Raw genomic sequence first — 452,034 nt, 5'->3', positions numbered from 1 at the left:
ACGCCCGTGCCCGAGGGCCGGTTGATGTTCACCTGATCCAGGCCGTTCGGTGTCTGTACGACCGAAGGCGAGTGCGCGCCGCTGGGAACGATCTGTGCGCCCGACAGCGACGGCAGCGCGCCAATAAGTGCGAGTGCGGCGAACGCGATCTGCCGCAACGAAAAAATCACACCCTGTGATTTTCTGCTACCTACCGTGATCTCTTCTGCCTGCTTGCCGGTTGCCGCGGCGGTTTCCTCGACGGCGACAAGCATTCCTCTCAGTCGGCTGTACACCAGCCTATATGTCTTCCGGTTCATTCTTCTGCTTCGTTTTACGGATTTTTAACCGGCCGTAAACTAGCGGAAATCAAGCTAACTATTTGTCAACAATTCGCAAAATTCGCAGTGCTACAACATTTTTATCAAATCGTACTTTTCCTATAGAGCATCAACGCGATATCGCGTCGCCCGAGCGGGCAAAACAGCCATGTGTCGACATGGGGAATTTCAACGAATGCTGCGGGATGGAAAGCGTGCAAAGACGCCGAGCAACAGTATTGGCGGCGAACGCGGCGTTGCCATAGGGCAACTCGTGGTGCTGGAGCAGGTGCGCACGGTAAACAAAAGCAACGAGATTGCGGCGATTCCGCAGTTGCTTGCCCCCAAGGCGACTTCCTTCGGGGCGTTGAGAACCGCATGCACTGTATGCTCGACATAGCCTTTGTTGAAGACCAGTGCCGCGTAAGGGTCGAGAATGCCGCACAGAACTTCGCAAGCAGGAAAGCGCTACGAGACCAATCGCAGTGCAAAGTGCGGTTCAAAAAAATCAGACCCGCGAAAAACGGGCCGGACCTCCGTGACTAGCCGCCCGAATGGCGGCCTCAAAGTTATCAACAGAATCTGTTCGCAAATCTGTGCATAACTATCCAGCAAGATCGACAAGCTCTTGATCCGTCTACTGTTTTTACCGCTACGTCGAAGTTGGGCAAGCTGGCGGGACGCCGGCGTCAAGCACATCCATCACGCGCCGCGCTCTTCTTCGCGCCATTGCTGCCGCGCACGCACCATTCTGCGCACGGCGAGGCGCGCCATCTTCACCCTACCCGACGGACGCGGGTCGGCGAGCATGTTGAGCGCGTGCATAGTCGAGCGTGAGGCCGGGCGTCCACGCCATCGTCGTGGCGCGTTTGCGCTGTTGCGCGGCTACCCACAATTCGGCGTCGTAATCACGCGCAAAAATGGCCGCCAGCCACCGAGGCTCCCCCAGACCCGCGCCGACGCGCCTTCGATCGCCGCTGCAAGAGCGCGCGATACGCTGCTCGAACAATTGCGGTGCGTCAGGTTGTAGGTCGCGTCGCGCGAAATCGTCGGGCGAGCGATCGATCTCGACGCCCGGATACAAGCTGATATAGATGCCCTCCGGCGATTCGAGCGCGGCATGCCCGGTTGATATCACGCCGTTACGGTCGCAATCTTAACCACATTCACGGCGCTGGCGCAGCAGGGTCCGGTGTGGCGGCGGTCTGCGCGTAGCGACGCTCTCACGCAGCGCCGCTACGCGAATGCATCGCGCATCGGCGCTGCACGATCGCAGCGAGATCCACTCAGGCTCGACTCAGGCGAACGCCACTCAGGCAGCCGCGGCTTGCTGCATCGCCTCGCCCTGCTCGCCGCCCAACGCGTCGAGCAGATCGCCCAGCATGCGGTCGAGTTCGGCGGTCATCAGCGTGACGTCGGAATCGAAGCGTTCGTCATCGTTCTGCGCGGTGGGATCGCTCGCTTCCTTGAGGACGTCGAGCGGCGCGATACGCTTGATCGTGAGCGTTGGCGTCAGCACGAACGAGACACGATCGTTCCACGTCATCGCAAGCCGCATGCATTGCTTGCCGGCTTCGATATGACGGCGCATATCTTCGGCGTCCAAAGTATGTCCAACGTAGCGCACTGTCGCGTTGCCTTCCGTCGGCGAGCGCAACTCGGTGTCCTGGTCGAGCGTGAAACCCGCGGGACCTTCACCGGAAAGCAGCCATTCGGTCATCGCCGCAACCGGCGATTGCGTGACGCGCACCGTGCCGAGCGGCAGTTGATCGATCGATTTCACCAGCAGGCCGCGCACTTCGTCGGCGACCGCTTGCGAGCCGGCATCGATCACGAGCCAGCCGTTTCTGGTATCGATCCACACGCGTGTATCGCGGCGGATGCTGAAGGCGCGCGGCAACAGTTCGTCGGTCACCTGTTCCTTGAGTTCGCGCATCTGCTTGCGGCCGGGTTTGAAGCCCTGCTGCTCTTCGAGTTCGAGCGCACGCGCCTTGGTCACTTGCGTGACGACTGAAGCGGGCAGCAGTTTCTTTTCGGTGCGAAACACCAGCAGCATCTGGCCATTGAGCGAATACACCAGCGAGCCGTTGTCGCGCGGCGACGCCCAGCCGTGGCTTTGCATCTCGACGCTGTTGCCGGGCGCGAACGCGTGCGGCGCGAGCCATTTCTCCATCTGTTCAGGGGTGACGGACCACGGAGCGGGGAGACGGTGCAACTGAAGGTTTTTGAACCACATGGGCAGGGTCTTGTACGGGCAAAGCGCGTCATTCTATATGACGGCGAAGACGGAGCGGTCAGGCCATCGTGGTCTGCCAGATCAGTCTTAGGGCGCGCTTTACGTTCAAATCACCTAAACTTTCTGATAAACGCGCGACCTAGACGGAGGCGGCCATGGCCGATGAAACCGCACCCTGGCAGATAGTGGAATACGAGGGTTTCGAAATTCACGTGGCGCCGTTCCTGAAAAGCCCACCCGACGAATCGAAGCCGCCAGCCGTGCCTGACAATCGCTACACGTATGTCGGTTACGTGTGCCATCCGGGCGCCGATCCGGCCATCCCTGGGCATACGGTACCGTTCCATGCAGACGGCGAAGAGAGCTTTGCCGGCAAGGATGAAGCGCTGTACGAAGGGGCCCATGTGGGACGCAGCATCGTCGACGGCACGCACCCGGATTTGACAGTGCTGCCGCTGGTAACAGGCGGCGTGTAGGGACACTGGGCGGTCCGCATCTGACGGACCGTCGGCGCACGGAAAGAAATCGAAAGACAAAGTGCGCCGAAGGGCGATCCACGCCGCGATTCCCAGTCGATCCGTCGCGCGTCGCGCGGCCCCACCGAAAGCCATCCCCACCGCCCGCTGCGCCGGCTTCCGATTGGCGCAATCGGAATTGTCACGCGGCTATAATCGCGGTCGCCCCCTATCTTGAAAGAAGTGCACGGAACCTCCGGCTATCGCATCGGCAAGCCGAAACGGTAATGTTCACACGAATTTTCGATCTGTGATTTTTTGCTCCCAGCCCGATCTGGTTAAGCACAGCCCTGCTATTGCTCGCGCCCGCTGTGAACCTCGTGTGGCGTGGCGGTGATCTTTACACTCGGCTGGGACGGCCCGCGCGACTGGCGGGTGCTGACGGTCAAGTTGCTCGCGCTGGTGAGCGCCACGTTTCTGGCGGCTATCGACTCGCGCAAACAGGAGTTGTCGAAGCAGGCCAGCAAATAGCATGACCGGCAACGGCCGGCGACGACCGTTCATTGCAGCATCCGGGGCGCAGAGCACCCGGCCGTCGACATCGCGGTTGCGGCACGCATAAAACGGGCCTGACCTAGACATCCATTAGAATCTGGCCACATCGCCATCCAATCCCGTACCATGAATAACAGCGTTCCGAACAGCCCTTTGTCTGCACAGGCCCAGCCGCTCGTTACGGTGCTGCTGATCGCTTACAACCAGCAAGGGGTGATCGCGGATGCGGTGCGCAGCGTGCTCGCGCAAACCTATACGCCCCTCGAAATCATCATTTCCGACGACGCCTCCAGCGACGGCACCTATGCCGCAATCGAAGCAGCAGTACGCGATTACGACGGCCCTCACCAGGTGATCACGCAGCGCAACCCGGCCAACGAAGGGATCAGCGCGCATCTGTCGCGCCTCGCCGCCATGGCACGGGGGGAATTGCTGTTTGTCGCCGCCGGCGACGACATGTCCGCACCGAACCGCTGCGAACGGGTCGTCGAATACTGGCTCGAGCATGGCCGGCGCCCCGATCTGATCGCGACCGACCTCGCCGACATGGACGAAGCCGGCAACGTGCACGAGCGCATGGCGCCGACCGAACTCGACAACTACCGCAGCTTCGAAGATTGGCTGGCGCAACGGCCGTGGCTGGTCGGCGCGGCGCACACGTGGTCGCGTCGGCTGTTCGAGCGCTTCGGCCCCATGATGCCCGGCTCCGCGGCCGAAGATCAGGTCATGACGTTTCGCGCCATCGTCTCGGGCGGTGCGCTGAGCCTGCGCGAGCCGCTCGTGAGGTACCGGCGCGGTGGTCTTTCGAGCAAGCGCCGCTATCGGACCACGGCTGAACTGGTTGCGCGCATGCGTCAGGGCAATGGCTTCGCACTCGTGGAGACTGAACAGATACAGCGCGACGCCGACATTGCCGGCCTTGGAGACCAGATGCGCGCGGCGCTCGCGCCGAAACTCGCGCGTGAGCAGTTCATTCACGCGATGTTCGACGCCCGCGGTCTCGGCAAGCGCCTGACGCTCCTGACGGGCACAGGCACGGTGAAGCTCGGGCTGCGGATCCGCATGTTTTTCTACACCACCTGCCCTGCGGTCTATGCGCCGTCTCTCTGGCTGAAGCGGCTCAAGCGAAAAGACTGAACGCACTTGTATCGACAGCGTCCGCTGCCACGGTCTACGGCATCGGCTGTCGATGCACGAGGAGTGGGCCACACTGCTCCTGTCAATAGCGGGCTCCTGGCCTGGCGGCGCTGCGCATCCAGACGCTGCGCAGAAGGCGGGTCCGGTATAATCGCTTCGGCCAAAGCTCTAGCTAACACAGATCATCCTGATTCCATCTCGAAGCTGATCATCTGAATGCGCGGTGCGGCACGCCGACCCGAAGCGTTCTTATCCGAGATGCGGCGAAGCAGCCACAGACATATGTCCTGACAGAACATGCCGCAGCCGAAATGCCCCTAAATCTGCGCTAATGAACAGAATCCTAATTGTTAAGGTCACTTCGCTGGGTGACATCGTTCACGGCCAGCCCGTGGTATCGGACCTTCATCGAGCCTTTCCCGGAATCAAAGTGGACTGGGCTGCGGACTCGGCGTTCGCAGACATCCTTCGTTGGAATCCCGGCATCGACCGTGTCTTGTGCGCACCGCTGCGTGGTTTCAAGAAGCGGCGCGGCCTTGATGATCTGAAGGCGATTGCGGCATCGATCGGCGAATTGCGGCGTGAGAAATACGACGCCGTGCTCGACTTGCATGGCGTCTACAAGAGCGCGATCATCGCCTTTCTCGCGCGCTCGCGCCGCCGCTACGGCTACCGTGCGGAAGATCTCGGCGAGAGCGGCGCTGCGTTCGCCTATACCGAGCGGTACGCGCCACGAGGCAATCTCAACGCATTGGACGGACTGCGAAACACCGTCAGCCAGGTCTTCGGCTATTCGCTCGAAGGCACGCCGCGTTTCGGCCTGCGCATTCCGGCGCCGGCCATGGCGCTCGAAGCAGCGAAACACGCACCGTTTGCCCTCTTCTTCCATGCGACCTCAAGCGACGAAAAGAAATGGCCCGTCGGTCACTGGCACAGTATCGGCCGCTCTCTGGTGGATCAGGGGATTACACCTTTGTTACCGTGGGGTTCGGAAGCGGAACATAAGGACGCGGTCGCGATCGCCGAAGGAATTCCGGGTGCAATCGTGTTGCCCCGTCTGAGCGTGGAAGCGGTCGCGCAGCACATCGAAATGGCCGCGCTGATCGTCGGCACGGATACTGGATTCGTCCACCTCGCGAGCGCCCTGCAAAAGCCCACCGTGATGATTTTCACGGCGACCTCGCGCGGCCACTTCGGCATCAACGTGCCCGGCCTGTCGACGTCGGTCGGCGACGAGGGACGTCCGGCATCGGTTGACGAAGTGCGTGAAGCCATCGGTGCAGTGCTGGACCGCCCTGAAGACTTCACCCAAAGCGGCGCCGTCAAGCCATATGACAGGCCCGCAAAATAGCGCATAAGCCACTGCCGTCAAAAAAAATCTTACTCACAAACTTCCACGCCGGATATGCCCTATCACCAAAGCGGCGTGACCGTTGTGAAGAACGGCGTCGATATCTTGCTGTTTTCGCCTCCCGACGCGGAAAGGATGCTGCAGCGACGCGGCAATCATGCAAGGTGGCCCGCGCGGCCGTCGGCCAGTGGCTCGGGTGCGCGTCCGGGCTTATTTGCTGTCGAAAATGCGCGTGGCCAATGCCAGAAGCACATCGACGTGACCGGTCACCCGCGCATCATAGAGGACCGCATCACGCGCCAGCCCGGACGACAGCGGCGTCGGGTCGGCGAGCCGCTGTTGTACCGCGCGCTCGATGGTCGCCCGCAAGTCGGCGACGTCGTCCGGTGCGAACACGAACTTTGCGTGTTCCGCGATCGCATCGCAGCAGCCGATACTCGACGGAAAGATCACCGGTGTGCCGCACATCACCGACTCGACGCCGACCAGTCCAAACGGCTCATACTTCGAAGCGAGAATTGTGAAATCGGCGGCACGATAGGCGTCTTCGATTTCCTTCACATAGCCGACGTAGCGCAGCCGCCCGGAGGTGCGCTCCGGCGGCCTGCCCGCGACGGCGACAACCACCGGGAGCGCCGTATCGTGCAAGGCCGCTTCGATCAGCGGCAAACCCTTGCGCTCGTGACTGCTCGACGGAAACAGCAGCACGATCTCGTGATCGGCGAAGCCCAGCTTGCGCCGTAGCAGAGCGCGCTGCGCGCTGTCCACCGGCGTGAAGCGTGCGCCATCGACAGGCGGATAGAGCACGCGAATCTTTGCCTCATCCACGCCATACAGCTCGCGCAGTTCGTCATGCATCAGCTTCGAGTGCGCGACGATGACGCTCGCCTGCTCATACTGACGGCGCTCGAGCGCGATCTGCCAACGGTCCGAACGCCGTTGCTCTCGCCCGATAGCACGCAAAAAACCGAGATGGGTGCCGCCGCAAATCGCGATTTCGGACGAATCGACCCGGTTGCAACCGATCAGCACATCGACCTGCGCCGTCCGGCGCGCGCTGCGCAAACGGCGTGAAAACCAGCTATCTCGAAACTTGCCCGGCAGCAGCGAGACGCGGATGCGATGCGGCTCGACCATGCGGCTTTCCGGAACCGACATGTCGAAGCGGCGGGCAAAAAACGCCGGCTCGATGCCCATCGCGGCGAAGCCGCGCACGAGATCCATCGCGTAGCGCTCGAGACCGCCACTATGCTTCAGCGCATTGCTGGAGAGTCCAATTTTCATGATTCAGGCGACGGCGCGCGAGCGCCTGGTCAAACGTAAAGGAAAAGCGAACAGACGTGACCAGGTCACGCGGACGGCGGCGCTGTCCGTGCGCAGCGCGACACGGATACAGACGGAAATGCATTGAAAATCCCGCCGCGCGTCACGCTGCGTCTTGCTGAAACTGGATGCGATGCAGATGCGCGTACAGCCCGCCTTGCGCCAGCAGCTCGCGATGGCTGCCGCGCTCGACAATCCGCCCTGCTTCCATCACCAGAATCCGGTCGGCGCGTTCGATGGTCGACAAACGGTGCGCGATCACGAGCGTAGTGCGGCCCTTCATCAAGGTTTCCAGCGCCGCCTGCACGTGGCGTTCGGATTCGGAATCCAGCGCCGAGGTGGCTTCGTCGAGGATCAGGATCGGCGCGTCCTTGTAGATCGCGCGCGCGATCGCCAGACGCTGGCGTTGACCGCCCGAGAGCATCATGCCGTTGTCGCCGACCAGCGTATCGATGCCATTGGGCATCGCCTCGACGGTATCCCACAGGTTCGCCGCGCGCAGCGCCGCCTTGACCTTGTCCGGATCGGCCGTCTGCCCATAAGCGACGTTGTTGGCCACCGAGTCGTTGAACAGCACCACGTCCTGGCTCACCATCGCGACCTGGCTGCGCAGCGCGTGCAGGCTGTATTCCGGCAGCGCAACGCCGTCGACCAGAATCTCGCCGCCGGTCGGATCGAAAAAGCGCGGCAACAAATTCACCAGCGTGGTCTTGCCGCTGCCCGACGGGCCCGCCAGCGCGACCATTTCGCCCGGTGCCACCTTGAACGACACGTGGTCGAGCGTGTGGCGGTTGTGCGTGGCGTTGCTGCCGTAGGTGAACGATACGTCGCGGAATTCGACTTCGCCGCGGGCGCGCTCGAGCGGCACGCCGCCGCCCGCCGGTTCGGACGGCTCGTCGATCAGGCCGAAAATCAGCTCGCACGCCGTCATGCCGCGCTGCAGCGGCTGGTTCACGTCCATCAGGTGCTTCAGCGGCGAGATGATCAGCAGCATCGACGTGACGAACGCCACAAAGCCGCCGACGGTAGTCTGATCCGACGACGATTGCACCACCGCGATCGTAATCACCACCGCGAGCGCGATTGACGCCAGGAACTGCGTCAACGGTTGTGCGAGGCCGCCGGAGACGGTCATGCGCATGGCGTAGCCACGCAGACGCTTGCTCATGGCCGTGAAGCGGTCTGTCTCGTACTGCTCGCCGTTGTGCACCTTGACGACCTTGTAGCCCCCCACCGTCTCTTCGACGATGTACGACAGTTCGTTGGTCAGCAGTTGATGCTCGCGGTTCAGGCGCCGCAGGCGACGGTTGATCTTGCCGACCAGCCAGCCGATCCCCGGCAGCAGCACCGCGACGATCAGCGTCAGGCGCCAGTTCAGATAGAACAGATAGCCGAGCAGGAAGACGACCGTCAGCGAATCGCGCACCAGTGTGACCAACACGCCCAACAACACGTTGAGAATCTGGTTGACCTCGAAGACGATCGCGTTGATCACCGTGCTCGCGGTTTCGCGCTGGAAGAACGCCACGCTCGTGTGGATCATGCGGTCGAACATCGTCAGGCGCAGATCGAGCAGGATCTTGTTCGATACGTAGGCGAGCAGATAACCCGAAGCGTATTGCGACACGCCGCGAATCAGCGCGAGGCCGGTCACCGCGACCGGCACGAACCACTTGGCATTGTCGCTGGCGTGCGCGCCGAAGCCCTTGTCCAGCAGCGGTTTGAGCAATGCGGGAATCGCCGCGTCAGTGCCGGCGCTCACGGCCATGGCGACGATCGCACCGATCGCCACCCACATCAGCGGCTTGATGTAAGGCCACAAGCGTCGAAAGACGACGGCGGGCGACGATGTCTCACCTGAACCGATGGGTTTGCTTAACGTAGGCTTCGCGCTCAAGGAATCCTCTGAGAATGCGGGACAGCATCCGCACGGCGGGCGGAATGCCTCACACGCGGAATATCAAAAAACAGCATTGTAAACGGTCGGGGGCGGCGGCCGGGGGTTATGGATTGGCCGGGTTGCGCCGGGTTGTATACTTGCGCGACCCATTCCGCCACCCTGCCCCCCCACGCAATTCAGGTATGCAAGAAACCACCCTCGGCGTCGCCATCATCACCAAAAACGCGGCGGCGCGACTGGCCGAATGCCTGCAGGCCGTAGCCTTCGCCGATCAGATCGTCGTGATCGACGGCGGCAGCACCGACGGCACCGCTGACATCGCTCGAGCACACGGCGCGCGCGTGTTCGAGCAAACCGACTGGCCGGGCTTCGGTCCGCAAAAGAACCGCGCCGTGGATGCGCTCACCACCAGCTGGATTCTCTCGCTCGACGCCGACGAGATCGTCTCACCAGAACTGGCTGCGGCGATCCGCGCGGCGCTGGCCGCTCCCACCGCCGACGTGTACGCGGTGGACCGGCTGTCGAGCTTTTGCGGCCACTGGATTCATCATAGCGGCTGGTATCCGGACTGGATTCCACGCCTGTTCAAACGTGGCGCCGCGCGCTTCTCCGACGACCTCGTGCATGAGCGCCTGGTGTTCGACACGCCCTCGCAGCGCCTGACCGGCAAGCTGATGCACTACTCTTACGAGGACTTCGAAGGCGTTTTGCGCAAGCTCGACGCGTATTCGACAGCGGGTGCCCAGCAACGTCATGCGGCCGGCAAGCGCGGCAGTTTCGGCAAGGCGCTCGGGCGCGGCGCCTGGGCCTTCGTGAGGACCTATGTGCTGCGGCGTGGATTTCTCGACGGTCGCGCGGGTTTCATGATCGCGTTGTTCAATGCCGAGACGGTGTACTACCGGTTTTTGAAGCTGGCGCGGATGGGGGAGAAGACGCAGCGCTAGTGGCTACGGCTCGCCAACGGTTTGCCCACGCGCACCGCGTGAGCAAACCAGCCATCAATAAACGATTTCGATCGAGCTTCCGGCAAACTCACCGCGCAATGCCGCGAGCAATTCGTCGGTCGGCTTTACGCGCCACGCGTCGCCCAGACGCATTTCACCTTGCGCATTCTCGCTGCGATAAACCACCTGCACGGCGAGACCGTTCGGAATCTGCACAGCCTGCCGCTGACCGCCAGCGCCGCCATAGCCCCCGCCGTTGCGGCCACCGCCGCCTCCATTGCCACCGCGCGATGACGCCGCCGGTGCCGGCGCAGCTTGCGGCTCGTCCTTACCCGCGCTATGCGCTTCGAGCACGCGCCGCAACGCCGACGCGTCCGCGTTGCCGTTCATCTGCACCTTCACGGCTTCCGCATAACGGCAACGCGCGCGGCCGAGATCCATCACCGTATCGACGGTGAAACGGATGCCGCCCGTGAACGCGTCGTTACGCGCCGAGCCTTGCACGACCAGTAGTTCGTCTTCCTTGAACAACTGCTTGTGCGCTTCAAAAGTCTCGTTGAAGACCGTCACTTCGCATTGGCCGGTGCCGTCGTCGAGCAACGCGATCAGCATCTTGCCGCGCTGGGTCATCTGCGTGCGCAGCGACGCGATCACGCCCGCGACCAGCTTGTCGCGCCCTTCCTTCAGTTCGCCGATTTTCTGGCGCACGAAACGGCGCACTTCGTCCTTATAGGCATCGAACAGGTGGCCCGACAGGTAGAAGCCGAGCGCGCCTTTCTCTTCCTGCAGCTTCTTCTTTTTCGGCCATTCCGGCTCGTCGACCAGCTCGTGCCCTTGCGACGGCGCGTCGCCCATGTCGAACAGGCCCGCCTGCATCGCGTTGGCGCTTGCCTGCTCGGCCGCTTCCATTGCCAGCGAGACGGAGGCGATCAACTGTGCGCGATTCGCATGCAGCGTGTCGAACGCACCGGCGCGGATCAATGCTTCCACCGTCCGGCGATTGACGATACGACGGTCGACCCGGTTGCAGAAATCGAAGATATCGATGAACGGACCTTCTTCGCGCGCGCGGATAATTTCTTCGATCGCGTTCTGGCCGCTTCCCTTGATCGCACCGAGGCCGTAGCGAATCGTTTTCGACCGCTTGCCGTCCGCTTCCGCAACCGGCTCGAAACGGTATGCGGACAGATTGATGTCCGGTGGCAGCACGGCCATCTTGTTCGTGAGGCAGTCCTCGAACAGGATCTTGACCTTGTCCGTGTCGTCCATGGCGAGCGACATATTCGCCGCCATGAATTCGGCCGGATGGTGCGCCTTCAGCCAAGCCGTGTAGTACGCGAGCAGCGCATACGCCGCCGCGTGCGACTTATTGAAGCCGTAGCCCGCGAACTTCTCCATCAAGTCGAAAATTTCGTCGGCCTTCTCGCCGGCCAGCCCGTTCTTCGCGGCGCCCTGGCGGAACAGCTCGCGATGCTCGGCCATTTCCTCGGCCTTCTTCTTACCCATCGCGCGACGCAACAAGTCGGCGCCGCCGAGCGAGTAGCCGCCGATGATCTGCGCCATCTGCATCACCTGCTCCTGGTAGACCATGATGCCGTAGGTCTCTTTCAGAACAGATTCAACACGCGGATCCGGATACTCCACCACTTCGCGGCCGTGCTTACGCGCACAGAAGCTCGGGATCAGGTCCATCGGGCCCGGACGGTACAACGCCACCAGCGCGATGATGTCCTCGAAGCGGTCAGGCTGCGCGTCTTTCAGCATGCCTTGCATGCCGCGGCTTTCCAGCTGGAACACGGCGACCGTGTTCGCTTTTTTCAGGATCGAGAACGACGCCGCGTCGTCGAGCGGCACCTGCGCGAGCGACCAGTCTTTCTTCGACGGATCGAGACGGCGGATATAGCGCTCGGCCCAATCCAGAATAGTTAGCGTGGTGAGGCCCAAAAAGTCGAACTTCACGAGGCCGACGGCTTCGACGTCGTCCTTGTCGTACTGGCTCACGACGCCGCTTTCGTCGCCCTGCGTATAGAGCGGGCAAAAATCGGTCAGCTTGCCGGGCGCGATCAGCACGCCGCCGGCGTGCATACCGACGTTACGCGTGAGGCCTTCCACGCGTTGCGCGAGTTCGAGCAGCTGATGCACTTCGTCTTCGTTGTCGAAGCGCTCCTGCAACAGCGGCTCTTCCTTCATCGCGTCGGCGATGGTCACGTGCTTGCCCGGCTTGAACGGAATCAGCTTGGCGATGCCGTCGGTGAACATGTAGCCGAGATCGAGCACGCGGCCGATATCCCGCACCGCTGCCTTCGCCGCCATCGTGCCGAAGGTGGCGATCTGCGACACGGCGTCCGCGCCGTACTTCTCCTTCACGTACTGAATCACACGGTCGCGGCCGTGCTGGCAGAAGTCGATGTCGAAGTCGGGCATCGAGACCCGTTCCGGATTCAGGAAACGCTCGAACAGCAGGTTGTAGCGCAGCGGATCGAGGTCGGTTACGCCGAGCGCATACGCGACCAGCGAACCCGCACCCGAGCCACGGCCCGGACCTACCGGCACGCCGTTGTTCTTCGCCCAGTTGATAAAGTCCGCAACGATCAGGAAGTAGCCGGGAAAGCCCATCTTGATGATCGTGCCGCACTCGAATTCGAGGCGCTGGTAATACGTTTCGCGCTGCGCCTCGCGCTCGGCCGCATCCGGGTACAACTGTTCGAGACGCTTTTCGAGGCCTTCTTTTGACAATTGCACTAGGTAGTCGTCGAGCGACATGCCGTCGGGCGTCGGGAAGAGCGGCAGCTTCGGCTTGCCGAGTTCGAGCGTCAAATTGCAGCGCTTGGCGATTTCGACACTATTGGCGAGTGCCGACGGAATGTCCGCGAACAACCCTGCCATCTCGTCTTGCGTGCGGAAATACTGCTCGGACGTAAAGCGCTTCGAGCGGCGCGGATTCGCCAGGATGTCGCCTTCGGAAATGCACACGCGCGCTTCGTGCGCGGTGAAATCGTCCGGCGTCATGAACTGCATGGGATGGGTGGCCACCACCGGCAATTTCAGCGACGCCGCGAGCGCAACCGCCTGCTGCACGTACTGCTCGCCGCCCGGCTGGCCGCATCGTTGCAGTTCGATATAGAAGCCGCCGGGGAATACCTTCGCCCAATGCAATGCGTTGCGTTTGGCCGCTTCTTCATTACCGGCGGCGAGCGCGAGGCCGATGTCGCCCTGTTGCGCACCCGACAACGCGAGCAGGCCTTCACCCAGACCCGACTCGAGCCAGCCGGCTTCGACTTCCGCGCGGCCGCGATACTGGTTGGTGAGCGATGCCTTGCTGAGCAGCTCGCACAGATTCAGATAGCCGCGGCGGTTTTTGACCAGCAGCAGCAAACGCGAAGGCTTGTCGCGGTCGTCCGGATTGGTGATCCAGACGTCGCAGCCGGCAATGGGTTTGACCCCTTTGCCGCGGGCTTCCTTGTAGAAACGGACGAGGCCGAACGCGTTGCCGAGGTCGGTAAGGGCGAGCGCACCCTGACCGTCTTTGGCGGCGGCCTTGACGATGTCGTCAAGACGCACGATGCCATCGGCAATCGAGAATTCGGAGTGGACGCGAAGATGAACGAAGCGGGGATCTGACATGGGCGACATTGTAACTCCACCCTTCTGGAGTTTTCAGGCCAAAACCGCGCGTTAGCCGTTCGGCTTAGGACGGAAACGCGAACGCACCGTACACCGGCGTTGTGCAGGCGGTGGACGGTTTCGTTGGTCGGGCGCGCGCGGTGCGCTTCATATGCTCGAACGGACCTGCCGGAGAAAATTCGGCGGTATTTCGCTCGCCAGAGCGCGTGGCCCGGTGCGAGCGCGCAAGCAAGCGCCATGCGAGTTTGCGAGCGATTTGCGCTGCCGCAAGGGGTTGGCCATTCGGCCGAGTCGGCCAAAGCGCCGGCTTGAGGGATAATACGGGTTTCGCCCTTTTCGACGTGGCCGCGCCGCATGGAGTTTGAATGCGGGCGTTTCAATGCGCCCCCGTTTTCCGCGCCGCCATTTCTTACCGCTGGACACACATGAGTATCGTCAATCTCGCCGCGTATCATTTCGCGACTATCGAAGACACCGCCGCATGGCGCCCGCTCGTCACCGAGCGCTGCACTACGCTCGGCTTGCGCGGCACCGTCCTGCTGGCGCCGGAAGGCATCAACCTGTTCGTCGCGGGCACGCGCGAAGCCACGGACGCGTTCATCGACTACATCCGTCACGACGCGCTGTTCGAAGGCAAGTTCGCGAACCTGCAGTTCAAGGAAAGCCTGTCGGACAAGCAGCCGTTCACCCGCATGCTGGTCAAGCTCAAGCGCGAGATCATCACGATGAAAAAGCCGGCGATCCGGCCGGAGCTTGGCCGCGCGCCATTCGTCGACGCTTCCACGCTGAAAGGCTGGCTCGACCGCGGCCATGACGACGAAGGCCGCCCCGTCGTCATGCTGGACACACGCAATGCATTTGAAGTGGACGTCGGCACGTTCGACGACGCGCTCGACTACCGCATTACGAAATTCAGCGAGTTTCCCGAAGTCATCGAACAAAACCGCGCCGATCTCGAAGGCAAGACGGTCGTGTCGTTCTGCACAGGCGGGATTCGCTGCGAGAAGGCGGCGATCCACATGAAGGAAGTCGGCATCGAGAACGTGTACCAGCTCGAAGGCGGCATCCTGAAGTATTTCGAGGAAGTCGGCGGCGCGCACTATCACGGCGACTGCTTCGTATTCGACTACCGTACCGCGCTGAATCCACAACTGGAACCGACCGCGACCGTGCAATGTTTCGGCTGCCGCGCGGTGGTGATGCCCGGGGCGCAACAATCGCCGATGTACGTGGCGGGCAAGACATGTCCGGAATGCCATCCGGACAGCAAGGCGACGCGCGCCGCGTGATAAGCGCAAGCGCCTTCGCGCGATCGCGGCGAGGCACGCAGGTCGTGCTCAGCGCATCACAGGCTCCGGCCACCGCAAACGCGAAGAGCACGGGCCGGGTGCGCCGCGACCGCCAGCGCTGCGGCGCCGCGTTTAGCGGTCGCATGGGCTTCGAACGAGATCGAGCCATGCGCGGTTGCTGACATGCGCGACGAAGATAAGCAAGACGCCCCGTTTTTTCCGCACTAATCCATCCGACCCATGACTTATCGTGGACGCTTCGCTCCGTCGCCTACCGGACCCTTGCATTTCGGCTCACTGGTGAGCGCGCTCGCAAGCTGGCTGGACGCGCGCGCGCATGGCGGAGCGTGGCTTGTGCGGATCGAAGACATCGACGGACCCCGCACCGTCGCTGGCGCGGCCGAGGAGATTCTGTCCACCCTCGAACACTTCGGCATGCATGCAGACGAGCCGCCCGCCTGGCAAAGCGATCGTATTGCGCGCTATCAGGAAGCGCTGGAGCAATTGAAGGCTGCCGGCCTGGTCTATCCATGCGGCTGCACGCGCAAGGAGATTGCCGACTCGCTGCTGCATGCGCACGCGCGCAACACCACGCTCGCCTACCCTGGCACCTGCCGCAACGGCCTGCATGGCAAACCGGCGCGCGCATGGCGCCTGCGCGTACCCGATGGCGATGCTGCGGTGATCACATTCGAGGACCGCTGGCAGGGCAAGCAGACGCAGAACCTGGCCACCGAGGTCGGCGACTTCGTCCTGAGACGTGCCGACGACCAGTGGGCATACCAACTGGCGGTGGTGGTCGACGATGCGGACGCGGATATTACGCACATTGTGCGAGGCGCGGACCTGATGGATTCAACGGCCCGGCAGATTTACCTGCAGCGTTGCCTTGGCGTACCGACGCCGGCGTATTTGCACGTACCGGTGGTGACGAACGATCAGGGTGAAAAGCTCAGCAAGCAAAACGGCGCAACCGCGCTTGACAATGACAAGCCGTTTGAAGCGCTGAGCGCAGCCGCTCGTCATCTGGGCCTTGGATTAGACGGGACTGCGCATACTACGCTAGAGGGCTTTTATGCTGCCGCGACGGCAGCGTGGGCGCAGCGCACGGGCGTGCGAATGTGATCAGGTAGACGACGGCGACTTCCTCGGCATCCCAAACCCACCCAGCAACGCAGCCAACGGCTGCTTGGACGAAGACTTCTGCGGAGCACCAGCAGAAGCGGCAGCCGCCTCCTCAACCTTCCTCACAGAAGCCGCCGAGGGCTCATAAGGCTTAAAGAAAAAATCATCCACAGGCTGTGCGCGATGATGATGCGGCCGATCGAACGAACCCGAGGACGAAGCCCCCGAACGCCGGCGACCACCTCGCTCGTCACGGCCCTCTGCGCGGCCATCAACGCGTTCACGCCGCGGCGGACGCTCTTCATGGTGATGCCGCACCGGCGTATCCACGGTCAGGTGTTGCACATCCAAAGGCCGCTTGATCAGCTTCTCGATATCGGCCAGTTGCTTCCGCTCATTCGGGCTGCACAGCGACAAAGCATCACCGGAAGCCCCAGCACGCCCAGTGCGTCCAATCCGGTGCACATAATCTTCCGCGTTAAACGGCAGATCGAAATTGATCACAGCAGGCAGCTCAGCGATATCCAAACCACGCGCGGCGACGTCAGTCGCCACCAAAGCCTCGATCTCGCCACGCTTGAACGCATCCAGAGCCTGCATTCGTTCATTCTGCGTGCGGTCACCGTGAATCGCCGTGGCGACCACGCCGTCGCGCTCCAGGCTCCGCGCCAGACGGCTCGCGCCGATCTTGCTGTTACAGAACACGATCACCTGCTTGAGGCCGCGGTCGCGAATCAGCTTAACAACCGCGCCCGTCTTGTCGCCCTCGGCGACCTCATACACGATCTGCGTCACATTGGTCGCGGTCGAATTGCTGCGCGCGACTTCGATCGTCTGCGGGTCGCGCAGATACGTGGCGGCCAGTTTCTTGATTTCGCCCGAGAACGTGGCCGAAAACAGCAGCGTCTGACGTTCCTTCGGCAGCAGGTTCAGGATGCGCTGCAAATCCGGCAGAAAGCCCATGTCGAGCATCCGGTCGGCTTCGTCGAGCACAAGGATCTGCACCTGGCCGAGATTGGCGGTTTTCTGCTGCACATGATCGAGCAGACGGCCCGGCGTGGCGATCAGAATTTCGACGCCGCGGCGCAGCTGCTCGGACTGCGGATTCATGTCGACACCGCCGAACACCACGGCGCTGCGCAGCGCCGTGTGCTTCGCATACGACTGCACGTTCGCCGCCACCTGGTCGGCCAGTTCGCGGGTCGGCGTGAGGATCAGCGCGCGCACCGGATGGCGGGCGGGCGATGCGCTCGTGCTGGCTTGCGGCAGCAAGCGCTGGATGATCGGCAGCGAGAAGCTGGCGGTCTTGCCGGTGCCGGTTTGCGCGGCGCCCATCATGTCACGGCCGGCCAGCACGACGGGAATCGCCTGCTCCTGGATCGGCGTAGGGATGGTGTAGCCCGATTCTTTGACGGCTTTCAGGATGTCGGGCGCGAGACCGAATTGATCAAAAGTCGCAGTGCTGGGCGTGACGGCTGTGTCGGACATGGTGGCTTTCGCTAAAAATGCGCTTGGCGCGGTGCGCGCGGCAGCGGTCGGAACCGCAGAGGGCATCAGGATGAAGGCGGAGCCACGGCGTTCCGCACGGGACCCGTCAGTACTACGGGAAAAATGCGGCCGGCTCCGGCCGGCGGAAACACCCGCCGGAAAGGCCGGTATTGTAGCACTTCAGCAAAAACACTCATGGCGCATCCGCCGGCTTTCTGCGTAGGCTGCCGAAAGCCCAACGGCGAGCAGTTCGTCAGGCCGTCCGTGCCGGCTCTGGAAGACGGCCTGCGAGGGTCGGAACGCCTCGCTGGCAGCGTAGTGCGTGAGTGCGACAGATGCATGACAGTTCGGTTCGCCCCAGCCGCGCCGCGGAACGCCCGACGCAGGCGCGCGGATACCGCACACCACGACGGAGCCCCGAATACCTGAAGAAGACGCGAAGGTCTGGAAGGCGCCCGCATCATCGTCATGCGCCGCCGCTCACGCCCTGTCACCACGTCTCGCGCATCACCATCAAGCGCATTTCGGTCATATCCTCAATCGCGTAGCGCACGCCCTCGCGCCCCAGCCCAGAATCTTTCACGCCGCCGTACGGCATGTTGTCGACCCGGAACGACGGCACGTCGTTGATCACCACGCCGCCCACGTCGAGTAGATCCCACGCGCGATGCGCATGGGCGAGCGAGTCGGTGAACACGCCGGCTTGCAGGCCGAAGTCGCTGTCGTTGACGGTAGCCAGCGCGGCATCGAAATCGTCGAAACGCTCCAGAATCGCCACCGGGCCGAAGGCTTCCTTGCGATAGAGGTCGGTGTCGGGCTTCACGCCTTCGAGCAGCGTGGCCTCGAACATCGCGCCCTCCACCTTGCCGCCGGCGACAATCTTCGCGCCCGCCTGCACCGCGCTTTCCATCCAGCCGGCGAGACGGTTGGACTCCGATTCGGAGATCATCGGCCCGACAAAGGTCTTTTCGTCCTTCGGATCGCCCATGACAAGCGACCTGGTCTTCGCGATCAGCTTCTCGCGCAGCGCGTCGTAAAGCGTCGCATGCACCAGAATCCGCTGCACGCCGATACAACTTTGCCCCGACTGATAGAACGCGCCGAACGCCAGCCGGTCGACCACATAGTCGAGCTTCCCGCCCTGATCGCCGTCGACGATCGCCGCCGCGTTGCCGCCCAACTCCAGAATCACCTTCTTCTTGCCGGCCTTTTTCTTCAGTTCCCAACCCACCGCGGGCGAGCCGGTGAAGGACAGCAGCTTGAAACGCTCATCGGTGGTGAACAGATCGGCGCCGTCGCGATGCGCCGGAAGAATCGAGAACGCGCCTTTCGGCAAGTCGGTTTCCGCCAGAATCTCGCCCATGATAAGCGCGCCGACCGGGGTGCGGCTCGCCGGCTTCAACACGAACGGCACGCCCGCCGCGATCGCCGGCGCGACCTTGTGCGCGGTCAGGTTAAGCGGAAAATTGAACGGCGAGATAAACGAGCACGGACCGATCGGCACACGCTTCACATAGCCGTGATAGCCCTTCGCCCGTGGCGAAATCTCCAGATTGATGATCTCGCCGTCGATGCGCACCGACTCTTCGGCCGCCACCTTGAACGTATCGATCAGACGCGTGACCTCGCCTTTCGAGTCGTTGATCGGCTTGCCCGCTTCGATACACAGCGCGAGCGCCAATTCGTCGTATCGCTCGCGAAACCGCTTCACGCAGTGTTCGAGCACGGCCTGGCGCTTGAACGGTGGAAACGCGCGCATTGCGGGCATCGCGTCGACGGCATAGCCGATCGCTTTGTCGATCGCCGCCGCGTCCGCCATCGCCACACGGGTCGCCACTTCGCCGCTGAATTTATCCGTCACTTCGAGATCGGTGTTAGCGGCCACCGCTTCGTTCGCGAGGTAGTACGGGTAACTCTTGTTCAACATGACGCATTCTCCTTGATCCAATGCCTGACATCAGCCATGCAGCCAGCAAGGGTTATGCACAGTTGCCGCTCATGGCTGCTCCGTCCATCACTGTTCCACTCATAGTTGCGCAGACAGCCGCTTGATCTCGCGATTCAGCACACGCTCGTTGTCCGAGTAGTCGATCGGCAGATCGATCACATGCACACCCGGCGTCGCAAAACATTCGCGCAGCAGCGGCGCGAATTCCGCGGCCGATTCAATGCGATGACCCTTCGCGCCGTAACTCTCTGCATATGCAACGAAATCCGGATTGTTCAGCGTCATGCCGTAGTCCGGGAAGTTCATGTTTTCCTGCTTCCAGCGGATCATGCCGAACGCGTCGTCGCGCAAAATCAGGATCACCAGATCAAGCTTCAGGCGCACTGCCGTTTCCAGTTCCTGTGAATTCATCATGAAGCCGCCGTCGCCGCACACAGCCATGACCTTGCGATCCGGGTGCACGATCCTGGTCGCGATCGCCGACGGCAAGCCGGCGCCCATCGACGCCAATGCGTTATCGAGCAGCAGCGAATTCGGTTCGTGCGCGCGGTAGTAGCGGGCGAACCAGATCTTGTACATGCCGTTGTCCAGACACACGATGCCGTCCACCGGCGTGGTCTCGTAGACGTCGTTGACGATCCGCACCGGGTACATCGGGAAACGGTCGTCGTGCTGGCCTTTGACCAGATGCGCCTCGAAGTGCTGCTTGATCTCCTTGAAACGCGTGAAGTCCCAATGCTCCTGCTGCTCCCTGAGACTCTCCTTCAACTGCCACACGGCGTTGGCGATGTCGCCGACCACTTCGATCTGCGGGAAATACACCGTATCGACTTCCGCGCCGAGAAAGTTGACGTGAATCACCGTCTTCTCGCCGGCCTCTCCGCTGCGCATGAAAAACGGCGGCTTCTCGATCACGTCATGGCCGACATTGATAATGCAATCCGCGTGGTCGATCGCGCGGTGTACGAAGTCGCCGTCGGACAAAGTCGCGTTGCCGAGCCACATGGGGTGCGATTCATCGATCACGCCCTTGCCCATCTGGGTCGTAAAAAACGGAATGCCGATCTGGTCGACGAACTCGCGCAACATCTTGGTAGTGGTCTTGCGGTTGCCGCCCGCGCCGATCATCAGCAAGGGATGCTTCGCTTTCTTGATCGCCTCGACTGCGCGCGCCACGGCTTTTTCTTCCGCGACCGGACGGCGGCTGAAGCTCTTCGGAATCGGGTGGCCGTCGCCCTCTTCGTGCGCGACGTCTTCAGGCAATTCGAGGTGCGTGGCGCCGGGCCGTTCTTCTTCCGCCTGACGCACCGCCTCGCGCACGGTGGCCGGAATATTGCCGATCGACACGATCTGCCGCGTGTACTTGGTGAGCGGCTCCATCATCCGCACCACGTCGACGATCTGAAAATGCCCCTGCTTGCTGGTCTTGATCGGTTTCTGCCCAGTCACCATCAGCATCGGCATGCCGCCCAACTGCGCGTACGCGGCAGCGGTCACGAAGTTGGTCGCACCCGGCCCCAAGGTGGCCAGACACACGCCGGTGCGGCCGGTGAGGCGCCCATACGTGGCGGCCATGAACCCGGCAGCCTGTTCGTGACGCGTAAGAATCAGGCGAATTTTCGAGCGGCGCAGCGATTCGAGCAGATCGAGATTTTCTTCACCGGGGATGCCGAACACGTACTCGACACCTTCGGCTTCCAGCGATTTGACGAACAGGTCCGATGCTTTCATGGAGGGTCTCGCTTGATGAAACGGACACGGGCCATGAGCCCCCGCCCGTTGAGGTCCGAGGTCCGGTAACGGTCGATCGAAGACGACGGCAACCGCGCCAGCCATGCGCGGCCTGACATTACGGCGATAGCGGCAACAGTGGCGACGGCGAGGGCAGCGGACACGGCAGAGGCCACGCCGGACAGCTTACTACTCGAACGGAAAGGATGCGCGCAGACGGGCAGCGCCGCAAGACGGAGGCAAACGTAAGGTGGGCAGGCGGCGTGTCTGAAGAAAGCCACCGCATCATGCTCACCGAGTGATGGTGACGCAATCAGACAGCATCGGCGGGGCGTTTTCGCCGGCTGTCGCGTCGTACAGATCGGCGCGCGGGCCTTTGGTCCACCAGGTGTAGCTGCCGGCCTGATACTTCGCGCCGGAGGCCGATATCGTGTTGACGAACAGCAGTTGCTGGCCCTTGACAGGCACGAGCGCGAAGCTTTGGCCGTTCGCCGTGTTCCAGTAGGTCACTTGCAGAATCTTGCCGGTCGCACAGGTGTATTTGTGCGTCTGGCGATTCCTGGCCTGAATCTCGGCGAGGCGCGATGGCTCGGCCCATGCATTGCCGTACAGCGCCGCGAGCCCCGCTGCCGTCGTGACTGCGACAAGCCATTTCTTCATGAGATGCCTCGATCGTTGTTGCACATCAAGCATAGGTGGCGCGCCTTGCTCTGCGGTTGGGGTTGCGGCTGTGCTTATGGATCGATCACGGCGGCGCACGCGTCGGTCGGCGCGGCCGCCACGTGCCCGACGAGCGGGACGATCTTCAAGCCGGCCGACGCGACCCGGCATGGCGCAGCGGCGAGGCCGCACCCTGTCATCCCGGCACACAGCGCGAGCAGCACGCCAAGTGCGCCAAGACGGCCGAACCTTCCAGACCGCATGTTCATGCGGGACTCCAGGGCCATACGTACCTCTACTTCAACGAACTTCAATCAGTCTGGTTTCGCGCGCGGCGAGTTTGCGCGGCGCGCGAGTACTTCACTTCACTGCGCATCGATGCACTGCGGCACCGCCAGGCAGCGCGCATCGACGCATGTTACTTCGTGGAAACCGGCCGCACCGCCGCCGCGGCCTGCTTCGCACGCGAGCGTGCTTCGTCGATGGTCTCGCCGGTAGCCAGCGCCACGCCCATGCGCCGCTTGACGAAACTCTCCGGCTTGCCGAAGAGACGCAGATCCGCATTCGGCACGGCCAACGCTGCCGCGACACCTTCGAAAGCGATAGCCGCCTCGTCCAGACCGCCGTAAATCACCGCCGACGCGCCCGGCGCCCGCAGCGACGTGTCCACCGGCAAGCCGAGGATCGCGCGCGCATGCAGCTCGAACTCCGAGAAGCGTTGCGAGCACAGCGTGACGAGGCCCGTATCGTGCGGACGCGGGCTGACTTCCGAGAACCATACGTCATCGCCGCGCACGAAAAGTTCCACGCCGAACAGGCCCCTGCCGCCCAATGCCGCGGTCACCTTGTGCGCCACTTCGCGCGAACGTTGCAGCGCGAGCGGGCTCATCGGCTGGGGCTGCCACGATTCGACGTAGTCGCCCGCCACCTGCACGTGGCCGATCGGGTCGCAGAAGTACGTGCTGACTTGCCCGCTCGCCGGATCGATCGCGCGCACGGTCAGCTGGGTGATTTCGTATTCGAAGTCGATAAAGCCTTCGACGATCACGCGGCCGTGATTCACGCGGCCGCCCGCCATCGCGTATTGCCAGGCGGCGTCGACATCCGCGTCGCTCTTCAACACCGACTGCCCCTTGCCCGACGACGACATCACCGGCTTCACGACGCACGGATAGCCGACCTTGGCGATACCCGCGCGCAGCTCCTCGAGCGAATCGGCGAACGCGTACGGCGAAGTCGGCAGGCCGAGTTCTTCAGCGGCCAGACGGCGGATGCCTTCGCGGTTCATGGTGAGTTGCGTGGCGCGCGCGGTCGGGATCACTTCGGCGAGGCCGTCGGTTTCGATGGCGGCAAGCGCGTCGGTTGCGATCGCCTCGATCTCGGGGACGATCAGGTGCGGACGTTCCAGTTCGACCAGTGCGCGCAAGGCGGCGCGATCGGTCATGTCGATCACGTGCGAGCGATGTGCGACCTGATGGCCTGGCGCATTCGGATAACGGTCGACGGCGATCACTTCGACGCCCAGCCGTTGCAGCGCGATGATCACTTCCTTGCCAAGCTCGCCGGCGCCGAGGAGCATGACGCGCGTAGCGGATTCAGAAAGGGGCGTGCCGATCCGTTGGCCGATCTGCATGGGGTCTCCAGATAAAAGTCGGATGAGGGTGGGATTGGGTGGAACACGATGTTAACATGCGCACCCCGCACCGCACCCGATGCGCCGACGCCGCGCGCACCGCGCCGCGCCTTGCTCGCCGGGTCCGCGTTGCTATCAGTGCGTAAGGTGCGCAGAAGGTGCCGCGGCGCCAACTGCAACGCACGTGTTTAAGTCCGCTCTCACGCCGTTGCGCTCGCGTGCGGCGAGCTTAGTGCGTTACCCTTACGCCTTCGCCAGTTTGAAGAGGAACGACGCCATGCTCCAAAGCTCCTCCGCGCGAGGTGTTGCGCGCTTCATCCCCTATGCGCGCACGGCCATCGCCGCGTTGAGCGTCGCCGCGCTATGCAGTGCGTGCGCCATACCGAAGCATCCGGATTCGGAAGCCGCACCGCCCGATCCGTTCAATCCGGCCGCCACCCAGTTGCTCGACGACACCAGTTGGGTGCTCACCGGCTGGAAACAGGCCGACGGCACGGCACGCGCGATTCCAGCCGCCGATCAAGGCGCGCCGATCACGCTCGTGCTCTCCACCGACAAAGGCCAGCGTCACGCCAGCGGCTTTTCCGGCTGCAACCGCTACATGGGCTCGTATGCGCTGAAAGACGGCAAGCTGAGCTTCGGCACCCTGGGCGGCACGCGCATGGCGTGCACGACGCCGGGCGGCCAGATCGAAGGCTCGTATCTCGACGCGCTGACGCACATCGACCGCACCGGCGTGCAGATGCGCGCGCCGCAGCAGATGCAACTGGTGCTCGATAACGGCGACACGCTCACGTTCGACCGCAACGCCAAATGACGGGTACATGGAGCGGTGGGATCGATATGAATCAGGTGGCAACCCGGCCGGCACGACGGGACGACGAAATCGCCGACACCCGGGCTTGCACGGCAGCAAGCAATCCTGTCCGCATAGCGCGCCCCAGCGACAGTCGCGGCAGTTGTTTTTCACCGACGGCGGGTCGCATGCCGGCCTGCTTTCCGATTTGACGCAAGCATATTTGCGTCCGCCTTCGAAGCATCGGGCTTCGCCGGTTAAACTCGACGGATTGCGTTTTGGCGCGTCCGTCATTCGTTGATGTCTAGTATGCACACGGTAGTTTTCGGCTGGTTCGGCGGGTCAGCCGTCTGGTTTATTCCTCTTTTGTGGCGTCTCGTGAAGTCGGCGCTGCCAGGCGGCGCAGGGTTGCGCGGCCCTGGCACGATCCGTCTTTGGCTCGGCTTCGTCTGTGTAATGGTGGCGAGCTGCACGCTGGAGGCGTCGCTGATCGGCGCGGCCGGCGTGAACGGCTTCGGCCATGCACTGGCGGCGGGCTTCGGTCATCTGCTCGGGCATATCGGCACGCCGCTCGCGGCGCTCGCCATGCTCGTGATCAGCCTGCCCTGGCTGATCGACTTCCGCTGGCGCGACGTCGCCGTGTGGGCCGATGGTGCATTCGGCCTCGGGCTGTCACGCGGCCTCGCCAAACGTGACGAGGAAGCGCGCCGCCATCGCAGCGTCGATGACGGTTTGCCGTCGCATGTATCGCCGTCCACCAATACGATGGCGCCGAAAATCAATGGACGTTATGCGCGCCCAACCGTCTGGCGGCCGCCGGCGAGTGGCCGCGGCGCGGCTGCGGCTAGCGGCGCGGCGGGTGCAACGACTGCCAGGGACGCGGCGTCACGCGGCGCCGGGGAGAGCTGGCGCGCCGGCGCGGTGAAAACGCGCAGCCGGGCCGCGCAGGCAGAGCCGATGCTGCGTACGTCCGCTGGCACGCCGCCGCGCCAGGTCCCACTGCAAGTGCCGATGCAGGCGCCGACACCCTCGCTGAACACAGACCGGGCTGCATGGATGCCGGCCGAGCCGGTTGCGCCGGCCGGATGGTTGCGTGAGGCGGCAACGGCGCCACGCGCGTCCACCGCGCCGGCCGCTTCGACTGCGGCATCAGGAACGACCGCGAGTCCGGCTCGCGAGAGCGCTTCCCAGGTTGGCCGGCGCTCGGCTGGCGAGCAACGTCCGGTGGGATCGTTGGCGGCCGGCTCGGGCATGGCGGGTGTGGCTGGTTCCGCGAGCGCAATCGCTGCTCCGGCTGCTCCGGCTGCTGCGGCTGCTGCAGCACAAGCGATACATGCAACGCACGCGATGGTGCCAACGCGGATGGCGCCAGGTTCGACAGCCGGTTTGGCGCCAAACGCCTCCGCTGGCGCAGCTCGTCCGTCGACGCCCCAGAGTTCAGCCGCAGGAGGATCTCAGGGAAGTCGCTCCACGGCGGCCCCGCAGCCGTTCTCGTCCGCTTCGCGCGCGAACCCCGCCATCACGCCCGTGCAGCCCACGCGACGCCCGGCTTCGTTCAGCGCGCCGGCCCCCAGCTATACCCGGCCGATGGCCACGGCACAGAAAGTCACGCCGCCCGCCAGCGTCCAGGAGACGCTTCGCAGCATCGCAGAAAACGCCGCGCGCTGGACCGACATCGCCGGCGTCAGCCTCGCGCGCAGCAGCGGCGCGGAAAACACGATGACCGCGACGACGCCCTTGAACACCGAGCCGCCGGTCGAGGCCGGGAACACGGGCGTGGCTTTGTCGCTCGCAAGCGAAGCTGGAATGGACGCGGTACCGAGCGTAAGCGCGCCTTTGCAGGACGTAGCCGAGGCTGCGCCGGACTCTACGCCGGCGCAGTTGCCAGTTGAAACGCCGCAGATCGATGCCGCATTCGCGGCGTCGGTCGAAGAAGACACCGAGCCCGTCGTGCAATGGCCGATTGAGCCGCCGGTTATCCAGATTCCATTGGCGTCGGCGTCGGCATCGGCATCGGCATCGGCATCGGCATCGGCATTGGCGTCGGCATCGGCATTGGCGTCGGCACCGGCACCGGCACCCGCACCCGCACCGGCACCGGCACCGGCACCCGCACCCGCACCGGCACCTGCACCTGCACCTGCACCTGCACCTGCACCAGCATCGGCATCGGCATCGGCATCGGCATCGGCACCTGCACCTGCACCTGCACCGGCATTGGCATTGGCACCGGCCCAAGGAGATGCAGTGGCGCTGGTGGAGGCATCGGGATCCGCATTGGCACCGATACAAGCACCAGCACCAGCACCAGCACCAGCACCAGCACCAGCACCAGCACCAGCCGCGCAGTATGCAGCCCCGGTGCCCACGCCCACACCGTTTCAAATCTTTGCAGCCCAGTTGGAAGCGAGCAGCGCGCAAACGGACATGTCGCCGTTCGTCGAAAACGAACCGACGCAATTCGCGAGTCAGAGCGGCGGCAATGCAAACGCACCCGCTGAGCGCGAGCAGCCGATCAATCAGGCTGCGGCACCGTCGCAGGTTGCGGCATCGGATGTCGCCAACATCGCCGTTCCCGCAAAAGCAGCGCGTCCCGAAACATTGCGCACTGAGCAGGGGCAGCCGTTTGACCGGCCGGCAGCGTATTCACAAATTGCGGCGTCGAATGACGCTACTGGTGCTGATACAGCGGCCGTAGCGCAGGTTGGCGAAATGCGCGCCGAAGAAGTGCCTTCGTCCCGCCCGCCCGCCGCGCCGTCGCAGGACGCGACGACGCACGTTGCACAGTTCACCCCCACGCACGCGCACACCGCGACGCCTGTGCCGGTGCATCACGCCACGCCGCCGTGGCACGTCGAGAGCGTGAGCGAAGCGTCCGCGCCAGTCGACGTAGAAGAGATGGACACGCCTGCCCTATCGGACGTATCGGACGTATCGGACGTATCGGACGATTTGAACGCGTCAGCCGCCCTGGACGCTTCGACCGTCGCCGCAGTAGAGCCGCAAAGCACCACATCGCACGCGTCGAACGTGGTTCGCTTCCCGCGTTTCGCGGTTCAGGCCGCAGTGACCTCTGCCGCCATCGTCGACGAAGCCGCCAACGGGCTGGGTTACGCACCGAGCGCACCGGCAGCACCGGCAGCCCCGGCAGCGCCGGGCTTCCCCGCCATCCAAACCGCACCATCTGCAACCTACCTCACAACCGAACCCTCGACCGAACCTGCCGAACCTGCCGAACCTGCCGAACGCGCCGAACGCGCCGCGCCTGCCGAACCCGCCGAGCCCGCCGTCCAGCGCACGCCGCTGCGCGGCCACAGCCAGGCCAACGGCTTCGAGTTCCGCGCGCCCGCGGCATCGATGGTCGAGCTGCCGACGCTCGACCTGCTCGCGCGCGCCGACACCGACGTCGAACCCGTCTCCGAAGAAAAGCTCATCGAAACCGGCCTGCTGATCGAGCAGCGTCTGCAGGAATTCAAGGTGCCGGTGACAGTGGTCGGCCACTCGGCTGGCCCCGTCATTACGCGTTTTGAGATCGAACCGGCGCTCGGCGTGCGCGGCAGTCAGATCGTCGGCCTGATGAAAGACTTGTCGCGCGGCCTCGGTCTCACGTCGATTCGCGTGGTCGAGACGATTCCCGGCAAGACCTGCATGGGTCTCGAGCTGCCGAATGCCAAGCGGCAGACGATCCGCCTGTCCGAAATTCTCGAAGCAAGCGTCTATCAGAACTCGCATTCACGGTTGACGCTGGCGATGGGCAAGGACATTACCGGCCATCCGGTGGTCGCCGATCTGGCAAAAGCACCGCACATGCTAGTGGCAGGCACGACGGGTTCGGGCAAGTCCGTGGCGATCAACGCGATGATCTGCTCGCTGCTCTACAAGGCGACGCCCGAAGAAGTGCGGCTCATCATGATCGACCCGAAGATGCTGGAACTGTCGGTGTACGAAGGCATTCCGCATCTGCTCGCGCCGGTCGTCACCGATATGAAGCTGGCGGCCAACGCGCTGAACTGGTGTGTCGGCGAAATGGAAAAGCGCTATCGGCTCATGTCCGCGGTCGGCGTGCGCAACCTGGCCGGCTTCAACCAGAAGATCCGCGATACGGAAGCCAAGGGCAAGAAGCTCGGCAACCCGTTCTCGCTGACGCCGGAAGCACCGGAGCCGCTCGCGCCGCTGCCGCTGATCGTCGTGGTGATCGACGAGCTGGCCGACCTGATGATGGTCGCGGGCAAGAAGATCGAAGAACTGATCGCGCGTCTCGCGCAGAAGGCGCGCGCCGCCGGCATTCACCTGATTCTGGCGACGCAGCGTCCGTCGGTGGACGTGATCACCGGCCTCATCAAGGCGAACATTCCAACGCGCGTGGCGTTCCAGGTATCGTCGAAAATCGACTCGCGCACGATTCTCGATCAGATGGGCGCCGAATCGCTGCTCGGCCAGGGGGACATGCTGTTCCTGCCGCCGGGCACGGGTTACCCGCAGCGCGTGCACGGCGCATTCGTCGCCGACGAGGAAGTGCATCGGATCGTCGAGTATCTGAAGCAGTTCGGCGAACCGCAATACGAAGAAGGCATTCTCGACGGCCCGGCCACCGAAGGCGCCTCGCCCGACCTGTTCGGCGACACGCCGGATGCCGAAGCCGATCCGCTTTACGACGAAGCCGTTGCCTTCGTGGTGCGCACACGGCGCGCGTCGATCTCGTCGGTGCAGCGGCAATTGCGCATCGGTTATAACCGTGCGGCACGCCTCGTCGAGCAGATGGAAACGGCGGGCCTGGTGTCGGCAATGGGCATCAACGGCAGCCGCGAAGTGCTCGCGCCGGGACCGGCGGAATAGCACGCAAATAAGCACGCAAAGCCGGCAGCGCTCGACCAAAGCCAGCCGAAAAAAACGGGCCGCTCGAAGCGGCCCGTTTTTTCATGCAACGCGCGTGTTCAAGTCACACGGCAACAATTCAAATGCCTGTGCGCATTCAGATCACGCGCCAAACGCATGCTCACACCCGTTCATATTGCGCGCGCAATCGCGATTCACGACGGCGACACCAGCTTGAAGTCCACCGGTGAGTCGATCTCGATACGCTTCGGATTCGCTTCGAGCAATCCGCTCTGCTGATCGCGCTTGAACACATACACGGTGCCACTGTTCTGATTGCCGACGACCAGCCAATTGCCGGTCGGGTCGATCGCGAATTCGCGCGGCGACTTGCCGAGGCTCGGCTGACGCCCGATCTTCTTCAGATGACCGTTGGCCGGATCCACCGAGAAGATCACGATCTCGTTCGCATCGCCGCGATTGGTGGCGTACAGGAAGCGCCCGTCCGGCGACAGGTGAATGGCCGCGGCGCCCACTGCGCCCTTGAAGCCCGGTTCCGTCAGCGAGATCGTCTGCACCTGCGCGAGCTTGCCGTCGGCGTAGTTGAAGGTGCTGACCGTAGCGGCCAGTTCGCTCGTCAGATACGCATGCTTGCCGTCCGCGCCAAACACCAGGTGACGCGGGCCCGTGCCGGCCTTCTCCTGGGTGTAACGCCAGTCGGTCGGGCCGAGCAAGCCACGGCTTCCGTCCGGCGTATAGCGGTACGAGTACAGCTTGTCGGCGCCCAGGTCTTGCGCGAACAGGTAGTGGCCGTCCGGCGAGAATACGGTGGAGTGGACGTGCGAGTTGTCCTGGCGTCCCTTCACCGGACCGCCGCCTTCATGGTGCACGGTGAGCACCGACGCGCCCACCTGGCCATCCGCCTGCAACGGGAACACCGCGAAGCTGCCGCCCGGATCGGCCGCCACCGAGTAGTTCGCGGTCAGCAGATATTTGCCGTCCGGCGACAGGCTCAGATAGCACGGATCATTGCCGTCCGACGAGACCTTGTTGAGAAAGGTCAACTGGCCGCTCGCGGCGTCGAAGCGAAACGCGCTGATGCCGCCGCGCTGCGTGGCCGGGCCGTTGTCCCCGGGCAATTCGTTCACCGCATAGACGAAGCGCCGGTCACGGCTCACCACCAGGTACGACGGGTTGACTGTCTGCGCGACCGACACGCGAGTCGCTTCGCCCGTCTTCGTGTCGAAGCGATAGACGTACAGGCCCTCGCTCTTGCCGCCGGTGTAAGTGCCGACCAGCATGTCATAGACGCCGTCGGCGGGAGCCGGGCCGGAATCTTGGGCAAACGCATGCGAAGCAACGATCGAGACCATGAGCACGAAACCTTTTATTATCGAGCGGGCGGAGCGCAGAGGAGTTGGCCGCCCGCCGCGCCATGAGGTGGATTGAGCAGAAAGCAATGGAGAGCTTGAAACGGCACACACGGCAGCCCGGTGACGACGAAGCATATGACCTCCTGGACATCGGTTATTCGGTGGATTCGTTCGTAACGGTGTCTCCGGTCTGCCGCGCAATCGGTCGAATTGTTTTATCGAGGCAAGTATAAGTTTTTTCAATCGCGTCTCACCCCACTCACACTACGGAGTCTTCATGAACGTCACACTCAGCCTGGGCCCGCTGGTTTCGTTGATCGCCGGTATTCTGATCCTCGTCATGCCGCGCCTGTTGAACTACATCGTCGCGCTCTATCTGATCATCATCGGCATCATTGGGATTTTCGGCGTGGGAGCGTCGCACTTCTAGGCGACGGCAGTCGGCAAGATGAGCAGGAAAGGGCGCGCGGCCGGGCGCAGTGCCGGCCCGGCAACGTCTCGCACGAACGGGGTACCGCGATGAAAAATGGCACGCGTATCGACGCCGGTTGCAGCAGCGCAACAAGCGGCATGGCAAAGCGACAAGTGCGCGCCAGATGCGCGCCAGACGCGGCGTGCCGCGTGCAAGACAGCCGCGCAGCGGACAGTCAGCCGTTCGAAAGCTGGTCGAGCCGCAAACGCCCCTGCAACGACAATCCGCCGACGGCATAATGACCGTCACCTTCATGATGACGGCGGAAGCAGGCCCGTTCGATCAGAAAGGCCGCAGCGGCCAGCATTCCGTTGCGGCTCAGGCCCAGCCGGCCATGATCGAGCGGCAACATCGAATCGTCGGCCAATTCGCTGGCGGCCGAGAGAATCGTGATGCAATCGGATTTCGACGGGTTCAGCATTGCTTGGGTCCTCGAAAGTGGCGTCTCTATGCGCCAAGGGGAAGGCCGGTGCATGATCCGGAGAGCTCAGCGCATCGGCATGAAAAACGATTGTAGGCAGTGATTTGACAATTACCAACTCGCGTTTTGCCGTATTGCGTGCTGAACCAAAGCGCATCGCACGGGTTCGGTAAAAATAGCCACCTTTTGCGCGGCGGTCCCCGCCTCGCGTAAAACCGACACGCTCCTCCATGCCCGCACTCATCGAAGACTACGCGCTCATCGGCGACGGCCACACTGCCGCGCTCATCTCCCGGGATGGGTCCGTCGACTGGCTGTGCTGGCCGCGCTTCGATTCCGGCGCCTGCTTCGCCGCCCTGCTCGGCACACCCGACAACGGCCGCTGGCTGATTGCGCCAGTTTCGGATACGCCACCTAGCATCACGCGCCGCTATCGCGGCGAAACGCTCATTCTCGAAACCGATTTCGAAACGCCCGAAGGCGCGGTCACGCTGATCGACTTCATGCCGCCGGGCAACGGCTGGTCGGAAGTGGTGCGGATCGTGGTCGGCAAACGCGGCACGGTGCGTATGCAGATGGAACTGGTACTGCGCTTCGACTACGGCTTTTCGATTCCGTGGGTCGACCGCCTGACGCACGACAGCGGCATCAAGGCGATTGTCGGCCCCGACACCGCGGTGCTGCGCACGCCGGTCGACTTGCGCGGCGAGAAGATGAAGACCGTTGCGGAGTTCACCGTGACCGAAGGCGAACGCGTGCCGTTTTCGCTGGCTTATGCCGCGTCGCACCTACGCATTCCGCCGAGCCGCGATCCGCACACGTCGCTCGCCCGCACCGAGAACCATTGGCTCGAATGGTCGGCGCGCAGCACCGTCGAAGGCAAATGGGCCGCGCCGATCCGCCGCTCGCTGATTACGCTGAAGGCGCTTGCGTACGAGCCGACCGGCGGCATCGTCGCCGCGCCCACCACGTCGCTTCCGGAACAGTTGGGCGGCACGCGCAATTGGGACTACCGCTACTGCTGGCTGCGCGACGCCACCATCACGCTGCTCGCGATGATGCGCGGCGGCTACTACGACGAAGCCCGCGCGTGGCGCAGCTGGCTCGGCCGCGTGATGGCCGGCGCGCCCGATCAGTTGCAGATCATGTACGGGATCGCCGGCGAGCGGCGCCTGCCCGAGTTCGAAATCGACTGGCTGCCGGGCTATCAGGATGCCAAACCCGTGCGGATCGGCAACAACGCGGTCGGGCAGCGCCAGCTCGACGTTTACGGCGAAGTGATGAACGCGCTGCATCTCGCGCGCGTCGGCGGCCTGCAGGCGGACGACACCGCATGGAACGTGCAGCGCGCGTTGCTCAGCCATCTCGACACGATCTGGCAAGAGCCGGACGAAGGCATCTGGGAAACCCGCGGCGGCCGCCAGCACTTCACCTTCTCGAAGGTGATGGCGTGGGTCGCCTACGACCGCGCCATTCGGTCGGCCGAAATGTTCAAGCTGGAAGGCCCACTCGATGAATGGCGTGCAACCCGCGCGACAATCCACGCGGAAATCTGCGCAAAGGCATGGAATCCGGCGCTCAACGCGTTCTCCCAGTCCTACGGCAGCGACCAGCTCGATGCGAGCGTCCTGCTGATGCCGCTGGTCGGCTTCCTCCCGCCCGCGGATCCGCGCGTCACGGGCACGGTAGCTGCAATCGAAAAGGACCTGATGCACGACGGCTTCGTGATGCGCTACCGCACCACCGAATACGACGACGGCCTGCCGCCCGGCGAAGGCACCTTCCTCGCGTGCTCGTTCTGGATGGTGGACAACCTGGCATTGCAGGGCCGCATCGATGAAGCCGTCGCGATGTACGAACGCCTGCTCGGCCTCTGCAATGACGTCGGCCTGCTCGCGGAAGAGTACGATCCGGCCGCGAAGCGCCTCGTCGGCAATTTCCCGCAGGCGTTTTCGCATGTGGCGCTGGTGCACACCGGCCTGAACCTGATGAAACACGAACAGGCGATGGCCCAGGCGACCGGGCAGCCGCCGCATAACGAAAGCGTGGCAGCAGAACTTGAGGCTGTGGCAACCCCCGATAGCGGCGCGGCAGCATCGCCAGTACCATGATTTAATGACACTTTGCGCCGCAGTTCGCGTAAATTGCTGCGTTGCACAAGCACGCTTTGTTCAGTATGATCCAGCAGACTGTTGGCCGAAAATCAATGTGCCCACAACCAGTACGGCCTGCCGCAACGCCACACGCGTGTTTGCCAAGCCCCATGCGAACCGCCTAAACGGAGCACCTATGCTCTACCAACTGCACGAATTCCAACGGGCGATGTTGAGCCCCCTTACCGCCTGGGCCCAGGCCGCGTCGAAATCGTTCGCGAATCCCGCCAGCCCATTGGCCTATGTGCCCGGCGCCACACGCCTGTCCGCCGGTTACGAACTGCTCTACCGGCTCGGCAAGGATTACGAAAAGCCTGAGTTCAATCTGCATCAGATTGTCAAAGACGGTCATAACATTCCGATCATTGAACAAACAATCATCGAAAAGCCGTTTTGCCGCCTGATGCGCTTCAAGCGTTTCGCGGACGACAGCGACGCTGTCACCCAATTGAAAGATGAACCGGTCGTGCTGGTGTGCGCACCGTTGTCAGGCCACCACGCCACGCTGCTGCGCGACACCGTGCGCACGTTGCTGCAAGACCACAAGGTCTACCTGACCGACTGGATCGACGCACGCATGGTACCGCTCGAAGAAGGCGAGTTTCACCTCGACGACTACATCGCCTACATCCAGGAATTCATCCGTCACATCGGCGCAAAGAATTTGCACGTGATCTCGGTGTGTCAGCCCACTGTTCCGGTGCTCGCCGCCATTTCGTTGCTGGCGAGCCGCGGCGAAGACACGCCGCGCACCATGACGATGATGGGCGGCCCGATCGACGCGCGCAAGAGTCCGACCTCGGTCAACTCGCTCGCCACGCAGCACTCGTATGAGTGGTTCGAAAACAACGTGATCTTCACGGTGCCGCCGAATTATCCGGGCGTGGGCCGCAAGGTTTACCCGGGCTTCCTGCAACACACCGGTTTCGTCGCAATGAACCCGGAACGGCACGCGGCATCCCACTGGGACTACTACCAGAGCCTGTTGCGCGGCGACGAAGACGACGCGGAAGCACATCGCCGCTTCTATGACGAGTACAACGCCGTGCTCGACATGGACGCGGACTATTACCTCGACACAATCCGCGTGGTGTTCCAGGAATTCCGCCTGGCCGAAGGCACATGGGACGTCGCCGGAGAACGGGTGCGTCCGCAGGACATCACGAAGACCGCGCTCTTCACGATTGAAGGCGAGCTGGACGATATCTCCGGCGACGGTCAGACGTTCGCCGCGCAAGAGTTGTGCAGTGGCATTCCGGAAGAGGACAAGCGTCACTTCACCGCGGAAAAATGCGGCCACTACGGCATTTTCTCGGGCCGCCGCTGGCGCACCATCATCTATCCGCAGTTGCGCGACTTCATCCTCGAGCACAACAAGGCGCCGAAGGTAGCAAAGGAAAAAGTCGAAGCCTGAGCACCGCGCGCGGATAAAAACAACGGCCTCTTCTTCCGAGGCCGTTGTCGCTTTTAACGCTTTCTATGCTGCTTCTTGTGCGGTAGATGCGCAGCCGCGCCGCAGCCTACTTCCGCAACAGATACGCAAGCAGCAACTCAGTGTTCATCTGAATGACTTCGCTGCGTTCGCTCGCACTGCTGAAGTCGCGACCGAGTGTCGCTTCGAGCGTGAAGCGGTTCGACACGATGTAGTAGCCCATGCCGGACAGCGTCACGTAAAAGCGCAGCGGATCGACGTTAGCTCGAAACAGCCCCGCGCGTTGACCCCGCTCAAGAATGCTGCCGAGCGTGGCGATGATCGGCGAGATCATTTCGCGGATGCGCGTCGACTTCTGCATGTAGCGTGCCTCGTGCAGATTCTCATTGTTGACGAGACGCAGCAACTCGGGATGATCGCGGTAGTAATCCCAAACAAAATGCGCGAGACGTGTCACCGCCTCCACCGGAGCGACACCGTTCAGTTCGAGCGTTCGTTCCGCTTCATTGAGCGCGCTGAATGCGTGCTCGAGTACCGCCGTGAAAAGCTGCTCCTTGCTGCCGAAGTAGTAATAGAGCATGCGTTCATTCGTTTCCGCGCGGCGGGCGATCTGATCGACGCGCGCGCCGAACAACCCTCCATTTGCAAACTCTTCGGCCGCCGCAAGCAGAATGCGGCGCCGCGTGCCTTCAGGATCTCTTTTGATTTTCGGCTGATTCATGGTGGCATCGTCTTCGTGAGCCGCGTTATCCGGATCGCGCCGCCGGCCTCTCCTCGGGCCTTGCACCGACAGCACTGAACGGGCTGGTTGGGGGAACACCCTTATGGCGGTCTTTCGAAAAAGCGCTTCGATTATGGCACATGGATTGCGGATGGCAATTGGGGAAATCGGCGATAATGTGCTATTTAGTTCAAGCTACGCGGCCGCAAGGCAAGCACCAATGTTGTGACCGTGATCGACTCCAAAACACTCGCAGACCGCATCGAGGATCTGCTGCCCCAAACGCAATGCACCAAGTGCGGCTATCCGGCGTGCCGTCCGTATGCCGAGGCTGTCGCCAACGGCGAAGCCAACTACAACCAGTGCCCGCCGGGTGGCGCCGAAGGCGTCGCGCGCCTCGCCGCACTGCTCGGCAAGCCGGTGATTTCGCTCAATTCCGCCAACGGTGTCGAACGGCCGCGTCTGCTGGCGGTTATCGACGAACAAGTTTGCATCGGCTGCACGTTGTGCATGCAGGCCTGTCCGGTCGATGCAATAGTTGGCGCACCGAAACAGATGCATACGGTGATCGCCGAGCTCTGTACCGGTTGCGACCTTTGCGTGCCCCCCTGCCCGGTCGATTGCATCGCGATGCCGCCGGTCACCGGCGACGCAACCGGCTGGGACGCATGGAGCCAGGACCAGGCCGACGCCGCGCGCGAGCGTCACAACCGGCGTGAAGCCCGCCTCGCACGCGAACGCGAAGCGGCCGAAGCGCGTGCTGCAGCGCGGCGAGCGGTCAGCAGCCCGCCCGCTCAAGCAATGGAAACCGGTGCCGCGGCAACGCCCTCCGCGCCCGCAACGGACGACGCCGAAGCGAAAAAACGCGCGATCATCCAGGCCGCGCTAGAGCGTGCGCGCCAGAAGAAAGAAGAACTGGCCGCCAAGGGCCAGGGCCCGCAAAATACGGAACGCGTCAGCGCCGACGTGCAGGCGCAGATCGACGCTGCCGAAGCACGTCGCCGCCGTCTCGGACTCGCTGCGGACGCCCCCGATACGCCACCAACGAAGCGCTAACCCTTTACTTTTGCTGCGCATGAACGCGAACAAACGCCGCGCCATCTACGAGACGCTTCAGAGTCTCAACCCGCATCCCACCACCGAGCTCGAGTACACCACACCGTTCGAACTGCTGATCGCCGTGCTGCTGTCGGCGCAGGCCACCGACGTCTCGGTGAACAAGGCGATGCGCAAGATGTTCCCGGTCGCGAACACGCCGCAGAAGGTGTTCGATCTCGGCGAAGAAGGGGTTGCCGGCTACATCAAGACGATCGGCCTGTATCGGACCAAGGCGAAGAACGTGATCGCAACCTGCCGCATTCTGCTCGACCAGCACGGCGGCGACGTGCCGGAAGATCGTGAAGCGCTCGAAAGCTTGCCGGGGGTCGGCCGTAAAACGGCGAACGTGATCCTGAACACCGCGTTCGGCCATCCGACCATCGCTGTCGATACGCACATCTTTCGGGTTGCGAATCGAACCGGGCTCGCGCCCGGCAAAGACGTGCGCGCGGTGGAAGCGGCGCTGGAGAAATTCACGCCCGCCGAGTTCAAGCAGGATGCCCACCATTGGCTGATTCTGCACGGCCGCTACGTATGCAAAGCGCGCCGGCCGGAATGCTGGCATTGCGTGATCGAGCCACTGTGCGAATTCCGGCCGAAGACGCCGCCGCCGGATCTTTGAGGGTGGCGCGCCGCCAGCAAGCTACGTCGCCCCGGCGTAAAATGACGCACTGCACGCCCGCCCCAAGCGCCCGACACTAACCGCCCCGTTCCCACGATGTTCAATCCCAGCCGCGACGAAGTCCGTCAATTTTTCACCGACACCTGGCGCAAACAGCGTCAAGGCGAGATTCTGACGCCGCTCGAAGCGATCGCGGCCGACTGGATTGTCGAGCATCCGGAATATCACGCGGATCTAACCAACACGGACGCCGCCCAGGCTCAGGACTACTCGCCCGAACGCGGCCAGACCAACCCGTTCCTGCATCTGTCGATGCATCTGGCGATCACCGAACAATTGTCGATCGACCAGCCGCCGGGCATCCGCGCGGCACATGAGCGGCTCGCCGCCCGGCTCGGCTCCACTCACGAGGCGCAGCACGCGATCATGGACTGCCTCGGCGAAACCATCTGGGAAGCCCAGCGCACCGGCACCCCGCCGGACACAGACGCCTACTTGCAGCGTATCGAGCAGCGCGCCACGCGCGACTGAACCGTTCGCCACACCGCACGAATCACGGCCTCAAAAGCGCAACACCCCGCCGAAGCGGGGTGTTGCCGTTCAATCTGCTAGCAACGCAAAAACAGCGCGACGCTATTACTTCTTCTGCACCAGATCGCCGTTCAGCGATTCGACGTACGCCGCGATGTCCTTCATGTCGCCTTGCGACAGGCTTTGCACCTGCGCCTGCATGATCGCGTTGTTGCGACCGAGGTGCGGGTTGCCATTGCCCATCTGGTACTGGCGCAGCGCCCAGTAGACATAATCGGCGTGCTGACCGGCGAGCTTCGGATATTCCGGGCTCACCGGCTTGTTCAGGTTGACACCGTGGCAAGCCGCGCAGTTGTGGCTGTCCGCCAGCACCTTGCCGTTGCCGGCGTCGGCGGCGTGCGCGACGTTCGCTGCAAGCAGACCGATGACTGCCGCCGACGCACATGCAGCCTTGAACACCGTGTGGAGTGCCTGTTGGGGCTTATTCATGAATTCTCCTATCCCGCGAATATAAATAGCCGAGTGACCGGACGGATGACCGCAGCCGATCACTTGTCGGGATTGCTCTTCGAAGAGGAATTTTGCGCTGCGTAGTAGGCGGCGATGTCGGCAATGTCCTGATCCGACAGCGACGTGGTGATCGCGCGCATCGTTTCGAAGTGGCGGTCGCCCTTCTTGTAGCCGTGCATGGCGTTCTCGAGGTACGCCTGATTCTGGCCGCCCAGCATGGGCACGCGGTAGACCTCAGGGTAAGCCGTGCGGTATTCGGGGATGCCGTGACAGCCAATGCACATCGCGACCTTGCCTTGGCCCGCCTTCGCGTTGCCGACGACATCCGCTGCCTGCGCACCGGCCGCATAGCCCGCGAGCACCGACAGCGCTGCGATCACGACGTGTTTGCCGACGAATTTATTCATAGCATGTAACCTGGCTTGAGGGGAAACGGGCGCCCGAAAAGGCAACGGCCCGCGCCGTTATTCTTATAGGGTAGCCACGCAGGCCAAAAAAATCGGGCTAATTGTACCGCGACGCCGCGCCGAACGTCCACCGCGCGGGGCCAGCGGCGCATCCGGCCACCGCAAAGCCACGGCCAGCGCCATTCTTGCTCCGCCGCGCCTCGTCCGCATGGCTGTGTGCCAACCCGCCGCGATCCGGCCGGTCTTGCCCGTAGTCGCGGGTGAAACCATACGCGAGCCCGTTTCAGCACAACAGGCCTTCTGACTTATACTGGGTTTTTTCTCAAAAAAGAGCATCTCGCCATGCGTTTTGAAGGCTCATCGCAGTACGTCGCCACCGACGACCTCAAACTCGCGGTCAATGCCGCGATGACGCTGAAGCGCCCGTTGTTGATCAAGGGCGAACCCGGCACCGGCAAAACCATGCTGGCCGAAGAGGTCGCCGCCGCGCTCGGCATGCCGCTGCTGCAGTGGCATATCAAGTCCACCACCAAGGCCCAGCAAGGCCTGTACGAGTACGACGCGGTGTCACGCCTGCGCGATTCGCAACTCGGCGACGAGCGCGTCAAGGACATCCGCAACTACATCGTCAAGGGCGTGTTGTGGCAGGCGTTCGAGTCGGACGAGCAAACGGTGCTCCTGATCGACGAGATCGACAAGGCCGACATCGAATTTCCGAACGACCTGCTGCGCGAACTCGACCGCATGGAGTTCTACGTGTACGAGACCCACGAGCTGATCCGCGCCAAAAAGCGCCCGCTCGTGATCATCACGTCGAACAACGAGAAGGAACTGCCCGACGCGTTTCTGCGCCGCTGCTTTTTCCACTACATCAAGTTCCCCGACCCGGTGACGATGCAGCAGATCGTCGAGGTGCATTACCCCGGCATCAAGAAGGAACTGCTCGCCGCGGCCATGCAGAGCTTTTTCGAGTTGCGTAACGTCGCCGGCCTGAAGAAGAAACCGTCCACCTCGGAACTGCTCGACTGGCTGAAGCTGCTGCTCGCCGAGGACATTCCGCCCGAAGCGCTGCGCTCGTCCGACCAGAAGCAGATCATCCCGCCGCTGCACGGCGCGCTCCTGAAGAACGAACAGGACGTGAGCCTGTTCGAGCGGCTGATCTTCATGAACCGCAATAATCGTTGATGAACCGTTGATTGACCGCGACTACCCGTTGATAAGCGCGGCGCACCGCCCACCCGCCGCCGAGGACACAGCATGCTGATCGACTTCTTCTACTCGCTGCGCGCCGCCAAACTGCCGGTGTCGGTGAAGGAATACCTGACGCTGCTCGAAGCGCTGAAAGCCAATGTGATCGCGCCGTCGCTCGACGAGTTCTACTATCTCGCGCGCATCACGCTGGTCAAGGACGAGCAGTATTTCGACAAGTTCGACCAGGCGTTCGGCGCGTATTTCAACGGCGTCGCGAAGGCCTCGGAGCTCGCCTTCGACGTCCCGCTCGACTGGCTGAAGAACAAGCTGCAACGCGATCTGTCGCCCGAAGAAAAAGCGCAGATCGAAGCGATGGGCGGCCTCGACAAGCTGATGGAGCGCCTGAAGGAACTGTTCGACGAACAGAAAGAGCGCCACGAAGGCGGCAACAAATGGATCGGCACGGGCGGCACCTCGCCGTTCGGCAACGGCGGCTATAACCCTGAGGGCGTGCGCATTGGTGGCGACGCGGCGGGCAATCGCACGGCGGTGAAGGTGTGGGAAGCGCGCGCCTACCGCGATTACGACGACCAGGTCGAAATCGGCACGCGCAACATCAAGATCGCACTGCGCCGCCTGCGCCGTTTTGCCCGCGAAGGCGCCGCCGAAGAGCTCGATCTGCCCGACACGATCCGCAGCACCGCGGCAAACGCCGGCTGGCTCGACCTGAAGATGGTGCCGGAGCGGCACAACAAGGTGAAAGTGCTGATGCTGCTCGACGTGGGCGGCTCGATGGACGATCACATCAAACGCACCGAAGAGCTCTTTTCCGCCACCAAGGCCGAATTCAAGCATCTCGAGTTCTATTACTTCCACAACTGTGTATACGACTTCCTGTGGAAGAACAATCGCCGCCGTCACGCCGAGCGCATGCCGACGTGGGACCTGCTGCACAAGTTCACGCCCGACTACAAGCTGATCTTCGTCGGCGATGCGACCATGAGCCCGTACGAAGTGCTGCAGCCGGGCGGCTCGGTCGAATACAACAACGCTGAAGCCGGCGCCGTTTGGCTGCGCCGCCTAGCCGATCATTTCCCGCATTACGCGTGGCTCAATCCGGAACCGGAAGGTTTGTGGGCGTACCGGCAGTCGGTCAGCGCGATCCGGGAAGTGCTCGGCCACCGCATGTATCCGCTCACCCTCGCCGGACTCGAAACGGCGATGCGCATGTTGAGCAAATGAGCACCCCGCGTTTTCGCTCCAACTATAAGAAAGCTGCCGCATGAATCCGTCTTCATCGCCCGATTTGTCCCCTGCCGACGTACGCCCCGGACCGCTCAGACCGTTTGCCGATACGTCGTTGTCCGCTGTCGTCGCCGGCTTCGTCGCGATGATGACGGGCTATACCAGTTCGCTCGTGCTGATGTTCCAGGCAGGCCAGGCCGCGCATCTCACCGATGCGCAGATTTCGTCGTGGATCTGGGCGCTGTCGATCGGCATGGCCCTCTGCACGATCGGCCTCTCGCTTCGCTTTCGCGCGCCGATCGTGATTGCATGGTCGACGCCCGGCGCGGCGCTGCTGGTGTCGTCGCTGCCGCATGTGACCTACCCTGAGGCGATCGGCGCGTTCATCGTCTGCGCGGCGCTGCTGACGGTGGTCGGCCTGACCGGCTGGTTCGACACGCTGATGAAGAAAATCCCGGCAGGCATCGCCTCCGCGTTGCTGGCGGGCATTCTGTTCGAGATCGGCATCGAGATTTTCCGCGCGGCGCAGTTCCAGACCGCGCTCGTGCTGACGATGTTCTTCACCTATCTGATCGTCAAACGCCTCGCCCCCCGCTACGCGATCGTGACGACGCTGATCGTCGGCACGGCCGCCGCCGGTGCGCTAGGGCTGCTCGATTTCAGCCGCTTTCACGTTGCGCTCGCCCACCCGGTGTTCACGATGCCGGCGTTTTCGGCCGCGGCGAGCATCAGCATCGGCATTCCGCTATTCGTGGTCGCGATGGCGTCGCAGAACGTGCCGGGGATCGCCGTGCTGCGCGCGGACGGCTACACCACGCCTTCCGCGCCGCTGATTTCGACAACCGGCATCGCCTCGCTACTGCTCGCGCCATTCGGCTCGCACGGCATTAATCTTGCGGCCATTACGGCGGCGATCTGTACCGGCCCTGAGGCGCACGAAAACCGCGACAAGCGTTACACCGCAGCGGTCTGGTGCGGCATTTTCTACCTGATCGCCGGGATTTTCGGCGCAACCATCGCCGCGCTGTTCGCCGCCTTGCCAAAGGCGCTGGTGGTTTCCGTCGCGGCGCTGGCGCTGTTCGGCTCAATCATGAGCGGTCTCGCCAACGCGATGCAGGACACGAAGCAGCGCGAGGCGGCGCTGGTGACGTTCATGGTGACGGCCTCGGGCCTCACCCTGCTATCGATCGGCTCGGCGTTCTGGGGGCTGGTGGCGGGCGTGCTGACGCAGCTGGTGCTGAACGCCCGGCGCGCCTGAATCCGCCATAGAATAGAAGCATCCGGCAGCGTTTCCCGGCGACATGGCGGGAAACGCTGCAGCGTGACCCGCGGCCGCCGGAAGTGGTTTGTCTTTTCTGTCCGGTGGCGACCTCATTTCTCCTGAACCACGGCGCACGCGCGCCATGAAGGCTCGAACATGACAACCGCACTCGATCAACTCAAGCAGTACACCACCGTCGTGGCCGATACCGGCGACTTCCAGCAGCTTGCCCAGTACAAGCCGCAGGACGCGACCACCAATCCCTCGCTGATTCTGAAGGCCGTCCAGAAAGACGACTACAAGCCGCTGCTCGAAAAGACCGTGAAAGCCCACGCGTCGAAGCCGGTCGGCGCGATCATCGACCACTTGCTGATCGCCTTCGGCAGCGAAATTCTCAAGATCATCCCGGGCCGTGTGTCGACCGAAGTGGATGCGCGCCTGTCGTTCGACACCGAAGCGTCGATCGCCAAGGGCCGCGAACTGATTGCCCTGTACAAAGACCACGGCATCGGCCGCGAACGCGTGCTGATCAAACTGGCCTCCACGTGGGAAGGCGTCCGCGCGGCCGAAGTGCTGCAAAAGGAAGGCATCCACTGCAACATGACGCTGCTGTTCTCGCTCGCGCAGGCCGCCGCCTGTGCCGAAGCGGGTGCGCAACTGATCTCGCCGTTCGTCGGCCGCATCTACGACTGGTACAAGAAGAACGCCGGCAGCGCGTGGGATGAAGCGAAAGACGGCGGCGCCAACGATCCGGGCGTCAAATCGGTGCGCCGCATTTACGCGTACTACAAGAAGTTCGGCTACAAGACCGAGGTGATGGGCGCGAGCTTCCGCACCACGGGCCAGATTCTGGAACTGGCCGGCTGCGATCTGCTGACCATCAGCCCGGATCTGCTGCAAAAGCTGCAGGAGAGCACCGACAAGGTCGAGCGCAAGCTGTCTCCTGACCTCGCCTCGGGTACGGACATCGAACGCGTGCCGGTCGACGAATCGTCGTTCCGTTTCCTCGTCAACGACGAAGCCATGGCAACCGAAAAGCTCGCTGAAGGCATCCGCGCGTTCGCGGCGGACGCCGTCAAGCTGGAAAAGCTGATCGAGGCGCTGCGTTAAGCTTCGCTTTCGCCGCTTAAGTACGCGGTCGCGCAGTTAGTCGTGCGTCTGGTCGTGCATCTGGTCGAATACGCGGCCCTGAGCCTCCCGGTTCGAGGCCGCGTGCCGTTTACAGCCGCGCGTCCGCTACGCCGCCGCGCCGCCGCTTCTTACGAAATAAAGTCACAATTGCTGCCCCAACGGACGACTACAATCGTCTGCACGCCCGCTCCCTCGCTACCCTTCGCCGAAGGAAAGCGGCGTCGCTGACCCATATCCCGGGAGACGATCATGTACGTTCAGCCTTATGTATTTTTCAACGGCCGCTGTGAAGAAGCGCTCAAGTATTACGGCGAGAAGCTCGGCGCCGAAGTCACGTTCCAGATGCGCTACAAGGACGCGCCGCCCGACGCGCAAGCCCAGCTGCGCCCCGGCACGGAAGACAAGATCATGCACGCGGCTATCAAGCTCGGCTCGACGGTGTGGATGGCGTCCGACGGCCACTGCGACCCCGACGCCGCCCCGATGAACGGTTTCAGCCTGTCGCTCACGGCCGACGACGCCGCATCGGCCGAAAAGTATTTCAATGCGCTCGCCGATGGCGGACAGGTCATGATGCCGTTCCAGGCCACCTTCTGGAGTAAAGGCTTCGGCATGGTGGTGGACCGCTTCGGTCTCGGCTGGATGGTGACGGTGCCGGAAGAGTAAGCCCATTGTGCGTGGCCGATCGGGCTGCCGCAGTCGCGGCAGCCGGTCGAGAATGAGCGCGCCGTCCTGACCGTTGCGCGCTAAGCCTTCAGCAAAGTCCGCGAATGCCGCTCGATGTTCCAGTTCGGCTCGGTCTCCAGCAGCAAAGTGCGCAATCGCTCTATCTGTTCAGCAAGCCGCTGCCCGAGCCAATACGGCCCTTGCAAGTCGGGCGGCAATTCAAGCGCCGCGTCGCGACGCGCCTGTGCAAGCGGCAACGCGGCCGGAATGCCGAAGTGTGGCGCGCGGCCAAAGCGCAGGCCGCGCGCCATCGCCAGCAGAATACCGCGCACGGCGTGCACCTCGATGCCGCACCCCTCTGCATACGCAGCGCGCGCCGCGGCATCGGCGCGCATCAGCGGGCCGGTCGCCAGCAATTCCAGCGAACTGAGCACCGAGCGATGCAGCCGCTGAATCTCTTCGAGCCTGGCCTGCGGCACATCGATCTCCTTCGCCACCGAAGGCATCAGCGAGCGCAACTGAACCAGCCGCTTGTTGATCGCGAGGAAGCGTTTGACCTGATCCTCCTCGCTAGTCGTCTCGCCTACCAGCAAACGCGTGTAAATCTGCGCACAGGCCCGCAAGTTGTCGGCGATCCCGTAGCGCCACGAATAGGTCGCATGCAGCGGCAACGCAAACGAAAACGCCAGCGCGATCACGATGCCGATCAGCACGTTCAGCGTACGCCAGAGGCCGACGTCGATCAGATTGTCACCATGACCCGCGACGATGCACATCGTGATCGCCGTCAAGAGACCGATATACCCCGACGAACCGATCGCGAACCATGCGCAGACCGCCGCGACGATCGACATCAGCACATAGGTGAGCGGCAGCGAGCCGGTCAGGTTCTGCAACAGGATCAGCGCAAGACCGATCGCCGCGCCGAGCAGTGTCCCGGCCGCCCGGTCGGCAGCCTTCTTGCGGATATTGCCGTGATGCTGCAAGCCGCCGATCACCACCAGCAGGGTCACCGACGACCAGATGCCGTGAGGAATGTTGATACCGGTGGTCGCGAGAATCGATACCAGCATGGCGACGCCGACGCGCAGGCTATGCAGCATCTTCGCGTGGCGATAGCGGTAGTACGGCGACGTGATCGTGCGCACCATGCGGCTAATGGCTGAGCGGGGGGCGATTACGCGGGGGGAATCGGCAGAAGCCATGGCTCGCGCGACGGGCGCTTTGAAGGACGGTTCCGCTATCGTGCCCTGGAGTGCCCCGGAAAGACAAACGCCCGCAAACTTTTGTCTGCGGGCGTTGCTTTTCCGGCGAGATGGAACGGCTAACTTAGCCTTCGACCACGTCCAGATAATCTTCCGGACGGGTACGGTCCTCGGCGCGCTGCATGCCGAACACGCGCACTAGCAGGCTCACTACCACCGCCACCACCAGGTTGACGATCAGCGACCACACCGCCGCGTAGCCCGGAATCGCCATGCCAAACAGGTGGATCGTGAAGATCGAGCCCGCCAGCTTCAGCGAAATCGCCATCCACGTGCCGGTTGCGATGCCGACCGCCCAGCCGATCAGGAGGCCACGGTAGTCGAGCACGCGCGTGTAGAGACCCAGCACGATGGCCGGCAGCGTCTGGATGATCCAGATGCCGCCCAGCAGTTGCAGCTGAATCGCGTACGTAAGCGGCAAACCGAGAATGAACGCGACCGCGCCGACCTTGACGATCAGCGACACCAGCTTCGCGACGTTGGTCTCCTGCTCATGCGACATGTTGCGGTTCACGAACTCCTTGTGGATGTTGCGCGTGTACAGGTTCGCTGCCGCAATCGACATGATCGCCGCCGGCACCAGCGCGCCGATACCGATCGCCGCGAACGCCACGCCGACGAACCACGACGGGAAGAAGTGCAGGAACAGCGCCGGCACCGCGAAGTTCGGGCCGAACGCCTTGAAATACGGCGCGAATTCCGGCATGTCCTTCACGCCCGAAGCCAAAGCCATGAAGCCCAGCAGCGCGAGCAGACCGAGCACCAGCGAGTAAGCCGGCAGCATCGCCATGTTGCGGCGGATCGTGTTACCCGACTTCGACGACAGCACCGCGGTGATCGAGTGCGGATACAGGAACAGCGCGAGCGCCGAGCCCACCGCAAGCGTCGCGTACGCGCTGTAGCCGTTCAGGCTCGACACGTCCGGTGCCTTCAGCAGGAGCTTGGCCGGCGGCACCACGCTGAAGATATGGCCAAAGCCGCCCAGTTGCGGCGGAATCACGATGACCGCGGCAAAGATCACGACATAGATCAGCACGTCCTTGACGACCGCGATCATGGCCGGCGCGCGCAGGCCCGACGTGTACGTGTACGCCGCCAGGATCGCGAACGCGATGATCAGTGGCAGATCGCCGACGAAGCCCTTGGTGTCGAAACCCAACGCGCCGATCACCACTTCGATACCGACCAGTTGCAGCGCGATGTACGGCATGGTCGCGACAATCCCGGTCACGGCGATCGCCAGCGCCAGCATGCGGCTGCCATAGCGAGCCGAGACGAAGTCGGCCGATGTCACGTAGCCTTGACGTTTGGCGATGCTCCACAGTTTCGGGAACACGACGAACGCGAACGGATAGATCAGGATCGTGTACGGCAGCGCGAAGAAACCGGTTGCGCCCGCACCGAACACCAGCGCCGGCACGGCGATGAAGGTGTAGGCGGTGTACAGGTCGCCGCCCAGCAGAAACCATGTGACGATGGTGCCGAAGCGCCGGCCGCCGAGGCCCCACTCTTCCAGATGGGCGAGGTCGCCCTTGCGCCAGTGGGCCGCGATAAAACCGAGAATGGTGACGCCGATAAAAAACAGGACGAAGACGAAAGTTGCGGTGGCGTTCATTATCGTGCGCCCCCTTGCGAGCTGCCCGGGTTGCCCGATGAGCGGGTCTTGGTCTTGAAGTACACGAGCGCCGTGATGATCGCGCTGATCAGCACCCAGAGGAGCTGATACCAGTAGAAGAACGGAAAATCGAACAGCTGCGGTTCGACTTTGTTATATGACGGCACCCAGATCATTGCGATCCAGGGCAACAGCAGCAACCACAACCAACGTTTGCTGGCCTTGTTCGCGTCGGCGTCGTGAGCCATGACGTCTCCTCTTCCCTATTATTGAAATGTTGGCCCGTGTTTTGACGGGTGGTGGATCCCACAGCGGGTTGCCGCCCTGCGGATAGCCAGGGGCGCCCCGAAAGCTTCGAAAGAGTATAGGAGCGGCGAACGTGCGGTCAAGCCGGGGCGACCCGAGGCGGGACAGTGGTTTGAGGCTAGTGGGACGGGGCGTTGACGCGGGCGGGACACTGCTTCAACGCACGGCGCGAGCCCCGTGCAGCAGCGGGCCCGGGACCGGGTGACCGATGCAGGGCTCGCGCGCGAGCCCTTGAGCGCGACGCGGAGGCTGTGCGATGCGCGATGGGTTGTGACGTTGAGGACCGTCGCGTGGGCGCAACGAAGGCCGGGCTTCGCCAGCCCGACCGCTTCACTCATCAGATCGAGAAAGAGCCGCTGTTCTGCCCGGTCGATTCCTGCAGACCCTTGATCCACTTGCGCGCCGGCAAGCCGAGTTCCGCTTCGATCAGCTTCGCGCGTGCCTGCAGCGCCGTGAACGGCACGCTGAGCGCCGGGCCCGAGAACGCGATGGCGATGCGGTTGCCGTCATGCACTTCCGGCAATGCGACGACGCGGCCGTCGAACGCTTCGTTCAGACGCTTCATGTTGCGCACGAAGCTCGGATGATCGCCGAACAGGTTGATCGTCACCACGCCCGCCTCGGTCAGACATGCACGCACCGCACGATAAAAGCCGACGCTGTCGAGCACCGGGCCGCGCGCGGTTGCATCGTAGACGTCGATTTGCAACGTGCCGATCGTGCCGTGGTTGGCGCGGTCGTTGACGAAGTCCCATGCGTCCATTTCGTGCACGGTCAGACGTGCGTCGTCGTGCGGCAGTTCGAACATCGTGCGCGCGGCCACGACCACGGCCGGGTTCAGTTCGACCGCTTCGACCTTGGCGCGCTTCAGGAAGCGGTGTGCGAACTTGGTCAGTGCAGCCGCACCCAGACCGAGCTGGACGATCCGCTTGGGTGTTTCGATGAACAGCAACCAGGCCATCATCTGCTGCGCGTATTCGAGTTCGATGTGATCCGGCTTGCGCAGACGCATCGCGCCTTGCACCCATTCCGTGCCGAAGTGCAGGAAGCGCACGCCGCCCTCTTCCGAGAACGTGACCGGCGCGAAACGCGGCTTGCGCGGCGCTTCGATTTGCGGCGCGTCGTGCAGACCGTCGTCGTGCAGCGCGCGCTTTTTGTTGCGCACTGCTTTTTGTTTGTTCGGCGTGTGGTCGGCAGCGTCAGCGTCTTTGTTGCGGAATGCACGGGCTTCAGCCGAGGCGCGCTTGATCAGTTTCGTCATGTAAGGATGTCGCGCCAGAGACGCAATTTTTGGTCGAACGAGAGCATAGCATTCGCCGGACTCGACGAAGGCAATACGAGGGTGGCGTAGCCGGCTTCGCCGATCACCGGCGCAAAGCGGCCCGCCGTCTTGCCGTTGAAGCAGACTTTGGCAAGCTCCGGCGCATGGGCACGCAGCGAAGCGAAATCGTTGGGGCTGGCGTTGCGGATCGCGGCGTCAAGACTGCCTTCGCGCTCGCAGGCGGCGAGCACGTCCCACACGCCGATGCCGTGCGATAGCAAACGCCTTAGCCGTTCTTCATAGGCGAGTTCGGGAAGCGGTTCGTCGAGCACGGTGCCGAGCAAACGCCAGAACTGATTGCGCGGATGCGCGTAATACTGCGTCACCGCAAGCGACGCCTCGCCGGGAAAACTGCCGAGAATCAGCGTATGCGTATCCGCCGCGACAACGGGGGGAAAGCCACGCAGCATCAGCGCTTCGCCTGATTGTCTGATGCCGGTGTGTGCCCGGATTCTCGCGCACCCGGTTCGGAAAGGTGTTCTTGCTCCGCACGCGACGCGCCGTGGGCGCGCGACGCCGTATGCTCGAGCGGCCGGCCGTGCTCGCGCATATGAGTACGCTGCGGCGCGTGCGCGGGCGCCGGGTGCGCAGACGTTGTGCTCGCCGCATTGACTAGATTCGCCAGGTGCGCAAGCTGCGCCCACAGCGCCGGCAACATGCATTCGGTCACCATCAGCGGCGCGCCGTGGCGCTCGAACACCGAGCGGCGCGCGACCAGCGCGTGCGGCGGCGTTTCACCGATCTCACGCGCGGCTAACGGGTACAGGGGATGACGTGCCGTCAGTCGCCGGCTTACCAGCGACGAACGCGCGACGCTGCTATCGCTGTAGAGCAACTCGGCGAGCGGCCGTGTGCGCAGTCGGCGTATGGCCTGCCATACGCCGACGCTCGCCGCGAGCGGCGCAATACTATGCGCCGCGACAAACGGCACGCCGTCCACCGACAACACCACTTCCCGAACCCACACCGGCGCGCGCGGCACGAGCCCGAGCGCAGCGTGCTCGTCGGCCCATGGCAGCGCGACGGCTTCGCGCGTCACGCGCACCGCGACTTCGCCGAGCGCGCGCAAATGCGCGGTCAGCGATCCACCGCGGGTCAACCAGTCTTTCTGGGCGGCGCTAAAGCAGGGTAAGGGCGCGACACGCCAGTGGGCGTCGGCGGCATCGAAACGGATAGGCATGGTGTCGGATTATAACGGCGACGCCGTCAGAGGATTGCCAGCCCCACACCCGTCTTCCCTTCAGGCAGTTCCATTGACAGCCATTCGGACGCTGACCTGCTTTTTAACCAGATGTCGATTTCAGATAGTTCTGATTCTCCCTGCCCGCTGACGCGCGATACAACCTCCGGGCATTGCAAAGTCGGCGGTTCGCCCGCAATCGAAGGGCGTGCCATGTGATTGGATTCTGAAAGAGAAAATGAAAACATGAGAACATTTCTGGGCGTCACCGCGTGCGCAATGTCTGTCCTGCTGATGGCGGGGTGCGCGGCGCCGCTGAGCCGCGATAAAGAAACATCGTTGAACAAGGCCGTCGGCATCGAAGTGACGCCGGTTGCCAACGGTGTCTCGGTCAAGCTGCCCGAAGCCGCGCTGTTCGAGTTCGGCAAATCCGAAGTGCGCGGCGATGCGGCGGCAGTCATCAATCGTTCAGCCGTTCTGCTCAAGCGCAGCAAGAAGCCGGTGTTGGTCGAGGGCTACACCGACAATGTCGGCACGCTCGACTATAACCAGCAGCTTTCCGAAGCGCGCGCCACGGCGGTAGGTTATGCGCTCGTGGCGCGCGGCGTGGCGCTGGACCGGATCCGGACAAAGGGCTACGCGTACAACAACCCCGTCGCCAGCAACGACACAGCAGAAGGGCGCGCGCTAAACCGGCGCACCGAGATCGTGGTGCGCGGCGAAACGATGGATACGCTGATGGGACAAAAGTAGGCGCACCGCCTGACGCCAGGTTCGTAAAAGCGCCCACGGTCATGAGCTGACCCCGCAAAGTTGGACACCCGTCCAACAACTTGGATGCAGTTCAGTCATGCGGGCGTTTTTTACGTGTGTGCTCTTATAGATGCGGTTTTCCGGTTTCCGCGCGATTCACGCCATTCGCGCCATGCGCGCGAACGACTATCGCGCGCCTGGCATCGCCCGCAATCGGGCCGCCACGCGTTCGACCACCGGCTCCCACCCCCCCGGCTGCGGCTGCCTGAACAGTTCGACCGTGTCGTACCAGGGCTGCGCTTCCTCATTGCCCCAACACCAGTGTGAGACGTGATCGAGCATGGCCAGCACGGGACGCCCCAATGCGCCGCCCAGATGCAAAGGCGCGCTATCGATGGTCACCACTGCGTCGAGCGCGGCCACGTGCGCGGCCACGTCATCGAAACCGGCCTGGTAGTGCGCAGTCAGATCGCAAACGCAATATCCCTGCGCGCTCAAAGCCGCCACGTCGGCGTGACGGCCCGGCGTCAGCGGATGGAACACCACCTTGGGTAACGCGAGCACCGGAGCCAGCGCTGCAAGCGGAATCGACCGTTTCGCGTCGCGACGATGCGTCGGGCTGCCCGACCAAACGAGGCCGACATGCAATCGCGCCGGCTCCCCACTGTATGCACAGATCCGCTCGCGCCATGCGGCCGCTCGGCTTGCATCGGCAAACAGATAGGCGGCGCCGCGCACCTGCTCAGGCTGCAAACCAAGCATCGACGGCACGCTCATCATTGGCAGTCCAAAGTTCGGCTTGCCGAGGGGCCCGTCCTCGATGGACACGCAATCCGCGTAAAAGCGCACGAGCAGCGGCTGTAGCGCCCGGCGTACCGCGAGCACCAGCCGGCCGCCCTCGTCACGTACGCGCGCTGCCAACTCGGGTACAAAGCGCACCATCTGGATATCGTCGCCGTTGCCCTGTTCGCTGTGCACGATCAGGGTCTTGCCGGCCAGCGGTTCGCCCTGCCAGCGCGGACACAGCCGCTCCATCACCGTCACGACGTTGTTCGGCTCGCGGTCGTCGCGCGTCAGACGCGCCGCGAAGTGCGGCCATGCGTTCGGCCAGTCACCGCGCCGCAACTTCAGATCGGCCAGATCGACGGCCGCCTGCGGCACGGACGGGTCGAGCGCGAGGGCCGCATGCAGCGCCGCTTCGCTGTCCGCAAACCGCGCCTGCTCGGCAAGATACATACCGATCGCGGCCAGCACGTGGGCATTGCCGGGTGCGGCGGCGTCGACAGCGCGCATGGTCGCCTCTGCCGCAGTTGGGTCGTTGCACTGCCATTGCGCATGGCTCAGTTGCCACGCGATTTCGGCATCGGCGGGATGGCGCACCAGCACCTCGCGACACACGCGTTCAACGGTGAGCCAATCGCGGAGCTCCCGGAAAGCCAGCACGAGCTGCAGCGGCAACGCAGGGTGGATTGCCGGGTCGAGCGCATAGGCCCGCAACAGCGCCGCGCGACGCTCGGCTCGCGCGCCCGCATCCGGCAACGCCGCAAGCGCAATCGCCAACCACCAGGGCGCTCGGGCGTCTTGCGGCGCGTGCTGCTCATACGCGCGCAACATGTGCGCCGCCGCCGAAGGCGCGCTGCAGTGGTCGATCAGCCAGACGATCCATTCGACCGTCGCAGCCGACGGCTGCATGTTTACCGCCAATTCGCTGTTGCGCTGCGCAGCGTCGGCACGGCCCAGTGCGTCGGCGAACAGCGCCACGCGGGCATGACGCGTACCGCTTTCTGCCGCCTGCGCTTGCGAGGCACTGTGGTATGCCGCTTCAAAACGCCCTGCGCTCGCGCACAGGTCGGCGTGCAATTGCGGCGTGACACCCTCTGCAATGAGTTCGAGGGCTCGTCGCTCGGCGGCGTCGAAACCTTGCTCGCACAAGATCGACCACAGCAGATACACGGGATCGGCGGATTTCACCAGGATGGAATCGGACATAAGAATACAGAGAGGTTGTCGCACGCAGACGCGCGCAATCGCAGAAATAAGACTCGGTGCATAAATGGCTTAGAGATTGCAAATAATCCTTTAAGCATCCGAATTTCGATCGCACGAGCATAAGACAATTGCGCGATTTCGCATCCCACAAATCAATCTCGATTTAGTTTTATTGAACAGATTTGATTAGTTAACCATAATTGTTTTCCGGTCGACTTCTAGCGGGTCACGAAATCGTCCGGATCGACAACCAACACAAAGGAGCAAAGGCTTGAATACTACGAACACAAAAGAAACTTCTGACCGCATTGCCCATCTGGCGGCGGTTGTCCTACGGCGTCCGAGCGCCTTGTATCTGGAGAAGGAACTCGCCGGTTCGGCGCTCGCGCAGCATCACACGTCGAAGCAGACCAGCGCGGTGATCGGCAGTCTCGCGGCGAAAGTGCTGGCCGATCACCTCACCTGCCTGGAGGCAAAGGAACTCGCAGGGTCCGTGCTATCGCAAGTGCGGCATTTGCACGGTCAAGCGCCCGCGCGCTAAGGCCTCGCCATTGCCCACCTAAGCACCGTCGCAAAACCTCCTCCGGGCAGTCAGGCGACAAGGTACTGGGCAAAAAAATGCGCTGCCGAAGCAGCGCATTTTTCAACCACAAGCGTCAAATCGACGCCGGCCCAGGCTCAATTCAAACTCGAAAACTCAACCCGCACGCGCCAACAACAACGCGTTGGTACGCTTCACGAAGCTGGCCGGATCTTCCAGCGCGCCACCTTCGGCAAGCAGCGCCTGATCGAACAGCAGATGGCACCAGTCGTCGAAGCTCGCGCTGTCCGCATGCAAGCCCTTCACCAGCGCATGCTCCGGATTCACTTCGAGAATCGGATGGAACGACGGTGCGTCCTGGCCCGCGGCCTTCAGCATGCGCTGCAGATAGCCGCTCATTTCGCCGTCGTCGGCCACGAGGCAGGACGGCGAATCGGTCAGGCGGAACGTCAAGCGCACGTCCTTGGCCTTGTCCTTCAGCGCTTCTTTCATCTTGTCGACGAGCGGCTTGAATTCCTCGCCGACCTTCTCCTGCGCCTGCTTTTCTTCATCGTTCAGCGCGCCCAGATCGAGATCGCCGCGCGCGACGCTTTGCAGCGGCTTGCCGTCGAATTCGTTCAGGAACGACAGCATCCATTCATCGACGCGATCGGTCAGCAGCAGCACTTCCACGCCCTTCTTGCGGAACACTTCGAGATGCGGGCTGTGGGTCGCGGCCTGCCAGGCGTCGGCGGTCACGTAATAGATCTTCGTTTGCTCGGGCTTCATGCGCGCGACGTAGTCGGCGAGCGACACGGTCTGCTCCGGCGATTCCGTATGGGTCGACGCAAAACGCACCAGCTTCGCAATACGCTCGCGATTGGCGAAGTCTTCGCCGACACCTTCCTTCAGCACCTGACCGAATTCCTTCCAGAAGCCGGCGTACTTTTCGCGGTCGGCATCGTTCTCGGCGTTGGCCAGTTCTTCGAGCATCGACAGCGAACGCTTGGTCACGCCTTCGCGGATCGCCTTCACGTCGCGGCTTTCCTGCAGGATTTCGCGCGACACGTTCAACGGCAGATCGGCCGAATCGACCACACCCTTCACGAAACGCAGATACGCGGGCAGCAGTTGTTCCGCGTCGTCCATGATGAACACGCGCTTCACGTACAGCTTCAGGCCGGCGCGATGATCGCGGTTGAACATGTCGAACGGCGCATGCGTAGGCACATACAGCAGTTGCGTGTACTCGCTGCGGCCTTCGACGCGGTTATGTGTCCACGTCAGCGGATCCTGATGATCGTGCGAGAGGTGCTGATAGAACTGCTTGTACTGTTCTTCGGTGATGTCGTTCTTCGAACGGGTCCACAGCGCGCTCGCCTGGTTGACGGTCTCTTCCTCGTCCTTCGTGACCATCTCGCTCTTTTCAGCGTCCCACTCCTCCTTCGCCATCAGAATGGGCAGCGCGACGTGATCCGAGTACTTCTGGATGATCGACTTCAGACGATGCGACGACAGCAGGTCGTCTTCGTCCGCACGCAGATGCAGCGTGATGGTCGTGCCGCGCGCGGCGCGTTCTATCTGCTCCACCGCGAAATCGCCCTCGCCCGCGCTTTCCCAGCGCACGCCGTCCGAGGCCGGCAAACCGGCGCGGCGCGTTTCCACCGTGATCTTGTCCGCGACGATAAAACCCGAGTAAAAGCCCACGCCGAACTGGCCGATCAGCGCCGCATCTTTCTGCTGGTCGCCGGAGAGCTTGCCGAAAAATTCCTTGGTGCCCGAACGCGCGATCGTGCCGAGATGCGAGATCGCCTCGTCGCGGCTCATGCCGATACCGTTGTCGTCGATGGTGACGGTCCGCGCGGTCTTGTCGTACGACACGCGAATCCGCAGAGTCGGATCGTTTTCGTACAGCGCACTGTTTTCGATTGCTTCGAAGCGCAGCTTGTCGGCCGCGTCGGACGCATTCGAAATCAGCTCGCGCAGAAAAATTTCCTTGTTGCTGTACAGCGAATGGATCATCAGGTGCAGAAGTTGTTTAACTTCTGCCTGAAAGCTCATGGTTTCTTGTGCCATGGTCGGACTTCCTCTCTGTTACGAATGGGTTCTAGTCTGGCGTGGCGCTCGGCCGCGGGCCACATGGATCATATGGGCCGCCGAGGCCGTGTCGCCGGATCGCCATATTGCGCGCTAAATTGGGGCGGGCCGGCGCGGTTTCAAGAGGCGCGCCGCGCGACGCCGTCCAGATAGCGGCACAGGAATGTCGACAGCTCAGGATCGCCACAGTTGGCGATATTGAAGCGCATCCAGGTGGTCGGCGATTGCTGCGGAGAAAACAGACTCCCCGGCGTCAGCAGGAAGCCTTCTTCGTGGCCCGCGGCCGCGAGCGCGCTCGCATCGACGCCGGTGTCGGCCCATAGAAACATGCCTGCCGTGGGCGTCAGGAACAGCTTCAGGCCGGTCTTCTCGAGCATCCGCACGGATTTTTCGCGCACACCGTCGAGCCGCGCGCGTAGCCGCTCGACATGCCGGCGATAGTGGCCCTCGGTGAGAATCTTGTAGAGCACACGCTCGTTCAATTCGGGACTCGTCATGCCGACCAGCATTTTCTGATCGGCGACGGCCGTGGCCACCTCCGGGGCGCAGGCGATAAAACCCACGCGCAGATTGGGCGCCAGCGTCTTCGAAAAGCTGCCGAGGTAAATCACGCGCTTCAACTGGTCGAGGCTCGCAAGCCGCGTGCCGGGATAGCTCGGCGGGCACAGATCGCCGTAAATATCGTCTTCGACGACGATGAAGTCGTAGGCCTCAGCGAGACGCAGGATGCGGAACGCCTGCGCGGCCGTGAGTGACGTGCCGGTTGGATTCTGCAACACCGAATTGATCACCAGCATTTTCGGCCGCCACGTCTCCACCAGCGACTCGAGCGCGTCGAGGTCCGGCCCATCCGGCGTGTATGGCATGCCGACTAGCCGCGCGCCTTGCGACGCGAAGCGCCCGAACATCTGAAACCAGGCGGGATCGCCGACGATCACCGCATCGCCCGGCTTCACGTAAATTCGTGAAATCAGGTCGATGGCCTGGGTAATGCCGGAGACCATCACGATCTGATCCGGCGAAGCGCCGATTTCGAGCTCCTCCAGCCGCGTCTGCAATTGCTGGCGCAGCGGCAAAAAGCCCTGCGGCGTGCCGATGCCGAGCATCTGCGCACCGCTTTGCCGGCCGAGCGTGCGCAGCGCGTTCGTAATCAGATCGCCGTCGAGCCAGCGTCCCGGCAGGTAGCCCAGGCCCGGGCTGCGCTCGGGGCGCGCGCCCGTATGCAGCATATTGCGCAGCAGCCAGACAACGTCGATCGTCGCCGGCGCGGGCGCCGCCGCGGCGATCGTGCGGATCTCAGCCGTCGGCGCGCAGCCCAATCGTTCGCGCACATAGAAACCGGAACCGCGCCGCGACTCCAGGTAGCCCTGCGCCACCAGCCGCTCGTACGCCTCGACCACGGTAAAGCGCGATACGCCCTTGTCCAGCGCCAGCTTGCGGATCGACGGCATGCGCATGCCGGGACGGAACACGCGCTCCTCGATGCGGCGGCGCGCCCACTGGACGAGCTGCTCGACCAACGTCAGCGAGGCCGTATCGTGCGGGGTGGGAATCTGGGCAAGCGGGACGGACATAACGGGCTCCAACTGTACCGAACGGTATCGAATCGATTGTACCGTTACTGTGCCGGTCGCCACCGCTACATTCAAGGCTACATTCAAGATAAGCAACAGATGGCGAAGCGGCCCGAGCGGCATGCATTGCACACGAGCGACCTCGGACCAGACCAGCCCAAACGCCATCCGCCTGTCCCGCCGACCCGGCAAACGGTTATGCTTACGCCCCCGGCCACGCTGCTGCCGCATCCGGCGCGCGTTCCGGCTTACCGCAGAAACCGCTTTCCTGATCCGCCATGACTGCCCATTCGCTCCGTCTCGATCACCTCGTAATTTCCGCCCGCACCCTCGACGAGGGCACGCAGTACGTGGCCGACACGCTCGGCGTCGCACCGGCCGGCGGCGGCGCGCATCCGCTGATGCGCACGCACAATCGCCTGCTGAACCTGTGGGGCGGCGTGTATCTGGAGGTGATCGCGGTCGACCCGCAGGCCGCGGAACCCGCGGAGGGTGCCGCACCCCGTGCCCGCCTGTTCGCCCTCGACGACCCGGCGACGCACGCGCGGCTCGAAAAAGGGCCGTACCTGTCGCACTGGGTCGCCCGGGTCGCCCCCCCGAAGCGGCTCGCGGCGTGGCAGACGCAGTATCCACAGCGCATTGCGCCGATCGTGCCAATGACACGCGGCGATTTCAGCTGGGGCCTCTCGGTGCCTGACGACGGCGCGTTCCCCGCATGGCAAGGCGCCGGCGACGGCGTGCTGCCGTCGTTGATCCAGTGGGACACGCCGCGGCATCCGTCGGCGGCGTTGCCGGAAACAGGCATCGCACTGAAAGCTTTGAAAGCAGTACATCCGCAAGCCGACGTGATTGCCGCGCAATTGCACTGGCTGGGCGCGGCGCACCTGATCGCACTCGAACCCACGGAAGGCGCAGCGGCGCTCGTCGCCGAGTTTGAAACACCCGAGGGTCTACGGACCCTTAAATAAGCAGCGCGCGCGGGTCATCAACTCGCGCGATAATTGAAGTTTTGACCGGTTCCAGACATACCAGCAGAGGAGACCATGGACCAAAGCGACTTGAAAGCCCCCACGTGGCAACTGTCCGAACGCGCACGCAAGCTCACGAGCTCGGCGATTCGCGAGATCCTGAAGGTCACGGAACGGCCCGAAGTCATTTCGTTCGCGGGTGGCCTGCCCTCGCCGGCGACCTTCCCGGCCGAGCGCATGCGCGAAGCATCCGACCGCATTTTGCGCGACGCGCCCGCCGCGGCCTTGCAATACAGCGCGACTGAAGGCTATCTGCCGCTGCGCGAATGGATCGCGCAACGCTATTCGGTGAACGGCGCGCAGATTCGCCCTTCGCAGGTACTGATCACGACCGGCTCGCAACAGGCGCTCGACCTGCTCGGCAAAGTGCTGGTGTGCCCGGACAGCCCCGTGCTGGTCGAAACGCCGACCTATCTCGGCGCGCTGCAATCGTTCTCGATGTACGAACCGCGCTACGTGCAGGTGCCGACCGACGAGCAAGGCCTGATTCCTGAAGCGCTTACGCCCGAACTGACGGCCGGCGCGCGCCTGTTGTATGCACAACCGAACTTCCAGAATCCGACGGGCCGCCGCCTGCCAGTCGAGCGCCGCCGCGCCTTGGCCGCGTTTGCGAAGACCGCACCGTTCCCGGTGATCGAAGACGATCCCTACGGCGCGCTCGACTACGCCGGTGAACCGCTGCCCACCATGCTGTCGATGGCGCCGGATCACATCGTCCATCTCGGCTCGTTCTCGAAGGTGCTGGCGCCGGGCCTGCGGGTCGGCTACATCATTGCGCCCGAAGAATTGATCTTCAAGCTCGTGCAGGCCAAGCAAGCCACCGATCTGCACACGCCGAGCTTCACGCAGCGCATCGTGTACGAAGTGATCAAGGACGGCTTCCTCGACACGCACGTGCCGACCATTCGCGAGCTGTATCGCGATCAATGCGCGGCGATGCTCGCCTCGCTCGCACGCTACATGCCCGAAGGCGTAAGCTGGAACCGGCCGGAAGGCGGCATGTTCGTGTGGGTGAATCTGCCCGCACAGATCGACAGCATGAAGCTGCTCGAAGAAGCCGTCGCGCAGAATGTGGCGTTCGTGCCGGGCGGTCCGTTCTTCGCGAGCGAAGCCCAGCACAACACGCTGCGCCTGTCGTTCGTCACGGTGCCGCCGGCCAAGATCGACGAAGGCGTGTCGCGTCTTGCGGCGCTGATCCGCGCGAAGGTCTAAGCGACCCGGCCACCTCGCCGGGTTACCGAATTTCACTACTGACCAAGGACACACCATGGCTCAAACGAATGTGTACGACAAGCTTAAGGAACTGGGCATCGAACTGCCGAGCGCAGGCGCTCCGGCAGCCGCCTATGTGATGAGCGCGCAAAGCGGCAACACGGTATACCTGTCCGGTCACATCGCCAAGAAGGACGGCAAGGTGTGGGCCGGCAAGCTCGGTGCCACCCTCACCACCGAAGAAGGCAAGGCCGCCGCACGCTCGATCGCGATCGACCTGCTCGCCACGCTGCACGCGCATGTGGGCGATCTGAATCGCGTCACGCGCATCGTCAAGCTGATGAGCCTCGTCAACTCCACGCTCGAATTCACCGAGCAGCATCTGGTCACCAACGGCGCGTCCGAACTGATCGCGGACGTGTTCGGCGAGCGCGGCAAGCATGCGCGCTCGGCGTTCGGCGTGGCGCAGATTCCGCTCGGCGCATGCGTCGAGATCGAGATGATCGCCGAGGTCGAGTAACGCACGCCAACAGGTTCGGCCGCTGGTTTGCCCAGCGGGTCGTCCTGAACATTCTGAACGCGTCGCGAGGTGCCGGTCACCCGCGGCGCGTTTTGCATGTGTGAAGAGGTGGATCGTTCCTTTGTCACCGGATAGAATCCGCGAATCCTACCCACCTGCTGGATTCGCCGGATTGCGCCCGATGCCCGCCAACACCGTTCGTTTTAAACAGGTCGACGTATTCACGTCGGTGCCGTTCAAAGGCAATCCGCTTGCTGTCGTGTTCGACGCCGACGCGCTCGATGCGAATCAGATGCAGGCGATCGCGCACTGGACCAATCTGTCCGAAACCACCTTCCTGCTGAAACCGACCGACCGGGCGGCCGATTATCGCGTGCGTATTTTCACAACGCATGGCGAACTGCCGTTCGCCGGTCATCCGACACTCGGCACCGCGCATGCGCTGCTCGAAAGCGGGTATCGACCGAAGCAGGCCGGCAAACTGGTGCAGCAATGCGGCGTGGGTCTTGTCGAATTGCAAGCACTGACTGAATCTGGATCGGCCGGCAACGTGCAAGGCGGCTGGGCTTTCGCCGCGCCTCCCGCGCGCGTCACGGCGCTCCCTCAAGATCGGTACGCGGCACTGGCTGCAGCTTTGCGTAGTGACGCAATCGATTTCAGTGCAACGCCCTGCGCGGTCGACAATGGTGCACCATGGCTCGTAGTACGCGTCAATTCAGCGCGCGACTGTCTCGCGCTGGAACCCGACGCCGCTGCGCTCGCCGATCTCGTGCATGCGATGGGTACCCATGGTCTCGCCGTCTACGGCGCGCACGGCGCTGACGGCCCGGCCACCTTCGAGGTGCGCTGCCTGATGACAGGCGGTGGCTTCGGCATTGGCGAAGATCCGGTAACGGGCAGCGCGAACGCCGCGCTTGCGGGCCTCCTGAGCGCCCAGCAGTTACGCCCGGGCTCACACTACACGGCCCGCCAAGGCACCGTACTGGGCCGCGCCGGCAACGTTTCGGTGCACTACGACGACGCAGCCGGCAAGACGTGGATCGGTGGGCCGTCGATGACGATCGTCGACGGCACGTTCCGGTTGCCATGAACGGCGCGATTAATGCGCTATGCATGATGAGAGGCCTGGCACACCTGAATTCCGGATCCCGATGAAATATTCGAATACGAATGCCAGGCTGCGGCCCCAAGGCTGGCCGCGCCGGCTGCGAATTCACCCGGATGGGACGGTCGGCCGCGCCCGCGTATACCCGATGCCCGGACCCTTCCTTAATCCAGTGGCATTAAGTAATATCGAAACGTACCCGACGACCTGCGGACGGTCAGGCACGACGCCACGCCCCCTTCCCCTGCGCAGCAGTTCCGGCACCTTGGTCACCATGCAGCCACCCATGAAATTAGCGCAGTCGATGCTCGCGCAGTTGCAGCTGGCCGGCACCAGGGCACGGGCCGCACGATGAGCCAGTCCCGCTTCTCCGACCAGCACGAAGCCAAGCCCCGCCGCGACCCTGCCGTGTCGCGCCGCCGTGCCTTGCTCGTCATTCCCGCGCTCGGCGTGCTGGTCCTGATCCTGCTTTGGACCGTGATCTTCGCGCGTCTGTCGGTTGAGAAAGAAGCCACGAATCGTGAAGCGATGGCCTCCGCTGCGATTCTCTCCGCGGCGCTGGAGCAGCATACGGTCAAGGCGATTCACCAGGTCGACCAGATCACCCGCTTCGTCAAATACGAGTTCGAGAAAACGCCGAATCACTTCGATCTCTCCAGCACAGTCGAAAAAGGCGTGGTGCAAAGCGAGACACTGGTGCAGGTGTCGCTGATCGACGAGCACGGCAGGCTGATCGCCAACACGGCCGAACTCAATCCCAAACACATCGATCTGTCGGACCGCGAACACTTCAAGGTCCACGAACACGAGAACGACGACCAGTTGTACATCAGCAAGCCGGTGCTCGGCCGCATATCCGGCCACTGGACCTTGCAGATGACGCGGCGCCTGAATCATCCCGACGGCTCGTTCGCGGGGGTCGTGGTGGTCTCCGAGGACCCCAGCTATTTCACCAGCGACTTCTACAACAACGCGGCCATCGGCCGAGAAGGCGTGATCGCGGTGATCTCGGACAACGGCACGGTGTTGGCGCGCCGCACGGGCAGCGCCGAAAGCGCCAACGGTGCATTCTCGGCGAGCGGTTCGTATCCGACCTCGGAGCATGTGTCGGGCACCTACGTCGATTCGATCGACAACGTCACGCGCATCGTCTCGTACCGGCATATCGACGGCTATCCGCTCGGCGTGCTGGTGGGCCTGTCGCAAGCCGAAGAATTCGCCGACTACAACCACACGCGCAACGTCTATCTGCTGATGGCCAGCTTCGTCTCGCTCGCGATGCTGAGCTTCTTCGCGGTGGCCACCGGGTTGATCGGCAAGCTGCTCGGGCGCGAGCGGGAAATGACGCATCTGGTCGAATACGATCTGCTAACCGGTTTGCGCAATCGCTATGCGACGCTGCAAACGCTGCGGCACGACGTGGTTCAGCCCGCCAATCTCGGCCGCCTCGCGATTCTTTTCATCGACCTCGACAACTTCAAGACCGTCAATGACACGCTTGGCCACAACGCCGGCGACATCGTGTTGCAAATGACGGCCTCGCGCCTCGCCGCCGCGGTCGGCGACTGCGGCACGCTGAGCCGCATCGGCGGGGACGAGTTCGTCGTGGTGATCAAGGGCGACGACGTCGAGAAGCGCGCGGTCACACTCGCCGAAGCGGCGGCCGAAGTATTCGCCCAGCCTTTCGAAGTGCGCGGCAGCTCGTTCGTATTGCATGCAAGCATCGGCATCGCGCTCTACTCGGTCGCCAACGAGAACGAAATCGACCTGCTGAAAAAAGCCGACCTCGCGATGTACAGCGCCAAAGACGCGGGCAAGAACTGCTACCAGTTCTATTCGCCGCAGTTGTCGCACCGCGCGGACCATTTGATGAAGTGGGAACAGCAGTTGCGCGTCGCGCTCGCCGAAGGCCAGCTGTTTCTCGCCTATCAGCCGAAGATCGATCTGACGCGCCGCTGCATCACCGGGTTTGAAGCGCTGGTGCGCTGGAACCATCCGCAACACGGTCTGATCCCGGCCAACGAATTCATTCCAGTCGCCGAATCGACCGGCCTGATCGTGCCGATCGGCGACTTCGTGATCGAAACCGCCTGCCGTCAACTGGCGTTGTGGCAGCAACAGGGCTACGACACGCTGTCGCTTGCAGTGAACATCTCCGCGGTGCAGTTCTGGCGCGGCGATCTATACGAAACCATCGCGCACGCAATCGAGGAAAGCGGCATCTCCGCGCGCCGCCTCGAACTTGAAATCACCGAGACGGCGATGATGGAATACCCCGAACTCGTCTCGGAGAAGATCTTCGCGTTGAAGCGCCTCGGCGTGCGCATTGCGCTCGACGACTTCGGCACAGGCTATTCGTCGCTCTCCTATCTGAACCGCTTCTCGGTCGACACGCTGAAGGTGGACCGTTCGTTCGTCCAGGCGATTCCCGGTGACCGCAGCGTGTGCGTGATGGTCACTGCGATCGTCAACCTGGCGCGTTCGCTCGGGCTCACGGTAGTAGTCGAAGGCACCGAGACCGAAGAGCAGATCGCGTGGCTCGCCGCGCTCGGCCATATCGAGGCGCAGGGCTTCCTGTTCTCGCGTCCGGTGCCGGTCGACGCGATTCCGGCACTGCTCGAACGCTTCGGCGTATGCGGCATGAAGGGTCACCGCGCCGCGCATGAAACCGACAGCACCAACAGCGTGTCCAGCACCAGCGCGAGCACCAATAGCTGAGCGCGGCCCGGCTGTGGCGCGCCTAGCACACGGGCGCAGCGCCCAGCCTTTAGACGGATAAGCGGCGCCCCGCGCTTATCCAACCGCAGCATCGCAAAACCCGCTACATTCACGCTGTACCGCGTTACAGTGCGATGCCGGCTGCCGGCGCACCAACACACACAACGATGATCCCAAGGGGCGGGCCGCCCGCGTACCGGCGCCCGCGGCGCCATGCAGACGATCACGAGCCAGGATGCCGCAAGGCGAGGAAGACGAGAACCGCTATGGACGCTGTTCCGGGTCGTGTTCGGCCTGTCGGCGCTGTCGTGGGGCGGCCTCGCGCTGATGGCGCAACTTGAAAACCACTACGTGGAACGCGAAGGGCGGCTCTCGCGCGTGGCCTTTTCCGATCTGATCGCGCTTGCCTGGATGGTGCCCGGACCGGTGGGCTGCAACGTCGCCGTGCAACTGGGACATGCGCTGCGCGGACGCGCCGGCGCCTGGGTGGCCGGCGTCGCAAGCGTGCTGCCTTTTTTCATGCTGATGACGCTGTTCGCGATCTTCTATCGCACGCCGCTCGTGCGCGCCGCTGCCTCTCAAACTTTGCTCAATCATTTCAGCGTGGTGCTGGCCACGCTGATCGCGATCACCTGGTACAAACAGACGCGCGCGCTGGTGCGCGGCAAGCTCGAATGGATCGCGGCGGTGCTCGGGTGTGTAGCGCTCTTCTATGCGCACAGTCCCGCGGCGTACGTGGTGATGCTCAGCACGGCTTTCGGCACCGGCTGGCTGGTCAGCACGGATCGCAATGCACGCATCGCCGTGTCGATCGGTCGCGGCGACTGGCACATGCTGGCCGCACTGTGCGTGCTGCTGGCGATATTCGCACTGCCGTTGCCGCATCGCTATGAGCTGGCGCTGCTATGGCCACGACTGGCTGGTGCGGGCATGACGTTGTTCGGCGGCGGTTTCTCGGCGTTGCCGGTGCTCAAGACGCTGTTCGTCACGCCAGCCATCGGTGTATCGGATAACGACTTCACCTTGGCGTTTTCGCTATCGCCGTTATCGCCTGGACCGCTGTTGAACGTGGTGCCGTTCTTCGGCTATCTGGTGGATGGCTGGGTGGGCGCGCTGATTGCTACGCTCGCGCTTTTTGTGCCGTCGGGCTGCCTCGTGGTGCTGGCGCAGCGGCATCTGCATCAGTTGAAGGCCAATCCGCGTTTCGAGCACGGCATGCGGATCCTGCGCGCGGTCACCACCGCGTTTCTGGCGGTGGCGGTACTGCGCATCGCGGGGCATGTGCCGTTCAAACCTGAGTATCTGGTGACGGCGCTGTTCTCCGCCATGTGCTTCGCGAAACTCAAGGTGCCGGTGTATGTGGTGTACGGGACTGTGGCGATCGTGTGTGGGCTGTGGCTTGCCTGCGGCGCCATGCCGTAGTCGGTGGTGGCCCGCGCTTGATAACCGGTATTCATTCGCGCGCTTCAGAGCCGTCACTCACGCTCGCGCTGTGAAGCCGTACTCCACGACGCGAGCAGAATGTCGCGGTAAGTAGTCGGGCTTCAGAACCCGCGCGAGAGCACCGCCACACCGATCGTCACCACGCCCAGCACGATATTCACCAGCACCAGACGCCGGATCGTGCCGACCGCTTGCGCGCCGTCCGGCCACTTCTGCGCCTGCACCGCGCGGCGAATGCGCGGGAACACGGCGAAGCGAATGTGTCCGAAGATCAGCATCATCACGATGCCGATGCCGGCCATGGCATGCAACGGCCACGTGGCGTGACCGCCGCCGAATTGCATCAGCAGGAAACCGCCAGTGAGTAGAATCACCAGCACGGCTGCCGCGACCCAGTTGAAGAAGCGGCCGAACACCGACTCCCACAAAGGCAGACGAAGTTGCGGCGAAAGATCGGCAATGGCCGGGCGCAGACAGAAATGCGCAAACACCATTCCACCCACCCACACCGCGACCGCGAGCAGATGCAAAAAGAGTGCGAGTTCGATAGCTTTGTTCATGTTGTTTTCCTCTCCCGACGACGCCACACCGCTTGTGACGAGTGATATTAGTAGCGGCTATTGAGCGCATTCGACTGCGCGCTATGCGTGCAGTTCCATGTACTGGCGGCGTCTTAACATTCCTTGTAGTTGTTATTGCAACGCGCCCGATGCCGCGACGGCGTTACACCCCGGATTTTTGCTACGCGCGGCGTGCGCTTTAAAGCGCACGATGTGGCTGCTTGTGTTTCGAAGCACACGCCGCGTTCATGCCTGGCCCCACTCTACTTCTATCTGCTTCTATTTGCTATTACGCCGCGAGCACCGGACGCATACCGTCGAGCTTCATCTTGCTCTCAGGCGCACGCCCCTTGCGCGCCCGCTTGCCAATGTGCGGCGTGAGTGTGGCGACGCTCAGCTTCTCTTCGTCGACACGGCCACCGCGACGCGTGCCGATCAACACCACGCCCGCTTTGTTGATGGACAGCGCCTGCAGCAGCGTTTCATTGTCGTCGAGCGCCATCAGCGTGACGCCGCGTCCGCCGCCCGAGAGCGTCTTCATCTCGTCGAGGCCGAACACCAGCAGGCGCCCGCCTGAAGACAGACAGGCAATCTGCGTCGCATCCGGCAGCATCGGCATCGGCGCGAGCGGCGCAGCACCCGCGTCGATCGTCATGAACGATTTGCCGGCCTTCACGCGGCTCACCATGTCGCCGACCTTGGCGACAAAGCCAAAGCCGTTGCTCGACGCGAGCAGCAATGCCTGATCCGCGGAAGCCGCGTAGTAATGCATCAGGTGGCTGCCCGACTCGAGTTCGATCAGCGACGTGACCGGCACGCCATCACCCCGCCCGCCCGGCAGCATCGCAACCGCCACCGAATAGACGCGGCCATTGCTGCCCCATGCAACCAGCGTATCCGGCGTGCGGCACTGGAACGCCGCGTAGAGTCCATCGCCCGCCTTGAACGTGAAGCCGGCTACATCCAGGCCGTGACCCTTCAGCGCGCGGACCCAGCCCTTCTGCGACACCACCACCGTCACCGGCTCGTCGACCACGCGTGCTTCGAACGTAGCGCGCTTTTCCTGCTGGATCAGCGTGCGGCGCTCGTCGCCGTATTGTTTCGCGTCGCCTTCGATTTCCTTGATGAGCAGACGCTTCATCGCCGATTCGCTGCCGAGCAGTTCTTCGAGCTTGGCCTTCTCGTCGCGCAATTCGGCCAACTCCTTCTCGATCTTGATCTTCTCGAGACGCGCCAACTGACGCAAGCGGATTTCGAGAATGTCTTCGGTCTGCCGGTCCGACAAGCCGAACGCGGCCATCAGCGCGGCCTTCGGCTCGTCCGATTCGCGGATGATGCGGATGACTTCGTCGATATTCAAAAAGACGATCATCCGGCCTTCAAGAATATGAATCCGGTCGTCGACCTTGCTCAAGCGATGACGCGTGCGCCGCGTGACCGTCGCGAAGCGGAACGCGATCCACTCGTGGATGATTTCGCTCAGGCCCTTCTGACGCGGCCGGCCATCGCCACCCACCATCACCATATTGAGCGACGCGTTCGATTCGAGGCTCGTATGGGCGAGCAGCGAATTGACGAATTCGGTTTGATCGATGCGGCTCGACTTCGGCTCGAACACGAGGCGCACCGGCGAGTCCCGTCCCGATTCGTCGCGCACCGCGTCGAGCAGCGCGAGCATGGTCTGCTTGGTCTGCAGCTGTTCGGGCGTGAGCGCCTTCTTGCCGAGTTTGATCTTCGGGTTGGTCTGCTCTTCGATTTCTTCGAGCACCTTCTGCGCGGCCGTGTTCGGCGGCAGTTCGGTGATCACGAGTTGCCACTGGCCGCGCGCAAGCTCTTCGATCTTCCAGCGAGCGCGCACTTTAAGGCTGCCGCGGCCGCTTTCGTAGGCCGCGGAAATCTCGGCGTCGCTCGAAATGATCTGGCCGCCGCCCGGAAAGTCCGGCCCCGCGATGTGTTGCATCAACTCGGCGTGCTCGATCTTCGGATTACGGATCATCGCGACCGCAGCCGCTGCGACTTCGCGCAGATTGTGCGACGGGATTTCCGTGGCCAGACCGACTGCAATGCCGGATGCGCCGTTCAGCAACACGAACGGCAAGCGCGCGGGCAACAGCTTCGGCTCCTCGAACTCGCCGTCGTAGTTCTTCATGAAGTCGACCGTGCCTTGGTCGATCTCATCGAGCAAGAGCTTCGCGATCGGCGTCAGGCGCGCTTCGGTGTACCGCATTGCCGCTGCGCCGTCGCCGTCGCGCGAACCGAAGTTGCCCTGGCCGTCGATCAGCGGATAGCGCATCGAAAAATCTTGCGCGAGACGCACCAGCGCGTCGTACGCCGACTGGTCGCCGTGCGGGTGGTACTTACCGAGCACGTCGCCGACCACGCGCGCCGACTTGACGGGCTTGGCGTTGTCGCCGAGGCCCATGTCGTTCATGGCGAACAGAATGCGGCGCTGCACCGGCTTCTGGCCGTCGCATACGTCCGGCAGCGCGCGGCCCTTGACCACGCTCACCGCGTAGTCGAGGTACTGCCGTTCCGCATAGTTGCCGAGCGTCAGGAAGTCGCCTTCCGGGGGCGGCGGCTCGGTGAAAAGGTCGAGAGTGTTATCGTCGTCCATCTAGATTCCGTATCCGTGTTTGGCGTGAAATTTCGTGCGAAGGCAGAGCGTTGTTAAGAACGCTCGCTCAGATATCCGCTTCCACTTCGTTGCCCTTTTCTTCCAGCCAGCTGCGCCGTGACGCCGCTTCGCCCTTGCCCATCAGCATCGTCATGCGCGCCACCGTGGTGTCGTAGTCGAGTTCGCCAAGCGCCACCGGCGTCAGGCGCCGCGTGTCGGGGTTCATCGTGGTGTCCCACAACTGCTCCGCACTCATTTCGCCCAAGCCTTTGAAGCGGCTGATGGACCATTGCGTGTCGCGTACGCCGTCTTTGCGCAGCTTGTCGAGGATCGCTTCGAGCTCGCCTTCGTCGAGCGCGTAGAGCTTCTGCGCCGGCTTCTTGCCGCGCGCGGGCGCATCGACCCGGAACAGCGGCGGACGCGCCACGCACACATGCCCGCGTTCGATCAGCTGCGGGAAATGCTTGAAGAACAGCGTGAGCAGCAGCACCTGGATGTGCGAACCGTCGACGTCGGCGTCCGACAAGATGCAGATCTTGCCGTAACGCAGATTCGACAGATCGACCTTGTCGTCCGGGCTATGCGGATCGACGCCGATCGCTACCGAAATGTCGTGCACTTCGTTGTTGGCGAACAGGCGGTCGCGCTCGGTTTCCCAGGTGTTCAGCACCTTGCCGCGCAGCGGCAGGATTGCCTGGTATTCCTTGTCGCGGCCCATCTTTGCCGAGCCGCCCGCCGAGTCACCCTCGACGAGGAACAGTTCGTTGCGGCCGATTTCCGTCGATTCGCAATCGGTCAGCTTGCCCGGCAGCACGGCCACGCCCGAGCTCTTGCGCTTCTCGACCTTCTGGCCGGCGCGCGTACGCGCCTGCGCCTGCTTGATGACGAGGTCGGCGAGTTTCTTGCCGTGCTCGACGTGCTGGTTCAGCCACAGCTCCAAAGCCGGCCGCGAGAACGACGACACCAGTTTCACCGCATCGCGGCTATTCAGGCGCTCCTTGATCTGTCCTTGGAATTGCGGATCGAGCACCTTCGCCGACAGCACGAACGACACGCGCGCGAATACGTCTTCCGCCAGCAGCTTGACGCCCTTCGGCTGCAGGTTATGCAACTCGACAAAGCTCTTCACCGCCTGGAACAGACCGTCACGCAAACCGGATTCGTGCGTGCCGCCCGCAGGCGTCGGAATCAGGTTGACGTACGACTCGCGCATCAGCGTGCCTTCTTCGCTCCATGCGACGACCCATGCAGCGCCCTCGCCTTCAGCAAACGTCTCTTCGCTGGCGCGTGAATTTTCGACATAGCGCTCGCCTTCGAACAGTGGAATCAGCAGATCGCTGCCGTTCATGCCTTCGAGCAGGTAGCCGCGCAAACCGTCTTCGTATTTCCAGGTTTGCTGCTCGCCGGTTTTCTCGTTGATCAGCGTGACTTCTACGCCCGGCAACAGCACCGCTTTCGAGCGCAGCAGACGTTGCAGTTCGCCGAGCGGCAGGTTCGGCGAATCGAAGTACTTCGGATTGGCCCACGCGGTGACGCGTGTGCCGGACTTCTTGTCGGCCTTTGTTGCGGGCCGCACTTCGAGTTGCTTCGCGACGTCGCCATTGGCAAAGCTCAATTCGGCGACTTTGCCGTCGCGCCACACGGTGACGTCGAGGCGCGTGGACAGCGCGTTGGTGACCGACACGCCGACGCCGTGCAGGCCGCCCGAGAACGTGTAGGCGCCGCCGGCGGCTTTATCGAACTTGCCGCCCGCGTGCAGGCGCGTGAAAACGATTTCGACAACCGGCACGCCTTCTTCCGGATGCAGGCCGAACGGAATGCCGCGGCCGTCGTCTTCGACCGAGACCGAATGGTCCGTGTGGAGCGTGACCGTGATTTGCCGGCCGTGGCCGCCAAGGGCCTCGTCCGACGCGTTGTCGATAACTTCCTGAATGATGTGCAGCGGATTTTCGGTGCGGGTGTACATCCCGGGCCGTTGCTTGACCGGCTCCAGGCCCTTCAACACCTTGATCGACGCTTCGCTATACGCGGCGTTTGGCTTTTTCGTAGACATGGTTGACTCGGGTGCGTCGGTTCATCGTTGTCCACAGGTCCTGTGGACAGGTCCGTGGACAATGCGTTGAGTTTTCAAAAAAAGCGAAACGAAACAACGGGGTTAGGTGGGGTGCCCGCAGTGCGGGCAACGTGTTTTATCGCCTGGCTTCCCATGGGCGCGCTCGACGGCGGCTCGATGCGGGCTCCACAGCCCGGCAACGGCCAGCCGGTGCGAACGCCGGGGGAAGCCTGTTCGCGGGGTATTTTACTGATTTCGATACTAGGAGCAATTTGCCGGATGTCCGATCGGCCGTTTGGTAGAGGGCGGATAGGCTAATCCGGGTAGATTGCGACGGCGGTGAACGGCACACATATATAATCTGAACTCTCCCCCACGCCGTTGTCGGAGTGCCGAAATGAGACCTTCTGAAGCGCTTAGCGCCCATCGCACCGAAGTCAGGAAGATCGTCGCCGAGCATCATGCCATCAATGCCCGCGTCTTCGGCTCCGCGATTCGCGGCGAAGACCGCGACGACAGCGATCTCGATCTGCTCGTCGACCCGACCCCCGAAACGACGTTGCTGGATATCGCCCGCATTCAGAGCCGCTTGCAAAGACTTCTCGGCGTTTCGGTTGACGTCCTGACTCCCAAAGCGCTTCCGGAAGCGTTCCGCGCCCGCGTCGTTGCCGAAGCGGTGCCGGTGTGAGAAAGAGCGATTTGCGGGTGGCCGACTACGTTGACCATATGCTCAATGCCATCGAGCGGATTCAGCGCTACACGCAGGGTATGACTGATTCGACGTTTCTGGGCGACGAATTGGTACAAGATGCCGTGATTCGAAATCTGGAAATCGTCGGAGAGGCGGCGCGTAACATTGAGCGCGACCACCCGGCATTCGCCGCCGCCTACGCCGAAGTTCCGTGGGAGGAAATGTACCTCATGCGCAATCGTGTCGCGCATGGTTACTTTTCAATCGACCTTGGAATCGTGTGGCAGACCCTGCAACGTGAACTACCCGATCTCCATCAGCTGCTTTCGGGCCTGAAAAACGCGTAAGCGAGGCACGCGCCTTTCGGCCCACGTCCCGACCCATCACTTCCGCTTACTCTCCAGTTCATCCCATCGTTCCATCGCAGCCAGCAACTCCTCGTCGATCGCCGCGTAGCGTGCGGTCAGCCGAGTGCCTTCCGCCGGATCCTTCGCGAAGATCGAGCCTTCTTCGAGTTGCGCGCCAATCGCCTTTTGCTCGGATTCCAGTGCAGCGATCTGCGCTGGCAACGCTTCGAGTTCGCGCTGTTCCTTGAACGACATCTTCGCGGCACGCTGCGTATTGCGGCCAGCCGGCACGCCAGCGTCTTTCGACGCCACTTCTTTAGCCGCTTCTTTCTGCGCGTCCTGCGCCATCTGCTGCGAGCGGTCGCGCTGAATCTGCCAGTCCGTAAAGCCACCGACGTACTCGCGCCACTTGCCGCCGCCTTCCGACGCGATCACCGAAGTCGCGACGTTATCGAGGAACGCGCGATCGTGGCTGACCAGCAGCACGGTGCCATCGTATTCGGTGAGCAGTTCTTCGAGCAGTTCGAGCGTCGGGATGTCGAGGTCGTTGGTCGGTTCGTCGAGCACCAGCACGTTGGCCGGCCGCGCGAACAAACGCGCCAGCAGCAGGCGATTGCGCTCGCCCCCCGACAGCGACTTAACCGGCGACCGCGCGCGTTCCGGCGCGAACAGGAAGTCGCCGAGATAACTCATCACGTGCTTCTTCTGGCCGTTGACTTCGACCCACTCGCTGCCCGGGCTGATCGTATCGGCGAGGCTCTTCTCCAGATCCAGTTGCGCACGCATCTGGTCGAAGTACGCAACCTGCAGATTGGTGCCGATACGCACCGCGCCTTCGTCCGGCGGCAACTCGCCGAGGATCATTTTCAGCAGCGTGGTCTTGCCCGCACCGTTCGGACCGACAAAGCCGATCTTGTCGCCGCGCATCACCGTGGCCGTGAAGTTGTCGACCACCGTGCGCGAACCATAGCGCTTGGTGACGTCGGTCAGCTCGGCGACGATCTTGCCGGACTTCTCGCCCTGGCCCACGTCGAGCTTGACGTTGCCCTGCACATTGCGGCGTTCGGCGCGCTCGTTGCGCATCTGCACAAGCCGCGCGATCCGGCCGACGCTACGCGTACGGCGCGCTTCCACGCCCTTGCGAATCCACACTTCTTCCTGCGCGAGCAGCTTGTCGAACTTGGCCGCTTCGACTTGTTCCACTTCAAGCTGCTGCGCCTTCCTGGTCTGGTAGGCGCTGAAATTGCCCGGATACGACAGCAAACGCCCGCGATCCAGTTCGACGATGCGCGTGGCGACACGGTCGAGAAACGCGCGATCGTGGGTGATGAAGAACAAACCCGCGCGCAGCGAGACCAGCAGTTCCTCGAGCCAGCGGATGCCGTCGAAGTCGAGGTGGTTGGTCGGCTCGTCGAGCAGCAACACGTCTGGCTGCACGACCAGCGCGCGCGCCAGCGCGACGCGCTTTTGCATCCCGCCCGACAGCGAACCGACCCGCGCCTCGCCATTCAGACCGATTTGCTGCAGCGTGGTGGCCACGCGCGTGCTCCAGTTCCAGGCGTCCGAATGGTCGAGCGCCGATTGCAGCGTGTTCATGCGCGACATCAGCGCGTCGTGCTCCGGGCCTTCTGGCTCGTCGGCCAGCTGATTGGCGACCGCGTCATATTGATCCAGCAGCTCGCGGGCGTGAGTCAGGCCGGCGGCGACCGCTTCGAACACCGTGTCGTCCGTATCGAACTCCGGCTCTTGCGGCACGTAGACCGACGTCAGGCCCTGTTGGCGCGTGATGAGGCCATCGTCCGGCTTGGTCAGATCGGCGACGATTTTCAGCAGCGACGACTTGCCCGCGCCGTTACGGCCGATCAGCCCAACGCGCTCGCCCGCTTCGAGAGAGAAATCCGCGTGATCGAGCAACGCGACGTGACCGAACGCCAGTTGGGCCCCGGTAATGGTGTAAAGCGACATGGAGAATTGGAGAAGACAGCGATGAGTCGGAACTGCTCATTGTACCGGGCGCGCGGGCGGGTGCCTGTATGCCGGAAGAGATAGGCTGAATGGCCAGCTTGCAAAACGGGGATGAACCGTACGCAAGCCAGATGCAGACCGGATCCGACTGGGTTCAAGCCCTGCGCAAGCCAGGATATAAAACGGAAAACGCGGCCGGACGGCGCTCGCGCACGTCCAGCCGTCTCACCCGTCACGTTACTTCACGTGCACCGTGATGGTCTTGCTCATCTCCGGCCCATACGAACGATGCGCACCGTCGCCGAATTGCAGCGTCAGCGTATGGTCGCCCGGCGGCAGCGTCAGATCGGTTTCGGTCTGGCCCTTGCCGAAGTGGAGCGATTTGTCGTTGGCGGGAATCACTTCGCCCTTGGGAAGGGGCTTGCCGTCGATCAGCAGATGATGATGGCCCGTGCCTTCCGTCATCGTGCCGGCTGGCGCGATCTTCATGCCGTCGACACCGAACACCACGTGCACCGGATTGCTGACGGTTGCACCGTCCGCCGGCTGCACGAACGACACGCCTGTGGCCTGCGCCGCGCCCGATACGGCGAGCAAGCCGGCCAGTACCGTACCGGCCAACCATGTGTTCTTAAACATCGTTTTTCTCCTTTTTCTGGGAAACGAGAGTCATGCGCGGCCATGCAGGCGTCGATGGCGGCTCAAGTCGCCTGAGGCCGATCGTCGCAACGCATGCCAGGCGCCCGCCGCGCCTGTCCAAAAGATGAGTTGCGGATCAAAGCATACACGCTGTGTATGACGGAGTCCGTCACGCGGGCCCGGACACGTCTCAGGCGCTTTGCGGCGCTGCCGCATGGGTAGTTAGCGATGCATTTGACGCGGTGCATTTGACAAATTCCGGTAACATTGCGGGTCGCCGCCGTGCCCCAAAAAGGGGCAGACTGGGCGGATCATTGCATTGAACCAAAGAAGAGTACGTCGTGAGCGAAGTAATTGAAGTGACTGAATATAAGAGCTGGGTCTGCCTGATTTGCGGCTGGATCTACAACGAAGAAGAAGGCCTTCCCGAAGAAGGTATCGTCCCGGGCACGCGCTTCGCCGCGATTCCGGACGACTGGCACTGCCCGCTGTGCGATGTAAGCAAGGCGGAGTTTGCGGTGGTGGAATTCTGAGTGAGCTCGATTAAACCGGGGGTGCGCTGTCTGATGTAGTGCGCCGGGCGGTTCGCGCGGCCCAGTGGGTGAAGCCTGCTGGGCCGTTTGCTTTGTGTGACGGGCTTTGCAGCCCTCCTCGCGGCTGGGCGTGTTTGATATACTCTGCCGCTCGCTGGCGAATTTGGACTCGCCTGGTCCCTGCCCGGGGTTGTTCGTCGGCGGGATTACAGCGATTATTTTGGTTCGGTCCTCTCCCCGTAGTTCAATGGATAGAACAAGTGCCTCCTAAGCGCTAGATACAGGTTCGATTCCTGTCGGGGGGACCAATCAGCGTCCCAGCGTCTCCCAAATTTGCCCAGACAAGCCCCGCATGCCTTGCGCTACGGGGCTTTTTGTTGCCATCACGGGCGCAACAGCTTCCTTTGGCGTCGCGGATGGCTTCGACTGTCATGGTTGCGCCTCTGATGCCAACAACAGCCGGAAACGATCCACGCCCCCGGCCGCCCCCCCATCACGAAGGCCGCTTCGGAATATCCAATCCCTTCGCCACCGCCGGACGCGCAACGAACGCCGCCAGCACCCGCTTCACATTCGGAAAGTCTTCGATCCCGACCAGATGCCCTGCTTCGTAGAAGCCGATCAGATTGCGCACCCACGGGAAGGTCGCGATATCGGCGATCGAGTAAGCATCGCCCAGGATCCAGTCACGCCCTTCGAGCTGCTGATCCAGCACCGCAAGCAGCCGCTTCGACTCGGCGATATAACGGTCGCGCGGGCGTTTATCTTCGTATTCCTTGCCGGCGAACTTGTGGAAGAAACCCACCTGGCCAAACATCGGGCCGATGCCGCCCATCTGGAACATCACCCACTGGATCGCTTCATAACGGCCAACGGCATCCTGAGGAATCAATTTGCCCGTCTTCTCCGCCAAGTAGATCAGGATCGCGCCGGATTCGAACAGCGGCAGCGGCTTGCCGCCGGGGCCGTTCGGATCGATGATCGCCGGAATCTTGTTGTTCGGATTCAGCGACAGAAACGCATCCGACATCTGATCGTTCGCATCGAAGCGCACGAGGTGCGGCTCATACGGCAGACCAGTTTCTTCGAGCATGATCGACACCTTCACGCCGTTGGGCGTCGGCAGCGAATACAGCTGAATCCGGTCCGGATGCTCGGCAGGCCATTTCTTCGTGATCGGGAAGGTAGAGAGATCGGTCATGGTGCGGGTGTAAACCTTGTGCGAGAGCTTCGGCTGGAAATCGGAATCGGGAATCCGCGATCGGCCAGAAGGCCGAAAAGAAAGACCCGAACGCGCGACCGCCAAATATAAACCGACTCAGCACAACGCGTGCGAGCCCGCCTCAAAACACCCTGGTGCGAACGTGGCCACTCAACGCGCCTCCTTACCGCCTAATCGCCTAACCGCCCGCGGCGGCAAGGCTCACCACAAATCTTTGGTCGCCGTACCGGCGCGCAGGTTATACCCATCGCGCCACAGCGTCGCGCCGACCGTCAGCAGCAGGGTCTTCTGCTCGCCATCGAGTTGCTCCCACGCCCCAGCCAGCCAGGTGGCAAAACTCGCACAGGTGGTTTCGAGGTCGACGGGTACTTTGCCCTCCAGATACTGCCGTTCGAACATCGAAAGCACTTTTTCGGGTGTCATGGGCGCCTCCCCCTAGTTGAATCCGCCCAGTCTAAAGGCGGCGCACGACGCGCGGAGCGTCTGCGGCGCCGAACCCGGGTTACTCCCAGGCCAGAACACAAAAGGCGCCGAAGCGCCTTTTCCCATCAAGCGACCCCGCGAGCCGCATTACGGCGCGTTGCGCTTTGCATTGTCCTTGGCGTCTTCCTTAGCGTCGCCATAAGCCTTTTGCACTTTGCCGGCGGCTTGCTGGAGGTCGCCCTTGAGCTCCTTACCGGGGTTGTTGGTGGCCTTGCCGACGGCTTCGTTGACCTTGCCCTTGACCTGCTCGCCCACGCCTTTTACCTGGTCCTTGTTCATGTTCAGCTCCGATTTCTGGAATGCCGGCGCGACATTACGCCAGTATCCCTGTTCAGCAACGGGTGTGCCCGCGCCCGCCGCCAGCCGGTTTCGCCCTGTCAGGCCGGTCGCGAAAAATATTTCAAAAAGCCCTAAAGTCCCTCCGCAGCCTGCCGTAAAGGCGCCATGGAGGAGCTATGGAACGCACACCCATTACGCAGACGGGGTCATCCCAGGCGGCGCTGATCGACCAGGACATCGCGCATATCGGGCGTGTGATGCGGCCGTCTTTACACGGCGACCTGGGTGGACCGATTCTGCCGACCGCCTACTGGCGCAAGCGTCTGCACCAGTTGCTCGACACCGGCAATCTGTCCCACGCGCAATTGTGCGGAGTCGACAGCCTCCTGCTGCAGCTCGACCAGTTCGAAGCCGCACCCCAGCCAGTTCTGGATGAGCTGCCCCCGGCAGACGCCGCGCTGCCCCAGCCGCTACAGGCCGCGACCTCCGACGACCATTTCTGACACGCTGCAAGCCTTGATGGCCGGCCTTCCACGCCGGCCAGTCCGACTCGTATCCGCTAAAAAAAGGCCGCGAACCCTGTCGCGGCCTGAACACGTCGCAACGCGGGGAATTCGCGTCACACGACAAGCCTGCACGTCCAACCGTGACAGCCGCATTTAGGCGAGAACAGGCTTTGCTTGCCGGAAATATTCCGCCCCTTGTCCGCGGAAATAGGAAAAATGGGACGACCTTAGGTCATAATGTCCGCAAAAATTCCCCAGCAAGGACCTCTGTGACCCACGCCCCACCGCTCGACCTGCTCAGACAGGCGCGCACCCGCTTCACCCAACGCGAAATCGCAGCGCACGTCGGTAAGGACATCAAGACGGTGCGCCGCTGGGAAAAAGGCGAAACGCCGTGTCCGTCCATGCTCGAACCGGCCTTGCGCGATCTGCTGCACAGCGGCGGCCGGACGAAGGCCGGCGCGGCTACGGGCGGCGCCCAGTTCCGCTTTATCGATCTGTTTGCCGGCATCGGCGGCATTCGCATGGGTTTCGAGGCGCACGGCGGCGACTGTGTCTTCACGAGCGAGTGGAACGATTTCTCCACCAAAACCTATCGCGAGAACTACCCGGCCGACGGCGAACACACGCTGATCGGCGACATCGTTTCGTTTCCCGCCGAAGCGGTGCCGAGTCACGATGTGCTGCTCGGCGGCTTTCCGTGCCAGCCGTTCTCGATCGCCGGCGTCAGCAAGAAGAACGCGCTGGGCCGCCCGCACGGATTCGAGTGCACAACGCAAGGCACGCTGTTTTTCGACGTCGCCAGGATCATTGCGGCAAAGCGCCCCGCCGCGTTCCTGCTGGAGAACGTGAAGAATCTGCTCTCGCACGATAAAGGCCGTACCTTCGACGTGATCCTGCAGACCCTGCGCGACGAACTCGGCTACGAAGTGCACTACCGCGTGGTCGACGGTCAGCATTTCACGCCACAGCACCGGGAGCGCATCATCATTGTCGGCTTTCGCGGCAAGACGTCGTTCACCTGGGACGATCTGCGTCTGCCGGAAAGCGGCCCGCGCCTCGGCTCGATCCTGCATCGCACCGACGGCAGCGAACCGGTGCTGCCGTGGGACCACGATCGCTTCTTCGACCATGCCGGCAAACGCGTGCAAGCAAAGTACACGCTCACGCCGAATCTCTGGACCTATCTGCAAAACTACGCGGCGAAGCATCGTGCAGCGGGGAACGGCTTTGGCTTCGGCATGGCTTATCCCGACAGCGTCACGCGCACACTCTCCGCGCGTTATCACAAGGACGGCTCGGAAATTCTGGTCTATCAGGGCGAACAGTTGCGGCCGCGACGCCTCACGCCGCGCGAATGCGCCCGGCTGATGGGCTTTCCCGATACCTTCAGGATTCCGGTCAGCGACACGCAGGCTTACCGGCAATTCGGCAACAGCGTCGTCATGCCGGTGATGCGGGAAATGGCGCGCATCATGCTGCCGCACGTGCAAACCCTGCTCGCCGAGGAAACGCACAATGGTTCGAAGCAAGCCCTTTCGCTCTATTCCTGAGCGGCCCTTTCCCCTACCCAGGCGCTAGCGATGGTCGATATCGTCGACAGCGCAACGCGCAGCCGGATGATGTCCGGCATTCGCGGCCGCAACACGAAACCGGAAATCCTGATCCGCAGCCTGCTGCATGGCCGGGGTTTTCGCTTCCGTCTGGACGCACGCGACCTGCCGGGCCGCCCGGACATCGTGCTGCCGCGCTACCGCGCTGTCGTACTGGTGCACGGCTGCTTCTGGCACGGTCACGACTGTCATCTTTTCAAATGGCCGCAAACGCGGCCGGAGTTCTGGCGCGACAAGATCGGCCGAAATCGCAGCAACGACGACAAGGTTCAGGCGGCGTTGCTCGCCAGCGGCTGGCGCGTCGGGGTGGTATGGGAATGCGCTTTGCGTGGCGCGAATCGCGATATCGAGGGCGTGTTGCAACGGCTCGTCGAGTGGTTGAAGAGCGACGCGCCGCGCTTCGAGGAGCGCGGCTGAAAGCTGCTTGTAGCCCGCCCGATTGGAACGAATCCGCAAGCGGCTGGTGATACACTCGATTGGCTAGCTCGGGGCATTTTTGCGAGCCGAACTTGCAGAAATCGGGCGGTAAGCCGGCAGCAAAAAAACACGCCCCGACCATCCCAGAACCACTCACGAAGGGAGGCACACGATGGCTGATTTCCGTCTCTGGTCCGACGATTTCCCCACCAATGGCTTTATGCCGAAAGCCCACGAATACCACGACAAGGCCTTCGGTGTAGACGGCGAGAATATCTCGCCCTCATTGCAATGGGATGCGCCACCGGCCGACACCCAAAGCTTCGCGCTCACCGTTCACGATCCCGACGCGCCCACCGGCAGCGGCTTCTGGCACTGGGTTGTCGTCAACATTCCGGCTGACGTCCGCTCACTGCCGCGCAACGCCGGCAAGGCCGATGGCTCGCTGCTGCCGCCAGGCGCGCTGCAGGTGCGCAACGACTACGGCACGGTCGGCTTCGGCGGCGCAGCGCCCCCGCGTGGCGACAGGACGCATCGCTACATCTTCCGCCTGCATGCGCTGAAGGTGCCGCACCTGCCGATCAACGCGGACACCACCAATGCGGTCGCGCGTTTCATGACGCATCTTAACGAGCTCGACTCCACCACCCACACCGGCCTGTACGAGCTCAAATAACGCATGAGACACGATGCCGTTGCGCTGTCGCAGCGCCGGCATCGTCGCTGCGTGCCGTCTTGTCTTCCAGGGCGGCACGCAGCGCGCGTGGTTCATCGCAGGTCGCAGGGTCGATGAACCGCCCCACTCCGAATCCAACAGAACGATGCACGCACAACCATTGCGCAAGGACAGTTCGATGCCGGCCGGTGCCCCCTCGGCTACCCCACTCGCCGCCGGCACGCCGCTCGCAGACAGCACCGAACAAGGCCTGCCGATTCCGCAACGCTACTGGGCGATGCTGGTTATCGCGCTCGCCCTCACGCTGGCGGTGCTCGACAGCGCGATCGCCAACGTGGCGCTGCCGACCATCGCGCGCAATCTGCATGCGAGCGCAGCCGGCTCGATCTGGGTCGTCAACGCGTACCAGCTCGCCATCACCATTTCACTGCTGCCGCTCGCGTCGCTCGGCGATCGCATCGGCTACCGGCGCATCTATCTGGCCGGGCTGATCCTGTTCACCGTGGCGTCGTTCGGTTGCGCGTTGTCCACCTCGCTGCCGACGCTCGCGCTCGCCCGCGTCGTTCAGGGCTTCGGCGCGGCGGGCATCATGAGCGTGAACACCGCGCTCGTGCGCATGATCTATCCGCCCGCGCAGCTTGGGCGCGGCGTCGCAATCAACGCGATGGTCGTTGCGGTGTCGTCCGCGCTCGGGCCGACGGTCGCCTCCGGCGTACTCGCCGTAGCCTCGTGGCCGTGGCTGTTCGCGATCAATGTGCCGATCGGGATCGCGGCGATTGTCGGCGGCTTCAAGGCACTGCCGATGAATCCCGGCCACGACTCTCCGTACGACTATCTGAGCGCGGTAATGAACGCGTTCGTGTTCGGCCTGCTGATCTTCGCCGTCGACGGCCTCGGTCATGGCGAGCGCTTCGGCTGGGTCGCCGCAGAAGCACTCGGCGCCGTTGTGATCGGCTACTTCTTCGTGCGCCGTCAATTGACCCAGCCCGCGCCCTTGCTGCCGATCGATTTGCTGCGGATTCCAGTGTTCGCCCTCTCGATCGGCACCTCGGTCTGTTCGTTCTGCGCGCAGATGCTGGCCTTCGTGTCGTTGCCGTTTCTGTTGCAGGACGCGCTCGGTTTCTCGCAGGTAGAGACCGGTTTGCTGATAACGCCGTGGCCGGCGGTGATCATCATCGCCGCGCCGATTGCCGGCGTGCTGTCGGACAAGGTGTCGTCAGGCTGGCTGGGCGGTGTCGGACTCGCTGCGATGACCGTGGGCCTGCTGCTGCTCGCCACCCTCGGCGCGCATCCCGAGCCCATGCAGATCGCATGGCGCATGGCGCTGTGCGGTGCGGGCTTCGGGATCTTCCAGTCGCCGAACAACCGGACCATGTTGTCCGCCGCGCCGCGTGAGCGCAGCGGCGGCGCGAGCGGCATGCTCGGCACCGCGCGCCTGACCGGACAGACGCTCGGCGCCGCGCTGGTCGCGCTGATCTTCGGCATCGCGCCGCAGCATGGGCCGACTATCGTGCTGTATGTGGCCGCGTGCTTTTCAGCGGTCGCCGCCGTGGTCAGCACGTTGCGCGTGATAAACAGTTCGACGTGACCAGCAGGCGCGGTTCTTGAAGAAACCGCGCCACCGCTGATGCGGCTACGACGACGATGCCGTCACGTCAGCGAGCTTTACCGCTTTGGCCGTCACCGACGAGGCGGTCGCGACGTTGCGCAGATCGCCCAGGAACGTATCGCGCCAGACCGACAGATTGTTCTCGCGCATCGGCGCCATCATGTCCGCATGGCGCGCTTGACGCTCGGCGAGCGGCATCGACAGTGCGCGCTCCAGCGCCTCGGCCATCTGCGACAGATCGAAGGGATTGACGACGAGCGCCCCTGGTAATTGCTCGGCCGCACCGGCAAATTGCGACAACACAAGTACGCCCGGATCGGCCGGATCCTGCGATGCAACGTACTCCTTCGCGACGAGGTTCATGCCATCGCGCAGCGGCGTCACATAGCCGACCTGCGATTGACGGAACAGCGCCATCAGCAGATTGCGCTCGTACTTGCGGTTCAGGTACTGGATCGGCGTCCAGTCGAGTTGCGCGAAACGGCCGTTGATGCGGCCGGCTTCGCCCTCCAGCGTCTGACGAATGCGCTGATACGTCTGCACATCCGCGCGCGTCGGCGGCGCGATCTGCACCAGCGATACGCGCCCGTGCCAACCGGGGGCATTCAGCAGCAGACGTTCGAAAGCCTGGAAGCGCTCCACCAGACCCTTCGAATAATCGAGCCGGTCGACGCTCATGATCAGCTTGCGCCCGCGCATGCCGTCACGCAGGCTGCGCACCGGCTTGCGGTCGGTAAACTGTTCGGCAGCCTTGGCGATTGCGTCCGGATAGATGCCGATCGGGTACGCCGCCACTTTAAGGAAACGGTTGTAGGCGTGCACCATGCCGTCTTCGCTCGAGGTGCCGTGCAAGCCGCGCTCGATAAAGTCGACGAACGACTGGCGATCCGCCTCGGTCTGGAAACCGACCACGTCGTAGCTGCACATCGCCTTGACCAATTCCTCGTGCGGCGGAATCGTGCGGAGTACTTCCGAAACCGGAAACGGGATATGCAGGAAAAAGCCGATCGGATTCTTCACGCCGAGCTCGCGCAGACAGCGCGCGAACGGCAGTAGGTGATAGTCGTGTACCCAGATGATGTCATCGGGTTTGAGCAGCTCCTTGAGCTGTTTGGCGAGCGTCGCGTTGACGCGCTGATAGCCCGCGTATTCCTGCCGGTCGTAGCGCGACAGGTCGTTGCGATAATGGAATGTCGGCCACAGTGTCGCGTTCGAAAAGCCGCGATAGTACTGGTCATAGTCGCGCTTGGTAAGGCCCACCGTCGCGTACGTCACATTGCCCTGCTTTTCGATCACCGGAGCGGACGGCTCGCTCACGGTTTCACCGCTCCAGCCGAACCAGACTCCGCCGGTTTCCTTCAATGCGTCCAGCACGCCGATCGCGAGGCCCCCTGCTGCGGGGCGGCCTTCCTGGGTCGGCGCCACACGATTCGATACCACGATCAGTCTGCTCATTGGTGCTCCACCTAGTCAGTTGTTTCGTTGCATACGGATGTGTGCCAAAGAGGTGCATGCAAATCGCGTGCCGTTTTTTGAGATGCCGGAAATAAAAATGTATGCAAATGTGACGAACGAGCAGAAACACGCGATATGGAAGCACCGCGAAGAAATTTTTTCTGCTTTGTATGACGAAACCGGGACCCGTCTTACCGGCCGTCAGAGGGCTCACGCGTCCTGTTCCGAGCCGAGATCGCGCTGGTACTCCAGACCTTCCCGACGCACGCCGCCCTGGTTGTGCTCGCCGTCTGGGGGCGCATCGGGCGCGACGCGGTTCTGCGCCGCCGGGTCCGGCGACTCTGCCGGGGCGCTCTTGCTGCTGGCAGGCCGGGAATCGCGCTTGGAGTGGCGTGCGGAACGTCGCAGTGCTGGATGTCTCATGATCGATGCCTCCGGGGAAGCCCGCCGCCATCTCGACGGCATCAATTCAGTGTAGGGGTCACGACGGTAAATTGCCGGTAAAAGATGCGCCAGCTTTGTAACAAGTACATAAATTCGCTGCGCCTGATGTGATGCAGCGCACGGAGCATGTCAGAGTTGCACGACTGACGCTCGCCACGGCGGACGCTGATTGGCTTGTGGCATAGGTGGCGCTTGCGACGACAGATGCCGCCTGGCTTGTGGCGTTTGTGTGGGCTGGGGTGGCGGATCGCCGATTGGCGGCGCAACGGGTTCGATCGGATCTGGAGTCGGACTGGGACCTGGAATCGTGTCGGGCTCGCCAGGATCCGGCGATGGCGATGGCGATGGCGATGGCGGTTCGATTGGCTCGGGGCGGTGAGCGAGCTTTGGGAGGGGAAGTGCGGGAGCGGCGGCGTATTCCGGCATGTTGGTTATCCTCGATTTTGCATTCCTTTGGAACACAGCAAGGCCTATGCCGAATGAAGGCCAGCGCCGCAGACATACAGCCAACAAGCGCCGCCAAAGGCAAAAAAACCGCCTAACCTCAAACATCCGCTCCCCTCAAAGCCCGCGACTCATCAGCAACATCACCCCCATCGCGCGCATCATTGCCATACTCAACAAGACGGTTATAAAGCGTCTTCAAACTAATCCCAAGAATCTCAGCAGCCCGCGTCTTCACACCGCCACATTGCTCGAGCGTAGCCAGAATCAACTGCCGATCCGCTTCGGCAAGCGAGGTGCCAAACGGAATCGTAATCGCCGTGCCGGCGGCAGGCTTCGACAACGTGATCTGCAGCGGCACCGCTGCCGTGCTATCCGAATCCGCACCCGACATGATGTGCGCACGCTGCACATAGTTCTTCAGCTCGCGCACATTACCCGGCCACGGATATGACATCAACATGTCCTTCACTGCAGGCGGGAAATGCTTCTTCGTGCTGTGACGCTCGTTGAGCTCGTCGAGGAACGCCTGCGCGAGCAACTCGACGTCCTTACCCCGCTCGCGCAGCGGCGGCAGGCTGATCGGAAATACGTTCAGGCGGTGGTACAGGTCGAGCCGCAACTTGCCTTCCAGTACCGCCTGCTCAGGATCGCGGTTGGTCGCCGCAATCAGGCGCACGTCCGTTTCGATTTCCCGGGTCGTGCCAACCCGCATGAACATGCCGGTTTCCAGCACGCGCAGCAGTTTCACCTGCAACTCGATCGGCATTTCGGTGATTTCGTCGAGGAACAGGGTGCCGCCGTTCGCGCGTTCGAAATAGCCTTTGTGCTGGCGGTCCGCGCCGGTGAACGAGCCACGCTCGTGGCCGAACATTTCCGATTCGATCAGGTTCGGCGAGATCGCGCCGCAGTTCACCGCGAGAAACGCGTGCTTGCGGCGCAAGCTGAGCTGATGCAGCGTCTGTGCGGCCACTTCCTTGCCGGTGCCCGACTCGCCCATCAGCATGACCGAGGCGGCCGTCGGTGCGACGCGGCCGATCTGGTCGTAGACCTCCTGCATGGCCGGTGAATTGCCGAGCATCAAACCGAAGCGGCCCATGCGGCGCAACTCGCCGCGCAAGGTGCCGATTTCCGCCTTCAGGTCGCCGGCGCGCGGCAAGCGCGACAGGATCGCCTTCACGCGCTGCATGTTGATCGGCTTCACCAGGTAGTCGGTGGCGCCCATCTTCAGCGCGTTGACCGCCGACTCCACCGTGGCGTGGCCAGTAATCACAATCACCTCCACGCCGGAGCGCGGATCGAGATCTTCAAACAGATCGACTCCACTGCCGTCGGGCAGCTTCAGGTCGGTAAAGACGACATCCGGCATCTGCCGGACCAGTTGAATGCGCGCTTCGCGCAAATCGCCCGCAGTGGCGGTCGTCAGACCGTCTTCCCCGATGATGGCGGAAAGCGCCTCGCGGGTACCGGCATCGTCATCGACAATCAGTACGTGTGGCATCGCGTCTCGAAAGCCCGAAAGCGTGAATGGGGGACATGCAAAGCGCATGCTGAACTGCCCGCCGGCGGCTTACCGATGCGTCGCGCGCGCCCTGACGTGAGCACACGCTAACGTTCCACGGCAGCGCCGAGCGCCTGACTTGATTCAATATCGCAACAATCAACGGCAAAATTCCCCGTAATTGCGCGACATTGTTGTCTATTTGCCTATTATACGGCTTTATCGAGATAAACTTGCAAGGGACGCCAGGCGCCGCTTCTCGAAGCGGCACGCCGGCGCAGCGGCGCACGCAAGGTCACAATTGAGCCCTCAGCTACGCGGAAACGGCCATGCGTCGCCTTCGCCGTTTGGTTGCGCCGAGCCATTTGCACCATGTGCGATGTCTGGCGCAGACGGGCCAGCACTCGCCGCGGTCACGCTGCCGGACGGCGTAGCCGGCGCCATCACCGTGCCGCCCTCGCCTTCCCAGCGGCTCAATTCACGCGCCGCCGGAGCCTGCGCGGCACGGTTTCGTTGCACGTGGCGCACGGCCAGAAAGCCGCCGAGAGCCATCAGCGCGCCGAAGATGCCAATTTTGGGTCGTCCCATCGTGAACTCCTTGTTATCGTCAAGCGGATCGGCGTCGCACACTGCGCGTTAGCGCGCGCTGAGAACGCCAAGCAGGAAGCCGGCGCCCGCGGCAATGCCGATCGAGCGCCACGGGTTGTGCCGCACATAGCGTTCGGTATTGACGGTCGCGGCCCGATAGCGGCGCTGCGCGTTCTGTTGTGCATCGCCGAGCGCGGATTGCAGCGTTTGGACATGCGCCCCCAAGCGCTCGCGCAGCGCATCGACGCCCTCGCCCGGCACGTTGGCGGCAAGCCGCAGCATCTCTTCGGAGTCCGTCAGCAGCACTCTCAGATCCTCGACCATCTTCTGCCCGCCGAGTGCGAGCTGTTGCCTGGTGTCAGTCATCATTCACTCCTGTATCTGAGTTCGGCGTTGGCATCTTGATTGCGCCTTGTTTCCGGCGCATGGCGAACGATCGGAGAACCGCATCCGCCGCCGGCGCGCTTTGAACAGCGTCGCTCAAGAGCACATTCATGTCGGAACCGCTCCGCAAACGCCGTGCCCGATATATTTGCCAGTCTCATTCGGCACCTCACGGGCTCGGGCACTTTCGGCCAGGCGTGCGGCGGCCTATTTCGCCGACCGTCACATGAATTGCCGGAAGCGGTGTCAAAGTGGTTAAATCGAATTTTTGTGAGATAGTGACCGCACTGGTCCGTCTTGCGCCAAAGGCTTCAAACTCTGCGCGTCGCAACACCGAACCCCATTTGCACAGGACCCCGTTTATGGCGTCAATCGATCTGGACCCGGCCGCCGTCTCCGCCGCACAGACGAAGCAGCGCGTCGCGGACGGCGTCGCGGGACTGAAATCGTATGGGCTGCTGTATGGCTCGTCGCCGGTGATGCTCGATCTGTACGAACAGATCGAACGCGTCGCCGGCACCGACGCGACCGCGCTGATCATCGGCGAATCCGGCACCGGCAAGGAACTGATTGCCCGCACGATCCACGATCAAAGCAGCCGCAAGGACGCCCCCTTTGTCGCCGTGAACTGCGGCGCGATTCCCGACGAACTCATCGAAGCCGAATTGTTCGGCCACGAAAAAGGCAGCTTCACCGGTGCGGTTCAAGGCCGCGTCGGCTACTTCGAACATGCGAACGGCGGCACGCTGTTCCTCGACGAAATCACTGAAATGGCGCCGGTGCGCCAGGTCAAACTCTTGCGCGCGCTCGAGACCGGCACGTTTTTTCGCGTCGGCGGCAACGAACTGATTAGCGGCGACGTGCGCGTGATCGCGGCGACCAATCGCGACCCCGCGGTAGCGGTGAAAGAAAACGGTCTGCGCGAAGACCTGATGTACCGGCTCGCGGTTTTTCCGTTGCGCGCGCCGCCGTTGCGCGAGCGCGAGAGCGATCGCGAACTGCTCGCGCAACACTTCCTTGCCTTGCTGAATCAGCAGGAAAGCACGAGCAAGAGCTTCAGCAAACGGTCGATCGAAACCCTGCGGACCTGGTCGTGGCCGGGCAACGTGCGCGAGTTGAAGAACGCGGTGTATCGTGCGTTCATTCTCGCGGAGAAAACGGTCGAGTTGCCGCATCCGCATCTCGCCTCGCGCGTGAAAAAGCCGGTGACGCAGGGCGACGCGATGAGCGTGTGGATCGGCACCCCGCTCGCCGATGCGCAAAAGCAGATCATTCTCGGCACGCTCAAGTATTGCGGCGGCGACAAGCGGCGCGCCGCCAAAGCGCTCGGCGTGAGTCTGAAAACGCTCTACAACCGCTTGAGCTTGTACGGCGACGAAGGCGCGGAAGAAGAAACCGAGCAGTAAGCCGTGCCTGGCGCTCATGCGGTTCGTTCGCGTGAGCGCGTGTTTCCCGTGTACCGGCCGTCTGCTCTTTTGCGCCCTCCTCGTGCGCTTGTTGTGCGTCCCTCTCTGCCGAAACCGCCCTTTCTGCACACCTGTCATCTCATAATTAATCCGTTCGCACCACCAATCAAATCGGCTTCTTCTCACCAGAAAGCGATTTGACTCGCATCATCTTTTGCAATTGCTTGCACTTTCCCACTGCCAATTACAAATGGCATCCTGCAAAATGCGGCAGCGCACGGTGCAACGATGAGAAAGACCTGCCTTTCGCTCACACATCATTCACTCACGTGCTTCGCGTGTGTCAACGGTGCCTGAGCGAAAGGCGCTTGCAGGAGCAGAGACAGGGAAATGCAAAAAAGTAAGGTCTGGGCCGATTGGGCAAAACAAACAGCCAAAGCGTCTAAGGCAGCCAAATGCGCACGGCCGAATGCAGCGGCGCTCGCCGCATTGGCAGTGGCGATCACGTCGGCGTTAAGCGGATGTAGCTCGCTCTATTCGGAAGGCGCCACCGCCGGCGCGGGTATCGCAGGCGCCGCGCTCGCAGCCAAAGTCACCAGCAATGCGGCCGTCGCGACCGGCATCGGTCTCGGCGCAGTGGCCGCCGCGCGCGCCGGCGTGCAGTACTCGGAGCGCGTGGTCCACAAGAATACGCAGGACGGTATCGCCAAAATCGCCGGACCGCTCGACGTCGGCGCAATCGCAGCGTGGAGCGTGACCCACTCGGTGCCGATCGAAGACGACGAGCACGGCCGCGTCACCGTCAGCCGCACGATCAGCGCCGGTGCGCTCGACTGCAAGGAAATCGTCTTTTCGGTCGATCAGACCGCCACCAGGAATGTGCCGGCAAGCAGCGCGTTCTACGTCGCGTCGATCTGCCGTGACGGCGACAACTGGAAATGGGCGTCGGCCGAACCCGCTACCGAACGCTGGGGCGCGCTGCAATGAGGGCGCTGTCGCTTCCACGTCTGCGGCTCGTGCTGGCCGGTGCGATCTGCGTCGGCGCCAGTCTGCTGGCGAGCGGCTGCTCGTCGGTCGGCGCGGCAAGCGGCGCCGCAGCCGGTATCGCGTCGGGCCTCGTGACTTCCAACCCGGCAGTCGGCATTGGCGTCGGTATCGCCGTGCAGGCCGCGACCGACGAAGCCGTCGGCCGCTATATGCGCACCATGCACACCGATCAGCAGAACATGATCGCCGCGCTGGCGGGTGCGATGCCGGTTGGCGAGACGCGGCCCTGGGCGGTCAAACACACGCTGCCGATCGAGAATGGTCACGGCCAGGTGCGCGTGACGCGCGCGTTCAGCTCGGCACTCGCGCTGTGCAAGGATTTCGTGTTCTCGGTTCAGGACGGCGACGGCCCGAACGCGCACGAAGACTGGTACACGGCGAGCGCGTGCCGGCAGGACAAAGGCTGGAAGTGGGCGTCGGCGGAACCGGCAGTCGAGCGCTGGGGCGCTCTGCAATAAAAAAAGCGGCAGGGTCTCCCGTGCCGCTTTTTTTGCCTGAAGCGTCTTAATCGACTCGACCAGGTTTAAGACTCCACGTCTTCCAGACTGAAAATTTCCGTCTGGTCGTTGTACGAGAAGATCTCGCCATAACGGCCCCAGTTGATCACTGCGTCGAGCGTCTCTTCCGCCGCGCTGTCCGACAAGAAATCTTCCAGTTCCTGCTCGAAGCGCACGCGCGGCGCACGATGCCCCGGGCGCTCGTTCAACACCTTCTTGATCCGCGCGGCCAGCGGCACGTGGCGCAGCAGGTGCTCGGCGAACATCATCTTGCGTTCCTGCGTGCCGAATTCAGAGAACACGCGCGCCGGCGGCGTCAGGAAAATATCGCCTTCGCGCACGTCGGCGAAACCCAGGTGCTGCAGCACTTCGGCAACCGGGAACAGATCGTCCACCTCCAGATGCAGCGAGCGGGCGATTTCCGGCATGTCGGCGCGGCCGTGGTACGGCGCGGCGGCCAGCGTTTCGATCAGACCGGCCATCAGGTTGGTCGACACATGCGGCAGCCAGCTGCCGAGTTCGAGCCCCTTCTTGGTCGCTTCGCCGGTCTGTCGCGCGGTCATCTTTGCGTAGATCTCGTCGACCAGACGGCGGAACGCCGGATCCAGCCGGTTGCGCGGATGCTTGAACGGCACCTTGATCTCGGCAATCACGCGGCCCGGGTTCGACGACAGCACCAGAATGCGGTCGCACATGAACACCGCTTCCTCGATGTTGTGCGTGACGATCAGCACCGATTTGATCGGCATGCGGCCTTGCGTCCACAGGTCGAGCAGGTCGGTACGCAACGTTTCGGCGGTCAGCACGTCGAGTGCGGAAAACGGCTCGTCCATCAGCAGCAGCGTCGGATCGACCACCAGCGCGCGCGCAAAGCCGACGCGCTGACGCATGCCGCCCGACAATTCGCGCGGATACGCGTTTTCAAAACCGTCAAGACCGATCAGGTCGATCGCGGCCAACGCGCGCTCGCGGCGCTCGCGCGCACCCACGCCTTGGGCTTCGAGGCCCGCTTCCACGTTCTGCAGCACGGTCAGCCATGGGAACAGCGCGAAGGTCTGGAATACCATCGCGACGCCCTTCGCCGGGCCGGCAAGCGGCTTGCTCATATACGTCACTTCGCCGTCGGTCGGCTCGATCAGGCCGGCGATAATGCGCAACAGGGTCGACTTGCCGGATCCCGAACGGCCCAGCATGCCGACGATCTCGCCTTCGCGCAGCGACAGGTTCACATCGTCGAGGACGAGCAACTCACCTTGAGTCTTGTTGAACCCTCTGCACACGTCCTTGACGCACAGAATCTCCTCGCCCAGGCGCGGAGGCATCGGCGGCGTCTGGACCGGCGCGGCGGTTACGGCAGCTTTAGGATTTTGCATCGCGTTTTGCCTTAAATTTACTGTCAATCGAGCCGAAGCTTGGACTCGGCATAGGCGTACATCGGACGCCACAGCAGGCGGTTGAACAAGGTCACAAAGAGGGACATCACGGCAATGCCGAGAATGATCTTCGGAAAATCGCCCGCGGCGGTCGTCTGCGCGATGTATGAGCCCAGACCGTGTGCGACGACTTTGGTATCGCCCCACTGGACGAACTCGGCGACGATACTCGCGTTCCACGCGCCACCGGAAGCGGTAATCGCGCCCGTCACGTAGTAGGGGAAGATCCCCGGCAGCATCGCCCTGCGCCACCACTGCCAGCCGCGGATGCCGAAGTTGGTGGCCGCTTCGCGGTAGTCGTTCGGGTAGGAACTGGCGCCCGCAATCACATTGAACAGGATATACCACTGGGTGCCGAGCACGATCAGCGGCGACAGCCAGATGTCCGGGTTCAGGTGAAAGCGCACGATCACGATCACGAATACCGGGAACAGCAGGTTGGCCGGGAACGCGGCCAGAAACTGCGCGAGCGGCTGGATCTTCTCGGCGAGCGCCGGACGCAGTCCGATCAGCACGCCGAGCGGCACCCAGATCAGCGACGAGATCGCAATCAGCAGCGCCACGCGCAGCAGTGTGATGAGGCCCAGCACGAGCACGTGGCCCACTTCGTCGAGCGTCACGCCGGTGCGCACGTAAGCCACGACACGATAGACCACATACACGGTAAGGAGGATCACCAGGATCCCCCACACAATGTCGCCCACGCGCGACGATTTCTCGCGCTGCGGAATCGCGAAGCGAACGCGGTCGAATGCCGGCAGACGCATCGGCACGCGCGCGGCGTTCGCGAAGATCCAGCCCATCGGCACGAGCAGGCGGTGAATCAGGCGGGTCCGGCGGATCAGGTCGAGCAGCCACGACTCCGGGGCATTGCCGGAGCTGGTCGTTTCCATACGGAACTTGTCCGCCCATGCGACGAGCGGACGGAACAGGAACTGGTCGTAGGCCAGGATCACGACCGTCATCGCCAGAATCACCCAGCCGATCGCGTGCATGTTCTTGTCGGAGATCGCCTGCGCCAGATACGCGCCGATCCCCGGCAGGGTGATCGTGTTGTTGCCCACCGTGATGGCTTCGGAGGCCACCACGAAGAACCAGCCGCCCGACATCGACATCATCATGTTCCAGATGAGGCCGGGCATCGAGAATGGCACTTCGAGCTTCCAGAAGCGCTGCCATCCCGTCAGATGGAAACCCCGCGAGACTTCATCCAGATCGCGCGGCACCGTGCGCAGCGACTGATAGAAACTGAAGGTCATGTTCCACGCCTGGCTCGTGAAGATCGCGAAGATCGCCGCAAGCTCCGCACCCAGCACGCGCCCCGGGAACAACGCGAGGAAAAACGTGACCGTAAACGAAATGTAGCCCAGCACCGGCACCGACTGCAGGATGTCGAGAATCGGCACCAGCACGAGGCCCGCACGGCGGCTCTTCGCGGCAAGCGTGCCGTAAATCAGCGTAAAGGTCAGCGACGCCACCATCGCCGCGAGCATGCGCAGCGTCGTGCGCATTGCATATTCAGGCAGGTTCGACGGGTCGAGCGAGATGACCTGGGTCTTCAACGTCGACATCGGCGCCAGCGTCTGATGAAAGCCAATTGCAGCCATCGCGATCACGCAGATGATCAACGGGAAGGCGACGAAATCCCAGCCGTTAGGCAGCAATCGCCACGCCGAAGCATTGGCGGTGCGTTTCAGGTCGAAACTGAAGTCCATCAGGCGCGCTCCCCGCTGTTACAGGTGTTCAAATGCACAAAGAAGGCCGCGGCTTTAACGCGGCAATCTGAAGATCGGTCCGGAAAGCGGAAATCAGGCATGACAAAACGCAAGTGCGCGGTAAATCGTTAGCGTTGGAGACACGTGGACCGGCGACGGACATGGCCGTGGGCAGCCGCCCGGGACCACAACCGTCAAGCCGGGCTCCTGTCGCCGCGGGCGCCGCCCGAAGGCTGGCGGGCATTCCTTGTTTTGGACGGCACGACACTACACCATCCTATGTTTCAGGCACAACCTTTCACACCAAATAGCAGCAAATTGCAGCGTACGCCGCGGCAACGGCACGGCCAGGAAAACCCGTATAGCCATTCAGAAAGCTGACGCGCTGCCGTTAAAGACCTGATGGGCGAAGCAGATGGACTTCGCATTCCCGCAATAACGGTGGCGTCAGGCCCCATGACGGTTAAAATCAACAGGCGACACGCCATGTGCGGTTATGCCGGGCCACAGCGCGGCCCACACCGAGGGCGTATCGCCAGCCGCCTCCATAAAGGCGAAACACGGGGCGAAACCGCGCCAGCGCGCAGCCACCAATGAGCTAGTTGCATGTCACAGCCAGACGGATCAGAGGGTCGATGAACAGGACAACCTTGCGCCAGGCAACCGGACCGATCAGCTTCGTGCTGATCGTGCTGGTTTGCTGGTTTGTGGCCGGCATGGTCGCGGACCGGATGGTACAGCAAGAGCTGGACGCGGCCCTGCGCACGCAGCGGCAAATGTCCACGTCGATCGTCGACAACATGGCGGAAGTGATCGCCAGCGACCTTGCGATGTCTCGAGCCATCCCCGCAACCATGGCCGAAATGGACGTGGTCCAGCACGCGCTGGTGCAATCCCAGAATTATGCCGCGAACGGCGAAGCGGCGGAACCCGCCTTGCACGCCGCGTTGTTAAAAGACCCGCAGATGCTCGCCGTCGGCAATTTCCTGCATGACGCACAAGGCTTCTCCGGGCTCGACCAGATCTGGCTCGTCAATGCGAACGGCATCTGCGTCGCATCGAGCAGCGCCATCAATAACCCGCTCGCCGCGGAACGCTCCTTCGTCGGCGTCGACATGCGCACGCGCGGCTACCTGACGAATGCCCTGCTCGGCGCGTTTTCGGAAGCCTATGGCGTCGGCCGCCTGAGCGGCGAGCCGGGCATCTTCATCGCGGCGCCGGTTTACGCCGACGGCCTGCTGGTCGGGGTGGTGGTGGCCAAGGTGGGGATCGCGCGGCTGCGCCACTGGGTCGCGCATGCCGGCACCTTCGTCGCCGACGAGAACGGCGTCATCATCATGGCGCACAAAAGCGAACTTGAAGGCCGGGCGCTGCCAAACTCGCGCGTCACCCAGATGAGCGCCGACGAGCGCATGACCACCTATCGCCGCGAAATCCTCCCCGACATCCGGATTCAGGTCGACACGCAGGTGCGCGCACAGGCGCCCTGGGTGCCTGCAACCGTCGCCGGCCAGCTGTTCGGCATGAGCGCGCAGCCGGCGCCGTCGCTGTATCAGGCACGCAGCGGTCTGAATTCGGGGCTGTCGGCGCATCTGGTCGATCCGCTCGCGGCGTGGCCCGAATTGCTGCGCAATCACAAGCGCGACCATCTGCTGGTGTTTCTGACGCTGGCCGGCACGGTCGCGCTCGCGTGGGTGATCACCGTGTCGTACGTGCGCGAGCGGCGCCACCATCGCGCCACGCGCGATCTTGCAGAGCAATTGCAATCGGCCAACACCCTGCTCTCAGCCGAGGCGCGCCACGATGCGTTGACCGGCGCGCTGTCGCGGCGCTACTTCCTCGACCTGCTGCGCCACGAGATCGAACGTGCGCATGCGGGCAATGAGCCGCTGTGCATGGCGATCGCCGACCTCGACCACTTCAAGCAGATCAACGACCGCTTCGGCCACGCCGCCGGCGACCGCGCGCTCGAACATTTCGTCGACACCTGCCGGGCCGAGTTGCGCGGCACCGATGCGATCGGCCGGCTAGGCGGCGAAGAGTTCGGCCTGCTGCTGCCGGCCACGAATCTGGCGGCCGGGCGCGAAGTTGTCGAACGCTTGCGGCTGCGTCTAAAGGCGATTCCTTCGCCGAGGCTGCCGGCTTCGGTGGGCCTGAGCGTGAGCATCGGCATCACCGAACTCTCCGCCGACGATCTGCCCGAGCGCATCATGAGCCGCGCCGACATGGCGCTTTACGCCGCGAAGTCGGGCGGCCGCGACCGCACCGAAGCACTTCCGCCCGACGATACCGCGCCGCCCGCGCGGACGGTGGCCAACGCCTGGTGACGGCGCCCGAAAATCCATCCCGTCCGCTGCGCCGTCAACACCCCGACGAGCGTCGCGGCTGACGCAAAGCAAGCCCCGGCCTCGGGCGTCCTGTAATGAAGCAGGTATCATCATCCCTGACATTGAGGTTGCCGCTACCGCTTTAACGGGAGATTCGCATGAAGGGAAATCTGGTCATTGTCTGTCGCGATCAGGATGCTGACGCGTTCGACCATTTGCTGGCCGAATATGGCGCGTTCCAGACGCGCTTGTCCTCGACCGCCTGGTATCTGAAACTGGAGGTCGCGCCGGAACTGATTCAGGAAGAAATATTCGCGCGTCTCGGCAAGTACACCACACACTACATCTTCGAAGCCGAAACGGTAACGTGGAATACGGTTGATAGTGACGCGGCGAATGCGTTGAACACACTGTTTTCAGACTAGCGCAAAGATCGTCGCGCCCTTGCCCCGCTCAACCTACCAGACGCTTTCCGAGGCTGCCATGGTCCGCGGCACCACTTCGAACGGAAAGCTCATCAAGACCCGCAAGCCACGGCCGCCGTGGTTGCCGATCTCCCACTCCCCGCCCGCACGCCGCACCAGACGCTCGACGATCGCGAGCCCCAGCCCGCTATGACCGTTGCCGCCGCGCGCCGGGTCGAGCCGGACGAACGGCCGGCTGGCATTGATGAGGTCCTGCGCGGCGATACCGCTGCCGTTGTCGCCCACCGAAAGCGTGAAACCTTGCGCCGTGCGCGCCGTAGCGACGACGACCGGCGGCGCGCCGTAGGCATGTGCGTTGTCCAACAGGTTCGACAGGATCCGGTCGAGCGTCGCCGCGGGCAGCAGGAAACCCGGCCCCGCATTGAGTTCGGTCCGCACCGTGGGCGCACCGGCAGCGACCGCACGATAACTGCGGACCACACGTTCGCATTGCGCGTCCACTTCGACCGCTTCGCTGCGATCCGCGCCGTCGTGTGCGAACACCAGGAACTGTTCGACGATATGCGTCATCGAATCGACGTCGCGCACGACGCCGTCACGCATTTTCACTTCTTCCATCATTTCAGCGCGCAGCCGCAAGCGTGCCAGCGGCGTTTTCAGATCGTGCGCGACACCGGCCAGCATGACGGCCCGGTCGTTTTCCGTGCGCGCCACCTCCTGAACCATCTGGTTGAAGCCGTGCGTCAACTGCCGCAACTCGCGCGGACCGCGCTCGGGCACCGGCGGCACCGGCAAGCCACGGCCGAAGCGCGCCACCGCCTGGGCAAGCGAGCGCAACGGCTGCTGCAGCGCCCACGCGGCAAAGAGCGCCGCCATCACCGCGAACGAGAAAATGATCGCGAGCCACAGCACCGTACGGTCGAGCGAACGGGGCGTGCGCAATTGCTGCACCGGCACCACGATCCAGCTGCGATCGGCGGTGCCGCGCACCCACAGCGTGGGCGGACGGCTTGGCGGGCCGATCCGCACCTGCGTGCCGGCAGGCATGCGATCGCGCACGTCATCGGTGAAACGTTGGAGCGGCGCCGGCAGAGTGGTGCTATCCGGCGGCACGTCGGAGCTCGCCGGATCGACCAGCCTGACGCGCGACGGCAAGGGCTGATCCGGCGTGCGGGCGACGTGCTGGCGCACCGCTTCGACGAGGAAGGTGGCTTCCTCGACTGCGTAGCGCGTTTGCAGCTGGCTGCGCTCGAGCCGCATGAGCGCGTACCACGCGAAATGCGACAGCAGCAGCACCGCAATAACTAGCAGCGCCAGACGCCCGAACAGCGAATCAATGGGCCGGCGCATGCTGTTCGCCATCCGGCACGAACACGTAGCCGCGCCCGCGCACCGTTTGAATGAAGCGCGGCGTGGACGGATCGGTTTCGAGAATGCGACGCAGACGCCACACCTGGACGTCAATGCCGCGGTCGGTGCCGTCGTATTCCGGGCCATGCAGCAGTTCGAGCAGGCGCTCACGGGTGAGCGTGCGCATGGGGTGGTTGACGAAAATCTTCAGAAGCGCGAATTCGCTGCCCGACAGCGTGAGCGGCTTGTCTTCGAGATGCAGCGTGCGCGACTGGAAATCCAGCGTGAAGCGCCCGAAGTTGAACGGCTCGCGCTGTTCCGGCGCAGCCGCCGACGGCAGCGTGCGGCGCCGCCGCAGCACCGCCTGCACGCGCGCCAACAGCTCGCGCGGGTTGAACGGCTTGCCGAGATAGTCGTCTGCGCCGAGCTCCAGCCCGACGATGCGGTCGACGTCGTCAGCACGTGCGGTAAGCATGATCACAGGGATGTCGTCGCCCGACGCGCGCAGCTTGCGCAGCGCGGTCAGCCCGTCTACGCCCGGCATCATCAGATCGAGCACGATCAGATCCGGACGCTCGCGTTCGAGCCTGCGCTCGAGCGTGCCCGCGTCGTGCAGCACCGAGACTTCGATGCCCTGACGGGCCAGATAGTCGCGCAGCAGATCGCGTAATTCGACGTCGTCGTCGACAACCAGTATTTGAGTAGCCATGGGATGAAGTTTAACGCGCAGCAGGAAGGGTTTTCGATTTCAGACGGCCCGCAAGGGTTACCGGGTGTTACCGTGAAAGGTGTACGTAATGACTCGTAATAGCCGCATCAAGCCACGTAACACAGCGCCGGCCGCAGTTCTCTACGCTGTGACTTACCGAATGCAGGCCGTCCACATTACCGGTTGCATCGTCGGCTATTCCATTACAGGGAGTCTTACATGTCCACCAAAAAAATGTCGCGCGTTCTCGCCGTTGCCGCCACTGCCCTCGCCATCGGTGCGGGCGCTGCCTATGCAGCCCAACCCGCCGATCACGGCGGCCCCGGCGGCTGGCATGGCCACTTCATGAAGGAACTGACGCAGCTGCATGACCAGTTGAAGCTGAACGCGGATCAGGAAAAGCAATGGCAGGCCGCACTCGACACCATGAAGCAGAACCATGAGGCCATGCGCGCCAACCATGAACAGATCAAGAACCAGATGAAGGCCGCGCAGCAGCAGCCGATCCTGGATCTGAACGCCATGGCTGCCGCGCACCAGCAAGTCGAGCAAAAAGACGCGCAACTGCGTCAGCAAACCACGGATGCGTGGCTCAAGTTCTATAACGGCTTGAACGACCAGCAGAAGACCACCGTCAGCACGGCGCTGAAGCAGCGTTTTGCGAAGATGGAAGCGCGTCACGAGAAGATGCACGAGCGCTGGGAACATCGCAAAGGCGCAGCGTCGGCGCCGGCTGCGAATCAGTAAGCGGTACCATGCAGGCGGAAGGCGGCTCGCGCGGCCGTCGTCCGAATGCAAAAACGCCACGGGAAACCTTCCGTGGCGTTTTTGTTTGCGTGCAACTCACGCTTCAGGCTGGGCACTCGTTGCGCTTGCAACCAGCAACCCTCGACCATCGGGCGATGAATGAACGTCCGGTGATCGGCGCTTACCGCGCCTATCCGCACTTACCCATTGAGCAGGCCGAGATCGAACAGCAGCACTTCGGCGTTCTCGCCCTTTTCGAGCGTCACCGTATCGGTCTCGCTGAGCTTGGCGGCGTCGCCGGCCTGGAGCGCTTCGCCATTCACAGTCAGCGCTCCGCGCGCCACGTGCACATACGCCAGCCGGCCTTTCGGCAACGCGAACGCAGCCTGTTCCGCGCCGTCGATCAGCGCCGCGTAGATCGAGGCATCCGCATGAATCGTGACGGAACCGTCCCGGCCGTCGGGCGAGGCGACCACGCGCAGACGCCCGCGCTTGTCAGCATCGTCGAAGCGTTTTTCCTCGTAGCCGGGCTGGTCGCCCGCGCGTTGCGGGATCACCCAGATCTGCAACAGGTGCGCCGGTTCGTCCTGCGAGGCATTGAACTCGCTGTGCTGCACGCCCGTGCCGGCGCTCATGCGTTGCACGTCGCCGGGACGGATGGTCGAGCCGTTGCCCATGCTGTCGCGGTGCGCGAGCGCGCCTTCGAGCACATAGGTAACGATTTCCATGTCCCGATGGCCGTGCGTGCCGAAGCCCTGGCCGCCGGCGATGCGGTCTTCGTTGATCACCCGCAGCGGTCCGAAATGCACGTGTTGCGGGTCGCGGTAGTCGGCAAACGAGAAGCTGTGATACGAGTCGAGCCAGCCGTGATTGGCGTGGCCGCGTTCATCGGAACGGCGAATCTCGATCATGGGGGTCTCCCTGTGAGTAAATGGCGATGCACAGAATGTAGGGGCGCGAAGCCCGCTAAACAATCGGCGACGGCGCACCGGATCGTTTCATAAATCCGTGCAATCGTGCGCCGGCCGCGTCCCGCACTGGCGCGCCGCCCCTGTTCGGGTAAAATACCGCCCTTTTCGAGATGCGTGGGCGCGGAAGGCGCGCCGGCGGCCGGGCTCGCGATAAGACGGCGGCGGGTTTCGGCCCTTCGCCAAATCCGCTTGATACGCCCAAAAGACATCGGCGGAACCAAAGCGGGACCGAAGCAAAACCCATACGCGGCACAGGTCACTGAGTTGGTCACTGAGTTGGTCACTGAGCGGGCCTCCAGCCCAGCGGCCGGTCAGGCAATCAGCAACACGCAGCACCCGCGAAACTCGGGGCTCGCCCGCATGGGCTTTCCCGAGGCTTCGTAATACAGTCGGCAATAGCATCAAAAGCAGCATCAACCCCGATTCAAAACCAGAGTCGACAAGCGCGCTGCAAGACCGGTAACGGTCGTGCAGTCATGATTTGCACAGCGGTGCGCTGTGCGCCGCAGGAAACGGCGAGCCCAGGCTCGCAGCAAACGCGGTGCAGAGCTGGCCGCGTCTTTCGCGGTGCGTCGCAAACGCATCGTCAAGGACCCATATGTTCCTTCAAGGCTACGGCCCGCTGCTTCTAAACGGCACCTGGCAAACCGTCAAACTGGCGGTGTTGTCGCTGGCGTTCGCTTTCGTGCTGGGCCTGCTCGGCGCGGCGGCGAAACTGTCGAAGAACCGCTTCTCCTATGGTGTCGGCACCGTCTACACGACGCTCGTGCGCGGCGTGCCCGACCTGGTGCTGATGCTGCTGCTGTTCTACAGCATCCAGATCTGGCTGAATAACCTGACCGACCTGCTCGGCTGGGACCAGATCGACATCGACCCGTTCGTGGCCGGCGTCGCCGTGCTGGGCTTCATCTACGGCGCGTACTTCACCGAGACCTTCCGCGGCGCGTTTCTCGCCGTGCCGCGCGGCCAGCTCGAAGCGGGCGCGGCCTACGGCATGACCGGCTGGCAGGTGTTCTCGCGGGTGATGTTCCCGCAGATGATGCGCTTCGCGCTGCCTGGCATCGGCAACAACTGGCAGGTGATGGTCAAGGCCACAGCGCTGGTGTCGATCATCGGTCTCGCGGATGTGGTCAAGGCCTCGCAGGATGCGGGCAAGGGCACGTTGCGGTTCTTCTTCTTCACCCTGCTTGCAGGGGCGATCTATCTCGTCATCACCACAGTGTCCAACTTCGTGCTGATGTACCTCGAAAAGCGTTACTCGACCGGCGTGCGAAAGGCGGATCTATGATCGAGATCATTCAGGAATACTGGCGCAACTATCTTTATAGCGACGGCTACCGCCTCACCGGCGTCGTGATCACGCTGTGGCTGCTGGTGGTGTCGATCGGGCTCGGCTTCTGCCTGTCGATCCCCCTTGCGGTCGCGCGCGTGTCGAAGAAGAAATGGCTCGCCAGTCTGGTGTGGCTGTATACATATATCTTTCGCGGCACGCCGCTCTACGTTCAGCTGCTGCTCTGCTACACCGGCTTGTACAGCCTCGAAATCATCCGCAACCACGATCTGACCAACGCGTTCTTCCGCGACGGCATGCATTGCACGCTGCTCGCGTTCACGCTGAACACCTGCGCGTACACCACCGAGATTTTCGCGGGCGCGATCAAGGCCACGCCGTATGGCGAGATCGAAGCGGCGCGCGCGTATGGCATGTCGTCGTTCACGTTGTACCGGCGAGTGATTCTGCCGTCGGCGCTGCGCCGCGCGTTGCCGTACTACAGCAACGAAGTGATCCTGATGCTGCACGCCACCACCGTCGCGTTCACCGCGACCGTGCCGGACATTCTCAAGATCGCGCGCGACGTGAACTCGGCCACGTACCAGTCGTTCAATGCGTTCGGCCTCGCCGCCCTGCTCTATCTGTCGATTTCGTTTGCGCTCGTGTGGCTGTTCCGCCGCGCCGAGCGCCGCTGGCTCGCTTACCTGCGGCCGCAAGGCAAGTAACCAAGAAGGGCACTGTGCCTCCAGGCAAGCAAGCCCGCCAAGGATCCCGATGAACACCAAGAAGCAAAAGCTCTTCGTCGACGAGCTTCACAAACAGTACGGCGACAACGAAGTCCTCAAGGGCGTGTCGCTGAAAGCCAACGCCGGCGATGTGATCAGCGTGATCGGCTCGTCGGGTTCAGGCAAGAGCACGATGCTCCGCTGCATCAACTTCCTCGAGCAGCCAAACGCCGGGCGCATCTTTGTCGACGGTGAAGAAGTCCGCACGCAGACCGGCAAGGCCGGCGCGCTGCGCGTGTCCGACCCGAAGCAGTTGCAGCGCGTGCGCACCAAGCTGTCGATGGTGTTCCAGCACTTCAACCTGTGGTCGCATATGAACGTGCTCGAGAACATCATCGAGGCGCCGCTCAACGTGCTGGGTCTGAAGCGCAAGGAGGCCGAAGAGCGGGCGCGCGAGTATCTCGAGAAAGTGGGCCTCGCGCCTCGTCTCGAGAAGCAGTACCCGTCGCATCTGTCGGGCGGTCAGCAGCAACGCGTGGCGATCGCGCGCGCGCTGGCCATGCATCCGGACGTGATGCTGTTCGACGAACCGACTTCCGCGCTCGATCCCGAGCTGGTCGGCGAAGTGCTCAAGGTCATGCAGACGCTGGCCGAAGAAGGCCGCACGATGATCGTCGTCACTCATGAAATGGCGTTCGCGCGCAACGTGTCGAATCACGTGATGTTCCTGCATCAAGGCCGCGTCGAAGAAGAAGGCCACCCGGACGAAGTCTTCAGGAATACGAGGAGCGAACGGCTCAAGCAGTTCCTCTCCGGCAGCCTCAAATAAGACTGTCGTACAGCCCGCTGTTTGGGCTGTAGTCAAAATAGCATTACAAGGCGCTTACGAGCGCCTTTTTTACTTCGCTTACCTGCACATTCCGGCCGTTCTGGCCTCAAAAATGGGCCCGAACCTGGCCTGCACACCCTCCTCCCGCCTACTCTGCCGCATTTGAAGCGTCAATAGTGGCAATCCTTAACGTTGTTCGTCCCAATCCGTGATTCCCTTGCGGCATAAGGGTTTCCCGCCTTTTCGTGGACGTTGCAACAATTCCCTGCACACATTCGTATTGCAATTTGGAGACACCGGCCTAGGCCGGACCTAATTTCTTCTCCCACTCCAGGGTATTTTTGATAAATTAGTAACCAAAGTAGCAAAACAAAGTTCATTAAAAGTAGTTTCACTTCAAAGCAACAGAGGAGAACCGGTCGGCGAGGGATCGGCATGGCGCGAAGAATAGCCCACTGAGGCTATCCGTCACGGCAGGGGACCCAATCCACCCGCTAATCTCCCTGGTACTGATTTCTGTCCGGCGCGCTTGTGTCCGAACACCATTCGCAGTACTGGGTTTCACTTTTGACAGGGTATGGAGGAGAAGATGAAGAAAGCTTTGCTCGCCGCTGCGCTGATGACAGCCGGTGTAGTTGCGCACGCCCAAAGCAGCGTGACGCTGTATGGCCGCCTTGACGCTGGCCTTGAATACATGTCGGGCGTTCCGCAAGGCGTCGGTGCAAACGGTCAGGCAACGAGCAGCACCAACCGTTTCAAAGCAGAAAGCGGCGACTGGGGTACCAGCCTGTGGGGCATGAAGGGCGTTGAGGACATCGGCGGCGGCAACAAGGTCCTGTTCCAGCTGGAAGGCTCCTTCAATACCATGACGGGTGCGGGCCCTAGCGGCGGCGGTCTCTTCAATCGCTGGGCAACGGTCGGTTTGGCGAACGACCAGTACGGTACGTTCACGATGGGCCGCATGCTCTTCATCTCGAACGGCGTGTGGGACTTCGACCCGTTCGGTCAATCGAACTGGTCGTCGGCGTCGCTGGTGCGTGGCCGCAACTGGCCGCAATCGAGCAATAACTTCGCATACCAGTCGCCGAAGATCGCAGGCTTTGACTTCTACGGTCAATACGCCCTGTCGAACGCGACGAACTGGAACGGTAACAACCCGAATGGTCAGGGTCGTGAAGCCGGCGCACAGATCACCTACACAAGCTCGCTGTTCCAGATTCGCGGTCTGTACGACGAAATTCGCAACCCGGCCAACGGTGTTCTGTACGGTCCGGCTGCCGCCACTCCGGCCAATGCGGCTAACATCGCCACCGGCGTGTTCGCGGCATCGCGCGAATACTCGGCTCTCGTGAATGTGTTCCTCGGCCAGTTCAAGGTTCAGGCCGCTTACCAGGCGATCCGTTCGGCAAGTGCTACGGGCGTTCTGCCGGGCCAGCCGACCACCCTCGATCACGAATGGGGCGGCGTAACGTGGCAAGCAACGCCGGCTGCAGCACTGATCGCAGCGGTGTACCACGTCAACGGCAACAATGGCGCGGGCAATGCAACGATCTACACGATTGGCGGTTCGTACAACCTGTCCAAGCGCACGCTGCTGGATATCCAGCTCGCTACGGCACGTAACAGCAAGAATGCTAACTTCGGCCTGAATGCTGACAACGCCGGTACGTCCGCCGCAACGGACAACCCGCTGCCGGGTCACCAGCAGTCGGGCGTGTACGCAGGTATTCAACACTCGTTCTAATCGAACGGTGTCCCCCAAAGGGACTTCCTTCGGGGCGCCCCCCAAGGGGACTTCCTTCGGGGCGTAGTCACAAGTTCTTCACGAGAGTCTTTTTCACGCTGCTGCGAGAGGCGCGTATCGGTGCGATGTCCGAAAGGGTATCGCACCGTTTTTTGTTGGGGCGCGCGGTTTTGCCACTGCCCAGGCGCACCGGATCGGTGCGCGCGTTGCGCGAAAGCCTATACCGCCGCTTTAACGCCGTGTTTTAACAGTGCGAGTCGAACTGCTCAAACGGCCGCTTCGTTCTCCTCACCCGTGCGAATCCGGATCACACGCTCCACGTCCGCGACGAAAATCTTGCCGTCGCCGATCTTGCCGGTGCGCGCCGCGCCGATGATCGCGTCGATCACCTGATCGCACTGGTTGTCCGCGACCACCACTTCGATCTTCACTTTAGGCAGAAAATCGACCACATACTCTGCACCACGGTAGAGCTCGGTGTGGCCTTTTTGCCGGCCAAAACCCTTGACTTCGGTTACGGTCAGCCCAGTAAGGCCGACTTCAGCGAGCGCCTCGCGCACTTCGTCAAGTTTGAACGGTTTGATGACTGCAGTGATGCGCTTCATGGCGGACCTCATCTCGTGATTGGAAGGTTGAAAGGGGCATCGATGATTTTTATTCTACGCTGCGCCGGATGCGTTGCGGCGGTCCGGCGGTCCGGCGGTCCGGCGGTCCGGCGATCCGGCGCGCGCTTCCGGTCTGCTACGGGGTAAATCCGCAGCAACCGTTCGCTTCTCACTGAACCGGCTCGGTGTAGCGCGACGTAATCGGATAGCGCCAGTCGCGGCCGAACGCGCGATGCGTGACGCGAATGCCGATCGGCGCCTGACGGCGTTTGTACTCGTTGATCTTGATGAGGCGCGTAACGCGTTTCACGTCGTCGACCGCGTAGCCCGCCGCGATGATTTCGGCAAGCGAGCGGTCCTCTTCCATGTACATGCGCATGATCGCGTCGAGCACTTCGTACGGCGGCAAGCTGTCCTGATCGGTCTGGTTCTCGCGCAGTTCCGCCGACGGCGCGCGCGTCAGAATCCGCTCGGGGATCACGTCCTGCTTGCCGAAGGTGGTCGCCTGGTTGCGGTAATGGCACAGCTTGTAGACCAGCGTCTTGGCGATGTCCTTGATCACCGCGAAGCCGCCGGCCATGTCGCCGTATAACGTGCAGTAACCCACCGCCATCTCGCTCTTGTTGCCGGTGGTCAGCACGATCGAACCGAACTTGTTCGACAGCGCCATCAGCAAGGTGCCGCGAATGCGAGCCTGAATGTTTTCTTCGGTGGCGTCTTCGGCGCGGCCGGCGAACTCATCGGCGAGCGAGCCGCGGAACGCGTCGAACATCGGCGCGATCGCGATTTCGTCGTAGCGCACGCCGACGCGGCGGGCCATATCGGCGGCGTCGGTGGTGGAAATGTCCGCGGTGTAGCGCGACGGCATCATCACCGCGCGCACGCGGTCGGCGCCCAGCGCGTCGACTGCGACGGCCAGCACCAGCGCCGAATCCACGCCGCCCGAGAGGCCGATCAGCGCGCCCGGGAAACCGTTCTTATTGATGTAGTCGCGCACGCCCATCACGAGCGCGGCGTACACCTGCGCTTCGAGCGAGAGTTCGGGTGCGATCGCGGCAGGCAGCGGTTTGCCGCCATCGAACTCGACAATCGCGTTGCCTTCTTCGAACTGGGCCATCTTCGCGACCAGTTCGCCGTTTTCATCGAGCACGAACGAACCGCCGTCGAACACCAGTTCGTCCTGCGCGCCGACCATGTTCACGTAGACCATCGGCAACCCGGTCTCGCGAATCCGCGCGCGCAGAATGTCGAAGCGCACTGCTTCCTTGTTCAGGTGATACGGCGAGCCGTTCGGAATCAGCAGCACTTGCGCGCCCGCCGCCTTCGCCATTTGCGCAGCCGACGCATGCCACGCGTCCTCGCAAATCACCACGCCGTACTTCACGCCGTCCAGTTCGAACACGAACGGCTGCGGGTCGGAAGCGAAGTAGCGTTTCTCGTCGAACACCTCGGTATTCGGCAAATCCTGCTTGCGATAGGTGCCGGCCACCTCCCCGTCCACGATCAGCGAGGCGGCGTTGAAGGTATCGACCGGCGGCACGCCGCGCTCGATCGGCGCGTTTGCATTACCATGGCCGTTTGCCGTATCGCGCAGCGGGTGGCCGACGATCACATGCAAGCCGGTGAAGGGCTTCAGTTGCGTGGCCAGATCGGCGAGCGCCGCCGCACTCGCGGTGTAGAACGCGGGACGCAGCAACAGATCTTCGGGGGGATAGCCGGATAGCGCGAGTTCAGGCGCGATCAGCAGCTTCGCACCATCGTTGTGCGCGGCGCGTGCGGCAGCGACAATCTTCGCGACGTTGCCGGCGAAATCGCCGACGGTGACATTGATTTGAGCAAGAGCGATTCGGGTCTTCATGGCAGGATCGACAGACAAGCCAGGTGGCTTGCGAGTACCGCGGCTGGTTAGCTCGACGGCAACGGACAAATCGGATAAACGAACGACGCACCGCTTAAACGCGCCGCGCCGCTCATTGGAAACAGTCACACAGATTGAACCAGGAACGCTTTGATTATCGCACGGGCATTCTGGCGTCGCCCTCCGAGGTGGACGCCGCCGAATGGAATGCCCTCCTTGCGCAGCAGACACAGCCCACGCCGTTTCTGCGGCACGAGTTCTTGAGCGCGCTCTCCGCGACCCGATGCGCGGTCGCCGATACCGGCTGGGCGCCGCAATTCGTCACGCTCACGGATCCGCGCACCGGCAAGCTCGCGGCGGCCGCGCCCGTGTATCTGAAAGGGCACTCGTACGGCGAATACGTCTTCGACTGGGCCTGGGCCGATGCGTACAAACGCAACGGCCTGCCGTATTACCCGAAGCTGCTGTGCGCGGTGCCGTTCACACCGGTGCAAGGCAACCGGCTGTTGTCGGCGGATACGCATGCGCTCAGACATCTGGCGGCAACGCTGATGGCGTTCGCCGAGCAAGCCGACGTATCGTCGCTGCACGTGCTGTTTCCGACCGAAACGGAAGGCGCCGCGCTGACCGACATGGGTATGATGCAACGCGAAGGCGTGCAATTCCACTGGCTGAACGACGGCTATCGCGACTTCGACGATTTCCTCTCCACGCTCGAACAGAAGAAACGCAAGAACATCCGCGCCGAGCGTCGCAAGGTCCAGGAAGCCGGCGTGACGATGCGCCGGATTCGCGGCGAAGATATCCAGGACGCCGACTGGCGATTCTTCAGCAAGTGTTACCGGCAAACCTATCGCGAACACTTTTCGAGTCCGTATCTGAACCTCGATTTCTTCCGGATGATCGGCGCGTCGATGCCGGAAAATCTGCTGCTGGTGATCGCCGAATACGAAGGCAAGCCGATCGCCAGCTCGCTCGTGGTGTATCAACGCGATGAGAAAACCGGCGGCACCTTGTACGGCCGCTACTGGGGCGCGCTCGAACATGTGCCCTGCCTGCACTTCGAAACGGCGTACTACCAGCCGCTCGAATTCTGCATCGAAGAAAAGCTCGGGGCGTTCGAAGGCGGCGCCCAGGGCGAGCACAAGATGGCGCGCGGTTTTTTGCCGACGGTGACGCGCTCGGCGCATTGGCTCGCGCATCCGGCCTTCGCCGATGCGGTCGGCCACTTTCTCGACAACGAAAAGAACAGCATCCACGCGTATGTGGACGAGCTGCGCGAACACAATCCGTTCAAAGGTTGACGCGTACCCATGGCGTGGTTTCTGTATCTGCTCGAATGCTCGGACGGCAGCGTCTATACCGGCATTGCTACCGACGTGCAGGCGCGCTTCGACAAACACCTGAGCGGCACGGGCGCGCGCTATACGCGTTCGCGCAAGCCGGTGCAGGTGCTGGCGTCGTTTGAGTTGGCGGACAGGTCCAGTGCGTCGCGCGCGGAGTATTGGGTCAAACGTTTGCAGCCCTCCGACAAGCGTGCACTGGCCGCGGGACTCCGTACGCTCGAATCGGTGCTGCCCTTGGCCGAGCCCGAGCCGGTTGCCGCCGAGGAAACGGAAGACGCAGCCGGCGCCTCCTGACGGCCTACCCCCAATGGCACGGCATCTAAAGCGCGCCGCCTGTTTCAGATCCCCTCCGCCCGTTTTTCGCTACCCGCAGTTTCAGACAAGTCCGATTGCGCGCGTGATGCCTCCCTATGCATTCTCGGCAGACGTTGATCTGTCGCGATATATAAGTGGGAGACGCAAAAAATGGAGAACCCAAACGGGCATGGCATAGCCCGCCGAGGTCAGCACTATTTCCTCGAAGTGCTGGGAGATGAACAGGTCAAGGATATTTCGGTCGTTTCGTTCAGCGCTCTCGAAAAGATGGGACAGCCGTACTGGATCGATATCGTCGCGACCCATCCGGAGAAACTGAAACGAGACGTTATCCTCGGACATGAGGCAAAGTTCAAGCTCGCGCCTGAAGACGGCGGCGAGCCACGCGTATTCTGGGGGCGCGTGACACGCTTTTCGCACGTGCAGACGACGAACGATTGCAGCACCTATGAGATCGTTGTCGAACCGCATATCGCCTGCCTCACCCTGCGCACCACGCAGACCTATCAGCACCAGAGCGCGCCCGAGATTATCGAATCGATCTTGCGGCGCAATGGCCTCGCGGGCCATCAGTTCACATTCAAGCTGCGTCGCCAATATCCTCAGCATCCGTTCCGGTTCCAGTATCAGACGGGTGACTGGCGCTTCATCAATATTCTGATGCAGCAAGAGGGCATCTACAGCTACATCGTGCCAGGCGAGCACGGGGATGTCGTCGTGTTTGGAGACGACATCGACCACTACATCTACCAGCCCCCCCTGACTGCGCCATACAGGCCAATGTCGGGGCTGGCGACGGACGCCGAGTCCGTGTTCGCGCTGCGCTCGCATGCCGAGCTGGTGCCCGAGTCGTTCGTTGTAGCCGACTACAACCCCGATCAGGCGTGGGAGCGCCTCAAGGCAGAGGCCAATGTCGCCCGCAAGGACACGACGACATTCGGCGAGCCGTATATCTACGGTACGCATCATGTGGACGCTGACGGCGCGCGATGGGAAGCGCAGTTACGTCACGAGGCGGCAATTGCATGGCAGGTCGTGTACGAAGGTGAAAGCAACGTTCACAGCTTGTGTGTCGGCCGGATTCTGCGCACCGATGCGCAGTTGCCTGACGCGCCAGACGGCCACGTCATGATCGAAGTCACCCACACTGGCGCGCGTGACAAACCCTATCGCAACACCTACCAGGCGATCCCCTCTGGGCGGCGCTTTCGCCTGAAGATCGACGATGACACGTGGCCGAAAATTATCGGTTCACTGAGCGCCCGCGTCACGTCGCCGGGCCAGTACAAGTACGCGTACCTGACGCAGCAGGGCTATTACGTGGTGCGCTTCGACTGCGATTTTGGCGAATGGCCTGCCGGTGGCGAGAGCGTGCCGCTACGCCTCGCGAAACCGTTCGCGGGCGGCCTGCAAACAGGCTTCCACTTCCCTGCCGTCGAAGGGACGGAAGCCATCATCGAATTCCGGGACGGCGATCCGAATAAGCCTTACATCGCTGCGTTCCATCACAACAGCCAGCAGCTTGACCTGATTACCAATCAGGACCGTTGGATGTCTCGCAACGTCATTCACACGCAGGGCGACAACAAGCTCCAGTTTGAAGACTGGGAAAGTCAGGAACACGCCAAGTTTTCCACCCGGCATTCGGGCAAAAGCCAGTTGACCTTGGGGTATATCGTCAACGGCAAGCGTGAGCATCGCGGCAGCGGCTTCGAACTGCGCACCGATGCCCAGGGTGCAGTGCGTGCTGGTGGCGGCCTGATGCTTTGCAGCGATATACAGCCGCAGGCAGGCGGCAAGCAGACGGACATGGTGGAAGCCATGCAGCAGTTTCAGGCACTACAGGTAAAGGCGCAGGGGCTGGCCGACCTGGCGAACACGGCAAAGGCCGAGATTGCCGATCTGAAGGCCGAAAACGAATGGCTGAAGAACAGCGTGAACGAGCTGAAGGAGGCCGTCATGCTGCTGTCCTCGCCGAAGGGCATCGCTGTTGCGACGGCAGATCGCGTGTCGGTTGCAGCGGGTAAGGATGTGAATGTGACGACAGGCTCATGCTTCAACGTGAGCGCCCTGAAGAGCATCGTCATGGCGGCCGAAAGCGCGCTGTCGCTGTTCGCGCATACCCTCGGCATCAAGCTGTTTGCGGCGCGCGGCAAGGTCCAGATCCAGGCGCAAAGCGACGAGCTTGATATGGCGGCCCTGAAGGATATCAAGATAACCAGCTCGAACGGCAAGCTCATCCTCTCGGCAAAAGATGAGGTCTGGATTGGCGCGGGCGGTTCATACGTCCGTATCACCCCCAGCAACATCACTAACGCCACACCTGGCGAATGGATCGAAAAGGCGGTGTCGTTTCAGAAGGACACCCCGGATTCGGCAATGGTCAAAGAAGGGGTCCCGTGGACGACCGATCTGCCGGATACGGGCGCTCACGGTTCACGATTTTCCGGCTGACGGCGTTGCGTCGAACCCGACTTACCGACCATTACCACTACCACACCTGACAAGCATGCCCCCACAAGCTCATCCGCACCCAGAACCAGCATCGGCCTCCGCGCCAACCCCAGAGACCTCCCCGCTGACGTGGCGCTATCCATTTCCAGACAGGGACAACAAGGAAGTGACCAGCCCGCAGACCTTCTATCAGGCACTGGCCGGAATGGAAGACGGCTTTTTCCCGCTGGGGGTCAATGGGTTTCCGCACGGTGGTATCCACCTGAACAACAGCGTCGGTATGTTCGAGACAAAGGACGGCGTGCGTTGCATCGCTGACGGATATATCGTCGCCTACAAGATCGATGACGCCTATCCGCACCTTCAATTCAAGGACGGCAAGTGGGCCATGTATTCGACCGGGTTCGTGCTGGTACGCCATACGCTGACGCTGCCACCCGCGCCCAACAGCACGGGCGTACAGCCAGCTGACGAGTCACAAGATATCTACAGTCTCTACATGCACACGGCGGACTGGGCGAACTATCTGGCCGATGAGAAGCTGAAGCGCCCGTGGTGGTGGCTGGATGTTAACGCGTTCCGCGTTCAAAACAGGGATCATCAGATGGCCCCGCCCGAGGGAGGCACGACCGGGGCGGCTGGCGCGCTTGTCTGGACGGAGCCGAAGGCGGGTAAGAAGGCCGGAAGCTTCACGGCGGGCGAACAGGTCGGCTTCTTGCCTGAAGGCAGCGAGGTCATCATCAGCGAGACGCGCGGCCAGTGGGTACGCATCAAGACCATCACCGCGGGTCATATGATCAGCCCGGTCAATGGCGGCTATTTCGGATGGGAAGACCAGAATGTGCCGTGGAAAAGTGAAGCCGATAGCGCGAAAGTCACGCCTAAAGACGACTGGGGCTGGCTGTACAAGCCGAACCTGCACGGGATCAAGGAACCGGACCCGGTAGGGCTGGTGGTGATTCCCCCGAAGCCAGCATTCGTCAAAGCCGGAACGTCGCTCGGCCAGATCGGTGAGTATCACGATTACGAGCGCGCGACGCCGCTGCCACCTGCGCCGAAGCGCCAGCTTTTGCATCTTGAAGTATTCGCCGACGATGGTTTCAGCGCGTTTCTGGACAAAAGCCGCGCGCGGTCGGCGCACCTACCCGTCGATCAGCGGACACTTCTGGTGATAAATGTGGGTGCAAAACTGGTGAAAGACATCCCTCCGGCGGATTGCAAGTTGTGCGACTGGCATCCCCTGTATCGGGCTGATGTGACACCGGACAGTCCGGCAAGCGGTCCCTGGGTTAAGGTGCAACCGCGATATAACGACTCGACCACGGCCCTGCTTATGCCCGGGGGGCCACCTGTATGGATTGAGCGCGAGAAGCTCGCAACCGCAACGGCCACAACACCAGCCTGGAGCCAGTTCCCGCTTAGCCTGCAAAAGGTGGCCGACCCGGCAAACGCATTTATGCTGGTGTATCCGCGCAGTCAACTCGACGGATTGAGCGCACGGGACAAGGCTGTTGACGACGGCAAGACACAATGGTGGCGTGTGAAGTTTGGCAATGCAGACGGACACACAGCTACGGGCTGGGTCCGCGAAAGGGATCATCCCGGTACACAGTGGCAAAGTCCGTGGGCATGGCCTGGCTTTGAGAGGGTCGACGCCACCGGTATCGATCTCGCGGATGCCTTCAGGCGCAACTTGGTCCTCACCGGTGTGGCGGACTGGAAGGAACAGAAGGAATTCGCGCCATCGATCACGGCAGTCAATGGCAGTCCGTTGTTGCAGAAACTAGAACAGACGATTTCAAAGCTGGCTCCCCCTCCGGGCTACGGCGCCGGTAGCAAGCCCAAACAGGAGAATCCTGCTGGCAAGGTCACGGCCACGGCCATGCAGGCCGCAATGCGCACACCATGGCTCGCGCAGGCGCTATCGCACGTGATCCTGCGCTACGAAAGCGAATGGGGCGGTGACATGTCGCGATGGGACGCAATTACGCCGCTGATGCGAAACGCAAAGGACAATTGGCTGGTCGAATTGCAGCGCATCCGCAAGCTGCAATGGTGGAACGCGGTGAAGGGCAAGATTGCAGGTTTTCCTGCCAGCGCAACGGTGCTGCATATTCATCCGATTGCACTGACCGCGAATTTCATGTCGGCAGGAAGCGCGAAGTCAATCTCCGAAGACGGGATTTTTTTCATATTTAAACAAGAGGCACTTGCTGGGGTCACCAATAGACTTCACTGGCCTGGCGGTAACAGCGGGGTAACCTTAGGTGCCGGTTATGACATGAAAGCGCGTTCGGCCGAGAGTATCGTTAGTGATATGAAGTCTATTGGCGTGAATGATGCGGCAGCACACGCAATCTCTGCCGCTGCTGGACTTAGCGGGCACGCCGCGCTCGATTTCTGCAAGAAAAACCTCGGCCTTGTCAATCTTAGCGATGAAAAACAGGTTGATCTGCTCAGGAAAACCGTACCTGCTTACGAAAAAATGGTCATCAAAGCAATAAAAATCGACCTTCTGAAACATGAATTCGATGCGCTCGTTAGTTACGCCTACAACCCGGGTGGAGGATGGGCGAGCGTAACAAATTTTATAAATCACATAAACATTGAGCAAGCAATGAATAACATAAAAAAATACACTACATCGGGCGGCGTCGCATTCGATGGACTTGTAAAAAGGCGGGCCGACGAGGTTACTCTGTACACCACAGGCAGATACGAATTTCACGGCGACCCGCTCCCGCCCCGTCAGTAATATTCAAACAATTTTTTCGAAATTTATATGAATAATCGCCTGTCCCGATGGTTGCTAATTTTCCTGACGTGCATGCCCTCGGCAGGGTCAACGCACGCTTTCGCGGAGACACTGCCGAAAGAGTTAATTGGCCAGTGGCAAGTGCAGGAGGTCCACACCAATACAGCCTCTGGTCGGACTTCGCAATATGCGTGGAATGACCCCAGACTAAGATGGCGCATATTTAATTTTAAAAATAAAGTCGTAGAAAACAATACATATGATTTTTATGACGACTGCAAAAAACCATCAATAAGATCAATTGACACTACGTTTCGAGACGCCATGCTTCGCAGCATCGGCGGATATGATTACCCGCCGCACGAGAATGCAAATCCGGTTAGCGACTACAGGTTAATTACTGATGCGAAAAAGCCGGTTAGAGTATTTAGCCTAAGTTGCGGAAAAGATTTGTGGCAAGGGGACTTAGGTGTTTCATATCCCGAACTGGGGAAATTGGCAATACGGGGGGCATGGATGGCTTTTACCTCTGACGACAGATTGTATTTGCGGTGGCGCGACGAAACAGTTTTGTTGCTAAACAAAATCACAAAAGACGCACCGGAAAAAGCATCATTCGATTGCGCAAAGGCAAGCAATAGCACAGAGCGAGAAATATGTAGCTCACGCGAACTAAGTGGCTTCGATAGAAGTATCAGTGACGCATACATGCGACTTCTCAATCAGACGCAGGATGCAGGTGAAAACGAGAAAATTATCGCAGACGATCAGCACAAATGGATAAAAAAACGAAATACATGCAACTCTGACAAAAAATGCATCTTGAGCCTGATGAAATTTCGACTTCAGTTCCTTGTCGATCAGAGTCGAACTTGATGAAATTAAATTCGGTGGCGAACCATGAAATCGTTGCGAGTCCACATCGGATGGCCTTCGATTGGCGGGAGTATTCTCCTGCGCCCCCCGGGCAGGCTCGGCAGGGTTTGCAGGTTGACGCACCACTGGGTGCGCGGCCCGTTGACGTTCGACGTGGACCCGATTGTCCTGGCGGAGTATTCGCGGACTCGCGAGCTTGCCGGTCTATTCGCGTGGCAGGAGACGCACAGGGAGGTTTTGAACTGGAATAGTCAGCGCCTATATCAGGTTGCCGAGCGTACCCTCGGCTCAATTGAGCGATTGCCACGGGACGCGATGGGCTGCAAACAAGTTGCCTTGTTCGATCCCGAGTTCCAGCAGTGGCATTTCGTACCGTATTCGGAGCCTGACGATGACCGCTCGCAGGCATGATTTCAAGGAATGGTGATGAAGTTTTTCAAGCGCAAGCGCACTGTGGCGCTGAAGTGGGACGGCGCTCTCAAGCCCCACGAAACACCACGCGTCCACGTTATGCCCGATGGTACGGAGGCCCGGCAGGACGAGAACGGCATCACCATCCGGCAAACGGATGGCAGTGAATTCACAGTCGACAAGGATGGACGGCCACGGGGCAGAATTTGCACCGTATCATCGATCACGATTGCCGACATCGCCTACGTGACAGCACACCAAATCAACAAGGTTTATGAAACCGTATCGCACGTCGTGCGATTCCGAAATGGCGGAATGCTGTGCTACTCGCTCGACGCCAGCGGACGGCTACTTGACTGCGAGTTCGACGGGCTTCACGTATCAGCCAAGAACGGCCATGTCGTCGCGGGATGCACAGACGTGGCATTGACCCTCAAACGGGAGACTGAGGATTGATGTCAGGGCTTCTCGTTTTCATATTCTCAGGAGAACAATGATGGCTCAGCGTTTCGATATTCTTGAGGGCGATACGACCACGGCGGGGGGAACGGTCTGCCCGAAATCGCGGGCTGACATGATGGATGGCCGCGCGGTAGCGTATGAAGGTGATCCCGTATGGTGTCCGGAATGCGAGACAACTGGCTGGATTCTTGGCGTGGGTGAGCGCCCGCCGGACCGTGGGCCGGACGGACGCAAGTCGGCGTTGAGTTGGGACTGGTGCGTGTGCGAATGTGACCCAAAGCCGTTGCTGATCGCTTCACAGAAGCGGTCGGACATCCGCACCTAGCCAATTCCGTAGAAGCGTGCGGACAGCGGTGAGGTAGTCGCCGTCGCCATTCGTGCAGCGTCGTCGTGGACGGCCCCAAGGTACAGGGTTCGATCTTGTCTTCGGCGACAGCATAAGCCTCGCACTGCGGAAGGAACGCGTCGCAGATATCCCGGATATGATCCAGTTCAAGTTCAAGATTCGACCTGGCGCATTCTGCAATCCTGCGCAGCTGCGCCACCAATTGCGCGCTGTCAAGGTTCAGTGTCTGGAGATTTATTGTCTAAGTCTTCCCGTTTCGGCGATGACCGTAGGCGGCGACATTCCCACCATTCACGCTTGCCCGCTCCGCCTACCCCCTAGCCTCCCGCATCCGCTCAGTCAGCAGTCGATGCAATAGCGCAATTTCCCCCACCGCATCCGCCTCCAGTGACGAGAGCCTGTCTCGCGCAGGCAGATCGCGCCGGATCGGCCGCAGGGTTCGATTCAATGCCGCCTCGATGTCGGCACTCGCGGCCGCAAGCCACGCGCCAAGGTCATCGTGCATGCAGCGCCGGTTTGTACTCAAGCGCAGTTGAGTCGCGGTTCCCGCCATTTTCCGCAACACGCTCAACACCGTCAGCATCACCGTGTCGACCATCGAGTCCTCGAGCTTTTCGAGTCGAATGCGGCCGATTGCCTCCTCAGCGTTATTGCTGCCGAGGCCAGCGGCTCGGCGCAAGCGTTCCATCTCCTTCTCGCTTCGGTCCGGCGACTCCAGTGCCGCCCTCAGATACGCGAGATTGGCCCGCACCGCCTCGCTCAGATAGGCGCGATAGTCGACTCTTTCCCGCGTCGGCCATAGATAGAACGTGGCCAGCAACGCCAACACACAGCCAAGCACATTGTTGCCGAGCCGCGTCACCGCGTAGGCGAATTCGCTGGCGCCTGGCGTCGCGAAGTCGGCCACGAGCACAAAGGTCGGCGTCAGGAACAGAACGAAGAGGCTGTAGCTGACGGGACGCAGTGCCATCGTGGCCACCACCAGCGGAAAGACCGCCAATGAAATGCCGAGCGGCGAATGAATCGCATAGCCGATGCCCGCCGCCAGCACGCCCCCGACGATGCTTCCGGCAGCGCGCTCGATACTTCTTGGCCAGGTCGCGGCAATGGACGGCTGCAGAATCAGCAGCGTCGCCATGGTTGCCCAGTAGCCGAAGGGAAGCCCAAGCGCCCGTATGACCAGAAAGCCCGCCGTCGTCGTCACGCCCACGCGAGCGGCGTGGCGCAAGCCGACCGACTGGCCCGAGAGGTTCGCCTTGAGGGTCGACCACGTCCGCGTCAGCAGTCCGGCCGCATGGTCCGACCACCCCAACGGTTGGACATACGCCGGCGCGAAATCGACCAGTTCGAAGTCGGACTTGAGCGCCACCGGTTCCATCAGCGCGGATTCGAGCCGCGTCGCGAGGCGCCGCAAACGGCGTTGCAGGTCGGCGAGACGGTTCCATTGCGCTTCGTTGGTGGCCGCGCCGATTCTGCGCAGGACCTCGCCCATCCCGGTCAGCAGTCGAACCGTACGTCTGGCGCGGCGTGCGTCGTCCGGGTTTTTTTCGCAGGCGCCGGTGACCGCAATCAGGTACGCAAAGAGCGCCTCACTTTCGGTCAGCAGGGCGAGGAGATTGTCGTAGGTTTCCCGGCCGGCCATTCTTGAGCCAGGCACGTTCGCAAGCGCCTGGCGCGAGCGCTCAAGCGTTGCCCGCGCATCGGCGCGAAATTTCGCGGCATGCGTCGCCCACTGGCGAGGGGCCGCGCGCTGTTCGAGCAGGCGCGCGCTGTCGAATGCGATGTCGGCCAGCCGCACATACACCGCACGCAGCGAAGCGCGGCTCGTGCCGAACGGATGAATGCGCCAGACGGTCAAGCTCAGCACGACGGCAAACAGGCATCCGGCCAGGTAGATGCCGAGAAACGCCATGCCTCCCCGAAGGTCGTGCATCGGCCGGTCGACCATCACGACGCAAGCGGTCGCCGCGAGAATCGTCACCTGCGATGTCGCGGCGCCCCAGATCCTGCCGAACGCGCCGAACGTCGTGAATGCCAGCATGGCGAGCGCAGCGAATACCGTCCCCTCGCCTGACGCGAAGGCGGTCACGCCACCGCACACGGTCGACAGAAGCGCAAAGCCCATCATCGAGGCGAAGCGTGTGCGATTCGAGCCGGCCGCGTCTGCGAGACAGGTCCAGAAAGCGCCGATCGCAGCCCATGCGAAGGCTGGGTCGTGCAGCAGATTGCCTAGCACCAGCATGGCGGTGGACGCACAGGCGGCTCTCAGCCCTTCCGACAGATTGGCCTCGCTTGTCGAAAACGACACCATCCATACCGGCCGGCCGCGGTAGATCGCGGTGACGAGCGCATACAGGCTCGCAACCAGGCGGCTCGACCCGCGCGGCGACGAAGGGTTGGACTTGCGATTCAGCATCCGGACGGTGGGCTCCCAAAAAACGCACGTTGGCGCTGCCTCAGCGCATTAATACGCCGACGGCAGAAACCCGCTACGGCCGGCGAATGATAAGGGTTAACACTGAGATATAAAAATGCCTTCGGTTCATCCAGTCGATGCGCTGTGTCTATGAGCTGGAATGGCGGGCTAGACGGGCATGTCGCCGGCGCTATGCATTGAACAGAGCGTGGAATCTCCGAAAAAACCGCCCATGAAAAAACCGCGCGGCCCTTGCAGGCTCGCGCGGTTTTTTATCAACCACCGGTGTCACGCAGCTTACTTCTTGTAGTTCGCCACGCCTTCGCTGATTTCCTTGTGAGCGGCTTCAATGCCCGCCCAGCCTTCGACCTTCACCCACTTGCCCTTCTCCAGCGCCTTGTATTGCTCGAAGAAATGCTTGATCTGGTCTTTCAGGTACGCCGGAACGTCGTCGATCGACTTGAGATCAGCGGTCATCGGGCAGACCTTGTCGTGCGCGACGGCGACCAGCTTGGCGTCGACGCCCGATTCGTCAGTCATTTGCAGCATGCCGAGGGCGCGGGCGCGGACCACCGAGCCAGCCAGCAGCGGGAACGGCGTGATCACCAGCACGTCGACCGGGTCGCCGTCGCCCGACAGCGTTTGCGGAATGTAGCCGTAATTCGCCGGATAGCGCATGCCCGTGCCGATGAAACGGTCGACGTGGAGCAGGCCCGTTTCCTTGTCAGCCTCGTACTTCACCGGATCGCTTTGCGCCGGGATTTCGATGATGACGTTGAAATCTTGCGGAAGGTCTTTGCCTGCGGGGACGTGATTGAAGCTCATGAGCGCTCTCTGATCAGATGGAATTCGGAACACGGCGTGCGGCGCGAACTCGAGGGGCGTGAATCGTGAATCTCGCCAGGACGAGGCGCTGCGGCCGGACAATGCGTAATGCGACATTATAGCCAATCGGCCGATGGCACCTCTGGTTGGATCGGCGCGATAATCGTCTGGCGTCGCTCGATTGTGCCTCTCGTTTGTGAACACCGCGTATCTGAACCTCGGCTTGAATCTCGGCGTGGACCTCTGCGTGGACCTCTGCTGCGTGACATCTCAAGGAGCCTGCATGGAAGAAGCCCGACACTTCATCAACGGTGAATGGGTTGCCGCATCGGGCGGCGAGACCATCGCCGTGCTCGACCCCTCGGACGGCCAGCCGTTCACTCAACTGGCCCGCGGCACCGCAGCGGATATCGACGCCGCGGTCCACGCCGCCCGGCGCGCCTTTGAAGGCGCGTGGGGCGAGGCAAGCGCCGCCGAACGCGGCCGCGTGCTGTACCGGCTCTCTATGCTGGTGGCCGCACGTCAGGAAGAACTCGCCCAACTGGAGGCCCGCGATACCGGCAAGCCGCTCAAGCAGGCGCGTGCCGATTCGGCCGCCCTCGCCCGCTATTTCGAGTTTTATGCCGGCGCGGCGGACAAGCTGCACGGCGAAACGCTCCCCTATCAGGCTGGCTACACGGTGCTGACGATCCGCGAGCCGCACGGCGTGACCGGCCATATCGTGCCGTGGAACTACCCGATGCAGATTTTCGGCCGCAGCGTCGGCGCGGCGCTCGCCACCGGCAATGCGTGCGTCGTCAAGCCGGCGGAAGACGCGTGCCTGTCGGTGTTGCGCGTTGCCGAACTGGCGGCGGAGGCGGGTTTGCCGGCGGGCGCGCTGAATCTCGTCACGGGTTTTGGACATGAAGCGGGCGCGGCACTCGCGCGTCATCCCGGCATCGATCACATTTCCTTCACCGGCTCGCCCGAAACCGGCAAGCTCGTGACGCAAATGGCCGCCGAGAACCACGTGCCGGTCACGCTCGAACTCGGCGGCAAATCGCCGCAAATCGTTTTCGCCGACGCGGATCTTGACGCGGCCTTGCCCGTGCTGGTGTCGGCGATCGTGCAGAACGCCGGGCAAACCTGCTCGGCGGGCAGCCGTGTGCTGATCGACCGGGCAATTTACGAGCCGCTGCTCGAGCGGCTGAGCAGCGCGTTCCACGCGCTGCGGGTCGGACCGTCGCATGCCGATCTCGACTGTGGTCCACTGATCAACGCGAAGCAGCAACAGCGCGTGTGGGACTTCCTCTCCGACGCGCAACACGACGGCATTCCGATGGCAGCACACGGCGAGGTGATTCCCGAAGCGCCGGAAAGCGGCTTCTATCAAGCGCCCACGCTGCTGCGCGACGTGCCCGCAAGCCATCGCCTCGCGCGCGACGAAGTGTTCGGCCCGGTCCTCGCCGCTATGTCGTTCACCGACGAAGACGAAGCGCTTTCGCTCGCCAACGGCACGCAGTACGGCCTCGTCGCGGGCATCTGGACGCGCGACGGCGCCCGGCAGATGCGCCTCGCGCGGCGCCTGCGCTCCGGTCAGGTATTCATCAACAACTACGGCGCGGGTGGCGGCGTCGAATTGCCGTTCGGCGGCGTGAAGCATTCAGGCCATGGACGTGAAAAGGGCTTCGAAGCGCTGTATGGCTTCACGGTGCTGAAGACCATCGCCATTCGTCACGGTTAGACACGCTGAATTAGTGCACCTGAGTTCGAAGCGAAGTCAGTCAAGACATCACCATCCATAACAAGCAACGGAGACATCATGCGGTTGACAGGTAAAACGGCCATCGTCACAGGTGGCGGCTCGGGTTTCGGCGAAGGCATCGCGAAGACCTACGCGCGCGAAGGAGCGAATGTGGTGATCAACGATCTGAACGGCGCGGCGGCCGAACGTGTGGCGAGCGAAATCGCGCTCGCCGGCGGCAAGGCGATCGCCGTAGCCGGCAACGTCACCCAACGCGAGGATTGGCAGGCCCTGCGCGAGGCCGCGCTCGAAGACTTCGGCAGCGTGCAGATCGTCGTCAACAATGCCGGCACGACCCATCGCAACAAGCCGGTACTCGACGTGACGGAAGCCGAGTTCGACCGTGTCTATGCGGTGAATGTCAAAAGCATCTACTGGAGCGTGCAGGAATTCGTGCCGTATTTCCGCCAGCAAGGCGGCGGCGCTTTCATCAATATCGCGTCGACGGCCGGTGTGCGGCCGCGGCCGGGGCTCGTCTGGTACAACGGCAGCAAGGGCGCGGTGATCATCGCCAGCAAGTCGCTCGCCGTCGAGCTGGGTCCGGACCGCATTCGGGTGAACTGTGTGAACCCGGTGATGGGCGAGACGGCGCTGCTGTCGGAATTCATGGGTGTCGAAGATACGCCGGAGAACCGCAAGCGCTTTCTCGCCGGCATCCCGCTCGGCCGGTTTTCGACGCCGCAGGATATCGCCAACGCGGCGCTGTATCTCGCCTCGGACGAGGCCGAGTTCATCACCGGTGTGTGTCTCGAAGTGGACGGCGGGCGCTGCGTGTAAACGCCATGCAAACCAAACCATTCAGCACCGCTAGAATCGCGCTCGACGGCGGCACTTCATTTCAACAAGAAAAGAGGAGACACCATGGCTAGTCCCGCAAATCCGCTCCACCATCCCGGCGCGGGTGCGCCCCCCTCCAGTTTCGAAGAAGCGACCTACCGCAAGGTAACCTGGCGGCTCGCGCCATTCCTGATGCTCTGCTACGTGGTGGCGTATCTCGACCGCGTCAACGTCGGCTTCGCCAAGCTGCAAATGACCACCGATCTCGGCCTAAGCGACGCGGTCTACGGCTTCGGCGCGGGGATTTTCTTCCTCGGTTATTTCATCTTCGAAATTCCGAGCAACGTGATCCTGCACAAAGTAGGCGCACGCGTGTGGATCGCACGGATCATGGTGTCATGGGGCGTGATCTCGATGCTGACCATGTTCGTCACCACGCCGACCATGTTCTACGTGATGCGCTTCCTGCTCGGGCTCGCCGAAGCGGGCTTCTTCCCCGGCATCATCCTGTATCTCACATACTGGTATCCGTCGCACCGGCGTGGCCGCATGACCACCTGGTTCATGACGGCAATCGCGTTGTCCGGTGTGATCGGCGGCCCGGTCTCGGGCTATATCCTGAAGAGCTTCAACGGCATGAACGGCTGGCATGGCTGGCAGTGGCTGTTTCTGCTCGAAGGGATTCCTTCGGTGATCGTCGGGATCATGGTGTTTCTGAAGCTGGACGACCGCATTTCGAAGGCCAGCTGGCTCACCAGTGAAGAGAAGGAATTGCTCGAACGTCAGGTGGCGGCCGAAGAAGCCACCAAACACGACATGCCGATTCGTCAGGTGCTCACGAGCGGCCGCGTGCTGATGCTGAGCCTCACGTACTTCTCGTTCGTGATGGGCCTCTATGGGGTGAGCTTCTGGCTGCCGACCATCATCAAGGCGACCGGCGTGACGGACGCGTTCATGATCGGTCTGCTGTCGGCGATTCCGTTTGCGGCCGCGGTAGTCGCGATGGTGTTCGTGTCGCGCAGCGCGGACCGCAACCGCGAGCGGCGCTGGCATATCGCGTTGCCGGCCTTCGCGGGGGCGATCGGCCTCGTGTTCTCCGTGGTATGGACGCACAATACCGTGCTGGCGATGGCCTCGCTCACGCTCGCGACCATGGGCATCCTGACCACACTGCCGCTGTTCTGGAGTTTGCCGACGGCGATCCTCGCCGGCACAGGCGCCGCAGCCGGCATCGCGATGATCAATTCGATCGGCAATCTCGCGGGTTTTCTCAGCCCGTACGCAGTCGGCTGGTTGAAGCAGGCGACTGCCGCGAACGACTCCGGCATGTATATGCTCGCAGCGTTTATGGTTCTTGGCGGTCTGCTAGCGATCAGCGTGCCGGCGAAGATGGTCGACAAATGACGATGCTGGATTCGTGACGTAAGGCAGGAAGCGCCGCCAAACGCCGTACGTCACGGTTCACGTTTCAGTGACTCGTAGCGCGCATCGCGCCGAGACATCGCACCTCCAACGGAAAGGCCCCCGGCGTCTTACAACGCCGGGGGCCTTTCTCCCTCTACTGCAGCGCGCGATCAATCAAACGCCGCGCCAATCCAGCCATCAAACGATATTCATCGCCAACGAACTCTCACGATAGTGCTGGCTCGCCTTATCGGAATCGCCAAGCTGTTCATGCAAACGCGCCAGCGCACGATGCGAACGAATCTTCAGCGTCTCGTTGTCGGCCAGTTTCAGCGCGCGCTCAAGGAACGATTGCGCCTTGCCCCACAACTGCTGATGCAAGCACAAGCGGCCCAAGGCGAACATCAAGTCCGCGTCTTCCGGGCGATCCTTCTGCCACCCCTCGGCCTTCTGGATCAGCGGCAACGCGTCGCCCCCGGTCGTGTCCGGATAACGGCGTAGCAGACGCGCGTCCCAGTTCTGCGCCAGTGCTTCTTCAACGATCCTGCGTGCTTCCTGCGGACGATTCAGCGACACCAGCAGTTCAGCGGCGAGGTCGGCGAGACGCGGCGAATGACGCTCGGTGGCCGACAGCGAATTCCACAAGTCCAGCAGCGCATCGGCGTTATGACGCCGGTCGCGCAGCAGGTTTTCCGCCGCGAGCTGACGCAAACGCACCGCCACCGCCGGATGGATCGCTTCGCGCTTTTCCAGCGTCTTGACGAGCTTGAGCACTTCACCCCAGTTCTTCAATTGCTGTTGCGCGCGCAACATGATCTGCTGCGCGTGAATGCGCCGTGCGCCCTGCGATTGCATTTCGGTGAGCGCGGTCAGCGCGCCGTCCGCGTCGCGGCCATCGGCACGCATGTCGGCGGTGGCCATCAGGCGTGCGTCCTGCCAGTCGGCCTCGTCGATCTGGGCGAGCCATTCGTCGCGCCGCGCATATTCACGCATGCGGTGCGCCGCGGTGGCCGCGATCAAACCGGCCGCACCCTTGTTGTCGCCATTCGTCAGCGAGTCTTTTGCCGCTTTTTCAGCGCGCGAGAAACGCCCAGCGTACAGATTGCCGATCGCGTCACGCAATGCGGCGTGCGCCTTCGCGACACGCGAGCGCGCACGATAGGCCGCCACGCGCTGCGGCATGCGCCAGATGTTGCGCACGATGCGCAGCAGCGCGTACAGCAGGATGAACAGCACCACCAGCCCGACCACGAACAGATTCAGCGAGATGTCGACGCGGTACGGCGGATAGATCAGCAGCACCTGCCCCATGTCGAAGCGTCCGACCACCGCCAGCACCACCGCGATGGCGAACAGAAACGCAAGCCATAGAAGTCCCCGGATTGCCATGATTAACCTCGGTTCCGGTATTGATTGACGGCCTGCAGGCTGGCGTTCAGATTCGGCAGTTCAACGGCGGCCGAGCCCGCATCCACCTGTTTGAGCAGATCGATCGCGATCTGCGTTTTCTTCGACGTGTTGTCGAAGTAGCGCGTGAGCGCAGCCTGCGCCGCCTGCAGGTCGGACTTCAGCGTGGTCTGATTGCGCGAGAGCAGCGCAAGCCGCGCCGACAGCAAACGCAGCTTCAGATTCTCGCGCACGAAGTAGCCTTGATCGGGCGTGACGAGCATGGCGTCGGCGTTGTCGATGCGGCGCACCTGCACGAGGCTCGTCAACTGCTGGCCAATGCCGGTCGTGACTTCACGCCACCAGACTTTCCAGCGCGGCTCGCCGGTGGCCTCGGCCACCTTCGCCGTGTCGGCCCAGGTGGCGGCCTTCGGCGTGGCGTGGGCAATCGGTGCTTCGCCGGAGAGCGGCAGGTTGTCGACCTGGTCGATCGCGTTGTCGAGCTTGATCGCCAGACCCGTCAGATCCGTGGAAGGCGCGGCCTTCAGCTTGTCGATATCCTGCGCGATCGCCTTGCGGACAGTGACAGCCTGCGGGCTATCCGACGCGGCGAGACGCGTGTCCGCACTTTGCAGCGCGAACAGCGCGAGCTGCGTATTGCCGGTGAGCTGCAATTGCTGGCTCGCTGCCGACAGCATCTGACCGACTTCAGCCATCGTCCAGTCGTCGCGATTGCGGGCGAGATCGGTGTATTGCTGCTGCAGCGCCTGTTGCGCGGTTTGCGCGTCAGCGAGCTTGCCCTCGAGTTGCGCGACCTGCGCGTCCGATCGATGCACCGTGGCCAGCGCCTGATCGGTCTTGGCGCGCAGGTCGTTGGTCTGCGCGTCGTTGGCTTGCTGGCGTTGCGCGAACTGCTGCTCGGTGCGCTCCACCTTGCGATTGAGCGCATAGCCGCCCACGCCCGCCGCACAAGCGATGATCACGACGACAAACCACAGCAGCGGTCCGCTCGCGCTGCGGCGCTTTTGCGCTTCGTAGGGCGTGAAGGGTGGATTCGGCGGCAACGCGGTGGTTGCGGCCGGCTGGGGTGAAGCGTTCGTTGATGCGTTCGTTTCAGTCATGCGTGATTTAGCCGGTGAATGAGCCGGGTTGGACGGTACCGGTTGAACAACGGTCGGGACGGCGGCAAGCAAGGCGCGGGCAATGCGTTCATCGCCCGCGCCGGACACCGTAATGCTATCAAAACCCAATGCCCGCGCGGTCTGCGCGATACGAGGGTGCGGCGTGACCAGGTTGGCGCGTTTCAGTTGCGCGACTTCGCCGGCGGTCAGATGCTCTTGCGCGAGTTCATGCAGATTGCGCACACCTTCGGAACTGGTAAGCAACCAGGCGTGGGGCTCGCCAGCAAGCAGCGCATGCACGCGTGCCCAGCCGCCGATCGACGGTTCCGGCACGAGGCGGCGATAGGCAGCCACCGTTTCGACTTCGGCGCCCGCCTCGCGCAAGCGGTCGGCGAGCCATTCGCGGCCGCCATCGCCGCGCACGATCAGTACGCGCTTGCCTTCGAGGCTCGCCGCGCCGAACGCGGCATCGAGCGCCGCGAACAGGCCTTCGGAATCGAAGCGCGCCGTATCGTCGTCGGGCACGGACGGCGGGCTGATGACGTTGTACGCCGGCGCCGCGACACCGTGGCGCGCCAGCGCCTGCACACTGCCCGGCCCGACTACGCCGATCGGCAGCGCATGTGGCCAGATCGCATCGCTCCTCGCAAACGCGTGATCGACCGCATTCGGCGAAACGAACACCACCAGTGCATAACGTTCCAGAGAAGCCAGCGCGGCGCGCAACGGTGCTTCGTCAGTGACAGGCGCGATGTCGATCAGCGGAAAGTCGAGCACGGCAATGCCCGCCGCCGCGAGTTGCACGGTCAATTCATCCGACTGACCGGCCGGTCGCGTAATGACGACCGTGAACGCCGCCGTGCCGACGGATGAGGATGCGCTGCCCGGGATAGCGGCCGCCATCACTCGCCGGTCGCCGCGCTGTCCGACACGCCGTCTGCTGACGCTGCCGCGGGACCGCTGGCCGTGCTTAACGCACGGACGATTTCCATCGCACCTTGCTGTTCGAGCGCGCTCGCCACTTCCTGGCCGAGAGCAACAGCACGTTCGACAGTGGGTGCCGGCGCCGATGCCTGCGCGCTCAAGACACGCTGGCCGTCGGGCGTAGCGACGACGCCGCGCAGATGCAGCGCGCCGTCGTGCCAGGTCGCATACGCCGCGAGCGGCACTTCGCAACTTCCGCCGAGGGCGCGCGAGACCATCCGCTCCGCTTCGACGGCCGCTGCCGTATGCTCGTGATGCAGCGGCGCAAGCCATGCCGCGAGGTCCGCGCGATCGGCGCGAATCTCGATGCCGAGCGCGCCCTGACCGGCTGCGGGCAAGCTGTCTTCAGGATCGAGCAGCGCGCGGATGCGCTCGCCGAGCCCCAAACGCTTCAAACCGGCAGCCGCCAGAATGATCGCCGCATAGTCGCCGCGATCGAGTTTCGACAGACGCGTGTCCAGATTGCCGCGCAATGGCCGTACCACGAGGTGCGGGTAACGCATGCGCAGCATGGCCTCGCGGCGCAGGCTGGAGGTGCCGACCACGGCGCCGGCGGGCAGCGCGGCAAGCGAGTCGTAGTCGTTGGACACCAGCGCGTCGCGCGGATCTTCGCGTTCCATGATGGTGGACAGCGCAAAGCCTGCGGGCAATTCCATCGGCACGTCTTTGAGCGAGTGCACGGCCAGATCGGCGCGGCCGTCGGCCAGCGCCGCTTCCAGTTCCTTGACGAACAGGCCCTTACCACCAACCTTCGACAAAGTGCGGTCGAGAATCTGATCGCCACGTGTCGTCATTCCGAGGATTTTTACGTCGCAAGATGGATATAATTTGTGCAGCGCACATCGCACATGCTCCGCCTGCCACATGGCAAGGCGGCTTTCTCGCGACGCAATCACAAGCGTGTGGGGTGGCGCAAAAAACGTCTCGGGGTTCATTAGCTTGCTGATCGAATGACGGGATGTAATAACAATCAATGTTAGCACGCGACCCCGTGTCTCAAGGCACAGTGGAGCGCCGTGCCGGCGCGGTATCGATGGAGGAGACGGGCCTCGCGCAGCGCGCGCCTGCCGCACCCTAGCCTGTTGAAGCACGGTCGTTCGCGCACCGGGGCGCGGCATGCGGGATGATGCAACGCGGCGCAACGTGTCTCGCGTGTCTATCATGGATGTCATGCGCCTCGTGCGCTTTGTGCAAATGCACGCGCGGCCACCCTCTCCGGCGCATTGCCGCATACCGTTTCGTGCAGGTTTCGTGCAGGTTTCGTGCAGGTTTCGTGCAGGTTTCGTGCAGGTTTCGTGCAGTTCAGGTTGCAACTCATAGTGCAGTTCCGCAGTAGCAGTTCATCACTCAACAGACCCTGGCTTCCCTGAGGAAACCCATCGTGACGTCTTCCGGATCGGCGCGCCCTGCCCGCCGCAACACTGCATCGCCCAACGCTCAAGCGGCGGACGCCGCTTCTGCCTCCGCCGCAACGGCTGCCCCATCCACAGCGGCCAAACGCGCCGGCAAAGCAGCCCAGGCAAGCCAGGCCGCTAACGTCGCCAAAGCCGCCAAGTCCGCCAAAGCCTCCGCGCCCGCGAAGACCGACAAGACGGCGAAGGCCGTCAAAACAAACAAGGCGACGCACGCCGCGAACGCCGCCAGCGCGCTGAAACCGGCCAAAGCCAGGCCCCCGAAGCTCAAGGCCGATGCAAACGAAGCCGCGCAGCAGGCCGCTGACGCGCCCACGCTGCAGGCAGTTTCGCTGGATACGATCGTGCCCGCGTCGAAAAGCAGCGGCCGCTCGCGCGACGACAAGGATCATCCGCTATTCCAGGACATCCGATATCTGGGACGCCTGCTCGGCGACGTGCTGCGCGAACAGGAAGGCGACGCGGTGTTCGACGTCGTGGAGACGATCCGCCAGACCGCCGTGCGTTTTCGCCGTGAGGACGACAACGCCGCCGCCCAGACGCTCGACAAGAAACTGCGTTCGCTGAGCCCCGAGCAAACGGTCAGCGTGGTGCGTGCGTTCAGCTACTTCTCGCATCTTGCGAATATCGCTGAAGACCGCCACCGCAATCGCCGTCACCGGATTCACGCGCTGGCCGGCTCGACCTCGCAACCGGGCACCATCGCGCATGCGCTCGAACGGCTCGTCGAGGCGGGCGCCGCCGCGACGCCGGTCCTGCAGCAGTTCTTCAACGAAGCGTTGATCGTGCCGGTCCTGACCGCGCACCCTACGGAAGTGCAGCGCAAGAGCATTCTCGACGCGCAGCACGACGTCGCGCGCCTGCTCGCCGAACGCGATCAGCCGTTGACCAACCGCGAACGCGCGCGTAACGAAGCGATGCTGCGTGCCAGCGTCACGTCGCTGTGGCAAACGCGGATGCTGCGCGACTCGCGCCTGACGGTTGCCGATGAAATCGAAAACGCGCTGTCGTATTACCGCGCCACTTTCCTCGAAGAAATTCCGGCGCTCTACGCCGACATCGAAGAAGCGCTCGCCGAGCACGGGCTCGCTGCACGCCTGCCGCCGTTCTTCCAGATGGGCAGCTGGATCGGCGGCGATCGCGACGGCAATCCGAACGTCACGGCCGAAACGCTCGAGCACGCGATCACCCGCCAGGCTGCGGTGATCTTCGAACACTATATGGAGCAGGTGCACAAGCTGGGCGCCGAGTTGTCGGTGTCGAATCTGCTGGCCGGCGCAAGCGACGCATTGAAAGAACTCGCAGCCGCCTCGCCCGACCAGTCCCCACACCGTACCGACGAACCGTATCGCCGCGCCTTGATCGGCATGTACACCCGGCTCGCGGCCAGTGCGCGCGTGCGTCTCGGCGAAGGCAGCGTGCCGGTGCGCAGCGCGGGCCGCGGCGCGGCGCCGGTGCGTGCCAAACCGTATGACAACGCCGCCGAATTCGTGCGCGACCTGCACGTGCTGATCGATTCGCTCGCCGAGCATCATGGCGCGCCGCTCGCGGCACCCCGCCTGTCGCCGCTCGCGCGCGCCGCCGAAGTGTTCGGCTTCCATCTGGCGAGCATCGACTTGCGCCAGAGCTCCGACATCCATGAAGCGGTGATCGCCGAGTTGCTGAAACGCGCAGGCGTCGAAGACGACTATGCGTCGCTCTCAGAAGAAGACAAGCTCAAGGTGCTGCTCACCGAACTGTCGCAGCCGCGCCCGTTGCGCCTGCCCTACGCCGAGTACTCCGATCTCGTGAAGAGCGAACTCGGCGTGCTCGAAGAGGCCCGCGTCACGCGCGAGAAGTTCGGCGCGCGCGCGGTGCGCAACTACATCATTTCGCACACGGAGACCGTCAGCGATCTGGTCGAAGTGATGTTGCTGCAAAAGGAAACCGGCCTGCTGCACGGCCGTCTGGGCGACGCGCACGATCCCGCGCAAGCCGGGCTGATGGTGATCCCGTTGTTCGAGACGATCCCCGACTTGCGCAACGCGCCGCATATCATGCGCGATTTGATCGCGCTACCGGGCGTGGATGCCTTGATCGAACATCAGGGCAACGAGCAGGAAGTGATGCTCGGCTATTCGGACAGCAACAAGGACGGCGGCTTCCTGACGTCGAACTGGGAGCTGTACCGCGCCGAACTGGCGCTGGTGTCGCTGTTCAATGAGCGCGGCGTGACCCTGCGCCTGTTCCATGGACGCGGAGGCACGGTTGGCCGTGGCGGTGGCCCGACGTATCAGGCGATTCTGTCGCAGCCGCCGGGCACCGTCGACGGCCAGATCCGTTTGACCGAGCAAGGCGAAGTGATCGCCAGCAAGTTCGGCAACCCGGAAATCGGCCGGCGCAATCTGGAAACCGTGGTGGCCGCGACGCTCGAAGCCTCGTTGTTGCCGCACGGCAATGCGCCCGCGCAACTGCCCGCCTTCGAAGAAACGATGCAGCAATTGTCCGACGCGGCAATGGCGTCGTATCGCGCGCTGGTCTACGAAACGCCGGGCTTCAAGGAGTATTTCTTCGAGTCGACGCCGATTTCCGAAATCGCCGAGCTGAACATCGGCAGCCGTCCGGCTTCGCGCAAATTGCAGGACCCGAAGCAACGCAAGATCGAAGATCTGCGCGCGATTCCGTGGGGCTTCTCATGGGGTCAATGCCGCTTGCTGCTGACCGGCTGGTACGGTTTCGGCAGCGCCGTGGCCGCGCATCTGGACAGCGCGCCGAGCGACGCCGAGCGCATCCGCCGTCTGGCGCTGCTCAAGAAGATGCACAAGACCTGGCCGTTCTTCTCGAACCTGCTCTCCAACATGGACATGGTGCTGGCGAAGACCGACCTCGCGGTGGCCTCGCGCTACGCACAGCTCGTGTCGGACAAGAAGCTGCGCAAGCACGTATTCGAGCGGATCGTCGCGGAATGGGAGCGTACGTCGAAGGTATTGTCGGAGATTACCGGCAAGAGCGAACGGCTCGCGGAGAACCCGCTGCTCGCGCGGTCGATCAAGAACCGCTTCCCGTATCTCGACCCGCTCAATCACTTGCAGGTGGAGTTGCTCAAGCGTCACCGCGCGGGCGATACCAACGCGCGCGTGCGGCGCGGGATTCATTTGAGCATCAACGGGATTGCGGCGGGGCTGCGTAATACGGGCTGATCGAGCACGGATTAAATAAGCGATCGAATCAACCGTTGGAAAGACGAAGCCGGGTGCGGGTCAGTTGACCGCACCCGGCTTCGGCATTTCCGGCGGGGGAATGTTGAATTTGAGCGGAGGCTCGCGCCACGCCTCTGCCCGCTTTTCGCGCTCGTCGAGCTCGGACTGAACACGCTCGTCATGGTCGCGGCGCGCCTGGCGCGGCATGTTTACCGTAGAACCAAGCGCAGTACCGCCCATCATCGTGCCCGTTGAATAGGGGGAACCCATTGGATCGGACGACACTGCGCGCGGCAACGTGGTACCACGATCGCGGTAATAGTCCTGATAGTCCCTCGCGAACACAACGAATGGCAACAGAACGCCCGCCATTAGAAAAAATATAAAGCGTTTCATGATTACGTTCCGGATTCCATAGCAATCCGAAGCGTAACACGCGGAAACCATCTCATTTTGTTGGATGCATTCGACGCGACGCGAGACCGCACCGGCCTACTGCGCCTCGACCATCAGCACATCGAGCTTGAACGAGCCATCTTCCTGCACGTCGAAATACTGGCGCACCTCATCGGGCGAGTTGCGCCACAGCGAGTGAATCGCCACCACGCGCGGTTCCGGCGTGCGCATGCGCGCCACCCACGAGTTGAACTCGATCGCGATGCGCCAGCGCTCGCGGATCGATGCCTTGAAACCGGCCGCTTCGAAAAACGCAATCCATTCGTCAGCGCGGTAGTCGCGGATATGCGAGCCGTCGCGCAATACTTCGACCGCCTGAATATGTGTGTCGAGCAGCGGATGATCGGCGCCGGCGATGTCGATGAACAGCACCTTGCCGCCCGGCTTCAACACGCGCCGCACCTCGGACAGCGCGAGCGGCACATCGCGCCAGTGGTGCGCGCTCATCCGGCTGATGATCCAGTCGAACGAATGATCGTCGAACGGCAGCGTTTCGGCGGCGCCCTGCTGCGTGCGGATGTTGGCGAGGCCACGATCCTTCGCCGCGCCGTCGAGCGTCGCCAGCATTTGCGGCGCGATGTCGTACGCGACCACTTCTTTTGCGTGTGGCGCCACCGCGAAACTCGCGTGACCCGCGCCGCAGCCCATGTCGAGCACCGTTGCATCCGGCGTCGCGGCGATCGATTCGGCCAGCGTCTGCAGATCGGCGCCGGTGGCATGCGTCTGACTCGTCAAATACGCGGCGGCGGTCGAGCCGAAGGCGTCGGCGACCTGATCGTGGTGCTTCATGGAAGGCTCCAGTTGTCTATGTGGGGTTGGGCCGGAGTTGGACCCGGTCGGTCTGGACGGCGCTGCGCCGTTTCAGCCGTTACAATAGAGCCCGCCGTGTACCAGTACAAGTTAAGCAATTATTCTGGTATCGATAGCACCACCTCGCCCCCGTCCAAGCGCTGCCCGATAAGAATGACCACGCCGCCCTCCGCCGACAACCCGCCGCCGCTCGACGCCACGCCTGCCCGCGCACTCGGCGATTTCATCCGCGCTCACCGTGAACGGCTCACGCCACAAGCGCTCGGCCTGCCGCCCGGCCCCCGCCGCCGCACCCCCGGCTTGCGGCGCGAGGAAGTCGCGCAGCTATGCGGCGTAAGTCCGACCTGGTACACGTGGATCGAACAGGGCCGCCCGGTCTCAGCCTCCGCCGAGGCGCTGGCGCGCATCGCCGTCGCGCTGCAATTGTCGCGCGCCGAGCGGGCTTATCTGTTCGAGCTGGCCGCGCAGCGCGACCCGGCCGAGCCCGATCCGGCCGCCGCCGACGCGCCCGCCACCCTGCTCGAAACCGTGCAGCTCCTGAACGCACCGGCTTACGTGCTCGACCGGCAGTGGAACGCGCTCGCCTGGAACGCGCGCGCCGCCGACCTGTTCGTCGGCTGGCTGGACGGCACGCACGACCGCAATCTGCTGCGCTACACCTTCACCGAAGCGGCCGCCCGCGAGTTGATCGTCGACTGGGAAACGCGCGCGCGGCGTCTCGCCGCCGAATTCCGCGCCGACTCGATCCGCCATCTGAACGACGCGCCCACCCGCGGGCTGATCGACTCGCTCACCGCCGCCAGCGACGCGTTCTCCCGCTTCTGGGCGTCGCAGGACGTGGGCGGCCGTGAAGGCGGCCGGCGCGAGTTCAACCATCCGCGCGACGGCCGCATCGTCTACGACCAGATCACCTTCAAGCCGGCACATCGCGAGGATCTGAAGCTGGTGGTGCTGGTGCGGGAGTAGCCGCTGTAGAGCAGAGGCGCGCTGCGGCATACGTGACCGCCGGCAGGCGGCGTCTTTGATGCGGGCCGCCGGTGTTAAAATCCCTGCCATTCTTCGCTTCGGCGGCGCCTGCACCGTACGCAAAACGCCGCCAGCCTCCTCACCTCGTTCAACTGCCCAACACCATGACGTCCCAACTGCACAAAAAAGGCGAAGCCTGGTCGGCTCGCTTCTCGGAGCCGATGTCGGAGCTTGTCAAACGCTACACGTCGTCGGTTTTCTTCGACAAGCGTCTGGCGCTCGTCGATATCGAAGGGTCGCTCGCGCACGCCTCGATGCTCGCCGCGCAGAAGATCATCGCCGCCGACGACCTGGCCGCGATCCAACGCGGCATGGCGCAGATCAAGGGCGAGATCGAGCGAGGCGAGTTCGAGTGGCAACTCGATCTGGAAGACGTCCACCTGAACATCGAAGCGCGCCTGACCGCGCTGATCGGCGACGCCGGCAAGCGCCTGCACACGGGCCGCTCGCGTAACGACCAGGTCGCGACCGACATCCGCCTGTGGCTGCGCGGTGAAATCGACCGCATCGGCGGCCTGCTGACGGAACTGCGCACGGCCCTGCTCGACATGGCGGAGAAGAACGCGTCGACCATCATGCCGGGCTTCACACATCTGCAAGTCGCGCAGCCGGTCACCTTCGGCCATCACCTGCTCGCCTACGTCGAAATGTTTTCGCGCGACGCCGAACGCATGATCGATTGCCGCAAGCGCGTGAACCGTCTGCCGCTCGGCGCAGCCGCGCTGGCCGGCACCAGCTATCCGATCGACCGTCATGCGGTAGCGAAGACGCTGGGTTTCGACGGCATCTGCGCGAACTCGCTGGATGCGGTGTCCGATCGCGACTTCGCGATCGAGTTCACGGCAGCGTCCGCGCTGGTGATGACGCACGTGTCGCGCTTCTCCGAAGAACTCGTCCTGTGGATGAGCCCGCGGGTCGGCTTCATCGACCTGGCCGACCGTTTCTGCACCGGTTCGTCGATCATGCCGCAGAAGAAGAACCCGGACGTGCCCGAACTCGCGCGTGGCAAGACGGGCCGCGTAAACGGCCATCTGATCGCTCTGCTGACCTTGATGAAAGGCCAGCCGCTCGCGTACAACAAGGACAATCAGGAAGACAAGGAGCCGCTGTTCGACACCGTCGATACGGTCGCGGACACGCTGCGCATCTTCGCTGAAATGGTCGCCGGCATCTCGGTGAAGCCGCAAGCCATGCGCGACGCCGCGTTGCAAGGCTTCTCCACGGCAACCGATCTCGCCGACTACCTGGTCAAGCGCGGCCTGCCGTTCCGCGACGCGCACGAAGCGGTGGCGCTGGCGGTTCGCGTGTGTGCCGATCGCGGCTGCGATCTGGCCGACCTGACGCTGGAAGAAATGCGTAAAGAACTGCCGAACGTCGCGCATCTGATCGGCGAAGACGTGTTCTCGTATCTGACGCTCGAAGGTTCGGTGGCGAGCCGCAACCATCCGGGCGGCACCGCGCCCGAGCAGGTGCTCGCGGCGGTCAAGGCTGCACGGGAAGCGTTGAAATAAGGTCCGGCAACGCGTGCAGCGCACAAAAGAAAGCCCGCGCGAAGCGGGCTAAATGAAAGACTTCCACCGATGCCTCTCGCAAGAGGCCATCGAAGTGTAGGCTCGTTTTGGCCGCGGACCAATCCAGTCATATTTCCGCCTATTACAAAGCAAAGTGAGCAACCGTTCGGTGTGCGAGTGACCGGCAATGCACCGCCGGCCGCTCGCGCACCCGCACCGCGCTTTACAACTCCGCTGTCTCCGATACCGGCTTAAGAAAGCCCGCGTCGCGCAAGTAGCCGACGTAGAGCCGGATCAGCGCGGCGTAGTCGACCGTCAGTTCCACGCCGTGCCATGCCAGTTCCGTCACCGTGTCGAACTGCTCGACCGGCAACGGCGCGCCGGACAGGTCGTCGGCGTAAAAATCGCGAATCAGCGCCAGACCGTTCGATGCATCGAGATCCGCCAGCCGCCGTTGCCAGTCGGCCGGCGCCTGCGGATCGGCGCGCAAACCGCAAGCGGCCAGCGCCGCGAACCACTGCCGCTGAGTCAGCGCGAGGGGGTTGTTCAGGTTCACCACCCGTACACCGGCACGCGGATGCAGCGCCACCGCCGTTACCGCGCTCGCCAGCAGATCGACTGGCATCATTTCGACTTCGCGCGCCGTATCCGGATAAGCGCCCAGCTGCAGGCAGCCCTTGTTGAACAGCCAGAAATGGTTGTGCGCGAAGTTGCTAAAGCCGGTACGGCGGTCGCCGGTGATATTGCCCGGGCGCGCGACAACCGCCGGCAAGCCGAAGCGGCGCGCGCACTCCGCGACGCGCTGTTCGCCCACCCACTTCGTCAGCAGATAGCCGTTGTCCAGCAGCGGACGCGCGTTGCTTACCTGCTCGTCGATGCGCACGGCGTCCGCCAGCATCTCGCCGACCGACAGCGTCGAGATGAAGCAGAACGGTTTTTGCCGCTGCGTCAGCGCGAGCCGCAGCAAGGCCTCCGTCCCGCCGACGTTCGCGCGCTTCATCTCCTCATAGCTATGCAGGTGATGCACGAACGCGCCGCAATGCAGGATCGCGTCGACCTGCGCGGCGAGTTGCGCCCAGCGCGGCGTGTCGAGTCCAAGCTGCGGCGCGGCAAGATCGGCGGGGATCACCTCGACGCGGCTGAAGTCGATCGCAAGGCCCGCTTCGCGCGCTTTGTCCTCCAACACGGCGAGCCCTGCCGCCGCACTCGCGCAGCGTTGCAGGCACACCACCTTGTCGAGCCGGCCGCATAACGCGTGCAAAAGGTAAATGCCGAGGAAGCCGCTCGCGCCGGTCAACAGCACCGTGCGGATCGGTGCTGCTTCGGCGCCGTCAGCCAATGCCGGTGCGGCGTGTTCGATGGTGAACGGCTCTGCGGCATCCGCAAGCGCGCGCTCGATCATGTCTTCACGACGGCCATCCGCGAGTGTCGCGATGGTAGGCGAACGGTAGAACGCAGCCATCGGGAACTCGATACCAAGCGAATCGCGCAACTGCGCCTGCATTCGCACGGCCAGAATCGAGTTGCCGCCAAGCCGGAAAAAGCTGTCGTCACGGCCAATGCCGGAGGCACGCAGCAGCCCCTGCCAGATCTCCGCAATGCGTTGCTCGACGCCCTCGCGCGGCGGCGCGCCGCTCGCGCGCGACGGCGCCGGCAACGCCTTGCGATCGTGTTTGCCGTTCGGCGACGCCGGGAGCGCGGCGAGCCTGATGAAACACGCGGGCACCATGTAGTCGGGCAGCGACTGCGCAACGTGACGGCGCAGCGTGTCCTCGTCCAGCGCGACGCCGCCCGCGCCCGGTCCGGCAACGTAATACGCGGCCAGATAGCGCGCCTCGCCCTCGCCCCACACCCGGCATGCCGCATGCGCGACACCTGGCGCGGCCGCGATGCAATTCTCGATCTCGCCGAGTTCGATGCGAAAGCCGCGCAACTTGATCTGCGCGTCGTTGCGGCCGAAGTATTCGATCGTGCCGTCGGCGAGAAAACGGCCGAGGTCGCCGGTGCGATACATCAGCGCGTACGGTGCATCGCGAAACGGATCGACCACGAAACGCTCCATCGTCATGGCCGACTGATTGATATAGCCACGCGCCAGATTCTCGCCGCCGATGTAGATTTCCCCAACCGAGCCGGGCGGCGTCAGTTGCCGCTGCGCATTCAACAGATAGAGCCGGTAACCCGGCAACGGCTTGCCGATGATGCGGCTCGGCCCGCCGGGCAAAACCTGCCCGCACGAGGCCATCACCGTGATTTCGGTCGGGCCGTACAGGCTGAACAGTTGCGTGCGTTCACTCCACCATGCGGCGCTCGGTTCGTCCAGCGTATCGCCGCCGAAGCCGAGCAGTTGCAGATCCGGCAGCGGCTCGCGCGGCAAGCTCTGCACCACCACCGGTGCCAGCGACGCATGCGTGACGCGCTCCGCCTTCAACACGCTGTGCAGCAGCAGCGGATCGCGGCGCGCCTCCTCCGGCAGCACGATGAGCGTGCCGCCATGCAGCAGCGCGAGGAACAGATCGAGCACGCTCGCGTCGAAATTGGTGGACGCCGCGAGGGTGCTGACGCTGCCTGGCGCATAGCCGAGCGCGCGGCTCGCGCCGGCCACCATCCGAACGACGCTATGGTGTTCGACCAGCACACCCTTCGGCTTGCCGGTCGAGCCCGACGTGTGGATCACATAAGCGAGCGCCTCGGGAACGACAGCGCGTGGCCGGTGCGACTGCGCTGATTGCTTCTCCGCTTGCTTCTCGGCCTGCTTCTCGGCTTGCTTCTCCGCTTGCTTCTCCGCTTGCTTCTCCGCTTGCTTCTCCGCTTGCTTCTCCGCTTGCTTCTCCGCTTGCTTCTCCGCTTGCTTCTCCGCGTCAATCTCCGCCTGAGCCTGCATGTCCGCCTCGGCATGTGCATTCCCCGCCGCCAGCACAGCCGGGTCGATTGTGCGCAATTCGCCGAGACCTGCGGCCTCCAGCGCGCGGCGGCTCGGTTCATCGGCGAGTACCGTATCGACCGAACAGTTTTCGACGAAATAGCGCAAGCGTTCGGCGGGATAGGCCGGGTCGAGCGGCACATACGCGCACCCCGCCTTGAGTGTGCCCAGCACGGTCGCCACCAGCAGGACGCTCTTCTGCATGCTCAAACCGATGCGCGCGCCGGGCGGCACACAGGCTGACAAGCCGCGGGCAATGGCATCGCTGAGTGCGTCGAGTTCGCGATAGCTGAGCTGCTGCTCGCCGCAGCGCACGGCAACGCGCGACGCGTGCGCCGCGACCACCTCGGCGAAACGCGCAGGAATCGACTGCGGTGCATCCGGCAGCGGCTCACCGCAAGCGTAACTCAGACACTGAGCATGTTGCGCGTCGCTCAGCCAGGCCAGTTCGCCGACCGGCGCATCAGGCTGGTGAGCCGCGGCGTCGCACAGCGTCATGAACACCTCGGCCATGCGCTCGACCGAGGCTGCGTGCAACACCGAACTGTCATATTCGAAGCGCCCGTCCAGACCGCCATCGGGACGCAAATAGAAAATCGCCGACAGGTCCGCTTTCGACGTCAGCGGAGGACGTTCCTCGGCGTGATAGGCCGCCTCGCCGATGCGGCCATTCAGATCGATGCCGTTCTGCAAGCTGAAAATCGCATTCAGCGCGCCGAGCTGGCCGTTATCGGTGTCGTAAGGCGTGGCGAGCAGATGATCGCGGTCGTCGAGCATCTGGCGTTGCACCGCGCGCGCCAGCTCGCCGAAGCCCTGCCGCGTGTCGATGCGCTGCACCAGCACCGCCATCGAGACGAACATGCCGTAGATCCCCTCGCTGCCCGGGACATCGCGGCCCGCATACGGATAGGCACATGCCAGTTGCTGCTGGCCGCTCACGCGCCACAGCCATACCAGGTACAGCGCAAACAGCACGGGCGGCAAAGTCATGTCGTGCGCCTCGGCAATCTGCTTCAGACGCCGCATCTGGGCGGACCGCACATGCAGCGCCAGAGAGCGGTTCGCGTTGGGTTCGCGCTGCAGTGCGTCGAACGGCAGTTCGGTGCGCAAGGCAACGCCGTCGAGCTTGCGCATCCAATAGTCGCGCGCGGCGGCAAAGCGCGGCGAGGCCGCCAGTTGCGGCGCCCAATGACCGTAATCGAACCACGAGAGCCGCTCTGCCGAAACCGGCTTGCCTTCATAACGCGACGCCAGTTCATCCAGCAGCAGCTTGAACGACCAGCCGTCGAAAATCGCGTGATGAATGCAGACCAACAAGGTGGTGCGGTTCTCTTGCGGGGACATCAGCAGTTGCGCGCGCCACAACGGCGCGCAGTCGAGCGGCAAGCACAGCGCGCGCATGGCTTCAGCACGCGCGTCGATAGCGCCGGCATTGCAGCTTTCTAGCGGAATGCGCCAATCCGTCGGCGGGGTAGCAGTGCCCGGCAGCAGCAGCAATTGTCCACCGCGCTCCGCGAAGCTCGCATCGAAAATCGGGTTGTGCGCGAGCACGGCGACGAGCGCCTGGTGCAATCGCAACGGATTCGCGGCCCCGCCGAAGTCCACCCGCATCACGATGTTGTACGCGTTATCGTCAGGCTTGCCGAGCGCGCGGGTGTGCATCATTCGCACGAGCCGGCTTGCCACTGGCGCGGGCATAGGCGCGTCTGATTGCGCGACGAGCGGCGGCAGCGCCACGCCTTGCTCGACGCTCTGCCGCGCCCTTGCGCAGAAGGCGTCGAACTGCGGATGCTCGAATAGCGTCTTCAGCTTGACCGGCGCGGACAAGCTCGCGTTGACCCGGTTGCAGACGAGCGTGGCGAGTAGCGAGTGGCCACCCAACTGGAAGAAGTGACTGTCTTCGCCGACGCTCTCGAGCGGCACGCTCAGCACCTCCGACCAGATTGCTTGGACTGCCAGCTCGAAGGCGTCGAAAGCGCGGCTCGCAGGGGCAGCCGGACCGGCTTGCGGCGCCGGCAATTTGCTGCGGTCGATCTTGCCGCTCAGCGTCAAGGGCAGCGCCTCGATCGGCAACAGGAACGCCGGCACCATGTAATGCGCGAGACGTTGCGCAAGCCGATCCCGCAGCATCGCCGGCTCCAGCGCGGCACCCACATACCAGGCCACCAGCGCCGTGCCGCCCTGCCGCTCGCACGTGCCGACATAGGCGCTGCGCACCTCCGGCTGCTCGACGATGCTGGCTTCGATCTCGCCGAGCTCGATCCGGTAGCCGCGAATCTTCACCTGTAAATCGCTGCGGCCAAGGAACTCGATCGCGCCATCCGGCTGGAAACGGCCGAGGTCGCCGGAACGGTAGAGACGGCCGGGGCCGAATGGGTTCGTCCTGAACTTCTGCCCGGTCAGTTCGGGCCGTAGCAGATAGCCGCGCGCAACCGCCGCGCCGCCGATGCAGATCTCGCCGATCCCGCCGAGCGGCACCGCTTCGCCATCCTCATTGAGCAGATGGATCTGGTAGCCGGGAAGCGGATGGCCTAGCTGATTGGCTGGCTTATCGCCATCGAAGGTGTTTTCGGTCGCCAGCACAGTGGTCTCGGTCGGCCCGTAAAGGTTCGACAGACGCAACACGCCGGACCAGAAGCGGATCGTCTCGTCGTCGCTCGCTTCGCCGCCGCATAGCACCGTGTCCAGATGCGGCAGCGCGCGCCGCGGCAACAGCTTGAGAATCGCCGGCGGGAGGAATGCATGCGTGACGCGTTCGGCGTTGAGGAAGGCGGACAGCGCATCGGCGTCGGTGCGCACCGCTTCGGGCGCGACAATCAGGTGGCCGCCGTACATCAGCGGATTGAAGATCTCCAGCACGCTGGCGTCGAAATTGATGGACGCGAACTGTAGCCAGCGCGTGCTTGCATCACGCCGGTAGCGGCCCGCCAGCGAAGCGATCAGGTGCGCCAGCATGCCGCGCTCAATGACGACACCCTTGGGTTTGCCCGTTGTGCCTGAGGTATAGATCACGTAGGCGGTGCGCTGCGGATCGGCCTGCGGGCATTGCGCAATAGCCGCCCCGGCCGGCGGCCCTTTGAGTAGATCCTCGATCCGGTACAGCGCGCAATCGGCCAGCGCGCTCAAGCGCTCGTGCGTCGCCGCATCGACAATCACCGCTCGCAGTTGTGAATCCTCGACGATGTAGCGCAAGCGCTCATCGGGCATCTGCGGATCGAGCGGCAAATAGCCCGCGCCACTGGCGAGCACGCCGAACATCGCCGGAACGATGCGCGCACCGCGCGAGACGCAAATTCCGACCAACGCGTCCCGCCGATCCGCTGCGTCCGGCTCGCGCGCGGCAAGGGCTGCGCCCACACGCTGTGTGGCGAGCGCCAGTTGCGCGTAAGTGAAAGCGGCGTCCGGGCCGCTGACCGCCGGATACTCGGCGTGTTCGTACGCTGCCTGCGCGAACAGATCGAGCACGTCGCGCGCGGGTGCCGCGAGCGGGCCGCCATCGGACCACACAGCGCAATGCTGCCGCAACGCCGGCGTATAAAGATCGATCGCATCGAGTTTCTGCTCGAGACTCTCGCCGACGCGCCCGAGCAGCGCCGTCAAATGCTCGAACGCGAGACGCAAGCCGTCGAGTTCCTGGGGATGGCGGCTATGCACGTGCAACGCGATCTCCTCGCGCACATCGAGATAGACGCCCACGTCCTCGTGCGAGAAGCGCCGCGAGTACGGTGCCAGCAACGCCGCCGGCAGCGTGCCGAGCGTGAGCGCGTCGTAGGGCAAGCTGTCGGTCTCGCACACCACATTGGTGGCGCGTACGAAACCCGGCTCGCGCCGCTCGATGTCGTGCTGCACCTCGAAGGCTGGGAGTTCGGCGTGAAAATCGGCCATCTCGGCGCGCACCGCCGCGTGCCGTAGAAACTGCCGCAGCGTCATTGTGTCGTCGAAGTCGGTTTTAAGGACACGTACCCGTTCGTCGAAACCGATCGTCTCGTCGCGCTGGCAGCGGCCACGCTGGTGATGCGCGGTGAGTACCGCGCGGCTGCCGGTCATGCGGCGCAGCAACACGTGAACACACAGTTTGATCAGCAGATCGGGCGCGATGCCGAGCGCATTTGCTTCATGGCTCAATGCAGCGCCTGTATGCGCGTCGAGGCGCACCGTAAAGCAGCTGTCGGCGAGGGCGTTCTGCCGGCGCGGCGCATGCCATTCGAACGAGGTGTCGCCCACCTGGCCGATCCAGAAATCGAGGTCGGTCTGCAAACGGTCGCTCGCAAGGAGTTCACGCTCGGCGTCGAGCAGGCCTTGCTGATCGATGCCGAGCGGCGCACCCGGCGCCTCGCCGCGATAGGCCCGCGAAAGCGCGTTGAACAGCGGCGTCAGCGAAAAACGGTCGAGCAAGGCGGGATGGCAGGCGAACACAAGGTAACTGTGCGCGCCGGCGCGTAGCAGCGTGAACGCCCACGGCAGTCCGGCGTCCATACGGAAGGCACGCGCGCATAGGCCGTCGATCAACGACAGCACGGCGGCTTCGTCGCGCGCGTCACGCCTGTCGAGATCGATGACGTTCAGTTGCGCGCGCACATCACGGCGGATGACCCAGCGCATGCCCTGTTCGGCTTCGACGAGCCGGTAGGCAAGCGGCCGGCAATGCGCCACCAGTTGCGCCACGGCGGAGGACAGACGCTCGACGTCTGGACGGCCGTCGATCCGGTAGACGGCGCAGAGATTGGGACCGGCGGCGGCGTGCGCCAACGTGCGGGATTGCGTGCGCGTCAACGCAAAGGAAGTGTGTTCCAAACGATACCTCGTTGTCGGGATGGACAGGACCGATCGGCTCGCGTAGCGCCGCTCGTACGCGACTTATGATCGCGCTGCGACGCTTCGCCCGATGGTCCGGCCCACGCTATCGACGTGAGGCTGTTGTCACCATAGGAAAACTCTTAGAACTCCTGTTGTGTGTGGATCGGCGTGACGAACTTTGTTTAAAAACGGTGTATGTCAGGCGGATCGCATCAGACTGAATGCACTCATACATACAGCAGAAAGGTGATGGAAAGGATGGCGCGCGCGGCGTGCAAGCGAGCCGAATCGCATGGCGCTGGATCGGCATACAGGGTCAACGACAGTTGCATCCTGACGCTTTTTGACTACCATCAAGTTAGACCCTGTCTCTGTGGTTTCTCCGACGATGCTTACCCGCACGCGTCACCTTCGCCGCTTGACCGGACGCTTCGCTTTCCGCGTTGGCGCATCGTTATCGCAAGCATATAGCGCGGTATCGGCGTTGACCGCCGCTTCGGTTTTGGCGCTCGCGGCCATGGCAGGCTGCACCATCACGCCGCCGCAACGCCCGCTTATCATCACGCCGGCGGCCGCCGTCAACAGTGCGACGCTCGACCAGTATCGCAGCGCGGTCGCCCAACGCATCATTGAACGCAGCCCGTCCTACGTGTTGCGCGGCACGCCGCAAGCGATGCTGCGCTCGCTGGTGGTGGTGTCGTTCACGGTGGATCGCAATGGCCAGGTGGTGGCGTCGTCGGTGTATCGCACCAATGGCGACGACGAAGCCGAAAGCACCGCGCTTGCCAGCTTGCGACGCGCCTCGCCGTTGCCGCAGCCGCCCGATAAATTGCTGAATGGCCGTGGCCAGCTCGAACTGTTCGAAGACTGGCTGTTCAACGACAACGGCAAATTCCAGTTGCGCGAATTCGCCTCGCCGCAAGCCCAGACCATCGAGTGAACGCGGCTCCAAAACAGCGCTCATCGGCAAGACGCGAGGCAAGCCTCGCCCCGCCTTGCTGCGCCGCCGCCGCGCTCGTTATAATTTTCCGATTCCCTAAGCCGGAGCCTGCCGGCACGGCTCATGCCGCCTGCATATAAAAAGTATGGTGCCCGACGGCATCACGACACACGGAGACCCTGCATGTCCACTTCGCCGATTTCCGCGGCCCAGCCCAACGCGGCCGGGCAAAACAGCAGCGCACGGATCATCTTCGCGAGCTTCATCGGCACCGCGATCGAGTTCTACGATTTCTACGTCTACGCGACTGCCGCGGCGCTCGTTATCGGACCGGTGTTTTTCCCGCATGGCTCGGCGACCGCCCAGGCCTTGTCGGCTTTCGTCACGTTCGGCATCGCGTTCGTCGCGCGGCCGATCGGCTCGTTCCTATTCGGTCACTTCGGCGACCGGATCGGCCGCAAGTCGACGCTCGTCGCTTCGCTGCTGGTGATGGGTGTGTCCACCACGCTGATCGGTTTCGTGCCCGGCTACGACTCGATCGGCAGCCTCGCGCCGATCCTGCTGTGCATCTTGCGCTTCGGGCAAGGCATCGGCCTCGGCGGCGAATGGGGCGGCGCGGCGCTGCTCGCCACCGAGAATGCGCCGGCCGGCAAACGCGGCTGGTTCGGGATGTTCCCGCAGTTGGGGCCGTCGATCGGTTTCCTGGCGTCCAACGGTCTGTTCTTCGCTTTGGCGTTGTCCTTGAGCGACGAGCAATTCCGCAGCTGGGGCTGGCGCGTGCCGTTCCTCGTCAGCGCGGTGCTGGTCGCGCTGGGTTTGTATGTGCGCTTGAAGATCGCCGAGACGCCGGCTTTCCAGGCGGCCATCGAACGCAAGGAACGCGTGAAGATGCCGATCGCCACGCTGCTCTCGCAGCACGGGCTGCCGACCCTGCTCGGTGCGCTGGCAATGGTGGTCTGCTACACGCTGTTCTACAACGCCACGACGTTTTCGCTGTCGTATGGCGTGTCGGTGCTGCATATTCCCCGGCCGACGTTCCTCGGCATGCTGTGCATCGCGGTCGTGTTCATGGCGCTCGCCACGCCGCTGTCGGCCTGGGCGAGCGACCGTTATGGCCGCAAGCCGGTGCTGATCGCCGGCATCATCGCAGCGATCCTGTCGGGCTTCACGATGGCGCCGTTGCTCGGCAGCGGACAGACACCGCTGGTGCTGCTGTTCCTCGTGATCGAACTGTTCCTGATGGGTGTGACCTTCGCCCCGATGGGCGCGCTGCTGCCGGAACTGTTTCCGACCAACGTGCGCTATACGGGTGCAGGCGTGTCGTACAACCTCGGCGGAATTCTCGGTGCGTCGGTCGCGCCGTATATCGCACAGGTGCTGGCCGCGCACGGCGGGCTGTCGTGGGTGGGCGCTTATGTGTCGATTGCGGCGGCCGTCAGCATGATCGGTGTGCTGTGCATGCGCGAGACGCGCGATGCGCGCTTGATGTGAAGAGACTGAAAGCGCGCCGCAAGCCGTTATCGGTAGTAGTAGCCACCGTGATGGTAGTAACCGCCGCCGTAGTAATAGCCAGGCGCCGGTGCAACGATGCAGCCCCCGAGCGCCGTTGCCAGCAGCGTGCCTGCGATCAGGGTCAGGATTAAGCGTTTCATATTGTTCTCCTTCGTCAGATTCATTCGAGCCGAAACCCCGAATGACTCGATTGAACACGACCCTGCCTCGCGCGAGCGTTGCTATTTGTAAGGGAAGATCACTGAGGTGTTACACGTTTGAGACCCGAAACCGACCGCACCGAAGCATGGCGGCGGCAGACTCACATCAGACGAAAACAGCACCTATACTGCTTTGAGCATGTGCACTCCGTGCAAACCCTGCCCATGGCGGGTGTGCGGATCGAGGCGCTGACGGTGGGTATTGAGTACGCGCTTCCACGCGCGGTGACTGCGCCGGCGAACACGCATCAGAGCATGCGTCCAGCCAATTAGGCATTCAACGAAAAGCGACAGATTTAACAGGTGTGTAATGCGCGACGCTTATCCGAACGCAGAGAGCGGTCATGAGCAACCTACCGCAGGGCACCGGTGAGCGGCACACGAATCGGCCGGTACTCGCGCGGCATGCCTTGATGAATGCGCCATTGAACTCGACCGTCAGGTGGCGGTCTCTTTAGAACTGGGTCGATCACACGATGTGGCCGCTCAGCACTGAGTCACTGAATGACTCAGTGCATGAGTCAGTTTGTTCATTGCGGCGATTCCTCTCCGCCCGTAGTTCCCCGACGCGGGCGTTTTTTGGAGGCGTTCCGTGGCAGCGCTCGTTTGATTGGGCGACTGTACGTCGCGCCTCTTTTCTTTCAGGCAAACTCTCGCTCCAGCGCACCCCTTCGGCGAATGCTTCGTCCGCCGCGCGGTCCACTTCAACTCCGGGAAAGGCGCGTTTGAAGTCGGCGGCGCGCTTTATAATTCCCCCTTTGCGCCAGCACATCACTCATGTCCCGGGCCTTCCCTCCAAGCTCTTCCAACATCGTGCGTCGCGCCAAACGCCTGTGGCGGCAATATGGCGTCTTCTGGCTCGGCGCAATCGCGGTCGGCCTCGTGGCGGTGCTGTATGCAAGGCTGATCGACTGGGGCTACGGCGAATTCCGCACCATGCAGCAACAGCACGTGTGGGCGCCGTTGCTCGTCACGCCCGCGGTCGCGGCGCTGGCCGTCTGGCTCACGCGCAAATTCTTCCGCGGCGCGGAAGGCAGCGGCATTCCGCAAGTCATCGCCACCCTGCATGCCAAGCCCGGCGAATACGGCGCACGGCTGCTGTCGTTCCGGATTCTGTTCGGCAAGATCGCGGTGTCGTTTCTGGGGATTCTCGGCGGCTTCACGATCGGCCGCGAAGGACCGACCGTGCAGGTCGGCGCAGCAGTGATGTTCAATCTGCGGCGGCTGTATCCACGCTCGAACGCGCTGATCGAACGGCAGCTGGTGCTCGCGGGCGCGGCAGCGGGCTTGTCCGCGGCGTTCAATACGCCGCTGGCAGGGATCGTGTTCGCGATCGAGGAACTCACGCGCAGCTTCGAGGCCCGCGCGAGCGGCGTGCTGATTACGGCGATCATCATCGCCGGGGTGATCGCGCTCGGGCTGAACGGCAACTACACCTATTTCGGCACCATCCAGATCGGCGCGCATTTCCCCGATCTGCTGGCGGTGGCCGTCGTGCTCACCGCAATCGTCACCGGTATCGCGGGCGGCGTGTTCGGCTGGCTGCTGCTGAACACCGCGCGCTGGATTCCGGCGCCGCTGCGTCAGTTGCACGGCGAGCGGCCTGTCGCGTTCGCCGCGCTGTGCGGTTTCGTGATCGCGGTGGTCGGCCTCATCTCCGGCGGCACGACCTTCGGCAGCGGCTATGCGGAAGCGCGCGGACTGCTCGACGGACACGAGCACCTGTCCGTGTTGTATCCGTTTCTCAAGATGATCTCGATGGTCGGCTCGTATCTGCCAGGCATTCCGGGCGGCATCTTCGCCCCCTCGCTGTCGATCGGCGCGGGCTTCGGCAATCTGCTGCACATGGTGTTCGGCTCGATGCAATTGCCGATGCTGATCGCCCTCGCCATGGTGGGCTATCTGGCGGCGGTCACGCAGTCGCCGATTACGTCGTTCGTGATTGTGATGGAGATGATCGACGGCCATGCACTGGTGATTTCGCTGATGGCCACCGCGTTGATTGCAAGCCGTGTGGCGCGTTTCTTCGCGCCGCCGTTGTATGAGTCGCTGGCACAGCGCTATATGGCGCCGCTGCCGCAGCCGGAACCCGCGCCGGCGCCGGAAGTCCCCGAAGTCGAGGCGCCCGAACCAGCGGTGGCCGACGAGATCAACGGCGATGCTCGCGCTGAAGACGGCGCCCCGCGTCAGTAGACGACGACCGCCGGCGCGCGACGACACAAAGAAGACATCACAACAGAGACAGCGCTTACGCTCCACCTCGTCACGTCATATCGACGAAACGAAGCAGAGCGCGCAATCCGTTATGCGGAACCAGCCTGCGGTATTTCGATTTTGACCTCGAGCACTTCGAGGTCGTCCTGGCGTTCCAGGCTCACGCGAATATCGTCATTGGAGATTTTCACGTACTTTGAAATGACGGCCACCAGTTCGCGTTGCAACGCAGGCAGGTAATCGGCAGGCGCATGGCCGCCGGCGCGCTCGTGCGCGATGATCAACTGCAGGCGTTCCTTCGCTACCGACGCGGACTTCTTCTTCTCGCCCAGCAAAAACGAAAGAATCGACATTACGTGCGCTCCCCTTACTTGGTGCCGAAGAGGCGCTGCAGCAGCCCTGGCTTCTGGTAATCGGTAAAGCGAAGCGATTTCTGCTCGCCGAGGAAACGCGACACGACATCTTTATAGGCTTCGGCGACATCGGTACCGTCGAGGTGCACGGCCGGCAGACCCTGGTTCGACGCATGCAGCACCGCTTCCGATTCCGGAATCACGCCGATCAGATCGATGCGCAGAATTTCCTGGATGTCGGTCAGCGACAGCATTTCGCCTTCGCTGACGCGCTTCGGGTTGTAGCGGGTGATCAGCAGGTGTTCCTTAATCGGCTCCTTGCTTTCGATTGCGCGCTTGGTCTTCGACGACAGGATGCCGAGGATACGGTCCGAGTCGCGCACCGAGGAGACTTCCGGATTCGTCACGATCAGCGCTTCGTCGGCGAAGTGCATGGCGAGCAGCGCGCCCGATTCGATACCGGCCGGCGAATCGCAAACAATGAATTCGAAGTCCATCGCGATCAGGTCGTTGATGACCTTCTCGACGCCTTCCATGGTCAGCGCGTCTTTGTCACGCGTCTGCGATGCCGGGAGGATAAAGAGGTTCTCGCACTTCTTGTCCTTGATCAGCGCCTGGTTGAGGTTGGCTTCGCCCTGGATCACGTTGATCAGGTCGTACACCACACGGCGCTCGCAGCCCATGATGAGGTCGAGGTTACGCAGGCCGACGTCGAAGTCGATCACGGCGGTTTTGCTGCCACGCAATGCGAGGGCCGATGCAAAACTCGCGCTCGTGGTCGTCTTGCCCACGCCACCCTTGCCCGAAGTCACCACAATGATTTTTGCCATTACCCTTACCTTGTATCCGTCAAATTCGTCAATTATGTGCGGCCCAATTTGCCGTGGAACGCCGCATGCCGTGACCGTTCAGGGCAGCGCGCGCATCACGTCGATCAGGTGAGCCGCAGCGGTTCGATCATCAACTTTTCATCTTCGAGCCAGATCTGCACCGGCTTGCCGAGCACGTCGGCCGGCAGCGGGTTCTCGGTCGTACGATAGATGCCCGCGATCGAGATCAGTTCCGGTTCGAGACACGTGCAGAAAATGCGCGCGTCGTGATTGCCCTGCACGCCGGCCAACGCCCGGCCGCGCAGCGGCGCATAAATATGGATGTTGCCTTCCGCGATCACTTCCGCGCCGTAGCTCACCAGACCGAGCACGACCAGATCGCCCTTTGCGTAGATGCGCTGGCCCGAGCGCAACGGCTTGTCGACCACCATGGTTTGCGACGAAGTGGCGAGACGTACCGGCTCGGCGGCGGGCGCCGGCTCGACCGAGGCGGCCGTGGCCGGGGTGCCGTTTTCCGGAGGCCCGCCGGCTGCGGTTGTGAACAGATCGGCCGGGGGCGTGGCCGTCGCGGCGGTGGCCACCGGTGCCGTGCCGGCGGCATGGGCGCCCTCTTCGTCTGCGGACTTGGCGGCGCCGCCGCGGCGGTCGCGTGCTTCGAGCAGCGGCAGCGCGGATTCGGCCGCCCACGCCTGCTGCGCGTTGGCGACGATGCCGACCGGACGCATGCGCACACTGTCGAGCAGTTGCGCGATGTCCGCAAGCGGCACGCGTTCGTTGTCGGCGAGACGGCGCACGTCGATCGCGACAACGTCGTTAGCGAAAAATTCGGGGGTCGCCTCGAAGCGCCGGGTCAGTTCGGCACGCATCGCGTCGAGGTCGGTTGTCTTGACCACAAACAGGAGTGTGTCGACAGAGCCGCTGCGGAGTTCGAAAAAGGGCGATTTCTTGGGCGACATAGCGTTCGGCAAAAAATTTTGCGTATTTTACAGGCGTCCAGGCAGGGAGCGAGTTTTTTTGCCGGGAGAACGCGCCCCTGCGGCCCGAATACCCATGACGTGACCACGCCCCGGTCGTTCAGGCCGCGCTTAGGCCGCTGATTCGGCCATGAACTCGGCCATGAACGCTGTAGCGACGCGGATGGGATTTGAGCGGCAGACTGACGCGCCGCTCGCGGGATCACTGCTGAAACACCTGCGACGTGGTCGGCACGTGGCGCACCAGCAGGCTTTCGGCCTGCTCGGGCGCGCACGCGACGCGCCGATGCTCGCCGGTCGGACCGAAGCCAAGCGCCTCATAAAAGCGCATCGCATTGCGGTTGGCGTCGGCGACCCATGCGTAGATTTCCATGGCGCCTTCGCCGGCGAGCCAGGCGCTGGCGGTATCGACCAGCAGCTCGCCGCCTCGCAGATGACGCACGGCCGGCGCCACCCACAACTCGCGGACGAACGCGCGGCGCGCCGCGGTGTCGTCGAAATGTGCTTCGATCATTCCTGCCGGATGGCCCTCGGTATAGAGGATGAAACTGGTGACGATAAACGAAACAGCGTGTTCGGCTGCGGTAGCGCCGAACGTGGCGGCATCCGCCGACAACGCGTCCTCTAGCGTTTCGCAGAAGGCATAGGGTGCCTCCCGCAGCGACGCGGTGCGGAGTTCGCGCAAAACGGCGCCCTGATCAGCAGCGATACGGCGAACGGTCAATGACGGACTCATGCGGACGAAAACCCCTTGAAACACCAAGGCATAGCTTTAACCGAACCGGCGCGCGAGTCAAATCCTTATTTACTGGATCGGACCATAGCGCCGGTCCTTGGTGCAGGCGCCATAAGCCATCTGTGCCGCAATTTGAACGCCCGCCGCCTCGCTAGCCGGTTCGTCAGGCGCGCTGGCCACGGCGTTCAAGGCGCTTCGTAATCGCCGGTGCCGTCCGGCCACGGTGTCAGCAGCTCGTAGCCCTCTTCGGTCACGGCGATCATGTGCTCCCATTGCGCCGACAACGAACGGTCTTTGGTGACGACCGTCCAGCCGTCACGCTGCACCGCGGTGCCGGCGCGGCCCGCGTTGATCATCGGTTCGATCGTGAAGACCATGCCCGGCTTCAGACGCACGCCCTGCCCCGGCTGACCGTAGTGCAACACTTGCGGGTCTTCGTGGTAGACACGGCCGATGCCATGGCCGCAGTAGTCGCGCACGATCGAGAAGCCGTCGCGCTGCGCGATCTTCTGGATCGCGGAGCCGACGTCGCCCAGCGTAGCGCCCGGCTTGACCTCGCGGATGCCGGCAAGCATCGCCTCGTAAGTCGTGTCGATCAGCTGGCGCGCCACCGTGCTCGGCTGGCCGACGCAATACATGCGGCTGGTGTCGCCGAAATAGCCGTCTTTGATAATCGCGACGTCGATATTGATGATGTCGCCATCTTTCAGAATTTCGTTGCGGTTGGGAATGCCGTGGCACACCACCTGGTTGACGGACGTGCAGACGGTCTTGGGAAACCCCAAATAACCGACATTTGCCGGAATCGACTTTTGCGTTTTGACAATGTAGTCGTTGCACAGCGCGTCGAGCTCGTCGGTGGAGACACCGGCCTTGACGTGCTCGCCAATCATCGCCAGCACGTCGGCCGCGAGGCGGCCGGAGATGCGCAGTTTGGCGATGTCGTCGGGAGTCTTGTAGGTAATGGCCATGAATTCGGTCGAGGTGGGTCGATGATGACGATCGGCCAATTGTACAGAGGATCGCCGGACGGCCTCCGAGAGCCGGGCCGGGCCTGCTTGCCTGGGGCCGGCGTCGGCGAACCGCTCGCGCTTGATGCCCCGCGCGCAGATAATGTGCAATGCTAAGCGTTCGTCATAGTCGACGGGTATGCGTTCGCTCCACATCTGCGCGCGGTAGAGCTTGAGGCCGGCTTGAAGCCGGACACGCTGAAATCGCCCTCGCCGACGAGTCTCGCGGACAGCACGTCGTCGCGTCGTCGCGTCGTCGCGTCGGTCGGCGCAGGCGGCGCAGGCGGCCATCGCCCAAGGATTATTGTTCATGCCGGGCCACGAGAGCCCGGCAGAAAAACCAACCGCGTCAGCGCACCGGAATGATCAGGTGCTGGCCAATCAGGATGAGGTTGGGGTTTGGAAGGTTATTGCGCCTCTGCACGTCCACAAATCGCGCACCGCTTCCCAACTGACTCGCGGCAATGGCATTCAGCGTGTCGCCGGAGCGGACCACGTAAGTCTTCTCGCCGCCGGTCGCCGCGGTGGTGAGCACCTGGTCGCTGATGAAATATTTACGCAACAGGTCCAGATACGCCGGCGACTGCTTGACCTTCGCGATCGCGGAGTTCAGGTAGATCAGCAGCGCGCTGTCTTCCTTGCGTACGCCGATTTTGTACGCGAGGTTGGACCCGTCCAGTTTTGTGACCGCGAACGTCAGGTCGGTGCCTTTGATCTCCGACACGCCAAACGGATAGTCGTAGACGATGGCGTCGACCTGATGCTCGTCCAGGAAGTGCGACATCCAGGATCGCAGCCCCTCGATGCTCGCATCCGATAGCTCGACGATTTTGCTATTCGGGAATGCTTTCTGGACAAACGCTTTCACGTCCGGATCGCCCTGCAGCACGCCGACTGTTTTGCCCGCCAGATCGGCCGCGGAGCGGACCGGCGAACCCTTGGCCACGATCAACGAATAGCCGAAGTCCTCGACATAGGGGATCGAATAGACCACGCTTGTACTGCACGCGCTGTGCTATAGCATGAGCGTCAAATACCGATAAAAAAGACCTGATTTTTCAGGTCTTTTTCTTTTGCTTAAGCGATTTTATAGCGTCAAGGAATGCATTCGTCTGAAGCGACACGGGCGGCGCGAGATGAAATATCTCTGCGCACCTCCGTTGAAATAATGGCCAAGTCTTCCGCGGATGCCCGTTGGAGAAAGAAGGGGACATCGAAGCGCCCAGCCCCACCTTAACGTTCACATTCTTCGCCCCGCATCCGCGCTGGCTTTCGTCTGTCCGTCGTCTGTGCGGCCAACTATCGAACCTCGATATTTACCTGCCCAATGATGCCCGACTGGTCCCACTCCACGCTTTCCGTGTGAATAAATGCCACTTTCACACCCGGATTTTTCTTTTTGAAGCTATCCGACAAATATGCTTCGGTTTCATTGAATTCAACGATAAATTCGTCGTCGCCCCATCGCTTTAGACGGTAAAAAGTCAACCCTCCCGAGAACGACAACTTCACGTCATCACCCAACCCTTCCAGTTGCCGCTTCAAGTCCCCAACTGTCAACTCATCCATATTGCCTCCCAACTATTTGATAGCCTAAGCAAGAACTTCAAAATATGGGTTCTTTTCCACTATTGCCGCATGGGATTTCTTCCTAAGAAATTCAAGCAAGTCAGCCCTGTTCTGGAGCAACATTACAAATTCTCGCAGAGTGCACAAGAATATGGTGCGCAGATTCAACGCATTCTTGCATTCATTCAAGACCGCCTCGGTATAGCCATTTGTCGCAATGAAAATACCATGTGCGTTGTTCGGCCGCATGAAGAGTCGACTAAGGTGCGGAGCGAATTCGCCCATGCCAACCGGCGCATTAAGCCACTTCATTTCTACGAGGTGAATGGTGCCATCCAATTCTATGACGCCATCAATCTGCTCAAGGACAACACTGCTGTCCGGTGCTTTGCGACGGAAATCCTCTCGGACGAGAATACCATATGCCTTGAATAGGTCGTTAAGTACTGATTCAAGCAACTTACCGCGCTCCTGCGGTTTGTCGTCCATCCCAAACAATGCGGACAGCCGGTTGCTCACATCTTCAATTCTCGCGCGCTTCTCCACGACTGCCGCCCTCTCCGCCCGCTGACGTTCTAAGGTGCGCTCATGCTCGAAATCACGCTCCTGCTTCATCCGCGTGAATGAATCCCGAGCGTTGACTGCCTCTCGGACGCTAGCGACAAGCCCCTTGGCCTTCATGCGATCTTCTGGCCAACAGCCCTCGAAGTTTTCAAACTCAGTCACTCGCTTAATTATCTCGCGTCTTGGACGTAGTCCGCTGTCTCCGCGCGCATTGAGTTTTGTGAGTACATTGCGCACGATCTCGAACTTGTTTATCGACCCAGCATTCGTCTTTACGGCATATGCGACTTCTGACAAGTCTTCATCTGCGACCCCCGCGCCTTGCAAAAACAAAACGACGCCTTTCTTCCCGCGATTCAGACGAGCAATAGCCTCGACGAGAAGGTCGAATAGATCAGGAGGGTAATGGAACGCATCGGTCATTTTGTTCTCGCATCTGCTCTAGTGCCACACCAACAGCACCTATGACAGTTTTTCTAGCAACAACCTTGACGCAGGGCATGGGTAATAGCCTGAGTGTGCCGAACTCAGAATACAAAAAAAAAGCCCATGAAGTCATGGGCTTTTTTAAAAATTTTGGCGGAAAGGGTGAGATTCGAACTCACGGTACCCCTAAAGGTACACTGGATTTCGAGTCCAGCGCATTCGACCACTCTGCCACCTTTCCGGGTCTTCCAACTCACTGCAACGAGTGCTGCTTAGTTGCTAGTGAATCAGATCCAAGCGGGTCGTTGCTTGGGAGAGAAAGATTATAGAACAGCTAAATCCGATTTCCAAGCCCCTCGACCAAAAAATTTCGAAGAGACTTGGCAATCGCAGCGGCCTCAGCCGCTGCATCAGCCCAGCACCAATCAAGCCGCCGGCACTTCCAGCCGTTCCACCCCACCAAGGTACGGACGCAGCGCCACCGGCACCGTCACCGACCCATCCGCGTTCTGGAAATTCTCAAGCACAGCCACGAGCGTACGACCAACCGCCAGACCCGAACCGTTCAGCGTATGCACCAGTTCCGGCTTGCCTTGCGCGTTGCGAAAGCGCGCCTGCATCCGGCGAGCCTGGAACGACTCCGTATTCGAGCAGCTCGATATCTCGCGATACGTATTCTGCGCAGGCACCCACACTTCCAGGTCATACGTCTTGGCAGCCGAGAAACCCATGTCGCCCGTGCACAGCGTAATCACGCGGTACGGCAGCTCAAGCTTCTGCAGAATCGCCTCAGCGTGGCCGACCATCTGCTCCAGCGCATCGTACGAAGCTTCCGGCGCAACGACCTGCACCATTTCGACCTTGTCGAACTGATGCTGGCGGATCAGCCCGCGCGTGTCGCGGCCATACGAACCCGCTTCCGAGCGGAAGCATGGCGAATGCGCGGTCAATTTGATCGGCAGCGTATCCGCTTCGACGATGCTGTCGCGCACCGTGTTCGTCAGCGAAATTTCCGACGTCGAAATCAAATACTGCGTGACCGTGTTTTCGTCGCCGCCCTTCTCGACGCGGAACATGTCGTCGGCGAATTTCGGCAGTTGGCCCGTGCCGTACAGAATTTCCGGATTCACAATGTACGGCGTGTACACCTCGGTATAGCCGTGATGCAGCGTGTGCGTGTCGATCATGAACTGCGCCAGCGCGCGATGCAGCCGCGCAATCTGGCCGCGCAGCAACGTGAAACGCGCTCCCGACAGTTTCGCGCCGGTCTCGAAATCGAGGCCGAGCGGCGTGCCTACGTCGACGTGATCCTTCACCTCGAAATCGAACTGACGCGGCGTGCCCCAGCGGCGCACTTCGACATTCCCGGTTTCGTCCTGACCCATCGGCACGCTTTCGTGCGGCAGGTTCGGCACGCCGAGCAGCAGGTCGGACAGACGCTTCTGGATATCCTCGAGCTTGGCCGCCGACGCCTTCATCTCGTCGCCGATACCGCCCACTTCGGCCATCAGCGCCGAGGTGTCCTCGCCCCGCCCCTTCATCCCGCCGATCTGCTTCGACAGGGTGTTGCGGCGCGCCTGCATCTCTTCGGTACGGGTCTGGGTGTCGCGGCGTTCCGCTTCGAGCGCGGTAAAGGCCGCCACGTCGAGGGTATAGCCGCGGTCGGCGAGGCGCTTGGCGACGCCGTCGAGGTCTTTGCGCAGCAGCTGGATGTCGAGCATGGGATGGGGCGGGTGTTCGTTATATGAAGCTGGGATTTTAGCGCACCGGCGCGGGCGGCCGGTACGTTAGATGGTCAAGGCGTGCGGAATGGCGATTCGGCATCTGAAACAGCCGCAGAAGCAGCAGAAGCACCAGCGAAGACGCTTAACCCTTTTTAGGCTTGTTCTCGCTGCGCCACTGCGCGTCGAGTTCGGCGAGACGCGCCATCTTGTCGCCGATCTTGCCTTCAAGACCGCGCGGCGTCGGCTCGTACCAATGCGGGTCGCGCATGTTGTCCGGCAGATAGGTCTCGCCGGCCGCGTAGGCATCGGGTTCGTCGTGCGCATAGCGGTATTCGTGACCGTAACCGAGTTCCTTCATCAGTTTGGTCGGCGCGTTACGCAAATGTACTGGCACGCCGCGCGACTGGTCCTTGCTGACGAAACGGCGTGCCTCGTTGTACGCGTTGTACCCGGCGTTCGACTTCGGCGCGACCGCCAGATAGATGACCGCCTGCGCCAGCGCCAGTTCGCCCTCGGGCGTGCCGAGGCGCTCATAGGTTTCGGACGCGTCGAGCGCAATGCGCGCCGCGCGCGGGTCGGCGAGGCCGATGTCTTCCCACGCCATGCGCACGATGCGTCGCGCGAGATAACGCGGGTCCGCGCCGCCGTCGAGCATGCGGCAGAACCAGTACAGCGCGCCGTCCGGGTTGCTGCCGCGCACCGATTTATGCAGCGCGCTGATCTGGTCGTAGAATGCGTCGCCGCCTTTGTCGAAGCGGCGCAGATTCTCGGCGAGCGCGCTGCCGAGCAAGGCGCCGTCGATTTCAGTGCTCTTTTGCTGGGCCGCCGCTCGCGCGACGATTTCCAGGTTGTTCAGCAGCTTGCGGCCGTCGCCGTCTGCGGAACCAATCAGGGCGTCGCGGGCTTCGTCGGTGAACGTGAGGCCGCCGAGTTCTTTCTGCGCGCGGTCGAGCAGTTCGCGCTGCTCTTCGTCGGTGAGGCTTTTCAGCACGTAGACGGCGGCTCGCGAGAGCAACGCGCTGTTCACCTCGAACGACGGATTCTCGGTCGTGGCGCCGACGAACACGAACAGCCCCGACTCGACGTGCGGCAAGAACGCATCCTGTTGGCTCTTGTTGAAGCGATGCACTTCGTCGACGAAAACCAGCGTCTGATGCCCGTTCGCGCGATGAATCTGCGCGGTCTCGACGGCTTCGCGGATATCCTTCACGCCCGAGAGCACCGCGGACAACGCGATGAACTCGGCATGAAACGCGTCGGCCATGAGCCGCGCGAGCGTGGTTTTGCCAACGCCGGGCGGGCCCCAGAGAATCATCGAATGGGCTTCGCCGGATTCGAAGGCGACCCGCAACGGCTTGTTCGGGCCGAGCAGATGCTTCTGGCCGATTACTTCGTCGATATTGCGGGGCCGCAGGCGTTCGGCGAGCGGAACATTGGCACGGGTTTCTTCAAACATGACGTTTTGGGGATAATCTCGGCTTTTCCGGACGCAGTCCGTATGAAGGCGGCGTGCTGCCGGATGGACAAAGCCGGCACGCGGAGGTGCGGGCGACGACCTGCATTATGACAGCGACGGCGCTCGAGCGATGAGCGCGCCGGTCAGCCCGTAATCTCGCCGACAGCCTGACAGGCTAACATCGCGCGCGGCCTGGCCGGCAACACCGGCGTCGCACGCGAACATACAAGCAATACCAAGAGGAACACGATTAGATGGCACAAGACCCACTCGCCGGCGACGCCGGCTCCACCTACGCACCGCTCACGCCGGTGCCCGACGCGCGCCGCGCGTTCCGCACCGGCGACGCTTTCGCGCTCTGGTTCTCGCTCGGCATCGGCCTCCTGGTCGCGCAGGCGGGCGCACTGCTGGTGCCGGGGCTGTCGCTGCCGCATGCGTTGCTGGCGATTGTGATCGGCAGCGTGATCGGCGTGGTGCTGCTCGCGCTGGTCGGCATCATCGGCACGGACACCGGCCTTGCCGCGATGTCCTCTCTGCGCCCGACGCTCGGTGTGCGCGGCGCCTCGGTGCCGGCGGTGCTGAACGCGGTGCAACTGGTCGGCTGGGGCTCGTTCGAGGTGATCGTGATGCGCGATTCCGCCGATGCGCTCGCCAAGCAGGCCTTCGGTTTCTCGATGCCGCTGATCTGGACCGTGATTTTCGGTTTGCTCGCGACGCTGCTGGCCATCAGCGGCCCGCTGTCGTTCGTGCGCCGGTTTCTGCGCACGTGGGGCATCTGGCTGCTGCTGGCGGGCGCCGCGTGGCTTTCGTGGAATCTGCTGGCCAAGCATGACCTAGCCGCGCTGATGCGCCGTCCTGGCACCGGCGAGATGTCGTTCGGCGGCGCAATCGATCTGGTGGTCGCGATGCCGCTCTCGTGGCTGCCGCTGATCGCCGACTACACGCGTTTCGGCCGACGCCCCGGCGAAACCTTCCGCGGCACGCTGCTCGGCTATGGCATTGCGAACATCTGGTTTTACGCACTCGGCGCGATCTACGGTCTCGCGGCAGGCGGTGGCGATGCGCTGCTGACCGGCGCGCTGGCTCAAGCGGGCGGCGGCCTCGCCCTGCTGCTGATCCTGATCGACGAAGTGGACAACGCGTTCGCCGATATCCACTCGGCTGCGGTCTCGACCGGCACGTTCTGGACGCGCGGCAGTGTGCCGTTGTTGTCGGCGGCATTCGGCGCGTTGTGCACGGCGATCGCATTGCTTGTGCCGATGGCGAAGTATCAGAACTTCCTGCTGCTGATCGGCTCGGTGTTCGCGCCGCTGTTCGGCGTGGTGCTGGTAGATCACTTCATCGTGCGCAAGCGTCGCATTGAAGCCGCTGTGCTCGGCGATGTGCGCGGCCGTTACGGCTTCTCGGGCGGCTGGCATCTGAGCGCGTTCGCGTCGTGGGCAATCGGGATCGTGTCGTATCAGGCGATCAATCAATGGCTGCCGAATCTGGGCGCCACGTTGCCCGCGTTGGCGGTTGGCGCGGTGTGCTATCTGGCGCTGGTGTCGGTCCGGAAGACGGCTTATGCGTAAGCTGAGCAAGCATCATCGCAATACAGAAAACGCCTGCAAATGCAGGCGTTTTCTCTTGATGCGTCATCAACCTTAATCAGGTTACTGCGCAACCCTACGCGCAGTTCACCGCTTCGAGGCGCGATACTCGACGCCCGGCAACACGCACAGCAACTCGAACGCGAGATTCGCGCCGAGCAGCGCGGTCGTGCCGAACGGATCGTACGGCGGCGCCACTTCAACCAGATCGCAGCCGACGATGTTCAGCCCATGCGAGCCGCGAATGATTTCCAGCGCCTGTGGCACCGTCAAACCGGCGATTTCCGGCGTGCCTGTACCCGGCGCGAAGGCCGGATCGATACCGTCGATATCGAATGTGATGTACACCGGAGCGTCGCCCATGCGTTCCCGCACGCGTGCCATCAACGGCACCAGCGACTGATTCCAGCACGCCTCGGCCTGCACGACTTCAAAGCCCTGATCGCGGCACCAGTCGAAATCTTCCGCCGCGTAACCCGTGCCGCGCAAACCGATCTGCACGACACGATCGCAGTCGAGCAAGCCCTCTTCCACCGCGCGGCGAAACGGCGTGCCGTGTGCGATCTTCTCGCCCATCATCGTGTCGTTGACATCGGCGTGCGCATCCACGTGAATCAGGCCGACCTTGCCGTGCTTGCGATGAATCGCGCGCAGAATCGGCAGCGCGATCGTATGGTCGCCGCCGAGCGTGATCGGCTTGCAGTTGTGCTGGAGAATTTCGTCGTACGCGGTTTCGATGCGCTTGATCGAATCGTGCAGGTTGTACGGATTGATCGCGACGTCGCCGAGATCGGCCACGCGCAGCGAATCGAACGGCGCGGCGCGCGTCGCCATGTTGTACGGGCGCAGCAGCACCGATTCGCTGCGGATCTGGCGCGGCCCGAAGCGCGCGCCGGTGCGGTTCGAGGTGCCGAGATCGAACGGCACGCCGACGAAACAGGCATCGAACCCTTCGGCCGAGCCGACGTTCGGCAGCCGCATCATCGTCGCAATGCCGCCGCAGCGGGGCATGGCGTTGCCGGACAGCGGTTGCGGCCGTTCACCGGCTTCGGGGGAAATGAAGGAGGAAGTATTCATCGTGTCTCGGCAATGAAAAGGGGGCAGTAAGCAAATTAGTGCAACCGGCCGAGGAATCAATAAAAAAGCGCACCTTGCCGGGCGAATCTCGATTCTTGAGCAGTTTCCCGCAAGTTAAAATACGAACAGAATAAACTTCACATTGATTTGTAGCGATGTATCCTGACGCATGTTCTCTCAACTCACCGATCTCGACCTGCGGCTGATCCGCGTCTTCCTCGCTATTGTCGATGCCGGCGGCGTCTCGCCAGCCCAGGCCACGCTAAACGTCGGCCAGTCGACCATCAGCACGCAACTCGCCACACTGGAAACGCGCCTCGGCTACCGGCTGTGTGAACGCGGCCGCGGCGGCTTCAGCCTGAGCGCGCGCGGCGAGCAATTCATCGACGCGGCTCGTGCCCTGCTGTCCGCCGTCGATACCTTCGGCATGCAGGCGCGCAATGTCGGCCGCAAGCTGGTCGGCACGCTCGATATCGGCATGATCGGCCATACGCCGGTGTCGGCGAGCGCGCGTATCAGCAACGCGATCGGCCGGTTTCGGGCGCGCGATCAGTCGGTGCGATTTTCGATTCTGGTGCGCTCGCCGGGCGAACTCGAAGAACTGCTCCTGAACGGCCGGATTCAGATCGGCATCGGCTATTTCTGGCATCGCGTGCCGTCGCTCGAATATACCGAGGTGTTCGCCGAAGATCAGTTCGCGTATTGCGCAAAGGGGCATCCACTGTTCGCTTCAGCCGGAGAGGTGTCACCCGCCGAAGCCGCGGCTCACGAATGGGCGTGGCGCAGTTATCCGTTGCCCGAAGCCGAAAGTTCGACCACGCCGCAGAACGTCACCGCCGTCGCGGACAACATGGAGGCGGTCGCGATTCTGGTGCTGTCGGGGCATCATCTCGGCTATTTACCGGGGCATTTCGCGGCGCCGTTCGTCAAGCAGGGCTTGTTGGCCGCGTTGAATCCGGCACAGATGCGTTACCGCGTGGCGCTTCATATGGTCACGCGGGCGCGGCAGCATCGCACCGATATCGTCGAAGCGTTTATCGACGATATGAAGGCTGCGCATCCGGTGCAGGTGTTGGAAGTGGATGAGTAGCGGTTCGGCACACCCGGTGCGCGCTCTGAAAACGGATGGGTACCAGGCCTGCAGAGCCGGGTTAGGTCCTGAAAAGAACGCGCAGTGCGATCGGCAGCCCATCGGCCTCGGTCAGCAATTGAAAAACCGCGCTCGATGGCGCGGCCTTTCTGCAAATCAAACTGTTACTGCAACCCGATTATCCGTTGATCACATCCGCGCCCTTCGGCACCGTGAACTTGAACGCATCGGCCGGCAGCGGCGGGTTCTTCTGGATGTTCGAGAACGTCAGCAGCGTCACGTTGCCGAACACATCGTGCAGTTCCATCGCTTCAAGATTGCCGTCCTTGAAGCCGATGCCGACACGCTGAAACTGCGTGTCTTTCGCTTTGGGCGTCAACTCGAGCCAATCGATACCGGCCTTCACGCCCGCATCGCGCAGCGTGAAGTTCTTGTCCAGATCGTTGCTGCCGAACAGAATCGCCGCCGGGCTCGCACCAAGTGCACCGCCGAGGCTGCGCACCGTCACCTGGTTCAAATCCTTGTCGTACACGTAAAGTTTGTCGCCGTCGGCTTGCAGCAGTTGCGCATAGGGCTTCTCGTATTGCCAGATGAACTTGCCGGGACGCGCGAAGGTGAACGTGCCGCTCGACGTGCCAGTCTTGCCGGCCGCGGACAGCACGCCGCTCGCGCCGCTTGCACCTTGCGCCTTGCTCGGCGCGCGCACTTCCTGCTGCACAAAGGTACCGCGCGCGGAATGCACTTGCGCGACGAACGCCTTCAGTTGCTCGGTGCCGCTCGCGAATGCCTGCGACGCGACGAGCATCGACGCGCCGATCGCCACACTGCCGACGCCACGTACGATCGTGCGAGCGAGTTGGCCAAAACGGCTGGGGTGAGCACTCTGTCGAGCGTGCTGCTGCGCGAATAGCTGCATGGTGTTTTCTCCCTTGATTGAATTCGTTGAGCGGTCGTGGCGGCCTGCGAACGAGGCAGCGGCCGGGTGCCCGTGGCGGCTAGCTTGCACCGCGCAGCCGAGGGACGAACCCTCAGCCTCGAAGCGCAGCTTAAGCAAGAAGCCTTAAGCGGGACTTATGCGCTGGGCTTATGCACAGCGCATTGCGACCGGTTCGGCGGAATAGCGGCATGGATCGCCTATTCCGTTTCCCGCGCCGGCGCAAGAATTTCGCGATTGCCGTTCGACGACATCGCCGACACCACACCCGAGTTCTCCATCTGCTCGAGCAGGCGCGCCGCACGGTTATAGCCGATGCGCAAATGCCGCTGCACCAGCGAGATCGACGCGCGGCGGTTCTTCAGCACCACATCGACGGCCTGGTCGTATAACGGGTCCGACTCGCCGTCGCCCGAACCGCTTCCCCCTGCGCCCGCGGAGCCTTCGTCGCCCTCGCCCGTCACGCCGCCTTCGAGAATGCCCTCGATATAGTTCGGCTCGCCCTGCTCCTTGAGCTTGTCGACGACGCGATGCACTTCCTCGTCCGACACGAACGCGCCGTGCACACGCACCGGCAAGCCGCTACCCGGCGGCAGGTACAGCATGTCGCCCATGCCGAGCAGCGATTCCGCGCCCTGCTGGTCGAGAATCGTGCGAGAGTCGATCTTCGACGACACCTGGAATGCCATTCGCGTCGGCACGTTGGCCTTGATCAGACCGGTAATCACGTCGACCGACGGACGCTGCGTCGCCAGAATCAGATGGATGCCCGCCGCGCGCGCTTTCTGCGCAATCCGCGCGATCAGCTCTTCGACCTTCTTGCCGACCACCATCATCAGGTCCGCCAACTCGTCGATCACGACGACGATGTTCGGCAGACGCGTGAGCGGTTCCGGATCGTCCGGCGTCAGGCTGAACGGATTCGGCAGCTTCTCTTCGCGTTTTGCGGCTTCGTCGATCTTGTTGTTGTAACCGGCAAGGTTACGCACGCCAAGCTTGCTCATCAGCTTGTAGCGGCGCTCCATTTCGGCGACCGCCCAGTTCAGCGCGTGACCCGCCTGGCGCATGTCCGTCACCACCGGACACAGCAAATGCGGAATACCTTCGTAGACGCTCATTTCGAGCATCTTCGGATCGATCAGGATCATGCGGACCTGGTCGGCGCTCGCCTTGTAGAGCAGCGACAGGATCATCGCGTTGATACCCACCGACTTGCCTGAGCCGGTTGTACCAGCCACCAGCAAGTGCGGCATTTTCGCGAGGTCGGCGCACACCGGCTTGCCGCCGATGTCCTTGCCGAGGCCCATGGTGAGCGGCGAAGCCGCGTCCGCATAAACCGCCGAGCCGAGAATCTCCGAGAGACTCACGGTCTGACGGCGCTGGTTGGGCAACTCCAGCGCCATGAAATTCTTGCCCGGAATCGTTTCGACCACGCGGATCGACACCAGCGACAGCGAACGCGCCAGATCCTTCGCCAGACCGACGATCTGGCTGCCCTTCACGCCGGTGGCCGGCTCGATTTCGTAGCGCGTGACGACCGGACCCGGATACGCGGCGACCACGCTCACTTCGACACCGAAGTCCTTGAGCTTTTTCTCGATCAGACGCGAGGTGAATTCGAGCGTATCGGCGGAAATGGTCTCCTGCGCGGCCGGCGCCGCGTCGAGCAGCGAGATCGGCGGCAAGGTGGAATCGCCCGGCAGGTCCGTGAACAGCGGCACTTGGCGCTCTTTCTCGACGCGCTCCGATTTGGCGGGCGTGACGACCGGCGGGACGATCATCACCGGCTCGTGCTCCTCGATCCGCACACGGCCCTTTTCGACCTTGCCTTCGCGCTTCACGGCGGCGGCTTCGCCCAATTTACGGTCGCGGCCGGCCTCGCGGCGCAGCTTGGCGAAGGTGACCGCGGAAATAATCGATTCGCCGACCTTTTCCGACACCGACAGCCACGAAAAACGGAAATACAGCGACAAACCAATACCGAGCACGATAAGTAGGGCCAGCGTGCCGCCCGTGAAGCCGAGCGCATGCGATATGCCGCGCGCGACCGCTTCGCCGATCACACCGCCCGGCGCACGCGGCAATTGCACTTTCAGCGACCACATGCGCAGCGCTTCGATGCCGTCGCAAGCGAGCAACACCAGCATGAAGGCGAACGCGTCCGCGAGCCAGCCAGCATCGCGCGGTACGTCTTCCTGCAGTTCCTCGTGACGGGTGATACGGCGGTAATTGGCGGAGATATGGCGACCGAGCAGCACGATCCACCAGTAGGCGGACAGCCCGAACAGCAGCAGCAGGATGTCGGACGTCCACGCACCGACGCGGCCCGCCCAGTTGGCGATGTGGTCGACCTGCGCGGCATGCGTCCAGCTCGGATCGTGCCGGCTGTAGCTGACGAGCGCCATGAGCAGGAATACGCCGAGCGCGACCTGCAAGATCCAGCGGATTTCGGTGAAAAGGCGCGACATGCGGTGCGGCAATGCCTGCACGCTCGCGGAATAGGGAGCTTTTGCCATTGATCCTGTTGCTTGTGTGGCCGATTTGGCGCCAAAGTCGCGGCCCGAAGCGGCGCGTAAGGCGGCTCCAGACCCGGTCCCGGCTACCGGGTCCAGCGATGCGGCCTATTGTAAACGCAGTGCCTCGCGCGAGGCTGTAAATGACGGTAACTTAGCCGATTGGCCTCACGAAAGGCCGCCGGGACCCGTGGCAATGCTATCGCCGCGATCAGAAAGCTTCATGAAGCAGGCCGGCGTGCCGCCCTTTATAATGCCGCTCTGATACCCATCTACAGTTTCAGCTCAAGTCGCGCGGCCTCGCATGGGCGAGCCGGGCGCCGTAAAAGGATTCGATCATGCCCGCAACTTCCACGAAACACGCCAAAGTTCTGATTCTCGGTTCCGGTCCCGCCGGCTACACGGCAGCGGTCTACGCGGCACGCGCCAACCTGTCTCCGGTGCTCGTCACGGGTCTCGCCCAGGGCGGCCAGCTGATGACCACGACCGACGTCGAAAACTGGCCTGCCGACGCCCACGGCGTGCAAGGCCCGGAACTGATGACGCGTTTTCTGGAGCACGCCGAGCGCTTCAACACGGAAATCATTTTCGACCATATCCATACGGCCAAGCTGGATGAGAAGCCGATTCGCCTGATCGGCGATTCGGGCGAATATACCTGCGACTCGCTGATCATCTCGACCGGCGCATCGGCACAGTATCTCGGCCTGCCGTCCGAAGAATTGTTCATGGGCAAGGGCGTGTCGGCTTGCGCCACCTGCGACGGTTTCTTCTACAAGCAACAACATGTGGCCGTGATCGGCGGCGGCAATACCGCGGTCGAAGAAGCTCTTTATCTTTCCGGCATCGCCAAGAAGGTGACGGTGATCCATCGCCGCGACAAGTTCCGTGCCGAACCGATCCTGATCGACCGTCTGCTGGCGAAGGAAAAGGAAGGCGTGGTCGAGATCAAGTGGAACAGCACGCTCGACGAAGTGACCGGCGACCAGTCCGGCGTGACCGGCCTGCGTATCAAGAACACGAAAAACGGCGACACCACGGATATCGCGCTGCAAGGCATCTTCGTCGCGATCGGCCACAAGCCGAACACGGACATTTTCGCAGGTCAGCTGGAGATGAAGAACGGCTACATCATCACCAAGGGCGGCCTGAACGGTTTCGCAACGGCCACCAGCGTGCCGGGCGTGTTCGCGGCGGGCGACGTGCAGGATCATGTCTATCGTCAGGCGATCACCAGTGCAGGCACGGGCTGTATGGCCGCGCTCGACGCGCAGCGTTATCTGGAAACCATCGAAGAGATTGGCGAGCACGTCATGAGCGCCGAAGCCGACCGTTGATCATCGCGTGAATCTGCGAGGGTAAGCGCGACGGTAAAATGGCGGCTGGGCAAGGCTCGGCCGCTAGCTTTGGAGAAAGCCGCGGCTGCAAAGCCAGCGGCTTTTTTTGCGTCGTGCTTGCGTCGCGCGATCGTTCCACTTTTCTGTGTATTACCGATATGCCGAAGAATCAGCCCCACCCTAGCGAACCGAAGCGCGCCCGTGCCATTGCCAGGCCCGCGCCCGAGGTGGCTGCACCCATCGCCAAACCGAAGATCGAACCGGCCGCCGGTCTAGCCGGCCTCGGCGCGTTGCGCGATGCGTTAAAGGGCGACACGCAACGGCGTGAACGCGAGCGCGCGGCCGCAGCGGCGGCGCAGCGCGAAGCCTCGGCGGACGCCGATCTGTTTCGTCGCGAGATCGGCGCGGTTGCGCCGCTGGCGGTCCCGCCGCGCGCCAGCTTGCCGCGCAATCCCCCGTCGCCGCTGCCGGTGCAAACCAGACTCGACGAAGAAGCGGTGCTGCACGAAGCGATCTCCGACGAGTTCGATCCCGAGATCCTGCTCGAAACCGACGAAACGCTGTCCTATTGCCGGCCCGGTGTCAGTCAGGAGGTCGTGCGAAAACTGCGGCGTGGCGATTGGATCGTGCAGGCGCAAATCGATCTGCACGGCATGCGTCGCGAGGAAGCACGCGAGGCGTTGGCCGAGTTCATTCGCGAATCGGTGAAACGTGGCCTGCGGTGTTTGCGTGTGATTCACGGCAAAGGCCTCGGGTCGATCGGTAAAGAACCGGTATTGAAGGGCAAAGTGCGCGCGTGGCTCGTGCAGAAGTCCGAGGTGATTGCGTTCTGTCAGGCACGTCCGCATGACGGCGGCGCGGGTGCGGTGGTCGTGCTGTTGCAGCCGGGCGCATTGCCGGCTTCCCCCAGGTCCTGACGGAGTCCCGGTGATCCATCCGAGGCTGACGTTGGCGCTGACCATCATGGAGGCGCTGGCGCTTTTCGCGTACGCGATTTCCGGGTTTATCGAAGCCCGAACCCGACGGCTCGATGCGGTGGGGACCTTCCTCGTGGCAATCGCGACGGCCTTCGGCGGCGGTACGTTGCGCGACGTGCTGCTCGAACGGCGGCCCTTCTACTGGGTCGAACATCAGGCGTATCTGATCGCGATCTTCGTGATGTCCCTGTTTGCGCCGACACTATTGAAGATGACGTCGCGCCTGCTCTCCGAGCGGGTCTTGCTGGCGGCCGATGCCGTGGGACTCGGCTTGTTCAGCATTGCCGGCACGTCGATCGCGCACGACGCGCAGATGCCGTGGTTCACGTCGGTGATGATGGGGGTGTTGACAGGCGTATTCGGCGGCGTGATCCGCGACGTGCTGTGCAACGAGGTGCCGCTGATTTTGCGCGATTCGCGGCCGTATGCGACATGCGCTTTCGTGGGGTGTTGGCTGTACGTGCTGCTGGACTATATGAACGTCGATACGGTGTACGGCGTGTTGATCGCCACCGCCTTCATCCTGCTCGCAAGACTGGTGACGTTCCGGTTCAACGTCCGCCTGCCTCACTAAGCCTGCCTCACCAAACTTGCCTCATCAAGAGCGCGCTGCAATTGGTCAGCTTACAAATTTTTCAAATATTACGCGACCTTTCTTGAAAATTTGGGACGTTTGGTCGTACCACATCACGGTGCATCGGCTCTTTGTCGCGTCAGATCTTCGCCAAAAGCGGGTGAACATCCGTCTTCCGCTAGCATTTTCGCGGCTGTCGCGCTGCTGTCGATTTGCTCCGCTGTGGTTCGTCGTGAGGTAAACGGCTCCTTTGGCCGTCATCGCGCCCCAGCGCTCCTTGCAACCGCCACAGGTGACCACGATGACCCTGAAGCTCTATGCCCACCCTCGCGTGGCCGCCCTTATTGCGACAACACTATTTCCAAGCGATACACTTCACTTCGAGAGCCACTTCCGCCCATCACTCATAAGGCAAAACATGGACCGCTTCGAAGCGATGGAGATATTTACGCGTGTGGTCGAAGCGAACAGCTTCACCAAAGTATCCGAATCGCTCGACCTGCCACGCGCCAAAGTCAGCCGCACCATTCAGGCTCTCGAAGAGCACGTCGGTGTGCGGCTGCTGAACCGTTCGACGCGGCAGGTCAGCGTCACCGAAGACGGCGCGCTCTTCTATGAGCGTTGCGTACGCATCCTCGCGGAAGTCACCGACGCCGAATCGTCGCTGTCGAACAAGCGCGAAAATCCGAGCGGCACGATTCGCGTCGATACGTCCGGCACGCTCGCCCGTGCGCTGCTGCTGCCCGCGCTCGACGACTTTTACCTGCAATACCCCGAGATCGACGTGCGGCTCGGGCTGGCGGATCGCAATATCGATCTGATTCAGGACGGGGTGGATTGCGTGATCCGCATGGGCACGCCGGAAGAGTCGAGTCTCGTGGCGCGGCGCATCGGCCAGGCGAAGATCGTGACCTGCGCGTCGCCCGCCTATCTGAAGAAATACGGCACGCCAACCACGCTCGACGAGCTGAGCGAGCATCGCGCGGTCAACTACATTTCCGCGCGCAGCGGCAAGACCTTTCCGTTCGAATACGAAGTGGACGGCGAGATCGTCAAGGTTGCGTTGAAGAGCGTGCTCGCGGTGAACGACGGCAGCGTCTACATCGGCGCGGGCGCGCTCGGCCACGGCATTATCCAGCCGTCGCGCTTCATGGTTGCGGATCTGATCGCGCAAGGCGCGCTCACGGAAATCCTCACGGCCTACACGAGCCCTGGCACGCCACTGTCGATTTTGTACGCGCATCGCCGCAATCTGAGTTCACGGCTTCGCGCCTTCACCGAGTGGGTCACCGAGCTGGCGCGAAGCAATCCGGATCTGCGCATTACGGACGTTTGAGAGCCTGGTGCAGAGGCGCCATGGTCCGAGCCCGATGCAAACAGCACCTGGCAAAAAAAGAAAAGCCCCATGCGTCTCACAACGCATGGGGCTTTCTTCAATGCGAATCGCTCAGCGAATCACCCGCCTCAGGCAATCCGTTCTTCATTGGACGGATCGAACAACACCGCCTTCGACGCATCGAACAACAATGTCGTAGTCGACAAGGGCTGCGGATTCGAAGCCGGGTGCACGCGGCTCACAATGCGCTTGCCGTTCACCTGCGCGAACACCAGCGTGTCCGGACCGGTCGGCTCGATCACGTCGACATTCACGTCGATCGACTGCAGGTTCGCGTGGTCGCCATGCGCACCGCGTGCGTCGGTGATCCGCTCAGGGCGCAGGCCGAGAATCACTTCACGCCCAATGTGCGACTTCACCTTGGCCGAGTCGAACGGCAGGTTCAACACATTGCGCGCCGTGCCCGTATCCAGCTCGATGCCGACGCCCGAACCCTGCGCCACCAGCTTGCCCTGGATGAAGTTCATCGGCGGCGCGCCGATGAACCCGGCCACGAACAGATTGGCCGGCGAATCGTAGATCTCTTGCGGCGCGCCGAACTGCTGGACGATGCCGTCTTTCATCACCGCGATGCGGTCGCCGAGCGTCATCGCTTCGATCTGATCGTGCGTCACATAGACGATCGTCGTGCCGAGGCGTTGATGCAGCAGCTTGATTTCCGAACGCATCTCGATACGCAGTTTCGCGTCGAGGTTCGATAGCGGTTCGTCGAACAGGAACATCACCGGATCGCGCGCGAGGGCACGCCCCATGGCCACGCGCTGACGCTGACCGCCGGAGAGCTGGCCCGGCTTGCGGTCCAGCAAGTGCGTGATCTGCAGCGTGTTCGACACGCGGTCGACGATTTGCGCCTGCTCCTGCTTCGGCACCTTGCGGATGTTCAGGCCGAACGAGATGTTCTCGCGCACCGTCATCGACGGATACAGCGCGTACGACTGGAACACCATCGCGATATCGCGATCCTTCGGCGAGAGGTTGTTCACCGTCTTGCCGTCGATCTGGATCTCGCCCTTGGTCACGGTTTCGAGGCCGGCGATCATATTGAGCAGCGTCGATTTCCCGCAGCCCGAGCCGCCCACGAGAATCAGGAACTGGCCGTCTTCGATGTCGATGTTGACACCCTTCAGAACCGGCACCCCGTTCGGGTAAGTCTTGTACACGTCACGGATGGAAAGGCTTGCCATGCTGTGAATCCTCTTGTCTCTGGTACTGCTTGAAAGCGCTCCCAAACCTGGCACTTCGCGCCAGGCCCCCCGAGGGGGGCTGAGAAAACTTGGGGCGGCCCGGCGTTTTCTCAGGAACGTCTTGTCGGATGACGGCGGCGCGTTTCTTGCACTTATCTTGCACTCAGTGCGTGTTGTGCAGGACGCGCCGCCGCGATGCGTATGGGCTAGCCCCGGGGCTAACCCTTGACGGCCCCCGCCGTCAGACCGCGCACGAAATAGCGGCCGGCGACGATGTAGACGAGCAGCGTCGGCAACGCGGCGATAATCGCGCCGGCCATGTCCACGTTATATTCCTTCACGCCGGTCGAAGTGTTCACGAGGTTGTTCAGCGCCACCGTGATCGGCATCGAATCGACACCGGAGAACACAATCCCGAACAGGAAGTCATTCCAGATCTGCGTAAATTGCCAGATCAGGCACACCATGAAAATCGGCAGCGACACCGGCATCAAAATCTTCGTGAAGATCGTGAAGAACCCGGCACCGTCGATCCGCGCGGCCTTCACGAGTTCAGCCGGAATGCTCACGTAGAAGTTGCGGAAGAACATCGTGGTGAAGGCGATACCGTAGATCACGTGCACCACCACCAGACCGGTTATCGAATTCGACAGGCCGAGCAAGCCTTCGAAACGCGCCATCGGCAGCAGGATCGCCTGGAACGGGATGAAGCAGCCGACCAGGATCATCGTGAAGATCGGATCCGCGCCGCGGAAGCGCCAATGCGTGAGCACATAGCCGTTGAACGCGCCGATGATCGACGAGATCAGCACGGCCGGAATCACCATGCGCACGGAGTTCATGAAGAACGGCTGCATGCCGTCGCAGCGCACACCCGTACACGCACCGCTCCATGCCTTGATCCAGGGATCGATGGTCCAGTGAGTAGGCGGCGTGAGCAGGTTGCCGGAGCGCAGCTGGTCGATGTCCTTGAACGACGTGGACAGCATCACGTAGAGCGGAAACAGGAAATACAGGGCAAACAGAATCAAGGCCGCATAAATGACGGCACGGCTGATCGTCATCTTAGGCTGCATTGCGGGTGCTCCTCGATTCCAGATACATCAGCGGCACGAGCACGGCCACAACGGTGGCGAGCATCATCATCGACGATGCCGCGCCGACGCCCAGCTGCCCGCGGTTGAACGAAAACGTGTACATGAAAATAGCCGGCAGCGATGAAGACGTACCCGGACCGCCCGCGGTCAACGCGACAACCAGGTCGAAGGTCTTGATCGTGATGTGGCAGAGAATCAGCAGCACCGAGAAGAACACCGGGCGCATGCTCGGAATCACGATCTTGCGATAGATGGTGGGCAAGCCGGCGCCGTCCATCTGCGCGGCCTTGAAGATTTCACCGTCGACCCCGCGCAAACCCGCGAGGAACAGCGCCATCACGAAGCCGGTGGATTGCCACACCGCCGCGATCACGACGCAGAAAATCGCCTTGTCGGGGTCGCCGAGCCAGCTGAACGAGAAGCTCGTCCAGCCCCAGTCGTGAAACACTTTCTCGAGGCCGACGCTCGGCGTCATGATCCATTGCCACGCCGTACCCGTCACGATGAACGAGAGCGCCATCGGGTACAGGAATACGGCGCGCAGCGCGCCTTCGTTGCGGATCTGCTGATCGAGCAGGATCGCGAGGAACAGGCCGAGGCCGATACAGATACCGATAAACGGAATGCCGAACCAGCCCAGGTTGGCAGCCGAGGTCCAGAACACATCGTTATCGAACAGTTCGCGATAACGATCGAGACCGACAAATTCATAACGAGGCATCAGTCGCGAATTCGACAGCGACAGAAAGCCGGTAATAGCGATGAAGCCATACACGAAGATCAGACTGATCACGACGCTGGGTGCGAGCACCAGCTTCGGAATCCAGCGGTCGGCAAGGGCCGCCATCGGCGACGTGCGGCGGGTCACGGAAGCCGTGGTTTTCCCGTTTCCGCTGATAGAAGCAGTCACTACTCGACTCCTGCTGAAACTGTACCGCCGAGGCGCTCACGCATGGAAAACGCGAGACCGGAACGGTATAGGTGTGACTCGATGAAACCAAGGGTGAAGTCTCTCGCCCTAAGTAACGCAACGGCTGCAAGCTATCTGAAGCGCGCGCCCGGCACCCACGAGGGCAACAGCCAGGCGCACCACTTCGCTTACGTCGCTTACTTGGTCTTCGCTGCCTTCGCGAGCGCGGCAACCGCGGTCTTCGAATCTTGCTGCGAGTTCATGAACTTCGTGACCACGTCGGAGATCGCGCCGGCTGCTGCATCCGGTTGCGCCATGCCGTGTGCCAGCGAAGGCACATACCCGCCCGACTTGATCGCCACCTGTTCATCCGCGTACGACTTCTTCGCGCAGTCGTCGAACTTGATCATCGACACACCCAGACGAACCGGGATCGAGCCCTTGTTCAGGCTGAACTGCTCCTGGAAGTCCGGCGACATGATCGTCTTGGCCAGTGCCAGTTGACCCGGCGTCGCAGCCTTCTGGCCCTTCTGCTGGAAGAACACGAACGAGTCGACGTTGAACGTGTAAGCTTTTTCCGTGCCCGGAACCGCAGCACAGATGTAGTCCGAGCCCGACTTCTTGCCGGCGTTGGCGAATTCACCCTTGGCCCAGTCGCCCATGAACTGCATGCCGGCCTTGCCGTTGATGACCATGGCCGTGGCCAGGTTCCAGTCACGGCCCGTGCGGCCCGCGTCGAAGTAACCCTGGATCTTGCGGACCGTGTCGAACACGCCGACCATCTTGTCCGACGTCAGCGTCTTTTCGTCGAGGTCGACCAGGGCCTTCTTATAGAAGTCGGCGCCTTGCGACAGCACGACGTCTTCCCACAGCGTCAGGTCTTGCCACGGCTGACCACCCATCGCGATCGGCTGGATGCCCGCAGCCTTCATCTTGTCGGCCACCGCGAAGAACTCAGGCCACGTGGTCGGCACCTTGCCGCCCGCCTTGTCCAACGCTGCCTTGTTGATATACAGCCAGTTCACGCGGTGCACCGAGAACGGTGCAGCAACGTAGTGACCGTCCGCATGCATGATCTTGTCGATTTCCGGCGGCAGATTCTTCTTCCAGTCGCCAGCGGCTGCATCGATCGGCACCAGCACGCCTTGCGAAGCCCAGTCCTGGATCAGCGGACCCTTGATCTGCGCAGCGCTCGGCGCGTTGCCCGAGATCACCTGCGTCTTGAGTGCCGTCATGGCAGCCGCACCTGCACCGCCAGCAACCGCGAAGTCCTTCCACGTGTAACCCTGCTTCGTCATGTCGTCCTTGAGGACGCCGACGGCTTTCGATTCGCCGCCCGAAGTCCACCAGTGCAGCACTTCGATCGACTCGGCAGCTTGCACAGCCGAAACGCCACACATCAGACCTGCGGCGCACAAAGCGCCCATGATCGCGCGAAATTTCATTGTTTATCTCCTCCAGACACCTGAACAAAAAACAAATGGCCCCTGATGTCGCCAGGGTGCTGTGGTTGGTTCAAACAGGCAAAACACTGGGCGATCGAGCACGGTCGGGCGCATGCTTAAGGCATGGGCCGGCGGACCGATATCCGGCCGCTGGAAGCTCAAGAGATGAGTGGTTCGGGATGCAACTGACTGTCTCCTCTTTTGATTTTTGCCTGCCCGCGTAGCGCGCGGCAGACTCGAGGTGCCTCACACGTTAACCCTGACGCCAGGTCCGCCTTCCGGCCGTTCCGTCAAGGCCGCCGGGGCGCATGCTGGCACGTGCCCGCACGCAATGTCCGTTAACATGCAGGGGACGCCCGCCGATTCGGGAAAAGGCGCATCCAGCTTCACAGCGCACGCTTTTTTCATCGAATTAACGCTACCTCTTGATTTGGATTGTAGTTAAACTACAATTCAGTGTCAAAAAATATTTTATCGGACTACGGTCGCCCTTTCCGGTCACCCCGGCGGCCCCAGGATATCGACGGAGACTCATGCAAACCGACTCAAGCTTCACCTTCGTTCTCTTCGGCGGAACCGGCGATCTGTCGATGCGCAAAATCTTGCCGGCACTGTATGAAGCGCACCGTGCAGGCGGCATGCTGGCCGACAGTGGCAAGATCGTCGCCGTGGCGCGGCATGTGGCTGATCGTGCCGACTACCTCGAATGGGTCAACGAGCACGTCAAGCCGCACGTGTCGAAGAACGGTGTGGATGAAACAGCATGGGCGAGCTTTCTCGACCGTATCGAGTTCGTGAAGATCGATCTGGGCAAGGCCGAAGACTTCGCGCTGCTGCGCGACGCCTTGAGCGGCCGCCCCGGCATTCGGGTGTTCTATCTGGCCACGGGTCCGTCGCTGTTCGTGCCGATCTGCCGCGCGCTGGCGTCGGTGGGGCTCAACGAAAATTCGCGCATCGTGCTGGAAAAGCCGCTCGGCTACGACCTCAAGTCGTCCAACGCAATTAATGATGCAGTCGGCGAAATCTTCGCTGAAGAACAGATCTACCGGATCGACCACTACCTCGGTAAAGAACCGGTGCAGAACCTGCTTGCGCTGCGTTTCGGCAATGTGCTGTTCGAACCGTTGTGGCGCCGTGAATGGGTGGAAAGCATTCAGATCACGATTGCCGAAGAGCTCGGCGTGGAAGCGCGCGGCGACTTCTACGACAACACCGGCGCATTGCGCGACATGGTGCAGAACCATTTGCTGCAACTGCTTTCCATCGTGGCGATGGAACCGCCTCACTCGATGGATTCCGACTCGGTACGTGACGAAAAGCTGCGCGTGCTGCGCGCGTTGAAGCCGATCGATCCGCGCGATATCGGCAAGGTCGCGGTGCGCGGCCAGTATCATTCGGGCGTGATCCGCGGCAGCGCGGTCCCGGCGTACGCTACCGAGCCCGGCGTGAAGCCGGACAGCACGACTGAAACCTTCGTTGCGGTGAAGGTGGAAATCGAAAACTGGCGCTGGGCCGGCGTGCCATTCTTCCTGCGCACGGGCAAACGTCTTGCCGACCGCGTCGCTGAGATCGTGGTGAATTTTCGTGCGGTGCCGCATTCGGCATTGGGCGCGTCCGCGTTGCGCGGCGGTGCGAACCGTCTCGTGATCCGTTTGCAGCCGAATGAAACCATTCGCCTCTACTGTCTCGCGAAGCAGCCGGGCGAAGGCATGAACCTCGCCAGCGTCCATCTCGACCTCGCGTTCGACCGGTTCTTCCGCGAAGGGCAGATGGAGGCGTATCAGCGCCTGTTGCTCGATGTCATCAATGGCCGCCTCGCGCTGTTTGTACGGCGCGACGAGCAGGAAGCGGCATGGCGCTGGGTCGAACCGATCCTCGACGAATGGGCGGCGTCGCACAAGCCGCCCAAGCCGTATGCGGCAGGCACGTGGGGACCGGCCGCGGCGAGCGCGATGTTGGCGCAGCACGACACCTGCTGGCTCGAAGAAGAGAATTGAATAGTTGAATCAACTGAATCACGGCGCCGCGCCGTGCCCCGATCGCGATCCCGATCGAAGCACAGCGCAGCGCCTGCAAGACCCACCGACGAACTGAACGGAATGGCGCCGGTATCACGAAGGCGCCTGCGAGTCATCCCGCTTGCAGGCATCGCGTGAGAGCAGTACAGCACGTTCCGCAGATCGAACAAGAAAGCAGCACGGAGGAGAAGTGATCAAGCTTCACGCTTTCGACGATCAACGCGCCCAATCCGACGCGTTGGCGAAAGCGGTTGGCGACGCGTTACATGCGTCGCTCGCCGCACAAGCGGCCACGCCCAATACTGGCGCGCGCCCGGCAACGCTCGCAGTGTCCGGAGGCAGCAGTCCGCGTCCGTTCCTGCAGACGCTGTCCACGCAATCCTTCGACTGGGCGCGCATTGCCGTGACGCTGGTCGACGACCGCTGGGTGCCGGAAACGGACAGCGCGAGCAATTCGCAGCTCGTCCATGACACGCTGTTGCAGAACGCCGCGAAGCACGCTGCTTTCTGGCCGCTGGTCGACACGGCGCAAGACCTGAACGCGCAGGTTGCCGCGCTGAACGCCGACCCGCGCTTTAGCTCGGTGCCGGACGTCGCGATTCTCGGCATGGGCGAAGACGGCCACACCGCGTCGATTTTCGCGGATGCGCCCGAATGGGACTATGCGATCACCACCGCCGAGCGCTTCGTCGCCGTGCACCCCGGCAACGCGCCGCATGCGCGCGTGAGCTGGTCGCTGTCCGCCCTGAAAGAAGTGAAGCACCTGTTTTTGCTGATTGCAGGACCGCGAAAGAGGGACGTGCTGAATGCCGCCGCCGCTTCGCTACAAAAAAATGCCATCTCGCAGTTGGCAAATGACAAGGGAGTGACACTCGATGTCTACTGGTGTGCAAACTAAGGCTGCTCCGGGCGCGGGCCAGCACGCCGACGGACCAAGGCTGCTCGCCGACATCGGCGGCACCAATGCGCGCTTCGCGCTGGAAACCAGCCCCGGCGAGATCGGCTCGGTGCAGGTCTATCCGTGCGCGGACTATCCGGGCGTTGCCGAGGTCATCAAAAAGTATCTGAAGGACACCAAGATCGGCCGCGTGAATCACGCGGCGATTGCGATTGCGAACCCGGTCGATGGCGATCAGGTCAGCATGACCAACCACGACTGGAGCTTTTCGATCGAAGCCACGCGCCGCGCGCTCGGCTTCGACACGCTGCTGGTGGTGAACGACTTTACCGCGCTGGCGATGGCCCTGCCGGGCCTGACCGATGCGCAGCGCGTGCAGGTAGGCGGCGGCGCGCGCCGTCCGAACAGCGTGATCGGCTTGCTCGGCCCGGGCACCGGCATGGGCGTGTCCGGCCTGATTCCGGCAGACGACCGCTGGATCGCGCTCGGCAGCGAAGGCGGCCACGCCACCTTCGCGCCGGCCGACGAGCGCGAAGACATCGTGCTGCAGTACGCGCGCAAGAAGTGGTCGCACGTCTCGTTCGAGCGTGTGGCGGCGGGCCCCGGCATCGAAGTGATCTACCGCGCGCTGGCGGGCCGCGACAAGAAGCGCGTGGCCGCCAATGTCGACACGGTCGAGGTCGTCAAACGCGCGCTGGAAGGCGAGCCACTCGCGGCCGAATCCGTCGATGTGTTCTGCGGGATTCTCGGCACCTTCGCGGGCAATATCGCGGTGACGCTCGGCGCATTGGGCGGCATCTACATTGGCGGCGGCGTCGTGCCGCGGCTCGGCGAATTCTTCGCGCGTTCGTCGTTCCGTAAACGGTTCGAAGCGAAGGGCCGCTTCGAGGCGTATTTGCAGAACGTGCCGACCTATGTGATTACCGCTGAATACCCGGCGTTTCTGGGTGTTTCGGCGATTCTCGCCGAGCAGTTGTCGAACCGCACGGGCGGCAGTTCGTCGGCCGTGTTCGAGCGGATTCGCCAGATGCGCGACGCGTTGACGCCAGCCGAGCGCCGCGTGGCCGACCTCGCGTTGAATCATCCGCGTTCGATCATCAACGATCCGATCGTGGATATTGCGCGCAAGGCCGACGTGAGCCAGCCGACGGTGATCCGCTTTTGCCGCTCGCTCGGCTGCCAGGGGCTGTCGGATTTCAAGCTGAAGCTGGCGACGGGGTTGACCGGCACGATTCCGGTGAGTCATAGCCAGGTGCATCTGGGCGATACCGCGACAGACTTCGGCGCGAAGGTGCTCGACAATACGATTTCCGCGATTCTTCAATTGCGAGAGCATTTGAATTTCGACCAGGTCGAGCGGGCCATCGATCTGTTGAACGGTGCGCGGCGGATCGAGTTTTATGGGCTCGGCAATTCGAACATTGTCGCGCAAGATGCGCATTACAAGTTCTTCCGGTTTGGCATTCCGACGATTGCCTATGGCGATCTGTATATGCAGGCGGCGTCTGCTGCCTTGCTCGGCAAGGGTGATGTGATCGTTGCCGTGTCCAAGTCTGGGCGTGCGCCCGAGCTCCTGCGTGTGCTGGATGTCGCCATGCAGGCGGGCGCCAAGGTGATTGCCATTACGTCCAGCAATACGCCGCTGGCCAAGCGGGCCACGGTCGCTTTGGAGACCGATCACATTGAGATTCGCGAGTCGCAATTGTCGATGATTTCGCGGATTTTGCATCTTGTCATGATCGATATTCTTGCCGTTGGCGTAGCGATCCGGCGCGCCGTGCCTAGCGCGGATGTGGCTGAGACCGTCGCTAAGGCGCGACAAGGCGCGGATGACGATGCTACCGCTGTGCTCGATTGGCTGAGTCATGGGGCGGCTTCTTCGGCTCGCGATTAACGGTTTTTTTGTGCCTTCGCGTCGGGTTTGTCTGGTTGCCTGCAGTGTTGGGCAAACAGCGATAATAGACCCCATCGCCGAAGGCCCAACATGCGTTGCGTCACCAGCTCCGCAAGAGCGACCCGAGCGAAGACCTCGCCACACGCCTGCCAAAACCAATATTCGACCGCATCATGGCGTCGCGCTACAAACCGGCGACGCTGATGCTCTGGCTAGGTGAATGGGTGCAGCGCCACACGCAAGCAGGCGCGATCTGCTCGGCGAGCCGGCGCTGGAATTGCCCAAGCCGGAAGATGAAGGTTACATGCTCGATTGATAGCGTCGCGGCGCAAGCGCAGCCGCATGATCGGGGAAAGTGGGAGGCTACCAGGCCGGCCCTGCGCCAAGCGTACCGTCAAGCGCCGACACTCATTGTTTGTCAGCGTCGCGACAGCCCTCAGTCGTTGCCCACCGTCTCCGACAAGCGCTTGATCGTGGCCACTCGTGCGCCAATGATATCGATGCGCCCACGCTCATCGATCAACGGCGTGGTCGCGATGAGATACGCGCTCCAGGCCTTTTGTGCGCGCGTGAGTGTAGCGCGCGAGCGCACCGGCATCTTCGCCTGCAAGCGGCGGTAGTAGCGGTTCAGATCGAACATCGCGTGTTCGCATTGCGCGTCCTCGGTACAGGCTCGCGGACGACGCGGCGGATCGCCCCCCGCGCTGAGCTTCGCCGCCGCGCTGCGCAGCGCCAGCGCGCGGTCACGCACCGGCTGCAATTGAATATCGGCTTCGGCGAGTTCATACATCGAGCCATGCGTGGTTGCGAACACCGCACTCAGCAAGGGCTTCTCGGCATCGCGCGAGGCCTGCCAGCTGGCCTGACTCTTGTCCCACTGCTTGCGCTGCGCGGGCGGCAGCTTCGTCTGAAGCTGCTGCCACGCGCCGTCTAACGCGGCCTTCCAGCCGATCCGCGCGTTGTCCATGCACTGCACCTGCCCCGCCGTCGACGACATGTCGCTGCGCGCCAGACAGGTGCGCATCGACGCGTCGATCGGATCGGCGGCGGCGGCTTCGGCATGCGCCGCCGAGGGCGTCACGCCGAGCGTCGCAGCAAGCACCGCGCCTAGCACCGCCGCCGACATCGCCGACGTCAGGGCCAGCGCGCCAAACGCGCGCCGCCAGCGGTCAACGCCCAGCAGGGACTTCACTATCCGCATCGTCAGGCGCGCACGCAATCGACGAAGTATTCGATGCGCCCGTTGATGGTTTCGCCGACAAGCCCGTGGATATCCGTGTGGAAACCCGGGAAGCGCGCGTTGAACTCGCGCGCGAAACGTAGATAGTTGACGATGGTCTTGTTGAAGCGCTCGCCCGGAATCAGCAACGGAATGCCCGGCGGATACGGCGTCAACAGGATCGATGTGACGCGGCCTTCGAGTTCGTCGATCGGTACCCGGTCGATCTCGCGGTGCGCGAGCTTGGCGAATGCATCCGACGGCTTCATTGCCGGCTCCATGCTCGACAGGTACATCTCGGTTGTCAGGCGCGCAATGTCGTTCGCGCGATACACGCTGTGGATCTGCTCGCACAGATCGCGCAGACCGACACGCTCGTACATCGGATGATGCGAGACGAATTCGGGCAGCACGCGCCACAGCGGCTGGTTGTTGTCGTAGTCGTCCTTGAACTGCTGCAACTCAGTCACCATCGAGTTCCAACGGCCCTTGGTGATGCCGATCGTGAACATGATGAAGAACGAATACAGCCCGGTCTTCTCGACGATGATGCCGTGCTCGGCCAGGTACTTCGTGACGATCGCAGCCGGAATGCCGGACTCGCCGAAGCCGCCGTCCATATCCAGACCCGGCGTGACGATGGTCGCCTTGATCGGGTCGAGCATGTTGAAGCCTTCGGCGAGCGGGCCGAAACCGTGCCACGCGTCGTTCGGGCGCAGCATCCAGTCTTCGCGCGAGCCGATGCCTTCTTCGGCGAACTGGTCCGGGCCCCACACCTTGAAGAACCAGTCGTCGCCGTACTCGGCGTCGACCTTGCTCATCGCGCGGCGGAAGTCGAGCGCCTCGGCAATCGACTCTTCAACGAGTGCCGTGCCGCCCGGCGCTTCCATCATGGCCGCGGCCACGTCGCACGAGGCGATGATCGCGTACTGCGGGCTGGTGGACGTGTGCATCAGATACGCTTCATTGAAGCGATGCTTGTCGAAGCGGCTATTCTTCGAATCCTGCACGACGATCTGCGAAGCCTGCGAAATACCGGCCAGCAGCTTGTGCGTGGAGTGCGTCGCGAACACCAGCGCGCCGATGCGCGGACGGCCCGCACCGATCGCATGCATGTCCTGATAGAACTCGTGGAATTCCGCGTGCGGCAGCCACGCTTCGTCGAAGTGCAGCGTATCGAGCCAATCGCCGAGCATTTCCTTGATCATCTCGACGTTGTAGATCACGCCGTCGTAGGTGCTCTGCGTGATGGTCAGGATGCGTGGCTTCAGTTCCGGATTCCTGGCCAACGCTTCGCGCGCGAACGGATTCGCCAGGATCTTCTTCTTGATGTTCTCCGGCTCGAATTCGCTGCGCGGAATCGGGCCAATGATGCCGAAGTTATTACGCGTCGGCGTGAGAAACACCGGAATCGCGCCGGTCATGGTGATCGCGTGCAGGATCGACTTGTGGCAGTTGCGGTCCACCAGCACGATGTCGCCCGGCGCAACCGTGCCATGCCAGACAATCTTGTTCGAGGTCGACGTGCCGTTGGTCACGAAGAACACGTGGTCGGCACTGAAAATGCGCGCGGCGTTGCGCTCCGATGCTGCGACCGGACCCGTGTGGTCGAGCAGCTGGCCGAGTTCGTCGACGGCGTTACACACGTCGGCGCGCAGCATGTTCTCGCCGAAGAACTGGTGGAACATCTGGCCAAGCGGGCTCTTCAGGAACGCGACGCCGCCCGAGTGCCCCGGGCAATGCCACGAATAGGAGCCTTCGTCCGCGTACTGCACCAGCTCCTTGAAGAACGGCGGCGCGAGCGAATCCAGATACACCTTGGTCTCGCGGATGATATGGCGCGCGACGAATTCCGGCGTGTCCTCGAACATGTGGATGAAGCCGTGCAGTTCGCGCAGGATGTCGTTCGGCAGGTGGCGCGAAGTGCGCGTTTCGCCGTACAGGAAGATCGGAATATCGGCGTTGCGGCGGCGCACTTCGGTCACGAACGCGCGCAATGCGACGATCGCGGCGGCCAGTTCCGGCGTCTCGCCGTCCACCACCACGTTCTCGACGTACGGCAGCAGTTCATCGTCGTCGATCGACAGGATGAAGCATGAGGCGCGGCTCGACTGCTGCGCGAACGAAGTCAGATCGCCATAGCTCGTCAGCCCGAGCACTTCCGCGCCTTCTTTCTCGATAGCTTCGGCCAAAGCCCGGATGCCGGAACCCGAGATGTTCTCGGAGCGAAAATCTTCGTCGATGATGACGACGGGAAAACGAAACTTCATGGGCGATTCTCCAAAAAGAACGACCGCTGCATTCGACCAGGCAGCGGTCACCCGAATAGCTGGTGGGTCAGTACGCTGCCGACGTCAGGTCTTGGGCAACGTGACGCCGTGCTGACCTTGATATTTGCCGCCGCGATCCGCGTACGACGTTTCACAAATCTCGTCGCTTTCAAAAAACAGCACTTGAGCGACGCCTTCGTTCGCGTAGATTTTCGCAGGCAAAGGTGTCGTATTCGAGAATTCGAGCGTAACGTGCCCTTCCCATTCCGGCTCGAACGGCGTCACGTTGACGATGATCCCGCAACGCGCATACGTGGATTTGCCCAGACACACGGTCAGGACGCTGCGCGGAATACGGAAATACTCGACGGTGCGGGCCAGCGCGAACGAATTCGGCGGGATGATGCAGACATCGCCCTTGAAGTCGACAAACGATTTCTCGTCGAAGTTCTTCGGATCGACAATGGTCGAGTTGATGTTAGTGAAGATCTTGAATTCGTCGGCGCAGCGGATGTCGTAGCCGTAGCTCGATGTACCATAGCTGACAATCTTCCGGCCGTCTTCGGAGACGCGGACCTGATCCGGCGCAAACGGCTCGATCATATTGTGCGACTCGGCCATGCGCCGGATCCACTTGTCGGATTTGATAGTCATAGGTGAACGCTGCTCGACTTGAGTGACAGATGTGTGACGGATAAGAACCCGGTGTACGGGCTACGTGCCCCGGGCCGGGCACCATCGGCTACGCGCCCCCGGTTAGGTGCCCCCGGCCAGGTGCCCCGAACGAAAGGCGCTTATTTTACGCGATCACGAGAATGCTGCCGCGGGCGAAGTGCCGGAGCAGTCCGCGACACCCCCGAAGGTGTGCCGCAAGCTCATTCAAACGGCTAAACGCTTGCGGAGAATGAGACCCGCGGCCTGCGCCGCTCTCACTGGCGAATCACGCCGCATGCGAGCGCGGGGCCTGCGCCATGCTGCGGATACGCATAAGGGTCGGTCGCGTCGTGATGCAGCAGCACTGCACGTTGCAACACCGAGCGGATACCGTCGAGCGACACGTCCGGCGCAACGATGAAGCCGGTGGCCACGCCATTCGCGTCCGCGTGGATGTTGCCGAGATCGCCTTCGACCCGGACCCCTGCTTTGAGACGCTCGGCGGCCGGCGAAAACACCTGGCCGGCGCTGGAGCCGTCGGCGGCATTGCAGTCGCCGCGCTCATGCACTTGCAATGCGTGGTCGCTATTGGGCGGCAAGCCCGAGAGATTGTAGGTGACCTGCACGCCGTCCGAACGCTCGATGAACGTGACGAGACCGCGTGCCTGATTGCCCACGGTGGGCAGCAACTGCGCGTCGGCACGCTTTTCCTGTGGTCTCAGGAACGTGCTACAGCCGCATAACAGCACACTGCTGGCAGCCAGGACGATGAACGCATGCACCGCCCGCCCGTCGATTCGTTTTCCCATGCGATCCTCTTGCCGGCCTGGCGGCCGCCCCTGCGGCCGCCGAGCCGAACTTGTGAAGTCGACATGATACCGCGAGACCAGGCGCAAATTGACGCCTTGGCCCCGCTTTGGCCCCGCTTTGGCCCTTGTCCGAACGGTTAGTCAGGTGTTCTGGACAACGATGCTGGGAAACTTCGAAGTCATGTCGCGAGCCCGCTCGGCGATATGGATCGCCACCTTGCGCGCGATCGACCGGTAGATCCCGGCGATGCGCCCTTCCGGATCCGCCACGACAGTAGGTTTGCCCGAGTCGGCCTGCTCGCGGATGGCGATATCGAGCGGCAGGCTGCCGAGCACGTCGACGCCGTATTCCTTGCCCATCCGCTCGCCGCCGCCCGCGCCGAAGATATGCTCTTCGTGGCCGCAATTCGAGCAGATATGCATGCCCATGTTCTCGACGATGCCGAGGATCGGAATGCCGACCTTCTCGAACATTTTGAGGCCCTTCTTCGCGTCGAGCAGCGCGATGTCCTGCGGCGTCGTGACGATCACGGCGCCCGTCACCGGCACGCGCTGCGACAAGGTCAGCTGAATGTCGCCGGTGCCCGGCGGCATGTCGACGATCAGGTAGTCGAGATCCTGCCAGTTGGTCTGCCGTAGCAGCTGTTCGAGCGCTGAGGTGGCCATCGGACCGCGCCACACCATCGGGTTGTCCTGCTCGATCAGAAAGCCGATCGAGTTGGCTTGCAAGCCGTGGCCGGTCATCGGGTTCATCGACTTTTCGTCGGGGGATTCGGGGCGCCCGGCAATCCCAAGCATCATCGGTAACGAAGGGCCGTAGATATCCGCATCGAGGATGCCGACCGACGCGCCTTCGCTCGCCAGTGCCAGCGCGAGATTCACAGCGGTCGTGCTCTTGCCGACCCCGCCCTTGCCCGACGCCACCGCGACAATGTTTTTAACGTTCGGCAGTAGTTTGACGCCGCGCTGCACGGTGTGCGCAGCGATGTTCTGGGACACCTCGACGCGTGCGTTTGCCACGCCGGGAACGGCCCGCAGTGCCTCGGCGAATTGCGTGCGGATCGCTTCAAACTGCCGCTTGGCCGGATAGCCGAGTACCACCTCAAGGCTAACCGCGTCACCCTCCACGGCCACGTTCTTGATGTTCCTGGCAGCCGCGTAGGGCTTGCCCGTGTTGGGGTCAGTGACGGCCGCGAGGGCAGCGTCGACCAAAGCCCGATCGATACTCATTGACACTCCGTGGGGAACACTTGCGGCGCGGCGGAATCGAAGCTTCGGCCACGCGCCGGAATTTGAAAAAAATTGTTAGACAGCATTGCTAAAACCAGGCGCGCCGTGCACCCTTCGGGCAGGCGGAACGCCATGGGGTCGCATCGCTGCGTACTTCAGTCATCATTGTAGTGGCTGGCGCCAAGCCTTGCCGGAAGACCCTTCTCCACTGTCGGACCGGAACCAGGGAAGACACAGGATTCTCGTATTGTCGACTTGCGCGCTTTACGGCCGTCACGTTCAACGGATAGATTGATCGCTTCCACCCGCTTCACTCAAGAGGAATCAAAAAATGAATGCAAAAATCATGTCTCGCCTTGCCGTTTTCGCCGTTGCCGGTTCGTTGCTGGCAGGCTGTGCAAGCCAACAGGGCACCAACACGGCAGTCGGCACGGGCGTGGGCGCCGCCACCGGCGCGGCGATCGGCGCGATCTTCGGCGGCGGCAAGGGCGCGGCGATCGGCGCGGGCGCTGGCGCAGCGGTCGGCGGCATCACCGGCTACAACTGGCAAGCCATTCACAACAAGCTGTCGGGCGCTACCAAGGGCACCGGCACGCAGATCACCGAGCAGCCGGACGGCTCGCTCAAGCTGAACATCCCGAGCTCGGTCACGTTCGACACCAACAGCTACGCCATCAAGCCGTCGTTCGCGCCGGTGCTGGATCAGCTGACGCAGACCATGCAGCAGAATCCGGAACTGATCGCTCAGGTGATCGGCTACACGGATAGCACGGGTCAGCCGGCTTACAACCAGACGCTGTCTGTCAACCGCGCGGAAAGCGTGACCGGCTATCTGGGGCAACGCGGCGTCGCGCCGCAACGCCTGTCGGCAAGCGGCATGGGCCAGAACCAGCCGGTCGCTGACAACAACACCGAAGCCGGCCGTGCAGCAAACCGTCGCGTGGAAATCTATCTGCGCGCCACGGCTCAACACGCCACGCAATAAGGGCAGAGCCTGAAAGAGGACAAAGCCGCCAGGTGCCTGGCGGCTCTTGCCGCCGGCCTTTGCCGTCTCGTGCCGCCTTTTACCGCCGGCGTCCGGCGTCGGGCAAACCGTAAAAAGCAGACGAAAGAAAATCTCGCACGAGAACGAAAAAATTTTCGAACTCTGCCGAAAATCCGCGGTCTGTCTTTACGGTACGTGGCTGGCGAAGCCGCCGCGTCACCATTCTCCTCTTGTCGTTGTTGCTCCGGGGTTAATAGCCCCGGTTTTTTTTGGGCGCTCGCTTTTCGCCTCGCAGGAAGTCCCCTTGGGGGACACACCGTCAAGCCCAGGCACCGACCCAGCCGCGTCCCAAGCGGCCTAAGTGGCCCAGCGCGCGCCGGGCGCGTGCCCTGCTAGAATCAACGTTTCGTCCCACCGCAGGCTCCCACCATCCTTATGTCAGCACCCGCAACCGATCTCTCCGCAGGCGCGCCGTCAGGCCGTCGCCAGGTTCTCGTCACGTCGGCCCTTCCGTATGCGAATGGGCAAATCCATATCGGCCATCTGGTCGAATATATCCAGACGGACATCTGGGTCCGGACGTTGCGAATGCACGGGCACGAGGTCTACTACGTGGGCGCCGACGACACGCACGGCACGCCGGTCATGCTCCGCGCGGAAAAGGAAGGTCTGACGCCGAAGGAGCTGATCGACCGCGTCTGGCAGGAGCACAAGCGCGATTTCGACAACTTTGGGATTTCATTCGACAATTACTACTCGACCGATTCCGAGGAAAACCGCGTCCTGAGCGAATCGGTCTACCTGGCGCTCAAGGAAGCCGGCCTGATCGAAGCGCGCGACATCGAACAGGCCTACGACCCCGTCAAGGAAATGTTCCTGCCGGACCGCTTCATCAAGGGCGAATGCCCGAAGTGCGGCGCGAAGGATCAATACGGCGACAGCTGCGAGGTATGCGGTTCGACTTACCTGCCGACCGAACTGGTCAATCCGTATTCGGTTGTCTCGGGCGCGACGCCGATTCGCAAGACCTCGACGCACTACTTCTTCCGCCTGTCCGATCCGCGCTGCGAGAATTTCCTGCGCGCGTGGGTCAGCGGCCTCGCGCAGCCGGAAGCCACCAACAAGATGCGCGAATGGCTCGGCGACGCTGGCGAAGCCAAGCTCGCCGATTGGGATATTTCGCGCGACGCGCCGTATTTCGGCTTCGAAATTCCGGGCGCGCCGGGCAAATATTTCTATGTGTGGCTGGACGCACCAGTCGGCTATTACGCGAGCTTCAAGAACCTGGCCGTTAAGCGCGGCCTCGACTTCGACGCGTGGGTTCGCAAGGGCTCGACCGCCGAGCAGTACCACTTCATCGGCAAAGACATTCTGTATTTCCACACGCTGTTCTGGCCGGCCATGCTCGAATTCTCGGGCCACCGCACACCGACCAACGTGTTCGCGCACGGCTTCCTGACGGTGGACGGCGCAAAGATGTCAAAGTCGCGCGGCACGTTCATTACCGCGCAAAGCGTGATCGACACGGGCCTGAATCCGGAATGGCTGCGCTACTACTTCGCCGCCAAGCTGAACAGCACGATGGAGGACCTCGACCTGAACCTCGACGACTTCCAGGCGCGCGTGAACAGCGATCTGGTCGGCAAGTACGTGAACATCGCGAGCCGAGCCGCCGGCTTCCTGATCAAGCGTTTCGACGGCCGCGTGCAGGACAGCGCCATGCAGCACCCGTTGCTCGCCACGCTGCGCGCCGCCGTGCCGCAAATCGCCGCGAACTATGAGGCGCGCGAGTACAACCGCGCGCTGCGCCAGACCATGGAACTGGCCGACGCGGTCAATGCGTACGTCGACACCGCCAAGCCGTGGGATCAGGCGAAAGACCCGGCCAACGAGGTCGCATTGCACGAAACCTGCAGCGTGAGTATCGAGGCGTTCCGTCTGCTTTCGCTGGCGCTCAAGCCGGTGTTGCCGAAGCTGGCGGAAGCGGTGGAAGCCTTCCTCGGCATCGAGCCGTTGGTGTGGGCCGACGCGAACGTGCCGCTCTCCTCCACGCGCCCGATCAACGCGTACAAGCATCTGATGACGCGCGTCGACCCGAAGCAGATCGAGGCGCTCATCGCAGCGAATCGCGACTCGCTGCAAGCCACGCCGGAAGCTGCGGCGCCAGCGGATGCGAAGGCCAAGTCGAAAGCAGCGAAAGCGGCCGCTGCCGATAAAGATGAAGCGCCCGGCGTCATCTCGATCGACGACTTCGCCAGGATCGATCTGCGCATTGCGAAGATTGTCGACTGCAAGGCGGTGGAAGGCTCGGACAAGCTGCTGCAACTCACGCTCGACGTCGGCGAAGAGAAAACGCGCAACGTGTTCTCGGGCATCAAGTCGGCCTACCAGCCGGAGCAACTGGTCGGCAAGCTGACGGTGATGGTCGCGAACCTCGCCCCGCGCAAGATGAAGTTCGGCATGTCCGAAGGGATGGTGCTGGCGGCCTCCGCAACTGACGAGAAAGCCGAACCGGGTCTGTACGTGCTCGAGCCGGATAGCGGCGCGAAGCCGGGCATGCGCGTGAAGTAAGCCAGCCGCAGGTTCGCGGCTTTCGTAAAAAAGCACGTCTTCGGACGTGCTTTTTTCTTTGATGCGCGCCGCCTGCCACTTACAGCGCAGTGGCAGTCGTTGCAGCGATGCGCGCTATACGCAGGTATGTCATCACCCTCTTTGCAATATGCAAAACTGGTTTGAACCGGTCCAGTGTCCCATCACTGCCCCGGACGTTGCCCACAACCCGAGGACCATATCATGCGAGTTCAAGGATATAGCGCAAGCGCACCGCTCCCACTCACCGAGGAGAATTCACCTTCGTCCTCTTCGGACATCGCACAAACTGCGAAGCAAAATACGCCTAGCGCAGCCACGCAAGCGCCGCCCTCCCCACGCATCCGGACTTCGGCGCTCGCAAATCACGTGCAGCATCTCCTTGCCCCCCTGGCCAATGAAACTGCACGTTCACATCTGTCACCGGAAAGCAGGCAGATCGCGTCGCCAGATTCCGCAAACGATCAACCGCCGCAGCGGGTCAGGACACGACGCGGAGGGCGGCTCCCTCCTACGGGCGTGGCCGGTCTTCCGCCAGAAGCTACGCAGGTCCCGTATCGGGGGGCGGTCATCAATCTGAGGCCAAGCGCCGCGCCCAACAACTCACCGGAAGTACGGGAACACTATGCCACCTTCGATAGCATGTATCGCCCCTCCTACGATAGTAGAGCACAAGTCACCGCAGACCGCTTGGCTCCGGCGGCAGGGCCAAACGTACCGCGGGACTTCGGCACGACGATGGCGACCATGGCAACAGCCGCCATTAATTCGGTGCCGCACGGTAGCAACCTGCTCGAAGCGGCTGCCGAAATCTACGACATGTACGCGAACGGGGGCACGGACAGGGAACATGTGCTCACCAGCATCGAGGGCTATCACCACGACGGCGAGTGGAACGGCGACGCGAGAGAGCTCGCGCACTACATCAGGCATCCAGGCGCCGCGGGACTGGAAAACGAGACCGCTGTGGTGGATGACCTGGCTCGCCATTTTTCCACGCCCTACAACCCTCATGGCGAAGCAATGGGACATCCCGAGACGTTTGCGCTGATAGGCTACGCGCCCGTCAACGATAACATTCCAGGGCGTGACAACTGGTCTCCGTCCGTGGTGTTTGCCGTGCAGCGATTACACACAACCGGCGATTACCGCAACGACAGGTATGCGCTCTACAGCCCCTACGACGGCGCCTTCCTCTACGAGAATTTCAATCAGTTAGCCTACGCTATATCCAACACTCCGTTAAACGAACCGGACACCCCGAATCCCGTTCATGCATACACGTCCTACTACGCGATGCAAAATGTGCTGCAGCACCCCATGGCAGAAGAACGCCTCGGCGACATCGGCGGCAGCTACGGAATGCCGGCCCTTCCAACGCTGCGCCCGCAGTCGTCCGGCGGCGCCGCGCCGCCTATGGCAATGCCATCCCTCACACCACCGCGGGCGGACTTGCCGCCACCGCCCGACTTCGACCAGCCGGGACCATCGGGCTATCAGCCGCGACCGCGCGACGACCTCAAACGCAGTGCCGACACCGAAGGCGAGCGCCAGCCAATGGCGCTATACCGCCCTTCCATCGTCACGCCGGCAGAGCTGAAGAAGCTCGGTCGCTTCAGCGCCGAACAGACTCCGCTCGGCAAGGTCAACCTCGACCTGCACAATTTCGACGTCGCGACCAACCCCTCCGTGATCGACGGTGCCGGCTATCTCGGCACCTTCCGTAAGCTCGAAACAGCACAGCAGAATCCGGCACTCGTCGACGCGAAGAACGGCTATGTCTATGCGGTCGCGCCCACGCCCAACATGGTCGACGTCAATGCCTCGCTCAGCGCGAATGCCCGCAACCCCGATACCGGCGAAGTCGCCGCAATGGGCCGCATCGACTACACGCAGATTCGCGGCTGGCAGAAAATGGAAAACGGCAAGCTCGGGAAGTTCACGGCCAATCCCGACTATCGCTGGGACGTCTACGACCAGACCCGTACCGCCGGCGCCCAGCCGCAACTGTCGCGCTTCGCCGCCGACAACCCGGCATGGAGCGACAGCGCGCATCGACCGTTCGCCACGACGCAGACACACAACGACACCACCACTTATGTGCCGACGCAGGAGCCAAACCTGACTCAAGCGACCTTCTACAACCACGCGTTGGAAAAAATTGGCTACCTGAACGACCAGCAGGCCAAGGGCCAGGATTATCGCGGGCCGGTGGAACTCATCGCTCACAACGGCGCCTACGGCACGCTACAGGCCAACGTCCACACACCGGCAGGGCAGCTCTTCTCGCCCAACGGCCCCGGCAACACCGACGTCACAGTCACAAACAGAGCAGCCGACGTGGGCGGTTATCACACATTCCGCATGGGCGACGACGGCCGGTTTCACACCAAGGTACTCGGCGAAGACGAAGTCTTGCGGGTGGGCAGCGACGGCTTTCTGAATCTCGACTACGCGCCCAAGGATCCGCAAAACAGGAATGGCGTGTTCCGCTACCAGGATAACCGTCTGGTTCACGAAGAAGACCACAAGGTGCTCACCTATTCCAATGCAGGCTATGCGTATGTGAGTGACCATGACTATGACAGCAGCTATTCGCAGTGGAAGCTGACCGGCAGCAGCAATAAGTCCTATGCGCCGCCGAAGAGCATCTACTCGTATCACGACAACAGCGCCGGCAGCGCCCGAACGCAGTATGAATTCGACAAGGACCCAGATTTGGCTTTGCCCACTGGAGCGACCCACTTCGTGACGTCCTTGCCCGGCGGCCCGTCGACCTATGAAGACACCGGCTCGTTCATACGCAACGCCACTCAGGACCAACAGCAGGAGCGAGCCAACTGGCTCAATCGCAACAACGCGGCGCTGCTGTTCAAAGACGGCTTCTATCTCACCGCGACCGGCGAGCACACCCTGGAGGTACGCAATCTGCAAGGCAACACTATCAAGACCGTTCAAACCGATGCCGCGTCGCAGAACGACGCATCCGGGATCAAGTCCGATTACTCGATATCCGATCGGACATGGTCTCGCCTGCAGAGCGAGCAGGACCGCAGGAAGAAGTTTGAAGAACTGAGCACGACCGCGTATGCCGCGCAGTGACCGCGGATGATCGACGTATGAGAGCGCCGCGCCTGTGCATTACCGGGCGCGGCACACCAGGTGTCACCACCGGATCCGGTCGAAGCGCCGTGTATAAAGCAGTGCCATGCCGTCGAACGTGCCGCCATATGCCGCGACCGACCAATAGCGCGTGAGGTTCACCGTCGCCTTGATCGCATTGCTCGCCGACTGCAGACCTTGCTCGTAGCCGATCACGAGCCACTCGTTGATCGCCTTCGACACCATCACCACCTGCGGATCGGTCAGGCCGACTTCGCTTCGGCCGATCGAAAACTCGTCGAGCCCGATGGTCTGTGCGATCCGTTTGCCGCTCGCGCTGCCGAGCAATGCGAGCGCCGTCGTCATGGTGCTTTGCTGACCGAGGTTATTGCCCTGATCCGTGCCGTGTCCAAACAGCAGCCATGAGAGCTTTTCGTTATCCGGCACGGACGGCTCAGAGATCAGCTTCGCCACCGGGAACTGAACCGTGCCCGTGACCTGCACGCCCGCCTCGACCTGCTGATTGCGGCGCATTGCCAGGATGTTGATGCCCGGATTGGCAACCGGACCGTTGAACGTGAAGAAGCCATTCTCGATGTTGAGCTTGCGGCCGAACGCGGTATAGGTCGAGCCCTTTGTCACGCGGACATTGCCGACCGCGCGCAACGGCAGGTTCGGTGCGCTCATCGCGGTGATCGTGCCGCTCAGGCCAAGGTCCGCGCCCATGCCGCGGAAACGGAAGCTATTGCCGAGACTGATGTCGATATTGGCGCGTGGCGCAAACGGACCGATCGGCTTGTTCGTGCCCGCCACCTGCGGCGGTGGCCGCTCGCCCGCCACCGTACCGTCCGGACGCACCACCACGACGTCGTCGCCGAGCTTCGGCGCGGACTGCTCCGGCATATCGAACAGCGCGTGATCGACCACGAATTTGCCGTTGATCGCCATGCCGCCCTCTGCCCCGCCGTTTGCCACGCTCGCGCTACCCGACAGCGACAGATTGCGGTCCGGCGCCGCGAACAACTCCAGCTTATCCGCGACGATGCTCGCGGACAGATCCGGCTGGGCACCATCCAGACGCACACGGCCGGTTGCGCGCAGCGTGCCGCTCGCGCCGTGAAACTCGACCTGCTGGAAATCCACCAGATTGTGCGAGAGCGCGATGCGCACCACGCCGTCCTTCAACTGCACACCCTGGTCGACCATCGTCGCCGACAAACCGTCGCCGATCAGCGACCCCGTCAGGTTCGGCTTGGCGACCGTGCCGCCGAGTGCGAGTTTTAGCGCGAGGTGGCCGTCGAGCAAATAGCTCGGGCCGAACAGTCCGCCGGTCGTTTTTAGCGATGGCACGTTCGCATTCACATTGCCGGTGAGCGCCCCCTCTTCGTTGACGCTCAGGAAGCCGTCACGCATCACGAGCGTGGTATGCGCGTCGGCGTCGATCACGCCGATCCGGCTGGCCTGCGCGTGGATGGTCGCATTCAGCCGGTTGCCACCACTGAACTCGGCGCGCGCGGTCATATCCGTGATACCCAGCGAGGTCAAACCACGGCCGATTTCGACCGTGACGTCGCCACCGCGACGCTTCAACTGGATGTGGCCGCTCGCGGTGCTGCCGAGCGCGAAATCCCAGTCGCCGTCGAACACCAGATCGGTTTTGACGGCCGGTGGCGTGCCGGTGATCTCGCGCCGCAGATCCTGCAGGCGCGCCAGCGAAATGTCGGTCAAGGTGCCCGCGGACTGGATCTTGCCGTGGTCGAAGGCGAACGATTTCAGGCTCAGCACCGCAGCTTCGAGCGTGAGACGCGTTGCGCCGAGCGTCAGGCGGTCCGGTCCGGCGCTGACGGCGAGCGGCGACTCGAGATTCAGCGCCGGCGTGCCCCGGTTCTGCAGGCGGGTCACCGTGCCGTCCCAGCGCGTGCCGTCGCGTGCTTCGGTCAGCTTGCCGTTGGCCGCAAGCGTCAGGTCGAGCGGACGGTCCTGCAACTTGCCGGTGGCGGCCGCCTCCAGTGAATGGTTTGCGCGCGTGCCGGACAGGCGTGCCGTGAGCGTGGTCAGATCGACGCCGCCGGCGCTGAGATTGCGCGCGTCGGTCGTGAAAACGAGCGCGCCGTTCGCGCCGTCACGCAGTTCGGCGTGACCTTCTGCATGGCCGATGCGGGTATTGCTGAACACCACGCTGTCTGCCTTGTAGTTCAGCACGACATTCGGATGCGCAAACGAGCCAGTAACGTCGCCATCCGCCGCGACGAGGCCGGCGAGGCCGAAACCGAGGCGCTCGAGTTCCGGCGCATCGACACGGAAACGCAGCCGGTCGCCGCGCGCGCCGAAGCTGCCTTGCAAGTCCACCTGATTGCCTGCCACCGAGAGATTCGCCCGGCTCGGCAGAATCCGCGAGCCGGCCAGCTGGACCACACCGCCGCCCGTCAACGGCAGGCCGTCGTAGACGCTCGGACCGAGTTTGAATTCGGCCTTGGTGGTGAAAACCGGGCCGAGCATGCCGGCCGCGGTGAGCGTGCCATTCACGCGTGCCTCGATCTTGCGGGCCGGCGGCGCACCGCGCTTGGGCGGCGGCGCTTTGCGTTGAACCACTTCGGCTCGCACTGCGGCTTTGGCGGTGTTCTTTACCGCGGCGGCGGCTTTGTCGCCAGGGGCCGCGCTTTTCGCACCGGCCGTGCTGCCCGCTTGCGCCGCGCCTTGCGCGAGCGCCTGACCTTTGGCATTGGCCGACGCGGGTGCCGGGCCGGTGACCGGCGTGCGCGACGGCATCTGCGAAGTCAGCGTCAACGGATCGAAATCGGTCAGTTGCGCTTTCAGGTTGTAGGTGGAATTCGCGTCGTGCTTGAGTGCGCCAGACAGATCGATGCGGCCTTTACCCGACGTGACACGCACGTCGTTGAAGCTCATGCGCGCGGGGTCGAAGGTCACTTTGCCTTGCGCGCGCAATCCTGCTTTCGGGTCGGCGAGATCCAGGGTCAGACTTTGCACGTCGTCGTTCAGACGGATGCCGATCGGACCGGAAAGCTGGGTGGGCCGCACGGCCGCTTCGAGGGCGTTCAGGTCGAGCCCGGCGACTAGCAGATCGAACTGACCGTGCTTGCCGGTCAGCGCGCCGCCGCCGGTGAGCGTGGCGCTCTTCACGAGCCGCACCTTCAGGTTCGAAATGCGCTGCGCCTGGGCGTCGAGGCGCACGTCGGTTTGCGCGTCGATCAAAGGCAGCAGGTTCTGGTCGATCGCCCCCGGTTTGGCGTTGACGATCGAGACATGGCCGGCGACGGCGAAACCTGCGGCGCGGGAAGCGCTGGTGGCACTCGCCGAACTTGCCGCGCCAGCACCGCTTGCGCCACTCGCCGCGCTTGCGCTACCCAACACCACCGCCCCCGCCGCGACCTGCCCCACCGGCTGCAGTTCAGCGCGCACCGCCAGATCCGCCAGCGGCGCGCCGGGCGCAAACGCCTGCGGATTGACGTGGTCGAAAGTCAGCGTGGCGCGTTGCAACGGCACATCGCCGAACGGCGTCGCCTCGACCTGGGCATGGCCGGCGAGCTTCATCCCGCTGGCGTCGAGTTCGGCGATGAAATTCTCCAGCGAGCCGCTCAGATGGCCACCCACCTGCACCGCCTCGTTGTTGACCTTGCCGGAATAGCCAAGATCGCCGGTCAGCGGAAACGGCCGCACCCCGTCGAGCTTCGCCGCCGCCGTCACCGCGCCGAACGGCGTGTCCAGCCGCTCGATCGCGGCCTCGTGATGCCGGCCGTCGCTGCGGCCATGGAACATGAAGTGGGAAAGCTCGGTCGTCGACCCACCCTGGCGCAACAGCAGTTTGTCGACCTGCACGTCGCGCACTTCGAGTTGCATCGGCAAGCGCAAATCTTGCGGCAATTTCAGCGGTCCGCTGCTGCTCGACGACGAACCGACACGGGCGTCGATCGTCCCGATATGCAGATAGTCGATCGAGAAGCGCCAAGGCTTGCGCGTCAGTCCCCAGCGGCCGGCCACGCGGTCGATCTGGATATCCGTGCCGCTGCCGTCGAGACTGCGCCAGCGCACCTGCCGGAGCTGGACGCCGTTGGCGATAGCACCGCTCCCGAGCGTGCCAGTCAGCCTGCCACCCAGCAGCTTGACGGCCGCCTGCCACGCGTAAGCCGTTCCGCGCTCGGTCGTCAGCGCACCGTACAGCAGGCCGATTGCCACGGCGACCAGCAGAACCTGCACGGCGACCATCCACGCAAGCGTTTTCAGCAACAACCGGCCGCGACAGCGCGCCGGCGGCGGCGCGTCGGGCGGGGGTTGCTGTCCGGGCGGCCCTCCAGGCGGATGAGCGCCGGGCGGCTGCGCGGGTGCTTGGGCGGAGACGTGCGTGGTCATGCGTGGATCATGTGGAAGCAGGTTTCCATCAGAAGGCGATGCCGAGGGTCAGGTACGGCCGCACGCTCCGGTTGCGGATCCCATAGGCGACATCGACATTGACCGGGCCGACCGGGCTGCGCCAGCGCGCACCGACGCCGGCGCCGGGATAAAAGACTTTCTCGCCCCAGGTATCGGTGGCGGTGCCCACGTCGAAGAACGCGGCTGCGCCCCAGTCGTGAGTGAACCAGTGCTGATACTCGGCAGCCGCTGTCACGAGATATTTGGTGGGCAGCACCGAGCCGTCGACGTTATTGCCGATGCTCTGATAGCTGTAGCCACGGATCGAATTCGAGCCACCCGCGCGGAATAGCAGCGAAGCCGGAATCCCGCTCGAACTGCCGCTCGTGAACACGCCGCCGAGTTCGGCACGGAACAGCACGAGGTCTTCCCTGCCGATTGGCAGGTACTGCTGGCCGCGGGCATAGCCGCGCACGAACGTCTGGTCGGTCAGCACGCCTTTGACCGCGAAGCCCGCTTCGACGTGAATCAGGTTGCCCGAACGCGGGAACAACGGATCGTCGGTATTGCGGCGGGTCCACGACCATGACGGCACCAGCGCGCGGCTGGTAGTCGGCGCGGCCGCGTTCTGATCGAGCCGGTCCTGGTAATAGAGGATCGCGTAGTTGTAGTCGATGAATTGCGACGTACGGGCCCGCTGCACGCCACCGCGGATACTGTAGATGCGCGTGTCGGACACGTCGGTCGTGGTGTAGGAAGCCAGCACGCTATTGGTCCACGCGCGCGGCCCCGGTGGCATTGCGAGCTGGATTTGCCCGTACTGCTGGATCTGGTCGATGCGGCCGTCGACCGTGAACGGCCACGCTTTGCCGAACGTGTCGAGATAGGAATACGAACCCTGGATCAACGGGCCGTTGTCGGTCGAATAACCGACCCCGCCGCGCATACTGTTGTACGGATATTCCGACACCTTCACATGCACCGGCGTATCGACCGGTTTGGCCGGGTCGCTATCCACGTCGATCGCAACGCTCGCGAAGTACGGCGTGTTCTGCAACTGCCGCTGCAATTCGGCGACGCGCTGCACGTCGTAGATATCGCCGGCCGAAATCGGATTCACATTGTCGACGATCTGTTCCGGATAGCGCCGCGTGCCGGATACGTCGAGCTTGCCCATGGTGAAGGTCGGGCCGCTGTCATACGTCACCGACAATTTCGCTTCGTGCGTGCGCGGGTCGATCCGCGCCTCTGAGTGGTAGATCTTCGCGCCCACGTAACGGCGCGCCTGCAACGCCTTGAGCGACGCGTTTTTTGCGTCGTCCCAATTGCCTTGCGAAAACGGATCGCCTTCATGCAGTGAAAACGCGAAACGCGCGGCGTTTTCCTGCGCCGGATCTTCGGTCAGCACCGGACCGCGAAACGACAGCGAAATCGACGTGATGAGGGTTTGCGGGCCGGGATCGACGCTCACCGTCACGCGTTTTTTGTCGTCGACGGTTCGCACGTCGGTGCGCACAACCGGCGTGAAATAGCCCTGCGTGGCGGCCAGATCGCGCACCTGCTGGGGGATGGCGGTAATCAGAAATTCGAACTGGTCGTCGCTGATGTCAGGACGTTTGGCGAAACGCGCCACGTCCAGGTGCGCTTCGAGCAGCTTGCGCAGCGAGCGCGGCGTGGCTTCGATATCGACCTTGTAGCTGGCGGCCGCGCGCCGCGCTGCGTGCGCGTCGACCGCGGCAAGCATGAGCATGAAGATGCCGAACGCCAGCCACGTGCGCAGCCAGCGCCGAACGGACAGCGGATGCCCAGACTCGTCACCGGTTTTGCCGCGCCGCACTCGCGGCGCTTCGATCGCGCACCCCGCCAAACAGGACCTCCGGCCGTGGTTGATGAATTCTGTCGCTCGGGGCCGCCGCGGCGGCCGAAGCTCGCTATTTGACCACATCGGCGAAGCCGCGCCATCTCTTAAAGGAGCGTTTGCAGCGTGAGGCGCGGCGAGCCCTGCGGGCCGGTACACCGCGCCGGCCACCGTTTTTCGACCACGCGCGGCGCATGCGGTAAAATTATGGAATAGCAGCGATGCCGCGCGGGTTCCCGCCAGCCAGCCGCCATCCCCCAAACCACGGACGTCTAGCCATGTATCAATCGGACATCACCCAATTCCTGAACCAACTCAAGCAGCAAAAACCGAATCTGGAAGCCGAGCAGCGCCGTGGCCGGTCGCTGCTGTGGGACAAACAGCCGATCGACCTCGAAGAACGCGCCGAGCAGAAAGCCTCGCGCGTAGAGCAGACGCCTTACTCGTACTATCAAAACTTCTAAGCGCGTGAGTCACGCCGACGAGGCAAAGAGCGCCGCGCCGGTGCCCGACGCCGCGCTTGCCGCGCCCGCCACCGATTCGACGCCGGACATCGTGGACGGCATCGCTTTCGCACGCCTGTACGGCGAGCCGCTCTTCAAGCTGCCGACGGATCTGTACATTCCGCCGGATGCGCTCGAGGTGTTCCTCGAAACGTTCGAAGGCCCGCTGGATCTGTTGCTGTACCTGATCCGCAAGCAGAACTTCAACGTGCTCGACATCCCGATGGCGGATGTCACGGTCCAATACCTCGGCTACGTCGACCAGCTGCGTCAGACCAATCTCGAACTCGCGTCCGAGTATCTGCTGATGGCCGCGATGCTGATCGAGATCAAGTCGCGCATGCTGTTGCCGGTGAAAAAGGCCGATAGCGGCGACGAAGCCGAAGATCCGCGCGCGGAACTGGTGCGCCGCCTGCTCGAATACGAGCAGATGAAGCTCGCCGCCCAGCGCATCGACCATCTGCCGCAGCTTGGCCGCGATTTCCTGCGCGCCGAGGTGTATATCGAGCAAAGCATCACGCCGCGCTTTCCGGATGTGGATAGCGAAGACCTGCGCGCCGCGTGGGCCGACGTGATCAAGCGCGCCAAGCTGGTTCAGCATCACAAGATTTCGCGCGAGGAATTGTCGGTGCGCGAGCATATGAGCACGATCCTGCGGCGGCTGCAGAATGCGCGCTTCATGGAGTTCTCGGATCTGTTCGACACGAGCAAAGGCGTGCCGGTGGTCGTGGTGAATTTCATCGCCATGCTCGAGTTGTGCCGTGAGTCGCTCATCGAAATTACTCAGGCCGAGCCGTTCGCACCGATTTATGTGCGCCTCGCCTATCTGCCGGCCTGAAGCCGGGAAACGGGGCTTGCGTGCGCCATCGCTGCAGCAGACGCCTCGCTGCGGTGCGGCCGCGGAACAAATCCACTACTTCGGTGCGCCCCCGGAACAAATCCACTACAATCCGGCGCTCCGAACCTGTCATTACAAGTGAGGCCGCCGGTCACGCAAACCCTGAGTTTTTGCGCCAACCGGGTCTCGCCCCGCGCAAGGAAATCCCTGTCCGATCATGAAAGTCATCAGCTCGATCCATGAATTGCGCGACCAGTTGCGCGGCCAGAATCGCACCGCCTTTGTGCCGACCATGGGCAATCTGCACGAGGGCCATCTGTCGCTGATGCGCCTCGCGCGCCAGCACGGCGATCCGGTGGTGGCGAGCATCTTCGTCAACCGCCTGCAGTTCGGCCCGAACGAAGATTTCGACAAATACCCGCGCACGCTCGAAGCCGACATCGAGAAGCTGCAGAAAGAAGGCGTCTATGTGCTGTTCGCGCCGACGGAACGGGATCTGTACCCGGAGCCGCAAGAGTATCGCGTGCATCCGCCGCACGATCTGGGCGACATTCTCGAAGGCGAATTTCGGCCGGGTTTCTTCCAGGGCGTGTGCACGGTCGTGATGAAGCTGATGTCGTGCGTGCAGCCGCGCGTCGCGGTGTTCGGCAAGAAGGATTACCAGCAGCTGATGATCGTGCGCAGCATGTGCCACCAGTTCGCGCTGCCGACCGACATCATCGCCGCGGAAACCGTGCGCGACACCGACGGCCTTGCGCTCAGTTCGCGTAACCGCTTTTTGCAAACGGCCGAACGCGCCGAGGCGCCGATGCTGGCCGCCGAGCTCAATCGCGTGCGCGATGCGGTGCTCGCCGGCGATCGCGACTTCGCACAACTCGAACAGGCGGCGATGGCCGCACTGGCTGCGCGCGGCTGGCAGCCTGATTACATCGCGGTGCGCAAGCGCTCGAATCTGCTGCCGCCGGGCACGCAAGATACGAATGCGGAGTTGGTCGTGCTGGCTGCCGCCAAGCTCGGCACCACCCGTCTCATCGACAACCTCGAAATCTGAAGCCATCTTAGTCTGCGCAAACGCGCATAAGAAGCCACAAGGGATTGGTCATGCAACGCAATATGCTGAAGTCGAAAATCCATCGCGTCGCGGTCACGCACTGCGAACTGCACTACGAAGGTTCGTGCGCGATCGACGAGGACTTGCTGGAAGCCGCGAATATTGTTGAAAACGAGCGGATCGACATCTGGAACATCAATAACGGCGAGCGCTTCTCGACGTACGCGATCAAGGGCGAACGGGGCAGCGGCATGATCTCGCTGAACGGTTCGGCCGCGCGGCGCGCGCAACTGGGCGATCTGGTGATCATCGCGGCGTTCGCGGTGGTCGACGAAGCGGAACTGAAGGCAGGCTGGAAGCCGGATCTGGTGTTCGTCGACGACAACAACAAGATCAAGGGCAGCCGCGATCACGTGCCGACCCAGAACTGGACCTGAGCTGAACCTGAGCCGGCCTCTCGCCGCACGGTCCCATTCAGCGGGCGGCCGCGCTGCCTGCTGATTTACTTCAAGCCTTCTTGCCGGCGCCGTTGGTCCATTGGATGATCGGTTGCCACTGCTCCAGATCCTTCTCCACGCGGCTTTTCGCGACGTCCCACAAGGTCAGGCCGTGCGCCGCCAGTTGCACGTAATTCTGGGTGTCGCGCAGAAAACCCAGCACCGGCAGCTTCAATCCCTCGACAAAGCGATGCAGCTGCTCCGCTGAGCGCGTGCGCGCGTCGACGCGCATCCCCACCACCCCGATCTCGATCGCGCCTTTCCTGACCGCTTTCTCCTTCGCCAGCCGCTCGAGAAAGTCCTGGGTGGCGAGAATATCGAACATTGACGGCTGGAGCGGCACGATCACCTTGTCGGCCAGATCCAGCGCGATATTCAGGCGGTTGCCGTGCAACCCGGCCGGTGTGTCGATAACCGCATGTTCCAGACCTTTGGGCGGTTTGGCGGGGTTTTCAAGGTCAACCTCCCAGGTCTCGATGGGCGGCAACGCGGCCGGCCGCAGCGACAGCCACGCGTGCGCGGACTGTTGTCTGTCCATGTCCGCCAGCGCGATCCATTCCCCTTGCGACGCGAAATAGCCGGCCAGATTGGTGGACAGCGTGCTTTTGCCCACACCGCCCTTCGGATTCGCCACCACAATTACCGTCATGAATTCTCCCGGAAAGAAGGCTGGGCGCCGCCAGCCGGTTTACCGCGCAGTTTGCTCTGACTTGCGCCAACGTGTCCTGATCCGCATCGGTTTCAGGTTCACCCGCCGATCCCGCCGTTGATAATATCGATAAATGCACCGGGGCCGAAGCCCCCAAACGGCTATTGACCGCCCTGCCCCCCCTGATTTTTCCATCGAGGCCCCCCATCTCATGAGCACACTTCGTCCGGAATACAGCATCGAGCGCCTGCACGAACGTCAGAAGGGCAAGCTGCCCGGCTTGCTGGGCGTGCATGTTCTGGCGCTGGAGCAAGGCACTCTGACCGCGGAACTGACGGTGCGCCACGAATTGCTCGCGCCGAACGGCTTTTTGCATGCCGCCACCGTGATCGGCCTCGCCGATACGGCCTGCGGCTATGCATGCCTCGCGCACCTGCCTGAGACGGCGCGCAATTTCACGACCATCGAGCTGAAAAGCAATTTTCTCAGCACGGCGACGGAAGGCACGATCCGCGCGGTCGCCAAGGCCGTGCATCTGGGCCGCAGCACGCAGGTGTGGGACGCCACCGTCACCGCTCCGAACGGCAAGACGATGGCGCTGTTTCGCTGCACGCAAATCCTGTTGTATTGACTGACCGACGCCGGGACGCGGACCACCGCCCGATTGACCTTCATCACCCGATCGCAGCAAAAAGCTTCGCAAGATCGAGGTGCTCGGCGAGCGTGTCAGCCAGACGGTCCAGCGAAGCCTCACGCAACGCCGGGTAGTCGATTGTCCCGGCGTCGCTTAAGCCCGCCCACGCGAGCAGTGCGGCGCATGCGGCCGGCGTGTCGAACAGGCCGTGCACATAGGTGGCGAGGATCTGGCCATCGGCCGAGATCGCGCCGTCGGGACGGGCGCCGTGCGTTTCGCCCAATTGCAGCGCGGGCGAACTCAGCGCCGGACCCTGTGTCTCGCCCATGTGAATCTCGTAACCGGCGACCTCGGGCGAACCGGGCAATGCGAGTCGCCCTGTGACATTCTTAAGCGTTTTTTCGCGCATCAGCACTGTCGAGTAATCGAGCCAGCCGAGGCCCGCGCTCGTGCCAGGCGCGCCTTCCACGCCGTGCGGATCGGCCACTTCGCGTCCGAGCATCTGCATGCCGCCGCAAATCCCGATGACCCGGCCGCCGTAGCGCAAATGCCGTTGCAGCACCGCATCCCAGCCTTGCGCACGCAGAAAGGCCAGATCGCCCGGCACATTCTTCGAGCCTGGCAGGATGATCAGATCGGCCGGCGGAGGCGGCGTGCCGCTTCGCACGTAATGAAAGTCGACTTGCGGATGCGCGCGCAGCGCGTCGAAATCGGTGTGATTGCTGATGTGCGGCAGCACCGGCACGACCACTCGCAACATCGGGCCCAGATCGTCGCTTTCGCCGCTTTGCGCGGCGCGCAGTTCGGGCGGCAGCATGTCTTCGGCGTCGAGCGTCAGGCCGTGCAGGTAGGGCACCACGCCGAGCACCGGCTTGCCGGTCTTCGCTTCGAGCCAATCGAGTCCGGGCTTGAGCAAACTGGCGTCGCCGCGAAACCGGTTAATGATGAAGCCGCGCACACGTGCCTGCTCGCTTTCCGAGAGACACGCGAGCGTACCGGTCAAATGCGCGAACACGCCGCCGCGGTCGATGTCGGCCACCAGCACGACCGGACAGTCGACCGCTTCAGCAAAACCCATATTGGCGATATCGCGGTCGCGCAGATTGATCTCGGCAGGACTGCCCGCGCCTTCGACAAAAATCGTGTCGTACGCCGCTTGCAAACGCGCATACGACTCCAGCACGGCCTCGAAGGCGACCGGCTTGTAGTCGTGATACGCGCGCGCATCGAGATTCATGCGCGCCTTGCCGTGGATGATCACTTGCGCGCCGCGGTCGCTGGTCGGCTTGAGCAGCACGGGGTTCAGATCGGTGTGCGCGGCGATGCCCGCGGCCACCGCCTGCAGGGCCTGCGCACGGCCGATCTCGCCGCCGTCGACCGTCACCGCGCTATTGAGCGCCATGTTCTGCGGCTTGAACGGCGCGACCCGTACGCCGGCGCGGCGCGCCAGCCGGCACAAACCCGCGACGAGCGTGCTCTTGCCTGCATCGGACGTGGTGCCCTGAATCATCAGCGTGCCGCGCGGCACAGGTACGGCGGGATGCGGGATCGAAGTGGTGGTCACGGAATGTCGGGTTCGGCGGTGAATGGGCAATAAACCCAGGTAATGAACGCAGGCAATGAACGCGGCATTATCCCATCGTGCCGGCACGCGCTGCACGCCGGTACAATCACGCGATGATTCCCCGCGACCTCACCTTCGTTCTCGGCGGCGCCCGTTCGGGCAAGAGCGTGCATGCCGAACAACTGGCGAACGACAGCACCCTCCCCGTCACGTACGTCGCCACCGCGCGCGTGGCTGACGACGCCGAATTCAGCGCGCGCATCGCGCATCATCGCGAGCGGCGTCCGGCGCATTGGGCTTTGCACGAAGCGGGCGTCGATCTCGCCGGCGCCGTGGCGCAAATCGACGCACCCGGCCATTGCATTCTGATCGACTGCCTGACGCTGTGGCTCGCCAACCTGCTGTGCCCACCTGAGGGCGACGGCTTGCCGGTCGATCAATATCACGCGCATTTTGCTGCGCTGGAAGCGGCGCTCATCCACGCCAAAGGCAAGATCATCGTGGTCAGCAATGAAATCGGTCTGGGCGTAGTGCCGCTCGGCGCGGCAACGCGACTCTATGTCGACGAACTCGGGCGGCTCAATCAGCGCATCGCCGCGTTGAGCACCCAGGTGACGATGATGGTCGCGGGCTTGCCGCTCGCCTTGAAAACAGAGGGCAGCGCGTGATGCTGTCGCTTCCTCTGATCGTTACGCTGGCAACGGCGGGCGTCGCCGTCGACCGTTGGCTCGGTGAGCCGCGCACCGCGCATCCGCTGGTCGGCTTCGGCAAATGGGCGATGCGCCTCGAAACGCGTTACAACACCGGCCGGCGTTTGCGGCTCAAGGGACTGCTCGCGTGGTCGCTGGCGGTCATGCCGCCGGTGCTGATCGCCTGGTGGCTCGTTTCCGTGCTGCCGTTTGTTGCAGCCTGCGCGGTGCATGTCGTGTTGCTGTGGTTTGCGCTCGGCGCACGCAGTCTGCACGATCACATTGCGCCGATCGCCGAGGCATTGGCGCGGCGCGATCTGGCGCAAGCGCGTCTCTTGACCTCGCGCATCGTGTCGCGCGAAACCGCTCATGCCGACGAAGCGGCACTGTCGCGCGCCGCCGTCGAATCGGCGCTCGAAAACGGCAATGACGCGATCTTCGGCGCGCTGTTCTGGTTTGCGATCGCGGGCGGTCCAGGCGCGCTGGGGTTTCGTCTGGCCAACACGCTAGACGCCATGTGGGGCTACCGCACGCCGCGCTATCTGCGCTTCGGCTGGGCCGCCGCGCGCCTCGACGACGTGCTCAACTGGATTCCCGCGCGCCTCACCGCGACGAGCTATGCCTTGCTCGGCGACACTCGCACGGCGCTGCGTTGCTGGCGCGAACAGGCGCCGCGCTGGGACAGCCCGAACGCCGGGCCGGTCATGGCGTCAGGCGCGGGCAGTCTGAACGTGTTGATCGGCGGCCCCGCGGTGTATCACGGCGCGCTTGAACACAGACCAACGCTAGGTTTCGGACACCCCGCGAACGCCACGCATGTTACGGCGGCGTTGATGCTGGTTGAACGGACGGTCATTCTCTGGCTGGCGGTACTGATCGTGCTGGCGTTGCTGAGTGCGCCCTTTCATGGTTGATCGAACCGCTACTCACAAAGCTGATACCGGCACCCCGCTCAACGCCGTGGTCCACGGCGGCAATCTGCACGAAGCGGCGGAGCGTTACGGCATTCCGTACGCGCAATGGCTCGACCTGTCGACGGGCATCAATCCGCACGGCTATCCGGTGCCGCCGGTTCCCGCCGATGCCTGGCGCCGCCTGCCCGACGAAGGTGACGGTTTTGCCGCCTGTGCCGCCCGTTACTATGGTGCGCCGGACGCCGCGCACGTGCTTCCCGTAGCGGGGAGCCAGGCGGCGATTCGCGCACTGCCCTCACTGCTGCCAGGTGCCCGGGTTGGCATCGCGCCGCTCACGTACAGCGAATATGTGCCTGCATTCGAGCGGGCAGGACACGACGTCGCGCCACTGGATGTGTCCTGGGACACCTTGCCCGACACGCTCACGCATGTGGTCATCGTGAATCCTAACAATCCGACCGCGGAACATCTGAGCGCCGACAAGCTACTGCACTGGCATGCGCAACTCGCCGCGCGCGGTGGCACGCTGCTGGTCGACGAGGCTTTCGCCGACACGATGCCTTCGGCGTCGCTCGCGGCAAGCACCCATCGCGATGGGCTGATCGTGTTACGTTCACCGGGAAAATTCTTTGGGCTCGCCGGTGTGCGCGCTGGCTTCGTACTCGGTGCGCCGGCTTTGCTCGACGCATTGCGTCGTACGCTCGGGGCATGGACTGTCAGCGGCCCGGCTCGGCATGCCGTCAAGGCCGCGTTCGAAGACGAATTGTGGCAACAGCAGATGCGTACGCGGCTCGATGCGGAAAGCGCCCGTCTGGCGAGTCTGTTGCAGGCACACGGTTTCGCCACACACAGCACGCCGCTCTTCGCGTGGACCGACGATGCGCGCGCCGCCGCTCTGCACGAAGCGTTAGCGCGGCGCGGCGTGTGGACACGTCTCTTCACGGCATCGGGCAGTGTGCGTTTCGGGCTGCCTGCGAGCGATGCGGAATGGGCGCGTTTCGAAGAGAGTTTGCGCGAGGCTGTTCGATGACTCGGCGCCCACGCTTTGCCATTGCTGCGGCACTTTGTGCGAGTACGCTGCACGCGCACGCCGCCATCACGGTCATCGACGACACCGGCGCAACGGTCACACTGCCTGCGCCCGCACAGCGCGTCATCAGTCTCGCGCCGCATGTCACCGAATTGCTGTATGCCGCGGGCGGTGGCGCGAAACTGGTCGGCGCCGTGTCCTACAGCGACTATCCGCCCGAAGCGAAGCAGCTGCCGCGCGTCGGTGACAACAAGGCGCTCGACCTGGAACGGATCGTTGCGTTGAAGCCCGATCTGATCGTCGTATGGCGGCATGGCAATGCGCAGCGCCAACTCGATCGCCTTCGTGAAATGCATGTGCCGCTGTTCTTCAGCGAGCCTCATCGTCTCGACGACATCGCCGTGTCGTTGACCAAGCTCGGGCAATTGCTCGGCACCTCGCCGATTGCCGATGCAAGCGCTGCGGCATACCGTCAGGACATCGCACGATTGCGCACGCAGTATGCAAGCCGGCCGCCTGTCGGCGTGTTCTATCAGGTGTGGGACCAGCCGTTGATGACGCTCAACGGCGACCATATGGTCAGCGACGTGATTGCGCTATGCGGCGGCCGCAATGTGTTTGCGAAACTCGAGCCGCTGGTGCCGACCGTCTCGACTGAAGCGGTGCTCGCAGCGAATCCGGAAGCGATCTTCACCGCCGCGCCCGGCGCGACCAAACCGGACACGACCCTGCCGCAACTCGACACATGGCGTGCATGGCCGAGTCTGAAGGCGGTGGCGAACAACAATCTGTTCGCCGTCGACGGCGATCTGATCAACCGGCCGGCGCCGCGTATTGCGCAAGGGGCCAGGCAAATATGCGAAGACCTCGACCTGGCGCGCTCCCGAAGGAAGAACAGCGCGCAGTGATGCCGCGGCAAAGCCGTGCAGCAAGAAGTGCCGCGTGCGTTAGCGCGAGACGGCGTCTGCCCGCTTGAATGGCCAGCGCTCGAATTCGGATAGCCGCAATCGATAACGCGCGACATTGCCGAGATAGAGTTGATCGAGATCGGACTGGATTGCGTCGATGAACGAAGATACATCCGCTGCGTCCACCCGATTCTGCGCAAGCGTTTCGATCTCACCGCGCGTGCCGGCAAGGCCGCCGCGAATCACCTCCTGCACGGCCTCAATCAACGCATTGCGATACTTGAGGCGAAACGCGTCCGGCTCGCCGATCGATTGCCGAATCGCCAGATAACGCTGACACGAGCGCTCGTACGCCCAGATGAAGACATCGCGCAACAACTCGACGCGATTGGTCTCGTACACACCGAGTGTGCCGTCGACGTAGGCCTTTTCGGGAACGTCGATGAACGACAGCGGACACAGATTCTGCCGGATCAGCGGGATATTCGCGGTCAGACGCGAGACCCGTTTGTTGACGTCTTCGAACGGCTGCAGATACGGCAGGTGCACCATGCCGAAGAAAGCCTGCTCGAAGGGGTCGTCGATCTGCGCGGCCTTGTTCAACACCGCCTCGAAGCATTCCGCGATCTGCTGCGGCACGGCGAGCGGAAAAAATACGGTGCCGCTGATCTCCACTTCGCGCGCGCGCAAACGGCCGCTGGCGAACGGATCGGACATCAGGTTGTCGGAGAGAATCGCGTGAAGGTTCAGTACGGTGAATCGATTAAAGCCCACTTCGTCCGCGCTCTCGACAATCATTTCGATCGCGGCCTTATGATTCAGGATCATCTGCGTTTCCTGAGCGTCCTTGCCTTGCGCAATGAGCCCTTGCTCGATCAGCCGCACGGTATCGAGCCGCGTGTAGGTATTGCCCTCGAGCCGTGACGACGCCCACGATAAATCGATCAGAAGCCGGCTCATGATGTCGCGCGCGTACGTGCCGGCCGGCCGCACATCCGCCGACGTGCGGCCCCACTCATGCAGGCGTGCACGCTGCGCTTGCGATAAATACGCATCCTGATTCGGACGATAGCGTTCGAGAAACGCGCGGTTATAGCCGACCGGCCGGCGCTCGTGCAGCGGCCTGTTCACTTCTGCGCGCACCTCGAGTCCCGCACTCGACACGGGCACGTAGGCTTCGCCGGAAGTGCTTGCGCCGGTGACGACCTGTGCGGGGAAAACAGCCGCGCTGGAAGCGGCGGCCTGCTTGTAGACCACTGCCCGCCCAGCACCTTCCGAGATGATCCGGCCAGCTTCGAGCAACATGTCGAGACGACGTTGCAGCGTGCGGCGCTGCATGGGATGCCGGCACGCGGCAAGTGCCGCTGCCAGCGCACGAACGCCCCGCCCCTCAGCGCTCGCAGCGATGAGGGGCTCGATCAGATCCAATTCCTGCTTGATGCCGTTGCTGTTCATGCGCGCCACCCTCGAGCCTATGTGGCGCGATAAATCCTAATCGCGCCACTTTCTCTTGGCATTGTGGCACAAATCGAGCTAAACGCGCCACTCCAGGCTTAAAAATGGCGCAACTTCTGGTTTCGCGACAAATTTCCTGAAAAAGTGTCACGAATAGAACCAGGACTGACACAATTCGGGAGCGCACACAGGCACAAGCCCCATTCCCTCACGCATTCCACCTCACCAGCAACCACTGCTGCGTCGCCTCATCCCTGCGCAGCCAGACAATCCCCGTCATCTCCAGCGACCAGCGCAGACAGTGTTCCAGCGGCACGTCCAGCACCAGCGAAGCGATCACCCGCATTACTCCTGCATGCGTGACCACATAGGCCGGCGACAACTCGCGCGTCTGCGCGAACGCGTCGAACCACGCCCGCACCCGCGCGACGAATTGTGCGACGCTCTCGCCGCCATGCGCACGCGCGTGTTCGAAGTTGGCCGCCCAGTCGTCGAGCAACTCCCGATCGATCGCGTCCCAGCGCTGCTGCTCCCAAGCGCCGAAATTCATTTCCTGCAGACGGTCGTCATAGCTGAGCGCGCAGCCGAAATCGTTCGCCATCGCGGCGGCAAGCGCCGAGCAACGCATCAGCGGACTCGATATGAACACGCGCGGCGCCGGCACCAGCAACGTGGCGAGTTTCAATGCAAGCGCGGTTGAGGACACTTCCGCATCCGCGACAAGCGCGACGTTGCTCTGGCCGTAGCACACGCCCGCATCGAGTGCGACGGCGGGATGGCGGATCAGGACGATATCCATGCAAGCCCCAGCAGATAGATGCTCGATTCAAGAATCTGTTGTGCGAAGCCAAGGCAGTCGCCGGTGTAGCCGCCAATGCGTCTAACGAAATAACGGCCCATGGCAAACCGCAGCGCCGCAAGCACGATGAATGCCGAGCCGGCGAAGCGCCAATCCGGCAGACCGGGCCCGTTCGGCCAGAGCAAGCACGGCAGACCGAATACTGCTGCGCAAAGCAACGCGGGACCGCTCAAACGTTGCGCAACCGGTTTGGCTTTGCCTACGGCGCGCACATAGTCGAGCGTGGCCAGATAGCTGATTGCAAACACGCGGCTCGCCGCATGCGCTGCAATCATCAGACTGGCGGCGCGCATCGGCGGCAATGCGGCGAGCGTTTGCCACTTCAGTGCTAGCGCGATCACGAGCGCGATGGCGCCAAAGGCACCGATGCGCGAGTCATGCATGATGCGCAACACGTCCTCGCGCGTATAGGCGCCACCGAACGCATCGACGCAATCGGCGAGTCCGTCCTCGTGAAATGCGCCGGTGACGAGAAGCGACGCAGCCATCGACAGCAGCACCGCCGCGCCCGCTGGAAAGACATGCAAGGCCGCGAGATAAACCAGCGCGCTCAATCCGCCGATCAATAGACCAACCAGCGGAAAATAACGTGCCGCCGCATTCAGATAGTGCGGCTCATAGCCGACCCAACGCGGCACCGGCATGCGCGTGAAATAGCCGAGCGCCGTGAAGAAATAGCGCAGTTCCGCGAGCGGGTTCATGAGCGGACCGGCCGCGCGCGTCCGTACAACGGCGCTTTGCATAACGGCGCTTCGTATAGCTGATTAAGCATCGCGATTCGCAACACCAGCCGATTCGAAGCTCGCCATTTCGTTGACGAACGCCACCGCCGCGCGCAGCAGCGGCACGGCGAGCGCCGCGCCGGTGCCTTCGCCGAGACGCATATCGAGCGAGAGCAATGGCAGCGCGCCAAAATGATCGAGCATGCGCCGATGCCCCGCCTCGTTCGAGGCATGCGCGAACACGCAATACTCGCGCACGTTCGGCGCGAACGCATCGGCCACCAGCAATGCCGCGGTCGCGATGAAACCGTCGACAAGGATCGTCATACGCGCTTGCGCAGCAGCGAGGTACGCGCCGGTCATCATGGCGATTTCGAAACCGCCGAAGGTGGCGAGCACGTCGAGCGGATCGTTGGAAACAGCGTGATGCGCGAATGCCGAGGCGAGTACGTTGCGCTTTTTCGCGAGTCCGGCATTGTCGAGACCCGTACCACGCCCGACGCATTCGTCGATCGGCACACCGCACAGGCGGCTCATCAGACACGCGGCCGACGACGTATTCGCAATGCCCATTTCGCCGAAGCCGATCACATTGGTGCCGAGCGCCGCGTGATGCCGCACGCGAGCCGCGCCCGCCTGCATCGCGGCGAGTGCCTGTTCGTGCGTCATTGCGGGTTCATGCGCGAAGTTGCGCGTGCCGGCCGCAACCGGAATATCAATGAGACCGTCCGTGGACGGCAGCGGCGTCGCAATGCCTGCGTTGACCACTTCGAGTTCGATACCGGCGACGCGGCTCAAGGCATTGATCGCCGCGCCGCCCGCGAGAAAGTTAGCGACCATTTGCGCGGTCACCGCTTGCGGATAGGGACTCACACCTTCCTGCGCAATGCCGTGGTCGCCGGCGAACACGATCATTGCCGGACGTTCGACCGTGGGGTGTGTCGTACGCTGGATCAACCCCAACTGGCGTGCGAGTGTCTCGAGCCGCCCAAGGCTGCCGGGGGGCTTGGTCTTGGTATCGATAATGTGTTGCAGTTCGGCACGCAGCGTTTGATCGAGCGGTTCGACTTCGGTCAATACCGGCAAACCTGGCAAAGAGGTCATAGACGTTTCTGAAAGAGAGAGTGTTTTTACAAAACGCTTAGCCTGCTGGCATGTCATCAGCCGCAGGCGATTCATGACGCGAGCGCGGCGCCGGAATCAGCGCCTCATGCTCGCCGTCGCGAAGCAGAATCAATGGATAACCGAACGCGCGGCTCGTCAGCATGGGTGTCAGCACGTCGTGCACCGGCCCGGCATACGCGCCGCCGTTGCCGTCGAGCAGCAGCGCATGCGTCGCGAAGCGCCGTGCGAGGTTCAAATCGTGGCACGAAAACATCACTGTACGCCGGGGCTCGCGCGTCCAGGCGGTCAGCGCTTCCAGACAGTCGATCTGGTGGTGCAGGTCCAGATGCGAGAGCGGCTCGTCGAGCAGCAGCAACGGCGCCTCCTGGCACAACACCGCCGCCAGCGCCACGCGTTGACGCTCGCCGCCCGAAAGCGACAGCACGTCGCGCGCGGCGAATTGGGCGAGGCCCAATGCATCCAACGCGGCATGCGCGGCAGCGCGATCCGCCTCGCCCTCCCACCCCCAACCTGTCAGATGCGGAAAGCGGTTCAGCATCACGATGTCGAGCACACTCGCACTGAAAGCGTCCGCTGCGCTTTGCGGCATCAACGCGCGACGCTGCGCCAGCGGCAACGGCTGCCAGTCGGCGAGATGCACGCCGTCGAGTTCGACATGGCCCGCCGACGGTTGCGCCAGACCGGCGAGCGTGGACAGCAATGTCGTCTTGCCCGCGCCGTTCGGCCCGGCGATACACCAGATTTCGCCAGCGTAGAACGTATGCGTGAACGCGTCGAGCAAGGTGCGCATGCCTGCACGCAAGGTCAGGCGTTGCGCGCTCAGCGCGGATAGCGGGGCGTTGTGTACGTTCATCATCGGCGCCTGCGCAACAGCATCCACAGAAACACCGGCACGCCGACGATCGACGTGATCACGCCGACCGGCAATTGCGCCGGCGCGATCGCGGTACGTGCGATCAGGTCCGCGCCCATCACCGCGACACCGCCGCCGAGCGCCGCGGCCGGCAGCAGCATGCGTTGATCGTTGCCGAACGCGAGCCGCAGCATATGCGGCACGACGAGGCCGACAAAACCGATCGTGCCCGCCGTCGTCACCGCCGCAGCAGCAGCCAGCGACGCCACCAGATACACGCGCAAGCGCAGCGGCATCACCGCCACCCCGAGTGCCTGCGCGGCAGCGTCGCCTCGCAGCAGCACATTCAGACGCGGCGCAGCGGGCACGATTGCCACCAGTACGACGACGAGCGCGGCGAGCGCCGTCCATGGCATCGCGCCACCGTTCAGATCGCCGGTCAGCCAGAACAACATGCCGCGCAGCCGACTGTCCGGCGCGAGGTTGAGCAACAAGGTAATGACGGCGCCCCAACCGGCCGCGATCACCGCGCCGGTCAGCAGCAACCGCGGCGACGTATCCTGCGGCTCGCCCCGCCACAGCTCGCGGCGTGCGAGGCCGAGCACCAGCAGGATCGACACGAAGGCGCCGGCGAAGGCGCTGGCATCGACGATCCACCACGCGCATCCGGCGATCATCGCGACCAGTGCAAACGTCGCCGCGCCGCCCGACACCCCCAACACGTAGGGTTCGGCCAACGGGTTGCGCAACAGCACCTGCAGCAGCGCACCGGCCAGCGCAAGCAACGCGCCGCACGCGAAGCCGCCCAGCGCGCGAGGCAAACGCAGCGTGCGCACGATCTCGCCAGCAAGATCGGCGGACTCGACATGCGACGCGTGCGAAGGCAGCAGCGCCGCCAGCACGCGCGCGGGTGCGAGCGGCACGCTGCCGAGCGCGAGCGACGCCATCAGCACAGCGAGTGCGATTGCCGCGAGCGCGAGCCATATCGCGGCCGCGCGCTTCGCGTTCATCACGCGCAGCGTGGTCGTGGTGTTATGCATAGGGCTCGAACCGCGGTTCATCGACACGTTCTCACGCCAGTACGTTCGTCATTGCTGCTGCCAACCAACCGTGACATACGCACCCCGCCGCGGCGAGTTATATGAGTAGGCCGTTTCATAGTCCTTGTTCAACACGTTCTGGATCTGCGCGGCGACGTACCACGCCTTCGTGATGCTGTAGCGCGCCGACAGATTGACCACACCGTAGCCGCCCAGCGTGCCGCTGCTGTCTTCACGGGTGCCGCTGACGATCCACTCGCCGCCGACACGCCACCCGGCGATACTGCGATTCACCGCCAGCGACGCGAAGTGCCGGGCACGCCGCACGAGATCGGTATCGCTATCGAGGTCGACGGGATTTTGCAGCGTCACCGACGCACGCATATCCGTCTTGCCGACATGGCCGCTCCACGATCCTTCGAGCCCCTGCGCCTTCGCACGGCCGACGTTCTCGGCCAGATAAATGCCAGGCGAGACCTGCGGGTAGTCGATCAGATTCGAATACCGCGTCTGGAACGCACTCAGACGCATCACGCCAAGCGCATTCGAGGCGTACTGCAACGCTGCTTCGATCGAATGGCTGCGCTCCGGCTGGATCGACGGATTACCGCTGTACGGATAGTACAGATCGTCGAAGCTCGGCGCGCGAAACGAATCCGAGTAGCTTGCGGTCGCCTTCCAATGCTCGCTGATGTCGAAGCCGTAGCCGAGATAGTAACTGTTCGCCCCGCCGAAATCGGAATACTGATCGCGCCGCAGATTGGCCTGAACCTGGTTGCGCCCGAAGCGCCCCGTATAACCGACAAAGCCCGAATCCACATGCCGGTCGGGCGCCGCGAAGGTATCCGAGTCGAGGCTCTGATCCAGATGCTCATAGCCGACCTGCAGGTTCTGCTGCGCGGCGAACGCGAAATCGTTTTGCCACGTGTACTGCCGATTGTCGGTGTCGAAGCGGCCGTTGTAGATGCCGTTGGTATTCGACACGCTGCGGTCGTCGCCTTCGGCAACGATGAAGTGCGTGGTCCACCAGTCGGTCAGCTTGCCGTTCGCGAACACCGACACCTGGCGCACTTTGGTGTACAGGTTGTTTAGATCGGTGGGCAGGCCGTATGCGTTGTCGTAGCTGTTATTGCCGTTCGACTGGAGATACGTGACGCCCGCGTCCCACTTGTCGTTGAACTTGTGGCGCAGCGAAGCCGAGATGCTTTCGTTCAGATAGCCGTTTGCGTTTGGATTCGCGTTGGGCGCCTCTGCCGGATTGAGCGACGAGAAGCCGTCGTCTTTCGAGCGCGCGAGCGAGATGCTGAAGGTCGTCTTGCCGTCTTGATCCAGCGCGCCGTTCACGCCCATCTGCTGCGTCTGCGTGTGATAGCTGCCATAGCCCACCGAAAAATTGAAGCGTGGTGGATGGTCGCCGCCGTCTTTCGTGAAGACCTGTACCACGCCGCCAATTGCGCCCGAACCGTATAACGCGGACACGTTGCCGTTCACCACTTCGACGCGGTCGATCTGGGCGAGCGGAATCTGCGCGAGTTGCGGCGCGCCCAGGCTCACCGAATCGACCCGCACGCCGTCGATCAGCAAAAGCGATTGCGTCGACGATGCGCCGCGCAGAAACAGGCTCGTCGTCGAGCCCGGTCCACCGGTGCGCGAAATCTGCGCACCGGGCGCGAGTTGCAGCAGACCGGGCAAATCGGTCGCAGTCGTATCGGCGATGTCCTGCTGGTCGAACAGCGTGGTCTGCGGGATCGCATCGGCGAGCGGTTGCGGCCCGCGTTCCGCGCTGACTACAACGGGCGACAACAGCGTGGGTGACGGACCGGCAGACCCCGTATCGGCAGATGAAGATGAAGACGGCGAAGAAGCAGCTTGCGCATGCGCGACGAGCGGCAGGCTCGCAAAGGCGAGCAACGCCGCACGAGCGATAGGGGACAACATGGGATGACATTCCTGTGGATAGCCTGCTCGGCCCGCTTCCCCGCAGGCCGATGCGTAACGAGGCGCCCGCGCTGTTTAACGTTTGCGTGCGGACGACCCTCTCCCTCTGGCCGGTATCCGGGCTGGCGACACATCGATCCCGCCTTCCCACGCGTGACGCGCAGTGGCACACTCGCGTGTTCAGCTTCGAACACGCGATCAGGATCGACCTGCATGACGAATGCGGTCGCTTACCGTTGCGGGGGCAGCGCAGGTTCGCGCGTTCAGGCGAGACGCGCGCCCTGCTTCCCGTTTAACTGCGCGCACTGTGGAAAAGCGCGCGCGGGCACCAGAGTGCGGCCAGTTTAGGAGCGGCCCTCGGGTCCGTCAAGAATGCTTAGGCCGTGCGCAATCTGATCTGTTATGTGCAGGCTATTGTCCGATGCGCGTGGTGCTTTTCATCATATGGTCGATAAAAGCCTGCATAAAGCGATGTTGTTACGTCTCGAAACGAGACAATTGTCGGAACCTGCGACATTCCGCGCTAAAATGCAATGTCTTTAGAGGACGCAGCAGATGCTCACCGAACTCGAAACACTTTCACAAAATATCGGCAAGCTGATCGCGATCAGCCAACGCCACAATGAAGCGCGGCTCGCGCTCGAAGATCAGCTCGCTCAAACGCGTGCCGAAGCAGAGGCCACGCGCACTGAACTCGCGTTGATGCGTGAGGAGCGCGATGCACTGCAGGCGGAACGCGACGCGCTGTCGGCAAAGATCGACGACGCACAGGTCCGCCTGAATGCGATCCTCGAAAAGCTGCCGCGGGCTCGCGCGCACAACGAGCCGGACAATCAGCTCGATCTGCTCGAGACCGCGCCGCATGAGGTCGAAGCGGAGAGCGACGTCACCCGCCATGGAGAAAATGCATGACCACCAAGCAGATCGAAGTATCGATTCTCGGCGTGCCCTATCGCCTCGCCTGCTCGCCGGAAACTGAAGGCGCGCTGCTCGAAGCGGTGGCACGCGTCGACGCCGAGATGTCGAAGATCCGCAATAGCAGCAACGTACGCGGCACGGATCGCATTGCCGTCATGGCTGCGCTGTCGCTGGCATCGGAACTGCTTAAGCTGCAAACGAGCGTGCGACACGGGGAAGCATTTCCCGCGGAAGAAATCCGGCGTACAATGCACCAAATGAACGAACAACTGGGTACTGTGATTCAGCAGTACAGCATGCAGTAAGTACCCAGCAGTCTCGAACAGTTTCAAGTGGCCGGTCCTGAGATCGGCTACGGATTCAAGCGGAATGCATGAGCGAAGGCTCATGCAAGCGATTGAGTTCAATCGGTTTGACTTCCCTGCCTGGTTCGCCAAGGTCATATATTCCTTGAACCAATGCCATGTGCACGGTTGTGGAAATTTGTAGCACGGGTGTGCGCGTCACTCTGTCTGATGTACCCGAAGTGCTGCTAACTGCGACCAATTCTGAACCCCCGGTTCAGGATGCCGGCCTAGCGGCTAAGGCGGGGACCTTATTCAAAACGGCATCGGACTTCGGTTCGGTGCCGTTTTTCTTTGGGCCTCGATTTTTCTTGCTGTATCAAACCCGTAACGTTCACTCACGTTCAATTCGATTCATGCGCTACTGGCTAATGAAGTCCGAACCGGACGAAGCAAGCATCGACCATCTCGCTCAGGCACCGCAGCACACATTGCCGTGGACTGGTGTGCGCAACTATCAGGCGCGCAACTTCATGCGCGACATGATGCAGGTCGGCGACGGCGTGCTGTTCTATCACTCGAGTTGCCCTGAGCCGGGCATCGCCGGGCTCGCGGAGGTATCGTCCACCGCCTATCCGGATCCGACTCAGTTCGACAGGAAGAGTCCCTACTACGACCCGAAGTCGTCGCAGGAAACGCCGCGCTGGCTACTCGTCGATGTGGTGTTCAAGAAGAAGATTCCGTTGATTCCGCTTGCCGCGCTGCGCGAGCATGAGGAATTGAAGGACATGCGCGTGCTCGCCAGAGGCAACCGCCTGTCGATCACGCCGGTGACCGAAGCCGAATGGCGCTTCATCACCAAACGTCTTGTTTGACGATGCGTACGCACATGCGACCCGTGCTCGGTTGAGTCATGCGCACATACATCTGTGCGCGGATGAAAGCAAACCTTGAGCGAACGTCAAATTAGGGAACCAAGCTCAGGTTACAAGCGCCTAACGGACTCGCAAACGTTGTGCCATTGCATGGCGTTCGCTCCAATCGTGCACAACCTGTTCAAGCAAGGAGTCCAAGCATGACGAAAAACACCGCACGTGCACTCGCGCTCGCTCTCATATGCGCCGCCCCTGCCGCGCTCGCGCTGACACCGGCCATGGCCCGCGCGCAGAGCGTCACGCAGTATCAGCCGGCGGGCGTACTGTCGCTGAATGCGCAGGCAAGCGCGGAAGTGCCGCAAGACGTCGTCAATATCACGCTGTTCTACGAGCAGGAAGCGAGCGATCCGTCCGCGCTCACCTCCACGCTGAATCAGCGCGCCGATGCAGCGCTGCAAAAAGCCAAGGGGCTGAACGGTGTAACGGCCCGTACCGGTTCCTTCTCAATCTACCCGTCCACCGATCGTGACGGCCGCATTTCCGCATGGCGCGGCCGTACTGAAGTTGTGCTCGAATCGCACGACTTCGCCGCGGCGTCGAAACTCGCAGGCCAGATGGCATCGATCATGCAGGTCGGCAACGTGCAGTTCTCACTATCGCCTGAAGCACAGCGTGCCGCGGAGCAGAAGCTCACCGGTGAAGCCATCAAGTCGTTCCGCGAGCAAGCCGCTTCGTCGGCGCAGGCATTCGGCTACAACGGCTATTCGATTCGTGAGGTCAACGTCGGGCACAACGGCGTCATGCCTCGCCCAATGATGATGATGAGCGCGCGTGCCATGAGCGCCGATGCGAAGGCATCCGCGCCGGTACCGCTCGAAGGCGGAACGTCGACCGTGACGGTCAACGTGTCGGGCTCGGTGCAGATGAAGTAACACGATTGCCGCTTGAAATACCGCTGAAAAGGAAAAAGCCACGTCATGCTGTGGCTTTTTTTCATTGGCTGATCACTACGATAAGCGCAGTGCTCAGTTCGCGCTAACCGCCTGCGCCGATTCTCGCCGCGCACGGCGATAGGACCAAATCAGCATGCCGATGCCCACGAGGATCATTGGCAGCGAGAGCCATTGGCCCATCGAGAGGCCCATTGCCAGAAGCCCAAGGAAGTCGTCCGGTTCACGCGCGAATTCCACCGTGAAGCGCGCGAGGCCGTAGCCGATCAGAAACACCGCGGAAATCGCGCCCACCGGCTTCGGCTTGCGCGAGAAGAAGAACAGCACGAAAAACAGCGCCACGCCTTCGAGCGCAATCTCATACAACTCCGACGGATGACGCGGCAGCATGTGATATTGCGCGAACACTTCGTTCAGATGCCATTGCGCGGCCAGTTGCGGATGCGCGGCGAGCCACCCCGCGTCGTCCGGCGCGGCGCCTGGAAACAGCATCGCCCACGGCGCCGACGGATCGGTCACACGCCCCCACAACTCGCCGTTGATAAAGTTGCCGAGACGTCCTGCCGCGAGCCCGGTCGGCACCATCGGCGCAACGAAATCGGTGACCTGGAGCCACGAGCGTTTGCGTTGATACGCGAACAGCACCATCGCCAAGGTCACGCCGAGGAAGCCGCCGTGAAACGACATGCCGCCTTCCCACACCTTGAAGATGTCGAGCGGATGCGCGAAGTAAAAGCTCGCCTTGTAGAACAGCACATAGCCGAGCCGGCCGCCGAGAATCGTTCCGAGCACGCCGTAAAACAGCATGTCGTCGATATCTTTAGCGGTCCAGCCTTGCGCGGCGACATACGGCAAACGCAGCCGCAACCGGCCGACGACGATCGCCGCGATGAACGCAACGAGGTACATCAGTCCATACCAGCGCACAGCGAGCGGCCCCAGATGAATGGCAACGGGGTCGAAATTCGGGTGAATGAGCATCGTGTTGTTATGGGCAGTTCAGGTTCAGAAGCGGATTTCTAGTCGATTTTCAAGTAGCAACCGGCGGCTTGCGCACCATGCGGCGCCTGCGTTGGACGGTTCGGTTTGCAATGCGTTCGCGCCAGCGTCGAGCCTAAACACGGGAATCAGCGAACTGCGCTTCGACGACGGCATGCGCTCGCACGATCTCGATGAAGCCGGCCAACACCGGACTCACCTCCGCCGTGCGCCAGACCAGTCCCGTCTCGATCGCCGGCACAGATTCGGAGAGCGGCCGGTACACGACGCCGGTGCGGCGCAGGTTACGTAACGATTGCGGCACCAGTGCGACACCCATTCCGGCCGACACGAGGCTCACGATCGTCTGCATCTGGATCGCCTCCTGGCCGACCCGGGGTGCAAGGCCCGCCACGCCGTAGCAATCCATAATGATGTCATAAAAGCCTGGTGCCAAACGTCTTGGGAAGATCACGAGCGGCTCGTCGGCGACGTCGCGCAGGCTGATCGGCGTGTCCAGCCACTCGGCGTGCGGGTCGGCCTTGGACCCCGCGGCGCTGCCCGCGCGCACCGCCGTTTCCGTCGACATCGCGATCACCAGCGGCTCGCGGGCAATCGGCAGCCACGAGAGCTGGGTGGCATGGCGCGACGGCAGCGGCGCGATCACGAGGCCTGCATCGATGCGCCCGGCCACCAGTTCGTCGACCTGCACGTCGCTGGTGGCTTCGGTCAGTTCGAGGCGCACCCGTGGATGGCGCGCGCCGAAATCGCGCAACAGCAACGGCAGCAGGCCGTAATCGGCCGTCGAGACGAAGGCCAGCGACAGCACCCCCGCCTCGCCTCGCGCGAGGCTCTGCGCCAACGGCCGCAGGCCCTCGGCGCTCGCCAGCAGGCGCTGAACCTCGGGCAACAGATCGGCACCCACCGGTGTGAGTTCGACCGAGCGCTTGGTGCGCGCGAACAACTCGACGCCGAGTGTCTCCTCCAGCGCCCGAATCGCCTGCGACAACGGCGGCTGCGTCATGGAAAGGCGCGCGGCCGCTCGCCCGAAGTGTTTTTCTTCGGCGACGGTCACGAAATAGCGCAACTGGCGCAGGTCAGGAATGGCAGGCAGCATAATTAATACATTTTACGACCTAATAGAGCCTGAATAATATATTGGACACGCGCTTCGCAAAACTGCATCCTTGCGCGACGCGTCGGAACTAAACTGAACTGACGCGCCGGCCGAACCCGCCGGCAACGCATTGGCAGCGCAGGCGCGGCCCCTGCGGCAACACCTGAGCCCCGAACACGCAGCACAGATCAAAACAAAACCGATTGGAGTTCCCCATGGCATACAACCGTCGTTCGAAGAACATCACGCAAGGCGTGGCGCGCTCACCGAACCGCTCGATGTACTACGCACTCGGCTACGAAAAGGCCGACTTCGACAAGCCGATGATCGGCATCGCCAACGGCCACTCGACCATCACGCCATGTAATGCCGGCCTGCAGCGTCTGGCCGACGCAGCGGTCGCCGCGGTCAAGGGTGCCGACGCGAATCCGCAGATCTTCGGCACGCCGACTATCTCGGACGGCATGTCGATGGGCACCGAAGGCATGAAGTACTCGCTGGTGTCGCGCGAGGTCATCTCCGACTGTATCGAGACGTGCGTGCAGGGCCAGTGGATGGACGGCGTGGTCGTGATCGGCGGCTGCGACAAGAACATGCCGGGCGGCATGATCGGCATGTTGCGCACCAACGTGCCGAGCATCTACGTGTATGGCGGCACGATCCGGCCGGGCAACTGGAAGGGCACCGACCTGACCATCGTGTCGTCGTTCGAAGCCGTGGGCGAATTCACGGCCGGCCGGATGTCGCAGGAAGATTTTGAAGGGGTCGAAAAGAACGCATGCCCGTCCACGGGTTCGTGCGGCGGCATGTACACCGCCAACACGATGAGCTCGTCGTTCGAAGCGCTGGGCATGTCGCTGCTGTACTCGTCGACGATGGCGAATCCCGACCAGGAAAAGGTCGACTCGGCAGCCGAATCGGCACGCGTGCTGGTCGAAGCGGTCAAGAAGGATCTGAAGCCGCGCGACATCGTCACGAAGAAATCGATCGAAAACGCCGTGGCCGTCCTGATGGCGACGGGCGGCTCGACCAACGCGGTGCTGCACTTCCTCGCCATCGCGCATGCGGCGGAAGTGGAATGGAGCATCGAAGACTTCGAGCGCATGCGCAAGAAAGTGCCGGTGATCTGCAACCTGAAGCCGTCGGGCCAGTTCGTCGCGACCGATCTGCATAAGGCGGGCGGCATTCCGCAAGTCATGAAGATTCTGCTCGACGCAGGCCTGCTGCACGGCGATTGCATGACGATCACCGGCAAGACGATCGCTGAAGAACTGAAGGACGTGCCGAGCAAGCCGCGCGCCGATCAGCAAGTAATCTTCCCGATCGAACAGGCGCTGTACAAGGAAGGGCACCTCGCCATCCTGAAGGGCAACCTGGCGGTTGACGGCGCGGTCGCCAAGATCACCGGCCTGAAGAACCCGGTCATCACGGGCCCAGCCCGCGTGTTCGACGATGAGCAAAGCGCGCTGGAAGCCATTCTGGCCGACAAGATCGTCGCCGGCGACGTGGTGGTACTGCGCTACCTCGGTCCGAAGGGTGGCCCTGGCATGCCGGAAATGCTCGCGCCGACCTCGGCGATCATCGGCAAGGGTCTCGGCGAAAGCGTCGGCCTGATCACCGACGGCCGCTTCTCGGGCGGCACATGGGGCATGGTGGTCGGTCACGTCGCGCCGGAAGCATTCGTGGGCGGCACGATCGCGTTCGTGCAGGAAGGCGACTCGATCACGATCGACGCACACAAGCTGCTCCTGCAACTGAACATCGACGACGCCGAACTGCAGCGCCGCCGCGCCGCATGGCAACAGCCGAAGCCGCGTTACACGCGTGGCGTGCTGGCGAAGTACTCCGCGTTGGCACTGCCGGCCAACAAGGGTGCAGTGACGGGCTAAGCGCACATCGGGCACGCGCTGATTCGCCTCGCTTCCTCGGGGCGAATCAAAAGCACCGCTCGACGCTACTTAAGCTATCCACGCTACGTAAAAGCGCAATGGGGCGCACGGGAAACCGTGCGCCCCATTCCTTTTATAATGCGTGCACTACGAGTCGGGCACCTGCGCCGGCGGAGACCAGAATGAAATCAACGTCGTATGCGGCGCTTGCAGCGGCCGGCGTGCTGAGCGCTACGTTAGGCGCCGGCAGTCCCGCGGCGCACGCGGAGGCCTCCGCGGGCCTCGCGCTTGCCCAGCAGCAGAACTGCATGAGTTGCCACTCGGTGACGCGCCCATTCATGGGACCGGCGCTGCATGACGTCGCCGCGCAATATGCCGGCCGCGAAGATGCCGCCGCCTATCTGAAGCACAAGATTCTGGACGGCAGCACGGGCGTGTGGGGCCGGGTGGCGATGCCCGCGAATACGCAACTCACGCCCGATCAGGCGGCTACGCTGGCGAACTGGGTGATGACCCTTAAATAATTGACGCTTGAAGAAGACTCAAATGAACGCGGCCTGATGAAAGCGGTGAGCACGCCCGGATAAGGGTGCGCCTCCCGCCATGCTCAAGCGCTGCCCGAGCGCCGCGCGATCTCCTGATCGACCGCTTCCCTTACCCAGCCAGTCAATTCAGTCTCCAGAGCCAGCGCCACTTCGCGCGTGATCTGGTTGACGAGCCACGAAGTGTGATCCTGCAACGCCTCGCGGCAACGTGCTTCGATGATGCCGCGCCCCTCGCCCGTCAGAAAACCCACGAACCGTCCGCGCAGACGTTCGGCGATAACGTCGGCATCGAGATTCGGCTGCGGCTGTGCAAGTGTTTCGTAAGCGATATCCGGTGGCACGATCGCGCCCGCCTCGATCGGCGCATGCGGTTCAGCCCGATCGAAGACACCCGCTGACGGCGCGAAGGCCGGCTCATGTCCGCGCCGGTGATCGGCCGCGTGGTGTGCCCTCGAGCGTTTTTTCGGATGAGCAGGCTCCACCGGATGCGCCTGCTCTGACACATGCGCGGGCTCCGGCGCGAGCGTCGGCTCCTGCCGCGCGTGCAACGTTTCCGGTGCAGGCGCGGGTTCTGGCTCGTGCCCGGATTCTGGAGTAAGGACCGGCTCAGGCTCACGCCTCGGCTCCGGCGCGAACACCGGTTCTCGCACAGTCTCAGGATCAGATACCGGCTGCGTAGCCGGCGCCACCGCGCCGCCCGGCTCAGGACGTGCCTCGGCAGGCTTGCCCGGTACGAGAACCTCGTTTAGAACCGGGATCGAACTATCGTTAGGATCGGACACGCGCACTCTCCGTGTTTGAGTCCAAGCTGAAGCAGGCCGCGCACACGTCGAATCCATCCGACAAAACACCACGCGGCACAGGCGGAACGAGACCTAGCTGCCTTGCTTGTAGTTGTTCAAAGCATAGCCGCGATCGCGATAGAAACGATAGCGTTCGCGGCCCGCCGCGAGTTCAGCGTGTGCGTTGCCGACCACTTCCAGCAATCTTTCGAAGCGCGCGAATTGCGCCGGCACCGCGGCGCCGAGGTTGAGCAGCACCTGATGGTGCGGCACATCATCGAGGCTCGAAGCCAGCACGATTGGCGTTTGCGCGGCTAGCGGCGAGCCCGCCATGCAGTGCGGCACGAAGTCGAGTGGCGAGAACGTCCACAACTGTTCGTCGAAAGCCCGCAGGCGCTCGGGCTCGGCCAGTACGATGGTCGGCTGGCCCGCCTGATACGCCTTGCGGATCAGGCGGCAGGCATACAGCAGCGAATCGCCGACGTTCGAGTGAAAATCGATTCTCGTCATCGGCGGCTCCGCTTTGCGTCTGCAGCGACGCCCGCAACCTTACTGCAACGCGTCATTGTGCAGCGCGACCGTCCGCGGCCCCGCCGTCCGCGGCCCGACCGTCAGCGGCCCTACCGTCCGCGGCCCGGTCGATCAGGAACTGCGCGAGCAACGGCACCGGACGGCCGGTCGCCCCCTTCGCCGCGCCGCTCTTCCATGCGGTGCCGGCGATGTCCAGATGCGCCCACGGATACGCGTCAGTGAAGCGCGACAGGAAGCACGCCGCCGTCACGCTGCCCGCCGGACGGCCGCCGATGTTGGCGAGGTCCGCGAAGTTCGATTTCAGCTGCTCCTGATACTCCTCGTCGAGCGGCATGCGCCAGGCCGGATCGGATGCTTCACGCGATGCATCGAGCAGTTCGCCCGCCAGCGCGTCGTCTTTCGAGAACAGACCGCTGTTGTGATGACCCAGCGCGATGATGCAGGCGCCCGTGAGCGTGGCGATGTCGATCACCGCTGCCGGCTTGAAGCGCTCGGCATAGGTCAGCGCGTCGCACAGGATGAGCCGGCCTTCGGCGTCCGTGTTCAGCACTTCGATCGTCAGGCCCTTCATGCTGGTGACGATGTCGCCCGGCTTGGTGGCGGTGGCCGACGGCATGTTCTCGACAGCCGGGATGATGCCGACCACGTTGATTTTCAGGCCCATTTCGGCGACGGCGCGCAACGTGCCGAGCACCGAACCGGCGCCGCACATGTCGTACTTCATCTCGTCCATGCCTTCGCCCGGCTTGAGCGAAATGCCGCCGGTGTCGAACGTGACGCCCTTGCCGACCAGCACCACCGGCGCGGCCTTCGCGGCGCCGCCGTGGTACTGCAGCACGATGAACTGAGCCGGTTCGACCGAGCCCGCCGTGACCGACAGGAACGAGCCCATCTTGAGTGCCTCGCACTGCTTCTCGCCCAGCACTTCGACTTTCAGCTTCCAGTCTTTGCCGAGCTTCTTCGCGGTGTTGGCAAGGTAGGTCGGCGTGCAGACGTTGCTCGACAGGTTGCCGAGGTCGCGCGTCAGATCCATGCCGTTGGCGAGCGCGGCGCCCTGCTTGGCCGCAAGCTTGGCGGCCTTCTCGTCGCCCGTATTGACGCTGAACACGATGCGCTTCAAGGCGCGCGCCGCGTTGTCCGGCTTGCTCTTCATCTGCGTGAAGCGGTAGGTCAGCTCGCGCAGCGCGAGAATCGCGGCGCGCACGCCCCAATCGGCCGTGCGCTCGAGGATCGGCAGCTGGGCGAGCGTGAAGGTGACCTGGACGATCTTGGTGCCGAGCAGCGCGCGCCAGGCGGCCCGCACGGCTTCGCCGTAGGCTTTCTGGCTGAAAGCATCCTGCTTGCCGAGCCCGACCAGCAGCACGCGCGAAGCGCCGATGCCTGAGACTTCGTGCAGGAACAGCGTGGTGCCGGCCTTGCCGTCCATGTCGCCGGCCTTGATGATGCGGGTCAGGAGGCCCTTGGTAGCCGCGTCGATCTCCAGTGCAGCGCCCGAGAGCGTTTGCGACTCGAACACGCCGATTACGATGCAATCGGATTTCCCGGTCAGGAAACCGTTTGACGAGCCTTTGGTCCAATCACAGGCTTTTATGCTAAAGTCCATCGCGCTTGTCCTCGGATAAAATCTGGGCTTAGGATGAAAGCCGCAATTATCCGCTATTTTTCCCGCGGCGGCTGCACCGGAGGCGTAAAGGGAAACAACCCGCGCGTCACTGAGAGCGCCCCCTCTCCTCACCAATAATGATCTTCGAACGCTCCCTCCAGCGCGAACTCGCGTATACGGCTGGTGCCGTGTTCATGGTTCTCCTCACGCTCGTGCTGACGACGATGATGATCCGCATCGTCGGCCTCGCCGCCTCGGGGGAGATCGATCCGCGCGACGTGCTGGTCCTGATCGGCCTGACCGTGATTGGCTACCTGGCCATCATGCTCGTCGCGACCCTGTTCGTGTCGATTCTGTTCGTCCTGACCCGCTGGTACAAAGACTCCGAGATGGTCGTCTGGCTCGCCTCGGGTGTCAGCTTGACCCGCTTCATCAAGCCGATCGGCATCTTCGCCACGCCGATCATCATTCTCATCATGTTCTTCGTGTTCGTCGGCTGGCCGTGGTCGAACCAGCAGAGCAAGCTGCTGCGCGCGCGTTTCCAGCAGCGCGACGAAGTCTCGCTCCTCGCGCCGGGCCAGTTCCGCGAATCGGCTGCCAGCCACCGGGTGTTTTTCATCGAGAAGATGTCACCCGACCAGGCACGCGTCGAGAACGTGTTCGTGACCAGCACGGAAAACGGCAAGCTCAACGTGGTCGTGTCGAAGACAGGCCACACCGAAATACACAAGAACGGCGACCGCTTCGTCGTGCTGGAAAACGGCCGCCGCTATGACGGCGAACCGGGCCACCCCGATTTCCGCATCATGGAATTCGAACGCTACGGCGTGAAGATCCAGAGCCAGCCGGTGATCAATACGCCGACTACGACCGGCTTGTCCACCCCCGCGCTGCTGCGCGACCCGACCAACGACAACCTCGCCGAATTCGCGTGGCGCGCGGGCCTGCCGCTGATCGCGATCAACCTGATGCTGCTGGCGATTCCGCTTGCGCATCAGAACCCGCGGCGCAGCCGCACAATCAATCTGGTGATGGCTGTCCTGATCTATCTGACGTATTCGAATCTGTTGAACGTGGTCCAGTCGTGGATCGAGCAAGGCAGGATGTCGTTCGGGGTTGGACTGGTCGGCCTGCACATTATCGTGGCGGCGATCGTCGTGTTCATTTTCTGGCTGCGCGTGCGCAACCGGCCGCTATTCACGCGGGCGATGTTCAGCCGTTCGCAGGGGGCCTGACCGATGCGCATCTATGAAAAGTACTTCGCGCGTCAGGTCTACCTCACGTTCGTCTTTATTCTGTTCGCGTTCTCGGGTCTGTTCTTTTTCTTCGACCTGATCAACGAACTGAACTCCGTCGGCCACGGCAACTACAAGTTCCAGTACGCGGTGCTGCGCGTCGCATTGCAAACACCGTCGCGCTTCTACGAAATCATTCCGGTGGCTGCGTTGATCAGCGCGATCTACGTGTTCGCGCAAATGGCGGCGAACTCCGAGTACACGATTTTCCGCGTATCCGGCCTCGCCACCAATCAGGCACTGCGCTCGCTCATGAAGATCGGCATTCCGCTGGTGTTCCTGACTTATATCATCGGCGAAGTGGTCGGTCCGTACACGGATCAGTTGTCGGAACGCGTGCGGCTCGAGGCACTGGGGTCGTCGGTATCGAGCAACTTCGAGTCGGGCGTCTGGGTGAAGGACACGCTCACCGCGCGCGCGGACGGCGAACAGGTGACGCGCTTCGTGAATGTCGGCGAATTGAAGCCGGACGCGACGATCAGCAACGTGCGGATTTACGAATTCGATTCGAAGTTCCGTTTGTCCAATGTGCGGATCGCCCAAAGCGGCAGGTACCAGCCACCGGGCCACTGGCAACTGACCGGCGTGACCGACACACAACTGATCGACGTGCCCCCTCCTCCGGGCACGCCGTCCGATGCGTTGAATCCGGTGTATCGCGCAAAGCAGGTGGCGCTGCCCGAATATTCGCTGCGTTCGGAACTGACGCCGCAAATTCTGTCGGTGCTGCTGGTGTCGCCGGACCGGATGTCGATGTTCAATCTGTTCCGCTACATCCAGCATTTGACCGAGAATCACCAGGACACACAGCGATATGAAATTGCGCTGTGGCGCAAGCTGCTGTATCCGTTTGCGGTGTTCGTGATGCTGGTGCTGTCACTGCCGTTTGCGTATCTGCATACGCGCGCCGGCGTGGTCGGCGTGAAGGTTTTCGGCGGGATTATGCTGGGGATGAGTTTCCAGCTGTTCAACACGCTGTTCTCGCATATTGGCACGTTGAATACGTGGCCCGCGCCGTTGACTGCGGCTACGCCCGGGCTGGTTTATCTGGTGCTTGGCCTGGTCGGGTTGAAGTGGGTGGATCGCCATTAGGAGCCTTCGTCATGGCTGCGCATGGGCTTGTTCTGTTTGGACACGGCGCGAGGGATGCGCGCTGGCGGGAACCGTTTGAGAGGCTTGCCGAAAAGGTGCGGGCTGCCCGCCGTTCTGATGCTGGCGCTGGGCCGGTTTTGCTGGCTTTTCTTGAGTTGATGGAGCCGGATTTGCCTACTGCTGTGGGTTCTCTCGTCTCCGGCGGGTGTGCTGTTGTGACTGTTGTGCCGGTGTTTTTTGGGCAAGGCGGGCACGTCAGGAAGGATCTTCCTGCGGTGATCGAGCGGTGTCGCGGGTTGTATCCGTCTGTCGAGATCAAGTGCGCTGTTGCCGTTGGCGAGGATGAATCTGTGTTGGACGCTGTCACAGAATATTGCCTTCGGCAGGTTTGATTTCTTTTTGGCACTCGCGGTGCTTTGGTTGTACACCCGCGGTGTTGGCCTTTTTAAGCCGCGACTAAAAGCCCATCCGCGGAGCGGCCCACCTGCTGCCGGGCAGCAAAAGCCTCCCCGATCATCAAAAGACTAGGCTGCGACGCATCAAGCCACTGCTGAGCCTCGCCACACGCGAGCGCCGAAAGCGTGAGAGTGAGCGTCCGCTCGCGAGCCGTACTACACGCTTCGACAATTGCCACGGGAGTCGCGCCATCTCGCCCGGCGTCAATCAATTGCTGAGCGATTTCAGGCCCACTGTCCCGCCCCATATAGAACACGAGCGAATCAGCATTCACCTGCTCACGAATTGCCTCAGTATCAGCCGCCCGGCTATGCGTAGCCAACGCCACACTCCGTGACACACCCCGAAGCGTCAAAGAACGCTTCAACGAAGCCGCACTAGCCAGCGCAGCCGTAATCCCGGGCACCACCTCATACTCGATCCCCGCAGCCTCAAGCGCCCGCATCTCCTCATCGGCACGCCCAAACAACATCGGATCGCCGCCCTTCAGGCGCACCACGACATCGTGCTCCAAAGCCGCATCCACGATCTGCTTGTTGATGAACTGCTGCGCCGTCGAAAGCTGACCACACCGCTTGCCCACCGCAATCCGCCGCGCATGAGCAGGTGCATAATCGAGCATCGCCGGCTCAACCAGCGCGTCGTGCAACACCACATCCGCCATGCCGAGCAGCCGCGCGCCGCGCACCGTGATGAGATCCGCGGCCCCTGGCCCCGCACCGATCAGATACACCTTACCCATTCGCCTTAACCCCATTCGTCCGGTTCGTGCAAAACCCAAAGCGCGACGGCGCGCCAATCACCCAGTCAACGACTCACGCCGAAAACGCCCGGATCATCCCAGCCGCGACGGTGTGATGCGTCGCTTCGTCGATCAGCACGAACGCGCCCGTGCCCTGATGCGAGTCGTACACGTCGCACACCAGCGGCTTTTGCAACGTCAGCGACACGCGGCCGATGTCGTTCATCGTCAGGTCCTTGCGATCGGTCGCCTGCGACAGCGTATGCACGTCGAGTACTTCCTTGATCGAACCGATCCGCGCGAACACCGTGTTGGTGGTCTGCTTCAACAGATACTTGCGTTGCGTCGACAGCGGTGTGTCGTCGAACCAGCACAGGTCGGCTTCCAGCTTCTTCGCCGGCTCCGGCGCTGCTTCGCGCAGCACGAAGGTATCGCCACGCGACACGTCGACGTCCTCCGCCAGGCGGATCGTCACGGTTTGACCGGCAAACGCGCGGTCCACCGCCGCCGTACCGCCCGTCACCGGCGCGATGATCTCGGCAACCGTCGCTTCGCGGTTCGCGGGCAGCACGACGATGGTGTCGCCAACCTTCACCTCACCCGCTTCGACACGGCCCATATAGCCGCGGAAATCGTCAGCCTGGCTGCCGTCCTGACGCGCCACCCATTGCACCGGGAAACGCAGCGCCTGGCCCGTCGGAACTTCGACCGGCAAGGCTTCGAGCAAATCGAGCAGCGGCTCGCCCGCGTACCACGGCATGCTTTCGCTAGCCGTCACGATGTTGTCGCCCTTGAGCGCCGACACCGGCACGAAACGCACGTCGTCCAGACCCAGTTGACGCGCGAGTTCGACATACGCATCGCGAATCTCGTTGAAGCGCGCCTCGCTGTAGTCGACGAGGTCCATCTTGTTGATCGCGACAATCGCGTGCTGCAAGCCGAGCAGCTTCACAATCGCGCTATGACGCTTGGTTTGCGGCAGCAGTTGCGCGACGCCGTCGACGAACGTCACACGCGTTGCGTCGACCAGAATGATCGCCGCATGCGCCGTCGATGCGCCCGTCACCATATTGCGCGTGTACTGCTCGTGGCCCGGCGTGTCGGCGATGATGAACTTGCGCTTTGCCGTTGCGAAGTAACGGTATGCAACGTCGATCGTGATGCCCTGCTCACGTTCGGCTTCGAGGCCATCGGTCAGCAGCGAAAGATCGATTTCGTCGCCAACGGTACGCTTATTCTTCGCGCGCGACAGCGCCGAGAGTTGATCGGAAAGCACAGCCTTGCTGTCGTACAGCAGGCGGCCGATCAACGTGCTCTTGCCGTCGTCGACGCTGCCCGCGGTAATGAAACGCAGCACGCCGAGGTCTTCTGGTTGATGAATATTCATTTGCATTACCCCGTGTGCTTAGAAATAACCTTGCTTCTTACGCTGTTCCATCGCGGCCTCGGAGACCTGATCGTCCATCCGCGTCGCGCCGCGTTCCGTGATTTCGGTCACGGCCGTTTCGGCGATGATCTTCTCGAGATCATCCGCATCGCTTTCCACCGGGCACGTGCAGCTGATATCGCCCACGGTGCGGAAACGCACCAGCGCGGTTTCGCTGGTCTCGCCTTCACGCATCGGCGTGAGCGGCGTGACCGGCACGAGCAGGCCGTTGCGGCGCACGATCTCGCGCTGATGCGCGTAATAGATCGACGGCAATTCGAGCTGTTCGCGGGCGATGTATTGCCACACGTCGAGTTCGGTCCAGTTCGAGATCGGGAACACGCGCAGGTGTTCGCCGTTGTGCAGACGCGCGTTATACAGGCTCCACAGCTCCGGACGCTGAGCCTTCGGGTCCCATTGGCCGAATTCGTCGCGGAACGAGAAGATCCGTTCTTTCGCACGTGCCTTTTCTTCGTCGCGTCGCGCGCCGCCGATCAACGCGGTGTACTCATGTTCCGCGATCGTTTCGAGCAGCGTCACGGCTTGCGCAGCGTTGCGCGAATCCAGTTCGCGACGCAGACGCACGGTGCCGCGCTTGATCGAATCTTCAACGTGGCCCACCACCAGTTCGGCGCCGATCTCTTTCGCGCGGCGATCGCGGAAGTCGATCACTTCGTCGTAGTTGTGACCGGTGTCGATATGCACGAGCGGGAACGGCAGCACGGTCTTGCGATTCGCGCCAATGCCGAAGGCCTTCAGTGCGAGGTGCAACACCACGACCGAATCCTTGCCGCCCGAAAACAGCAGCGCAGGCTTGCTGCATTCGGCGACCAGTTCGCGCAGGATGTGAATCGACTCGGCTTCGAGCCAATCGAGGTGGTCCATCCGGTTCGCCGTGTTGGCAAGCGGTGCATTCACAGTGGAATCGAGCGTGGTGCTCATGTTTGGGTCCTTCGTTGATTCGCCTGGGCGGGCGCTTGCTCGCCCAGGCGAAAGTATTCAAATCGGTATCTGCGGCGTTCAAGCTAAAAACCAAGGCCTGAACCGCCTGAATGCTTTATGCCGAAACCTTTTCGCTGCTGCTGACGGGGATCGGCGTAATCGTCGTGATGTGCAGTCCGCATTCCTTCGTATCGCGCGACTCCCACCACCAGCGCCCCGCCCGGCTGTCTTCACCGGGACGGATCGCGCGGGTACAAGGCTCGCAGCCGATGCTCGGGTAACCGCGCGCATGCAGCGGATTGACCGGCACATTCAACGTTTTCAGATAGTCCCACACTTCAGCTTCGGTCCAGTCCGTCAGCGGATTGAACTTGGCGATGTTGCGCGCGGCGTCGTGTTCTTCCTCATGCAGCTCGGCACGCGTCACCGACTGCTCGCGGCGTTGGCCCGTCACCCACGCGCTGACGTCCGACAGCGCGCGGTTCAGCGGTTCGACCTTGCGGATTTCGCAGCAGCGCTTGCGCAGATCGACGCTTTCATAGAAGGCGTTCAGACCGTGCGAGCCGACATATTCTTCAACCGCGGCCGCTTGTGGATGAAACTGCTCGATATCGTAACCGTAGCGCTCTTTCACGCGATCGAGCATGCCGAGCGTTTCCGCGTGCAGACGGCCGGTGTTCAGCGAGAAGATGCCGATCTTCACGCCACGCGACAGAATCGCGTGGGTGAGCAGCATGTCTTCCGCTGCGAGGCTGCTGGCGAGCTTGACGTTCGCGTGACGCGCGGCGATCGAATCGAGCAGCGCATTAAGGCGCTCGACCTTCGCGGCGAGTTCCGGCGTGAGCGATTGGGCGTCGCTCATGCCGAGGCCTTTGCCGGTTCGCCCGCTTCACGGCGGCGGAACAGCGGCGACGAGTTCACCGCGCCCTGATAGTTGAAGCTGAATTCGTCGAACGCCTTGAGCGCGTCGTCGAAGTCTTTATCCGAACGCAATGCGTAAGCGTCGAAGCCGCAGCGGAACATAAACGTCAACTGATCGCGCAGCACGTCGCCGATCGCGCGCAGTTCGCCCTTATAGCCATAGCGCTCGCGCAACAGGCGGCCGATGCTGTAGCCGCGGCCGTCGCGGAACACCGGGAAGTCCACGCCGATCAGCGCGATCGTGTCGAAGTCGCCGACGAGATCCGCCGGTTCGCTATCCGGCGCGAGCCACACGCCGATTTCAGCGGTGCTGCGCGAAGCGGTCAGCGCGTCGCGCTCAGCCTGCCACAGCGCGAGCGGCACCAGCACTTTGCCGGCCGGCAAGGCATCGACCGCGGGCAGCGTGCCGTCTTCGGCGGCGCGCACCACCGTCCAGTCATCGTTGACGATCGCGCGGTTCTTGATGATAGAAGCCATCTGTTCAGTATCCTTTTCGCGGTTACGCGTGAGCCGGTTGGCGCGAGGCGTACACACGTTCCTTGAACGGGGTGATGCCGATGCGATTGTACGTTTCGACGAAGCGCTCGCCCTCAATGCGGTTTTCCACGAACGTATCGATCACCTTGCTGATCACGTCCGGCATTTCTTCCGCCGAGAACGACGGGCCGATCACGCGGCCGAGATGCGCGCCCGTGGCGCCCGTGCCCTGCTCGCCGCCGAGCGTCACCTGATACCACTCCGAACCGTCCTTATCGACGCCCAGAATGCCGATGTTGCCGACGTGGTGGTGACCGCAAGCGTTGATACAACCCGAGATGTTCAGCGACACGTCGCCAAGGTCGTACACGTAATCGAGATCGTTGAAACGTTCCTGAATCGCCAGCGCGATCGGAATCGACTTCGCATTCGCGAGCGAGCAGAAATCGCCGCCCGGGCACGCGATGATGTCGGTCAGCAAGCCGATGTTCGGCGTTGCGAAACCTTGCGCCTTGGCCTTTTCCCACAGCGCGAACAGGTCGCGCTTCTGCACGTTCGCGAGAATCAGGTTCTGTTCGTGCGACACGCGGATTTCGCCGAGCGAGTATTCGTCGGCCCAATCGGCGACCGCTTCCATCTGCGCGTCGGTGGCGTCGCCCGGGGCGATCGTAGTCGGCTTCAGCGACAGCGTGACGGACGAATAGCCCGTCACCTTGTGCGGACGCACGTTACGTTCGACCCAGCGCGCGAACGCACGGTTTTCCAGCAAATGCTTTTCGAACGATGCATCCGTGTCGGCCAGCTTTTCATACACCGGCGGCTGGAAGTATTGCGACACGCGATCCACTTCGGCTTGCGTCAGCGTCGAAGGACCGTCCTTCAGGTGTTGCCATTCTTCTTCCACTTGCGCCGAGAATTTCTCCGGGCTCAACGCCTTCACGAGAATCTTGATCCGCGCCTTGTACATGTTGTCGCGGCGGCCATAGCGGTTGTACACGCGCAGCACGGCTTCGCAGTAGGTCAGCAGATGTTGCCACGGCAAATCGCGGCGGATGATCGCGCCGATGATCGGCGTACGGCCCATGCCGCCGCCGGCCAGAATGTCGGCCACCAGCTCGCCCTGCTCGTTCTTCTTCAGATACACACCCATGTCGTGAATCTGCACGGCAGCGCGGTCTTCCTTCGAACCCGACACGGCGATCTTGAACTTACGCGGCAGCCACGCGAATTCCGGGTGGAACGTCGACCATTGGCGCAGGATTTCTGCCCACGGACGCGGATCGACCACTTCATCCGGGGCTACGCCCGCGAACTGGTCGGCCGTGATGTTACGAATACAGTTGCCCGAGGTCTGAATGCCGTGCATCTGGACGGCCGCAAGCTTGCGCAGGATTTCCGGCGTTTCTTCAAGCTTGATCCAGTTGTACTGGATGTTCGAGCGCGTCGAAAAGTGGCCGTAGCCGCGGTCGTGTTCGCGCGCGATCTGGGCCAGCACGCGCATCTGGTCGCTGCGCAGATTGCCGTACGGAATCGCGATGCGGTGCATGTACGCGTGACGCTGCAGGTACAGGCCATTCTGCAGACGCAGCGGACGGAACTCCTCTTCGCTCAATTCGCCCGACAAGCGGCGGCGAACCTGATCGGCGTATTGCACGACCCGCTCATCGACGATGGTCTGGTCGTACTGATCGTATTGGTACATTCGGGGACCCCAATTTTTTGCGTTACACACGGCGGTCCGGGGGCCGGCCACCCGGTTCCGCCGCGCTCCGGATACCTCCCTTTGTCAGCCCATGCGAGTCAGGGTTTAGACCCATCTCTCATTTGCTTATGACAAATACAGATATCCATATTGAAAAAGATGGACAGATCGTAATAAACTCGCCTTATATTTCAAACGACTAAAAAATTCTTTTTATATGCGGAGAGGTTATATATGAACCTGCATCAATTCCGCTTCGTCCGCGAGGCTGTGCGGCAGAATTTCAACCTGACCGAAGCGGCTAAAGCACTGTTTACAAGCCAGCCGGGCGTTTCCAAGGCGATCATCGAGCTGGAAGACGAATTGGGCGTCGAAATCTTCACACGACACGGCAAGCGCGTGCGCTCGCTGACCGAGCCGGGACGCATCATTCTTCAGTCGGTTGAGAAGATTCTGCAGGAGGTCGAGAGCCTCAAGCGGGTCGGCAAAGATTACGCGGCCCAGGATCAGGGCAATCTGGTGATCGCCGCCACCCACACGCAGGCCCGCTACTCACTTCCGGCCGCTATCGCCGAGTTCAAGAAGCGCTTCCCGAAAGTTCACCTTTCAATCCTGCAGGGCAGCCCGACGCAGGTCGCCGAGATGGTAATCCACGACCAGGCCGATCTGGCCATCGCCACCGAAGCGATCGCCAACTATAAGGAACTGGTCTCGCTACCGTGTTTCCAGTGGCACCACGTCGCCGTGATGCAGCCGGATCATCCGCTGCTCGACCGCAAACTTTTGTCGCTGGATGATCTGACCCAATATCCTTTGATTACGTACGACAACGCGTTCGCCGGCCGCACCAAGATCAACGAGGCGTTCCGCCTGCGCGGCCTGCATCCGGACATCGTGCTGGAGGCGATCGACGCCGATGTGATCAAGACCTACGTCGAACTGGGACTTGGCGTCGGCGTTATGGCGGACATCGCGTTCAACGCCGAGCGCGACCGCCATCTGCGCGCGATGCCGGTAGGCCACCTGTTCGGCAGCAACGTGACGCGGGTCGCGCTGAAACAGGGCGCGTATCTGCGCAGCTATGTGTATACGCTCGTCGAACTGCTGTCGCCGAGCATGAACCGCAGGCTGATCGAACAGGCACTCAAAGGCGAACACGAAACCTACGAACTTTGAACTGACCACGCTTCCCGCTACGGAGACCCATCGATGACGTCGTATAAGAAAAAAATCAGCGGCCTGGCCGCTCTCGGCGCGCTCTTGTTCGCCACCGCAGCACAGGCCGATATCAAGGTCGGCATCGACCTGTCGAGCACCGGCCCCGCGGCCGTGATCGGTATTACCAGCAAGAATGCGATGCTGATGTGGCCGGCCACGATCGCCGGTCAGAAAGCCGACTACATCTTCCTCGACGACGCTTCAGACCCGGGCAACGCGGTGCGCAACATCCGCAAGCTGATCAATGAAGATCACGTCGACGTGATCGTCGGCCCGAATATCACGCCAGCCGCGATGGCCGCGCTCGATCCGGTCGCCGAAAGCCAGACGCCGATGATCACGCTGATCGGCTCGGCGAGCGTGGTCGAACCGCAGGAAGGCAAGAAGGTCTGGGCCTACAAGATGGCGCAGACCGATAGCGCGATGGCCGACGTCATGACGCGCTACATGTCGAACCACAACGTGAAGACGGTAGGCTTCATCGGTTTCGCGGACGGTTACGGCGAAAGCTGGCTCAACGAGTTCAGCAAGTTCGCGGCCTTGCGGCATATTCAGCTGGTGGCCACCGAGCGCTACAACCGCACCGACGCCAGCGTCACCGGCCAGATCCTCAAGCTGATGGCCGCCAAGCCGGACGCGATCCTGATTGCCGGGGCCGGCACGCCGACCGTGCTGCCGCAGCGCACGCTGATCGAACGCGGCTTCAAAGGCCCGATCTATCAGACGCACGGCATCGCCACGCCCGAGTTCATCAAGCTGGGCGGCAAAGATGTGGAAGGCACGCTGTTCCCAACCCAGCCGGTCGTGGTCGCGCGCACGCTGCCGGCCGATCATCCGGCGAAGAAGGCGGCGCTCGCGTTCACCAACGAATACGAAGCGAAGTACGGTCCGGGCAGCGTCACGCAGTTCGCGGGCGATGCGGCAGGCGTGTACCCGCGTTTGCAGGATGCAGTCGCGCGTGCGTTGAAGACAGCGCAGCCGGGCACGCCGGCTTTCCGCGTTGCGTTGCGCGACGAACTGGAACACGCGCATGAACTGGTCGTGCCGAACGGCGTGGTCAATACGAGCCCGAAGGACCACGTCGGTCTGGATCAGCGCGCGAGCGTGATGGGCATCATCAGGAACGGCAAGTTCGTTTACCTGAGTCGGTGAGCATGGCATGCGCGGCGGGTTCCATCCCGGTTCAGCCGCGCGCATCGCACTGCCTACCGCCGCCGTCTGTCCGCCTGAATTTGCTGCAGGATTGGGCGGGATTGGCTGTGGTGCAAGTTCGGACGCACGGTGTATACCGTAAAAGATCACGCATAAATAAGGGAGAAGGCCGCGCAATGGCGCAACTTCGCGCGCCCCACGCGAAGTTGCTACAGTAGAAGTCTTTCCCCGACCAGCCGTCCCACATCATGCGCACCACCCGAGCCATCCACGCTGTCGAGCGGCTGAAAACCCGTAGCGGCAATCCGCAGTTCGCCGCGATCAGCCTGTCCGGCGGCCTGTTCTACCTGGTCGACAAATCGAGCGGCACGGACAAGAAAGTCTCCGATCCGCTCACGCTCGACGACTTCGTCAAGTTCGTCGACGGTTTCGGTCCGCCCAAGCCGCGCAAAGCGAGCAAACTCGATATCGCTTTTGAAGAGCAGATCAGGAAGAGCAAGGGCAGCTAGGCAGCGGCGCTCTGCCCGCGACGGCGTGGGTTTGCGCCGCCATTTGGTACAATCCCGCAGTTACCTGCTGCGACCTGCTGTGTGCCGAGTTGCACCCCGGGGCTGTATCCCGGAGTCCTACCCTGAGGGCGCCGGTCAGTGGCAAAGAATCGCAAACTCGCCAAACCACACTGCCGAATCCACCATGAACATCGAGCAAGCGCGCTTCAACATGATCGAACAGCAGATCCGCCCCTGGGAAGTGCTCGACCAGGACGTGCTGAATCTGCTCTCGATCGTCAAGCGTGAAAACTTCGTCCCCACCGTCCACCGCGATCTGGCCTTCGTCGATTTCGAAGTGCCGCTGCCGGCCGGCCAGCACATGCTGGCGCCGCGCGTCGAAGCGCGCGTACTGCAGGAACTGGCGGTGAAGAAACACGAAAGCGTGCTCGAAATCGGCGCCGGCTCGGGTTACATGGCCGCCCTGCTTGCGCACCGCGCGCAGCACGTGCTGACGGTGGATATCGAACCGGAACTGGCGGAGTTGGCGAAGCACAACCTGATCGCCAACGGCGTGCTGAATGCCGAAGTCGCCACCGGCGACGCCTCGCGCGGCTGGGCCGGCGCTGCGCCGTACGACGTGATCTGCGTCTCGGGCGGCCTGCCGGTGCTGCCGCAGGAAATCCTCGAACATCTGAAGATCGGCGGCCGTCTGGCGGCTTTTGTCGGCACCGCGCCGGTCATGAAGGCGCAGATCATCACGCGCATCGACGAGAAGCAGTTCCGCATCGCCGACGTGTTCGAAACCTATGTCGAACCGCTGATCAACGCCGCGCAACCGCCGCGCTTCAAGTTTTAATTCACACGCTTATCTGTACGGCCGGCACGCTGCCGGCCGCTGAACCGGATGTCCCGCTGATGCAAAATCTGACTGCTCCCGCGCTCGCCGAATGGCTCGCCGACCAATCGCGCCCCGCGCCCGTACTGCTCGACGTGCGCGAGCCGTGGGAAATCCAGACGGCGTCGATCGCCGGCGCCGTGTCGATCCCGATGCGTGAGATTCCCGCGCGCAGCGAAGAGCTCGACGACGACGCGCAAATCGTCTGCGTGTGCCATCACGGCGCGCGCAGCGCCCAGGTCGCGATGTTCCTCGAATCGCGCGGCCATGCCAACATCTTCAATCTGCAAGGCGGGATCGACGCGTGGTCGCGTCAGGTCGATCCGTCCGTCCCCACCTATTGATCGCACGGTCGCGATAATCCGGCCGCGGGCGCCGGCCCTCGCGGCCGCTCCCGCGCTTCATTGCGCGGCTCTCGCGTTTTTTCCGCTCGCGGCGCACGCCGCCGGCCTCTCTCGGCTTTACGACGAAGCACTCTCGAACGACTGCTGGTCGCTGTTTGCCGATGCCAGCGACTCTTCGCTCATCCTCCGGGCGCGGACCGTTTTCGACCTCCCTGACCCCTCCCTTTCATTGCGATCCATCCGGTCCGCTCCGCAGAATTTTCTTACGGTTTCCTGAGCTTTGCACTGGCACCATGCTCCGACCATTTTTGGAGGAGCAAGTTGATGAAAGGTTTGAAGATCATGATGCTGGCGGCAACGTTATTGCCGCTTGCGTCGTATGCGGCTTTGGGCGGTGCGCCGAGCTCCAGTTCATCCTCACCGTCAATGCTGCGCGCTACGCCAAAGTCTGCCGCCGCAGCAAGCACGGGCGCGGCCAACCCAACCGCCACGGCGCCCTACTCCGTGCGCGAGTCGCTCGACGCCGACGGCGTCACGATCCGCGAATACGTGCTACCCAGCAATGTCGTGTTCGCGGTCACCTGGGAAGGGCCGATACGGCCGGATATGAAGGCGCTGCTCGGCAGCTATTTCCCCAACTACGTGAACGCGGGTGAAAGCCGTGCGCGCGGGCCCGGCCCCATGGTCGAAGGCAATGACGACTTTCGCGTCGAGTCCGCCGGCCGCCTGGGCCACTTCTACGGCGTCGCCTATTTACCGCGGCTGAAACCCGCCAGCGTCCGCCCGGGCGATCTGAAATAAGACGTCCACCGAGCTACGGAAAAAATATGAAAACCATTCACAAAACGTTTTGGGCGGCCATGACGGCTGCCAGCGTTCTACTTGCAGCTTGCGGCGGTGGAAGCGGCGGAAGCAACAGTGACGGCAGCTCCATCGGCTGGAACGCCACTCCCGACTGGATCAGCCCGCCCAACGGCTCCGGCGGCGCCAGCGGCTCGGGTAACGCCGGCTATACCAGCAACATTAAAACCGACAAGAACAATACGGTAACCATTCGCGTCGACAACTCGATGGGCAGCATCAACATGCTGTACGCCTCGATCAAGGTATGCGTGCCCGACACGCAGGGCAAAGGGCCGTGCGTGACCGTCGACCGCATGCTGGTCGACACCGGGTCGACCGGCGTACGCATTGCGGCCAGCGCGCTGCAGTCGCTCAGTCCACAGTTGCTCACGCAAGCCGGTGCTCCCAGCGACGATACTGGCGCCTTCCCGATCGCCGAATGCATGACGTTCGCCTCCGGCTTCACATGGGGCTCGGTCAAGCGTGCCGACATCACGATCGGTAACCGGACGGCGAGCAACATTCCGATCCAGGTGACCGGTGACGGCGCATTTACCACGCCGGCGGACTGCATTGCGCGCGGTGGGGCCGACCTCAGCACCGCCAGGAGCCTGGGCGCCAACGGTATCCTGGGAATTGGGCACTTCACGCAAGACTCAAAGGATGCACTGACGAAGGCGGTGCCTGGGCTCTACTACTACTGCCCGTCGGTTAATTCCTGCGTCAGTACGAGCATGACAGTTGCCAAGGAGGTCATGAACCCGGTTGCGGCATTCGACGCCGATTACAACGGCGTGGTCATCCGCTTGCCGGCGATTCCAGCGGGTGGCCAGGCGGGTGTCTCCGGTCAGCTGATATTCGGCGTCGGCACCCAGTCGAACAATACGCCACCAACCAATGCCAACATCTTTGCACTCGACGAGTACGGCACCATGACGACGCAGTATCACGGCACCGTGCTTAACAGGAGCGCGATCGATAGTGGCACGAATGCGTACGTGTTCCCCGACGACACGATTCCCACGACTTCCGAGTGGGAGTGGTACACGCCATCGAGTCCGCTCAACCTGACGGCAACGATCGAGCCCACCGACGGTTCCAGTCCGCCTGTTAACGTGACCTTCCCGATCGACAACGCCCTGAACCTGTCGGCAAGTGGTAACGCTGCATACAACAACGTCGGGGCGTACTCCCCGTACAACCGCATGTTCCTCTGGGGCTTGCCGTTCTTCTATGGCCGCAGCGTGTATACGGTGATTGGGCTCGCCAAGATCGGTACGTTGACCGGCCCGTTCGTCGCGTTCTGACGATTCGGCGTGCCTTGTTTAGGAGGCGGCGTCGCGAGGCGCCTGTCTCCTGCTTTCTGTCTCCCGCGCTTTTCTACCTCCTGCCGCCGCGCGGAAGCGGCCGAATCGCATCGGTGTTTCCTACTCACCGTTGGGACTTTTCAGAGCCTCTCATTAATCGCCCGCAGGCACCATGCTCCGACCTGTTTTTTGGAGCAATGTGATGAAATTTGTAAAGTTCGTGCTGGCCGTGTCGGCTCTTTTGCCGCACGCGTCGTATGCGGCATTGGGTGGGGCACCGGGTGCGGGTTCAGCCCCGAAGTCCTTGCTCCAATCGGCAGCGTCTAATGCCTCTTCTACATCCACCGCAGCCTATAGCGTGCGCGAATCATATGACACCGACGGCGTCAGGATTCGCGAATACGTGCTGCCTACCAATGTCGTCTTTGCTGTCACGTGGCAAGGGCCGGTGCGCCCCGACATGGTTGTGCTACTCGGCAGCTACTTTCCGAACGCTGTCTCCGCTGGTGCGGGACGCGCGCGCGGCACCGGTCCGTTGATCGAACGCAGCGGCGATTTTCAGATCGAGTCCGCAGGCCGGGCGGGAAACTTCTTCGGCAAGGCCGTTCTGCCGCGCCTCGTCCCCGCGAATGTCCGTGCAGACGATCTGCAGTAACGCGGCATATCGATTTCACGGAACACAAGAAACATGAAGACCCTCAATAAGAAACTTTGCTTCGCGCTGCTGACGGCAAGTCTGGCGCTTTCCGCTTGCGGTGGTGGCGGTGGCGACGACGGCAACTCGAACGCGGCCAAGGACAACGAAAAACCGGCAACGCCGACGCCGAGTCCGACGCCCTCGCCTACGCCTACGCCGAGTCCCGCTCCGACTCCGACTCCGACTCCGACTCCGACTCCGACTCCGACTCCTACGCCGAGCCCGGTGCCGACTCCAACGCCGACTCCGACGCCGACTCCAACGCCGACTCCAACGCCGACGCCGACTCCGACGCCGACTCCGACGCCAACTCCAACTCCAACTCCAACTCCAACTCCAACGCCGACTCCGACTCCAGTCGCCGACGTCAACACCGTCCCGATCGTCGTCGATCGGACGATGGGTCAAACCAACATGCTCTACGTGAGCGCAACCATATGCCTCCCCGGCTCACAAGGCAGCACGCAATGCTCCACCATCGATCATATGTTGCTCGACACCGGTTCGATCGGCGTGCGCGTGATGGCCAGTGCGTTGGGTTCGACGCTCGCCTCCCGATTGCCAGCACAGACCGGGGCCACGGACGACCCGACCGGTGGTGCGCCAATTGCCCAATGTGCGCCGTTCGCCTCTGGCTACACGTGGGGGGCGGTCAAACGGGCCGATGTGACAATCGGTGGCAAGACGGCCGGCAATCTGCCGGTCCAGGTGATCGGTGAGAGCGCGTATGCCACCGGACTCGCGAGTTGCGTCCCACGCGGCGGCACTGACCTCAGTACGGTTGCCGAACTCGGCGCAAACGGTGTGATCGGCATCGGCCATAGGGCGCGCGACTTCCCTAGCGCTGCGAAGTCCGCCTCTCCGGCGTACTACTACTATTGCGCGTCCCCGTCCTCGTGCACCAGCACACGCGTGCCGCTGGACACGCAAGTCATGAATCCGGTAGCCAACTTCACTTCGGACAACAACGGCACAATCATCCGCTTGCCGGCGTTGCCCGCCGACGGTCAGGCCATGGCCACGGGCGAACTGGTGTTCGGCGTCGGCACGCGTCAAAACAATGTGCTGCCGTCGACAGCGAGTGTCGTGCCTGTGGACCAGACGGGCTTCTTCACGATCACTTACAAGGGCAAATCGTTCTCGCGAGGCGCGATCGATAGCGGTTCCGGTGCGAACTTCTTCCAGGATGGCACTATTCCGTATAACAAGTGGTCATTGATGTACACACCGCCGTCCGCGCTCAGCCTGTCCGCCGCGCTCCAGCCCGGCAACGGTGCGACCACATCCGTGACAGCATCGTTCCAAGTAGGCAATGCGATGAATCTGATGGCCGGCCAGTACGCTGCGTTTGACAATCTGGGGGCCTACCAAACCCTCTCCAGTTATTTCCTGTTGGGTCTGCCGTTTTTCTACGGTCGTAGCATGTACACCGTGCTCGAAGGCGCGAAGATCGGCACCCAGAGCGGGCCGTTTGTCGCCTTCTGATTGTTCGGAGATGCGCAACTGTTCGACACATGAGGCCGGCGCCTTGCGGTGCCGGCCTCATTCATTTGGAAAAGTGAGCATCCGAGTGTACGGCCAGTGTATCCGCGTCAGCATCGTTGTTATTGATTAGAGTGACGTTTGGCATCGACAAAAGACTTCTGCAGAATGGTTTGCCTGAGACCTATGTGTACAGTACGCCCTCGAATTGTCGCGACGCTGCGAGGGCGTACCCGTGGCATTTCAGCCTTACTTCACCCGCCGCGACCCCGAACTTCCGTACCGGAACTTGATCACCGCGCCGTCCAGTCCCGTGTTGGAGGACACCAATGCGTACTGTGTGCCAACCATTCCTGACATGTGGCAGGTCACTGCCTGACCACCTGACGCGACGGACGAGCAGTCAGGATTTTCCATCGAGAGCGAGTCGATTTTCATATCCAGTTTTGCGACTTGACTGGACGATCCAGGGATTAGGGTGTAGTCCACAGTCCGAAACAGAGGTCCGACCATTTCGACCATGGGATAAAGTTGTAATGAGAAATAGACCTTTTTATTCGGATCGGCTCCGAATTTGACGCCATACTCCCAGTAGTCGGTAATGTCGGTAACGGTCGGCGGTACGACATTAAAACGGCGTATCAACCTGCTAACGGCCCCATTGCCATCCGTAACTGTCAACGTGAATTCGTAAGTGCCGGGTTGATCGAACCACACAGTCGGATTGACTGATTGCGTACTCACCCTATCGGGACGGCTGTCGCCGAAATTCCAGACCCATGACCTGATGGACGAACCCCTGGCGGTAGACAGGTCCACGCATGTCACCTGCATTAGTTGGTCGCTTTGTGAGCACGTAAAATTCGCCGCCATCGGAATTTTTCCTGACCTAGCCGCAGCAATAGTCGCCGCAGCGTCAAGCATGCCCGCGCCACGAGGCTGATCGGGCGCACCGACTGGGAACGCGCGCGCGTTTTGCATAAGCAGATTCCGCATTTCCGCTGGCGTTAGAGGCTTGGGTGCGGCTGCCTGAGCGAGCGCGATGACGCCGGACACGAATGGGGTAGCCATGGATGTACCTCTCTGAAATATGTATGCGTCACTTACAGTCGGCGTAGCAGTCCCGTAGTTCCACGTAGACCAGATGTTGGCTCCGGGAGCCGAGATGTCAACGATCGATCCGTAGTTCGCGTCACTCACTCGCGTGCCGTCGGCGTTGTGACCAGAGACAACGATAACGTTAAGACAATTGCCAGGCTGATAGAAGCTCGCATTCAGGTTATCGTTACCTGATGCGACGACCACCGAAACCCCGCGATTGACCGCATCATTGATTGCATTCTGGTATGTGCGACTGCAAGACCCGTTGCCTCCAAGGCTCAGGTTAATAACCTTTGCCGGCAACGGATTCGCTGGGACTCCATCAACACTGCCTCCGGACGCCCACGTGATCCCGTCAGCAACATTCGACATTAGGCCGGAGCCGCATCCGTTGAGCACGCGAACCGGCACAACCTTTGCACCCCACGCGGTCCCTGCCACACCTTTGCCGTTATTGGTTACCGCCGCAAGGATGCCTGCCACGTGCGTACCGTGCCAACTGACAGAACATTTTTCCGTCGTAATGCCAGGATTCGATCCGTTGCCACCTGGATTGCTACCGGTAAAGTCGTATCCGGGCAGGATATTGGCATCGAGGTCGCTATGGCTAGTTACGCCGTTATCCAGCATGGCAATCACCACCCCAGAACCATTGCTAATGTCCCATGCTCGCTCTGCACGTATGCCGCCAATTTGATTATTGGCTGCCTCGTTTGGCGTAAAGCCCCACTGCATTCCATAGTCCGCATCGCTTGGAATCATGTCGGTGTGCATTTCTGCATCGACTTCAACATATTCAACGTTAGGGTCCGATGCAATGGCGCGCATGAATGCCCTAGCGTCTTTGCCGTTCAGCTTGCGCTCGGTTGTCACCACGTCAGCCCCGATGCCCATGCGGCGCAAATGGCGCGCTTTCGCAGGGAAGGCACTCGCCAGCCGGTCAAGCCTTGACTTGACCGCCGAGGTCGATCCACGTTCAGCCGTACCGGTCTTGTACTTGACAATGAAACGGTCGTTGGACTCGTCCGACGTCAACCCGCTCGTATTCATTTTTAATGACATTGCCAGTGGAACGGTGTTGGACCCGGCGGCGCTCGCCGCCGCAGCTACTTCCGCGTTACTTATCGTCGTTGGTGTTGTTTTGGATACCGTATTACCTTCTCCGTCCCCGCCACACGCCGTTAATGCTAGCAAAAGCGAAAAACAGGCAGCGCCAGCCAGCATGCGACGCACTGTCGATTTCGACCTCAGGCCGACTTTATTAATATTTTTCTGGAATTCGACCCGAAAGGCTTCATGTCTCTCTGTTCGCATATTTCTTATCATCCCTCTTACGGCCGATCAGATTGATCCGCCTATTTCTATTTGAGATCTGACAGCGCGGCCTTCAGTCGCGAATGCGACCCCGCATGCCAACCGTCCGCGCACTTCAATGCACGTCATTTTTATTGCGACCAGCTTCTAATGAACGATTGGCAACGACGGTCATGATGCGCATGACGTTCCACCAGCGATGGCCCGCACTTTACGTTCGCGCGATCATTCGTAATCGTTCGTAAGAATTGAGCGTAAATAGGCTGAGCGGAATGGACAAGCAGGAATCGCTTAATTGTGCGTAGGAAGACTTACCCAGCTCGCAAGGTTGCGGATTGGCGCTTGAGTGGATGTGACACGAAAAATTGAATTTTCTCTAAAGGAATCCGACAAAAAACGCAATTGCTCGCGCCTTTTCGCGATTGCGATGACTTGCCGCTACCGTACTGTCAGTGCTGCGCAGCCATTGCCAGTGCATCATTTCTGACGGGCTGGGTGACCTTCCATGGCACGGCTTTCCGTTGCACGGCGCGGGAAGTTTTCACGGTCTCCCCAGGGTTCGCAAGTGCCAGTTCCCGTTGTGCCAGAAGGTGAACCGTAGTGCGAGGTACTGTTCACAACTTCAAGAATGACCCAGACGCACAGGCGAGCGATGCGACCACGAGATAGCTGCTGGCAAGGTTGTCGAATCAAGTGGGGCTACGCAGGAAATTATCGACAACAGTCAGCTCCCTTGCCAGGCAGGATGGGGCCGACTTCTTTCCATACTCATCGCTCAGTAACGTTCGGATCGTCCTGCCCCGCCTGCGCAAAAGGCAGGACGTAAAGACACATTCAGTAAATGTACACAGTCCCTAATCCGTCTCCTTCAAAACCTCAGCCACCGTCCTGAAGATCTCATCGATCTGCGCCTCTTCAATAATCAACGGTGGCGAGAACGCGAGAATATCCCCCGTATAGCGCGTCAACACCCCCTTCTCGAAGCAGCGCACGAAAACATCATAAGCACGCGCACCCGGCGCTCCGTCACGCGGCGCCAACTCCACCCCACCCACCAATCCAAGATTGCGTACGTCGATTACGTGCCGCTCGCCGCGCAGCTTGTGAATCGCGTTCTCGAAGATCGGCGCCATTCGCGCGGCCCTCTCGAACAGTTGTTCCCGCTCATAAAGATCGATCGTCGCGCACGTAGCGGCAGCTGCGATCGGATGCCCCGAATACGTATACCCATGAAACAGCTCAATCCCAGCCGGCGCCCCATTCACGATCGAGTCGTGAATCTTCCCACTTGCCGCAACCGCCCCCATCGGCGCTGCCGCATTGTTAGTGCCCTTGGCCATCGTCAGCAGATCCGGCGTCACGCCGAAATACTGCGCAGCGAACGGCGTACCCAAACGCCCCCAGCCGGTAATCACTTCATCGAAAATCAGCAAGATGCCGTGCTTGTCGCAAATCTCACGCAACCGCCGCAAATACCCTTGCGGCGGAATCAGCACACCAGTCGACCCCGCCACCGGTTCGACAATCACCGCAGCAATCGTCGACGCATCGTGTAGCGTAACAAGCCGCTCAAGTTCGTCAGCGAGATGCACACCCCACGACGGCTGCCCTCTGGAAAACGCCGCTTCCTTGATGTTGAGCGTATGCGGCAAATGATCGACCGCCGGCAGCAACCCACCCGAAAACGCCTTGCGGTTCGGCGCAATGCCGCCCACCGAAATCCCTCCAAAGCCCACGCCGTGATACCCACGCTCGCGTCCAATAAACCTGGTCCGCTGCCCTTCGCCACGCGATCGGTGGTAAGCCAAAGCAATTTTCAGCGCGGTATCCACCGCTTCCGAACCCGAGTTCACAAAGAAGATGTGCTTCAAATCCCCAGGCGTATGCCGCGCGATTTTGGTGGCGGCTTCGAAAGCCTTCGGATGGCCCATCTGAAACGTCGGCGCGAAATCCATTTCCGCCGCTTGCGCCTGCACGGCGGCCACGATCTCGTCGCGGCAGTGCCCCGCGTTGACGCACCACAGCCCGGCCGTGCCGTCGAGAATGCGCCGGCCATCGTGCGATGTGTAGTACATCCCCTTCGCGCTCGCCAGCAGACGCGGCGCGCTCTTGAACTGGCGGTTCGCCGTAAAGGGCATCCAGAACGCGGACATATCGGGTGTATTGACGCTGGCGCGCTCACTCATGTCGGGTCTCCTCGCGTGGTTGGTCTTCCAGTGTAGGCAGAGCGCGGCGCATGCACAAAGGGGCGGCGCCCATGCACCGCCGACGCCCGCTGGCCGATGGACACGCTTCGTTGCGGCGCGGCACGCACCTGGACGAGGCGCGAGCCCCGCTCCTGCACCAATTTTGCGCCGCGCTACGCATAACTGACGCAGCGCTTCACCGCGTCGCAGCACACGATTCGCGGACTTCAAGTCGAAATTGCCGCTTGGCATGTGCCTTGCAGTACACAAGCGGCAAGTCATGCGGGATAAGCCCTGCTGGCTGAAATCGACGCCCATAAACATCCACGATCAATGGCAAGGGGAAATACATGAAACGTCGCAGTCTGTTGAAGTTCGGCTCCATGTCGGGCGCATTGGCGCTTGCAGGTAAGGTTCCGTTTGCTCAGGCGCAATCGGGCAGCGGCCCGATCAAAGTAGGCGTTCTACATTCCCTGTCCGGCACGATGGCGATCTCGGAAACATCGCTCAAAGACACCGCGCTGATGACCATCGCGGACATCAACAAGAACGGCGGCGTCATGGGCCGCCAACTGGAACCGGTGGTCGTGGACCCGGCATCGAACTGGCCGCTGTTCGCCGAAAAAGCGCGTCAGCTGATCACTCAGGAGAAGTGCGCCGTCGTGTTCGGCTGCTGGACGTCGGTGTCGCGCAAGTCGGTGCTGCCGGTATTCGAAGAACTGAATGGCCTGCTGTTCTACCCGGTGCAGTACGAAGGCGAAGAAATGTCGCGCAACGTGTTCTACACGGGCGCCGCGCCGAATCAGCAAGCGATTCCGGCAACCGAATACCTGATGAGCGCGGAAGGCGGCGGCGCCAAGCGCTTCTTCCTGCTGGGCACCGACTATGTGTACCCCCGCACGACCAACAAGATCCTGCGCGCGTTCCTCAAGTCGAAAGGCGTGCAGGAAGCCGATATCCAGGAGGTCTACACGCCGTTCGGCCACAGCGACTATCAGACCATCGTCGCGAACATCAAGACCTTCTCGCAGGGCGGCAAGACCGCGGTGATCTCGACCGTCAACGGCGACTCGAACGTGCCGTTCTACAAGGAACTCGGTAACCAGGGGCTGAAGGCGTCCGATGTGCCGGTGGTCGCATTCTCGGTCGGCGAAGAAGAACTGCGCGGCATCGATACGAAGCCGTTGGTCGGCAATCTCGCGGCATGGAACTACTTCATGTCGCTGCGCAACCCGGCCAACGAGAAGTTCAAGAAGCAATGGGCTGCATGGGTCAAGGACAACAACCTGCCGGGCGGCACCAAGCGCGTGACCAATGACCCGATGGAAGCGACCTTCGTCGGCATCCATATGTGGAAGCAGGCCGTCGAGAAAGCAAAGAGCACGGAGGTGGACAAGGTGCGTGTGGCGATGGTCGGCCAGACCTTTGCGGCACCGTCGGGCTTCACGCTCGAAATGGACGGCAATCACCATCTGCACAAGCCGGTGATGATCGGCGAAGTGCGTGCCGACGGCCAGTTCAACGTGGTGTGGCGCACCAAGACCGCGGTCCGCGCGCAGCCGTGGAGCCCGTTTATCGCCGGCAATTCGAGCAAGCCGGATGTAGTCAGTTCGATTCCCGCATTCCTGAAGCGCTCGCGGGTTGTCTGAGTCTGAGCCAGGGCGGAGCCGGGGCTGAACCGCTGCTCTGCCCGACAGTACGCTGCAAGAAGCAAGGCAACGGTGCTGCGCCGATGCAGCACCGCGATGCCGCGCCGCCTCGGCGGCTTCTTCAAAGGCCATCATGGCGTTTTCATTTCTGAATGTCGCACGACGCAGCGCACGACGCACCATCGTCAGCGGGGCGCTTGCGCTCCTCGCCAGCACGCCGCTTGCCGCTTTCGCGCTGAGCCCGGCCGATGTCGCGCCACTCGCCGGTGACGACTTCGATGCGAAATCCGCGGCAATCGACAAACTGATTGCCAACCACGACAAAGAATCGCTCGCGGTACTCAAAGCCCTCTCCGAGGACAGCGCGCTCGCCACCGATTCCGGTGCCGTGCTGTTGCAAGACGGTGACACGGCACGAGATGCCGTCTCCGGCAAAACGGTCGCCGCGGGCGACGCGCAACCGGTCACCCTGAACAACCTGCTGCGCTCGAAAGTGACGGGCGCGCTCTCGGGTCTGCAACTCGATTCGCCCGACGCCGCCACGCGCGACGCCGCCATCACCGCGCTGCTGCAAAACCCCGATCCGTCGATCAAACCGCTCGTCGATGCGGCGCGCGCGAAGGAAACCGACCCGGCGCTGAAGAAGCGCCTCGACACGCTGTGGGCGATGACCGCGTTACACGACGCCGACCCGGCCAAGCGTCTCGAAGCCGTACAACTAGTCGCCGCGCGGCACGACCTCGACATGAACGAACTGCTGCGCCCACTCGTCGCGAAGAAGCCGGACGGCACCTTCAGCGAAGTAGACGATCGCGTGCGCGCCGCCGCGCAAAGCGGCATCGACGAACTCGATTCGATCCAGCGCCGCAGCCAGATCGCCGGCACGCTGTTCGCGGGCTTGTCGCTTGGCAGCGTGCTGCTGCTCGCTGCATTGGGCCTCGCGATCACGTATGGGCTGATCGGCGTCATCAACATGGCGCACGGCGAGTTCCTGATGATCGGCGCGTACGCCACCTACGTCGTGCAGAACCTGTTTCAGCGCTTTGCGCCCGGCGCGTTCGACTGGTATCCGCTGCTTGCCGTGCCGGCGTCATTCGCCGCAGCCGGACTGGTCGGCATCGTGCTCGAACGGCTGGTGTTGAAGCATTTGTACGGCCGTCCGCTCGAAACCCTGCTGACCACCTTTGGCGTCAGCCTGATCCTGATTCAGGCGACACGCATGCTGTTCGGCGCCCAGAACGTCCAGGTGATCAACCCTGCGTGGATGAGCGGCGGTGTAACCGTGCTGCCGAATCTGATCCTGCCGTACAACCGGCTGGCGATCCTGGCGTTTTCGCTGATCGTCGTTGGGATTGCGTGGGCTGTACTGACTAAAACCCGTCTGGGTCTGTTCGTGCGCGCCGTCACGCAAAACCGGCGGATGGCAGCCTGCGTCGGCGTGAAGACCGCGCGCGTCGATTCGTATGCGTTCGCGTTCGGCGCTGGCATTGCCGGCCTGGGAGGCTGCGCGCTGTCGCAGATCGGCAATGTAGGCCCGGACCTCGGCCAAAGCTACATCATCGATTCGTTCATGGCCGTGGTGCTCGGCGGCGTCGGCCAACTCGCCGGCACGGTGATCGGCGGCTTCGGCCTCGGACTGGTCAGCAAGGCGATCGAGCCGTTCTGGGGCGCAGTGCTCGCCAAGATCGCGGTGCTCGTGCTGATCGTGCTGTTCATCCAGAAGCGTCCGCAGGGCATGTTCGCCCTCAAGGGCCGTAGCGCGGAGGCATGAGATGACATCGGCTACCTCATCGGCGCACGTCGGCGCAGCGGGCGGTGGTACCGCTGCCGGACGCGAAGCGCAGTCCGGCTTCGCGCTCGGCTTGCCGCCGCGTCCCGCATTGCTGTCGCGCCGCGCCTGGCTCGCGCTGATCGCACTGATCATCGTGTTCGGTCTTGGCGTGCCATTCGCCACCCTGGTGGTCCCGGAGACGAGCGCATTCCATCTGTCCGCGTATGCGACGACGATCACCGGCAAGTTCATGTGCTACGCGATTGCCGCGCTGGCACTCGATCTCGTGTGGGGTTACTGCGGCATCCTGAGTCTGGGACACGCGTTGTTCTTTGCATTGGGCGGTTACGCGATCGGCATGTACCTGATGCGCTCGATCGGCCACGAAGGCAAATACGGCAGCGACCTGCCCGACTTCATGGTGTTTCTCGATTGGCACCAACTGCCGTGGTACTGGCAAGGCACGCAGCACCTCGGCTATGCGCTGCTGCTGGTGGTGCTGGTGCCCGCCGTTGTTGCCTGGGTGTTCGGCTTCTTCACGTTCCGCTCGCGGGTGAAGGGCGTGTACCTGTCGATCATCACTCAGGCGATGACGTTTGCCGCCATGCTGCTTTTCTACCGCAACGAAACGGGATTCGGCGGTAATAACGGCTTTACCGACTTCAAGCGCATCGGCGGTTTTCCGATTACGCATCCGGGCACGCGCACTGCTCTTTTGCTGATCACGTTCGCGGTGTTGATTCTGGCCTTCATCGGCGCGCGGGCAATCGTCACGTCGAAGCTGGGCCGCGTGGTCACTGCGGTACGCGACGGCGAAACGCGCTTGATGTTCCTCGGCTACAGCCCGCTCGCGTATAAGTTGTTCGTGTGGACCGTCTCCGCTATTTTGTGCGGGATTGCAGGGGCGTTGTATGTGCCGCAGGTCGGCATCATCAACCCGGGCGAGATGTCGCCGGGCAACTCGATCGAGATGGCGATCTGGGTGGCGGTGGGCGGACGCGGCACGTTGATCGGACCGATCATCGGCGCGTTCGCGGTGAATGGCGCGAAGAGCTTCTTTACGGCGAACTTCCCTGAATACTGGCTGTTCTTTCTTGGCCTGATTTTCGTGCTGGTCCCGCTGTTGTTGCCGAACGGCATCATGGGGCTGATCGAAACGGTGACGCGCAAGAGGAACGGTTCATGAACGACAACCCGATGGTTCCTGATCTTGCATTGACTGAAGAGCCTGCTGAACGGTCGTTGAGCGGCGTCGCGAGCACGGGGCACGCGGTAGTGCCAGGCGAGATCGATATTTCGCATGGGACGATTCTTTACCTTGAAGACGTGACCGTGAGTTTCGATGGGTTTCGCGCGTTGAATGCGCTGACTTTATCGATCAACGCGGGGGAGTTGCGTTGCATCATCGGTCCGAACGGGGCCGGCAAGACGACGATGATGGATGTCATCACCGGGAAGACCGAACCGGATTCCGGCAAGGTTTTTTTGGGGCAGTCGATCGATCTGACGCGGATGAATGAGCCTTCTATTGCACGTGCGGGTATTGGGCGGAAGTTTCAGAAACCTACCGTTTTTGAGCAGCATCCCGTGTGGGAGAACCTTGAGTTGGCAATGAAGGCTGACAAGGGATGGTGGGCTTCTTTGCGTGCGCGATTGGATCGTGAGGCGCAAGCGCGGATTGAAGAGACTCTGGTTTTGATTGGGCTTGAGCGTGAGGCTCGGCGACTTGCTGGTGAGTTGTCGCATGGACAGAAGCAGCGGCTTGAGATCGGGATGTTGCTGATGCAGCAACCGGCGCTTTTGTTGCTCGATGAGCCTGCGGCGGGCATGACCGATGATGAGACGATGCAGCTAGCCGAGCTGCTTAATCATTTGCGCGGGACATGTTCGATGATGATTGTCGAACACGACATGGAGTTTGTTGCGGCGTTGTCGGGTGAAAAGGGAAAGGTCACGGTGATGGCAGAAGGGCGTGTTCTCGCCCATGGCACGCTTGACGAGGTGAAGAAGGACGAGACGGTGATCGAGTCTTATCTCGGGCGGTAATGGCCACAATCAAACCACGGCCGCAACAAGCCGCCAGAATTCAAGGATCGACCGACATGCTAGAAGTGGAAAACCTGAACCAGTACTACGGCGGCAGCCACATCCTCCGGGACGTGAAGCTCACCGTGCCTGACGGCAAGCTCACCGTGCTGCTGGGCCGCAACGGCGTGGGCAAAACAACCTTGCTTCGATGCCTGATGGGCGTCGTCCAGACCAAAAGCGGTTCGATCGCGTGGCGCGGCACTCCGATTACCAAACTTCCGACCTACTCGCGAGTGGAGAAAGGTCTGGCCTACGTCCCGCAAGGCCGCGACATCTTCCCGCGATTGACGGTCGAAGAAAACCTCCTGGTCGGCGCGGCCAGCAAAAAAGCCCCGAAGAAGATCCCGGACCGTATCTATGAGCTGTTCCCAGTCCTGAAGGATATGCGCGCCCGCCGCGGCGGCGACCTCTCCGGCGGTCAACAACAACAGCTCGCGATCGGGCGTGCGCTGATGAGCGATCCGCAATTGCTCATTCTCGATGAACCCACCGAAGGCATCCAACCGTCGATCATTCAGGACATCGGCCGCACGCTGCGTCAGCTGGTCGAAGAAATGGGCATGACGGTGCTGCTCGTCGAACAGTATTACGACTTCGCCAAAGAGATCGCCGATCGGTATTGGGTCATGAGCCGCGGAGAAATCGTCGCGGGCGGCGAAGGGGTCAATATGGATACGGATGGCGTACGTGCACTGATCGCCGTCTGACGGGTGCAAGCAGGACAAGCAGCGCAGCGTGCTATTCTCGCCGAATCCTGTGGCAACGCGGCTCGTCGTTGCATAACGCGTGCAGGCACGCTGCGCATTGACGCGTCTGTTGCCGCGTCCACTACTGTGCCCAGCCGCTCATTCATTCGCAAGTCCGCTCGCATGTCGCTCCACGAAAACCACGCCACACTCGCCGCCACGCAAAATACCGCACACTCGCAATGGCGCGCGCGCCTCGAACTCGGCTTCGTCAAAGAGGGCGAACGGACGACGCTCAAGCATCGGCTGCATGATGGTCCGTTGCGCGTGCAACGGCCGCTCTATCCGGAAGGCAATGCGATCTGTCACGCAGTAATCGTGCATCCGCCGGGCGGGATCGCAGGCGGCGATCAACTCGATATCGACGTTGTCGTCGGCGACAGTGCGCACGCCGTTATTACCACGCCCGGCGCAACCAAGTGGTACAAGTCCAATGGCCGTGCGGCACGGCAGAATATTGCGGTGCGTGTCGGCCCTCAGGCGAAGCTCGACTGGTTGCCGCAAAACAATATCGTTTTCGATCACGCCAACGCGATGCTGGATTTTTCGCTGACGCTTGGCGAAGGGGCTACTGCGATCGGGTGGGATGCGACTCAGCTTGGGCGGCAAGCGGCTGGCGAGCGGTGGTCGGACGGGCATTTGCGAGCTGTGTCGCGGATCGTTGACGCGAATGGCGAGGCGCTGTGGCTCGAACGCGCGAGTCTTGCGGCGGCGGATTCATTGCGGGATGCAGCGCAAGGGCTTGCCGGGTTTCCCGCTTATGGGACGCTGTGGGCCGTGGGGACAGCCTGCGATGATGCACTCGCTGAAGCGCTCACTGCCCAGCTGCCGTTTGATGATTCGTTGCGGGCGGCGGCTTCCTGTGTCACTGATGGGGTTTTGCTCGTGCGGGCGGTTTCGCGGTCTATGGAGATGCTGCAGCGGGCTATGACCGAGTGCTGGCTTCAGCTGCGCCCGGTCGTGCATGGCGTCGACGCTGTGCCACTTCGCATCTGGTCGACCTGATTCGCTCGGCATAGACGCCTGGCAGCGCAGCAAGCCTTCACCTTCGCAAGACGTCGCGAGCACCAATCTGGCGCAGCCGACTACGCCAAGTCGGTGCACTATCGTGTCTTTCGCCCCGCGAAGCCACGCTGCACCGCCATGGCACATACCTTGCATCAAAATCCCCCACGATGCTGCCACGCCCTGATGGCAGCCGACCGCTTCTCGCCACCACCGCCCACATAACATGACCCGATCGACCCTCCGCCCCGCGCGTCGCGCCTGGCTCGCCGCACTGTTGCTCTCGCCCATCCTCGCGATCAATGCGCCGGCCGCTCACGCGGATACGCTCGACAACATCGCCAAGGCGGGTGTGCTGAAAGTCGCCGTGCCGGAAGACTATCCGCCGTTCGGCTCGGTCGGCGCTGATATGAAGCCGCAAGGCTATGACATCGATACCGCCGCCCTGCTCGCGAAGTCGATGAACGTGAAGCTCGAACTCGTGCCGGTCAACAGCGCGAACCGCATCCCGTATCTGCAAACGGGGAAGGTCGATCTGGTCATCTCGTCGCTCGGCAAAACGCCTGAACGCGACAAGGTCATCGATTTTTCGACGGCCTATGCGCCGTACTACCAAGGCGTATTCGGTCCCGCCGATATCAAGGTCACCGGCCCCGCCGATCTCACCGGCAAAACGGTCGGCGCGACGCGCGGCGCGCTCGAAGAAATCGGTCTCTCGCAAATGGCGCCGAACGCGACTATCAAGCGCTTCGAAGATAACAACGCGACCATCGCGGCATTCCTCTCGGGTCAGGTGCAGTTGATCGCCGCTGGCAACATCGTCGCCGCCGCGATCCTCGCGAAGAATCCGCCGCGTCGTCCGGAACCGAAGTTCGTCATCAAGAATTCGCCGTGCTTCGTCGGCATGAACAAGAACGAAGGACGCCTGCAACAGAAGGTGAATGCCGCCATCGCACAAGCGAAGCAGGACGGCACGCTCAACACGATGTCGAAGAAGTGGTTCGGCGCGCCGCTGCCGGCCGATCTGTAAGCGCGTCGTTAGCCAAACTTGATACCGTGACTGCCTTATCCGGCATTGCACTCGTCGTGGACTCATCCTGTGCGCAGCACGTAATGAGTCCACGACTTGCAGCGCCTATCACTGTCGTCGTCTGCTCCCCCGGGACAGGCGCAACCCTAAGTACATAATCGATGAAGCTGACACCTCGCGAGAAGGACAAGCTGCTGATCTTCACCGCCGCGCTGCTCGCCGAACGGCGCCGCGCTCGCGGCCTCAAACTGAATTACCCGGAAGCGGTCGCCTTCATCAGCGCCGCGCTGATGGAAGCGGCCCGTGACGGCAAGACCGTCGCCGAGGTCATGCACTACGGCACCACGCTTCTGACACGCGCCGACGTGATGGAAGGCGTGCCGGAAATGATCCCCGACATCCAGGTCGAAGCCACGTTCCCCGACGGCACCAAGCTCGTCACCGTTCACCATCCGATCCCGTAACCCGTACCCCCGTACCACGAAAGGCAGCCCCATGATTCCCGGCGAACTCCTCATCGACGACGGCGAACACGAACTCAACGCGGGCCGCGCGACCGTCACGGTGCTCGTGTCGAATACCGGCGACCGGCCGGTGCAGATCGGCTCGCACTATCATTTCTACGAAGTGAACGAAGCGCTCTCGTTCGATCGCGAAGCGGCACGCGGCTTCCGCCTGAACATCGCGGCAGGCACCGCCGTGCGCTTCGAGCCCGGCCAGGAACGCACCGTCGAGCTGGTCGAACTGGCAGGCGACCGTGTCGTCTACGGCTTCAACGGCAAGGTGATGGGCAAGCTCTGATGCGCCACGCGCACAGCCTGCATGTGACCACCCTGCTCATTTCCGGACCCACACCATGACATTACGCATTGGCCGCCGTGCATACGCGGAAATGTTCGGCCCCACCACCGGCGACCGCGTGCGCCTCGCCGACACCGAGCTGCTGATCGAAGTCGAACGCGACTTCACGACGTACGGCGAAGAAGTGAAATTCGGCGGCGGCAAAGTGATTCGCGACGGCATGGGCCAGTCGCAACGCGTGCATGCCGACGTGGTCGATACGGTCGTGACGAATGCGGTGATTCTCGATCACTGGGGCATCGTCAAGGCCGACATCGGCATCAAGAACGGCCGCATCGCCGCGATCGGCAAAGCCGGCAATCCCGACATCCAGCCAAATGTGACGATCGCGATCGGCGCGTCCACCGAAGTAATCGCGGGCGAAGGCCTGATCGTGACGGCGGGCGGCATCGATACGCACATTCATTTCATCAGCCCGCAGCAGATCGAAGAAGCACTCGCGAGCGGCGTGACGACGATGCTCGGCGGCGGTACGGGCCCGGCAACGGGTACGAACGCGACGACTTGCACGCCGGGTCCGTGGCATCTCGAACGCATGCTGCAAGCGGCGGATGGTTATCCGATGAATCTCGGTTTCCTCGGCAAAGGCAATGTGAGCCAGCCGCAACCGGCGCTTGAACAGATCGCCGCAGGTGCGATTGGTTTGAAGCTGCACGAAGACTGGGGCACGACGCCTGCCGCCATCGACAACTGTCTTTCCGTCGCCGACGATACCGACACGCAGGTCGCGATCCACACGGATACATTGAACGAAGCGGGTTTTGTCGAAGCGACCATGGCCGCGTTCAAGGGCCGCACGATCCACACGTATCACACGGAAGGCGCAGGCGGCGGCCACGCGCCGGACATCATCAAGGTCTGCGGCGAAGCGAACGTGCTGCCCTCGTCGACCAATCCGACGCGCCCGTACACCGTCAACACGCTCGAAGAGCATCTCGACATGCTGATGGTGTGCCACCACCTGGACCCGTCGATTGCGGAAGATATCGCGTTTGCCGAGTCGCGCATTCGTCGCGAGACCATCGCCGCCGAAGATATCCTGCACGACCTCGGCGCGTTGTCGATGCTGTCGTCGGATTCGCAGGCAATGGGGCGCGTGGGCGAGGTCATCATCCGCACGTGGCAGACCGCGCACAAGATGAAAGTGCAACGCGGCGCGCTGCCTGAAGACAACGCGCGTCACGACAATTTCCGCGCGAAACGTTACGTCGCCAAGTACACGATCAACCCGGCCATCACGCACGGTATTTCGCATGAAGTCGGCTCGATCGAACCCGGCAAGTGGGCCGATCTGGTGTTCTGGGAGCCAGCGTTTTTCGGCATCAAGCCGTCGCTGATCCTGAAGGGCGGCATGATCGCGATGGCGCAGATGGGTGACCCGAATGCGTCGATTCCGACGCCGCAGCCGGTCCACTATCGCGAGATGTTCGCGACGCGTGGCGGGGCGCTGGGACGCACTTCCCTGACCTTCGTTTCGCAGATGGCCGCCGATGCGGGCGTCGGCGAACGCTATGGCCTGAACAAGCGTATCGTTGCTGTAAAGAACTGCCGCAACATCTCGAAGGCCGACATGATTCACAACGCGTGGCGTCCGGCGATCAGCGTCGATCCGGAGACGTATCAGGTCATCGCAGACGGTCAGTTGCTGACTTGCGAGCCCGCAACCGTGCTGCCGATGGCGCAACGCTACTTTCTGTTCTAAACCATGCGCACTATCGACAAACTGATTGCGCCGCATCTGAAACTGGCACCTGTGCTGGTGAAGCGCGCGCCGACCTTGACGCTCGCTTTTGATGACCGTCGCAAGAGCCGTCTCGCAGCAACGCTCGACAACGGCGAAGAAGTCGCGCTGCTGCTGCCGCGCGGCACTGTGCTGCGCGACGGCGATGTTCTGGTCGCCGATGATGGAGGTCTCGTGCGCGTAGTCGCCGCGCCCGAAGCGGTGCTGGTGGTCCGCGCGAAAGACGCGTTGACGTTGACGCGCGCCGCGTACCACCTCGGCAATCGTCACACGCCGGTTGAAGTCGGCGCGGATTACCTGAAGCTTGAATACGATCCGGTGCTGGCCGATATGCTGAAGCGCATCGGCGCAAGCGTGGATCAGGTGTCGATGCCGTTCCAGCCGGAATCCGGCGCGTACGGCGGCGGTCACAAGCATGGTCATGACGAGACCTTCGCAGAAGACTATGCCCTCGCGCAGCAGGTGTTCGGCGAGCATCATGGGCATGAGCATTCGCATGGCCATGGCCACCCACACGAACAAGGTCATAGTCACGCGCACGGTCACTCGCAAGAGCATGACCACGGCCATGAGCATTCGCACGATCACAAAGACGACGATCACGTCCACGACGAATCGTGCGGCCACGGGCATCATCACCACCATGCGCATCGCTGAACTCACGGCGCTACTGCATCTCGCGTCGCCGGCACTACCGATCGGCGCGTTCAGCTACTCGCAGGGTCTCGAAGCGGCGATCGAAGCGCAACTCATCACCGACGCAGATTCCGCACGCGATTGGATCGCGAGCGGTTTAACCGATGTGCTCGCGCGTGGCGAGCTGCCGTTTCTCGCGCATCAGATGGAACGCTGGCGTGCGCACGACGCAGACGGCTTAAAGGAAGCGAACAGCGAATTCCTAGCAAGCCGGGAGTCCGCGGAACTAAGACGCGAGACGGAACAGATGGGCTGGTCGCTGAGACAGTTGTGCGTCTCGCTGGAATGGGGCGACGCCGAACGGCGCACGACGCTGGCGTCGCTCAAGCCGCTGGCCCAACCCACGGCTTTCGCCTTCGCCGCTTTCGCACACAATGCAGCACCTGACGCCGCGCTCGCCGCCTACGCATTCAGCTGGGTGGAAAACCAGACCGCCGCCGCATTGAAGGCGGTGCCGCTCGGCCAACTCGCGGGCCAGCGCATCATCGTCGCGTTGCGTGAGCCGATCGACGCTGCCGTCACACGAGCATTGGCCACTTCTCCCGACAACATCAACACCTTCGCGCCGCAATTGGGCATTCTGTCGGCGCGTCACGAGTCGCAGTATTCGCGGCTGTTCCGCTCATAAATTAACCCATCATGAACGCACCTCACCACCCCACTCAACCGCCTGTCCGCACGAAAAAACTGCCGCCGCTGCGCGTGGGCGTCGGCGGCCCGGTCGGCTCGGGCAAGACCACGCTGCTCGAAATGCTCTGCAAGGCGATGCGCGAACAGTACGACCTCGTCGCGATCACCAACGACATCTATACGAAGGAGGACCAGCGTCTGTTGACAGTGGCAGGCGCATTGCCCGCCGAACGGATCATGGGCGTCGAAACGGGCGGCTGCCCGCACACGGCGATTCGTGAAGACGCATCGATCAATCTCGAAGCCGTCGACCGCATGCTGACGCGCTTTCCCGATGCGGACATCGTGTTCATTGAATCGGGCGGCGATAACCTCGCGGCGACATTCAGTCCGGAACTGTCGGACCTGACGATCTATGTGATCGACGTGGCCGGCGGCGAGAAGATTCCGCGCAAAGGTGGCCCGGGTATTACGAAATCGGATCTGCTGGTGATCAACAAGACCGATCTCGCGCCGATGGTCGGCGCGAATCTGGAGGTGATGGCTTCCGACGCGAAGAAGATGCGCGGCGAGCGGCCCTTCGTGATGTGCAATCTGAAGGCGCTCGACGGACTGGATGTGGTGGTGAAATTTATCGAGAAGAAGGGGTTGTTGAAGGTCTAAGCCCTTACTCGCCCGGATGGCATTCAAGCAGGAATGCCATCATTTCGGATCCATCTTTCGATAGATAGAAGCGCACCATCTTCTCGTTGAAGTCGCCCGCGCGCTGCGCTGGCACGCTGATCGCGTCGATACCGTTCGACATCAACACACCATTCATCATGAAGCGCGACGTGCGCTTGTTGCCGTCGAAGAAGAATTGCTGCAATGCGCCGAACAGGAAGAAAGCGCAAGCTCTCTCGAAGGCGTTGGAAACCTGATCGGTCAGTGCGTGTGTGCCCGCGGCAAAAACCTGGTTGAGTTCAGGGGCACCGGGCAAGGTCGGCAGCGGGGTATGTCGCCCCGCCTCCCCCAACGCTTCGTCGGGCATGTATCGCGTTTCCTCGCCTTCCCCACGGAACACGCCCCACTCGAGCGCCTCATTACGCGCAACAAGGCGGTGCAGGTCGCAAAACGTTGTTTTGTCGAGCGCAAATCTGCCGTTCTGCACGATCGCCAGTAGATGTTTCGAACTCTCCGCCAAGTTCAGAATCTGCTCCTGATCAGAAACTTTCCGCCCGCCAACCGTTACGCCGTCGAGCAGGGTCTTTACCTCAGGAAACGTGAACGGATTACCTTCGAGCACGCTCGCATCCCACACGAATTCCGGCAGCATCCGATGAAAGCGAAAACACACCCGTTTAATCGAATGGGTCGGCAAGTCTTGCGGGATCGCGGCGCGATCCCATTGAAAACCGAGGTCAGTAAAGAGCGTCATGGCAGCAGTGGAAAATGCGGTTCGAATCAGAAGGTGGTCAATGCGCACGCCCGATGTTCGCAGAATATATGATTTATTGGCGCACAAACCGATAAGACAAGCGCCGCAATTCGCGGCGCTTGAATGACTACGCTGTGACTACTCCGGCAACACCGCCATCAACACATCAACAGTCCGTGCCGTTGCGCCGCGATGGCGCGCGGCAAACGCGGAAGCCGCGCCGCCCATCGCCAGCCGCCTTGCCTTGTCGCCGAACAGCTCGCGCAACGCCCGCGCCAGATCAGCCGGATCTTGCACCTGCACCGCCGCACCCGCCGCGACCGCGTCCGCCGTGGCTTGCGTAAAGTTGAACACATGCGGCCCGATCAGCACCGGCACACCGACCGCACAGGCTTCAATCAGATTCTGCCCGCCCAGCGGCAGCAAACTCCCGCCGATAAACGCCAGATCCGAGGCGGCATAGTAAGCGCCCAACTCGCCCATCGAATCACCGAGCAGCACGTTGACGTCAGAAGGCAAAGCAGGCACACCGCCGCCTGCAGTTGCAGCAGCAGCCGACGCTACCGCCGCGCTCGGCGCCCAGGTCGAACGCCGCGCAAGCCGCAAACCCGCCGTCTCGACCAACGCCGCCACTTCGTTAAACCGTTGCGGATGACGCGGCACCAGAATCAGCAACGCATCATCGATACCAAGCGCCGCGAACGCCTGCAGCACCAGCTCCTCTTCGCCTTCGCGCGTACTCGCCGCGACCCACACCGGCCGCGTGCCGATCGCCGCACGCCACGCATGACCACGCGCCGCCAGTTCCGGCGGCGTGCTCATATCGAACTTCAGATTACCGAGTACCGCGACGTTACGCGCACCGAGTGCAGTGAGCCGCTCCGCATCCGACGGACTCTGCGCCAGCACCCGCGCAAATCCGCCGAACACGTCCTTGGTCGCATGGCCGAACTTGGCCGCGCGCTTGTACGAGCGCGCCGACATCCGCGCATTGGTCAGCACGAGCGGCACGTCCGCGCGACGGCATTCGTCGATCAGTGTCGGCCACACTTCGGTTTCCATCACGAGACCGAGCGACGGCCGCCACGCCCGCAAAAACCGCCGCACCACGTGCGGCATGTCGTATGGCAGATAGCTGCGCAACACACGGTCGCCGAAAATCTGCTCGCCGGTGGCACGGCCACTCGGCGTCATATGCGTCAAAAGAATGCGTGCGTCAGGACGCGCTTTCATCAGCGCGTCGATCAGGGGTTGCGCGGCACGCGTCTCGCCCACCGACACCGCATGCACCCAGATCAGCGGCGCATTGTCTTCCGGCAACCGGCCACGGGAGTAACCGAAACGCTCGGCAATATGCTCGCGATAGCCGCGCTCCTTGCGCGAACGGATCAGCAAACGCAGCACGGCAAGCGGCGCGACGATCCACCAGAGCGCGTTATAAATCGCCCTCAGCATCGGGACTCCGCACATCCGGGCGCGAATCCGAATGCAAGCGCGAGTTTCACAGCGCGATCGAAACAGACAGCGGCGCTCAAACCAGCGCCCTGCCCTTCAGGCGCTCGAGAATGCCGAGCGGTGCGCATTCTGGCTGCGCCATCGCCTTGACCGGCAGGAAGAAGGTCTGCTCCAGCATGAACTGGCCGGACATCACCGCATGCGAAGTCTGATCGGAGAAACACACCCACACGCTGCCCGGCGGAAACGGCATGGTCTCCTGCGGACTCGACTTCTGATAGTTGAGATCGGCCTTCATGCTGTCGTGCAGATTCAGCATCAGATGGTCGTATTCGCTGCGCGGCGATTTGGTGACGTGCAGCAGGTTCAGCAGCCACGCCGAGCCCGGCATCTGCGGCTTGATGCGCGGCAGGAAGCGTTTGGCCATATCCTCGAACGGTTCGCCGACGCGCCACACGCGCGGTGCGCCATGCGGATTGACGTTGGTGAACACGCGCAAAATGCGCTCGCCGTAATTCGGCCGCGACGGAAAGGCATCGACGTGCAAACGGCTATCGTCTTTACGCCAGGACGTCTCGCGCCCTTGCACCTCATGCAGCCGCAGGCTCGTCGGCGCGACGCGCAACTTGCTGTTGTATTCGGGGAACAGCCCATCGACGAGCGTGCGCGCATTGGTCTGATAGCGCGCGATCAACGCGCGCACCGCCGATTGCGTGACCGCATCGCCAGCCACGCCGTGCAAGGCGCCGCCGTTCGGCTCAAGACTGATGTTCTTGCGGCTCGGATCGGCCAGTTTGGGATCGAGCAACGCCTGTTCGCCGCCTTCGATCGCAAAGCGCAGGTTCGGGAAATACAGCACCTTGCCGCGTTCGACGCCGGCCAGCAGCATCTCGCGTGGCACGGACAGGTTGCGTCCGTGCCAGTCTGCGTTCGCTACTTCGATGATCTGGGTTTCGTTCATGGTCGCCCTTGAAAACGGATGGAGCGTGAGGCGAAGCACCCCGCATTACAGCGTTACGACATTAGAGCAGGCCGAAACCTGCCAGCGCGGATTTGACTTCTTGCAGCGTGGGCGGCTTGCCGGCTGTGCCGAGGTTGACGACGTTCGGCGACCAGTAGCCGCCAGTACGCCACGCGGTGGCGAAATTGTACAACTCGACTGTCGGCCGCTTCAGCGCCGCCGCAATGTGAACCAGACCTGTGTCAACGCCGACTGTCGCGGCGGCGCCTTCGATCAGGCCGACTACCGCCGGCAACGACAGCCTGGGCGGCACGATAGCCGCACCGCCGAATTCCTTCGCCAGACGCTCGCTGGTGACGCGCTCGTCCTCACTGCCCCACGGCAGCACGATCGACGCGCCGCGCCGCACCAGAGACTGACCGAGTTCGATCCACGCGGTATCGGGCCACTGCTTGTCGGCGCGCGAGGTGGCATGCACGAACACTACGTAAGGCACCGGCAGATTCAGATTCGCCCCCGACAAAGCCAGCGCCGCGCGCCCGGTGTCAATGCCGAAGTCGATATCGTCGGTGGGCTGCGGCAGCGGGTCGTTCAGCGCCGCGGCCACCAGCTGGCGGGTACGCTCGACCACATGGGTGCGCGGCTCGATCGGCACCCTCTTTTTGTAGAAGAAGCGCACCGGCCATTCGAAGCCCGCGCCGTCGGTACGGTTCGCAAGGCCGACCAGCGGTCCACGCGCCATGCTCGCGACCCACGCCGTCTTGATGAGCCCCTGGCAGTCGATCACGAGGTCGTAGTTCTCGGCGGCGAGCGCGCGGCGAAACGCGCCGATCTCGCGCCAGGTGTCGACCGAAAGGATGCGCTTGCGCCAGCGCCGCAGCGACACGGGAATCGCCCGCCGCACGCCGCTGACGAGCTCCACGAGCCCCACGAAGCTTTCTTCGACGAGCCAGTCGATCTGGGCTTCGGGATGGCGGCGTTGGATGCCGGCGATCACCGGCATGTTGTGAACGACGTCGCCCAATGACGACACCCTCACGATCAGTATCTTTTGCACGCTCAAGTGTGGGAAAACCGGCTATCCGGCCCGAAGATGCGTTGAGAAAAGTGCCCTCGCGCGAGGTCCCCCGAGGGGGCGAGGACCGCAATTCTAGCGCGATACGGGTAAATGGCATGAAAAAACGCGGCGCGGTAAGTGAAACCCGCGCCGCGTTCGACGGTGGCCGCGGTTCGCGAAGAACCACGGCGCGCTCGAGCCTTTAGAACGGCAGCTTCGCGTCAGGCTTCTCCGCCATGATCACGCGGCGGAAGTCTTCCTGGATGCGCTTGAGCGCCTCGTCGCTATCGGCTTCGAAACGCATTACCACCACCGGCGTAGTGTTCGACGAGCGCGCAAGGCCGAAGCCGTCCGGGTACTCGACACGCAGGCCGTCGATCTTCACGACGTCGTCCGCGCCGGTGAACTTCGCGTTTTGCTGCAAACGTGCGATCAGTTCGAAGTTTTCGCCTTCTTCGAGCTTCAATTGCAGTTCCGGCGTGGAATTCGAGTTCGGCAGCGAGTTCAGCAGCTTGCTCGGATCCGCCACACGCGTAAGGATCTCGAGCAGCCGCGCACCCGTGTACAGGCCGTCGTCAAACCCGTACCAGCGGTCTTTGAAGAACACATGGCCGCTCATTTCGCCTGCCAGCGGTGCGCCGGTTTCGCGCAGCTTCGCTTTCACGAGCGAGTGGCCGGTCTTCCACATCAGCGGTTCGCCGCCTTTATCTTTGACCCATTTGGCGAGATTGCGCGTGCACTTCACGTCGTAAATGATCTGCGCGCCCTTGTTGCGCGACAGCACTTCTTCGGCGAACAGCATCAGCTGGCGGTCCGGATAGATGATCTCGCCGTCTTTGGTGACGACGCCGAGGCGGTCGCCGTCGCCGTCGAACGCGAAACCGATTTCCGCGTCCGTTTCCTTCAACGCGCGGATCACGTCCTGCAGATTCTCGGGGTGAGCCGGGTCCGGGTGATGGTTCGGGAAGTTGCCGTCGATCTCGGTGAACAGTTCGACCAGTTCGCAGCCGAGCTTCTTGAAGAGCTTCGGCGCGAGCCCGCCTGCCACACCGTTGCCGGTGTCGACCACGATCTTGATCGGGCGTGCGAGCTTGACGTCGCTGGCAATGCGATCCAGATACGCATCGGCGATGTCGTACTCGGTGTATGTGCCGCTGCCATCAGTGAAGTTTTCGTCGACGATGCGCTGATGCAGCGCGAGGATCTGCTCGCCGTAAATGGCCGCGCCGCGCAGCACCATCTTGAAGCCGTTGTAGTCGGGCGGATTGTGGCTGCCCGTCACGACGATGCACGAATCGACGCGGCGTTCGCCGCCGTCGAGCTTCAACGGCACGCTGGCCGCGAAGTAGCCGACCGGAGTCGGCACCATGCCGACGTTGACCACGTCGACGCCGGCCGCACGCAGACCGTCCGACAGTGCCTGGATCAGCTCGGGACCCGAGAGGCGCCCGTCACGCGCGACCACGACGGCGTCGCCACCTTGCGCCCGCACTTCGCTGCCGAAGGCGCGACCGATCGAACGCGCTGTGTCGGCGTCGAGCGTCTTGCCGATCACACCGCGAATGTCATACGCCTTGAAAATAGATTTGGAGATCATGATGGCTCACTTACGTGCAATGGAAAATTTTGACCGACGCATCGCCGAGAAATCGGTAAAACACGCTGTTAAACCGAGCGATGCGTCCTTGCCGGAAGCGATCCGGTTCCAACTTATAATTGCGCCTTTCGGACATACCCTGATAGACGCCCATTCTAATGCTTAGACGCCCACCTTTTGTTAAGTTGCCGCGACAGTCGGCCTGTGGATGGGCATTCGCGCAGATTGCCGGCAGACAACCCGCGCCGCTCGCGCGCCCCGCACAACGGGACTGGCGAGTGTCCACCGGATGCTGACGCTCAAACGCTTCGCCAATCCGGACGTCACGCGCGCCTTCACCAATATCGTCTGGCTCGGGCTGGAGCGACTCACGCAGATCGGCGTGGCAATCGTGATCAGCGGCATGCTGGCACGCTACTTCGGGCCCGACACTTTCGGCAAATGGCAGTACGCGAATACGCTACTGCTGGTGCTTTCGCCAATCACCTGGGTATGCGGCGCGGAAATTCTGGTTCCCACCATCGTCAGCCGGCCGCCAACCCAGCTCGGCACGGTGCTCGGCAGCGCCTTCGCGCTGCGCTTCTCGGTTTCCGTCGCGGCGCTGCTGCTCACGTGGCTTGGCATTGCGTTGCACTTCTTCGACCCGCTGGTGGGCGCCATGCTCGCCGGCCTCGCGGTGACCATGCTGTTTCGCGAGCCGTTCGTCGGCGTGATCAACGCGTGGCTGCAAAGCATGACGTATAGCAAGCCGCAGTTGCTCACCAGCATGAGCACCGCGGTGCTGAAGGCCGGCTTCGCCTATCTGCTGGTGCGCGCCATGGCAACGCCCGCGCGCTTTGGCTGGCTGTGGGCCGCCGAATCGGCGGCGATCGGCGCGGTCTTGCTGATCTATTACATCCGTCGGCATGGCGGCAAGCTCGGCTGGCGTCTCGACCGCTCGCTCTTCAAGCACTTCGCGACCGCGGGCACGGTGTTCTGGCTCGGCCTGGTCTGTATGTATCTGTTCCTGAAACTGGACAGACTGATGCTCGAGCGGGCGATTTCCTTCGCCGACCTCGGGCGTTATTCCGCCGCGCAGCAGTTGAACGAAAACTGGATCACGCTTGCGCTGATGCTCGCGCAGACGATCGCGCCCGCCTTCGTCTACCGCGTGCAAGACGCCGCGCAATTGCGCCGCAACGTGTGGCGGCTCACCGCCATGACCGCCGCGCTGATGGTGAGCGGCGCGATCGTGCTGGATCTGCTGGCCGGCTTCATCATCCGCAGCGTATTCGGACCGGACTTTGAAGGCGCCATCGAGATTTTCCGCTGGGCCGTGTGGCTTTCCGTGCCGGCCGGCGTCGAAGCGATCGGCAATCTGATCGTGCTGAAATATCAGGCCAAATTCGTGTTGCTCTCGAAGTGGCTGCTGGCGCTCGCGATTGCATTCGTCGTCAATCTGCTGGCAATTTCACGGCTTGGCGCTTACGGTGCGCTGGTGGGACTCGCAGCCGGTTATCTCGCCGCCGCGTCAGTTAATCTTTATTACATTCGTTTCAAATTGCGCCCATGACGAACTCATCCGCCGCCGCGCATATGTCTCTCGACGACGTCGCCGTCCTGATGCCCGCGTACAACGGCCAGGCCGACGTCGATCTCACGCTGGCCTCGTTCAGCGAAAACGCGCTAGTGCATGTACTGATCGTCGACGACGGCAGCACGCCGCCGATCGCAGCGCCCACGATCCCGAATATGATGATCGAAGTGCTGCGCATGCCGCAGAACCGCGGCATCGAACGCGCGCTGCAAACCGGCATCGACGCCCTTGCCCAGCGTGGCTTTCGCTACGCAGCACGCATCGACGCGGGCGACCGCAGCGTGCCGCAACGGCTCGCTAAACAACGCGAGTTCATGGAGTCGCATCCGCAAGTAGCCGGTCTCGGCATGTGGACGCAAGTGGTCACGCGTGAAGGGAAACCGCTGTTCATGCTGACACCGCCGGCCGAGCCGCATGAGATCCGGCGCTTGCGGTTCTTTCGTTCATGCCTCGCGCATCCTTCGATGATGTTGCGTATCGACGCCGTGCGCGCGGTCGGCAACTACCGGGCAGCATATCCTTCCGCCGAAGACCTCGATCTGTTCGTGCGTCTGATGGCGCGCTACGACTGCGCGAACCTGCCGGAACTCGGGCTCTACTACGAGCTGAACGAAGGTGGCATCAGCGCGACCAAACGGCGCCGCCAGGTCAGCTCGACGTTGCGTCTGCAACTACGCTACTTCAACGTCGCCAATCTGTACGACTGGCTGGGTCTCGCCAAAAATATGCTGCATCTCGTGACGCCTTACCGCGCATTGCAGCGGGTCAAACGCACGCTGCTTGCGCCGCGTGCGAGTCATTGATTCCGTTACGCCGTCATTCACCCTGTTATTCACCGTCGAGCCCGTTCCCGCATGAAGCCTGCCCTGAAGTCGACGCCCGCGCTACGCATTACACTCGTCTGTAACACCGCCTGGGCAATCTATACGTATCGGCAAGGGCTGATCCGCATGCTGGTTGGACGCGGCGTCGACGTGACGGTGCTCGCGCCGCGCGACCGCACGTTCGGATTGCTCACCGCGATGGGGTGCCGTTGCATCGAATTGCCGGTGGCGTCCAAAGGCACCAGTCCGCGCGAGGACCTGCGCACACTTCTGTCGTTGTATCGTTTGTATCGAAGCATCCGCCCGCACGTCGTGTTCCATTACACGATCAAGCCGAACATTTACGGCTCGGTCGCTGCGAAACTGGCGGGCGTGCAGTCGGTGGCGGTGACCACCGGGCTCGGTTACGTGTTCATCCAGCAGAGCCGCGCTGCGCAAGTCGCAAAAAAACTGTACCGTTTCGCCTTCCGATTCCCGCGCGAAATCTGGTTTCTGAATCGCGACGATCAGGCCGCCTTTGTCGAGCAGAATTTGTTGGCGCATCCTGAACGTGCGCGCCTCCTCCACGGCGAAGGCGTCGATCTCGAACAGTTCGCCTTCACCCCGCTGCCGGAGCGGACGGAATTCAGGTTCGTGCTGATCGGGCGGCTGTTGTGGGACAAGGGCGTCGGCGAATATGTCGAAGCCGCACGGCGTTTGCGTGAACGTTATCCCCAGGCGCGGTTCCAGTTGCTCGGCCCGGTCGGCGTCGACAACCCTAGCGCGATCACACGCGCAGAGGTGGCCGCCTGGGAACAGGAAGGCATCATCGAGTATCTTGGCGAGGCGCACGACGTGCGGCCCTTCATCGCCGGCGCGAACTGCGTCGTCCTGCCGTCCTATCGCGAAGGCGTGCCTCGCACGCTGATGGAAGCATCGGCGATGGGCCGGCCGATCGTGACAACCGACGTACCAGGCTGCCGCGAAGTGGTGGCGGACGGCGTCAATGGATTGCTGTGCGAAGCGCGCAATGCAGAGAGTCTCGCGGCGCAGCTGGCGCGGATGCTCGACATGAGCAGCGCCGAGCGCCGCGCAATGGCTGAACGCGGTCGACAGAAAGTCGCGCAAGAGTTCGACGAACGCGTTGTCGTCGAAACGTATAAAGACCTGGTGCAAAAAATGACGGGTGTTCTACTTTAACGGAGCAACAGCATGACCACGAAGGGCACGATTCTGGTAACGGGCGGTGCAGGATTTATCGGCTCGCACACATGCGTCGAACTGCTGAACAGCGGTTACGACGTCGTGGTAATCGACAATCTCGTGAATAGCAACCGCGAGTCGCTGCGGCGCGTGGAGCAAATCACCGGTAAGCCCGTGACCTTCTACGAAGCCGACGCGCGCGATGAAGCGGCGCTCAAGCGAATTTTCGACGCACACCCGATCACCGGCGCGATTCACTTTGCCGCGCTGAAGGCGGTGGGCGAATCGGTCGCCAAGCCAATCGAGTACTACAGCAATAACGTCGGCAGTTTGCTGGCGCTGCTCGGCGTGATGCGCGATCGCAATGTGAAGCAGTTCGTGTTCAGTTCCTCGGCGACGGTGTATGGCGTGCCGAAGAGCTCACCGATCGACGAATCCTTTCCGCTGTCGGCCACCAATCCTTACGGGCAGTCGAAGCTGATTGCCGAGCAGGTTTTGCGCGATCTGGAAGTGGCGGATCCTTCATGGCGGATTGCGACGCTGCGCTATTTCAATCCGGTGGGCGCGCATGAGAGCGGCTTGATTGGGGAGGATCCGGCGGGTATTCCAAATAACCTGATGCCGTATGTGGCACAGGTTGCTGTCGGCAAGCTGGAGAAGCTGCGGGTGTTTGGCGGCGATTATGAAACGCCCGACGGCACCGGCGTGCGCGACTACATCCATGTGGTCGACCTGGCGCGCGGACACCTGGCCGCGCTCGACGCACTGGTCAAGCGCGATACCAGTTTCGTCGTGAACCTCGGCACAGGCCAGGGCTATAGCGTGCTGGACGTGGTGCGCTCGTTCGAGAAAGCGTCCGGCAAACCGGTGCCGTACGAGATCGTCGCGCGCCGTCCGGGCGACGTCGCGTCGTGTTTCGCCGATCCGGCGGCGGCCGAGAACATCATCGGCTGGCGTGCACAGTTCGGCATCGAACAGATGTGCGCGGATCACTGGCGCTGGCAGTCAACGAATCCGCACGGCTTCGCCTGAATGAAGTGAAAGTCGACGGCGGTGCCAACGAATTGCCAGACAGGAATTCGACCGCCGTCGGCTTTCGTCGCCTCTACGAGTGCGCGACGACTTTTGAAACGGCGTGTACGAGCATCCGCACTTCATCGAACTGCGTTGCCAGCTCGAAACACAGTACGAAGGCCATCGCGTAACAGAGCCCGGGCCATCGGTGGATCCATCGCAAGAACGGCGCTGCGAGAGGCTTTCTGATGGAGTCGCGGGTCATTACATAGGTGACCACAACGCCGATCAGCAACCCAGCGATAACGTCGGTCGGATAATGCAGGCCGAGATAGATACGCGTCGCGCAGATAAAGATCGCCGTGTAGAGTATCGCGGGTATCCCCACGCGGTATGAAACGAGAAAAATTCCCATGGCGACCGACATCCACACCATTGCGTGGTCGCTCGGAAAAGAACTCCAGAATCGCAACTCATGTTCCCCCTCGGCTACTGGAAACTGAAGGTGCAAATCCGGGTTATAGATTGGTCGCACGCGAAATGGCAGGTAATGTGCGAGCAATCTGCCTAGCACGAGTGCCACAAGACCGCTCACAAAGGTCGCGATGACGATCTCGCGCTCCCATTCGCCGCGCTGAGTAGGCCTGAACCAGATCCACCACAGTATGGGGACGAGCAGCAGGCCCTTGAACGTGTACATACCGGCGATCGCTTTGATCGCGCTGTTCACGAATGGAGTGCTGAAGGCGCCGTGGGTCAGGAAAGTCAGGATTGTTAGATCGAATCCGTTCATTGCGGAATTTCCTCAACGTAATCGCTCAAGGGGCGTGGAGACGAAATGCCCGTGACTCGAATTCCGTCCCGCATGCGTGTTCCCGCCCTCTTCCGGGATCACGCCGTCAGCTCCGCTGCTCGCGATGTCAATACCGCCCGATTCTTCGCGCCAGCGCTTCAAGTCGGGCACCGGTCTTTCGTTCTTCCACGGCAATCAGGACCCTGCCGCCTTTGTCTCACTGGTCCCGAGGATCTGAATGCTGATGGTACCTCCACCTTCCCTCAAATTGACTTACAAATGCATTAGTTGTGTGTTATAGCGCCCAGATGAAAACGCCACTACAGGTGCTTCGGTAATATCTACACGTTTTCGTTGGCATCGCAAAGAGGCGCAGTTGTGGACTGCATTCAATATTCGTGAAGACGGGTGACGCACCGAGCCGCGAAGGCTGGCGAACAGACGCGCCGTGCTGCGAGGAATGGATGGATAGATTGAGGGAGGAAAGAAGAACGAAAAGCGCTGCATTGCGCAGCACGCTTCCCTCCCTGGGCCTAGGTGGCGGACAGTTCTCGAATGCGCGGCGCCGCGTGGCTCATTCGATGCCACGCGGTGCGAACGCAATCTCTTAGTTGACTACGATGGCCGAAGAAAGGGCGTTCTTGACGAACGGCTTGCCGACCACCTTGACGTAGTAGGTGCCCGCTTTGGTCACCGGAATCGTGGTCGTGGTGGCTGGGTAGCTCGCCTGGACCCAGGCGCTGTTGGAGTAGCTCCACAACTCCAGGTGATCCACGGTATCCGCGTGCGTGAACGAAACCTTGATCGTACGGCTACTCACCGAAGTGGTCACCCCCAGGCAGTTGTCGATACCCGTCTCGAGCGGAGTCCCCTCGTAGTAATCATCCCAGGTCACCAGTTGCAGAAACGGCAACTGCTTGGCCGAATTGAAGTACTGGTTGATCTTCGTGAAGCTGTTCAGCCACGTTTCGCCGCATTGTTGATCAACAAACGTCGGACCATCCCACGGGGCCAGTGCGCCATTGAAACCCTTGTACGCTGCGCCCATCGTGATTTGCGTCGGGTGCAAATTGGACCGGGTGTAGAAATCGTCCATCGTGGACAGATCAGGCGGCGTAACGTCCGTGCTGGTCGGGTTGACCCACAGGAACGAACCGGCACTCTTGGCAATGCCGAACCCATCCGGCGACGTTGCGTTGTCCAGATGGACGAACTGAATATTCGGATATGCGTTTTGAATGGCCGTCCAGTTGACCCCGCCCGCCGCCGTCAAGCCAAAATCACCGACGACCGGCTTGCCGTTATAGGTCAGATAAGACGCGTCACTGAGGTAATGCGAGTTGATGTAGCTCAACGCGGCCATCACCTTGTTCTGGTTGGTCCCGCTGTAGTTGTTCAACAAGTTCGCGTCGAGCATGATCGCAAACGACAGCTTATTGCCGGACAGCGTAGTGTAATTGTGGATGATCGGCTGCGAAATGAGCCAGTCCTGGTCGCTGATATCGGTCTGCCCCTGCCAATCTACCATCACGCCATCGACACCGCGGCTGACGAGGTCGGCGAAGAACGCCTTGACGTACGTGGTATTGCCGTTCGAGTAGTTGACGTTGACCCCGGTGTCGTTGCCGCCGTCGAACCACGGCAGATAGTGCACCAGCACCTTCGTCGTGTTACCCGGGTAAAGCAGCGTGTGGACGTTGACCTTCGAGACATTGGTCCCACCCGCCAGCGTACCGTTTGAGAAGGCCTTTGTGGCCGCATTAGCCGAAGTGTTCGGAGCCATCAGCGCCGATTGTGCTGTCTGCGCTTGCGCGTAACCCGCGATAAAAAGCGTGGCAACGCCCGCGAGCATAGCGCGGGAGAATTTGGATCTTAGTTTCGTGGACACCATCAATATCCTGACTCGTATTTGATTGAAAACGTAAAGCCGTGAACCTCAGGGTTCACTGCAAAAAAGTAGGGGGGTTGCCCGGCCGAAGGCGCTTTGGCTACCCCGTGGCCACGACGCAAGCGGCAAGGCCGTTACGCCGTTCGCAGCGGCAATGCCCTGCGAGCAGGCTGACTTCGAGATACGGATTCCGCTCTTACTCGGCCACGTTAGGAACGTGATCTTTCTGTAAGCAGTACTGATTGCGATCCGCTTGTTTTCGGTGACGAATAGTAGAAATCCTCCTTCGGATGCCTTGGTTTAAACGTGACTGGACTCGCCCGCTCCATGACGGCTGATCGCCGACGCGCAACACTGAGCAGGTTCCGGAAGCAGCCGTGGCAACGCATTCGATGCCAGATCGGAAAAACTGCCCTTCCGCGCCTGTTCTCGATCATCAACACTGATCTGATGCGAAAACCCAATGCACTTGCGCTTCAATGAGCGACGGCATTGCATACGCGAAACAGCTTCCGGCGATGACAGTGCGATTTCATCTATCTTTCATTTTTGTCGGTTAGTACACCGAAATCAAAATGAAAGGCCGATGCAACTGCTTCCTTTCAAAATCCAGTCGATGAGCACTGGGGATGACACAAGTCGGGGCTCCAATTCCGCTCTTGCGACATCCGGACTACGTCAGCACTCATCCCAATCCACAGACGCGCCAATAGCGCATGCTTTTACCTGGAGAGCGCGGTGAACCTTCGAAGCTCTCTACTTCGCATGGACCGCTCAGTTAATTCGTATTACGAATTAACTTGTAAAAAATTGTTCCACCCTTTCATCGGGCGCGGAATGCTCTTTCATGTGCTCCCAGTCGCCTCGCCGGACTCTTCGAATCCGACGTATCGATATCCAGGTTGTGATCGGAAGCTGCTTCGACTCTTACAGGCTCGGCCCTGTCTTGCCAAACCGAAGACCTGCGACAGAACCGACCCTGGTGACTAGCGAGCCACTCTTACGTCAAAGCCACCCTTCACATCGCTGCCACCGATCGCGGCAGCGCGAGCGCGTCTTGGGCCAATCAGGGACACACCGCTTCCGGTGTGTGCAGGACGAACAGCGAGCGAATTCCGACTGCATCAGAAGCACTAGCGCCGCTAGCACATCTCGCACGCAGCAGCAAGCAAATGACGGCTCGGTGTTTTCACGTAGCAGCGCCAGGCACGAATTATATTCGCAAAAAAACGTTTCAACTCTGCAACGCGGCGAAAGACGCGGCAAAAAAGAGATAGCTCCCCGCATCCAATCGTCTGAAGACAGTTTTTCCTCGCATCCGTCGCAAAGCGCAACAGCTCTTCTCGATTGGTCAGTTGAGCACAATGAACCACTTGACTTACGCGATTCATTCATACCAAAGAGGCAATTTGAACCTAACGATATTCATCTGATCAATAGGATGGCGAACGATTTACCGGACGGACAAGCCAGATTTTTCCGACAGCGAGGTAGCTAAAAACAGCAACGTGTATCGACAAAAAAAATCGACTGTCGACAGCGCATGTGGTGTTTACCCATCACTTTCCAGCAAACCTCTTCGCGTCTCGCGGAGTTGGCAGTGAACAGGATGGATTGGCTTCAGTGAAATGACTTTTTACAACGTTCGTTATCCGATCATTTTTCTCGTCAGCACACCAGATTAGTCCACGAACGTTCGATCAGAATAAAACCGCGAAATGCGACGTAGGGTGCGCGATCTGGCTAATCAGGCAATACGTCTGCGCTAAGAACGAGACCGCCACATTGGGTATCTCATCGAGACATCGATTAGCAATGTTGCAAGCGATGAGTGCGCTCGACGTCATCGTTGACAGCCTGACCGGCCGACGCGCATGGGCGTCTCCTCCAATGACTCAGCGTCGGCTCGGATATGTCATTGCGATGACGGCCTCCGGTTGAGATGGAAATTCGGTAATCGTGGAAGGCGATCCCGCGGGGGCGCGATTTGCAGGCATAATTCAGATCGAAAACGATAGGATACCGAATCAATTCATCGACACTTCTACACGCGGCAGCGCCCACTCACCCGGCGATGTGGGCCGTCGCATTTGCGCAGCGCTGCCATCTGAAAACAGTTGATCCTTGAGTCCGCTGACGCCTACGGTTCGCAACAGAACTCAGTTCGATGGCAGACCACTGCCGCACCAAAGCGCCTCTTAGATGAAAACAGACTATCTGCCTGTTGCTCGCTACCCGAGCCCCGCCGCCTCTAGGCTTCTTTCGTCGCTGAAATGATCATGCTCAGCCAGAATTGCTTGAGGCCCAGCAAGCCGAAACTGTAGAAGAAGAAATCCTTGAACGACTCGACTCTTTTATTTTCCGTATAGTTGATTTCAGCAACCCTCAACCCGCACCGCTTCATTGCATCGTAGATCTCCAGAGGCACGTATTCCCGGCGATGAACCCCTTCATTCTCGAAACTGACCTCGCCGAAAACTTTCTCGGGAGATTGCATGATGGGCCGCATCAGAATCAATCTGATGACGTTTCTGATGTTGGCAAAGTTGGGCGTATTGATGATGAGCTTGCCGTTCTTTTTCAGCAACGCCGATAGCATCAGGACGTGCTCGTAGGGTGGCCTCGGGATGTGCTGAATGATCGAAGAGCTCAGAGCAAGATCGAATTTTTCCTCGCAAACCCACGGCGTGGACAAGTCGCAGCCAATGGTATTGAAGTTGCTCTTTTCGTAGTACTTCCGATGGTAGTCAATGGCCTCAGGAAAATCGACCACCGTGATATCGGCATTTTTGAAACGGTATAGCGCGTGCTCTATATAAGCACTGCCAGCACCCACTGAGATTATTTTCGCGCCATCGGGAATGCTGTCGCAGCACACTCTGAAAATATTCCACAGCCTCTCCTCGTGCGCGCGGATGTACTCTTCCCCCTGCCTGCCGTCATCCACAAATTCTCTGCAAAGGTTTAAGAAATCACTTTTTTTTGCCTTCCCTGTTAACATATTAACCCCCCAGTTTAAGCTCACTTTACTAATAGAAAAGCTGTCGCCCCATGATGGAAAATCGATCCTTGCCGGCATTGACCAACACCGAAGCGATGCCGAACACCGGATTAACCAAAGATTGGCTCCACTGTTCGCTCGTTGCGTCCGAAAGACCAGCGACGTCGGCGTACATTTCGGCATCAGCGGTGCCCATGTTTGCCAGACCCTGAATCACTCAGCGCTGGTGAACGCGCGCTGCTGCATGAACCTCGGTAGGTTCGGCGCCGAGCAGCGCGGCCTCATGCTGTCGTAGCCGGGCTTTCTCTGCCGTATTCATGCAGACGCTTTCATCCGACGTGATGCCCTGTGCTGTTGCGAACGATTGCTGCACATGCACGCCGCTCACAACCCTCAACGAAGCGCCGAGAACAATTTCCGGCAGTTTTTGCTGGGAACACAACAAGCGACACATGCCGGGAACTCCTTCATGCGCAGCGGTCGAAATGGGAGATTGAAAACAGCGATGCAATAAGGCCCGCTCACGTTCGAGCAAGGCCCATTAAACGCCGGCAATCACCCCGACTTAGTTCGGTGGACCACACTACTCGAAAGCAAGCAAAAACCTGCTGCGAAATTGGCTAGTGGGTGGAATTTCCTCAAGCGACCTATCAGGCCGGGCGACCGTGGTGGCCTGCCGCGTCCGGGATGACCCCGCGCGAGACGGATTGCGCATCAACGCGGAGGTGGTTTTGCGCCTCGCATACTGTCGATTGTGGCTTTTTCGCTATGACAACGTAGTCCTGCCAGCAGCGATTCGTCCGTGTGTTGCCAGACATCTGCTTTCTGCGATGCGACGAGCCGCCGCATCCGAATTTGGCCGGAGCAGAAAACGCCTCGTGAATACTCACGGAAAAACGGCGAAACTCCGGCCCTTAAAATCAAACGCGAGGCGCTACCCCGTCTTCAACGCTGCTTTGCATGGGTACTATGCTGCACCACGTCAATCGAGATGGCGGACAGGTTGCCTTCGCCGGCAACGACATTCATCTCCATCTTCGGAGCGTACACGCCTGGCCGGAGCAGATCGCCCCAGCGGCGCGCAAAAACCGGCAGGCTGAAATTGCGCTCGCAGAAGGCGGAAAACCGTATCGCCGCGGCCATTACCTCATTCAGATCGGCATCGGGATTGGCGAGAAAACGCTCCAGTCGCGCATCGTCCATGGCCAGCGCCGCATCTTCAAAATTCAGCCCCTCATACGCCGCGTCATTGCCAACCGGAACGCAACCAAACGAGATAGCCTCCAGCACCTTCGACTTGATGCCACCACGCAGGAACGTCGGGCATAGGGCAATCGAGGTGGGGGTATAGACGTCGTCGAGCGTCGTTGCAAAGCCGGCGAACGTCACGTTCGGCACGGATTCGTATTGACCGGACATACGCCCGTAAATGACCAGCGGGAAGCGCAACTCAAGCTGCTTCCATGACGCCAGCAGGTACTGGATTGCGAGCCGGTTCTGCAACTGGCTGTCCGCGCCGATGAATACGAACCGAACCGGATCGGCGGGCCGCATCACCGGCTTGACCGAGTCGATTGGCGGCGCGATCACATGCACCCGCTTTTTCATTGCGGCGGGCAGGATGCGCTCCAACGCGTCGGCGTCCGTTGTCGAGACCAAGGTCACGGCATTCGAGGAAGCGGCCGCCAGCCGCTCATGGCCTTTCAGCGCATATTCCTCATATCTCAGCATCAGATTGCGGAATAACCGCAAATTGATCAGCGAGACGACCGCCGTCGGGATCGACTTCGCGAGGTAGCCCATAGACAATGGGAAATTGCCGGTCCTCAGGACATGGGCACGCCGCGACATCAGATCGTCCAGGTCGCTGATAATGTGGCTTGACGGATAGCGTCGGCGAACGAACGCGGCATAGTCGACCATCCGGATGCCATCGAAGTAGATGACATCGGGTTTGAACTCGTCGATCGTTTCGATCAGTCGCCTCTTTCCATCCCCACTGGCGAACATGGCGACTTGCAGCGCGCACGGCTTGCCTGCAAGCATGCCTTCGACGATCCTCAGGCCGGCGCGCAGCTTCGAAACGAGCGTGCCCATTTCGAATACCGAGCGGATCTTGAGTTCGCGCACCTCGGCATCCATACCGATCGCTTCGCGAATGAAGCGCAAAGTGCGTTCACGTCCATTCGACGCCGCCTGAGGGATATCCCGGGTCATTACCATCAGTACGCGTTTTCTCATACAGCCTCCGATTGGAGATGGTTCTAAATTCGTTCCAGAGGTCTACGGAAGCAAGCTCAGATCTGAAGAGCCGCCGCGCCAATTGAACAGCTATGCCGCCATGCTCAGAAATCCATCTCGTTTTTTCATATGATTCGTTATGCAAATTAATTGGATAAGGCCGGTGGCGATGCAATCTTCCGCACATCCAAACACGCCAGAAATCCAATTCGCTACAAGATTTGCACTACCTGTGCGCCCCGAATGACTGACGCGATCACCCCACCCGCACGCTGATCTAACTTCGAGTATCCCGCTCGACTTCGATTGCACGGACGCCTGCATCGCGCTGTTCGTGTCTCGCCGCAGCCAGCAGGACCGCTTCGAACTGCTGCAGTTGTCGCGGCGGCAGGAAGTGATCACGTTGTGCGTGGCAGCGGCGGGCAATGTCACGGTAGAAAACCGGGTCGTCGACGAGTCGCCGGATGAGCGCCCCGAGTGCTGCGACGTCGCCACGCGGCACGGTCAATTCGGGAAAGGCACCGAATACTTCCGGCAGTCCGCCCGAGGCGAACGCGATCGATGGCTTGAAAAATTCCCAAGGCTCGAAAGCGACCATTCCGAACGGTTCGTTCCACATCGATGTGACGACCACGAGATCGACCAATGAGTAAAAGTCTTTCGGAGCGACGAAGCCATAACGCACGACCGGCAGATCCGGGTGCGCGGCGATCAGTTGGTCCAGAACCTGTTCGTTGTCCCGGCCCGCGATATGCAGTTCCAGGTCGCCTCTATGCGCCGCCGCCGCGCTCGCAAAAAACTCACGAATACCCTTCGTCGCGTCGGTGCGTCCGATAAAGCCGACCCGAAAAGGCTTATGCGGCTCGGCGGGCGTCGCGGGGATCGCGCTGAACGGCTGCCGCGCGTTATGGATGACGCAGGGCAGCGCGCGGCTGAAGAAATTTTGTTGCCGATGGCGCTCCAGCACAAAGTTGCTGACTCCGACCACATGCCCCACCAGCCGCGAGAACCACGCCTTCGGGGACGAAACGGTCCGACATCCCTGGCATGCCTGCTCACACGCGCGACCGTTGCGGAACATCGTCGAGGTCGGGCATAGCAGCCAGTAGTCATGCAGAACATGCACGACCGGGATCCGCAAACACCATGCAGCGAGCCATATGGCCGGCCCCATTCCCTTGAGGTTGTTCGTGCAGAGGGTGTCGATATCAAGGCGCCGCAGATGACGCAGTGCGTAAAGGAATACGAACGGGTTGAACGTATCCAATGCACCGAACAAGGCCTTTTTCAGTCCGCTTCGCACGGCATGCGAGAACTGGTTGTAGATGTTCGTGTTCGGCATGCTGTGCACGCGAAGACCATCCACGACCGCTGTTTCAGCTGCGCGCGAGTCCGACAAGGTCAGAATGGAAACGTCATGACCCCGGTCACGAAGCTGAACCGCCAGATCGTAGACGATCAACTCGGTGCCCCCGACAACCTTCGGAGGAAAGCGATTATTGCAGAGGCAGACTTTCATGGCGCCACCTCCACGCGCGTCCCCTGTCCGAAGACGACAGCCCAGAACAGGACGATGGACACGGCCGTCGCCACCGCCGGCGCATACATCACGAGTACCGAAGGCATCACGAATGGCGCCACTCCGATTGCAACGATGGTCACGACGAGCTTCACCGTCATCAGCCGGTAACGCCGGGCAGCGATGAGCCAGGTAGTGAGCCCTGCGTCCACGAACGTAGCGATCGAGCATGCGGTGCCGAAAATCATGACCGGCACACCGGCTTCGAACGCAGGTCCATAGATCGCCAGGAAGACCGGCCGCCCCGCGAACAGGCTTCCGACCAGTGCTACTGCGGCGATCACCGCCAGATAGGCACTGAGCTTGATCGCCTTGCTGCGCAACTGGTCCTCGCCACGAGCGGCGAAGACCATTGCCGGTGCAAGAGCCAGCGCAAGCGTCGTACCGACAGAGTTCCACTGCTCGATGAGCGACGCCGCTGCCGAATAAATGCCAAGGTCCGTCTTCGACATCAGCGTGCCCAGCAGAAGCCGGTCCATTCGCAACACCAGCATGCTGGCGGCAATCGCCGGCCAGATCCTGAGTCCGCGCACGACGAGCGTTCGCGTGACCATTTCCGAACCGTGCAGGGATCGCGGTCGATTGAAGGCGAGTGTCCGATAACGGCTGAACGGCGCGGCGGCGGCCACGCAGGCTTCGAGCGGCCATGCGAACGACGCGACGACCGCACCAACCGACGCGTGGGCGGCACCCAGCAGCCAGAGCACCCGAACGCCGCTTGCGTAGGCTTTTGCCCGCGTGATGACCCATGGCTTGGTTTCCGCATAGGCCATGAGGGCGCCGAGCGCAATGGGCTCGCCCAGCATCACCAGTCCGGCGATCAGCGTCAGGGCGCCGCTCGAGGACTGCATCAGCAACCCGACGACAATCAGAAAGAGCAGCGTCACGCTGAGCGTCGAACCCAGGCGCAAACGGAAGGCCCGATAGAACACGAGGTGTCGCAGTCGGGGATGCCTGCCGAAGATCGGCGCTACGGCCTGAGCGCTGAATATCAGTGCGGCGCTGCTAACGACATACGCAAGCGACAATGCGAACTGCAGTTCACCGAAAAAATGAGCGCCGTACAGACTGGCGAACAGGTGATTACTCGCGACTGCCGCGAGCGCCCCGATGACCTTTTCGCACACCACGCCGGAGAGCGACGAAAACAGCAGTGTTCTGAAAGATTTCACGATGCCACCAGCCGTTTCATTTTTCTCGCCGTGGACCGCGAATCAACCAGGACCCACCACAGGAACGCCATGGCCACGTAGAACAGCGTGCGAACACCGAAGAAAGACCAGTAGTCGCCTTGCTGGAGCCCGGAGGACGCATAGCTGAGCACCTTGACGACCAGCCAGAGCATGATCACACCGCCACGAAGCGCGAACACTATCTGCAATGCGCAAAGCGCACCGTATATCACGCCCGTTAACGCGACGAACAACGCGCCGCCAGCCAGGCCGAACCAGAATACTGGAATCGCCATCTGCCCCATGGTGAAGGTGATGTCGTCCTTTATATACCCTGTTATCACGTGCGGCTCGCCGTATGCGACCATCACGTCGCGCAAGCCGCTGTAGCCAAAGCTGTCGTCGAAGCTGGGCGCGTCCATCGAGAACAGCGAATGCACGAAGCGCCAGAATGCCGGCGCGCCGCCCAACGGAGGCGCGGCGAAGAGATGCGCGTCGTAATCGACCACGTACCAGACCTGCCCCTGCAGTAGCGAACGGTCCGTCATCGTGTTTTGCACATCGAGTCCCTGCCCCTGGTAGGCCGAAAACACCGAACCGACACCGATCACCAGCGCGATGGCGCCTCCGATTGCCATGTATCGTAGTACTGGCTTGCCTTTCATGACGAGCACCGCAACCACAGGGGCGAGGACGGAGAGGCCGAAGTGCAGCACGGACATGAACTGCTCGCCGTGAAGGATATAGAGATCCGTCGTCGCAATGATTAGCAGGATCGAAAAGCATTTGACTGCACGGCTTTTGCTGGTGGCGAGCGCGCCGAGAATCAACGCCAGAAACGTCTGATTGTTCAGGAACAGGTTGAACAACACACTCTCGGTCCCAGTACTTCCATTGCGAATGGTGTAACGGTTCACACCATTGAGCAGCGCGAACCCTTGGGTCAGCCCCGCTGCCACGCCGGCGCCGATAATCGCGAGCGCCAGTGTGAATCCCAGCGCTACACTGCGCAGTTCAGTGGTGATCAGCGCAACCGGCACGCTCGTGTCGCGAACTTTCAAATATCGATTGAAGCCGTAGAGCGCACAACCGACGAAGGCGACATAGAAAAGCAACTGCCGGCTAAAGGCGCCGTTCGCTTCACCCTGGACCGCCGTTTCGGTCATCAGACCGCCCGCCTCGATGCCGATGCCGGCGACAAATCCAGTCAGCCCGATCATCATGAAAAAGAGCATCGATACTGAAAAGAGCGGTTGCGTTACCACCAGATAGATGACCGCGAGCACTGCCAGCACGAAGGTCCACGTCGCGCTCGCCTCGGCGTAGCCGAGGTATGGCAGCGCCGTATTGAACAGCAATGCGGCGATGCCGACCGCCGGTACGATCAGGTGAGTCATGGAGATCGTCGGTTCGCTAGCCTGATGGATTTGCATGGCCTGTCCGCTTCTTATTCTGCAGATGTGTACTCGCCGTCGGGAGCGTCGGCGCCGATAGCCCTAAGCAGACTGCGGCGCAATGAAACGCAGACGACGTCCGACGAGTACTGCCGCGCATTGATCTTGCCGCGTTCGACGAGGCGTTCCGCCAGCGCGGGGTCGTTCGCGAGACGAGTGATCGCCGTCACCCACGCGTCGGGATCGGCCGGATCACTGACCGGTAAAAACGAATCGCCCATCGTCGCCCGATAGACCTGCGTGTCGGAAGCAACGACCGGAATCCCGGCGATCTGCGCCTCGATCACGGTCCGGCCGAAGCCCTCATGCAGTGACGCCGAGACGTACATGTCCGCGGCCTGATAGAGATAACCGAGGTCTTCGTCGCTGACGGAATCGAGGAAATGAGCGCGGATGCCCGACTCGCTGACCAGCGTCGTGCATTCCTTGCGATTGGAGAGGTTGAACGGCTTGCCGGCGCGAACGATCACGAGATCCTTGCGCGCCATCCTGGCCAACGCCCGAAACAGCGTCACGTTGTTCTTGCGGGTCTCGTCGGAGCCGACGTTCAGCAACAGGATCGCATCGCCGATCTCCAAACCCATGTGCTCTTTGACGATCGCCCTGGCGCGAGCCCGCGCAGCGCGCGGCGTTGGCTCATCAAACGGCGAATATTTGTCTTCGAACGGGCAAGGCATGATCTGGATGCGCTCGGGTGGGACCGGCACGACTTCGCGCATCTCCGTCGCGGTCACTTCACTTTCCACCAGCACGAGATTCGACCTGGCGACTTGTCCCCGGATTGCGCGAACATACAATTCCTTGAGCCGCTCCGTTAAGCCTCGCGCTTGCCCAGGACGTTGAACGTGATGGAAAAGCACGCAGACCTTGCCACCGGCAAGGCGGATGCACGGAACGAGGAAGCTCAGATCCTCCTGATAAAGCACGATCATTTCGCACGACCGGGCTACCCGGATCGCATGAAGCGGATACAGAACGAACTGCCACCAGTAGCGCTTCAGTGAACGGGATTCAGCAGGAATATCGATCACCTCGACATTGAAGCCGGTGCTCCTGTTCAAAGCCCGGATAAATATCAGGCTATGTTGACTTACGCCGTTCCAACTGCTTGGCCGCGGCCCCATAAACCAGACGATCCGTAGGTCGCCGCGCGCATTCGGAACTGCGCTTTCTGATGAGCCTGAATTCTCCAGCCCCCCGGTTTCCGGACCCGCCAGCATCGAAAAAAATCTCATGAATATCCCCGATTGCGACAATGCGCGTCCGCCTTGTGATCAAGCTGGAGCTGCTGAGCAGCCGGTGAACGTTGTTTAGTCCTGGGAAGATATGTACCGGTAAGCATTCGAGTAATACCCGTAACGCAGCGGTGAAGGTGCAAAGCCGTTAAACACCAGGCCATCGATAGTCGTCCCGACCTTCGCGAGCCGCGCCACCGATTCGACGACCTCGGCATAGCTCACTTGCCCTTGCCGCGCCACGAAAACCGTCATGTCCGCATGTCTCGACATGGCTGCCGCATCGAGCACCGGAAGGACCGGCGGAGAATCGATGATGACAATGTCGTACTCGTCTCGCAGCGACTCGATCAGCGGTCCAAAATTGTCGGAGCCCAATAGCTTTGCCGCCTTATTCGTTTTCTTGCCTGCCGGCATCGCGTGAAAATTCTCACTCGGCTTGGCGATGACGTCGCCCGACTCGAGTGTGCCCTGCAGGACCCCGGACAAACCGTTGCTGGTATTGACGGAAAGATAGCGATGGAACTTGGATCGACGCATGTCCGCATCGAGCAGCAAGGTCTTCAGTCCTTTTTCGGCTAGCAGATACGCAAGGTTGGCCGAGATCAGCGACTTGCCCTGGTTGGGCACCGCAGAAGTGATCAGGACGACCTTGCCCCCTTCCTTCTCCGCAAGCGAGCATCGCACCGCGAGCGCAAGGCTCTCCATGGCCTCGACCAGCGGTGTTTCCGTTTCCTCTGCGCTGATCAGAAAGGTATGTTCTGCCTTTTTTGCCTCTATTCTCTGCGCTGGCGAAGTCGGCAGGATACCGAGCGTATCGATACCGACCAAGGCTTCCAACCGCTTCGGGTCACGAATCCGGCCTGAACCGAGTGCCGTCAGCTGCGTGGCAATGAAGCCGAATAACGCGCCCGCCATGCCCCCGAGCGCCAGCGCGAGCACCGGATTCGGGCGCCCCGGCTTCTCCGCCACCTCCGCGTGATCCACGATCGACGCGTTGCCCCCGTTGCCAGCAGTAGCGATCTGCAACTGCTGCGCATTATTCATGAGGCCCACATACAGCTGGTTCTCGACCTCCACATCCCGTGAGAGCCGCAGGAGTTCCTGCTGCAAGCCAGGCAGTTGCGCAATGCGGGCGGACAGCTGGTGCGACGTGACGTCGAGTTGTTTGAGTTTTCCCAGTACGGCATCCAGCGGCGCCTGACCCAGCTGGTACTTTGACCGCAGCTCCTGGTAACTCAGGTTGGTTTCGAGTCTGGCCTTCTCGACCGCCGCGGACTGTTCGAGCAACACCTTGATTTCGCCCTCCACATCAATGCTGCCCTCGCGATAGCGAAACGCATTGAGTGCCTCTTCCGCTTTTTGCAGCCGGGCGCGCACAGCCGGAATTTGGGTGTTGAGGTAGCTCAGGCTGCGTTCCGACTCCTGGGCGCGGCGCGTGACGTTGTTCGCCAGGTACGCGTCAGCAATCGCGTTGACGAGCCGTGCGGCATAGAACGGGTTGTCGTCGTTGTATTCCACCTCGAACACGCCTGATTCCCGCTTGGTCTCGGCAACGTTGAGCTTCTTGATGATTCGGTCGACCTGCCCCTGCGTCGCATGCCTGATGATGCTAAATTCGGTTCCCGGACGCCCGACCACCGCCTTCACGAGGACCCGGTAGTCGCCGGAGACGGCGGGCACCCCGATGGTTCCGCCAAGCAACTCATTGCCGTTACGGTCCTGCAACGTCCACTTGTTGTCACCCTGATAAACGAGCTTGTGGGGCTTGCCCATCTGAGCCGCGGGAACTTCGAACGAACCCAGCGTGAGGTTCTCCCCCCCCCATGCCCAATGCGTCGCCCCGAACGGCGCGCTTGCGAGACCATCCGGCTCCCTGGACAGGACCGTGGCGAGCCAGCGGCCAAATAGGGGGAAAGTGTTCGTGACCGTGAAGGTCGTATCGGCAGCAGATGCTTCGACTGCCTGTGTGACGACGGTCCGTGAACGCGCCACGTCGATCTCGCCGAGAATCGGAGAACCATTGACATCGAGAGCCCGTGTCACGGTCGATAACGAGCCCAAAGCACTGCTCTTTTTGTCCTCGATCTGGATCAACGCGTTAGCCGAGTACATGGGTGTGGCGAGCAACACGTAAACGCATCCCAGCAGCAGTCCCGACAAAAGGACGCTGAGGAAGAGATATCGATAAGTCAGTACATTTTCCAACACATCGAACATCGATAGCGCCGATTCATCTTGACCAATAGCGGGGCTTCTTTCGCGACCGATATCGTTGCGCATTTGCAAACTCCGAGAAATGAAAACGGTGCTCTGGCGCCGGGCAAAATCCGCGGGGCCGTTCTCGGGGCACCATGGCTTGCGTGCCTAGGCGTCCGGAAAATAGAGCTGACGGAACAAAACCTGCTGGACTGGAATACCAACGTCCGCGAATAATTCATAAAATGCAGACTTTCGGTTCACGCTCTGAATCATGAGAACAGTTAAGTGGATACTGCCCGTGCTGACTATGTGTTTCAGTGCGCTACCCCTCACTGCACAATGCGAAGAATCGGTCCAGACGCTCGCGCCGCCGAATACATCGGCAAGCCTTACTTTCGCGGGCACGTCAAACGGTAATCTCGGGGGATCGACATCAGTTTCCAATGTCAATATTCACACGCTGCTTTATCCGGGGCACACGACCAAGGTGCTTGCGCACTATCTGCCGTGGTGGGCCGATCCCGCATCGCGCCGCGTCTCGGTAGGCTATCGCTCAGACGATCCGGCGCAAGCGCTGCGGACGTTCAAGGACATGCAGGCGCGCGGTGTCGACGGCGTCATCGTCGATTGGTATGGCCAGACAGATACGCACGGCGGCCAGCCAGATACGCGCGACCAGCCCGAACCCATTGATGTCGCGTGGCGCAAGTCGATGCCGGTACTGGCGAAATTCCCCGATCTCTCGTTCTCGATCATGGTCGACAGCGGGACTTACTCCTTCAATCGCTGCAAGGACTGTGACGTTACTCAGACGGTCCTTTCTCAACTCGACTATATCTCACGCACCTACTTTTCCTCCCGACAATACCTAAGGTATAACGGCCATCCGGTGGTATTCGAATTCGGCATGGACTGGTCCGGCAAAGTCGACTGGTCGCGCATCCAAGCCGCGCATCCCGAGATTTCCTGGATTCACATCCACAAGCAGGGATTCGACCGGGATTACAGCGCGGGCGCCTTCGTGTGGGTTACCGCTGGCCCCGCGGCGCACAAAGTCAGCGTTGCGAATCTATCCCAGCTAAAGGAGTTCTACCGGTATGCGCGAACGGAGCCGGCGAAGATAGCGACTGGCGGCGTCTTCAAGGGCTTCGACGATGATCTGGCCTCGTGGGCCAAGCCCAAGGAAAAGCAGTATATGCCGCAAGCTTGTGGCAATACCTGGCTGCAGACCTTCGATCTCGTCAACCAGAACTACAGCGCCACGCGTCAGCTGCCCTTCCTGCAGTTGATTACCTGGAACGATTACGAGGAAGGTACGGCGCTGGAACCCGGGATCGACAACTGCGTCACGCTGCAGACACATCTTTCCGGCAACGCGCTCGCCGTCAAACTGTCACATGCTGCGACCGTCGATCACCTCGAGCTCTATGAGTCGTTGGCGGGGGGCGGGTTTCGTTTGATGAATCGGTATGCGCCGGCGACGGCCGTTATCGCGCTCCCGGCGAGCGCCTCCGGAACGCTTTACCTGAAGGCGGTCGGCAAACCCTTCTTCAGAAACGTTTTATCGTCGCCGATCATGGTCGGGCGCTCAGAGTGACGCCCGATTGACGTTCGGGCTCGCGCAGCCGGTCCTGTCCGAACCAGTCGGTCAGTTCGGACAGCCCGTCGATGCGCGAACCGAGCGATGCGGGCAATTCGAGGTCGTGGCCGCCGATCGGCGCCAGCAGGAAACGATGCCCCACTCCGGCACGCGCCGCCGCCTCCAGATCCGACAGCTTGTCGCCTATCATCAGCGATCCTTCCATGTCCAGATCAAGGTCCGCGCGCGCCTGGACCAACATGCCGGGCTGCGGCTTACGGCAATCGCACGCCTGCCGGTAATCCCCCAGCCCGAACTCCGGGTGGTGCGGGCAGTAGTAGACACGGTCTATTCGCGCGCCCCTGTTCTGGAATTCGCCCAACATCCAATCAGTGAATGCCTGGAACTGACTGACCGGGAAATAACCCCGGCCGATGCCCGCCTGGTTCGTGACCAGGACCACCGCATAGTCCGCGTGATTCGCCGCTCGCACAAGCTGGAAAATGTCTTCGACGAACACGCATTCGTTCGGCTCGTGCACATACCCGGAATCGATATTGACGACCCCGTCCCGATCGAGGAAGAGCGCTTTACGTGTCATGGGCCGATTGTTCACACATGAGCGGCACCACATGCTGGGCCCGCGCATAGTCCGACGGAATGCCGATATCGATGAACTCCGTGATCTCCGGGAAGACGCGGATGTCGAGAGAGGTGATCTGGCGGCGCAGGAAATCGTCTTCGAATGAAAAGCGTTCGGGTAGATCAAAGCCAAGCAGCCGCGCTGCATCGACCGCATACACGCCGGCATTGATGAACCCCGGCGCCTGCACGGGGCGCTTTTCTTCGAACGCGATCAGGCGCCTCGATCCGGCGTCGAATTCGAGCGTTCCATACCGTGACGCATCGGACACGCTCGTCGCGGCAATGGCCAGGTCGGCGCCCCCGACATCGAAAAATTCGACGAAGCTGCACAGATCCAGATCCGTGATCGTGTCGCCGTTCAGGACGATCATCCGCGGCGCGCCGCAGGTCCGCAGCGCATGCATGATCGCGCCGCCCGTGCCGAGCGGCTTGTCCTCTTCGATGATCGTCACCGACAGTCCCAGGGACTGCCGTGACAACCAGTGGGTGATCTCACCGCATCCATAACCCAGCGACAGGACGACGTCCGTCACCCGCTGCTGCTCCAGCCAGCGCAGCATCCAGGCGAGAAACGGCTGGCCATCGACACTGGCCAGTGCTTTAGGAAAACCTTCGCCGAGCACCGGCCGCAAACGCGTACCGAGACCACCCGCCAGGATCAGACATGGAAGCATTTTTCTCATGACGCGAAGATGTTCTCTTCCACAATGCCGCACACGATGTGGCCGCAGACCAGATGGCCTTCCTGAATCTTGGGTGTGGACGTCGAGGGGATCTCGATGCAGAGATCGGTGCGGGCGCGCATTTCGGCTACGCCCTCCGGATGGTTGCCGGTGAAGCCGACTCTGAACAAGCCCCGTTCATTTGCGACTTCGAGCGCGCGGAGAATATTCGGCGAGCGGCCGGACGTCGAGTACGCCCAGAAGATGTCACCGGGCCGACCGACGGCTTCGATCTGCCGCGCAAACAGCTTTTCATAGCCGTAGTCGTTGCCGATCGCCGTCATCACGGAGGTATCGACGGTCAGGGCAAACGCCGCCAATCCCGGGCGATCGAAATTGAACCGGCTAACGAACTCACCCGCAATATGCTGCGCGTCCGCCGCACTGCCCCCGTTGCCCGCGAGCAACACCTTGTTGCCGGCGCGCAGCGCTTTCGTGACCTGCTGCGCCAGCGCCTCGACGTTTGCGATGACCTGGCGGCTGTTTGCGAGCGCGCTCAGAACCGCGACGGTCTTTTCGATTTCGTTGTTGACGGTAATGCTCACGATACCCTCCAGGATTGGGCTCCGACGTCGGTAAACGTGCAGGACATGACCTGGCCATCGCGGCTGTCGAGCGCGCGCATCACAGCCGAGCGGTCGATCGGGTCGACGAAGAACATCATGAAACCGCCGCCTCCCGCGCCCGAGACCTTGCCGGCTTTCGCCCCTGCGTTGGTGGCGATCCTCCACAGCTCGTCGATCGACGGATTCGAAATGTTTTTCGCCATGCGCTTCTTTGATTCCCACGAGTCGCGCATGGAGGCGGCAAAACCGGCGAAGTCGGCGCGCAAAATCGCCTCTTTCATTCTTGTCGCTTCCACCTTGACTTCGTGAAGAGCGGCAAGCGGATCCGTCAAATTCTCCGTCACATTGTTGCTTTGCTCTTTGATGATATTGGCCGATTCGCGCGATACGCCGGTGTAGAACAGCACCAGCGACGCCTCCAACTCGGCCTTCGTTTCCTGCTTGATCCGCAATGGATTGACGATGACCTTGTCGCCATAAAATTCCATGAAGTTGAGGCCGCCAAAGGTCGCCGCGTACTGGTCCTGCTTGCCGCCTGCGAGGGCAAGATCGATCCGTTCAATGTCGTAAGCCAGTTTCGCGACGTCGTATTCGCCGAGTGGCAGCGAAAGCAGTTCGCAAAAGGCCCGCACGAGCGCGACCACGACGGTCGACGAAGAACCCAATCCGGATCCCGGAGGTGCTTCTGAATGCGTGGTGATCGATACGGCAAGCGGATGGCCGCCATTGAATTGCCTGACGATCCGGTTGTACACCCCGACATGCAAACCCAGGCCCTTGATTGGCGGGAGCTCAGGGGAAATATTTCCGATCCAGCGCACCTGCGTATCCGCTGCGCTCAGTTCGAGCTTCGCGTCATCGCGTGGCACGATCGACGCGTAGGCAAACTTGTCAATGGTGACGTTAAGCGCCAGTCCGCCAAAACGATCGGAGTAAGGGGAAACGTCGGTTCCGCCTCCAGCCAGTCCAAGCCGCAGGGGCGCGCGTGCGCGGGCGATGAAGTGCGTCATGATTTGTCCTTTCTCGGTATTAGACCGGCCATGTCAACCTGTTATGTATTGACAGCAACATCAGAACCAAACCGCAATCAACAAAACATTAGTACAGCGAATAACAATGAATACTTGATGCAACTGCCTTGACAGCCTGATGAATACGAAACCTGATCGAGCCTTACAACAACAGTGGAACGGCGCTTCACTTGACCGTCAAAGCGCTTCGTCGCCGTAACAAAAACCGGGTGCCCGCGATGGCGTCTTCAGTTTTTCGTCTCCAGCAAAGGCTCCATTTTTGTCTCCTGTCGGGCGAAGAAGTCACGCATGCGCTCGCAGATGAACGTGATGTCGTCGCGCATCAGAGCCGGGTAGCTCGGCAGGTTGATGCCTCGGCGCGAGATATCGTCTGCAACCGGGAAATTTTGGCCCGGCGCCGCATACATCTCCATCTGATGGACCGGATAAAACAGCGGACGGGTTTCGATACCGTCGAGCTGGAGCGCGGCGCGAAGCGCGTCGCGCTCGCGGGCGTCGTCGACGAGAATGGATACCATCCAGTAACTGTGTTGCGTACGCGGATTGGTATCGTGCGTACGCACTGGCAGCCCGACCAGGCTCTGCCGATACCATTCGGCAATTTGCTGCTTCTTGGCGATCAGATCGTCGATAGACTCCATCTGCGCGCATCCAATCGCCGCGCACAAATTCGTCATCCGGTAGTTGAAGCCGATTACGTCGTGCCAGTATTCCCGCTCGCTGCTCACTCCCTGGCTTCTAAGATGCCTGACTTTCCGGGCAAGCTCGGCGTTGTTGGTTACCACCATGCCGCCTTCGCCGGTCGTAATCGTCTTGTTGCCGAAAAAGCTGAAGCAGCTGACATCGCCAATCGTGCCCACGTGTGCGTCGCCGTATCGTGTTCCGATTGCCTCCGCACAGTCTTCGATCACATTTAGCGAATGCTTTTTCGCCAGCGCCATCACCGCATCCATGTCAGTAGCCTGACCGTAGAGATGCACGACGACAATTGCTTTGGTCCTGCTGGTGATCTTGCGCTCGGCATCTTCAATGTCGATTTGCCAGTAAGCGCGCTCGCTATCGACGAACACCACATCCGCGCCGGTGTACTTCACTGCATTCGCGGAGGCAATGTAGGTCAAGGTCGGAACCAGCACCTCATCGCCCGGGCCAATGCCCAACGCGGCCAACGCGACGTGCAGCGCGACGGTGCCATTGCTGACGGTAATCGCGTGCTGCGCGCCCAGCCATGATCCAAACGAATCCTCGAACTGCCCTACATATTTGCCCTTCGACGAGATCCATGTCGAATCGATACAATCGACCACCAAAGCTTTCTCGCGACCGTTTAGGTAAGGAGAATAGACGGGATATCTGAGGTTCATATGCTCATATCCTATTATCAAACAGCCGAAACTAACGATAAGAAGAATTCCGTGAGCGGACAGAAACCAACTGTTTTTGTCGCTCGCCCTCAACACCCCGCCGTCCCGTCTATTTGGACTTCGAGTGTCGCCTTGTATTTACGGACTTATGTTCTTGTTGTTTTTTCTTCTGCCTCTGGTCTGAAGATTCGACGCGAGCGCGCACTTGAAAATGGCATGCGCCCGATTTGGCCAGTCAACTCGGTGCAGAAAGTATTAATTCTGTGTCCCGCGCTGGCTCCGGAATTCCGAGCCGAATGATGACAAAGCCTGATGCGTGCCTCGCGCCACTCCAGGCCGCTAACACCTTTGCCTTGCCGTTACATGCAGATTACGTTTCGATCTCCGGGATATCCGTGCGCTGAACAACACAAGAGGGGTAACTGCCGCCGGCAATAAATCGGTGTGCATTTTATGCAACGGTGCGGAAGTTCGAAGACCGTTTTATCTTTGGCAATCGGTATCCATTTCCGAAATGCCGGCGGTGGCCGGTAATGGGCATACTGGTTTTTGACGCCTATTAGCGATCAACGCAGACGACGCCCAGACATCTTCTGCGCCGCCGCGCGTGACCGATTGCCGGGCGCACGTATTGGACATCGGGCCAACCAGCGCTTTTGGTACTACTTTGCCGGTCCCCGGCCCGCTCGAATGGGCTATTGCAGCCCTTTTTTCGCCGTATGGGGCCTTCCGCACAGTTCAGGCCCATTTCGTGATACCAAACACCCCTCGAATTTTCCCTTCTCAGATAGACTTGCCCCACAACCGCGAGATTTACGGAGGCCGAGAATGGACGCACTGCTGGGCTTTTTGGTATACGGGGCATCGGTAGCCGCGATCATTGCGGCGGCAGCCGGGAGCGACGGGCCGCTGTGGTGGGCTAATCTGCTGATCACCGTCGCGGGTGGCCCTGCTTTAGCAATGGGACTGTCAATAGCGACCCGGGGCATCGTAAGCGGCGTCGAAGCATCTGCCCTGGCATTTGCGGTGCCGCTTATCGGCCTGTCTGTCGCTGTATACCGGCAAAGCAGCCAGCAAGTCGCTGCAGAGAGCGTCGGTTGACGACGGCCGTTCAAAGTAATGTAGCAACAGCGCATTAACGCCGCCTTCACTGCGCATGCCATCGCATCTGTAGCTATGTCTATACCGGTGTATGGCGGCTTCATACGGTCCGTTCCTTAATTCGTTCAGGTACAGAGCTAGCCTGCCCCGCGTCGAACACCGCATTTCGGGCAGTGATGGCCCACGACGCGCGCGCTAGCTTGTTGGCTAGCTCATGCCACGACGTTCGAATGCCGGCGTGTCAACATTGAACGAACCTACTCGGCGAGGCGGCCGGTTCGCTTATCAAGCTGTCGCATGTAAGCTCGCGCGCACAAAACCATCACGCGCCTGATGTTCTTGTCGCCAGGCCTGCTGATGCCAAGCAGATTCGCCCTTCCTCCAGTACTTCGCCATCCGGGATTTTCCACACGCTTGGCGCGAACGCTACTTTTCAGGACGGCGCGCGTTTCGTTTGTATAATTCGGCGTCTTCGCTCAGGCCCACTTTCATGCTTAGTTTTGCGCTCGGCTTTCTCGTTTCACTGCTGATCACGCTGTTGATCGTGCGCTATGCGCATCTGCATGAAAAATTCTCAACCGATACCGATCTGGCCGGCGTGCAGAAATTCCATGTGCGCCCGGTGCCACGTATCGGCGGTGTTGGGATTCTGATCGGGCTGATCGTGTCCGCGGTGCAGTTGCATCATGCGTATCCCGCCGTGTCTGGCGGCATTCTGGGGCTGATCGCTTGCGGTGTGCCGGCGTTCGGCTCGGGATTGGTCGAGGATCTGACCAAGCGCGTGTCGCCGCTCGCGCGGCTCGTCTGCACGATGGCAGCAGCCGCCCTCGCCTACTTCCTGCTGAATATCGCCGTCACGCGCATCAGCGTGCCGCCGCTCGACTTTCTGCTCTCGTATGCGGTGATCTCCTGCGCGGTCACTGTGCTGGCGGTCGCTGCGCTTGCCAACGCGATCAATATCATCGACGGCTTCAATGGCCTGGCGTCGATGGTCGCGTTCATGATGTTCGCTTCACTCGCTTACGTGGCGTTCCAGGTGCACGATCCGATCGTGCTGTCGGCATCGTTCATGATGATGGGCGCGGTGCTTGGTTTCTTTATCTGGAATTTTCCGGCGGGGCTGATTTTTCTCGGCGACGGTGGCGCGTATTTCATCGGCTTCATGCTTGCCGAGTTGTCGATCATGCTCGTGATGCGCAATCGCGATGTGTCGGCGTGGTATCCGGTGCTGCTTTTCATGTATCCGATCTTCGAAACCTGCTTCTCGATTTACCGGAAGAAGTTCATTCGCGGGATGTCGCCGGGGATTCCCGATGGCGTGCATCTGCATATGCTGGTTTATAAGCGGTTGATGCGATGGGCGGTGGGGGCGAGGACGGCGCGGGAGTTGACGCGGAGGAATTCGCTGACGTCGCCGTATCTTTGGTTGCTGTGTCTGATTGCGGTTGTGCCGGCGACGTTGTTCTGGCGGCATACGCTGCATTTGTTCTGTTTTGTGGTGGTGTTTGCGGCGACTTATGTTTGGCTATATGTGAGTATTGTGCGGTTTAAGTCGCCGCGGTGGATGGTGGTTAGGAAGGGGAAGATGTAATAAAAAAGGCGCCTGGGCGCCTTTTTTATTACCTGACTGCAACGAGAACCCGCATCGCGAGTGAGTTTCTAGGAAGCCCGCGTGACCGGTGTAACGTTGCCGACACTACGCAACGCCGGTGCGGTGGCCGGTTGATATTCCGGCACCCAGCGGCGCAGGTCACGGCGGACTTCGTCGTCGCTCAACACGCGGTGCTGCATAAGCCACGGTAACAACTTGTCCAATAGATCGTTCGACACTTCGCGCGCACGTGCGGTCCGCAGCTTGGGATGCGGCGTACGCGTTGTTGTTTCGTCGCAAGCCAGCAGTTCTTCGTAGAGCTTTTCGCCAGGCCGCAGCCCCGTAAAGACGATCCGAATCTGCTCCTCGCTAAAGCCGTACAAGCGGATCAAATCGCGCGCCAGGTCGACGATCTTCACCGGCTCACCCATGTCGAGGATGAAGATCTCGCCGCCATGACCCATGCTCGACGCTTGCAGCACGAGCTGCGACGCTTCCGGGATGGTCATGAAGAAGCGCGTGATCTCGGGGTGCGTCACCGTGACGGGACCGCCCTTCGCAATCTGCTGCTGGAACTTCGGAATGACACTGCCGGCGCTACCGAGTACGTTCCCGAACCGCACTGTCTCGAACTGGGTACGCGGGCTGGTCTGCTGCAAAGCCTGACAAGCCATTTCCGCCAAACGTTTGCTCGCACCCATGACGTTAGTCGGATTGACTGCCTTGTCGGTGGAGATCAGCACGAAATGCTTCACATCGTGACGAATCGCGGCGCGACCTACTCGATAGGTGCCGAGCACGTTATTACGCACGGCCTGCCATGCGTTCTGCTCTTCCATTAGCGGGACGTGTTTATACGCGGCCGCATGAAATACGATGTGCGGCGTGTGACGCGACATCACCTCATCGAGCAGCAGCGAGTCCTTGGCATCGCCGATGACCGGAATCACCGACACGCCTGGAAAACGCTCGCTCAACTCTTCAGTAAGCCGATAGATCGCGAATTCGGACAAGTCATAAGCAATGAGTTGAGCCGGCTGGAAGCGCAAGATCTGGCGGCATAATTCGGAACCGATAGACCCGCCGGCACCGGTGACCATCACTACCCTGTCATGCAGCAGGGCTTCAACATGAGGCGTATCGATATTGATCGGATCACGGCCCAGCAAATCTTCGAGGTCGATCTGTCGCACGCGCGACAGAAACGCCTGGCCTTGCGTGACGTCGGTTAGCGCAGGCAACACAAGCGCCCGTACGCCGGCGCGAACGCATAGCGTCGCTACACGCCGCTGCACATCCACCGTGGCAGAAGGAATAGCAATGATTGCGTATTCGGTCTTCAGCGTCTCAGCCAAGTGTGGCAATTCGCTTATCGAACCGAGCACTTTGTAGCCATAGATCTCGCGCCCGTGCTTGGAAACATCATCGTCGAGCAAACCGACTAGACGCCATTCGCTCGAACGGGACAGCTCACGCGCGAGACTCGCGCCCGCGTTGCCGGCGCCGAGCACGACGACCGGCTTGCCTTGTCCAACGAGCCCACCATACAGATAGAACTCTTTGGTCGCACGGTACAGCGCGCGCGAGCCGCCCATCGCGAGAAACAGAAATAGCGGTGACACCACCAGCACCGAGCGCGGCACGATCGGGATAGGTTGGACCAGCACCGAAACAACCATGGCGACGAGCGCGCCGGCAATGACCGCTTTCGATATACGTACGAGATCCGGCAAGCTCGCAAAGACCCACATGCCGCGATACAAGCCGAAGATACGGAACATGACACCGTAGGTCGGCAATATCCAGAGGAGCGAGTGCATCGCACCGGTCCGGAAATCGTGTGGAACCGAGCCGTTGAAGCGAATGATGTACGCCGTGAGCCACGAAGCGGCGACCGCGCACAAATCGAAAAGGAAAGCGCTGACAGAGAGCCACGTGGCCTTGTTTCTAAACATCAGCGTCATACCTCAGTTGTCGGACAGAGTTGATTGAAAGCGACGCCAGCGCCTATCGACTACAACGCCTGCTATGCAGAGAACGACGGCCCAAATGGCGAGAATGCTCCACTGAAAAATGGCGGCGCGGCCAAGCAGGCAAACAGCAAGCATTATGCCAGCTACCATTAGCACATACCATGTCACTGCTGTCCGGGCGTGCCCGATACCGGAACGCACCATGCGTTGATAGTAATGCTCGCGGTGAGGTTGCCAAAATTTTTCGCCACGAAGCAGTCGTCGCGCCAATGTGATTGACGCGTCGCCGATGAATGGCGCGAACACCAAAATCGGAAACCACACCGGCCAGACGTCAGCGCACCAGCCCCAATAGCCGAGCGCGCCGGCTAGAAAACCCAATGAGATCGAACCGGCGTCACCAAGAAAAATGCGCGCAGGATGGAAATTGAACAACAAGAAACCCAGTGCCGCACCGCAAATGACCGCCGCCGACCACGCCAATTCCGGCAGAGGACGAGGGCTCAGCAATGCCCCCACGGCATAACCGGCGAAGCCGAACAGCGCCATGCCGCCCGCCAAGCCGTCTGCGCCATCCATAAAATTGTAAAGATTGACCAGCCAAATCATCAAAAAGGCAAGAACTGCCAGGATCCACCACGGCGCATCAGCAGGAAACAGCACGACGAGGCCGACGACGGCAGTCAGATGCGCCGCAAACCTGACGCGCGCCGGCAGCCCGCGACGGTCGTCGATTTGCGAGATCGTCGCCAGAAAGGCCGTGCCGAGTGCCGCATACCAGAGGCCAGGCGCCAGCAGCAGTGTCCCCGCCACAGCCACAGGCGCGATGCCCCAGCCGCCAACGCGCGGTGTCGGACGCACGTGCAGCGAACGGTCGTTCGGGATATCAGTGCCAAGTTGCCACGCAAGGCCAGTCTTAAGCAACGCCCCTAGAATGGCAGCGCATGCACAGGCTGCCCCAAGCGCGATCAACGTCACGGTGATCCAGGTCGGGAGCGGCGAAACATAGGTCAACATGCGCACCCTCAGTGCGTGGATCGATACCAACGAGCGGTCGCTGCCAGCCCTTCGTCGGTAGAATACGGCGGCTGCCAGTCGAGCACCGTGCGAATTCGCGCGGTGTCGAGCTGCAACGCGCCGACCAGTCGGTCTACGTGCGCCGAGCGGCCTGCCAGACGGCCCGCGAGGCGCAACCAGCCGGGCGGCACCCGCAGTAACCGCGCAGGCTTGTGCAGATGCTGGCCGAGCGAGCGCGCCAGTTCGGCGACCGTCGGCGCCTCGCCGTCCGCGACATGAAAGCATTGGTGCGCCGCGCGCGGATCCATCGCACAATGCATCAGCGCGTCAGCGAGGTTCTCAACGTAGACGAGGCTGCGCCGCGCATCGATCGAAGCCAGCGGCAAAGGCACCCCCTTCCATACACCGTCCATCAGACGCAGGAAATTGGCGCCCACCTGCGGCCCGTACACCAGCGGCGGCCGCACGATCACGACTTCCAGTCCCGTCTCTTGACCGTAGCGCACCAGCGCCTGCTCGGCGGCGAGCTTCGAGCGACCGTAGGCGTCCCGCGGCGTCGGCGGATCGTCTTCGCGCAGTGGGCGACCCGAATCGCCTTCGGCCAGCGCCTTGACGCTGCTGACAAAGACAAGGCGCCGCACACCGTGACGCCATGCGGCCTGTGCGACGCGCAAAGCACCGTCGACATTGGTCGCGCGAAACGCCGCGTCCGGATCGGCAGCATCTTCGTGCATCACATGCACGCGCGCTGCCAAGTGCACCACGCAGTCCACTTGCAACACGGCCGCCCATCCCGCGGCGATGCAGGCGAAATCCGCGCTGGCGTCGACCCATTCGTTCACGCCGTTTTCGAGCTGGTCCGCACGCCGCACAAGGCCGGTGACGGTGTGACCAGCGTCGCGCAACGCGCGGCACAGCGCGCGGCCGACAAATCCATTGGCGCCGGTGACGAGCACGTGGCTCATAGCCACTTCCAGCCGAACCGGTTAAAGAATTTGTATGCTGACGACATGAACATGCGTACATGCGTCGAGCCTTTTCGCGCCGCGCCGCCGCCGTGATGCAGCACGCGCACCGCGGGTGTGTAGACGACACGGGTTACGTCATGCGCGCGAAGGCTCAAATCGTAGTCCTCGAAGTAAAGGAAATAGCGAGCGTCGAAACCCGCCAGCTGTTTCAATACGGACGTGCGAAACAACATGAAACAGCCGCTGACGATGGGTGGATCCCACACAGTGTCGCACGCGTTGATCTGGTCGCGCATCTCATAGTGCCTCAGGCGGCGCCTGAACAGCCGACGCAACTTCTCGGACAAAAAGCCACGCACAAACAGATCGAGCAGCGTCGGATAACGCCGGCACAGGAACTGCTGATGACCATGTTCGTCACCGATCCACGGTGTAAGCAGACCCGCTTCGGCATGCGCATCGAAAAAATCGAGGGCTTCGCGAAGCGCGTCGCGCTCAAGATCGATGTCGGGATTCAGCACAAGGTGATAGTGGCTGGTGCTGCGCTCGATCGCCAGGTTGTGGCCACGGCCGTAACCCACGTTGCCATGTCCAGCAATTATCGTACAGAATACATTGTGCGCCCGGAGTCCGGCCATCGTCGCTTGGATGTCAGGCAGGCCGCCGTTATCCACCAGATACAGCACCACCGGCAGGCCGGGCCGACTAGTATGTAGTGCATCGCACGCGGTGCCAAGACTGGCGAGCGTGGAAATCAATTGTTCGATGTCCGGGCGGTAAACCACCACCGACACGGACAATCCCTCGGATTCGGGATGCGGCGCGCATGTAGCTTTCATGTGTAGAGAACTGCGTGCCTTATAGACGGCACTTCGTTGTGTAGCCGCAACAAACCCGCAGTTTGCTCAAATTTGCGGAGTTTGGCAACCGGCCTTTCCTTTTGTTACGGCCCGATACGAGTGCATCAAGCCCCATTTATTTTGCCCCCTACGCCGAAGGTTCTGCCTCAGCACCAAGCACTTGCCCGCGTAAGGTTGTGCGCAATATCGCGGAATAGTAAAGTGGCGTCGCCAAACTTCAAGCGTGCCGTACCGGACGGAACAATTGCGGCAGCGCGGCGTTGTCCATGGTAGCCCGCCGCTCATCAACGTGACTACCGCCCACCGGGCAGACTGAATGCGCAGCAGACCACTGGTCGTCGATCTCGATGGCACACTGATTCGCTCAGACATCCTGATCGAGTCGGGATTTGCCTATCTGAAGGCGGCCCCACACCGCTTCTACAATCCGCTACTGTGGCTCACCCGCGACGGCAAGCCCGGATTGAAAGCACACCTCGCCGACGCGACGAACGTGGACGTCACCGTTCTGCCCTACGACGCTACCGTGCTCCAATGGCTGAAGGCCGAGCGCGACGCCGGGCGCTCGCTGGTGCTGGCCACCGCGAGCCACGAGCGCTACGCGCAGGCAATCTCCGCTCACCTTGGTCTGTTCGACATGACGTTCGCCACCAACGGCAGCATCAACTTGTCCGCGCACAACAAGCGCGATATGCTGGTCGCCCAGTACGGCGAAAAGGGCTTCGACTACGCCGGCAACTCGCATGACGACATCGCGGTCTGGCAATCTGCCAAACGCGCTTATGTAGTTAACCCGTCCAGTGGCGTCGAGCGCGCCGCGCGCAAGCTCGGCAATGTCGAGCGCGTCATCGAGTCGCGTCCGCCCCTCGCAAAGACACTGAGCAAATCGCTACGCTTGCATCAATGGCTAAAGAATCTTCTGATCTTCGTGTCATTGTTGGCATGGCACAAGCTGTCGTCCACGGAACTTGCCGCTGCAGCCTTGCTGGCGTTTGTCACGTTCGGCCTGTGCGCTTCGAGTGTCTATCTCCTGAACGACCTGCTCGATCTGGAAGACGACCGTCACCACCCCGTCAAACGCAAACGCCCGCTCGCCTCAGGTGCGCTGCCGATCACGTGGGGGCTGATCCTCTTCCCTGTCCTGCTGGTCAGCGCATTCGGTCTCGCGTGGCCTTTTCTGCCTTGGCGCTTTTCGGCAGTGCTGCTCGGATACTATGCGCTCACCCTTGCGTACTCGATGTTCCTGAAACGCCAGGTGATGGTCGATGTGGTTGTCCTTGCGATGCTCTACACGATCCGGATTGTGGCCGGTACGGTGGCAATCGGCGCGCATCTGACCTTCTGGCTGCTCGCCTTCTCAATGTTCATTTTCCTGAGCCTCGCTCTCGTCAAACGCTATGCCGAACTACATTCGATGATGGCGCGCGGCCTCATGAAGACGCGCGGACGCGGCTACATTGCAAGCGACCTGCCACTGATTTCTTCGCTCGGCACCTCGTCGGGCTATCTGGCGGTGCTCGTGCTGGCGCTTTACATTCAGGACGCGAAAACAGCCAGTCTATACCGCCATCCACAAGTCATCTGGCTCGCCTGTCCATTACTACTTTACTGGGTCAGCCGGACCTGGATCATTGCGCATCGCGGCCTGATGCACGACGATCCGATCGTATTCGCCGCGCGCGATCGCGTCAGCCTCGCTGTCGTCGCTCTGTGCGGCATGGTGTTTTGGGCAGCCATCTAATCGATGAACACCGTGCTATCCTGGGGACGCTACCCCAATTTCCCGCAAGAAGTGCATGGCGTTGCGTGGCGCGATACCGCACAGGCCACATGGCTCGACGCAAGGCGCCTGCACGAGACGACCCTACCCTTCGGCAATGGTCGCAGCTATGGCGACAGTTGCCTCGCTGCGTCGGGCCACGTCCTGCAGACATTACCGCTCGACCGCCTGATCGTTGCCGACTGGCAGAGTGGCGTGCTACGCGCTGAACCTGGCATTACACTCGAACAGATTCTCAACGTTGCAATTCCGCGCGGCTGGATGCTGCCCGTGACGCCTGGCACCAAATATGCAACGTTGGGCGGTGCCATCGCCAACGACGTGCACGGCAAGAACCATCATGTGCGCGGCACCTTTGGTCGGCACGTCCGCCGCTTCGCACTTGCACGTAGCGACGGTACACAATTCGAATGCGCGCCCGACGAGCGTGCCGACTTTTTCGCCGCCACGATCGGTGGGCTGGGCCTCGCGGGGGTCATCCTATGGGCGGAAATCCAGTTGATGCCGATCCGCTCAAGCATGATCGAAACGACCAGCATCCGATTCTCCAACCTTGACGAATTCTTTGTGCTGTCAGAGCGGCTCGATGCACTGCACGAGTACAGCGTCGCATGGGTGGACTGCCAGAGCCGTGGCACGGGGCTGGGGCGCGGCATCTTCATGGTTGGCGATCACGCGACAGACGGTCCGCTCGAAGTCGTGCGGCGCAAAAAGCACACCGTCCCGTTCACGTTGCCGATTCCCGTGTTCAATCCGGTGACCTTGCGCGCATTCAACGAGTTTTACTATCAGCGGCAACAACGCAGCGAAGTGCGTGCGACGGTGAGTTACGACAGCTACTTTTACCCCCTCGATAGCGTGTTGGAATGGAACCGCATCTACGGCCGCAAGGGCTTTCAGCAATATCAATGCGTGGTGCCGCCGGGGGTTGCACTGGATGCGACCCGGGCAATCCTTGACGCGATCGGCAGAAGTGGCACCGGCTCGTTTCTCGCCGTGCTGAAGCGCTGCGGCGACTTGCGCTCGCCAGGGCTGCTATCGTTTCCGCTCGAGGGTACGTCGCTCGCTCTCGACTTTCCGCAGCGCGACGCGCTCAATGCGCGGCTTTTCGCCGAACTCGATGCCATCGTGCGTGAAGCTAGCGGGCGCATCTATCCGGCCAAGGACGCGCATATGCCTGGCGCCGACTTTCGGGCCGCCTATCCTCAATGGAAGCAACTCGAAGCGCTGCGCGACCCCGCGCTGCTCTCTCGTTTCTGGGAACGGACAACTCGAACATGAAAAACATCCTCATTGTCGGCGCCACGTCGGCCATTGCTATTGCATGCGCACGCCAATGGGCCACGCAAGGAGCGCGCTTTTTCCTGGTGGCGCGCAACGGCGAACGCCTCAAACAGGTGGCCAACGATCTGACCGCGCGCGGCGCGCAGCTAGCCGCCTGCCATCAGTTGGACATCGACAGCCTGGAGCTGCACACAGGCATGCTCGAGCGGTGCGCAAATGAACTCGGCGCGCTCGATATTGTACTGGTCGCGCCTGGAACGCTACCCGACCAGGGTGCCTGTCAGGCCGATCCCAGTGTTGCCGTGCGTGAATTCAACACGAACGCCGTTTCAGTCATCGCATTGCTGACACCGATCGCCAATCTGCTCGAGGCGCAAAAGCGCGGCGCGCTCGCCGTGATTTCGTCGGTTGCCGGCGATCGCGGGCGGCCTTCGAACTACCTTTATAGCAGCGCGAAGGCAGCACTATCCACGTTCTGCGAAGGATTGAATGCGCGCCTCTTCAAGGCCGGCGTTCATGTGTTGACGATCAAGCCCGGTTTCGTCGCGACGCCGATGACTGCGGGGCTGCCGTTGCCAAAACCGCTGGTCGCCACAGCAGACCGAGTCGCGGCCGACATTGTGCGTTCCGTGGAAAAGAGGCGCAATGTGATCTACACCCCGTGGTTCTGGCTCGGGATCATGGGCATCATCAAGGCCATTCCAGGCTTCCTGTTCAAACGGGTTTCGCTATAGATCGGGCATATGGGACGCGCAGACCCACCGGCCTGCGCGAAACAAATAAGCGCACAACCGCCCGTCAGGCGCGAAACACAAAGCGTTTGTCGAGCCGATATTTTATGACATAGCCTATGGCGAGACCGATGGCGGCACCGGCATAGCGAGCCCTCGTTGTTTCGAAGGCGTGATTGAAACCGAACTCGAAAATCAAGAAAATCGCCGTGGTGACAAGCCCCATCGCCACATAGAGGGCAAACGTGCTGGCATCGTGGCGCACATTGGCGGCCTTGAAGCGAAAGATCCAGCGCTTATCCAGCAGATATTTAACGACAAGGCCAACCCCGGTTCCGATAATCACTGAGGCAAGCAATTCAAAAGGTCCTGCGTACAAACGCCTCGTGGCATCCTGGGCAGCAATGTTGGCAAGCGTAGCCAGCGCGGCGAAAAACGAATACAGCATGGCTAAGTTCACAAATACAGACTCCGCGGACAATAAGGTACAAACAGCACGATCAATCCACCAAGCGCCAGTGAATCCCGACGCAGGCGCAAGCGCGCATTTTATTCGAATTGCGCGGAGACGCTGGATTCGCCCGCATGGAGTCGAGCCCGAACGCGATAACGCCATACGGCGAGTGAGATCACCCCTGGGAAAAAAAACACAGCCGCCAGCGAAAGCGCAAAGTTGCCTGCGATCACGTGCCGCGTTCCGTCAGCGAGGCCGTCGCCAAGAAACAGCCCGCAAACCGTGAAACCGGACATCGACAAAAATGCGGACACCTTCAAAAGTCCGAGCTGCCCCCCCCGAATCCTGGCGACGGTATCTCCAGACTGCGGCCAGTGCGGCCACCAGCGAGGCGAGTATCCAAACGTTTGCATGGTGCGTATAGAGAGCTCGCCAGACATTCAAAACTGGCAACGACGAAAAATCAGGAGCGTTCGTCATACCAGTTCCCAGATATACGATCCGAATCTCATGGCCCTCGCTGAATACACTGGTCGCCAGGCGCCACGCGATAGCGGGCTTCATCCCAATTAGCCGTAGGACATCCGGATACGTTGCCTTCGCCCGGTCCATGCAAGATGGGCCCGCGGGCGCAAATGCAACAATGCCGATGCAGTCACGCTGAACCGGCTTCTCGCCGATGTGATCGATCTTGGCTGTTTCCTCGGGAGTCAGAACCGCAAGAGCACCAACGTAAACCGCGTGATACTGGTTTTCGCGCTCGTAACTGCCGAAAACAACCGGTAGCAGCGCCACTGCCGCACAGACAAAGAGCAAACTCGCCGACCTGACGAGCGCCCGGCCACGCCATGGTAATACCAACGGTGCGATTAGCACGGGCAGTAAAAAGAAGGCCGGCTTCGCCGCACCAAGGAAAGTTGTGATGGACAGCGCAGCCACCACCAGACAGAACGATGGGTGCTGGGTGTATCGGTAAAGCAGGAGTGCAACGAGGGGCAGCAGGATAATGACCAGTTGGTCCTCAAAGAACGTGTTGAAGTAGGCGGAGAACTGTGCCGAAATCATCACCATCCCCGCGAGGAGCGCGAAGATCCACGTTGCGCCAATCGGCTCGCACCGCCGTGCTTGCGCGAACAACGCAAAGAACGCGCCAAGGTAAATAACGCGGGAAACCAGTGATCCGACGATCATGGAATAGGTAACAGAATTTCCCGTCGCAAGGCGGACGATTAGCGTCTGAACAAGCAAGTACAGTTTGTAGGACGACAGCGTAACTAAATCGTGCATGCCTCCGATTTCCGTCCGAATCACCCATTTGTCGTACCAGTACGCAAGAAAAAGGCCGGCGCGCCTCGTCCGAACCCGCAGGGGGAAACATGCCGCTGAACCCATGCCGTTATACAGAAATGTCGGCATCACCGTCATCGCGCAATAAGCGCATGGTTTCCGCGGCGATATGAACTTTTGTGAGCCCCTTCCAGATTGTCTCCGCGCCGGGTTCGCCATCGCCCTTGCGAGCGAGGAAACCGCCGAGGCGTGCGACCAAGCGCAACACCTCGTTGAGCTTGGGTTGTACAGGCATACGCGTTTTCGTGAGCAAGTGGGCGGCCCGAATTTCATCGGGATCGAAGAACAGATGCGCGTCCAAATCAGGACAGATCCGGCCCAGCCGCATCAGATAGGTCACACGCCAAGCCACCACAAGAAACAGCGCCGACGCACGCTCGAGTCGTTCAATCGTGCCCAACTGCAACTCTTCGACCTGACAGCCGTTCTTCAGAACGTTGAACAGGATCTCGATTTCCCATCTCGCCCGATACCACTCGATCAATTCGATCGCTTCATCCAGCGTGGTAGCCGCACGGTTAGTCAGCAAGCGCCATTCGATCGGCTTGACGCCGGCAGGCGCGTCAAACTCGCGCGCGACCAGGCACGTTGCAGCGATGCTTTTGCCCTTGCTCGCGGGCAACTCCACGCGCTGCAGCCACAGGCGCTGGCGCACCGTGCGCGCTTTCACGCCTTGGCGCGCGGCCATCGTGAAGGCGATTTCGCCCACCGCTTCGCCGTGCGTGGCGCGCTCCCACAACTTATCGCCTTCAGGCAGGCAGCGATTATGCGCGGCACGTACCAGCCAGTCGGCCGGGTTGCCCAACGCATCGGCGCACTCCATCAACGCCATCAGATCCGCTTCGCGGTCGGCCACATACACCAGGCGGGTCGATGGCATGTCCGGCGCCATCTCGGCGATGCGCTCGTAGCCCTCGATCCAACGCAAACTTTCCTTGGGGCCGCCACGCTGGCCGGATTCGTCCTTCTTCTCGCGGGCCCACATCCACGCGTCCAGAATACCCAACGGCTCGCGCTGCGGCGTCACCGCATAGGTCGGGTGAACAAACATCCCGCGCTGCGCCTCGTAGGTCAACGGCCCCAGTCCGATTGTCTCCTGACCGTTGAAATCAAGCTCGGTGGTGTCTTGAAGACAGAGCACAACCTGATGCGTTTGCATCCGTTTTTGCGTCTGCAGCCAATGCGGCTCCAGAATCGCATGCCACTGGACCTTCTCGTTATCGAAGAAGCGGTACGCCGCTATCGTTTCGCCCCAACCGTGGCATGCCTGAGGCACACTGGCCGTCGGCTCGGCCGCCATTCTTTCCATCAAAAGCCTCGCTCGCTTGTTCAGGCGCGCGTCACCCAGGTCCAGTTGCTCGAATTCCGTTTGCGTCCAGGGCGTCGATTCGGTGACCAAGGCGTCCGCTCAAAAGCGGAGAGTAAACGCGAAATGTCGACAGTTTACAAGCGCTGCTCTATGTCATTGAAAGTAAACGAGCTTTCTCGCTGTCGTGGCGCGACAGCGACGTTGTGTATAACCTTTTCATGCGCTGAACCCTGCCGCCCGCGAGAACAGGAAACTAGTGCTTCGGTTGAAATCCATGTTGTCTGCCAGGCCGTTAAACAGATTCAGCGAACCGAGAGCAACCAACGCCGCTCCAAAACCGTAAAACAGCCAATTCGCCGTCAATAGCAGCAGCAAACGCTTCCTCATTCAAGGCTCCAGACTGGGTTCAATGACTGCCCTGCAAGATTTACAAGAATGGATCGGGATCGTGCGCGCAAAGGAGGCGGCGGCGACTTCGCCCTTCTCCTCGCTGCACGGCAACAGATACGTACTTACGGCCATCGTGGCGACACTTGGCGCCAGACTTGTCTAGGAGCCTGTCGGACTTTCCGCGCCCATCACGCAATTGCCTAAGTTTTGCGCATATTTCGTGAGCTACAGACCAGTCAAACGGTTGTCGCTTCCGTTCTAAGTCGTTTGACCGCCCTGTAGCGCGCGTCGGTTGTTCAAGTCCGACAGGCTCCTAGTGTGTTCTCGCAGTCGCTAACAGAACCATATTGTGCCGGATTTCCTCAGATGTAAGAAAGTTGACAGGCTAGTTCCGGGAACGGTGCTCACAGGCGAACGAATCGGAGTCAAAACGGAGCCAACGGTGCATGATGCTCGGCAAATATGTAACCAAAGTATCAAATGTTGATCATTCTTGCCCAACCGGCCGGTGCAGGCGAAGATGACAGTCCAACTATTGATTTCTTTGCGCTAACAGCACATCGAGGTACAGCGCTGTTGCTGGGAGAACTGGCAACGGCGCATTGCACAGATGAGAAGACCCGGCAACAATTGCGGGAGCTTGGCCCGCAATTTGCATTAAAATGTACCCCCTGCGGTCGCATAGGCTCTCCGACTCCTCGACAGACCGGACGAACCAGCGGCCGGCAACTGGCGCAATGGATTGAGGGCGACCGCGCAAAAAGCGTTCGTTTGCGCAAGCCGTTTTCCCGATGCCACAACGCTGCAGCGCGCCTCAGTCACGACGCGCGCCGCCTCCTGCGCGACAGGAGCATGAGACGGCGCTGTTGCCCCGCTGGGCTAAACCCAACGATATACATTTGATGAATCCACACTCGAAACATCCAGCGTCCTTCGCGGCGATCCTTAGCAGTATCTGGCGCAATCGTGGCCTGATCCTGCAAATGACCCAACGGGAGGTCATCGGAAGGTATCGCGGATCGGCAATGGGCCTCGCGTGGTCATTCTTCAATCCCGTGCTGATGCTGATGGTCTACACCTTCTTTTTTTCGGTCATCTTCAAATCCCGTTGGGGCGGCCTCAACGACAACAAGGCCACCTTCGCCGTCGTGCTGTTCGTCGGCCTGATTCTCCACAGCCTGCTGGCGGAGAGCATCAACCGAGCGCCAACGCTCATTCTTGCCAACGTGAATTACGTCAAGAAAGTCATTTTCCCGCTGGAGATTCTACCAATTGTCGCGCTGGGTTCCGCGCTGTTCCACAGCGCGATCAGCCTGCTTGTGCTTGTGATCGCCGAGGTGATCTTGCTTCACACCTTGCCGTGGACCGCCATCCTGTTCCCATTGATTCTGCTGCCGTTGATACTCGGGTCACTGGGACTCGCCTGGTTTTTGTCAGCGTTTGGCGTATACGTCAGGGATATTTCGCAGATCACCGGCATCATCACGTCCGTGCTGATGTTCCTGTCCCCGGTCTTTTATCCAGTGTCGAACCTGCCTGAGCGCTATCAAGGGTGGATCAAGCTGAACCCGCTCACGTTCATCATCGAGGAAGGACGCAACACGCTGATCTTCGGCCATACGCCCGACTGGACAAACTGGCTGATTTGCATGGCCGGCGCGCTGTTCCTCGCGTGGTTCGGCTTCTGGTGGTTCCAGCGAACCCGCAAAGGCTTCGCCGATGTACTGTAAATAAGTTGCCATCTGCCATTGTCCGAACAGCGGCAACCTCGGACGATGCATGGCATCCGCGCATGACGTGTCGTCCCCAACGGGCAACGCGCAATATATAGATCACCGGAGGTTTCCACCATCATGTCGACCCAACTGGTCCCAACGATTCTTTGTGGCGGAGCGGGTTCACGTCTGTGGCCTGTGTCGCGTGAGTCGCACCCCAAACCGTTCATCCGGCTCGAGGACGGCGAAAGTCTGCTGCAGAAAGCGTTCAAGCGCGGTGCCCATTTGCCGGGTGTGAGCGAAATCCTGACGGTCACCAATCGCGATCTTTACTTCAAGACCACGGATGAGTTTCGCGCAATCAATACCAGCCAGTTGACTACCTCCTTCCTGCTGGAACCGTTCGGCCGCAATACGGCCGTGGCGGTGGCGGCTGCCGCTCTCCACGTTGCTGCCACGCTGGGTAAAGACTCATTGCTGCTCATACTGCCTGCCGACCATCTCGTCACGAACGAGGCCGCGTTCGCACAAGCCGTTAAAGAAGCTTCCGCACTCGCTGCCGAGGGAGCGCTCGTTACCTTCGGCATCACGCCCACGTTTCCTGAGACCGCCTTCGGCTACATCGAGGCCGATGGCACGTCCGTGTTGCGTTTTGTCGAGAAGCCAACGGTCGAAGTCGCTAAAACGTACGTCGAGTCTGGATCCTTCCTGTGGAATGCGGGCATGTTTTGCTTCACCGCCGACACCCTTTTGAAGGAAATGGCCGAGCATTGTCCGGATGTCCTCGAGACGACACGCGAATGCATGAACGGTTCGCAGCGCTCGACAGGCCCCGGCGTCTCGCAGGTCGAACTGAACGGCGAATTGCTGAGCCGCGCCCCGGACATCTCGATCGACTACGCGCTGATGGAGCGATCCGGCAACGTCGCCGTTGTCCGGTGCGACATCGGCTGGAGCGACATTGGCTCGTGGAACGCGCTTGGCGACCTCGCCAAGCCCGACGAACAGGGCAACCGCATCGAGGGCGAGGCGCTGCTTCACGACGTCAGCAATTGCTACGTTCGCAGCGACAGCCGGCTGATCGGCGCTGTAGGCGTCAAGGATTTGCTCATCGTCGATACGCCCGATGCACTGCTCGTCGCCGATCGAAGCCGCGCGCAGGACGTCCGGCACGTCTACGCGGCACTGAAGTCCCGGGGTCATGAAGCCTTCAGGGTACATCGCACCGTGAATCGGCCATGGGGCATCTACACCGTGCTCGAAGAAGGCAGCAGCTTCAAGATCAAGCGAATCGAGGTCAAGCCGGGCGCCAGTCTCAGCCTGCAGTTGCACCATCATCGCAACGAACACTGGATTGTCGTGAGCGGGATGGCGCTCGTCGTCAACGGTGAGAATGAGTTCTACGTCCGCACGAACGAATCGACCTACATCCCGGCAGGGCACAAGCACCGTCTGACCAATCCGGGTATGGTCGATCTCGTGATGATCGAAGTCCAGAGTGGCGAGTACCTCGGCGAAGACGACATCGTGCGCTTCGACGACAACTACGGCAGAAGCTAAACGCGTTACCGCAAGACGAGCGGCGGTCGGTATTTCCTGAGACAAGCTGCCCGGACCGCGTACGTTTCGAACGTCAATAGCAGTTGCGCGCCAGACATTCGGCAGACTCAACCCGGCCATCAGACATGAGCAATGCAAGCCTTCGGGCCCGTATCAAGAGTAGGCTCAAGACCCGGCTTCTTGGGTCTTCGACTTATTTTTTTCTGGCAGCACTGAAATACTACTTAGCGAACAACTTTATCGCCCACTTACCAGTCGAACGAATCCGCAACTGCTATTACCGCCGGATACTTGGCGTGAAAATCGGCAACCGAACACATGTCAGCATGCGTCAGTTCTTCACCGGCTATCACACACGCTGCAACGTTACGATCGGGGACAATTGCGTGCTCAACCGCGAGATCTATCTTGATGGACGCACGGGCATCCTGATCGGAAACAATGTGAATATCTCATTCCAGTGCTGCATCCTGAGCCTGCACCATGACCATAACCATCCCGGCTTCGCCTCGATTGGCGGCGTGGTGCAGATTCGGGATCACACCTGGCTTGGCGCTCGCGCGATCATCCTGCCCGGCGTGACGATTGGCGAAGGTGCTGTCGTTGCAGCCGGCGCGGTAGTCACGAAAGACGTGCCCGACTTCGCCGTTGTTGGTGGTGTTCCTGCGAAGATCATTGGCGAACGCAATCGCGAAATAGCCTATCTGACGGATTTCTCGCCCTTCTTTGATACTGATGTCTTTGATGAATCCCGTGCCTAGCATGCAGAAAAAGAACGTCCTCGTATTTACGTTGTCCCCGCCGCTGCCCGCCAGCGCGGGCGGTCCTATCTATGTAATGAACGCGCTCGCACCACTTGTCGACGAGTACGATTTCCACCTGTTCACGATTGGTGGCGAAGAAGAGAAGAAGAAGATCGAGGCAAATCACGCGCTCTACAGCCGGCATTTCAAATCGGTCCATGTGGAGCCGCGCGCAGCCATGCCCGCGGAAAAGGGCACGCTGAGGCGCGTGTTGCATTCACTCGTCCATACGTGGCACGGTCTGCCGTTCATGGACGCCAGTTATTTCAGCCACTCGGCGATCAAAAGCGCACTCAAGATTATCAAGGAAAAGAAAATCGATCTGCTTGAAGTGCACAGTAGTCATCTGGCCTTCTTCAGAAAATTTGCGCCGGAACTGCCTGCCATCCTGGTCAGCCACAACATCGAATCGGACCTGTTCCCATTCTGGATTCCCGCGGGGCTTACGGGTTGGCAGAAGGCGGCGGTGGAGAAAGTCGCACAAATCAGCAGGCGCAACGCGCAACGTGTCGAGATCGACAACGCATGGAAGTTTGATGCGATGACGTTCATTTCGCAGGAAGACATGAATCGGATAACGGCGCCAGTCGAGAAACACTATTTGCCGCTCTGCTTTCCAGTCAAGGACATCGACTACCGGAAAAAGCCGGCAGACGCACTCAACCTGCTATGGATGGGCGGATTCTGGTGGTACCCGAATGCAGAAGGGGTCGCGTGGTTCATTCGCGAAATTCTGCCGCTCGTCAAAGACAAGCTTGAGGAACATAACATCAGGCTGCACTTCACCGGCGCCCATCCGCCGGACGATCTCAAGGCGATCCACGATGGCCAGCACATTTTTGTACACGGCTTCGTGCCGTCTCTCGACCCGATTCTCGCCGACGCACACCTACTGTTTGTTCCGCTGCTCTCTGGCGGCGGCGTGCGCGTCAAGATCCTCGAGGCCATGAGCAACGGCATTCCAGTACTCAGTACGTCGAAGGGATGCGAAGGCCTTGGAGCGGTCGATCATCGTGATATCGTGATATGCAACACCGCAAGGGAATTTGCAGACGCGATGATCGAACTCGCGCAGGATCACGACAAACTCGCTCTGCTGTCCGAGAACGCACGCGCACTGCTAAACAGCAAGTACGACCTTGTGGCATGCGTGGACGCCAAGCGTCGTCTCTACAACAAGTTGATGAAGGTCACCGGCAGCGAATCGGCGCGCATGGCGTCCGCATCCCATTGAAAGAGAACTCGGCTTGATACGACCAGATTGTGCAACCGGCTTGGTGACGTGGCGCACGCAGTGCGTCACTCAGCCAGCTTAAACCTTACCCGCTCCCCTTATGCAAATTCGTGCGCTAGATCAACAAAGCCAGGCCGAACAGATGCTCGTCAATGTCGAGCGCCTGTCCAAGTGCTTCCGTATCTACGACAAACCGGCAGATCGGTTGCGGCAATCGCTCGCGGCACGCTTCAAGGTGCCGGGTCGCACAACCCGGCAGTATGGCCGGGATTTCTGGGCACTCCACGACGTTTCGTTCTCGGTAAAGCGCGGCGAAACCATCGGCATCATCGGCAGAAATGGCTCGGGCAAGTCGACACTACTGCAAATGATCGCCGGCACGCTCTCGCCAAGCGAAGGCTCCGTGGCCGTGAACGGGCGCATTTCCGCGCTGCTCGAACTGGGTGCGGGCTTTAACCCGGAATTCAGCGGTCGCGAGAACGTCATGCTTTCCGCTCGCATCATGGGCGTATCACCTGAGGAAATTCGCGCGCGATTCGACGATATTGAAGCCTTTGCCGACATTGGTGAATTCATCGACCAGCCGGTCAAAACCTATTCATCGGGAATGTATGTCCGGCTTGCATTCGCGGTAGCCATCCATGTCTCACCGGACATTCTGGTTGTCGACGAAGCGCTCGCTGTCGGTGACACCGCGTTCCAGACGAAATGTCTAACCCGTATCCGGCAGCTTCAAAAAAGCGGTACGACGATCCTGCTCGTTACGCATTCGACAAATACCCTCGTCGAGTATTGCGACCGGGCCATCTACCTGAAGCGCGGCAGACTGATCAAGGACGGCGCATGTAGGGACGTCGTCAAGCTATACGCTAACGACCTGGTGGACGAAGAAGGCGGCCGCGCGATCGACATTCCGCTGCCTGACGATGCCGCCAGCGAGACGGTTCAGGAGAAAGACGTAATGGGAGTGGTGTCGGACAAAACCTCGATTCTCGACGTGAAAATCACCGATGAAACCGGCAAGGACCGCACGACCTTTTCGTTTGGCGATCCGTTCCGGGTAACCGTCTCGATTCGCGTCTCCCAGCCGAACCGGCACCCGTGCTTTGGCCTGCAGATCAAAAGTGTCGACGACATCGTATTGTGGAGTGCAACGACTCAGAACATGAATCTGGAATTGGATCCGCTCGAGTCGGGCACTTATCATTTCACCTGGGCATTGCGCGCCAACTTTTCCGGCAATCGATACGTCCTCGCGATCGGCGTAGGCGACATCGAGTCGGGTGAGTACAAGCGCCATGCGCGCCTGCCCTACGGGGGCCACATCGATGTCCTCCCGCAAAGCAATAGTGGCTCAGGCTGGCTAGCGCCTTGCCCCGAATTCGAGTTCAAACCATGAACCAGATCATTACGTCCCCCTCCCGTCACATCAAAATCGTGGCGCTCGGGTACTACGGCGCCCCCAATGTGGGCGACGAACTGCTGCTTACCGTTCTGGCACGCTGGGTCAAGGAGCGTGACGGCGAGCTCGTCGCGCTTAGCATCAACCCCGAGTACACGCGCCAGCATCACGGTATCGATGCAGTCGAATTCTTCAATCTCGGCGACATCGGCCGCGCGCTTTCGGATGCGGATCTGCTCGTGTTTGGCGGCGGCGGTATCTTTCAGGACCACCACCCTTTTCACGTCGAGGCACTGTACGATCCGACACAAAACGACATTGCTGCATACGCACGCATTTTTTACATGGCACGCCAGTTCGGCGTTCGCACCGCGATCTGGGCCCATGGGGTCGGTCCACTGACCAATCCCGCCGCGCGCGAGATTGTCAAGGACATCTTCACGCTAGTCGATCATGCCTCGTTGCGCGACAGCGATTCGCTGGCTCTCTTGCAATCAATCGGTGTGCAGAGGGACATCCCTGTCGGCGCGGATCCCGGATGGGCATTCGTCGCCATGCCTCAGCCGGACATCCCGTCGGCCGCCGAACTGGCGCCTTTGACCGGCAAGAAGAAGCTCGCCGTTATCGTGCGTCCATGGGAATTCAACCGTGGATGGGAAGAAAAGCTCATCGCTGCGCTACGACAGACGCTCGACGCAAGTTGGTCAATCGTCTGGATAGGATTTCAGTGGAGTGAGGGAACACGCGAAAGCGCTACGGACCGTTGTTTTGTCGAAGAGTTACAGCGGGCCACGGCGGACGTCGTTCAAAGCGTGATCGTCGACAGACTGGAACCTGAACAAGCCTTCGCTATCGTCAAGGAATGCGACGCAGTATTCTCGATGCGGTTGCATGGAAGTATCCTCGCGATCGGTGGGTCGATCCCTGTGGCCGCCCTTGAGTACGACAATAAGATGTCGCTGGCGCATGACATGGCAGGCCTGCCTGCCACCATGAGACTGCAATTGACCGACGACGAGGCGCGGTTCGCTAGCGTGCTGCGTTCTTTGACTGGCACAGACGGAACCGCGTGGACCATTGCACAGGCGAAGCTCAATACGCTCGCGGCCTCGACGCGTGTCCACGCCGCAATCCTCGACGACGCGTTTGCTACGGCGCGCGCGCGCGCCACTGCGCCCGGACGCTGGCATAGCGACCAGTTCGACTGGATGAGCGCGTGGCTCCAGCAGGCAATCTGGCAGAGGGATGGTTCGCAGCGCATCAATCAGAAAGCGCATGATCTGCTGCACTACCGGGATGTACAGCTAGCCGAAAGCGCGGCCCACGTCGCGCGGCTCGACGGCGAGCTTGCCGAAAGCGCGGCCCACGTCGCGCGGCTCGACGGCGAGCTTACCCAAGCCTCCAACGAACTAGCCCGTGCCGCCGACAGGCTGGTCACGCTCGAAGAATCGGTCAAGCGTCTGGAACAGGCGCGAATCGAGCTTGAACAACAGGCGGAACGTGAACGCGCAGAACACACAGCGGCCCGTGATGCCGAGCGGGAAAGGCACGCCCAGCAGGAGCAGGCATTCCGACAAATTATCGCCGATCATCCGCGGCTATTCGCTCTGTTCAACGTGCGCCAGCCTGGCACACTGGATGAGGCTCCGATCAAAACTCAACCTTCTTTACACACGGTTATGCTTTTCCGCAGGTATCTCAGCGCACCCCGTGCCTATATGAGCCGCGCCGCCTACATCCTTCGAAACGGCGGTGTTCGCGCACTGGTTTCAGCGGCCCGACGCCACTACCATGTCCAGCAGGCAATGCATGCCACGCCTGCGCTCCCCGCCGCCACTGACGCGAATGGCCACACGGACGAGCGGCATCTGTGGTTCCAGGCAGCGGCGAGACTTCAGCGCGCGGAACTGATTATCATCGCGCCGCACCGATACGACTGGGGCGGCGCGGGACACCGGTATGCCCAGCTTGCCACCACAGCGCTCGGCGCCGGCCACCGGGTCATCTACCTGGACGCGTCGCATACAGGGTCGTCCGCGCTACCCGTAACGGGTGTTCCCGGTCTGATCCACGAATCCATCGATTCCGCAACCGTTGAGGGCGTCTTCGGCCATGCGTCGGAGTTCGCGAAGCTGATCATCGGCGTACCGGACTCACGCGCCCTGCCGTTTTTTGAGTACGCGAAGAATCGGGGCGTCGAAACGATTTTCGACGTGGCCTATGACTGGAGCCGGACTAGGGCGCCAGGACACGTCCCCTTCGGCACCTTCGTCAGCGAGGCCGACCGCTGCACCGTAGCGACGCCGGCGCTCGCCGGCATCATCGATACGGCAGCACACGCCGTGGTCGAAAAGCTGCCGGGTGCAGCCGCTCACTCCATCTTCGACGCCTACAAGAAGTACGAAGGGCCCACTGGATTCGATGAGAAGAAACGCCGCATCGCGCTGTTCTATTCGGTCAACGGACTGGCATCACTTGACTGGGCCCTCCTCAAGCGGATTGCAGAACAAAACCTCGAGGTGATGTTCTATCTGATTGCAGACGGCCAGCTTCCGGCGGATTTACCTGCCAATATCGTGCTGCTCGGTAGCCGCCACGTCACCGAAGTGCCAGCGTATATTGCTTACGCCGACTTCCTGTATTTCCCTCTCGTCCCGGAAGCGCTTCTCGACTCCGACAGCATGACAGGCGTCTATGCCGGATTGCATCAACGCAAACATGTGGTGAGTTCTCTCAATTTCGGCCTGCCTGTCTCGTCTGGGTTACATGTATGCGAAGATGCGCAATCATTCGCTGACCAATGCACAGCTCTCGCCCGCTCAGATGCCACCACATTTGTCGACGACAGTTTCATCGCAAACAATAGTTGGCTTGGCCGTCTCGAACAGCTCTGTCCGCCCGTGCCACGTCATGACGTCAGTGTCGTGATCCTGATCCACAATAACGCCAGAATCATCGCGCGGTGCCTCGAAACACTTTTGACGCATTGCGCTCCGTATATGTCGGAGGTCGTTGTCGTCGACAACGCTAGTTCAGATGGCGGCGCAGAGATAGTCGAAAGCCAGTTTCCGCAGGTAAAACTGGTACGGAATCCCCAGAACGGCTGCTCGTCCGGTCGTAATCTCGGCGTCCAGCACAGCAAGGGAAAATACATCGCGTTTTTCGACAGTGATCAGTGGTTCGTCGGTTCTTCAGGCTTCGCCGAAGCGCTGCACGTACTCGAGCACGATGCGAGCATCGGTGTAATCGGGTGGAATGCCGGCTGGTTTGACGCGACGCGCACCGACCTAGGAGGCATGATCGCCGACTATTGTCCGAACCGGGCGATGAACGCAGCGGCGATCCGCGACGGCTACCGCGCCGACATTGGCTTTCTGGGCACGAGTGGTTTCTTCATGCGCCGTTGCACATTCGAGGCCACGCATGGATTCGACACCTTCTACGACCCGACCTGTTTCGAGGACACTGATTTGTGCTTCCAGATCAAGGCGCTCAGAATGAAGGTCACGTACCGGGATCTGTCTGGGATTCGCCACCAGCCTCATCAGACGACGGGGGCTAATACGGGTAGCGAAGCGTATCAAGCGTTGTTCCTGCGAAACGCCAACTACTTCAAGGAGAAGTGGCGTGACTATTCTCAGTTCTACCTCGATTACACCAGCTAAGCAGGACCCCCATGCCGAAAACCATATTGTGCGCGGTGGGCACGCGTCCGGAGGCCATCAAGATGGCTCCCGTTATCCGGGCATTGCAAGCATATGCCGAATTTGACGTACGGGTGCTCGCCACGGCCCAGCATCGCGGCATGCTCGACCAGATCTTTGCATGCTTCGATATAAGGCCCGACATCGATCTCGACGTCATGCGTCCAAATCAGTCGCTGGCGAGCTTGACTGCACGCCTGCTGAATGACATTGACGCTGTCCTCGTCAACGAAAAGCCAGCCTTGGTGCTGGCGCAGGGCGACACGACGACCGTCATGACCGTTGCCCTCGCGTGCTTTTATCGGCATATTCCGTTCGGCCACGTCGAAGCGGGTCTACGTACCGGCGATCTCAATAACCCGTTCCCTGAGGAGATGAACCGGATCGTCGCGGGACGTCTCGCCAGTCTGCATTTCTCGCCCACAGTAAGCGCACGCGACAATCTGCTGCGCGAACATATCCCGCAAGACACGATTTGGGTGACAGGAAATACCGTAATTGATGCGTTGCGATCGGTAGCAGACACGCGCCCTGCCCTCGCAGTCGCGCTCGACGATACCAAGCGTCTAATCCTTGTCACCGCACATCGTCGCGAGAATTTCGGTGCCCCACTTGAAAACATCTGCCGTGCGATCCTGCAGCTTGTCGACGACAACGACGACATCCAGGTGCTTTTTCCCGTTCATCCGAACCCGCACGTTCAGCAGACCGTACGTGCATTTCTGCAGGGCCACTCGCGAATCGTTCTCTGCGAGCCCCTCGACTACATTCCCTTCGTCGCAGCCATGCAGCGTGCTTATCTGATACTTAGCGATTCCGGTGGTGTACAGGAGGAAGCGCCGGCGTTGGGCAAACCCGTGCTGGTGCTACGCAAGGAAACAGAACGCCCGGAGGCGGTAGACGCAGGCGTCGTGAAACTGGTCGGCACTGCGACGGCGGATATCGTTGGCTTGGCGCAAAGGCTGCTCGACGATGCCGATGCGTACCGCGCGGTTGCGCGCGGTGTGTCGCCGTATGGCGATGGAGCAGCGGCGCAACGCATTGTCGATGTCGTGCTGGCGCGCTTGGGATGATCAAGCAGCTTGTCTACCTATCGCCGCTGCCATGGGCGAGTTTTGCACAACGTCCTCATAAGTTCGTCGAATGGTTTCATGCTTCAACGGCAGGCCGCGTGCTATGGGTCGATCCTTATCCCACGCGTTTACCTACACTTCGAGATCTGAAACGACCGTCGAGCAACAGCGGCAGCGCGCAATCCTCTCTCCCACCCTGGCTTGAGGTCGTTCAGCTACGCTGCCTGCCGATCGAGCCACTACCCGGCAGCACACTCATCAATCGTCTCAGATGGCGTAGCCTTGCGGCGCGGACCGCTCGCTTGTGCGCCGCCAACCCGACCTTGCTGGCAATCGGTAAACCCTCAGCGCTCGCGCTTGACCTGCTGAGATCGACCCATCCGGCTCGATCCGTCTACGACAGCATGGACGACTTTCCGTCCTTCTACACAGGTGTGTCGCGAGCAGCACTTGCAAGAACCGAGGAGAAGATCGCGCGCGAGGTTAGCCAGATTCTCGTTTCGTCGTCCGCGATTCAAGCCCGCTGGATGAATATCCGGCCCGACGCCAAACTGGTATATAACGGCCTCGACCCCGCCGTACTGCCGGCTGCGCGCAGCGCGTCTACGGCAGGCGCGGGAGGGCATGTCATCGGCTATCTCGGCACGATGGGCGCATGGTTCAACTGGCGCTGGCTCGTTGCGCTGGCGGAGAGTCGCCCGGCAGATACGGTACGGCTGATCGGCCCGATGTTCGTTCACCCGCCTGGCCCGCTACCGCCCAATGTTCAGGTATTGCCACCGCTCGGGCACGCCGCTGCGCTCAAGGCCATGTCCGAATTTGATATTGGCCTGATCCCGTTTATCCGCAACCAGCTCACCGACGGCGTCGACCCGATCAAGTACTACGAGTACCGGGCATTGGGTCTCCCCGTAATTTCGACACACTTCGGAGAAATGGCATTGCGCGGCGATGAACCGGGCACGTTTTTATCGGATGAGCCGAAAAAACTGAGTAAAGTCGTCGATGCTGCGCTCCAGTATCGGATGAGCAGCGAAGACACCGACCAGTTCAGGACCGCCAACAGTTGGACTGCACGATTCGCCAGCGCGGGCATGCTCCAGTGAGTTTATCAGACAAGCATCCTGACTCGCGCGAAAGGACCTCGCATCGCTGCAGAGGTCCGTGCGGCAAAGCTGCCATGAAACAAGAAGGCCACCATTCCAACCGCTCACTTTCATGAAATCAGATCCGAACAGCCGTGTTCAGCGCTTCGGCGTCGCCGTAGTCGGTGTCAGTATTCTCTTGTGTGCGCTCGCATACTTCGGATTTCTGTATGTATCGATTTGGCATTACACAATGGACGATTCGTACATATCGTTCCGTTATTCGCGGAACATGATCGATGGATACGGTCTGCGCTTCAACCCGACTGACGCGCTTCCAACCGAAGGATTCACAAGCATTCTGTGGTTGATAGCGATGGCGCCTGCATTTCTGGCAAAGGTGCCGGCGGACGCGTTCGCGAAGGTGATCAACTTGTGTTTTGTGCTGGTTACAGCCCTCTTTATCGGATTCTGCATTGCCAAGGCCACAGAAAAGAGAAAGCACGCATACCTGGGAATCCTATTCCCGTTGGTCGGCGCAAGCGCGTATTTATGCTTCTTTCCGGTTTCGATCCTGTCTGTTTCAGGGATGGAAACCGCACTGTCGGCGCTGTTGGTAACGCTCGGCGCATACCAGGTTCTACGTTTTGAAGATGGCGTAAGACTATCTTCGGCCGGGGTGTTTGCGACAACACTCCTTGCCATGAGTCTGGTGCGTCCTGATCTGAGTCTCTTAGCTGTCGCCATGCTTTTGACAGTTTTTTTTACTACCTCCCGAAGCGAGGACAAGCGACTATTGATCCGCAGCGGACTGTGCTACGTTTTAGCAGGGACATTGTATTTTGGCTGGCGGTGGTGGTATTTTTCCAGCTTTCTACCGTTACCTTTTTACATTAAGGCAGCCGGTTCAGGTCTTCACGGGGTCGACAGTGTCTTGGGATTCCTGAAAGAGCCGCTCGTAGCATTGACCGTTGCTCTCTCGTTGATAGCGACAGGCAAATGCCGCGGGCTCTTTCTTGGTGCCTTGGCCTACATGCTGTTCTTCACAAAGCCGGAGCACCTCATGGGAGAAGGCCACAGATTTCTGATGCCGATTCTCCCGATCCTAATCGTTGTTGGGCTGAGTACAGCAAGTAAAACGCTGAACAAAAATACCTACAAGGTTGCTGCCGCCGCTCCCGCTTTGCTTACCCTTCTCATGATCGGAAGTGCGATGTCGATCGATCCTGGCGAGATGACATTTCTTAACGCTTACGCCAAGGCTTTGAAATCGACGTACGGTGCGATTGGCGAAACGCTGAAGAATGAGAGTCGCAGTGGTGTTGTCGCCGTGAGTTCGGTCGGGTTGATCTCATACACATCGAACTGGTCCGTTATCGATATGTTCGGCCTGTGCAATGCAACCATAGCAAAGCATCCTGATGAGAGGCTGGATGTCACGTTCCGCTCCGAACCAAATTACATCATTCTGGTGTCATCCAGACGTGAAAGATACACCCCCTATGTTTCGCAACATCGTAGCGATTTCAATCAGAAAATATTCGACACCGCTATCGAAAAAGACTATCACGTCACACAGATTTCCGAATTTTTGCCGGGGTTTTACCTATTCGTTTTAAAGCGATAGCCTCTAGCCTGCCGACTTCGTTGGTGGGCCTCCACCTGCCCACTGCGACATCGGGAGCAGCGACCTCAATGGCAACTACCGCGTCTCGACTAGTGGACTGTCCTCCGCGGAGACAAAATACACGTGAACTGATCGCGTTCGTCGTGACAAAAACGACGTGAAACGATGACAATTCGCGCGCGACGTTACTGCAAACCTGACTAACGACTCAGGAGTCCGAACCGACCGCGCAAACCATCTATAACTGGGTGGGTGCGACACGAAGTCGCTTGTGGAAGTTGTTTCCACGGCAACGGAGGGAACTCGCCGTGTCACCGGCGGAATCTAGGAGTCTGAATCAAGAGCGACTCTGACAACGCAGCGAAACACCGTCAGGTGTGGGGTACTAATCGTGAGAGGCATACCCTTCTGGCAGCCACAGGCTGGATGAGCGCTAGATAGTCGGTATGGTGAAGATATCTGAACCTGCGATAAAGATCGTAATGTAGAACAAGCGGAAGTGTCAAATGAGCGCTGCAACACAGGCGCGTGCACCTTCTGGCGTGACGTGGGACGGCATCAACTGGGCCAAGGTCCAACGGCAGGTAAGAGGGCTGCAGACGCGTATTGTGAAGGCGGCACAGGCTGGCCGCCACAACAAGGTGAAAGCCTTGCAATGGCTGCTGACCCACTCGTTCAGCGGCAAGGCATTAGCCGTGAAGCGGGTGACTGAAAACAAAGGCAGGAACACCCCCGGGGTGGACAAGGTAACGTGGAAAACACCGGGGGCAAAGACCAACGCGATTGCGTCGTTGAAGAGGCGGGGTTACTCGCCCCTCCCACTTCGGAGAGTTTTTACGCCGTCACACCGGCTCACTATATTGGCTTCGCTGAACGCAGGCATGCATGCCCCTGCCAGGTAATCTATCACTTGCGGAGGTTCACATGGCACCTCTATCGAACCAGCAGTTCACGGCTCACGTCGGCATTGACTGGGCAGATACCAAAGCAACGCGTAGCTGTATCGCAGTTATTCGCCATTTAACTGCGATACAAGTTTTATAGCTGCCTTCGGGCGGCTTTTTCGTTTACGGTCCTGACTCTCGAGCAAACACGCGAAGAGAAACAAACACTGTCGGTCGAGGCGAATATTCCCCGCCACATGCACGACAAGATCATCACAAAGCCGCCGCAACACCTTGATTTATAAAACAGAAATCGTGTTTTTATGACACCACCTATTGCGGAAGTGCTTATCCAGCCATTTCAGCGCACATCTTCAACGCGACGCGCCAGTCAGGCGCCCTGACGCCGAAGGTCTCAAAGAGTTTGTCGTTCGAGAGACACGAGTTTTCGGGGCGCCGCGCTTTCGCATTGTATGAACGCGCTGAAATCGGCTCGACCTTCGGCTGGGACGGCAACGGCCATAGACGAAAAATCTCTTGCGCGAATTCGAACCAGGATGCCTTGCCCTGATTGGTCAAATGATAGATGCCCGAGCGATCATCGGGCGTCCGGTCACGGACCGGCTCCGCGGCTACAACTTGTGACAACACATTCGCCGTCAGCTCCGCGATGCTTCGGCTCCAGGTTGGCGCGCCGTACTGATCCGCAACGATGCTCAACTCTGGACGCTGTGCAGCAAGTCTCAACATGGTGCGCAGAAAGTTTGCCCCGCGCAGCCCGTATACCCAACTCGTCCGGAAGATAAGGTGCTTGCAACCGGAAGCCGCAATGGCATGCTCGCCATCGGCCTTTGTTTGCCCGTAGACGTTCAGCGGGCACACCACATCGCCTTCGACATACGAGTCTCGTTTCGTACCGTCAAACACATAGTCAGTCGAATAATGAACCAGCCATGCATTCAATCGCCGCGCTTCTGCTGCCAGCAATCGAGGGCCCTCGGCATTGAGCAAACGCGCCTGTTCGGCCTCGTCTTCGGCTTGATCAACCGACGTATAGGCTGCGGCATTCACAATGACGTGCGGCGCGATTGAGCGTACGACTTCCTTCACGCGCGCCGCGTCGGCCAGATCGAGCGCCGCGCGATCGAGCGCAACGATATGCCCAAGGCCCTGTAACGTCCGTACCAGCTCAAAACCAACCTGTCCGTTTATGCCCGTGACGAGAATTGTCGGTTGATCCCTATTCATGCCTGTCTCAATCAAATGGTTTTAATCGAACAACTCGGCTTCCGCAAGCCGCTTTGCGCCTGCATCTTTTGCCGCCAGCGCCGGCTCCCCGTCGATCGGCCATTCAATACCAATCTCTGGATCGTTCCAGAGGAGACTCCTTTCGTACTCGGGAAACCAATAATCGGTTGTTTTATAAAGAAACTGTGCTGATTCCGACACCACCACAAATCCATGCGCAAAACCGGGCGGCACCCATAGTTGCCGATGGTTATCGGCAGACAACGTCACACCGACCCACTTGCCAAAATTCGGTGAGCTCTTGCGAATATCCACCGCGACGTCGAACACTTCCCCTTCGACCACGCGTACGAGTTTCCCTTGCAAATGCTGGATCTGATAGTGCAGACCACGCAGCACGCCCTTCGCTGAACGGGAATGGTTGTCCTGCACAAACTCGACGTTGGCGGCGACATGCTCGCCAAATTCACGCCCATTGAAGCTTTCGAAGAAAAAACCACGCGCGTCGCCGAACACCTTCGGCTCGATGATCTTGACTTCAGGGAGTGCCGTAGCAGTTACTTGGATTGCCATGCGACCTGGTCCGTAAGAATATTTTTCAGATACTGTCCGTAGGCGTTCTTCGCAAGCGGTTTGGCGAGCGTCAGCAGTTGCTCTGCGTCAATCCAGGCCTGACGGTAGGCAATCTCTTCCGGACACGCGACCACCAGACCCTGGCGCTTTTGCAGGGTCGCGATAAACGTAGCCGCTTCGATCAGCGAATCATGCGTCCCCGTGTCGAGCCACGCATAGCCACGGCCCATGATTTCGACATTGAGCGCGGCATTGGCCAGATAACGCGAGTTCACGTCGGTGATTTCGAGCTCACCGCGCGGCGACGGCTTGATGTCCGCCGCGATATCGCAGACCTGCTTGTCGTAGAAGTACAAGCCGGTAACCGCGTAGTTCGAGCGCGGCTTGACCGGCTTCTCTTCGATCGACAGCGCGCGGAACTGCTTGTCGAATTCGACGACGCCGTAACGCTCCGGATCTTGCACGTGATAAGCAAAGACGGTAGCGCCTTCGTCTTTCTGGTCAGCGCGCTCCAACTGCTTCGCGAGATCGTGACCGTAGAAGATGTTGTCGCCGAGAATCAGCGTCGATGGATCATTGCCCACAAAGTCGCGGCCGATGATGAACGCCTGCGCGAGACCGTCCGGTGAAGGCTGAACCGCGTACTGAATGTTCATGCCCCACTGACTGCCGTCGCCGAGCATGGCCTCGAAACGCGGCGTGTCTTGCGGCGTGGAGATGATCAGTACGTCACGAATACCCGCCACCATCAGCGTGGACAGCGGGTAGTAGATCATCGGTTTGTCGTAGACCGGCAGCAACTGCTTGGAGACGACGTGCGTAATCGGATACAGGCGCGTGCCTGACCCACCCGCGAGAATAATGCCTTTGCGCGCCATTGCCGTGCCCTTACGCGCGCTGCGCGTAGTTGGTCTCAACCCACTTCCGATACTCACCCGAAGCGACTTCGTCAGACCACGCCTGATTGTCCAGATACCACTGAACCGTCTTGGCGAGGCCGGTCTCGAACGTCTCTGCCGGCTTCCAGCCGAGTTCGCGCTCGAGTTTGCGGGCGTCGATCGCATAACGGCGGTCGTGGCCGGGGCGATCCTTCACGTAGGTGATCTGGTCGCGATACGAGGCACCCGCCTTCGGATGCAATTGGTCGAGCAGGTCGCACAGCGTATGCACGACGTCGAGGTTTTTCTTTTCGTTCCAGCCGCCAATGTTGTACGTCTCACCCGGCGTGCCGCGCGCGAGCACTTCGCGGATCGCGCTGCAATGGTCGCCGACATACAACCAGTCGCGCACGTTCTGACCGTCGCCATATACCGGCAGTGCCTTGCCGCCGAGCGCGTTGGCGATCATCAGCGGAATCAGCTTCTCGGGGAACTGGTACGGACCATAGTTATTCGAGCAGTTCGTGGTGAGCATCGGCAGGCCATACGTATGATAGTAGGCGCGCACCAGATGGTCGGAACCCGCCTTGGTGGCCGAATAGGGGCTATTCGGCGCGTACGGAGTGGTTTCGGAGAACTGCGGATCGGTAGCGGACAGCGAGCCGAATACTTCGTCGGTCGAGACGTGCAGGAAACGGAACGCGGCCTTGTCGGCCTCGCCGAGCGCATTCCAGTACTGACGGGTGGCTTCGAGCAGCGTGAAAGTGCCAACCACGTTGGTCTGCACAAAATCGGCCGGGCCGTGAATCGAACGATCCACATGGCTTTCAGCGGCGAAGTGCAGCACGGCACGCGGCTTGTGGTCAGCGAAGAGCGCGTCGAGCGCGACGCGATCGCAGATATCGGCGCGGATGAAGAGATGATGAGGATTGCCCTGTTGTGACTTGAGCGTACCCAGATTGCCGGCGTAGGTCAGTTTGTCTACGTTCAGTACCGCTTCGTCCGACGTACCGAGCCAGTCGAGCACGAAATTGGCGCCGATAAAGCCCGCACCGCCCGTTACCAGAATCATGAAATTTCCTTCTAGATGACAGTGGCGGATCAACTCGGCCTGCTGATCCGCTCACCTCGCGTTGTGGTGTTCACTATGTGTCGACGCCCGCGGCAACCCCTGCCCCTCGCGGACAGGCGCTGAAACGCCGATCTTATTAAGCCCCGATTATAAAGCCGCGTCGGTCAAAACCCGAACCCTAACAACTTGAAACAGCTTGATAAAACCGGTTGGCTGTAAGTTGGGAGCAAGACAATTGGGCATAAGCGCCACAAATTTTCCCTACGCCGCCAACATCCAGCGCAGCGTATCCATAAACGAAATCGCCTCGACCTTCGGCACCAGCGAGCGCAGCTTGGCCGGCGACCCGGCCAGCATCTTCACATCGGTTTGACGCACAAAAGCCGGATTGACCTGAATCTCGATCTCATGCCCGGTCAGATCGCTCGCCGCCGACAGAATCTCCCGCAGCGTATAAGGCGTGCCGGTGCAGACATTAACCGTTTCGGCAGCGGCCTCCGATTCGAGCAAAGCCTCATAGGCGCTCGCCACATACCGCACGTCCGAAAAATCACGCGCCACGTCGATATTGCCGAGTTCAATAGCCGGTTCACGCCGTGCAAAATGCTCGACGATCTTGGGCACAAGAAAGTTCGATGCCTGCCCGCGGCCGGTGTAGTTGAACGGCCGCACGATCAGGATGGGCAGCCGGTCGAACCAGGTCCGCACCATCGTTTCCATCGCCGCCTTGCTGGCGGCGTAGTGGTTCACCGGCGTGACCGGGAAGGTTTCGTCGATGGCGTCGCTTGTGACATTGCCGTAAACATTCGCGCTGCTTGCGATCAACAGCTTGCGGGGCGTATGGCCGATGGCCGCGCAGGCTTCCAGCAGATTCAGCGTGCCGATCACGTTGACGCGGTAAAAGTCGAGCGGATCGTTATGACCCACGAAGCTGATCGCCGCCAGATGCACAATGTAATCGGGCCGTACCGTTTCGATCACGCGCCGGCATGCATCCGGCGACGTAATGTCGAGCCTGAGGCGCGTCGGCGTTTCAGGCTCGTTGCGCCCGGCCACCGTTTCGATCACGGTATGGCCGCGGCCGAGCAGGTTGTCGACCAGATAGCGGCCAGTGAAGCCACTCGCCCCGGTGACGAGCGTGCGGATAGGTTGCTGGGCATGAAAAGACGACATGCTTTCTCCGTTCACGAGGGTCATCAGATTTGCTCCAGATTTTCAATCTCACACAAACATATGATATTGTGTGAAGCATGGACATTAAGCGTGCATACCGATTCCGGTTCTACCCTACGCCCGAGCAAGAAGCGATTCTTGCCAGGACGTTTGGGTGCGCGCGTTTTGCCTATAACCACATGCTTCGGTTGCGTACCGATGCGTGGTATCAGCGGCAGGAACGAGTCGGATATCACGAAACCTCCGCAGCGCTCACGGCGCTCAAGAAAACACCCGAGCACGCATGGCTGAACGAAGTCAGTTCGGTTCCGGTGCAGCAGGCCTTGCGCCACTTGCAAACGGCATTTGCGAACTTTTTCGCCAAGCGCGCGAAGTATCCGAATTTCAGGCGCAAGGACGGCGCGCAGTCTGCCGAGTACACGACGAGCGCTTTCAAGTGGGATGGTGCGTCATTGAAACTCGCGAAGATGGATGCGCCTCTTGCGATTCGATGGTCACGCACTATCCCGAAGGGAGCGAAGGTAACGACCGCCACGGTGTCGAAAGACGCATCGGGCAGATACCATGTCTCGATGCTGTGCGATGACGCAGTAAGCGCGAAGCCTGAGGTATCCGGCAAAGTTGGCATCGACTTGGGTCTGACGCACTTCGCCATCCTTTCTACCGGCGAGAAGATCGCGGCCCCTAACACGTTCCGAAAGAACGAGGCTAGGCTCGCCAAGCTGCAACGGCGACTAGCGAAGAAGCAAAAGGGTTCCGCCAATCGCATGAAGGCGAAGCTCAAAGTTGCACGAATGCATGCCAGAACGGCAGATTCCCGAAGGGACTTCCTGCACAAACTTTCGAGCCGGCTGATAAACGAAAACCAAGTGATCGCCATCGAAAGCCTTGCCGTCAGCAACATGCAGAAGAACCGTTGCCTTGCAAAGTCGATCAGCGACGCAAGCTGGTCCGAGTTCACCCGGCAACTAGAGTACAAAGCGCAGTGGTACGGACGCACGTTGGTCGGCATCGACAAGTGGTACCCGTCAAGCAAACGATGCAGCGATTGCGGACATACAGCGGTCAAGATACCGCTGAATATCCGCGCATGGACCTGCCCGGAATGCGGCAGCGTCCATGATCGCGACATCAACGCTGCGCGCAATGTTTTGGCCGCCGGACTGGCGGCGTCAGCCCATGGAGAAAGCGTAAGTCCCATGTCTCTTTGAGATGAAGTTGGGTTGCCGTCTGTGAAGTGGGAATCCCCTTCCTTTAGGGAGGGGAGCAGTCAACCTGTTGTGGTGCAATATTGCGCGCACCAGCGGCGGCGCTCCTGACAACGCCCCCGCCAGTCCCGGTTGCTGGCGGCTCCTGACGGCGTATGCCGCGATATCCCGGCCTCAAACGGGCTATTATGTCACGCTAACATGTTGCACCGCCCAACGCGGCACGCCTTGTTCGTAACTGCGTGTATCGAACTGCACCGACTTCTCGATGACATCCTCCACCGCTTCCGCCGCCGCTGCTGCTTCTGCTGCTTCTGCTGCTTCTGCTGCTTCTGCTGCTTCTGCTGCTTCTGCTGCTTCTGCTGCTTCTGCTGCTTCTGCTGCTTCTGCTGCTTCTGCCGCTTTTACCGCCGCATCTGCTGTCGTCAAGCAACCGCACCCGCTACCTCTCGCCTTCGGCGACCTGCAAGGCTGCCGCACGTCGTTCCAGCAGTTGCTGGCCAAGGCCGCGCCGCCTGAAGACACACCGCTGTGGTTCGCGGGCGACCTGATCAACCGCGGGTCCGAGTCGCTCGCCACGCTGCGCGACATCATTGCGCTGGGCGACCGCGCGGTGCCGGTGCTGGGTAATCACGACCTGCATCTGCTGTCGGTGTCGGCGGGAATTCGCAAATCGAAGAAAGGCGACACGATCGACGACATTCTCGCCGCGCCCGATGCCGCGGATCTGCTCGAATGGGTCCGCCATCGTCCGCTCGCGCATTTCGACAAGGGCATGCTGATGGTGCATGCGGGCGTACTGCCGCAATGGGACGCCGCCCTGACGATGGAGCTCGCCGACGAACTGCAGCGGGCGCTGCGCGCGCCGAACTGGAAAGAAACGCTCGCGGGGCTCTACGGCAACGAGCCGAATCGCTGGACGCCCGGCATCAAGGGCATCGAGCGGCTGCGCCTGACGTGCAGCGCATTGACGCGCATCCGCTTCTGCAATGCCGAAGGCGAGATGGATTTCAGCAGCAGCGGCGGCCTGAATTCCGCGCCGCCGGGCAGCATGCCGTGGTTCGACGTGCCGTCGCGCAAGACTGCGGACGTCACCGTGGTGTTCGGCCATTGGGCCGCGCTCGGTTTGACCTTGCGCGACAATCTGATCGGCCTGGATTCCGGCTGCGTATGGGGTGAAAAACTCTCCGCCGTGCGTCTTGCGCAAAATCCCGCAGAGCGCACGCTAACCCAGGTCGACTGCGAGACTTGCCGCGTGCCAGGCGGCGGCGACTAAGCCGATTCCTTAGGCCGATTCCTTAGGCCGATTCCTTAGGCCGACCGGCCGGACTGATCGACCGGCTCGATCAGCGTCGGCGAGGCGTTGGAGGCGTCAAAAGCACTGGGCGATGAAATCGACGCCGCGATCGCAGCACCGGACCTCGTCATGCCACGCTGCATCTCCCGCAACGCCATCCCAATCACCCCTTCCGCCTCCGCCGCCAGCGTGCGCCGATCCGCACCCGGCGCAAGCGGCGCACCGACATACACATGCGCGGTCAACGGCCCGCCGCGCAACAGCATGTTCAGCGAATCAGCTAGTGTCACATCGTCGATATACGCAGGCGCGGTGGATTGCCGGCCCTGCGAATCTTCATACATGATGCACAGCGGCTGCACCGGCACCGAGGCCGACACGGCGGCCTGGAACATATTGGCGTGAAACGGCAGCAGCGTCAGACCGTTCGACGTCGTCCCTTCAGGAAACACGCACATCAGTTCGCCCGCGCTCAGGCGGTCGGACAGTTCGTGCATGATCCGCTTCGCATCGCTGCGCTTCTCGCGCTGGATGAACACCGTGTCCAATTGCTGCGCCAGCCAGCCGACCACCGGCCAGTTGCGGATCTCGGCCTTCGAGACGAACGGCGTGGGCCGCCACGCATTGATCACGTAGATGTCGATCCACGAGATGTGATTGGCGACCACCAGCGCGCCACGGTCGAGCCGCGCGCTATCGTTATGCACGACGAGCTGCATGCCGCATAAGCGCAGCATTTTCAGCGACCATTCGCGATTCAGCGTGTGACGTGCTTCGGCGCCAGCCTTGGGAAAGCGCGTCGCGACGATCCACATGCCGTGCAGCAGATGCGCGATGAGACAGGCCTTGCGTAACGCGAGCTTCATTGTCGGAGCTTTCCGTAACTGGGCAATGACGCGGATATTAGCGCTGTTCGAACGCGACGTGACCGGACACAATCGTCGCCCGCACGCGCGCCGGCAGTTCATAGCCGAGGAACGGCGTGTTGTGCCCCTGGCTCTTCAACGCACGCGGCTCGACGCGCCAAAACGCATTGCGGTCGAACACGCAGAGATCGGCGACGGCGCCCACGGCGATGCGGCCCGCCGCGTCCAGCTTCAGCACGTCGGCCGGCGCCGTGGTGATGCGGTTCAGCGCCTTGGCCAACGGCACGCGCGCTTCGTCGGCCCACTTGACCGTGAGCGACAAAAACAGCTCGAGACCCGTCGCGCCCGGCGTGGCTTCGGCGAACGGCAGAAGCTTCTCGTCGTCGTCGACCGGCGTGTGGTCGGAGCAGATCGCGTCGATCGTGCCGTCGACGAGACCCGCACGGATCGCCTCGCGATCGCGCTGCTGGCGCAACGGCGGATCGAGCCGGAATTGCGCGTCGAAATAGCCGATGTCGAGGTCGATCAGATGCACATGGTTCACGGTGACGTCGCACGACACTGGCAAGCCTTCGGCCTTGGCCGCGCGCATCAACTCGATGCCCGCCGCCGACGACACGTGCGACAGATGCACTCGTGCCCCCGTCACGCGGACCAGTTCGAAGATCGTGTGCAGCGCGATCGTCTCAGCCGACACCGGTACGCCCGACAGCCCAAGCCGCGACGCCAGCGCGCCGCTCGCGGCCACGCCGCCCTTGCCAAGATACGCATCGACCGGACGCAGCCACACGGTGTAACCGTAGGTCTTCGCGTACTGCAACGCGCGCATCAAGACCTGCGTGTCGACCACCGGCACGTCGGCCTGCGAAAAGCCGATACAGCCCGCCTCGGTCAGCTCGACCATCTCGGTGATGACCTGGCCTTTCAGGCCGACGGTCAACGCGCCGAGCGGATACACATGCGCCTGGTTCAGATTGCGCGCGCGGAACTTGAGCATCTCGACGAGGCCCGGTTCATCGAGCGTCGGATCGGTGTCCGGCGGACACACGAGACTCGTCACGCCGCCCGCGAGCGCCGCGGCCATTTCGGATTCGAGCGTCGCCTTGTGTTCGTAGCCCGGTTCGCGCAAGCGCGCGGACAGGTCGACGAGGCCCGGCGCGATCGACAAGCCTTTGGCGTCGATCGTCTTCTCTGCGTGGAAATCAGCGGGCGCGTTGCCAATGGCGACGATCTTGCCCGCTTCGATAAAAACGTCCTGCTGCTGTTCGGTGCCCGCTGCCGGATCGATCAGCGTGCCGCCTTGAATATGAATCTTCATGCGCTGCCTTATGTTTAGCCCGGCGGTTTAACCAGGCGTTCAGCTAAGTTGTGCGTGACTTGACGCGTGCTCGTTGTGTGCCGTGGCGCCCTGGACGCGCTTTGAGCTGGTTAAGCTCGTTGCGTCGTGGCGCGAGTCAGTTGCGAGTTCAATCGTGATTGCCCACGACGATCCCCATCACCGCCATGCGCACCGCGATGCCGAACGTGACCTGGTTCAGAATCACCGATTGCGGGCCGTCGGCCACCTGCGAATCGATTTCGACGCCACGATTCATCGGCCCCGGGTGCATCACGATCGCATCGGGCTTGGCAAGCGCAAGGCGCTCCGGCGTCAAACCCCAGCTCTTGAAGTACTCCTGCGCCGACGGCAGCAGCGCACCGCTCATTCGCTCGTTTTGCAGACGCAACATAATGATCACGTCGACGTCTTTCAGGCCTTCGTCGAGGTTATGGAAGACGCGCACACCCATCTGTTCCAGACCGCCCGGCAGCAGCGTGCGCGGACCGATCGCGCGCACTTCCGGCACGCCGAGCGTGGTCAGCGCATGAATGTCCGAACGCGCGACCCGCGAATGCAGAATGTCGCCGACGATCGCCACGCGCAGATTCGTGAAATCCTTCTTGTAGTGGCGGATCGTGTACATGTCGAGCAGACCCTGGGTCGGGTGTGCATGACGGCCGTCGCCGGCATTGATCACATGCACGTGCGGCGCGCAGTGCTGGGCGATCAGGTACGGCGCGCCGCTCGATGCATGACGCACGACGAACATATCGGCATGCATCGCCGAGAGGTTGTTGATCGTGTCGAGCAGCGACTCACCCTTGCTCGTCGACGAAGCATTGATGTTCAGATTCAGCACGTCCGCCGACAAACGCGTCGCGGCGATCTCGAAGGTCGTGCGCGTGCGCGTCGAGTTCTCGAAGAACAGGTTGAACACGGACTTGCCGCGCAACAGCGGCACCTTCTTCACTTCGCGATCGGTCACGCTGACGAACTGGTCGGCGGTATCGAGAATGTGATTGACGATCGCCTTCGGCAAGCCTTCGATCGACAACAGATGTTTGAGCTCGCCGTTTTTCGTGAGCTGCGGATTGCCCCTCAGGAAGCCATAACGGAAGCGCTCGGTGGCGCTGTCGGCTGAATCCTGGGGGCCTTGGGTGGCGGTGTTCATGGTGTACCTGCTTGTTGCTCAATGCGGCTCAATGCGCAAAGCCGCGTTCAATCGACGCGGGCTTCGGTGTGAAAGGTGAAACGCTGATTGCCGTCGGCCCCGCTCTCTTCGCGGGTCAGCACGAGCGTGGCCTCGGCGGGCACTTGCACCACGCCGCCGACGAACCGCGCCGCCACTGGCAGCTCGCGTCCACCGCGATCGGCGAGCACCGCCAGTTCGACCGACGCCGGACGGCCGTAGTCGTACAGCTCGTTCAGCGCCGCGCGAACCGTGCGACCGGTGTACAGCACGTCGTCCACCAGCACGATGTGGCGCTTGTCCACGGAAAACGGCAGCGAGGTCGGACTCGCCTGCGAGTGCAAGCCCTTCTTGGCGTAATCGTCGCGATGCAGCGCGACATTCACCACGCCGAAATTCGGCACGCGGAGATCGCGCGCAAGGCGTTCGGCAAGCCACGCGCCGCCGCTGTAGATACCGGCCAGCACGGCGCCGTCCGCACTGTCTTGCCCGGCGCCGAGCCTGTCACCGTAAACGGCACGAATCTGCTCGAGCAAGGCGCTATAGAGCGCTTCGGCGTCAATGGAACTCATGATCGTCGGGAAGTCCGTCTAGATATTGCTGGAGGATGATGCTGGCGGCTTCGGCGTCGAGCATGTCGGCGCGGCCGTTGCCGGCGCGGATTTCCGCCTTCGCCTCGACCGACGAATAGCGCTCGTCGATCCACGTCACCGGCAGATTGAAGCGGCCGTTCAGCTGATTGCCGAAGCGCTTCGCGAGTTGGGTCATTTCGTGCGGCGTGCCGTCCGGGTGCATGGGCAAGCCGACCACCAGCGCGTCCGGCTTCCACTCGGCGATCAGCTTGCCGATCGCCTCGAAACGATATTCGCGGCTGCGGTTCTGCACGATCACGAGCGCCCGTGCGCTGCGGGTGAGCGAATTGCCCACCGCCACGCCGATCCGCTTTTCACCATAGTCGAACGCAAGCAGCGTCGCCTCACGTCCGGCCGGCGGACTCATGCGTCACCTTTCATGCGTGACCTGCTTCGCCCGACAGCATTGACAGCGAAATGCCGAGCAGCGCGAGCGCCGCTTCGAGGCGCTCTTCGGCAGGCACGTCGAAAACGATTTTCGGGTCGGCTTCAACGGTGAGCCAGCCATTCTTCGAAATCTCTTCTTCAAGCTGACCCGCGCCCCAGCCGGCGTGGCCGAGCGTGAGCAGGAAGCGTTCCGGGCCGGTGCCGCTCGCGACGGCTTCGAGCACGTCTTTCGAAGTGGTCATCTCGAGCCCGCCCGGCACCGACATTGACGACGTATACGCATTGCCGTCTTTCGGATCGTGCAGCACGAAGCCGCGCTCGGTTTGCACCGGGCCGCCGAAATACACCGGCACATGGAGAAGGGGTTCGATCTCGAGCTTGAGATCGATGCGACTAAAGAGCGCTTCCAGGTCGATATCGGTCGGCCGGTTGATCACGAGGCCGAGCGCACCGCGCTCACTGTGATCGCAAAGGTAGACCACCGTTCCTGAAAACGTGGGGTCCGCCATGTTCGGCATGGCGATCAGGAACTGGTTGGTCAGATTGATGCGATCGGTACTCTTGGACATAGTTAGGATTTTAGCAAAGACGGTGCAGGATGGCGGGCTTTGAGCGCGGGACCGCGATGTGCGCGATGAACTGCGCCGCGAGCCATCGACGGCGAATCAAGTTGCACTCTATCACGCACGCAGGCCTTGTCCACGGTGCGGTTAGCGGTGTTTTGCGACACGCATATCGCGTGCCTCCGGGTTCGAACCTTGCTCGCCGCCGCGGCCGGCATGAGGATGCTTACCGGCGCGCAGCACCTGCTGCTGATTGCGCAACCGTTCAGGCGCCGCCCTGCTCGATCGCACGCGTCAATGCCGCCAGCGCGGCGCGGCTGCCTGCCGGCGCGACGCCCGCAGCGACTTTGTGCAGCATCGCGCGCAACGCTTCGGCAGCCTGCTCGAGCGTGCTCGCCGCCGGCGCGCCGACGATGACGTGGGCGCGCACCGCCGGCGTCGATACGCCGGCGTGCGCGCGGCGGCGCCACGCAAGCCCGAGCGCATCGGCAACCAGTGCCACGTGGCCAAGGCCCAGCGCGCACGCGGCGGCGCCGAGCCGGTAGGCGGCGTCGCCCGCCTGCAGCGCTTCGCTCGGATCGGCTTTCTCGGGCTGATCGGCCGCACGGGCATGCTCGGCCAGCGCCGAAATCGAGGCATCCGCCGTCTGCAGGAAATCTTCATAAGCATGCGCGTTGACGGTCAACACGCCCAGCTCACGCGTCAGCGTGCTGTGGGTCGCGCTGATCGCCTGTGCCTGCACGGCGCCGGCTTCCCAAAGCATTTCGGATGCCTGGGTGCCCGCAACATGCCAATCGACCGTCAGGCCATAGTCGTGCAGCACGTCGACCTGATCGGCGTCTTCCGCCGCAGCACCGTACAACGCGTAGTCGCGCCACAGCAGCGCCAGCGTCGCGCGCACCAGCGAACGCGGCGCGCGCTCGATGCCGCGCGCGTGATCGGCCAGTGTCAGGTTGCAGCGCGCATAGAAACGCCGCGCGTCGGCTTCTCCGGCGGCGCGGCCGCTGACGCGCAGCGCCTTGGCGCAAGCTTTGGCGAGGCGCCAGAAATCGTAAGGGTCTGGGCCGGCAAGTTCGGTCAGGACGACGTCCAGTTCGTCGAGCGCCGCGTTCGTGAACGCCAACGCGGCACCGCTGTTATCGGGCTGCGCGCGCAACACGGGCAGCAGCGCGCGCTCATAGCGTGCCCGCAAATGGCCCAATTGATCCGCGGACTGGGCATGCAGCGATACCGGCGGCACCGGGCGCGCGCTCAGCGCGAGGTCTTCGAAAGCGGCGGGCGAACCGGGCGTATGCTCGGACAGACGGGTACAGAGCGCGCGATAGTGGTTGAACAGAGTGGGCGAACAGGACAGCTCGCGCAAGTTGTGGCGCTCGAGCGCCGCGCGGAAATCGCGCAACGCCGCGCCGAACACGGGCCGTGCGCTGCCCACGTCAGCGGCGTTAGCCGGTTCACCCTCGTCGGCCAAAGGCGAAAGCCGCACCAGCGCGTCCGCGAAGCGCTGCGCGCTCAGCCAGCCGGCCTCGCGCAATGCGTGCGACGCACGCAGCAGCGCCGCAGTGCTCTCGCTGCGTTGCTCGAATGCCAGCAGCGCCTCGGCCAGCGCCAGCTCCGCGGAACGCACAGCGCCGCCGCGTGGATTCGGCAATGCATCGAAGGAATCAGGTGCAGCGGATCGAAGAGTCATGGCAGGCGACAGGAAGCTGACGGGCCGCCGCTTTGCGCCGCACGAGAGACTGCTCGGCTAACGCGCGAACTGGCGACAGGACAATGACAGACTACCGCTGCGACACGGCGCAACCGGCGACGTTCCGTATCGACGCGTTGGGGTTGCGTTGTGAACGCATGAACCGCGTTCGATCCGGCCTGCGCCGCCTGCAAAACGCCGCGCCGCAGGCACACGGCATAGCACGCTACTGGACACCGCCGCTTGCCCCTCGGACCTCAGATCTGGACCATCTCGAAGTCTTCCTTGCGCGCTCCGCATTCCGGGCAGGTCCAGTTAATAGGAACGTCCTCCCAGCGGGTGCCCGGCGCAATGCCTTCGTCCGGCAAACCGGCTTCTTCGTCGTAAATCCAGCCGCAAATCAGGCACATCCAGCTTTGATATTCCATTCTTGTGTCGCGTCGTAAAGTCCGGGGAAACGGGAGCCATGATGGTACCGTGTTGCCGCCCCAATGCCTAGCAATCAGAAACGCGCAATCGTAGTGTGCGGCGCCCTTTGGCTATGCGGCTTGCGTCGGTTTGCCGAAGAATGCGAAAAAACGCCTTCACAACGGTTTAGGCCGCATAATTGAGCCAATTGCGCACCCTCTGCGCCTAAATACAGCCCCTTTTTGCAAATTTTCATGCCCAGCGACACGCCTCCGATCGTCCTCACCTTCGGCCTTTCCGATCCCACCGGCGGCTCCGGCCTGCAAGCGGACCTGATGACCCTTGCCAGCATGGGCTGCCATGGCGTCTCCGTGCTCACGGGTTACACCGTGCGCGACTCGGCAAGCTGCGACGAAGTCACCGGGCTCGACCCTGAAGTGGTCGCGACCCAGGCTCGGATGCTGCTCGAAGACATGCCGATCGCCGCGTTCAAGGTCGGCGGATGCACGCGCGCGGAAGTGGTGAGCGCGATTGCCGAGGTGGTCGCCGATTACGACGACATCCCGCTGATCCTCGCCCCCGACTTCACGCTCGACGACGAACACGTGCTCGCCGCCGACGAACTGCGCGAAGCGATCGCCGACCTGCTGGCGCCGCAAACCACCTTGCTGGTGGCCGATTCGGCCACGCTGCTCGCCCTCGCCCAGCCGGACGGCGACGCCGAAGCGCCGAGCCTCGACGCAGCGATTTCGCATCTGCTTTCGCAAGGCTGCGAGTACATTCTGTCGACGGAAACGGGCACGCACCGGCTCGTCAATACGCTGTTCAGCGAAGACGGCCAACTGCGCCAGGATATGTGGGACCGCGGCAGCCATCGGATCATGGGCATCACCGATACGCTCGGTTCCGCGATTGCCGCCTTGCTGGCCAACGGCCAGGAGCCGGCGGAAGCCGTGCGCGAGGCGCAGGAGTATCTGTATCAGGCGGTGCGCAACGCATTCCGGCCGGGAATGGGTGCTTATATGCCGGACCGCTTCTTCTGGGCCCGCAGCAGCGACGACGACACGCCGCCCGCGGCCGGCAAGGACGCGGCGCCGGGCGAGGCGCGGCACTAAGCTTCGACTGCATGAGCGGCAGGCGCATGGCAAGCATTACAGCTGTAATAAGACGGCATCCAAAAAACCCGCATATCTGCGGGTTTTTTCTTTTCAAACAGCCCTCTACCCTCCACTTCGGTGTAAATACACTTTCGAACTTGTAATAAAACGTTACAACGCACCTCTTGTCGTCAGGTTAAGCTTTACGAATCGTAATCCGGTCATGTAAGCCTATGTCTTCGCCGATTCCAGTTCCCCTGCCCATGGGGGCCTCGGACGATCCCCGCACTTTCCTGCAACGCGTCCACGGCGAAGTCACTACCCGCGACAGAATGCAAATATTCCGCCACAAGCCGGTTACGATCTGGCTGACCGGGTTATCCGGGGCGGGCAAGTCAACCATCGCTTTCGAACTCGAACAGCGACTCGTATCGCTAGGCCACGCGTGCTATGTCCTCGACGGAGACAATATCCGCCACGGGTTGGCATGCGATCTCGGTTTTGACAAGAAAGACCGGCGTGAAAATATTCGCCGAGTGGCGCACGTGGCTCAATTGATGAACGACGCGGGCCTCATCGTCATCACAGCGCTTATCTCACCCATGCGCGAAGACAGAGCGATGGCGCGCGAGATCGTCGGGCCCGGCAATTTCATCGAGACCTACCTGTCAGCCTCCGTCGACGCTTGCGCCCGTCGTGATCCCAAAGGTCTCTATGCTAAAGCCCGGGCTGGCGAGATTGCGTCGTTCACCGGGGTATCCGCACCCTATGAAGCCCCGGCCGACCCCGAGTTGAAAATCGACACCGCAACGCAAACGCCGGCCGAAAGCGTAGCGAAACTATTCACCTACTTGCGCGATAACTGTCTGGCGGATCCCCGCTGAGCGGCCCACGGAACGTCTCACCGCTTGCCCCAAAAGAAAAAACCCGCGTTTTTGCGGGTTTTTTCTTTTGGAAAGCACGCCTCGCGGCGCACTTCCCCATGTGTTTCCAACTGAGCCTCTGACGAGAGAGGCCCAACCGAAATTACATGTCCATGCCCATGCCGCCGGGCATACCGCCGCCCATCGGAGCATCTTCCTTCGGCAGCTCGCAAACAGCTGCGTCGGTCAACAGCAGGCCAGCGACTTGCTTGTCCGGGTTGCCGATTTCCCAACATATAAACAGAACGGGTTTTCTCACACATATCACCAGCATTCAATCGGAGCCCCATTACCTCGCTGGCGGTTTCGTCCACGCCTCAAAAGGGACAATCGCAACGTGCAATAGCAGATGACGGTCGTGTAAAAGCGTCGAAATAGGCGGTTTCGCACATATGTGACAAACCGTGTTGATTAGGATTATCGGGATTGCTCCAATTTCTCATTCGGCTAGAAAAACGTGAAAACCAAAATTACCCATCCCGACCGAATCAAACCAAACGGTTTAGACACCGAACAAATTGCTGCGCTTAAAAAGCGCGGCTTCAGTTCGTTTGAGAACGTTGCATTCCCCGAGGAAATTGCTGAACTGAGAAGCATCTGCGAGCAACTGATATTCGCCGGTACCGGCGCGCAAGAAGGCGCGCTGTTTGATTTTGTCGGCGAGAATCCGCTCGCGTCAACCGCTCTTACTCAATTGCTTACGCCGAGTAACTTCAATCCGCGGTTGCGCCGGATGGACTATCACAAACGTCTTGACTCGCTGGCTAAACAGATTCTGGGTCCCCGCGCGCGGATTGCAGGAGATCACCTCTTCTACAAACCGCCAATAGCCGGCCCTGAGACCCCGTGGCATCAGGACGAAGCCTTCCACGATCCAAGGTTCTCATACCAGGAAGTGAGCTTCTGGCTACCACTGCAACCAGCCACAGTCGAGAACGGCTGTCTGCGTTTTATTCCAGGTTCGCACCTCTGGGGCGTTCAGCCTCACAGGAAACTCGCGGGCAAGGAGCGTTCACACGGGATTGAATGTTACGACGGATTCAATCCTGAAGACGCAGTCTTTTGTCCGGTGCCGGTTGGCGGGTGCACGGTGCACCTGGGTCGTACATTGCACGGAGCCGGACCGAATGTCACGGCCAATGCCCGCATTGCATATGTAGTTCTCTTCGATGTTCCTGCTACCGTTTCAACCGAACACCGCGAGTTCAACTGGCTAAATCAAACAACAACGCGCGACGAGACTGAACGTAAATGGAAACAGGGCTACGGAAAACTCATCGCTTTATATCGTCGTCTAGTGCGACGGAACAGTACCGATCCTTATCGCTTATATCATGGCCTTAAACGCCGTTGGTGGTCTTTGATGCAAAGCCGCAGGCGCTTATAGCACGTTGTCTTTTGCTGTGATGACTGCCCGAAAAAGGAAACGGCCCAATCGGAATAAGCCGATTGGGCCGTTTCGGGCAGGCTGACCATTATTAAAACCCGCATTTCTGCGGGTTTTTCTTTTGGGGTGCACGCCTCGCGGCGCAGCTCCCTATGTGTTTCCAACTGGGCCTCAAATGAGATACGAGTGAGGCCCAATCGAAAATTACATGTCCATGCCCATGCCGCCCATGCCGCCGGGCATACCGCCGCCCATCGGAGCATCTTCCTTCGGCAGTTCGCAAACAGCTGCGTCGGTGGTCAACAGCAGGCCAGCGACCGAAGCTGCATTTTGCAGCGCCGTACGCGTCACCTTCGTCGGGTCCACGACACCTGCGTCAACCAGGTCGACGTACTCGCCGGTTGCTGCGTTGTAGCCGAAGTTGCCTTGGCCAGCAGCAACAGCTGCCACCACGACGCTGGCTTCTTCGCCACCGTTCGTGACGATCTGGCGCAGCGGCTCTTCCATCGCGCGCAGCACGATCTTGATACCTGCGTCCTGATCGGCGTTAGCGCCCTTCAGACCAGCGATTGCCGTACGTGCACGGATCAGTGCGACGCCGCCGCCAGCCACGATGCCTTCTTCCACAGCTGCGCGCGTTGCGTGCAGTGCGTCTTCGACACGTGCCTTCTTTTCCTTCATTTCGACTTCGGTCGCAGCGCCGACCTTGATCACTGCAACACCGCCAGCCAGCTTGGCCACGCGCTCTTGCAGCTTTTCACGGTCGTAGTCCGACGTTGCTTCTTCGATTTGCGTGCGAACTTGCTTCACACGTGCTTCGATGGTTGCAGCTTCGCCAGCGCCGTCGATGATCGTGGTGTTTTCCTTGCCCACTTCGATACGCTTCGCTTGACCCAGTTCAGCCAGCGTTGCCTTTTCGAGCGTCAGGCCGGTTTCTTCAGCGATAACTTGACCGCCGGTCAGGATCGCGATGTCTTCCAGCATGGCCTTACGACGATCGCCGAAGCCCGGAGCCTTGACAGCAACCGTCTTCAGGATGCCGCGGATGTTGTTCACAACCAGCGTAGCCAGCGCTTCGCCTTCGACGTCTTCTGCGATGATCAGCAGCGGACGGCCAGCCTTGGCGACTTGTTCCAGTACCGGCAGCAGATCACGGATGTTCGAAACCTTCTTGTCGTGCAGCAGCACGAACGGGTTTTCGAGCACGGCAACTTGCTTGTCCGGGTTGTTGATGAAGTACGGCGACAGGTAGCCGCGGTCGAATTGCATACCTTCGACCACGTCCAGCTCGTCTTGCAACGACTTGCCGTCTTCAACCGTGATGACGCCTTCCTTGCCAACCTTGTCCATCGCTTCAGCGATACGGTCGCCGATCGACGAATCGCTGTTCGCCGAGATCGCGCCGACTTGAGCGATTTCCTTGTTGGTCGTGCACGGCTTGCTGATCTTGCGCAGTTCTTCGATCGCGGCCGTCACAGCCTTGTCGATACCGCGCTTCAGGTCCATCGGGTTCATGCCCGATGCAACGTACTTCATGCCTTCGCGGACGATTGACTGAGCCAGAACCGTTGCGGTCGTGGTGCCGTCACCTGCGTTGTCGCTGGTCTTGGAAGCCACTTCCTTGACCATTTGTGCGCCCATGTTCTGAAGCTTGTCTTTCAGTTCGATCTCTTTCGCGACCGAAACACCATCCTTGGTGACCGTCGGGCCGCCGAAGCTGCGTTCCAGGACAACGTTGCGACCCTTCGGGCCCAGCGTGACCTTCACAGCGTTAGCGAGGATGTTCACGCCTTCAACCATCTTGGCACGGGCGGAATCACCGAATACGACGTCTTTAGCTGCCATCTTCTAACTCCTTGAATTCTTTGGGATATGACCGGGAAAAGTAGCGACCAGCGCTTACTTCTGCACCACGGCCATGATGTCTTCTTCGCGCATCACGAGCAGTTCGTTGCCGTCGACCTTGACGGTCTGGCCTGCGTACTTGCCGAACAGGACGCGGTCACCAACCTTCACGTCGAGTGCGATTTGTGCACCCTTGTCGTCACGCTTGCCCGGGCCGACTGCCAGGATTTCGCCTTGATCCGGCTTTTCCGCTGCGGCTTCGGGGATCACGATGCCCGACGCAGTCTTGGTTTCTTGATCCAGACGTTTGACGATCACGCGATCATGCAAAGGACGAAGGTTCATACATACTCCTCTCTTGATTGAGACTGAAGAACGCTGAGAAAACCCGGCTGGCTGAGCCAGCCGGCGATGTTGTTAGCACTCTCGTGCAGCGAGTGCTAATTATATGGACGGGTGGTGACAAATTCAAGAAGGGATGTGGCGTTGATTGTTGTCGAGATTTGCTCAACTTTGAACTTTGTTCACTTAAGTTTGAACTCGCGACCTGCGTCCGGACACCGCAACGGCGCGCACTTTCCATAAAAAACAATGACTTAGAACCCGAGTCGCCGTGCTGCAGGGTTGTGCACGCTGCTACGAAACCTAGCCGTTTCTGACGAAGTCGCCTCGCAAAACTTAGTGATCAACATTCGGTCAAGGGTAAACCCCTGGAATCGAAGCGCTCTTCAGTCATGCTCGGGGAATTCGAAAAACATGATGCGGCCCGCGGCCGCGACCCTATCGCTCTCCTCGTGCAGCCGCTCAGGATTCAGTTGCTCGATCAATTCATCCCCGAGCAATGCGATAACGACGGCGTAAAGGTAGTCGCTGTACAAGCCCGCGACCTTCACTACCTCTTCCATAACGGCTTCAAACGATTCACCAGCATCACGCTTCCCCGTTAAGCTGGGTAAACTCGCTATTGCCGCAAGTTCAGACAGGTGGAATAGGTTGTGGCCGTGGCTTTCACTCATGTACATCACCAGTTCGTCGTCACTCAACGGCAATATTTCTAGGTCGGAAATTGAGAGGTCGGCCGAGTAGTGAAACGCGTGGCGGTTCCGGAGACCGTGAATGATCGAACCCTTGGCGAGGCAATTCGTGAGTTGGCCTCGTATGTCGCGACCCTCGGCAGACAGCGATGCGTCAACAAGGTCATTGATGCCATTGCGGAGCTTGTCCCAGCCCTCGTGCATCTTGCCTGCCAGCAATTTGACGATAAGCAGTGCCAGCGAAATAGTGGCCCGACGCTCTGGTTCGCTAACGCCGTTAGGTATGCGTACAATAAGCAGCAACCTGACCAACCAGTTCAGCTCGTTCATGAACAAGCCGACGCGCAACAATGCAGAACTGCGTTGTTCGGGCATATCGCGCAACGCACCGCGAGGCAGCTTGACTTTGTACACAATCGGCAAGGGCATAGCAATATCGACTAGTCAACATGACGTCATGCTACAGCGTCTCACCGAACGGTCTGCTTCGAGTGATCAGGACGGACAGAAAACGGAGTGAATGGCTATACGGAGAGACGGTCTGCCCACAATCCCTATCCAGAAAGGCTTTCAAGCCAATAAATCGGAAAAGTACCCGTATAGGTACCCAACATTCTCGACTGCCGTGCAGACCGCCTGTGTCCGCGCGCTGCGCGGGTGAATATACCTATATCACGTCCGGCCAGAGCTAAAACTCTTGGGGAGACAATCTATGCATTTCCGACGAAAGCCTTACTGCATAAGGTTTTCGCTGCCCCCAAGTGTGTCTCCCGAACACCGATTTTCTTGGAGACCCTGTGGAGACAAACGACGGCTGGCTGCGCCGAATTGCCGGCGCTCCGGTTGGTTGCATAGGCCGTCAGCGTCGGCGGTCCGCTCGAATGCCCCTCTGGAACGTTCCGCGCAAAGAAATCCCCACGACGACGCCGTCCAAGCGACCGGTGTGGGAAAATGCGTTCCCATACGAATGATCAACCAGAATAAACATGGCGCAGCTATATAACCAAGACATGCGAGCGGCCGCACGCAGACACTTCGAGGCGGCTGAGACCCTTCGGCCCACGAGTCGGGCGGACGTGGCCGGTTACATGTATGGGATCGCTGCCGAGGCTGCGATAAAGTCTTTAATGCTCCAATCAGGGATGCGCCCACGGCCGGACACACGCGACGATCCGTTCTATGCTCATTTCGAAGGTTTGAAGACCTTGTTGCGCGACACAGCATCCGGTCGCTGGGCGGCAGAATTACGCCGTTTCAGCGATAACAACGCTTTCATGCAATATTGGGATATCGCGATGCGGTACTCGGACGGCAAAGAGATACGACCAGAGTGGGTGGAGCGTTGGCGTCGTGACGCCGACGATGCACTGCAGATTATGATTACGCGCTGAGGGAACGATGACAGTTCGATTTGATGACAGTTTGCCGATGGCGGCGAGCGTTATTCGTGACCAATTTGGCGAAGACATTCTCGCGCGCGCAGTGTTCGTGCGTGACGCGACCGGGAAACTCTCCGTCGTGCTCGATGAGGTTATCGAAGAGCCTCGCATAGAGAGAAGCGAAGCAGTTCTACGCGCGGCGTTAGGAACGTACGCGCGATCGGATCGTCTTCTAGCGGACAAAAGTGGCTTTGGCGTTGCTCGCCTTCTCGATGAAGCAAAGGGCGCACTATATGTCTCAGTAAACGGTGATCGCGTCCGAGTGATCGAACGGAGAATCGTAGGTGTGGATTGGCTTCGGCCACCAAGTCCTGTTGCCGGTTCTGTGCCTCGCGTGGTCTTCGGTAGCCTCAAAGGTGGCGTTGGCCGATCAACGGCTCTTTGTGTAATGGCAGCTCATCTGTCTCGCAGGGGACTTCGCGTCCTTTGTGTCGACTTTGACCTGGAAGCGCCTGGCATCGGCTCAATGCTTCTAAGATCGAATGAACTACCGGAATTCGGTACGTTGGACTACTTCGTCGAGAGTGGCTTGTCACCGATTGATGCTGGCTTTCTGAATTCGCTAGTCGGTGATTCATATCTCGGACGAGGTGGGGCGCGCGTCGGCGTTGTACCAGCTATCGGTGCACGGACCGCAAAGCATGCAGGCAACGCTATTTCGAAACTCTCACGTGCGTACCTGGAGGAGATTAGAGAGGATGGTTCGACGCTTACCCTAACAGACCGCCTGCGCCAATTGGTCGACCTTTTAGAGTCAACCTCGACGTTTGACGTATTGCTTCTTGATGCACGCGCGGGCCTCCACGAATCAACCGCTGCCGCGATACAGGGGCTTGGAGCGGACATCCTGCTATTCGGAACGGATCAGCCGCAAACATTTTTGGGCTACTCGCTGTTAATGCGGCACCTGGCTCAGTTTCCCGTGGACCAGCGGGACGATTGGCGCGAGCGCTTACGATTTGTGCATGCTAAAGCGCCGGACGTGGAAGCCATGCAGATAAAGGCCGACGAGCGATTCACCGACCTTTATCGAATGCTTGGGACGCAGGAAACTGAAGCCGCTGGCGATGAGCAAAATTTGACCGCTGAGGATTTCACTTTCGATTGGGAAAGTGATGACGGTGCTGCAAATGACGTTGTGGGCGAGCAATTCACCGCCCCCCCCATCCTCCGTATTTTGGATGACGCAAACTATCGCGATTTCGATCCAGTCGACCGAGGGTCGCTGCTCGAACACACTTCGTACCTCGCGACATTCGGCTCACTTATCGAATATAGCGACGAAATAGCGGAATCGATTCTTTCATCAAAAGCGACATGACAATCGACTATTACGCCATTCGCACTGCACTCGGCTCGTTGGATGCGGCGGCTGCGCATCTTGCGAGCGGTGAAGGCCGTCCGCAAGTCCAAGAGATATTTTCCCCGGAACAGCACGCGGGGGCGCTCGATCCTAACGTGACAATTGTTCTGGGCGCACGCGGGTCCGGAAAAACGTTCTGGACAGGTGTATTGGGGAGTGTGGAGACTCGTACGGCGGCCGCCGATGCCTATCCACACCTTGGCCTTACGCGCGTCGACGTTTCCCTCGGATATTCTGGTCTGGCGCACGACGGATCGGTGAGTCGTCAAACCATTGACTCACGCGTCCCTGTCGGCGAAGAACCAACTCGTGGAGTTTTGCTGTGGCGCTGCGTCGTTTTGCGAGCGATGCACAAGGCACTTTCGGCAGAAACGGCTAACCTCACCATTGGTGAGATGATGGAGCACTACTCCGATCCCGAGCTATGGGAGCGTGACAGTTATGCGGCCGATAACATGCTATTAGATAAAGGCCTTACAGTGATCGTTCTCTTCGATGCGCTGGATAGCCTTTCATCTGACTGGGAGCGTCTACGACGCCTTATTGATTCGCTGCTTGAAGTCGCGTGGTACGCGCGGTCATCCCGATCCCTGCGAGTAAAGCTATTCCTTCGACCGGACCAGATGAGTGACCTCGGTCTCCGATTTGTCGAGCTACCGAAGTTGCTGGCTGGAGCGGCGCGTTTGACCTGGAATCCTACCGATTTGTACGGTATGTTTTTTCAACGACTTGGTTCTTTTACCGAGCTCAAGGGACGCGACTCATTTTTCGAGTTGTTGAGAGAAGAGTCCGTCCCGCCGCCGCCGCTGGATATCGCCTCAAGAAGACGATGGCCTCTCAGTCGTGACAAAAGCGTGCAAGCCCGTGTATTCCAGCGGATAGCCGGTCTATATATGGGTGCGAACAGCAAGAAAGGCCGCACCTATGATTGGCCGCTGCGCCACTTGGCCGATGGACACGGAGACGTCACGCCACGCAGCTTTCTAACCTTAATGATTGAGGCTGCGCGCGTCACCACTTCGCCGCCCAATCAGGTCATTTCCGCAGAAGGGATCAGACATGGGTTAAGGCAGGCGTCACGCGTTCGCGTGGACCAACTTGATCTGGAATTCCCGTGGATCAAGAGGGTCCTTGCACCATTGTCGCGGCTGACCGTGCCGTGCAGCGAAACTGCGATCACTTCGCGCTGGCGAGAAACGGAGACACTCGAGGCGATCGCCCGAAGAGCCAGCGAGGGCAATTTCCTGCCGCCCTTTAAGAAGACCGCGGAGGAAGGCCAACAACGTGAAACGCAAATGATCGAAAGTTTGGTGCGCATCGGGGTCTTGGTCCAACGCGCAGACTTTCGTTTTGATATGCCTGATCTGTTTCGCGTCGCCGCTCGTCTCTTGAAAAAAGGTGGCGTCACGCCGCACAGACCCGAGATCTGAGCCCCCTTGGGACCGGCATCTTTTGCGAGGCGGACTCGTGGATTCTCAGGATGGTTTGTCTGCTAGATGCTATGTGGGAGGGCAGCGACAGAAAGCCCGACTGGAGTAAAACGGGACTTGCACATTCGTTTTCTCCGAAGGAGCACGCAAATGGATACGCCTGACACAGCCCTCCGTGGGCAGAATACGACGGCAGGTGGCCGCCTGTACATGGCTTTTGAGCTGGGCGAGAAGAACTGGAAGCTCTCACTGGGTGATGGCCAGCGCGCGCCCAGCCGCTTTACGGTCGCCGCCGGTGATACCACGGCGGTTCTCACCGCCATCGCCAACGCCAGGGCGCGTTGCCATCTCGGCGCCGACGCACCCGTCTACAGCTGTTATGAAGCTGGCCGCGACGGTTTCTGGCTGCACCGCTGGCTGGCTGAACAGGGCATCGTCAATCTCGTGGTGGATTCGGCCAGCATCGAGGTGAACCGCCGTGCGCGTCGCGCCAAGACAGACCGGCTTGACAGCGACAAGCTGCTGTCGATGCTCATGCGCTATTACGCGGGCGAGCGGCGCGTGTGGGCGGTGGCACGCATTCCCACGCCCGAGCAGGAGGACGACCGGCGCCTGCACCGCGAGCTCGAACGCCTGCGCAAAGAGCAGACCGCGCACACCAACCGGATCCGCTCCCTGCTGGTACTGCACAACCTTCGGGTCCGGTCTGTCGGCGGCCGCATCTGGACGCACTGGTGGACCCGTCAGCGCGAGTTGCTGGCGCCCGGTCTGCGCGCCGAGATCGACCGCGAATGTGAGCGGCTCGCGCTGGTGCACCAGCAGATCCGCCTGCTCGAAGTGCAGCAGGAGCGGCAGGTGCGTAGCGGCGCACATCCCGGCATGGCGCTGCTCGCACAGCTTGCCGGCATCGGTGCAGGCAGTGCGTGGACGCTCGTCAGGGAACTGTTCGGCTGGCGGCAGTTTCGCAACCGCCGCGAAGTGGCCGGCTGTCTGGGCCTGACGCCCACGCCGTACGCCAGTGGCACCAGCGAGGTTGAACTCGGTATCAGCAAGGCGGGCAACCGGCGATGTCGCTGGCTGATGGTCGAGCTCGCCTGGAGCTGGCTGCGCCTGCAGCCCGGCAGCCAGCTCAGCCACTGGTTCAACGAGCGCTTTGCCGGTACCGGCAAGCGGATGCGGCGCATCGGTATCGTTGCGCTCGCACGCCGTCTGGCGATCGCCCTGTGGCGTTACTCAAGTGGCGCGCGATTGCCGACCTGGCGCACGCTGCTGACAATCGACGAACAGGTCTTTGAGAATCGGGGCTTCCGGGCGAGGCACAACGAGACAGTACGCTCGACGTTTGTCCGGTTTGGCGACAGTCGTTTGTCCGGGATGGATCTCGACGAATCCGTCGACTGGCGACGTGACGACGACAACTTGCCAGCCGTGTACCTGCTCGTGCGCGCACTAGTACAGGCCGACGCTACCGATGTGGCCACTCAGGACTAATGCGCCGATATCGTCAGCGAAACGGATGTCCTCCGCTACGTCAAGCAATTAGGCTAATTAGCGAAAGCCGCAAAATAAGGTACCGTAACAGCCACCGCCCATTTATTTGATCGCGCGTGTGCGCGATATTGGGCAAGAAGACTGCGCGATGTAAGATCATTTCGCGCGCGATTCGAAGGATGGTGCGACGGAGGGTAATACCGCCGAGACGTCGGCGGGCATGGGTGTCCCCGGGATGGGCAGGTCACGGTAAGTACTAGCGGGGGGGGAAATGGTCTCGGATGTGCTTCAATAGCCTCTTGGATGCTGGCGAGTCGAGCGAAGGAAGCTTTTGCGCCGGAATATCCTCGGGCTGGGGCGCAGTTGCCTTGGCAAGTGCGCCCAGTGCCTGCGAAGTATCCATAGGGGTCACTCGCGGAGGGGCAGTACGACGGACTGCTGTGACGGCCGGCTTTTCGAGCAAACTGGCGACTGCTGAGACGTCAGCGCCGCCAGCGCTGTCAAGAATCGGCGCACTAAGATCGTACGTGGTGAAACCGTCATCCGGCGTAGCTTTGATCAGAAAAGGGCTGTAGATGATGTCAGTCGCACCTTCCTCGTTGATCGTGTCCTTGATGTGTTTCCTCGCGATCAACGAACACCTCAACTGGAGGCGACCGACAGTCGAAGCGCGACCACAATGCGCTCTCACAAAACAACATCGGTCAATCGCGCGAAAAATTTAGCGCGCATGTCGATTTTCTTAGGAAGAACAGATCGTTCCCACGACACCGGTTCGTAGACCGTCTAGCTAACGAAGTCGTTTCCTGATCCCCGCCTCCGTATCTTCACGGTTTGCTTCCTGCTCGTAGGTCCTCACTATTTCCGCCAACAACTCCGACGAAACAAATGGGTGTGAATATTGGAGACTATCCGCCCAAGCGCGATATTCGTCCGCGAGCGCGCGCTCCTGACCACCTCCTTCGGCGCGCCAATGGGCTCCGCGTGCGTTATAGCGACCAACCCGAGCGCCAGACATCACGTTCCTAGATTGCACATCCTCCATAACTTGCCGAACAGGCTCGCACGGCCAGACACCATCAGCACCGACTGGAGCCCGAGCGAGAAGTTTTCCAATACATTGATCGGCGATTTCGAGACGACCAAGTTCGCGGCACGCATTTCTCACTTTCTGAATCCAGTCCAAGAGATTTTCTGCACGCAACACCCCGAAATCATCATGCCCCGGGATGCGCTTAAGGCCATCAAGCAGCTTGTAGCCCCGTTCCGCAAGCAGTTGCGCCTTATCCGGATCGGTCACCCATTCCAGCGGATCGCTTCCTTCATCTGAACGCCTATAGCTCCAAACAACCGCCTGTACGAATAAATCAGGATGAGTCTCAACATATCTTTCCAAATTCGGAATTGCGGATTCGCCACGGTCGCTCCACGGCCGGCCGAGAACCTCGATATACGCAAATTCAAGGCCGGCCATTTGATCGAGAGTCAGTGCCGAGCTCTTGTCCAGAAAGGAAAACGCCTGCTCGACGTAATAGGAATCCAGTTGATATTGACCCGGCGCATCATTCCCGCCCGCTGCCATCTCACTCAACAGTCGAAACAGCAACTCGGGACCCACCGCCTCGAGCTTGAAGTGGATATACGCGAATGCGGCTCGCGGACGTTTCGCTTCAAGCAGGCGCTCAATTGCTTCAGTGGTTTCGCTTTCCTCGTGGCTAACCCAATTTACGGCTACATCGCTCCAGTACGCCCGACTGCACTCCTCTTCCAGCTGATCGACCATTCTCCAGGTGGCGGATCGGAACGGCGCGAGTAACAGCAACGTCGTGAGTTGCGTTTGGGTAAGTTCTCTTTGCAAAATCTCCAAGACGCTCGCGCTTCGCCCTTGGAATTGTAGGGCGTTGAGTGCCCCAGAGATTAGGTTCTTCATAGCCCATGATGGGTTGCCATGCGTGTTTGTCAACGCCGCGACCAAGAAGTCCGGAACATCCTTCTGCGGAAGCAGTCTCTCGATCACGAGCCATCCGATTGTGTATGCTGCCTTCCCCATCTCCGCAAGCTTGAGTACTCCTGCAAGACCACGTTCATCGAAAATCTCCACCAAGGCTCCCGCCCGAAGCCTTGCGATTCGCTCTTCGCGAGACTGATAATCCGTTGCCTCATCCTGAAATTCGTCAGCTGACTCTTGAACCCACTGCTCACGGAACAGCCACTCGTACTTGCTCAGAAGCTCACTTGGCTCCAGCGACTGATACATCGCTTTAGCATCGGCCGAAAGCTTTGCAAATTCGGCATTCTTTGCGCGCACCGCACTCCATGGTGACATGAAGGTCACGCGAATCTTTTCGCGAACGAATGCCTTGTCCTGGTCTGATGCACCCGCATCCGACCAGGATCTCACCAAGATCCAGACCTTGTCTTGGTCTTCCTCGGATAAACCTTGCGTGCGCTCAATCAGGTCACAAAGCATTTCAGGCGTATATCCACCGTCCCAGTTGAGGGCCATGTTGATCATCGCGCGGACAAACGCGGTGATTGGCTCCCAAGTCTCGAACGGTTCACCAAAGCCATAGGCATCGTTACGCCAAGTAGGCTTGTGGCTGTAGTCCCCAGTACCCGCACCCGAGGAAAACTGAGCGACGCTGATTCTCCACGCAACGGTCGGAAACTTGCGCGCAAGGAGTTTCATCACGCCGACGCGTGCTTCGTAATCGGCTGCGGTCTGCGGCATCCACGCGCGAAAGATCGACTGCAGGGAGTGGATGGGTTTGTTGACCCAGTTGTCGTTGATTTCAATGCCCGCGAGCTGCGCCAGGATTAGGGCAGCGCGAGGGAGAGTCTCCGGACTCCAAGCCAGACCCTCGAGCGCCCAAAGCAGCCCTGTTCGAGGACATCCGTTTCCGAAAATGCCTGTGTCAGCCGGCCTCATGAGGCCATAACATGCTGGATCTCCTGATTGCAAGTCTTCTGCCAAGATCGAAAGAAATTCGGCCGGCGCAGCTTCGGCGTAGGCGGTTAAATCTCGGTCATTCGCTTCAAGGATACGAGTTTTCAGCGGTGTCAGCAGTCCTCGCACGAGGCGCGCTACCGCGGCCTCGCAGTCAAAACCAAGGCGGAACTGAAGCAGGTTATTCCCATGTACAGCTAAAAGGACCAACGTCTCGGAGATGCCCTTTCGCAAGACCGCAGAAAATTCACGGGACTTACCACGAAACGACGCCATCCAGCGGTCAGCTTCTGGCAGGTCCAACGTAGGATCATCTTCTCCCAGCACCTTCCTCGCAATTTCGAAATAGCGCTGAAGATCCTGCGTTGTGATCGTGGCCGCAATGGCAAACAATAGGTCTATTTTGGAGATTACACCCCTGTACGTACCCACGGACCACAGAGGAGCATCGTTCAGACGGACCAGCCGCTGGCACTCCTTCTCCAATTTTTCATAGGAGTCCGCTCCTCCGAGTTGCATTAATGCGGCCTGGTCGGCAGCGTTCGTTGAACTCCACGCGCCAACGAACAGAAAGGGAATCAACCGGGTCGCAGTGTCATGATCAGTCGCCCAGTGTGGCGCGGACACAGCGGGGACGTTCGCAAGCCTGCGTCGAAGTACCGTGAGAGACCGCCCTGAAGCATTGCTAAAGGATGCGACGTCGTCGCGCCCACACCCCATTTCCTCAAGCGCCTTGCGGAATGCCTCATGGTTTAGAGGTTCCAGGACGACGTGTGGGGTGGCGTTTGCAGCGTTGCGCGGATAGACAGCAATCGTCTGCATCGAACGAGCGAGAGGCCCGAATTCGCGCTCAACATCAAGATTCGTCGCAACAGCGACGAATTCCTTCGTGCCGTGGGCAAGTCTGGGTAACACCCCCGGTTGGTCAAAGACCAAGACCCGGTCTCGATATTTTTCGAGTTCGTCGCCGCCAGCAGGTCCGAAGATTTGCGCGAGAAATGCCAGCGCCTCCTCGATGGAGTCTGCGGCGATTATCGTGGGCCCATCGGGCTGACCGGAAAGACGCGACACCAAGGTCCGTCTCGCGCTCTCGATGGCCGGCAGGAACAGCGATCCGACGAGCGGCGGATTCGCTACGTCAGCCCAGTCTGTCCAGCATCTGTCGAGAGACCGAACGTTACTAGCATCCCGGAGCGTCTCGTTTGCAAACCACGCCTGTGCGGCGACGGATTGTTCCAGCCATTGCTCCAGATCACTTGAGTCGTATGCGCGAACATCTGCCCACTGCCGCTTGGCTTGATGCTGCCTGACCCATTCAGCCTTTCCGGGCCAGTGCCGCGGAGTGACGAAGACGAAGGTTATCTGATCGCGCTCTGCCTTCGTAATCGCCTTCACGCTTTTGGCGTAATCGCCATCCGCTTTGTCCTTAGGTTCTTTGTTTGTGCCAAATTCCCAACCCGAACGCCCGACTGGGATCCACTGTGCCGGATGTTCTGCTTCGACGTAGCCGTCCCAGCCGTGGCGTTCCGCATCGTCGTTACCCGGGAAATCTATTTTCGAAATCCCGTTACCGGTGGAATTAACGAGCGTCCGCAAGAAAACCGATAGTCGAATTCGAGCACGTATATTCCGTTCAACCCATTGTTCAATCTCGATCGCCTTGATACCGAGAAAGGGAGCCACATACGGCCTGGCGTCACTGGGCGCGCCTTTCGCCTTGGCCAACGCGGCATCAAACGTTGACTGCATGTCCAGCAAATGCTGCGCAGAAATACCAAAGGCAACTTCAATGCGTGACGCCATCTCTGGCGTCGTTACGACGCGCCCATTAAGAAAATTGGAAAGAGCCGGCCTCCCGACACCCACGACCTTTGCGGCGGCGACGACCGACAGACCATTAGGGGTCAATACGGTATCGCGAACATATCTGCCCGGATGGATGGGACCGGCGACAACATCAAGTGAAGGTTTCGGCATGCGGCTCTCCCTAGAACATGCCGAAGTGTAGCCTGTAACGCTACACAATACAATTGAGTCTAACTTGCTGCAGCAGCACATCTCATCTGACCCGCAGCCCCCTAACGGAAAGTTCAAAGTTAAATGAACCAAACGCCAGATAGTTCAAACTTAAGTGAACCATGAGTTCTAAGTTGCCTGAGCAACACTCGTGGACAGCCTTATCCTAGCGACATGACCGGTTCAAAGTTAAGTGAATCTCGACAGTGGCGTTGATTGTCGAGATTCGCTTAAGTTTGAACTTTGTTCGCTTAAGTCTGAACGCCCGGGCCGCATCGGAACGCGGCCACCACAGATTATTCATAACAAAAACAATAGCTTGCGCTCGGATCATCACGTGCTGCCGCGCGTGCCTGGAGCCGGCCGCTGCAACTTTTCCGAGCGTTGCCCGGGTGCGCGCGGCCGCGATTTTCGCAACCCCAGGGAAATCCCCAGCGCCCCGTCGCTGACATAACCCGGTCGAATGTAGTCCGGAAACCAGGTCGCAGGTCTACAGCGCCTGGTCGCATCCGACGAACGTGGCGTGACGTTCCGCCGGAAGGATTACCGGGCAAAGGGACGAGCACGCTATAGCACCGTACGTTTTTCATCGTCCTCTCCTGACGGCCCTCATCGCGCCCTGGGTTCACCCTGGTTTTTGCGCCGTTTCCCGCCATCTCGCATCAAAGTGTCTTGAATGGACAGCAGGATGGCGTTTTCGCGCGCTATCCGAGGCATTGCTTCGGCAATCTGCGTGCTACGCTCCAACGAACAACCTTCGCGACAGTAAGCCGCTGTTCAGCGGCAGAATCAACAGCCAACAGGACACGCCGCGAAGCGCAATGGCCAATGACAAAAGCGAAACATCGCTGGGGGAGTGAATGCGATGGCATTTAAAAAATATATCGTACTGACGCTAATGGTGATCAGCAGCGCTGCCTTCGCATGGCAGCCACTCACCTATCCAATCAAAAGTCAAAGCCCTTATCAGCAAGGCGCCGACCGCGCGCTGTGCTATGCGGAAGCGAACCGGGTCACCAAGGTCAACACGGTGCGCGAATCGCAGATTCCACCGCCTGCTGCACCTGCCCGCAAAGCCTCGTCGACCGGCGTACCGTCGAGTCCGCCCTTACCGTCCCACACCATCTCTGCTGTGCCGATGAGCGCGAGCATGCCCGCCGCCGCGGCCGAGCCCGGCGCGCGCGCGCCAGCGGCGACCGCAGCAATGGCCACGGGCGCCTCGGCGGCGAAACCGGCAAGCGCGCCCACGGCGGGCACGCCAGCCACCGCCGCGATGGCGGCTTCGGGGACGATCGCTGACCTCGGCGCATCGGGGGCGGCGATGGCCAGTTCGTCACAGGCAAACGCGGCGTCTGGCGTGAAGCTGCCACCGCTGCCGGCACCCGAGCCGCCCATGACACGGTATTGGGCCGCGTATGGCGCATGCATGCAGGCACGGGGTTACGTCGTCACCCAGTAGTAACCCCTGCATGCAAGTCTTGTTGCCGTGCCCTGTTCTTCGAATCGTGGCGTCGACATTCGACGCCCATTAGCGAGCTGGCCATGCTTAGCGACACGACCTCCAATCAGCAAGATTCCCGGCGATGCGGGCAGTGCGGTGCGCCGCTAGCCGGCCGCTTGTCGCCTTGTGCTTCGTGCCGGGCTCTGCCGGTCGACACGTTCGATGCACGCGCCGCATCATCGCGGGAATTGCGGGCTCCGTTGAGTCATCCTCGGTCGATGCTCGCCACGACACTGCCGCCGCGCAGAATCTGGAACCCGCGGTCGCGCGCACTGGTCAAGCGCTACGACTCGATCGAAGAGCCCGTGGCCGCAACGAGCGTCTATCGGCGGTTGCGCAAGCCCATCGTGGTGGGGGCGTCGGTGCTAGTGGCGACATCCGCCGTCTATCTGGGTTTCGTCCACGAGGACGACTCGCGCGTGGGTACGCAGATCGCGGTCACCGGCAAGGTGCAGTTGCAGAACGGCGAGCCGTCCATTCCCGTTGCCGGACGGCCTGGCGCGGTCGCAGCGCAGCGGCGGCAGCCGAGCGTCGTCCCGCAGCGGCAGCCCGCCGTCATCGCGCAGCAGCAGCCCGCCGTCCTCCCGCAACGGCAGCCCGCCGTCATCGCGCAGCAGCAGCCCGCCGTCATCGCGCAGCAGCAGCCCACCGTCCTCCCGCAACGGCAGCCGGCCGTCATCGCGCAACGGCAGCCCACCGTCCTCCCGCAGCGGCAGCCCGCCGTCATCGCGCAGCAGCAGCCCGCCGTCCTCCCGCAGCGGCAGCCCACCGTCATCGCGCAGCAGCAGCCCACCGTCCTCCCGCAACGGCAGCCGGCCGTCATCGCGCAACGGCAGCCCGCCGTCGTCCCGCAACGGCAGCCCACCGTCCTCGCGCAACGGCAGCCCACCGTCCTCGCGCAGCAGCAGCCCACCGTCCTCCCGCAGCGACAGCCCGCCGCCGTCCCGCAGCGGCAGCCCACCGTCATCGCGCAGCAGCAGCCCACCGTCCTCCCGCAGCGGCAGCCCACCGTCATCGCGCAGCGGCAGCCCGCCGCCGTCCCGCAAAGCCTCGCGTCGTTGCATTCCTCGCCAGTTACACCACCGGTCGCATCACCACCCGCGCAGCGCCGCGTCGCGCTGGCAACGCCGGATCCCAGGCGCGCCACCGTCAATCAGCCAATCAGCCCGGCGGATAAACTGCTCGCCGATGTGTCGAGGAATCTGAGAGCCGCGCGTGCCAGCCTGCAAGCGAACAATCTGTCGGCAACAAAAACGCGCCTCGCCGCAGCCATCGCCGCACAGCCTGACAACCGCGATGCACTGCGCCTGCGCGCCACGGTGCATACACTCGAACAGCAGCGCGACGCGCTACTCAGCCTCGCACGCGGCTGCGGTTACATCGGGCGTTGGACGTGCATGTCGCGCGACGCCGGCATTGCCCTGCAGATCGATTCGAGCAGCAAAGCGGCACAGCGTCTCGCAACACAGGCGATGCGTGAATCCGAACTCCAGATCGAGCCGCCGATCGACGCTGCGCCTGAGCAGTTGCCCGACACGCGCGACGTGATCGCGCATCATTGAGGTCGGAGCCTCAACCACTCCATGCAGCACAAGACGCGCATCGGTCACCTGCATGAGGACTTCCCGAAAAACGCGCACCGTCCCTACAGTTGATTCTTCACCGCCGCATACCTGCCGATCCGCGCGGCCTGCGGAGCAGCGCCACTGGACCCGGCGCCGTCGGTGAATGAAAGCAGCGCGAGGTCGCCGCCGATGAGACCACGGTCATCGATGAATGCGAGCCGATGGCCGGCACGCAGTCCGTCACACCTTGGCATTGACAGCCCTTGCCCCGGTCGCCAAAACCCAGGCAACCAGCGTCGAGTGCGGTCCGGGTAACTAACAACCAGGGAGATTCCTTCACACAATGGTTCGGTGCACGACGTCCGCAGTAGACCGACGGCGAAACGGCGTCGACGGGGAGGATCAGCAATGCGCCATAAGTATGCAACGCCCTGGATCTGGATTTTTCTGCTACCGCTCGCGCTGGACTATAAGGCGACCGACGCGAACACGGCCCACTTTGCGGAACGCCTGCTGGTCTTGCCGTCGATCGCCGCGGGCCTTGCGCTGCTGCTGATCGCCCCCCGCTTCCACGAACCTTCGCGACTGCGTTCGGTCGTCACGCTCAGCACGCTGCTCTGCGTGTTCGGCAGCATCGTCGCCCAGCTGGCTCAGGGCAATGACACCGGCAACTATCTGCGCACCCTGCTACCTTTCGTGCTGTTCATGGTCGGCTACCTCGTCGCTTGCCGCCCGTGGAGCGAATACCGGCTCGCGCAATTCGAAAAGACGCTGTTCCTCGCCAATGTGATCAGCCTCGTGATCACCTTTATCTGTGGGATGGCCGCCGCCGGCGGTCTCGACGAGGTGCGCCTGCGGCTCGTCTCCGTGACGCTGTTGGGATTGCAAGGCGTGTTGTTGCACGAACTCGTCGTGGCGCGGCGCTTCTCGTTCTCCACCGTCGCGACATTCGCGGCCACCATCGTCGTTGAATTGCTGAGCGAAACCCGCAGTCTGCTGGTCGGCACAGTGCTGCTGTTCCTGCTCGCGATAGCGCTGAGCGCGCCGTCTATCCGCCGCCTACTTGTCCGCAGCGTGGTCGCCGGCGCGGTGCTGGCCGGCATAGGCGGCATCGCGGCCTGGAGCTTTCCGACCGTCGCGCCGCAGTGGACGCAGCGCATCTTCGCGTCCGGGGACGCGGCGTCCGGCAAGGATCCGACCACGATCGCCCGTCAGGCTGAAATGCGCAATCAGTACGACCAGGTGACTTCGTCCGCGGACACGCTGCTGTTCGGCGAAGGCTATGGGCACTACTATCGTTATTCACCCGTCCATCTGCCCGACCTCACGGGTCAGTTCACTGAGGAACAGCTGTACGCGATCCGCGAGTGGACCGCAGGTCACAACTTCTGGGTCTATCAACTGTTCGCCGGCGGCCTCGTGTTCGGCATCGGCATGCCGCTGGCAATGCTGGCTGCGCTGGCGATCTGCTTTTTCTCATACCGCTACTGGCGCGCCGTCGTGCCCGACGCGCCGCTGCTGCCGGTACTCGGCCGCGCGATCATGCTGTTCGCCGCGTTGCCGGCGACCTCGATCGGCGGCAATCCGCTCGGCCCGCGCTTCTCCGGCCTGGTGTTCGGCGTCGCGCTCGGTCTGATGATCGCGACCCACGCACGCCTGCAACGCACGCTGCCGGCACCCGCGAAGTGCCCCGCACGGCCGCCGCAGTGGGGTTCGGCCGCGATGCCCGAGTTGCCGGGCCGCGTTCGTCCCGGCATGGGGAGCGCCGATCTCCCGGCCACGCTCGGCATGTCGCGTCCGGCGGACGCGCCGTCCGAGTCGAAGCCGTTCGGCGCGCTCGTGCCGCGCAACTCGCCGGCGCCACACGCCAATCGACCGACGATCGTCCGATGAAAATCCTCTCGCAGGTCGGGCCAGGCGCGCGGACCGGAAACGGCAACGCGGCGCAAGATAGATTCAACCCGACTGCATCTTCCTGGGGGCCACGATGACCACTCCGATTCGGCTTGCCGCGACATGGATGCTGGTCGCCGTTGCAACCTGCGCCGCACCGGCTTTCGCGCAGAATAGCGCTGCAACCGCCGCGATACCTGGCAATGCTTACGGCGCCGAGGCGCCGGTTCCCTTTGGCCAGACCGAAAAAAATCGCAACCGCGAACAGCAGTTGCTCGGCGCACCACGCGAATACAGTGATGGCGACGGCGGCACGCAACGCAATATCGACCATGCGCAACGCGACGAGCAACGCATGACCGTCACGGGCGGACAGCCCGCATCCGGCAAGGGTCAACGCAAAGCGCCGGCGGGCGCCCACGACCCGCTACGCGGCGCCGCCCAGCCGGGCCGTCCGAATGCGGGCGCCGATCTGCTGCCCGCGGGCGCGGCGAAGAACGCCTACGCCGATCCGTACGGCGCAGGCAAGCGCTCTGTCTACCGCTCGCCGTGGTGAGATCGCAGCGATGAGATGACCGCCTGATCCGCGAGGTCAAGCTCGGATCGCGTCCGAGCAATCACGCCCCTATAGCCGTCGGCGGCAAGCCGACGGACGAGCGCGGAGCCAGGCACGCCACGGTGGCCCGCGACGAAGATGCGTGCCTGCCCGTTCATTGCAGTTACTCGTGGTGCTCCAGCGCGGTGAAGCCAGCCAGCGTGACGAGCGCGTCGCGGCGTGCGATCTGGTAGTCCGAGCGCACCATGTCCTTGACTATCTGCTCGAACGGCGTGGACGGCTGCCAGCCCAGCTTGGCATGCGCTTTCGACGGATCGCCCAGCAGCGTGTCGACCTCGGCCGGCCGGAAGTAGCGCGGATCGACCCGCACGATCACGTCGCCGGGCGACATCCTGATCTCCCGCCCTTCGACCTTTTCGACAATGCCGACTTCATTCTCGCCGGTACCTTCGAAGCGCACGGTGACGCCCAGTTCAGCGGCCGCACGCTGAACGAACTGACGCACGCTGTACTGTACGCCGGTGGCGATTACGTAATCGTCGGGCTGGTCCTGTTGCAGCATGAGCCATTGCATCTCCACGTAATCGCGGGCGTGGCCCCAGTCGCGCAGCGCCGACAGGTTGCCGAGATACAGCGTCTCCTGCATGCCCACCGCGATGCGCGCGATCGCACGCGTGATCTTGCGCGTCACAAAGGTCTCGCCGCGCACCGGCGATTCGTGATTGAACAGAATCCCGTTGCACGCGAAGAATCCGTAGGCCTCGCGATAGTTGACCGTGGTCCAGTAAGCGAACAGCTTGGCGATCGCGTACGGGCTGCGCGGATAAAACGGTGTGGTTTCGCTCTGCGGCGTCTCCCGCACGAGCCCGTACAGTTCCGACGTGGACGCCTGATAAAAGCGCGTTCTCTCCTGCAAGCCGAGAATCCGCATCGCTTCAAGGATGCGCAACGTGCCGAGACCGTCCGTGTTGGCCGTGTATTCCGGCTCCTCGAACGACACCGCAACGTGGCTCTGTGCCGCGAGGTTGTAGATTTCGTCGGGCTCGACGCGCTGGATCACGCGCAGCAGGCTGGTCGAGTCGGTCAGATCGGCGTGGTGCAGAAAGAGCCGTTGGTCCGGCTCGTGCGGATCGCGGTAGAGATGATCGATCCGGTCCGTGTTGAACAGGGACACCCTGCGTTTGATGCCGTGTACGACGTAGTCCTTGGCGAGCAGCAACTCAGCCAGGTACGAACCGTCCTGTCCAGTGATGCCGGTGATTAGCGCAACCTTGCGTGTCATGGAACCTACTCCCAAATTAAGTTTTCCCGAGGCCTATGCCAACCCCAACCCGGATACCCATACCCATTTCAATACCAATCTCAATGCGCGAACCAAAACTGTGGACCGGTTCGGCATCCTGACAAATACATCCGGCTTCAACCCGCAATGCTGTCGTAGCCGTAATAGCCGCCCTGATACCCCGAGCCGAGAAACGCACCTTCCTGCGGCACATCGGTCAGCAGCACGCCCCGCATCGCCACCCCGCCATTGCGCAACCGTTTGGCCGTCTCGATGATCTCGTTGAGCGGATGGCGGCCGTGGCGCACCACCAGCAGCGTGGTGCCCGCGTATCTGCCGATCAGCGTCGAGTCGGTCACCGCCAGCACCGGCGGTGTGTCGACGATAACGAGGTCGTACTGCGGCTTCAGTTCGTCAAGCATCATTTCGAAGCGCTTGCTCATCAGCAATTCGGCCGGATGCGCGGGCAACGTGCCCTTGGCGAGCACGTCGAGACCGGGCAGCACGTCGCGCTGGATCATCGAGTTGAGATCGCCGCCGCTCAGCACGTCGGACAGACCCGGCTGATGGGTGATGCCGAAGTGCGAATGCACGTCGCCGCGGCGCATGTCGCCGTCGATAATCAGCACCCGCTTGTTCGCCGACGCCACCAGCGCCGACAGGTTCACCGACAGAAACGACTTGCCGGCGTCGGGCCGCGAGCCGGTGATCATCACGACGTTGTTCTCTGCGTGATCGAGCGAGAGCTGCAGCGAGGTGTGCAGATTGCGCACGCCTTCCACCGCGATGTCTGCCGGCGCCTGCTGCGCGAGCACATGCAGCCCGCGCCGGCGCAGCGAAACCTGTTGCTGCAGGCGCAACTGGGTCTGGCTGCGCGGCACGACCGCGAACACCGGCAGGCCAAGCATCCCTTCGAGTTCATCCGGACGCTCGACGCCACCGAACATCGCACGCTTGAGGAAGGTCAGCAGGATGCCGAGCGCGAGGCCGCCGCCGAGTGCGATCAGAATCACCAGCATGCGCTTCGGGCGCACGGGTTCGTCGGGTGCTTCGGCGAAATCCACCACGCGCATCGTGCCGACCTGGCCCGCCTTCGCCACGCGCAGCTGCTGCGCGCTGTTGAGCAGGTTCGTGTACTGCTCCGTGGTGACGTGCACGTCGCGCAACAGGCGCAGCGCGGTCTGCTCGTTATCGGGCATTGCCGCGACGCTGCGATTCATGTTGATCTGCGCGCCCTGCAACGCGGCGATTTGCGCGTCGAGCGCGGCCACCGCCGGGTGATTCGCCGTGAAGCGCTGCGACATCTCCGCGCGTTGCTGCTGCAGGTCGAGCAACCTGGTCTTGTTATCGACGACCTGTTGCAGCAGCAGGCGGCTTTCCTCGCCCAGGTCGACCGCGCCGTGCTCGTTACGGAACTTGTTGTAGCGCTGCTCCGCTTCGTCGAGTTCCTTGCGCGCGCCCGGCAGTTCCTGATCGAGGAAGGCCAGCATGTGCTCGCCTGCGGTCGACCGGCTCTCCATGTCCTGACGCATGAACTCGCTCGCCACGTTGTTGACGATCGCCGCGGTCAATGCGCTGTCGCCGCCTTCGAGACTCGCGCGAATCACGCCGGACTGCTGCGTGATTTCCTCCACCACCAGCGCATTCTGCAGATGGTTGACCGTGCTCAGCGTCGACGCGCGCGACAGTTCGAAACGCGAGCCGGGTGCGCCCACCAGCTTGTCGACATGCAGCGCGATCGGGCCGTCGGCGGTATCGGTTTCGACCGTCTCGCCGACCCGGCCCGACAGGATCGCAATGCCGTTGGGGTCACGCAGCACATACGTCCCGCCGCCGCCCGCAATCAGCGTGAAGGTCGTGTCGTACATCTCCTTCGACGTGTCGAAACGCGACATCGCAATGCTCTGGTCTCCCCATGCGAAGCCGGACAGGTTGATGAACGACGGCAGCCTGAAACCCCACTGGCCGTTCACCAACCCCGCGATCATCCGGCCGATGACCGGAAAATAACGCGGCGTCGCAGTGATATCGAGGTGCAGCTTTTTGACCGTGTCCTCCGTGACCAGGCGCGATTTCAGCAACTCGATCTCGGCCGCGGTCGACGGCCTCGTGTCGAACATGCTGGTGAGCTGCGGCAAGGAATCCTTGCCGTTCGCATTGGCATTGGCCGCCTTGTCCTCGACGTGGAACAGCACGTCCGCACGGTACGTCGGCGACGCGAGGAATGCATACGCGCAGCCCAACGCGAGCGCGATCAGCGTCACCGTCAGGACGGTGCGCCAACCGCGCACGATCGTGCGAAGGTAGTCCGACAGATGAAGCTCGTCCGGTCCGGACACGTCGGTGTAGCCGGTGTAGCGGTGTTCGAAATTGATTGCCATGTTGTTCCACCCACCAAAGCCCACCAGTTATGGGTTCACACTGCGCGCGCGGTCATTTCGCCAGGATCGCGCCCGTCACAGCCGCATTGATTGCAGGCAGCAGCAGGTTCAGCACACGGTTGAAGCGAACCAGTCCGCCTTGTCCGACGTACACGATGTCTTTCGGCTGAAGCTCGAACTGATTGGCAAGCACCATCGCAACCGGCGACGTCGCATCGAGGTGATAGATCTGCGGCGATTCGCTCGTCGAATTGCGGATCACGAACAACTGCCTCGCCGCGGCCGTGTTCGAGTCGAAGCTGCCGCTGTCCGAGATCGCTTGCGACAGCGTCAGCGAACCGTTGCGCATCGGCTGCACGGTCGCCGGCTTGTTGACCTCGCCCATCACATATACGCCGCTGTCCTCACGCGCGGCAACCCGTACCAGGTCGCCCGGTTGCAGATAGATCTCCGACGGATTGCGGCCGCGCTTGATCAGATCGTCCACGTTGATCTGATTGACGACGCCATTGCGGACCAGCTCGACGCGGCTGCGGTCCGCCGTCGCGTTAAAGCCGCCGGCCTGGTTGATCGCCATTGTCAGCGACATCGGAATGTCATTCAGCGATTGCGCGCCGGACGTGCGCACTTCGCCGTCCACATAAACCTGCGCATTGCGGAACGAAGCGACCCGCACCGTCACTTCGGGCTTCTGATACACCTTGCTCAGACGGCTGTACAAGTCCTTCTGGATCGCCGCGGTGTCCTTACCCGCCACATGCATGTTGCCCGCGTACGGGAACTGCACGTTGCCGTTTTCGTCGATCAGGAAGCCCGCCGTCGCATCCGAACTGCGCGAGTTCTGCGTCGGCTGTCCCAGCGCGGCGGCGAGTTCCGGGTGATCCCATACGACGATCTGCAGCACGTCGCCGGGGCCGACCCTGTATACGGGCGGCTTGCCGAACAGCGCGAGCGTCGCCGGCTGCAGCGTCGCCGACATCTGATCCGCATTCATCTTGCGCAGCAGCGCGAGGTTGATATCGGTAATCGGTACCGTCTTCTGCTGCGAGGCTTCCGTGCTGAAGTCGCCGCCGGTGTCCTGAATCGCCGCTGGCGTGATCATCCGCTGGCCGGGCACGCTGCCGCATCCGGAAAGCAGTGCCGCAGTAGCGAAAACCAGGAGACTTCCCGTGCGTAGTCCAAGTGAGCTCATGATGTTTCCTCCGTACGCCACAGCGACTGTTCTCAGGAGAGGCAGCGCCCAGCGTGTTTGTTAGCTACGTCTTAGTAAGCGTTTCGATGCACCAGTCCGGCCACTATCGTCGCGCCGATGATCCGCATATCGAGTGCGAACGACCAATGCCCCAGGTAGTACAGGTCATGTTCGACGCGGCGCTCCATTTTCTCGATGCGGTCGGTCTCGCCACGAAAGCCGTTTATCTGCGCCCAGCCTGTAATGCCCGGCTTGATCCGATAGCGATTGATGTAGCCCGCGACCACTTTCTGATAGAGGTCGTCGTGCTCGAGTGCGTGGGGACGCGGTCCGACGACCGACATGTCGCCACGCAACACGTTGAAAAATTGCGGCAGTTCGTCGAGGCTCGTGCGGCGCAGGAACGCGCCCACTTTCGTCACACGCCTGTCGTGGCGCGTGGCCTGACTGAGCGTGCCCTTGGCCTCGGTATGCAGACGCATTGAGCGGAACTTGTAGATCGTGAAGACGCGGCCGTCCGCGCCCTTGCGCTTCTGCTTGAACAGCACCGGCCCGCGCGACGAGAGCTTCACCGCGATCGCGATGCCCAGCAGGAGCGGCGCGAGACTGAACAGCGCGGTGGCCGCGAACAGACGGTCGAAGATTTCCTTCTTCAGCATCGAACTCGCGGACAGCGGCGAGGCGACCAGATTGATCGCCGGCACGCCAAGCAGGTCGACCATGCCGCTGCCTTCGAACAGCGCATGGCTGCGCACGTCCGGCACGAAGCGGATGTTCACCAGATCGTCGCGGAACTCGCTGATCAGCGAGCAGATCAGCGGCTCTTCGCTCAGCGAAAGCATCAGCCAGAGTTCATGCACGTCGTTCTTGCGGATGTAGTCGGCGAGCGCGTCGACGGTGCCGAACACCGGCACGCGCGAGTTCGCCGCAGCCGACACGCCCGACACTTCCGAGAGCGTGTTGTAGACGGCCGTCGCGCGAAACCCGGCGGTCGGCGCGGATTCGATGCGGCGAATGATGGCATCGCATTGCGAACCGCTGCCGACGATCGCGACCTGATGCAGATTCATGCCAACGCGGCGAGCGTGCGCCAGCACCGCGTGCGTGATCAGCCGGTATGAGATCATCAGACCGCCCGTGACGGCGGTCCAGTACGAGAACCACAGCCGCGACACGGCGTCGCTGCGATGCAGCGAATACATCAGGCCGAGCGCGCAGACCTGCACGATCAGCCATGCGAGCGAAACCTGGCCGGCCAGCGCCAGCTTGGAACGGCCGCGCCACGATTCGTAGACGCCGAACGCCGGAAAAATGGCGAGCGCGAATGCTGCGGAAAACATCACCAGCGCCCAATGGAACCCGGATTGAGCGAGGTAATCGAAGCGGATCTGCGACGCCACCGTCGCTCCCGCCAACACCAACGCGACATCGAAAACTCGCGCGAGCAAATCCTGAAACTTGCGCATCTCGCTTACCTCGTTCTTGCCGTTCTTGTTCGCAAATGAGTCCCGGCGGGCTGCTCAGGAGCAGCGGCCGTAGTTGTCGTTGAACCTCACAATGTCGTCTTCGCCCAGATAGGAGCCTGACTGGACTTCAATGATTTCGAGCGGCAATTTCCCCGGGTTTTCGAGCCGGTGGCGAATGCCGAGCGGAATGTAGGTCGATTCGTTTTCGCTCAACAGGAACTGTTCTTCGCCGCGCGTGACGAGCGCGGTGCCGCGCACCACCACCCAGTGTTCGGCCCGGTGGTGATGCAGTTGCAGCGACAACTGCGCGCCCGGCGTAACGACGATGCGCTTGACCTGGAAGCGCTCGCCGCGGTCGACCGAATCGTAGAAGCCCCACGGGCGGCGCACCTTGCGATGCGCGTCGGCCTCAGGCGCGTGCTGCGCCTTGATGCGCGACACCAGCCCCTTCACGTCCTGCACGTGCGAGCGATCGACCACCAGCACGGCGTCGGCGGTTTCGACCACCACCACATTGGTCGTCCCGACACATGCGACGAGCCGTCCTTCCGAATGCGCGTAACTCGACACCGCGCCTTCGAACGTGAACCGTCCGCGCCCCGCGTTGCCGTTGGCGTCCTTCTCCATCGAGGCCCAGACCGCGTCCCATGAACCGAGGTCGGACCAGCCAGCGTCCAGCCTGACGACCACGCCGGCGGGATTCGCCACTGCTGCGCGGCTGTGCGCGCCGTTCACGCCGTCGGCGCCGGTGATCGTGCCGGTCTCGGCGCTGTCGGTCAGACGCTCCATCACCGCATAGTCGATCGAATCCGCTGGGCCGCCGATAAACGCGTCCGCCAGCGGACGGAAAACCGCGCCGTCGGTCCGGCCGCCGCTAAAAGCGCGCTCGCAAGCCGAGTGCATGTCGGGCTGCAGGTGCTTCAGCGTCTGGAGCCACACGCTCGCACGAACGATGAAGATGCCGCTATTCCACCAATAGGTACCGGCCGCGACGTACTGCGCGGCGATTTCTTCCGCGGGCTTTTCGACGAAGCCGTCGATTGCATGGCCGCCGTCGCCCAGCTCGGCGCCAATACGGATATAGCCGAAGCCCGTGTCCGGACGCGTGGGCGGCACGCCCAGCGTTGCGATCGCACCGCGCTCCGCGTGGCGCGCGGCGCATGCGAGCGCGCCCTGCAATGCCGGCACATCCGCAATCGAATGGTCGGCCGGCATCACCACGAGAATCGCATCGCCGCCGTCCGCGCAGGCGAGCGACGCCGCCAGCGTCAAAGCAGGCGCCGTATCGCGGCGTGCCGGTTCCACCACGAGACGAGCGTCGACGCCGTTTTCGTGAAGCTGTTCGGCAATCACGAAGCGATGTTCTTCACCGCACACGATGATCGGCGACACGTCCACGTTCCAGCCTGCGGGAAAGCCTTCCATGCGCCGCGCGGTGGCCTGTAGCAGCGAGTCGGCGCCGACCACATCGATCAGTTGCTTGGGGAAGTTTTCGCGTGACACGGGCCACAGCCGCGTGCCCGAGCCGCCCGCAAGAATGACCGGGACGATGCGCGCGCAAGGCGCGCTGGCCGCTCCGGCCGCCGAGTCGTCGGGTCCGGGCGACGCGGCGCTTCCAGCTCCCTGAGTTGACATTTTCGGATTCCTTATAATGCCAAAAGATACAGCGGTTTACTTGCCCGACACCGCGTTGCTCGCACGGCCGTCAGGCTGACTCCGTGCGCGCTATTCGCCGACCAGGCGGCGGCTTTGAATTCTGAATTCGGTGGGAGAAATTCTCATCCGTTTGCGGAACACCTTCGCGAGGCGGTCGCCGTTGCCCATGCCGGTGCGCCGGGCAATCTTGTCGACCGGCAATTCCGATTCGGTCAACAGGCTGCACGTCACCGCGAGGCGTTCGTGCAGCAGAAAGCTCGAAGGCGTGATGCCCATTTCCATCTTGAAGCGGCGTAGAAAGTTGCGCTCGCTCATCGCGGCGAACTGCGCAGCGTCGGCGATCGAAATCGCCTGTTGACAATTCTCCTGCAGCCACCGAGCCGCCGCGCGCACTTTATCGCCAGGGCTCAGACCACCGTCTTCGCTCAAGAGCGGCGCGAGGTTCGAGAACGAATCGGCGAGCAGCCGTTCGGCCACCGTGCGCGCGGTCGCGCCGCCGAGGTCGCGCTTGATCATCGCCAGCGCGCTTCGCATCGATTCGAGACGGTCGCCCGCATCGGCGGCCGATTCAGACGGCAGCGCGCCATTCGTCTGCTGACTGAGATCGCCGCCTTCCTTGCTGTCGTGTGCGTAAGCCGCCTTGAGCAGCGCACGCCCCTCCCCGATCGGCCGGATCATGCCGGTGTTGTGCCGGACACAGCGCAGCCATGCGATCAGCCGCTCGTCGCGAGCGGCCGAGAGCGCGCCCTTGCCGCCTGCCAGGTACAACGCATCGAAACCGCCGTAATGGCGCGCGTCGAGTCCGTCCGTCCATACCCGCAGTGCGGACGACGAGGTCACCATGCCGCCATCGGCCGAGAGAAAGGAAACGTCGTACAACCGGGCGCCCGAGCCGGACGTAGCCAGTTCATTCGCTGCCTGGAAGACCTCGGCAACAACGCCTGCGTCTTGTAGCGAGCAGTCGTTGAACATCAGTATCGCGATGCGACGCACACCCTTGTTCGGAGCATGCACCCAGCGCAGCATTGCGGACTCGATACTCGCACAGGTCATAGTCATCCTCTCAACAGAAAACGGAGCAACTCGTCACTTTTTACTGCCACAAAACCGCCGGCTCTGTGCGGTGCGTCATAGTCACGGGCATTTAGCATTTAGCATTTAGCATTTAGCCGCCATGGCCGAAAGCGCAGACATATTGGCGTATCAGTGAGGTGGCCGGGCAGCGCAATTCGGAATCCAGGAACTGGGCTGCTTCGCAATTAATCAGACAACGATTCCCCGCTGAATGAATGGGCGTTTTACCAATCTTAATGTAAACAAAACGGTGAATGCGTACGGCAGCGCACACTACGCGACCACTCGAAAATAGCGCACTTGCAATTTGACTCGACTACTTCCACGCATTTATTCAGTGTTTTTTTGCTTCCATGGCGCCACAGCGAGCACAAATGCTTTCGTCGCGGCAGCACTTAGCGAGCGTCGGCGCGGCCGGATTTCTTCTGAAGATTTATATGGCCGACCAATAAAGAACAGGCCTTCAATATAATTGCCTTGAAAGCCGGCAATATTATTTTAATCATCCATAGCCGCCAAACTTAATATAAAGATGGCGATTAATGTTGCAGATGTGAAACACGGAAATAAGACAGCTTCAGACCGGCCGGCAATCGACGGGCCAAGGGCCGAAAGTGTCAGGTAAGGATCAGTTCGTCTCCGCCATTGAATGGCGGGAACACACTAAGTTTTCCTGATAACTCTGTTTGAATTTCGCTAACCTGGCGCCTTCTTGATGCTTCTTGATGCCGGGGTAGCGGATGAAGTGTGTGGTAGCGGGCAAACGATCTACAACTGGGCGCACGCATGGCGGGACAGCGGGGTGTGCGGCCCGATCGGCGGCCATAACGGTGGTCGTCCACGGGCGTTGTCTGAAGCGATGGTCGCCACGGCACTCCACGTGGCAAGAGCCGAGTCGTTGACGCTTGCCCGGATTGCGCAACGCGTGCGGGCGGCCGCGATGACGCGCAACGCAAGCGAGCGCGAACGGTTGCTGGAGCAGGCGCGCCGCATCGGAGCGTGAATGGGCGCCGGCTGCCGGGACGCGTCAGTAGCCCCAGACCTGCATCTCGTCGAGCGAGTAGCCCCACGGCGTCGCGCGCTGCGTGCCGACCATCCGTACGTAGCGGCCGCTGCCCTTCAGGCCCGGGATCGACACATGGCCGTAGCCCACGCCACTCGAGGTCGAGTAGATCGTGGTCCAGTTCACGTTGTCGTTCGAGGTCTGGATCGAGTACACCTTCGCGCCGGCATCCCAGTACAGATCGACGCTGGTGATGTTCTTGACCGCACCGAGGTCCACCACGAGCCATTGCGTGCCGGCGCTGCTTCCTTCGATCGAGTCCCAGCGCGTGCTCACGGTGTTGCCGTCGAACGCCTTGTCGGGCGTGAGACTCGTGTTATAGCTGGACGAAGCAGTGGCCGTCTTGCCTTGAGACAGCAGGCCCGCTGCCGGTGTGCTCGCGCCCGCGTAGTAGTTGGAACCGAGCTTCGCCTTGGTGCTGTCGGCATTGACGCCGAACTGCGTCAGGCTCCAGCGTTTGCCGGTGTTCGCGTCGCCTACGTAAAGCTGGTAGCCGCCCGCCGTGGTCGACGAGAAAAACACATAGCTGGTATTGCTGACCGGCGACGGATCGGAGTTATTGCTCTTGCAGTCGTTGATCGGCAGCTGATTGGGCGTGTCGCCCGGGTTCAGCTTCGAGTAGATCTGGTCGGCCTGGCTCGTCGCGTCCTTCCAGCGCGCATAGAAGACGGTGCCGTCGGCGCGGACGATTGGATAGTAGGTCGACAGGCCCGCTGGGGTATCGAACGCGACCTTCGTGTGGGTCGCAAGGATTTCCTTATACAGGCCGAGGCCCGCGCCGGTTCCGGTGGCGTAATAAATCGCGCTGCTGTCGGGCGTCGGAAACGGCATCGAGTTTTCGATCGAGGGCGCCGAGTTCGTCACGTCCGTCACCGACGTCAACGTCGGGCCGGCGCTGGTGAACGACAGCGTCGCCTGCATCACGTCGCCGTTCTGCTTGAAGAACAGCAAACTTCCGTCACTGCTGAATTTCGGATCTTCGTTGCGGGTCTGGCCGGTGCTGTTGGTCAGATTAATCGGCGCGTTGGTCGAGCCGACCTGCCACATGAAGACGTTCCATGCGTTGTTGGTCACGCCCATGAAGGCGAGCCATTTTCCGTCCGGGCTGAACACCGCGTTCATCGGGTCCTTGATTCCCCACGTGCTCTTCGAGACTTGCGTGAGCGTGGGAGCCGAGAAGTCGTAGATGAAAATCTGACTGGTACCGTCGCCGTAACTTACGTAGCTGTGGTACGCCAGCTTGCCGGTCAAACTGCTGGGAAACGATGCGTCCGTCTGGGCGGACGGGCTGTTGACGCAGGCAGCGTTACTTTGACCGGCGCAGGCCGCGAACACGAGGCCGGCAAGCCCGATTGTTTTGAAGAAACTGAAACGCAACACGTGGCACTCCTTCGTTAAAAACGATGGGAATTAAAAACAAGACCCGCTACGAGACACGGCCGCCCGGATCAGTTCGAGGGAGCACGATGCGTCACCCATCGAATGAATTACGGCCGCTGAATGTGAATCTTGAGAAGCAGGAAAGGAGTTCTGACTGTCCGCGGTTCGCGCTGTGATCTGGACAGCGCACGAGCGCGATGTTGCGGAACGACAAAGCGGGTCGCAGGTCTGGACGTGGGGTATGGAACTACTTCATACAACCAGGCGCAGAGGATAGCTGCGGACGCGCAAAAAGAAAACCTGCGGGAACAAAAAATGCTGCGTATGCGCGAAAAATGTCTGTTTCTTGGGCCGAAGTGATTCTGAACCGACGCCCGAGGGTCGATCCCCAGTAATCCGAATCAAAGGGAGCGACCCCACTTGGATGGCCTTTCGTCCACGGTATCGATCGGTGTGGCGCCGTCGCGTGCGTCTGCTAGATTGAAGTGGACAAAAATAGTCGAGCCGAAAGGGACCGCAATCATGTCAAGCCGAAACCCCGACAGCGATACACCTGCGTCCAGCACCGATACCCGCTCAGCAGGCGTGACAAGGTGGGGCCGCATTGCGGATCGATTGAGCTTTGGTCTGCGGAGACGCGCTGCGCCGCACGTGCTGGGGGACGGCTGGCCGCCGGACCTGGATGCGCGGGAAGAAGAAGCAGATCGCGAGATGACGCCATGGATAGCGCCCGCGGTCGCTGCGGCCGCGTTTCTTCTGGTCTTCGGCGGCTATGTGGCAATTGCCGGAATGGGCCGGCCGGGCGCCGCGCTGAAACGCGTTGACGCGCTCGTCACGTCGGGCGTCGTGAGCGGCATGGACTGGTTCCCGGGTGACCGGTTGCAGGGGACATCCTACTCGCAGACCTCGCGCTATTTCGGAGCGCCGCCGGCGGCCAACACGGATGCCGGCGAGGCTCGCAAGACGAACCTGGCTTCGGTCACCGCCAGCCGTTCGTTGCGCCAGGGCTCCGGCACGTCGCGAGCCGGTTCGCAGGGCCACTCGGCCACGCTTCTGTCGGAACGCGGGGCCGCGTTGCGCAACGTCGATTGCCAGAAGAACACGCGGCCAGGCTGTGAGCCCCCTCATACGCTGAGCGCGTCGCCGTTCGGCATGCAGCACGTTGCTCAGGGAAGACGCGCGGTAAATCGCTACGCGGGAAAACTCTACCGGCCGCATGGAAGGCATGAAGCGAAGACCAGCACCCAGATGGCTTCGCTGCCGTTCGACCACCACTAAGCTGAACTGCCACTCTAGAGGCGCCTGTTTTGCTTGCAGGGCGGTTCGCGAAATATTGCCGAACTGGGCGGGGTCTCGTTGTTTGACGCTCCGCCCGATACCGCCGCCCTCACTCCACCGTCACCGATTTCGCAAGATTGCGTGGCTTGTCGACATCGGTGCCGCGCAGACACGCCACATGGTACGCCAGCAGCTGGAACGCCACGACATGCAGCAGCGGCGACAGTACACCGTAGTAATCAGGCATCCATATCAACCGCACACCAGGCGCACTCGCCAGATGCGTGTTCGCGTCGGCGATTACATATAGCTGCCCGCCGCGCGCTCGCACCTCCTGCATGTTCGACTTGAGCTTCTCTAGCAGAATGTCGTTCGGCGCAGTCACGATGACAGGCATCGCATCGGTCACCAAGGCGAGCGGCCCGTGCTTGAGTTCGCCGGCGGGATAACCCTCCGCGTGGATGTACGAGATCTCCTTCATCTTTAGCGCCCCCTCCAGCGCGATCGGGTAATGCAGCCCGCGCCCGATAAACAGCGCGTGGTCCTTCCGGTGCAGTTCCTGCGCCCATGCCATGATCTGCGGCTCACGCGCCAGCGCGCCGCGCAATGCGTCCGGCAACCCGACGAGTTGACGCAGCAAGGCGGCTGTCTGCGCGGCGTTTAGGCGGCCGCGTTGACGGCCGATCGTCAATGCGAGCAGGAACAGCGCAACCAGTTGAGTGGTAAACGCCTTGGTCGACGCCACGCCGATCTCCGGCCCCGCCTGCGTGACGAACGCCCACCTGCTCTGCCGGACCATCGCGCTCGCCGCGACATTGCAGATCGTCAAGGTCCGCTCCTCGCCAAGCGATTGCGCGTAGCGCAGCGCGGCCAGCGTGTCGGCAGTCTCGCCCGATTGAGAGATCGGCACCACGAGCGTGCCGCGCTGCCGCACATAGTCGCGATAGCGGTATTCGCTCGAGAGTTCCGCATGCGCCGCAATGCCGGCAATGCTCTCGAACCACGCCCGCGCGGTCAGCGCCGAGAAATAGCTGGTTCCGCAGCCGAGCATCAGCACGCTATCGATGCCGGCAAACGCGACGGGATCGGTGGTGCCGAACAGCGTTGCATCGAGCGAGTGGAGGTGGGGCACGGTGCGGGCAACGGCAAGCGGCTGCTCGAAAATTTCCTTTTGCATGTAGTGGCGATAGGCACCCAGATCGGCATTGGCCGGCTGCTCCGCAACCGTGCGCACATCGCGCACGACCGGGCCGCCGTCGCGCTCGACGATGCGCACGTCGCCGCGCAGCAGATCCGCGATATCGCCATCCTCGAGGTAGATGAAGCGGCTCGCGAACTCATAGCCCTGGGCGATCAACGCTTCACGCAGCGCTTCATGATTTTCGATGATGCCGTTGTGTACGACGGCGATCTGGTCTCCCGAAAAGATCGGATGTGCATTCGCGATCGCCGGCATGCCGTGGGTCGCCCAGCGCGTGTGGGCGATGCCAGTCGAACCACTAAGGTCGGCCGCGCGCACCTCCGTTTCGAGTGCCTGCACGCGGGCGAGCGTGCGGATGCGGCGCGGTGCGCCGTGTTGTTGAAGTACCGCGACGCCGCATGAGTCATACCCGCGGTATTCGAGCCGTTTCAAGCCTTCGAGCAGCGCCCGCACGATGCTGCTGCGTTGGGCAACGCCTGCCACGATTCCACACATGTTCGCCTCCGTTGTCGTCGAACTGGTCAGTCCTTGCGTCACTGTGCGGCTTGCGTCGCGCAGCGGTCGGCAGGTCCTGGCGCCACCTCGCGCTTCGCGTTGAAGTCCGCTTCGCGCAGCCCCGCCGGGGACAGCGTGATGAAATGCATTGAGTCCGCACCGCTCTGGATGCCGATGGCGCCCGTATTGCCCCACGCAAACGGCGCACGTTGCAGCCCGCGCAACATGATCTTGTCGGGCTCGAGCGCCAGCGCCATCAGACGGCCGTCGCGGGTGGGCACATACGCCGTGCTGGCCGCGACGCCGATACCCGACTCGCGTACGGACGCGGGCAGACAACTGAGTTCGGCCGTGCGACGGCCGGCGTCGTCGATCAGAAAAACCGCGCTTCGGCCGTCCTCGAGCGTGGCTTCCACGACGAATCGTTCGATCGCCGGAACGTAGGCGGCTGCGTACACGTAGTACTGGACGCGATACGCGTCGATGCTGTCGGCGGGCCGGATCAGCTTGCCGGTGGACGGATCGAACAGCGCATATTCGAGCAACGCGCTCGTGCTGCCGGGGATGTACTTCTGCCAGACGAGCAACGCCTGATGCGGCGAGCCGGCGACCATCGGCCACCACTCGCGCACGTGGGCGGCGAGATCGACATGCGACAGCATGCGGCCACGTGCGTCATAGACTTGCACGTACACGCCGCCGCCTGTGCCGAGATTATCGACGCCGCCGCCGTCGACCCAGTCCGCCGAATAGAACACGACGAAGCGCTCACCGACTGCGGCGACATGACCGGAGTGGCCGCCCGATTCGACGTCGTTCGGATACGCTTTGATCGCCGCGAGGTTCTGCCGGTACACGCCGTAGCGCTGGCTGACGTTGTTCGGCGTGTTCCAGCCGTCTTCGAACGTGACGAAGATGTCACCAGCGGCGTTCTGCGCAACCGACACAGGTTCCTGCGCCTCGGGCCGTTTGATGAAGATGCGCACATGCGAGAGGTGCGCGTCGCCCGGCGACCATTCGCCGACATAGACGTCATGCGGCCAGCTGCCGTCACGGTTGGCGCCGCGCGGCGGCAGGCCGGAACTGCTGAAAAAAACCCATGTCTTGCCGTTGCCCGCGCTTGCTTCGGCGATGCCGTGCATGAAGCGGCGCTCATCGCCCACGCCTGGCGCCGGCACCGCGACGACCGCGCCGACGGGCGTGCGCAGCGTGGCCGAGGCCGTGCTCGCCGCGTGGCTGCTGGTGGCGAGCGCGATGCCCGACGCGGCGGCGCACAGAGCGGCAGCGCGCGTGGCGAACCGCAGCGCAGCGCGCCACGCGCGCGCTGCGCCACGCGGCCGATCAGATAGACGGGCGCGCGGTTGTGCCGGCGCGCCAGCAACGGCAGCTGGATCCCGGTTGATTCTGCGCATTGTCGTCGTTCTCCTTCATCCGGCGATCCCGTCTGCGGCGCATGCCTTACACGGCGCGAGCCGAACTGACGGGATGTAGGCACGCTGTCGCGCAGGCGCTCGGCGTGACCCCTCGCTCGGTGCGCGCGGCGCGGCACAAGCTGAGCGTTACCGGCATCGCCGCAAGCGGCCGCGGCAGCGTGTTCGTCCGCCAGCGCCCAGCGCTCGAAATGCGTGCGTGTGAATGCTATAGGGTGCTCAAGTCCCTGCATCGGGCTCCCGGCGACGCCCCACCACATAGTGAACGCTAAACGAAGCGTTCCAGCTTCCGTTGAGGGAAGACGGCGCGGGCGACTCGGGCCAGTGCAAGCCCGACTCGGCCCTCCCGGTTGGGCGGCGCGCCGGCGCGGCGTTGCTTTTTCTCGGCGCTGGGTTCGACAGCGCCTTGAGCGCGGCGATCAAGCCATTCGAATCGTGCGACGCGACGAAGATGCGCGACACCGCGCCGCGGCGCGCCATCGACATCGCGGCGAGCGGCCCTGGCTCGACCGTGAGCCCGGCGGTGCGCCGCACGAGCCGTTGCATCCTGGAGCGTGACGCGAACGGATGGGCGACGCGCGACGCGATCATCCACAGCGTGAGCCCCGACGCAATTGAGCCGATCGCGACCAGATACGAAACCAGCTGTTCGAGCGGCAGATCGCCCTCGTCGAACGGCATCAAATACCGGTAGATATAGACGCCGATCGCCGCCCACATTGAGCCGACGGAAGCAGGCCGGACGAGGCGAAACCATACGACTTGCGCGAGCCCTATCTTCAGACCTTTGTCGGCGATGATCTGACGGGGGGAGCGCAGCGAGAGGTCAATGACGGGCGCGTTGTTCATGTTGAATACCTCGGTCAGGGCTCGTCCAGATGGCGCGTTTGCCACGCTGACGCAGCACGATGGTGGGCAGCGCAACGACGGTGGTGACCATGTTGATCAGCCAGAAAGCGAGCGGATACCAGACGGTGTCCAGGAAATACAGCAGCAGCTTGTCGTCGTACTGCCCGTCGATCAGGCAGCCGACAATCAACTGGAGAATGCAGGTGGCGACCAGCAGCATCCCGTGCCAGTGCGGCAGCAAGGCAATGTGCCAGTCGCTCGGCAGCGGCACGATCAGGCCGACGATGGCGAGGCCGAGAATGAACGTCATTGCGTACGCCCATGCAATGCCGAGCAGATACTCGGCAAACAGCGGCCACATCATCACCTGCGAAGGGCGCGCAATCGCTGGCGCGTACTTCATCAGCACCTGAATGCCGCCCTTGGCCCAGCGCAGGCGTTGCCGGTAGAGGCCCTTGAAGGTCTCGGGCATCAGAATCCAGCTGAGCGCATGCGGTTCGTATGCAACGCGCCAGTCTCGGCATTGCAGCTTCCAGCTGATGTCGATGTCTTCGGTGAGCATGTCGGAGCTCCAGTAGCCGACATCGGCGAGCGCCGTCTTGCGGAACATCGTGATGACGCCCGAGACCGTGAAGATGCGCCCGTACACCTGCTGGGTGCGCTTGATGAGCCCGACGATCGACGAAAACTCGCCGACCTGCATCCGGCCAAGCAGCGATGTACGGGTGCGGATGCGCGGATTGCCGGTCACCGCGCCGACGTTCGGGTCGGAGATAAAATGCTCGAGCATCCATTCGATCGCGTCGGACGCGAGCAGCGAATCGCCATCGATGCACATCAGATAAGGCGCGTTCGTCACGGCCGCCGCAGTCGTGAGCCCGATCGCCTTGCCCTCGTTCCTGGCATGATGAATCACGGTAAGGTGGGGGATTTCCGCCGCGAGCTCGTTGAGGATCGCGCCGGTGCGGTCCTTGCTGCCGTCGTTGACGGCGACGATGTCGTAGTTCTCGTAGTCGAGCTGCGCGAGATGCCGGATCACGCGATGCGCGTTCGATTCCTCGTTGTAGCACGGGACGATCACCGACACCTTGGGCATGCCCGCCATCACCAGCGCTCGCCGGGATCGCGTGCGGCCTTTTTCGAGCGCGAAGAAATGCACGATGCCACCGATCATCCACAGGTACGACATAAAGAATGGATAGAAAAAGATGAAGTCTTGCAGGCGGTTGATAATGACGTGCGTCATCAGCGTGTCACTCCTTTGTGCTGGGCCTGAAGCAACGCGTTGATCGAAGTGGGATCGAGCCGCGAGCGCAGCGACATCAGGTCACGCATCGCATCCAGCTCGGGCGCGTTGCGCGCGAAGTTGTCCGGGTAGTAGCCAAAGTTCACTGCGCCGCGCTGCCGCAGCCGGCGCATCTCGCCGAGCAGGGTCGCGGTCGGGACGTCGGCGCCGGTGCCCCAGTCCACCGCCTGCAATTCGAACACCGTGCGCCGCTCGCCGCCCGGCGTGGCCTGGGTGATATCCGCTAGCGAGTCGAGCCAACGCTCGGGGTTCGATACGTTTTCGCGCGACGGCATCGCCAACACGGCGACAAAATCGTAGTTGCTCAGGAAGGCCGCGTAGCTCTGCGCGTAGCGAGCCGGGGCGGTGCGGTCCAGCAACACCTCGGGGTAGATGCTGCGCACCGTCAGCACGTCGCCGCCGTTCTGGCTATTGAAAATGATCTGTTCGAGTTCCTTCGTGAGATCGATCAGGTGCTGCGTCTTCGCGTCGGTCCAGCGGTTCATCAGCGCCGGGTCAGCGCGAATGCGGCCGATGTCGGTGGGCAGCCCCCAACGCTGCAGCATCTGCGCCGCGTGACGGCCGGCATCTTCGTAATCGTCGAGCACCGCGTCCTCGCCGAACATCAGGCCGGTGAACGCGGAATACTTGCCGAGATCCTCATACATTTCCCGAATGAAGGTGCGTGCGGCGGGATCGAACGGGCTCAGCCGATAGCGGTTCGCCTCGCGCCGGTTCGCCGGCGCGCCGGCCGCGGCGGTGACCGCTTCCATACGCCCGGCGAGCGCCGCCGGCGGACGGAACGCGAGCAGCGGCATCCATGCATAGACCTGAACGTGGGAGCGCGTATTGAGCTGCCATGCGGTGCGGCAGAACAAATCGGCACGCACCGGCAAATGGCGGTTCGGGAAATACACGGCTTCGGCGACGCCCGTGTGCTTTGGGTCGGAGAACGCCTGCAGATACACCGAGCTCGGCTGCATCCGGTAGATCCGTTCGATCAGATCGCCAAGCTTTTTCTCCTGCAAGTCGGGCTGCGGGTCGTACACGTCGTCGAGCGAGATCTGGACGACCCGCTCGACCGGATTGATTTCGCCGCGATTGGTCGCCGGCTCGCGCATCGACAGCTCGAAGGCGCCGATGTCGACGTTGTAGGTCATCAGAATGCGGCGCAGCCGGTCGAGCGGCACATCCGGCGTGTTCGGGCCGGCTTCGAGAGTGAACTGCGTGTGCATGCCGAGCGACGACGAAATGCGCCGCACCGGCTGGTTTTCCGCGCCGTATGGCCAGACCATCGAGCGCACGGTGACACCGGTGCGCTCGTGCAGTTTCTGCAGGCATTCGCGCAGGTCGTCGGTCACGCGCGCTTCGAACTCGGCGTCGGTCTCGTAGCGTTTCTGGTCGGCCAGGTACAGGTGCGAGGTGGCAGCCGGCAGCTCATTGCCCTGCGGATTGGCGAGTGCACCATGATGCAGGTCGTGGGTGTGTGACGCGATCTCGACCAGACCCGAGGCCGCCACCTTTTGCACGTCGTCCCATGACATGAACGTGTCGCGCGGCACGACGAAGTTGTCGGCAAGACGCACCGGCGTGTCGGGCGGTGTGTCGACCCACGACGTGACGATGCCCATCACGGCCGGGTAGCGAAAGCGCTGCAGGAGCGGCAGCACCTTCTTGTAATGACTGCGGAAGCCGTCGTCGAAGGTGAGCAGCACGGCGCGCGGCGGCAACGGCTTGCCGCCGTTGCGCGACGCCTCGATATCCCTGACGGTGACAGGACGATACGTGTTGGCTTGCAGCCACGAAAAGATCGAAGTCAGCGTTCCCGTGTCGACCGCATAGGGGTCGAGCATGTTCATCGTATCGAACGACGAGCGCAGATTGTCGCGGACGTCGTGAAAGCAGATCACCCGGAACGTCTTGCCGTCGGCGGGATCGGACGGCGGCAGGATGTCGATGAGTTTGGCGGGCGTCAGCGAAGGAAACAGCGTACAGCCCGCCATCGCTCCGAGACAGCCACAGATAAAGCGCCTGCGTGATTCCATCGTCGAACCCTTCCCACGTTAGAACGGTACGTTCAGTACCAGGTAGCCGGTTTCGGAGAGTTCGCGTGAGCCGTCATAGACGTGGCTGGCCACACCTATGCCATAGCTGAACGTGATGTCGTGAGTGAACGTCCATGCATGCTCGATGCGCGCACCCCAGAACGCGCTTGTGCCGAACCCCCGTTCGTTGTACGCGCCGCCCGACAGAAAGATGCGCTGTTGCAACGCCCGTTCGCCGCGCCGCCAGATCGACCATTGATGCATCGCGGTCGCTTCGATCGAGTAGTCGCGCGACGGATTGAAATAGGCGGCGTTGGCGACCGTATTGCTGCTGGTGTCGCCGGTCAGCGACACGTTGATCAGCTGGTTGGCGGCGGTGAACACGCGCTGCGTGCCGCCGATCGTGATCTCCTGATGAAAATTCGAATCGCTATAGCGGCCGACTGAGTAGCTGAGATTGGCGGACTGACGGTCGCCGTTGGCGAAGCTGAACCCCGCGCGTGCCGTGCGCCCCCAGATGTGCTCGACATAGGCCTTCCACGGTAGCGCGTTGTCATCGCTGTCCACCGCGGCTGTCGCCTTGAAGTAATCGCTGAATGCATACTCGACTTCGCCATTGCCGCCTGTGCGGCCGTCGGGGCCGAACGAACGGGTGAGCTCGCCGAGCACCGTGAGCGGCCCGCGCCGGTAGTCGCCGCCCACTCCCTGGCGGATCCGGTTCACGTTACCGATGTCGGTGCTCGCATAGCCGTAGAACGTGTGCACCAACGCGCGCCAGTAGTCGGCAATCGGTGGCGAGTACAGGAACACGTCTGTTGAGAACGAATTGTCGGCGAGCACGGAGTTGCCATGCTCGGCGTTCACGTCGATGCTCATGACGGGCGCATGAAAAGCCCGGTAGTCACGCTGGAAATTGCGCACGGCGCCATTCTCGGGAAACGTGTTGTCCAGCGCGTCATTGATCTGCCGCGCGTTCGAGTAGTCGCCGATGTCGATCGAGGTGCGCCCGAGACCGGACAGCGCCTCCACGTTATCCGGATGATCATTCAGCGTCGCCGTGTACACATCGCGCGCCGCCCGCACGCGCGATTGGCCCAGCAGCGTGTCGGCTTCGGCGTTGCGCACATCCGCACTAAATGGGATTTGTTGTTCGAGGCGCTTGAACTCCGCCAGTCCTGCATCGGGCTTGCCGACGTAGATCAGATATTGCGCACGTAACCGGTACAGCCGCTGATAGTCGTCGTTCGCCACATCCTCGGGTCTCACCTGATCGGCCGGCGGCAGCGACGCGCTGATCTCGTCGAGCACCTTGCCCGCTTCCACATATTTTCCCTGGTCGCACAGCGCATAGAACAGCCCCTCGCGCAGATCAATGGGGCGCGTGCGGGTCCCATACTGATAGCCGCGCGTGGCCGGATCGGCTGCTGCCGCGGTCGCCTGCCGGACGGCTCTGCGATACGCCTCTTCAGCTTTGTCAGGTTGGTTCAGATAGCTGTAAGCGTCGCCTGCGGCGCCGAGCGCTTCGACGGATATTTCGGCGCTCGACGGAATGGACTCGTAGGAAGCCACCGCGTCTTTCATTTTTCCGCGCCCCGCGAACGCGACCGTGCGGTCGCCGGCGAGTGCGTAGCGCACCGCTGCGTAGTCCGGCGTGCGCGGCCAGTTCGCGTCCAGCCGATCGGCTTCCTGAAGCGCGCTGTCGAGCGCGTCGAAGCGATCCGGGCTGGTCATCGCGCGCGCTTTGTCGCGTCCGCCGCGCACCTGCTGGCGGACTGCAAGTTCTTCAAGCTGTGCAATATCTACCGGCGTAAATACATCAGGTCGCGCCTTGGCCTCCTCCAACGCCTTGACGGCGCCACCGCCGGTGGCGAGACCAAACACCTCCTTGCGCAGCGCATCGCTAGACTGGGTATCGGCGACGTTGCGCGAGTCTGCGACATCGGTCGGCTCACGCGCATCGCTGCTATCCGTTTCGACCGCGGCACACATCGACGAGATGAGCAGGAGCATGACTGGCGCACAGCTAACGAAAGGACTGCAACTCGACGTACGCAAACGCTTTGGCAGAGCAATCACGATAGGTCCTTGGTGTTGAAGACTTTCTTCTGAGGACTGCAGTCGTAGTGGAACGATGACCGCATCGAAAATAGCTACATTCGTGCCCGGTCAGCGTGACCGCGCGGAGCGAATATGGCGGGAAGAGAAGGTGACCGTCGTGTGCCGAATACTTCACAGGCGACCAGGCGACGCGGCGCGAAACGGGTCCTTCGGTACTGCCAGTGCGAGAAAACCGCTTGATTCGGCGAACGCAAAGACACATCCAGGCTGCTGCGTGTCTGAATGATAGCCGGCGTTATCGCGCCCGCTATCGGGGTGCCTACTAATGCGCGAGCGCAATTGTAACGCCCGGAAAAACGCTTTATATCGTTGCAAACGTAAGCAGAACAGCGGTCTTTCGGGCAGAGCCACACCCATCAACGTTTTCGTTTTGCGTGGCACGGGCTCCCGTCGTGGCACGTTCTCCGCTTGCGCTGTTGCAATTCGATTCGGAAGTAAACTTTAGTTACAACGGGTCAGGTCAAAATAAAAATAAGTCGGTAAATCGTATTCCTGATTAATTCACGGAGGAAATTTTTCCGTCTTTTTTTCATTGCGTTTTCGGCGGCGCGTCCCTATTCTTGTTGACAACGATCGTGGGAGGGAGGTCGTCATGGGCAGCTTGCGCAAAGTGCATTTTCTAGTCATTGCTGCCGCGCTTAGCAGCGGCGCCATCGCGGTCTCGCAGGAAAGGCCCGCCGGCTCTGGTCCAAACACGGAGGCGAATGCGGCGGCCGGGGCCCAGGAAATGCTTTACTACGTCTGCGGTCAGGCCGGCTTCGAGAAGGCAGTCACATCGCCCGATCCTAACCACCCGTTCAATCTTGGCGTGACCTTCGTGTCCGGACAGGGCGGTGCGCCATTGTCAGACGTATCGGTCAAGCTGCGGCGTCACGGACGTGTGCTGATGGATTTCGTTGCATCAGGTCCCCGTTGCCTGTTCGCCGTTCCCACTGCGAGCTATCGCGTAGAAGGTACCTATCGCGGCGAGATGAAGTTCGAAATCGTGGAAACCGGCACCTTCGATACACAGATCAAGTGGTGACGCAGACCATTCGGTACGCTGCGCTACCTTAACCGGACCGGGCGTAGCGATGAGCGATAAGCGAAACGGGGAAGCGTCATCCTTGCAAGCCATGCATGCTGCGTCGCCAGACACGCGCAACACGGCAACTCCCAGATTCGGCTGGGGCCTGGTCATGAGCGCGACGCTCACTCTTGCTTCGTTCGTGCTGATCCTGGCGGCGGTCGTGATCTTCGAAGGGAACGGGCGTGATGGTCGGACGCGGCAGCCGGTCGCACTCGTTCACTCAACGCCGACATCGGTCGACACCGCGGCCGCCACCCCTACTGTGAACGCCGCCTCATCCGGTTTAAGTCCGGTCGCGGAGCGGCTCGAAGCCGCGCCGGCGCCGGCCGGTTCCGCTGGCGAACTGGCGCGCGCGCGGGCCTGCGCGCTCGCCAAAGCATGGCCTTGCGTGATGGAAGCGGCGAGCGCCGTGCTCGCGCTAGAAGGCGGCAATACCGAAGCGCAGACGCTGCTTCAGCGCGCAATCGTCGAGGGCGGGTGGCGCAGCGAGACGACGCCGGCCAAGCCCGTTACGGAGGAGGTCTCCGCTAACGGCGTGCAGGACAGGTCGCGGCGTCTGGCACTGTCGATCCGTCGCGGCAGGCATGGAGGTCTGGCGGAGCCGACACATTAGCCGCTGTGAACGATTTAATTGATAAGGTATGCGTAGTAGAGATGGGGTGTGCGCGCCGCGATTCATTCCCGCCTTCGGTTGCCCGCAGGCAAGATTTACCCCGAGCGCGCTGTGACTCAGCTCTCCCCCAGCTGCCCCTCCATCCCACTCAGTTCCTGCTCGCGCTCCTTCGACGCGTTGCCGATCGGCGGACCCGCAAAGCTCTTACGCACGCCCGCGCCGTACCAGATCGCCAGCAACACCGCAAGCAATCCGACAATCACGTACACCACCTTCTGATTCGGCGGCTGCATACCGACATAAGCGAGCACGAGTGCGCCGAACACCGCCGCCACCGCGAACGGCTTCGATAGCATGCCTAACTGGAACGGGCCCTTTTCCTTCCACACGCGACCTTCGGCAAAAATGCCAGCCGCAATCGGCATGGCGTATGAGATGAACAGGAACACCGCGCTACCCGCGCTCAGCACCGTGAAGGCGTCGCCGTACAACGTCACCACGATCGCCAGCACCGCCGAGGTCCAGATCGCGGCACCCGGCGTGCGGTGTGCCGCATTCACTTTGCGCAGCCATTTCGAGCCAGGCAAGCCGCCGTCGCGGGCAAACGCAAACATCATGCGCGAGGTCGACGTGACAGCGGCGAGACCGCATACGTAGTTGATAAAGAACATCAGCAATTCGATCACGATGCGCAGCGGTCCCGGAATCGGCGCGAGAATCGCTTCGAAGAACCCGGTGCCCTGCTTCACCCCTGCGCTGATATCCGGCATCACCAGTACGAATGCGCACACCATTACGTAACCGAAGGTGGTCGACCAGAACACGGAACCGACAATGCCACGCGGCACATTGCGCGCCGCGTGATGCGTTTCCTCCGAGGTATGCGCGGAGGCGTCGAAGCCCGTGATCGTATAAGCAGTCAGCAGCAGGCCGGACAGAAACGCCATGGCGATGGTCTGCTTGGGCCACGCGCCGCCATCGACGCCCGTGAAGTTGGTGAAGGTGTAGAGCCGCGACAGGTCGATCTTGACCGGCGAATACACCAGCAGGGAAACCACCAGCATGACTGTCACCACAAAGATCAGATAACCCGACAGGTCCGTGATCTTGCTGGTGATGCGAATGCCGCGATGATTCAGGAATGCTTGCGAAGCGGTGATCACCGTCAGAAAGAGCGTCTGCTGCCACCACCCGAGCGAATCCGGATTCACGCCGAACATCGGTGCGATCAACGTGCGAAAGAACGGATCATAGGTACCGTAATTGATCGCGGCGACGACGAACACGAGACCGAGCAGATTCAGCCACGCGGTGAGCCAGCCCCACATTTTGCCGCCAAGAATCGAACTCCAGTGATAGAGGCCGCCGGCCGTCGGATACGACGACGCGATCTGCGCCATCGCCGCCGCCACGACCAACGCGAACAACGAGCCGAGCGGCCAGCCGAGTCCGATCGACGCCCCGCCCGCCGCCGACAAGCCCATCTGGAACGACGTGATGCCGCCCGACAGAATGCAGATCAGCGAAAACGACACCGCGAAGTTCGAGAACGCCCCCATGCGCCGGGACAGTTCCTGCGCGTAGCCCATCTTGTGCAACAGCTTGACGTCGTTGTCGGCGAGATCCGCCGACGGCACGGCCGTGTTGATGTCCATGACGCGATCCTTTGAACAGGGTTATGACGAAGCGGCTAAGCGATGCAGAGGCGTGACCGCGCAACGAGGGACCGGCTCACGCAGCCGTAAAGCAGTTATCCACGTACAGGTGTGCGCCGTTGACGAAACTGGCATCGTCGCTGGCGAGAAAGAGCGCGGCGCGCGCGACTTCTTCCGGCGCGCACAGACGGCCCTGCTGCACCGACAGCGCCGCTTCGCTCGCATCGAAGCCATACTTGGCGAGCGCGCTGATTTCGCGGCGTCCGTGTGGCGTATCGATGAAGCCGGGGCACACGGCATTGCAGCGAATACCACGGTCGCGATACTCGACGGCAATCGAACGCGCGAACATCGCGCACGCGCCTTTGGTCGTGCAGTACAGCACCTCGAGCGGCGTGGCCGCCACCGACGAAATCGACGCCGTGCACACGATCGAACCGCCGCCCGCCGCGAGCATATGCGGCAACACGGCGCGCGTCATCATGAACATGCTTTTTACGTTGACGTTCATGAGCCAGTCGTAGTCTTCGTCGGTGGTATCGACGAACGGCTTCACGACGATGCTGCCGGCGTGATTGAACAGCACGTCGATGCGCCCGAAACGCGCCATGACGTTCGCCACTGCGGTATCCACGGCTGCGCGTTTCGACACATCGGCGGCAAACAGTTCGGCCGTGCCGCCCGCCGCGCGAATGCGCGTCACGACTTCCTCGCCCGCGTCGGTGTTGATATCGACCACGGCGACCTGCGCGCCTTCCTGCGCGAACAGCAGTGAAGCCGCGCCGCCCGCGCCGGTCGCGCCGCCTGACACGATTGCGATCTTGCCCTCAAGCCTGCCTGCCGATCTGCTCATGCGTGACTCCCGTTCCAGTGTCCAGTGCAGTGCGTTGGATTGCGTTGCGTTGTGCACAAAGTAGGGGCGGCAAAAAGCGGCGACTATCCAAAATTGGCAAAAAGTAAAAATCCCGTAAAAATCCGGCTTACTGACAAATGCATTACATCCAGACTTGGATGCTTGCCGTATCGGGCAGCCGCCGTGCTCATGATCTGTGCGGGCACGGGGCAGGAAGCCACATGTGTGCCCCGGATGGGTCGCTCCGGCACTGCGACGTAAATTTTTTTTCGCATACACTGATCGGCACGAGGCTTTCGGGGAGCGCCACCAGAATCGGGAGAAGCTATGCAGCCGGTCAATCAGACAAGCAGCGCCGTCGAGATTCGCTGTTGCAGGAACATCGACGAGCAGGCGATGTTGCTCGACGCGTGGAACCAGAGCTATTGCCAGATTTCGCGCGGCGCCTTCGACGGCTCGGTGAGTTCGTTTTTTGCGGGCGGCGTGCGGGTGCTGGTGGAGCGCCTGAACCGCACGGTCTATCAACGCGGCCAGGTGGCGCGATCCAAGCTGGCGGTGGGCATTCCGTTTCAACTCGAAGGACATGCACTGCTGTGCGGACAGACGAGCCATCGTGACGGACTGCATGTATTTTCCGGCGATGGTGGGTTCGAGTTTTTATCGCCGGACAAGCACGTCGTGGTGAATCTGGAGATCGAGCCTGGCGCGATTGGTGATGAACGGGTGCGCTCGCAGCTCGATGAAATTACGTCGCTGCTGGGCGCGAAGCCTGGCGTATTGAATGTCGATCCTGCCAGATTGCAGGGCTTTCGCGAGGTCCTGAAGCATTTGCTTGATGCCGTGGCGGCGACGCCGACGTTGCTCGATGATGCCGGTGTTGCGGCGTCGTTTGAGAAGTCGGTGATCTTCGGTCTCGCTGAGACATTGCAGGGCATGCAGCATGCGGACCCGCACGGGAATCTCGAGGCACGTACCGCGCGGAATTGGCAACTCGTGAGAGGGATTCGCGAGGTGGTGGAAGAGTCGCCGGATTGCCCGCTGTCCGTTGCCGAGCTATGTGCGCGGTTTCACGCGAGCCGGCGAACGTTGCAATATGCGTTTGAGGATACCCTTGGGGTGAATCCTTCAGCGTATATACGAGCGGTTCGGCTTGATCACGTGCGGCGCGAACTAAGAGGCGCCGCATCCGTTACCGAGGTCGCTACCCGATGGGGGTTCTGGCATTTTGGGAATTTCTCGAGCGAGTATCGCGGGCAATTCGGGGAATTGCCATCGGAGACCTGGCGCAGCAGTAAGCGCCGCGCAGATTGAAGTTCGGTTCATGCCGACCGCCAAGCTTGCCCGCGAGAAAAACCGCAAGAGGCAATAAAAAAGGCGCGATTTGAACGCGCCTTCTTGGCTGCGGCGACGCGGCGGCCGTTATTGTTGGTTAGTGCTGCGCGGCTGATTGCTGCTCACCGGCCCTCGCAGTAGCGCTTGCCCGTACAGGCTCGCGCGTTGCAGCCATACTCGGCTCCGCATCAGCCTTGGTTTCCACTGCCGCCTGCGCTGCCTCAGACAGAAGGTTCGCAGCACATCTAGCCGTGATACGACTGTGAGCAATCCCCTTAGCATCGAGTGCAATCACCCGGTACAGTTCGAGGTCGCATTCGAGCTCCCGCTCATAACCTTCGGCAGTCTCGACCAGCAGTTCCAACAGCGCTTTCTGGTTTTGCCGTTCGTCCCGCGTCATGGAAGGAGTCCTGCATATTGAGGCCGCAAGAGTAGCCAGTCTCCTGAGTTGGTCCAACTGGCGACCACACAAATTGTGCGCCGATAGTGCTAGTTTTTCGTATTGGAGAGCGTCAACGGCGGGACGTGTTTCGGGTTGGGTCTTCGTAGTAGATTTGCTCATGGTGCGATTTCCGGTTCGTTCCTGAATCGCCCGACACTCGCTAAAAGATGGGGTGAGCGGGCACGTAGCAAGGTTGACAGACCGGGAGTAAAACCAAAACCGGCGAGCCTCTCGGCTCCCTCGCCACGACCCGCCCATAGAAAAAGGCGCGCGTAGGTGAGCACCACCCACTTTCGCGGGCAGTGCGGTTTTACTCAGCAGGCTGTCAAACCCGCGCCGTTTTGTCTAACGGCAGAAACAATGTAAATCACCTATTTTTTGGGACGATCAACCAAACAGGCTAAACGCGCAAATTATAACTAATCTTTACATTTGCCCCGTGACTGGCGTGCGACTGCGCGGATCGCGTAAATCGTCAAACGCCTCTTCAATACTCAGCACGTCTTCCGGCATCGCTTTTTCCCGGCCACAAAAGCCAGAGTAAACGCGCCTTCAAGCGGGTTTACAACAGTCCCGCCACCATCTGTAACGTTTCGCGCAATCGCCGTGGTACGGCATGAAGTGGTTTGTGATTTTTCAGGCTTTTCCTATTCGTTCTGTTTCTGTATTCAGCTAGGCTTGATTTCCGCACGCGCTTAATAGCGTGCCTGCCCTTACGTGGCAGCCGAAGCCGTGCTCATTCACGCAGGAGACTTGAAGATGCCGGAACAGAAGGAAAACCAGACGACGTACCTGTTCGCCACCATCGGCGCGCGCACCGAGCGCGGCGGGCGTGTGTCTACCGGCTCAACGTTTCATCTTGCCGGTTTGCCGGTCGCGACCGTGGGCTGTGTTGTCACCTACCGCGACGGCAGCGAGGCCGTCATTACCGATGGCGCCGGTTTCGCTTTTGTCATTGCAGATCGCCCCGCTGCGATTGTCGGCAGCAGTCTCAGCAACGGCGACCGCATCATCGAAACGCTGTGGTCCGAGCTTGATGCTGGCGTAACCGTGAAGGATGGCGAAAAGATCGCGGGCCTGTTCGACCCTGCCTGGACGCCGCCACCAAGAAAACCCGTGGCTCGTTTCGCAACACGCGGTGCAACAACCGCGCGGGGCGGCGTCGTGCTCGAAGCGTCAAGCGCCTGGGAAGTTGGCGAAACGCAGCGATACGCCGCGAGCATTGGCGATTTCGTCCAGTACCAGGACGGCAGCCGCGCACGCATCATTACCGGCGTCGGCATTCCAGGCAATGCAAACCATGCCTATGCGGTCGTTGGCAGTCTGCTGGACAACGGCGATGTCATCACGGACAGCCCGCACCGCGAGCCGCGCACGTCAACGACCTTTGTCCCCCTGGACGAACACCGCGTCGCACTCACGCGCCAGTAAGGGGCACGGAGCTAAACATGGCAGGCACCTACTATGCAGCAGTTGAAGGCGATCCACTGACGAGCGGCAAGGGTAGTCAGGTTTTCGCGAGCGGACATTGTGGAACGATTACGGATGAAAGCGGGCGGCCTCGCCGCATGGTGTTTATCGGTGATCCGGCTTATTGCCAAGCATGTGATAGCCAGGGCGTCATTATCGGAGGCGCGGGCGTAAGCGGCGCGCGCCGCATGATTGATCTGGTGAACGGCGGGCGGCGTCAGGCTGTCGGGGGTGACTGGGTGTCATGCAAATGTCCTGACCACCCTCGCATCATCGCTATTTACGGGCGTCGCTGGATTATCCGGGATGACGGCGACGCCGCTCCTTCAAGAGCCCGCGAAACGCCCGCGCCGCGCCTCATTTACGACGAACAGTTCACGCTTAAAGATGGTAACGGTCAACCACTCCCAAATGTGCGATACCGGGTGCGTAACGGGGCGACGGTCGTAGCGAGCGGCGTAACCGATGCGAACGGCTGCACGCAGCGAATCAACACGGAAGGCGCGCTGCGGCTGACGCTAGAGGTTGACGCACACGGAGGAAGCGCCTGAATGCGAATCCCCACAGTAAGGCATGACGACCCAACTACGACGCGCGGCAAGGTCGTTACATTCAGTGGCACGATTCACGATGGAGGCCGAAAGGTCGCACTCCACTGCGACCAGGCGACGTGTGGTAACTGCAAAGGCCTGTGGAAGATTGTTGGAACCGGTGGAGGTGTTGGCGAGCGGAGCCGAGCCGCAGCCATTAACGGTGATCAGGTTCCATGCCCGTGAAAAAAGAACCGCGTTATCGCGGGCGCGGATGCCGGAATGTTCATGCAGAAAGACACCGGCACAGCGAGCGCTGCGCCACACAAAGCCCCACCAGCGGAGCAGTACGACGAGCAATTTACGTTGCTCGATGAAGCATGGCGGCGGCTCGCGAACGTGCGATACCGGATCGTTGTAGACGACGAACGGGTGATAACGGGAGCCACGAACGCGAACGGGAAAACCGAGCGCATCAAGACGGATGCTGCATCGAGTTTGAAGCTTTACACTACAGGAGCAATCGAAAATGAGTGACTTTTGGGGAAGCAATAAATACGGCTTCAAATCCAACGAGAATGAAGAGTGGTTTGAGGTTCACTCTGACGCAGTAACGAATACGACTCCTGGTTCAATGGTCCATGTGAAGATTGACACAACGCCGATTTGTCCAAATATGACCGACAAAGAATTTAGGGAGGTGGCGCGACGGTTGCTAAAGTGGGCCGCTGCTGCCGTTGATCGACGGTTGGCAGACCTAAGCCGCTACGACAGCGCGACAAAAGAACGAATGCAGTATTGGTTCAATCGAAGCGACGAAACAACGAGGCAATACCTTATAAGCGGCTTCACCCGTCATGCTGCCGCGCTCAAGTCGCTTATGCCTACCAGTTTGGTACGCTCAGACCCGAAGCTGGATAGGATGTTAGGCTGTGTGCCGAACATGAATAACGTCGAGCGGGAAGCTGCTCATGTTTGCGGGCCTAACACAAAGCGTAGGCTAGTGTCTATTGGCATGAAATTTTGCGATGGGTTGCGTGATCAGAATATGTTCGGCGATTCTCGTTTGTCTACACTCATTCACGAAGTGACGCATTTTACGGATACATTCGGTAGTACTGACGCTCGATATGGGCTTGATCCCGTTTCGGCGGAATGGGGGAGAAACAACCCGGATCAGGCATTGCGCAACGCCGATACGCTTACTGGCTATATAATTTATGGCGAACCGCTTTTCGCGGGATAAAGAAGGAAGACAAAAAATGAATTTGAAGTCCATGGTTCTATTTTCGTTGTTTCCTATAGCGCTCGCCTTCAGTTCTAACACCTACGCGGAATGCAGCGGCTCGCAAAACCAGCCTTCTGAACAAGTGAATATCGCATTCGATGTTAACGGGTACAAAGTCAGCTTGGCGGAACGCTCGCGACTTGGTGAATGGGTATCACGGATGAATGCTAAATATGCGATACAGGAGTGGGTAACGATAGTTGGAAGCGCATCGGAAAAAGAGGCAAATTCAAACGCCCTTGCGATGAAGCGCGCTGTTGCTGTGACGCAGGATGCCTTGGCGGATGGCCTAGTAAACGCACCGTTTCAACTTAAAACGCAGATATATCCGGTAGAGAGTACAGATATTCCCAGCGCTGAGTCCCGCGAAGTAACTGTACAGATTAGCCCAGGCTGCCCTCACAACTGTTGCGACGGTAAATAACGCTAACTCATGGGCGAAAAGTAGTGCTCCCTCGAAGCCCCGACTGCCACGGGGTTTTCCACATCTATAAACGAACATGAAATTAACACGTTTCGCACTCGCTTCGTTTGTTGTGTGCGCCGCGCTGGCCGAGCAAAGCATCGCAGCACAATCCACCGATACGCGACGCAGTGAATCCTCCAAATCTGACCCGGTAGAGCAACTGGCCCAAAAGCTCCCAAATTCCATGCAATACACGCTCACGGACGTAGAACATAACGCGTTAGTTGGCGTCCCTTATCGGGTTACGTTTCCATCCGGCATAACCGCGCAAGGCGTAACCGATGCGCAAGGGCGAACCGTTCGGTTTCGGACGGTTCGCCCAGAACGTCTAACGCTCGCTGTGAAGTATCCGAAAGCGCACGTTATCACCGCCGAGCAATAATAACGCCGCTTCGGCGGGGCTTTCGTTATGCACGCGATGAAGGTGCCCCGCCGAGGTTCGATGAAACGGATTCTTCTCAGGTCGGCGATCTTGCTGATAAGTTCAATCGCAACGATTATCGGCGCGTTGTGCCTTGCGCGCTTCGTTGAGACGCTACAGATGAACATGCCGTATGCGGTTGATATGTTCTTACGTGGCGTCCTGAAGTTTTCCGGCAATGACGATTTGGCGAACCCGGATGACATGGAAGTTCTGGCGCTAACCCTTTATTTTCTCGTCGCACTGGTCGTCGTCGGTTGCGCGGTCTTTGCGTTCAATATCGCGCTGCGCCGATACCTGACAAAGCGCCGTCAGCGGGCCTAATTGTTCATCTTGTGGCGTTGCCCCTACCAATGCGGCGCGACCAAGGCGCGCAATCTGATCAGGCATTTCGTCGACGGTCGTGGGCGCGGGTCCGCCTTCGGCAAGCGTGACGATCAGCGCAAGCACATCGGCTATGTGTTCAACGTCCGCTTCGAGACGGCGCGCCTTGTGGTGAGAATGGAGCATCAAACGGGCTCGTGTCTGAGGGTTCCGAACTGCATCTGTTCACGGACCTTGACGAAGCCGAAGTGAACCCGGTCGCAGAGGAAGCAAATCGGATATGGGAAGCCGGTCAGGCAGAAGGGGGAGCGTGACCTGAAATCCGCCCCGCCGTGCCGCTCGAGCGAGCCTGGCGACATACTCCCGCGTGGGCGCACGTCACGGACGCTTTGAAGGCCGCTAAGCGCGCCGCGCGGAAAACCCGCCTGACTTGTCCGTATATTGTCCTGAATGCAAATAAAATGCCCTTCTCACAGGCGTTCGTGTCGCATAAAGCCTTTGCTGACAAGGCACAACGCGCCGCAATGCTGTTTGCTGTTCATGCCCCTGTGCGAGGCAGGCACTTGCTTCTCTTTGCCGCCGCAAAGAGAAGCAAGAGAAAGCGGCTCAAACCGCTGAGAAAACAAGGAAAGGCCAACACCACAGGCATACAGAAACAAGCGCCGCGAAGGCAAAGAAAGACAAAAACACACCCCTAAACCCCAAAATCAGCGCACACTACTCCATTGCTCCCTTACGGAGCGACAACGCCAACTGGGGGGTCCATCATGGCAAAAGGTCAAGTACGCAGTAACCGCGAAGCGAAGAAACCGAAACAGGAGAAGAAACTAAAACCGGCCACTTCGCCATCCGGCGCGCCGCCGATCCGCGTAGCACCGAGCACATCGGCGACACAAAAGAAGCACTAAGCGAGTAAGCCCGCCCCGCCAGGCGGGCGTCACCCACCCATTACCTCGAAATATCCTCCAACGCGACATCCCGCGTCTTCGGCCCAAGCGTCCCGATGGCCAGCATGACGATCACCATCGCGCCTGAAATAAACACAAACACTCCGTTCACGCCAAAGCGGTTCAAGCATCCCGCAATCACAAACGCGGAAAACATCGCCGAAATCCGGCTCCACGAATAAACAAATCCCACTGCCCTAGCCCGAATACTGGTCGGAAACAGCTCCGCCTGATATGCGTGATAGCTATAGGAAATAATGTTGCCCGCCAGCACCAGGCACACGCCCAAACTCACCAGCAACACCGTCTCCCGCGCCTGGCTGAACAGCAGCCCACACACCACGTTCACCGCCGCCATGCAGATGATCACCGTCTTACGCTCGAAGCGGTCGGCAATCAGCATCCCCAACAACGGTCCAAGCGGCGCTGCAATCGCAATGATGCTCGCGTACATCAAACTCGTCGTGACCGTAATACCCTGCCTGATCAGCAACGTCGGAATCCAGTTCGCGAAGCCGTAATATCCCATCGTCTGGAACACGTGGAAAATGATCAGCATCAGCGTGCGCTTGCGATACGGCGGCACCAGCAAATCGCGAAACGCCGCACGTGCGCGCACCGGTTCAGGTAAGGCCGGCTCCGGCAAAGGCCGTCCATATTCCCGTTCGACGCGCGCTTCGAGTCGCTTCATCACCGCGTCGGCTTCCTCGATGCGGCCTTTCTGTGCAAGCCAGCGTGGGCTCTCCGGCAAACGCAGACGAATCCACCACACCACGATTGCGCCCACTACGCCGGTCAGGACGACCAGACGCCAGCCGTCGAGGCCGAAGTAACGGTGCGGCACCAGCAAATACGATAGAAACGCGACGATCGGTACCGCACAAAAACCGACCGCTTGTGAAAAGGCCGACGCGCGGCCGCGCACATGCTTCGGCACGAGTTCGGAGATGTACGTGCCAATCGTCACAATCTCCACGCCAATGCCGATTCCCGCGATGAAGCGCCAGAGATTGAGCCCGAGCGCCGTGTCCTGGAACGCCATGATGATGTTGGCCGCGGTGTACCACAGCAGCGACCATGTGAAGATCGCACGCCGGCCGAAGCGGTCGGCAAGAAAACCGCATGCCGCCGTACCGATGAACAGCCCCGCGAACAACGCCGCGATGAAACTCGCCACGCCGCTGGTGCCGAACAGACCATGCGTCGTCGCGGTGAGAATGCCGCTGCGCACGAGACCCGGCGCGATATAGCCGGAGAACATCAGGTCGTACAGTTCGAAGAAGAGGCCGAGGCTCAGCAGCATCACCAGGTGCCAGATGGAACGCGTGGCGGGCAAGCGGTCGAGCCGCGCAGAAATGCGCGCGCCCTCCAGCGCGATCTCTTCAGCGCGGCCACCCGCGGATGCGCCGGTGCCTGAGGGCAAACCACCCAGCGCGCCGGCATCGCCGACCGCTGTCGCATACACCGCTTGATTCGACGATTTCATCGTCTGTCTCCATGAGTTCCGGTCTGACGCCGGATGAGATTGATTGACTACGTTTGACGCATCGAACTCACCGCTCCGCTCACGCAGCGTCTCGCGGCGCCTGCGCCACGCCGCCACCCAGCGCCACAATCTGCGCGTCGTCATAACCCAACCCACGCAGCACGTCGGCGGTGTGCTCGCCGATCTTTGCGATCGGCTGGCGCGGTTGCAAACGCGCGCCATCCATCGAAATCGGCAGCAAGGGCATCGCGGTTTCGCTTCCGTCATCGAGCGTCAGTCGCGCAAGGCCGCCGCTCTCATTCAGATGCGGATCGTCGAACAGGTCTTCGGGTTTCGTGATCGACGCGAACGGAATGTGATCGCGCTCAAACAACGGCACGAGCGCCGCGCCTTCGAAGCCACTCAAGGTTTCGCCAAGCGTCTTCAGCAACCATTCGCGCGCCAGTACGCGGTCGTTGTTGGTCGCGAGGCGCGGATCGGCCAGCAGGTCGGCACGGCCGAGAATCGCGCACAGCGCGCGCCACTGGCCGTCGCCGGTCGCGGCGATAAACATCTGCTCGTCGTTGGCCAGCCTGAACACGTCGTAGACGGCCCATGCGCTGATGCGCTCGGGCATCGGCGCAGCGGGCACGCCGGTCGCGGCGAACTGCTGCATGTGTTGCGCCGAAAGCAGCACGCAGTTTTCGAACAGCGCGCTCTGCACTTCCTTGCCGCGTCCGCTCGCATGCCGTTCGTGCAAGGCGGCAAGCACGCCGATCGCGCCGAACATGCCCCCCATGATGTCGTTGACCGAACTGCCCGCACGCAGCGGACGGCCTACCGGTCCGGTCATGTAGGCGAGGCCGGCCATCATCTGCACGACTTCGTCCAGAGCGAGACGGTGTTCGTACGGACCGTTCAGAAAGCCTTTGTGCGAGACGTAGATCAGCCTGGGATTGCGTTCGCGCAGCGACGCGTAATCGAGGCCCAGGCTCGCCATGCGGCCTGGTTTGAAGTTCTCGACAAATACGTCCGCGGTATCGACCAGCTTGTGCAGCGCGGCCAGTCCCGCTTCGCTATCGAGGTCGAGCGCGACACTCTTCTTGTTGCGATTGAAGGTGCGAAAAAAACCCGCACCGGTGCCGAGCAAACGACGCGTACCATCGCCGCGCGGCGGCTCGACCTTGATGACTTCGGCGCCGAGGTCGCCAAGGATCATCCCGCAGGTCGGCCCCATCACCATATGCGACAACTCGACCACGCGAATGCCCGCAAGCGGCAACGCGCCCTGCGGTTCCGTCGAAGAAGCAGGTGCGGAAGAAGCAGAAGAGGCAGACGTAGAAGCAACTGGGGTCATTGCAGCACCTGTGATTCGGAAGGTTCAAAACATTGAGCAGCGGTACTGAACTGTTTCGGCAAACCGGCCCGCGCCAGATAGCCGTACAGCGGCTCGCCGGGCAGCGCGTCGGCGAGGACGTCGCGCGACGCGATGAGTCTGGCGAGGTCGATGCCGGTGTCGTAACCCATGCTGTCGAGCATGAACACGAGGTCTTCGGTGTTCACGTTGCCGGTCGCGCCCGGCGCATGCGGACAGCCGCCGATACCGGCCAGCGACGCGTCGAATTCGCGGATGCCGTGCTGCAGCGCGATCAGCGTATTCGCGAGACCGAGGCCGCGTGTGTCGTGGAAATGCAGCGAGCGCAGCCTGCTTCCCGCGACCTCTCGCACCAGTTCGATGATTTCGCCGACCTGGCGCGGCGTCGCTTCACCGGTGGTGTCGCCGAGTGCGATGACATCGGCGCCCGCCTGCAACGCGGCGCGTGCAGTCGCGGCGATATCGGCGTAAGGCACCGCGCCTTGCAGCGTGCAGCCGAACACGGTCGACAATCCGGCGATCAATTCCACGCGCCGCGCGTTCGCGCTAGCCGTGCTATCGATCAGCTCGCGCATCGCGGCAAATGACTCGATCATCTCGACGGGCGTCTTGCGAACATTGGCAAGGCTATGCGCCGTGCTCACCGAAATCGGCGCGACGATCCGATGCACGCCGGACTCGAGCGCACGTTGCGCGCCTTTCAGGTTCGGCACCAACGCCGTCACGATTAAATCGTCGTAGCTGAGCGCGTGGGCGATCACTTCCTCGGCGTCGGCCATTTGCGGCAGCAGCTTCGCCGGCACGAACGACGCGACTTCCATATGGCGCACGCCGGCGGCGTACGCAGCGTCGATCCAGCGCCGTTTGAACTCGGTGGGCATCGTGCGGGCGATGCTTTGCAAGCCGTCGCGCATGCCGACTTCGGTCACGACGACGCGCGTCTGGGTGTCACTCATGATCTGGAATCCCGTTCTTGAATCTTGCGTGGCGTGCAGGGAATGAAGCAACTGAGTGACAGCGTGCCCGCCCGCGGCCCCACGGCAAAGTCTGCGTTGACGACGCACTCCATCGCCGCTCGCGATGGCGGCGCAGGCAAGCGGGACGGGCGTGCGCCGCCGTCTAGGGGAAACCCTTAAGGGCTTTTCAGAGGGGGCCGGGCTGCGCTCAGACCGAGCGCAACAGATGGTCGAGTAAATGCGACGCCGTCAGCGTCAGCGCATTGCGGTCGCGCATGCAGATCACGAAGCGCCGCTCTGCCCACGCTTCGCGCAACGGCACGGCGACGATGCCGTATTCATCGGCGGCATGCCTGGGCAGCGCCTCGCCCGGCAGGATCGCGACGGCAAGACCCGCCTGGATAAAACGATAGGCGGCGTCGAAGGTCGATACATAGGTTCGATAGTTGAGTTCGCGGCCTTTTTCCACCGCGATACGCTGCATCAGAGCGTTCACCGACGCGTTCGAGGCAAGCCCGAGATGATCGAACGCGAGGGATTGCTCAAAGCCAATCGCGGCCTCGCCGGCCAGCGGATGATCGCGCGGCACGATCAGCGCGAGATGATCGGAGCGATATTGCAGCACATCGAGACTGCCCATCGGCACCACATCGCGGCAGATGCCGAGATCGGCCACCCCCTCTTCCAGACCGCGCACGATCTCGGTGCTGACGCGCTCTTCGACATCGATACGAATCTGCGGATTGGCCTTCAGAAACCCCGACAGCGCCTCGGGCAGAAACTCGACCATCGACGACACATTCGCCAGCACCCGTACATGGCCGCGTGCGCCGGCCGCGTATTCGCTGAGTTCCGCCTGCAGCCGTTCGTGGCCGCGCATGATGTGCCGCGCGTGCTTGAGCAGCGCCTCGCCGGCGGCGGTCGCGCGCACGCCGCGCTGGCTGCGCGAGAGCAGTGCGACATCGACCAGCGCCTCGAGATCGGCGAGCCGCTTGCTGACCGCGGATGGCGCGATGAACTCGCGTTCAGCCGCTCGCGCGATCGTGCCTTCCTCGCAGACGGCGATGAACAAGCGCAGCGTCACCTGATCGATTTGCCACATGAACGGGCCTGCTCCGGGTGTTTGAAGTGTGAAAATTATGCCCGAGGAAGGCGGCGGCCAAGTCCATCCCAGGGTATCCATGGCCAGCGCGCCGGTTGGCGTGGTCGATCGCGCGCCGGGTTGTGAGCGCTGATCGTGTGTCAAACTGCGCAGGTTGACGCGGGGCGGGTGCGCGAGGGTCGATCGTGTCCAGAATGACGTAGTGTGATGCGGGGCGGGTTCGCGCTGCTTGGTCCCCGCAGCCTTGCTCGGGATTTTCGGTCTGGCTATGCTTGGAGGCGCGCCGGCCTGCCCCCTGCCCGTACACGAGAAGCGCAACGCGCGCGACTAACCATTCAGCAGAACAACGCATAAAGGCTTTCCCATGTCCACCGCCAGTCTCTTCGCCACCTCCGCGGGTGTCGGCCTCGCGATTGCCGCGCCGGTCGGCCCGATGGGCATGCTCTGCATTCGCCGCACGCTGACGGGCGGCCCGCGCGCGGGGCTCGCAATCGGCTTCGGCATTGCGACCGGCGATGCGGTTTATGGTCTGATCGCGGCACTCGGCCTTGTCGGCATTTCGCAGTTCATGCTCGCCTATGACCGGCCCTTGCATCTGCTTGCCGGTCTGTTCCTGCTTTATCTCGGCGTGCGTGCCTTGCTGCAAAAAGCGCCCGCCGATGCGGCCAACAACGGGAATGGCAGCAGCGACGGCAACGGCAAGCTCGCGCAGGTGGGCCGCGCCGGCGCGCTGCGCGCATACGCGAGTTCGTTGCTGCTCACGCTGACCAATCCGCAAACCGTCATCATGTTCGCCGCGCTGTTCACGACGCTCGCACCGCGTGGGGCGTTTTCATCGAGCATCGCACTCACGACGGTAGGCGGCGTGTTTTGCGGTTCGATCGCGTGGTGGTGTTTTCTCGTGACGGCAGTGTCGCTCGCGCGTCATGCGATCGGCAGCAAGCTGCGCGTGGCGATCGACCGGATCGTCGGATTCACGCTGGCGGCCTTCGGCATGGTCGAGATTCGCCGTGCGCTTTGAGTGAGGTTTGTCGGCGCAGCGGGACCCGTCGCAGCGCATCATACGCAAGCGCGGCAGTTTTGCGACAATAGCGGCTTTCGCCGTGCCGCCGCGGGCCCGTCGCCGACATTCGCCAACGCTCGAAGGCCGGCGCGCGCCGGCCTTGCCACCTAACCTGTCCAACCCACCCGACCCTCAGCGGTCTGCTCAATGGCTCTTCCCCACATCGATCTGCTGTACTCCGTCTCCGGCCTGTTCGTGGGCTTTCTGGTCGGACTGACGGGCGTCGGCGGCGGCTCGCTGATGACGCCGATCCTGGTTCTGCTGTTCCACGTGCATCCGGCCACCGCGGTCGGCACCGATCTGCTGTACGCAGCCGCCACCAAGGCGACCGGCACACTGGTGCACGGCCTGAAAGGCTCCGTCGACTGGCAGATCACCCTGCGCCTCGCGGCCGGCAGCGTACCGGCTGCAACCGTCACCTTGATCCTGCTGCATCGTTACGGCATGGACACGCCGGGCACGAGCCGGCTGATCCAGATCGTGCTCGGCGTCGCGCTGCTGGTGACGGCCGTGGCGCTGATCTTCCGCCCGCAACTCGCGGCGCTCGGCGCGCGCCGTCAGCGCGCCCCCAGGCAAGGCCGTACGCTCGGGCTCACCATGCTGACCGGCGCGGTGCTGGGCGTGCTGGTGTCGCTGACCTCGGTGGGTGCCGGCGCCATCGGCGTGACAGTGTTGCTGCTGCTGTATCCGTTGCTGCCGACCACGCGCATCGTCGGCTCCGATATCGCGCATGCGGTGCCGCTCACGCTGCTGGCGGGCGCGGGGCATTGGCTGCTGGGTTCGGTCGACTGGTCGATGCTGCTGTCGCTGCTGGTGGGGTCGTTGCCGGGTATCGCGATCGGCAGTTATCTGTCTTCGCGCGCGCCGGACGCGCTGCTGCGCAACGTGCTCGCCGCTACGCTCACGCTGGTCGGCGTGCGCCTCGTGCTGGCCTGAAGCAAGCCGCCTCTATTTGAAAAACCGGCAGGTCAGATCGCTCTCGAACTGCCTGACCCATTGACCGTGATGGTCGTGATAGGACTGCGCCCAGCCACCGCGCCGAACCGTGACGAGGCGCTCGTGCGCGGCATCGCCCGGATCCGGGCAGGCGCTGATGTCGAAATGCGATGGCGCAAATCCGTGCCGCGCGCACACCAGTTCGAAAGCCGCCCGATCGCCGATCGGCAGATCGGTATAGCGCAAAGGCGTGTTTTCCATGGTGTTGGCTCCGGTTCCCATCGCATCACAGTACGCTTCACGACGCGTCCATTGTGTGTCACAGCGCACAAACTGGCCGTTGCGGTGCGGGCGTTCAGCCCGGAGCGGGTCTAAGCGAAAATCGCCGCTTCAAAAATCACTGGTACGCAAGCCGCTCGCGCGAGGCCGCTTATCGCGGCCTCGCGCGTTGCAGCCGTCTTACTCCTGAACCACGGTCAGCTTGTTCGACACCGACGTCACGCCGGCGACGCCCTTGGCCACTTCGCCGGCAGCGTCGATCTGGCTTTGCTCAGGCACCGAGCCCGTCAGGGTCACCGCGCCGCCACGGGCACGCACGGCGATGTTCGAGACGTCGATGCCTTGCGCCTTGGCGAGCGCGCCGCGCACCTTGCGACCCAGTTGGCTATTGGCCTTCTTGCTGGCCTTAGCGCTTGCAGCCGGCGTTGCGGTCGTGCCCGTCGCCGTTGCATCGCTTGCCTGAGCGTACACGTTGCACGCCACCACCATCGCCACGACCGAGCCCAGCGTTTTCAGAAAACCGACCGATTTCATAGTTTCTTCTCTCCTTAGCTACACATTGGACCGCATGTAAAAGCGGCTTCGTTACGACTACGGGCGGCCATGCTTTTCAGGCGCGGCAAGGCGCGGCTCAGCGACGGCCGACTATGGCTGCAACACGGTGTGCGAGAGGCGGGAGAGGCCGGCCGCCGTAAGCCGCATGCGATGCCACGCATGCCATGCGGTACGAGTGCCGGCAAGCCGCGAAGTCCGCCGGCGCGCCCGGTTCTTGTCTGTCGTGCCGGGTCACGCCGCGCGAAACGTCTGTTCGCGGCAGCGATCGACAATTTAATCGAGCCGCGCCAGAAGCGCAAAGGATTTAGCCATACCTCGGGGTGCCCGCCGGTTGCCATGGGCACATGGATCGGCTTTTATTCATGCGCCGCCGCGCGATTCTCAGGTACCATCGGCGCGACGTGCGCTGCCACGCGGCTCGTGCGTCCCAGGCGTCGGCGCCGCGTCCGGCATGGCGCGAGCGCCTCGCCCCGGTTCGCGCGCCGCAGAGCGCCGCCACCCCGTTCACTTTCGACCGTAGCCGTCACGTCACCTGATGAAGCCAGCCACCGGCCGCAAACGCCCTCCCCGTCTCGTCGCCCGTTTCGTGGCGATCTCCTGGCGCGATCTGGCGGTCTCGTTCGGGCCGATCCTGCTGATCGCCGCCGCGGCGATCTGGGTCGCCGTGCGCCTGATCCAACCCGCCCCGCCCAGTACGCTGACGATGAGCGCCGGCCCCGAAGGCAGCACCTTCTGGAACGCGGCGCAGAAGTACAAGACGATTCTGGCGCGCAACCGCATCACCTTGAACGTGTTGTCCTCCGAAGGCTCGCTGCAGAATCTCAAGCGGCTTTCAGACCCGAATTCGAACGTCGACGTCGCCTTCGTGCAAGACGGCGTTGCCCCCGGGCCGGCAAGCGAAGGGCTGATGTCGCTCGGCAGCGTGGCCTATGTACCGCTAGCGATCTTCTATCACGGGCCGACAGTCGCGCGGCTCTCCGAATTCAAGGGCTTGCGCCTCGCGGTCGGCGCCGAGGGCAGCGGCACGCGCGAACTGGCGCTCGCGCTGCTCAAGGCGAACGGCATCGTGCCGGGCGGCCCGACCAAACTGCTGCCGCTCTCGGGCGACGACGCTGCCCAGGCACTCGTCGCCGGCAAAGTCGACGCGGCTTTTCTGGCCGGCGATTCGGCGCAACCGGCGGTGATGGGTAAGCTCTATCGCACGCCGAATGTGCAGTTCTACGACTTCACCCAAGCCGATGCGTACACCCGCCGCTTTCCGTATCTGAAGCAGCTCGAAATGCCGATGGGCGCGTTCGACCTCGGCAAGAACCTGCCGTCCGCGCCGATTCATATGGTGGCGCCGACCGCCGAACTGGTGGCGCGCGATTCGCTGCATCCCGCACTTTCCGATCTGCTGATCGAAGCGGCGCGCGAAGTCCAGGGTAAGCCGAGCATCATGCAGCGCGCCGGTGAATTCCCCGCGCCGCTCGCCCACGATTTCCCGATCAGCGACGACGCCGCCCGTTACTACAAGTCAGGCAAGAGCTTCCTCTACCGGATCCTGCCGTTCTGGCTGGCGAGTCTCGCGGACCGGCTGCTGGTGGTCGTGGTGCCGCTGATCGTGCTGCTGATTCCGGCGCTGCGCCTCGTGCCGTCGCTGTACGCGTGGCGGGTGAAATCGCGCATCTACCGCTGGTACGGTGCGCTGATCGCGATCGAGCGAAGCGCGCTCAGCGAACACTCGGCCGCCGAACGCAACTCGCTGATCGAGCGGCTGGATGCGATTGAAGAATCGGTGAACGGTCTGAAAATGCCGCTCGCCTATGCGGATCAGTTTTATGTACTGCGCGAGCATATCGGCTTCGTGCGCGAGCGGCTCGCCCATAGCCGCGAGGCTCAGCGCGACGCAGCGGGCGAACCTGGCGACGGACCCGTGCCGGCCGGCGCCGGACCGGAACCATATTGACCGGTGCAAGCGGCGGCTGCACCGCGTAAGATCATTAAAATTCCGACGATCCAGCAGACAGCCCCGTTCGGAACAGGCAATCCGGGAGACATTTATGACCATTGGCATCGACGCCAGACAACCGCTGTGGTTTTACGATTTTGTCTCGCCGTTCACGTACCTGCTGCTCGAGCAACACGACAAATGGCCGGGCTTCGACTTCGCGTTCACGCCGGTCGTGCTGAACGAGTTGTATAGCCACTGGGGCCAGCGCCCCGCTTACAACGTGCCCTCGAAGCGTACCTTCACGTATCGCCACGCGCTGTTTCGCGCGGAGCAACTCGGCATTCCGTTCAAGATGCCGCCAGCCCATCCGTTCGACTCGATGAAGCCGCTCCTGCTCGCCACCGCGGCGAAGGGCGACATCAGCTTCGTTCGCGAGATTTTCCGTTTCATCTGGCGCGAAGGCCGCGATCCGTCGAGCGTTGCAGCGTTCGCCGAGCTGTGCGAGCGCGTCGGTATGCCGGACGGCCCGGCACTCATCACGACCGAAGAGGTGAAAGCGCAATTGCAGCGCAATACCGCGGATGCAATCGGTCTGGGCGTCTACGGCGTGCCAACCTTCCGTCTGAACAATCAATTGTTCTGGGGCGAAGACGCGTTGCCCATGGTGCTGTACTGCGCACGCACGCCGAACTGGCTCGATTCGAAGGAGGTGAAGCGGATCAGTTCGCTGCCCTCGGGTCTTGCGGACGATTAAGCGAAGCGAAACCGTAATATTCGTGCCAACGGGCGCGTGGCGTCAGACGTGATTGCGTCAAAAAGGCCATCCTGATGCCGGCCATACCGCGCCCGCTATGCCACCACACCGCAAACGGGCCTAAGGTTATAACCTTTGCGCCCCGCTCTCGCGATCTGGCTCGCGGGCGGCTCCGTATAGCGCTTCATCCGGGCCTGACCTGCTTGCATCGACTCGCCTAAACCATGGACGACGACTCCGCCGCCTCCCTCGATATCTGGCTCGTGCGCGTGCTGCGCACGCTGCTGGTCGAGCGCAGCGTCACACAAACCGCACTGCGTCTGAATCAGACCCAACCCGCCATCAGCACCGCGCTGCGCAAACTGCGCGAGACGCTGAACGACCCGATTCTCGTGCGCGGCAAGTCGGGCATGGTGCCGACCGAATATGGCGAATCCTTGCTGGCCTCGGCGCAGCGTGTGCTGCGTGAGATCGATTTCGTGGCAACGCCGCACGGCGACTTCGATCCCGGCCGCTCGCGCCGCACCTTCCGCGTGGCCGCGCCGGACTATTTGAACGATTTTTTCATGCCCACCGTGATCGCGCAGTTTCGCGAGGCGGCGCCGCATGCACGTCTGGAGATCGATTCGCTAAGCCCGATGCTCGATCATTCCGCCGCACTCGATGCGGGCGAACTCGATCTGGTGATCGGCAACTGGCCGAAGCCCGATCCGCGTTTCGGACGCAGCGACCTGTTCTCCGATACGGTGGTGTGCCTGATGCGCGCCGATCATCCGCTGACACGCGCGCCGCTCACGCGCGAAGCTTATCTCGCCGCGCCGCATCTTGCGCCGACGCCCTACAGCGGCGCGCGCGGCGGCGCCGTCGACATCGGCTTTGCACGGGCTCGCGCCGACCGGCGCATCGTCGCTACGCTGCCCTATTTCGGCCTCGTGCCGCAAACGCTGCTGCAGTCGGATCTGATCTTCACGACGACCCGCCGGTTCGCGATGCACTATGCAAGCATCCTGCCGCTCGCGGTGGTCGACGTGCCGATTCCGTTTCCACGCATCAAGTGTTATCAGTTGTGGCATCCGCAGCCGGACCGGCCAAGCGATGTCGGCTGGCTGCGCACGTTGATGTCGCACGTGTCGGATGAACTGGTCGCGCAAAAGGTGCGGCGTGCGAAACGGCCGCCGAAAAAGGTAACGTCAGCCGCAGCGGACTGACGTTCTGGTTTGAAGGTTGAGACGTGGGCGCTATAAGCCGAACGCTTTACGTGACGCGTTTCACGCTCAGCGCTTGACGTTGCGAGCCACACGTTGAACGCCTTACGCGAGGCAACTCGCTTCGTCCGCTCACACGCTCGCACAAAGCTTCTGCGTCACCGCCTGCACCGCGGCCTCGCGCGTACGAATCTGCAGCAACTCGGCACACACCGCGACCGCGATTGCCGCAGGCGCTTTATCGACTATGCCGGCGACGCCGATCGGACAGGTCATCTCCACCAGCCGATCCAGATCCACCCCACGGCCCAGCAAACGACGCTCGAATTTCACGCGCTTCGTTTTAGACCCGATCATGCCGAAGTAGGTGAAATCGCGCCGCCGCATGATGCGCGCGGCGAGCGAAAAATCGAGCGCGTGGTTATGCGTCATCACGAGGAAATACGCGCCGGGCGGCGCCGTATCGACGATGGCATCGGGCGTGTCGGTCGCTTCGACCTGCACATTGGCCGGCGTTTCGTCGGGGAACAGTTCGTCGCGCTCATCGACCCACTGGACGACACACGGCAAGCTGCCGAGCAGCGTAACGAGCGCATGGCCGACGTGCCCCGCGCCGAACAGCACGATGTGCATCGGCGCCGGACGCGGCGCTTCCACGGCGCTGCGCCGGCCGATCTGAACGGATGAAAAGTCGTTCATGGCGATCAATCCAGTTGGTTTCGATAATTGCACGATTGCCCCGGCTGAGCAGTTTCATGACGTTTATGGCAGCGCTGGCGGCCCTGACAGTCCCGGCAGTCACGGCGTGGCCCCGAGGCCGCGCCGCCCCGCGCACGGCACGAGGCGCGCTTACTGCCGCGCCGCCACAGTAGCCGCCCGCACTGCGCCGACCGCCTTCAAGATTTCCTCGCTGGTCGCGGGCGCGTTCAGCGGCGGATTGATCTTATGGCCGCCCACTGCCGACACCGCATCGCGCACGGCGAAGAACACCGAGAACGGCAGCAGCAGCGGCGGCTCGCCGGTCGCCTTCGAACGATGGATGCTGTCCTCCGCATTGCGATTCTTGAACAGACGCACACGGAAATCGGGCGGCGTATCGTTGACGGTCGGAATCTTGTAGGTGGACGGCGCATGCGTCATCAGCTTGCCGCCCGTGTTCCACCACAGTTCTTCGGTCGTGAGCCAGCCCATGCCCTGGATGAACGCGCCTTCCACCTGGCCGACGTCGAGGGCCGGATTCAGCGACGCGCCCACGTCATGCAAAGCGTCCGCGCGCAGCACGCGCATTTCGCCGGTCAGCGTGTCGATCACCACTTCCGACACGGCCGCGCCGTACGAGTAGTAGTAGAACGGCCGGCCTTGCAGCTTCGATTGATCCCAGTAGAGCTTCGGCGTGGCGTAGAAGCCGTCCGACCAGAGCTGGACACGCGCGACATAGGCCTTCGCGATCACTTCTTCGAACGGCACGATCACCTCGCCGACCACCACGCGGTCGTGCACGAAACGCACTTCCGAGGCCGCCACCTGCCCTGCGCCGAAACGCTCGGCGGCAAAGGCCGACAGACGTTCGCGCAATTGGCGCGCGGCATCTTGCGCCGCCTTGCCGTTCAGGTCCGAACCGGTCGACGCAGCGGTCGCCGACGTATTGGCGATCTTGCTCGTATCGGTCGCCGTGACGCGGATGCGGTTAAAGCCGATGCCCAGTTCATGCGCGACGACCTGCGCGACCTTGGTGTTCAAACCCTGGCCCATTTCGGTGCCGCCGTGGTTCACCAGCACCGAACCGTCGGTGTAGATGTGCACCAGCGCGCCGGCCTGATTGAAGTGGGTCACGTTGAACGCAATGCCGAACTTGACCGGCGTGAGCGCCAGGCCCTTCTTCAGCACTTCGTTGTTCGCGTTGAACTCGTTGATTGCCGCACGGCGCGCTCGGTATTCGCTGGTCGCTTCGAGTTCGTCGATCAGTTCGTGAATCACGTTGTCTTCGACCACCTGACCATACGGCGTCTGGTTGCGCTCGGTCTTGCCGTACAGATTGCGGCGGCGTACGTCGAGCGAATCCTCGCCGACCGACCGCGCGACGTTGTCCATGATGTACTCGATCGCGAACGCGCCTTGCGGACCGCCGAAGCCGCGAAACGCGGTGTTCGATTGCGTGTTGGTCTTGCCGCAGAAGCCGTCGATCGTTACGTCGGACAACCAGTATGCGTTGTCGAAGTGGCACAGCGCACGCGTCATCACCGGACCGGACAGGTCGGCGGAGAAGCCGCAACGCGAGGTCATGTCGACCGTGACACCGTCGATCACGCCCTTGTCGTCGTAGCCCACTTCATACGTATAGTGGAAATCGTGACGCTTGCCGGTAACCATCATGTCGTCGTCGCGGTCCGGACGCAGTTTCACCGGGCACAACAATTTCCATGCGGCCAGCGCCGCGCAGCACGCGAACAGACCCGATTGCGATTCCTTGCCGCCGAAACCGCCACCCATGCGGCGGCATTCGATCAGCACGTTGTGCGACGCCACACCCAACGCATGCGCGACCATGTGCTGCATTTCGGTCGGGTGCTGCGTCGAACAGTAGACGTGCATGCCGTCGTCGTCCTTCGGCACCGCGTAGGAAATCTGGCCTTCCAGATAGAACTGCTCCTGGCCGCCGAGCAGCATCTCGCCGGCTTCGCGACGCGCCGCACGGGCGATCTTCGTATCGGCCTCGCCGCGCGCGAGCTTCATCGGCGGCAGGACGTGCTGGTTCGCGGCGCGGGCCTGTTGCGCGGTAAGGATCGCGGGCAACTCTTCGTAGACGACTTCGGCACGGCGCGCAGCCAGGCGCGCGATTTCATGCGAGGTCGCGACCACGATGAACATCGGCTGGCCGACGTATTGCACGACACCGTCGGCGAGAATCGGATCGTCGCCGTGGATGATCGGGCCGACGTCGTTGACGCCGGGGATATCGCCCGCGGTGAAGATCGCGACCACGCCAGGCGTGGCGCGCACTTTGTCGAGCGACATCGAGACGATCTTCGCGTGCGCTTTCGGCGACAGGCCGAGCGCGGCGTGCAGCGTGCCGGCGAGCGTCGGAATGTCGTCGGTGTAGGTGGCGCGGCCGCTCACGTGCAAATGAGCGGACTCGTGCGGACGCGAGATGTGGACCTGGGTAAAGTCGTCGAGATCCTGAAGGTCTTTCAGGAACGGTTCGGCATGCTGATTCATTCTGGTGTTCTCCGTATCCTTGTGGCTTCTCAGGCGCTCGCGCCGGCCGGGGCGCAGGCAGCGGCAACTGCACGAACATCCAGCGCGCTCTTCGGCAGCGGATTGTTCGGACGCGTTTCGAGCCAGAAGCGGTACAACGTGTTCTTCGCCGCTTCGAGGCGGTAGTTGCTGGTCGCGCGCATGTCGCTAAGCGGCGCGTAGTCGTTGCCGAGCGCGAGCATCGCGGCCTGCGCGGTGGCTTCGTGCCATTCGGCGTCGCGCAGCACGGCTTCGGCGTGCGTCGCGCGCTTCGAGGTGGCAGCCATGCCGCCGAACGCAATGCGCGGCTCGCGGATCAAGTTGCCGTCGGCGATAAAGGAAAACGCCGCGCACACGGCCGAGATGTCCGAGTCGAACCGCTTCGACAGTTTGTAGGTACGGAACTGCAGGTTCTGGCGCACGCCGGTGCGGGTCGGCACCTTGAGTCCGACGACGAACTCATGCTCCGCCATGTCCTTCTTCTGATACGCGAGGTACAGATCCTCGAGCGGCATGTCGCGTTCGATCTCGCCGCCGCGCACGATCACATGCGCGCCGAGCGCGATCAGGCCGGGCATCGAATCGCCGATCGGCGAGCCGTTGGCGATGTTTCCGCCGAGCGTGCCGGCATTGCGGATCGGCAGCGACGCAAAGCGTTGCCACATTTCGGTGAGTTCCGGATATTGCTTCGCGATTTCCGCGTACGCCTTTTCGACGGTCACGCCCGCGCCGATCTCGATCCAGTTGTCATTGGTTTCGAGCTTTTGCAACTCGGCGATCTGGCCGACGTAGACGATGTTGCCGAGCTCGCGCATCTGCTTGGTCACCCACAAGCCGATGTCCGTGCTGCCGGCGAGGATGCGGGCGGCCGGTTCGGCTTGCTTGATTTTCGCGAGCGCATCGACAGTGCGCGGCGCATCGAACTGCTGGCCGGCGTGCCGGTAGTGGAACGTGTCCTTGCGCTCAAGCGTGGCGAGCGTTTTCGACAGCGCTTCGACATTGACCGGCGCTTTCGGCGCGGGAGCTTCGAACATGCGCACGGCCGCGTCGACGATCGGACGATAGCCGGTGCAGCGGCACAGATTGCCGGTCAGCGCGTTGCTGATGTCGTCACGCGACGGCACGGTCTTGTTCGCGCAGCTCTGTTCGTGGCCGTGTTTTTCATACAGCGACCACATCGACATCACGAATCCCGGCGTGCAGAAGCCGCACTGCGAACCGTGGCACTCGACCATCGCCTCCTGCACCGGATGCAGCGAGCCGTCCGGCTGACGCAGGTCTTCGACGGTGAAAAGCGCTTTGCCGTCCAAGGTCGGCACGAACTGGATGCAGGCGTTCACCGCCTTGAAGTCGACGCCGCCCGCCTCGTTGCGCTCGCCGATCACGACCGTGCAGGCGCCGCAGTCGCCTTCGGCGCACCCTTCCTTGGTGCCGGTGCAATGCGCGTCCTCGCGCAAATACTGCAGGACGGTGCGGGTGACGGGCGCATCCTTGATCTCACGGATCGCGTTGCGGTGGTAAAAGCGAATCGGCTCAGTCATGTCTCGTTACTCTCAATGTTCTGTGTCCGTTGGGACGTGCTGCGATGATGGTTCGAAAACTATCACCGTCAATAAATACAACCCATAGCGGAGATCGCATGCGGGACATATTCGTGAAACGATATAGAGATGGGTTTGCGAGTCGTTTAGCTTATGTTGACGTGGCCGTCTTGCGGCATTTTCGTGAAAATTGTTGAATTTTGGACACTATCGACCAGGCCTCTTGATCCGCCGCGGATGAAAAGGCCGCTCGCGCAGGGTGAGAACGAACCACTATAGGGCTCCGGCACCATTTTTTAGGCGCCGAAATTATTAAGCAAATCCTGCAGGGGAATCGGTTCCATGGGAAAATCACGCCTTCCCGCCGTTTTCAAGTCTCGTTTTCCCCATGTCCACCGACTCAGCGACACCTCGCAGCGAATTTGCGACGACCATCCAGATCATTCCGGTCGTCTTTTTCACATTTCTTTGCTACCTGACGATCGGAATTCCGCTGGCGGTGCTGCCTGGCTACGTCCACGACGACCTGGGTTACAGCGCGATCCTGGCCGGTGCGGCGATCAGCGTGCAGTACCTGGCGACGCTGGCATCGCGGCCGCTCGCCGGCCGTTCGGCCGACACGTTGGGGCCGAAGCGGACGGTGTCGATTGGTTTGCTGGGTTGCGGCGCGAGCGGGATTTTGCTGTTGCTGGCTGTGTTATGCGGGCGCTGGCCGGTGTTGAGCCTGGGATTACTGGTGTGCAGCCGTCTCGTACTCGGTTTCGGCGAGAGCCTGTGCGGCACCGGCGCGATTTTGTGGGGCATCGGCCGGGTGGGCACGAGCCACAATGCCCGGGTGATTTCGTGGAACGGCATCGCGACTTACGGCGCGCTTGCGATTGGCGCGCCGCTCGGTGTCGCGATTGCTCACTCGATCGGGTTCGCCGCGTTGGGCATTCTGGTGATTTTGCTGGCGGCGCTCGGTTTTTATCTGGCACGGCCCATCGCGCCGGTGCCGATCATGCATGGCGAGCGGATGTCGTACCGGAGCGTGCTCACGCGGGTGCTGCCGCATGGGATCGGGTTGGCACTGGGCTCGGCCGGCTTTGGGTCGATTGCGACGTTCATCACGCTGTTTTATGCCGCGCGGCATTGGCCCAATGCGGCTTTGTCGTTGACTGTGTTCGGCACGCTGTTCATTGGCGCGCGCCTGTTGTTCGCCAACACGATCAAGGCCTACGGTGGGTTCCGGGTCGCGATTGCTTCGTTTTCGTTTGAATGCGCCGGACTGTTGATGTTGTGGCTGGCGCCTGAGCCGCATATCGCCCTTGCGGGGGCGGCCTTGACCGGGTTTGGGTTTGCTTTGGTGTTCCCTGCTCTCGGCGTGGAAGCGGTTGGGCTCGTGCCGCCCGCTAGCCGCGGCGCGGCTTTGTCGGCTTATTCGGTGTTTCTCGATCTCTCGCTGGGGATTACCGGGCCATTGGCCGGCTATATCGCTGGGGAGTTCGGATATGCACAGGTGTTTCTGTTTGCAGCAGTGGCTTCAGCAATGGCGGTCGTGCTGTCGGCGGTGATGTATCTGCGGTATTCGCGGGCGCCCAATGCGCCTGCGGCGACTTGATTTTTCGCGTCTGCTTGAACACAAACAAACAAGCATGCAGACAAACAACCGTCACCACAGGCAAAACCCTCACTTCCCTTCCGACAACCCACGCTCAAGCGCCGCCACGCCAGCCGGCAACTCAACCTTAACGCCAAGGTCCACCATCGTTCGCCCCAGCGCGTGCAAGGTTCTGAACAGGTTATGCTCCCGGCACTGCTCGCCCATCTGTCCGATACGTACGATCGGCAAACCGAACGAACCCGAGATTTCCACCTGGTGATGCCGCGAGATGTGGCCGCAGATATCCGCAGGACTCAAGCGCTCCGGCACGACGATGCCGACCACCGAGTTCAGCCGGCAAGGCGCCGGTGCATAGAGCTGCAAGCCCAGCGCAGTGATCCCCGCCTGAAGCGCCACCGAGCACTTCAAGTGGCGCGCAAAGCGCTTTTCGAGCGTCTCCGCGCACACGAGACGCAGCGCCTCTGCCGGCGCCCATCATCAGCAATGGCTCTTCGGGAAGAATGGCGTCGAGCGACTCGACAACCGGACAGGGCACAGCGTAGGAAACGGGTGCGGCAGATGTGGATGAAGTCGGCATGATCGGCACGTAAATGTCAGGGCGCAAAGGAACAAGCGGCCCCGCCAGCAATGACACTGGCGGGGCCGTTCGTCCGATCATTCACCGATCCGCGCGATTGCGCAAGTTTTTTCACTTCACCTTGGACTTATCGAGCTTCTTGCCGGTTGCTGCGTTATACCGCTCGACATATTCCTCGATCAGCTTGCGCATCGCGCGGCCGATCTGCCGATAGTCCGACTCGTTCAGATTGGCTAGCGACACCCGTCCCGACGGATGCTGCGTACCGAAGCCGCGGCCCGGCAACAACACCACGCGCGCTTCGCGCGCGAGGCGGAACAGCAATTCGGACGGCTCGGTGTTCTTCAGCAGCCAGTCGACGAACTCGCGCCCGAACATGCGCTCGCCGAGGAACTCGATGTCGAGAATCGTGTAGTAGTCGACCTGGTTCGGATCGTTGTCCTCGAACGAAATGCCAACCTCTTCGTACAGCGCCTGCTTGCGCTTGCGGATCAGGCGCTTCAACGCGTTCTTGTACGCGTCGGGCGTATCCATCAGCGAGAACAGCGAGAACAACACCATCTGCACCTGCTGCGGCGTCGACAACCCCGCCGTGTGATTCAGCGCGACAGTCCGGCTGTCGGCGACCAGCCGGTCGATGAGCTTGAGCTTTTCCGGTTCGGTCGTGATCGATTCATACCGTTCGTGCAACTGCTTCTTCGTGTCCTTCGGCAGTTCGGCGATCAGCTTGTCGAGCACGTTGTCGCGATGCGTCGCGATCACACCGAGACGCCAGCCGGTCCCGCCGAAATATTTCGAGTACGAGTACACCAGAATCGTGTTCTTTGGGCACAGCGCAAACAGCGAGACGAAGTCGTCGGCGAAGGTGCCGTACACGTCGTCGGTCAGAAGGATCAGATCGGGGCGCTCCTTCACAATCTCCGCGATGTATTCAAGGCTCTGCGTGTCCATCTTCACCGAGGGTGGATTGCTCGGATTCACAAGGAAGAACGCCTTCACCTTTGGATCACGCAATTTGTCGAGTTCCTTCTTCGAATACTGCCAGCCGTTGGCGACGTCGGCTTCGACATTCACGACGTTCAGCTGATAGTCGTTCAGGCGCGGAATTTCAATGTACGGCGTGAAGATCGGTAAGCCAAGCGCAATCGTGTCACCCGCCTTGATCAGGTGATTCTCGCGCATCGTGTTGAAGATGTACGTCATCGCCGCCGTGCCGCCTTCCACCGCGAATACGTCGAACTCGCCGACAAACGGGTGGTTGCCGATCATCTCCTTGCGCAGATACTGCCCGACAATCAGTTCGGACAACTTGAGCATCCGGTCCGGCACCGGATAGTTCGACGCGAGAATCCCCTCGCACATTTCATAGAGGAAGTCGCCCGCGGAGAGTCCAAGCTGATCGCGCACATACGACACGGCGCCACGCAGAAAGTCGATGCCGGGCACGCCCTTGTTTTCGCGCAGGAACAGATCGAAGCGTTCCGTGAGCCCTTCGCGGCGCGGGAAACCGCCGACCCCCTCAGGCATGAACGCAAACGAACGCTCCGATTCGCGCATCGCAAAGAGACCGAGCTGCCAGAAACCGTGGCGCGGAATCGTCGCGAGGAAGTTGGGATTGCCACGGCCGGCGTTGAGCATCGATGCGTTAGCTGCACGCTCTACCGCGCCGCCGCCGGCGGCCTTGATCAGTTCGTCCTTGAGTTCGAACGGGCTGAGCGCCGCAAAGCCGGCTTGGGCCATGTCGCCTTGTTTCTTGCCGCTTTTCTCTTTTGCCATGATGCGTTCTCCAATGTGCAAGTGAATGACGCCGGCGTCGCGCGTGATCGTTCAGTTGACGCCGGCGTGCAGAGATCGATAAATGTGTGCGCCAGAGCAGACTGAGCCAGGCTAAACCAGGCCGACCACGAGCGGTCCGAGCAGTGTCAATGCGACGTTCGCAATCGCATACGTGATCGCGAACGGCACGGTCGGCACGGCGCTTTCCGCCTTGTCGAGCACGCCGCCGAATGCCGGGTTCGCGCTGCGCGAGCCTGACAGTGCTCCGGCCAGAATTGCCGCGTTTTTGTAGCCCAGCACGTAGCGGCCGAACAGCATCGTCAGCAGCAGCGGGAACAACGTGACGAACACGCCGAGCAGGAAGATCGTCATGCCGCTCGCCTTGACCGTCACGACCGCCTGCAAGCCGGAATTCAAGCCGACCACCGCAACGAACGCCGCGAGACCAAAGTCCTTCAGCAACTGCGAAGCCGCTGTCGGCATCACGCCGTACATCGGGTGCTTGCCGCGCATCCAGCCGAACAGCAAACCGGCCAGCAGGCAGCCGCCACCCGAGCCGAGCGTGAGCGGAATGCCGCCCACGTTGATGACGATCAGCCCGATCAGCAGACCGAGCACGAGGCCGACGCCCATATAGATGAAGTCGGTCTTGTTGCTATACGGCAGCTCGTAGCCGGCGGCATCGACGGCGCGTTTGGTGTCTTTCGGCGAACCGTAGAAGGTGATCACGTCGCCATGCTCGAGCCTGGTTTCGGGCAGGATCGGCAGCGGCTGGCCAGCACGCGAGACGCTCTGGATGTAGACGCCGTGGCGCATGTCGCGATCCACGACTTCGCGTGCGGCGGCGATCGTCGTGTGGTTCATGCCTTTGCGTGTGAACACGCCTTCGCGCGTCTGCATCACGACGCCAATGTCCTCGACGTTGGCGATCTCGTTGCCGTTCGCGCCGAATGCGACCACCGCCTCGCGGCGGCCCACCACCAGCACTTCGTCGTCAAGTTGCAACGCAAGGTCGGCCGTCGGCTCGAGGTTCTTGCCATCACGCTTGATCCGCTCGACCGTCAACATGTCCTGATGCAGGGTCTCGACTGCCTTGACCGTTTTCCCGGCGCTGACATCGATTCTGTACGCACGCCCCACCAGTTCGGGTAATGCACGAATCTGCCCCGCGCCGAGTGACGACGAACCTGCTGACAGTTCGCGCTCCGCTTCGATCGACGCCTCGCGCAGCCCTTGCCCCATGAATTTCGGCAAGATGTTCACGCAGACGATGATCGCGCCGAGCGAGCCGAACACGTAGGTCACGGCGTACGCGATTGCTACGTCGGATTGCAGCGACTTGACCTGATCGACGGGCAGACCGAGACGCGCGATTGCGTCGCCGGCCGTGCCGATAATCGCCGACTGTGTCAGCGCGCCGCCCGCGAGCCCTGCTGCGAGGCCCTTGTTCAGATGGAACAGCTTCGCGCAAACCACCACGGTGATCAGCGCGGAGACGGCAAGAAACACCGCCATCGCGATCTCACGCAGCGTCTTGCGGTTCAGCGAGTTGAAGAAGCCCGGCCCTGAGTCGTAGCCAACCGCATAGATGAATACGGCGAACATCACCGATTTCACGCCGTTGTCGATCGTCACGCCTGCCTGGCTGATTACGACCGCGGCCAGCAATGAACCGCCCACACCGCCTAACTGGAATTTGCCGAAGTTGATCTGCCCGATGAAGTAGCCGGCTGCAAGCGACAGAAACAGCGCGATCTCGGGTGATTTCTGAAAAATGTGATGTAGCCATTCCATCATGCCCTCGCTAGATATAGTTTGCAATGCTGAGTACTTTGTGCTGGGTGCTGCATATGCATACGGACCTCACGGCATCCGCATGCACTCGACCGCGCGCCACGCCGCGCGCAGTCCATCTGGCCGCCTAGCCGAACTTCCCGGCGAGGCCGACTACGATCGGCCCCATCAACGGCAACAGAATGTTCGAGAGTGCATAGGTGATCGTGTAGCCGATCACCGGCGTCGAATTGCCGGTCACGCCGACCAGCGCGCTGATCGCCGGCGTACTGCATTGCTGGCCGGCAATGGCGCCGAGCAGCATGGGCGTTTCGAGCTTGAGAAACACGCGGCCGATCCAGAGCGACAGCAAACCGGGCACGAGCACCATCAGAATGCCGGCGACAGGCAGCGCCAGACCGTATTCGCGCACCAGCTTGATGGCATCGGGTCCTGCCGATAGCCCAACGGCGGCAATGAAGGTGGCAAGGCCGAAATCCTTGAGAATTTGCGCGGCAGCCGAAGGCAAGGAACCGACCAACGGATGGCGCGAGCGGATCCAGCCGAACAGCAGCCCCGAGAGCAGACAGCCGCCGCCCGTGCCGAGCGCGATCGACACGCCGCCGATGCGTCCGCCGAGATGGCCGATCGCCATGCCGGCCAGCACGCCCAGGCCTAGATAAACGAAGTCGGTTTTCAGGGTCGCGGGGAGCACGTAGCCCAGACGCCGCGCGCCACGTTCGATGTCGGCCTTCGCGCCCACCAGCGTCAGCACGTCGCCGCGATTGAGCTCGGTGCCGGGCAGCGCGGGCACCGTGGTTTCGAGCCGCGTGACGGCCGCGATATAGACGCCGCGCCCTTCTTCCGGCTTCGCCCGTTCGCGCACCTGCGCAACCGTCAGGCCGTGCGCCTCGCGGCGCGTCAGCACGACGTCGAGTTTCTCCACCATGAACTGGCCGAAGCCGGCGTCCGCCACTTCTTCGCCGAGGCTCGCCGCCGCGGCCACGATCGCTTCGCGCCGCCCAGCCACGAGCAGCAGGTCGCCAGCGGCCAACGCTAGTTGCGGCTCGGCCGGCACGTCGGCTCCGTCGCGCCGAACCCGCTCGATGGTCAGGTTGAAGCCGTGCGTCTGTTCGAATGCAAAGATCGTCCCGCCGGCCGCCTTACCGGCCCGGAATGCGCGCCCCACGAGCGCCGGCGCCGCGGCCCGCTGACCCTCGCCGAAGGCGCCGTCGCCGCCGAGCTTGCGCCACACGCGCTCGGCTTCATCGCGCAAATTGACGCGCAGCAGCAACGGTGCGAACTGGCTGGTGAACAGGACGATGGTGACCAGTCCGAACAGGTAGCTCACGCTGTATGCGGTCACGATATTGGCCTGCAAACGCAGCGTCTCGGCGTCGCTGAAGCCGAGCTTGGCGATCGCCTCGGAAGCCGTGCCGATCACGGCCGACTCCGTCGCGGCGCCGGCCAGCAAGCCGGCCGCCGTGCCAGCGTCGAGCCGCATCACGAAGACCGCGATCATGATCAGCAGCAGCACCGACACGATCTCGACCACCGACAGCAAGCCGTAGCGCCAGCCCCGGCCAATATTGGCAAAGAACTGCGGGCCGCCGGTGAAACCCAGCGCGAAGATAAACAGCGCGAATGCGATGTTCTTCAGATCGGGGGCAAGCCGCGCGCCCGTTTGACCCAATATCAAGGCCACGATCAACGTGCCGCAGACGCCCCCGAGCTGAATTGGCCCCATGCGAAACGAACCAATGAAATATCCGATTGCAAGGCTTGCGAACAGCGCGATCTCCGGTTGAGATCTCAGCAATTCACCGATCATGTTGGCTCGCCGATTTACGGTTTATTAGCAGAGAGATGAAAAACTCTCTCTGGAATTTGAAGCGAATTCGCTCCGAGCCGCCACAACTCGGAAATAACGCATCCGGCATAACCGGATTCCATTGAATGGAAACTTTATGGTAATGGCATGACGCTGTTGGCGTCAAAAAAAACATGCCGCAATGCAGCAATGATGGCGAAATAGTTTTCAGCAAGCTCGACAGTCACGCATTCCTCGCGAAGTTGTCTAACGCATTTAAAAAGACATGTCCTGCTGGTGGCCAGTTTTCAGCACGATATGTTCGTGCATTTTCGAAACCTCTTTTTTAATAAATATTGTAGTTCGACACGGCTGTCAATATGATTTTCAATTGCAGACATTTGCGCTTCGCAAAAGAGGATATTTAGTAAATGCCGATATGGTTTTCAGACTGCGCATCGCGCGCGGAGGTCATTACCCCTATAGGGCGATATACTGACCCGCCCGCATGCCGTGCCGTAAGTCGAAAATGAAGCATGGCGCGATGCTGATCAATACCGGGCGCGGCGGCCTTGTCGAAAGCAATGCGCTGAGCGGCGCGTTGAAGGACGGCCAGCTCGGCCATCTCGGGCTCGACGTGTACGAGGAAGAAGGCGGCCTCTTCTTCGAGGACCACTCGAACCCGCCGTTGCAGGACGACGTGCTGGCAAGCCGGCACGCCGCGCAATGTCGTGCCGGCGCGAAGTTAGGCGTTGCCGCCGCCATCCACCGTGGTCGGGCGGATCGCCGTGCGGGCGTCGTCCGGGGCGCCGCACATCTCGCGCAGCAAGGCCGCCTCGCGCTCGTGCACTTCCACCGGAAACCAGCGCGCGCCCGCGTCGACCAGATAACGCGCACGATGCTGGCCATTGCGGAACGCCACCACGCCTTCGCGCTCGATACCGAACCAGCCCAGCAGACCGGGCGCGCGACGCGTCGAAATCGTCACATACGGCATCTGCGGAATGCGCGAATTGTCCGGATCGAGAAACTCGCGAATGCCTCGCACCTTGCCCGCATGCCATTCGGTGACCGGCTTCAAAACATAGCTGGTGTTGTCGCGATCGGCGCATTCCAGCAGTTTGTGCGCGTCGACCATGACCACCCGATGGCGCGTGCTGTCAGTCACGAAAACGCGTTTCAGGCGCACATGGTCGTACCATGGATGGTCATGCAGAGGCACGGTCCAGACAGTCTCGGCTAAAGCCGGCGCGGCTGCGGGCGATGAATTGGGCAAGGGCAAAGACAGGCTCGATGAGCTAGCTAAAAAACGCCAGCGCGTTAAAAGAGCGCTAACGCTACGAGCGGATTGTGAAAGATGCATGACAACCAACGGTATTAGTCGAACTGCATGAGCATCCGCCTTGAGCAGCCGGACGCAAACCTTTACGGACACAACGATGATAACCCCGCAAAATTCGAATCAACACGTGCGCATCGAAGCCAACGAGGACACCGGCGTCGCCACCATCGTGCTCGACCGGCCTGCTCGGCGCAATGCGGTCGACCGTCCTACCGCGCAAGCGCTCACCGCCGCCTTCCAGCGTTTCGAAGCGGAGCCGGCATGGCGTGCGGCCGTGCTGTTCGGCGCGGGCGGCACCTTCTGCGCCGGCGCGGATCTCAGCGCGCTCGCGGATGAGACCCGCCGCAACGAGCTGCACGCCGACGGCAGCGGTCCCGGCCCAATGGGACCGACGCGCATGAGCTTCAGCAAACCGGTGATCGCCGCGATTGCCGGATATGCGGTCGCGGGCGGCCTCGAACTGGCCGCGATGTGCGATCTGCGCGTCGTCGAAGAAGATGCGGTGCTCGGCGTGTTCTGCCGGCGCGTCGGGATTCCGCTGATCGACGGCGGCACGATCCGCTTGCCGCGTCTGATCGGGCTATCGCGGGCGCTCGACCTGATTCTGACCGGCCGCCCGGTGCAAGCGCAGGAAGCGCTCGGCTTCGGTCTCGCCAACCGCGTCGTGCGTAAGGGTGAAGCACGCGCGGCGGCGGAACAGTTGGCCGCTGAACTGGCGGCCTTTCCGCAGGCGGCGCTGCTGGCGGACCGCCGCTCCGCGATGGAAAACAGCACGCTCGATGATCTCGCCCTGGCGCTGCGGCGCGAAGGCGCCACCGGCTATCCGGCGGTATTCGACGAGGGCGTTGCAGGCGCCGCACGTTTCGCCGAAGGCGCCGGCCGTCACGGCAACACTTTCAAGTCGGACGAAAGCACCTCATAAAACAGCGTCATTCCGTTGGGCAGTGCGCTTCAAAGCGCATTGCCCGGCGCACTCCACAGCGCTCCAAGGCAGCTTTCAACAAGAAACAACAGCCAGCTTGACGCTCAGCAAGGCGGTTTTGACTTAGGTAGAATCCCCTACTGTTTTCCCCTCGCATGGCGCATGCGTTCTCGCCCCGAAAAATGCGCGCCTGCCGCACGACGCTTCCCGTCGTGCCGATTCACGCTCCGTCATCATGCCTTTACCCCTGCTCGCCCTTGCCATTGCCGCTTTTGGAATCGGTACCACTGAATTCGTGATCATGGGGCTGCTGCCCGATGTCGCGCGCGATCTGTCCGTGTCGATCCCGGCGGCCGGCATGCTGGTGTCGGCTTATGCGCTCGGCGTCACCATCGGCGCGCCGATCGTCGCGATCGCCGTGGCCAACATGCCGCGCAAAAAGGCGTTGATGAGCCTGATCGGCGTCTTTATCGTCGGCAACCTGCTGTGCGCGATCGCGCCCGGCTACGCGGTGCTGATGGCCGCGCGCATCGTCACGGCGTTTTGCCATGGCGCGTTCTTCGGCATCGGTTCGGTAGTCGCGGCCGGTCTGGTCGCGCCGAACCGCCGCGCGCAGGCCATCGCGCTGATGTTCACCGGCTTGACGCTCGCCAACGTGCTCGGCGTGCCGCTCGGCACAGCGCTCGGTCAGGCGGTGGGCTGGCGCGCGACCTTCTGGGCTGTGACCGGCATCGGCATTCTTGCCGCGGGCGCGCTCGCCGTATGCCTGCCGGCGAAGATCGAGATGCAGAAGGCGAGCCTCGTGCGCGAGTTCAGCGTGTTGAAGAACCCGCAAGTGCTGATGGTGCTCGGCATCAGCGTGCTCGCGTCGGCCAGCCTGTTTTCCACCTTCACCTACATCACGCCGATTCTCGAAGACGTGAGCGGTTTCACGCCGCACGCGGTCACGTTCGTGCTGTTGTTGTTCGGCCTCGGCTTGACGGTGGGCAGCACGCTCGGCGGCAAGCTCGCGGACTGGCGGCTGATGCCCTCGCTGGTCGCGTTTCTGCTGGCGATCGTTGTCATCCTGACCATTTTCGCCGGCACCATGCACGCTGAGATCCCGGCCATGATCACGATCTTCGTGTGGGGCGTTCTGGCCTTTGCGATTGTGCCGCCGCTGCAAATGCTAATCGTCGACCGCGCGAGCCATGCGCCGAATCTGGCGTCGACCCTGAATCAAGGCGCGTTCAACCTCGGCAATGCAACGGGCGCGTGGCTCGGCGGCATGGCGATCGGCGCGGGCGCGCCGCTCACCACGCTGCCGTGGGTCGGCGTGGCGACCTCGATCGGTGCGCTGGCGCTGACGCTGTGGTCGGTGTCGATCGACCGGCGCGCGCAACGGATGGCGGTAGCCGGGTAGGCTCGAACAGCTGCCGCCCCAAAGCCAACGGCCGCATCTCCGAAGGCGACACTCGTTCGCGCTCATCTTGGTTTTACCCAATCCGCACACAGGTGCGAATGACCCGCGGCCGTAGTAGCATCTCGGCCGATGAAAGTCATCTTCACTCGCGATTTCCTCGCGCTGATCCTGAGTGTTGCCGTCGTCGGACTCGGCAGCGGCGCCACGCTTCCCCTCACCGCCCTCGCGCTGACGCAAGCCGGCTATGGCACCGACGTGGTCGGCCTCCTGACCGCCGCGCAAGCGGGCGGCGGCCTTGTCGTCGTGCCGGTGGCCGCCTGGATCGCGGCGCGCTTCGGCGGGCGCCAGGTGATCGTCGGCGCGGTGCTGGTGGTGGCGCTGGCAACCGCGCTGATGCAACTCACATCGAACCTGTGGCTCTGGGCGGTGTTGCGCGTGCTGTGCGGCGCGGCGCTGATGCTGCTCTTCACGATCAGCGAAGCATGGGTCAACCAGCTCGCCGACGACGCCACCCGCGGCCGGGTCGTCGCGATTTACGCAACCCACTTCACGCTATTCCAGATGGCGGGCCCGGTGCTGGTGAGCCAGATCGCTGACTTCATGCACTGGCGCTTCCTGATTTGCGGCGCGCTCTTCCTGCTGGCCTTGCCGGCGCTCGCCAGCATCCGCAAGACGCCGCAGGCGTCGGAGGATGAACACGCGGCGCACGGCAGCTGGCGTCATGTGCTGCCGCAGATGCCGGCACTCGTGATCGGCACGGGCTTTTTCGCGTTGTTCGACACGATCGCGCTATCGCTACTGCCGCTCTTCGCGATGTCGCACGGCATAACGAGCGAGGTGGCCGTGCTGTTCGCGTCGGCCCTGCTGCTCGGCGACACGACGCTGCAGTTTCCGATCGGCTGGCTCGCCGACCGGCTCGGCCGCGAACGCGTACATGTCGGCTGCGGTGTGATCGTGGTGGTGCTGCTGCCGTTGCTGCCCTGGGCGATCAATTCGCCGTGGCTGTGCTGGCCGTTGCTCTATGTGCTCGGCGCGACCGCTGGGGCGATCTATACGCTGTCGCTGGTCGCCTGCGGCGAGCGGTTTCGCGGTGCCGCGCTGGTGTCGGCGAGTTCGCTGGTGGGGGCGTCCTGGAGCGCGGCCAGTTTCGGTGGGCCGCTGGTGGCCGGCGCGCTGATGAAGGGTGTCGGCAACGATGCGATGGTCGGCGTTCTGCTGGCCGGTGCCCTCGCGTTTCTTGCTGCCGCGCGGTGGGAGAAGCGGCGTGCGCCGGCGGGGGCGATCGGCTGACGGTCGGACTGCGGGGCTGCGCCGCTGTCGTGTGATTGCGCTGTTGCATGCCCCGATGCTGGTACGCAAACGGGGAAGCCGCAATGGCTTCCCCGTTTTTATTGCGCGTCCTTCTTCCGCGTTACTTCTGCGCCGGCAGAATCTCCCCAACACACGTGCCGAACCCCACGCGGTACCCATCACCCTGGCACCATCCGGCAAGCGTTAGTTCGTCGCCGTCTTCGATAAACCCTCGCGTGCCGCCTTCCTTCAGCTCCAACGGATTCTTGCCGTTCCATGTGGACTCGAGCAAGCTGCCGCATGAGTCGGCCGTCGGGCCGCTGATCGTGCCCGAACCCATCAGATCGCCGACCCGCGTATTGCAGCCCGATACCGTGTGATGCGCGAGCTGTTGCGCCATCGTCCAGTACATGTGCTTGAAGTTGGTCCGCGAGATCGTGGTTGCCTGCTTTGCCGTCTTCGGCCGCAGCGTCACTTCCAGCGAGATGTCGAACGCGTGCTTACCGTCGTGGCGCAAGTAGGCTAGCGGTTGCGGCTCCTGCGTCGGCTGCTCGACGCGGAACGGTTCAAGCGCGTCGAGCGTCACGATCCACGGCGAGATCGTGGTCGAGAAAGTCTTCGCATTGAACGGGCCGAGCGGCACGTATTCCCATTGCTGAATATCGCGCGCGCTCCAGTCGTTGAGCAGCACCATGCCGAAGATGTGCGCTTCGGCATCGGCACAGGCAATCGGCTCGCCCAGTGCATTGCCGCCGCCGATCACGAAACCCGTCTCCAGTTCGATATCGAGCTTGCGGCATGCGCCGAAAACCGGACGTTCCTGATCCGGCAGTTTCAACTGGCCGTTGGGCCGCCGCACCGGCGTCCCGCTCACCACCACCGACGATGCGCGCCCGTTGTAGCCGATCGGCATCTCCGACCAGTTCGGCAACAGCGCATTCTTCGGATCGCGAAACATCGAGCCGACATTCGTCGCATGCTCCTTCGACGAGTAGAAATCGGTGTAGCCTGGAATCTGCACGGGCAGATGCAGTTGCGCGCCGGCCTGACGCACGAGTGCTTTCGAACGCAAGGCGGCGTCGTCGCGCAAGGTCGCGGTGTCGCGCGCCAGCAGATTGCTCAGCTGGATGCGCACGCTGCGCCATGCATCGCGGCCAAGCGAGATGAAATCATTGAGGGTGTCCTGCTCGAACGCCCGGTCCTTCGTCGCGATCAATTGATCGGCCGAGGTGATCGGGAGCTTGAGCAAGCCGGCGGACTTGAGGACAGACAGATCGACGATCTCGTCGCCAATCGCCACGCCCACGCGGCGCGCCGCGTTGGTCTTGTCGCTGAAGATGCCGAATGGCAGGTTCTGGATCGAAAAATCGTTGGTCGAGTCGTTAGCCGACTCGACCCAGCTCTTGCGCGACGGATCGAGCGTCGCCTGAAGATCGCTCAATGCGTTCATCGTTGCTCCGGGTTGAAGTGTTTCTTGAGACCTTGCCAGCACTCGTAGTAATCCGCTTGCAGTTGCGCCGTTTCGAGTGCAAAGCGGGTCGGTTTGATCAGCGTGCGCGTTTCGAACATGAAGGCCATCGTGTCGCCGACTTTCTTCGGCGTGGACGTATCGCTATGCGATGCTTTCTCGAAGGTGTCCGCGTCCGGCCCATGACCGGACATGCAGTTGTGCAGACTTGCGCCGCCCGGCACGAAGCCCTCGGCCTTCGCGTCGTACACGCCGTGCACGAGGCCCATGAATTCGCTCGCGACGTTGCGATGGAACCAGGGCGGACGGAACGTATCTTCGGCCGCGAGCCAGCGCGGCGGAAAAATCACGAAATCGATCGTATCAACACCCGGCGTGTCGCTCTGCGATTGCAGCACCAGAAAGATCGACGGGTCCGGATGGTCGAAGCTGATCGAGCCGATCGCATTGAAGCGGCGTAGATCGTATTTGTACGGCGCGTAGTTGCCGTGCCACGCCACCACGTCGAGCGGTGAATGGCCGATATCCGCGCGCCACAGGTTGCCGTTCATCTTGGCGACGAGTTCGAAGTCGCCTTCGCGGTCTTCGTAAGCAGCATGCGGCGTGAGGAAATCGCGCGGATTGGCGAGCCCGTTCGAGCCGATCGGGCCGAGATCCGGCAGACGCAGCAGCGCGCCGAAGTTCTCGCAGATATAGCCGCGCGCGGCGCCGTCCGGCAGGCTCACCGCGAAGCGCACGCCGCGCGGGATCACCGCGATCTCGAACGGTTCGACGTCGAGTTGGCCCATTTCGGTGGCGATATGCAGGCGGCCTTCCTGCGGCACGATCAGCAATTCGCCGTCGGCGCTGTAGAAGAAGCGATCCTTCATCGAGCGATTCGCTGCGTACAGGTGGATCGCGCAGCCGTTCATCGCTTCGGCTGATCCGTTGCCGGCCATCGTCACCCAGCCATCGACGAAATCGGTCGGCTCCGTGGGCTTCGGCAATGCGTCCCAGCGCAACTGGTTGGGCGGCGTAGGCGGCACCTCGGCGAAGTTGGCGACGAGCCGGTCCGACGGTAGCTGCGTGAACGGCTTGTGGACCGCCGCTGGGCGAATCCGGTACAGCCACGAACGGCGGTTGTGTCCACGCGGCGCAGTGAATGCGGTGCCCGACAATTGCTCGGCGTACAAGCCATAGGCCGCGCGTTGTGGCGAATTGCGGCCTTCGGGCAGCGCGCCCGGCAAGGCCTCCGTGGCGAATTCGTTCGCGAAGCCCGACTGATAGCCCGGCTCGATTTCGAGCCGCGAGCCAGCGGTATTCGGTGTGCGGGTTTGGGTATCCATGCAAGGTTCTCCGTTAATACTTGATCTGGCGGCGTGCGCTGTCTGCCTCAGGCCGCCCGCGTCCCGGATGGGCTGCCGTGTCGCCATGTCGCCATCTCGCCGCGGCCAGCGCGATCGCCAGCAAGGCGGCGCACAGAATCGGCACCACAGTCACGCTGCAATTTACGTATAGTAAAATGAATTACGAATAGTGAAATTAACGTATACCCTGGAAGCTAGCGGCGAAAACCCCGGCAGCCCGCTGTGACAAGCGTTCGGCCGATAACGTTATGAGCATTTTGTTCAAGTGCGCGCGACGCGGACTGCTACCATCAGTGGATGCGGCAACCGAGTCGCGTTGCCGAGCGCCGAGTTCGCACCTATCGCCATCCATTCGCCTACATGATTCCGCCGACCATCCCCAGCCTGATTGCCCGCGCCGCCGATCACCCGTTTCTTGGCGAACACCTGGTAATGGGAACAGGTGTGCATAGCGAGGTCGCGCTGGCGCAGTGCGACGGCTTCGAACTCGCCAGTGCCTATGAGCCGATCTTCGATATCAGCGTGCATGCGTTGGCGCAGTCGTTGTCGTCGGGCGCCGAAGGCGTGGATCGTTTCGGCGATGAACTCGGGTTTCAGGCGGTCACGCGGCGTCTCGACGGCGAGCCCTTTGATGTCTTCGATCCCTTCGACCGTATCGCCGACGATCAGGAACTGGTCGCGCTCGACCGCATGTCACGCGCACTGCACGCAATCAATTTCTTCGGCGCGCAGCGTCACGGGCTGCTGTTTCTGCGGGTGCACGAACGCCTGCTCAAGAGCGTCAAGTACGATCACGGACGGCATTTCTCGAGCGTGCTGCTGTCGTTCGGACTGAACCCGTCGCGCGTGGTCATCGAGTTGCCGGCGGCTGCGGTCGCGCATAAGACATTCCTCGGCTATCTGACCAAGAGTTATCAGCGCTACGGCTTCAAGGTGGCGGGGAATCTTTCGAACGCGGGGCAGATTCTGTCGGTGTCGGAAACGGCGCGGCTCGACTTCATCAAGATGGATGCGGCGATCGCGTTGCGCGATGCGATGGTGAAGCCGCTAGTCGGCTATGCGAGCCGGCTGCGGATTCCGCTGATCTTCAATCGGGTGGTGGATGAGCCGCAATTCCTCGCGCTGCAGCAGTACGATGTGCGCTTCGTGCAAGGGCCTTTGTTCACCGCGCATTATCATGATCGGGCGGCGTGATTGAATTAGCCTGGGGTTAGCTGCCAACGCTTCAGCCGGTATCCCCCAAGCGGCGCGCTAGCGCCTTCAGGCGCGGCGCCACGTTTTCCCGAAACACCTCCTCCCCCATCGACGACGCCGGCCCGCTGCAACTCAGCACCAGCCAGCGGCCCTCGCGCGGCTCGCGAAACGGCACCGCGACCGCGTTCACGTCATCGTGCCACGCGCGGAACGAATAGCAGCAGCGTTCCTGCGCGAAGGCTTCGATTTCCTTTTCGGCATCCGCCAGCAAGGCAGCGCCCTCTTTGCCGGCGGCCTTCTTGAGCTCGACCAGCAACGCGGCGCGCACGTCCAATGGCTGCACCGCCAGATACGCGCGCCCCATTGAACTCGTCAGCATCGACAGTTTTGAACCGGAGGCGAGTCCGAGCGTCAGCGCGGTTTCGCTGCGGATCGTCTCCAGATAGATCATGTCGAGGCCGTCGCGGCACCCGAGCGACACCGCCGCGCCCACCTCGCGAGCGAAGGCGCGCATATGCGGACGCGCGAGTTCGAGCGTGTCCGTGCCCGAGAGCAGCGCGAAACCTAGCGACAGCACGCCGGCGTCGAGCGCATATTTACCCAGGGTTTCGTCGAGCCGCAGATAGCCGAGTACGGTCAGCGTGTAGGCCAAACGGTTGACGGTCGCCTTCGGCAAACCCGTGCGTTCGACGAAATCGCGATTGCCGAGCATCGTTTCGCCCGGCTTGAACGCGCGCAGCAAGTCCAGCCCACGTGCGAGGGCGACGACGAATTTGCGCTCGTCGAGCGGGTCGGAGAGAGTAGATGTAGGCGTCATGGGGTGGTACACTCGGACGTGGTTTGCAAAACATTGTTCCGCATAGCGGAACTTAAGTCAAGCTCAAATCCGTTTTAGCCAAGCTAAGGAATCAGGAGATACGTCATGGCAGAGGCCGCGCAGTTTCACTGGGAAGACCCGCTGCTGCTGGATCAGCAGCTCACCGAAGACGAACGCATGGTGCGCGACGCCGCCGCCGCTTACTCGCAGGACAAGCTGCAGCCGCGCGTGCTTGAAGCGTTCCGTCACGAGAAGACCGACATCGAGATCTTCCGCGAGATGGGCGAACTCGGCCTGCTTGGCCCGACGATTCCCGAGCAGTACGGCGGCCCCGGTCTGAACTACGTGGCGTACGGTCTGATCGCGCGGGAAGTGGAGCGCGTCGATTCCGGCTACCGGTCGATGATGTCGGTGCAGTCGTCGCTCGTGATGGTGCCTATCTACGAATTCGGCTCGGAAGCGCAAAAGCAGAAGTACCTGCCGAAGCTCGTTACCGGCGAATGGATCGGCTGCTTCGGCCTGACCGAGCCGAACCACGGCTCCGATCCGGGCAGCATGATCACGCGGGCGAAAAAGGTTGACGGCGGCTATTTGCTGTCGGGCTCGAAGATGTGGATCACCAATTCGCCGATCGCCGACGTGTTCGTCGTGTGGGCGAAGCTCGAGGAAGACGGCAAGGATTCGATCCGCGGCTTCATTCTCGAGAAGGGCTGGAAGGGACTGTCGGCGCCGACCATCCATAGCAAGGTGGGTTTGCGCGCTTCGATCACCGGCGAAATCGTGCTCGACGACGTGTTCGTGCCGGAAGAGAACCGCTTCCCCGAAGTCAGCGGCTTGCGCGGTCCCTTCACGTGCCTGAACTCGGCGCGTTACGGTATTGCGTGGGGCGCGCTCGGCGCGGCTGAAGCATGCTGGCATACCGCGCGTCAATATGTGCTGGATCGCAAGCAGTTCGGCCGGCCGCTCGCCGCAAACCAGTTGATCCAGAAAAAGCTCGCCGACATGCAAACCGAAATCACGCTCGGCCTGCAAGGCGTGCTGCGCCTCGGCCGCATGAAAGACGAAGGTACTGCCGCCGTCGAAATTACGTCGATCATGAAACGCAATTCGTGCGGCAAGGCATTGGACATTGCACGGCTCGCGCGCGACATGCTCGGCGGCAACGGTATCTCCGACGAATTCGGCATTGCACGGCATCTGGTCAATCTGGAAGTCGTGAACACGTACGAAGGGACGCACGACATTCACGCGCTGATCCTCGGGCGCGCGCAAACGGGGATTCAGGCGTTTTTCTGATGCGCTGATTGCCTTGATCGCGGCATTTCGTCCAGGCCGCTGATTGGAAAATCGAAAAGTAGATAACGTAGAAATGAAAAAAGGCCGGTTCTTTTGAACTGGCCTTTTTTCGTTGCGGCGCCGCGCTGAAGCTAACGGCGCGCTTCGTCACGCATCAGCCGCTTGCTTGTTGGGCTGCGGCGTCATGCGCAGGTACGGGCGCAGCGCCTTGTAGCCCTTCGGGAATTTCTGCCTGATGACTTCCTCATCCTTCAACGACGGCACGATCACGACGTCGTCGCCCTGCTTCCAGTTGCCGGGCGTAGCGACTGAGTGGTTATCGGTGAGTTGCAGCGAGTCGATCACGCGCAGCACTTCATCGAAGTTGCGCCCGGTGCTGGCCGGGTATGTAATGATCAAACGCACCTTCTTCTTCGGATCGATCACGAACAGCGACCTGACCGTGAGGGTTTCATTGGCGTTCGGGTGGATCATGTCGTACAGCTCGGAGACCTTGCGATCGCCGTCAGCGAGAATCGGGAAGCCGACATTGGCGGCCTGCGTCTCGTTGATGTCCTTGATCCATTCCTTGTGCGACTCGGTGCTGTCGACCGACAACGCAATCGTCTTCACATGGCGCTTCTCGAATTCGCCGGCCAGCTTCGCCGTCAAGCCCAGCTCGGTCGTGCAGACCGGCGTGAAATCAGCGGGGTGCGAGAACAGCACGCCCCAACTATCACCCAGCCATTCGTGGAACCTGATGCGGCCGACACTCGACTCCTGTTCGAAATCCGGTGCGATATCGCCAAGACGTAGACTCATAAGGCAGCTCCTTGTTGGTATTCGGACATTCCGCGCGAGCATTCGCCCGCGACGCCGCGCTAAAGCGCGCCAGGCAAAAGTACAGCATACGGGAGTGAAGGTACACAACGAACCAACATCGCATCACTACTTTATGCGTTTTTGTAATTTTCACCGATTTAGTGGAAACTTTGCGGGACAGATCAACTCCATCTTAGGCAAACTTTGCTGCACGGTGCCGCAAAGGTGGACTTTTTAAGGCTTTGCTTCAACCGGGAACGGTTCATGCGTTCGTTTTCGTGAATCTGGCGCCACGCTCGCCAGCGGTCGTTTCTTTGGTTACGATTCACGCGTGGCGTGAGACGAAAGGGAGCTGTCAATGTCGGAAGTCAACAAGGAGAGATTGATGTCGGATATCAAAACCGTCCTCGCGGACGCTGAAGATTTGCTGAAACAGGCCGCGAGCGCCACCGGCGAGCGCGCTTCGGAACTGCGTGAAACGGCGCTTACGCGCCTGAAGCAGGCTAAGGAAAAGGCGGCTGACGTGCAGGTCGTGGTGGTCGAGAAAGGTAAGAAGGCCGCACGCGCCACCGACGATTACGTGCATGAGCATCCGTGGGCATCCATCGGCATCGCCGCGGGTGCCGGCGTACTGCTGGGGCTGTTGATCAACCGCAAGTAACACTGCCGACACTGCTGACACTGGTGAGGCTGCCGGGGCGAATCGCCTCCGGCGCACCAGCGAATCAAGTTGACCGGCGCACGCCTGGCCGGTCCGCTTTTCTTGGCGCGCTCGTTTTCACGCGCCGGTTAGGCCACCACGCGCAACGCCCATAGCCATGACGATCGAAACACCATCGCAGCACGGCGAACATAGTCCGTTGCGCCGTATCATCGGATCCGTGTTTGCCATTTTGCAAACGCGGCTTGAACTGGTCGGCATCGAACTCGCCGAAGAAAAAGATCGTCTGATCGGCGTGCTGTTCCTCGGCCTCGCCGCCATGATGCTCGCGACAATGGCCTTGATCGCATTGACGGCCCTGATCGCCATCGCGTTCTGGGACACCTACCGGTGGCAGGCGCTCGCCAGCATCACGGCGGTTTATGCCATTGCGGGAATAGCCTGTGCACTGAAAGCGCGCAGCGGTTTGCGCAATGCCCCGATGGTGTTCGAAGCCACCCTTGCCGAGTTCGAAAAAGACCGCGACGTGTTCCGCAAACCGTGATATGGCAGGCGTAATGGGCTCATGGGCATACCTCAAACGCCCTGCGCCTTTGGAGACACTTCGCAAACACATCGAGCGATTTGCAGCACTGTTTGACCGCTCCACTTCCACTGCCGCCGACACGCCATGAGCCAAAGCCATTCCGATACCGCATTTCGCAACAAACGCTACCAGGCCAAAGATCTGAGTGCGCCGCATCTGCGAGCGCTGCGCAAGGAATTGCTGCTGGTGCGCGCGGATGTCGAGCGCATGGAACTCGTGCAGGCGACCATCGAATTGCGGAAGGCTGTCACCCACTTCAGCTGGCTCAAATTCATTTTGCCGGGCTTCGGTGGCATGCGCGTGGGTCGCGGATCGAATACGAGCTTCCTCAACGCAGCGAGCATCGGCGCACTCCTCAAACAGTATCCGCTCATCAGTTCGATCGCTTCGCTGCTGTTGGCCAAGCCATTACGCGCGACTATTACAGCGGGTGCAAAACCCGCGCTCAAATGGGGCAGCCTTGCGCTTGCCGGCTGGGAAGCGTATCGAATCTGGAAGCAGATGAAGAGCGAATCCGCCACGTCGACCGACGACAAGAAAGAGGCTGCTGATAGCGGGTACTGAAACGCGGCCCAAGAACGGTCTATTGGCGTGCCATTGCGTTTTGATTCCCTGGTCGGCTCGTTTCCCGGTAGTGCTCCCTAGCGCGCATTCCAGCACTCACCGCTTGCCGGCGCTGTACCGTTTGCAGCGCTTCTATTGCCCCGCAACCCTGTCGCATCCAGAGTGAAGGTGCCGCACGCATCGTCGCGCATTGGGCCGATTTCGGCCGGCGCTGCCTCGACCGAGTAGCCACCGTTTGCGTCATCCGCCGGCAGCACGTGCAACCGGTAGATTGGCGTGCCGAATTGCGGCGCCTGGTCCAGACCCGGCGGCAATGTCGCGGTGCCATCGCCTGCCGCTCCCTCGACAAACTGTGCTGCCCGATAAAGGGCGGACGCCGCGTCGATCCTGTGTGTTCGCGCGACATGGCTCCGGTACGAGGGCACGGCAAACACGACGAGTGTGGCAGCAATCGCCAGCGCGACCATCAGTTCCAGTAGCGTAAATGCGGATGCCTGCGGCCTTGTCATGAACTTCCCGTCAAAATGGGCGCGCGGCGACGCGGCGCCAATGGTGCTCGATTTGTTCACCTGCGATCACGAGCTCCATTTGCAACCACACCTGCGACTCTTTGGTCCGGCCGAAGCCACGCGAAGTCAGTAAATAGGCTCGGGCATCGGCGCGAGTGCCGAGACGCCACGCTTCGATCAAGCATTGCGGCGCACGCAGCGATCCGGGCCATTGCGCGACAGGCGCGACGGCGCCGGCTTCAAAGGCGGCTTCGTGCTTCCATTGCGTCGGCTCGCCGGGTGAGAGTGGCACCGCGGGCCGCGGCTCGAAAGCTGCCGCGGCCACCACGCTCCGGGCGCAGAGGGTCAGCGCCGAATCCGCGGCATGAAATGCCTGCAAATAGTCGCGCACGTTGCTCGAGCCGCGTGCCGCCGCAAGCGTTGTTTCGAACCAGGCCGCGGAGGTGGTCAACATCATCGCGGAAATCAGCAGGACGATCGGCAGCACGGTACCGCGATTGCAAACGCGTGATCTGCGACCGGTACAGATAAGACATGCCAAATATTTCGACGACGCACGGTGCATTGAATCGCGCAGTCCTCGTGTCACAGTGGATCCTCCGCGTGATTGCGTATCGCCACCCGCCGCCAGAAAGCCTGCCGTGCCCGCATGTCGGCGCCAAGAGCGCTCGCGCCGTCGCAATCGACATAGCGCACACGCCGTCCTTGTGGCGCTCCGCGGACGAGCACGCAGAGATCGACGGCGACGATCTTTGCCCATTGACCGGCCGTCACCCCCGACGCGTCTATTGCAGTCAGGCCGCCGGCCAGCCAGTACTTGAGCCGCACTCGCTCGACGCCTTCAACCAGCGGCTGCGCGGACCCTGCCTTGCCATTGCCTTCGCAGTAAAGTTCCGGCTCGCCCGTCGACCCGCTGACCCTGGCGAAGTATCGGTTGACCACCAGCACGCCCTGCCCTTCGAGTGCCGCATGGTTGTTCGTTACAGCCTGGCCGAGGCAGTCGGTCGATTGGCCGGTCGTTGACGGCCACGTCGAAACGTTGTCCCCGACATAGCGAATCGCGATGCCGTCCGAGCGGCTCGGCAACGCCTCGCAGGCAACGCTGTCGTCCGCGCCGGTCGGGCGCCCTTCCGAACAGCCGAATAAGGGTGGGGGACTATTGAACCTCATGACATCCGCGGGCACGAAACCGGCCATTTGAAGTTGCTGGCCCATCAGCGTAAGCGCGGTCAGGCCAGCATCGCGGATCCGCATCGCATCGCCCGCGCGTTCGAACACGTTACGCTGGGTTGTATAGAGCGAGACCGTGCCGGCGGTCACCACCAGTCCGAGCGCAATTGCGATCACAAACTCGACGAGCGTATGACCACGTGCGATATCTATACGCTGCGTCATTTCGCGAACGCCAGCGCAACGCATGAGGAGCCTGCGGGAACATCTGCGCCGCCGCACGACTCGGGCTTGTCGATGACAGCGTCGGCGCGCGGCGTGTCACGCAGGGCCGTCCACGTGACACGTGCGGCAGACACGCCGCTGCTTTCCCCGACCGACGCTTCGCCATGCGGCAACCGGGCCGCTGCACGGGCGCTCCATTGCCTGATCGCAGAATCGCCTGCCGAGGGCTCGCGCATCGCTTCGGCGACGGAATCGGCTATCCATGCCGCGTGCTCGCGCATTGCCATCGCACGGGCTTCGCGCGCGGTCCACAATTGACCGGCGATCAACCCGAGCGCCGTCACTGCCATCAGGGCAACGGCCAGCATCACTTCGATCAGCGAACTGCCTCTATGCCTTGTTGAGCACCTTGCTGGGCAGCTGCGCGACCATGGGTTCGACAGATATCGGCTCACGATGCCGCTCCACACGCGCCCTCGACGATTCGCGCGCGCCCGCCCGCCGCGATGCGGATGCAGCGCCGCCATTTGTTGCCCTGAGTCGCTTTCGACGGTACGCGCGGCGCGATATCAAAGCTGCGGAAAGTGCCGATCAACTGCCCAGCCGGTGGTGTAAACGTGAGGTTTGTCTGCGTCCCGGTAATGCTGACCGCTGCGAGCAAAGGATGCACGCGCAGTAGCGAGAGCGTGCCACCGCGCTCGGCCAATATGGCCCAGCCGCACGACCAGTCCGTGACGCCGTTGCCACAAGTTTGCCCTGCGGCAAGACAATGCCGCGCCGCGTCGATTCGGCACACCGTGACGCGAGTACCGCGGCGCAACGCTTCGCTGCGCGCATAGGCGAGCGTTGCGGCCAGCGCTTTCGCGCGTGCGTCGACCTGGTCCCGCAGGTGCCATGCAACGAACGACGGCGTCGCCATCACCGCGAATACCGCCAGTAGCGCGACAACAGCCAGTGTTTCGACAAGCGTAAAGCCGCGGTGCGGCCTCAAACAGACTGCATGCCATTTCATCTGCATCCCTGATCGTTTCAAAGAATGCCGCCAATGTAGCGACTCGCAAACGGGTCAACAATCGGCCGAATGGCCAGCTGGCACTCAGACGCTATCCCGCGCAAAAATGCACGCGTGACGAACCATAACGGGAGCGGAGATGCAGATGCGCAAACCTACGCAGCGGAAAACGGAACCTGGCGCGCCACTTCAGGCGCGACAGCAATCAGCGCTTGCGGGACGGCTTGGGAGGAGAAGAGGCGCGGCGAAATTCTTCGATCACGTCCTCGAATTCGGAAACGTCTTCGAAGCGCCGGTAGACAGAGGCGAAACGAACATAGGCAATCGTATCGAGCGCACGCAGCTCGTTCATCACGAGTTCGCCGAGGCGCTCGCTGCGCACCTCACGCTCGCCGCTGCCGAGCAGTTGATACTCGATGCGGGCGACTGCCGCGTCGATCGCGTCCGCTGCCACCGGGCGCTTGCGCAGCGCCAGCTGCATGCTTGCGACGATCTTGCGGCGATCGAATTCCGTGCGGCTGCCATCCTTCTTGACGACCGACGGCAACGCCAGCTCGACCCGCTCATACGTCGTGAAACGTTTGTCGCAGGCCGGGCAGCGGCGGCGCCGGCGAATCGTCGCGCCGTCTTCGGATACGCGGGAATCCACAACCTGCGTATCGGCGTGACGGCAGAAGGGGCAGTGCATGGCGGCTTAGCGGTAAACCGGGAAGCGCTGGGTCAGCTCGGCGACTTGCGCGCGCACACGTTCAATCGTGGCAGTGTCTTCCGGGTTGTCCAGCACGTCGGCGATCAGGTTACCTACCTGCTCCGCTTCCTTGACCCCAAAGCCACGCGTGGTCATGGCCGGCGAGCCGAGACGCACACCGCTCGTGACGAACGGTTTTTCCGGGTCGTTCGGAATCGCGTTCTTGTTGACCGTGATGTGCGCCGCGCCGAGCGCAGCTTCCGCTGCCTTGCCGGTGATCTTCTTCGCGCGAAGGTCGACCAGCATCACGTGGCTTTCGGTGCGGCCCGAGACGATGCGCAGACCACGCTTGACCAGCGTTTCAGCCAGCACGCGCGCGTTCTCGACGACTTGCTGCTGATACGTCTTGAACTCCGGCGACAGGGCTTCCTTGAACGCGACGGCCTTGCCGGCGATCACGTGCATCAGCGGACCACCCTGAATGCCCGGGAATATTGCCGAATTGATCTGCTTTTCGAACTCGGCTTTCATCAGGATCACGCCGCCGCGCGGGCCGCGCAGGCTCTTGTGCGTGGTGGTGGTGACGAAGTCGGCATGCGGCACCGGGTTCGGATAGACGCCCGCGGCGATCAGACCCGCGTAGTGCGCCATGTCGACCATGAAGTACGCGCCAACCGACTTGGCGATCTTCGACATGCGTTCGAAATCGATACGCAGCGCGAATGCGGAGGCGCCAGCCACGATCAGCTTCGGCTTGTGCTCTTGTGCGAGCTTTTCAGCCGCGTCGTAGTCGATGTCTTCGGCTTCGTTCAGGCCGTAGCTCACCACGTTGAACCACTTGCCCGACATGTTGACCGGCGAACCGTGCGTCAGGTGGCCGCCGTGCGCGAGGCTCATGCCCATGATCGTGTCGCCCGGCTTGAGCATGGCGAAGAACACGCCCTGGTTCGCCTGCGAGCCGGAGTTCGGCTGCACGTTGGCGGCTTCGGCGCCGAACAGTTGCTTGACGCGGTCGATCGCCAGCTGCTCGGCGACGTCGACGTATTCGCAGCCGCCGTAGTAGCGCTTGCCCGGATACCCTTCGGCGTACTTGTTGGTGAGTTGCGAGCCTTGCGCAGCCATCACGGCCGGGCTCGTGTAGTTTTCCGACGCGATCAGTTCGATGTGCTCTTCCTGACGGCGGTTTTCCTGCTCGATGACCTTCCAGAGTTCAGGATCGACGTTGGCGATGGTGCTTTGGGCTCTGTCAAACATACGGATTCCGTTGAATGTGTTCAGGTTGACCGGATCGTGCGCCGAATCTTGCGTAGAGGGTACGCAGCGCTGCTGGCGGCTGGGCCAGCCCTGACGTGGCGGATGGAGAGTCGCCGCACACGCGAGGCAGGACAGCCACCGACAGCGCAGATCAATGCGCGCGGATCACGGCTGCCCAGGCGAACGGCAAAACGGCACCCTGCGCTTCACGGTGGGTTGTTCCACCTTGAACCCGATTGCTTGAACCGGTTCTATCGCCAGTCACGCAGGGATGAGCGCGTTAGTTTATTGGAAGCGGATCGAATAGGCAACCGGCTTCCTGCCGGCACGGCGGGCGCTCGCGCAGGCGGTTGTGACGCCGCCGCAACCGGCGCACAAACATCCGATGAAAGCGCGCCTGGAATCCGCTCTGCGCCCCTGCCACAGCCGCTTGTACGGCTGGTTCATCCTTGCCGCAGCGCCGCATTGGAAGTAGGCTTGGGACCTTTCTCTTTTACCAACCAGGGAACTGCAATGATCGTGTTCGTTACCGGAGCGTCCGCGGGATTCGGCGCCGCTATCGCTCGTGCTTTCGTCAAGGGCGGCCATCGTGTCGTCGCTACCGCGCGCCGTAAGGACCGCCTGCAGGCACTCGCCGACGAACTCGGCGACGCCCTTCTGCCATATGAGCTCGACGTGCGCGACCGCGCCGCTGTCGAAGCCGTGCCGGCCTCGCTGCCCGCCGATTTCGCCGCGCTCGATGTGCTCGTCAACAACGCCGGCTTGGCGCTCGGCGTCGAGCCGGCGCAAAAGGCAAGCCTGGATGAATGGAGCACCATGATCGACACCAACTGCACGGGCCTCGTGCAGGTCACGCACGCGCTCCTGCCTGGCATGGTGGAACGCAACCGCGGCCACATTTTCAATCTGGGTTCGGTGGCCGGCCGCTGGCCGTACGCGGGTGGCAATGTCTACGGCGCCACCAAGGCGTTCGTGCGTCAGTTCAGCCTGAACCTGCGCGCCGATCTGGCCGGCACCGCACTGCGCGTGACCGACATCGAGCCGGGCCTGTGCGGCGGCACGGAGTTCTCGAACGTGCGTTTCCGCGGGGACGACGAAAAAGCGGCCAACGTCTATCAGAACGTGCAACCGCTGACGGCGGAAGATATCGCCGACTCGATTTACTGGATTGCCACGCGTCCGGCGCACGTCAATATCAACACGATCGAGCTGATGCCGGTGGCCCAATCTTTCGGCGGCTTGACCATCCAGCGCGGTTAAGCGCGGCCGAAATCGCCGCCGAGGCCCGCCGGGCGGGGCGCACATCTTGAAACAGACCTCCGGGCGTGCGTTCCGGTAAAATGCGCCGCATGAATATGTCGACCAGCCAGCCCGGCACGGAAATCGGCTTCACGTGGCCGATCCGCGTGTACTACGAAGATACCGACGCCGGCGGCATCGTGTTTTACGCGAATTACCTTAAATTTTTCGAGCGGGCGCGCACCGAATGGCTGCGCGCGTGCGGCGTCGATCAGAACAGGCTCGCAGGCGAAACGGGCGCAATCTTCATCGTGCGCAGCACCGCAATCGACTATCGAGCGCCGGCCCGGCTCGACGATGTCGTCAATGTGGTAAGCCGAATCGAGCGTCTTGGCCGCGCATCCGTCGATTTTGCGCAGGAAGCGTGGCGTGACGGCACGCTGCTTGCCGCCGGGTCCATCCGGGTCGGCTGCGTCGAGCGCATCGCGCTGCGGCCAGCCGCGATTCCTCCGCCGGTGCTCGCTGCTTTGCGGCGCGGGCCGGGCGTGAACGGCGGCGGGATGTCAACGAACAACGACTGAACCCCGTTGTTACGGGGCCAGTGAACTCATATCGATCAAGCAACACAAAGCATGGTTCGGCTTGCAATCTCGCCGATGCTTCCGTTTTGCTCACGGCAAGCTTCGAGTGACCTTGCAGCCGGACGCCCCCTTCCGGGACGTTAAAACGAACCTTTATGAACACTACACAAGATCTTTCGATCGTTTCTCTCGTACTCAATGCGAGCCTGCTGGCGCAGGCCGTCATGGCGCTGCTGCTTCTGCTGTCGCTGTTGTCGTGGACCTTCATTTTCCGCAAGTGGTTTGCGATCCGCCGGGCACGCGCGCAAACTGAACGCTTCGAACGCGATTTCTGGTCGGGCGGCGACCTGCAGGCGCTCTATCAGAGCGCCGCCAACAACCGTCACACGATCGGCGCACTGGAACGGATTTTCGAGTCCGGCATGCGCGAATTCCTGAAGGGCAAGGAAAAGCGCCTGAACGATTCAGGTGCGATTCTCGACGGCGCACGCCGTGCCATGCGCGCCGCGTTCCAGCGTGAAATGGACGTGCTCGAGGCCAATCTGGCGTTTCTCGCGTCGGTTGGCTCGGTCAGCCCGTATATCGGTCTGTTCGGCACGGTGTGGGGGATCATGAACGCATTCCGCGGCCTCGCCAACGTGCAGCAGGCTACGCTTGCGAACGTAGCTCCAGGCATTGCCGAAGCGCTGACCGCCACCGCAATCGGCCTGTTCGCGGCAATTCCGGCCGTGGTCGCCTACAACCGCTACGCGCACGACATCGACCGTCTGGCGATCCGCTTCGAGACCTTCATCGAAGAGTTCTCGAACATTTTGCAGCGTCAGGCACAGTAAGGAGTCCACGATGGCAGGCTCTTCCTCTAGCATGCGCGGCTCCCGTCAGCGCCGCGCGATGGCCGACATCAACGTCGTGCCGTACATCGACGTGATGCTCGTGTTGCTCGTGATCTTCATGGTGACCGCGCCGCTCGTCGCCCCGTCGATCGTCAATCTGCCGACCGTCGGCGGCGCCGCGCCGCAGCAGCAAACCCCGCCGGTGATCGTCAATATTCGCGCGGACGGCAATATGAGCGTCAAATACAAGGACGACGCGGGCGCGCAGCAGCAGGAAAGCATGACCAAGGCCGATCTGCAGGGCTTTATCGCCGAGCGCGCGCAATCGCACCCTGACCAGCCTGTCGTGATCGCGGCCGACAAGACCGTGAAGTACGAAGTCGTGATGAACGTGATGTCCGAGTTGAAAGCTCAGGGCGTCAAGCGCGTTGGATTGCTCGTCAAATCGCAATGATCCGCAAGAATTCCGAATACCCGCTCCAGCCACCGCGTGAACGCGGCACCGGGCGAGCCTTTGCGTTCGCGCTGGTGATGCATGCGCTGCTCGGATTCTTCCTGTACCACGGCATTCAATGGCAGAACAGCACGCCGGCCGGCGCGGAAGCCGAACTGTGGACCGAGGTGCCCGATACGGCCATCCCGCGCCAACCTCCGCCGCCGCCCGTGCCGGTAGCCCCTGCCCCGCCACTGCCGAACGAGCAAGCCGACATCGCGCTGCAGGAAAAGAAACGCCAGCAACAGGAAGCGGCCCGCCAGGCGCAACTGGCCGAGCAGCAGCGTCAACAGAAGCTGCAAGCCCAGCAGGAAGCCGAGGCGAAGCGTCAGCAGCAACTGGCGGCCGACCAGGCAGCGCAGCTCGCCGCCCAAAAGGCAGCGGCAACCAAGCAGAAACAGTTGCAACAACAGCAACAGGCCGAGAAACAGAAGCAGCAGCAATTGGCCGAGCAGCAAAAGCAACAGCAGTTGAAAGAACAGCAGCAGGAGCAGCAGAAACAGGCCGAAGCCGACGCGCAGAAGAAGGCTGATGCGCAGAAAGCGGCGAAGGCCAAGGCTCAGGCCGATGCTGCAGCGCAAACCAAAAAGCTGGACGCGGAACGTCGTGCGCGGCTTGCCCAGATGCAAGGTTCAGCGGGCGGTGAAGGCTCGACCGGCAATGGGCTTGCGAAGAGCGGCACGGGTAGCGGCTCGGGTGGCACGGCGACATCGCCGGGTTACGCGGACAAGGTGCGCCGTGTGGTGCGCCCGAACATCTCGTGGGGTGGCGAAACGGAAGGTCTGGAGACTGTCATCTCCGTACGCTGCTCGCCGACAGGCACGCTGCTGGACGCGCAGATCGCGCGCAGCAGCGGCAACTCGGCGTGGGACGATGCGGCACTGCGGGCCGTCCAGCGCTCCAATCCGATGCCTCAGGACATCGACGGGAAGACGCCGACCAGCTTCAAGATTACGTTGCGCCCGGCAGGTTGATTGCAACAGGTTGACAGTCAGTTGACAGCAGATGCAGTGCCCCGCCCAGCGGGGCGCGCCCGGGAACGAATTAAATGTTTGCGGGTCTGTCTTGCTGCCATGAAGTGTTAGTAAAACCGTTTTTGGGGAAACCATTCAGCATGAGTTTGATGACCAAGCTAGGCCTGCGGACACTTGTAGCGTCGTGCCTGATCGCCGTTGGGGGCGCCGCCAACGCACAACTCAACGTTCTCGTGACGGGCGTCGGGTCCACCCAGTTTCCAATCGCAACGGCGAATTTCGCCAATGAAGCGAACTCGCCGCAGCAGGTCAGCACAATCGTGCGTCAGGATCTGCAACGCAGCGGGAAATTCACGAATATCGACGCGGGCAGCACGCCGGTCGCGGAAACCGATTCCGTCGACCTCGGCAGCTGGAAGGCCAAGGGCGCCAACGCGTTCGTGTCGGGCAGCGTGAACCGCCTGCCGAACGGCCAGTACGAAGTGCGCTTCAAGCTGTACGACACCGTCAAGGGCGAAAGCCTCGGCGGCCTCGTGCTGGTGAGCCCGGAAAGCGGCTTGCGCATGAGCGCACACAAGGTCGCGGATTACATTTACGCGAAGCTGATGGGTGGCCGCGGCGTGTTCGCCACGCGCCTGTCGTACGTCATCAAGACCGGCGGCCGTTATCAATTGCAGATTTCCGATTCGGACGGCCAGGACGCGCACATCGCGCTGTCGAGCCCCGAGCCGATCATCTCGCCGGCATGGTCGCCTGACGGCACCAAGGTCGCTTACGTTTCGTTCGAAAAGAAGAAGCCGATCGTCTATATCCACGATCTGCCTACGGGCCGTCGCGTGGTCGTGTCGGACCAGAAGGGTAATAACAGTGCGCCGGCGTGGTCGCCGGATGGCCGCACGCTGGCCGTCGCGCTCTCGCGCACCGGCAACACCCAGATTTTCGCCGTCAATGCGGACGGCAGCGGCCTGCGGCGCCTGACGCAAGGCGGTTCGATCGACACTGAACCGTGCTTCTCTCCTGACGGCCAGTCGATCTATTTCACCAGCGACCGTGGCGGCCAACCGCAGATCTACAAGATGTCGGCCCAAGGCGAGAACGCCGGCGCCGCGCAACGCGTGACCTTCACGGGCAGCTACAACACCAGCCCGCGCGTGAGCCCGGACGGCAAGCAGCTCGCCTATATCTCGCGCGTCGGCGGCGGGTTCAAGCTCTATATCCAGGACCTGCAAGGCAATACGGCCACAGGCCTGACGGACACCACACATGACGAATCGCCGAGCTTCGCGGCGAACGGTCAGTACATTCTTTACGCCACAGAGGTGAACGGCCGTGGCGTGTTGGCCGCAGTATCGACCGACGGTCGCACTCGGCAGGTCCTGTCCGTTCAGGGTGGCAGCGTACGCGAGCCATCCTGGGGCCCGTTTATGCAGTAATGTTGATGCAATAACACAAGGAGAGTAACAAAATGATGTCAAAACTTCGTTTCGCATTTGCCGTATTGATGGTCGGTGCGCTGGCCGCATGTCACTCGGGCGTCAAGCTCGACGAAAACGCTAACAAGGGTGGTGCAGTTTCGACGCAACCGAATCCGACCGATGTCGCTCAGGTCAACGTCGATCCGCTGAACGACCCGAACAGCCCGCTCGCCAAGCGCAGCATCTACTTCGACTTCGACAGCTACTCGGTCAAGGACGACTATCAATCGCTGCTGCAACAACATGCGCAATACCTGAAGAGCCATCCGCAGCGTCACGTCCTGATCCAGGGCAACACCGACGAACGCGGCACCAGCGAGTACAACCTGGCACTCGGCCAGAAGCGTGCTGAAGCTGTGCGCCGCTCGCTGTCGCTGATGGGCGTGACGGACTCGCAAATGGAAGCCGTGAGCCTGGGCAAGGAAAAGCCGCAAGCGACCGGTCATGACGAATCGTCGTGGGCACAAAACCGCCGCGCCGACCTCGTGTACCAACAGTAAGTAACGGGTGATGAGCCGAATGACGCATCGTTTCTCCTGGCTGCGGTTTGCCGCAGCGGCCTGCGTCGCGGGCACGGCCTTCGCGGCTGTGCCCGCGCATGCGGGCATGTTCGACGACGATCAGGCCCGTCAGGCCATTCTCGATCTGCGTTCGAAGACCGATAGCCTGTCGAGCCAACTGTCGGCCGCGCAGCGCACGATCCTCGATCAGTCCAACCGTCTCGATCAGCTGAATCAGCAGGTCGCGACGTTGCGTGGGCAGAACGAAGATATGGGCAACCAACTCACCACGCTGCAAAAACAGCAGAAGGACTACTACACCGATCTGGACACGCGGCTGAAGAAATTCGAGCCACAGCAACAGACGGTGGACGGGGTCCCGGGCGAGGTGCAGCCGGGTGAAACGGATTCGTTCAATGCGGCTTCACAGCAGTTCCGCAACGGCGACTTCAAGAATGCGGCGGCGTCGTTCCGCAGCTTCATCTCCAAGTATCCGAACAGCCCTTACCAGCCGACCGCGCAGTACTGGCTCGGCAACGCGTTGTATGCACTGCGTGACTACAAGGGCTCGACGGCGACGTGGCAAGGTGTGGTGAAGAACTACCCGCAACATCCGCGCGCACCGGAAGCGCTGCTCGCGATTGCGAACAATCAGCTAGAGCAAGGCCAGAAGGCTGCGGCTAAAAAGACGCTGGAGCAGATCGTCGCGCAGTACAGCGGCTCGGACGTCGCGCAGTCGGCTCAGAGCAAGCTGTCGCAGATCAAGTAGTCGTATACGGTTTAGCAGTTGCCGTAACGCGCAGTGGCTGCGCAGCTTCCAAATCAACGGCCGCGCGCGCCTCTCGCTGAAAAGCCCGGGTAGTGTGAACTCGGGCTTTTTCACTATTCGAAGTGCGGACAACTCGACGAACCGCCATGGGTTGACAGCCCATAGAGCCTATCGCTATAATTTCGCTTCTCTTTTGGGTCGTTAGCTCAGCTGGTAGAGCAGCGGACTTTTAATCCGTTGGTCACAGGTTCGAATCCCGTACGGCCTACCAAAAGATTCAAGGGGTTAGCGCAAGCTAACCCCTTTTTCTTTGCTCCGCAATTCTTAAGATTGTTGGGTGTTTCAAGCCGCCAGACCTGTCCCACCCGTCGCCTTTAAGGCAGCTTCAAAGCAAGAAGCACCGCAACTAGCAGGTGGACTTGCGTACTGGGATTTCTCTCGCCCGTCGCTTCAGCGTCGGCCAATGCAGTCGCCGCGTGCTCTAATGCCCCTTCCTGCTTGCTTCGCAACATCGCATACAAGTCCTCCGCGCTCTTGTTGTATTTGCGGTCGTGGTTCCGTCGTATCTCGGCCCCTACCGCATCACAACTCGATCTGCCGCGCGTAGGGTAGTACGGACTACGGCTGTACTGGTGATGAAGCAAGACCCAATATTCAAAGCACGGCCACGAAACCACCAGCTCGATCGGTGTGCCCTTGTTTTGCAAATCCTCTACGAGAGCGACAGCAGGTTTAAAGTTTGTGTGGCCATCCCGGTCAATGACACAAAACACCTTGTCAAAGCGGTCAATTTGCTCCTCCTCGAACAGTTGAAGCGCGTACTGAACCACCGACATGGGATCGGAGCCACACTCCTCCCCACAAACCTTGACGTGAGCCGTCGGCAATCGCTCAATGTTTCGAAGACCGTTGAAGTAATTCGGCTCAGTAGCCGCTCCTTCACAAACGATTAGATAACGCGGCTTTTGAGGTATTTCGCGCTTCTGCCGAGCGAGGGAAGATGCTCGCTGAGCCTTCCGCTTATGGAACAGATTGTCACTGCCCATGGAGTTCCAGATCCTTCAAAAATGGGATCGCGCCATATCGGCCAGTGAGGTAGCCTTTTTCGACCGCTTCCTGCTCCCTGACGCTGAAATCGCCCAAGGAATACAACTTGGTCGCTTTTGAGGGTCCCTTATCTACAAACCAGATTTGGTCACGTCGCAAAATGCGCTGGCTCAAGATACTCGTATCATGAGTCGTAAAAATGAGCTGCGCCTTCGTGCCAACACGATTAAGAGACCGTACCAACTGATGGACTATCAGCGGATGCAGACTGGTGTCGAGTTCGTCTACGAACAAGACCCTACTGTTATCGAGCACGTCCATCCACGGCCCCGCAAATGCATATAGGCCGCGCGTACCGTCCGATTCCAACTCTTCGGCCAACCCAACGAGTTCACCTGACTCTGGGTCCCTGTGCAGGTATGTAACGTCGTGAAAGGTACGATCTTTCATGTTTTTCACGATGTCGTCACGTACCGACGCCGGCAAGTCACTTGGCAGACTATCGGGACTAAAGCTGTGCGGAGACACAGTTAGGTCTTCAACGCCCAAATCGGCCAGATTCAAAAACGATACAACTCGCTTCCGCTTCTCAGGGTCTTGGACACAGATACGACTTGTATAGCCTGACGTAGCGAACAGTTCCGTTCTTCCCAGCGTTGCAACCCGTTTTTGAAACCAATTGAACACCGGCTTCAACTGCTCGTTGTTCAGCAATATTGAGGTTGACAGAAAGAGAGCGTTATCGCGGGTCTGTGCTTTCCAATCCGCTCGCTTGCGGCCGCCCATAAATGAAGGACTGAATTTGTAGGCGTAAGCACCGGTCGAACTGTCAAACACACGGTGATACCACTTCTGCATATGGCCGTTTGGATAGGCAAACAGCCATTCCTCTACGACCCTCTCCTTCGTGGCAGCAAACCCAAACTGATAGCGTACGCCGTCCTCAATTACGGCGATCTCAAACTCGCTTGGCATATCACGCGTGGACGCAGCCAACCTGAACGGCTCCACACCCACTTCATCGTTAGCTTGCGCGTCCTTCGCCGAGTCCATCACGAAATTTTCGACGAAGTTCATTGCTTGAATCAACGTCGTTTTGCCAGCGGCGTTCGGACCGTATATGACAGCGGTGCGCAACAATCGGGGAAAATCATCCCCCAAACCTGCATCGAAGGTGTTTGTCTCCTCTAAATCTTTGAAATACCGCGATGCGGTCATGCTAAGCGTCTGACGCTCCCGAATCGAACCGAAGTTCTCGACGCTAAATTGGATAAGCACCATTCCCCCCTAAAAACAACATTCTTTGCCGATTCTCGCGATTTTTGTGCAGATGCGCAACGAAAAAACTATCTTTTTATCGTCTCAGCGTCGTCGTGTCTCTTCAACAAAAGGGGACAAATGACACGTCGCTACTTCGTCGGATCAACCCTATCCCCCTTGCGCTATCTAACGTAGTGCTCCGTCATCTTCAGAGATTTATGCCCCAATTGGAGCTGCGCCGCGCGAATGTCTCCCGACGCTTCAGTCTTGTCAGTTCCAGCCTTAGCCCGCAAATCACGGAACTGGAATCGGTCCTTCTCGACCCTCGCGGCAAGACGAGCGCGATCGAAGCGAAAACGAAGTGCATCACCGCCTGCATGTGTTCGCCGTTCTGATGCGAATACCGTTCGACCATCGATTGTGTTTTGTGCCCGCCGATGCGCTTGACGGTAGGCAGGTCCCCCGGCCTGTACCAAATGCGTTATCGCCGTGTGGCGCATCGTGTGCCAAACCACTAGCGTAGAGTCAAGACCTTCGACAACGCACCGACGCTGCTCGATCACCTCATGAAGAGTGTCGTTTGCAACTGCCGCGCTGCCTCGCAAACGTTTTCCATAGAACAACTTCCCGCGTCGAGAATCGACCGCCCGGCTTTCTCCAAGGATCCCTCCGAGTAATGCCGACGGCTCTTGTCGCTCGCTCCCACGCGGGGCACCTGCGATATCGTGCCGAGTCCTGACCACCTGTTGCAATAGATCCCATGACGGTCAGGTCAGGACGAGTACTGCTAATCAGTGTGTAGCCAGTTCCGCGGGTACTCAGCGTCGCCCCTCATTTCCGTTGCACCGGCGTCAAGGTTTTCTGCTTGGGACGACTCCTTTACTAGCGGTGTCGACCATGCACACCAGTCTTCGAAAAGACGACGCCAAATTTTTTCGAAATAGTTTTTCGCCAAAGGCGATTTGCCAGTTACATTTCGACACACCTTTAGTTACATTCAGCCACACCTTGATCCACACACACCCTCTTTACATCTTCCCGTAAAGGACCGCCCGCATGAGCCTCGGCGCGAACCCAACTCAAGTCCATTCGCCGCTCAAACCCGGCATTGCCCATAGTCACTTCGATGTGCAAACGGAACCGCCTCAGGGGCGGCTGCTAGCCTGGCGGGATCGGGTCGGCCATGTGATCGATGTACTGCCCTCACTATCGGAGCTCGACAAGCCGTTCCAGGCTTCGATTGATCGCTATCAGGTTGGCCAACTGGTGTTCACCGATTGCCGGTCCGACACGATGGTGCTCGAACGCTCCCAGGCCCGGATTTCGACTGACAAGGTGCGCGACGTCGCCTTTCACGTGTTTCTGGAGGGCGGCGTCGAGAACATCACGCTGCGCGCCACGCCCCGCAAAAGCGCGCCTGCGGCGGCAACCATGCTTGCGCTCGATTTGAACCAACCAATCAGGATGCAGCGCAACGCATGCAGGGTGCTCACGCTTTTCGTGCCGGGCGAGATGGTGCAGGCAGAATTTCCTGATGCGGAGGCCATCCACGGCCGCACGATCCACGGGACGACACCGCTCACGCGGTTAATCGTCAACCATTTGACCGCGCTCAGTCAGAACATCACGCAAATGAGCCCCGACGCAGCGGACGAAGCCATCCGCTCGGGCGCGCAGATGCTGATCGCACTGTTTGGCAAACAGGCGCTCCTGAGCGGGAATGCGCGCGCAGCCGGCCGCGCGGCCATGTTCGGTCAAGCGAGGCGCTATATACAGGCCAACCGGCGCAACGCGGCACTTTCTCCCGAAAGCGTGGTGAACGCGTTGAGGCTTCCGCGCCTGACCCTGTATCGCCTGTTTCAGCATGAGGGCGGTGTGGGCACCTACATCCGCCACCTCAGGCTACGTCATGCAGCCGATGACCTGGCCCGCGAGCCACACACGGCGGTGGCAAGCATTGCCTACGAACTCGGCTTTAAAAGCCCCACCGATTTCACGCGCGCCTTCCGCCGGGCCTATGGGATGACGCCGCTGGATTTCCGCAGGCTCACCGCGCAAGACGGGCGAGGCGCGGTCAAGCCGTTTCACCGGACGTAAAGTCGGACCGGTTCGAGCTAACACCGCGATGGGCGTGTCGCTGCGCCCGCTTGACGTGGACTAGCGCTCGCCCATCGATTCGGTCACGGTCTTGGTGATCGGCTTGGTCAGGTATTTCAGCACGGTGTTCGAGCCGGTCTTGATTTCCACGGTGGCCGTCATACCCGGCTGCACGTCGATCCGATGCCCGCCCGCGCGCACAAAATCATTCTCGTTTGTCTTCACCTGCACGCGATAGGAGGGCTGCTCATTGGCGGGATGAGTGTCGTCGTTGAGCGTATCCGCGCTGATGTACGTTACGGTGCCCGACAGCGTGCCGTAAATCGTGTAGTCGTAGGCATCCAGCTTGATCTTCGCCGGCAGCCCCGGCTTGATGAAGGCGATGTCCTTCGGCTTGACCTTAGCCTCGATGATTAACTGGTCGTCGACCGGCACGATCTGCATGATTTCATCGCCCGCGCGCGCCACGCCACCGGGCGTGGTGATGCGGACGTTGCGCACAATGCCGTCGACCGGCGAAACGATCACCGTATGGTCGAGCTGGTCCTTGCGCTGCGCGACGACCTGGTCAACGCCCGCGAGATCCTCGAGCGCCTTGGACAGATCGGTCTGCGAATCCTGCAGGTACTTGTTGCGCCGGTTGGTAATCTGCCCCTGAAGGTCGGCCACCTGCCGCTCGAGCTTGAGCACGTCGGCCTTGCTGACATCGCCCGAAGCCAGCAGCGGAAGGTTGATGTTGAGTTCGTCCTGCACGTATTGCAGCGACTTGCGCATCGCCGCTACCTCGTCGTCGACCGCCGCTTGCCGTTTGCGGAACAGCAGCTCCTCGTTCGAGCGGATCTCAGGATAGGCGTCGAGTGACTTGGGAAACTGCGGCGTGCCGCCGTAAACTTCCGCGTGCAGACGCGCCACCTCCGCCTCGAGCGACATCGCCTTGCTCTGCGATTCGAGATAGGCTGCCTCGGTGCGAGTGCGCTCGAAGCGCACCAGCGGCTCCCCGCGCTTGACGTTCGCGCCTTCCTTGACCAGAACGGCGTCGATGGTCATCAGCTCCTGGGACTGGATGATCTGGTCACGCGAACTGGCGATCACCTGCCCTTGTGCTCGCGTGATCTGATCGAGCGAAGCCCAGCTCGCCCACGCGACGAAACCGACAATCGCCAGCCCGCAGCATGCGGTCAGCGCCCACCGTGCACGCGGAATTTCTTGTGTAATGTCCGACATAAAGCGAATCAAACCTCAGAGGTAGAAGCAGCCGGCGACGTGCCGAACAGTTTGTCGATGACCTGATCGCGCGGGCCGTCCATCACAATGCGCCCTTCGCGCATCACCAGCAGCCGCCGGGTAACCGGCAGCAGCGCGGTCTTGTGGGTGGCGACCAGCACGGTTGTGCCGCGGGCGGCGATCGCGTCGATCACGGCGACGATACGTTTTTCGGTGACCGCGTCCATCGACGCGGTCGGCTCGTCGAGCACCAGCACTTTGGGCCGGGTCAGCAACAGCCGCGTGAGCCCGATCAACTGCCGCTGTCCGCCGGAAATGCCGCGCCCGCCTTCGGTGATCGGCAGTGCGAGTCCCTTCGGATGCCGGGTAATCAGGTCCATCAGTCCGGTCAGCCTGGCGACTTCGAGCAGACGTTCGTCGCCGGGATCGGGCAGGCCCTGGACCAGGTTGCCGCGCAAGGTGCCGCTGATCAGGCGGATCTCCTGCGGCAGATAGGCGATCTTTTCATGCAGGACCTCAGGCAGAATCAGCGCCATGTCGATGCCATTGATCGAGATCCGGCCAGCGGCGGGCCGGAACAGGCCCGACATCAGTTTCAGCAGCGTACTTTTGCCTGAGCCGATCGTGCCGATGATGCCGATCCGCTCGCCGGTCTTGATGTCGAGCTGCGCGATGTCGACGGCCGCGTCGCCGCCGTGGCCATAACCGAACTTGACACCGTCGATGCGCATCGCGCCGTCGACGATTTCCGGGACCAGCGCATGGCCGCGCTCGTCGTTGTCGTTCGGCAGGGAGATCAGCTTGTCGAGACCGTTCGCCGCGGCGCGCGCATTGGACCACTGCACCAGCGTCGAAGGCAATTGCGCGATCGGCGACATGGCCCGCCCGCTGATAATGGTGCAGGCAATCAGCGCGCCCATGGTCAACTTGTTATCGGCGACCAGATACGCGCCGAACGCAACCAGCCCGACATAGCCGAGCTGCTGCAGCGACACGGTCATGTGCTGCGACAGCGAGGAATAGTTCTTCACCTTGTAGTCAGACGCGCCGGCATCGTCGACGAGTCCCGACCAGCGGCGCTGCAGCGACCAGTCGGCGCCGTTGGCCTTGAACGATTCCGCACCGTCGATCGACTCCACCAGCAAGCCGGCCTTGCGGTGGCTCTGCCCCTGGTTCTGCCGCGAATGGTGGGCGATCTGTTTCTGGAACATCAAACCCGCGCCGAGCGAGATCGGGAACATCAGCAGCGGCACCACCACGAGCCGGCCGCCGATCATCGCGATGACCAGGATGAACAGCAGTGCGAACGGGATATCGACCAGCACGAACAGCGAAGTCGAGCTCAGGATCGCGCGCACCGACTCGAAGCCCTTGACCTGTGAGGCAAGCGAGCCGATCGACGAAGGCCGGTGCTCAAGCCGTATGTTGATCAGGCGGTTGTAAAACCATACCGACAGGCTCTCGTCGATGCGCTTGGCGGTACGCTCGATCGACAGGCCGCGCACATGTTTGAGCAGCAACTCGAGCAGGATCGCCGCGCTGACGCCGACCGACAGCACCACGAGCGTGGCGAAGCCGCGGTTCGGGATCACGCGGTCATACACCTGCATGCTGAAGAGCGAGGTCGTGATCGCGAGGATATTGGTCAGCACCGTCGCCAGAATCGCTTCGATGTAGTGCGACTTGTTGCGCCACAACGCGTCCAGCACGAGACGGCTGGCGCTCGTCCGGCCGCCGGCGGGGTCGGAAGGGTCGGACGCGCCGAACGCCTCGTCGCGCTCGACGGGCAGGCCGATGCAGATGGCGCCCTCGATGCCCTCAAGCCGCGCAACATGGCCGTCCGCCGCCCGGGCGGTCCAGCTGCCGTCGGCGTTGCGGGCCAGCACGACCCACCATTCTCCCGACGCGGCGCGCGCGAGAAACGGACCTTGCCCGGCGCCCGGCGCGGCGAGTTCGTAGACCTCGCCGGTGAGACTGCCCGCCTGCCAGGCCGCCCTGACCCGCTCGAGCACCGGCGCGTCGGCGCCCACGTCGAGCACAGCCTGGACATCTTGCAGCAGCGCTTGCGGGATGGTTTGGCCAACTGCCTTGGCAGCCAGCGTGATTGCGGAGAGGAGCGGGTTCATGGGGTCGAATAGTTTTGAGCGGAGGGGACGTTGCTGGCTTCGTCGAGGAACTGCGTGTCGCCGGTCCTGACTTCGAGCCGCAACGCCGCGGCGGTCATCTGCGCCTTGGCGTCCGCCGTCGTCATCTCGGACTGGGACGCTTCCCGCACGGTATTCATTACGTCGAGCCACGACTTCTTGCCGATCGTGTACTGGCGCACGTACGACTCGTACACCGCCTTAGAGCTGGCGGTGGACAGGGACGCGCTCTGGAAGCGCTCGCGGGCGCCCATATACTCGTCCCAGTCGGTCGACACCTCCAGGCGCAGGTCGCGCAGCGCGGCGGTGCGTGCTTCGATTGCGGCGTTCTTTGCGGCGACCGCCGCGCCGACGCCTGCTGCGGCCGACAGGCCCGCGCCCGGTTCCGCCTGGATGAGCAGCATGACGCGGCTGCCACGCGTCGTGTTTTGCGGCGTGATCAGATCCTGCCCGTAGAATTTGTCGAAGCGCACCGAAACCTGCGGCAGGTAGGCCGCCTTTTTCACGGTGATATCGGCTTCGGCGGCCTTTTCCTGATAATCGTACCGCCTGAGGGTGGGCGACACGCCGGTGGCCTGGTCGACCGCGGTATCGACGGAATCGGGCATCGGCTGGTTGATGCTGTAGTCATCGACGGCCGGCACGCGCTGCCCGACGAGCTGCGAGAGCTGCGAGAGCGCCGTGGCAAGCGCCTGCTTTGCCGCCGACAAATCGTTGTCCGCCTGATACAGACGGGACTGCGCCAGATCCCGGTCCACTCTGGCGCTCGCCTGGGCGTCTACGCGCCGGCTGATCATGTCGAACAGTTGCTGATGCTGCTCCACTTCCTTTTCGGCGATCGTCTTGCGCGCCTGCTGCCGCATTGCCTCGACGTAAGCCGTCGCCACGCGCAGCAGGATATCCTCGCGCGCCTCGTCGACGCTCGCCGAGGCCGCGTCCTTTTGCGCCTCGGCGGACGCGATGCCCCCCGTGATGCGGCCGCCTGCCCAGATCGGCTGCGTCAGGCTGACGTCGGTAAAGCGTGGGTTGCCGTCGTTGGCCTTGCCGCCTTCGACGGCCAGGGTCGGAAAGCGTTGCCACGACGCGGCCTTCACATTCGATTCCGCAGCGTTGAGCGAATATTGCTTGCCGACAATTTCCGGATGCGTTGCCAGCGCCTGCCGCGCCATCTGGCCTAGCGACCAGTCGGCGGCCGAGGCCCCGAGGCTCGCCGTAACAAGCGCGGTGGCTACCGCGCCTGCCATGTAATTCTTCAAGAACATTTTGTACGCCAACTTCTGGTTTTCTTACGGCCGTTCGACCCCCGTGATCTGTCGAACGTTTTTCTAGCTCGATCGAGAAACGGCCCCATCGGACATCGATGGGGCCATTCGGTATTAGTCAGGTTTTACCGGCGCTGCTTTGACACGACTTGTCGAAGCGCACCGAAACCTGCGGCAGATAGACCGCCTTCTTCACTGTGATATCGGCTTGCGCGGCCTTTTCTTGATAGTCGTAGCGCCTGAGCGTCGGCGACACGCCGGTGGCCATGTCCACCGCGGTATCGATGGAATCGGGCATTGGCTGATTGATGCTGTATTCGTCGACGGCCGGCACGCGCTCCCCGACGAGCTGGGAGAGCTGCGAGAGCTGGGAGAGCTCGAGAAACGGCCCCATCGGACTTCGATGGGGCCGTTCGGTGTTACTCAGGTTTTACTGGAGATGTTTCGATGCGCTCAGATCACCTTGAACGTGTGCTGGTCCGATTCCAGCGTTACGCTGGTCACGTTGGCCAGCACGATCGTATGCAGATGCGAGCTCGAGTCATCCCAGGTCAGCGTCTTCGCAGTGGTGTCGAAGAAGTACTGGCCTGCCTGGTTGACTTCCAGCGCGTTGCCCACCACTGACGTCAGGCTGCTGTTGCTGCCAACGTTCACCGCGTCGTTGTGCTGCAGGCCCGCGATGGTCATGGGCGAACTGCCCGACAGAAGGTCCTGACCGTTCAGGTTGAGGCTCATGGCCAACCCCGAATGGTCAAGCAACGTCAGGTTACTTCCGCTGTCCAGATTTTCCGTCAGAGTGCCCACGCCGACGAACGTATTGGTGAGCAGAGTGATGTGACTCATCTGCGTTTCGCTCAGCGTGATCGAGTTGCCGTTCAAGTCGAAGCCCTGGACGTGGCTGTCGAGCTGCGAATGGCTCAAGTCCTGGGTCGATGTGAATTGCTCCACGATCCAACCGCTGCCACCGACGCTGTTGTCCGTGATGCCATGACTCAGGCTCGACAGTTCCGTGTCGGTCAGCTTGGCTATCTGACCGTTCAGGTCGATCTCCCCAACGTGGCTGTTGAGGCCATTCGTCAGGACGGTCGTGCCGGTCAGTTGCTCGATCACGTAGCCGCCGCCGTGCGAATCGCTGATCGCCAGCGAATTCAGCTCGGACGCCGTCAACGTGGCCGCGTGGCCATTCAGGTCGATGCCGGTGATATGGCTGTCAGGCAGCGTCGTCAAGTTGGTGTCGCCGGTCAGCTGGTCGGTCACCGAACCGCCGCCGATCGAATCGCTCAACGTCACGTGCGTCAGCTCTGCGCCGGTCAGCTTCACCGCGTGGCCTGCCAGGTCGATCGCCGTGACGTGCGCGGCGAGGCCTGCGGTCAGGTCGACGTTGCCGGTCAACTGCTCCTTGATCGAGCCGGTACCGTTCGACGAGTCGGTCACCGTCAGCGCGGCCAGCGCGTTCGCGGTCAATGTGGCTTCGTAACCGTTGAGGTCGAGGCCGGTCACGAAGCCGTTCAGCGGACCGCTGACGTTCGCCGACAGCTGCTCGGTGATGCCGCCGCCGCCGATGCTGTCTGTGACGCCGCCGACCAGCTGGGCGAGCTCGAGGCTAGTGAGTCGCGCCACGTGGCCGTTCAGGTCGAGTGAGCTTACCGCCGCGTTGAGCGCAAAGCTGCCGCTCATCAGGTTGCGGTTGGCCGACAGAACTTCCGTCACGCTGCCGGTGCCGACCAGGTTCAACTGCGCCTGGCTGTCGGTCAGCTTGACGGCCTGACCGTTCAGGTTGATGGCGGTGACGCCTTGATCCAGTGTCACCGTCGTCAGGTTGGTGGACGCTGAAAGAACGACCGTGACGCCGCCGGTTGCGCCTGCGAGGGCCGCGCCGTACTGACCGGTGCTGAGATTGGTCACCGTATCGGAGATCGCGTAGCTCTTCGTGCCGCTCACGGCGAAACTGTTGATCGTCACAGCCTGCAGCACGGTCGCCGGGTCCGACACCGTCAGATTGTCCACGTGGCCGTTGATTACCGCCGCAGTGGCGGCGGCCACGTCCGTTGCCGTATCGGAGATGCTGTAGCTCGTGTTCGAATTCAGTGTGTGCAACGAAGTCGCCGTTGCGATCGACACGGTGTCGGTTGCTGTCACCGCGGTGGCGGCTCCCACTGCAGCCGAGTTCGCTGGCCGCAGGAGATTGGCCGACGTGTCGGACAGCGTAAAGCCGTTAGTGATGTGGACGCCCGCTTGCTGTAGCGTCGCGGCGGCGGCCAGGCTGACCGCAACCGAACTGGCGTCATTCGTCGAGATCGTACCCGCGCCAATCGAGGTGACCGCGATGTCGTTGTTCTGGATCGCCGTCAGCAGCGACGATTCCGAATCCGACAGGTTGTAGCCGTGCGTGATCAC

Annotated in this window: 383 protein-coding genes, 3 tRNA genes, 1 other RNA gene, 7 pseudogenes and 2 riboswitches; of the genes and pseudogenes, 189 read left to right on the top strand and 205 right to left on the bottom strand. The window is 61.8% G+C overall.

The genetic code is table 11. The features are described 5' to 3' along the window. From P3T22_RS12405 to P3T22_RS12395, 3 genes and pseudogenes are all read right to left on the bottom strand, one after another. Positions 1-254: hypothetical protein (locus P3T22_RS12405; protein WP_429325096.1), on the bottom strand; the 254-nt coding region annotated here is incomplete at its 3' end. 747 nt (positions 255-1,001) lie between these two features. Continuing rightward, positions 1,002-1,449: pseudogene (locus P3T22_RS12400) on the bottom strand (DUF308 domain-containing protein); the annotation flags it as partial. Positions 1,450-1,611: 162 nt separating this feature from the next. Continuing rightward, complete coding sequence (locus P3T22_RS12395) at positions 1,612-2,535, bottom strand: recombination-associated protein RdgC (RefSeq protein WP_429325095.1); 924 nt, start codon at positions 2,533-2,535, stop codon at positions 1,612-1,614. A gap of 155 nt (positions 2,536-2,690) precedes the next feature. On the opposite strand from P3T22_RS12395, the gene P3T22_RS12390 reads away from it, so the two are divergent. From P3T22_RS12390 to waaC (P3T22_RS12375), 4 genes are all read left to right on the top strand, one after another. Continuing rightward, positions 2,691-3,011: a hypothetical protein gene (locus tag P3T22_RS12390; protein ID WP_063495198.1), complete on the top strand. Its 321-nt coding sequence runs from the start codon at positions 2,691-2,693 to the stop codon at positions 3,009-3,011. 372 nt (positions 3,012-3,383) lie between these two features. Continuing rightward, a complete protein-coding gene (locus tag P3T22_RS12385; protein ID WP_429325094.1) occupies positions 3,384-3,521 on the top strand; it encodes a hypothetical protein in 138 nt (45 codons plus the stop codon). A gap of 150 nt (positions 3,522-3,671) precedes the next feature. Next, positions 3,672-4,682 carry a glycosyltransferase family 2 protein gene (locus P3T22_RS12380; RefSeq protein ID WP_429325093.1) on the top strand — a complete coding sequence of 337 codons (1,011 nt, stop codon included), beginning with the start codon at positions 3,672-3,674 and terminating at the stop codon, positions 4,680-4,682. A 331-nt stretch (positions 4,683-5,013) separates the two neighbouring features. Beyond that, positions 5,014-6,033 (top strand): lipopolysaccharide heptosyltransferase I, encoded by a 1,020-nt coding sequence (waaC, locus tag P3T22_RS12375; RefSeq protein ID WP_429325092.1) that lies wholly within the window; start codon positions 5,014-5,016, stop codon positions 6,031-6,033. Between the two features lie 210 nt (positions 6,034-6,243). Here the strand turns inward: waaC (P3T22_RS12375) and P3T22_RS12370 are convergent, their stop codons facing one another. Next, the gene (locus P3T22_RS12370; protein WP_429325091.1) at positions 6,244-7,317 is read right to left on the bottom strand and encodes a glycosyltransferase family 4 protein; all 1,074 of its coding nucleotides are present in this window, start codon (positions 7,315-7,317) and stop codon (positions 6,244-6,246) included. Here P3T22_RS12370 and P3T22_RS12365 point away from each other — a divergent pair. Then, positions 7,316-7,444: a hypothetical protein gene (locus P3T22_RS12365; protein ID WP_256390475.1), complete on the top strand. Its 129-nt coding sequence runs from the start codon at positions 7,316-7,318 to the stop codon at positions 7,442-7,444. The two genes, P3T22_RS12370 and P3T22_RS12365, sit on opposite strands and share 2 nt — an antisense overlap. Positions 7,445-7,459: 15 nt before the next feature. On the opposite strand, the gene msbA is transcribed toward P3T22_RS12365, so the two are convergent. Then, positions 7,460-9,253: a lipid A export permease/ATP-binding protein MsbA gene (gene msbA, locus P3T22_RS12360; RefSeq protein ID WP_429325090.1), complete on the bottom strand. Its 1,794-nt coding sequence runs from the start codon at positions 9,251-9,253 to the stop codon at positions 7,460-7,462. A 185-nt stretch (positions 9,254-9,438) separates the two neighbouring features. Here msbA and P3T22_RS12355 point away from each other — a divergent pair, with 185 nt between their 5' ends. Further along, on the top strand, positions 9,439-10,200 hold the full coding sequence (locus tag P3T22_RS12355) for a glycosyltransferase family 2 protein (RefSeq protein WP_063495193.1): 762 nt from the start codon (positions 9,439-9,441) through the stop codon (positions 10,198-10,200). A 54-nt stretch (positions 10,201-10,254) separates the two neighbouring features. Here the strand turns inward: P3T22_RS12355 and dnaE are convergent, their stop codons facing one another. Beyond that, on the bottom strand, positions 10,255-13,833 hold the full coding sequence (dnaE, locus tag P3T22_RS12350) for a DNA polymerase III subunit alpha (RefSeq protein WP_429325089.1): 3,579 nt from the start codon (positions 13,831-13,833) through the stop codon (positions 10,255-10,257). Between the two features lie 416 nt (positions 13,834-14,249). Here dnaE and P3T22_RS12345 point away from each other — a divergent pair, with 416 nt between their 5' ends. Continuing rightward, positions 14,250-15,113 (top strand): sulfurtransferase, encoded by an 864-nt coding sequence (locus P3T22_RS12345; RefSeq protein ID WP_063497836.1) that lies wholly within the window; start codon positions 14,250-14,252, stop codon positions 15,111-15,113. 240 nt (positions 15,114-15,353) lie between these two features. Then, positions 15,354-16,238, top strand: coding sequence for a tRNA glutamyl-Q(34) synthetase GluQRS (gene gluQRS, locus P3T22_RS12340; RefSeq protein ID WP_063495190.1), 885 nt, complete (start codon positions 15,354-15,356; stop codon positions 16,236-16,238). Here gluQRS and P3T22_RS12335 read toward each other — a convergent pair whose 3' ends face one another. The 6 genes from P3T22_RS12335 to purT all read right to left on the bottom strand — a co-directional run bounded on the left by P3T22_RS12335 (position 16,239) and on the right by purT (position 23,698). Beyond that, on the bottom strand, positions 16,239-17,726 hold the full coding sequence (locus P3T22_RS12335) for a DEAD/DEAH box helicase (protein WP_063495189.1): 1,488 nt from the start codon (positions 17,724-17,726) through the stop codon (positions 16,239-16,241). Between the two features lie 490 nt (positions 17,727-18,216). Next, positions 18,217-19,653, bottom strand: a complete 1,437-nt coding sequence (locus P3T22_RS12330; RefSeq protein WP_063495188.1) for an aldehyde dehydrogenase family protein — start codon at positions 19,651-19,653, stop codon at positions 18,217-18,219. 99 nt (positions 19,654-19,752) lie between these two features. Beyond that, positions 19,753-21,405: an acetolactate synthase large subunit gene (locus P3T22_RS12325; protein ID WP_429325088.1), complete on the bottom strand. Its 1,653-nt coding sequence runs from the start codon at positions 21,403-21,405 to the stop codon at positions 19,753-19,755. 291 nt (positions 21,406-21,696) lie between these two features. After that, positions 21,697-22,065: an MliC family protein gene (locus P3T22_RS12320; protein WP_429325087.1), complete on the bottom strand. Its 369-nt coding sequence runs from the start codon at positions 22,063-22,065 to the stop codon at positions 21,697-21,699. Positions 22,066-22,139: 74 nt separating this feature from the next. Next, positions 22,140-22,352 carry a DUF6726 family protein gene (locus P3T22_RS12315; protein WP_063495186.1) on the bottom strand — a complete coding sequence of 71 codons (213 nt, stop codon included), beginning with the start codon at positions 22,350-22,352 and terminating at the stop codon, positions 22,140-22,142. A gap of 131 nt (positions 22,353-22,483) precedes the next feature. Beyond that, a complete protein-coding gene (gene purT, locus P3T22_RS12310) occupies positions 22,484-23,698 on the bottom strand; it encodes a formate-dependent phosphoribosylglycinamide formyltransferase (RefSeq protein WP_063495185.1) in 1,215 nt (404 codons plus the stop codon). A 277-nt stretch (positions 23,699-23,975) separates the two neighbouring features. On the opposite strand from purT, the gene P3T22_RS12305 reads away from it, so the two are divergent. The 3 genes and pseudogenes from P3T22_RS12305 to P3T22_RS12295 all read left to right on the top strand — a co-directional run bounded on the left by P3T22_RS12305 (position 23,976) and on the right by P3T22_RS12295 (position 29,330). Next, a complete protein-coding gene (locus P3T22_RS12305) occupies positions 23,976-24,515 on the top strand; it encodes an META domain-containing protein (protein ID WP_063495184.1) in 540 nt (179 codons plus the stop codon). A 288-nt stretch (positions 24,516-24,803) separates the two neighbouring features. Next, positions 24,804-29,070, top strand: a pseudogene (locus tag P3T22_RS12300) (DNA translocase FtsK); the annotation flags it as partial. Next, positions 29,067-29,330: a DNA translocase FtsK gene (locus P3T22_RS12295; protein ID WP_429325108.1), complete on the top strand. Its 264-nt coding sequence runs from the start codon at positions 29,067-29,069 to the stop codon at positions 29,328-29,330. The pseudogene P3T22_RS12300 and the gene P3T22_RS12295, both read left to right, overlap by 4 nt. Before the next feature lie 194 nt (positions 29,331-29,524). Here the strand turns inward: P3T22_RS12295 and P3T22_RS12290 are convergent, their stop codons facing one another. Beyond that, a complete protein-coding gene (locus P3T22_RS12290; protein ID WP_429325086.1) occupies positions 29,525-30,817 on the bottom strand; it encodes a lactonase family protein in 1,293 nt (430 codons plus the stop codon). A 142-nt stretch (positions 30,818-30,959) separates the two neighbouring features. Here P3T22_RS12290 and P3T22_RS12285 point away from each other — a divergent pair, with 142 nt between their 5' ends. Beyond that, the gene (locus tag P3T22_RS12285; RefSeq protein ID WP_073429502.1) at positions 30,960-31,112 is read left to right on the top strand and encodes a DUF3096 domain-containing protein; all 153 of its coding nucleotides are present in this window, start codon (positions 30,960-30,962) and stop codon (positions 31,110-31,112) included. Positions 31,113-31,329: 217 nt separating this feature from the next. On the opposite strand, the gene P3T22_RS12280 is transcribed toward P3T22_RS12285, so the two are convergent. After that, complete coding sequence (locus P3T22_RS12280) at positions 31,330-31,575, bottom strand: hypothetical protein (protein WP_063495180.1); 246 nt, start codon at positions 31,573-31,575, stop codon at positions 31,330-31,332. 230 nt (positions 31,576-31,805) lie between these two features. Between P3T22_RS12280 and P3T22_RS12275 the strand changes: the two genes are divergently transcribed. Both P3T22_RS12275 and P3T22_RS12270 read left to right on the top strand, forming a co-directional pair. Continuing rightward, entirely contained in the window at positions 31,806-33,686 is a 1,881-nt protein-coding gene (locus P3T22_RS12275; protein WP_429325085.1) for a glycoside hydrolase family 15 protein, read from the top strand. Positions 33,687-33,864: 178 nt separating this feature from the next. After that, complete coding sequence (locus P3T22_RS12270) at positions 33,865-35,142, top strand: polyhydroxyalkanoate depolymerase (protein ID WP_063495178.1); 1,278 nt, start codon at positions 33,865-33,867, stop codon at positions 35,140-35,142. Between the two features lie 106 nt (positions 35,143-35,248). Here P3T22_RS12270 and P3T22_RS12265 read toward each other — a convergent pair whose 3' ends face one another. Next, complete coding sequence (locus P3T22_RS12265; protein WP_063495177.1) at positions 35,249-35,881, bottom strand: TetR family transcriptional regulator; 633 nt, start codon at positions 35,879-35,881, stop codon at positions 35,249-35,251. Between the two features lie 231 nt (positions 35,882-36,112). On the opposite strand from P3T22_RS12265, the gene rsxB reads away from it, so the two are divergent. From rsxB to P3T22_RS12250, 3 genes are all read left to right on the top strand, one after another. Next, on the top strand, positions 36,113-36,937 hold the full coding sequence (gene rsxB, locus P3T22_RS12260; protein WP_429325084.1) for an electron transport complex subunit RsxB: 825 nt from the start codon (positions 36,113-36,115) through the stop codon (positions 36,935-36,937). Between the two features lie 19 nt (positions 36,938-36,956). Then, complete coding sequence (nth, locus tag P3T22_RS12255) at positions 36,957-37,601, top strand: endonuclease III (protein ID WP_063495176.1); 645 nt, start codon at positions 36,957-36,959, stop codon at positions 37,599-37,601. Between the two features lie 96 nt (positions 37,602-37,697). Beyond that, complete coding sequence (locus tag P3T22_RS12250) at positions 37,698-38,132, top strand: DUF1841 family protein (protein WP_429325083.1); 435 nt, start codon at positions 37,698-37,700, stop codon at positions 38,130-38,132. Positions 38,133-38,237: 105 nt separating this feature from the next. On the opposite strand, the gene P3T22_RS12245 is transcribed toward P3T22_RS12250, so the two are convergent. Continuing rightward, positions 38,238-38,621, bottom strand: coding sequence for a c-type cytochrome (locus tag P3T22_RS12245; protein WP_063495174.1), 384 nt, complete (start codon positions 38,619-38,621; stop codon positions 38,238-38,240). A 59-nt stretch (positions 38,622-38,680) separates the two neighbouring features. Further along, positions 38,681-39,049, bottom strand: coding sequence for a c-type cytochrome (locus P3T22_RS12240; RefSeq protein WP_063495173.1), 369 nt, complete (start codon positions 39,047-39,049; stop codon positions 38,681-38,683). Between the two features lie 342 nt (positions 39,050-39,391). On the opposite strand from P3T22_RS12240, the gene P3T22_RS12235 reads away from it, so the two are divergent. The 5 genes from P3T22_RS12235 to P3T22_RS12215 all read left to right on the top strand — a co-directional run bounded on the left by P3T22_RS12235 (position 39,392) and on the right by P3T22_RS12215 (position 44,543). After that, on the top strand, positions 39,392-40,234 hold the full coding sequence (locus P3T22_RS12235) for an AAA family ATPase (RefSeq protein WP_063495172.1): 843 nt from the start codon (positions 39,392-39,394) through the stop codon (positions 40,232-40,234). Positions 40,235-40,306: 72 nt separating this feature from the next. Continuing rightward, entirely contained in the window at positions 40,307-41,482 is a 1,176-nt protein-coding gene (locus P3T22_RS12230) for a vWA domain-containing protein (RefSeq protein WP_063495171.1), read from the top strand. Positions 41,483-41,522: 40 nt separating this feature from the next. Then, positions 41,523-42,743 carry a benzoate/H(+) symporter BenE family transporter gene (locus P3T22_RS12225; protein WP_429325082.1) on the top strand — a complete coding sequence of 407 codons (1,221 nt, stop codon included), beginning with the start codon at positions 41,523-41,525 and terminating at the stop codon, positions 42,741-42,743. A gap of 159 nt (positions 42,744-42,902) precedes the next feature. Continuing rightward, positions 42,903-43,856, top strand: coding sequence for a transaldolase (gene tal / locus P3T22_RS12220; RefSeq protein ID WP_063495169.1), 954 nt, complete (start codon positions 42,903-42,905; stop codon positions 43,854-43,856). Between the two features lie 270 nt (positions 43,857-44,126). Further along, positions 44,127-44,543 (top strand): VOC family protein, encoded by a 417-nt coding sequence (locus tag P3T22_RS12215; RefSeq protein ID WP_063495168.1) that lies wholly within the window; start codon positions 44,127-44,129, stop codon positions 44,541-44,543. Between the two features lie 80 nt (positions 44,544-44,623). Here P3T22_RS12215 and P3T22_RS12210 read toward each other — a convergent pair whose 3' ends face one another. The 7 genes from P3T22_RS12210 to P3T22_RS12180 form a co-directional block, all read right to left on the bottom strand. Next, entirely contained in the window at positions 44,624-45,748 is a 1,125-nt protein-coding gene (locus P3T22_RS12210) for an FUSC family protein (protein WP_429325081.1), read from the bottom strand. A gap of 124 nt (positions 45,749-45,872) precedes the next feature. Next, positions 45,873-47,423: a monocarboxylate uptake permease MctP gene (gene mctP / locus P3T22_RS12205; protein ID WP_063495166.1), complete on the bottom strand. Its 1,551-nt coding sequence runs from the start codon at positions 47,421-47,423 to the stop codon at positions 45,873-45,875. Continuing rightward, positions 47,423-47,671, bottom strand: coding sequence for a DUF3311 domain-containing protein (locus P3T22_RS12200; protein WP_063495165.1), 249 nt, complete (start codon positions 47,669-47,671; stop codon positions 47,423-47,425). Before P3T22_RS12200 ends, mctP begins: the two co-directional genes overlap by 1 nt. Before the next feature lie 395 nt (positions 47,672-48,066). Further along, on the bottom strand, positions 48,067-48,990 hold the full coding sequence (locus P3T22_RS12195; RefSeq protein ID WP_429325080.1) for a spermidine synthase: 924 nt from the start codon (positions 48,988-48,990) through the stop codon (positions 48,067-48,069). Continuing rightward, positions 48,987-49,460, bottom strand: a complete 474-nt coding sequence (locus P3T22_RS12190) for a DNA-deoxyinosine glycosylase (protein WP_063495163.1) — start codon at positions 49,458-49,460, stop codon at positions 48,987-48,989. The genes P3T22_RS12195 and P3T22_RS12190 overlap by 4 nt, the downstream gene beginning before the upstream one ends. Further along, on the bottom strand, positions 49,460-50,230 hold the full coding sequence (locus P3T22_RS12185) for a chorismate--pyruvate lyase family protein (protein WP_082854938.1): 771 nt from the start codon (positions 50,228-50,230) through the stop codon (positions 49,460-49,462). The genes P3T22_RS12190 and P3T22_RS12185 overlap by 1 nt, the downstream gene beginning before the upstream one ends. A 26-nt stretch (positions 50,231-50,256) precedes the next feature. Continuing rightward, on the bottom strand, positions 50,257-50,478 hold the full coding sequence (locus tag P3T22_RS12180) for a hypothetical protein (protein ID WP_148662100.1): 222 nt from the start codon (positions 50,476-50,478) through the stop codon (positions 50,257-50,259). Here P3T22_RS12180 and P3T22_RS12175 point away from each other — a divergent pair. Next, entirely contained in the window at positions 50,477-50,983 is a 507-nt protein-coding gene (locus P3T22_RS12175) for an OmpA family protein (RefSeq protein ID WP_429325079.1), read from the top strand. The two genes, P3T22_RS12180 and P3T22_RS12175, sit on opposite strands and share 2 nt — an antisense overlap. Positions 50,984-51,169: 186 nt before the next feature. On the opposite strand, the gene P3T22_RS12170 is transcribed toward P3T22_RS12175, so the two are convergent. After that, positions 51,170-52,972 (bottom strand): hypothetical protein, encoded by a 1,803-nt coding sequence (locus P3T22_RS12170; RefSeq protein WP_429325078.1) that lies wholly within the window; start codon positions 52,970-52,972, stop codon positions 51,170-51,172. Positions 52,973-53,243: 271 nt separating this feature from the next. On the opposite strand from P3T22_RS12170, the gene P3T22_RS12165 reads away from it, so the two are divergent. Continuing rightward, positions 53,244-53,513, top strand: a complete 270-nt coding sequence (locus P3T22_RS12165) for a hypothetical protein (protein WP_063495160.1) — start codon at positions 53,244-53,246, stop codon at positions 53,511-53,513. A gap of 156 nt (positions 53,514-53,669) precedes the next feature. Here P3T22_RS12165 and htpG read toward each other — a convergent pair whose 3' ends face one another. Together htpG and P3T22_RS12155 are read right to left on the bottom strand one after the other, a co-directional pair. After that, positions 53,670-55,568 carry a molecular chaperone HtpG gene (gene htpG / locus P3T22_RS12160; RefSeq protein ID WP_429325077.1) on the bottom strand — a complete coding sequence of 633 codons (1,899 nt, stop codon included), beginning with the start codon at positions 55,566-55,568 and terminating at the stop codon, positions 53,670-53,672. 140 nt (positions 55,569-55,708) lie between these two features. Further along, the gene (locus P3T22_RS12155; protein ID WP_063495158.1) at positions 55,709-57,163 is read right to left on the bottom strand and encodes a PLP-dependent aminotransferase family protein; all 1,455 of its coding nucleotides are present in this window, start codon (positions 57,161-57,163) and stop codon (positions 55,709-55,711) included. A gap of 278 nt (positions 57,164-57,441) precedes the next feature. Between P3T22_RS12155 and P3T22_RS12150 the strand changes: the two genes are divergently transcribed. The 6 genes from P3T22_RS12150 to P3T22_RS12125 all read left to right on the top strand — a co-directional run bounded on the left by P3T22_RS12150 (position 57,442) and on the right by P3T22_RS12125 (position 65,168). Next, positions 57,442-58,131, top strand: coding sequence for a VOC family protein (locus P3T22_RS12150; protein WP_429325076.1), 690 nt, complete (start codon positions 57,442-57,444; stop codon positions 58,129-58,131). Between the two features lie 75 nt (positions 58,132-58,206). Then, positions 58,207-59,403 carry a PLP-dependent aminotransferase family protein gene (locus tag P3T22_RS12145; protein WP_063495156.1) on the top strand — a complete coding sequence of 399 codons (1,197 nt, stop codon included), beginning with the start codon at positions 58,207-58,209 and terminating at the stop codon, positions 59,401-59,403. A gap of 55 nt (positions 59,404-59,458) precedes the next feature. Beyond that, on the top strand, positions 59,459-59,923 hold the full coding sequence (locus tag P3T22_RS12140; protein WP_063495155.1) for a RidA family protein: 465 nt from the start codon (positions 59,459-59,461) through the stop codon (positions 59,921-59,923). A 181-nt stretch (positions 59,924-60,104) separates the two neighbouring features. After that, the gene (locus tag P3T22_RS12135) at positions 60,105-61,013 is read left to right on the top strand and encodes a PhzF family phenazine biosynthesis protein (RefSeq protein WP_429325075.1); all 909 of its coding nucleotides are present in this window, start codon (positions 60,105-60,107) and stop codon (positions 61,011-61,013) included. 366 nt (positions 61,014-61,379) lie between these two features. After that, complete coding sequence (locus P3T22_RS12130) at positions 61,380-63,746, top strand: bifunctional diguanylate cyclase/phosphodiesterase (RefSeq protein ID WP_429325074.1); 2,367 nt, start codon at positions 61,380-61,382, stop codon at positions 63,744-63,746. 213 nt (positions 63,747-63,959) lie between these two features. Beyond that, on the top strand, positions 63,960-65,168 hold the full coding sequence (locus tag P3T22_RS12125; RefSeq protein ID WP_063495152.1) for a chromate transporter: 1,209 nt from the start codon (positions 63,960-63,962) through the stop codon (positions 65,166-65,168). Between the two features lie 122 nt (positions 65,169-65,290). Here P3T22_RS12125 and P3T22_RS12120 read toward each other — a convergent pair whose 3' ends face one another. From P3T22_RS12120 to P3T22_RS12110, 3 genes are all read right to left on the bottom strand, one after another. After that, entirely contained in the window at positions 65,291-65,749 is a 459-nt protein-coding gene (locus tag P3T22_RS12120; RefSeq protein WP_063495151.1) for a CopD family protein, read from the bottom strand. Between the two features lie 289 nt (positions 65,750-66,038). Continuing rightward, positions 66,039-68,363, bottom strand: a complete 2,325-nt coding sequence (parC, locus tag P3T22_RS12115) for a DNA topoisomerase IV subunit A (protein ID WP_429325073.1) — start codon at positions 68,361-68,363, stop codon at positions 66,039-66,041. A 67-nt stretch (positions 68,364-68,430) separates the two neighbouring features. Beyond that, positions 68,431-70,416 (bottom strand): DNA topoisomerase IV subunit B, encoded by a 1,986-nt coding sequence (locus tag P3T22_RS12110; RefSeq protein WP_429325072.1) that lies wholly within the window; start codon positions 70,414-70,416, stop codon positions 68,431-68,433. 397 nt (positions 70,417-70,813) lie between these two features. Between P3T22_RS12110 and P3T22_RS12105 the strand changes: the two genes are divergently transcribed. Further along, positions 70,814-71,104 (top strand): nucleotidyltransferase family protein, encoded by a 291-nt coding sequence (locus P3T22_RS12105; RefSeq protein ID WP_054035041.1) that lies wholly within the window; start codon positions 70,814-70,816, stop codon positions 71,102-71,104. Beyond that, the gene (locus tag P3T22_RS12100; RefSeq protein ID WP_429325071.1) at positions 71,101-71,454 is read left to right on the top strand and encodes a HepT-like ribonuclease domain-containing protein; all 354 of its coding nucleotides are present in this window, start codon (positions 71,101-71,103) and stop codon (positions 71,452-71,454) included. Before P3T22_RS12105 ends, P3T22_RS12100 begins: the two co-directional genes overlap by 4 nt. Before the next feature lie 36 nt (positions 71,455-71,490). Here P3T22_RS12100 and P3T22_RS12095 read toward each other — a convergent pair whose 3' ends face one another. Then, positions 71,491-73,419, bottom strand: a complete 1,929-nt coding sequence (locus P3T22_RS12095) for an ATP-binding cassette domain-containing protein (protein WP_429325070.1) — start codon at positions 73,417-73,419, stop codon at positions 71,491-71,493. Between the two features lie 237 nt (positions 73,420-73,656). Then, positions 73,657-74,058 (bottom strand): DUF4399 domain-containing protein, encoded by a 402-nt coding sequence (locus P3T22_RS12090; RefSeq protein ID WP_063495145.1) that lies wholly within the window; start codon positions 74,056-74,058, stop codon positions 73,657-73,659. Positions 74,059-74,399: 341 nt separating this feature from the next. Between P3T22_RS12090 and P3T22_RS12085 the strand changes: the two genes are divergently transcribed. Both P3T22_RS12085 and P3T22_RS12080 read left to right on the top strand, forming a co-directional pair. After that, positions 74,400-74,591: a rubredoxin gene (locus tag P3T22_RS12085; protein ID WP_063495144.1), complete on the top strand. Its 192-nt coding sequence runs from the start codon at positions 74,400-74,402 to the stop codon at positions 74,589-74,591. A 233-nt stretch (positions 74,592-74,824) separates the two neighbouring features. Then, positions 74,825-74,899: transfer RNA gene (locus P3T22_RS12080), tRNA-Arg, on the top strand. Positions 74,900-75,084: 185 nt separating this feature from the next. On the opposite strand, the gene P3T22_RS12075 is transcribed toward P3T22_RS12080, so the two are convergent. The 3 genes from P3T22_RS12075 to P3T22_RS12065 form a co-directional block, all read right to left on the bottom strand. Further along, a complete protein-coding gene (locus tag P3T22_RS12075) occupies positions 75,085-75,792 on the bottom strand; it encodes a glutathione S-transferase N-terminal domain-containing protein (RefSeq protein ID WP_063495143.1) in 708 nt (235 codons plus the stop codon). A gap of 222 nt (positions 75,793-76,014) precedes the next feature. Further along, positions 76,015-76,236, bottom strand: coding sequence for a hypothetical protein (locus P3T22_RS12070; RefSeq protein WP_063495142.1), 222 nt, complete (start codon positions 76,234-76,236; stop codon positions 76,015-76,017). Between the two features lie 147 nt (positions 76,237-76,383). Continuing rightward, positions 76,384-76,575, bottom strand: coding sequence for a CsbD family protein (locus P3T22_RS12065; RefSeq protein WP_063495141.1), 192 nt, complete (start codon positions 76,573-76,575; stop codon positions 76,384-76,386). Between the two features lie 176 nt (positions 76,576-76,751). Between P3T22_RS12065 and P3T22_RS12060 the strand changes: the two genes are divergently transcribed. From P3T22_RS12060 to P3T22_RS12040, 5 genes are all read left to right on the top strand, one after another. After that, positions 76,752-77,078, top strand: a complete 327-nt coding sequence (locus tag P3T22_RS12060; RefSeq protein ID WP_063495140.1) for a hypothetical protein — start codon at positions 76,752-76,754, stop codon at positions 77,076-77,078. 272 nt (positions 77,079-77,350) lie between these two features. Then, entirely contained in the window at positions 77,351-78,634 is a 1,284-nt protein-coding gene (dcm, locus tag P3T22_RS12055; protein ID WP_429325069.1) for a DNA (cytosine-5-)-methyltransferase, read from the top strand. 30 nt (positions 78,635-78,664) lie between these two features. Continuing rightward, a complete protein-coding gene (locus P3T22_RS12050; protein ID WP_063495138.1) occupies positions 78,665-79,111 on the top strand; it encodes a very short patch repair endonuclease in 447 nt (148 codons plus the stop codon). A gap of 172 nt (positions 79,112-79,283) precedes the next feature. Beyond that, positions 79,284-79,787: a YbhB/YbcL family Raf kinase inhibitor-like protein gene (locus P3T22_RS12045; protein ID WP_429325068.1), complete on the top strand. Its 504-nt coding sequence runs from the start codon at positions 79,284-79,286 to the stop codon at positions 79,785-79,787. A 145-nt stretch (positions 79,788-79,932) separates the two neighbouring features. Then, positions 79,933-81,375: an MFS transporter gene (locus P3T22_RS12040; protein ID WP_429325107.1), complete on the top strand. Its 1,443-nt coding sequence runs from the start codon at positions 79,933-79,935 to the stop codon at positions 81,373-81,375. 45 nt (positions 81,376-81,420) lie between these two features. Here the strand turns inward: P3T22_RS12040 and otsA are convergent, their stop codons facing one another. The 6 genes from otsA to P3T22_RS12010 all read right to left on the bottom strand — a co-directional run bounded on the left by otsA (position 81,421) and on the right by P3T22_RS12010 (position 86,194). Then, a complete protein-coding gene (otsA, locus tag P3T22_RS12035) occupies positions 81,421-82,851 on the bottom strand; it encodes an alpha,alpha-trehalose-phosphate synthase (UDP-forming) (RefSeq protein ID WP_063495136.1) in 1,431 nt (476 codons plus the stop codon). A 210-nt stretch (positions 82,852-83,061) separates the two neighbouring features. Beyond that, a complete protein-coding gene (locus P3T22_RS12030; protein WP_063495135.1) occupies positions 83,062-83,274 on the bottom strand; it encodes a hypothetical protein in 213 nt (70 codons plus the stop codon). A gap of 150 nt (positions 83,275-83,424) precedes the next feature. Continuing rightward, on the bottom strand, positions 83,425-83,721 hold the full coding sequence (locus tag P3T22_RS12025; RefSeq protein ID WP_429325067.1) for a hypothetical protein: 297 nt from the start codon (positions 83,719-83,721) through the stop codon (positions 83,425-83,427). Between the two features lie 118 nt (positions 83,722-83,839). Then, a complete protein-coding gene (locus P3T22_RS12020; protein ID WP_429325066.1) occupies positions 83,840-85,240 on the bottom strand; it encodes a sigma-54-dependent transcriptional regulator in 1,401 nt (466 codons plus the stop codon). A 309-nt stretch (positions 85,241-85,549) separates the two neighbouring features. Next, positions 85,550-85,828: a hypothetical protein gene (locus P3T22_RS12015; RefSeq protein ID WP_429325065.1), complete on the bottom strand. Its 279-nt coding sequence runs from the start codon at positions 85,826-85,828 to the stop codon at positions 85,550-85,552. 48 nt (positions 85,829-85,876) lie between these two features. Continuing rightward, entirely contained in the window at positions 85,877-86,194 is a 318-nt protein-coding gene (locus P3T22_RS12010) for a DUF883 family protein (protein ID WP_063495133.1), read from the bottom strand. Between the two features lie 380 nt (positions 86,195-86,574). Here P3T22_RS12010 and P3T22_RS12005 point away from each other — a divergent pair, with 380 nt between their 5' ends. From P3T22_RS12005 to P3T22_RS11995, 3 genes are all read left to right on the top strand, one after another. After that, the gene (locus tag P3T22_RS12005) at positions 86,575-87,618 is read left to right on the top strand and encodes a sigma-54 interaction domain-containing protein (protein WP_063495132.1); all 1,044 of its coding nucleotides are present in this window, start codon (positions 86,575-86,577) and stop codon (positions 87,616-87,618) included. Between the two features lie 390 nt (positions 87,619-88,008). Next, positions 88,009-88,605: a hypothetical protein gene (locus P3T22_RS12000; RefSeq protein ID WP_063495131.1), complete on the top strand. Its 597-nt coding sequence runs from the start codon at positions 88,009-88,011 to the stop codon at positions 88,603-88,605. Beyond that, positions 88,602-89,123, top strand: a complete 522-nt coding sequence (locus tag P3T22_RS11995) for a hypothetical protein (RefSeq protein ID WP_429325064.1) — start codon at positions 88,602-88,604, stop codon at positions 89,121-89,123. The genes P3T22_RS12000 and P3T22_RS11995 overlap by 4 nt, the downstream gene beginning before the upstream one ends. Before the next feature lie 65 nt (positions 89,124-89,188). Here the strand turns inward: P3T22_RS11995 and P3T22_RS11990 are convergent, their stop codons facing one another. Then, entirely contained in the window at positions 89,189-90,535 is a 1,347-nt protein-coding gene (locus P3T22_RS11990; protein WP_063495129.1) for an AAA-associated domain-containing protein, read from the bottom strand. Between the two features lie 23 nt (positions 90,536-90,558). Continuing rightward, positions 90,559-92,310, bottom strand: a complete 1,752-nt coding sequence (locus P3T22_RS11985; RefSeq protein WP_429325063.1) for an ABC transporter permease — start codon at positions 92,308-92,310, stop codon at positions 90,559-90,561. A gap of 635 nt (positions 92,311-92,945) precedes the next feature. Here P3T22_RS11985 and P3T22_RS11980 point away from each other — a divergent pair. Continuing rightward, positions 92,946-94,637, top strand: coding sequence for a sensor domain-containing diguanylate cyclase (locus tag P3T22_RS11980; protein WP_429325062.1), 1,692 nt, complete (start codon positions 92,946-92,948; stop codon positions 94,635-94,637). A 158-nt stretch (positions 94,638-94,795) separates the two neighbouring features. Next, positions 94,796-95,062, top strand: a complete 267-nt coding sequence (locus P3T22_RS11975; RefSeq protein WP_063495126.1) for a hypothetical protein — start codon at positions 94,796-94,798, stop codon at positions 95,060-95,062. Positions 95,063-95,095: 33 nt separating this feature from the next. On the opposite strand, the gene P3T22_RS11970 is transcribed toward P3T22_RS11975, so the two are convergent. Together P3T22_RS11970 and P3T22_RS11965 are read right to left on the bottom strand one after the other, a co-directional pair. Next, positions 95,096-96,412: an ATP-binding protein gene (locus P3T22_RS11970; protein WP_063495125.1), complete on the bottom strand. Its 1,317-nt coding sequence runs from the start codon at positions 96,410-96,412 to the stop codon at positions 95,096-95,098. Then, entirely contained in the window at positions 96,396-97,121 is a 726-nt protein-coding gene (locus P3T22_RS11965) for a response regulator (RefSeq protein WP_054035058.1), read from the bottom strand. The genes P3T22_RS11970 and P3T22_RS11965 overlap by 17 nt, the downstream gene beginning before the upstream one ends. Positions 97,122-97,340: 219 nt before the next feature. Here P3T22_RS11965 and P3T22_RS11960 point away from each other — a divergent pair, with 219 nt between their 5' ends. Then, entirely contained in the window at positions 97,341-97,868 is a 528-nt protein-coding gene (locus P3T22_RS11960) for a periplasmic heavy metal sensor (RefSeq protein ID WP_429325061.1), read from the top strand. A 200-nt stretch (positions 97,869-98,068) separates the two neighbouring features. Here P3T22_RS11960 and P3T22_RS11955 read toward each other — a convergent pair whose 3' ends face one another. Then, the gene (locus P3T22_RS11955) at positions 98,069-98,779 is read right to left on the bottom strand and encodes a pirin family protein (protein WP_063495123.1); all 711 of its coding nucleotides are present in this window, start codon (positions 98,777-98,779) and stop codon (positions 98,069-98,071) included. 658 nt (positions 98,780-99,437) lie between these two features. On the opposite strand from P3T22_RS11955, the gene P3T22_RS11950 reads away from it, so the two are divergent. From P3T22_RS11950 to P3T22_RS11935, 4 genes are all read left to right on the top strand, one after another. After that, a complete protein-coding gene (locus tag P3T22_RS11950) occupies positions 99,438-100,127 on the top strand; it encodes an ABC transporter permease (protein WP_063495121.1) in 690 nt (229 codons plus the stop codon). After that, positions 100,124-100,837 carry an ABC transporter permease gene (locus P3T22_RS11945; protein ID WP_063495120.1) on the top strand — a complete coding sequence of 238 codons (714 nt, stop codon included), beginning with the start codon at positions 100,124-100,126 and terminating at the stop codon, positions 100,835-100,837. Before P3T22_RS11950 ends, P3T22_RS11945 begins: the two co-directional genes overlap by 4 nt. 49 nt (positions 100,838-100,886) lie before the next feature. Further along, positions 100,887-101,666 carry an ABC transporter ATP-binding protein gene (locus tag P3T22_RS11940; RefSeq protein WP_429325060.1) on the top strand — a complete coding sequence of 260 codons (780 nt, stop codon included), beginning with the start codon at positions 100,887-100,889 and terminating at the stop codon, positions 101,664-101,666. A 589-nt stretch (positions 101,667-102,255) separates the two neighbouring features. Then, positions 102,256-103,410: a porin gene (locus P3T22_RS11935; protein ID WP_063495118.1), complete on the top strand. Its 1,155-nt coding sequence runs from the start codon at positions 102,256-102,258 to the stop codon at positions 103,408-103,410. 266 nt (positions 103,411-103,676) lie between these two features. Here the strand turns inward: P3T22_RS11935 and glnK are convergent, their stop codons facing one another. Together glnK and P3T22_RS11925 are read right to left on the bottom strand one after the other, a co-directional pair. After that, entirely contained in the window at positions 103,677-104,015 is a 339-nt protein-coding gene (gene glnK / locus P3T22_RS11930; RefSeq protein ID WP_006048444.1) for a P-II family nitrogen regulator, read from the bottom strand. Positions 104,016-104,184: 169 nt separating this feature from the next. Further along, positions 104,185-105,873 carry an NAD+ synthase gene (locus P3T22_RS11925; protein ID WP_429325059.1) on the bottom strand — a complete coding sequence of 563 codons (1,689 nt, stop codon included), beginning with the start codon at positions 105,871-105,873 and terminating at the stop codon, positions 104,185-104,187. Between the two features lie 134 nt (positions 105,874-106,007). On the opposite strand from P3T22_RS11925, the gene P3T22_RS11920 reads away from it, so the two are divergent. The 7 genes from P3T22_RS11920 (at position 106,008) to P3T22_RS11890 (ending at position 114,817) form a co-directional block, all read left to right on the top strand. After that, entirely contained in the window at positions 106,008-107,177 is a 1,170-nt protein-coding gene (locus P3T22_RS11920) for a GNAT family N-acetyltransferase (protein WP_063495116.1), read from the top strand. Between the two features lie 9 nt (positions 107,178-107,186). Next, positions 107,187-107,513 (top strand): GIY-YIG nuclease family protein, encoded by a 327-nt coding sequence (locus P3T22_RS11915; RefSeq protein WP_063495115.1) that lies wholly within the window; start codon positions 107,187-107,189, stop codon positions 107,511-107,513. Between the two features lie 171 nt (positions 107,514-107,684). Next, positions 107,685-109,988: a type VI secretion system Vgr family protein gene (locus tag P3T22_RS11910; protein WP_429325058.1), complete on the top strand. Its 2,304-nt coding sequence runs from the start codon at positions 107,685-107,687 to the stop codon at positions 109,986-109,988. Between the two features lie 166 nt (positions 109,989-110,154). Continuing rightward, positions 110,155-112,743 (top strand): glycoside hydrolase family protein, encoded by a 2,589-nt coding sequence (locus P3T22_RS11905; protein WP_236720892.1) that lies wholly within the window; start codon positions 110,155-110,157, stop codon positions 112,741-112,743. 27 nt (positions 112,744-112,770) lie between these two features. Beyond that, entirely contained in the window at positions 112,771-113,619 is an 849-nt protein-coding gene (locus tag P3T22_RS11900; protein ID WP_429325057.1) for a lysozyme inhibitor LprI family protein, read from the top strand. A gap of 426 nt (positions 113,620-114,045) precedes the next feature. Continuing rightward, the gene (locus P3T22_RS11895; RefSeq protein ID WP_063495110.1) at positions 114,046-114,486 is read left to right on the top strand and encodes a hypothetical protein; all 441 of its coding nucleotides are present in this window, start codon (positions 114,046-114,048) and stop codon (positions 114,484-114,486) included. A gap of 40 nt (positions 114,487-114,526) precedes the next feature. After that, positions 114,527-114,817, top strand: a complete 291-nt coding sequence (locus P3T22_RS11890; protein ID WP_429325056.1) for a PAAR domain-containing protein — start codon at positions 114,527-114,529, stop codon at positions 114,815-114,817. 331 nt (positions 114,818-115,148) lie between these two features. On the opposite strand, the gene P3T22_RS11885 is transcribed toward P3T22_RS11890, so the two are convergent. Beyond that, on the bottom strand, positions 115,149-117,254 hold the full coding sequence (locus P3T22_RS11885; protein WP_429325055.1) for an FUSC family protein: 2,106 nt from the start codon (positions 117,252-117,254) through the stop codon (positions 115,149-115,151). A 297-nt stretch (positions 117,255-117,551) separates the two neighbouring features. After that, positions 117,552-118,079 carry an inorganic diphosphatase gene (gene ppa / locus P3T22_RS11880; RefSeq protein ID WP_063495107.1) on the bottom strand — a complete coding sequence of 176 codons (528 nt, stop codon included), beginning with the start codon at positions 118,077-118,079 and terminating at the stop codon, positions 117,552-117,554. Between the two features lie 283 nt (positions 118,080-118,362). Here ppa and P3T22_RS11875 point away from each other — a divergent pair, with 283 nt between their 5' ends. From P3T22_RS11875 to P3T22_RS11865, 3 genes are all read left to right on the top strand, one after another. Next, positions 118,363-119,802 (top strand): aldehyde dehydrogenase family protein, encoded by a 1,440-nt coding sequence (locus P3T22_RS11875; RefSeq protein ID WP_063495106.1) that lies wholly within the window; start codon positions 118,363-118,365, stop codon positions 119,800-119,802. A gap of 78 nt (positions 119,803-119,880) precedes the next feature. Further along, a complete protein-coding gene (locus P3T22_RS11870) occupies positions 119,881-120,639 on the top strand; it encodes an SDR family oxidoreductase (protein WP_063495105.1) in 759 nt (252 codons plus the stop codon). Positions 120,640-120,723: 84 nt separating this feature from the next. Further along, the gene (locus P3T22_RS11865) at positions 120,724-122,043 is read left to right on the top strand and encodes an MFS transporter (protein ID WP_063495104.1); all 1,320 of its coding nucleotides are present in this window, start codon (positions 120,724-120,726) and stop codon (positions 122,041-122,043) included. A 198-nt stretch (positions 122,044-122,241) separates the two neighbouring features. Here P3T22_RS11865 and P3T22_RS11860 read toward each other — a convergent pair whose 3' ends face one another. From P3T22_RS11860 to hemC, 3 genes are read right to left on the bottom strand one after another with little or no spacing between them, the layout of a single operon-like run. Beyond that, complete coding sequence (locus tag P3T22_RS11860; RefSeq protein ID WP_063495103.1) at positions 122,242-123,432, bottom strand: heme biosynthesis protein HemY; 1,191 nt, start codon at positions 123,430-123,432, stop codon at positions 122,242-122,244. A 2-nt stretch (positions 123,433-123,434) separates the two neighbouring features. Further along, a complete protein-coding gene (gene hemDX / locus P3T22_RS11855; protein WP_429325054.1) occupies positions 123,435-125,453 on the bottom strand; it encodes a fused uroporphyrinogen-III synthase HemD/membrane protein HemX in 2,019 nt (672 codons plus the stop codon). Continuing rightward, positions 125,453-126,469, bottom strand: coding sequence for a hydroxymethylbilane synthase (hemC, locus tag P3T22_RS11850; RefSeq protein WP_429325053.1), 1,017 nt, complete (start codon positions 126,467-126,469; stop codon positions 125,453-125,455). The genes hemDX and hemC overlap by 1 nt, the downstream gene beginning before the upstream one ends. Positions 126,470-126,915: 446 nt before the next feature. Here hemC and ppc point away from each other — a divergent pair, with 446 nt between their 5' ends. After that, positions 126,916-130,125, top strand: a complete 3,210-nt coding sequence (gene ppc, locus P3T22_RS11845; protein ID WP_429325052.1) for a phosphoenolpyruvate carboxylase — start codon at positions 126,916-126,918, stop codon at positions 130,123-130,125. Positions 130,126-130,185: 60 nt separating this feature from the next. Here ppc and P3T22_RS11840 read toward each other — a convergent pair whose 3' ends face one another. Together P3T22_RS11840 and P3T22_RS11835 are read right to left on the bottom strand one after the other, a co-directional pair. Beyond that, a complete protein-coding gene (locus P3T22_RS11840; protein ID WP_429325051.1) occupies positions 130,186-130,521 on the bottom strand; it encodes a hypothetical protein in 336 nt (111 codons plus the stop codon). Positions 130,522-130,617: 96 nt separating this feature from the next. Then, a complete protein-coding gene (locus tag P3T22_RS11835) occupies positions 130,618-131,370 on the bottom strand; it encodes a class I SAM-dependent methyltransferase (protein ID WP_429325050.1) in 753 nt (250 codons plus the stop codon). 174 nt (positions 131,371-131,544) lie between these two features. Here P3T22_RS11835 and P3T22_RS11830 point away from each other — a divergent pair, with 174 nt between their 5' ends. Further along, positions 131,545-132,357 carry a helix-turn-helix transcriptional regulator gene (locus tag P3T22_RS11830; protein WP_429325049.1) on the top strand — a complete coding sequence of 271 codons (813 nt, stop codon included), beginning with the start codon at positions 131,545-131,547 and terminating at the stop codon, positions 132,355-132,357. Between the two features lie 164 nt (positions 132,358-132,521). Then, positions 132,522-133,928: an argininosuccinate lyase gene (argH, locus tag P3T22_RS11825; RefSeq protein ID WP_063497831.1), complete on the top strand. Its 1,407-nt coding sequence runs from the start codon at positions 132,522-132,524 to the stop codon at positions 133,926-133,928. Positions 133,929-134,151: 223 nt separating this feature from the next. Here argH and P3T22_RS11820 read toward each other — a convergent pair whose 3' ends face one another. Beyond that, positions 134,152-141,645, bottom strand: coding sequence for an amino acid adenylation domain-containing protein (locus P3T22_RS11820; RefSeq protein WP_429325048.1), 7,494 nt, complete (start codon positions 141,643-141,645; stop codon positions 134,152-134,154). 520 nt (positions 141,646-142,165) lie between these two features. On the opposite strand from P3T22_RS11820, the gene P3T22_RS11815 reads away from it, so the two are divergent. Together P3T22_RS11815 and P3T22_RS11810 are read left to right on the top strand one after the other, a co-directional pair. Further along, positions 142,166-142,588 (top strand): energy transducer TonB family protein, encoded by a 423-nt coding sequence (locus tag P3T22_RS11815; RefSeq protein ID WP_420488460.1) that lies wholly within the window; start codon positions 142,166-142,168, stop codon positions 142,586-142,588. 183 nt (positions 142,589-142,771) lie between these two features. Beyond that, positions 142,772-144,079: an MFS transporter gene (locus tag P3T22_RS11810; protein WP_063495095.1), complete on the top strand. Its 1,308-nt coding sequence runs from the start codon at positions 142,772-142,774 to the stop codon at positions 144,077-144,079. Positions 144,080-144,105: 26 nt separating this feature from the next. Here the strand turns inward: P3T22_RS11810 and P3T22_RS11805 are convergent, their stop codons facing one another. Then, positions 144,106-144,240, bottom strand: coding sequence for a hypothetical protein (locus P3T22_RS11805; RefSeq protein WP_256390474.1), 135 nt, complete (start codon positions 144,238-144,240; stop codon positions 144,106-144,108). A gap of 210 nt (positions 144,241-144,450) precedes the next feature. Here P3T22_RS11805 and P3T22_RS11800 point away from each other — a divergent pair, with 210 nt between their 5' ends. Both P3T22_RS11800 and P3T22_RS11795 read left to right on the top strand, forming a co-directional pair. Continuing rightward, positions 144,451-144,573 (top strand): hypothetical protein, encoded by a 123-nt coding sequence (locus P3T22_RS11800; protein WP_256390473.1) that lies wholly within the window; start codon positions 144,451-144,453, stop codon positions 144,571-144,573. A 504-nt stretch (positions 144,574-145,077) separates the two neighbouring features. After that, positions 145,078-146,493 (top strand): chloride channel protein, encoded by a 1,416-nt coding sequence (locus tag P3T22_RS11795; RefSeq protein WP_063495094.1) that lies wholly within the window; start codon positions 145,078-145,080, stop codon positions 146,491-146,493. A 110-nt stretch (positions 146,494-146,603) separates the two neighbouring features. Here the strand turns inward: P3T22_RS11795 and minE are convergent, their stop codons facing one another. The 11 genes from minE to P3T22_RS11740 all read right to left on the bottom strand — a co-directional run bounded on the left by minE (position 146,604) and on the right by P3T22_RS11740 (position 156,156). Further along, on the bottom strand, positions 146,604-146,867 hold the full coding sequence (gene minE / locus P3T22_RS11790) for a cell division topological specificity factor MinE (RefSeq protein ID WP_028196771.1): 264 nt from the start codon (positions 146,865-146,867) through the stop codon (positions 146,604-146,606). A gap of 14 nt (positions 146,868-146,881) precedes the next feature. Beyond that, entirely contained in the window at positions 146,882-147,697 is an 816-nt protein-coding gene (gene minD, locus P3T22_RS11785; RefSeq protein ID WP_063495093.1) for a septum site-determining protein MinD, read from the bottom strand. A gap of 104 nt (positions 147,698-147,801) precedes the next feature. Next, positions 147,802-148,653 (bottom strand): septum site-determining protein MinC, encoded by an 852-nt coding sequence (minC, locus tag P3T22_RS11780; RefSeq protein WP_429325047.1) that lies wholly within the window; start codon positions 148,651-148,653, stop codon positions 147,802-147,804. Positions 148,654-148,873: 220 nt separating this feature from the next. Continuing rightward, positions 148,874-149,407 carry a GNAT family N-acetyltransferase gene (locus P3T22_RS11775; protein WP_429325046.1) on the bottom strand — a complete coding sequence of 178 codons (534 nt, stop codon included), beginning with the start codon at positions 149,405-149,407 and terminating at the stop codon, positions 148,874-148,876. Positions 149,408-149,592: 185 nt separating this feature from the next. Continuing rightward, a complete protein-coding gene (gene map, locus P3T22_RS11770) occupies positions 149,593-150,378 on the bottom strand; it encodes a type I methionyl aminopeptidase (RefSeq protein WP_429325106.1) in 786 nt (261 codons plus the stop codon). A gap of 388 nt (positions 150,379-150,766) precedes the next feature. Continuing rightward, positions 150,767-151,411, bottom strand: a complete 645-nt coding sequence (locus P3T22_RS11765) for a transporter substrate-binding and LysM peptidoglycan-binding domain-containing protein (protein ID WP_429325045.1) — start codon at positions 151,409-151,411, stop codon at positions 150,767-150,769. A 305-nt stretch (positions 151,412-151,716) separates the two neighbouring features. Continuing rightward, positions 151,717-151,986 carry a hypothetical protein gene (locus P3T22_RS11760; protein WP_429325044.1) on the bottom strand — a complete coding sequence of 90 codons (270 nt, stop codon included), beginning with the start codon at positions 151,984-151,986 and terminating at the stop codon, positions 151,717-151,719. Between the two features lie 24 nt (positions 151,987-152,010). Further along, positions 152,011-152,973 carry a restriction endonuclease gene (locus P3T22_RS11755; protein ID WP_429325043.1) on the bottom strand — a complete coding sequence of 321 codons (963 nt, stop codon included), beginning with the start codon at positions 152,971-152,973 and terminating at the stop codon, positions 152,011-152,013. Between the two features lie 154 nt (positions 152,974-153,127). Further along, positions 153,128-153,217 (bottom strand) — tRNA-Ser (locus tag P3T22_RS11750). 184 nt (positions 153,218-153,401) lie between these two features. Next, the gene (serS, locus tag P3T22_RS11745) at positions 153,402-154,697 is read right to left on the bottom strand and encodes a serine--tRNA ligase (RefSeq protein ID WP_429325042.1); all 1,296 of its coding nucleotides are present in this window, start codon (positions 154,695-154,697) and stop codon (positions 153,402-153,404) included. 145 nt (positions 154,698-154,842) lie between these two features. Beyond that, on the bottom strand, positions 154,843-156,156 hold the full coding sequence (locus tag P3T22_RS11740; RefSeq protein WP_063495087.1) for a replication-associated recombination protein A: 1,314 nt from the start codon (positions 156,154-156,156) through the stop codon (positions 154,843-154,845). A gap of 254 nt (positions 156,157-156,410) precedes the next feature. Between P3T22_RS11740 and cytX the strand changes: the two genes are divergently transcribed. Beyond that, entirely contained in the window at positions 156,411-157,727 is a 1,317-nt protein-coding gene (gene cytX, locus P3T22_RS11735) for a putative hydroxymethylpyrimidine transporter CytX (protein ID WP_063495086.1), read from the top strand. 105 nt (positions 157,728-157,832) lie between these two features. Here cytX and speB read toward each other — a convergent pair whose 3' ends face one another. After that, positions 157,833-158,822: an agmatinase gene (gene speB, locus P3T22_RS11730; RefSeq protein ID WP_429325041.1), complete on the bottom strand. Its 990-nt coding sequence runs from the start codon at positions 158,820-158,822 to the stop codon at positions 157,833-157,835. A gap of 169 nt (positions 158,823-158,991) precedes the next feature. Between speB and P3T22_RS11725 the strand changes: the two genes are divergently transcribed. Next, entirely contained in the window at positions 158,992-159,912 is a 921-nt protein-coding gene (locus P3T22_RS11725) for a LysR family transcriptional regulator (protein WP_429325040.1), read from the top strand. Positions 159,913-160,090: 178 nt separating this feature from the next. Here the strand turns inward: P3T22_RS11725 and lolA are convergent, their stop codons facing one another. Together lolA and P3T22_RS11715 are read right to left on the bottom strand one after the other, a co-directional pair. After that, on the bottom strand, positions 160,091-160,828 hold the full coding sequence (lolA, locus tag P3T22_RS11720; RefSeq protein ID WP_429325039.1) for an outer membrane lipoprotein chaperone LolA: 738 nt from the start codon (positions 160,826-160,828) through the stop codon (positions 160,091-160,093). A gap of 218 nt (positions 160,829-161,046) precedes the next feature. Next, the gene (locus P3T22_RS11715) at positions 161,047-163,362 is read right to left on the bottom strand and encodes a DNA translocase FtsK (protein ID WP_429325038.1); all 2,316 of its coding nucleotides are present in this window, start codon (positions 163,360-163,362) and stop codon (positions 161,047-161,049) included. A gap of 335 nt (positions 163,363-163,697) precedes the next feature. Between P3T22_RS11715 and trxB the strand changes: the two genes are divergently transcribed. From trxB to P3T22_RS11695, 4 genes are all read left to right on the top strand, one after another. Then, positions 163,698-164,696: a thioredoxin-disulfide reductase gene (gene trxB / locus P3T22_RS11710; RefSeq protein ID WP_063495081.1), complete on the top strand. Its 999-nt coding sequence runs from the start codon at positions 163,698-163,700 to the stop codon at positions 164,694-164,696. Between the two features lie 158 nt (positions 164,697-164,854). After that, positions 164,855-165,613: a Smr/MutS family protein gene (locus P3T22_RS11705; RefSeq protein WP_063497828.1), complete on the top strand. Its 759-nt coding sequence runs from the start codon at positions 164,855-164,857 to the stop codon at positions 165,611-165,613. A gap of 13 nt (positions 165,614-165,626) precedes the next feature. Then, positions 165,627-166,247 (top strand): trimeric intracellular cation channel family protein, encoded by a 621-nt coding sequence (locus P3T22_RS11700; protein ID WP_063497827.1) that lies wholly within the window; start codon positions 165,627-165,629, stop codon positions 166,245-166,247. A gap of 418 nt (positions 166,248-166,665) precedes the next feature. Beyond that, positions 166,666-167,583, top strand: coding sequence for a LysR family transcriptional regulator (locus P3T22_RS11695; RefSeq protein ID WP_429325037.1), 918 nt, complete (start codon positions 166,666-166,668; stop codon positions 167,581-167,583). A 128-nt stretch (positions 167,584-167,711) separates the two neighbouring features. Here the strand turns inward: P3T22_RS11695 and P3T22_RS11690 are convergent, their stop codons facing one another. The 4 genes from P3T22_RS11690 to P3T22_RS11675 form a co-directional block, all read right to left on the bottom strand. Beyond that, positions 167,712-168,827 (bottom strand): ABC transporter ATP-binding protein, encoded by a 1,116-nt coding sequence (locus tag P3T22_RS11690; RefSeq protein WP_429325036.1) that lies wholly within the window; start codon positions 168,825-168,827, stop codon positions 167,712-167,714. A gap of 218 nt (positions 168,828-169,045) precedes the next feature. Continuing rightward, the gene (locus P3T22_RS11685) at positions 169,046-169,903 is read right to left on the bottom strand and encodes a carbohydrate ABC transporter permease (RefSeq protein WP_148662094.1); all 858 of its coding nucleotides are present in this window, start codon (positions 169,901-169,903) and stop codon (positions 169,046-169,048) included. Continuing rightward, positions 169,893-170,834, bottom strand: coding sequence for a carbohydrate ABC transporter permease (locus P3T22_RS11680; RefSeq protein WP_063495077.1), 942 nt, complete (start codon positions 170,832-170,834; stop codon positions 169,893-169,895). Before P3T22_RS11680 ends, P3T22_RS11685 begins: the two co-directional genes overlap by 11 nt. A 197-nt stretch (positions 170,835-171,031) precedes the next feature. Beyond that, positions 171,032-172,279, bottom strand: a complete 1,248-nt coding sequence (locus P3T22_RS11675) for an ABC transporter substrate-binding protein (protein ID WP_063495076.1) — start codon at positions 172,277-172,279, stop codon at positions 171,032-171,034. Between the two features lie 533 nt (positions 172,280-172,812). On the opposite strand from P3T22_RS11675, the gene zwf reads away from it, so the two are divergent. The 3 genes from zwf to P3T22_RS11660 all read left to right on the top strand — a co-directional run bounded on the left by zwf (position 172,813) and on the right by P3T22_RS11660 (position 177,089). Continuing rightward, positions 172,813-174,276: a glucose-6-phosphate dehydrogenase gene (zwf, locus tag P3T22_RS11670; RefSeq protein ID WP_063495075.1), complete on the top strand. Its 1,464-nt coding sequence runs from the start codon at positions 172,813-172,815 to the stop codon at positions 174,274-174,276. A gap of 211 nt (positions 174,277-174,487) precedes the next feature. After that, complete coding sequence (gene pgl / locus P3T22_RS11665; RefSeq protein ID WP_429325035.1) at positions 174,488-175,195, top strand: 6-phosphogluconolactonase; 708 nt, start codon at positions 174,488-174,490, stop codon at positions 175,193-175,195. Further along, positions 175,173-177,089 (top strand): bifunctional transcriptional regulator/glucokinase, encoded by a 1,917-nt coding sequence (locus P3T22_RS11660; protein ID WP_429325034.1) that lies wholly within the window; start codon positions 175,173-175,175, stop codon positions 177,087-177,089. Before pgl ends, P3T22_RS11660 begins: the two co-directional genes overlap by 23 nt. Before the next feature lie 436 nt (positions 177,090-177,525). Here P3T22_RS11660 and P3T22_RS11655 read toward each other — a convergent pair whose 3' ends face one another. The 5 genes from P3T22_RS11655 to apbC all read right to left on the bottom strand — a co-directional run bounded on the left by P3T22_RS11655 (position 177,526) and on the right by apbC (position 183,271). Further along, on the bottom strand, positions 177,526-178,290 hold the full coding sequence (locus P3T22_RS11655) for a lysozyme inhibitor LprI family protein (protein ID WP_429325033.1): 765 nt from the start codon (positions 178,288-178,290) through the stop codon (positions 177,526-177,528). Positions 178,291-178,292: 2 nt separating this feature from the next. Beyond that, positions 178,293-180,578 (bottom strand): arginine/lysine/ornithine decarboxylase, encoded by a 2,286-nt coding sequence (locus P3T22_RS11650; RefSeq protein WP_063495072.1) that lies wholly within the window; start codon positions 180,576-180,578, stop codon positions 178,293-178,295. Between the two features lie 84 nt (positions 180,579-180,662). Further along, the gene (gene dcd, locus P3T22_RS11645) at positions 180,663-181,232 is read right to left on the bottom strand and encodes a dCTP deaminase (protein WP_028200499.1); all 570 of its coding nucleotides are present in this window, start codon (positions 181,230-181,232) and stop codon (positions 180,663-180,665) included. A gap of 275 nt (positions 181,233-181,507) precedes the next feature. Further along, positions 181,508-182,041 carry a superoxide dismutase family protein gene (locus P3T22_RS11640; RefSeq protein ID WP_063495071.1) on the bottom strand — a complete coding sequence of 178 codons (534 nt, stop codon included), beginning with the start codon at positions 182,039-182,041 and terminating at the stop codon, positions 181,508-181,510. A 141-nt stretch (positions 182,042-182,182) separates the two neighbouring features. Then, a complete protein-coding gene (apbC, locus tag P3T22_RS11635; protein WP_063495070.1) occupies positions 182,183-183,271 on the bottom strand; it encodes an iron-sulfur cluster carrier protein ApbC in 1,089 nt (362 codons plus the stop codon). A 331-nt stretch (positions 183,272-183,602) separates the two neighbouring features. On the opposite strand from apbC, the gene P3T22_RS11630 reads away from it, so the two are divergent. From P3T22_RS11630 to P3T22_RS11620, 3 genes are all read left to right on the top strand, one after another. Next, complete coding sequence (locus tag P3T22_RS11630) at positions 183,603-184,256, top strand: OmpA family protein (RefSeq protein WP_429325032.1); 654 nt, start codon at positions 183,603-183,605, stop codon at positions 184,254-184,256. 435 nt (positions 184,257-184,691) lie between these two features. Beyond that, positions 184,692-186,827 carry a methionine--tRNA ligase gene (gene metG / locus P3T22_RS11625; protein ID WP_429325031.1) on the top strand — a complete coding sequence of 712 codons (2,136 nt, stop codon included), beginning with the start codon at positions 184,692-184,694 and terminating at the stop codon, positions 186,825-186,827. Positions 186,828-187,214: 387 nt separating this feature from the next. Continuing rightward, a complete protein-coding gene (locus P3T22_RS11620) occupies positions 187,215-189,947 on the top strand; it encodes an enterotoxin A family protein (RefSeq protein WP_429325030.1) in 2,733 nt (910 codons plus the stop codon). A 63-nt stretch (positions 189,948-190,010) separates the two neighbouring features. Here P3T22_RS11620 and P3T22_RS11615 read toward each other — a convergent pair whose 3' ends face one another. Further along, the gene (locus tag P3T22_RS11615; RefSeq protein WP_429325029.1) at positions 190,011-194,315 is read right to left on the bottom strand and encodes a translocation/assembly module TamB domain-containing protein; all 4,305 of its coding nucleotides are present in this window, start codon (positions 194,313-194,315) and stop codon (positions 190,011-190,013) included. A gap of 28 nt (positions 194,316-194,343) precedes the next feature. Continuing rightward, positions 194,344-196,182, bottom strand: a complete 1,839-nt coding sequence (locus P3T22_RS11610; RefSeq protein WP_429325028.1) for an autotransporter assembly complex protein TamA — start codon at positions 196,180-196,182, stop codon at positions 194,344-194,346. 269 nt (positions 196,183-196,451) lie between these two features. Here P3T22_RS11610 and P3T22_RS11605 point away from each other — a divergent pair, with 269 nt between their 5' ends. The 4 genes from P3T22_RS11605 (at position 196,452) to panD (ending at position 199,002) form a co-directional block, all read left to right on the top strand. Beyond that, entirely contained in the window at positions 196,452-196,637 is a 186-nt protein-coding gene (locus tag P3T22_RS11605) for a DUF3460 family protein (protein WP_054035105.1), read from the top strand. 4 nt (positions 196,638-196,641) lie between these two features. Beyond that, positions 196,642-197,514 carry a segregation and condensation protein A gene (locus P3T22_RS11600; RefSeq protein ID WP_429325027.1) on the top strand — a complete coding sequence of 291 codons (873 nt, stop codon included), beginning with the start codon at positions 196,642-196,644 and terminating at the stop codon, positions 197,512-197,514. A 217-nt stretch (positions 197,515-197,731) separates the two neighbouring features. Next, entirely contained in the window at positions 197,732-198,565 is an 834-nt protein-coding gene (gene panC, locus P3T22_RS11595; protein ID WP_429325026.1) for a pantoate--beta-alanine ligase, read from the top strand. A 50-nt stretch (positions 198,566-198,615) separates the two neighbouring features. After that, a complete protein-coding gene (panD, locus tag P3T22_RS11590; protein ID WP_012432059.1) occupies positions 198,616-199,002 on the top strand; it encodes an aspartate 1-decarboxylase in 387 nt (128 codons plus the stop codon). 70 nt (positions 199,003-199,072) lie between these two features. Here panD and P3T22_RS11585 read toward each other — a convergent pair whose 3' ends face one another. Beyond that, positions 199,073-199,711: a ParA family protein gene (locus tag P3T22_RS11585; RefSeq protein ID WP_063495062.1), complete on the bottom strand. Its 639-nt coding sequence runs from the start codon at positions 199,709-199,711 to the stop codon at positions 199,073-199,075. A gap of 211 nt (positions 199,712-199,922) precedes the next feature. On the opposite strand from P3T22_RS11585, the gene P3T22_RS11580 reads away from it, so the two are divergent. Beyond that, positions 199,923-200,342 (top strand): PaaI family thioesterase, encoded by a 420-nt coding sequence (locus tag P3T22_RS11580; RefSeq protein ID WP_429325025.1) that lies wholly within the window; start codon positions 199,923-199,925, stop codon positions 200,340-200,342. A gap of 43 nt (positions 200,343-200,385) precedes the next feature. Here the strand turns inward: P3T22_RS11580 and P3T22_RS11575 are convergent, their stop codons facing one another. Next, entirely contained in the window at positions 200,386-201,855 is a 1,470-nt protein-coding gene (locus P3T22_RS11575; RefSeq protein ID WP_429325105.1) for a cobyric acid synthase, read from the bottom strand. 167 nt (positions 201,856-202,022) lie between these two features. Here P3T22_RS11575 and cobU point away from each other — a divergent pair, with 167 nt between their 5' ends. From cobU to P3T22_RS11555, 4 genes are read left to right on the top strand one after another with little or no spacing between them, the layout of a single operon-like run. Beyond that, positions 202,023-202,577 carry a bifunctional adenosylcobinamide kinase/adenosylcobinamide-phosphate guanylyltransferase gene (cobU, locus tag P3T22_RS11570; protein ID WP_063497825.1) on the top strand — a complete coding sequence of 185 codons (555 nt, stop codon included), beginning with the start codon at positions 202,023-202,025 and terminating at the stop codon, positions 202,575-202,577. After that, positions 202,577-203,512, top strand: coding sequence for an adenosylcobinamide-phosphate synthase CbiB (cbiB, locus tag P3T22_RS11565; RefSeq protein ID WP_063495059.1), 936 nt, complete (start codon positions 202,577-202,579; stop codon positions 203,510-203,512). Before cobU ends, cbiB begins: the two co-directional genes overlap by 1 nt. After that, complete coding sequence (gene cobD / locus P3T22_RS11560) at positions 203,505-204,542, top strand: threonine-phosphate decarboxylase CobD (protein WP_063495058.1); 1,038 nt, start codon at positions 203,505-203,507, stop codon at positions 204,540-204,542. Before cbiB ends, cobD begins: the two co-directional genes overlap by 8 nt. Continuing rightward, positions 204,539-205,450 carry a cobalamin-binding protein gene (locus P3T22_RS11555; RefSeq protein WP_429325024.1) on the top strand — a complete coding sequence of 304 codons (912 nt, stop codon included), beginning with the start codon at positions 204,539-204,541 and terminating at the stop codon, positions 205,448-205,450. Before cobD ends, P3T22_RS11555 begins: the two co-directional genes overlap by 4 nt. A 39-nt stretch (positions 205,451-205,489) precedes the next feature. Here P3T22_RS11555 and P3T22_RS11550 read toward each other — a convergent pair whose 3' ends face one another. The 7 genes from P3T22_RS11550 to P3T22_RS11520 all read right to left on the bottom strand — a co-directional run bounded on the left by P3T22_RS11550 (position 205,490) and on the right by P3T22_RS11520 (position 213,442). Next, positions 205,490-206,905, bottom strand: coding sequence for a Fic family protein (locus tag P3T22_RS11550; RefSeq protein WP_429325023.1), 1,416 nt, complete (start codon positions 206,903-206,905; stop codon positions 205,490-205,492). Positions 206,906-207,113: 208 nt separating this feature from the next. After that, a complete protein-coding gene (gene cobC / locus P3T22_RS11545) occupies positions 207,114-207,704 on the bottom strand; it encodes an alpha-ribazole phosphatase (protein ID WP_063495055.1) in 591 nt (196 codons plus the stop codon). Then, the gene (locus P3T22_RS11540; RefSeq protein ID WP_429325104.1) at positions 207,689-208,465 is read right to left on the bottom strand and encodes an adenosylcobinamide-GDP ribazoletransferase; all 777 of its coding nucleotides are present in this window, start codon (positions 208,463-208,465) and stop codon (positions 207,689-207,691) included. The genes cobC and P3T22_RS11540 overlap by 16 nt, the downstream gene beginning before the upstream one ends. Before the next feature lie 63 nt (positions 208,466-208,528). After that, entirely contained in the window at positions 208,529-209,590 is a 1,062-nt protein-coding gene (cobT, locus tag P3T22_RS11535; protein WP_063495054.1) for a nicotinate-nucleotide--dimethylbenzimidazole phosphoribosyltransferase, read from the bottom strand. A 37-nt stretch (positions 209,591-209,627) separates the two neighbouring features. Continuing rightward, a complete protein-coding gene (locus tag P3T22_RS11530; protein ID WP_429325022.1) occupies positions 209,628-210,467 on the bottom strand; it encodes an ABC transporter ATP-binding protein in 840 nt (279 codons plus the stop codon). After that, positions 210,464-211,525, bottom strand: coding sequence for a FecCD family ABC transporter permease (locus tag P3T22_RS11525; protein WP_429325103.1), 1,062 nt, complete (start codon positions 211,523-211,525; stop codon positions 210,464-210,466). Before P3T22_RS11525 ends, P3T22_RS11530 begins: the two co-directional genes overlap by 4 nt. A 27-nt stretch (positions 211,526-211,552) precedes the next feature. Continuing rightward, positions 211,553-213,442 carry a TonB-dependent receptor domain-containing protein gene (locus tag P3T22_RS11520; protein WP_429325021.1) on the bottom strand — a complete coding sequence of 630 codons (1,890 nt, stop codon included), beginning with the start codon at positions 213,440-213,442 and terminating at the stop codon, positions 211,553-211,555. Between the two features lie 91 nt (positions 213,443-213,533). Then, positions 213,534-213,790, bottom strand: a riboswitch (cobalamin riboswitch). 207 nt (positions 213,791-213,997) lie between these two features. Between P3T22_RS11520 and P3T22_RS11515 the strand changes: the two genes are divergently transcribed. The 5 genes from P3T22_RS11515 (at position 213,998) to P3T22_RS11495 (ending at position 216,451) form a co-directional block, all read left to right on the top strand. Then, positions 213,998-214,354, top strand: coding sequence for a hypothetical protein (locus tag P3T22_RS11515; protein WP_063495050.1), 357 nt, complete (start codon positions 213,998-214,000; stop codon positions 214,352-214,354). Next, on the top strand, positions 214,351-214,665 hold the full coding sequence (locus tag P3T22_RS11510; protein WP_063495049.1) for a cell division protein ZapA: 315 nt from the start codon (positions 214,351-214,353) through the stop codon (positions 214,663-214,665). The genes P3T22_RS11515 and P3T22_RS11510 overlap by 4 nt, the downstream gene beginning before the upstream one ends. A gap of 110 nt (positions 214,666-214,775) precedes the next feature. Then, positions 214,776-214,957: non-coding RNA, 6S RNA (gene ssrS / locus P3T22_RS11505), on the top strand. A 103-nt stretch (positions 214,958-215,060) separates the two neighbouring features. Continuing rightward, positions 215,061-215,519, top strand: a complete 459-nt coding sequence (locus tag P3T22_RS11500) for an EVE domain-containing protein (RefSeq protein WP_063495048.1) — start codon at positions 215,061-215,063, stop codon at positions 215,517-215,519. Between the two features lie 200 nt (positions 215,520-215,719). Continuing rightward, complete coding sequence (locus tag P3T22_RS11495; RefSeq protein WP_429325020.1) at positions 215,720-216,451, top strand: SIMPL domain-containing protein; 732 nt, start codon at positions 215,720-215,722, stop codon at positions 216,449-216,451. A gap of 93 nt (positions 216,452-216,544) precedes the next feature. On the opposite strand, the gene lgt is transcribed toward P3T22_RS11495, so the two are convergent. After that, entirely contained in the window at positions 216,545-217,450 is a 906-nt protein-coding gene (gene lgt, locus P3T22_RS11490; RefSeq protein ID WP_429325019.1) for a prolipoprotein diacylglyceryl transferase, read from the bottom strand. A 133-nt stretch (positions 217,451-217,583) separates the two neighbouring features. After that, positions 217,584-218,564 (bottom strand): LysR family transcriptional regulator, encoded by a 981-nt coding sequence (locus tag P3T22_RS11485; protein ID WP_063495045.1) that lies wholly within the window; start codon positions 218,562-218,564, stop codon positions 217,584-217,586. A gap of 215 nt (positions 218,565-218,779) precedes the next feature. Between P3T22_RS11485 and ilvD the strand changes: the two genes are divergently transcribed. Both ilvD and P3T22_RS11475 read left to right on the top strand, forming a co-directional pair. Next, entirely contained in the window at positions 218,780-220,453 is a 1,674-nt protein-coding gene (ilvD, locus tag P3T22_RS11480) for a dihydroxy-acid dehydratase (RefSeq protein ID WP_063495044.1), read from the top strand. Between the two features lie 182 nt (positions 220,454-220,635). After that, positions 220,636-220,977, top strand: a complete 342-nt coding sequence (locus tag P3T22_RS11475) for a c-type cytochrome (protein WP_063495043.1) — start codon at positions 220,636-220,638, stop codon at positions 220,975-220,977. 83 nt (positions 220,978-221,060) lie between these two features. On the opposite strand, the gene P3T22_RS11470 is transcribed toward P3T22_RS11475, so the two are convergent. The 3 genes from P3T22_RS11470 to P3T22_RS11460 all read right to left on the bottom strand — a co-directional run bounded on the left by P3T22_RS11470 (position 221,061) and on the right by P3T22_RS11460 (position 223,914). Beyond that, positions 221,061-221,780 carry a DUF2486 family protein gene (locus P3T22_RS11470; protein ID WP_429325018.1) on the bottom strand — a complete coding sequence of 240 codons (720 nt, stop codon included), beginning with the start codon at positions 221,778-221,780 and terminating at the stop codon, positions 221,061-221,063. A gap of 93 nt (positions 221,781-221,873) precedes the next feature. Next, positions 221,874-222,290 (bottom strand): DNA polymerase III subunit chi, encoded by a 417-nt coding sequence (locus tag P3T22_RS11465; protein WP_063495041.1) that lies wholly within the window; start codon positions 222,288-222,290, stop codon positions 221,874-221,876. Positions 222,291-222,342: 52 nt separating this feature from the next. Further along, positions 222,343-223,914, bottom strand: a complete 1,572-nt coding sequence (locus P3T22_RS11460; RefSeq protein WP_429325017.1) for a leucyl aminopeptidase — start codon at positions 223,912-223,914, stop codon at positions 222,343-222,345. A gap of 137 nt (positions 223,915-224,051) precedes the next feature. Here P3T22_RS11460 and lptF point away from each other — a divergent pair, with 137 nt between their 5' ends. From lptF to P3T22_RS11445, 3 genes are read left to right on the top strand one after another with little or no spacing between them, the layout of a single operon-like run. After that, on the top strand, positions 224,052-225,149 hold the full coding sequence (lptF, locus tag P3T22_RS11455; RefSeq protein ID WP_429325016.1) for an LPS export ABC transporter permease LptF: 1,098 nt from the start codon (positions 224,052-224,054) through the stop codon (positions 225,147-225,149). A 3-nt stretch (positions 225,150-225,152) separates the two neighbouring features. Further along, positions 225,153-226,301, top strand: coding sequence for an LPS export ABC transporter permease LptG (lptG, locus tag P3T22_RS11450; protein WP_063495038.1), 1,149 nt, complete (start codon positions 225,153-225,155; stop codon positions 226,299-226,301). Between the two features lie 11 nt (positions 226,302-226,312). Next, positions 226,313-226,693 carry a sirohydrochlorin chelatase gene (locus P3T22_RS11445; RefSeq protein ID WP_063495037.1) on the top strand — a complete coding sequence of 127 codons (381 nt, stop codon included), beginning with the start codon at positions 226,313-226,315 and terminating at the stop codon, positions 226,691-226,693. A gap of 53 nt (positions 226,694-226,746) precedes the next feature. On the opposite strand, the gene cobA is transcribed toward P3T22_RS11445, so the two are convergent. The 6 genes from cobA to P3T22_RS11415 all read right to left on the bottom strand — a co-directional run bounded on the left by cobA (position 226,747) and on the right by P3T22_RS11415 (position 232,967). After that, positions 226,747-227,499, bottom strand: coding sequence for a uroporphyrinogen-III C-methyltransferase (gene cobA / locus P3T22_RS11440; RefSeq protein WP_063497823.1), 753 nt, complete (start codon positions 227,497-227,499; stop codon positions 226,747-226,749). A gap of 73 nt (positions 227,500-227,572) precedes the next feature. Then, positions 227,573-228,886, bottom strand: coding sequence for a sulfate adenylyltransferase subunit 1 (locus tag P3T22_RS11435; RefSeq protein WP_063495036.1), 1,314 nt, complete (start codon positions 228,884-228,886; stop codon positions 227,573-227,575). 18 nt (positions 228,887-228,904) lie between these two features. Next, entirely contained in the window at positions 228,905-229,867 is a 963-nt protein-coding gene (gene cysD, locus P3T22_RS11430; RefSeq protein WP_063495035.1) for a sulfate adenylyltransferase subunit CysD, read from the bottom strand. 115 nt (positions 229,868-229,982) lie between these two features. Beyond that, complete coding sequence (locus tag P3T22_RS11425; RefSeq protein WP_063495034.1) at positions 229,983-230,729, bottom strand: phosphoadenylyl-sulfate reductase; 747 nt, start codon at positions 230,727-230,729, stop codon at positions 229,983-229,985. Beyond that, a complete protein-coding gene (locus P3T22_RS11420) occupies positions 230,726-231,265 on the bottom strand; it encodes a DUF934 domain-containing protein (protein WP_063495033.1) in 540 nt (179 codons plus the stop codon). The genes P3T22_RS11425 and P3T22_RS11420 overlap by 4 nt, the downstream gene beginning before the upstream one ends. A 22-nt stretch (positions 231,266-231,287) precedes the next feature. Further along, on the bottom strand, positions 231,288-232,967 hold the full coding sequence (locus tag P3T22_RS11415) for a nitrite/sulfite reductase (RefSeq protein WP_063495032.1): 1,680 nt from the start codon (positions 232,965-232,967) through the stop codon (positions 231,288-231,290). Positions 232,968-233,201: 234 nt separating this feature from the next. Between P3T22_RS11415 and P3T22_RS11410 the strand changes: the two genes are divergently transcribed. The 9 genes from P3T22_RS11410 to P3T22_RS11370 all read left to right on the top strand — a co-directional run bounded on the left by P3T22_RS11410 (position 233,202) and on the right by P3T22_RS11370 (position 241,399). Beyond that, positions 233,202-234,143, top strand: coding sequence for a CysB family HTH-type transcriptional regulator (locus P3T22_RS11410; protein WP_063495031.1), 942 nt, complete (start codon positions 233,202-233,204; stop codon positions 234,141-234,143). 33 nt (positions 234,144-234,176) lie between these two features. Beyond that, on the top strand, positions 234,177-235,337 hold the full coding sequence (locus P3T22_RS11405; RefSeq protein ID WP_429325015.1) for an ABC transporter substrate-binding protein: 1,161 nt from the start codon (positions 234,177-234,179) through the stop codon (positions 235,335-235,337). 248 nt (positions 235,338-235,585) lie between these two features. Further along, complete coding sequence (locus P3T22_RS11400; RefSeq protein ID WP_063495029.1) at positions 235,586-235,846, top strand: hypothetical protein; 261 nt, start codon at positions 235,586-235,588, stop codon at positions 235,844-235,846. Between the two features lie 184 nt (positions 235,847-236,030). Then, entirely contained in the window at positions 236,031-236,684 is a 654-nt protein-coding gene (locus tag P3T22_RS11395) for a protein-L-isoaspartate O-methyltransferase family protein (RefSeq protein WP_063495028.1), read from the top strand. Positions 236,685-236,743: 59 nt separating this feature from the next. Next, positions 236,744-237,067: a rhodanese-like domain-containing protein gene (locus P3T22_RS11390; RefSeq protein WP_063495027.1), complete on the top strand. Its 324-nt coding sequence runs from the start codon at positions 236,744-236,746 to the stop codon at positions 237,065-237,067. A 324-nt stretch (positions 237,068-237,391) separates the two neighbouring features. Then, a complete protein-coding gene (locus tag P3T22_RS11385; protein ID WP_429325014.1) occupies positions 237,392-237,868 on the top strand; it encodes a DUF2844 domain-containing protein in 477 nt (158 codons plus the stop codon). A gap of 26 nt (positions 237,869-237,894) precedes the next feature. Next, the gene (locus tag P3T22_RS11380; protein WP_429325013.1) at positions 237,895-239,217 is read left to right on the top strand and encodes a DUF3443 domain-containing protein; all 1,323 of its coding nucleotides are present in this window, start codon (positions 237,895-237,897) and stop codon (positions 239,215-239,217) included. 202 nt (positions 239,218-239,419) lie between these two features. Further along, entirely contained in the window at positions 239,420-239,872 is a 453-nt protein-coding gene (locus P3T22_RS11375; RefSeq protein WP_429325012.1) for a DUF2844 domain-containing protein, read from the top strand. A 33-nt stretch (positions 239,873-239,905) separates the two neighbouring features. Beyond that, the gene (locus P3T22_RS11370; protein WP_429325011.1) at positions 239,906-241,399 is read left to right on the top strand and encodes a DUF3443 domain-containing protein; all 1,494 of its coding nucleotides are present in this window, start codon (positions 239,906-239,908) and stop codon (positions 241,397-241,399) included. Positions 241,400-241,645: 246 nt separating this feature from the next. On the opposite strand, the gene P3T22_RS11365 is transcribed toward P3T22_RS11370, so the two are convergent. Both P3T22_RS11365 and P3T22_RS11360 read right to left on the bottom strand, forming a co-directional pair. Then, positions 241,646-243,811, bottom strand: a complete 2,166-nt coding sequence (locus P3T22_RS11365) for a S8 family serine peptidase (RefSeq protein WP_429325010.1) — start codon at positions 243,809-243,811, stop codon at positions 241,646-241,648. Positions 243,812-244,665: 854 nt separating this feature from the next. Continuing rightward, a complete protein-coding gene (locus P3T22_RS11360) occupies positions 244,666-245,997 on the bottom strand; it encodes an aspartate aminotransferase family protein (RefSeq protein WP_429325009.1) in 1,332 nt (443 codons plus the stop codon). Positions 245,998-246,347: 350 nt separating this feature from the next. Here P3T22_RS11360 and urtA point away from each other — a divergent pair, with 350 nt between their 5' ends. The 13 genes from urtA to ureG all read left to right on the top strand — a co-directional run bounded on the left by urtA (position 246,348) and on the right by ureG (position 258,877). After that, positions 246,348-247,646 carry an urea ABC transporter substrate-binding protein gene (gene urtA / locus P3T22_RS11355; RefSeq protein WP_429325008.1) on the top strand — a complete coding sequence of 433 codons (1,299 nt, stop codon included), beginning with the start codon at positions 246,348-246,350 and terminating at the stop codon, positions 247,644-247,646. Positions 247,647-247,779: 133 nt separating this feature from the next. After that, positions 247,780-249,417, top strand: a complete 1,638-nt coding sequence (gene urtB, locus P3T22_RS11350) for an urea ABC transporter permease subunit UrtB (protein ID WP_429325007.1) — start codon at positions 247,780-247,782, stop codon at positions 249,415-249,417. A gap of 1 nt (position 249,418) precedes the next feature. Beyond that, complete coding sequence (gene urtC, locus P3T22_RS11345) at positions 249,419-250,603, top strand: urea ABC transporter permease subunit UrtC (protein WP_429325006.1); 1,185 nt, start codon at positions 249,419-249,421, stop codon at positions 250,601-250,603. Next, on the top strand, positions 250,600-251,463 hold the full coding sequence (gene urtD / locus P3T22_RS11340) for an urea ABC transporter ATP-binding protein UrtD (protein ID WP_429325005.1): 864 nt from the start codon (positions 250,600-250,602) through the stop codon (positions 251,461-251,463). The genes urtC and urtD overlap by 4 nt, the downstream gene beginning before the upstream one ends. Before the next feature lie 56 nt (positions 251,464-251,519). Continuing rightward, the gene (urtE, locus tag P3T22_RS11335) at positions 251,520-252,212 is read left to right on the top strand and encodes an urea ABC transporter ATP-binding subunit UrtE (RefSeq protein ID WP_429325004.1); all 693 of its coding nucleotides are present in this window, start codon (positions 251,520-251,522) and stop codon (positions 252,210-252,212) included. 162 nt (positions 252,213-252,374) lie between these two features. Then, complete coding sequence (locus P3T22_RS11330; protein ID WP_429325003.1) at positions 252,375-253,256, top strand: urease accessory protein UreD; 882 nt, start codon at positions 252,375-252,377, stop codon at positions 253,254-253,256. A gap of 226 nt (positions 253,257-253,482) precedes the next feature. Beyond that, positions 253,483-254,286 carry a transporter substrate-binding domain-containing protein gene (locus P3T22_RS11325; RefSeq protein ID WP_063495017.1) on the top strand — a complete coding sequence of 268 codons (804 nt, stop codon included), beginning with the start codon at positions 253,483-253,485 and terminating at the stop codon, positions 254,284-254,286. 161 nt (positions 254,287-254,447) lie between these two features. Then, the gene (gene ureA / locus P3T22_RS11320) at positions 254,448-254,750 is read left to right on the top strand and encodes an urease subunit gamma (protein WP_063495016.1); all 303 of its coding nucleotides are present in this window, start codon (positions 254,448-254,450) and stop codon (positions 254,748-254,750) included. A 31-nt stretch (positions 254,751-254,781) separates the two neighbouring features. Next, positions 254,782-255,087: an urease subunit beta gene (locus tag P3T22_RS11315; RefSeq protein WP_063495015.1), complete on the top strand. Its 306-nt coding sequence runs from the start codon at positions 254,782-254,784 to the stop codon at positions 255,085-255,087. A 55-nt stretch (positions 255,088-255,142) separates the two neighbouring features. Then, complete coding sequence (gene ureC / locus P3T22_RS11310; RefSeq protein WP_429325002.1) at positions 255,143-256,849, top strand: urease subunit alpha; 1,707 nt, start codon at positions 255,143-255,145, stop codon at positions 256,847-256,849. Positions 256,850-256,852: 3 nt separating this feature from the next. Further along, positions 256,853-257,545, top strand: coding sequence for an urease accessory protein UreE (ureE, locus tag P3T22_RS11305; protein ID WP_063495013.1), 693 nt, complete (start codon positions 256,853-256,855; stop codon positions 257,543-257,545). Continuing rightward, the gene (locus tag P3T22_RS11300; protein ID WP_063495012.1) at positions 257,532-258,212 is read left to right on the top strand and encodes an urease accessory protein UreF; all 681 of its coding nucleotides are present in this window, start codon (positions 257,532-257,534) and stop codon (positions 258,210-258,212) included. The genes ureE and P3T22_RS11300 overlap by 14 nt, the downstream gene beginning before the upstream one ends. 11 nt (positions 258,213-258,223) lie before the next feature. Beyond that, positions 258,224-258,877: an urease accessory protein UreG gene (ureG, locus tag P3T22_RS11295; RefSeq protein WP_063495011.1), complete on the top strand. Its 654-nt coding sequence runs from the start codon at positions 258,224-258,226 to the stop codon at positions 258,875-258,877. Positions 258,878-258,881: 4 nt separating this feature from the next. Here the strand turns inward: ureG and P3T22_RS11290 are convergent, their stop codons facing one another. The 5 genes from P3T22_RS11290 to P3T22_RS11270 all read right to left on the bottom strand — a co-directional run bounded on the left by P3T22_RS11290 (position 258,882) and on the right by P3T22_RS11270 (position 264,701). Next, positions 258,882-259,631, bottom strand: coding sequence for a Fic family protein (locus tag P3T22_RS11290; RefSeq protein ID WP_063495010.1), 750 nt, complete (start codon positions 259,629-259,631; stop codon positions 258,882-258,884). A 138-nt stretch (positions 259,632-259,769) separates the two neighbouring features. Next, entirely contained in the window at positions 259,770-261,086 is a 1,317-nt protein-coding gene (gene waaA / locus P3T22_RS11285) for a lipid IV(A) 3-deoxy-D-manno-octulosonic acid transferase (protein ID WP_063495009.1), read from the bottom strand. A 76-nt stretch (positions 261,087-261,162) separates the two neighbouring features. Continuing rightward, a complete protein-coding gene (locus tag P3T22_RS11280) occupies positions 261,163-262,047 on the bottom strand; it encodes a Kdo hydroxylase family protein (protein WP_429325001.1) in 885 nt (294 codons plus the stop codon). Positions 262,048-262,108: 61 nt separating this feature from the next. Further along, a complete protein-coding gene (gene waaC / locus P3T22_RS11275; RefSeq protein ID WP_429325000.1) occupies positions 262,109-263,110 on the bottom strand; it encodes a lipopolysaccharide heptosyltransferase I in 1,002 nt (333 codons plus the stop codon). A gap of 196 nt (positions 263,111-263,306) precedes the next feature. Continuing rightward, positions 263,307-264,701: a phosphomannomutase/phosphoglucomutase gene (locus P3T22_RS11270; protein WP_063495006.1), complete on the bottom strand. Its 1,395-nt coding sequence runs from the start codon at positions 264,699-264,701 to the stop codon at positions 263,307-263,309. Positions 264,702-264,990: 289 nt separating this feature from the next. Between P3T22_RS11270 and P3T22_RS11265 the strand changes: the two genes are divergently transcribed. The 4 genes from P3T22_RS11265 to galE are packed head-to-tail and all read left to right on the top strand — an operon-like array spanning position 264,991 to position 269,315. Further along, a complete protein-coding gene (locus tag P3T22_RS11265; protein WP_063495005.1) occupies positions 264,991-266,253 on the top strand; it encodes an oligosaccharide flippase family protein in 1,263 nt (420 codons plus the stop codon). Continuing rightward, the gene (locus tag P3T22_RS11260) at positions 266,250-267,080 is read left to right on the top strand and encodes a glycosyltransferase (protein ID WP_429324999.1); all 831 of its coding nucleotides are present in this window, start codon (positions 266,250-266,252) and stop codon (positions 267,078-267,080) included. Before P3T22_RS11265 ends, P3T22_RS11260 begins: the two co-directional genes overlap by 4 nt. A gap of 51 nt (positions 267,081-267,131) precedes the next feature. Continuing rightward, positions 267,132-268,280: a glycosyltransferase family 4 protein gene (locus P3T22_RS11255; RefSeq protein WP_429324998.1), complete on the top strand. Its 1,149-nt coding sequence runs from the start codon at positions 267,132-267,134 to the stop codon at positions 268,278-268,280. Positions 268,281-268,292: 12 nt separating this feature from the next. After that, positions 268,293-269,315, top strand: coding sequence for a UDP-glucose 4-epimerase GalE (galE, locus tag P3T22_RS11250; protein WP_429324997.1), 1,023 nt, complete (start codon positions 268,293-268,295; stop codon positions 269,313-269,315). Between the two features lie 73 nt (positions 269,316-269,388). Here the strand turns inward: galE and P3T22_RS11245 are convergent, their stop codons facing one another. The 11 genes from P3T22_RS11245 to P3T22_RS11195 form a co-directional block, all read right to left on the bottom strand. Continuing rightward, positions 269,389-270,090: a phosphatase PAP2 family protein gene (locus P3T22_RS11245; protein ID WP_063495001.1), complete on the bottom strand. Its 702-nt coding sequence runs from the start codon at positions 270,088-270,090 to the stop codon at positions 269,389-269,391. Positions 270,091-270,697: 607 nt separating this feature from the next. After that, positions 270,698-271,978, bottom strand: a complete 1,281-nt coding sequence (locus P3T22_RS11240) for a hypothetical protein (RefSeq protein WP_429324996.1) — start codon at positions 271,976-271,978, stop codon at positions 270,698-270,700. 2,251 nt (positions 271,979-274,229) lie between these two features. Continuing rightward, positions 274,230-274,925 (bottom strand): class I SAM-dependent methyltransferase, encoded by a 696-nt coding sequence (locus tag P3T22_RS11235; protein WP_158515236.1) that lies wholly within the window; start codon positions 274,923-274,925, stop codon positions 274,230-274,232. An 82-nt stretch (positions 274,926-275,007) separates the two neighbouring features. Next, complete coding sequence (locus P3T22_RS11230; RefSeq protein WP_063494998.1) at positions 275,008-275,196, bottom strand: hypothetical protein; 189 nt, start codon at positions 275,194-275,196, stop codon at positions 275,008-275,010. Further along, positions 275,197-275,514 (bottom strand): hypothetical protein, encoded by a 318-nt coding sequence (locus tag P3T22_RS11225; protein WP_148662093.1) that lies wholly within the window; start codon positions 275,512-275,514, stop codon positions 275,197-275,199. 410 nt (positions 275,515-275,924) lie between these two features. Next, positions 275,925-277,220 carry a glycosyltransferase gene (locus P3T22_RS11220; protein WP_429324995.1) on the bottom strand — a complete coding sequence of 432 codons (1,296 nt, stop codon included), beginning with the start codon at positions 277,218-277,220 and terminating at the stop codon, positions 275,925-275,927. A 277-nt stretch (positions 277,221-277,497) separates the two neighbouring features. Further along, positions 277,498-278,739, bottom strand: a complete 1,242-nt coding sequence (locus P3T22_RS11215; RefSeq protein ID WP_429324994.1) for a glycosyltransferase — start codon at positions 278,737-278,739, stop codon at positions 277,498-277,500. Continuing rightward, positions 278,736-279,971 carry a lipopolysaccharide biosynthesis protein gene (locus P3T22_RS11210; protein ID WP_429324993.1) on the bottom strand — a complete coding sequence of 412 codons (1,236 nt, stop codon included), beginning with the start codon at positions 279,969-279,971 and terminating at the stop codon, positions 278,736-278,738. The genes P3T22_RS11215 and P3T22_RS11210 overlap by 4 nt, the downstream gene beginning before the upstream one ends. Continuing rightward, on the bottom strand, positions 279,968-281,404 hold the full coding sequence (locus tag P3T22_RS11205) for a DUF6418 domain-containing protein (protein WP_429324992.1): 1,437 nt from the start codon (positions 281,402-281,404) through the stop codon (positions 279,968-279,970). The genes P3T22_RS11210 and P3T22_RS11205 overlap by 4 nt, the downstream gene beginning before the upstream one ends. A gap of 14 nt (positions 281,405-281,418) precedes the next feature. After that, positions 281,419-282,486 (bottom strand): glycosyltransferase, encoded by a 1,068-nt coding sequence (locus P3T22_RS11200; RefSeq protein ID WP_429324991.1) that lies wholly within the window; start codon positions 282,484-282,486, stop codon positions 281,419-281,421. A 249-nt stretch (positions 282,487-282,735) separates the two neighbouring features. Further along, complete coding sequence (locus P3T22_RS11195) at positions 282,736-284,943, bottom strand: polysaccharide biosynthesis tyrosine autokinase (RefSeq protein WP_429324990.1); 2,208 nt, start codon at positions 284,941-284,943, stop codon at positions 282,736-282,738. A gap of 226 nt (positions 284,944-285,169) precedes the next feature. Between P3T22_RS11195 and P3T22_RS11190 the strand changes: the two genes are divergently transcribed. Next, a complete protein-coding gene (locus tag P3T22_RS11190; protein ID WP_429324989.1) occupies positions 285,170-286,459 on the top strand; it encodes a hypothetical protein in 1,290 nt (429 codons plus the stop codon). On the opposite strand, the gene gmhB is transcribed toward P3T22_RS11190, so the two are convergent. The 5 genes from gmhB to P3T22_RS11165 all read right to left on the bottom strand — a co-directional run bounded on the left by gmhB (position 286,437) and on the right by P3T22_RS11165 (position 290,769). Further along, entirely contained in the window at positions 286,437-287,042 is a 606-nt protein-coding gene (gene gmhB / locus P3T22_RS11185; protein ID WP_429324988.1) for a D-glycero-beta-D-manno-heptose 1,7-bisphosphate 7-phosphatase, read from the bottom strand. The genes P3T22_RS11190 and gmhB overlap by 23 nt on opposite strands. After that, positions 287,032-287,760 carry a nucleotidyltransferase family protein gene (locus tag P3T22_RS11180; protein WP_429325102.1) on the bottom strand — a complete coding sequence of 243 codons (729 nt, stop codon included), beginning with the start codon at positions 287,758-287,760 and terminating at the stop codon, positions 287,032-287,034. Before P3T22_RS11180 ends, gmhB begins: the two co-directional genes overlap by 11 nt. A gap of 5 nt (positions 287,761-287,765) precedes the next feature. Next, a complete protein-coding gene (locus tag P3T22_RS11175; RefSeq protein WP_063494987.1) occupies positions 287,766-288,353 on the bottom strand; it encodes a D-sedoheptulose-7-phosphate isomerase in 588 nt (195 codons plus the stop codon). Further along, positions 288,350-289,384, bottom strand: coding sequence for a dehydrogenase (locus tag P3T22_RS11170; protein WP_063494986.1), 1,035 nt, complete (start codon positions 289,382-289,384; stop codon positions 288,350-288,352). Before P3T22_RS11170 ends, P3T22_RS11175 begins: the two co-directional genes overlap by 4 nt. A gap of 248 nt (positions 289,385-289,632) precedes the next feature. Next, on the bottom strand, positions 289,633-290,769 hold the full coding sequence (locus tag P3T22_RS11165) for a DegT/DnrJ/EryC1/StrS family aminotransferase (protein WP_429324987.1): 1,137 nt from the start codon (positions 290,767-290,769) through the stop codon (positions 289,633-289,635). 828 nt (positions 290,770-291,597) lie between these two features. On the opposite strand from P3T22_RS11165, the gene P3T22_RS11160 reads away from it, so the two are divergent. Then, positions 291,598-291,870, top strand: coding sequence for a hypothetical protein (locus tag P3T22_RS11160; RefSeq protein WP_429324986.1), 273 nt, complete (start codon positions 291,598-291,600; stop codon positions 291,868-291,870). A 100-nt stretch (positions 291,871-291,970) separates the two neighbouring features. Here P3T22_RS11160 and P3T22_RS11155 read toward each other — a convergent pair. Next, positions 291,971-292,271 (bottom strand): annotated as a pseudogene (locus P3T22_RS11155) (IS110 family transposase); the annotation flags it as partial. An 89-nt stretch (positions 292,272-292,360) separates the two neighbouring features. Between P3T22_RS11155 and P3T22_RS11150 the strand changes: the two are divergent. Next, on the top strand, positions 292,361-293,461 hold the full coding sequence (locus P3T22_RS11150; RefSeq protein ID WP_429324985.1) for an MraY family glycosyltransferase: 1,101 nt from the start codon (positions 292,361-292,363) through the stop codon (positions 293,459-293,461). A gap of 68 nt (positions 293,462-293,529) precedes the next feature. On the opposite strand, the gene P3T22_RS11145 is transcribed toward P3T22_RS11150, so the two are convergent. The 4 genes from P3T22_RS11145 to P3T22_RS11130 are packed head-to-tail and all read right to left on the bottom strand — an operon-like array spanning position 293,530 to position 298,258. Then, entirely contained in the window at positions 293,530-295,416 is a 1,887-nt protein-coding gene (locus tag P3T22_RS11145; RefSeq protein WP_429324984.1) for a polysaccharide biosynthesis protein, read from the bottom strand. A 12-nt stretch (positions 295,417-295,428) separates the two neighbouring features. Then, the gene (locus tag P3T22_RS11140) at positions 295,429-296,451 is read right to left on the bottom strand and encodes an MraY family glycosyltransferase (RefSeq protein WP_429324983.1); all 1,023 of its coding nucleotides are present in this window, start codon (positions 296,449-296,451) and stop codon (positions 295,429-295,431) included. An 8-nt stretch (positions 296,452-296,459) separates the two neighbouring features. Further along, on the bottom strand, positions 296,460-297,416 hold the full coding sequence (locus P3T22_RS11135) for a UDP-glucose 4-epimerase family protein (protein WP_429324982.1): 957 nt from the start codon (positions 297,414-297,416) through the stop codon (positions 296,460-296,462). Continuing rightward, entirely contained in the window at positions 297,413-298,258 is an 846-nt protein-coding gene (locus P3T22_RS11130; RefSeq protein WP_429324981.1) for a glycosyltransferase family 2 protein, read from the bottom strand. The genes P3T22_RS11135 and P3T22_RS11130 overlap by 4 nt, the downstream gene beginning before the upstream one ends. Before the next feature lie 337 nt (positions 298,259-298,595). Here P3T22_RS11130 and P3T22_RS11125 point away from each other — a divergent pair, with 337 nt between their 5' ends. Genes P3T22_RS11125 through P3T22_RS11115 form a run of 3 tightly spaced genes read left to right on the top strand, consistent with a single transcriptional unit; the run spans position 298,596 to position 302,077 of the window. After that, entirely contained in the window at positions 298,596-300,020 is a 1,425-nt protein-coding gene (locus P3T22_RS11125) for a UbiA family prenyltransferase (RefSeq protein WP_429324980.1), read from the top strand. 3 nt (positions 300,021-300,023) lie between these two features. Then, entirely contained in the window at positions 300,024-301,340 is a 1,317-nt protein-coding gene (locus tag P3T22_RS11120; protein ID WP_429324979.1) for an FAD-binding oxidoreductase, read from the top strand. Beyond that, positions 301,337-302,077, top strand: coding sequence for an SDR family oxidoreductase (locus P3T22_RS11115; protein ID WP_429324978.1), 741 nt, complete (start codon positions 301,337-301,339; stop codon positions 302,075-302,077). The genes P3T22_RS11120 and P3T22_RS11115 overlap by 4 nt, the downstream gene beginning before the upstream one ends. Positions 302,078-302,141: 64 nt before the next feature. Here P3T22_RS11115 and P3T22_RS11110 read toward each other — a convergent pair whose 3' ends face one another. The 4 genes from P3T22_RS11110 to P3T22_RS11095 all read right to left on the bottom strand — a co-directional run bounded on the left by P3T22_RS11110 (position 302,142) and on the right by P3T22_RS11095 (position 305,571). Then, positions 302,142-302,534, bottom strand: a complete 393-nt coding sequence (locus tag P3T22_RS11110) for a GtrA family protein (RefSeq protein ID WP_429324977.1) — start codon at positions 302,532-302,534, stop codon at positions 302,142-302,144. Between the two features lie 240 nt (positions 302,535-302,774). Then, on the bottom strand, positions 302,775-303,815 hold the full coding sequence (locus tag P3T22_RS11105) for a hypothetical protein (RefSeq protein ID WP_429324976.1): 1,041 nt from the start codon (positions 303,813-303,815) through the stop codon (positions 302,775-302,777). Positions 303,816-303,924: 109 nt separating this feature from the next. Continuing rightward, the gene (locus P3T22_RS11100; RefSeq protein WP_429324975.1) at positions 303,925-305,274 is read right to left on the bottom strand and encodes an IS4 family transposase; all 1,350 of its coding nucleotides are present in this window, start codon (positions 305,272-305,274) and stop codon (positions 303,925-303,927) included. A gap of 126 nt (positions 305,275-305,400) precedes the next feature. Continuing rightward, entirely contained in the window at positions 305,401-305,571 is a 171-nt protein-coding gene (locus P3T22_RS11095; RefSeq protein WP_429324974.1) for a hypothetical protein, read from the bottom strand. A 905-nt stretch (positions 305,572-306,476) separates the two neighbouring features. Between P3T22_RS11095 and P3T22_RS11090 the strand changes: the two genes are divergently transcribed. From P3T22_RS11090 to P3T22_RS11045, 10 genes are all read left to right on the top strand, one after another. Continuing rightward, positions 306,477-307,304 carry an ABC transporter permease gene (locus P3T22_RS11090; RefSeq protein ID WP_429325101.1) on the top strand — a complete coding sequence of 276 codons (828 nt, stop codon included), beginning with the start codon at positions 306,477-306,479 and terminating at the stop codon, positions 307,302-307,304. Positions 307,305-307,427: 123 nt separating this feature from the next. Then, positions 307,428-308,849, top strand: a complete 1,422-nt coding sequence (locus P3T22_RS11085; RefSeq protein WP_429324973.1) for a mannose-1-phosphate guanylyltransferase/mannose-6-phosphate isomerase — start codon at positions 307,428-307,430, stop codon at positions 308,847-308,849. A 125-nt stretch (positions 308,850-308,974) separates the two neighbouring features. Beyond that, positions 308,975-309,610 (top strand): acyltransferase, encoded by a 636-nt coding sequence (locus P3T22_RS11080; protein WP_429324972.1) that lies wholly within the window; start codon positions 308,975-308,977, stop codon positions 309,608-309,610. A 1-nt stretch (position 309,611) separates the two neighbouring features. Further along, the gene (locus P3T22_RS11075; protein WP_429324971.1) at positions 309,612-310,886 is read left to right on the top strand and encodes a glycosyltransferase; all 1,275 of its coding nucleotides are present in this window, start codon (positions 309,612-309,614) and stop codon (positions 310,884-310,886) included. Positions 310,887-310,986: 100 nt separating this feature from the next. Next, positions 310,987-312,285, top strand: coding sequence for an ABC transporter ATP-binding protein (locus P3T22_RS11070; protein ID WP_429324970.1), 1,299 nt, complete (start codon positions 310,987-310,989; stop codon positions 312,283-312,285). Then, on the top strand, positions 312,282-315,953 hold the full coding sequence (locus P3T22_RS11065) for a polysaccharide pyruvyl transferase family protein (RefSeq protein ID WP_429324969.1): 3,672 nt from the start codon (positions 312,282-312,284) through the stop codon (positions 315,951-315,953). The genes P3T22_RS11070 and P3T22_RS11065 overlap by 4 nt, the downstream gene beginning before the upstream one ends. A gap of 11 nt (positions 315,954-315,964) precedes the next feature. Next, complete coding sequence (gene wecB / locus P3T22_RS11060; RefSeq protein WP_429324968.1) at positions 315,965-317,065, top strand: non-hydrolyzing UDP-N-acetylglucosamine 2-epimerase; 1,101 nt, start codon at positions 315,965-315,967, stop codon at positions 317,063-317,065. After that, positions 317,062-318,171 (top strand): glycosyl transferase, encoded by a 1,110-nt coding sequence (locus tag P3T22_RS11055; RefSeq protein WP_429324967.1) that lies wholly within the window; start codon positions 317,062-317,064, stop codon positions 318,169-318,171. The genes wecB and P3T22_RS11055 overlap by 4 nt, the downstream gene beginning before the upstream one ends. Positions 318,172-318,283: 112 nt before the next feature. Further along, positions 318,284-319,777, top strand: a complete 1,494-nt coding sequence (locus P3T22_RS11050) for a hypothetical protein (protein WP_429324966.1) — start codon at positions 318,284-318,286, stop codon at positions 319,775-319,777. Positions 319,778-320,283: 506 nt separating this feature from the next. Next, a complete protein-coding gene (locus tag P3T22_RS11045) occupies positions 320,284-320,679 on the top strand; it encodes a reverse transcriptase N-terminal domain-containing protein (protein WP_429324965.1) in 396 nt (131 codons plus the stop codon). 330 nt (positions 320,680-321,009) lie between these two features. Here the strand turns inward: P3T22_RS11045 and rfbD are convergent, their stop codons facing one another. From rfbD to P3T22_RS11020, 5 genes are all read right to left on the bottom strand, one after another. Beyond that, positions 321,010-321,909 carry a dTDP-4-dehydrorhamnose reductase gene (gene rfbD / locus P3T22_RS11040; protein WP_429324964.1) on the bottom strand — a complete coding sequence of 300 codons (900 nt, stop codon included), beginning with the start codon at positions 321,907-321,909 and terminating at the stop codon, positions 321,010-321,012. A 21-nt stretch (positions 321,910-321,930) separates the two neighbouring features. Beyond that, positions 321,931-322,482, bottom strand: a complete 552-nt coding sequence (gene rfbC, locus P3T22_RS11035; protein ID WP_429324963.1) for a dTDP-4-dehydrorhamnose 3,5-epimerase — start codon at positions 322,480-322,482, stop codon at positions 321,931-321,933. After that, a complete protein-coding gene (gene rfbA, locus P3T22_RS11030; protein ID WP_429325100.1) occupies positions 322,467-323,360 on the bottom strand; it encodes a glucose-1-phosphate thymidylyltransferase RfbA in 894 nt (297 codons plus the stop codon). The genes rfbC and rfbA overlap by 16 nt, the downstream gene beginning before the upstream one ends. 10 nt (positions 323,361-323,370) lie before the next feature. Then, positions 323,371-324,432 carry a dTDP-glucose 4,6-dehydratase gene (gene rfbB / locus P3T22_RS11025; RefSeq protein WP_429324962.1) on the bottom strand — a complete coding sequence of 354 codons (1,062 nt, stop codon included), beginning with the start codon at positions 324,430-324,432 and terminating at the stop codon, positions 323,371-323,373. 261 nt (positions 324,433-324,693) lie between these two features. Next, on the bottom strand, positions 324,694-325,605 hold the full coding sequence (locus tag P3T22_RS11020; RefSeq protein WP_429324961.1) for a GDP-mannose 4,6-dehydratase: 912 nt from the start codon (positions 325,603-325,605) through the stop codon (positions 324,694-324,696). A gap of 77 nt (positions 325,606-325,682) precedes the next feature. Between P3T22_RS11020 and tnpB the strand changes: the two genes are divergently transcribed. After that, entirely contained in the window at positions 325,683-326,816 is a 1,134-nt protein-coding gene (gene tnpB, locus P3T22_RS11015) for an IS200/IS605 family element RNA-guided endonuclease TnpB (protein WP_429324960.1), read from the top strand. A 183-nt stretch (positions 326,817-326,999) separates the two neighbouring features. Here tnpB and P3T22_RS11010 read toward each other — a convergent pair whose 3' ends face one another. Beyond that, positions 327,000-327,242 (bottom strand): hypothetical protein, encoded by a 243-nt coding sequence (locus P3T22_RS11010; RefSeq protein ID WP_429325110.1) that lies wholly within the window; start codon positions 327,240-327,242, stop codon positions 327,000-327,002. A 34-nt stretch (positions 327,243-327,276) separates the two neighbouring features. Here P3T22_RS11010 and P3T22_RS11005 point away from each other — a divergent pair, with 34 nt between their 5' ends. After that, complete coding sequence (locus P3T22_RS11005) at positions 327,277-328,089, top strand: symmetrical bis(5'-nucleosyl)-tetraphosphatase (RefSeq protein WP_429325099.1); 813 nt, start codon at positions 327,277-327,279, stop codon at positions 328,087-328,089. A gap of 35 nt (positions 328,090-328,124) precedes the next feature. Here P3T22_RS11005 and P3T22_RS11000 read toward each other — a convergent pair whose 3' ends face one another. The 8 genes from P3T22_RS11000 to P3T22_RS10965 form a co-directional block, all read right to left on the bottom strand. Next, on the bottom strand, positions 328,125-328,976 hold the full coding sequence (locus P3T22_RS11000; protein WP_429324959.1) for a lysophospholipid acyltransferase family protein: 852 nt from the start codon (positions 328,974-328,976) through the stop codon (positions 328,125-328,127). Between the two features lie 37 nt (positions 328,977-329,013). Then, positions 329,014-330,294, bottom strand: coding sequence for a dihydroorotase (locus tag P3T22_RS10995; RefSeq protein WP_429324958.1), 1,281 nt, complete (start codon positions 330,292-330,294; stop codon positions 329,014-329,016). A gap of 148 nt (positions 330,295-330,442) precedes the next feature. Then, positions 330,443-331,468 (bottom strand): aspartate carbamoyltransferase catalytic subunit, encoded by a 1,026-nt coding sequence (locus P3T22_RS10990; protein WP_063494930.1) that lies wholly within the window; start codon positions 331,466-331,468, stop codon positions 330,443-330,445. A gap of 47 nt (positions 331,469-331,515) precedes the next feature. Continuing rightward, complete coding sequence (gene pyrR, locus P3T22_RS10985; RefSeq protein ID WP_063494929.1) at positions 331,516-332,058, bottom strand: bifunctional pyr operon transcriptional regulator/uracil phosphoribosyltransferase PyrR; 543 nt, start codon at positions 332,056-332,058, stop codon at positions 331,516-331,518. Then, positions 332,045-332,485, bottom strand: coding sequence for a Holliday junction resolvase RuvX (gene ruvX / locus P3T22_RS10980; RefSeq protein ID WP_063494928.1), 441 nt, complete (start codon positions 332,483-332,485; stop codon positions 332,045-332,047). The genes pyrR and ruvX overlap by 14 nt, the downstream gene beginning before the upstream one ends. 10 nt (positions 332,486-332,495) lie before the next feature. Beyond that, positions 332,496-333,074 (bottom strand): YqgE/AlgH family protein, encoded by a 579-nt coding sequence (locus tag P3T22_RS10975; RefSeq protein WP_042327851.1) that lies wholly within the window; start codon positions 333,072-333,074, stop codon positions 332,496-332,498. Positions 333,075-333,333: 259 nt separating this feature from the next. Then, entirely contained in the window at positions 333,334-334,755 is a 1,422-nt protein-coding gene (locus P3T22_RS10970) for a hypothetical protein (RefSeq protein ID WP_429324957.1), read from the bottom strand. A gap of 257 nt (positions 334,756-335,012) precedes the next feature. Then, a complete protein-coding gene (locus P3T22_RS10965) occupies positions 335,013-335,183 on the bottom strand; it encodes a rubredoxin (protein WP_006047743.1) in 171 nt (56 codons plus the stop codon). A gap of 234 nt (positions 335,184-335,417) precedes the next feature. Between P3T22_RS10965 and P3T22_RS10960 the strand changes: the two genes are divergently transcribed. Together P3T22_RS10960 and cysC are read left to right on the top strand one after the other, a co-directional pair. Beyond that, positions 335,418-336,278: a hydroxymethylpyrimidine/phosphomethylpyrimidine kinase gene (locus P3T22_RS10960; RefSeq protein ID WP_063494925.1), complete on the top strand. Its 861-nt coding sequence runs from the start codon at positions 335,418-335,420 to the stop codon at positions 336,276-336,278. 215 nt (positions 336,279-336,493) lie between these two features. Beyond that, complete coding sequence (gene cysC / locus P3T22_RS10955; RefSeq protein WP_429324956.1) at positions 336,494-337,144, top strand: adenylyl-sulfate kinase; 651 nt, start codon at positions 336,494-336,496, stop codon at positions 337,142-337,144. Positions 337,145-337,286: 142 nt separating this feature from the next. Here cysC and P3T22_RS10950 read toward each other — a convergent pair whose 3' ends face one another. Next, a complete protein-coding gene (locus P3T22_RS10950; protein WP_429325109.1) occupies positions 337,287-337,442 on the bottom strand; it encodes a hypothetical protein in 156 nt (51 codons plus the stop codon). 198 nt (positions 337,443-337,640) lie between these two features. Here P3T22_RS10950 and P3T22_RS10945 point away from each other — a divergent pair, with 198 nt between their 5' ends. Beyond that, positions 337,641-338,570, top strand: coding sequence for a phytanoyl-CoA dioxygenase family protein (locus P3T22_RS10945; protein WP_429324955.1), 930 nt, complete (start codon positions 337,641-337,643; stop codon positions 338,568-338,570). A 204-nt stretch (positions 338,571-338,774) separates the two neighbouring features. Here P3T22_RS10945 and groL read toward each other — a convergent pair whose 3' ends face one another. The 3 genes from groL to P3T22_RS10930 all read right to left on the bottom strand — a co-directional run bounded on the left by groL (position 338,775) and on the right by P3T22_RS10930 (position 341,878). Then, entirely contained in the window at positions 338,775-340,415 is a 1,641-nt protein-coding gene (groL, locus tag P3T22_RS10940; RefSeq protein ID WP_063494923.1) for a chaperonin GroEL, read from the bottom strand. 54 nt (positions 340,416-340,469) lie between these two features. Then, a complete protein-coding gene (gene groES / locus P3T22_RS10935; RefSeq protein WP_007178996.1) occupies positions 340,470-340,760 on the bottom strand; it encodes a co-chaperone GroES in 291 nt (96 codons plus the stop codon). Between the two features lie 383 nt (positions 340,761-341,143). Further along, on the bottom strand, positions 341,144-341,878 hold the full coding sequence (locus P3T22_RS10930; RefSeq protein ID WP_429324954.1) for a hypothetical protein: 735 nt from the start codon (positions 341,876-341,878) through the stop codon (positions 341,144-341,146). A gap of 557 nt (positions 341,879-342,435) precedes the next feature. Here P3T22_RS10930 and P3T22_RS10925 point away from each other — a divergent pair. The 4 genes and pseudogenes from P3T22_RS10925 to P3T22_RS10910 all read left to right on the top strand — a co-directional run. Continuing rightward, the gene (locus P3T22_RS10925; RefSeq protein WP_429324953.1) at positions 342,436-342,840 is read left to right on the top strand and encodes a HEPN domain-containing protein; all 405 of its coding nucleotides are present in this window, start codon (positions 342,436-342,438) and stop codon (positions 342,838-342,840) included. A 7-nt stretch (positions 342,841-342,847) separates the two neighbouring features. Then, positions 342,848-344,209, top strand: a complete 1,362-nt coding sequence (locus tag P3T22_RS10920) for a KGGVGR-motif variant AAA ATPase (RefSeq protein WP_429324952.1) — start codon at positions 342,848-342,850, stop codon at positions 344,207-344,209. After that, positions 344,206-345,681 carry a hypothetical protein gene (locus P3T22_RS10915; protein ID WP_429324951.1) on the top strand — a complete coding sequence of 492 codons (1,476 nt, stop codon included), beginning with the start codon at positions 344,206-344,208 and terminating at the stop codon, positions 345,679-345,681. Before P3T22_RS10920 ends, P3T22_RS10915 begins: the two co-directional genes overlap by 4 nt. A 150-nt stretch (positions 345,682-345,831) precedes the next feature. Then, positions 345,832-346,935: pseudogene (locus tag P3T22_RS10910) on the top strand (IS110 family transposase); the annotation flags it as partial. Between the two features lie 1,027 nt (positions 346,936-347,962). Here P3T22_RS10910 and P3T22_RS10905 read toward each other — a convergent pair. Further along, positions 347,963-352,096: a HigA family addiction module antitoxin gene (locus P3T22_RS10905; RefSeq protein ID WP_429324950.1), complete on the bottom strand. Its 4,134-nt coding sequence runs from the start codon at positions 352,094-352,096 to the stop codon at positions 347,963-347,965. A 904-nt stretch (positions 352,097-353,000) separates the two neighbouring features. Here P3T22_RS10905 and P3T22_RS10900 point away from each other — a divergent pair. Next, the gene (locus tag P3T22_RS10900; protein ID WP_082854919.1) at positions 353,001-353,594 is read left to right on the top strand and encodes a hypothetical protein; all 594 of its coding nucleotides are present in this window, start codon (positions 353,001-353,003) and stop codon (positions 353,592-353,594) included. A 407-nt stretch (positions 353,595-354,001) separates the two neighbouring features. Here the strand turns inward: P3T22_RS10900 and P3T22_RS10895 are convergent, their stop codons facing one another. Then, positions 354,002-354,700 carry a hypothetical protein gene (locus P3T22_RS10895; protein WP_429324949.1) on the bottom strand — a complete coding sequence of 233 codons (699 nt, stop codon included), beginning with the start codon at positions 354,698-354,700 and terminating at the stop codon, positions 354,002-354,004. On the opposite strand from P3T22_RS10895, the gene P3T22_RS10890 reads away from it, so the two are divergent. Then, entirely contained in the window at positions 354,695-355,198 is a 504-nt protein-coding gene (locus P3T22_RS10890; RefSeq protein WP_429324948.1) for a hypothetical protein, read from the top strand. The two genes, P3T22_RS10895 and P3T22_RS10890, sit on opposite strands and share 6 nt — an antisense overlap. 83 nt (positions 355,199-355,281) lie before the next feature. Here the strand turns inward: P3T22_RS10890 and P3T22_RS10885 are convergent, their stop codons facing one another. Next, a complete protein-coding gene (locus P3T22_RS10885) occupies positions 355,282-355,455 on the bottom strand; it encodes a hypothetical protein (protein WP_429324947.1) in 174 nt (57 codons plus the stop codon). A 154-nt stretch (positions 355,456-355,609) separates the two neighbouring features. Between P3T22_RS10885 and P3T22_RS10880 the strand changes: the two genes are divergently transcribed. Both P3T22_RS10880 and P3T22_RS10875 read left to right on the top strand, forming a co-directional pair. After that, the gene (locus P3T22_RS10880) at positions 355,610-357,094 is read left to right on the top strand and encodes an O-antigen ligase family protein (RefSeq protein ID WP_429324946.1); all 1,485 of its coding nucleotides are present in this window, start codon (positions 355,610-355,612) and stop codon (positions 357,092-357,094) included. 94 nt (positions 357,095-357,188) lie between these two features. Continuing rightward, a complete protein-coding gene (locus tag P3T22_RS10875) occupies positions 357,189-357,650 on the top strand; it encodes a hypothetical protein (RefSeq protein ID WP_429324945.1) in 462 nt (153 codons plus the stop codon). Between the two features lie 11 nt (positions 357,651-357,661). Here the strand turns inward: P3T22_RS10875 and P3T22_RS10870 are convergent. From P3T22_RS10870 to P3T22_RS10840, 7 genes and pseudogenes are all read right to left on the bottom strand, one after another. Next, positions 357,662-357,808, bottom strand: a pseudogene (locus P3T22_RS10870) (NAD-dependent epimerase/dehydratase family protein); the annotation flags it as partial. A 5-nt stretch (positions 357,809-357,813) separates the two neighbouring features. Then, the gene (gmd, locus tag P3T22_RS10865; protein WP_063494917.1) at positions 357,814-358,932 is read right to left on the bottom strand and encodes a GDP-mannose 4,6-dehydratase; all 1,119 of its coding nucleotides are present in this window, start codon (positions 358,930-358,932) and stop codon (positions 357,814-357,816) included. Between the two features lie 137 nt (positions 358,933-359,069). Then, positions 359,070-361,313 carry a polysaccharide biosynthesis tyrosine autokinase gene (locus tag P3T22_RS10860; RefSeq protein WP_429324944.1) on the bottom strand — a complete coding sequence of 748 codons (2,244 nt, stop codon included), beginning with the start codon at positions 361,311-361,313 and terminating at the stop codon, positions 359,070-359,072. A 52-nt stretch (positions 361,314-361,365) separates the two neighbouring features. Continuing rightward, positions 361,366-362,505: a polysaccharide biosynthesis/export family protein gene (locus P3T22_RS10855; RefSeq protein WP_082854918.1), complete on the bottom strand. Its 1,140-nt coding sequence runs from the start codon at positions 362,503-362,505 to the stop codon at positions 361,366-361,368. Between the two features lie 71 nt (positions 362,506-362,576). Further along, positions 362,577-363,971 carry an undecaprenyl-phosphate glucose phosphotransferase gene (locus P3T22_RS10850; RefSeq protein WP_063497812.1) on the bottom strand — a complete coding sequence of 465 codons (1,395 nt, stop codon included), beginning with the start codon at positions 363,969-363,971 and terminating at the stop codon, positions 362,577-362,579. 54 nt (positions 363,972-364,025) lie between these two features. After that, positions 364,026-365,606, bottom strand: coding sequence for a sugar phosphate nucleotidyltransferase (locus P3T22_RS10845; RefSeq protein WP_429324943.1), 1,581 nt, complete (start codon positions 365,604-365,606; stop codon positions 364,026-364,028). Between the two features lie 90 nt (positions 365,607-365,696). Next, positions 365,697-366,680 (bottom strand): GlxA family transcriptional regulator, encoded by a 984-nt coding sequence (locus P3T22_RS10840; protein ID WP_429324942.1) that lies wholly within the window; start codon positions 366,678-366,680, stop codon positions 365,697-365,699. Between the two features lie 736 nt (positions 366,681-367,416). On the opposite strand from P3T22_RS10840, the gene P3T22_RS10835 reads away from it, so the two are divergent. Beyond that, positions 367,417-367,704: a hypothetical protein gene (locus P3T22_RS10835; RefSeq protein WP_429324941.1), complete on the top strand. Its 288-nt coding sequence runs from the start codon at positions 367,417-367,419 to the stop codon at positions 367,702-367,704. A gap of 24 nt (positions 367,705-367,728) precedes the next feature. On the opposite strand, the gene P3T22_RS10830 is transcribed toward P3T22_RS10835, so the two are convergent. Then, a complete protein-coding gene (locus tag P3T22_RS10830; RefSeq protein WP_429325098.1) occupies positions 367,729-369,117 on the bottom strand; it encodes a discoidin domain-containing protein in 1,389 nt (462 codons plus the stop codon). Positions 369,118-369,666: 549 nt separating this feature from the next. On the opposite strand from P3T22_RS10830, the gene P3T22_RS10825 reads away from it, so the two are divergent. Next, a complete protein-coding gene (locus tag P3T22_RS10825) occupies positions 369,667-370,422 on the top strand; it encodes a hypothetical protein (protein ID WP_429324940.1) in 756 nt (251 codons plus the stop codon). A 109-nt stretch (positions 370,423-370,531) separates the two neighbouring features. On the opposite strand, the gene glmS is transcribed toward P3T22_RS10825, so the two are convergent. From glmS to P3T22_RS10795, 6 genes are all read right to left on the bottom strand, one after another. Continuing rightward, positions 370,532-372,118: a glutamine--fructose-6-phosphate transaminase (isomerizing) gene (gene glmS, locus P3T22_RS10820; protein ID WP_429324939.1), complete on the bottom strand. Its 1,587-nt coding sequence runs from the start codon at positions 372,116-372,118 to the stop codon at positions 370,532-370,534. A 38-nt stretch (positions 372,119-372,156) separates the two neighbouring features. After that, positions 372,157-373,530, bottom strand: coding sequence for a hypothetical protein (locus P3T22_RS10815; RefSeq protein WP_429324938.1), 1,374 nt, complete (start codon positions 373,528-373,530; stop codon positions 372,157-372,159). 237 nt (positions 373,531-373,767) lie between these two features. Then, positions 373,768-374,397: a hypothetical protein gene (locus tag P3T22_RS10810; protein WP_063494908.1), complete on the bottom strand. Its 630-nt coding sequence runs from the start codon at positions 374,395-374,397 to the stop codon at positions 373,768-373,770. After that, positions 374,375-375,646 carry a poly-beta-1,6-N-acetyl-D-glucosamine synthase gene (gene pgaC, locus P3T22_RS10805; RefSeq protein WP_063494907.1) on the bottom strand — a complete coding sequence of 424 codons (1,272 nt, stop codon included), beginning with the start codon at positions 375,644-375,646 and terminating at the stop codon, positions 374,375-374,377. The genes P3T22_RS10810 and pgaC overlap by 23 nt, the downstream gene beginning before the upstream one ends. Then, positions 375,643-377,727 carry a poly-beta-1,6-N-acetyl-D-glucosamine N-deacetylase PgaB gene (gene pgaB, locus P3T22_RS10800; RefSeq protein ID WP_429324937.1) on the bottom strand — a complete coding sequence of 695 codons (2,085 nt, stop codon included), beginning with the start codon at positions 377,725-377,727 and terminating at the stop codon, positions 375,643-375,645. Before pgaB ends, pgaC begins: the two co-directional genes overlap by 4 nt. 18 nt (positions 377,728-377,745) lie before the next feature. Further along, complete coding sequence (locus P3T22_RS10795) at positions 377,746-379,737, bottom strand: tetratricopeptide repeat protein (RefSeq protein WP_429324936.1); 1,992 nt, start codon at positions 379,735-379,737, stop codon at positions 377,746-377,748. 700 nt (positions 379,738-380,437) lie between these two features. Between P3T22_RS10795 and P3T22_RS10790 the strand changes: the two genes are divergently transcribed. After that, a complete protein-coding gene (locus P3T22_RS10790; RefSeq protein WP_429324935.1) occupies positions 380,438-380,869 on the top strand; it encodes a hypothetical protein in 432 nt (143 codons plus the stop codon). Between the two features lie 154 nt (positions 380,870-381,023). After that, positions 381,024-381,527, top strand: coding sequence for a hypothetical protein (locus P3T22_RS10785; RefSeq protein WP_429324934.1), 504 nt, complete (start codon positions 381,024-381,026; stop codon positions 381,525-381,527). A gap of 116 nt (positions 381,528-381,643) precedes the next feature. Here the strand turns inward: P3T22_RS10785 and P3T22_RS10780 are convergent, their stop codons facing one another. Together P3T22_RS10780 and P3T22_RS10775 are read right to left on the bottom strand one after the other, a co-directional pair. Beyond that, the gene (locus P3T22_RS10780) at positions 381,644-383,182 is read right to left on the bottom strand and encodes an amino acid permease (RefSeq protein ID WP_063494902.1); all 1,539 of its coding nucleotides are present in this window, start codon (positions 383,180-383,182) and stop codon (positions 381,644-381,646) included. A 76-nt stretch (positions 383,183-383,258) separates the two neighbouring features. Then, the gene (locus tag P3T22_RS10775; protein WP_429324933.1) at positions 383,259-384,035 is read right to left on the bottom strand and encodes an SDR family NAD(P)-dependent oxidoreductase; all 777 of its coding nucleotides are present in this window, start codon (positions 384,033-384,035) and stop codon (positions 383,259-383,261) included. 327 nt (positions 384,036-384,362) lie between these two features. Between P3T22_RS10775 and P3T22_RS10770 the strand changes: the two genes are divergently transcribed. Beyond that, positions 384,363-385,346: a helix-turn-helix domain-containing protein gene (locus tag P3T22_RS10770; RefSeq protein ID WP_063494900.1), complete on the top strand. Its 984-nt coding sequence runs from the start codon at positions 384,363-384,365 to the stop codon at positions 385,344-385,346. A gap of 118 nt (positions 385,347-385,464) precedes the next feature. Here P3T22_RS10770 and P3T22_RS10765 read toward each other — a convergent pair whose 3' ends face one another. Next, complete coding sequence (locus P3T22_RS10765; protein ID WP_063494899.1) at positions 385,465-385,929, bottom strand: hypothetical protein; 465 nt, start codon at positions 385,927-385,929, stop codon at positions 385,465-385,467. A gap of 639 nt (positions 385,930-386,568) precedes the next feature. Between P3T22_RS10765 and P3T22_RS10760 the strand changes: the two genes are divergently transcribed. The 7 genes from P3T22_RS10760 to P3T22_RS10730 all read left to right on the top strand — a co-directional run bounded on the left by P3T22_RS10760 (position 386,569) and on the right by P3T22_RS10730 (position 390,308). Further along, the gene (locus P3T22_RS10760; protein WP_120303414.1) at positions 386,569-387,240 is read left to right on the top strand and encodes a PAAR domain-containing protein; all 672 of its coding nucleotides are present in this window, start codon (positions 386,569-386,571) and stop codon (positions 387,238-387,240) included. Between the two features lie 17 nt (positions 387,241-387,257). Further along, positions 387,258-387,830, top strand: a complete 573-nt coding sequence (locus tag P3T22_RS10755; RefSeq protein ID WP_429324932.1) for a hypothetical protein — start codon at positions 387,258-387,260, stop codon at positions 387,828-387,830. Further along, positions 387,831-388,055 carry a PAAR domain-containing protein gene (locus P3T22_RS10750; protein WP_420488457.1) on the top strand — a complete coding sequence of 75 codons (225 nt, stop codon included), beginning with the start codon at positions 387,831-387,833 and terminating at the stop codon, positions 388,053-388,055. A gap of 42 nt (positions 388,056-388,097) precedes the next feature. Then, complete coding sequence (locus P3T22_RS10745) at positions 388,098-388,346, top strand: hypothetical protein (protein ID WP_429324931.1); 249 nt, start codon at positions 388,098-388,100, stop codon at positions 388,344-388,346. Then, positions 388,339-389,055, top strand: coding sequence for a M35 family metallo-endopeptidase (locus P3T22_RS10740; protein ID WP_429324930.1), 717 nt, complete (start codon positions 388,339-388,341; stop codon positions 389,053-389,055). The genes P3T22_RS10745 and P3T22_RS10740 overlap by 8 nt, the downstream gene beginning before the upstream one ends. Before the next feature lie 16 nt (positions 389,056-389,071). Beyond that, positions 389,072-389,521, top strand: a complete 450-nt coding sequence (locus tag P3T22_RS10735; protein ID WP_201084430.1) for a hypothetical protein — start codon at positions 389,072-389,074, stop codon at positions 389,519-389,521. 484 nt (positions 389,522-390,005) lie between these two features. Beyond that, a complete protein-coding gene (locus P3T22_RS10730) occupies positions 390,006-390,308 on the top strand; it encodes a hypothetical protein (protein ID WP_429324929.1) in 303 nt (100 codons plus the stop codon). Between the two features lie 948 nt (positions 390,309-391,256). Here the strand turns inward: P3T22_RS10730 and P3T22_RS10725 are convergent. The 4 genes from P3T22_RS10725 to P3T22_RS10710 form a co-directional block, all read right to left on the bottom strand. Next, complete coding sequence (locus tag P3T22_RS10725; protein ID WP_063494890.1) at positions 391,257-392,741, bottom strand: MFS transporter; 1,485 nt, start codon at positions 392,739-392,741, stop codon at positions 391,257-391,259. A gap of 79 nt (positions 392,742-392,820) precedes the next feature. Then, the gene (locus P3T22_RS10720; protein WP_429324928.1) at positions 392,821-394,077 is read right to left on the bottom strand and encodes a CaiB/BaiF CoA transferase family protein; all 1,257 of its coding nucleotides are present in this window, start codon (positions 394,075-394,077) and stop codon (positions 392,821-392,823) included. After that, on the bottom strand, positions 394,074-395,051 hold the full coding sequence (locus tag P3T22_RS10715; protein WP_429324927.1) for a hydroxymethylglutaryl-CoA lyase: 978 nt from the start codon (positions 395,049-395,051) through the stop codon (positions 394,074-394,076). The genes P3T22_RS10720 and P3T22_RS10715 overlap by 4 nt, the downstream gene beginning before the upstream one ends. A 208-nt stretch (positions 395,052-395,259) precedes the next feature. Beyond that, entirely contained in the window at positions 395,260-396,153 is an 894-nt protein-coding gene (locus tag P3T22_RS10710) for a LysR substrate-binding domain-containing protein (RefSeq protein WP_429324926.1), read from the bottom strand. Positions 396,154-396,517: 364 nt separating this feature from the next. On the opposite strand from P3T22_RS10710, the gene P3T22_RS10705 reads away from it, so the two are divergent. Beyond that, complete coding sequence (locus tag P3T22_RS10705) at positions 396,518-397,174, top strand: LysE family translocator (protein WP_429324925.1); 657 nt, start codon at positions 396,518-396,520, stop codon at positions 397,172-397,174. A gap of 189 nt (positions 397,175-397,363) precedes the next feature. Beyond that, entirely contained in the window at positions 397,364-398,152 is a 789-nt protein-coding gene (locus P3T22_RS10700; RefSeq protein WP_063494885.1) for a sulfite exporter TauE/SafE family protein, read from the top strand. Positions 398,153-398,164: 12 nt separating this feature from the next. Here the strand turns inward: P3T22_RS10700 and P3T22_RS10695 are convergent, their stop codons facing one another. Continuing rightward, complete coding sequence (locus P3T22_RS10695) at positions 398,165-398,413, bottom strand: hypothetical protein (RefSeq protein WP_063494884.1); 249 nt, start codon at positions 398,411-398,413, stop codon at positions 398,165-398,167. 198 nt (positions 398,414-398,611) lie between these two features. Beyond that, entirely contained in the window at positions 398,612-398,965 is a 354-nt protein-coding gene (locus P3T22_RS10690) for a BON domain-containing protein (RefSeq protein ID WP_063494883.1), read from the bottom strand. A 556-nt stretch (positions 398,966-399,521) separates the two neighbouring features. Here P3T22_RS10690 and P3T22_RS10685 point away from each other — a divergent pair. The 3 genes from P3T22_RS10685 (at position 399,522) to P3T22_RS10675 (ending at position 402,881) form a co-directional block, all read left to right on the top strand. Further along, positions 399,522-400,934: a TAXI family TRAP transporter solute-binding subunit gene (locus tag P3T22_RS10685; protein WP_063494882.1), complete on the top strand. Its 1,413-nt coding sequence runs from the start codon at positions 399,522-399,524 to the stop codon at positions 400,932-400,934. Between the two features lie 94 nt (positions 400,935-401,028). Further along, positions 401,029-401,673, top strand: a complete 645-nt coding sequence (locus P3T22_RS10680) for a 2-hydroxychromene-2-carboxylate isomerase (RefSeq protein ID WP_063494881.1) — start codon at positions 401,029-401,031, stop codon at positions 401,671-401,673. Positions 401,674-401,897: 224 nt separating this feature from the next. After that, positions 401,898-402,881, top strand: coding sequence for a LysR substrate-binding domain-containing protein (locus tag P3T22_RS10675; RefSeq protein WP_429324924.1), 984 nt, complete (start codon positions 401,898-401,900; stop codon positions 402,879-402,881). Positions 402,882-403,010: 129 nt separating this feature from the next. On the opposite strand, the gene xdhC is transcribed toward P3T22_RS10675, so the two are convergent. From xdhC to xdhA, 3 genes are all read right to left on the bottom strand, one after another. Next, positions 403,011-403,577 (bottom strand): xanthine dehydrogenase accessory protein XdhC, encoded by a 567-nt coding sequence (gene xdhC, locus P3T22_RS10670; protein ID WP_063497809.1) that lies wholly within the window; start codon positions 403,575-403,577, stop codon positions 403,011-403,013. 150 nt (positions 403,578-403,727) lie between these two features. Next, entirely contained in the window at positions 403,728-406,094 is a 2,367-nt protein-coding gene (xdhB, locus tag P3T22_RS10665) for a xanthine dehydrogenase molybdopterin binding subunit (protein WP_429324923.1), read from the bottom strand. Positions 406,095-406,123: 29 nt separating this feature from the next. Next, positions 406,124-407,653, bottom strand: a complete 1,530-nt coding sequence (xdhA, locus tag P3T22_RS10660) for a xanthine dehydrogenase small subunit (RefSeq protein ID WP_429324922.1) — start codon at positions 407,651-407,653, stop codon at positions 406,124-406,126. A 388-nt stretch (positions 407,654-408,041) separates the two neighbouring features. Between xdhA and P3T22_RS10655 the strand changes: the two genes are divergently transcribed. After that, positions 408,042-409,253, top strand: a complete 1,212-nt coding sequence (locus P3T22_RS10655; protein ID WP_429324921.1) for an MFS transporter — start codon at positions 408,042-408,044, stop codon at positions 409,251-409,253. A gap of 69 nt (positions 409,254-409,322) precedes the next feature. On the opposite strand, the pseudogene P3T22_RS10650 reads toward P3T22_RS10655, so the two are convergent. The 4 genes and pseudogenes from P3T22_RS10650 to aspT (P3T22_RS10635) form a co-directional block, all read right to left on the bottom strand. Beyond that, positions 409,323-409,718: pseudogene (locus P3T22_RS10650) on the bottom strand (alanine--glyoxylate aminotransferase family protein); the annotation flags it as partial. A 226-nt stretch (positions 409,719-409,944) separates the two neighbouring features. Then, a complete protein-coding gene (locus P3T22_RS10645; RefSeq protein WP_429324920.1) occupies positions 409,945-411,609 on the bottom strand; it encodes a bifunctional aspartate transaminase/aspartate 4-decarboxylase in 1,665 nt (554 codons plus the stop codon). Positions 411,610-411,720: 111 nt separating this feature from the next. After that, positions 411,721-413,403, bottom strand: a complete 1,683-nt coding sequence (gene aspT, locus P3T22_RS10640; RefSeq protein WP_429324919.1) for an aspartate-alanine antiporter — start codon at positions 413,401-413,403, stop codon at positions 411,721-411,723. Between the two features lie 127 nt (positions 413,404-413,530). Further along, on the bottom strand, positions 413,531-415,213 hold the full coding sequence (gene aspT, locus P3T22_RS10635) for an aspartate-alanine antiporter (RefSeq protein ID WP_063494873.1): 1,683 nt from the start codon (positions 415,211-415,213) through the stop codon (positions 413,531-413,533). Between the two features lie 502 nt (positions 415,214-415,715). On the opposite strand from aspT (P3T22_RS10635), the pseudogene P3T22_RS10630 reads away from it, so the two are divergent. After that, positions 415,716-415,901 (top strand): annotated as a pseudogene (locus P3T22_RS10630) (NAD(P)-dependent oxidoreductase); the annotation flags it as partial. Between the two features lie 36 nt (positions 415,902-415,937). Here P3T22_RS10630 and P3T22_RS10625 read toward each other — a convergent pair. Next, positions 415,938-416,555, bottom strand: a complete 618-nt coding sequence (locus P3T22_RS10625; RefSeq protein WP_429324918.1) for a plasmid fertility inhibition factor family protein — start codon at positions 416,553-416,555, stop codon at positions 415,938-415,940. A 76-nt stretch (positions 416,556-416,631) separates the two neighbouring features. Between P3T22_RS10625 and P3T22_RS10620 the strand changes: the two genes are divergently transcribed. From P3T22_RS10620 to P3T22_RS10610, 3 genes are all read left to right on the top strand, one after another. Beyond that, positions 416,632-417,456 carry a crotonase/enoyl-CoA hydratase family protein gene (locus P3T22_RS10620; RefSeq protein ID WP_429324917.1) on the top strand — a complete coding sequence of 275 codons (825 nt, stop codon included), beginning with the start codon at positions 416,632-416,634 and terminating at the stop codon, positions 417,454-417,456. Between the two features lie 235 nt (positions 417,457-417,691). Further along, positions 417,692-418,858: an MFS transporter gene (locus P3T22_RS10615; protein WP_063494869.1), complete on the top strand. Its 1,167-nt coding sequence runs from the start codon at positions 417,692-417,694 to the stop codon at positions 418,856-418,858. A 129-nt stretch (positions 418,859-418,987) separates the two neighbouring features. Then, positions 418,988-420,148: an MFS transporter gene (locus P3T22_RS10610; protein ID WP_429324916.1), complete on the top strand. Its 1,161-nt coding sequence runs from the start codon at positions 418,988-418,990 to the stop codon at positions 420,146-420,148. 121 nt (positions 420,149-420,269) lie between these two features. On the opposite strand, the gene fahA is transcribed toward P3T22_RS10610, so the two are convergent. Beyond that, positions 420,270-421,598, bottom strand: coding sequence for a fumarylacetoacetase (fahA, locus tag P3T22_RS10605; protein WP_429324915.1), 1,329 nt, complete (start codon positions 421,596-421,598; stop codon positions 420,270-420,272). Then, a complete protein-coding gene (hmgA, locus tag P3T22_RS10600; RefSeq protein WP_429324914.1) occupies positions 421,595-422,941 on the bottom strand; it encodes a homogentisate 1,2-dioxygenase in 1,347 nt (448 codons plus the stop codon). Before hmgA ends, fahA begins: the two co-directional genes overlap by 4 nt. Positions 422,942-423,322: 381 nt before the next feature. On the opposite strand from hmgA, the gene P3T22_RS10595 reads away from it, so the two are divergent. After that, positions 423,323-424,156, top strand: a complete 834-nt coding sequence (locus tag P3T22_RS10595; RefSeq protein ID WP_063494865.1) for an EAL domain-containing protein — start codon at positions 423,323-423,325, stop codon at positions 424,154-424,156. A gap of 31 nt (positions 424,157-424,187) precedes the next feature. On the opposite strand, the gene P3T22_RS10590 is transcribed toward P3T22_RS10595, so the two are convergent. Further along, entirely contained in the window at positions 424,188-424,973 is a 786-nt protein-coding gene (locus P3T22_RS10590) for an IclR family transcriptional regulator (protein ID WP_063494864.1), read from the bottom strand. A gap of 105 nt (positions 424,974-425,078) precedes the next feature. Here P3T22_RS10590 and P3T22_RS10585 point away from each other — a divergent pair, with 105 nt between their 5' ends. After that, positions 425,079-426,269 carry an acyl-CoA dehydrogenase gene (locus P3T22_RS10585; protein ID WP_063494863.1) on the top strand — a complete coding sequence of 397 codons (1,191 nt, stop codon included), beginning with the start codon at positions 425,079-425,081 and terminating at the stop codon, positions 426,267-426,269. A gap of 147 nt (positions 426,270-426,416) precedes the next feature. On the opposite strand, the gene P3T22_RS10580 is transcribed toward P3T22_RS10585, so the two are convergent. Then, complete coding sequence (locus tag P3T22_RS10580) at positions 426,417-427,070, bottom strand: peroxiredoxin (protein ID WP_063494862.1); 654 nt, start codon at positions 427,068-427,070, stop codon at positions 426,417-426,419. A 358-nt stretch (positions 427,071-427,428) separates the two neighbouring features. Between P3T22_RS10580 and P3T22_RS10575 the strand changes: the two genes are divergently transcribed. The 3 genes from P3T22_RS10575 to P3T22_RS10565 all read left to right on the top strand — a co-directional run bounded on the left by P3T22_RS10575 (position 427,429) and on the right by P3T22_RS10565 (position 428,881). After that, complete coding sequence (locus P3T22_RS10575; RefSeq protein WP_028198798.1) at positions 427,429-427,731, top strand: DUF883 family protein; 303 nt, start codon at positions 427,429-427,431, stop codon at positions 427,729-427,731. Between the two features lie 157 nt (positions 427,732-427,888). Next, entirely contained in the window at positions 427,889-428,275 is a 387-nt protein-coding gene (locus tag P3T22_RS10570; protein ID WP_063494861.1) for a phage holin family protein, read from the top strand. Positions 428,276-428,401: 126 nt separating this feature from the next. Further along, entirely contained in the window at positions 428,402-428,881 is a 480-nt protein-coding gene (locus P3T22_RS10565) for a DUF3318 domain-containing protein (RefSeq protein ID WP_063494860.1), read from the top strand. 77 nt (positions 428,882-428,958) lie between these two features. Here P3T22_RS10565 and P3T22_RS10560 read toward each other — a convergent pair whose 3' ends face one another. From P3T22_RS10560 to glyA, 7 genes are all read right to left on the bottom strand, one after another. Further along, a complete protein-coding gene (locus P3T22_RS10560) occupies positions 428,959-429,390 on the bottom strand; it encodes a type IV pilin protein (RefSeq protein ID WP_063497807.1) in 432 nt (143 codons plus the stop codon). 10 nt (positions 429,391-429,400) lie between these two features. Further along, the gene (locus P3T22_RS10555; protein ID WP_420488470.1) at positions 429,401-429,955 is read right to left on the bottom strand and encodes a pilus assembly PilX family protein; all 555 of its coding nucleotides are present in this window, start codon (positions 429,953-429,955) and stop codon (positions 429,401-429,403) included. Positions 429,956-429,975: 20 nt separating this feature from the next. Further along, the gene (locus tag P3T22_RS10550) at positions 429,976-430,785 is read right to left on the bottom strand and encodes a PilW family protein (RefSeq protein ID WP_429324913.1); all 810 of its coding nucleotides are present in this window, start codon (positions 430,783-430,785) and stop codon (positions 429,976-429,978) included. After that, positions 430,782-431,153 carry a hypothetical protein gene (locus tag P3T22_RS10545; RefSeq protein WP_429324912.1) on the bottom strand — a complete coding sequence of 124 codons (372 nt, stop codon included), beginning with the start codon at positions 431,151-431,153 and terminating at the stop codon, positions 430,782-430,784. The genes P3T22_RS10550 and P3T22_RS10545 overlap by 4 nt, the downstream gene beginning before the upstream one ends. A gap of 83 nt (positions 431,154-431,236) precedes the next feature. Then, positions 431,237-431,797, bottom strand: a complete 561-nt coding sequence (locus P3T22_RS10540; RefSeq protein WP_429324911.1) for a GspH/FimT family pseudopilin — start codon at positions 431,795-431,797, stop codon at positions 431,237-431,239. A 205-nt stretch (positions 431,798-432,002) separates the two neighbouring features. Then, a complete protein-coding gene (nrdR, locus tag P3T22_RS10535; RefSeq protein WP_027799387.1) occupies positions 432,003-432,485 on the bottom strand; it encodes a transcriptional regulator NrdR in 483 nt (160 codons plus the stop codon). A 6-nt stretch (positions 432,486-432,491) separates the two neighbouring features. After that, on the bottom strand, positions 432,492-433,739 hold the full coding sequence (glyA, locus tag P3T22_RS10530) for a serine hydroxymethyltransferase (RefSeq protein ID WP_063494856.1): 1,248 nt from the start codon (positions 433,737-433,739) through the stop codon (positions 432,492-432,494). A 166-nt stretch (positions 433,740-433,905) separates the two neighbouring features. Continuing rightward, positions 433,906-434,014, bottom strand: a riboswitch (ZMP/ZTP riboswitch). A 238-nt stretch (positions 434,015-434,252) separates the two neighbouring features. Between glyA and ydfG the strand changes: the two genes are divergently transcribed. From ydfG to P3T22_RS10485, 9 genes are all read left to right on the top strand, one after another. Then, complete coding sequence (gene ydfG / locus P3T22_RS10525) at positions 434,253-434,999, top strand: bifunctional NADP-dependent 3-hydroxy acid dehydrogenase/3-hydroxypropionate dehydrogenase YdfG (protein ID WP_063494855.1); 747 nt, start codon at positions 434,253-434,255, stop codon at positions 434,997-434,999. 80 nt (positions 435,000-435,079) lie between these two features. Next, the gene (gene ybgC, locus P3T22_RS10520) at positions 435,080-435,559 is read left to right on the top strand and encodes a tol-pal system-associated acyl-CoA thioesterase (RefSeq protein WP_063494854.1); all 480 of its coding nucleotides are present in this window, start codon (positions 435,080-435,082) and stop codon (positions 435,557-435,559) included. 155 nt (positions 435,560-435,714) lie between these two features. After that, complete coding sequence (tolQ, locus tag P3T22_RS10515) at positions 435,715-436,392, top strand: protein TolQ (protein ID WP_012431821.1); 678 nt, start codon at positions 435,715-435,717, stop codon at positions 436,390-436,392. A gap of 10 nt (positions 436,393-436,402) precedes the next feature. Then, positions 436,403-436,846 carry a protein TolR gene (gene tolR / locus P3T22_RS10510; RefSeq protein ID WP_063494853.1) on the top strand — a complete coding sequence of 148 codons (444 nt, stop codon included), beginning with the start codon at positions 436,403-436,405 and terminating at the stop codon, positions 436,844-436,846. Further along, the gene (gene tolA / locus P3T22_RS10505; RefSeq protein WP_429324910.1) at positions 436,843-437,859 is read left to right on the top strand and encodes a cell envelope integrity protein TolA; all 1,017 of its coding nucleotides are present in this window, start codon (positions 436,843-436,845) and stop codon (positions 437,857-437,859) included. Before tolR ends, tolA begins: the two co-directional genes overlap by 4 nt. A gap of 140 nt (positions 437,860-437,999) precedes the next feature. Beyond that, positions 438,000-439,292, top strand: coding sequence for a Tol-Pal system beta propeller repeat protein TolB (tolB, locus tag P3T22_RS10500; protein ID WP_063494851.1), 1,293 nt, complete (start codon positions 438,000-438,002; stop codon positions 439,290-439,292). 32 nt (positions 439,293-439,324) lie between these two features. Continuing rightward, entirely contained in the window at positions 439,325-439,834 is a 510-nt protein-coding gene (gene pal / locus P3T22_RS10495) for a peptidoglycan-associated lipoprotein Pal (protein WP_035552920.1), read from the top strand. A 19-nt stretch (positions 439,835-439,853) separates the two neighbouring features. Then, on the top strand, positions 439,854-440,603 hold the full coding sequence (gene ybgF, locus P3T22_RS10490; RefSeq protein WP_063494850.1) for a tol-pal system protein YbgF: 750 nt from the start codon (positions 439,854-439,856) through the stop codon (positions 440,601-440,603). A 195-nt stretch (positions 440,604-440,798) separates the two neighbouring features. Beyond that, positions 440,799-440,874, top strand: a tRNA-Lys gene (locus tag P3T22_RS10485). Positions 440,875-440,977: 103 nt separating this feature from the next. On the opposite strand, the gene P3T22_RS10480 is transcribed toward P3T22_RS10485, so the two are convergent. The 3 genes from P3T22_RS10480 to P3T22_RS10470 form a co-directional block, all read right to left on the bottom strand. After that, positions 440,978-441,649 (bottom strand): RloB family protein, encoded by a 672-nt coding sequence (locus tag P3T22_RS10480; RefSeq protein WP_429324909.1) that lies wholly within the window; start codon positions 441,647-441,649, stop codon positions 440,978-440,980. Further along, positions 441,639-442,931, bottom strand: a complete 1,293-nt coding sequence (locus tag P3T22_RS10475; RefSeq protein WP_429324908.1) for an AAA family ATPase — start codon at positions 442,929-442,931, stop codon at positions 441,639-441,641. Before P3T22_RS10475 ends, P3T22_RS10480 begins: the two co-directional genes overlap by 11 nt. 161 nt (positions 442,932-443,092) lie before the next feature. Continuing rightward, positions 443,093-443,410: a tyrosine-type recombinase/integrase gene (locus P3T22_RS10470; RefSeq protein ID WP_429325097.1), complete on the bottom strand. Its 318-nt coding sequence runs from the start codon at positions 443,408-443,410 to the stop codon at positions 443,093-443,095. A 556-nt stretch (positions 443,411-443,966) separates the two neighbouring features. Between P3T22_RS10470 and P3T22_RS10465 the strand changes: the two genes are divergently transcribed. Beyond that, a complete protein-coding gene (locus tag P3T22_RS10465; protein WP_429324907.1) occupies positions 443,967-445,007 on the top strand; it encodes an AraC family transcriptional regulator in 1,041 nt (346 codons plus the stop codon). Positions 445,008-445,067: 60 nt separating this feature from the next. Here P3T22_RS10465 and P3T22_RS10460 read toward each other — a convergent pair whose 3' ends face one another. The 5 genes from P3T22_RS10460 to P3T22_RS10440 all read right to left on the bottom strand — a co-directional run. After that, positions 445,068-446,231, bottom strand: a complete 1,164-nt coding sequence (locus P3T22_RS10460; RefSeq protein ID WP_082854917.1) for an HlyD family type I secretion periplasmic adaptor subunit — start codon at positions 446,229-446,231, stop codon at positions 445,068-445,070. Between the two features lie 8 nt (positions 446,232-446,239). Beyond that, the gene (locus P3T22_RS10455; RefSeq protein ID WP_429324906.1) at positions 446,240-448,357 is read right to left on the bottom strand and encodes an ATP-binding cassette domain-containing protein; all 2,118 of its coding nucleotides are present in this window, start codon (positions 448,355-448,357) and stop codon (positions 446,240-446,242) included. Continuing rightward, positions 448,354-449,637 (bottom strand): TolC family protein, encoded by a 1,284-nt coding sequence (locus tag P3T22_RS10450; protein ID WP_429324905.1) that lies wholly within the window; start codon positions 449,635-449,637, stop codon positions 448,354-448,356. Before P3T22_RS10450 ends, P3T22_RS10455 begins: the two co-directional genes overlap by 4 nt. A 118-nt stretch (positions 449,638-449,755) precedes the next feature. After that, a complete protein-coding gene (locus P3T22_RS10445) occupies positions 449,756-450,031 on the bottom strand; it encodes a hypothetical protein (RefSeq protein ID WP_429324904.1) in 276 nt (91 codons plus the stop codon). 59 nt (positions 450,032-450,090) lie between these two features. Then, positions 450,091-452,034: hypothetical protein (locus P3T22_RS10440; protein WP_429324903.1), on the bottom strand; the 1,944-nt coding region annotated here is incomplete at its 5' end.

This window comes from Paraburkholderia sp. GAS348, assembly GCF_050434205.1.
GTDB lineage: Bacteria > Pseudomonadota > Gammaproteobacteria > Burkholderiales > Burkholderiaceae > Paraburkholderia.
Note: the sequence above shows the minus strand (reverse complement) of the source record. Positions and strands in the feature narration are given on the sequence as shown.

Bases quoted from the DNA above. Each gene is read 5' to 3' on its own strand.
- P3T22_RS12395 (WP_429325095.1), bottom strand. From the start codon at position 2,535: ATGTGGTTCAAAAACCTTCAGTTGCACCGTCTCCCCGCTCCGTGGTCC.
- P3T22_RS12390 (WP_063495198.1), top strand. From the start codon at position 2,691: ATGGCCGATGAAACCGCACCCTGGCAGATAGTGGAATACGAGGGTTTC.
- P3T22_RS12380 (WP_429325093.1), top strand. From the start codon at position 3,672: ATGAATAACAGCGTTCCGAACAGCCCTTTGTCTGCACAGGCCCAGCCG.
- waaC (WP_429325092.1), top strand. From the start codon at position 5,014: ATGAACAGAATCCTAATTGTTAAGGTCACTTCGCTGGGTGACATCGTT.
- P3T22_RS12365 (WP_256390475.1), top strand. From the start codon at position 7,316: ATGATTCAGGCGACGGCGCGCGAGCGCCTGGTCAAACGTAAAGGAAAA.
- P3T22_RS12370 (WP_429325091.1), bottom strand. From the start codon at position 7,317: ATGAAAATTGGACTCTCCAGCAATGCGCTGAAGCATAGTGGCGGTCTC.
- P3T22_RS12355 (WP_063495193.1), top strand. From the start codon at position 9,439: ATGCAAGAAACCACCCTCGGCGTCGCCATCATCACCAAAAACGCGGCG.
- dnaE (WP_429325089.1), bottom strand. From the start codon at position 13,833: ATGTCGCCCATGTCAGATCCCCGCTTCGTTCATCTTCGCGTCCACTCC.
- P3T22_RS12345 (WP_063497836.1), top strand. From the start codon at position 14,250: ATGAGTATCGTCAATCTCGCCGCGTATCATTTCGCGACTATCGAAGAC.
- gluQRS (WP_063495190.1), top strand. From the start codon at position 15,354: ATGACTTATCGTGGACGCTTCGCTCCGTCGCCTACCGGACCCTTGCAT.
- P3T22_RS12335 (WP_063495189.1), bottom strand. From the start codon at position 17,726: ATGTCCGACACAGCCGTCACGCCCAGCACTGCGACTTTTGATCAATTC.
- P3T22_RS12330 (WP_063495188.1), bottom strand. From the start codon at position 19,653: ATGTTGAACAAGAGTTACCCGTACTACCTCGCGAACGAAGCGGTGGCC.
- P3T22_RS12325 (WP_429325088.1), bottom strand. From the start codon at position 21,405: ATGAAAGCATCGGACCTGTTCGTCAAATCGCTGGAAGCCGAAGGTGTC.
- P3T22_RS12320 (WP_429325087.1), bottom strand. From the start codon at position 22,065: ATGAAGAAATGGCTTGTCGCAGTCACGACGGCAGCGGGGCTCGCGGCG.
- P3T22_RS12315 (WP_063495186.1), bottom strand. From the start codon at position 22,352: ATGGCCCTGGAGTCCCGCATGAACATGCGGTCTGGAAGGTTCGGCCGT.
- purT (WP_063495185.1), bottom strand. From the start codon at position 23,698: ATGCAGATCGGCCAACGGATCGGCACGCCCCTTTCTGAATCCGCTACG.
- P3T22_RS12305 (WP_063495184.1), top strand. From the start codon at position 23,976: ATGCTCCAAAGCTCCTCCGCGCGAGGTGTTGCGCGCTTCATCCCCTAT.
- P3T22_RS12290 (WP_429325086.1), bottom strand. From the start codon at position 30,817: ATGCTTCGTCGTCACCGGGCTGCCGTGTGTGCCGTTTCAAGCTCTCCA.
- P3T22_RS12285 (WP_073429502.1), top strand. From the start codon at position 30,960: ATGAACGTCACACTCAGCCTGGGCCCGCTGGTTTCGTTGATCGCCGGT.
- P3T22_RS12280 (WP_063495180.1), bottom strand. From the start codon at position 31,575: ATGCTGAACCCGTCGAAATCCGATTGCATCACGATTCTCTCGGCCGCC.
- P3T22_RS12275 (WP_429325085.1), top strand. From the start codon at position 31,806: ATGCCCGCACTCATCGAAGACTACGCGCTCATCGGCGACGGCCACACT.
- P3T22_RS12270 (WP_063495178.1), top strand. From the start codon at position 33,865: ATGCTCTACCAACTGCACGAATTCCAACGGGCGATGTTGAGCCCCCTT.
- P3T22_RS12265 (WP_063495177.1), bottom strand. From the start codon at position 35,881: ATGAATCAGCCGAAAATCAAAAGAGATCCTGAAGGCACGCGGCGCCGC.
- nth (WP_063495176.1), top strand. From the start codon at position 36,957: ATGAACGCGAACAAACGCCGCGCCATCTACGAGACGCTTCAGAGTCTC.
- P3T22_RS12250 (WP_429325083.1), top strand. From the start codon at position 37,698: ATGTTCAATCCCAGCCGCGACGAAGTCCGTCAATTTTTCACCGACACC.
- P3T22_RS12245 (WP_063495174.1), bottom strand. From the start codon at position 38,621: ATGAATAAGCCCCAACAGGCACTCCACACGGTGTTCAAGGCTGCATGT.
- P3T22_RS12240 (WP_063495173.1), bottom strand. From the start codon at position 39,049: ATGAATAAATTCGTCGGCAAACACGTCGTGATCGCAGCGCTGTCGGTG.
- P3T22_RS12235 (WP_063495172.1), top strand. From the start codon at position 39,392: ATGCGTTTTGAAGGCTCATCGCAGTACGTCGCCACCGACGACCTCAAA.
- P3T22_RS12230 (WP_063495171.1), top strand. From the start codon at position 40,307: ATGCTGATCGACTTCTTCTACTCGCTGCGCGCCGCCAAACTGCCGGTG.
- P3T22_RS12225 (WP_429325082.1), top strand. From the start codon at position 41,523: ATGAATCCGTCTTCATCGCCCGATTTGTCCCCTGCCGACGTACGCCCC.
- tal (WP_063495169.1), top strand. From the start codon at position 42,903: ATGACAACCGCACTCGATCAACTCAAGCAGTACACCACCGTCGTGGCC.
- P3T22_RS12215 (WP_063495168.1), top strand. From the start codon at position 44,127: ATGTACGTTCAGCCTTATGTATTTTTCAACGGCCGCTGTGAAGAAGCG.
- P3T22_RS12210 (WP_429325081.1), bottom strand. From the start codon at position 45,748: ATGGCTTCTGCCGATTCCCCCCGCGTAATCGCCCCCCGCTCAGCCATT.
- mctP (WP_063495166.1), bottom strand. From the start codon at position 47,423: ATGAACGCCACCGCAACTTTCGTCTTCGTCCTGTTTTTTATCGGCGTC.
- P3T22_RS12200 (WP_063495165.1), bottom strand. From the start codon at position 47,671: ATGGCTCACGACGCCGACGCGAACAAGGCCAGCAAACGTTGGTTGTGG.
- P3T22_RS12195 (WP_429325080.1), bottom strand. From the start codon at position 48,990: ATGACGAAACTGATCAAGCGCGCCTCGGCTGAAGCCCGTGCATTCCGC.
- P3T22_RS12190 (WP_063495163.1), bottom strand. From the start codon at position 49,460: ATGCTGCGTGGCTTTCCCCCCGTTGTCGCGGCGGATACGCATACGCTG.
- P3T22_RS12185 (WP_082854938.1), bottom strand. From the start codon at position 50,230: ATGCCTATCCGTTTCGATGCCGCCGACGCCCACTGGCGTGTCGCGCCC.
- P3T22_RS12175 (WP_429325079.1), top strand. From the start codon at position 50,477: ATGAGAACATTTCTGGGCGTCACCGCGTGCGCAATGTCTGTCCTGCTG.
- P3T22_RS12180 (WP_148662100.1), bottom strand. From the start codon at position 50,478: ATGTTTTCATTTTCTCTTTCAGAATCCAATCACATGGCACGCCCTTCG.
- P3T22_RS12170 (WP_429325078.1), bottom strand. From the start codon at position 52,972: ATGTCCGATTCCATCCTGGTGAAATCCGCCGATCCCGTGTATCTGCTG.
- htpG (WP_429325077.1), bottom strand. From the start codon at position 55,568: ATGGCACAAGAAACCATGAGCTTTCAGGCAGAAGTTAAACAACTTCTG.
- P3T22_RS12155 (WP_063495158.1), bottom strand. From the start codon at position 57,163: ATGTCCGTCCCGCTTGCCCAGATTCCCACCCCGCACGATACGGCCTCG.
- P3T22_RS12150 (WP_429325076.1), top strand. From the start codon at position 57,442: ATGACTGCCCATTCGCTCCGTCTCGATCACCTCGTAATTTCCGCCCGC.
- P3T22_RS12145 (WP_063495156.1), top strand. From the start codon at position 58,207: ATGGACCAAAGCGACTTGAAAGCCCCCACGTGGCAACTGTCCGAACGC.
- P3T22_RS12140 (WP_063495155.1), top strand. From the start codon at position 59,459: ATGGCTCAAACGAATGTGTACGACAAGCTTAAGGAACTGGGCATCGAA.
- P3T22_RS12135 (WP_429325075.1), top strand. From the start codon at position 60,105: ATGCCCGCCAACACCGTTCGTTTTAAACAGGTCGACGTATTCACGTCG.
- P3T22_RS12130 (WP_429325074.1), top strand. From the start codon at position 61,380: ATGAGCCAGTCCCGCTTCTCCGACCAGCACGAAGCCAAGCCCCGCCGC.
- P3T22_RS12125 (WP_063495152.1), top strand. From the start codon at position 63,960: ATGCAGACGATCACGAGCCAGGATGCCGCAAGGCGAGGAAGACGAGAA.
- P3T22_RS12120 (WP_063495151.1), bottom strand. From the start codon at position 65,749: ATGAACAAAGCTATCGAACTCGCACTCTTTTTGCATCTGCTCGCGGTC.
- parC (WP_429325073.1), bottom strand. From the start codon at position 68,363: ATGGACGACGATAACACTCTCGACCTTTTCACCGAGCCGCCGCCCCCG.
- P3T22_RS12110 (WP_429325072.1), bottom strand. From the start codon at position 70,416: ATGTCTACGAAAAAGCCAAACGCCGCGTATAGCGAAGCGTCGATCAAG.
- P3T22_RS12105 (WP_054035041.1), top strand. From the start codon at position 70,814: ATGAGACCTTCTGAAGCGCTTAGCGCCCATCGCACCGAAGTCAGGAAG.
- P3T22_RS12095 (WP_429325070.1), bottom strand. From the start codon at position 73,419: ATGTCGCTTTACACCATTACCGGGGCCCAACTGGCGTTCGGTCACGTC.
- P3T22_RS12090 (WP_063495145.1), bottom strand. From the start codon at position 74,058: ATGTTTAAGAACACATGGTTGGCCGGTACGGTACTGGCCGGCTTGCTC.
- P3T22_RS12075 (WP_063495143.1), bottom strand. From the start codon at position 75,792: ATGACCGATCTCTCTACCTTCCCGATCACGAAGAAATGGCCTGCCGAG.
- P3T22_RS12070 (WP_063495142.1), bottom strand. From the start codon at position 76,236: ATGACACCCGAAAAAGTGCTTTCGATGTTCGAACGGCAGTATCTGGAG.
- P3T22_RS12065 (WP_063495141.1), bottom strand. From the start codon at position 76,575: ATGAACAAGGACCAGGTAAAAGGCGTGGGCGAGCAGGTCAAGGGCAAG.
- P3T22_RS12060 (WP_063495140.1), top strand. From the start codon at position 76,752: ATGGAACGCACACCCATTACGCAGACGGGGTCATCCCAGGCGGCGCTG.
- P3T22_RS12050 (WP_063495138.1), top strand. From the start codon at position 78,665: ATGGTCGATATCGTCGACAGCGCAACGCGCAGCCGGATGATGTCCGGC.
- P3T22_RS12045 (WP_429325068.1), top strand. From the start codon at position 79,284: ATGGCTGATTTCCGTCTCTGGTCCGACGATTTCCCCACCAATGGCTTT.
- P3T22_RS12040 (WP_429325107.1), top strand. From the start codon at position 79,933: ATGCACGCACAACCATTGCGCAAGGACAGTTCGATGCCGGCCGGTGCC.
- otsA (WP_063495136.1), bottom strand. From the start codon at position 82,851: ATGAGCAGACTGATCGTGGTATCGAATCGTGTGGCGCCGACCCAGGAA.
- P3T22_RS12030 (WP_063495135.1), bottom strand. From the start codon at position 83,274: ATGAGACATCCAGCACTGCGACGTTCCGCACGCCACTCCAAGCGCGAT.
- P3T22_RS12025 (WP_429325067.1), bottom strand. From the start codon at position 83,721: ATGCCGGAATACGCCGCCGCTCCCGCACTTCCCCTCCCAAAGCTCGCT.
- P3T22_RS12020 (WP_429325066.1), bottom strand. From the start codon at position 85,240: ATGCCACACGTACTGATTGTCGATGACGATGCCGGTACCCGCGAGGCG.
- P3T22_RS12015 (WP_429325065.1), bottom strand. From the start codon at position 85,828: ATGGGACGACCCAAAATTGGCATCTTCGGCGCGCTGATGGCTCTCGGC.
- P3T22_RS12010 (WP_063495133.1), bottom strand. From the start codon at position 86,194: ATGACTGACACCAGGCAACAGCTCGCACTCGGCGGGCAGAAGATGGTC.
- P3T22_RS12005 (WP_063495132.1), top strand. From the start codon at position 86,575: ATGGCGTCAATCGATCTGGACCCGGCCGCCGTCTCCGCCGCACAGACG.
- P3T22_RS12000 (WP_063495131.1), top strand. From the start codon at position 88,009: ATGCAAAAAAGTAAGGTCTGGGCCGATTGGGCAAAACAAACAGCCAAA.
- P3T22_RS11995 (WP_429325064.1), top strand. From the start codon at position 88,602: ATGAGGGCGCTGTCGCTTCCACGTCTGCGGCTCGTGCTGGCCGGTGCG.
- P3T22_RS11990 (WP_063495129.1), bottom strand. From the start codon at position 90,535: ATGCAAAATCCTAAAGCTGCCGTAACCGCCGCGCCGGTCCAGACGCCG.
- P3T22_RS11985 (WP_429325063.1), bottom strand. From the start codon at position 92,310: ATGGACTTCAGTTTCGACCTGAAACGCACCGCCAATGCTTCGGCGTGG.
- P3T22_RS11980 (WP_429325062.1), top strand. From the start codon at position 92,946: ATGAACAGGACAACCTTGCGCCAGGCAACCGGACCGATCAGCTTCGTG.
- P3T22_RS11975 (WP_063495126.1), top strand. From the start codon at position 94,796: ATGAAGGGAAATCTGGTCATTGTCTGTCGCGATCAGGATGCTGACGCG.
- P3T22_RS11970 (WP_063495125.1), bottom strand. From the start codon at position 96,412: ATGCGCCGGCCCATTGATTCGCTGTTCGGGCGTCTGGCGCTGCTAGTT.
- P3T22_RS11965 (WP_054035058.1), bottom strand. From the start codon at position 97,121: ATGGCTACTCAAATACTGGTTGTCGACGACGACGTCGAATTACGCGAT.
- P3T22_RS11960 (WP_429325061.1), top strand. From the start codon at position 97,341: ATGTCCACCAAAAAAATGTCGCGCGTTCTCGCCGTTGCCGCCACTGCC.
- P3T22_RS11955 (WP_063495123.1), bottom strand. From the start codon at position 98,779: ATGATCGAGATTCGCCGTTCCGATGAACGCGGCCACGCCAATCACGGC.
- P3T22_RS11950 (WP_063495121.1), top strand. From the start codon at position 99,438: ATGTTCCTTCAAGGCTACGGCCCGCTGCTTCTAAACGGCACCTGGCAA.
- P3T22_RS11945 (WP_063495120.1), top strand. From the start codon at position 100,124: ATGATCGAGATCATTCAGGAATACTGGCGCAACTATCTTTATAGCGAC.
- P3T22_RS11940 (WP_429325060.1), top strand. From the start codon at position 100,887: ATGAACACCAAGAAGCAAAAGCTCTTCGTCGACGAGCTTCACAAACAG.
- P3T22_RS11935 (WP_063495118.1), top strand. From the start codon at position 102,256: ATGAAGAAAGCTTTGCTCGCCGCTGCGCTGATGACAGCCGGTGTAGTT.
- glnK (WP_006048444.1), bottom strand. From the start codon at position 104,015: ATGAAGCGCATCACTGCAGTCATCAAACCGTTCAAACTTGACGAAGTG.
- P3T22_RS11925 (WP_429325059.1), bottom strand. From the start codon at position 105,873: ATGAAGACCCGAATCGCTCTTGCTCAAATCAATGTCACCGTCGGCGAT.
- P3T22_RS11915 (WP_063495115.1), top strand. From the start codon at position 107,187: ATGGCGTGGTTTCTGTATCTGCTCGAATGCTCGGACGGCAGCGTCTAT.
- P3T22_RS11910 (WP_429325058.1), top strand. From the start codon at position 107,685: ATGGAGAACCCAAACGGGCATGGCATAGCCCGCCGAGGTCAGCACTAT.
- P3T22_RS11900 (WP_429325057.1), top strand. From the start codon at position 112,771: ATGAATAATCGCCTGTCCCGATGGTTGCTAATTTTCCTGACGTGCATG.
- P3T22_RS11895 (WP_063495110.1), top strand. From the start codon at position 114,046: ATGAAGTTTTTCAAGCGCAAGCGCACTGTGGCGCTGAAGTGGGACGGC.
- P3T22_RS11890 (WP_429325056.1), top strand. From the start codon at position 114,527: ATGGCTCAGCGTTTCGATATTCTTGAGGGCGATACGACCACGGCGGGG.
- P3T22_RS11885 (WP_429325055.1), bottom strand. From the start codon at position 117,254: ATGCTGAATCGCAAGTCCAACCCTTCGTCGCCGCGCGGGTCGAGCCGC.
- ppa (WP_063495107.1), bottom strand. From the start codon at position 118,079: ATGAGCTTCAATCACGTCCCCGCAGGCAAAGACCTTCCGCAAGATTTC.
- P3T22_RS11875 (WP_063495106.1), top strand. From the start codon at position 118,363: ATGGAAGAAGCCCGACACTTCATCAACGGTGAATGGGTTGCCGCATCG.
- P3T22_RS11870 (WP_063495105.1), top strand. From the start codon at position 119,881: ATGCGGTTGACAGGTAAAACGGCCATCGTCACAGGTGGCGGCTCGGGT.
- P3T22_RS11865 (WP_063495104.1), top strand. From the start codon at position 120,724: ATGGCTAGTCCCGCAAATCCGCTCCACCATCCCGGCGCGGGTGCGCCC.
- P3T22_RS11860 (WP_063495103.1), bottom strand. From the start codon at position 123,432: ATGGCAATCCGGGGACTTCTATGGCTTGCGTTTCTGTTCGCCATCGCG.
- hemDX (WP_429325054.1), bottom strand. From the start codon at position 125,453: ATGGCGGCCGCTATCCCGGGCAGCGCATCCTCATCCGTCGGCACGGCG.
- hemC (WP_429325053.1), bottom strand. From the start codon at position 126,469: ATGAACCCCGAGACGTTTTTTGCGCCACCCCACACGCTTGTGATTGCG.
- P3T22_RS11840 (WP_429325051.1), bottom strand. From the start codon at position 130,521: ATGAAACGCTTTATATTTTTTCTAATGGCGGGCGTTCTGTTGCCATTC.
- P3T22_RS11835 (WP_429325050.1), bottom strand. From the start codon at position 131,370: ATGAAGCACCACGATCAGGTCGCCGACGCCTTCGGCTCGACCGCCGCC.
- P3T22_RS11830 (WP_429325049.1), top strand. From the start codon at position 131,545: ATGACCACGCCGCCCTCCGCCGACAACCCGCCGCCGCTCGACGCCACG.
- argH (WP_063497831.1), top strand. From the start codon at position 132,522: ATGACGTCCCAACTGCACAAAAAAGGCGAAGCCTGGTCGGCTCGCTTC.
- P3T22_RS11815 (WP_420488460.1), top strand. From the start codon at position 142,166: ATGGCAGGCTGCACCATCACGCCGCCGCAACGCCCGCTTATCATCACG.
- P3T22_RS11810 (WP_063495095.1), top strand. From the start codon at position 142,772: ATGTCCACTTCGCCGATTTCCGCGGCCCAGCCCAACGCGGCCGGGCAA.
- P3T22_RS11805 (WP_256390474.1), bottom strand. From the start codon at position 144,240: ATGAAACGCTTAATCCTGACCCTGATCGCAGGCACGCTGCTGGCAACG.
- P3T22_RS11795 (WP_063495094.1), top strand. From the start codon at position 145,078: ATGTCCCGGGCCTTCCCTCCAAGCTCTTCCAACATCGTGCGTCGCGCC.
- minE (WP_028196771.1), bottom strand. From the start codon at position 146,867: ATGTCGATTCTTTCGTTTTTGCTGGGCGAGAAGAAGAAGTCCGCGTCG.
- minD (WP_063495093.1), bottom strand. From the start codon at position 147,697: ATGGCAAAAATCATTGTGGTGACTTCGGGCAAGGGTGGCGTGGGCAAG.
- minC (WP_429325047.1), bottom strand. From the start codon at position 148,653: ATGTCGCCCAAGAAATCGCCCTTTTTCGAACTCCGCAGCGGCTCTGTC.
- P3T22_RS11775 (WP_429325046.1), bottom strand. From the start codon at position 149,407: ATGAGTCCGTCATTGACCGTTCGCCGTATCGCTGCTGATCAGGGCGCC.
- map (WP_429325106.1), bottom strand. From the start codon at position 150,378: ATGGCCATTACCTACAAGACTCCCGACGACATCGCCAAACTGCGCATC.
- P3T22_RS11760 (WP_429325044.1), bottom strand. From the start codon at position 151,986: ATGGATGAGTTGACAGTTGGGGACTTGAAGCGGCAACTGGAAGGGTTG.
- P3T22_RS11755 (WP_429325043.1), bottom strand. From the start codon at position 152,973: ATGACCGATGCGTTCCATTACCCTCCTGATCTATTCGACCTTCTCGTC.
- serS (WP_429325042.1), bottom strand. From the start codon at position 154,697: ATGCTCGACATCCAGCTGCTGCGCAAAGACCTCGACGGCGTCGCCAAG.
- P3T22_RS11740 (WP_063495087.1), bottom strand. From the start codon at position 156,156: ATGTTTGAAGAAACCCGTGCCAATGTTCCGCTCGCCGAACGCCTGCGG.
- cytX (WP_063495086.1), top strand. From the start codon at position 156,411: ATGGCACAAGACCCACTCGCCGGCGACGCCGGCTCCACCTACGCACCG.
- speB (WP_429325041.1), bottom strand. From the start codon at position 158,822: ATGAATACTTCCTCCTTCATTTCCCCCGAAGCCGGTGAACGGCCGCAA.
- P3T22_RS11725 (WP_429325040.1), top strand. From the start codon at position 158,992: ATGTTCTCTCAACTCACCGATCTCGACCTGCGGCTGATCCGCGTCTTC.
- lolA (WP_429325039.1), bottom strand. From the start codon at position 160,828: ATGCAGCTATTCGCGCAGCAGCACGCTCGACAGAGTGCTCACCCCAGC.
- P3T22_RS11715 (WP_429325038.1), bottom strand. From the start codon at position 163,362: ATGGCAAAAGCTCCCTATTCCGCGAGCGTGCAGGCATTGCCGCACCGC.
- trxB (WP_063495081.1), top strand. From the start codon at position 163,698: ATGCCCGCAACTTCCACGAAACACGCCAAAGTTCTGATTCTCGGTTCC.
- P3T22_RS11705 (WP_063497828.1), top strand. From the start codon at position 164,855: ATGCCGAAGAATCAGCCCCACCCTAGCGAACCGAAGCGCGCCCGTGCC.
- P3T22_RS11695 (WP_429325037.1), top strand. From the start codon at position 166,666: ATGGACCGCTTCGAAGCGATGGAGATATTTACGCGTGTGGTCGAAGCG.
- P3T22_RS11690 (WP_429325036.1), bottom strand. From the start codon at position 168,827: ATGGCAAGCCTTTCCATCCGTGACGTGTACAAGACTTACCCGAACGGG.
- P3T22_RS11685 (WP_148662094.1), bottom strand. From the start codon at position 169,903: ATGCAGCCTAAGATGACGATCAGCCGTGCCGTCATTTATGCGGCCTTG.
- P3T22_RS11675 (WP_063495076.1), bottom strand. From the start codon at position 172,279: ATGAAATTTCGCGCGATCATGGGCGCTTTGTGCGCCGCAGGTCTGATG.
- zwf (WP_063495075.1), top strand. From the start codon at position 172,813: ATGCAAACCGACTCAAGCTTCACCTTCGTTCTCTTCGGCGGAACCGGC.
- P3T22_RS11660 (WP_429325034.1), top strand. From the start codon at position 175,173: ATGTCTACTGGTGTGCAAACTAAGGCTGCTCCGGGCGCGGGCCAGCAC.
- P3T22_RS11655 (WP_429325033.1), bottom strand. From the start codon at position 178,290: ATGCGGATAGTGAAGTCCCTGCTGGGCGTTGACCGCTGGCGGCGCGCG.
- P3T22_RS11650 (WP_063495072.1), bottom strand. From the start codon at position 180,578: ATGAAGTTTCGTTTTCCCGTCGTCATCATCGACGAAGATTTTCGCTCC.
- dcd (WP_028200499.1), bottom strand. From the start codon at position 181,232: ATGACTATCAAATCCGACAAGTGGATCCGGCGCATGGCCGAGTCGCAC.
- P3T22_RS11640 (WP_063495071.1), bottom strand. From the start codon at position 182,041: ATGGGAAAACGAATCGACGGGCGGGCGGTGCATGCGTTCATCGTCCTG.
- apbC (WP_063495070.1), bottom strand. From the start codon at position 183,271: ATGAGTATCGATCGGGCTTTGGTCGACGCTGCCCTCGCGGCCGTCACT.
- P3T22_RS11630 (WP_429325032.1), top strand. From the start codon at position 183,603: ATGAATGCAAAAATCATGTCTCGCCTTGCCGTTTTCGCCGTTGCCGGT.
- metG (WP_429325031.1), top strand. From the start codon at position 184,692: ATGTCAGCACCCGCAACCGATCTCTCCGCAGGCGCGCCGTCAGGCCGT.
- P3T22_RS11615 (WP_429325029.1), bottom strand. From the start codon at position 194,315: ATGACCACGCACGTCTCCGCCCAAGCACCCGCGCAGCCGCCCGGCGCT.
- P3T22_RS11605 (WP_054035105.1), top strand. From the start codon at position 196,452: ATGTATCAATCGGACATCACCCAATTCCTGAACCAACTCAAGCAGCAA.
- panC (WP_429325026.1), top strand. From the start codon at position 197,732: ATGAAAGTCATCAGCTCGATCCATGAATTGCGCGACCAGTTGCGCGGC.
- panD (WP_012432059.1), top strand. From the start codon at position 198,616: ATGCAACGCAATATGCTGAAGTCGAAAATCCATCGCGTCGCGGTCACG.
- P3T22_RS11585 (WP_063495062.1), bottom strand. From the start codon at position 199,711: ATGACGGTAATTGTGGTGGCGAATCCGAAGGGCGGTGTGGGCAAAAGC.
- P3T22_RS11580 (WP_429325025.1), top strand. From the start codon at position 199,923: ATGAGCACACTTCGTCCGGAATACAGCATCGAGCGCCTGCACGAACGT.
- P3T22_RS11575 (WP_429325105.1), bottom strand. From the start codon at position 201,855: ATGATTCAGGGCACCACGTCCGATGCAGGCAAGAGCACGCTCGTCGCG.
- cobU (WP_063497825.1), top strand. From the start codon at position 202,023: ATGATTCCCCGCGACCTCACCTTCGTTCTCGGCGGCGCCCGTTCGGGC.
- cbiB (WP_063495059.1), top strand. From the start codon at position 202,577: ATGCTGTCGCTTCCTCTGATCGTTACGCTGGCAACGGCGGGCGTCGCC.
- cobD (WP_063495058.1), top strand. From the start codon at position 203,505: ATGGTTGATCGAACCGCTACTCACAAAGCTGATACCGGCACCCCGCTC.
- P3T22_RS11555 (WP_429325024.1), top strand. From the start codon at position 204,539: ATGACTCGGCGCCCACGCTTTGCCATTGCTGCGGCACTTTGTGCGAGT.
- P3T22_RS11550 (WP_429325023.1), bottom strand. From the start codon at position 206,905: ATGAACAGCAACGGCATCAAGCAGGAATTGGATCTGATCGAGCCCCTC.
- cobC (WP_063495055.1), bottom strand. From the start codon at position 207,704: ATGGATATCGTCCTGATCCGCCATCCCGCCGTCGCACTCGATGCGGGC.
- P3T22_RS11540 (WP_429325104.1), bottom strand. From the start codon at position 208,465: ATGAACCCGCTCGCGGAACTGCGCTATTTCTTCACGGCGCTCGGCTAT.
- cobT (WP_063495054.1), bottom strand. From the start codon at position 209,590: ATGACCTCTTTGCCAGGTTTGCCGGTATTGACCGAAGTCGAACCGCTC.
- P3T22_RS11530 (WP_429325022.1), bottom strand. From the start codon at position 210,467: ATGATGAACGTACACAACGCCCCGCTATCCGCGCTGAGCGCGCAACGC.
- P3T22_RS11525 (WP_429325103.1), bottom strand. From the start codon at position 211,525: ATGAACCGCGGTTCGAGCCCTATGCATAACACCACGACCACGCTGCGC.
- P3T22_RS11520 (WP_429325021.1), bottom strand. From the start codon at position 213,442: ATGTTGTCCCCTATCGCTCGTGCGGCGTTGCTCGCCTTTGCGAGCCTG.
- P3T22_RS11515 (WP_063495050.1), top strand. From the start codon at position 213,998: ATGCTCACCGAACTCGAAACACTTTCACAAAATATCGGCAAGCTGATC.
- P3T22_RS11510 (WP_063495049.1), top strand. From the start codon at position 214,351: ATGACCACCAAGCAGATCGAAGTATCGATTCTCGGCGTGCCCTATCGC.
- P3T22_RS11500 (WP_063495048.1), top strand. From the start codon at position 215,061: ATGCGCTACTGGCTAATGAAGTCCGAACCGGACGAAGCAAGCATCGAC.
- P3T22_RS11495 (WP_429325020.1), top strand. From the start codon at position 215,720: ATGACGAAAAACACCGCACGTGCACTCGCGCTCGCTCTCATATGCGCC.
- lgt (WP_429325019.1), bottom strand. From the start codon at position 217,450: ATGCTCATTCACCCGAATTTCGACCCCGTTGCCATTCATCTGGGGCCG.
- P3T22_RS11485 (WP_063495045.1), bottom strand. From the start codon at position 218,564: ATGCTGCCTGCCATTCCTGACCTGCGCCAGTTGCGCTATTTCGTGACC.
- ilvD (WP_063495044.1), top strand. From the start codon at position 218,780: ATGGCATACAACCGTCGTTCGAAGAACATCACGCAAGGCGTGGCGCGC.
- P3T22_RS11475 (WP_063495043.1), top strand. From the start codon at position 220,636: ATGAAATCAACGTCGTATGCGGCGCTTGCAGCGGCCGGCGTGCTGAGC.
- P3T22_RS11465 (WP_063495041.1), bottom strand. From the start codon at position 222,290: ATGACGAGAATCGATTTTCACTCGAACGTCGGCGATTCGCTGCTGTAT.
- P3T22_RS11460 (WP_429325017.1), bottom strand. From the start codon at position 223,914: ATGGACTTTAGCATAAAAGCCTGTGATTGGACCAAAGGCTCGTCAAAC.
- lptF (WP_429325016.1), top strand. From the start codon at position 224,052: ATGATCTTCGAACGCTCCCTCCAGCGCGAACTCGCGTATACGGCTGGT.
- lptG (WP_063495038.1), top strand. From the start codon at position 225,153: ATGCGCATCTATGAAAAGTACTTCGCGCGTCAGGTCTACCTCACGTTC.
- P3T22_RS11445 (WP_063495037.1), top strand. From the start codon at position 226,313: ATGGCTGCGCATGGGCTTGTTCTGTTTGGACACGGCGCGAGGGATGCG.
- cobA (WP_063497823.1), bottom strand. From the start codon at position 227,499: ATGGGTAAGGTGTATCTGATCGGTGCGGGGCCAGGGGCCGCGGATCTC.
- P3T22_RS11435 (WP_063495036.1), bottom strand. From the start codon at position 228,886: ATGAATATTCATCAACCAGAAGACCTCGGCGTGCTGCGTTTCATTACC.
- cysD (WP_063495035.1), bottom strand. From the start codon at position 229,867: ATGAGCACCACGCTCGATTCCACTGTGAATGCACCGCTTGCCAACACG.
- P3T22_RS11425 (WP_063495034.1), bottom strand. From the start codon at position 230,729: ATGAGCGACGCCCAATCGCTCACGCCGGAACTCGCCGCGAAGGTCGAG.
- P3T22_RS11420 (WP_063495033.1), bottom strand. From the start codon at position 231,265: ATGGCTTCTATCATCAAGAACCGCGCGATCGTCAACGATGACTGGACG.
- P3T22_RS11415 (WP_063495032.1), bottom strand. From the start codon at position 232,967: ATGTACCAATACGATCAGTACGACCAGACCATCGTCGATGAGCGGGTC.
- P3T22_RS11410 (WP_063495031.1), top strand. From the start codon at position 233,202: ATGAACCTGCATCAATTCCGCTTCGTCCGCGAGGCTGTGCGGCAGAAT.
- P3T22_RS11405 (WP_429325015.1), top strand. From the start codon at position 234,177: ATGACGTCGTATAAGAAAAAAATCAGCGGCCTGGCCGCTCTCGGCGCG.
- P3T22_RS11400 (WP_063495029.1), top strand. From the start codon at position 235,586: ATGCGCACCACCCGAGCCATCCACGCTGTCGAGCGGCTGAAAACCCGT.
- P3T22_RS11395 (WP_063495028.1), top strand. From the start codon at position 236,031: ATGAACATCGAGCAAGCGCGCTTCAACATGATCGAACAGCAGATCCGC.
- P3T22_RS11390 (WP_063495027.1), top strand. From the start codon at position 236,744: ATGCAAAATCTGACTGCTCCCGCGCTCGCCGAATGGCTCGCCGACCAA.
- P3T22_RS11385 (WP_429325014.1), top strand. From the start codon at position 237,392: ATGAAAGGTTTGAAGATCATGATGCTGGCGGCAACGTTATTGCCGCTT.
- P3T22_RS11380 (WP_429325013.1), top strand. From the start codon at position 237,895: ATGAAAACCATTCACAAAACGTTTTGGGCGGCCATGACGGCTGCCAGC.
- P3T22_RS11375 (WP_429325012.1), top strand. From the start codon at position 239,420: ATGAAATTTGTAAAGTTCGTGCTGGCCGTGTCGGCTCTTTTGCCGCAC.
- P3T22_RS11370 (WP_429325011.1), top strand. From the start codon at position 239,906: ATGAAGACCCTCAATAAGAAACTTTGCTTCGCGCTGCTGACGGCAAGT.
- P3T22_RS11365 (WP_429325010.1), bottom strand. From the start codon at position 243,811: ATGCGAACAGAGAGACATGAAGCCTTTCGGGTCGAATTCCAGAAAAAT.
- P3T22_RS11360 (WP_429325009.1), bottom strand. From the start codon at position 245,997: ATGAGTGAGCGCGCCAGCGTCAATACACCCGATATGTCCGCGTTCTGG.
- urtA (WP_429325008.1), top strand. From the start codon at position 246,348: ATGAAACGTCGCAGTCTGTTGAAGTTCGGCTCCATGTCGGGCGCATTG.
- urtB (WP_429325007.1), top strand. From the start codon at position 247,780: ATGGCGTTTTCATTTCTGAATGTCGCACGACGCAGCGCACGACGCACC.
- urtC (WP_429325006.1), top strand. From the start codon at position 249,419: ATGACATCGGCTACCTCATCGGCGCACGTCGGCGCAGCGGGCGGTGGT.
- urtD (WP_429325005.1), top strand. From the start codon at position 250,600: ATGAACGACAACCCGATGGTTCCTGATCTTGCATTGACTGAAGAGCCT.
- urtE (WP_429325004.1), top strand. From the start codon at position 251,520: ATGCTAGAAGTGGAAAACCTGAACCAGTACTACGGCGGCAGCCACATC.
- P3T22_RS11330 (WP_429325003.1), top strand. From the start codon at position 252,375: ATGTCGCTCCACGAAAACCACGCCACACTCGCCGCCACGCAAAATACC.
- P3T22_RS11325 (WP_063495017.1), top strand. From the start codon at position 253,483: ATGACCCGATCGACCCTCCGCCCCGCGCGTCGCGCCTGGCTCGCCGCA.
- ureA (WP_063495016.1), top strand. From the start codon at position 254,448: ATGAAGCTGACACCTCGCGAGAAGGACAAGCTGCTGATCTTCACCGCC.
- P3T22_RS11315 (WP_063495015.1), top strand. From the start codon at position 254,782: ATGATTCCCGGCGAACTCCTCATCGACGACGGCGAACACGAACTCAAC.
- ureC (WP_429325002.1), top strand. From the start codon at position 255,143: ATGACATTACGCATTGGCCGCCGTGCATACGCGGAAATGTTCGGCCCC.
- ureE (WP_063495013.1), top strand. From the start codon at position 256,853: ATGCGCACTATCGACAAACTGATTGCGCCGCATCTGAAACTGGCACCT.
- P3T22_RS11300 (WP_063495012.1), top strand. From the start codon at position 257,532: ATGCGCATCGCTGAACTCACGGCGCTACTGCATCTCGCGTCGCCGGCA.
- ureG (WP_063495011.1), top strand. From the start codon at position 258,224: ATGAACGCACCTCACCACCCCACTCAACCGCCTGTCCGCACGAAAAAA.
- P3T22_RS11290 (WP_063495010.1), bottom strand. From the start codon at position 259,631: ATGACGCTCTTTACTGACCTCGGTTTTCAATGGGATCGCGCCGCGATC.
- waaA (WP_063495009.1), bottom strand. From the start codon at position 261,086: ATGCTGAGGGCGATTTATAACGCGCTCTGGTGGATCGTCGCGCCGCTT.
- P3T22_RS11280 (WP_429325001.1), bottom strand. From the start codon at position 262,047: ATGAACGAAACCCAGATCATCGAAGTAGCGAACGCAGACTGGCACGGA.
- P3T22_RS11270 (WP_063495006.1), bottom strand. From the start codon at position 264,701: ATGATCTCCAAATCTATTTTCAAGGCGTATGACATTCGCGGTGTGATC.
- P3T22_RS11265 (WP_063495005.1), top strand. From the start codon at position 264,991: ATGCTGACGCTCAAACGCTTCGCCAATCCGGACGTCACGCGCGCCTTC.
- P3T22_RS11260 (WP_429324999.1), top strand. From the start codon at position 266,250: ATGACGAACTCATCCGCCGCCGCGCATATGTCTCTCGACGACGTCGCC.
- P3T22_RS11255 (WP_429324998.1), top strand. From the start codon at position 267,132: ATGAAGCCTGCCCTGAAGTCGACGCCCGCGCTACGCATTACACTCGTC.
- galE (WP_429324997.1), top strand. From the start codon at position 268,293: ATGACCACGAAGGGCACGATTCTGGTAACGGGCGGTGCAGGATTTATC.
- P3T22_RS11245 (WP_063495001.1), bottom strand. From the start codon at position 270,090: ATGAACGGATTCGATCTAACAATCCTGACTTTCCTGACCCACGGCGCC.
- P3T22_RS11220 (WP_429324995.1), bottom strand. From the start codon at position 277,220: ATGAGAAAACGCGTACTGATGGTAATGACCCGGGATATCCCTCAGGCG.
- P3T22_RS11215 (WP_429324994.1), bottom strand. From the start codon at position 278,739: ATGAAAGTCTGCCTCTGCAATAATCGCTTTCCTCCGAAGGTTGTCGGG.
- P3T22_RS11205 (WP_429324992.1), bottom strand. From the start codon at position 281,404: ATGCAAATCCATCAGGCTAGCGAACCGACGATCTCCATGACTCACCTG.
- P3T22_RS11195 (WP_429324990.1), bottom strand. From the start codon at position 284,943: ATGCGCAACGATATCGGTCGCGAAAGAAGCCCCGCTATTGGTCAAGAT.
- P3T22_RS11190 (WP_429324989.1), top strand. From the start codon at position 285,170: ATGTGTTTCAGTGCGCTACCCCTCACTGCACAATGCGAAGAATCGGTC.
- gmhB (WP_429324988.1), bottom strand. From the start codon at position 287,042: ATGACACGTAAAGCGCTCTTCCTCGATCGGGACGGGGTCGTCAATATC.
- P3T22_RS11180 (WP_429325102.1), bottom strand. From the start codon at position 287,760: ATGCTTCCATGTCTGATCCTGGCGGGTGGTCTCGGTACGCGTTTGCGG.
- P3T22_RS11170 (WP_063494986.1), bottom strand. From the start codon at position 289,384: ATGACGCACTTCATCGCCCGCGCACGCGCGCCCCTGCGGCTTGGACTG.
- P3T22_RS11165 (WP_429324987.1), bottom strand. From the start codon at position 290,769: ATGAACCTCAGATATCCCGTCTATTCTCCTTACCTAAACGGTCGCGAG.
- P3T22_RS11160 (WP_429324986.1), top strand. From the start codon at position 291,598: ATGGACGCACTGCTGGGCTTTTTGGTATACGGGGCATCGGTAGCCGCG.
- P3T22_RS11150 (WP_429324985.1), top strand. From the start codon at position 292,361: ATGCTTAGTTTTGCGCTCGGCTTTCTCGTTTCACTGCTGATCACGCTG.
- P3T22_RS11145 (WP_429324984.1), bottom strand. From the start codon at position 295,416: ATGTTTAGAAACAAGGCCACGTGGCTCTCTGTCAGCGCTTTCCTTTTC.
- P3T22_RS11140 (WP_429324983.1), bottom strand. From the start codon at position 296,451: ATGTTGACCTATGTTTCGCCGCTCCCGACCTGGATCACCGTGACGTTG.
- P3T22_RS11135 (WP_429324982.1), bottom strand. From the start codon at position 297,416: ATGAGCCACGTGCTCGTCACCGGCGCCAATGGATTTGTCGGCCGCGCG.
- P3T22_RS11130 (WP_429324981.1), bottom strand. From the start codon at position 298,258: ATGAAAGCTACATGCGCGCCGCATCCCGAATCCGAGGGATTGTCCGTG.
- P3T22_RS11125 (WP_429324980.1), top strand. From the start codon at position 298,596: ATGCGCAGCAGACCACTGGTCGTCGATCTCGATGGCACACTGATTCGC.
- P3T22_RS11120 (WP_429324979.1), top strand. From the start codon at position 300,024: ATGAACACCGTGCTATCCTGGGGACGCTACCCCAATTTCCCGCAAGAA.
- P3T22_RS11115 (WP_429324978.1), top strand. From the start codon at position 301,337: ATGAAAAACATCCTCATTGTCGGCGCCACGTCGGCCATTGCTATTGCA.
- P3T22_RS11105 (WP_429324976.1), bottom strand. From the start codon at position 303,815: ATGCACGATTTAGTTACGCTGTCGTCCTACAAACTGTACTTGCTTGTT.
- P3T22_RS11095 (WP_429324974.1), bottom strand. From the start codon at position 305,571: ATGAGGAAGCGTTTGCTGCTGCTATTGACGGCGAATTGGCTGTTTTAC.
- P3T22_RS11090 (WP_429325101.1), top strand. From the start codon at position 306,477: ATGAATCCACACTCGAAACATCCAGCGTCCTTCGCGGCGATCCTTAGC.
- P3T22_RS11085 (WP_429324973.1), top strand. From the start codon at position 307,428: ATGTCGACCCAACTGGTCCCAACGATTCTTTGTGGCGGAGCGGGTTCA.
- P3T22_RS11080 (WP_429324972.1), top strand. From the start codon at position 308,975: ATGAGCAATGCAAGCCTTCGGGCCCGTATCAAGAGTAGGCTCAAGACC.
- P3T22_RS11075 (WP_429324971.1), top strand. From the start codon at position 309,612: ATGCAGAAAAAGAACGTCCTCGTATTTACGTTGTCCCCGCCGCTGCCC.
- P3T22_RS11070 (WP_429324970.1), top strand. From the start codon at position 310,987: ATGCAAATTCGTGCGCTAGATCAACAAAGCCAGGCCGAACAGATGCTC.
- P3T22_RS11065 (WP_429324969.1), top strand. From the start codon at position 312,282: ATGAACCAGATCATTACGTCCCCCTCCCGTCACATCAAAATCGTGGCG.
- wecB (WP_429324968.1), top strand. From the start codon at position 315,965: ATGCCGAAAACCATATTGTGCGCGGTGGGCACGCGTCCGGAGGCCATC.
- P3T22_RS11055 (WP_429324967.1), top strand. From the start codon at position 317,062: ATGATCAAGCAGCTTGTCTACCTATCGCCGCTGCCATGGGCGAGTTTT.
- P3T22_RS11050 (WP_429324966.1), top strand. From the start codon at position 318,284: ATGAAATCAGATCCGAACAGCCGTGTTCAGCGCTTCGGCGTCGCCGTA.
- P3T22_RS11045 (WP_429324965.1), top strand. From the start codon at position 320,284: ATGAGCGCTGCAACACAGGCGCGTGCACCTTCTGGCGTGACGTGGGAC.
- rfbD (WP_429324964.1), bottom strand. From the start codon at position 321,909: ATGAATAGGGATCAACCGACAATTCTCGTCACGGGCATAAACGGACAG.
- rfbC (WP_429324963.1), bottom strand. From the start codon at position 322,482: ATGGCAATCCAAGTAACTGCTACGGCACTCCCTGAAGTCAAGATCATC.
- rfbA (WP_429325100.1), bottom strand. From the start codon at position 323,360: ATGGCGCGCAAAGGCATTATTCTCGCGGGTGGGTCAGGCACGCGCCTG.
- rfbB (WP_429324962.1), bottom strand. From the start codon at position 324,432: ATGATTCTGGTAACGGGCGGTGCGGGCTTTATCGGCGCCAATTTCGTG.
- P3T22_RS11020 (WP_429324961.1), bottom strand. From the start codon at position 325,605: ATGTCGTCTTTTCATGCCCAGCAACCTATCCGCACGCTCGTCACCGGG.
- tnpB (WP_429324960.1), top strand. From the start codon at position 325,683: ATGGACATTAAGCGTGCATACCGATTCCGGTTCTACCCTACGCCCGAG.
- P3T22_RS11000 (WP_429324959.1), bottom strand. From the start codon at position 328,976: ATGAAGCTCGCGTTACGCAAGGCCTGTCTCATCGCGCATCTGCTGCAC.
- P3T22_RS10995 (WP_429324958.1), bottom strand. From the start codon at position 330,294: ATGAAGATTCATATTCAAGGCGGCACGCTGATCGATCCGGCAGCGGGC.
- P3T22_RS10990 (WP_063494930.1), bottom strand. From the start codon at position 331,468: ATGAACACCGCCACCCAAGGCCCCCAGGATTCAGCCGACAGCGCCACC.
- pyrR (WP_063494929.1), bottom strand. From the start codon at position 332,058: ATGAGTTCCATTGACGCCGAAGCGCTCTATAGCGCCTTGCTCGAGCAG.
- ruvX (WP_063494928.1), bottom strand. From the start codon at position 332,485: ATGAGTCCGCCGGCCGGACGTGAGGCGACGCTGCTTGCGTTCGACTAT.
- P3T22_RS10975 (WP_042327851.1), bottom strand. From the start codon at position 333,074: ATGTCCAAGAGTACCGATCGCATCAATCTGACCAACCAGTTCCTGATC.
- P3T22_RS10970 (WP_429324957.1), bottom strand. From the start codon at position 334,755: ATGACTCTTCGATCCGCTGCACCTGATTCCTTCGATGCATTGCCGAAT.
- P3T22_RS10965 (WP_006047743.1), bottom strand. From the start codon at position 335,183: ATGGAATATCAAAGCTGGATGTGCCTGATTTGCGGCTGGATTTACGAC.
- P3T22_RS10960 (WP_063494925.1), top strand. From the start codon at position 335,418: ATGCCCAGCGACACGCCTCCGATCGTCCTCACCTTCGGCCTTTCCGAT.
- cysC (WP_429324956.1), top strand. From the start codon at position 336,494: ATGTCTTCGCCGATTCCAGTTCCCCTGCCCATGGGGGCCTCGGACGAT.
- groL (WP_063494923.1), bottom strand. From the start codon at position 340,415: ATGGCAGCTAAAGACGTCGTATTCGGTGATTCCGCCCGTGCCAAGATG.
- groES (WP_007178996.1), bottom strand. From the start codon at position 340,760: ATGAACCTTCGTCCTTTGCATGATCGCGTGATCGTCAAACGTCTGGAT.
- P3T22_RS10930 (WP_429324954.1), bottom strand. From the start codon at position 341,878: ATGCCCTTGCCGATTGTGTACAAAGTCAAGCTGCCTCGCGGTGCGTTG.
- P3T22_RS10925 (WP_429324953.1), top strand. From the start codon at position 342,436: ATGGCGCAGCTATATAACCAAGACATGCGAGCGGCCGCACGCAGACAC.
- P3T22_RS10920 (WP_429324952.1), top strand. From the start codon at position 342,848: ATGACAGTTCGATTTGATGACAGTTTGCCGATGGCGGCGAGCGTTATT.
- P3T22_RS10915 (WP_429324951.1), top strand. From the start codon at position 344,206: ATGACAATCGACTATTACGCCATTCGCACTGCACTCGGCTCGTTGGAT.
- P3T22_RS10905 (WP_429324950.1), bottom strand. From the start codon at position 352,096: ATGCCGAAACCTTCACTTGATGTTGTCGCCGGTCCCATCCATCCGGGC.
- P3T22_RS10900 (WP_082854919.1), top strand. From the start codon at position 353,001: ATGGCATTTAAAAAATATATCGTACTGACGCTAATGGTGATCAGCAGC.
- P3T22_RS10895 (WP_429324949.1), bottom strand. From the start codon at position 354,700: ATGCAACGACGCGAGGCTTTGCGGGACGGCGGCGGGCTGCCGCTGCGC.
- P3T22_RS10885 (WP_429324947.1), bottom strand. From the start codon at position 355,455: ATGCCAAGGTGTGACGGACTGCGTGCCGGCCATCGGCTCGCATTCATC.
- P3T22_RS10880 (WP_429324946.1), top strand. From the start codon at position 355,610: ATGCGCCATAAGTATGCAACGCCCTGGATCTGGATTTTTCTGCTACCG.
- P3T22_RS10875 (WP_429324945.1), top strand. From the start codon at position 357,189: ATGACCACTCCGATTCGGCTTGCCGCGACATGGATGCTGGTCGCCGTT.
- gmd (WP_063494917.1), bottom strand. From the start codon at position 358,932: ATGACACGCAAGGTTGCGCTAATCACCGGCATCACTGGACAGGACGGT.
- P3T22_RS10860 (WP_429324944.1), bottom strand. From the start codon at position 361,313: ATGGCAATCAATTTCGAACACCGCTACACCGGCTACACCGACGTGTCC.
- P3T22_RS10855 (WP_082854918.1), bottom strand. From the start codon at position 362,505: ATGAGCTCACTTGGACTACGCACGGGAAGTCTCCTGGTTTTCGCTACT.
- P3T22_RS10850 (WP_063497812.1), bottom strand. From the start codon at position 363,971: ATGCGCAAGTTTCAGGATTTGCTCGCGCGAGTTTTCGATGTCGCGTTG.
- P3T22_RS10845 (WP_429324943.1), bottom strand. From the start codon at position 365,606: ATGTCAACTCAGGGAGCTGGAAGCGCCGCGTCGCCCGGACCCGACGAC.
- P3T22_RS10840 (WP_429324942.1), bottom strand. From the start codon at position 366,680: ATGACCTGTGCGAGTATCGAGTCCGCAATGCTGCGCTGGGTGCATGCT.
- P3T22_RS10835 (WP_429324941.1), top strand. From the start codon at position 367,417: ATGCTTCTTGATGCCGGGGTAGCGGATGAAGTGTGTGGTAGCGGGCAA.
- P3T22_RS10825 (WP_429324940.1), top strand. From the start codon at position 369,667: ATGTCAAGCCGAAACCCCGACAGCGATACACCTGCGTCCAGCACCGAT.
- glmS (WP_429324939.1), bottom strand. From the start codon at position 372,118: ATGTGTGGAATCGTGGCAGGCGTTGCCCAACGCAGCAGCATCGTGCGG.
- P3T22_RS10815 (WP_429324938.1), bottom strand. From the start codon at position 373,530: ATGCGCAGAATCAACCGGGATCCAGCTGCCGTTGCTGGCGCGCCGGCA.
- P3T22_RS10810 (WP_063494908.1), bottom strand. From the start codon at position 374,397: ATGAACAACGCGCCCGTCATTGACCTCTCGCTGCGCTCCCCCCGTCAG.
- pgaB (WP_429324937.1), bottom strand. From the start codon at position 377,727: ATGGAATCACGCAGGCGCTTTATCTGTGGCTGTCTCGGAGCGATGGCG.
- P3T22_RS10795 (WP_429324936.1), bottom strand. From the start codon at position 379,737: ATGCTCCTGCTCATCTCGTCGATGTGTGCCGCGGTCGAAACGGATAGC.
- P3T22_RS10790 (WP_429324935.1), top strand. From the start codon at position 380,438: ATGGGCAGCTTGCGCAAAGTGCATTTTCTAGTCATTGCTGCCGCGCTT.
- P3T22_RS10785 (WP_429324934.1), top strand. From the start codon at position 381,024: ATGAGCGCGACGCTCACTCTTGCTTCGTTCGTGCTGATCCTGGCGGCG.
- P3T22_RS10780 (WP_063494902.1), bottom strand. From the start codon at position 383,182: ATGGACATCAACACGGCCGTGCCGTCGGCGGATCTCGCCGACAACGAC.
- P3T22_RS10775 (WP_429324933.1), bottom strand. From the start codon at position 384,035: ATGAGCAGATCGGCAGGCAGGCTTGAGGGCAAGATCGCAATCGTGTCA.
- P3T22_RS10770 (WP_063494900.1), top strand. From the start codon at position 384,363: ATGCAGCCGGTCAATCAGACAAGCAGCGCCGTCGAGATTCGCTGTTGC.
- P3T22_RS10765 (WP_063494899.1), bottom strand. From the start codon at position 385,929: ATGAGCAAATCTACTACGAAGACCCAACCCGAAACACGTCCCGCCGTT.
- P3T22_RS10760 (WP_120303414.1), top strand. From the start codon at position 386,569: ATGCCGGAACAGAAGGAAAACCAGACGACGTACCTGTTCGCCACCATC.
- P3T22_RS10755 (WP_429324932.1), top strand. From the start codon at position 387,258: ATGGCAGGCACCTACTATGCAGCAGTTGAAGGCGATCCACTGACGAGC.
- P3T22_RS10750 (WP_420488457.1), top strand. From the start codon at position 387,831: ATGCGAATCCCCACAGTAAGGCATGACGACCCAACTACGACGCGCGGC.
- P3T22_RS10745 (WP_429324931.1), top strand. From the start codon at position 388,098: ATGCAGAAAGACACCGGCACAGCGAGCGCTGCGCCACACAAAGCCCCA.
- P3T22_RS10740 (WP_429324930.1), top strand. From the start codon at position 388,339: ATGAGTGACTTTTGGGGAAGCAATAAATACGGCTTCAAATCCAACGAG.
- P3T22_RS10735 (WP_201084430.1), top strand. From the start codon at position 389,072: ATGAATTTGAAGTCCATGGTTCTATTTTCGTTGTTTCCTATAGCGCTC.
- P3T22_RS10730 (WP_429324929.1), top strand. From the start codon at position 390,006: ATGAAACGGATTCTTCTCAGGTCGGCGATCTTGCTGATAAGTTCAATC.
- P3T22_RS10725 (WP_063494890.1), bottom strand. From the start codon at position 392,741: ATGAAATCGTCGAATCAAGCGGTGTATGCGACAGCGGTCGGCGATGCC.
- P3T22_RS10720 (WP_429324928.1), bottom strand. From the start codon at position 394,077: ATGACCCCAGTTGCTTCTACGTCTGCCTCTTCTGCTTCTTCCGCACCT.
- P3T22_RS10715 (WP_429324927.1), bottom strand. From the start codon at position 395,051: ATGAGTGACACCCAGACGCGCGTCGTCGTGACCGAAGTCGGCATGCGC.
- P3T22_RS10710 (WP_429324926.1), bottom strand. From the start codon at position 396,153: ATGTGGCAAATCGATCAGGTGACGCTGCGCTTGTTCATCGCCGTCTGC.
- P3T22_RS10705 (WP_429324925.1), top strand. From the start codon at position 396,518: ATGTCCACCGCCAGTCTCTTCGCCACCTCCGCGGGTGTCGGCCTCGCG.
- P3T22_RS10700 (WP_063494885.1), top strand. From the start codon at position 397,364: ATGGCTCTTCCCCACATCGATCTGCTGTACTCCGTCTCCGGCCTGTTC.
- P3T22_RS10695 (WP_063494884.1), bottom strand. From the start codon at position 398,413: ATGGAAAACACGCCTTTGCGCTATACCGATCTGCCGATCGGCGATCGG.
- P3T22_RS10690 (WP_063494883.1), bottom strand. From the start codon at position 398,965: ATGAAATCGGTCGGTTTTCTGAAAACGCTGGGCTCGGTCGTGGCGATG.
- P3T22_RS10685 (WP_063494882.1), top strand. From the start codon at position 399,522: ATGAAGCCAGCCACCGGCCGCAAACGCCCTCCCCGTCTCGTCGCCCGT.
- P3T22_RS10680 (WP_063494881.1), top strand. From the start codon at position 401,029: ATGACCATTGGCATCGACGCCAGACAACCGCTGTGGTTTTACGATTTT.
- P3T22_RS10675 (WP_429324924.1), top strand. From the start codon at position 401,898: ATGGACGACGACTCCGCCGCCTCCCTCGATATCTGGCTCGTGCGCGTG.
- xdhC (WP_063497809.1), bottom strand. From the start codon at position 403,577: ATGAACGACTTTTCATCCGTTCAGATCGGCCGGCGCAGCGCCGTGGAA.
- xdhB (WP_429324923.1), bottom strand. From the start codon at position 406,094: ATGAATCAGCATGCCGAACCGTTCCTGAAAGACCTTCAGGATCTCGAC.
- xdhA (WP_429324922.1), bottom strand. From the start codon at position 407,653: ATGACTGAGCCGATTCGCTTTTACCACCGCAACGCGATCCGTGAGATC.
- P3T22_RS10655 (WP_429324921.1), top strand. From the start codon at position 408,042: ATGTCCACCGACTCAGCGACACCTCGCAGCGAATTTGCGACGACCATC.
- P3T22_RS10645 (WP_429324920.1), bottom strand. From the start codon at position 411,609: ATGGCAAAAGAGAAAAGCGGCAAGAAACAAGGCGACATGGCCCAAGCC.
- aspT (WP_429324919.1), bottom strand. From the start codon at position 413,403: ATGGAATGGCTACATCACATTTTTCAGAAATCACCCGAGATCGCGCTG.
- aspT (WP_063494873.1), bottom strand. From the start codon at position 415,213: ATGATCGGTGAATTGCTGAGATCTCAACCGGAGATCGCGCTGTTCGCA.
- P3T22_RS10625 (WP_429324918.1), bottom strand. From the start codon at position 416,555: ATGCATCTTTCACAATCCGCTCGTAGCGTTAGCGCTCTTTTAACGCGC.
- P3T22_RS10620 (WP_429324917.1), top strand. From the start codon at position 416,632: ATGATAACCCCGCAAAATTCGAATCAACACGTGCGCATCGAAGCCAAC.
- P3T22_RS10615 (WP_063494869.1), top strand. From the start codon at position 417,692: ATGCCTTTACCCCTGCTCGCCCTTGCCATTGCCGCTTTTGGAATCGGT.
- P3T22_RS10610 (WP_429324916.1), top strand. From the start codon at position 418,988: ATGAAAGTCATCTTCACTCGCGATTTCCTCGCGCTGATCCTGAGTGTT.
- fahA (WP_429324915.1), bottom strand. From the start codon at position 421,598: ATGAACGCATTGAGCGATCTTCAGGCGACGCTCGATCCGTCGCGCAAG.
- hmgA (WP_429324914.1), bottom strand. From the start codon at position 422,941: ATGGATACCCAAACCCGCACACCGAATACCGCTGGCTCGCGGCTCGAA.
- P3T22_RS10595 (WP_063494865.1), top strand. From the start codon at position 423,323: ATGATTCCGCCGACCATCCCCAGCCTGATTGCCCGCGCCGCCGATCAC.
- P3T22_RS10590 (WP_063494864.1), bottom strand. From the start codon at position 424,973: ATGACGCCTACATCTACTCTCTCCGACCCGCTCGACGAGCGCAAATTC.
- P3T22_RS10585 (WP_063494863.1), top strand. From the start codon at position 425,079: ATGGCAGAGGCCGCGCAGTTTCACTGGGAAGACCCGCTGCTGCTGGAT.
- P3T22_RS10580 (WP_063494862.1), bottom strand. From the start codon at position 427,070: ATGAGTCTACGTCTTGGCGATATCGCACCGGATTTCGAACAGGAGTCG.
- P3T22_RS10575 (WP_028198798.1), top strand. From the start codon at position 427,429: ATGTCGGAAGTCAACAAGGAGAGATTGATGTCGGATATCAAAACCGTC.
- P3T22_RS10570 (WP_063494861.1), top strand. From the start codon at position 427,889: ATGACGATCGAAACACCATCGCAGCACGGCGAACATAGTCCGTTGCGC.
- P3T22_RS10565 (WP_063494860.1), top strand. From the start codon at position 428,402: ATGAGCCAAAGCCATTCCGATACCGCATTTCGCAACAAACGCTACCAG.
- P3T22_RS10560 (WP_063497807.1), bottom strand. From the start codon at position 429,390: ATGACAAGGCCGCAGGCATCCGCATTTACGCTACTGGAACTGATGGTC.
- P3T22_RS10555 (WP_420488470.1), bottom strand. From the start codon at position 429,955: ATGCACCGTGCGTCGTCGAAATATTTGGCATGTCTTATCTGTACCGGT.
- P3T22_RS10550 (WP_429324913.1), bottom strand. From the start codon at position 430,785: ATGACGCAGCGTATAGATATCGCACGTGGTCATACGCTCGTCGAGTTT.
- P3T22_RS10545 (WP_429324912.1), bottom strand. From the start codon at position 431,153: ATGCTGGCCGTTGCCCTGATGGCAGTGACGGCGCTCGGGTTGATCGCC.
- P3T22_RS10540 (WP_429324911.1), bottom strand. From the start codon at position 431,797: ATGAAATGGCATGCAGTCTGTTTGAGGCCGCACCGCGGCTTTACGCTT.
- nrdR (WP_027799387.1), bottom strand. From the start codon at position 432,485: ATGCACTGCCCCTTCTGCCGTCACGCCGATACGCAGGTTGTGGATTCC.
- glyA (WP_063494856.1), bottom strand. From the start codon at position 433,739: ATGTTTGACAGAGCCCAAAGCACCATCGCCAACGTCGATCCTGAACTC.
- ydfG (WP_063494855.1), top strand. From the start codon at position 434,253: ATGATCGTGTTCGTTACCGGAGCGTCCGCGGGATTCGGCGCCGCTATC.
- ybgC (WP_063494854.1), top strand. From the start codon at position 435,080: ATGCGCCGCATGAATATGTCGACCAGCCAGCCCGGCACGGAAATCGGC.
- tolQ (WP_012431821.1), top strand. From the start codon at position 435,715: ATGAACACTACACAAGATCTTTCGATCGTTTCTCTCGTACTCAATGCG.
- tolR (WP_063494853.1), top strand. From the start codon at position 436,403: ATGGCAGGCTCTTCCTCTAGCATGCGCGGCTCCCGTCAGCGCCGCGCG.
- tolA (WP_429324910.1), top strand. From the start codon at position 436,843: ATGATCCGCAAGAATTCCGAATACCCGCTCCAGCCACCGCGTGAACGC.
- tolB (WP_063494851.1), top strand. From the start codon at position 438,000: ATGAGTTTGATGACCAAGCTAGGCCTGCGGACACTTGTAGCGTCGTGC.
- pal (WP_035552920.1), top strand. From the start codon at position 439,325: ATGATGTCAAAACTTCGTTTCGCATTTGCCGTATTGATGGTCGGTGCG.
- ybgF (WP_063494850.1), top strand. From the start codon at position 439,854: ATGACGCATCGTTTCTCCTGGCTGCGGTTTGCCGCAGCGGCCTGCGTC.
- P3T22_RS10480 (WP_429324909.1), bottom strand. From the start codon at position 441,649: ATGGGCAGTGACAATCTGTTCCATAAGCGGAAGGCTCAGCGAGCATCT.
- P3T22_RS10475 (WP_429324908.1), bottom strand. From the start codon at position 442,931: ATGGTGCTTATCCAATTTAGCGTCGAGAACTTCGGTTCGATTCGGGAG.
- P3T22_RS10470 (WP_429325097.1), bottom strand. From the start codon at position 443,410: ATGCGCCACACGGCGATAACGCATTTGGTACAGGCCGGGGGACCTGCC.
- P3T22_RS10465 (WP_429324907.1), top strand. From the start codon at position 443,967: ATGAGCCTCGGCGCGAACCCAACTCAAGTCCATTCGCCGCTCAAACCC.
- P3T22_RS10460 (WP_082854917.1), bottom strand. From the start codon at position 446,231: ATGTCGGACATTACACAAGAAATTCCGCGTGCACGGTGGGCGCTGACC.
- P3T22_RS10455 (WP_429324906.1), bottom strand. From the start codon at position 448,357: ATGAACCCGCTCCTCTCCGCAATCACGCTGGCTGCCAAGGCAGTTGGC.
- P3T22_RS10450 (WP_429324905.1), bottom strand. From the start codon at position 449,637: ATGTTCTTGAAGAATTACATGGCAGGCGCGGTAGCCACCGCGCTTGTT.
- P3T22_RS10445 (WP_429324904.1), bottom strand. From the start codon at position 450,031: ATGGGGCCGTTTCTCGAGCTCTCCCAGCTCTCGCAGCTCTCCCAGCTC.